General features: G+C 72.3%; 406 protein-coding genes, 8 tRNA genes, 1 other RNA gene, 11 pseudogenes and 1 riboswitch (2 of these 427 only partly in view). Of the genes and pseudogenes, 253 read left to right on the top strand and 173 right to left on the bottom strand.

The window, feature by feature from the left end; all coding sequences use genetic code 11:
- The 3 genes in view from ABZ567_RS03925 to ABZ567_RS03915 are tightly spaced (at most 20 nt apart) and all read left to right on the top strand, a layout consistent with a single transcriptional unit that may run on beyond the window.
- Positions 1-54, top strand: the final stretch of a protein-coding gene (locus tag ABZ567_RS03925) for a hypothetical protein (RefSeq protein ID WP_360785063.1). Its footprint begins 147 nt before the window's first position; 54 of the gene's 201 nt are visible here — the last part of the coding sequence; its start codon lies off the left edge, out of view; the stop codon is at positions 52-54.
- A gap of 1 nt (position 55) precedes the next feature.
- Entirely contained in the window at positions 56-2,311 is a 2,256-nt protein-coding gene (malQ, locus tag ABZ567_RS03920) for a 4-alpha-glucanotransferase (RefSeq protein ID WP_360784360.1), read from the top strand.
- Between the two features lie 20 nt (positions 2,312-2,331).
- Complete coding sequence (locus ABZ567_RS03915; RefSeq protein WP_056558822.1) at positions 2,332-2,559, top strand: hypothetical protein; 228 nt, start codon at positions 2,332-2,334, stop codon at positions 2,557-2,559.
- A gap of 87 nt (positions 2,560-2,646) precedes the next feature.
- Here the strand turns inward: ABZ567_RS03915 and ABZ567_RS03910 are convergent, their stop codons facing one another.
- Positions 2,647-3,153 carry a MarR family transcriptional regulator gene (locus tag ABZ567_RS03910; RefSeq protein WP_360784357.1) on the bottom strand — a complete coding sequence of 169 codons (507 nt, stop codon included), beginning with the start codon at positions 3,151-3,153 and terminating at the stop codon, positions 2,647-2,649.
- 123 nt (positions 3,154-3,276) lie between these two features.
- On the opposite strand from ABZ567_RS03910, the gene ABZ567_RS03905 reads away from it, so the two are divergent.
- From ABZ567_RS03905 to ABZ567_RS03890, 4 genes are read left to right on the top strand one after another with little or no spacing between them, the layout of a single operon-like run.
- Complete coding sequence (locus tag ABZ567_RS03905; RefSeq protein WP_360784354.1) at positions 3,277-4,230, top strand: EamA family transporter; 954 nt, start codon at positions 3,277-3,279, stop codon at positions 4,228-4,230.
- 5 nt (positions 4,231-4,235) lie between these two features.
- Entirely contained in the window at positions 4,236-5,258 is a 1,023-nt protein-coding gene (locus ABZ567_RS03900; RefSeq protein WP_360784351.1) for a DMT family transporter, read from the top strand.
- A gap of 10 nt (positions 5,259-5,268) precedes the next feature.
- Entirely contained in the window at positions 5,269-6,195 is a 927-nt protein-coding gene (locus ABZ567_RS03895) for a LysR family transcriptional regulator (protein ID WP_360784348.1), read from the top strand.
- A gap of 58 nt (positions 6,196-6,253) precedes the next feature.
- Positions 6,254-6,451: a hypothetical protein gene (locus tag ABZ567_RS03890; RefSeq protein ID WP_360784345.1), complete on the top strand. Its 198-nt coding sequence runs from the start codon at positions 6,254-6,256 to the stop codon at positions 6,449-6,451.
- Between the two features lie 115 nt (positions 6,452-6,566).
- On the opposite strand, the gene pepN (ABZ567_RS03885) is transcribed toward ABZ567_RS03890, so the two are convergent.
- The 3 genes from pepN (ABZ567_RS03885) to ABZ567_RS03875 form a co-directional block, all read right to left on the bottom strand.
- Positions 6,567-9,161, bottom strand: a complete 2,595-nt coding sequence (gene pepN, locus ABZ567_RS03885) for an aminopeptidase N (RefSeq protein WP_360784342.1) — start codon at positions 9,159-9,161, stop codon at positions 6,567-6,569.
- 153 nt (positions 9,162-9,314) lie between these two features.
- Positions 9,315-10,331 (bottom strand): aspartate-semialdehyde dehydrogenase, encoded by a 1,017-nt coding sequence (locus ABZ567_RS03880; RefSeq protein WP_360784339.1) that lies wholly within the window; start codon positions 10,329-10,331, stop codon positions 9,315-9,317.
- Positions 10,332-10,466: 135 nt separating this feature from the next.
- Complete coding sequence (locus ABZ567_RS03875; protein ID WP_360784336.1) at positions 10,467-11,009, bottom strand: CGNR zinc finger domain-containing protein; 543 nt, start codon at positions 11,007-11,009, stop codon at positions 10,467-10,469.
- A gap of 211 nt (positions 11,010-11,220) precedes the next feature.
- Between ABZ567_RS03875 and ABZ567_RS03870 the strand changes: the two genes are divergently transcribed.
- From ABZ567_RS03870 to ABZ567_RS03860, 3 genes are all read left to right on the top strand, one after another.
- Positions 11,221-11,358, top strand: a complete 138-nt coding sequence (locus ABZ567_RS03870; protein WP_360784335.1) for a hypothetical protein — start codon at positions 11,221-11,223, stop codon at positions 11,356-11,358.
- A 122-nt stretch (positions 11,359-11,480) separates the two neighbouring features.
- Entirely contained in the window at positions 11,481-11,924 is a 444-nt protein-coding gene (locus tag ABZ567_RS03865; protein ID WP_360785032.1) for an HPP family protein, read from the top strand.
- 208 nt (positions 11,925-12,132) lie between these two features.
- Entirely contained in the window at positions 12,133-13,362 is a 1,230-nt protein-coding gene (locus tag ABZ567_RS03860) for a serine hydrolase domain-containing protein (protein ID WP_360784332.1), read from the top strand.
- A 16-nt stretch (positions 13,363-13,378) separates the two neighbouring features.
- Here ABZ567_RS03860 and ABZ567_RS03855 read toward each other — a convergent pair whose 3' ends face one another.
- Positions 13,379-14,383 carry a hypothetical protein gene (locus ABZ567_RS03855; RefSeq protein ID WP_360784329.1) on the bottom strand — a complete coding sequence of 335 codons (1,005 nt, stop codon included), beginning with the start codon at positions 14,381-14,383 and terminating at the stop codon, positions 13,379-13,381.
- A 175-nt stretch (positions 14,384-14,558) separates the two neighbouring features.
- The gene (pepN, locus tag ABZ567_RS03850; protein WP_360784326.1) at positions 14,559-17,105 is read right to left on the bottom strand and encodes an aminopeptidase N; all 2,547 of its coding nucleotides are present in this window, start codon (positions 17,103-17,105) and stop codon (positions 14,559-14,561) included.
- A 142-nt stretch (positions 17,106-17,247) separates the two neighbouring features.
- Between pepN (ABZ567_RS03850) and ABZ567_RS03845 the strand changes: the two genes are divergently transcribed.
- Positions 17,248-17,883 carry a DsbA family protein gene (locus tag ABZ567_RS03845; protein WP_360784323.1) on the top strand — a complete coding sequence of 212 codons (636 nt, stop codon included), beginning with the start codon at positions 17,248-17,250 and terminating at the stop codon, positions 17,881-17,883.
- 121 nt (positions 17,884-18,004) lie between these two features.
- Here the strand turns inward: ABZ567_RS03845 and ABZ567_RS03840 are convergent, their stop codons facing one another.
- The 3 genes from ABZ567_RS03840 to ABZ567_RS03830 form a co-directional block, all read right to left on the bottom strand.
- Entirely contained in the window at positions 18,005-18,649 is a 645-nt protein-coding gene (locus tag ABZ567_RS03840; protein WP_360784321.1) for a superoxide dismutase, read from the bottom strand.
- A gap of 188 nt (positions 18,650-18,837) precedes the next feature.
- The gene (locus ABZ567_RS03835) at positions 18,838-20,247 is read right to left on the bottom strand and encodes an amino acid permease (protein WP_360784318.1); all 1,410 of its coding nucleotides are present in this window, start codon (positions 20,245-20,247) and stop codon (positions 18,838-18,840) included.
- A gap of 114 nt (positions 20,248-20,361) precedes the next feature.
- On the bottom strand, positions 20,362-21,735 hold the full coding sequence (locus tag ABZ567_RS03830) for an amino acid permease (protein ID WP_360784315.1): 1,374 nt from the start codon (positions 21,733-21,735) through the stop codon (positions 20,362-20,364).
- A gap of 253 nt (positions 21,736-21,988) precedes the next feature.
- On the opposite strand from ABZ567_RS03830, the gene ABZ567_RS03825 reads away from it, so the two are divergent.
- The gene (locus tag ABZ567_RS03825; RefSeq protein WP_360784313.1) at positions 21,989-22,579 is read left to right on the top strand and encodes a biotin transporter BioY; all 591 of its coding nucleotides are present in this window, start codon (positions 21,989-21,991) and stop codon (positions 22,577-22,579) included.
- A gap of 74 nt (positions 22,580-22,653) precedes the next feature.
- Here ABZ567_RS03825 and ABZ567_RS03820 read toward each other — a convergent pair whose 3' ends face one another.
- On the bottom strand, positions 22,654-24,090 hold the full coding sequence (locus ABZ567_RS03820; protein WP_360784310.1) for an amino acid permease: 1,437 nt from the start codon (positions 24,088-24,090) through the stop codon (positions 22,654-22,656).
- 195 nt (positions 24,091-24,285) lie between these two features.
- On the opposite strand from ABZ567_RS03820, the gene ABZ567_RS03815 reads away from it, so the two are divergent.
- Positions 24,286-24,780, top strand: a complete 495-nt coding sequence (locus ABZ567_RS03815) for a ribose-5-phosphate isomerase (protein WP_073807410.1) — start codon at positions 24,286-24,288, stop codon at positions 24,778-24,780.
- Entirely contained in the window at positions 24,780-25,598 is an 819-nt protein-coding gene (locus tag ABZ567_RS03810) for a DNA-formamidopyrimidine glycosylase family protein (protein WP_360784308.1), read from the top strand. The genes ABZ567_RS03815 and ABZ567_RS03810 overlap by 1 nt, the downstream gene beginning before the upstream one ends.
- A gap of 19 nt (positions 25,599-25,617) precedes the next feature.
- Here ABZ567_RS03810 and ABZ567_RS03805 read toward each other — a convergent pair whose 3' ends face one another.
- Positions 25,618-26,847 (bottom strand): GNAT family N-acetyltransferase, encoded by a 1,230-nt coding sequence (locus tag ABZ567_RS03805; protein ID WP_360784305.1) that lies wholly within the window; start codon positions 26,845-26,847, stop codon positions 25,618-25,620.
- A 106-nt stretch (positions 26,848-26,953) separates the two neighbouring features.
- On the opposite strand from ABZ567_RS03805, the gene ABZ567_RS03800 reads away from it, so the two are divergent.
- Positions 26,954-28,099, top strand: coding sequence for a PP2C family protein-serine/threonine phosphatase (locus tag ABZ567_RS03800; protein WP_360784304.1), 1,146 nt, complete (start codon positions 26,954-26,956; stop codon positions 28,097-28,099).
- A 146-nt stretch (positions 28,100-28,245) separates the two neighbouring features.
- Positions 28,246-28,440, top strand: a complete 195-nt coding sequence (locus ABZ567_RS03795) for a hypothetical protein (RefSeq protein WP_015033610.1) — start codon at positions 28,246-28,248, stop codon at positions 28,438-28,440.
- A gap of 52 nt (positions 28,441-28,492) precedes the next feature.
- Here the strand turns inward: ABZ567_RS03795 and ABZ567_RS03790 are convergent.
- Positions 28,493-28,566 (bottom strand) — tRNA-Gly (locus ABZ567_RS03790).
- Positions 28,567-28,698: 132 nt separating this feature from the next.
- Here ABZ567_RS03790 and ABZ567_RS03785 point away from each other — a divergent pair.
- From ABZ567_RS03785 to clpX, 5 genes are all read left to right on the top strand, one after another.
- Positions 28,699-28,775 (top strand) — tRNA-Pro (locus ABZ567_RS03785).
- 171 nt (positions 28,776-28,946) lie between these two features.
- A complete protein-coding gene (tig, locus tag ABZ567_RS03780; protein WP_360784301.1) occupies positions 28,947-30,323 on the top strand; it encodes a trigger factor in 1,377 nt (458 codons plus the stop codon).
- Between the two features lie 241 nt (positions 30,324-30,564).
- A complete protein-coding gene (locus tag ABZ567_RS03775; RefSeq protein WP_360784298.1) occupies positions 30,565-31,182 on the top strand; it encodes an ATP-dependent Clp protease proteolytic subunit in 618 nt (205 codons plus the stop codon).
- Between the two features lie 62 nt (positions 31,183-31,244).
- Positions 31,245-31,907, top strand: a complete 663-nt coding sequence (locus tag ABZ567_RS03770) for an ATP-dependent Clp protease proteolytic subunit (RefSeq protein WP_360785030.1) — start codon at positions 31,245-31,247, stop codon at positions 31,905-31,907.
- Between the two features lie 156 nt (positions 31,908-32,063).
- Positions 32,064-33,347 (top strand): ATP-dependent Clp protease ATP-binding subunit ClpX, encoded by a 1,284-nt coding sequence (gene clpX, locus ABZ567_RS03765; protein ID WP_360784296.1) that lies wholly within the window; start codon positions 32,064-32,066, stop codon positions 33,345-33,347.
- A 72-nt stretch (positions 33,348-33,419) separates the two neighbouring features.
- Here clpX and ABZ567_RS03760 read toward each other — a convergent pair whose 3' ends face one another.
- Positions 33,420-34,391 (bottom strand): hypothetical protein, encoded by a 972-nt coding sequence (locus ABZ567_RS03760; RefSeq protein ID WP_360784293.1) that lies wholly within the window; start codon positions 34,389-34,391, stop codon positions 33,420-33,422.
- 138 nt (positions 34,392-34,529) lie between these two features.
- On the opposite strand from ABZ567_RS03760, the gene ABZ567_RS03755 reads away from it, so the two are divergent.
- A complete protein-coding gene (locus ABZ567_RS03755) occupies positions 34,530-37,151 on the top strand; it encodes a valine--tRNA ligase (protein WP_360784290.1) in 2,622 nt (873 codons plus the stop codon).
- A 153-nt stretch (positions 37,152-37,304) separates the two neighbouring features.
- Positions 37,305-38,447: pseudogene (locus ABZ567_RS03750) on the top strand (ATP-binding protein).
- A gap of 32 nt (positions 38,448-38,479) precedes the next feature.
- On the opposite strand, the pseudogene ABZ567_RS03745 reads toward ABZ567_RS03750, so the two are convergent.
- Positions 38,480-38,719, bottom strand: a pseudogene (locus ABZ567_RS03745) (rod shape-determining protein); the annotation flags it as partial.
- A gap of 167 nt (positions 38,720-38,886) precedes the next feature.
- Here ABZ567_RS03745 and ABZ567_RS03740 point away from each other — a divergent pair.
- The 20 genes from ABZ567_RS03740 to galE all read left to right on the top strand — a co-directional run bounded on the left by ABZ567_RS03740 (position 38,887) and on the right by galE (position 66,554).
- Entirely contained in the window at positions 38,887-40,386 is a 1,500-nt protein-coding gene (locus ABZ567_RS03740; protein WP_360784287.1) for a folylpolyglutamate synthase/dihydrofolate synthase family protein, read from the top strand.
- A gap of 5 nt (positions 40,387-40,391) precedes the next feature.
- Positions 40,392-40,757, top strand: a complete 366-nt coding sequence (locus ABZ567_RS03735; protein WP_360784284.1) for a DUF4233 domain-containing protein — start codon at positions 40,392-40,394, stop codon at positions 40,755-40,757.
- Positions 40,758-40,823: 66 nt separating this feature from the next.
- The gene (gene ndk / locus ABZ567_RS03730; protein WP_360784281.1) at positions 40,824-41,237 is read left to right on the top strand and encodes a nucleoside-diphosphate kinase; all 414 of its coding nucleotides are present in this window, start codon (positions 40,824-40,826) and stop codon (positions 41,235-41,237) included.
- Between the two features lie 220 nt (positions 41,238-41,457).
- Positions 41,458-42,477, top strand: a complete 1,020-nt coding sequence (locus ABZ567_RS03725) for a rod shape-determining protein (RefSeq protein ID WP_360784278.1) — start codon at positions 41,458-41,460, stop codon at positions 42,475-42,477.
- A gap of 61 nt (positions 42,478-42,538) precedes the next feature.
- Positions 42,539-43,564, top strand: coding sequence for a rod shape-determining protein MreC (gene mreC, locus ABZ567_RS03720; protein WP_360784276.1), 1,026 nt, complete (start codon positions 42,539-42,541; stop codon positions 43,562-43,564).
- Positions 43,561-44,229, top strand: coding sequence for a rod shape-determining protein MreD (gene mreD, locus ABZ567_RS03715; protein ID WP_360784273.1), 669 nt, complete (start codon positions 43,561-43,563; stop codon positions 44,227-44,229). The genes mreC and mreD overlap by 4 nt, the downstream gene beginning before the upstream one ends.
- A 19-nt stretch (positions 44,230-44,248) precedes the next feature.
- The gene (gene mrdA / locus ABZ567_RS03710) at positions 44,249-46,435 is read left to right on the top strand and encodes a penicillin-binding protein 2 (RefSeq protein WP_360784270.1); all 2,187 of its coding nucleotides are present in this window, start codon (positions 44,249-44,251) and stop codon (positions 46,433-46,435) included.
- Between the two features lie 3 nt (positions 46,436-46,438).
- The gene (gene rodA / locus ABZ567_RS03705) at positions 46,439-47,638 is read left to right on the top strand and encodes a rod shape-determining protein RodA (protein WP_360784267.1); all 1,200 of its coding nucleotides are present in this window, start codon (positions 46,439-46,441) and stop codon (positions 47,636-47,638) included.
- A gap of 19 nt (positions 47,639-47,657) precedes the next feature.
- Positions 47,658-49,172, top strand: coding sequence for a CYTH and CHAD domain-containing protein (locus tag ABZ567_RS03700; RefSeq protein ID WP_360784265.1), 1,515 nt, complete (start codon positions 47,658-47,660; stop codon positions 49,170-49,172).
- A 52-nt stretch (positions 49,173-49,224) separates the two neighbouring features.
- The gene (locus ABZ567_RS03695) at positions 49,225-51,153 is read left to right on the top strand and encodes a TIGR03960 family B12-binding radical SAM protein (RefSeq protein WP_360784262.1); all 1,929 of its coding nucleotides are present in this window, start codon (positions 49,225-49,227) and stop codon (positions 51,151-51,153) included.
- 69 nt (positions 51,154-51,222) lie between these two features.
- Positions 51,223-51,888, top strand: a complete 666-nt coding sequence (locus tag ABZ567_RS03690; RefSeq protein WP_360784261.1) for a hypothetical protein — start codon at positions 51,223-51,225, stop codon at positions 51,886-51,888.
- 225 nt (positions 51,889-52,113) lie between these two features.
- Positions 52,114-52,905: a TIGR03936 family radical SAM-associated protein gene (locus tag ABZ567_RS03685; RefSeq protein WP_360785029.1), complete on the top strand. Its 792-nt coding sequence runs from the start codon at positions 52,114-52,116 to the stop codon at positions 52,903-52,905.
- Positions 52,906-53,138: 233 nt separating this feature from the next.
- Entirely contained in the window at positions 53,139-57,086 is a 3,948-nt protein-coding gene (locus tag ABZ567_RS03680; RefSeq protein WP_360784258.1) for an Rne/Rng family ribonuclease, read from the top strand.
- Between the two features lie 245 nt (positions 57,087-57,331).
- Positions 57,332-57,652, top strand: coding sequence for a 50S ribosomal protein L21 (rplU, locus tag ABZ567_RS03675; protein WP_030013082.1), 321 nt, complete (start codon positions 57,332-57,334; stop codon positions 57,650-57,652).
- A gap of 13 nt (positions 57,653-57,665) precedes the next feature.
- Complete coding sequence (rpmA, locus tag ABZ567_RS03670) at positions 57,666-57,920, top strand: 50S ribosomal protein L27 (protein WP_030317577.1); 255 nt, start codon at positions 57,666-57,668, stop codon at positions 57,918-57,920.
- A gap of 107 nt (positions 57,921-58,027) precedes the next feature.
- Complete coding sequence (gene obgE / locus ABZ567_RS03665) at positions 58,028-59,467, top strand: GTPase ObgE (RefSeq protein WP_360784254.1); 1,440 nt, start codon at positions 58,028-58,030, stop codon at positions 59,465-59,467.
- Positions 59,468-59,605: 138 nt separating this feature from the next.
- Positions 59,606-61,243 (top strand): glycosyltransferase, encoded by a 1,638-nt coding sequence (locus ABZ567_RS03660; RefSeq protein WP_360784251.1) that lies wholly within the window; start codon positions 59,606-59,608, stop codon positions 61,241-61,243.
- 207 nt (positions 61,244-61,450) lie between these two features.
- The gene (locus ABZ567_RS03655) at positions 61,451-64,234 is read left to right on the top strand and encodes a CDP-glycerol glycerophosphotransferase family protein (protein ID WP_360784249.1); all 2,784 of its coding nucleotides are present in this window, start codon (positions 61,451-61,453) and stop codon (positions 64,232-64,234) included.
- Positions 64,227-65,381 (top strand): glycosyltransferase, encoded by a 1,155-nt coding sequence (locus ABZ567_RS03650; RefSeq protein WP_360784246.1) that lies wholly within the window; start codon positions 64,227-64,229, stop codon positions 65,379-65,381. The genes ABZ567_RS03655 and ABZ567_RS03650 overlap by 8 nt, the downstream gene beginning before the upstream one ends.
- A gap of 180 nt (positions 65,382-65,561) precedes the next feature.
- Complete coding sequence (gene galE / locus ABZ567_RS03645) at positions 65,562-66,554, top strand: UDP-glucose 4-epimerase GalE (protein ID WP_360784242.1); 993 nt, start codon at positions 65,562-65,564, stop codon at positions 66,552-66,554.
- Positions 66,555-66,656: 102 nt separating this feature from the next.
- Here galE and ABZ567_RS03640 read toward each other — a convergent pair whose 3' ends face one another.
- Complete coding sequence (locus ABZ567_RS03640; RefSeq protein ID WP_360784239.1) at positions 66,657-68,300, bottom strand: DUF6056 family protein; 1,644 nt, start codon at positions 68,298-68,300, stop codon at positions 66,657-66,659.
- Between the two features lie 240 nt (positions 68,301-68,540).
- Between ABZ567_RS03640 and ABZ567_RS03635 the strand changes: the two genes are divergently transcribed.
- The 7 genes from ABZ567_RS03635 to ABZ567_RS03605 all read left to right on the top strand — a co-directional run bounded on the left by ABZ567_RS03635 (position 68,541) and on the right by ABZ567_RS03605 (position 75,494).
- Entirely contained in the window at positions 68,541-69,536 is a 996-nt protein-coding gene (locus ABZ567_RS03635) for a glycosyltransferase family 2 protein (RefSeq protein WP_360784237.1), read from the top strand.
- Positions 69,537-69,799: 263 nt separating this feature from the next.
- Complete coding sequence (locus ABZ567_RS03630) at positions 69,800-70,222, top strand: GtrA family protein (RefSeq protein ID WP_360785027.1); 423 nt, start codon at positions 69,800-69,802, stop codon at positions 70,220-70,222.
- A 120-nt stretch (positions 70,223-70,342) separates the two neighbouring features.
- Positions 70,343-71,446: a glutamate 5-kinase gene (gene proB, locus ABZ567_RS03625; protein ID WP_360785025.1), complete on the top strand. Its 1,104-nt coding sequence runs from the start codon at positions 70,343-70,345 to the stop codon at positions 71,444-71,446.
- Positions 71,447-71,601: 155 nt separating this feature from the next.
- Positions 71,602-72,123: a hypothetical protein gene (locus tag ABZ567_RS03620; RefSeq protein WP_360784234.1), complete on the top strand. Its 522-nt coding sequence runs from the start codon at positions 71,602-71,604 to the stop codon at positions 72,121-72,123.
- 199 nt (positions 72,124-72,322) lie between these two features.
- Positions 72,323-73,606 carry a glutamate-5-semialdehyde dehydrogenase gene (locus ABZ567_RS03615; protein WP_360784231.1) on the top strand — a complete coding sequence of 428 codons (1,284 nt, stop codon included), beginning with the start codon at positions 72,323-72,325 and terminating at the stop codon, positions 73,604-73,606.
- Positions 73,607-73,682: 76 nt separating this feature from the next.
- A complete protein-coding gene (locus ABZ567_RS03610) occupies positions 73,683-74,231 on the top strand; it encodes a hypothetical protein (RefSeq protein ID WP_360784228.1) in 549 nt (182 codons plus the stop codon).
- A 174-nt stretch (positions 74,232-74,405) separates the two neighbouring features.
- Complete coding sequence (locus tag ABZ567_RS03605; protein WP_360784226.1) at positions 74,406-75,494, top strand: hypothetical protein; 1,089 nt, start codon at positions 74,406-74,408, stop codon at positions 75,492-75,494.
- On the opposite strand, the gene ABZ567_RS03600 is transcribed toward ABZ567_RS03605, so the two are convergent.
- Complete coding sequence (locus tag ABZ567_RS03600; protein WP_360784223.1) at positions 75,479-76,606, bottom strand: M48 family metallopeptidase; 1,128 nt, start codon at positions 76,604-76,606, stop codon at positions 75,479-75,481. The genes ABZ567_RS03605 and ABZ567_RS03600 overlap by 16 nt on opposite strands.
- 220 nt (positions 76,607-76,826) lie before the next feature.
- Here ABZ567_RS03600 and ABZ567_RS03595 point away from each other — a divergent pair, with 220 nt between their 5' ends.
- The 7 genes from ABZ567_RS03595 (at position 76,827) to ABZ567_RS03565 (ending at position 81,347) form a co-directional block, all read left to right on the top strand.
- Complete coding sequence (locus ABZ567_RS03595) at positions 76,827-76,988, top strand: hypothetical protein (protein ID WP_030550482.1); 162 nt, start codon at positions 76,827-76,829, stop codon at positions 76,986-76,988.
- A gap of 51 nt (positions 76,989-77,039) precedes the next feature.
- Entirely contained in the window at positions 77,040-77,660 is a 621-nt protein-coding gene (gene nadD / locus ABZ567_RS03590) for a nicotinate-nucleotide adenylyltransferase (RefSeq protein WP_360784220.1), read from the top strand.
- Between the two features lie 19 nt (positions 77,661-77,679).
- Positions 77,680-79,407: an LCP family protein gene (locus tag ABZ567_RS03585; RefSeq protein WP_360784217.1), complete on the top strand. Its 1,728-nt coding sequence runs from the start codon at positions 77,680-77,682 to the stop codon at positions 79,405-79,407.
- A gap of 82 nt (positions 79,408-79,489) precedes the next feature.
- Positions 79,490-79,957: a ribosome silencing factor gene (gene rsfS / locus ABZ567_RS03580; protein ID WP_360785023.1), complete on the top strand. Its 468-nt coding sequence runs from the start codon at positions 79,490-79,492 to the stop codon at positions 79,955-79,957.
- Positions 79,954-80,607 (top strand): histidine phosphatase family protein, encoded by a 654-nt coding sequence (locus tag ABZ567_RS03575; protein ID WP_360785021.1) that lies wholly within the window; start codon positions 79,954-79,956, stop codon positions 80,605-80,607. The genes rsfS and ABZ567_RS03575 overlap by 4 nt, the downstream gene beginning before the upstream one ends.
- A gap of 95 nt (positions 80,608-80,702) precedes the next feature.
- Positions 80,703-80,775 (top strand) — tRNA-Ala (locus ABZ567_RS03570).
- Between the two features lie 338 nt (positions 80,776-81,113).
- Positions 81,114-81,347: a hypothetical protein gene (locus ABZ567_RS03565; RefSeq protein WP_015033559.1), complete on the top strand. Its 234-nt coding sequence runs from the start codon at positions 81,114-81,116 to the stop codon at positions 81,345-81,347.
- Here the strand turns inward: ABZ567_RS03565 and ABZ567_RS03560 are convergent.
- Positions 81,326-82,546: a glycosyltransferase 87 family protein gene (locus ABZ567_RS03560; RefSeq protein WP_360784213.1), complete on the bottom strand. Its 1,221-nt coding sequence runs from the start codon at positions 82,544-82,546 to the stop codon at positions 81,326-81,328. The two genes, ABZ567_RS03565 and ABZ567_RS03560, sit on opposite strands and share 22 nt — an antisense overlap.
- Positions 82,547-82,670: 124 nt before the next feature.
- Here ABZ567_RS03560 and ABZ567_RS03555 point away from each other — a divergent pair.
- The 6 genes from ABZ567_RS03555 to ABZ567_RS03530 all read left to right on the top strand — a co-directional run bounded on the left by ABZ567_RS03555 (position 82,671) and on the right by ABZ567_RS03530 (position 91,317).
- Positions 82,671-82,743 (top strand) — tRNA-Ala (locus tag ABZ567_RS03555).
- Between the two features lie 291 nt (positions 82,744-83,034).
- The gene (leuS, locus tag ABZ567_RS03550; RefSeq protein ID WP_360784210.1) at positions 83,035-85,911 is read left to right on the top strand and encodes a leucine--tRNA ligase; all 2,877 of its coding nucleotides are present in this window, start codon (positions 83,035-83,037) and stop codon (positions 85,909-85,911) included.
- Positions 85,912-86,034: 123 nt separating this feature from the next.
- Positions 86,035-86,787, top strand: coding sequence for a hypothetical protein (locus ABZ567_RS03545; RefSeq protein WP_360784209.1), 753 nt, complete (start codon positions 86,035-86,037; stop codon positions 86,785-86,787).
- A 49-nt stretch (positions 86,788-86,836) separates the two neighbouring features.
- Entirely contained in the window at positions 86,837-87,682 is an 846-nt protein-coding gene (locus tag ABZ567_RS03540; RefSeq protein ID WP_360784206.1) for a DegV family protein, read from the top strand.
- 108 nt (positions 87,683-87,790) lie between these two features.
- Positions 87,791-88,825, top strand: a complete 1,035-nt coding sequence (locus tag ABZ567_RS03535) for a ComEA family DNA-binding protein (RefSeq protein WP_360784203.1) — start codon at positions 87,791-87,793, stop codon at positions 88,823-88,825.
- On the top strand, positions 88,822-91,317 hold the full coding sequence (locus ABZ567_RS03530) for a ComEC/Rec2 family competence protein (protein ID WP_360784200.1): 2,496 nt from the start codon (positions 88,822-88,824) through the stop codon (positions 91,315-91,317). The genes ABZ567_RS03535 and ABZ567_RS03530 overlap by 4 nt, the downstream gene beginning before the upstream one ends.
- A gap of 23 nt (positions 91,318-91,340) precedes the next feature.
- On the opposite strand, the gene ABZ567_RS03525 is transcribed toward ABZ567_RS03530, so the two are convergent.
- A complete protein-coding gene (locus tag ABZ567_RS03525; RefSeq protein ID WP_360784197.1) occupies positions 91,341-91,583 on the bottom strand; it encodes a hypothetical protein in 243 nt (80 codons plus the stop codon).
- Positions 91,584-91,634: 51 nt separating this feature from the next.
- Here ABZ567_RS03525 and holA point away from each other — a divergent pair, with 51 nt between their 5' ends.
- The gene (gene holA / locus ABZ567_RS03520; protein WP_360784194.1) at positions 91,635-92,627 is read left to right on the top strand and encodes a DNA polymerase III subunit delta; all 993 of its coding nucleotides are present in this window, start codon (positions 91,635-91,637) and stop codon (positions 92,625-92,627) included.
- A 413-nt stretch (positions 92,628-93,040) separates the two neighbouring features.
- On the opposite strand, the gene rpsT is transcribed toward holA, so the two are convergent.
- Positions 93,041-93,307, bottom strand: coding sequence for a 30S ribosomal protein S20 (gene rpsT / locus ABZ567_RS03515; RefSeq protein WP_360784191.1), 267 nt, complete (start codon positions 93,305-93,307; stop codon positions 93,041-93,043).
- A gap of 183 nt (positions 93,308-93,490) precedes the next feature.
- Here rpsT and lepA point away from each other — a divergent pair, with 183 nt between their 5' ends.
- From lepA to hemW, 3 genes are all read left to right on the top strand, one after another.
- A complete protein-coding gene (lepA, locus tag ABZ567_RS03510) occupies positions 93,491-95,356 on the top strand; it encodes a translation elongation factor 4 (RefSeq protein ID WP_360784188.1) in 1,866 nt (621 codons plus the stop codon).
- Positions 95,357-95,593: 237 nt separating this feature from the next.
- Entirely contained in the window at positions 95,594-97,465 is a 1,872-nt protein-coding gene (locus tag ABZ567_RS03505; protein ID WP_360784185.1) for a long-chain fatty acid--CoA ligase, read from the top strand.
- 80 nt (positions 97,466-97,545) lie between these two features.
- Complete coding sequence (hemW, locus tag ABZ567_RS03500) at positions 97,546-98,778, top strand: radical SAM family heme chaperone HemW (protein ID WP_360784183.1); 1,233 nt, start codon at positions 97,546-97,548, stop codon at positions 98,776-98,778.
- Between the two features lie 60 nt (positions 98,779-98,838).
- Here hemW and ABZ567_RS03495 read toward each other — a convergent pair whose 3' ends face one another.
- Entirely contained in the window at positions 98,839-99,642 is an 804-nt protein-coding gene (locus tag ABZ567_RS03495) for a DUF3097 domain-containing protein (RefSeq protein ID WP_360784180.1), read from the bottom strand.
- A 10-nt stretch (positions 99,643-99,652) separates the two neighbouring features.
- On the bottom strand, positions 99,653-100,381 hold the full coding sequence (locus ABZ567_RS03490; protein WP_360784177.1) for an MBL fold metallo-hydrolase: 729 nt from the start codon (positions 100,379-100,381) through the stop codon (positions 99,653-99,655).
- Positions 100,382-100,529: 148 nt separating this feature from the next.
- On the opposite strand from ABZ567_RS03490, the gene hrcA reads away from it, so the two are divergent.
- From hrcA to ABZ567_RS03470, 4 genes are all read left to right on the top strand, one after another.
- Complete coding sequence (gene hrcA, locus ABZ567_RS03485; protein WP_360784174.1) at positions 100,530-101,549, top strand: heat-inducible transcriptional repressor HrcA; 1,020 nt, start codon at positions 100,530-100,532, stop codon at positions 101,547-101,549.
- Positions 101,550-102,689 carry a molecular chaperone DnaJ gene (gene dnaJ, locus ABZ567_RS03480; protein WP_360784171.1) on the top strand — a complete coding sequence of 380 codons (1,140 nt, stop codon included), beginning with the start codon at positions 101,550-101,552 and terminating at the stop codon, positions 102,687-102,689.
- A 142-nt stretch (positions 102,690-102,831) separates the two neighbouring features.
- On the top strand, positions 102,832-103,923 hold the full coding sequence (locus tag ABZ567_RS03475) for a nitronate monooxygenase (RefSeq protein ID WP_360784168.1): 1,092 nt from the start codon (positions 102,832-102,834) through the stop codon (positions 103,921-103,923).
- A complete protein-coding gene (locus tag ABZ567_RS03470) occupies positions 103,920-104,663 on the top strand; it encodes a 16S rRNA (uracil(1498)-N(3))-methyltransferase (RefSeq protein ID WP_360784165.1) in 744 nt (247 codons plus the stop codon). Before ABZ567_RS03475 ends, ABZ567_RS03470 begins: the two co-directional genes overlap by 4 nt.
- A 136-nt stretch (positions 104,664-104,799) precedes the next feature.
- Here ABZ567_RS03470 and ABZ567_RS03465 read toward each other — a convergent pair whose 3' ends face one another.
- Positions 104,800-105,168, bottom strand: a complete 369-nt coding sequence (locus ABZ567_RS03465) for a hypothetical protein (protein WP_360784162.1) — start codon at positions 105,166-105,168, stop codon at positions 104,800-104,802.
- Between the two features lie 74 nt (positions 105,169-105,242).
- Between ABZ567_RS03465 and ABZ567_RS03460 the strand changes: the two genes are divergently transcribed.
- From ABZ567_RS03460 to era, 13 genes are all read left to right on the top strand, one after another.
- Positions 105,243-106,598 (top strand): AAA family ATPase, encoded by a 1,356-nt coding sequence (locus ABZ567_RS03460; RefSeq protein ID WP_360784159.1) that lies wholly within the window; start codon positions 105,243-105,245, stop codon positions 106,596-106,598.
- Entirely contained in the window at positions 106,595-107,689 is a 1,095-nt protein-coding gene (locus ABZ567_RS03455; RefSeq protein ID WP_360784156.1) for a tetratricopeptide repeat protein, read from the top strand. Before ABZ567_RS03460 ends, ABZ567_RS03455 begins: the two co-directional genes overlap by 4 nt.
- An 83-nt stretch (positions 107,690-107,772) precedes the next feature.
- Positions 107,773-108,132, top strand: coding sequence for a histidine triad nucleotide-binding protein (locus tag ABZ567_RS03450; RefSeq protein ID WP_360784153.1), 360 nt, complete (start codon positions 107,773-107,775; stop codon positions 108,130-108,132).
- A 3-nt stretch (positions 108,133-108,135) separates the two neighbouring features.
- Positions 108,136-109,041, top strand: coding sequence for a ribonuclease Z (locus tag ABZ567_RS03445; RefSeq protein ID WP_360784150.1), 906 nt, complete (start codon positions 108,136-108,138; stop codon positions 109,039-109,041).
- Between the two features lie 2 nt (positions 109,042-109,043).
- Positions 109,044-110,048, top strand: coding sequence for an adenosine deaminase (locus tag ABZ567_RS03440; protein ID WP_360785019.1), 1,005 nt, complete (start codon positions 109,044-109,046; stop codon positions 110,046-110,048).
- 304 nt (positions 110,049-110,352) lie between these two features.
- The gene (locus tag ABZ567_RS03435) at positions 110,353-111,477 is read left to right on the top strand and encodes a PfkB family carbohydrate kinase (RefSeq protein ID WP_360784147.1); all 1,125 of its coding nucleotides are present in this window, start codon (positions 110,353-110,355) and stop codon (positions 111,475-111,477) included.
- Between the two features lie 106 nt (positions 111,478-111,583).
- A complete protein-coding gene (locus tag ABZ567_RS03430) occupies positions 111,584-112,648 on the top strand; it encodes a PhoH family protein (protein ID WP_360784144.1) in 1,065 nt (354 codons plus the stop codon).
- 12 nt (positions 112,649-112,660) lie between these two features.
- Positions 112,661-113,158: an rRNA maturation RNase YbeY gene (gene ybeY / locus ABZ567_RS03425; protein ID WP_360784142.1), complete on the top strand. Its 498-nt coding sequence runs from the start codon at positions 112,661-112,663 to the stop codon at positions 113,156-113,158.
- Between the two features lie 5 nt (positions 113,159-113,163).
- Entirely contained in the window at positions 113,164-114,459 is a 1,296-nt protein-coding gene (locus ABZ567_RS03420; protein WP_360784138.1) for a hemolysin family protein, read from the top strand.
- Positions 114,456-114,809 carry an MmcQ/YjbR family DNA-binding protein gene (locus ABZ567_RS03415; protein ID WP_360784136.1) on the top strand — a complete coding sequence of 118 codons (354 nt, stop codon included), beginning with the start codon at positions 114,456-114,458 and terminating at the stop codon, positions 114,807-114,809. Before ABZ567_RS03420 ends, ABZ567_RS03415 begins: the two co-directional genes overlap by 4 nt.
- Before the next feature lie 33 nt (positions 114,810-114,842).
- Complete coding sequence (locus ABZ567_RS03410) at positions 114,843-115,205, top strand: cytidine deaminase (protein ID WP_360784133.1); 363 nt, start codon at positions 114,843-114,845, stop codon at positions 115,203-115,205.
- Between the two features lie 64 nt (positions 115,206-115,269).
- Positions 115,270-115,479: a hypothetical protein gene (locus ABZ567_RS03405; protein ID WP_360784130.1), complete on the top strand. Its 210-nt coding sequence runs from the start codon at positions 115,270-115,272 to the stop codon at positions 115,477-115,479.
- 30 nt (positions 115,480-115,509) lie between these two features.
- The gene (gene era / locus ABZ567_RS03400) at positions 115,510-116,451 is read left to right on the top strand and encodes a GTPase Era (RefSeq protein WP_360784128.1); all 942 of its coding nucleotides are present in this window, start codon (positions 115,510-115,512) and stop codon (positions 116,449-116,451) included.
- A 37-nt stretch (positions 116,452-116,488) separates the two neighbouring features.
- Here the strand turns inward: era and ABZ567_RS03395 are convergent, their stop codons facing one another.
- Both ABZ567_RS03395 and ABZ567_RS03390 read right to left on the bottom strand, forming a co-directional pair.
- Positions 116,489-116,767 carry a protealysin inhibitor emfourin gene (locus ABZ567_RS03395; RefSeq protein ID WP_360784126.1) on the bottom strand — a complete coding sequence of 93 codons (279 nt, stop codon included), beginning with the start codon at positions 116,765-116,767 and terminating at the stop codon, positions 116,489-116,491.
- Positions 116,768-116,788: 21 nt separating this feature from the next.
- Positions 116,789-117,841: a M4 family metallopeptidase gene (locus ABZ567_RS03390; protein ID WP_360784124.1), complete on the bottom strand. Its 1,053-nt coding sequence runs from the start codon at positions 117,839-117,841 to the stop codon at positions 116,789-116,791.
- Positions 117,842-118,135: 294 nt separating this feature from the next.
- Between ABZ567_RS03390 and leuA the strand changes: the two genes are divergently transcribed.
- On the top strand, positions 118,136-119,908 hold the full coding sequence (gene leuA / locus ABZ567_RS03385; protein ID WP_360784121.1) for a 2-isopropylmalate synthase: 1,773 nt from the start codon (positions 118,136-118,138) through the stop codon (positions 119,906-119,908).
- A 331-nt stretch (positions 119,909-120,239) separates the two neighbouring features.
- Complete coding sequence (locus ABZ567_RS03380) at positions 120,240-120,932, top strand: TerB family tellurite resistance protein (RefSeq protein ID WP_360784118.1); 693 nt, start codon at positions 120,240-120,242, stop codon at positions 120,930-120,932.
- Positions 120,933-120,948: 16 nt separating this feature from the next.
- Here the strand turns inward: ABZ567_RS03380 and ABZ567_RS03375 are convergent, their stop codons facing one another.
- The 4 genes from ABZ567_RS03375 to ABZ567_RS03360 all read right to left on the bottom strand — a co-directional run bounded on the left by ABZ567_RS03375 (position 120,949) and on the right by ABZ567_RS03360 (position 126,543).
- On the bottom strand, positions 120,949-122,319 hold the full coding sequence (locus ABZ567_RS03375) for an FAD-binding oxidoreductase (protein WP_360784115.1): 1,371 nt from the start codon (positions 122,317-122,319) through the stop codon (positions 120,949-120,951).
- Between the two features lie 130 nt (positions 122,320-122,449).
- The gene (locus ABZ567_RS03370; RefSeq protein ID WP_360784112.1) at positions 122,450-124,390 is read right to left on the bottom strand and encodes a LuxR C-terminal-related transcriptional regulator; all 1,941 of its coding nucleotides are present in this window, start codon (positions 124,388-124,390) and stop codon (positions 122,450-122,452) included.
- A gap of 68 nt (positions 124,391-124,458) precedes the next feature.
- Complete coding sequence (locus tag ABZ567_RS03365; protein WP_360784109.1) at positions 124,459-125,829, bottom strand: FAD-dependent oxidoreductase; 1,371 nt, start codon at positions 125,827-125,829, stop codon at positions 124,459-124,461.
- A gap of 51 nt (positions 125,830-125,880) precedes the next feature.
- On the bottom strand, positions 125,881-126,543 hold the full coding sequence (locus tag ABZ567_RS03360; RefSeq protein ID WP_360784106.1) for a hypothetical protein: 663 nt from the start codon (positions 126,541-126,543) through the stop codon (positions 125,881-125,883).
- Between the two features lie 439 nt (positions 126,544-126,982).
- Here ABZ567_RS03360 and ABZ567_RS03355 point away from each other — a divergent pair, with 439 nt between their 5' ends.
- From ABZ567_RS03355 to ABZ567_RS03345, 3 genes are read left to right on the top strand one after another with little or no spacing between them, the layout of a single operon-like run.
- Positions 126,983-127,201 (top strand): hypothetical protein, encoded by a 219-nt coding sequence (locus ABZ567_RS03355; protein WP_360784103.1) that lies wholly within the window; start codon positions 126,983-126,985, stop codon positions 127,199-127,201.
- Between the two features lie 38 nt (positions 127,202-127,239).
- Entirely contained in the window at positions 127,240-127,989 is a 750-nt protein-coding gene (gene recO / locus ABZ567_RS03350; RefSeq protein ID WP_360784101.1) for a DNA repair protein RecO, read from the top strand.
- 13 nt (positions 127,990-128,002) lie between these two features.
- The gene (locus ABZ567_RS03345) at positions 128,003-128,827 is read left to right on the top strand and encodes an isoprenyl transferase (protein ID WP_360784098.1); all 825 of its coding nucleotides are present in this window, start codon (positions 128,003-128,005) and stop codon (positions 128,825-128,827) included.
- A 95-nt stretch (positions 128,828-128,922) separates the two neighbouring features.
- On the opposite strand, the gene ABZ567_RS03340 is transcribed toward ABZ567_RS03345, so the two are convergent.
- From ABZ567_RS03340 to ABZ567_RS03325, 4 genes are all read right to left on the bottom strand, one after another.
- The gene (locus ABZ567_RS03340; RefSeq protein WP_360784095.1) at positions 128,923-129,333 is read right to left on the bottom strand and encodes a Fur family transcriptional regulator; all 411 of its coding nucleotides are present in this window, start codon (positions 129,331-129,333) and stop codon (positions 128,923-128,925) included.
- Positions 129,334-129,403: 70 nt separating this feature from the next.
- Complete coding sequence (locus tag ABZ567_RS03335) at positions 129,404-130,297, bottom strand: metal ABC transporter permease (RefSeq protein WP_360784092.1); 894 nt, start codon at positions 130,295-130,297, stop codon at positions 129,404-129,406.
- A gap of 2 nt (positions 130,298-130,299) precedes the next feature.
- A complete protein-coding gene (locus ABZ567_RS03330; protein WP_360784089.1) occupies positions 130,300-131,088 on the bottom strand; it encodes a metal ABC transporter ATP-binding protein in 789 nt (262 codons plus the stop codon).
- Positions 131,089-131,114: 26 nt separating this feature from the next.
- Positions 131,115-132,119, bottom strand: coding sequence for a metal ABC transporter substrate-binding protein (locus ABZ567_RS03325; RefSeq protein WP_360784086.1), 1,005 nt, complete (start codon positions 132,117-132,119; stop codon positions 131,115-131,117).
- 177 nt (positions 132,120-132,296) lie between these two features.
- On the opposite strand from ABZ567_RS03325, the gene ABZ567_RS03320 reads away from it, so the two are divergent.
- Positions 132,297-133,679, top strand: a complete 1,383-nt coding sequence (locus ABZ567_RS03320; RefSeq protein ID WP_360784083.1) for a glycine--tRNA ligase — start codon at positions 132,297-132,299, stop codon at positions 133,677-133,679.
- A 248-nt stretch (positions 133,680-133,927) separates the two neighbouring features.
- A complete protein-coding gene (locus tag ABZ567_RS03315; protein ID WP_360784080.1) occupies positions 133,928-134,140 on the top strand; it encodes a DUF6243 family protein in 213 nt (70 codons plus the stop codon).
- A 183-nt stretch (positions 134,141-134,323) separates the two neighbouring features.
- Here ABZ567_RS03315 and ABZ567_RS03310 read toward each other — a convergent pair whose 3' ends face one another.
- A complete protein-coding gene (locus ABZ567_RS03310; RefSeq protein WP_360784077.1) occupies positions 134,324-135,724 on the bottom strand; it encodes an MFS transporter in 1,401 nt (466 codons plus the stop codon).
- A 214-nt stretch (positions 135,725-135,938) separates the two neighbouring features.
- Here ABZ567_RS03310 and ABZ567_RS03305 point away from each other — a divergent pair, with 214 nt between their 5' ends.
- The 4 genes from ABZ567_RS03305 to ABZ567_RS03290 all read left to right on the top strand — a co-directional run bounded on the left by ABZ567_RS03305 (position 135,939) and on the right by ABZ567_RS03290 (position 142,679).
- Positions 135,939-136,829 carry a helix-turn-helix domain-containing protein gene (locus ABZ567_RS03305; RefSeq protein WP_360785017.1) on the top strand — a complete coding sequence of 297 codons (891 nt, stop codon included), beginning with the start codon at positions 135,939-135,941 and terminating at the stop codon, positions 136,827-136,829.
- 34 nt (positions 136,830-136,863) lie between these two features.
- Complete coding sequence (gene dusB, locus ABZ567_RS03300; protein ID WP_360784074.1) at positions 136,864-138,000, top strand: tRNA dihydrouridine synthase DusB; 1,137 nt, start codon at positions 136,864-136,866, stop codon at positions 137,998-138,000.
- Positions 138,001-138,356: 356 nt separating this feature from the next.
- Positions 138,357-141,068: a pyruvate, phosphate dikinase gene (gene ppdK / locus ABZ567_RS03295; protein ID WP_360784072.1), complete on the top strand. Its 2,712-nt coding sequence runs from the start codon at positions 138,357-138,359 to the stop codon at positions 141,066-141,068.
- Between the two features lie 588 nt (positions 141,069-141,656).
- Complete coding sequence (locus tag ABZ567_RS03290; protein WP_360784068.1) at positions 141,657-142,679, top strand: winged helix-turn-helix domain-containing protein; 1,023 nt, start codon at positions 141,657-141,659, stop codon at positions 142,677-142,679.
- Here the strand turns inward: ABZ567_RS03290 and ABZ567_RS03285 are convergent.
- The gene (locus tag ABZ567_RS03285) at positions 142,649-143,806 is read right to left on the bottom strand and encodes an alkaline phosphatase PhoX (protein ID WP_360784065.1); all 1,158 of its coding nucleotides are present in this window, start codon (positions 143,804-143,806) and stop codon (positions 142,649-142,651) included. The genes ABZ567_RS03290 and ABZ567_RS03285 overlap by 31 nt on opposite strands.
- Positions 143,807-144,029: 223 nt before the next feature.
- Between ABZ567_RS03285 and ABZ567_RS03280 the strand changes: the two genes are divergently transcribed.
- Positions 144,030-144,479, top strand: a complete 450-nt coding sequence (locus ABZ567_RS03280; protein WP_360784062.1) for a group III truncated hemoglobin — start codon at positions 144,030-144,032, stop codon at positions 144,477-144,479.
- Between the two features lie 139 nt (positions 144,480-144,618).
- Positions 144,619-145,032 (top strand): VOC family protein, encoded by a 414-nt coding sequence (locus ABZ567_RS03275; protein ID WP_360784060.1) that lies wholly within the window; start codon positions 144,619-144,621, stop codon positions 145,030-145,032.
- 9 nt (positions 145,033-145,041) lie between these two features.
- On the opposite strand, the gene ABZ567_RS03270 is transcribed toward ABZ567_RS03275, so the two are convergent.
- The 6 genes from ABZ567_RS03270 to ABZ567_RS03245 form a co-directional block, all read right to left on the bottom strand.
- Positions 145,042-145,803 (bottom strand): SDR family oxidoreductase, encoded by a 762-nt coding sequence (locus ABZ567_RS03270; protein ID WP_360784058.1) that lies wholly within the window; start codon positions 145,801-145,803, stop codon positions 145,042-145,044.
- A gap of 37 nt (positions 145,804-145,840) precedes the next feature.
- Positions 145,841-147,271 (bottom strand): MFS transporter, encoded by a 1,431-nt coding sequence (locus tag ABZ567_RS03265; RefSeq protein ID WP_360784055.1) that lies wholly within the window; start codon positions 147,269-147,271, stop codon positions 145,841-145,843.
- Positions 147,272-147,350: 79 nt separating this feature from the next.
- Positions 147,351-147,935 carry a helix-turn-helix domain-containing protein gene (locus tag ABZ567_RS03260; RefSeq protein ID WP_360784053.1) on the bottom strand — a complete coding sequence of 195 codons (585 nt, stop codon included), beginning with the start codon at positions 147,933-147,935 and terminating at the stop codon, positions 147,351-147,353.
- A gap of 37 nt (positions 147,936-147,972) precedes the next feature.
- Positions 147,973-148,326 carry a nitrite reductase small subunit NirD gene (nirD, locus tag ABZ567_RS03255; RefSeq protein ID WP_360784050.1) on the bottom strand — a complete coding sequence of 118 codons (354 nt, stop codon included), beginning with the start codon at positions 148,324-148,326 and terminating at the stop codon, positions 147,973-147,975.
- Positions 148,323-150,881, bottom strand: a complete 2,559-nt coding sequence (gene nirB / locus ABZ567_RS03250; RefSeq protein WP_360785015.1) for a nitrite reductase large subunit NirB — start codon at positions 150,879-150,881, stop codon at positions 148,323-148,325. The genes nirD and nirB overlap by 4 nt, the downstream gene beginning before the upstream one ends.
- A gap of 13 nt (positions 150,882-150,894) precedes the next feature.
- Positions 150,895-152,094, bottom strand: a complete 1,200-nt coding sequence (locus tag ABZ567_RS03245; RefSeq protein ID WP_360784047.1) for an FAD-dependent oxidoreductase — start codon at positions 152,092-152,094, stop codon at positions 150,895-150,897.
- A gap of 276 nt (positions 152,095-152,370) precedes the next feature.
- On the opposite strand from ABZ567_RS03245, the gene ABZ567_RS03240 reads away from it, so the two are divergent.
- Entirely contained in the window at positions 152,371-153,156 is a 786-nt protein-coding gene (locus ABZ567_RS03240) for a TSUP family transporter (RefSeq protein WP_360784044.1), read from the top strand.
- Between the two features lie 10 nt (positions 153,157-153,166).
- Here ABZ567_RS03240 and ABZ567_RS03235 read toward each other — a convergent pair whose 3' ends face one another.
- The 5 genes from ABZ567_RS03235 to ABZ567_RS03215 all read right to left on the bottom strand — a co-directional run bounded on the left by ABZ567_RS03235 (position 153,167) and on the right by ABZ567_RS03215 (position 157,772).
- On the bottom strand, positions 153,167-153,784 hold the full coding sequence (locus ABZ567_RS03235) for a class F sortase (protein ID WP_360784041.1): 618 nt from the start codon (positions 153,782-153,784) through the stop codon (positions 153,167-153,169).
- 91 nt (positions 153,785-153,875) lie between these two features.
- Positions 153,876-154,382 (bottom strand): hypothetical protein, encoded by a 507-nt coding sequence (locus tag ABZ567_RS03230; protein WP_360784039.1) that lies wholly within the window; start codon positions 154,380-154,382, stop codon positions 153,876-153,878.
- Between the two features lie 473 nt (positions 154,383-154,855).
- On the bottom strand, positions 154,856-155,266 hold the full coding sequence (locus ABZ567_RS03225; RefSeq protein WP_360784036.1) for a hypothetical protein: 411 nt from the start codon (positions 155,264-155,266) through the stop codon (positions 154,856-154,858).
- Complete coding sequence (locus ABZ567_RS03220; protein WP_360784033.1) at positions 155,259-156,962, bottom strand: right-handed parallel beta-helix repeat-containing protein; 1,704 nt, start codon at positions 156,960-156,962, stop codon at positions 155,259-155,261. The genes ABZ567_RS03225 and ABZ567_RS03220 overlap by 8 nt, the downstream gene beginning before the upstream one ends.
- 48 nt (positions 156,963-157,010) lie before the next feature.
- On the bottom strand, positions 157,011-157,772 hold the full coding sequence (locus tag ABZ567_RS03215) for an aminotransferase class IV (protein ID WP_360784030.1): 762 nt from the start codon (positions 157,770-157,772) through the stop codon (positions 157,011-157,013).
- 91 nt (positions 157,773-157,863) lie between these two features.
- Here ABZ567_RS03215 and ABZ567_RS03210 point away from each other — a divergent pair, with 91 nt between their 5' ends.
- The 5 genes and pseudogenes from ABZ567_RS03210 (at position 157,864) to ABZ567_RS03190 (ending at position 162,825) form a co-directional block, all read left to right on the top strand.
- Entirely contained in the window at positions 157,864-158,466 is a 603-nt protein-coding gene (locus ABZ567_RS03210) for an NAD(P)H-dependent oxidoreductase (protein WP_360784027.1), read from the top strand.
- A 12-nt stretch (positions 158,467-158,478) separates the two neighbouring features.
- Positions 158,479-160,212: an ABC transporter ATP-binding protein gene (locus ABZ567_RS03205; RefSeq protein ID WP_360784024.1), complete on the top strand. Its 1,734-nt coding sequence runs from the start codon at positions 158,479-158,481 to the stop codon at positions 160,210-160,212.
- Positions 160,209-162,109, top strand: a pseudogene (locus tag ABZ567_RS03200) (ABC transporter ATP-binding protein). Before ABZ567_RS03205 ends, ABZ567_RS03200 begins: the two are co-directional and overlap by 4 nt.
- Positions 162,106-162,423: pseudogene (cutA, locus tag ABZ567_RS03195) on the top strand (divalent-cation tolerance protein CutA); the annotation flags it as partial. The pseudogenes ABZ567_RS03200 and cutA, both read left to right, overlap by 4 nt.
- Positions 162,424-162,825, top strand: coding sequence for a gamma-glutamylcyclotransferase family protein (locus ABZ567_RS03190; protein WP_360785013.1), 402 nt, complete (start codon positions 162,424-162,426; stop codon positions 162,823-162,825).
- Positions 162,826-162,852: 27 nt separating this feature from the next.
- On the opposite strand, the gene ABZ567_RS03185 is transcribed toward ABZ567_RS03190, so the two are convergent.
- From ABZ567_RS03185 to ABZ567_RS03175, 3 genes are all read right to left on the bottom strand, one after another.
- Complete coding sequence (locus tag ABZ567_RS03185; protein ID WP_360784021.1) at positions 162,853-164,970, bottom strand: molybdopterin oxidoreductase family protein; 2,118 nt, start codon at positions 164,968-164,970, stop codon at positions 162,853-162,855.
- A 209-nt stretch (positions 164,971-165,179) separates the two neighbouring features.
- Positions 165,180-165,869 carry an ElyC/SanA/YdcF family protein gene (locus ABZ567_RS03180; RefSeq protein WP_360784019.1) on the bottom strand — a complete coding sequence of 230 codons (690 nt, stop codon included), beginning with the start codon at positions 165,867-165,869 and terminating at the stop codon, positions 165,180-165,182.
- 38 nt (positions 165,870-165,907) lie between these two features.
- Positions 165,908-166,633, bottom strand: a complete 726-nt coding sequence (locus ABZ567_RS03175) for an aquaporin (RefSeq protein ID WP_360784016.1) — start codon at positions 166,631-166,633, stop codon at positions 165,908-165,910.
- A gap of 76 nt (positions 166,634-166,709) precedes the next feature.
- Between ABZ567_RS03175 and ABZ567_RS03170 the strand changes: the two genes are divergently transcribed.
- The 6 genes from ABZ567_RS03170 to ABZ567_RS03145 all read left to right on the top strand — a co-directional run bounded on the left by ABZ567_RS03170 (position 166,710) and on the right by ABZ567_RS03145 (position 174,289).
- On the top strand, positions 166,710-167,411 hold the full coding sequence (locus ABZ567_RS03170) for a hypothetical protein (RefSeq protein WP_360784013.1): 702 nt from the start codon (positions 166,710-166,712) through the stop codon (positions 167,409-167,411).
- A gap of 89 nt (positions 167,412-167,500) precedes the next feature.
- Entirely contained in the window at positions 167,501-168,427 is a 927-nt protein-coding gene (locus ABZ567_RS03165) for a sirohydrochlorin chelatase (RefSeq protein WP_360784010.1), read from the top strand.
- 35 nt (positions 168,428-168,462) lie between these two features.
- Positions 168,463-169,857 (top strand): deoxyguanosinetriphosphate triphosphohydrolase, encoded by a 1,395-nt coding sequence (locus ABZ567_RS03160; RefSeq protein ID WP_360784007.1) that lies wholly within the window; start codon positions 168,463-168,465, stop codon positions 169,855-169,857.
- A 119-nt stretch (positions 169,858-169,976) separates the two neighbouring features.
- On the top strand, positions 169,977-171,239 hold the full coding sequence (locus ABZ567_RS03155) for an FAD-dependent oxidoreductase (protein ID WP_360784005.1): 1,263 nt from the start codon (positions 169,977-169,979) through the stop codon (positions 171,237-171,239).
- 26 nt (positions 171,240-171,265) lie between these two features.
- Positions 171,266-173,155 carry a DNA primase gene (dnaG, locus tag ABZ567_RS03150; RefSeq protein WP_360784003.1) on the top strand — a complete coding sequence of 630 codons (1,890 nt, stop codon included), beginning with the start codon at positions 171,266-171,268 and terminating at the stop codon, positions 173,153-173,155.
- A gap of 117 nt (positions 173,156-173,272) precedes the next feature.
- Positions 173,273-174,289 carry an RNA polymerase sigma factor gene (locus ABZ567_RS03145; protein ID WP_360784001.1) on the top strand — a complete coding sequence of 339 codons (1,017 nt, stop codon included), beginning with the start codon at positions 173,273-173,275 and terminating at the stop codon, positions 174,287-174,289.
- 78 nt (positions 174,290-174,367) lie between these two features.
- On the opposite strand, the gene ABZ567_RS03140 is transcribed toward ABZ567_RS03145, so the two are convergent.
- The 4 genes from ABZ567_RS03140 to ABZ567_RS03125 form a co-directional block, all read right to left on the bottom strand.
- Positions 174,368-176,299: an ABC transporter ATP-binding protein gene (locus ABZ567_RS03140; RefSeq protein WP_360783998.1), complete on the bottom strand. Its 1,932-nt coding sequence runs from the start codon at positions 176,297-176,299 to the stop codon at positions 174,368-174,370.
- Entirely contained in the window at positions 176,299-178,032 is a 1,734-nt protein-coding gene (locus ABZ567_RS03135) for an ABC transporter ATP-binding protein (RefSeq protein ID WP_360783995.1), read from the bottom strand. The genes ABZ567_RS03140 and ABZ567_RS03135 overlap by 1 nt, the downstream gene beginning before the upstream one ends.
- Positions 178,033-178,105: 73 nt before the next feature.
- Complete coding sequence (locus tag ABZ567_RS03130; protein WP_360783992.1) at positions 178,106-179,545, bottom strand: FGGY family carbohydrate kinase; 1,440 nt, start codon at positions 179,543-179,545, stop codon at positions 178,106-178,108.
- Between the two features lie 30 nt (positions 179,546-179,575).
- Complete coding sequence (locus ABZ567_RS03125) at positions 179,576-179,887, bottom strand: YtxH domain-containing protein (protein ID WP_360783989.1); 312 nt, start codon at positions 179,885-179,887, stop codon at positions 179,576-179,578.
- Positions 179,888-180,044: 157 nt separating this feature from the next.
- On the opposite strand from ABZ567_RS03125, the gene ABZ567_RS03120 reads away from it, so the two are divergent.
- From ABZ567_RS03120 to ABZ567_RS02965, 32 genes are all read left to right on the top strand, one after another.
- A tRNA-Asn gene (locus tag ABZ567_RS03120) sits at positions 180,045-180,117 on the top strand.
- A gap of 5 nt (positions 180,118-180,122) precedes the next feature.
- Positions 180,123-180,195, top strand: a tRNA-Asn gene (locus ABZ567_RS03115).
- A gap of 165 nt (positions 180,196-180,360) precedes the next feature.
- Positions 180,361-180,437, top strand: a tRNA-Ile gene (locus tag ABZ567_RS03110).
- A 931-nt stretch (positions 180,438-181,368) separates the two neighbouring features.
- Positions 181,369-181,995, top strand: a complete 627-nt coding sequence (locus tag ABZ567_RS03105) for an OvmZ protein (protein ID WP_360783986.1) — start codon at positions 181,369-181,371, stop codon at positions 181,993-181,995.
- Positions 181,992-182,252 carry a transcriptional regulator gene (locus tag ABZ567_RS03100; protein ID WP_360783983.1) on the top strand — a complete coding sequence of 87 codons (261 nt, stop codon included), beginning with the start codon at positions 181,992-181,994 and terminating at the stop codon, positions 182,250-182,252. The genes ABZ567_RS03105 and ABZ567_RS03100 overlap by 4 nt, the downstream gene beginning before the upstream one ends.
- Positions 182,253-182,496: 244 nt before the next feature.
- The gene (locus ABZ567_RS03095; protein ID WP_360783980.1) at positions 182,497-182,871 is read left to right on the top strand and encodes a dehydrogenase; all 375 of its coding nucleotides are present in this window, start codon (positions 182,497-182,499) and stop codon (positions 182,869-182,871) included.
- A gap of 8 nt (positions 182,872-182,879) precedes the next feature.
- Positions 182,880-183,494 carry a nuclear transport factor 2 family protein gene (locus ABZ567_RS03090; protein WP_360783977.1) on the top strand — a complete coding sequence of 205 codons (615 nt, stop codon included), beginning with the start codon at positions 182,880-182,882 and terminating at the stop codon, positions 183,492-183,494.
- 58 nt (positions 183,495-183,552) lie between these two features.
- Positions 183,553-184,026, top strand: a complete 474-nt coding sequence (locus ABZ567_RS03085; protein ID WP_360783974.1) for an ester cyclase — start codon at positions 183,553-183,555, stop codon at positions 184,024-184,026.
- A 184-nt stretch (positions 184,027-184,210) separates the two neighbouring features.
- Positions 184,211-184,612, top strand: coding sequence for a nitroreductase family deazaflavin-dependent oxidoreductase (locus tag ABZ567_RS03080; RefSeq protein ID WP_360783971.1), 402 nt, complete (start codon positions 184,211-184,213; stop codon positions 184,610-184,612).
- A 10-nt stretch (positions 184,613-184,622) separates the two neighbouring features.
- Entirely contained in the window at positions 184,623-185,204 is a 582-nt protein-coding gene (locus ABZ567_RS03075; RefSeq protein ID WP_360783968.1) for an NAD(P)H-dependent oxidoreductase, read from the top strand.
- A 29-nt stretch (positions 185,205-185,233) separates the two neighbouring features.
- Positions 185,234-186,544: a cation:proton antiporter gene (locus ABZ567_RS03070; RefSeq protein ID WP_360783965.1), complete on the top strand. Its 1,311-nt coding sequence runs from the start codon at positions 185,234-185,236 to the stop codon at positions 186,542-186,544.
- Positions 186,545-186,716: 172 nt separating this feature from the next.
- A complete protein-coding gene (locus tag ABZ567_RS03065) occupies positions 186,717-187,376 on the top strand; it encodes a hemerythrin domain-containing protein (protein WP_360783962.1) in 660 nt (219 codons plus the stop codon).
- Between the two features lie 88 nt (positions 187,377-187,464).
- Positions 187,465-188,934, top strand: coding sequence for an MFS transporter (locus tag ABZ567_RS03060; RefSeq protein WP_360783960.1), 1,470 nt, complete (start codon positions 187,465-187,467; stop codon positions 188,932-188,934).
- A gap of 222 nt (positions 188,935-189,156) precedes the next feature.
- Positions 189,157-190,101: a MarR family transcriptional regulator gene (locus ABZ567_RS03055; protein WP_360783958.1), complete on the top strand. Its 945-nt coding sequence runs from the start codon at positions 189,157-189,159 to the stop codon at positions 190,099-190,101.
- A 200-nt stretch (positions 190,102-190,301) separates the two neighbouring features.
- Entirely contained in the window at positions 190,302-192,014 is a 1,713-nt protein-coding gene (locus ABZ567_RS03050; RefSeq protein ID WP_360783955.1) for an FAD-dependent monooxygenase, read from the top strand.
- Between the two features lie 81 nt (positions 192,015-192,095).
- Positions 192,096-192,644 (top strand): flavin reductase family protein, encoded by a 549-nt coding sequence (locus tag ABZ567_RS03045; protein ID WP_360783954.1) that lies wholly within the window; start codon positions 192,096-192,098, stop codon positions 192,642-192,644.
- Between the two features lies 1 nt (position 192,645).
- Complete coding sequence (locus ABZ567_RS03040; RefSeq protein WP_360783951.1) at positions 192,646-194,412, top strand: biotin carboxylase N-terminal domain-containing protein; 1,767 nt, start codon at positions 192,646-192,648, stop codon at positions 194,410-194,412.
- A 4-nt stretch (positions 194,413-194,416) separates the two neighbouring features.
- Positions 194,417-195,382, top strand: coding sequence for a hypothetical protein (locus ABZ567_RS03035; protein WP_360783949.1), 966 nt, complete (start codon positions 194,417-194,419; stop codon positions 195,380-195,382).
- A gap of 71 nt (positions 195,383-195,453) precedes the next feature.
- Positions 195,454-196,920, top strand: coding sequence for an FAD-dependent monooxygenase (locus ABZ567_RS03030; protein WP_360783948.1), 1,467 nt, complete (start codon positions 195,454-195,456; stop codon positions 196,918-196,920).
- A 46-nt stretch (positions 196,921-196,966) separates the two neighbouring features.
- Entirely contained in the window at positions 196,967-197,296 is a 330-nt protein-coding gene (locus tag ABZ567_RS03025) for a TcmI family type II polyketide cyclase (protein WP_360783946.1), read from the top strand.
- Positions 197,293-198,564: a beta-ketoacyl-[acyl-carrier-protein] synthase family protein gene (locus ABZ567_RS03020; protein ID WP_360783944.1), complete on the top strand. Its 1,272-nt coding sequence runs from the start codon at positions 197,293-197,295 to the stop codon at positions 198,562-198,564. The genes ABZ567_RS03025 and ABZ567_RS03020 overlap by 4 nt, the downstream gene beginning before the upstream one ends.
- Complete coding sequence (locus tag ABZ567_RS03015; RefSeq protein ID WP_360783943.1) at positions 198,561-199,781, top strand: ketosynthase chain-length factor; 1,221 nt, start codon at positions 198,561-198,563, stop codon at positions 199,779-199,781. The genes ABZ567_RS03020 and ABZ567_RS03015 overlap by 4 nt, the downstream gene beginning before the upstream one ends.
- 54 nt (positions 199,782-199,835) lie before the next feature.
- Complete coding sequence (locus ABZ567_RS03010) at positions 199,836-200,105, top strand: acyl carrier protein (protein WP_360783940.1); 270 nt, start codon at positions 199,836-199,838, stop codon at positions 200,103-200,105.
- A gap of 88 nt (positions 200,106-200,193) precedes the next feature.
- Positions 200,194-200,979, top strand: a complete 786-nt coding sequence (gene fabG, locus ABZ567_RS03005) for a 3-oxoacyl-ACP reductase FabG (RefSeq protein WP_360783938.1) — start codon at positions 200,194-200,196, stop codon at positions 200,977-200,979.
- Between the two features lie 45 nt (positions 200,980-201,024).
- Positions 201,025-201,969, top strand: a complete 945-nt coding sequence (locus ABZ567_RS03000) for an aromatase/cyclase (RefSeq protein ID WP_360783935.1) — start codon at positions 201,025-201,027, stop codon at positions 201,967-201,969.
- Between the two features lie 4 nt (positions 201,970-201,973).
- A complete protein-coding gene (locus ABZ567_RS02995) occupies positions 201,974-204,502 on the top strand; it encodes an SDR family oxidoreductase (protein WP_360783933.1) in 2,529 nt (842 codons plus the stop codon).
- A 42-nt stretch (positions 204,503-204,544) separates the two neighbouring features.
- The gene (locus ABZ567_RS02990) at positions 204,545-206,077 is read left to right on the top strand and encodes an MFS transporter (protein ID WP_360783930.1); all 1,533 of its coding nucleotides are present in this window, start codon (positions 204,545-204,547) and stop codon (positions 206,075-206,077) included.
- Between the two features lie 117 nt (positions 206,078-206,194).
- On the top strand, positions 206,195-207,043 hold the full coding sequence (locus ABZ567_RS02985) for a 4'-phosphopantetheinyl transferase superfamily protein (protein ID WP_360783928.1): 849 nt from the start codon (positions 206,195-206,197) through the stop codon (positions 207,041-207,043).
- A 139-nt stretch (positions 207,044-207,182) separates the two neighbouring features.
- Positions 207,183-208,724 carry an acyl-CoA carboxylase subunit beta gene (locus tag ABZ567_RS02980; RefSeq protein ID WP_360785011.1) on the top strand — a complete coding sequence of 514 codons (1,542 nt, stop codon included), beginning with the start codon at positions 207,183-207,185 and terminating at the stop codon, positions 208,722-208,724.
- On the top strand, positions 208,721-208,957 hold the full coding sequence (locus tag ABZ567_RS02975; protein WP_360783925.1) for an acyl-CoA carboxylase epsilon subunit: 237 nt from the start codon (positions 208,721-208,723) through the stop codon (positions 208,955-208,957). The genes ABZ567_RS02980 and ABZ567_RS02975 overlap by 4 nt, the downstream gene beginning before the upstream one ends.
- A 342-nt stretch (positions 208,958-209,299) precedes the next feature.
- Complete coding sequence (locus ABZ567_RS02970) at positions 209,300-210,241, top strand: alpha/beta fold hydrolase (protein WP_360783922.1); 942 nt, start codon at positions 209,300-209,302, stop codon at positions 210,239-210,241.
- A gap of 14 nt (positions 210,242-210,255) precedes the next feature.
- Complete coding sequence (locus ABZ567_RS02965; protein ID WP_360783919.1) at positions 210,256-210,462, top strand: hypothetical protein; 207 nt, start codon at positions 210,256-210,258, stop codon at positions 210,460-210,462.
- 41 nt (positions 210,463-210,503) lie between these two features.
- On the opposite strand, the gene ABZ567_RS02960 is transcribed toward ABZ567_RS02965, so the two are convergent.
- From ABZ567_RS02960 to ABZ567_RS02935, 6 genes are all read right to left on the bottom strand, one after another.
- Positions 210,504-212,120, bottom strand: a complete 1,617-nt coding sequence (locus ABZ567_RS02960) for an MFS transporter (RefSeq protein ID WP_360783916.1) — start codon at positions 212,118-212,120, stop codon at positions 210,504-210,506.
- A gap of 161 nt (positions 212,121-212,281) precedes the next feature.
- A complete protein-coding gene (locus tag ABZ567_RS02955) occupies positions 212,282-213,712 on the bottom strand; it encodes a DUF2252 domain-containing protein (RefSeq protein ID WP_360783913.1) in 1,431 nt (476 codons plus the stop codon).
- 125 nt (positions 213,713-213,837) lie between these two features.
- The gene (locus ABZ567_RS02950; protein WP_360783912.1) at positions 213,838-214,227 is read right to left on the bottom strand and encodes an amphi-Trp domain-containing protein; all 390 of its coding nucleotides are present in this window, start codon (positions 214,225-214,227) and stop codon (positions 213,838-213,840) included.
- 101 nt (positions 214,228-214,328) lie between these two features.
- Entirely contained in the window at positions 214,329-214,745 is a 417-nt protein-coding gene (locus ABZ567_RS02945) for an SHOCT domain-containing protein (RefSeq protein ID WP_360783910.1), read from the bottom strand.
- A gap of 222 nt (positions 214,746-214,967) precedes the next feature.
- On the bottom strand, positions 214,968-217,025 hold the full coding sequence (locus ABZ567_RS02940; RefSeq protein WP_360783908.1) for a phosphocholine-specific phospholipase C: 2,058 nt from the start codon (positions 217,023-217,025) through the stop codon (positions 214,968-214,970).
- A gap of 311 nt (positions 217,026-217,336) precedes the next feature.
- Positions 217,337-217,753 carry an organic hydroperoxide resistance protein gene (locus ABZ567_RS02935; protein ID WP_360783906.1) on the bottom strand — a complete coding sequence of 139 codons (417 nt, stop codon included), beginning with the start codon at positions 217,751-217,753 and terminating at the stop codon, positions 217,337-217,339.
- Positions 217,754-217,893: 140 nt separating this feature from the next.
- On the opposite strand from ABZ567_RS02935, the gene ABZ567_RS02930 reads away from it, so the two are divergent.
- The 4 genes from ABZ567_RS02930 (at position 217,894) to ABZ567_RS02915 (ending at position 224,010) form a co-directional block, all read left to right on the top strand.
- Positions 217,894-218,436 carry a MarR family transcriptional regulator gene (locus ABZ567_RS02930; protein WP_360783903.1) on the top strand — a complete coding sequence of 181 codons (543 nt, stop codon included), beginning with the start codon at positions 217,894-217,896 and terminating at the stop codon, positions 218,434-218,436.
- A 35-nt stretch (positions 218,437-218,471) separates the two neighbouring features.
- Entirely contained in the window at positions 218,472-218,921 is a 450-nt protein-coding gene (locus tag ABZ567_RS02925) for a GNAT family N-acetyltransferase (protein ID WP_360783900.1), read from the top strand.
- Positions 218,918-220,171 (top strand): MFS transporter, encoded by a 1,254-nt coding sequence (locus ABZ567_RS02920; protein ID WP_360783897.1) that lies wholly within the window; start codon positions 218,918-218,920, stop codon positions 220,169-220,171. The genes ABZ567_RS02925 and ABZ567_RS02920 overlap by 4 nt, the downstream gene beginning before the upstream one ends.
- A 155-nt stretch (positions 220,172-220,326) precedes the next feature.
- Positions 220,327-224,010 (top strand): S8 family serine peptidase, encoded by a 3,684-nt coding sequence (locus ABZ567_RS02915; RefSeq protein ID WP_360783895.1) that lies wholly within the window; start codon positions 220,327-220,329, stop codon positions 224,008-224,010.
- Positions 224,011-224,135: 125 nt separating this feature from the next.
- Here the strand turns inward: ABZ567_RS02915 and ABZ567_RS02910 are convergent, their stop codons facing one another.
- From ABZ567_RS02910 to ABZ567_RS02895, 4 genes are all read right to left on the bottom strand, one after another.
- Complete coding sequence (locus ABZ567_RS02910; protein WP_360783892.1) at positions 224,136-225,584, bottom strand: acyl-CoA synthetase; 1,449 nt, start codon at positions 225,582-225,584, stop codon at positions 224,136-224,138.
- Between the two features lie 55 nt (positions 225,585-225,639).
- On the bottom strand, positions 225,640-226,824 hold the full coding sequence (locus tag ABZ567_RS02905) for an MFS transporter (protein ID WP_360785009.1): 1,185 nt from the start codon (positions 226,822-226,824) through the stop codon (positions 225,640-225,642).
- Between the two features lie 173 nt (positions 226,825-226,997).
- Positions 226,998-228,533: a GAF domain-containing protein gene (locus ABZ567_RS02900; RefSeq protein WP_360783890.1), complete on the bottom strand. Its 1,536-nt coding sequence runs from the start codon at positions 228,531-228,533 to the stop codon at positions 226,998-227,000.
- 88 nt (positions 228,534-228,621) lie between these two features.
- Positions 228,622-229,710 carry a rod shape-determining protein gene (locus ABZ567_RS02895; RefSeq protein ID WP_360783887.1) on the bottom strand — a complete coding sequence of 363 codons (1,089 nt, stop codon included), beginning with the start codon at positions 229,708-229,710 and terminating at the stop codon, positions 228,622-228,624.
- Positions 229,711-229,955: 245 nt separating this feature from the next.
- On the opposite strand from ABZ567_RS02895, the gene ABZ567_RS02890 reads away from it, so the two are divergent.
- Positions 229,956-230,960: a hypothetical protein gene (locus ABZ567_RS02890; protein WP_360783884.1), complete on the top strand. Its 1,005-nt coding sequence runs from the start codon at positions 229,956-229,958 to the stop codon at positions 230,958-230,960.
- Between the two features lie 20 nt (positions 230,961-230,980).
- Here ABZ567_RS02890 and ABZ567_RS02885 read toward each other — a convergent pair whose 3' ends face one another.
- Complete coding sequence (locus tag ABZ567_RS02885) at positions 230,981-231,409, bottom strand: MarR family transcriptional regulator (protein ID WP_360783882.1); 429 nt, start codon at positions 231,407-231,409, stop codon at positions 230,981-230,983.
- 105 nt (positions 231,410-231,514) lie between these two features.
- Between ABZ567_RS02885 and ABZ567_RS02880 the strand changes: the two genes are divergently transcribed.
- From ABZ567_RS02880 to ABZ567_RS02865, 4 genes are all read left to right on the top strand, one after another.
- Positions 231,515-232,534: an NADP-dependent oxidoreductase gene (locus tag ABZ567_RS02880; protein WP_360783879.1), complete on the top strand. Its 1,020-nt coding sequence runs from the start codon at positions 231,515-231,517 to the stop codon at positions 232,532-232,534.
- Between the two features lie 64 nt (positions 232,535-232,598).
- Positions 232,599-233,021 carry an organic hydroperoxide resistance protein gene (locus tag ABZ567_RS02875; RefSeq protein WP_360783876.1) on the top strand — a complete coding sequence of 141 codons (423 nt, stop codon included), beginning with the start codon at positions 232,599-232,601 and terminating at the stop codon, positions 233,019-233,021.
- A gap of 122 nt (positions 233,022-233,143) precedes the next feature.
- On the top strand, positions 233,144-233,986 hold the full coding sequence (locus tag ABZ567_RS02870; RefSeq protein WP_360783873.1) for an EI24 domain-containing protein: 843 nt from the start codon (positions 233,144-233,146) through the stop codon (positions 233,984-233,986).
- A gap of 14 nt (positions 233,987-234,000) precedes the next feature.
- Positions 234,001-234,819: a pectate lyase gene (locus tag ABZ567_RS02865; RefSeq protein WP_360783870.1), complete on the top strand. Its 819-nt coding sequence runs from the start codon at positions 234,001-234,003 to the stop codon at positions 234,817-234,819.
- Positions 234,820-234,948: 129 nt separating this feature from the next.
- On the opposite strand, the gene ABZ567_RS02860 is transcribed toward ABZ567_RS02865, so the two are convergent.
- Both ABZ567_RS02860 and ABZ567_RS02855 read right to left on the bottom strand, forming a co-directional pair.
- On the bottom strand, positions 234,949-235,662 hold the full coding sequence (locus ABZ567_RS02860; protein WP_360783867.1) for a carbon-nitrogen hydrolase family protein: 714 nt from the start codon (positions 235,660-235,662) through the stop codon (positions 234,949-234,951).
- A gap of 7 nt (positions 235,663-235,669) precedes the next feature.
- The gene (locus ABZ567_RS02855) at positions 235,670-236,275 is read right to left on the bottom strand and encodes a TetR/AcrR family transcriptional regulator (protein ID WP_360783864.1); all 606 of its coding nucleotides are present in this window, start codon (positions 236,273-236,275) and stop codon (positions 235,670-235,672) included.
- 150 nt (positions 236,276-236,425) lie between these two features.
- Here ABZ567_RS02855 and ABZ567_RS02850 point away from each other — a divergent pair, with 150 nt between their 5' ends.
- Entirely contained in the window at positions 236,426-238,861 is a 2,436-nt protein-coding gene (locus ABZ567_RS02850) for a glycoside hydrolase family 3 C-terminal domain-containing protein (protein WP_360783861.1), read from the top strand.
- 59 nt (positions 238,862-238,920) lie between these two features.
- On the opposite strand, the gene ABZ567_RS02845 is transcribed toward ABZ567_RS02850, so the two are convergent.
- Entirely contained in the window at positions 238,921-239,826 is a 906-nt protein-coding gene (locus ABZ567_RS02845; RefSeq protein ID WP_360783858.1) for an SGNH/GDSL hydrolase family protein, read from the bottom strand.
- Positions 239,827-240,085: 259 nt separating this feature from the next.
- Between ABZ567_RS02845 and ABZ567_RS02840 the strand changes: the two genes are divergently transcribed.
- Positions 240,086-240,580 carry a DUF3145 domain-containing protein gene (locus tag ABZ567_RS02840; RefSeq protein ID WP_015033415.1) on the top strand — a complete coding sequence of 165 codons (495 nt, stop codon included), beginning with the start codon at positions 240,086-240,088 and terminating at the stop codon, positions 240,578-240,580.
- A gap of 66 nt (positions 240,581-240,646) precedes the next feature.
- Positions 240,647-240,874 (top strand): hypothetical protein, encoded by a 228-nt coding sequence (locus ABZ567_RS02835; RefSeq protein WP_360783855.1) that lies wholly within the window; start codon positions 240,647-240,649, stop codon positions 240,872-240,874.
- 397 nt (positions 240,875-241,271) lie between these two features.
- On the opposite strand, the gene fabF is transcribed toward ABZ567_RS02835, so the two are convergent.
- From fabF to fasR, 5 genes are all read right to left on the bottom strand, one after another.
- On the bottom strand, positions 241,272-242,534 hold the full coding sequence (gene fabF / locus ABZ567_RS02830) for a beta-ketoacyl-ACP synthase II (RefSeq protein WP_360783852.1): 1,263 nt from the start codon (positions 242,532-242,534) through the stop codon (positions 241,272-241,274).
- A 79-nt stretch (positions 242,535-242,613) separates the two neighbouring features.
- Positions 242,614-242,862, bottom strand: a complete 249-nt coding sequence (locus ABZ567_RS02825; RefSeq protein ID WP_015033413.1) for an acyl carrier protein — start codon at positions 242,860-242,862, stop codon at positions 242,614-242,616.
- Between the two features lie 56 nt (positions 242,863-242,918).
- A complete protein-coding gene (locus ABZ567_RS02820; RefSeq protein ID WP_360783849.1) occupies positions 242,919-243,986 on the bottom strand; it encodes a ketoacyl-ACP synthase III in 1,068 nt (355 codons plus the stop codon).
- A gap of 18 nt (positions 243,987-244,004) precedes the next feature.
- Positions 244,005-244,922: an ACP S-malonyltransferase gene (locus ABZ567_RS02815; protein WP_360785007.1), complete on the bottom strand. Its 918-nt coding sequence runs from the start codon at positions 244,920-244,922 to the stop codon at positions 244,005-244,007.
- Positions 244,923-245,011: 89 nt separating this feature from the next.
- The gene (fasR, locus tag ABZ567_RS02810) at positions 245,012-246,193 is read right to left on the bottom strand and encodes a fatty acid biosynthesis transcriptional regulator FasR (protein ID WP_360783846.1); all 1,182 of its coding nucleotides are present in this window, start codon (positions 246,191-246,193) and stop codon (positions 245,012-245,014) included.
- A gap of 82 nt (positions 246,194-246,275) precedes the next feature.
- On the opposite strand from fasR, the gene ABZ567_RS02805 reads away from it, so the two are divergent.
- Positions 246,276-246,929: a pirin family protein gene (locus ABZ567_RS02805; RefSeq protein ID WP_360783843.1), complete on the top strand. Its 654-nt coding sequence runs from the start codon at positions 246,276-246,278 to the stop codon at positions 246,927-246,929.
- A 15-nt stretch (positions 246,930-246,944) separates the two neighbouring features.
- On the opposite strand, the gene ABZ567_RS02800 is transcribed toward ABZ567_RS02805, so the two are convergent.
- The gene (locus ABZ567_RS02800) at positions 246,945-248,126 is read right to left on the bottom strand and encodes an Ig-like domain-containing protein (RefSeq protein ID WP_360783841.1); all 1,182 of its coding nucleotides are present in this window, start codon (positions 248,124-248,126) and stop codon (positions 246,945-246,947) included.
- Between the two features lie 207 nt (positions 248,127-248,333).
- On the opposite strand from ABZ567_RS02800, the gene ABZ567_RS02795 reads away from it, so the two are divergent.
- The 5 genes from ABZ567_RS02795 (at position 248,334) to ABZ567_RS02775 (ending at position 254,031) form a co-directional block, all read left to right on the top strand.
- Positions 248,334-249,509, top strand: coding sequence for a peptidoglycan bridge formation glycyltransferase FemA/FemB family protein (locus tag ABZ567_RS02795; protein ID WP_360783837.1), 1,176 nt, complete (start codon positions 248,334-248,336; stop codon positions 249,507-249,509).
- Positions 249,506-251,119 (top strand): murein biosynthesis integral membrane protein MurJ, encoded by a 1,614-nt coding sequence (murJ, locus tag ABZ567_RS02790; protein WP_360783834.1) that lies wholly within the window; start codon positions 249,506-249,508, stop codon positions 251,117-251,119. The genes ABZ567_RS02795 and murJ overlap by 4 nt, the downstream gene beginning before the upstream one ends.
- Positions 251,120-251,177: 58 nt before the next feature.
- Positions 251,178-251,861: a response regulator transcription factor gene (locus ABZ567_RS02785; protein WP_360783831.1), complete on the top strand. Its 684-nt coding sequence runs from the start codon at positions 251,178-251,180 to the stop codon at positions 251,859-251,861.
- Positions 251,862-251,983: 122 nt separating this feature from the next.
- On the top strand, positions 251,984-253,393 hold the full coding sequence (locus ABZ567_RS02780; protein ID WP_360785005.1) for a HAMP domain-containing sensor histidine kinase: 1,410 nt from the start codon (positions 251,984-251,986) through the stop codon (positions 253,391-253,393).
- Positions 253,390-254,031 carry a hypothetical protein gene (locus ABZ567_RS02775; RefSeq protein ID WP_360783828.1) on the top strand — a complete coding sequence of 214 codons (642 nt, stop codon included), beginning with the start codon at positions 253,390-253,392 and terminating at the stop codon, positions 254,029-254,031. Before ABZ567_RS02780 ends, ABZ567_RS02775 begins: the two co-directional genes overlap by 4 nt.
- 74 nt (positions 254,032-254,105) lie before the next feature.
- Here the strand turns inward: ABZ567_RS02775 and ABZ567_RS02770 are convergent, their stop codons facing one another.
- Complete coding sequence (locus tag ABZ567_RS02770) at positions 254,106-254,936, bottom strand: serine hydrolase domain-containing protein (protein ID WP_360783825.1); 831 nt, start codon at positions 254,934-254,936, stop codon at positions 254,106-254,108.
- A gap of 52 nt (positions 254,937-254,988) precedes the next feature.
- On the opposite strand from ABZ567_RS02770, the gene ABZ567_RS02765 reads away from it, so the two are divergent.
- From ABZ567_RS02765 to ABZ567_RS02740, 6 genes and pseudogenes are all read left to right on the top strand, one after another.
- Positions 254,989-255,411 carry a MerR family transcriptional regulator gene (locus ABZ567_RS02765; RefSeq protein WP_360783822.1) on the top strand — a complete coding sequence of 141 codons (423 nt, stop codon included), beginning with the start codon at positions 254,989-254,991 and terminating at the stop codon, positions 255,409-255,411.
- Positions 255,408-256,469, top strand: coding sequence for an aldo/keto reductase (locus ABZ567_RS02760; protein ID WP_360783820.1), 1,062 nt, complete (start codon positions 255,408-255,410; stop codon positions 256,467-256,469). Before ABZ567_RS02765 ends, ABZ567_RS02760 begins: the two co-directional genes overlap by 4 nt.
- 161 nt (positions 256,470-256,630) lie before the next feature.
- Positions 256,631-258,343, top strand: a pseudogene (locus ABZ567_RS02755) (YwqJ-related putative deaminase); the annotation flags it as partial.
- Between the two features lie 52 nt (positions 258,344-258,395).
- Complete coding sequence (locus tag ABZ567_RS02750; RefSeq protein ID WP_360783817.1) at positions 258,396-258,866, top strand: SUKH-3 domain-containing protein; 471 nt, start codon at positions 258,396-258,398, stop codon at positions 258,864-258,866.
- On the top strand, positions 258,859-259,251 hold the full coding sequence (locus ABZ567_RS02745; protein WP_360783814.1) for a YwqJ-related putative deaminase: 393 nt from the start codon (positions 258,859-258,861) through the stop codon (positions 259,249-259,251). Before ABZ567_RS02750 ends, ABZ567_RS02745 begins: the two co-directional genes overlap by 8 nt.
- 8 nt (positions 259,252-259,259) lie before the next feature.
- Entirely contained in the window at positions 259,260-260,417 is a 1,158-nt protein-coding gene (locus tag ABZ567_RS02740) for an SUKH-3 domain-containing protein (protein ID WP_360783811.1), read from the top strand.
- 282 nt (positions 260,418-260,699) lie between these two features.
- On the opposite strand, the gene ABZ567_RS02735 is transcribed toward ABZ567_RS02740, so the two are convergent.
- The 7 genes and pseudogenes from ABZ567_RS02735 to ABZ567_RS02705 form a co-directional block, all read right to left on the bottom strand.
- Positions 260,700-261,896 (bottom strand): acyltransferase, encoded by a 1,197-nt coding sequence (locus ABZ567_RS02735; protein ID WP_360783808.1) that lies wholly within the window; start codon positions 261,894-261,896, stop codon positions 260,700-260,702.
- A complete protein-coding gene (locus ABZ567_RS02730) occupies positions 261,893-262,873 on the bottom strand; it encodes an alpha/beta hydrolase (protein WP_360783805.1) in 981 nt (326 codons plus the stop codon). Before ABZ567_RS02730 ends, ABZ567_RS02735 begins: the two co-directional genes overlap by 4 nt.
- A 191-nt stretch (positions 262,874-263,064) precedes the next feature.
- Positions 263,065-263,745 (bottom strand): response regulator transcription factor, encoded by a 681-nt coding sequence (locus ABZ567_RS02725; RefSeq protein ID WP_360783802.1) that lies wholly within the window; start codon positions 263,743-263,745, stop codon positions 263,065-263,067.
- Positions 263,742-265,037: a sensor histidine kinase gene (locus ABZ567_RS02720; RefSeq protein ID WP_360785003.1), complete on the bottom strand. Its 1,296-nt coding sequence runs from the start codon at positions 265,035-265,037 to the stop codon at positions 263,742-263,744. Before ABZ567_RS02720 ends, ABZ567_RS02725 begins: the two co-directional genes overlap by 4 nt.
- Positions 265,038-265,199: 162 nt before the next feature.
- A complete protein-coding gene (locus tag ABZ567_RS02715) occupies positions 265,200-266,237 on the bottom strand; it encodes a DUF4429 domain-containing protein (RefSeq protein WP_360783799.1) in 1,038 nt (345 codons plus the stop codon).
- A 65-nt stretch (positions 266,238-266,302) separates the two neighbouring features.
- Positions 266,303-266,590 (bottom strand): annotated as a pseudogene (locus ABZ567_RS02710) (hypothetical protein); the annotation flags it as partial.
- A 76-nt stretch (positions 266,591-266,666) separates the two neighbouring features.
- Positions 266,667-267,344, bottom strand: coding sequence for a TetR family transcriptional regulator (locus ABZ567_RS02705; RefSeq protein ID WP_360783796.1), 678 nt, complete (start codon positions 267,342-267,344; stop codon positions 266,667-266,669).
- A gap of 117 nt (positions 267,345-267,461) precedes the next feature.
- On the opposite strand from ABZ567_RS02705, the gene ABZ567_RS02700 reads away from it, so the two are divergent.
- Together ABZ567_RS02700 and ABZ567_RS02695 are read left to right on the top strand one after the other, a co-directional pair.
- A complete protein-coding gene (locus ABZ567_RS02700; protein ID WP_360783793.1) occupies positions 267,462-269,084 on the top strand; it encodes an MFS transporter in 1,623 nt (540 codons plus the stop codon).
- Positions 269,085-269,259: 175 nt separating this feature from the next.
- Positions 269,260-269,679 (top strand): peptidase inhibitor family I36 protein, encoded by a 420-nt coding sequence (locus ABZ567_RS02695; protein ID WP_360783790.1) that lies wholly within the window; start codon positions 269,260-269,262, stop codon positions 269,677-269,679.
- Here ABZ567_RS02695 and ABZ567_RS02690 read toward each other — a convergent pair.
- Both ABZ567_RS02690 and aceE (ABZ567_RS02685) read right to left on the bottom strand, forming a co-directional pair.
- A complete protein-coding gene (locus ABZ567_RS02690) occupies positions 269,660-270,490 on the bottom strand; it encodes an ion channel (RefSeq protein WP_360783787.1) in 831 nt (276 codons plus the stop codon). The two genes, ABZ567_RS02695 and ABZ567_RS02690, sit on opposite strands and share 20 nt — an antisense overlap.
- Positions 270,491-270,588: 98 nt before the next feature.
- A complete protein-coding gene (gene aceE / locus ABZ567_RS02685; RefSeq protein WP_360783784.1) occupies positions 270,589-273,321 on the bottom strand; it encodes a pyruvate dehydrogenase (acetyl-transferring), homodimeric type in 2,733 nt (910 codons plus the stop codon).
- Between the two features lie 426 nt (positions 273,322-273,747).
- Here aceE (ABZ567_RS02685) and ABZ567_RS02680 point away from each other — a divergent pair, with 426 nt between their 5' ends.
- The 6 genes from ABZ567_RS02680 (at position 273,748) to ABZ567_RS02655 (ending at position 278,156) form a co-directional block, all read left to right on the top strand.
- Positions 273,748-274,170, top strand: a complete 423-nt coding sequence (locus ABZ567_RS02680) for a DUF3052 domain-containing protein (protein WP_360783781.1) — start codon at positions 273,748-273,750, stop codon at positions 274,168-274,170.
- 116 nt (positions 274,171-274,286) lie between these two features.
- On the top strand, positions 274,287-274,745 hold the full coding sequence (locus tag ABZ567_RS02675; RefSeq protein WP_360783779.1) for a peroxiredoxin: 459 nt from the start codon (positions 274,287-274,289) through the stop codon (positions 274,743-274,745).
- 161 nt (positions 274,746-274,906) lie between these two features.
- Positions 274,907-275,482, top strand: a complete 576-nt coding sequence (locus ABZ567_RS02670; protein ID WP_360783776.1) for a TerD family protein — start codon at positions 274,907-274,909, stop codon at positions 275,480-275,482.
- 82 nt (positions 275,483-275,564) lie between these two features.
- A complete protein-coding gene (locus ABZ567_RS02665; protein ID WP_360783773.1) occupies positions 275,565-276,140 on the top strand; it encodes a TerD family protein in 576 nt (191 codons plus the stop codon).
- A gap of 29 nt (positions 276,141-276,169) precedes the next feature.
- The gene (locus ABZ567_RS02660; RefSeq protein ID WP_360783769.1) at positions 276,170-277,315 is read left to right on the top strand and encodes a DUF475 domain-containing protein; all 1,146 of its coding nucleotides are present in this window, start codon (positions 276,170-276,172) and stop codon (positions 277,313-277,315) included.
- Between the two features lie 103 nt (positions 277,316-277,418).
- Positions 277,419-278,156: a Tellurium resistance gene (locus tag ABZ567_RS02655; protein ID WP_360783767.1), complete on the top strand. Its 738-nt coding sequence runs from the start codon at positions 277,419-277,421 to the stop codon at positions 278,154-278,156.
- Positions 278,157-278,171: 15 nt separating this feature from the next.
- Here ABZ567_RS02655 and ABZ567_RS02650 read toward each other — a convergent pair whose 3' ends face one another.
- Positions 278,172-279,101 (bottom strand): TerD family protein, encoded by a 930-nt coding sequence (locus ABZ567_RS02650; protein ID WP_360785001.1) that lies wholly within the window; start codon positions 279,099-279,101, stop codon positions 278,172-278,174.
- Positions 279,102-279,277: 176 nt separating this feature from the next.
- Between ABZ567_RS02650 and ABZ567_RS02645 the strand changes: the two genes are divergently transcribed.
- From ABZ567_RS02645 to ABZ567_RS02635, 3 genes are all read left to right on the top strand, one after another.
- Positions 279,278-280,459 (top strand): HpcH/HpaI aldolase/citrate lyase family protein, encoded by a 1,182-nt coding sequence (locus ABZ567_RS02645; RefSeq protein WP_360783764.1) that lies wholly within the window; start codon positions 279,278-279,280, stop codon positions 280,457-280,459.
- 18 nt (positions 280,460-280,477) lie between these two features.
- The gene (locus tag ABZ567_RS02640) at positions 280,478-283,213 is read left to right on the top strand and encodes a phosphoribosyltransferase (RefSeq protein ID WP_360783761.1); all 2,736 of its coding nucleotides are present in this window, start codon (positions 280,478-280,480) and stop codon (positions 283,211-283,213) included.
- A gap of 164 nt (positions 283,214-283,377) precedes the next feature.
- Complete coding sequence (locus ABZ567_RS02635; RefSeq protein ID WP_360783760.1) at positions 283,378-284,175, top strand: HAD family hydrolase; 798 nt, start codon at positions 283,378-283,380, stop codon at positions 284,173-284,175.
- Positions 284,176-284,201: 26 nt separating this feature from the next.
- Here the strand turns inward: ABZ567_RS02635 and ABZ567_RS02630 are convergent, their stop codons facing one another.
- A complete protein-coding gene (locus ABZ567_RS02630; RefSeq protein WP_360783757.1) occupies positions 284,202-284,408 on the bottom strand; it encodes a zinc ribbon domain-containing protein in 207 nt (68 codons plus the stop codon).
- A gap of 176 nt (positions 284,409-284,584) precedes the next feature.
- Positions 284,585-285,895: a hypothetical protein gene (locus ABZ567_RS02625; RefSeq protein WP_360783754.1), complete on the bottom strand. Its 1,311-nt coding sequence runs from the start codon at positions 285,893-285,895 to the stop codon at positions 284,585-284,587.
- Positions 285,896-286,328: 433 nt separating this feature from the next.
- Between ABZ567_RS02625 and ABZ567_RS02620 the strand changes: the two genes are divergently transcribed.
- The 4 genes from ABZ567_RS02620 to ABZ567_RS02605 all read left to right on the top strand — a co-directional run bounded on the left by ABZ567_RS02620 (position 286,329) and on the right by ABZ567_RS02605 (position 288,384).
- Positions 286,329-286,403 (top strand) — tRNA-Val (locus tag ABZ567_RS02620).
- 246 nt (positions 286,404-286,649) lie between these two features.
- On the top strand, positions 286,650-287,060 hold the full coding sequence (locus ABZ567_RS02615) for a hypothetical protein (protein WP_360783751.1): 411 nt from the start codon (positions 286,650-286,652) through the stop codon (positions 287,058-287,060).
- 121 nt (positions 287,061-287,181) lie between these two features.
- Positions 287,182-287,769 carry a hypothetical protein gene (locus ABZ567_RS02610; RefSeq protein ID WP_360783749.1) on the top strand — a complete coding sequence of 196 codons (588 nt, stop codon included), beginning with the start codon at positions 287,182-287,184 and terminating at the stop codon, positions 287,767-287,769.
- Between the two features lie 75 nt (positions 287,770-287,844).
- Positions 287,845-288,384: a DUF4231 domain-containing protein gene (locus ABZ567_RS02605; RefSeq protein ID WP_360783747.1), complete on the top strand. Its 540-nt coding sequence runs from the start codon at positions 287,845-287,847 to the stop codon at positions 288,382-288,384.
- A gap of 51 nt (positions 288,385-288,435) precedes the next feature.
- Here the strand turns inward: ABZ567_RS02605 and ABZ567_RS02600 are convergent, their stop codons facing one another.
- The gene (locus ABZ567_RS02600) at positions 288,436-288,885 is read right to left on the bottom strand and encodes a lamin tail domain-containing protein (protein ID WP_360783744.1); all 450 of its coding nucleotides are present in this window, start codon (positions 288,883-288,885) and stop codon (positions 288,436-288,438) included.
- A gap of 125 nt (positions 288,886-289,010) precedes the next feature.
- Here ABZ567_RS02600 and ABZ567_RS02595 point away from each other — a divergent pair, with 125 nt between their 5' ends.
- Positions 289,011-289,817 (top strand): MBL fold metallo-hydrolase, encoded by an 807-nt coding sequence (locus ABZ567_RS02595; protein WP_360783742.1) that lies wholly within the window; start codon positions 289,011-289,013, stop codon positions 289,815-289,817.
- Here ABZ567_RS02595 and ABZ567_RS02590 read toward each other — a convergent pair.
- Positions 289,759-290,517 carry a GntR family transcriptional regulator gene (locus ABZ567_RS02590; RefSeq protein ID WP_360783740.1) on the bottom strand — a complete coding sequence of 253 codons (759 nt, stop codon included), beginning with the start codon at positions 290,515-290,517 and terminating at the stop codon, positions 289,759-289,761. The two genes, ABZ567_RS02595 and ABZ567_RS02590, sit on opposite strands and share 59 nt — an antisense overlap.
- Before the next feature lie 188 nt (positions 290,518-290,705).
- Here ABZ567_RS02590 and ABZ567_RS02585 point away from each other — a divergent pair, with 188 nt between their 5' ends.
- Positions 290,706-290,930, top strand: coding sequence for a hypothetical protein (locus tag ABZ567_RS02585; protein ID WP_360783739.1), 225 nt, complete (start codon positions 290,706-290,708; stop codon positions 290,928-290,930).
- A gap of 232 nt (positions 290,931-291,162) precedes the next feature.
- Positions 291,163-291,423: a DUF2277 domain-containing protein gene (locus ABZ567_RS02580; protein WP_360783736.1), complete on the top strand. Its 261-nt coding sequence runs from the start codon at positions 291,163-291,165 to the stop codon at positions 291,421-291,423.
- On the opposite strand, the gene ABZ567_RS02575 is transcribed toward ABZ567_RS02580, so the two are convergent.
- The 5 genes and pseudogenes from ABZ567_RS02575 to ABZ567_RS02555 all read right to left on the bottom strand — a co-directional run bounded on the left by ABZ567_RS02575 (position 291,383) and on the right by ABZ567_RS02555 (position 295,809).
- Complete coding sequence (locus ABZ567_RS02575) at positions 291,383-292,006, bottom strand: VTT domain-containing protein (protein ID WP_360784999.1); 624 nt, start codon at positions 292,004-292,006, stop codon at positions 291,383-291,385. The genes ABZ567_RS02580 and ABZ567_RS02575 overlap by 41 nt on opposite strands.
- A 331-nt stretch (positions 292,007-292,337) precedes the next feature.
- A pseudogene (locus ABZ567_RS02570) lies at positions 292,338-292,754 on the bottom strand (DoxX family protein); the annotation flags it as partial.
- A gap of 155 nt (positions 292,755-292,909) precedes the next feature.
- A complete protein-coding gene (locus ABZ567_RS02565) occupies positions 292,910-293,560 on the bottom strand; it encodes an HNH endonuclease family protein (RefSeq protein ID WP_360783734.1) in 651 nt (216 codons plus the stop codon).
- A gap of 362 nt (positions 293,561-293,922) precedes the next feature.
- Positions 293,923-294,591 (bottom strand): HAD-IA family hydrolase, encoded by a 669-nt coding sequence (locus ABZ567_RS02560; RefSeq protein WP_360783731.1) that lies wholly within the window; start codon positions 294,589-294,591, stop codon positions 293,923-293,925.
- Positions 294,592-294,801: 210 nt separating this feature from the next.
- A complete protein-coding gene (locus ABZ567_RS02555; protein ID WP_360783728.1) occupies positions 294,802-295,809 on the bottom strand; it encodes a peptidoglycan-binding domain-containing protein in 1,008 nt (335 codons plus the stop codon).
- A 171-nt stretch (positions 295,810-295,980) separates the two neighbouring features.
- Between ABZ567_RS02555 and ABZ567_RS02550 the strand changes: the two genes are divergently transcribed.
- Positions 295,981-298,050, top strand: a complete 2,070-nt coding sequence (locus tag ABZ567_RS02550) for an MFS transporter (RefSeq protein ID WP_360783725.1) — start codon at positions 295,981-295,983, stop codon at positions 298,048-298,050.
- A 113-nt stretch (positions 298,051-298,163) separates the two neighbouring features.
- Here the strand turns inward: ABZ567_RS02550 and ABZ567_RS02545 are convergent, their stop codons facing one another.
- A complete protein-coding gene (locus ABZ567_RS02545) occupies positions 298,164-298,649 on the bottom strand; it encodes a GNAT family N-acetyltransferase (protein ID WP_360783722.1) in 486 nt (161 codons plus the stop codon).
- Between the two features lie 29 nt (positions 298,650-298,678).
- The gene (locus tag ABZ567_RS02540) at positions 298,679-299,008 is read right to left on the bottom strand and encodes an antibiotic biosynthesis monooxygenase (RefSeq protein ID WP_360783719.1); all 330 of its coding nucleotides are present in this window, start codon (positions 299,006-299,008) and stop codon (positions 298,679-298,681) included.
- Between ABZ567_RS02540 and ABZ567_RS02535 the strand changes: the two genes are divergently transcribed.
- Both ABZ567_RS02535 and ABZ567_RS02530 read left to right on the top strand, forming a co-directional pair.
- Positions 299,009-300,757 (top strand): recombinase family protein, encoded by a 1,749-nt coding sequence (locus ABZ567_RS02535; protein WP_360783716.1) that lies wholly within the window; start codon positions 299,009-299,011, stop codon positions 300,755-300,757.
- Between the two features lie 247 nt (positions 300,758-301,004).
- Positions 301,005-302,162: a serpin family protein gene (locus tag ABZ567_RS02530; protein WP_360783712.1), complete on the top strand. Its 1,158-nt coding sequence runs from the start codon at positions 301,005-301,007 to the stop codon at positions 302,160-302,162.
- 112 nt (positions 302,163-302,274) lie between these two features.
- On the opposite strand, the gene ABZ567_RS02525 is transcribed toward ABZ567_RS02530, so the two are convergent.
- From ABZ567_RS02525 to ABZ567_RS02485, 9 genes are all read right to left on the bottom strand, one after another.
- Positions 302,275-302,943: an O-methyltransferase gene (locus ABZ567_RS02525; protein ID WP_360783709.1), complete on the bottom strand. Its 669-nt coding sequence runs from the start codon at positions 302,941-302,943 to the stop codon at positions 302,275-302,277.
- Positions 302,940-304,037: a DUF2330 domain-containing protein gene (locus ABZ567_RS02520; RefSeq protein WP_360783706.1), complete on the bottom strand. Its 1,098-nt coding sequence runs from the start codon at positions 304,035-304,037 to the stop codon at positions 302,940-302,942. The genes ABZ567_RS02525 and ABZ567_RS02520 overlap by 4 nt, the downstream gene beginning before the upstream one ends.
- A 189-nt stretch (positions 304,038-304,226) precedes the next feature.
- On the bottom strand, positions 304,227-304,628 hold the full coding sequence (locus ABZ567_RS02515; protein WP_360783704.1) for a transglycosylase SLT domain-containing protein: 402 nt from the start codon (positions 304,626-304,628) through the stop codon (positions 304,227-304,229).
- Positions 304,629-304,915: 287 nt separating this feature from the next.
- Complete coding sequence (locus tag ABZ567_RS02510; protein ID WP_360783701.1) at positions 304,916-305,848, bottom strand: ECF transporter S component; 933 nt, start codon at positions 305,846-305,848, stop codon at positions 304,916-304,918.
- Positions 305,845-307,707 (bottom strand): ATP-binding cassette domain-containing protein, encoded by a 1,863-nt coding sequence (locus tag ABZ567_RS02505; RefSeq protein WP_360783698.1) that lies wholly within the window; start codon positions 307,705-307,707, stop codon positions 305,845-305,847. The genes ABZ567_RS02510 and ABZ567_RS02505 overlap by 4 nt, the downstream gene beginning before the upstream one ends.
- On the bottom strand, positions 307,704-308,819 hold the full coding sequence (locus ABZ567_RS02500; RefSeq protein ID WP_360783695.1) for an energy-coupling factor transporter transmembrane component T: 1,116 nt from the start codon (positions 308,817-308,819) through the stop codon (positions 307,704-307,706). Before ABZ567_RS02500 ends, ABZ567_RS02505 begins: the two co-directional genes overlap by 4 nt.
- Positions 308,816-309,499, bottom strand: a complete 684-nt coding sequence (locus tag ABZ567_RS02495; RefSeq protein WP_360783693.1) for an SCO2322 family protein — start codon at positions 309,497-309,499, stop codon at positions 308,816-308,818. Before ABZ567_RS02495 ends, ABZ567_RS02500 begins: the two co-directional genes overlap by 4 nt.
- Positions 309,496-310,749: a prenyltransferase/squalene oxidase repeat-containing protein gene (locus tag ABZ567_RS02490; RefSeq protein ID WP_360783689.1), complete on the bottom strand. Its 1,254-nt coding sequence runs from the start codon at positions 310,747-310,749 to the stop codon at positions 309,496-309,498. Before ABZ567_RS02490 ends, ABZ567_RS02495 begins: the two co-directional genes overlap by 4 nt.
- 95 nt (positions 310,750-310,844) lie before the next feature.
- Positions 310,845-310,919, bottom strand: a riboswitch (cobalamin riboswitch).
- A gap of 135 nt (positions 310,920-311,054) precedes the next feature.
- Complete coding sequence (locus ABZ567_RS02485) at positions 311,055-311,690, bottom strand: TetR family transcriptional regulator (protein ID WP_360783686.1); 636 nt, start codon at positions 311,688-311,690, stop codon at positions 311,055-311,057.
- A 272-nt stretch (positions 311,691-311,962) separates the two neighbouring features.
- On the opposite strand from ABZ567_RS02485, the gene ABZ567_RS02480 reads away from it, so the two are divergent.
- From ABZ567_RS02480 to ABZ567_RS02470, 3 genes are all read left to right on the top strand, one after another.
- A complete protein-coding gene (locus ABZ567_RS02480) occupies positions 311,963-313,282 on the top strand; it encodes a glycosyltransferase family 4 protein (protein WP_360783684.1) in 1,320 nt (439 codons plus the stop codon).
- Positions 313,283-313,457: 175 nt separating this feature from the next.
- Positions 313,458-314,219 carry a class I SAM-dependent methyltransferase gene (locus ABZ567_RS02475; RefSeq protein WP_360783681.1) on the top strand — a complete coding sequence of 254 codons (762 nt, stop codon included), beginning with the start codon at positions 313,458-313,460 and terminating at the stop codon, positions 314,217-314,219.
- Positions 314,216-315,292, top strand: a complete 1,077-nt coding sequence (locus ABZ567_RS02470; protein ID WP_360783679.1) for a prenyltransferase — start codon at positions 314,216-314,218, stop codon at positions 315,290-315,292. Before ABZ567_RS02475 ends, ABZ567_RS02470 begins: the two co-directional genes overlap by 4 nt.
- A 21-nt stretch (positions 315,293-315,313) precedes the next feature.
- On the opposite strand, the gene ABZ567_RS02465 is transcribed toward ABZ567_RS02470, so the two are convergent.
- Positions 315,314-315,604: a hypothetical protein gene (locus ABZ567_RS02465; RefSeq protein WP_360783676.1), complete on the bottom strand. Its 291-nt coding sequence runs from the start codon at positions 315,602-315,604 to the stop codon at positions 315,314-315,316.
- Positions 315,605-315,714: 110 nt separating this feature from the next.
- Between ABZ567_RS02465 and ABZ567_RS02460 the strand changes: the two genes are divergently transcribed.
- Positions 315,715-316,260 carry a hypothetical protein gene (locus ABZ567_RS02460; RefSeq protein ID WP_360783673.1) on the top strand — a complete coding sequence of 182 codons (546 nt, stop codon included), beginning with the start codon at positions 315,715-315,717 and terminating at the stop codon, positions 316,258-316,260.
- Between the two features lie 201 nt (positions 316,261-316,461).
- Here ABZ567_RS02460 and ABZ567_RS02455 read toward each other — a convergent pair whose 3' ends face one another.
- On the bottom strand, positions 316,462-317,334 hold the full coding sequence (locus ABZ567_RS02455) for a hypothetical protein (protein WP_360783670.1): 873 nt from the start codon (positions 317,332-317,334) through the stop codon (positions 316,462-316,464).
- A 105-nt stretch (positions 317,335-317,439) separates the two neighbouring features.
- A complete protein-coding gene (locus tag ABZ567_RS02450; RefSeq protein WP_360783667.1) occupies positions 317,440-318,321 on the bottom strand; it encodes an N-acetylmuramoyl-L-alanine amidase in 882 nt (293 codons plus the stop codon).
- Positions 318,322-319,372: 1,051 nt separating this feature from the next.
- Here ABZ567_RS02450 and ABZ567_RS02445 point away from each other — a divergent pair.
- Positions 319,373-320,842 (top strand): hypothetical protein, encoded by a 1,470-nt coding sequence (locus tag ABZ567_RS02445; protein WP_360783665.1) that lies wholly within the window; start codon positions 319,373-319,375, stop codon positions 320,840-320,842.
- A 44-nt stretch (positions 320,843-320,886) separates the two neighbouring features.
- On the opposite strand, the gene ABZ567_RS02440 is transcribed toward ABZ567_RS02445, so the two are convergent.
- A complete protein-coding gene (locus ABZ567_RS02440) occupies positions 320,887-321,516 on the bottom strand; it encodes a class I SAM-dependent methyltransferase (protein ID WP_360783662.1) in 630 nt (209 codons plus the stop codon).
- A 229-nt stretch (positions 321,517-321,745) separates the two neighbouring features.
- Between ABZ567_RS02440 and ABZ567_RS02435 the strand changes: the two are divergent.
- The 3 genes and pseudogenes from ABZ567_RS02435 to ABZ567_RS02425 all read left to right on the top strand — a co-directional run.
- A pseudogene (locus tag ABZ567_RS02435) lies at positions 321,746-321,940 on the top strand (XRE family transcriptional regulator); the annotation flags it as partial.
- Positions 321,900-322,025: a DUF397 domain-containing protein gene (locus ABZ567_RS02430; protein ID WP_360783659.1), complete on the top strand. Its 126-nt coding sequence runs from the start codon at positions 321,900-321,902 to the stop codon at positions 322,023-322,025. The pseudogene ABZ567_RS02435 and the gene ABZ567_RS02430, both read left to right, overlap by 41 nt.
- A gap of 11 nt (positions 322,026-322,036) precedes the next feature.
- Positions 322,037-322,462: a hypothetical protein gene (locus ABZ567_RS02425; protein ID WP_360783657.1), complete on the top strand. Its 426-nt coding sequence runs from the start codon at positions 322,037-322,039 to the stop codon at positions 322,460-322,462.
- Between the two features lie 58 nt (positions 322,463-322,520).
- Here ABZ567_RS02425 and ABZ567_RS02420 read toward each other — a convergent pair whose 3' ends face one another.
- Positions 322,521-323,468 (bottom strand): zinc-binding alcohol dehydrogenase family protein, encoded by a 948-nt coding sequence (locus ABZ567_RS02420; protein WP_360783654.1) that lies wholly within the window; start codon positions 323,466-323,468, stop codon positions 322,521-322,523.
- A gap of 74 nt (positions 323,469-323,542) precedes the next feature.
- On the opposite strand from ABZ567_RS02420, the gene ABZ567_RS02415 reads away from it, so the two are divergent.
- Positions 323,543-324,037, top strand: a complete 495-nt coding sequence (locus ABZ567_RS02415) for a MarR family transcriptional regulator (RefSeq protein WP_360783651.1) — start codon at positions 323,543-323,545, stop codon at positions 324,035-324,037.
- Positions 324,038-324,142: 105 nt separating this feature from the next.
- Here the strand turns inward: ABZ567_RS02415 and ABZ567_RS02410 are convergent, their stop codons facing one another.
- On the bottom strand, positions 324,143-324,550 hold the full coding sequence (locus ABZ567_RS02410; RefSeq protein WP_360784997.1) for a DUF4259 domain-containing protein: 408 nt from the start codon (positions 324,548-324,550) through the stop codon (positions 324,143-324,145).
- A 107-nt stretch (positions 324,551-324,657) separates the two neighbouring features.
- Entirely contained in the window at positions 324,658-325,053 is a 396-nt protein-coding gene (locus ABZ567_RS02405; protein WP_360783648.1) for a cupin domain-containing protein, read from the bottom strand.
- Positions 325,054-325,105: 52 nt separating this feature from the next.
- Between ABZ567_RS02405 and ABZ567_RS02400 the strand changes: the two genes are divergently transcribed.
- The 3 genes from ABZ567_RS02400 to ABZ567_RS02390 all read left to right on the top strand — a co-directional run bounded on the left by ABZ567_RS02400 (position 325,106) and on the right by ABZ567_RS02390 (position 329,262).
- The gene (locus ABZ567_RS02400) at positions 325,106-326,098 is read left to right on the top strand and encodes a helix-turn-helix domain-containing protein (protein ID WP_360783645.1); all 993 of its coding nucleotides are present in this window, start codon (positions 325,106-325,108) and stop codon (positions 326,096-326,098) included.
- A 381-nt stretch (positions 326,099-326,479) separates the two neighbouring features.
- Positions 326,480-327,949 carry a DHA2 family efflux MFS transporter permease subunit gene (locus tag ABZ567_RS02395; protein ID WP_360783642.1) on the top strand — a complete coding sequence of 490 codons (1,470 nt, stop codon included), beginning with the start codon at positions 326,480-326,482 and terminating at the stop codon, positions 327,947-327,949.
- A 23-nt stretch (positions 327,950-327,972) separates the two neighbouring features.
- Positions 327,973-329,262: a phospholipase D-like domain-containing protein gene (locus ABZ567_RS02390; RefSeq protein ID WP_360783639.1), complete on the top strand. Its 1,290-nt coding sequence runs from the start codon at positions 327,973-327,975 to the stop codon at positions 329,260-329,262.
- 123 nt (positions 329,263-329,385) lie between these two features.
- Here ABZ567_RS02390 and ABZ567_RS02385 read toward each other — a convergent pair.
- From ABZ567_RS02385 to ABZ567_RS02375, 3 genes and pseudogenes are all read right to left on the bottom strand, one after another.
- Positions 329,386-329,778 (bottom strand): annotated as a pseudogene (locus ABZ567_RS02385) (response regulator); the annotation flags it as partial.
- A gap of 511 nt (positions 329,779-330,289) precedes the next feature.
- A complete protein-coding gene (locus ABZ567_RS02380; RefSeq protein WP_360783636.1) occupies positions 330,290-330,418 on the bottom strand; it encodes a hypothetical protein in 129 nt (42 codons plus the stop codon).
- A gap of 48 nt (positions 330,419-330,466) precedes the next feature.
- Positions 330,467-331,642 (bottom strand): hypothetical protein, encoded by a 1,176-nt coding sequence (locus ABZ567_RS02375; RefSeq protein ID WP_360783633.1) that lies wholly within the window; start codon positions 331,640-331,642, stop codon positions 330,467-330,469.
- Positions 331,643-331,870: 228 nt separating this feature from the next.
- Here ABZ567_RS02375 and ABZ567_RS02370 point away from each other — a divergent pair, with 228 nt between their 5' ends.
- From ABZ567_RS02370 to ABZ567_RS02335, 8 genes are all read left to right on the top strand, one after another.
- Positions 331,871-332,908, top strand: a complete 1,038-nt coding sequence (locus tag ABZ567_RS02370; protein WP_360783630.1) for an iron-siderophore ABC transporter substrate-binding protein — start codon at positions 331,871-331,873, stop codon at positions 332,906-332,908.
- A gap of 121 nt (positions 332,909-333,029) precedes the next feature.
- The gene (locus tag ABZ567_RS02365) at positions 333,030-333,848 is read left to right on the top strand and encodes a Nif3-like dinuclear metal center hexameric protein (protein ID WP_360783626.1); all 819 of its coding nucleotides are present in this window, start codon (positions 333,030-333,032) and stop codon (positions 333,846-333,848) included.
- Complete coding sequence (locus ABZ567_RS02360; RefSeq protein ID WP_360784995.1) at positions 333,845-334,588, top strand: C4-type zinc ribbon domain-containing protein; 744 nt, start codon at positions 333,845-333,847, stop codon at positions 334,586-334,588. The genes ABZ567_RS02365 and ABZ567_RS02360 overlap by 4 nt, the downstream gene beginning before the upstream one ends.
- Positions 334,588-336,030 carry a bifunctional RNase H/acid phosphatase gene (locus ABZ567_RS02355; RefSeq protein WP_360783623.1) on the top strand — a complete coding sequence of 481 codons (1,443 nt, stop codon included), beginning with the start codon at positions 334,588-334,590 and terminating at the stop codon, positions 336,028-336,030. The genes ABZ567_RS02360 and ABZ567_RS02355 overlap by 1 nt, the downstream gene beginning before the upstream one ends.
- 88 nt (positions 336,031-336,118) lie before the next feature.
- A complete protein-coding gene (locus tag ABZ567_RS02350; protein WP_360783621.1) occupies positions 336,119-336,925 on the top strand; it encodes a GNAT family N-acetyltransferase in 807 nt (268 codons plus the stop codon).
- Between the two features lie 34 nt (positions 336,926-336,959).
- Positions 336,960-337,160, top strand: a complete 201-nt coding sequence (locus ABZ567_RS02345) for a hypothetical protein (RefSeq protein WP_360783618.1) — start codon at positions 336,960-336,962, stop codon at positions 337,158-337,160.
- A 246-nt stretch (positions 337,161-337,406) separates the two neighbouring features.
- Entirely contained in the window at positions 337,407-337,952 is a 546-nt protein-coding gene (locus ABZ567_RS02340) for a VOC family protein (RefSeq protein ID WP_360783615.1), read from the top strand.
- A complete protein-coding gene (locus ABZ567_RS02335) occupies positions 337,927-338,739 on the top strand; it encodes a MerR family transcriptional regulator (protein WP_360783612.1) in 813 nt (270 codons plus the stop codon). The genes ABZ567_RS02340 and ABZ567_RS02335 overlap by 26 nt, the downstream gene beginning before the upstream one ends.
- A gap of 22 nt (positions 338,740-338,761) precedes the next feature.
- Here the strand turns inward: ABZ567_RS02335 and eda are convergent, their stop codons facing one another.
- Both eda and yaaA read right to left on the bottom strand, forming a co-directional pair.
- A complete protein-coding gene (eda, locus tag ABZ567_RS02330; RefSeq protein ID WP_360783609.1) occupies positions 338,762-339,403 on the bottom strand; it encodes a bifunctional 4-hydroxy-2-oxoglutarate aldolase/2-dehydro-3-deoxy-phosphogluconate aldolase in 642 nt (213 codons plus the stop codon).
- 63 nt (positions 339,404-339,466) lie between these two features.
- On the bottom strand, positions 339,467-340,234 hold the full coding sequence (gene yaaA / locus ABZ567_RS02325; RefSeq protein WP_360783606.1) for a peroxide stress protein YaaA: 768 nt from the start codon (positions 340,232-340,234) through the stop codon (positions 339,467-339,469).
- 131 nt (positions 340,235-340,365) lie between these two features.
- Here yaaA and ABZ567_RS02320 point away from each other — a divergent pair, with 131 nt between their 5' ends.
- On the top strand, positions 340,366-341,901 hold the full coding sequence (locus ABZ567_RS02320; protein WP_360783604.1) for an RNB domain-containing ribonuclease: 1,536 nt from the start codon (positions 340,366-340,368) through the stop codon (positions 341,899-341,901).
- On the opposite strand, the gene ABZ567_RS02315 is transcribed toward ABZ567_RS02320, so the two are convergent.
- Positions 341,846-342,742, bottom strand: a complete 897-nt coding sequence (locus ABZ567_RS02315) for a hypothetical protein (protein WP_360783601.1) — start codon at positions 342,740-342,742, stop codon at positions 341,846-341,848. The genes ABZ567_RS02320 and ABZ567_RS02315 overlap by 56 nt on opposite strands.
- On the bottom strand, positions 342,739-343,503 hold the full coding sequence (locus ABZ567_RS02310; RefSeq protein ID WP_360783598.1) for a MerR family transcriptional regulator: 765 nt from the start codon (positions 343,501-343,503) through the stop codon (positions 342,739-342,741). Before ABZ567_RS02310 ends, ABZ567_RS02315 begins: the two co-directional genes overlap by 4 nt.
- A 78-nt stretch (positions 343,504-343,581) precedes the next feature.
- Here ABZ567_RS02310 and rnpB point away from each other — a divergent pair.
- Both rnpB and ABZ567_RS02300 read left to right on the top strand, forming a co-directional pair.
- Positions 343,582-343,980, top strand: an RNA gene (gene rnpB / locus ABZ567_RS02305) — RNase P RNA component class A.
- A 293-nt stretch (positions 343,981-344,273) separates the two neighbouring features.
- Positions 344,274-344,735 (top strand): VOC family protein, encoded by a 462-nt coding sequence (locus tag ABZ567_RS02300; RefSeq protein WP_360783596.1) that lies wholly within the window; start codon positions 344,274-344,276, stop codon positions 344,733-344,735.
- A 16-nt stretch (positions 344,736-344,751) separates the two neighbouring features.
- Here the strand turns inward: ABZ567_RS02300 and ABZ567_RS02295 are convergent, their stop codons facing one another.
- Positions 344,752-345,192 carry a hypothetical protein gene (locus ABZ567_RS02295; protein ID WP_360783593.1) on the bottom strand — a complete coding sequence of 147 codons (441 nt, stop codon included), beginning with the start codon at positions 345,190-345,192 and terminating at the stop codon, positions 344,752-344,754.
- A gap of 170 nt (positions 345,193-345,362) precedes the next feature.
- Between ABZ567_RS02295 and ABZ567_RS02290 the strand changes: the two genes are divergently transcribed.
- Positions 345,363-345,686 (top strand): nuclear transport factor 2 family protein, encoded by a 324-nt coding sequence (locus ABZ567_RS02290; protein WP_360783590.1) that lies wholly within the window; start codon positions 345,363-345,365, stop codon positions 345,684-345,686.
- A gap of 28 nt (positions 345,687-345,714) precedes the next feature.
- Here ABZ567_RS02290 and ABZ567_RS02285 read toward each other — a convergent pair whose 3' ends face one another.
- On the bottom strand, positions 345,715-346,491 hold the full coding sequence (locus tag ABZ567_RS02285) for an SDR family oxidoreductase (RefSeq protein ID WP_360783587.1): 777 nt from the start codon (positions 346,489-346,491) through the stop codon (positions 345,715-345,717).
- 103 nt (positions 346,492-346,594) lie between these two features.
- On the opposite strand from ABZ567_RS02285, the gene ABZ567_RS02280 reads away from it, so the two are divergent.
- The gene (locus ABZ567_RS02280) at positions 346,595-348,226 is read left to right on the top strand and encodes an alkaline phosphatase D family protein (RefSeq protein WP_360783585.1); all 1,632 of its coding nucleotides are present in this window, start codon (positions 346,595-346,597) and stop codon (positions 348,224-348,226) included.
- On the opposite strand, the gene ABZ567_RS02275 is transcribed toward ABZ567_RS02280, so the two are convergent.
- Positions 348,213-349,217: a Gfo/Idh/MocA family oxidoreductase gene (locus ABZ567_RS02275; RefSeq protein WP_360783582.1), complete on the bottom strand. Its 1,005-nt coding sequence runs from the start codon at positions 349,215-349,217 to the stop codon at positions 348,213-348,215. The two genes, ABZ567_RS02280 and ABZ567_RS02275, sit on opposite strands and share 14 nt — an antisense overlap.
- A gap of 83 nt (positions 349,218-349,300) precedes the next feature.
- On the opposite strand from ABZ567_RS02275, the gene ABZ567_RS02270 reads away from it, so the two are divergent.
- Both ABZ567_RS02270 and ABZ567_RS02265 read left to right on the top strand, forming a co-directional pair.
- Positions 349,301-350,617: a multidrug effflux MFS transporter gene (locus ABZ567_RS02270; protein WP_360783580.1), complete on the top strand. Its 1,317-nt coding sequence runs from the start codon at positions 349,301-349,303 to the stop codon at positions 350,615-350,617.
- A 9-nt stretch (positions 350,618-350,626) separates the two neighbouring features.
- Positions 350,627-351,619, top strand: coding sequence for a small ribosomal subunit Rsm22 family protein (locus tag ABZ567_RS02265; protein ID WP_360783577.1), 993 nt, complete (start codon positions 350,627-350,629; stop codon positions 351,617-351,619).
- Here the strand turns inward: ABZ567_RS02265 and ddaH are convergent.
- Entirely contained in the window at positions 351,616-352,446 is an 831-nt protein-coding gene (gene ddaH, locus ABZ567_RS02260) for a dimethylargininase (protein WP_360783574.1), read from the bottom strand. The genes ABZ567_RS02265 and ddaH overlap by 4 nt on opposite strands.
- 156 nt (positions 352,447-352,602) lie before the next feature.
- Between ddaH and ABZ567_RS02255 the strand changes: the two genes are divergently transcribed.
- Both ABZ567_RS02255 and ABZ567_RS02250 read left to right on the top strand, forming a co-directional pair.
- Positions 352,603-353,223, top strand: coding sequence for a TetR/AcrR family transcriptional regulator (locus ABZ567_RS02255; RefSeq protein WP_360783571.1), 621 nt, complete (start codon positions 352,603-352,605; stop codon positions 353,221-353,223).
- Between the two features lie 114 nt (positions 353,224-353,337).
- Positions 353,338-354,117, top strand: coding sequence for a bifunctional DNA primase/polymerase (locus tag ABZ567_RS02250; protein WP_360783568.1), 780 nt, complete (start codon positions 353,338-353,340; stop codon positions 354,115-354,117).
- A 12-nt stretch (positions 354,118-354,129) separates the two neighbouring features.
- On the opposite strand, the gene ABZ567_RS02245 is transcribed toward ABZ567_RS02250, so the two are convergent.
- Positions 354,130-355,164: a hypothetical protein gene (locus ABZ567_RS02245; protein ID WP_360783565.1), complete on the bottom strand. Its 1,035-nt coding sequence runs from the start codon at positions 355,162-355,164 to the stop codon at positions 354,130-354,132.
- 152 nt (positions 355,165-355,316) lie between these two features.
- On the bottom strand, positions 355,317-356,474 hold the full coding sequence (efeO, locus tag ABZ567_RS02240; protein ID WP_360783563.1) for an iron uptake system protein EfeO: 1,158 nt from the start codon (positions 356,472-356,474) through the stop codon (positions 355,317-355,319).
- A 174-nt stretch (positions 356,475-356,648) separates the two neighbouring features.
- On the opposite strand from efeO, the gene ABZ567_RS02235 reads away from it, so the two are divergent.
- A complete protein-coding gene (locus tag ABZ567_RS02235; RefSeq protein WP_360783560.1) occupies positions 356,649-357,317 on the top strand; it encodes a PhzF family phenazine biosynthesis protein in 669 nt (222 codons plus the stop codon).
- 203 nt (positions 357,318-357,520) lie between these two features.
- Here the strand turns inward: ABZ567_RS02235 and ABZ567_RS02230 are convergent, their stop codons facing one another.
- Both ABZ567_RS02230 and map read right to left on the bottom strand, forming a co-directional pair.
- Complete coding sequence (locus ABZ567_RS02230; RefSeq protein ID WP_360783557.1) at positions 357,521-358,171, bottom strand: biliverdin-producing heme oxygenase; 651 nt, start codon at positions 358,169-358,171, stop codon at positions 357,521-357,523.
- A 114-nt stretch (positions 358,172-358,285) separates the two neighbouring features.
- A complete protein-coding gene (map, locus tag ABZ567_RS02225) occupies positions 358,286-359,143 on the bottom strand; it encodes a type I methionyl aminopeptidase (protein WP_360783554.1) in 858 nt (285 codons plus the stop codon).
- A 61-nt stretch (positions 359,144-359,204) separates the two neighbouring features.
- Here map and ABZ567_RS02220 point away from each other — a divergent pair, with 61 nt between their 5' ends.
- On the top strand, positions 359,205-359,435 hold the full coding sequence (locus ABZ567_RS02220; protein WP_360783551.1) for a hypothetical protein: 231 nt from the start codon (positions 359,205-359,207) through the stop codon (positions 359,433-359,435).
- 159 nt (positions 359,436-359,594) lie between these two features.
- On the opposite strand, the gene ABZ567_RS02215 is transcribed toward ABZ567_RS02220, so the two are convergent.
- Together ABZ567_RS02215 and ABZ567_RS02210 are read right to left on the bottom strand one after the other, a co-directional pair.
- Complete coding sequence (locus ABZ567_RS02215) at positions 359,595-360,881, bottom strand: MFS transporter (RefSeq protein WP_360783548.1); 1,287 nt, start codon at positions 360,879-360,881, stop codon at positions 359,595-359,597.
- Between the two features lie 60 nt (positions 360,882-360,941).
- A complete protein-coding gene (locus ABZ567_RS02210; protein WP_360783546.1) occupies positions 360,942-361,544 on the bottom strand; it encodes a hypothetical protein in 603 nt (200 codons plus the stop codon).
- Between the two features lie 102 nt (positions 361,545-361,646).
- On the opposite strand from ABZ567_RS02210, the gene npdG reads away from it, so the two are divergent.
- Positions 361,647-362,345 (top strand): NADPH-dependent F420 reductase, encoded by a 699-nt coding sequence (npdG, locus tag ABZ567_RS02205; protein ID WP_360783543.1) that lies wholly within the window; start codon positions 361,647-361,649, stop codon positions 362,343-362,345.
- Between the two features lie 50 nt (positions 362,346-362,395).
- Positions 362,396-362,644 carry a hypothetical protein gene (locus ABZ567_RS02200; protein WP_360783540.1) on the top strand — a complete coding sequence of 83 codons (249 nt, stop codon included), beginning with the start codon at positions 362,396-362,398 and terminating at the stop codon, positions 362,642-362,644.
- Here ABZ567_RS02200 and ABZ567_RS02195 read toward each other — a convergent pair.
- On the bottom strand, positions 362,641-363,435 hold the full coding sequence (locus ABZ567_RS02195; RefSeq protein WP_360783537.1) for a site-2 protease family protein: 795 nt from the start codon (positions 363,433-363,435) through the stop codon (positions 362,641-362,643). The genes ABZ567_RS02200 and ABZ567_RS02195 overlap by 4 nt on opposite strands.
- 138 nt (positions 363,436-363,573) lie before the next feature.
- Between ABZ567_RS02195 and ABZ567_RS02190 the strand changes: the two genes are divergently transcribed.
- Complete coding sequence (locus ABZ567_RS02190) at positions 363,574-366,990, top strand: BTAD domain-containing putative transcriptional regulator (RefSeq protein ID WP_360783534.1); 3,417 nt, start codon at positions 363,574-363,576, stop codon at positions 366,988-366,990.
- 27 nt (positions 366,991-367,017) lie between these two features.
- Here the strand turns inward: ABZ567_RS02190 and ABZ567_RS02185 are convergent, their stop codons facing one another.
- The 3 genes from ABZ567_RS02185 to panB form a co-directional block, all read right to left on the bottom strand.
- Positions 367,018-367,878, bottom strand: coding sequence for an ABC transporter permease (locus ABZ567_RS02185; RefSeq protein WP_360783531.1), 861 nt, complete (start codon positions 367,876-367,878; stop codon positions 367,018-367,020).
- Positions 367,875-368,876: an ATP-binding cassette domain-containing protein gene (locus ABZ567_RS02180; protein ID WP_360783528.1), complete on the bottom strand. Its 1,002-nt coding sequence runs from the start codon at positions 368,874-368,876 to the stop codon at positions 367,875-367,877. Before ABZ567_RS02180 ends, ABZ567_RS02185 begins: the two co-directional genes overlap by 4 nt.
- A gap of 133 nt (positions 368,877-369,009) precedes the next feature.
- Complete coding sequence (gene panB, locus ABZ567_RS02175; RefSeq protein WP_360783525.1) at positions 369,010-369,873, bottom strand: 3-methyl-2-oxobutanoate hydroxymethyltransferase; 864 nt, start codon at positions 369,871-369,873, stop codon at positions 369,010-369,012.
- A 307-nt stretch (positions 369,874-370,180) separates the two neighbouring features.
- Between panB and ABZ567_RS02170 the strand changes: the two genes are divergently transcribed.
- The gene (locus ABZ567_RS02170) at positions 370,181-371,212 is read left to right on the top strand and encodes an endonuclease/exonuclease/phosphatase family protein (RefSeq protein ID WP_360783522.1); all 1,032 of its coding nucleotides are present in this window, start codon (positions 370,181-370,183) and stop codon (positions 371,210-371,212) included.
- Positions 371,213-371,332: 120 nt separating this feature from the next.
- Positions 371,333-372,610, top strand: a complete 1,278-nt coding sequence (locus ABZ567_RS02165) for an MFS transporter (RefSeq protein ID WP_360783519.1) — start codon at positions 371,333-371,335, stop codon at positions 372,608-372,610.
- Between the two features lies 1 nt (position 372,611).
- Here ABZ567_RS02165 and ABZ567_RS02160 read toward each other — a convergent pair whose 3' ends face one another.
- Complete coding sequence (locus ABZ567_RS02160) at positions 372,612-374,375, bottom strand: NAD+ synthase (protein ID WP_360783516.1); 1,764 nt, start codon at positions 374,373-374,375, stop codon at positions 372,612-372,614.
- Positions 374,376-374,753: 378 nt separating this feature from the next.
- Here ABZ567_RS02160 and ABZ567_RS02155 point away from each other — a divergent pair, with 378 nt between their 5' ends.
- Positions 374,754-375,644, top strand: coding sequence for a DUF998 domain-containing protein (locus ABZ567_RS02155; RefSeq protein ID WP_360783513.1), 891 nt, complete (start codon positions 374,754-374,756; stop codon positions 375,642-375,644).
- Positions 375,641-376,447: an alpha/beta fold hydrolase gene (locus tag ABZ567_RS02150; RefSeq protein WP_360783510.1), complete on the top strand. Its 807-nt coding sequence runs from the start codon at positions 375,641-375,643 to the stop codon at positions 376,445-376,447. Before ABZ567_RS02155 ends, ABZ567_RS02150 begins: the two co-directional genes overlap by 4 nt.
- Here the strand turns inward: ABZ567_RS02150 and ABZ567_RS02145 are convergent.
- The 4 genes from ABZ567_RS02145 to ABZ567_RS02130 form a co-directional block, all read right to left on the bottom strand.
- Complete coding sequence (locus ABZ567_RS02145; RefSeq protein WP_360783507.1) at positions 376,432-376,851, bottom strand: CBS domain-containing protein; 420 nt, start codon at positions 376,849-376,851, stop codon at positions 376,432-376,434. The genes ABZ567_RS02150 and ABZ567_RS02145 overlap by 16 nt on opposite strands.
- Positions 376,852-376,980: 129 nt before the next feature.
- Positions 376,981-377,634, bottom strand: a complete 654-nt coding sequence (locus ABZ567_RS02140) for a DUF305 domain-containing protein (protein WP_360784994.1) — start codon at positions 377,632-377,634, stop codon at positions 376,981-376,983.
- Positions 377,635-377,651: 17 nt separating this feature from the next.
- Positions 377,652-378,299 (bottom strand): DUF3105 domain-containing protein, encoded by a 648-nt coding sequence (locus ABZ567_RS02135; protein WP_360784992.1) that lies wholly within the window; start codon positions 378,297-378,299, stop codon positions 377,652-377,654.
- Positions 378,300-378,373: 74 nt separating this feature from the next.
- Entirely contained in the window at positions 378,374-378,751 is a 378-nt protein-coding gene (locus ABZ567_RS02130) for a hypothetical protein (RefSeq protein ID WP_360783505.1), read from the bottom strand.
- Positions 378,752-379,044: 293 nt separating this feature from the next.
- Between ABZ567_RS02130 and ABZ567_RS02125 the strand changes: the two genes are divergently transcribed.
- From ABZ567_RS02125 to ABZ567_RS02115, 3 genes are all read left to right on the top strand, one after another.
- The gene (locus tag ABZ567_RS02125) at positions 379,045-380,406 is read left to right on the top strand and encodes a glutamine synthetase family protein (RefSeq protein ID WP_073806877.1); all 1,362 of its coding nucleotides are present in this window, start codon (positions 379,045-379,047) and stop codon (positions 380,404-380,406) included.
- A 412-nt stretch (positions 380,407-380,818) separates the two neighbouring features.
- Positions 380,819-382,177, top strand: a complete 1,359-nt coding sequence (locus ABZ567_RS02120; RefSeq protein WP_360783502.1) for a PQQ-binding-like beta-propeller repeat protein — start codon at positions 380,819-380,821, stop codon at positions 382,175-382,177.
- Positions 382,178-382,351: 174 nt separating this feature from the next.
- Positions 382,352-382,846, top strand: a complete 495-nt coding sequence (locus tag ABZ567_RS02115) for a GNAT family N-acetyltransferase (protein ID WP_360783499.1) — start codon at positions 382,352-382,354, stop codon at positions 382,844-382,846.
- Positions 382,847-382,857: 11 nt separating this feature from the next.
- Here the strand turns inward: ABZ567_RS02115 and ABZ567_RS02110 are convergent, their stop codons facing one another.
- The 3 genes from ABZ567_RS02110 to ABZ567_RS02100 form a co-directional block, all read right to left on the bottom strand.
- Complete coding sequence (locus ABZ567_RS02110; RefSeq protein ID WP_360783496.1) at positions 382,858-383,289, bottom strand: VOC family protein; 432 nt, start codon at positions 383,287-383,289, stop codon at positions 382,858-382,860.
- A gap of 9 nt (positions 383,290-383,298) precedes the next feature.
- On the bottom strand, positions 383,299-383,799 hold the full coding sequence (locus ABZ567_RS02105) for a pyridoxamine 5'-phosphate oxidase family protein (RefSeq protein WP_360783494.1): 501 nt from the start codon (positions 383,797-383,799) through the stop codon (positions 383,299-383,301).
- A gap of 96 nt (positions 383,800-383,895) precedes the next feature.
- Entirely contained in the window at positions 383,896-386,016 is a 2,121-nt protein-coding gene (locus tag ABZ567_RS02100) for a PIG-L family deacetylase (RefSeq protein WP_360783492.1), read from the bottom strand.
- A 303-nt stretch (positions 386,017-386,319) separates the two neighbouring features.
- Here ABZ567_RS02100 and ABZ567_RS02095 point away from each other — a divergent pair, with 303 nt between their 5' ends.
- Complete coding sequence (locus tag ABZ567_RS02095) at positions 386,320-389,307, top strand: bifunctional [glutamine synthetase] adenylyltransferase/[glutamine synthetase]-adenylyl-L-tyrosine phosphorylase (protein WP_360783490.1); 2,988 nt, start codon at positions 386,320-386,322, stop codon at positions 389,305-389,307.
- Between the two features lie 88 nt (positions 389,308-389,395).
- Here ABZ567_RS02095 and ABZ567_RS02090 read toward each other — a convergent pair whose 3' ends face one another.
- Positions 389,396-390,322, bottom strand: a complete 927-nt coding sequence (locus ABZ567_RS02090) for a phosphatase PAP2 family protein (RefSeq protein ID WP_360783487.1) — start codon at positions 390,320-390,322, stop codon at positions 389,396-389,398.
- Between the two features lie 109 nt (positions 390,323-390,431).
- On the bottom strand, positions 390,432-391,466 hold the full coding sequence (locus tag ABZ567_RS02085; protein WP_360783484.1) for a LacI family DNA-binding transcriptional regulator: 1,035 nt from the start codon (positions 391,464-391,466) through the stop codon (positions 390,432-390,434).
- A gap of 349 nt (positions 391,467-391,815) precedes the next feature.
- Here ABZ567_RS02085 and ABZ567_RS02080 point away from each other — a divergent pair, with 349 nt between their 5' ends.
- From ABZ567_RS02080 to pulA, 7 genes are all read left to right on the top strand, one after another.
- The gene (locus ABZ567_RS02080) at positions 391,816-393,093 is read left to right on the top strand and encodes an extracellular solute-binding protein (RefSeq protein ID WP_360783481.1); all 1,278 of its coding nucleotides are present in this window, start codon (positions 391,816-391,818) and stop codon (positions 393,091-393,093) included.
- Positions 393,094-393,112: 19 nt separating this feature from the next.
- Entirely contained in the window at positions 393,113-394,126 is a 1,014-nt protein-coding gene (locus ABZ567_RS02075) for a sugar ABC transporter permease (protein ID WP_360783478.1), read from the top strand.
- Positions 394,120-394,992, top strand: a complete 873-nt coding sequence (locus ABZ567_RS02070; protein WP_360784990.1) for a carbohydrate ABC transporter permease — start codon at positions 394,120-394,122, stop codon at positions 394,990-394,992. Before ABZ567_RS02075 ends, ABZ567_RS02070 begins: the two co-directional genes overlap by 7 nt.
- 50 nt (positions 394,993-395,042) lie before the next feature.
- Positions 395,043-396,737, top strand: coding sequence for an alpha-amylase family glycosyl hydrolase (locus tag ABZ567_RS02065; protein ID WP_360783475.1), 1,695 nt, complete (start codon positions 395,043-395,045; stop codon positions 396,735-396,737).
- Positions 396,725-397,813 carry a LacI family DNA-binding transcriptional regulator gene (locus ABZ567_RS02060; RefSeq protein WP_360783473.1) on the top strand — a complete coding sequence of 363 codons (1,089 nt, stop codon included), beginning with the start codon at positions 396,725-396,727 and terminating at the stop codon, positions 397,811-397,813. Before ABZ567_RS02065 ends, ABZ567_RS02060 begins: the two co-directional genes overlap by 13 nt.
- A gap of 123 nt (positions 397,814-397,936) precedes the next feature.
- Entirely contained in the window at positions 397,937-399,655 is a 1,719-nt protein-coding gene (locus tag ABZ567_RS02055; protein WP_360783470.1) for a carbohydrate-binding module family 20 domain-containing protein, read from the top strand.
- Between the two features lie 70 nt (positions 399,656-399,725).
- A complete protein-coding gene (pulA, locus tag ABZ567_RS02050; RefSeq protein ID WP_360783468.1) occupies positions 399,726-405,017 on the top strand; it encodes a pullulanase-type alpha-1,6-glucosidase in 5,292 nt (1,763 codons plus the stop codon).
- Here pulA and ABZ567_RS02045 read toward each other — a convergent pair.
- Positions 405,004-405,525 (bottom strand): N-acetyltransferase, encoded by a 522-nt coding sequence (locus ABZ567_RS02045; protein WP_360783465.1) that lies wholly within the window; start codon positions 405,523-405,525, stop codon positions 405,004-405,006. The genes pulA and ABZ567_RS02045 overlap by 14 nt on opposite strands.
- A gap of 66 nt (positions 405,526-405,591) precedes the next feature.
- On the opposite strand from ABZ567_RS02045, the gene ABZ567_RS02040 reads away from it, so the two are divergent.
- Positions 405,592-405,924 carry an isomerase gene (locus ABZ567_RS02040; RefSeq protein ID WP_360783463.1) on the top strand — a complete coding sequence of 111 codons (333 nt, stop codon included), beginning with the start codon at positions 405,592-405,594 and terminating at the stop codon, positions 405,922-405,924.
- Here the strand turns inward: ABZ567_RS02040 and ABZ567_RS02035 are convergent.
- A complete protein-coding gene (locus ABZ567_RS02035; RefSeq protein ID WP_360783460.1) occupies positions 405,909-406,622 on the bottom strand; it encodes a TetR/AcrR family transcriptional regulator in 714 nt (237 codons plus the stop codon). The genes ABZ567_RS02040 and ABZ567_RS02035 overlap by 16 nt on opposite strands.
- Positions 406,623-406,659: 37 nt before the next feature.
- Here ABZ567_RS02035 and ABZ567_RS02030 point away from each other — a divergent pair, with 37 nt between their 5' ends.
- Positions 406,660-407,085, top strand: a complete 426-nt coding sequence (locus tag ABZ567_RS02030) for a hypothetical protein (protein ID WP_360783458.1) — start codon at positions 406,660-406,662, stop codon at positions 407,083-407,085.
- Positions 407,086-407,109: 24 nt separating this feature from the next.
- Here the strand turns inward: ABZ567_RS02030 and ABZ567_RS02025 are convergent, their stop codons facing one another.
- The 5 genes from ABZ567_RS02025 to ABZ567_RS02005 all read right to left on the bottom strand — a co-directional run bounded on the left by ABZ567_RS02025 (position 407,110) and on the right by ABZ567_RS02005 (position 413,492).
- Positions 407,110-408,174, bottom strand: a complete 1,065-nt coding sequence (locus ABZ567_RS02025; RefSeq protein ID WP_360783456.1) for a PDR/VanB family oxidoreductase — start codon at positions 408,172-408,174, stop codon at positions 407,110-407,112.
- Positions 408,174-409,058, bottom strand: a complete 885-nt coding sequence (locus ABZ567_RS02020) for a metal-dependent hydrolase (RefSeq protein ID WP_360783453.1) — start codon at positions 409,056-409,058, stop codon at positions 408,174-408,176. The genes ABZ567_RS02025 and ABZ567_RS02020 overlap by 1 nt, the downstream gene beginning before the upstream one ends.
- A gap of 237 nt (positions 409,059-409,295) precedes the next feature.
- A complete protein-coding gene (locus ABZ567_RS02015) occupies positions 409,296-411,515 on the bottom strand; it encodes a hypothetical protein (RefSeq protein WP_360783450.1) in 2,220 nt (739 codons plus the stop codon).
- A 79-nt stretch (positions 411,516-411,594) separates the two neighbouring features.
- The gene (locus ABZ567_RS02010; RefSeq protein ID WP_360783448.1) at positions 411,595-412,389 is read right to left on the bottom strand and encodes a tyrosine-protein phosphatase; all 795 of its coding nucleotides are present in this window, start codon (positions 412,387-412,389) and stop codon (positions 411,595-411,597) included.
- Positions 412,390-412,487: 98 nt separating this feature from the next.
- Entirely contained in the window at positions 412,488-413,492 is a 1,005-nt protein-coding gene (locus tag ABZ567_RS02005; protein WP_360783445.1) for an NAD-dependent epimerase/dehydratase family protein, read from the bottom strand.
- 221 nt (positions 413,493-413,713) lie between these two features.
- On the opposite strand from ABZ567_RS02005, the gene ABZ567_RS02000 reads away from it, so the two are divergent.
- Both ABZ567_RS02000 and ABZ567_RS01995 read left to right on the top strand, forming a co-directional pair.
- Positions 413,714-414,397, top strand: coding sequence for a hypothetical protein (locus ABZ567_RS02000; protein WP_360783442.1), 684 nt, complete (start codon positions 413,714-413,716; stop codon positions 414,395-414,397).
- Between the two features lie 43 nt (positions 414,398-414,440).
- Positions 414,441-415,898 (top strand): PepSY-associated TM helix domain-containing protein, encoded by a 1,458-nt coding sequence (locus ABZ567_RS01995; RefSeq protein ID WP_360783440.1) that lies wholly within the window; start codon positions 414,441-414,443, stop codon positions 415,896-415,898.
- Here the strand turns inward: ABZ567_RS01995 and ABZ567_RS01990 are convergent, their stop codons facing one another.
- The 4 genes from ABZ567_RS01990 to ABZ567_RS01975 all read right to left on the bottom strand — a co-directional run bounded on the left by ABZ567_RS01990 (position 415,899) and on the right by ABZ567_RS01975 (position 420,705).
- Positions 415,899-416,447 carry a winged helix-turn-helix domain-containing protein gene (locus ABZ567_RS01990; protein WP_360783438.1) on the bottom strand — a complete coding sequence of 183 codons (549 nt, stop codon included), beginning with the start codon at positions 416,445-416,447 and terminating at the stop codon, positions 415,899-415,901.
- A gap of 361 nt (positions 416,448-416,808) precedes the next feature.
- Complete coding sequence (gene glnII, locus ABZ567_RS01985) at positions 416,809-417,840, bottom strand: glutamine synthetase (protein ID WP_360783435.1); 1,032 nt, start codon at positions 417,838-417,840, stop codon at positions 416,809-416,811.
- Positions 417,841-417,979: 139 nt separating this feature from the next.
- Positions 417,980-419,155: a hypothetical protein gene (locus ABZ567_RS01980; protein ID WP_360783433.1), complete on the bottom strand. Its 1,176-nt coding sequence runs from the start codon at positions 419,153-419,155 to the stop codon at positions 417,980-417,982.
- Positions 419,152-420,705, bottom strand: a complete 1,554-nt coding sequence (locus tag ABZ567_RS01975) for a hypothetical protein (protein ID WP_360784988.1) — start codon at positions 420,703-420,705, stop codon at positions 419,152-419,154. The genes ABZ567_RS01980 and ABZ567_RS01975 overlap by 4 nt, the downstream gene beginning before the upstream one ends.
- A gap of 42 nt (positions 420,706-420,747) precedes the next feature.
- Here ABZ567_RS01975 and ABZ567_RS01970 point away from each other — a divergent pair, with 42 nt between their 5' ends.
- Positions 420,748-421,755, top strand: a complete 1,008-nt coding sequence (locus ABZ567_RS01970) for a Gfo/Idh/MocA family oxidoreductase (protein ID WP_360783431.1) — start codon at positions 420,748-420,750, stop codon at positions 421,753-421,755.
- Here ABZ567_RS01970 and ABZ567_RS01965 read toward each other — a convergent pair.
- Positions 421,653-423,062 carry a PLP-dependent aminotransferase family protein gene (locus ABZ567_RS01965; RefSeq protein ID WP_360783429.1) on the bottom strand — a complete coding sequence of 470 codons (1,410 nt, stop codon included), beginning with the start codon at positions 423,060-423,062 and terminating at the stop codon, positions 421,653-421,655. The genes ABZ567_RS01970 and ABZ567_RS01965 overlap by 103 nt on opposite strands.
- Before the next feature lie 14 nt (positions 423,063-423,076).
- Positions 423,077-423,436: an ArsC/Spx/MgsR family protein gene (locus ABZ567_RS01960; protein WP_360783426.1), complete on the bottom strand. Its 360-nt coding sequence runs from the start codon at positions 423,434-423,436 to the stop codon at positions 423,077-423,079.
- A 149-nt stretch (positions 423,437-423,585) separates the two neighbouring features.
- On the opposite strand from ABZ567_RS01960, the gene ABZ567_RS01955 reads away from it, so the two are divergent.
- Positions 423,586-423,861 (top strand): hypothetical protein, encoded by a 276-nt coding sequence (locus ABZ567_RS01955; protein ID WP_360783424.1) that lies wholly within the window; start codon positions 423,586-423,588, stop codon positions 423,859-423,861.
- 84 nt (positions 423,862-423,945) lie between these two features.
- On the opposite strand, the gene glnA is transcribed toward ABZ567_RS01955, so the two are convergent.
- Positions 423,946-425,370: a type I glutamate--ammonia ligase gene (gene glnA, locus ABZ567_RS01950; protein ID WP_360783421.1), complete on the bottom strand. Its 1,425-nt coding sequence runs from the start codon at positions 425,368-425,370 to the stop codon at positions 423,946-423,948.
- 244 nt (positions 425,371-425,614) lie between these two features.
- Between glnA and ABZ567_RS01945 the strand changes: the two genes are divergently transcribed.
- Positions 425,615-426,082, top strand: coding sequence for an RDD family protein (locus tag ABZ567_RS01945; protein WP_360783419.1), 468 nt, complete (start codon positions 425,615-425,617; stop codon positions 426,080-426,082).
- A gap of 85 nt (positions 426,083-426,167) precedes the next feature.
- On the opposite strand, the gene ABZ567_RS01940 is transcribed toward ABZ567_RS01945, so the two are convergent.
- From ABZ567_RS01940 to lipB, 4 genes are all read right to left on the bottom strand, one after another.
- Positions 426,168-426,872: a DUF4191 domain-containing protein gene (locus ABZ567_RS01940; protein WP_360783416.1), complete on the bottom strand. Its 705-nt coding sequence runs from the start codon at positions 426,870-426,872 to the stop codon at positions 426,168-426,170.
- Positions 426,873-426,882: 10 nt separating this feature from the next.
- The gene (locus tag ABZ567_RS01935; protein ID WP_360783414.1) at positions 426,883-427,098 is read right to left on the bottom strand and encodes a hypothetical protein; all 216 of its coding nucleotides are present in this window, start codon (positions 427,096-427,098) and stop codon (positions 426,883-426,885) included.
- Positions 427,099-427,349: 251 nt separating this feature from the next.
- Positions 427,350-428,306 carry a lipoyl synthase gene (gene lipA, locus ABZ567_RS01930; RefSeq protein ID WP_360783411.1) on the bottom strand — a complete coding sequence of 319 codons (957 nt, stop codon included), beginning with the start codon at positions 428,304-428,306 and terminating at the stop codon, positions 427,350-427,352.
- 111 nt (positions 428,307-428,417) lie between these two features.
- On the bottom strand, positions 428,418-429,227 hold the full coding sequence (gene lipB / locus ABZ567_RS01925) for a lipoyl(octanoyl) transferase LipB (RefSeq protein WP_360783408.1): 810 nt from the start codon (positions 429,225-429,227) through the stop codon (positions 428,418-428,420).
- A gap of 289 nt (positions 429,228-429,516) precedes the next feature.
- Here lipB and ABZ567_RS01920 point away from each other — a divergent pair, with 289 nt between their 5' ends.
- Positions 429,517-431,076: a regulator gene (locus ABZ567_RS01920; RefSeq protein ID WP_360783406.1), complete on the top strand. Its 1,560-nt coding sequence runs from the start codon at positions 429,517-429,519 to the stop codon at positions 431,074-431,076.
- Between the two features lie 78 nt (positions 431,077-431,154).
- Here the strand turns inward: ABZ567_RS01920 and ABZ567_RS01915 are convergent, their stop codons facing one another.
- Both ABZ567_RS01915 and ABZ567_RS01910 read right to left on the bottom strand, forming a co-directional pair.
- Entirely contained in the window at positions 431,155-432,531 is a 1,377-nt protein-coding gene (locus tag ABZ567_RS01915; RefSeq protein ID WP_360783403.1) for an NAD(P)/FAD-dependent oxidoreductase, read from the bottom strand.
- 279 nt (positions 432,532-432,810) lie between these two features.
- A complete protein-coding gene (locus ABZ567_RS01910; protein WP_360783401.1) occupies positions 432,811-433,722 on the bottom strand; it encodes a TIGR01777 family oxidoreductase in 912 nt (303 codons plus the stop codon).
- A gap of 47 nt (positions 433,723-433,769) precedes the next feature.
- Between ABZ567_RS01910 and ABZ567_RS01905 the strand changes: the two genes are divergently transcribed.
- Positions 433,770-434,270, top strand: a complete 501-nt coding sequence (locus ABZ567_RS01905) for a GNAT family N-acetyltransferase (protein ID WP_360783398.1) — start codon at positions 433,770-433,772, stop codon at positions 434,268-434,270.
- On the opposite strand, the pseudogene ABZ567_RS01900 reads toward ABZ567_RS01905, so the two are convergent.
- A pseudogene (locus ABZ567_RS01900) lies at positions 434,245-434,441 on the bottom strand (hypothetical protein); the annotation flags it as partial. The gene ABZ567_RS01905 and the pseudogene ABZ567_RS01900 sit on opposite strands and share 26 nt — an antisense overlap.
- Before the next feature lie 9 nt (positions 434,442-434,450).
- Between ABZ567_RS01900 and ABZ567_RS01895 the strand changes: the two are divergent.
- Positions 434,451-434,683, top strand: a pseudogene (locus ABZ567_RS01895) (SDR family oxidoreductase); the annotation flags it as partial.
- A gap of 48 nt (positions 434,684-434,731) precedes the next feature.
- Here the strand turns inward: ABZ567_RS01895 and ABZ567_RS01890 are convergent.
- Entirely contained in the window at positions 434,732-435,253 is a 522-nt protein-coding gene (locus tag ABZ567_RS01890; RefSeq protein WP_360784986.1) for a DUF4240 domain-containing protein, read from the bottom strand.
- 99 nt (positions 435,254-435,352) lie between these two features.
- On the opposite strand from ABZ567_RS01890, the gene ABZ567_RS01885 reads away from it, so the two are divergent.
- Positions 435,353-436,282: an SDR family oxidoreductase gene (locus ABZ567_RS01885; RefSeq protein ID WP_360783395.1), complete on the top strand. Its 930-nt coding sequence runs from the start codon at positions 435,353-435,355 to the stop codon at positions 436,280-436,282.
- Between the two features lie 17 nt (positions 436,283-436,299).
- On the opposite strand, the gene ABZ567_RS01880 is transcribed toward ABZ567_RS01885, so the two are convergent.
- The 6 genes from ABZ567_RS01880 to ABZ567_RS01855 all read right to left on the bottom strand — a co-directional run bounded on the left by ABZ567_RS01880 (position 436,300) and on the right by ABZ567_RS01855 (position 446,161).
- Positions 436,300-437,265 (bottom strand): YafY family protein, encoded by a 966-nt coding sequence (locus ABZ567_RS01880; RefSeq protein WP_360783392.1) that lies wholly within the window; start codon positions 437,263-437,265, stop codon positions 436,300-436,302.
- A gap of 36 nt (positions 437,266-437,301) precedes the next feature.
- The gene (aceE, locus tag ABZ567_RS01875) at positions 437,302-440,016 is read right to left on the bottom strand and encodes a pyruvate dehydrogenase (acetyl-transferring), homodimeric type (RefSeq protein ID WP_360783389.1); all 2,715 of its coding nucleotides are present in this window, start codon (positions 440,014-440,016) and stop codon (positions 437,302-437,304) included.
- Between the two features lie 300 nt (positions 440,017-440,316).
- The gene (locus tag ABZ567_RS01870; RefSeq protein WP_073806834.1) at positions 440,317-440,940 is read right to left on the bottom strand and encodes a GntR family transcriptional regulator; all 624 of its coding nucleotides are present in this window, start codon (positions 440,938-440,940) and stop codon (positions 440,317-440,319) included.
- A gap of 129 nt (positions 440,941-441,069) precedes the next feature.
- On the bottom strand, positions 441,070-442,914 hold the full coding sequence (gene sucB, locus ABZ567_RS01865) for a 2-oxoglutarate dehydrogenase, E2 component, dihydrolipoamide succinyltransferase (RefSeq protein ID WP_360783387.1): 1,845 nt from the start codon (positions 442,912-442,914) through the stop codon (positions 441,070-441,072).
- A gap of 62 nt (positions 442,915-442,976) precedes the next feature.
- Complete coding sequence (gene lpdA / locus ABZ567_RS01860; RefSeq protein WP_360783384.1) at positions 442,977-444,365, bottom strand: dihydrolipoyl dehydrogenase; 1,389 nt, start codon at positions 444,363-444,365, stop codon at positions 442,977-442,979.
- A 287-nt stretch (positions 444,366-444,652) separates the two neighbouring features.
- The gene (locus tag ABZ567_RS01855; RefSeq protein ID WP_360783382.1) at positions 444,653-446,161 is read right to left on the bottom strand and encodes a leucyl aminopeptidase; all 1,509 of its coding nucleotides are present in this window, start codon (positions 446,159-446,161) and stop codon (positions 444,653-444,655) included.
- Positions 446,162-446,478: 317 nt separating this feature from the next.
- Between ABZ567_RS01855 and ABZ567_RS01850 the strand changes: the two genes are divergently transcribed.
- From ABZ567_RS01850 to ABZ567_RS01825, 6 genes are read left to right on the top strand one after another with little or no spacing between them, the layout of a single operon-like run.
- The gene (locus ABZ567_RS01850) at positions 446,479-448,551 is read left to right on the top strand and encodes a hypothetical protein (RefSeq protein WP_360783380.1); all 2,073 of its coding nucleotides are present in this window, start codon (positions 446,479-446,481) and stop codon (positions 448,549-448,551) included.
- A gap of 25 nt (positions 448,552-448,576) precedes the next feature.
- Positions 448,577-450,124 (top strand): GT4 family glycosyltransferase PelF, encoded by a 1,548-nt coding sequence (gene pelF / locus ABZ567_RS01845; protein WP_360783378.1) that lies wholly within the window; start codon positions 448,577-448,579, stop codon positions 450,122-450,124.
- Complete coding sequence (locus ABZ567_RS01840) at positions 450,121-451,635, top strand: hypothetical protein (protein ID WP_360783375.1); 1,515 nt, start codon at positions 450,121-450,123, stop codon at positions 451,633-451,635. Before pelF ends, ABZ567_RS01840 begins: the two co-directional genes overlap by 4 nt.
- A gap of 12 nt (positions 451,636-451,647) precedes the next feature.
- A complete protein-coding gene (locus ABZ567_RS01835; RefSeq protein WP_360783372.1) occupies positions 451,648-452,265 on the top strand; it encodes a spherulation-specific family 4 protein in 618 nt (205 codons plus the stop codon).
- Complete coding sequence (locus ABZ567_RS01830) at positions 452,262-453,050, top strand: endo alpha-1,4 polygalactosaminidase (RefSeq protein ID WP_360783369.1); 789 nt, start codon at positions 452,262-452,264, stop codon at positions 453,048-453,050. Before ABZ567_RS01835 ends, ABZ567_RS01830 begins: the two co-directional genes overlap by 4 nt.
- Before the next feature lie 11 nt (positions 453,051-453,061).
- Positions 453,062-453,199: a hypothetical protein gene (locus ABZ567_RS01825; RefSeq protein WP_360783366.1), complete on the top strand. Its 138-nt coding sequence runs from the start codon at positions 453,062-453,064 to the stop codon at positions 453,197-453,199.
- 100 nt (positions 453,200-453,299) lie between these two features.
- Here the strand turns inward: ABZ567_RS01825 and ABZ567_RS01820 are convergent, their stop codons facing one another.
- The gene (locus ABZ567_RS01820) at positions 453,300-454,064 is read right to left on the bottom strand and encodes an adenosylcobinamide-GDP ribazoletransferase (RefSeq protein WP_360783363.1); all 765 of its coding nucleotides are present in this window, start codon (positions 454,062-454,064) and stop codon (positions 453,300-453,302) included.
- A 76-nt stretch (positions 454,065-454,140) separates the two neighbouring features.
- Here ABZ567_RS01820 and ABZ567_RS01815 point away from each other — a divergent pair, with 76 nt between their 5' ends.
- Positions 454,141-454,905: a hypothetical protein gene (locus ABZ567_RS01815; protein ID WP_360783360.1), complete on the top strand. Its 765-nt coding sequence runs from the start codon at positions 454,141-454,143 to the stop codon at positions 454,903-454,905.
- Here the strand turns inward: ABZ567_RS01815 and ABZ567_RS01810 are convergent.
- The 3 genes from ABZ567_RS01810 to cobT form a co-directional block, all read right to left on the bottom strand.
- On the bottom strand, positions 454,845-455,555 hold the full coding sequence (locus ABZ567_RS01810) for a hypothetical protein (RefSeq protein WP_360783357.1): 711 nt from the start codon (positions 455,553-455,555) through the stop codon (positions 454,845-454,847). The genes ABZ567_RS01815 and ABZ567_RS01810 overlap by 61 nt on opposite strands.
- Positions 455,552-457,315 (bottom strand): phosphatidylglycerol lysyltransferase domain-containing protein, encoded by a 1,764-nt coding sequence (locus ABZ567_RS01805; RefSeq protein ID WP_360783354.1) that lies wholly within the window; start codon positions 457,313-457,315, stop codon positions 455,552-455,554. The genes ABZ567_RS01810 and ABZ567_RS01805 overlap by 4 nt, the downstream gene beginning before the upstream one ends.
- Positions 457,316-457,422: 107 nt before the next feature.
- On the bottom strand, positions 457,423-457,443 hold the final stretch of the coding sequence (gene cobT / locus ABZ567_RS01800) for a nicotinate-nucleotide--dimethylbenzimidazole phosphoribosyltransferase (RefSeq protein WP_360783352.1). Its footprint extends 1,056 nt past the window's final position; the window shows 21 of its 1,077 coding nt (coding positions 1,057-1,077); its start codon lies off the right edge, out of view — the gene reads right to left on this strand; the stop codon is at positions 457,423-457,425.

The following is a 457,443-nucleotide window of genomic DNA, read 5'->3' as shown; positions in this document are numbered from 1 at the left end:
AGCGAACCCACCGCCCCCGGCAGCGCGGGCGGCACGGAGTCCCCCGGAGTGTGAAGTGACCCTGGCCCGTCTCGCCGCCCGTCACGGCGTCGCCACCGCGTACAGCCCCTCCGAAGGCGTCACCGTGCCCGTGCCGGACGCGACCGTCGTGGCGGTCCTCGCCGCCCTCGGCGTCGACGCGGCCACGCCGGAAGCGGTCGCCGCCGCCCTCGACGCGGCGGAACGGGCCGACCGGGACCGCCTCCTGCCCCCGACGCTGGTCCTGCGGCGCGGTGGAGCGCCCGCCGACCCGCCCGCCGACCTGCCGCCCGGCACCCGGCTCCGGGTCACCACCGAGGACGGCGCCGTCGTCACCGGCGAGGACTGGGAGCGACTGCCCCTCGGCGTCCACACGGTCGAGGCACAGGCCCCCGACGGGCGCGCGGCCGTCAGCACCCTGATCGTGAGCCCCGCGCGCGTACCGGGTCCCGGGCGCCGCGCGTACGGCCTCCTCGTCCAGCTCTACTCACTGCTCTCCACCCGCTCCTGGGGCATGGGCGACCTCGGGGACCTGCGGGAACTCGTCACCTGGGCGGGCCGCACCCACGGTGCCGGTTTCGTCCAGGTCAACCCGCTCCACGCGGGCGTGCCCGGCGCGCCCGGCGACCCGTCCCCGTACCGCCCCTCCTCGCGCCGCTTCCCGGACCCCGTCCATCTGCGGATCGAGGAGATCCCCGAGTACGCCCTGGTCGGCCCCGAGCACCGCGAGGAGCTCGACCGGATCCTCGCCGAGGCGGCCGAGCTGCGGGAGCGGGTCCTCGGCAAGGGCGCGGTGATCGACCGGGACGCGGTGTGGGAACTCAAGCGGCGGGCCCTCGAACTCGTCGTCGAGACCGTGGAGCTCGGCCCCGGGCGGCGCGCCGACTTCCACGACTTCCTCGCCGCGCGGGGCCGCGCCCTGGAGGACCACGCCACCTACCAGGCCCTCGCCGAGCGGCACGGCCCCCACTGGCGCGACTGGCCCGCGGAGCTGCGCCGGCCGCGCACGGCCGAGACCGCCGTGTGCGAGGACCCGGCGCTCGCCGCCCGGGTCGACTTCCACTGCCGGCTCGCCTGGCTGACGGACCGGCAGCTGGCCGCGGCCGCCGCGGCCGCCCGCGAGGCCGGGATGGAGGTCGGCATCGTCCACGACCTGGCGGTCGGCGTCCACCCGGAGGGCTCGGACGCCTGGGCCCAGCAGGAGGCCTTCGCGGCCGGCATGTCGGTCGGCGCGCCGCCCGACGCCTTCAACTCCCGCGGCCAGGACTGGGGCCTGCCTCCGTGGCGCCCCGACGCCCTGGCCGCCGCCGGCTACGCCCCGTACCGAGGACTCCTCCAGGAACTCCTGCGCCACGCGGGCGCCCTGCGCATCGACCACGTGATGGGACTGTTCCGGCTCTGGTGGGTGCCGGAGGGCCACGAGCCCACCCGGGGAACGTACGTCCGCTACGACGCCGAGGCGATGCTCGCCGTCCTCGTCCTCGAAGCCCATCGCGCGGGGGCCCTCGTCATCGGTGAGGACCTCGGCACGGTCGAGCCCGGCGTACGCGAGGAGCTGGCCCGCAGCGGGGTGTTCGGCACCTCCGTGCTCTGGTTCGAGCGGGACTGGGCGGGTACGAAGCGTCCGCTGCCCCCGGCCGAGTGGCGCGCCGACTGCGTGGCCACCGCCACCACCCACGACCTGCCCCCGACGGCCGCCCAGCTCTCCGGCGACCACGTCACGCTGCGGCACCGTCTCGGCCTGCTCGGCGGCGACCTGGAGCGCGAGCGGGCGCTGGACCGGGCCGGGACCGCCGAGTGGCTGGGCCTGTTCCAGCGTCTCGGGCTGCTCCCGGAGGGCCCGGGGGGCGAGGAGGCCGAGATCAGGGCCGTCCACCGGTTCCTGCTCGGCACCCCGGCCCGCATGGTGGGGGTGTGGCTGCCGGACACGGTGGGGGACCGCAGACCGCAGAACCTGCCGGGCACCTGGGACGAGTACCCGAACTGGCGGCTCCCGCTCGCCGCCCCGGACGGCCAGCCGCTCACCCTGGAGCAACTGGCCGCCTCGCCCCGAGCGCACGCCCTCCTGAGCGAACTGCACGCCCGCATGACGGCCCCGGACGTCCCGAAGCCGCTCCCGGACGCCCCTACGGCGGCCCCGGACGTCGCGGACCGCGCCACAACGGCCCCGGACGTCCCCACGGCGACTCCGGACGTCCCCACGGTGGTCCCGAGCGTCTCCACGCCGACCCCGGACGTCCCCACGCCGGCCCCCGACGCCCGTACGGCACCCCCGGGCGCGCGCCCCGTTTAGGGGTTCGCTACGTTTGCACCGTGGACAAGAAGAACGCTCTGCGCGCCGGCTCGCTCGCGGCCGGTACGACGCTGATGATGCTGCTCATGTCGTCCCCCGCGCTCGCGCTCACCCGCGACGACGGCGACGACCCGGCCCCCAAGCTGGAGGTCATCGAGACCCTCGGTCTGTTCGTCGCCGCCCCGCTGGTGCTGTTCCTGGTGATCGCCGGCCTCGTGATGGTGCTCGACAAGTCCAAGAAGGCCTGACCGCCTCCTCTTCCGCTCCGCGAGGGCGCCGCACGGTACGACGTACCGTGCGGCGCCCTCGCGTGCGTGCGGCCCCTTCGACCGGTCTCAGGCGGTGGTGGCCAGCAGCTTGCGCAGCAGTCCGGCCAGCTGGTCCGCCTCCTCGTCGGTGAGCGCGCCCTCCAGAGCGACCCGCTGCTCCGCGAGGCCGGCCCCGACGGCCCGGTCCACCAGTTCCCTGCCGCGCTCGCTGAGGGTCACCCGCAGCCCGCGCCGGTCGTTCGGGTCGGGGCTGCGGCTGAGCAGCCCGGCCTTCTCCAGCTTGTCGAGCCGGCCGGTCATCCCGCCGGTGGTGATCATCAGGGTGGCGGTCAGTTCGCGTGGTGAGAGCGTGTACGGCTCCCCGGACCGCCGCAGGGTCGCGAGCACGTCGAACTCCCCGAGCGCCATGCCGTAGGGCGCGTACGCCTTGTCCACCCTTCCGCGCATGGCGTTGGCCAGCCGGTAGATCCGTCCGAAGACCGCCATGGGGACGGTGTCCAGGTCGGGGCGGACCGCCGCCCACTGGTCGGTGATGGCGTCGACGGCGTCGTGCGCGGGGCTCTGCGTGTCCATGGCCTCAGTCTTCCCTTCCCTCCTCCTCGATCGCAACTAAGCCACTTGCAAGTAAGTAGCTTAGTGGTAAGTTAATTACCGCCAAGCCAGTTCGGCGTCCGCACCCGAGGGGGAGACCCAGCCATGTCCAGCAAGGCGGCCGTCGTCGCGCTCACCGCCCTCGCCCCGATCTCCTGGGGCTCCACCTACTTCGTCACCACGGAGTTCCTGCCGCCCGACCGGCCGCTGTTCACCGGCCTGATGCGCGCCCTGCCCGCCGGGCTCCTGCTCCTGGGGCTCACCCGCACGCTCCCGCGGGGTGCCTGGTGGTGGAAGTCCGCCGTCCTCGGGGCGCTCAACATCGGCGCCTTCTTCCCGCTGCTCTTCCTCGCCGCCTACCGTCTCCCCGGCGGTGTCGCCGCGGTCGTCGGCTCCGTCGGCCCGCTCTTCGTCGTCGGCCTCGCCACGCTCCTCCTGGGGGAAAGGCCCACCGTGAAGTCCCTGCTCACCGCCGTCGCGGCCGCCTTCGGCGTGAGCCTCGTGGTCCTCAAGGCCGGGGCGGCGTTCGATCTCGTCGGAGTGGCCGCCGGACTGCTCTCCGCCCTCTCGATGTCGGTGGGTGTCGTCCTCACCAAGCGCTGGGGCCGTCCCGAGGGTGTCGGGGCCCTCGCGCTCACCGGCTGGCAGCTCACCGCGGGCGGCCTGCTCATCCTCCCGGTCGCCTTCCTGGCCGAGGGCGCCCCGCCGGTGCTCACCGGCACCCATCTGGCCGGGTACGCCTACCTCGCCTTCGGCAACACCGCGATCTCCTACTTCCTCTGGTTCCGCGGCATCGGCCGGCTCAGCGCCTCCTCGGTCACCCTCCTCGGCCCGCTCTCGCCGATCACCGCCGCGATCATCGGCTGGGCGGCGCTCGGTCAGGCGCTCGGTCCGGTCCAGGTGCTCGGCATGGTCATCGCCTTCGGTGCCACTCTCGCGGGCCAGCTGGGTTCCCGTACCCGGAGGGAGCCCGCTTCGCTCACCGAACCGTTCAGTTCAACTGAAAGGAATGGTCGAAAGGATTCGATGGACCTGGAGTTTTCGGAGGTGCGACGGTAGGCGGCATGAACCTGATCACCGCCCGCCACCCGACCACCCCCGCCGCCACCGGCCCCCGCCCCGCCGCCACCGGCCCCCGCCCCACCGCCACCACCCCCGGCCCCGCCCTCACCGAGACGCCGACGCCCGCGAGGAAGCTCGCACGGGGCGCCGGCCTCGGCGTGCTCCTCGCCCTGCTCGCCACCGTCGTCTGGTCCGGCAGCTTCGTCGCCACCCGCGACATGGCCGACAGTGTCCCGCCCGTCCAGGCCGTCTTCTGGCGCTGGATCATCGCGCTGCTCGCCGTCGCGCCGTTCGCCGCCCGCCCGTTCCTGCGGCAGTGGCGGACGATCCGCCGTCATCTCGGCTTCGTCGCCCTGGCCTCGCTGTTCGGCGTCGCCCTCTACAACACCCTCGTGCACCAGGCCGGCCTGACCACCTTCGCCTCCAACATGGGCATGATCATGGCCGCCGCCCCGGTGGTCATGGCGGTCTACGCCCGGCTCGGAGGCGAACGCCTCGGCGCCCGACGCGTCCTCGGGATGCTCACCGCCGCCCTGGGCGTCCTCCTGCTCGTCGGGAAGGGCTCGCTCGCGGTGGACCTCTCCGCCGGCGATTTGTGGATGTTCGCCGCCGCTCTCTCCTTCGCCTCGTACAGCGCCCTGCTCAAGCGCAAGCCCGCCGAGATCGACGGACTCGCCTTCCTCTTCGCCACCTTCCTGCTCGGCGCGCTGATGCTCGCCCCCGTGTACGCCGTGTCCCTCGCCGTCCAGGGCGGGTTCCCCGTCGGCGTGACGACCGTCGGCCCCCTGCTGTACGTCGGGGTCTTATCGTCCGCCGTCGCCTTCTTCGCCTGGAACAAGGCGATCGCCCTCATCGGCGCGGCCCGCGCCGGCGTCGTCTACTACCTCCAGCCCGTCTGCGTCGCCGTCCTGTCGTACGCGCTGCTCGGCGAGCGCCTCGGCGTCCTCGGTGCCGCGTGCATGGCGCTCATCCTCGGCGGGGTGGCACTGGCCTCCGCCACCACCGGGGCGCGGAAGGCCGGATAGGTTGCGCCCCATGACCGAGTGGGACATCAAGAAGCTCCAGATCCTCCGCGTCCTCCGCGACCGCGGCACCGTCACCGCGACCGCCGAGGCGCTGCTCATGACCCCCTCGGCCGTGTCGCAGCAGCTCACCAACCTCGCGAAACAGCTCGGTGTACGGCTCCTGGAGGCCCAGGGCCGCCGGGTCCGGCTCACCGACGCCGCCCATCTGGTGCTGCGGCACGCGGAGGTGGTCTTCGCCCAGCTGGAGCGGGCCGACGCCGAACTCGACGGCTATCTGCGGGGCGAGGCGGGGCAGGTGCGGGTGGCCGCGTTCTCCACCTCCGTGCCCGCCCTCCTGGTCCCCGCCGTACGGCAGTTGCGGACCGCGCACCCCGGGCTCGACGTCCGGATCCGGGAGGCCGAGGCGGCGGAGGCGTACGAGCTGCTCTCGGCCGGCGAGGTCGACCTGGCGCTCTCGCTCGCCGCGCACGCGCCCTCCGCGCGCGACCCCAAGTTCAGCCGGGTGCCGCTGCTCGCCGATCCGCTCGACGTCGCCCTGCCCGCGGGTCATCCGTGCGCCGACGCCCCCGGGCTGCGGCTCGCGGACCTCGCGGCCGAGCCGTGGATCTTCGGGGGGTCGGGGCCCTGGTCCGAGATCACCACGGCCGCCTGCGAGGCCGCCGGCTTCGTGCCCGAGCAGGCCCACAGCGCCTCCGGCTGGACCGCCATCCTCGCCATGGTCGAGGCGGGGATGGGCATCGCCCTCGTCCCCCGGATGGCCTCCGCGGAACGACGGGGCGGCGCCGGAGTCGTCATGCGCGTCCTCTCCGCCGACCTGCCGCGCCGCCATGTCGTCGCGGCGGTACGTCGCGGGGCGGAGGAGGGCCCGGCGGTGTCCCGGGTGCTCGCCGCACTCGGTCAGGCGGCCGTGTCCCGCGAAACCATTCAGCAGAACTGAACAGACCTGTCGAAAACATTCGACGGACCGGAGTGTCGGGGCGGGTGGGGCCCGAACCGTGAGCCTCGACGAGACCGCCGACCCGCACGCCAACGCCGCCGCTCCCTACTCCTGCTGGACCCGTACGCCGACTACCGCACCGGTGACTTCCCCTTACTTCCCCGACACCGGCGTCGCCCGGATGCGCCCGCACGAAACCCTGCCGGAACAGGGCGCGTCCGACCTGGGCGCCCGCTTCACGGCCCTCGGCGGCTGAACGCCCGCGTCCCACCCGCTCCCGCCCGACGGAGCGTCAGCGGACGCCCGCCCGGCGGACCTCAGACACGGAGCAGGGGCGCCCCACGGGGGAGGCGCCCCTGCTCCGTACCGGATCAGCGGGTTCGGACCGCCGCGGCCGAGTCCGCCGCCCGGGCCCTGAGGGCGCGCTCGACGCCCGCGCGGCACTCCGTCACCAGACGCCGCAGCGCCGGGGCCGGGTCGTGCTCGGCGAGCCAGGCGTCCGTCGCGTCCAGGGTCTCCTGCGAGACCTGGAGCGTCGGGTAGAGGCCGACCACGATCTGCTGGATCATCTCGTGGCTGCGGGTCTCCGAGACGCCCTTGATCGCGGCGAAGTACTTCGCCGTGTACGGAGCGAGCAGCTCGCGCTGGTCGGACTGCACGAAGCCGCCGATGACGGCCTCCTGCACGGCGTTCGCCAGCTTGTCGTCCTCGACGACCGAGGCCCAGGCCTCCGCCTTCGCCGCCTCCGACGGACGGGCCGCGCGCGCGGTCGCCGCGTGCCGCTCGCCCGCCGCCGTGCGGTCGCGCTCCAGCTCGCCGGCGATCTCCGACTCGTCGTAGACACCGGTCGCCGCGAGCCGGTGGACGAACGCCCAGCGCAGCTCGGTGTCGACGGCCAGGCCCTCGATCGACTCGCGGCCCTCCAGGAGCGCCGCCAGCAGGTCGAGCTGCTGCGGGGTGCGGGCGGTCGCGGCGAAGGCGCGCGCCCACGCCAGCTGGTGGTCGCTGCCCGGCTCGGCCGCCTGGAGGTGGGCGAGCGTGGCCTCGGTCCAGCGGGTCAGCCCGGCCTCCCGCCACTCCGGCGCCGCGTACAGGTCGATGGCCGCCTTGACCTGGCCCTGGAGCGACTGGACGACGCCGATGTCGGATTCCTTGCCGACGCCGGAGAGCACGAGCTCCAGGTAGTCGCGGGTGGCCAGTTCGCCGTCGCGGGTCATGTCCCAGGCCGAGGCCCAGCACAGGGCGCGCGGCAGCGACTCGGCGAAGTCACCGAGGTGCGCGGTGACGTTCTGCAGCGACACCTCGTCGAGGCGGACCTTGGCGTACGACAGGTCGTCGTCGTTGAGGAGGACGACCGCCGGACGTGCCCTGCCCTCCAGCTTCGGCACGGGGGTCAGCTCGTCGGCCGCGATGTCGAGTTCGAGGCGCTCGGTGCGGACCAGCTTGCCGGCCTCGTCCAGGTCGTAGAAGCCGATCGCGATCCGGTGCGGACGGAGGACCGCCTCGCCCTTGGCCCCGGCGGGCAGCGCCGGGGCCTCCTGCCGGACGGCGAAGGAGGTGATGACACCGCTCTCGTCGGTCTCGATCTCCGGGCGCAGGATGTTGATGCCGGCCGTCTCCAGCCACGCCTTCGACCAGGTCTTGAGGTCGCGCCCGGAGGTCTCCTCCAGGGCGCCGAGCAGGTCGGAGAGGCGCGTGTTGCCGAAGGCGTGCGCCTGGAAGTACGCCTGCACGCCCTTGAAGAACTCGTCCTGGCCGACGTAGGCGACGAGCTGCTTCAGGACGCTCGCACCCTTGGCGTACGTGATCCCGTCGAAGTTGACGAGCACGTCCTCGAGGTCGTTGATCTCGGCCATGATGGGGTGCGTGGACGGCAGCTGGTCCTGGCGGTAGGCCCAGGTCTTCTCCGCGTTGGCGAAGGTCGTCCAGGCGCCCGGCCAGCGGGTGCCGGCCACGGAGGCCTGGCAGGCGACCGAGGTGTAGGTGGCGAACGACTCGTTCAGCCACAGGTCGTTCCACCACTCCATGGTGACGAGGTCGCCGAACCACATGTGGGCGAGCTCGTGCAGGATCGTCTCGGCGCGCCGCTCGTACGCCGCGTCCGTCACCTTCGAGCGGAACACGTACTGGTCGCGGATGGTGACCGCGCCCGCGTTCTCCATCGCACCCGCGTTGAACTCCGGCACGAAGAGCTGGTCGTACTTCGCGAACGGGTAGTCGTACGCGAACTTCTCCTGGAACCAGTCGAAGCCCTGGCGCGTGACGTCGAAGATGTGGTCCGCGTCGAGGAACTCGGCGAGCGACGGCCGGCAGTAGATGCCCAGCGGCACCGTCTGGCCGTCCTTCTCGTACGTCGAGTGCACCGAGTGGTACGGGCCGATGATCAGCGCGGTGACGTACGTGGAGATGCGGGGCGTCGGCTCGAAGCGCCATACATTCGAGTCGGGGCCCTGGGGCTCCGGGGCGGGGCTGTTGGAGATGACCTTCCAGCCCGTCGGCGCCTTCACCGTGAACTGGAAGGTCGCCTTCAGGTCGGGCTGCTCGAACGAGGCGAAGACGCGGCGCGCGTCCGGGACCTCGAACTGCGTGTACAGATAGGCCTGGTCGTCGACCGGGTCGACGAAGCGGTGCAGGCCCTCACCGGTGTTGGTGTACGCGCAGTCGGCGACGACCTTGAGCTCGTTGCGGCCCTGGACGAGGTGGGCCAGCGCGATCCGCGCGTCGCGGAAGACGGCGGCGACGTCCAGCGAGCGCCCGTTCAGGACGACCTCGTGGACGGCGGGCGCGACGAGGTCGATGAAGGTCGAGGCACCGGCCTCGGCGGAATCGAAGCGGACGGTGGTGACGGACCGGTAGGTGCCACCCTCCTGCGCACCGGAGAGGTCGAGTTCGACCTCGTACGCGTCCACGGTCAGCAGCGCCGCCCGCTGCTGAGCCTCTTCACGGGTCAGGTTCGTGCCAGGCACCCGGTCAACTCCTCGGTTTCGTGACGTTTGGCCCATCCTTCCACGGGCCGCCTCAGTGGCGCACGGCACATTTCCCCGGTCCGTCCGAACGCCGGAGGGGCGGCTCCCGTAACGGGTGCCGCCCCTCCGGAGGGTCGTACGGATCAGCCGGTGTCAGCCCTTGAGCTCGGCCGCGACCAGCTCCGCGATCTGCACGGCGTTCAGCGCCGCGCCCTTGCGCAGGTTGTCGTTGGAGAGGAAGAGGGCGAGGCCGTTGTCGACGGTCTCGTCCACCCGGATCCGGCCGACGTACGAGGCGTCCTTGCCGGCCGCCTGGAGCGGGGTCGGGATCTCGGAGAGCACGACGCCCTCGGCGTCCTTGAGCAGCTCGTAGGCGCGTTCGACGCTGATCGGACGCTCGAAGCGGACGTTGACCTGGAGGGAGTGGCCGGAGAAGACCGGGACGCGCACACAGGTGCCCGAGACCTTCAGTTCGGGGATCTCCAGGATCTTGCGGGACTCGTTGCGGAGCTTCTGCTCCTCGTCGGTCTCGAAGGAGCCGTCGTCCACGATCGAACCGGCGAGGGGCACCACGTTGAACGCGATCGGGCGCTTGTAGACGGTCGGCTCGGGGAACTCGACGGCCTCGCCGTCGAACGCCAGCTGGTCGGCGGTCTCGGCCACGGCACACGCCTGCGTGCGCAGCTCGGCGACACCGGCCACGCCCGAGCCGGAGACGGCCTGGTAGGTGGTGGCGACCAGCGCGGTGAGGCCGGCCTCCTGGTGGAGCGGCTTGAGGACCGGCATGGCGGCCATCGTGGTGCAGTTCGGGTTGGCGATGATGCCCTTGGGGCGGTCCTTGATCGCGTGCGGGTTGACCTCGGACACCACCAGCGGGACCTCGGGGTCACGGCGCCAGGCGGAGGAGTTGTCGATCACGACCGCGCCCTGAGAGGCGACCTTCTCGGCGAGGGCCTTGGAGGTGGCGCCGCCGGCGGAGAAGAGCACGATGTCGAGACCGGTGTAGTCGGCGGTGGAGGCGTCCTCGACGGTGACCCCGTCCACGACGGTGCCGGCGGAGCGGGCGGAGGCGAAGAACCGCAGCTCGTCGACCGGGAACTTCCGCTCGGCCAGGATGCTCCGCATGACTGTGCCGACCTGACCGGTGGCTCCGACGATTCCGACCTTCACGGGGACTCCTCCGTACGTATGTGCAGGGTGCTGCCGGTCCATGATGCGTGTGTCCCCGGCCGCCTTGTCCAATCCATTGTCCAAGGGTCGGGACGCGTCCGGACGGTGCCGGGACGGTGTCGGGAGGGCCGCGGGTCAGCTCTCCTTCGTACGGGCGTAGTGGCGCGAGGCCTTGGCCCGGTTGCCGCAGGCCGCCATCGAGCACCAGCGGCGGGTGCCGTTCCGCGAGGTGTCGAAGAAGTGCAGGATGCACGCCTCGTGGGCGCAGGCCCGGATGCGGTCGGGCGCCATGCGCAGGAGGTCCAGGTAGTCGCGGGCTGCGGTCCAGCCGGGGCCCAGGGCCGGGTCCGCGAACTCGACCCGCTCGCCGGGGCCCTCGGCGGTGAGCGTGGCCCGGATGCGGCCGTGGTCGAGGACGGCGTCGACGCGGGCGCTCGCGGCGGGGTCGCCGGGGCGGTCGACGAGCGCGGCGAGGGCGTCCCGGGCGGTGAGGGTGTGGCGCAGGGTGGCGGCGTCGGCGGAGAACCGCCTGCCGAGGCCGTTCGAATCGAGCCAGACGGCGAGCCCCTCCACTCCCGTGAGCAGGTCCTGACGGACGCCGTCCTCGTTCCAGCGGGTGTTGAGGAGGTCGAGGGAGACGGGTTCGCCGGTGAGCGGCCGGCGGTCGACGGCGTTCATGGCGGAACCTCCTCGATGGGCTAACCCCTCAAGGGTACGTGAGCGGTTGACGCCTCTCGTGACTAACCCCTAAAGTCGAATAGAAAGGTTAGTTCCCGAGGGGCGAGCCGCCGCGCGGGGCCGGGGGATGGGGCGCACCCGAGATATGCGCCTGCGTGCCAGGGCCCCCGCACCCGCGCCACCACGACCCCGAACCCCAGTGAGGCCCGTCATGGACCCGTACGGCTCCGGCTCACTCGCACTCCAGGACCGCTTCCGCGTCCGCGACCTCGCCGCCCGCACGGCCGCGACCCGGCCCCGCCCGGCCCTCCGTACGCCCCCGCCCACCGACCCCGAGGACCGCCCGTGACCACCACCCCGGCCCCCGCCAACCCCACCCCCGCGGAAGCCGCCCCCGCCCCCGCCTCCACCCTCCCCGCGACCGCCCCCGCGTCTCCCCGTCCCGGGCCACCCCCGCGTCCCCGCCCCGCGATCCTCCTCGCCTCCACCGCCGGCAGTGTCGCCGCCCTCCTGCTCCTCGTCGCCGTCGGCGCCGTGCTGGATCAGCCCCTGCTCATCCCGCCGCTCGCGGCGAGCATGGCGCTCGTGGCGGGCGCCCCCGATCTCGCGCTGTCCCAGCCGCGCTCGGTCGTCGGGGGCCAGCTGCTCTCCGCCCTGACCGGCTTCGCCGTCCTGGCCGTGGCGGGCCCGGGGCTCTGGGGCGCCGCCGTGGCGGGCGGCCTCGCCCTCGGCGTGATGATGCTGGCCCGTACCCCGCACTCGCCTGCGGCGGCCACCGCAGTGATCGTCGCCCTCCAGGCCCCGCCGCTCTGGTCGTTTCTCGGCCTTCTCGCCCTCGCCTCCCTCCTTCTGGTCGTCGTCGGCCTCGGGTCGGCCCGCACCACGGGCCGGACGTATCCCGTCTACTGGTTCTGACGTCCGTGCCCAGGCCGCAGGGCCCAGCTGGAGAGACCGGTCACCTCACCGCCTCCTCGGGATCGACTCCATCCGTCGTACGCCCGCCCCCTCTGGTCAAACGGCTGAAAGGCGCTCAACCGTCACCTCCCGCTCAACCCTCCCGCCGACCCCGTGGTCCTCCCCACCGACCGCAGCACATGACCAGCAGAACCTCAGGGGAGCCCGCATGTCAGCCATACGCACGACCCGCACCGCCCTCGCCACCGCCCTGGTCGCGGGGCTCACCGCCACGGCGCTCGCCACCCCCGCCCTCGCGGCGCCCGCACCGGAGAAGCGGGACCACACGGCCACCCGCCAGGCGCTCCAGGCCGCGGTCGACTCCGGGGTGCCCGGTGCCGTCGCCGGGGCCCGCGACGGCCACGGCCGGTGGACCGGCACCGCGGGCGACCGCAAGGGCGACGACCGCTACCGGGTCGGCTCGATCACCAAGACCTTCGTCGCCACCGTCCTCCTCCAGCTCCAGGCCGAGGGCCGCGTCGACCTCGACGACCCGGTCGAGAAGTGGCTGCCCGGCGTCGTCCGGGGCAACGGCCACGACGGCCGGAACATCACCGTCCGTCAGCTGCTCAACCACACCAGCGGGATCTACAGCTACACCGAGGACCCGGCTTTCCAGGAGCGGGTGTTCGGACCCGGTTTCCTGGAGCACCGCTACGACACCTGGAGCGGCCGGCAGCTCGTCGGCGTCGCCATGACCCATCAGCCGGAGTTCGCCCCCGGCGCCGGCTGGAGCTACTCCAACACCAACTTCGTCCTGGCCGGGATGGTCATCGAGAAGGTCACCGGACGGCCGTACGGCAAGGCCGTCGAGAACCGGATCATCAAGCCGCTGAAGCTGCGCGCCACCAGCGTCCCCGGCAACAGGGTGACCGTGCCGCAGCCCAGCAGCCGGGCCTACTCCACCCTCTCCCTCGACCCGAACGCGCCCGTCCACGACGTCACCGAACTCAACCCCTCCCTGGCCCTCGCGGCGGGCGAGATGATCTCCGACTCGTCCGACCTCCAGACCTTCTACCGGGCCCTCGTGCAGGGCCGGCTGCTTCCGAAGACGGAGATGCGCGAGCTGACCGCCACCGTCCCGGTCTCCCCCGAGCACCCCCTCTTCCGCTACGGCCTCGGGATCTCGTGGCAGAAGCTCAGCTGCGGCAAGGAGATCTGGGGCCATGGCGGCGGCATCCACGGCTCGACCTCGGAGGCGTACGCCACCCGCGACGGGCGGCACTCCCTCGCCGCCAACTTCAACGCCGACTGGACGGGTGACACCCAGTCCGTCATCGAGGCCGAGTTCTGCGGCACGACCCCGAAGGGCCCCGACGCCAAGGGCCTCGTCGCCAAGGCTCCCGGCGCGAAGGGCCTCGACACGAAGGCCCTGTCCGGCCCGGTCCCGAGGAACTGACCCCGCACCTCGGGACTCACCGGGGCAGGACGACGACATACGCGGCGGGCTGCCGGTCGGGCGCGGCCATCAGGGCCGTACGCACCACGGTGGCCTGCTGGTCCATCGCCTCGCGCAGCTTGCGCGGGGTGAGGTGGACGACCGTGATGCCGAGCCGCTCCAGTTGCTCCCGCTTGCGGGTGTACTCCGACCGGAGCGCGTCGTCGTCCTGCCGCGGGGCCCGGGTGTCGAGCTCCACGGCGACGGCCTGGTCGGGCCAGTAGGCGTCCACCCCGCCCAGGTGGGGGCCGCCCGGCAGCCGCAGGTCCACGTTCCACAGCGGGTCCGGCAGGGCGAACTCCCGCACCATCTCGTACAGGCGCCCCTCGGAGAGCGACCGCCCCTCGGCGAGCAGCGCGTCCACCGCGTCCACCACGTGCGCGCGGGTGAGCAGCCGGGCACGGCTCAACTCGCATACGACCGCGCCCGGTTCGCAGTGTCCACCGCGGACCGCCTCGGTGAGCAGCCGGCGTACCGTCTCCGCGTCCGAGAGTCCCGACACCGCGTCGGCGACGGCGCGGGCGACGGGGGCGACGGGCATTCCGGTCAGCTCCACCGGCTCCGGGGACTCGGCGGCGCGCAGCACCCGCACCCAGCCGGTGGAGCGCAGCCGCCGGGTGCGCGGCACCAGGACGTCGATCCGGTCCAGGGCGGTGAGCGGGGGAGCGGAGGAGAAGCGGTGGAGGGTCAGCGCGGCGAGCCCGGTGATCATCGCGTCGGGCCCCTGCGCGGGGAGGGTCCCGGTCCTGCGGGCGTAGAGGAGGGCGGCGCGGAGCCGGTCCTCGCTGGTGGGCGGGCCGGGCTGGAGCAGGAAGACACCGGGCAGCAGCTGCTGCCAGCCGCCGGGCCGGCAGCGCGCGGCGACCTCGCCGGCCGACATGCCGAGGGTCCTCAACTGGTCCGCCGCCGCGAGGCGTTCGGGGCGGCCGGTGCGGGAGGCGAGGGGGAGGGGGCGGGGGGTGATGGGGGTGTTGTGGTTCATGCCGGGGGTCTTCCGCTTCCGAAGGCTCCCCTAACCCCTGTTACACGCTTGTCGACAATCAGGGACAAGCCTGCCCTAAAGTACGCGCGTTCGAGTGCCGATGGGGGCGGCGCGCGAGGCCCGCACACCGGTGGGGGCCGCGCGCCGAGGCGCACGACCCCCACCGGTAGGAGGTCTACTCCGCCAGGCGGTCGCACGCCTGCGCGCGCAGTGCCCGCGCCAGGTCGTCCCGCGCCTCCAGGACCAGACGGCGCAGCGCAGGCGCCGCCGACGCGTGGGCCGACAGCCACGCGTCCGTCGCGGTCAGCGTCGCCTCATCGTCCTGGAGCCCCGGGAACAGGCCCCGGACCACGTGGATGCCGATCTGGATTGACCGCTCGGCCCACAGCCGCTCGATCGCCGCGAAGTACTTCTCCGTGTACGGGGCGATCAGCTCACGCTGCGAGGGCTGGACGAAGCCGGCGATCGTCGCCTCCACCAGCGCGTTCGACAGGGTGTCCGACTCGACGACCTGCGCCCACGCCTGCGTCTTGACGGCGGCCGAGGGCCGCGAGGCGAGCAGCCGGACCTGGTGGCGCCTGCCCGTCGCGGTGTCGTCCCGGGCCACCTCCGCCCCGATGCGCGCCTCGTCCGCCCGGCCGTGCGCCGCGAGCGGGGAGAGCAGGGCCCAGCGCAGCTCCTGGTCGACGTCGAGCCCGTCGATCTTCGCCGTACCGTCGAGCAGCCCCTCCAGGAGCTGGAAGTCGGCGTCGGTCGAGGCCGTCGCCGCGAGGAACCGGGCCCAGGTCAGCTGGTGTTCGCTGCCCGGCTCGGCCACGCGGAGCTCGCGCAGCCCGCCCTCGGCGAGCAGTCGCCAGCCCCGCTCGCGCCACTCGGGGGTCGCGTACAGGGTGACGGCCGACTTCGTCCAGGCGTGCACCATCTGGAGGACGCCGATGTCGGTCTCGCGGCCCGCGAAGGCGAGTGCCACGGCGACGAAGTCCCGGGCGGGCATCAGCCCGTCACGGGTCAGGTTCCACAGCGCCGACCAGCACAGGGCGCGGGCCAGGGGGTCGGTGATCTCGCCGAGGTGCGCCCGCAGGGTGGCGAGCGAGCCCTCGTCGAAGCGGATCTTGCAGTAGGTGAGGTCGTCGTCGTTGACGAGGACGAGGTCGGGCTTCTCCTCGCCCGCCAGGCCGGTGACGACGGTCCGCGCGCCGGTGATGTCGGTCTCGGCGCGCGCGTACCGGACGAGCTCGCCGCCGGAGAGGCGGTAGAGGCCGACGGCGGCCCGGTGCGGACGCAGCGCGTCGCCCTCCTGGACGACGGCGAGTTCGGTGATCCGGCCCTCCGCGTCATGGGTGACGACGGGAGTCAGCGTGTTCACCCCGGAGGTCTGGAGCCAGGACTTCGCCCAGGCCCGCATGTCGCGTCCCGAGGTCTCCTCCAGGATCGTGAGGAGGTCGGCGAGCCGCGTGTTCCCGTAGGCGTGGCGCTTGAAGTAGCGGCGGGCGCCCTCCATGAACGCGTCCCGGCCCGCGTAGGCGACGAGCTGCTTGAGCACCGACGCGCCCTTGGCGTAGGTGATGCCGTCGAAGTTCAGCTTGGCGTCCTCCAGGTCACGGATGTCGGCCGTGATCGGGTGCGTGGACGGCAGCTGGTCGGCGCGGTAGGCCCAGGCCTTGCGGTTGTTGGCGAAGGTCACCCAGCTGTTGGTGAAGCGGGTCGCCTCGGCGTTCGCGAAGGAGCCCATGAAGTCGGCGAAGGACTCCTTCAGCCACAGGTCGTCCCACCACACCATGGTGACGAGGTCGCCGAACCACATGTGCGCCATCTCATGCAGGATGACGTTGGCCCGGCTCTCGTAGGCGGCCTGGGTCACCTTGCCCCGGTAGACGTACTCCTCGCGGAAGGTCACCATGCCCGGGTTCTCCATCGCGCCGAGGTTGTACTCGGGGACGAAGGCCTGGTCGTACTTCCCGAAGGGGTACGGGTAGTCGAAGTTGTCGTGGAAGAAGTCGAAGCCCTGCTTGGTGATCAGGAAGATGTCGTCCGCGTCGAAGTGCCTGGCGAGCCCCTTGCGGCACATCGCGCCGAGCGGGATCACCAGATCGCCGCGCGTGTAGGTGTCCGTGACGTAGTGGTAGGGGCCGGCGACGACACACGTGATGTACGTGGAGATCGGCGCCGTCTCGGCGAACCGCCACACGCCCCCGGCGTCCTGCTCGCCCGCGCCGTTCGACCAGACCGTCCAGCCCTCGGGCGCGGTCACCGAGAAGCGGTACGGGGCCTTGAGGTCGGGCTGCTCGAAGTTGGCGTACACCCGGCGGGCGTCGGCCGGTTCGTACTGGGTGTAGAGGTAGACCTCGCCGTCCTCGGGGTCGACGAAGCGGTGCAGGCCTTCGCCGGTCCGGCTGTAGGCGCACCGCGCGTCCACCACGAGCGTGTTCTCGTCGGCGAGGCCGTCGAGCGTGATCCGCGAGCCGTCGAAGACGACCGCCGGGTCGAGGGAGCGCCCGTTGAGGGTGACCGCGTCCACGGCGGGTGCGATCAGGTCGACGAACGTGCTCGTGCCCTCGCCGGTGCGACGGAAGCGGATCGTCGTCTCCGAACGGAACGTCCGTACCGCCTCGTCACAGTCGCCGACCGCCGACCGCAGGTCGAGGACGACCTCGTACCCGTCGACGGACAGCAGGGCCGCCCGCTCGTGGGCCTCGTCGCGGGACAGGTTCTCACCGGGCACGGTCACTCCTTCGTGGCGCGTTCGAAACAGCACCGATCCTCCCATGTGCCACTGTCACCGGACGCACGGGAATGCGGTCACCGGTCCGTGGCGTTGCCTCCTTTCGGCACACCGCCTTCCGACGGCCGTACCGAGGAGTGACATGTCCGAGAACAGGACCACCGCCGAGTTCTTCTTCGACCCGCTGTGCCCGTGGGCGTGGATGACCTCCCGCTGGATGCTGGAGGTCGAGAAGGTGCGGCCGGTCGACGTCAGCTGGAAGGTGATGAGCCTGGCCGTGCTCAACGAGAACCGGCTCGACGAGCTCCCGGAGGAGTACCGGGAGATGCTGGAGACCCAGGCGTGGGGCCCGGTCCGGGTGGTCATAGCCGCTCAGCAGCTGCACGGCGACGAGGTGGTCGGCGAGCTCTACACCGCGCTCGGCACCCGCTTCCACAACGACGGCGAGGGCGCCACCCGCGAGGCGATCGTCGCGGCCCTGACGGACGTCGGCCTGCCGGAGGACCTGGCGGACTACGCCGACAAGGACACGTACGACACGGAGCTGCGCGCCTCCCACAAGGAGGGCATCGACAAGGTGGGCCAGGACGTCGGCACCCCCGTCATCGCGGTCCCGGGACCCGAGGGCGACGAGGTCGCCTTCTTCGGTCCCGTCGTCACCCCGACCCCGCGCGGCGAGGCGGCGGCCCGGCTGTGGGACGGCACGCTGCTCGTGGCGTCGACGCCGGGCTTCTACGAGATCAAGCGCACCCGGACGGCGTCGCCCAGCTTCGAGTGACCGTTTCGGCGCACAGAAGAACCCCCGTGATTCACGTCATCACGGGGGTTCTTCGTCATTCCGCCCGCAGGTGAAGGTTGAGAAGACGATCACGAGCAGGACGACTGAGGGGTGTGGCCGGTCAGAAGGAGATCAGCGGGACCGAGGCCTTGGCGGCGTGGTAGCGCTTGCTCACGTCCTGCCAGTTGACGACCTGCCACATGGCCTCGATGAAGTCGACCTTCTGGTTCTTGTACTGGAGGTAGAAGGCGTGCTCCCAGGCGTCGAAGACCAGGATCGGGACCGAGCCCTGGCCGACGTTGCCCTGGTGGTCGTAGACCTGCTCGACGAGGAGACGGCCGCTGACCGGCTCGTACGCGAGGACACCCCAGCCGGAGCCCTGGGTGGTCGCGGAGGCCTTGGTCAGCTGGGCCCTGAACTTGGCGAAGGAGCCGAAGGACTCGGTGATCGCGTCCGCGAGGTCGCCGACGCCGTCGGCGGCCAGCGGCTCGCCGCCCCCCCCGTTCTTCGGGCTGTCCATGTTGTTCCAGTAGATCGAGTGGAGGATGTGGCCGGAGAGGTGGAAGGCCAGGTTCTTCTCCAGGCCGTTGATCGCGCCCCACCGGTCCTTGTCGCGGGCCTCTTCCAGCTGCTCCAGGGTGTCGTTGGCTCCCTTGACGTACGCGGCGTGGTGCTTGTCGTGGTGCAGCTCGATGATCTGCGGATTGATCACCGGCTCCAGCGCCGCGTAGTCGTACGGCAGCTCCGGAAGTGTGTAGATCGCCATGCCCGGCTCCTTCAAAGGCTCCTGCTTATTGCAACCTCTATGCAAGTGCAGGCTAACAGCAGGTGCGTGAATCGGCGATCAACCTTTCGTCCTGGGTCCCGCGTCGCCTCCCGGCCTCGCCTCCGGACGCGCGAAACCCCCGGACCGAGCGGCGGTCGCGGGGGTTTCGCGGGGAGGCGGAAGGGGCGTCAGGACGGACGGTCCGCCGCCCGCTGGCGTACGAACCCGACGACGGCGAGCAGCAGCGTGAGGGCGCCCGTCCCGTACAACTGCGTCCGCGTGCCCTCCTCGCGGGCCATCAGGACGAAGATCGCCGCCATGCCGGCCAGTGCCACCCAGGTCAGCACCGGGAAGGCCCACATCCGGACGACGAGCTTCTCGGGCGCCTCGCGCTCGGTGCGGCGGCGCAGCACCAGCTGGGAGGCGGCGATGAAGAACCAGACGACCAGGATGATCGCGCCGATCGTGTTGAGCAGCCAGACGAAGATGTCGTCCGGACGCCAGTAGCTGAGCAGCACACAGCCGAAGCCGAATACCGAGGAGACGAGCACCGCCGGACGGGGGACCCCGCCGGAGGTGCGGCCGAGCGCCTTCGGACCCTGCCCGCGCGCGACGAGGGAACCGGCCATGCGGGAGGCGCCGTAGATGTTGGCGTTCATCGCCGAGAGCAGGGCGACGAGCACGACCACGTTCATGATCTGGCCGGCCGCCGGGATGCCCAGGTGGTCGAGGGTGGCGACGTACGGGCCCTTCTCGACGACCGTCCTGTCGTCCCACGGCACGAGGGTGACGATGACCGCCATCGAGCCGATGTAGAAGAGCGCGATCCGCCACATCGCCGTGCGCACGGCCTTGGCGACGCCCTGCACCGGGTGCTCGGACTCGGCGGCGGCGATGGTCACGGTCTCCAGACCGCCGTACGCGAAGACGGAGGCGAGCAGACCCACGATCAGGCCCTCGGAGCCGTTCGGGAAGAAGCCGCCGTCGCCGGTGAGGTTCGCGGTGCCGGGGGCGTCCGAGCCGGGCAGGACACCCGCGATGGCGAGCACGCCGATCCCGAGGAAGAGGACGATCGCGCCGACCTTCAGCGCGGCGAACCAGAACTCGAACTCGCCGAAGTTCTTCACGGCCGCCAGGTTGGTGGCGCAGAAGACCAGCATGAAGAGCGCGACCCAGGCCCACTCGGGGCTGCCCGGGAACCAGCCCGTCATGATCTTCGCGGCGCCGATGCCTTCGAGGCCGACGGCGACGCAGAGCAGGAACCAGAAGGCCCACCCGGCGGTGAAGCCCGCCCAGGGGCCGAACGCCCGCTCGGCGTGGACGGAGAAGGACCCGGAGGCCGGGTTCGCCGCGGACATCTCGCCGAGCATCCGCATCACCAGCATCACGAGGATGCCGGAGAGGGCGTAGGCGATCACGATCGACGGTCCCGCGACGGCGATACCGGCACCGGAACCGACGAAGAGTCCGGCGCCGATGACACCGCCGAGGGCGATCATCGACAGATGGCGCTGCTTGAGGCCGTGCGAAAGGCCGTTCGGAGAGGTCGCCGTGTCGTCCTCGCGGTCGACGGGCTCGGGCGCGGTGGTCCGGGACATGGGCCGCCCTGTTCATTGGCTGAGACGGGGAACGCGCCACAGTCTGGGCGGACACACCGCTCAGGGGGAACAGATGTCCGCTATACGGGCACCACCTTCACACAAGGTGAAGAACTACCTGCGCTTCGTGCGCAATTCCCGTACTCCCGCCACCAGGAGCACCGCGCCCGTCGCCGCCGCCGACCACAGCACCTGCGGGCGCGCCGCGTCGTCGTACAGCATCAGGACCAGCACGGCCCCCATCGCGGCGAGCGCCACCCAGGTCAGCCACGGGAAGCCCCACATCCGCAGGGTCAGCGTCTCCGGCGCCTCCCGCTCGATCCGACGCCGCAGCCGCAGCTGCGAGACCGCGATCAGCGCCCACACGAATAGCAGCACCGCCCCGACCGCGTTGAGCATGTAGAGGAAGACGGAATCCGGCCACTTCAGATTGAGGAGTACGGAGACGAAGCCGAAGGCCACCGAGGCGAGCACCGCCCGGCGCGGCACCCCTCCGCTCGACACCCGCAGCAGTCCCTTCGGCGCCTCCCCGCGCTCCGCGAGCGAGAACACCATCCGGGAGGAGCCGTACAGGTTCGCGTTGAGCGCCGACAGCAGCGCCACGAACACCACCACGTTCATGATCTGGCCCGCCGCCGGCACCCCGATCGCGTCCAGGACCGCCACGTACGGCGACTCGCCCGGCTCCATCGACGTCCACGGCAGCAGCGTCACGATGACCAGCATCGAACCCACGTAGAAGAGGAGGATCCGCCACACCGCGCTGCGCACCGCCCGCGCCACGTTCCGCGCCGGGTCGTCCGACTCGGCCGCCGCGATCGTGACGACCTCCAGGCCGCCGAAGGCGAAGACCACGGCGAGGACACCGGAGACGACCCCCGCCCAGCCGTTCGGCAGGAAACCGCCCTGCCCGGTCAGGTTCGCCAGGCCCACAGGGTCCGTGTCGGGCAGCCAGCCCGTGATCGCGAGGACGCCGAGCACCAGGAAGAGGACGATCGCGCCGACCTTGAGCGCCGCGAACCAGAACTCGAACTCGCCGAAGTTCTTCACCGCCGCCAGGTTGGCGACGGTGAACACGACCATGAAGACCAGCACCCACCCCCACTGCGGCACCCCCGGCGCCCAGCCGTGCGCGATGCGCGCCGCGCCCGTCGCCTCCACGGCGAGGACCACCACGAGCAGGAACCAGTACAGCCAGCCCACCGAGAAGCCCGCCCACCGGCCGAGGGCCCGCTCTGCGTGGACCGAGAAGGCGCCCGACGCGGGCATCGCCGCCGACATCTCGCCCAGCATCCGCATGACCAGCATCGCGAGCACGCCGGCGATCAGGTACGAGACCACGATCCCGGGCCCGGCGACGGCGATGCCGGCACCCGAGCCGACGAAGAGCCCGGCGCCGATCACACCGCCGAGTCCCAGCATCGTCAGGTGACGCTGCTTCAGGCCGTGGGAGAGGGGCTCCGGTTCGGGGGTGAGGGAGTCGTGCATGGGGGGCTCGTGCTCTCTGGCGGTTTATGGAGACCCCACAGTCTCTCCAGTGAAAGCCCTCCGGCGCAAAAGGGACCTCCGTGCGGGAGTGCCCAGTGACAAGCATCACGTGGCGCGGAGTGCGATCGGCGGCCTTTGTTCGATCTCCACGAAGCGCCCGGCCGCCGCTTTGTCGGCGGCTGACGGTGATCGAGCGTTCACTCCTGGCATACCGTCAACCTGACCCACCCACCCTCACCCTCGCGGAGTACCGATGAGCACCGCCGCCCCCACCCGTACCCTCCGTGCGGGCACCGTCCTCGCCGATCTGCTTCCGTCGAGTCGCACCCGGGACATCGCCCTCGTCGTCGGCGGCGCCGCCCTCACCGGTCTCGCCGCGCAGCTCTCGGTCCCGGTCCCCGGCTCCCCGGTCCCGGTCTCCGGCCAGACCTTCGCCGCCCTGCTCGTCGGCACCGCCCTCGGCGCCCGCCGCGGCTTCCTCGCCCTCGCGCTGTACGCCGTGGCCGGCATGGCGGGCGTGCCGTGGTTCGCGCAGGCCACCTCCGGCTACGGCATGCCGTCCTTCGGCTACATCCTCGGCATGCTCCTCGCCGCCACCGTCGTCGGCGCCCTCGCCCGGCGCGGTGCCGACCGCTCGGTGCTCCGCACGGCCGGCGCGATGGCCCTCGGCTCCGCGATCATCTACGCGGTGGGCGTCCCCTACCTGGCGCTCGCCACCGGCATGACCCTCGGCCAGGCCGTCGCCGCCGGACTCACCCCGTTCCTCATCGGCGACGCACTCAAGGCCGCCCTCGCGATGGGCGCCCTGCCGGGCGCCTGGAAGCTGCTCGGCAACAAGGGCTGAGCACCGCGCGCGTACGAGGAGGGCCCGCCGTTCCCCGAGGAACGGCGGGCCCTCCCGCATGGGGGCCTTCGGCGCTAGACGCGCTCGGAGGCCTTCCCGAACCGCTCCTTGACCAGCGCGACCACGAGCACGAGCGCGGCCACCAGGAGCGAGAGCACGACCTGCTCGCGGGCACTGCCGCCGTCGTACAGCATGTAGCCGAGGACGAAGACGATCATGGCGATCGTCGCCCAGGTCAGGTACGGGAAGAGCCACATCTTCACGACCAGCTTCTCCGGCGTCTCGCGCAGGATGATGCCGCGCATCTTCAGCTGGGTCACACAGATGACCAGCCAGACGAAGAGCGCGACCGCGCCGGAGGAGTTGAGCAGGAAGGCGAAGACGGTGTCGGGCCACTTGTAGTTGAAGAAGACCGCGACGAAGCCGAAGACGACCGAGCCGAGGATCGCGGCCGTCGGCACGCCCCGCTTGTTGACCTTCGCGAAGGACTTCGGCGCGTCACCGCGCCGGCCGAGCGAGAAGGCCATGCGCGAGGCCGTGTAGAGGCCCGAGTTCAGGCAGGACAGCACGGCCGTCAGGACGATCACGTTCATGACCTGGCCGGCGTGCGGGATGCCGATGGAGTCGAGGGCGGCGACGTACGAGCCCTTGTCGACGATCGACTTGTCGTTCCACGGCAGCAGGGTGAGGACGACGAAGATCGAGCCCAGGTAGAAGACGCCGATCCGCCAGATCACGCTGTTGGTGGCCTTGGTGACCGCCTTCTGCGGGTCCTCGGACTCACCGGCGGCGAGGGTGACGATCTCACTGCCCATGAAGGAGAAGACGACCATCAGCACACCGGTCAGGATCGCTCCCGCGCCCATCGGGAAGAAGCCCCCCGCGTCGGTGAGGTGAGCGAACCCCGCGCCCGGGTTGTCTGAGCCCGGCAGGAAGCCGAAGACCGCGAGCAGGCCGATGACGACGAAGGCGGCGATGGCCACGACCTTGATGCCCGCGAACCAGAACTCGAACTCGCCGTACGAGGAGACCGAGGCCAGGTTGGTGGCGGTGAGCACCACCATCACGATGAGCGCCCAGGCCCACTGCGGGACGGCCGGTATCCAGCTCTCCAGGATGACGGCGCCGGCGGTCGCCTCGACGGCGAGGACGACGACCCAGAAGAACCAGTAGAGCCAGCCGATGCTGAAACCGGCCCAGCGGCCGAGGGCCTGGTCGGCGTAGGCGGAGAAGGAGCCGGAGGAGGGCCGGGCCGCGGCCATCTCCCCGAGCATCCGCATCACGAAGACGACCATGGTGCCGACGAGTGCGTACGAGAGCAGGATCGCGGGACCGGCGGCGGCGATGCCGGAGCCGGAGCCGACGAACAGGCCGGCGCCGATGACACCGCCGATGGCGATCATCGACAGGTGGCGGTTCTTGAGACCGGCCTTGAGACCGTCCGAGGAGTGCGGCGTCCCGGGGGTGCCGGTCTCCTCGCCGTCCTTCGTCAGGGTCGGTTGCGTGTTCATGGACGCTTCCTTGTGTGTGGGGGTCGCTCGGGTCGCGAGCCCGAGCATTCAACCCTGTGAACGGGGGTGATCGGAAGACCTCATTCCGGATCGTTGTACGGGCGATCCGCGCGAGTCGAAGGTCCGTACCAGGGCGGGTGAAGCCCCCGACCCCGCTGACCGCTACCCGGCCTCCGACATGCCACACTCGGCACCATGCGCGTCTACATCGGTTCCGACCACGCCGGATACGAACTCAAGAACCACCTCGTCGAGTGGCTCACCGCACACGGCCACGAGCCCGTCGACTGCGGTCCCCACATCTACGACGCCCTGGACGACTACCCGCCGTTCTGCCTGCGTGCCGCCGAGAAGACGGCCGCGGACGCGGACAGCCTGGGCATCGTCATCGGCGGCTCCGGCAACGGCGAGCAGATCGCCGCGAACAAGGTGAAGGGGGTGCGCGCCGCCCTCGCCTGGAGCGAGCAGACCGCCGCCCTCGGCCGCGAGCACAACAACGCCAACGTGATCTCCGTCGGCGGCCGGATGCACACCCGGGAAGAGGCGACCAAGTTCGTCGAGATCTTCCTCAACACCCCGTACTCCGGTGACGAGCGTCACACCCGCCGGATCGACATGCTCACCGCGTACGAGACCACCGGCGAGCTCCCCCCGATCCCGGCCCACCACCCGCAGGAGCCGACCGCCTGATGCCCGAGGGGCACACGATCCACCGACTGGCCGCCGACCACCGGGAACGGTTCGGCGGCCGGTCCGTGCGGGTGACCAGCCCGCAGGGCAAGTTCGCGGACTCGGCGGCGCTGCTCGACGGCGCCGTCCTCGAGACCGCCGAGGCCCACGGCAAGCACCTCTTCCTCGCCTTCGAGGACCGCGAGTGGGTCCACATCCACCTGGGCCTCTTCGGCAAGGTGACCTTCGGGGACACCGTCGACGCGCCCGCCCCGCCGCCCACCGACACCGTCCGGCTGCGCATCGCCCACCAGGACGGCTACGTCGACCTCCGCGGCCCCACCACCTGCGCCCTGATCACGGACGCCGAGAAGCGGGCGATACACGAGCGCCTCGGCCCGGACCCGCTCCGCGACGGCGACGACCCCGCCAAGGCCTGGGCCCGGATCTCGACGTCCCGGACGACCGTCGCCGCCCTGCTCATGGACCAGAAGGTCATCGCCGGCGTGGGCAACGTCTACCGCGCCGAGGTCCTCTTCCGGCACGGCATCGACCCGTACCGCGCCGGCAAGGACCTCACGGCGGGGGAGTGGGACGCGATCTGGACCGACCTGGCGACGCTGATGCGGGCGGGCGTACGGGCCAACCGCATCGACACGGTCCGCCCCGAGCACACCCCCGAGGCCATGGGCCGGCCCCCGCGCGTCGACGACCACGGCGGCGAGGTGTACGTCTACCGCCGCGCGACGATGCCCTGCCACCTCTGCGGCACCGAGATCCGCACGGCGATCCTCTCGTCCCGCAACCTGTTCTGGTGCCCGGCCTGCCAGACCATCTGAGGCCCGGCACCCGCCCCGCCTAGAACCCGTGCGGCAGCCAGGGCGCCACGGGCGACCCGAAGGCGACCGACGCCTCGACGAGCGCCCCCTCCCGGAGCTCCCGCACCCGCCCGGCCCCCGCCAGCGACACCAGTGAGTTCCCGCCCAGGTACGCCGCCCCCAACTCCCGTACGGACAGCGCCAGGTCCGGCGCGTCCCCCGTACGGGTACAGCTCGCGCCCTTCCGGTCCCCGGTCAACCGCCACCGCCCCTCGTTCCAGGGGCAGAACGCGTCCTCGACCTCCAACACCACATCCACCGGCGCCTGATACGTCCGGGCCTCGAGCGCCGCCCCCACCTCCACCAGACGCACATGCAACAGGTCCCGCACGGTCGGGAAGCAGCGCCGCGCGTCGCTCACCAGGTGCTGCCACCCGTCGTCGACCGGCCGGCTGCGGATCCGCACCTCCGAGGTCAGGTCCACCGAGCAGAGGAACCGCCACAGCGCCGCCTCCGCCGCCGGGTCGAGCCCCATCAGCTGATGGACGTCCACCGTTCCCTCGGCCGCCGTGGACGACCAGTCCGACCTGACCGCGTAGTGCGCGTATCCCACGACCTCCCCGCCCCGCTCCGCGAGCACGCACAGCCGGGGCGACGCGCCCTCCCGCTCACCCGGAGGATCGATCAGCGGCAGCCGCTCCCACCCCGGCCGCCGGGCGGTCATCCCCGGCCGGGTCGGGACCAGACGCGCGTACACGCCCTCGCACACCGCGGAGGACCCCGTCAGGTCCGCCTGCCGCAGCACCACGTCGTCCGTGCCCTCCGGCACCGAGAGCCGCACCCGCGCCGTGTCGATCGTCGCCCGCACCCCGTACGCGGCGGCGCCGTACCCGAACCGCCCGTAGATCCCCGGCTCCGAGGCCGTGAGCACCGCGAGCGCCTCGCCCGCCGCCCGCAGGTCGTCCAGCTGCCGCCGCATCATCGAGGTCAGGATCCCGCGCCGCCGGTGCGTGCCGGCCACGCTCACCATCGTCACCCCGCCCGCCGGGACCGACGCGCCGCCCGGCACCGTGACCCGGAACGTGAACGCCCCCGCCGTCCCCACGCACAGGTCGCCGTCCCAGGCCCCCAGGGAACGGTCGCACTCGGTCAGGTCGCGCCACAGCCGCCGCTCCTCCGGAGACTCCGGCACACCCCCGAACGCCAGCTCCAACACCCCGTACCAGCGGTCCCATTCGCTCGGGTCGAGAACCCGCAGTTCAGTCGTCATATGACATCGATATCAGCGGCCCCCGCCCGGGGCGACCCGATTTCACGCACATTGTCACCGGGGTACCCCTGCGCGATGTCGGACGGGATGGATAGGGTCCAGGCCAATGGGACACCGCGCCGGAATGCACACGACCGCGGCCCGGATGCGCAGACGCGCCCGCCGGGCCCGCACCGCGCTGCGCAGGTCCGGCGTCGACTACTTCCGCGGGGACGGCTCCGACTGGCTCGCGTTCGTCGGACTCCTCCTGATGATCCCGGCCATCGCCTGCGGAACCATCCTCGACCCCGTCTGGTGCGCCCCCGCCGCGCTCGTCCTGCCCATCGTCGCCGGCGGGCTGCTGCTGCGCCCCGCCAGCCTGCTCGGCCTGTACGCGGCCGCGGCCGGCGCCCTCATCGTCGAGTCCGTCGTCCTCGGCCCCTACACCCAGGGCGCCGCCCGGGTCACCCCCGGCACCGTCCTCGTCGTCGCCGCCTGCGGCCTCTTCGGACTGCTCATCGCCCAGTTCCGGGCCCGGGTCGGCGTGCCCTGGCGGCGCGGCGGCACCATGCTCTTCGACCTGCGCGAACGCATCCGCGTCCAGAGCGCCCTGCCCCGCCTCCCGCAGGGCTGGCACCGTGAGATGGCGCTGCGCCCGGCCGGCGGCCAGTCCTTCTCGGGCGACTTCGTCGTCGCGGCCCGCACCCACGGCGGCCGCACCCTGGAGGTCGTCCTCACCGACGTCTCCGGCAAGGGCATGGACGCCGCCTCCCGGTCGCTGCTGCTCTCCGGCGCCTTCGGCGGACTCCTCGGCTCGCTCCCGCCGCACGGCTTCCTCCCCGCGGCCAACGGATATCTGCTGCGGCAGAACTGGGACGAGGGCTTCGCCACCTCCATCCACCTCGTCCTCGACCTGGACTCCGGGGACTACGAGCTGTTCTCCGCCGGCCACCTGCCCGCCCTCCAGCTCCACGCGGGCAACGGCCGCTGGGAGGAGAAGGCCGCCGAAGGGCCCCTCCTCGGCGTCTACGACGGCGCCGACTTCCACCCGGTCAAGGGCTCGCTGCGCCCCGGTGACGTGCTGATGCTCTTCACCGACGGCCTGGTCGAGGCCGCGGACCGGGACATCGCCGAGGGCATCGACCGGCTCACGGGTGAGGCGGACCGCTGCGTCGCCGACGGCTTCGAGGGCGTCGCCTGGCACCTGATCGAGGCCGTCGCCAAGGACGTCAACGACGACCGCGCCCTTCTCCTGATCTCCCGCCCCGCCTGAGTCCTCCAAGCCCGGTGGTGACGAGACGATTCGTCACCGGGCAGCCAGGGCAGGGAGGTTGGTGGCACCATGGAGACAGCGGGGGGTGTTCCGGGACACGGGCTCCCTGGTGGGCAAGGCGGGACCGACCGAGGGTGTGATCAGTTGTGGCCATTTCACTGTCTGTGGTGTTGCTGTTGGCAATCATCCTGGTGGTGTTGATCCGAGGGGGGAACCTCAAGGGCGGCCCAGCCGTGGTCGCGGTGCTCTTCGGCTTCTTCCTCGCCTCCACCGGCATGGCCGACGACATCCAGCGCTTCCTGGACTCGATAACCCAGACGGTGGCCTCCATCAAGTTCTGACCGCGGAAAAAGCTCCGGCCCGGCCCCTCGGAAGGGGCCGGGCCGGAGCTCGTGGAGCGGGTGACGGGAATCGAACCCGCGTAGCTAGTTTGGAAGACTAGTGCTCTACCATTGAGCTACACCCGCACAGCATCGCGCCGCAGGTCACCAGGACCGCGGCACGAAGAGCATGGTAGCGGTTCGAGGGCCGTTCGCGCACACCCGGAAAAGAGGGGGCGCCGTACAGTCCCCGTCCATGTACCCTACGTGTCGCACCGACGGGGTGTGGCGCAGCTTGGTAGCGCGTCCGCTTTGGGAGCGGAAGGCCGTGGGTTCAAATCCCGCCACCCCGACCATGACGATCACGCGCACACCTCGCGCGCTCTTGATCACGTTGTGGGCGTCATCCCGCTTGCGGTTACTATGCAAGCTGCGTGCCCGTGTGTCTTTCTGACCGGGCCGACCTGCCGGAACCGCCACACGCGGCGCCGGTGGATTCCAGGAATCAGCCACAAGGAGACCGAACCGTGAAGAGCGCCGTGGAGACCCTGAACCCGACTCGGGTTCGGCTCACTGTCGAGGTGCCCTTCGAGGAGCTCAAGGACAGCCTCGACGCGGCGTACAAGAAGATCAACCAGCAGGTCACGGTCAAGGGCTTCCGCAAGGGCAAGATCCCTGCTCGCGTGATCGACCAGCGGTTCGGCCGCGGCGCCGTGCTGGAAGAGGCCGTCAACGACGCGCTCCCGAAGTTCTACACCGAGGCCGTGAACGAGGCCGAGGTCAACCCGCTGGGCCAGCCCGAGGTCGACATCACCGAGCTGAAGGACGGCGAACTGCTGGCCTTCACCGCCGAGGTCGACATCCGCCCGACGATCGAGATCCCGGACTACTCCGGCATCGAGGTCACCGTCGACGCGGTCGAGGTCACCGACGAGGACGTCGAGAAGTCCGTGGAGCAGCTCCGCGAGCGCTTCGCCTCGACCTCCCCGGTCGAGCGCGCCGCCCAGGACGGCGACGTCGTCACCATCGACCTGCAGGCCAAGGTCGACGGCGAGGTCCTCCCCGACGGTGTCGCCGACGGTGTCTCGTACACCATCGGCTCGGGCGAGCTGCTCGACGGCATCGACGAGGCCGTCAAGGGCCTGGAGGCCGGTGGCGAGGCCACCTTCACCTCGCAGCTGAAGGGCGGCTCCGCCGAGGGCAAGGACGCGGAGGTCACCGTCAAGGTCACCACCGTCGCCGCCCGTGAGCTCCCCGAACTGGACGACGACTTCGCGCAGCTGGCGTCGGAGTTCGACACCCTCGACGAGCTCAAGGCCGACAGCCGCAAGCGCCTCGAGAACATGAAGCAGTTCGACCAGGCCACCCAGGCCCAGGAGCGCGTCCTCGACGAGCTCCTCAAGCTGGTCGAGGTCCCGATGCCCGAGAAGCTTCTCGAGGACGAGATCAACACCCGCAAGCACAACCTGGAGCACCACCAGCTCGGCCAGATGGGCCTCGACCTCGGCAAGTACCTGGAGCTCCAGGGCAAGACCGAGGAGGAGTTCCTGGCCGAGACCAAGGAGCAGGCCGAGAAGGGCATCAAGACGCAGTTCATCCTTGATGAGCTCGTCAACCGGGAGAAGCTCGACGTCTCCCGCGAGGAGCTCACCGAGCACCTGTTCCGCCGTGCCGCCTCCTCCGGCATGAGCCCCGACCAGTTCGCCCAGGCCGTGGCCGAGGGCGGCCAGGTGCCGATGCTCGTCGGCGAGGTCGCCCGCGGCAAGGCACTCGCGGTCGTCGTCGAGGCCGCCAAGGTCGTCGACAGCAACGGTGAGGTCGTCGACCTCTCGGACGACGAGGACGAGGTCGAGGCCGCCGCCGAGACCGGCGCCGACGAGGCCGAGGTCTCCGAGGACAAGTAGGGGCTCCCCGCCCCGCGCGGACCCCGTTCCACGGGCCCGTACGCACCCCTGTGCGTACGGGCCCGTGGGCGTACGAGGACCCGCTGCGCGCCCCCAACTACCTTGCGCTCCCAGCGAACAGTTCGGGAACCGGGATGGCGTTGTCCCACCTGCGCGTTAGGGTCCATGAATACGAGGGCAGTGCCCTCGGAACGAGACGCTGAGACGGCCCCCCGGCCGTCGGAGACGAGCAGGTGGATACGTGACGAATCTGAAGCCTCACGCCGCGGGTGAGCCGTCCATCGGTGGCGGCCTCGGCGACCATGTCTACAACCGGCTGCTCGGCGAGCGCATCATCTTCCTCGGCCAGCAGGTCGACGACGACATCGCCAACAAGATCACCGCGCAGATGCTCCTCCTGGCCGCCGACCCGGACAAGGACATCTTCCTGTACATCAACAGCCCCGGTGGCTCGGTGACGGCCGGCATGGCCGTCTACGACACCATGCAGTACATCCCCAACGACGTCGTGACCATCGGTATGGGCATGGCCGCCTCGATGGGCCAGTTCCTGCTCACCGGCGGCGCCCGCGGCAAGCGCTTCGCCCTGCCGAACACCGACATCCTGATGCACCAGGGCTCCGCCGGCATCGGCGGCACCGCCTCCGACATCAAGATCCAGGCCGAGTACCTCCTCCGTACGAAGAGGCGCATGGCCGAGATCACCGCGCACCACTCCGGCCAGACCGTCGAGACGATCATCCGCGACGGCGACCGCGACCGCTGGTTCACCGCGGAAGAGGCCAAGGACTACGGCCTCATCGACGACATCATCACGCACGCCGCGGGTGTTCCCGGCGGCGGCGGCACGGGCGCCTGAGCCCCGGCAGTCCGCTCAAGAGCCCCAGCCCACCGAAGGCCACCAGGACGGTGAACACCCAGATGCAGAACAACCTCTCCGCGAGCGGCCTCTACACCGGCGCGCCGATGGACAACCGTTACGTCGTGCCGCGATTCGTGGAGCGCACCTCGCAGGGCATCCGCGAGTACGACCCCTACGCGAAGCTGTTCGAGGAGCGCGTGATCTTCCTCGGCGTGCAGATCGACGACGCCTCCGCCAACGACGTCATGGCGCAGCTGCTGTGCCTGGAGTCGATGGACCCGGACCGCGACATCTCGATCTACATCAACAGCCCCGGTGGCTCCTTCACCGCGCTGACCGCCATCTACGACACGATGCAGTTCGTGAAGCCGGACATCCAGACGGTCTGCATGGGCCAGGCGGCCTCCGCCGCGGCCGTGCTGCTCGCCGCCGGTACGCCCGGCAAGCGGATGGCCCTGCCGAACGCCCGTGTGCTGATCCACCAGCCGTCCGGCGGCACCGGCCGTGAGCAGCTCTCCGACCTGGAGATCGCGGCCCGGGAGATCCTGCGCATGCGCAGCCAGCTGGAGGAGATGCTGGCCAAGCACTCCTCGACGCCGATCGAGAAGATCCGCGACGACATCGAGCGCGACAAGATCCTGACGGCCGAGGACGCCCTCGCGTACGGCCTCGTCGACCAGATCGTCTCGACCCGTAAGAGCACGTCCGCCGTGGCGCACTGACGCCCGACCTTCCCCTGGCACGGACCATGTGGCCGAATCGCGACCATGTGAACCGTGCCAAGGGGGGCCCGAACGGGGGGCCCGGCAAGGTACCGTCGAATATGAGGCACCAGGAGTCGCTGAACCAGGCGCTCCCAGGCGAAGGGGAAGCACCTCGTGGCACGCATCGGTGATGGCGGCGACCTGCTCAAGTGCTCGTTCTGCGGAAAGAGCCAGAAGCAGGTGAAGAAGCTCATCGCAGGACCCGGTGTGTACATCTGCGACGAGTGCATCGACCTCTGCAACGAGATCATCGAGGAAGAACTCGCGGAGACGAGCGAGGTGCGCTGGGAGGAACTCCCCAAGCCCCGCGAGATCTACGAGTTCCTCGAGGGGTACGTCGTCGGGCAGGAGCCCGCGAAGAAAGCCCTGTCGGTCGCGGTGTACAACCACTACAAGCGCGTCCAGGCCGGTGAGAACGGCGGCGCGCAGGGCCGGGACGACGCCATCGAACTGGCGAAGTCCAACATTCTGCTCCTGGGCCCCACGGGTTCCGGGAAGACGCTGCTCGCGCAGACCCTGGCCCGCATGCTCAACGTCCCGTTCGCCATCGCCGACGCGACGGCCCTGACGGAGGCCGGCTATGTCGGCGAGGACGTCGAGAACATCCTGCTGAAGCTGATCCAGGCGGCCGACTACGACGTCAAGAAGGCCGAGACCGGGATCATCTACATCGACGAGATCGACAAGGTCGCCCGTAAGAGCGAAAACCCGTCGATCACCCGCGATGTGTCCGGCGAGGGCGTGCAGCAGGCCCTGCTGAAAATCCTCGAGGGCACGACGGCCTCGGTCCCGCCGCAGGGCGGACGCAAGCACCCGCACCAGGAGTTCATCCAGATCGACACGACGAACGTGCTCTTCATCGTGGGCGGCGCCTTCGCCGGCCTGGAGAAGATCATCGAGTCGCGGGCGGGCGCCAAGGGCATCGGCTTCGGGGCGACCATCCGCTCCAAGCGCGAGATCGAGGCGAGCGACCAGTTCCATGAGGTCATGCCGGAGGACCTGGTGAAGTTCGGGATGATCCCCGAGTTCATCGGCCGTCTCCCCGTCCTCACCTCCGTGCACAACCTGGACCGCGAGGCGCTCCTCCAGATCCTGGTCGAGCCGCGGAACGCACTGGTGAAGCAGTACCAGCGTCTCTTCGAACTCGACGGCGTGGAGCTGGACTTCGACCGCCCGGCCCTGGAGGCCATCGCCGACCAGGCCATCCTCCGCGGCACCGGCGCGCGTGGCCTGCGGGCCATCATGGAGGAGGTCCTCCAGTCGGTGATGTACGAGGTCCCGTCCCGCAAGGACGTGGCCCGGGTCGTCATCACGGCGGACGTCGTCCGCAACAACGTGAACCCGACGCTGGTCCCCAGGATCGTGAAGAACGACGGCAGGCACGAGAAGTCGGCGTGACGCCGGAAGCGGCATGAAACGAGGGGGTCCCGCCCGAAGGCGGGACCCCCTCATTTCATGTCCGGTGGGCCGTCAGAGCTTGACGCGGACTTCCTTGCGGAGCTTGGCGGTGAGGGCTGCGGCGTCCTCGGCGGAGCCGGGCTTGCCCGAGAGCAGGGCGGACGCGTCGGTCGGGACCACGAAGCCGACCGTGCTGTGGTCGGCCCACACGCACATCGTCACGGTGAAGGCGGGCACGCCCTCGGAGGCGTTCGCCTTGCCCTGCGCCTGCTGGCACTTGAGTACCGCGCCGTCGAGCTCGGCCGGCGTGTACTCCTGCGGGCTGCCGAGCAGCTGAGGCGCGTCCGCCTTGCCCGCGTCCTTGTCGGACTCCGCCTTGGCGCTGGCGAACACGTCGTCGACGACCTGTTCCGGATCGTCGATCTCGCCGTAGAGACCGTTGAAGGAGATGTACTTGCCCGCGAGGGGATTGGCCTTGTCCTTCACCTCATAGGCGGCGCGGACCTGCTGGGCGTTCTTGACGCCCTTCTGCTGGGCCTCCTTGAGGGAGTCGTCGCCGCTCGCCCTGCCGTTGTCGGCACCCTTCTTGTACTCGGTGAGCACCGTCTCCGGAGTGACCAGCTTGTGCGGGCCGTCGTCCGCGACGGAGGAGCCGGCGCCGCCGCCGAACACGAAGTACGCGCCCACGCCGAGCGCCGCCACGACCGCGACCGCGCCGATGATCCAGCCCGCCTTGGACTTCTTCGGGGCCGGCGGGTGGGGGACGTAACCGCCGGGGCCCTGGGGGGCGCCGTACTGAGGCGGCTGGCCGTACGGGCCGGGCTGCTGCTGCGGGTAACCGTAGGGAGGCTGTCCCCCCGGGCCTTGCGGCGGGACGCCCTGCGGGGCCTGCTGGGGGTAGCCGTAGCCCGGCTGCGGAGCCTGCGGCGGCTGGCCGTACGGGCCCGGCTGCTGCGGCTGCTGGCCGTACGGACCCGGCTGGCCGTAGGGGCCGGGCTGCTGGGGCGGCTGGCCGCCGTACGGGCCGGGCTGGTTGTAGCTCATCGACAGGTTCCCCTCACAGGATGTTTATGCCTCCCGAACATCCTGGCGGAACCGCCGACCGGGAAGTGCGGCGGGGCCCACACCGTTACCGAACCAAAGCGTTTCAGGACAGGGCGGCGACACCCCTAAACTGGGCCCGTGACCGAGAACACTCAGCAGCAGACAGCGCCCATCACCGAACTGCCGACCCAGTACGCGCCGGCCGAGGTAGAGGGGCCGCTGTACGAGCGCTGGGTGGAGCGCGGGTACTTCGAGGCCGACGCGAAGAGCGACAAGCCGCCGTACACGATCGTCATCCCCCCGCCGAACGTCACCGGTTCACTCCACCTGGGCCACGCCTTCGAGCACACCCTGATCGACGCCCTCACCCGCCGCAAGCGCATGCAGGGCTTCGAGACGCTGTGGCAGCCGGGCATGGACCACGCCGGCATCGCCACCCAGAACGTCGTCGAGCGCGAGCTCGCCAAGGAGGGCAAGTCACGCCACGACCTGGGCCGTGAGGCGTTCGTCGAGCGCGTCTGGCAGTGGAAGGCCGAGTCCGGCGGCCAGATCTCCGGCCAGATGAAGCGCCTGGGTGACGGTGTCGCCTGGTCCCGTGAGCGCTTCACCATGGACGAGGGCCTGTCCCAGGCCGTCCAGACCATCTTCAAGAAGCTCTACGACGACGAGCTGATCTACCGCGCCGAGCGCATCATCAACTGGTGCCCCCGCTGTCTGACGGCCATCTCGGACATCGAGGTCGAGTACCAGGACGACGACGGCGAGCTCGTCTCCATCCGGTACGGCGAGGGGGACGACTCCCTGGTCGTCGCCACCACCCGGGCCGAGACGATGCTCGGCGACACGGCCGTCGCCGTCCACCCCGACGACGAGCGGTACCAGCACCTGATCGGCAAGCAGATCAAGCTGCCGCTGACGGACCGTACGATCCCGGTCGTCGCCGACACCCACGTCGACCCCGAGTTCGGCACCGGCGCCGTCAAGGTGACCCCGGCCCACGACCCCAACGACTTCGAGATCGGCCAGCGCCACAGCCTGCCGAACCTCGCCGTCATGGACGAGCGCGCGGTCATCACCGTCCACGGACCCTTCCAGGGCCTGGACCGCATGGAGGCCCGCTCCGCCATCGTCGCCGCGCTGCGCGCCGAGGGCCGGATCGTCGCCGAGAAGCGGCCGTACGCCCACTCCGTCGGCCACTGCTCGCGCTGCAAGACCACGATCGAGCCGCGTCTGTCGATGCAGTGGTGGGTCAAGGTCGGCCCGCTCGCGCAGGCCGCGGGTGACGCCGTCCGTGACGGCAAGGTCAAGATCCACCCGCAGGAGATGGAGAAGCGGTACTTCGACTGGGTCGACAACCTGCACGACTGGTGCATCTCGCGCCAGCTGTGGTGGGGCCACCGCATCCCGGTCTGGTACGGCCCGAACGGCGAGGTCGTCTGCGTCGGACCGGACGAGCAGCCGCCGACGGGCGAGGGCTGGCACCAGGACACGGACGTCCTGGACACCTGGTTCTCCTCCGGCCTGTGGCCGTTCTCCACGCTCGGCTGGCCGGAGCGGACCGAGAGCCTCGAGAAGTTCTATCCGAACTCCGTCCTGGTCACCGGCTACGACATCCTCTTCTTCTGGGTCGCCCGGATGATGATGTTCGGTCTGTACGCGATGGACGGCACCCCGCCGTTCCACACCATCGCCCTGCACGGCATGGTCCGTGACCAGAACGGCAAGAAGATGTCGAAGTCCTTCGGCAACGTGGTCAACCCGCTGGACTGGATGGACGAGTACGGCTCCGACGCCGTCCGCTTCACCCTGGCCAACGGCGCCAACCCGGGCGTCGACGTCCCCATCGGCGAGGACTGGGTCAAGGCGTCCCGCAACTTCGCCAACAAGATCTGGAACGCGACCCGCTTCGCGCTGATGAACGGCGCGACGGTCGAGGGCCCGCTGCCCGACGCGTCGCAGATGTCCGCCACGGACCGGTGGATCCTCTCCCGTCTCAACAAGACGGTCGCCGAGGTGGACGCGTTCTACGACGACTACCAGTTCGCGAAGCTCGCCGACGCCCTCTACCACTTCGCGTGGGACGAGGTCTTCGACTGGTACGTCGAGCTGTCGAAGACCACGTTCTTCGCGGGCGGCGAGCAGGCCAAGGTCTCCGGCCGGGTCCTCGGCGAGGTCCTGGACGTCATGCTGCGCCTGCTGCACCCGATCGTCCCGTTCGTCACCGAGACGCTCTGGACCACGCTCACCGGCGGCGAGTCCCTCGTCATCGCCGACTGGCCCAAGGACAGTGGCTTCCGCGACGAGGCCGCCGAGCAGGAGATCGAGCTCGTCCAGCAGGTCGTCACCGAGGTGCGCCGGTTCCGCTCGGACCAGGGCCTCCAGCCCGGCCAGAAGGTCCCCGCCCGTCTCGACGTGACCGGCACCGCGCTGGCCCCGCACGAGGCGGCCATCCGCCAGCTGCTGCGCCTCCAGCCGGAGGGCGAGGGCTTCGCCGCCACCGCCTCCCTGCCGGTCGCGGGCGCCACCGTCGCGCTCGACCTGTCGGGCACCATCGACGTCGAGGCCGAGCGCAAGCGCCTCACGAAGGACCTCGCGGCCGCCGAGAAGGAGAAGGCCCAGGCGAACGGGAAGCTCGGCAACGAGGCCTTCCTCGCCAAGGCCCCGGACAACGTGGTCGAGAAGATCCGTACCCGCCTCGCCAAGGCGGACGAGGACATCGCCCGCATCGAGGCCCAGCTGGCGACCCTGCCGCAGGCCTGATCCGTACGAGAAGGGGCCGGGAACCGATCGTCGGTTCCCGGCCCCTTCCCGTATGTCCGGGTTCCGGCCCATGAGGGCGAAGTGCCCGACGTCACAACAGAGGGGACTTCAGGTCCTCGGCGTCGGGACCAAGGACCTTGGATGATGGAACGCATGCCCCGCCTCCCCGCCGTCCCCGCGCTGCGCCGTCACGTGGATCGGTGGGCGGCCTCGCCCCGCGCCCTCGACGTCGTCGCCGCGCTCAGCGCCTTCGGCCTCATGTGCCTGGACGTGCCGGGGCTCGCCCGCGCCGACAACCCCCTCACCGGGGTCACCGCCACCCTGGTCCTCGCGGCCGGGGCGGCCACGCTGGTGCTCCGACGCCGACTGCCGTGGCTCCCGTACCTGGTGGCCCTCGGGCTCCTCGGCCGGCTGCACGAGCTGACGATGGTCTAGTTCGCCCTGTACTCCATCGGCCGCTACCGGGGGCGCCGCTCCGCCGTCGTCGCGACCCTGCTGTACGTCGGCGTGGCCTACGCGCTGTTCCACACGCCCGGCTGGCCCGCCCGGCACGGCGAGACCCTCAGCGACTTCCTGAGCCTGGTCGTCCCGATGGGGGTCCTCGCGGCGGGCGTCGGCGTCGCCGCGTACCGCCAGGACCTCGTCCGCGCCCTGGAGGCCCAGCGGCACGAGGCCGCCGCCCGGCAGGCCGTCCAGGAGGAGCGGATCTCCGTCGGCCGGGACGTCCACGACCTGGTCGGCCGGGAGCTCACCGTCCTCGCGGTACGGGCGGAGGTCCTCGCCGTACGGGCCAGGGGAGAGGCGCACCAGAAGGACTTCGAGGAGCTCGCGGACACCGCCCGGCGCGCCCACCTCATGCTCAACGAGACGATCGTGCGGCGCGCCGACCGGGAGGACGCGGGCACTCCCGGCCTCGACCAGCTCGCGGCCCTCGCGGGGGAGAGCGAGCGGATGGGCAGCCCCGTGGAACTGACGGTCGCCCAGGAGGCCAAGGCGCTGTCGCCGCTGCGGCAGGCGGCCGTCCACCGGGTCGTCCAGGAGTGTCTGACGAACGCGGCCAAGCACGCTCCCGGCCTGCCGGTGACGGTCGAGATCACCGTGGAGGGCCCCGGCCTCCGGATCGAGGTGCGCAACCCGCTGCCGAAGTCCCCGCCGGATCCGGCCCCCGTCTCGACCGGCACCGGCCTGTTCTCCATGGAGGAGCGGGTCACCAGCATGGGCGGCACGCTCAAGGCGCGCCGGGAGGACGGCGGGTACGCGGTGACGGCGCTCCTCCCCATGGGCCCGACCCACTGAGGACGGCCGGCGGGCGCCGCCGGACGCGGTGTTCACCGGCCGCGGGCCGACTCCGCCTTCCCCAGCACCCGCTGGAGCCCGTCGAAGTCCTCCGCGCACCGCCCCGATCCCAGCGCCACGCGGTCCAGCGGGTCCTCCGCGACGAAGACCGGGATGCCCGTCGCCGATGCCATCCGCAGATCCAGGGCGAGCAGCAGCGCCCCGCCGCCCGTCAGCACGATGCCCTGCTCCATCACGTCGCCGGACAGTTCGGGCGGGCACTCCTCCAGGGTGGGCGTAGCGCCGAGATGATCGCTCCATGCGGTCCCCGCTCACCCCGCAGCGACCGGGACGTGCCGATCCCGCCCAGCGAGATGACGGCCACCTCGGTCGACTGGACCGAAAGTCCCGAAAGGGGTGGGTCCATGGTCCTGTCGGTACCCCTCCGTAGACTGGACCCGTGAGTGAGCCGAGCGACCCGAGTGACCAGTTCGACGACATCGTCGACGCCGAGACAGACCGTGACCCCGACCTGGCGGTGATCGAGGCCGGCAGCCGCACCCTGCGCACGCAGGGAGGCCCGCCTCCGGGCGACCCCGTGCCCGGCCGCCCCGAGGACCCGGAGCTGGACAAGGCGCTGCGCGAGGTCGAGACCGAGCTGTCGACCCGCTGGGGCGAGACCAAGCTGGAGCCCTCGGTCACCCGGATCGCGGCCCTGATGGACATCCTCGGCGAGCCGCAGCGCGCGTACCCCTCGATCCACATCACCGGCACCAACGGCAAGACGTCCACGGCCCGCATGATCGAGGCCCTGCTCGGCGCCTTCGACCTGCGCACCGGGCGGTACACCTCGCCGCACGTGCAGACCATCACCGAGCGCATCAGCCTGGACGGCGCCCCGATCTCCGCCGAGCGGTTCATCGAGACGTACCAGGACGTCAAGCCGTACGTGGAGCTGGTCGACGCCCGCGAGGAGTACCGGCTCTCCTTCTTCGAGGTCCTCACCGGAATGGCGTACGCGGCCTTCGCGGACGCCCCGGTCGACGTGGCCGTCGTCGAGGTCGGCATGGGCGGCACGTGGGACGCGACGAACGTCATCGACGCCTCCGTCGCCGTCGTCACCCCGATCGACCTGGACCACACCGATCGGCTCGGCGGGACGACCGCCGAGATCGCCGGCGAGAAGTCCGGGATCGTCAAGCAGGGCGCGACCGTGATCATGGCCCAGCAGCCGGTGGACGCGGCGCAGGTCCTGCTGAAGAAGGCCGTCGAGGCGGACGCCACCGTCGCCCGCGAGGGCATGGAGTTCGGCATCGTCTCCCGCGAGGTCGCGGTGGGCGGCCAGCTCCTCACCCTGCGCGGCCTCGGCGGCGAGTACGCCGACGTGTTCCTGCCGCTGCACGGCGCGTACCAGGCGCACAACGCGGTGGTGGCCCTCGCTGCGGTCGAGGCCTTCTTCGGCATCGGCGCCGACCACGCCAGGACGCTGGACCTCGACACGGTCCGCACGGCCTTCGCCCAGGTCGCCTCGCCGGGCCGGCTGGAGATCGTCCGCACCTCCCCGACGGTGCTCCTGGACGCCGCGCACAACCCGCACGGCGCGCGGGCGACGGCGGAGGGCGTCAGCGAGGCCTTCGGCTTCTCGCGGCTCGTCGGTGTGGTCTCGACGAGCGGTGACAAGGACGCGCGGGGTCTGCTGGAGGCCTTCGAGCCGATCTTCGCGGAGGTCGTGATCACCGCGAACTCCAACCCTCGGGCCACGGACGTGGACGCGCTCGCCGCGATCGCGGTCGAGGTCTTCGGTGAGGACCGGGTCGTCGTCGAGCCGCGGCTGCCCGACGCGATCGAGGCGGCCATCACCCTCGCGGAGGAAGAGGCCGAGTACGGTGGCGCGGGTGTCCTGGTGACGGGTTCGATCTTCACGGTCGGCGACGCCCGGCTGCTGCTGCGAAGGGGCTGAATCGGATGCGTACGCTCTGTTCGTCGACGCTGATCGGCGAGTTCTTCGTGATCGGTTTCGCCGGGCTCGTCGCCATGAAGGACGACAGCCTCGCGATGTCCACCGTGTGGTGGGTCTGCGGTGTCGCGATGGTCGTCTCGGTGCTGCTGTGCGGGATGGTCACCCGTCCCGGCGGGGTGCAGCTCGGCTGGGCTCTGCAGATCGGTCTGGTCCTCAGCGGCTTCGTCGTGCCGACCATGTTCTTCCTCGGCGCGGTCTTCGCCGGACTGTGGTGGGCCTCGGTGCACTACGGGCGGCGGATCGACGCGATCAAGGCGGGCTGGGCCGAGCAGCAGACCGCCGGGGCCTCGGCAGGGCCTGACGCTGCGTGATCGGGGGACGTGGGGGGCCTGTAGCCTCGGAGGTCCCGCACACCGCTTTTCCGAAGGAGTTCCCCCGTGAGCCAGCGCACGCTCGTCCTGCTCAAGCCCGACGCCGTCCGCCGTGGCCTGGTCGGCGAGATCATCGGCCGCATCGAGCGCAAGGCCGGCTGGAGCCTGGCGGCCCTGGAGCTGCGTGAGCTGGATCAGGAGACCCTGGAGCAGCACTACGGCGAGCACAAGGGCAAGCCCTTCTACGAGCCGCTGATGGGCTTCATGTCCTCCGGTCCCGTCGTCGCGCTCGTCGTCGAGGGCGAGCGGGTCATCGAGGGTGTCCGCCAGTTGGCCGGTCCGACCGACCCGATCGCCGCGGCCCCTGGGTCCATTCGGGGTGATTTCGGGACGATCGTCAGGGAGAACCTGATCCACGCCTCCGACTCGGAGGAGTCCGCACTCCGCGAGCTGAAGATCTTCTTCCCCGGTCTTGCCTGACCGGCGCTGACCCGGCGTCAGCCGAACGTAGGACCCTGTGGGGCGACCGAAGGAATTTCGGTCGCCCCCAGGCATATGAACGTCGATCGCGGGAACGGATCGCCGCGTCCTGCCGTCACCTGTACAGAGGTGGACCACCGCGCGGTATCCGGGCGGGCGGCACTACGATGGAAAACTCCACGCCGCACCACCCTCAGCCATGGGAAACAAGGGGAACTCAATGTCGTTCATCGGCCGTGACATGGCTGTCGACCTCGGGACCGCCAACACGCTGGTGTACGTGAGGGGTCGAGGCATCGTTCTGAACGAGCCGTCCGTCGTCGCGATCAACACCAACACCGGCGGCATCCTCGCGGTCGGCGCGGAGGCGAAGAAGATGATCGGCCGGACCCCCGGCAACATCGTCGCCGTCCGGCCTCTGAAGGACGGCGTCATCGCCGACTTCGAGATCACCGAGCGTATGCTCCGCTACTTCATCCTGAAGATCCACAAGCGTCGCTACCTGGCCCGTCCGCGCGTCGTCGTCTGCGTCCCCTCCGGCATCACCGGGGTGGAGCGCCGCGCCGTCATCGAGGCCTCCTCGCAGGCCGGCGCCCGCCAGGTGCACATCATCGAGGAGCCCATGGCGGCGGCCATCGGCTCGGGCCTCCCGGTCCACGAGGCCACCGGCAACATGGTGGTCGACATCGGCGGCGGCACCACCGAGGTCGCCGTCATCTCCCTCGGAGGAATCGTCACGGCACAGTCGATCCGGGTCGCCGGCGACGAGCTGGACAACGCGATCATCCAGCACATCAAGAAGGAGTACTCGCTCCTCCTCGGTGAGCGCACCGCCGAACAGATCAAGATCACCATCGGCTCCGCGTACGACCTCGACCAGGACGAGCACACCGAGATCCGCGGCCGGGACCTCGTGTCCGGTCTCCCCAAGACCGTGGTCATCTCCGCCGCCGAGGTCCGCAAGGCCATCGAGGAGCCGGTCAACGCGATCGTCGACGCCGTGAAGACCACCCTCGACAAGTGCCCGCCGGAGCTGTCCGGTGACGTCATGGACCGCGGCATCGTTCTCACGGGTGGCGGCGCCCTGCTGCGCGGCCTCGACGAGCGCCTCCGCCGGGAGACCGGCATGCCGATCCACATCGCGGAGGACCCGCTGGACTCGGTGGCGCTCGGCGCGGGCAAGTGCGTCGAGGAGTTCGAGGCACTCCAGCAGGTCCTGGACGCACAGCCGCGCCGCTAGCACCACCGCACGACAGCACAGCCGAACAACCGAACCACGAGGAAAGGCACGGCCGCCGCACGTGAGGGACACACGAGAGAGCCGGCTGCTCCTGGTGCTGCTGATCGCCATCGCGTTCGCACTGATCACGGTGGACATCCGCGGGGGCCAGGAGTCACCCGTCGACGGTGCCCGGCAGGCCGCCGCGGCGGTCTTCGGGCCGGTCGAGAACGGTGTGGCGGCCGCCGTCGACCCCGTCGGCAACGCCATAGGCGCGGTCCGGGACTCCGGCGAGCGGCACACCCGGATCGCCGCCCTGGAGAGGGAGAACGCCGAACTCAAGGCCGAGCTCGGCAGCGACGACCGCAACCGCAGCCGGCTGCGCGAACTCGACTCCATCCTCAAGACCGCGGGCGCCGGACAGTACGGCATCAAGGGCGCCCAGGTCATCGCCATAGGAGCGGCCCAGGGCTTCTCCTGGACGGTGACCGTCGACATCGGCGCGCGCGACGGCGTCAAACGGGACATGACCGTCCTCAACGGTGCCGGACTCGTCGGCCGCGTGACCACCGTCGGCCCGTCGACGTCCACGGTCCTCCTCGCCAACGACCCCGACTTCACCGTCGGCACCCGGATGGAGAAGACCGACGAACTCGGCTTCGCCACCGGCCAGGGCGACCGGCCGCTGCTCGTCCAGCTCCTCAACGGCAAGGCCAAGGTGAAGCCGGGCGACCGGCTCGTCACCTTCGGCTCGGCGGGCGACAAGCCCTTCGTGCCCGGCGTGCCGGTCGGCGAGATCGTCCGCGTCGACCCGGCGGGCGGCGGCCTGACCCGTAACGTCTACGTCCGCCCGTACGTCGGCTTCACCAAGCTCGACATCGTCGGCGTCGTCGTCCAGGCCCCCGGCTCCGACCCGCGCGACATGGTCCTGCCGCCGAAGCCCAAGCCGGCGCCGACCGTCACCGTCACGGTCACGCCACCGCCACCGGACGGCCAGCAGGCGAACGCCGACCAGCAGAACCAGGGTCAGAAGCCGGACCAGGGACAGAACCCGCAGGGACAGAACCAGCAGGGACAGAACCAGGACCAGGGGGACGCGACACCGTGAAGTTCAACCGCATCCTCCTCTCCGCGACGCTGATCGTGGTCGCCCTCGTCGTCCAGGTCTCCGTCCTCGCCCGCCTCCAGCTCCCCGGCGCCGTCCCCGACCTGGTCCTCCTCACCGTCGTCGGCCTCGCCCTCGTCTACGGACACGTCAGCGGCGCCCTCATCGGCTTCAGCGCCGGCCTCCTCGCCGACCTCGCCCCGCCCGCCGACCACGCCGCCGGCCGCTACGCCCTCGTGCTCTGCGTCGTCGGCTACCTCGTCGGCCTGGCCCGCCCGGAGAACGGCCGGCTGACCTCCGCGAGCGGCCCCATGGCCGTCGTCGCCGCGGCGGCCGTCGGCTCCACCCTCCTGTACGCGGGCGTCGGCGCCCTCGTCGGCGACACCGCGGCCCGCCACGTCGGCCTGGGCTCCCTGCTGTTCACCGCGGCCGTGTACGACCTGCTCCTCGCGCCGTTCACGGTGCCGCTCATCATGGCGCTGGCCCGCCGCGCGGACAACGACCCGCTCGCCGACGCCGGCGGGGGCAGCGGCACCGACGTCGCCACCGGCTGGCTCTCCTCCGGCACCGGCCTGACGATCGGCAGCCAGCGCGGCGGCCTGAGGGTGAAGGCCGCCCGGAACCGCGCCTCACGGGCCGGACGCATCAAGGGAGTCAAGCGACTGTGACCGAGGGGGCACCGGCGGTATGAGCAACATCCCCGAGACTGGACGGACCCCCCGGGTCCAGATCCGGCTCGTCGTCATCCAGATCCTCGTCTTCTCGCTGCTGCTGACCCTGGGGGGCCGCCTCTGGTACCTCCAGATCCGCAACGGCAAGGAGTACACGGACGAGGCGAAGAACAACCACGTCCAGCAGGTCGTGCAGCCCGCCGTGCGCGGCTCGATCCTGGACGCCCGCGGGGTTCCGCTCGCCGACAACGAGACCCGGCTCGTGGTCTCCGCGTCCCGCACCGAGATGATGAAGATGAAGGACCGGGGCAAGGCCGTCCTCACCCGGCTCGCCGGCGTCCTCGAGATGAAGCCCGACGACGTCATCAACAAGATCCGGCTCTGCGACTCCGAGACCCCGAAGCCCTGCTGGAACGGTTCGCCCTACCAGCCGATCCCGGTCACCGACGAGGCCACGACCCAGCAGGCGCTGACGATCCGTGAGAGCTCCGAGGACTTCCCCGGCATCACCGCCGAACCCACCGCCGTCCGCCGCTACCCCGCACCCGGCAAGGCCCGCACCTCGCAGGTGCTCGGCTACCTCTCGCCCGTCACCGACGGGGAGATCGAGAAGGCCAAGGACACCGACTCGCCGTTCCTCCGCTCCGACCAGGTCGGCCGCTCCGGCATCGAGCGGACCTACGACAAGGAACTGCGCGGCAAGGCGGGCGTGACCCGCTACGAGGTCGACAAGCTCGGCCGCGTCATGGGCCAGACCAAGTCCGACCCGGGAGTGGCCGGCTCGACCCTCGTCACCAGCATCGACGCCCGGGTCCAGGCCGTCGCCGAGTACGAGCTGAACGCGGCGATGAAACTCGTCCGGGGCGAGACCGACAAGATCACCGGCCGCAAGTACGAGGCCGACGCCGGCGCCGTCGTCGTCATGGAGACCAAGACCGGCCGGGTCGTCGCGATGGCCTCCCAGCCCGACTACGACCCCAACGCCTGGGTCGGCGGCATCTCCGCCACGGACTACGCCGCGATGACCAGCAAGGGCTCCAACTACCCGCTGCTCAACCGCGCCATCCAGGGCCAGGCCCCCGCGGGCTCCATCTTCAAGGTCGTGTCGGCGAGCGCCGCCGTACGCGCGGGCTACGACTTCAACGACACGTACAACTGCAGCAGCTCCTACAGCCTCGGCAGCCGCAGCTTCGCCAACTTCGAGTCCCAGGGCCACGGCCCCATCACCCTCGGCGAGGCCCTCAAGTTCTCCTGCAACACCGTCTTCTACGCCCTCGGCCACAAGGAGTGGCAGCGCGACGGCGGGATCAAGCCCAAGAAGGACGCGCACGACTGGTTCTACACGACCGCCCGTGACTTCGGACTCGGCTCCGAGACCGGCATCGACCTGCCCAACGAGGTCACCGGCCGGATCCCCGACCGCAAGTGGAAGCAGAACTTCTGGGAGGCGAACAAGGACTCCTGGTGCAAGCAGGGCAAGAAGGGCGGCACGTACGTCGAGCAGATCGCCTACGAGAGCTGCCTCGAAGGCAACCAGCTGAAGGCGTACGACAGCATCAACTTCGCCATCGGCCAGGGAGACGTCCTCGTCACCCCCATCCAGATGGCCACCGCCTACGCCGCCATCAGCAACGGCGGCACCCTCTACAACCCCACCGTCGGCAAGGCCGTGATCAGCCCCGACGGCAAGTCGATTCGGGAGATCAAGCCCACGCCCCACGGCAGGCTGCCGGTCGGCGCCCAGACCGTCCGCGACCTCGACAAGGGCCTGCGCTCCGTCGTCGAACCCGGCGGCACCGCCGCCTGGCGCTTCGGCGGCTGGCCCCAGGACAAGATCCCCATGCGGGCCAAGACCGGAACCGCACAGGTCTACGGCAAGCAGACCACCTCCTGGCTCGCGACCTACACCGACGACTTCACGATCGTCATGACCATCTCCCAGGGCGGCACCGGCTCCGGAGCCTCCGGCCCCGCCGTGCGCAACATCTACGACGCCCTCTACGGCCTCGACGACTCCGGCAAGCAGGACCTCAAGCGGGCCCTGCTCCCCACGCCGCAGAAGACCCTCCCCAAGGTCAACGCCGACGGCACCATCGACGCCCCCGACATCAAGCCGTACGACCCCAAGTCGCAGCTGGTCGCCCCCGCCGAGAACGGCGGAACGCCCCCGCTCGCGGGCCCGCCGCCCGTCTGGAGGGACTGACCGATGACGACCCGCACCAGCTTCTCCGTCTCCCGGTACGCACCCGACCGCGGACCCGTGGCACGGCTCACCGCCCGGGACTCGGTGCTGCGCCGGCTCGACTGGCCGATGCTCCTCTCGGCGCTCACGCTCTCCCTGCTCGGCGCCCTGCTCGTCTGGTCCGCCACCAGGGGCCGCACCGAGCTCAACCAGGGCGACCCGTACTACTTCCTCTTCCGCCACCTGCTCAACACCGGCATCGGTCTCGTCCTGATGATCGGCACGATCTGGCTCGGCCACCGCACCCTGCGCGGCGCGGTCCCCGTGCTCTACGGCCTCTCGGTCGTCCTGATCCTCGCCGTCCTCACCCCGCTCGGCGCCACCATCAACGGCGCCCACGCGTGGATCGTGATCGGCGGCGGCTTCTCGCTCCAGCCCAGCGAGTTCGTCAAGATCACCATCATCCTGATCATGGCGATGCTGCTCGCCGCCAAGGTCGACGCCGGCGACCAGCTCCACCCCGACCACCGCACCGTCGCCAAGGCCCTCGTGCTCGCCGCCCTCCCCATGGGCATCGTCATGCTGATGCCCGACCTCGGCTCGGTCATGGTCATGGCCGTCATCGTGCTCGGGGTGCTCCTCGCCTCCGGCGCGTCCAACCGCTGGGTCCTCGGCCTGATCGGCGCCGGCGTCGGCGGCGCCGTCCTCGTCACCGCGCTCGGCATGCTCGACGAGTACCAGCTCAACCGCTTCGCCGCCTTCGCCAACCCCGAGCTCGACCCGGCGGGCGTCGGCTACAACACCAACCAGGCACGCATCGCGATCGGCTCGGGCGGCCTCTACGGCGCGGGCCTGTTCAAGGGCCACCAGACCACCGGCCAGTTCGTGCCCGAGCAGCAGACCGACTTCATCTTCACCGTCGCGGGCGAGGAGCTCGGCTTCGTCGGCGCCGGATTCATCCTCGTCCTCCTCGGCGTCGTCCTCTGGCGCGCCTGCCGCATCGCCCGCGAGACCACCGAGCTCTACGGCACGGTCGTCGCGGCCGGCATCATCGCCTGGTTCGCCTTCCAGTCCTTCGAGAACATCGGCATGACCCTCGGCATCATGCCCGTCGCGGGCCTGCCGCTGCCCTTCGTCTCGTACGGCGGCTCGTCGATGTTCGCGGTCTGGGTGGCCATCGGACTCCTCCAATCGATCAGGGTGCAGCGCCCCATGACGGCGTGACGACCGCTAGATTCGAGGTATGGCCGAGACGAAGCGCGAGATCGAGCGGAAGTACGAAGCCACCGGACAGACTGCCGTACCGGACCTGACACGGGTCTCCGGAGTCTCGGCGGTCGTGGACCGGGGCGTCATGGAACTCGACGCCGTCTACTACGACACCCCCGACTTCCGCCTGGCCGCCGACGCGCTCACCCTGCGCCGCCGCACCGGAGGCGACGACGCCGGCTGGCACATCAAGTTCCCCGTCACCTCCGGGATCCGCGACGAGGTCAGGGCCCCGCTGGCCGACACCCTGCCGGGTGAGCTGGCGGGGCTGCTGCGTTCCCGGGTCCGCGGCGACGACGTCGTCCCCGTCGTCCGGCTCCGCTCCGCCCGGGACGTCCGCCACCTCGTCACCGACGACGGGACCCTCCTCGCCGAACTCTCCGTCGACACCGTCCACGCCGAACGGCTGCCGGACGGCGCGGAGGCCACCTGGACCGAGATCGAGGTGGAACTCGCCGACGACACCGACCCGGCCGTCCTCGACGCCGTCGAGAAGCGCCTCAGGAAAGCGGGCATCCGCCCCTCCGCGTCCGCGTCCAAACTGGCCCGGGCACTCACCGAGACCGGCGCCGCCCCCCGACCGGCGGACACCCCCGGCACCCCGGGCACCGCGGGAGCCGCCGTCCTCGGCTACGTACGCGAACAGGTCGACGCGATCGTCGCGCACGACCCGGCCGTACGGCGCGACCTGCCCGACGCCGTGCACCAGCTGCGGGTAGCCTGCCGCCGACTGCGCAGCGCCTTCAAGACGTACCGGCGCGTCCTCGACCGCAACGTCACCGACGCCCTCGGCGAGGAACTGAAATGGCTCGCCGGAGAGCTCGGCGTCGCCCGCGACCAGGAAGTCCTCGACGAGCGGCTGCGCGCCCACGTCACGGACCTGCCCGACACCCTCGTCCTCGGCCCGGTCAAGGCCCGGCTGCGCCGCCGGGACGCGGCCCGCGGCGGCCACGCCCGCCGCCAGGTGCTCGCCGCCCTCGACTCCGCCCGCTATCTCGCCCTCCTCGACGGCCTCGACGCCCTCCTCAGCGACCCGCCCTTCCGCAAGGCCGCCCACCGCGACGCCGGGAAGGTCCTCGCCCGCGCCCTCCGCGAGGACCTCGACCGGCTCGCCGGCCGGATCGAGCACGCCCTCTCCCTCGCCCCGGGCCATGACCGCGACCTCGCCCTCCACGACGCCCGCAAGGCCGCCAAACGCGCCCGGTACGCGGCCGACGCGGCCCGCCCCACGCTCGAAAAGCCCGCCAGGCGCCTGGCGAAGGGCGTGAAGCCCGTCCAGTCCCTCCTCGGCGAACACCAGGACGCCGTCGTCGCCCGCACCGCCCTGCGCGAGCTCGGCCTCCAGGCCCACGGCCTAGGCGAATCGGCCTTCACCTGGGGACTCCTCTACGGACGCGAGGAGGCCGCCGCCGCGGCGGCCGAGCGGGAACTCCCCGAGGTCTGGGCCCGCGCCTCGGCCACGGAACTCGCGGCGGCTCTGACCCACTGAGCACCGGGGTACGCTTGAGAGTCGCCCCCCTGCCAGCTCACGAAGGTTCGAGATGTCTGCTGCCGAGTCTGTCTTCCCGCAGCTCGAAGCTCTGCTCCCGCACGTGCAGAAGCCGATCCAGTACGTCGGCGGAGAGCTGAACTCCACGGTCAAGCCGTGGGAGTCCGCCGACGTCCGGTGGGCGCTGATGTACCCGGACGCGTACGAGGTCGGTCTGCCCAACCAGGGCGTCATGATCCTGTACGAGGTGCTGAACGAGCGGGAGGGTGTCCTCGCCGAGCGCACGTACAGCGTCTGGCCGGACCTCGAAGAACTGATGCGCGAGCACCGGGTCCCGCAGTTCACCGTCGACAGCCACCGGCCCGTCGGTGCCTTCGACGTCTTCGGCCTGAGCTTCTCCACCGAGCTCGGCTACACCAACATGCTCACCGCCCTCGACCTGGCCGGCATCCCGCTGGAGTCGAAGGACCGGACCGTCGACCACCCGATCGTGCTCGCGGGCGGCCACGCGGCCTTCAACCCCGAGCCGATCGCGGACTTCATCGACGCGGCCGTCATCGGCGACGGCGAGCAGGCCGTCCTCGACATGACCGAGATCATCCGTGCCTGGAAGGCCGAGGGCAGGCCGGGCGGCCGCGAAGAGGTCCTCTTCCGCCTCGCGAAGACCGGCGCGGTCTACATCCCGCGCTTCTACGACGTCGAGTACCTGGCGGACGGCCGCATCGGCCGCGTCGTCCCCAACAGGTCCGGGGTGCCGTGGCGCGTCTCCAAGCACACCGTCATGGACCTCGACGAGTGGCCGTACCCCAAGCAGCCCCTCGTCCCCCTCGCGGAGACCGTCCACGAGCGCATGTCCGTCGAGATCTTCCGCGGCTGCACCCGCGGCTGCCGTTTCTGCCAGGCCGGCATGATCACGCGCCCCGTGCGGGAGCGAAGCATCACCGGCATCGGCGAGATGGTCGAGAAGGGCCTCAAGGCGACGGGCTTCGAGGAGGTCGGCCTCCTCTCCCTCTCCTCCGCCGACCACACCGAGATCGGTGAGATCGCGAAGGGCCTCGCGGACCGCTACACGGAGGACAAGGTCGGTCTCTCCCTCCCCTCCACCCGTGTCGACGCCTTCAACGTGGACCTGGCCAACGAGCTGACCAGGAACGGCCGCCGCTCCGGCCTGACCTTCGCGCCTGAGGGCGGCTCCGAGCGCATGCGCAAGGTCATCAACAAGATGGTCTCGGAGGAGGACCTCATCCGGACCGTCTCCACCGCGTACGGCAACGGCTGGCGCCAGGTGAAGCTGTACTTCATGTGCGGCCTGCCGACGGAGACCGACGAGGACGTCCTCCAGATCGCCGACATGGCGATGAAGGTGATCGCCGAGGGCCGCAAGGTCTCCGGCCAGAACGACATCCGCTGCACCGTCTCCATCGGCGGCTTCGTCCCCAAGCCGCACACCCCCTTCCAGTGGGCCCCGCAGCTCTCCGCCGAGGAGACCGACGAGCGCCTGCGGAAGCTCCGCGACAAGATCCGCGGGGACAAGAAGTACGGCCGCTCCATCGGCTTCCGCTACCACGACGGCAAGCCCGGCATCGTCGAGGGCCTGCTCTCGCGCGGCGACCGCCGCCTCGGCGCGGTCATCCGCGCGGTGTACGAGGACGGCGGCCGCTTCGACGGCTGGCGCGAGCACTTCTCGTACGACCGCTGGATGGCCTGCGCCGAGAAGACGCTGCCGTCCACGGGCGTCGACGTCGCCTGGTACACGACCCGCGAGCGCACCTACGAGGAGGTCCTGCCCTGGGACCACCTGGACTCCGGTCTCGACAAGGACTGGCTGTGGGAGGACTGGCAGGACGCCCTCGACGAGACCGAGGTCGAGGACTGCCGCTGGACCCCGTGCTTCGACTGCGGCGTCTGCCCGCAGATGGATACGCACATCCAGATCGGCCCCACCGGCAAGACGCTGCTCCCGCTGACAGTGGTCAAGTAGCCGCGTAACGCTCTGGTGACGGCCCGGCCGAGGGGAAACTTCCGGCCGGGCCGTCGCGTCATTCCCTGCATGAACACGGAGATTCGCAGGTCGGGGCCCCAGCAACAGCCCGGGGGCTGCCTCACCGGAGTGGCACGCGTGATCGCCCTCGTGGTCGTTCTGCCGGTCCGGCTCGTCTGGGACGCCCTGGTCTTCTGCCTGAGGCAACTGTGGCGCTGGGTGCTCGCCCCGATCGGCCGAGTCCTCGGCCGGCTGATCGAGTACCTGCTCGTCATCCCGCTGCGGTGGCTGTGGGAGTGGGTTTTCGCCCCCCTCGGCAGGGCCCTCCGGTGGCTGACCGCCCTCCTGGTCGTCACCCCCCTGCGGTGGCTCTGGCGCTGGGTCCTCCTCCCCGTCCTCGAAGCCCTGTGGTGGGTCGTCGACCTGCTGCTCGTCACCCCGCTCAGCTGGCTCTGGCGGCACGTCCTCGCCCCCCTCGGCCGAGCGGTCGGCGCGGCCCTGGCCTGGGCCTGGCGGATCGCCGGACGGATCACCCGGGCCGTCGGCCTGGCGATCGGCTGGCTCCTGTGGCACGCGATCGGCCGTCCCCTCGCCTGGGTGTACCGGGTGATCCTCACGCCCCTCGGCCACTGGCTGCGCACCTGGGTGTGGCGGCCCCTCGCCGCCGCCGGGCGCGCCGTCCGCGACGCGGCCCGGGAGGTGCGCGTCGCCCTCTTCGGCGGGGCGTCCCGCTGACCTCGGGGAACCGGAGGTGGCTCGGGCGCGTACTCTGGGTAGTACAACGAACGTCCCCGGAGTGGCGCCCGCCCCCGAGATCTCCCCGCGAAAGCGGGGGTGAACCGGGCGGGACCCCCAGGGCGACCTGGACATCTTGTGGACGGCGCCACCCGCGCCGCCCCGCACCGAGGAGAAGAACCACTGGGCAAGCGACAGCCCGAAGGCCCGCCGCCCGCACCGGCGGTGCAGCGCATCCGACTGCGCTACACCAAGCGCGGCCGCCTCCGGTTCACCAGCCACCGTGACTTCCAGCGCGCCTTCGAGCGTGCCCTGCGCCGTGCCGAGGTGCCCATGGCGTACTCGGCCGGATTCACCCCGCACCCCAAGGTGTCGTACGCCAACGCCGCCCCGACGGGTACGGGCTCCGAGGCCGAATACCTGGAGATCGCCCTCACCGCGACGCGCGACCCGGAGCACCTGCGGGTCCTGCTCGACGAGTCCCTCCCGGCCGGCCTCGACATCACCGACGCCGTCGAGGCCCGGACCTCGGGCCTCGCCGACCGGCTCACCGCCTCCGTGTGGGAGCTGCGACTCGAAGGCGTCACCTTCGAGGACGCCCAGAAGGCCGTCGAGGCGTTTCTCGCGGCCGAGACCGTGGAAGTACAGCGCAAGACCAAGAACGGCGTCCGTACCTTCGACGCGCGTTCCGCGGTCACCGAGCTGAGGGCGACCCGCCCCCCGGGTGATCCCCAGGGTGATAGGACGCTGGACAGCGCCTGTGCGATACTGCGGCTGGTTGTTCGGCACGTGACACCTGCCGTGCGACCCGACGACGTCCTGTCCGGTCTCCGAGCCGTGGCCGACCTGGCGCCGCCGGTCCCCGCTGCGGTGACCAGGCTGGCGCAGGGGCTCTTCGACGAGGAGTCCGGCACGGTGACCGACCCGCTCGCGCCCGACCGCGAGGCAGTCACGGCCGCATCTACCACGGCCGCCGCGACCGCCTCTGCGACGGCGCCGGGTACCGGCATCGCGTAGGGAGCGGTCGTCGTAGCGCAGCCCTGGTACTCGGGAGCCACCTGGGTCGGGCCGCGCACTGACCAGAAGACTTTCGCCAGGCCGTCCGCACAGGGCGTACGGAACCGGCGAGCCAGACATAGAGCTCCCGTGCGGCGCCCGCGCCCCGGACGGCGGCACCGCGCCACAGGCGCGACCGTGCCGCCGGACCGGAACCAGGCGCGGCGCCCGGGAGCGTGACGGGAGAACCCCGCATGCTCGAGTCCAACGAAGACACCAACGCCCCCGGTGACAAGCTGCCGCCGCGCCGCAGGCGCCGCGCCGCTTCCCGCCCCGCCGGTCCGCCGGTGACGGGCGAGACCGCAGGCCCCGCCGAGACCGCCGAGACCCCGGCGGTCGAGAGCCCCGCCGCGGAGGCCGCCCCGGCCGCGGAGGCCGAGGGCGCACCCGCGCCGCGCACCCGCCGCCGCGCCACCCGCAAGGCCACCGCGCCCGCCGCAGAAGCCACCGCGCCCGCCGCGGAGACCCCGGAACCGGTCGTGGAGACCCCAGCCGTGGCCGAGGTCGCGGAGGAGGCCCCCGAGGCCGCCCCTGCCCGCCCGCGCCGCCGCGCCACCCGCAAGGCCACCTCGCCGGTGACCGCCACGGCCGCTCCGGCCGCCGTGGAGGAGCCCGCGCAGGCCGTGGCCCCCCAGGCCGTCGCGGACGAGGAGGCCCCCGAGGCCGCCCCGCCGGCCCGTGCCCGCCGTCGGGCCACCCGTAAGGCCACCGCTCCGGCCGGCGCGCCCGCCGCCGTCGAGGAGACCCCGGCCGAGGCCCCCGCCGCGCAGCCGGTCGTGGAGGCCGTCGAGGTCGCGGAGGTCGCGGAGGAGTCCGCCGCGCCCGCCCCGCGCACCCGTCGCCGTGCCACCCGCAAGACCACGTCGCCCGAGGCGAGCACCGAGGCGACCGCCTCCCCCGAGGCGGCGACCTCGCCCGAGGCGGGCGCCGAGACCGCCACCGGCGAGTCGCTTCCCCCGGCCGCCGTCGCGCAGATCGCCGCCGACGAGGCCGAGGTCACCGCCGCCGAGACGGCCGCCACCCGTGGCCGCGGCCGCCGTCGCGCCGCCTCCCCGCAGTTCACCGCCGAGCCGACTCCGGCCCGCGAGCCGCGCCGTGCCGCGCGCCCCTCCGTCGCCGTCTTCCAGGCCCCGGTCTTCACCGAGCCCATGTTCCAGACCCCGGAGACCGCCGCGGCGGCCGCCGCCGCCGGCGTGGTGGAGCCCGAGGACGACGAGCTGACCGAGGCCGACGAGACGGTCGAGACCGTCGAGGCCGAGGCCGTGGAGGCCCCTGAGCCCGCCGAGCGCGCCGAGTCGGGCTCCCGTCGTCGCCGTCGCCGCCGTGGCGAGCCCGTCGCCGTCGAGCCCGTCCCGGCCACCGTGGCCGACGAGCCCGAGGTCGAGGCCGTGGCGGACGAGATCGACGAGGTCGAGGAGGCCGACGACACCGACGAGTACGAGGACCGTCCGTCCCGTCGTCGCCGCCGGGGCGGCCGTCGCCGCCGTCGCGGTGAGCTCGCCGAGACCGAGGAGACCGAGGAGGGCGACGAGCCGCGCTCCGACGAGGCCGACGAGTCCGACGAGTCCGAGGACGGCGACGAGGAGCCGGACGAGGCCGAGGCCTTCGGTGGCGGTTCCAGCAGCTCCCGCCGTCGCCGTCGCCGCCGCCGTCGCAGCGGGGACGCCGCCGCCGACGTCGAGGGCGCCGACGAGGAGGGCGTCCGTACGGTCGTCAAGGTCCGCGAGCCCCGCCCGGCCCGAGAGAAGGCCGAGCCCGGCACCGGCGCCGACGAGGTCCAGTCCATCAAGGGCTCGACCCGCCTGGAGGCCAAGAAGCAGCGCCGCCGCGAGGGCCGCGAGCAGGGCCGCCGCCGCGTCCCGATCATCACCGAGGCCGAGTTCCTCGCCCGCCGCGAGGCCGTCGAGCGCGTGATGGTCGTCCGCCAGAACGGCGAGCGCACCCAGATCGGCGTCCTGGAAGACAACGTGCTCGTCGAGCACTACGTCAACAAGGAGCAGGCCACCTCGTACGTCGGCAACGTCTACCTGGGCAAGGTCCAGAACGTGCTGCCGTCGATGGAGGCCGCCTTCGTCGACATCGGCAAGGGCCGCAACGCCGTCCTGTACGCCGGCGAGGTCAACTTCGAGGCGCTCGGCATGGGCCACGGCCCGCGCCGCATCGAGACCGCCCTCAAGTCCGGCCAGCCGGTCCTCGTCCAGGTGACGAAGGACCCGATCGGCCACAAGGGCGCCCGGCTGACCAGCCAGGTCTCGCTGCCCGGTCGCTACCTCGTGTACGTGCCCGAGGGCTCGATGACCGGTATCAGCCGCAAGCTCCCGGACACCGAGCGCTCCCGCCTCAAGACCATCCTCAAGAAGATCGTCCCCGAGGACGCGGGCGTCATCGTGCGCACCGCCGCCGAGGGCGCGAGCGAGGACGAGCTGCGCCGTGACGTCGAGCGACTGCAGGCGCAGTGGGAGGACATCCAGAAGAAGGCGAAGAGCGGCAACGCGCCGACGCTGCTCTACGGCGAGCCGGACATGACCGTCCGGGTCGTCCGCGACATCTTCAACGAGGACTTCTCGAAGGTCATCGTCAGCGGTGACGACGCCTGGGAGACCATCCACGGGTACGTCCACCACGTCGCCCCCGACCTGACCGACCGCCTGTCCAGGTGGACGAGCGAGGTCGACGTCTTCGCGACCTACCGGATCGACGAGCAGCTCATGAAGGCGCTGGACCGCAAGGTCTGGCTGCCGAGCGGCGGCTCGCTGGTGATCGACAAGACCGAGGCGATGATCGTCGTCGACGTCAACACCGGCAAGTTCACCGGCCAGGGCGGCAACCTCGAGGAGACCGTGACGAGGAACAACCTCGAAGCGGCCGAGGAGATCGTCCGCCAGCTGCGGCTGCGCGACCTCGGCGGCATCGTCGTCATCGACTTCATCGACATGGTCCTCGAGTCCAACCGCGATCTGGTGCTGCGCCGCCTCCTGGAGTGCCTGGGCCGTGACCGGACCAAGCACCAGGTGGCCGAGGTCACCTCGCTGGGCCTGGTCCAGATGACCCGCAAGCGGGTCGGCCAGGGCCTGCTGGAGTCCTTCTCCGAGACCTGTGTCCACTGCAACGGCCGCGGTGTCATCGTGCACATGGAGCAGCCGACCACCGCCGGTGGCGGTGGCGGCGGCAAGCGTTCGAAGAAGCGCGGCCGCGGCGGCGCCGAGCACGGCCACGAGCACGAGCACGAGCACGCCGAGGCCACGGAGACCGACGTCGAGGCCCTCGTCGAGACCGAGGCCGAGGTCGCGGCCGAGCTGGCCGCCCCGGTGGCCCTGCCCGAGCCGATCGCCCCCGACGAGGAGCTGTACGGCTCCGTCGCCGAGGCGGAGGCCGCCGCCACGCGCGGTCGTGGCCGCCGTCGTGCCACCCGCCGGGTGTCCGCGCCGGTCGCCCCCCGGCCGGTCGTGGAGACCGAGACGGTCGAGTACGAGGCGAAGCCGCAGCCCGTCGCGGCGGCCGAGCCGGTCGCGGCGCCGGAGCCGGTGGTGGAGCAGCCGGCCGTGGAGCCGGAGCCCGTCGTGGCGCCCGAGCCGGTGGTCGAGGAGACCGCTGCCCCGGCCCCCCGCGGCCGTCGCCGTGCCACGCGCCGGGCGACCTCCCCGGTCGTCTCGACCACGGAGCCGGCCGCCGAGCCGATCGTCGTCGAGCCGGTCGTCGAGGCCGCGGTCCCCGAGCCGGTCGTCGAGGCCGCCCCGGAGCCGGAGCCGGTCGTCGAGCCCGTCGTCGAGGAGGCCCCCGTGGCCGCCCCGCCGCGTGCCCGCCGCCGGGTGGTCCGTAAGGCCACCGCGCCCGCCGGTTCGCCCTCGGGCGCCGAGGACGCCGCCGCCGTCGTCGTGGTGACCACGGCCCCGGCAGAGGCTTCCGAAGCGGCGGTCGAGGCCGACGCCCGGGCCGACGTCGAGGCGTCCGCCGACGCCGAGGCCGCGCCCGCCAAGAAGACGGCGGCGCGCAAGTCCGCGGCGAAGAAGACCACGGCCAAGAAGGCCGCCACCAAGAAGACGGCGGCGACCAAGAAGACCGCGGCGAAGAAGACCACCACCGCCAAGAAGGCCCCGGCGAAGAAGGCGGCGGAGAAGACCGCCGCCCCTTCCCAGGACTGACCGGCGGGTACGGGCCGCCTCCGGGAGACGGAGGCGGCCCGCACCACACGGGCGAATTTGACCCTCCGAGGCAGCCGCCCGTAACCTAGACCGTCGGCGTGTCGATCGACACGCCGCGCCTCTGAGCAACTCCCTCCCGCTCGTCGGGAGAGGCCGCTCGTCCGATTCCGGAACGCCGCGGGCCCTCGGGTTCGTGTGAGCGGCTGGCTTCAGAGGTTTCGATCCCGAGTGAGAGAGAGATCCGCGTGTACGCCATCGTGCGCAGCGGTGGTCGCCAGCACAAGGTTGCTGTCGGCGACATCGTTGAGGTTGACAAGATTTCCACTGCCAAGGTTGGCGACACGGTCGAGCTCTCGACCCTGCTCGTTGTCGACGGCGAGGCCGTGACCAGCGACCCGTGGGTCCTGGCCGGCATCAAGGTCACGGCCGAGGTCGTGGACCACCACAAGGGCGCCAAGATCGACATCCTGCGCTACAAGAACAAGACCGGCTACCGCCGTCGCCAGGGTCACCGCCAGCAGTACACGGCGATCAAGGTCACCGGTATCCCCGCGGCTGCGAAGTAAGAGGGACTGAGACATGGCACACAAGAAGGGCGCATCGTCCACCCGGAACGGGCGCGACTCGAATGCCCAGCGGCTCGGCGTGAAGCGCTTCGGCGGTCAGGTCGTCAACGCGGGTGAGATCCTGATCCGCCAGCGTGGCACCCACTTCCACCCGGGCTCCGGCGTCGGCCGTGGCGGCGACGACACGCTGTTCGCCCTGCAGGCCGGTTCGGTGCAGTTCGGCACCCACCGTGGCCGCAAGGTCGTGAACATCGTTCCGGTCGCCTGATCGGATCTTTGCGGAGGCGGACCTCACTTCCCGTAGGGGAAGCGGGTCCGCCTTTCGCGTGTTACTAGATAGACATTCCACCCAGAAGTAACTGGAGGCACAGAACCATGACCACCTTCGTGGACCGCGTCGAGCTGCATGTCGCCGCGGGTAACGGGGGCCACGGCTGCGCCTCCGTTCACCGGGAGAAGTTCAAGCCCCTCGGCGGACCCGACGGCGGCAACGGCGGCCGTGGCGGCGATGTGACCCTGGTCGTCGACCAGGCGGTCACCACGCTCCTCGAATACCACCACTCGCCCCACCGCAAGGCGACCAACGGTCAGCCCGGCGCCGGTGACAACCGCTCCGGCAAGGACGGTCAGGACCTGGTCCTGGCCGTGCCCGACGGCACCGTCGTCCTCGACAAGCAGGGCAACGTGCTCGCCGACCTGGTCGGCCAGGGCACCACCTTCGTCGCGGGCCAGGGCGGCCGCGGCGGCCTCGGCAACGCCGCGCTGTCCTCGGCGCGCCGCAAGGCCCCCGGCTTCGCGCTCCTCGGCGAGCCCGGCGAGTCGCGGGACATCGTCCTGGAGCTGAAGACCGTCGCCGACGTGGCGCTCGTCGGCTACCCGAGCGCCGGCAAGTCCTCGCTCATCTCGGTCCTCTCGGCCGCCAAGCCGAAGATCGCGGACTACCCCTTCACCACCCTCGTGCCGAACCTGGGCGTCGTCACGGCCGGTTCGACCGTGTACACGATCGCCGACGTGCCGGGTCTGATCCCGGGCGCCAGCCAGGGCCGCGGCCTGGGCCTGGAGTTCCTGCGGCACGTGGAGCGCTGCTCGGTCCTGGTGCACGTCCTGGACACGGCGACGCTGGAGTCCGACCGCGACCCGGTCACCGACCTCGACACCATCGAGGAGGAGCTCCGGCAGTACGGCGGTCTGGAGGACCGGCCCCGCATCGTCGTCCTCAACAAGGTCGACATCCCGGACGGCCAGGACCTCGCGGACATGATCCGCCCGGACCTGGAGGCGCGCGGCTACCAGGTGTTCGAGGTCTCCGCCGTGGCCCGTCTCGGCCTCAAGGAGCTCTCCTTCGCGCTCGCCGGCATCGTCGCCGAGGCGCGCGCGGCCAAGCCGCAGGAGGAGGCGACCCGTATCGTCATCCGCCCGAAGGCCGTCGACGACGCGGGCTTCACGGTCACGTACGACGAGGCCGACGAGGTGTACCGGGTGCGCGGCGAGAAGCCGGAGCGCTGGGTCCGCCAGACCGACTTCAGCAACGACGAGGCCGTGGGCTACCTGGCCGACCGCCTCAACCGCCTCGGCGTCGAGGACAAGCTGATGAAGGCCGGTGCCCGCGCGGGTGACGGCGTCGCCATCGGCTCCGAGGAGAACGCGGTCGTCTTCGACTGGGAGCCCTCGATGATGGCCGGCGCCGAGATGCTCGGCCGCCGCGGTGAGGACCACCGCCTCGAGGCCCCGCGTCCGGCGGCGCAGCGTCGCCGCGACCGCGACGCGGAGCGGGACGACGTGCAGCGGGAGTTCGACGAGTTCGACCCGTTCTAGCGGGCGGGCCGGTCGGTGTCCGCGGATGCCGCCCGGTTTCCCCGTCCTCTGCCGGCCGGGCACCTTCGGGTGCCCGGCCGGTGGCCGTGCGGGCTGCCGTCACCCGGAGGCCGTACGGGGGCCACGTAGGATTCACGGGTGAGTGAGACCCCCCGGCCGCAGGCCCCCGCGCGCGTCAGTGTCGTCGTCATCGCGTACAACGACGCGGCGCACGTCGGCGACGCCGTCCGTTCCGCTCTCGCCCAGGGCGACGCGGTCGGTGAGGTCGTCGTCGTCGACGACGCCTCCGGGGACGCGACCCCCGGGGTGCTCGCCGGGTTCGCCGGCGAACCACGGGTGCGGCCGGTGATCCGCCGGGAGAACAGCGGCGGCTGCGGCACCCCCCGTAACGACGGCGTCGACGCCGCCGTCCACCCGTACGTCCTGTTCCTCGACAGCGACGACCTGCTGCTGCCCGGCGCCGTCGACGAGTTGCTCGCCGTCGCCACCGAGCGGCGCGCCGACGTCGTCGCCGGGATCTGCGTGCGGCGCGAGCTCCCCGAGGGCCGGGAGACCGTCTGGGCGCCGTCGCTGTACGACGTGTCCCAGGGCGCCACGCTGCCCGGCACGGTGCTGGAGGGCATCGAGGAACACCCGGAGTTCGTCCTCGACACCCTCTCCGTCAACAAGCTCTACCGCCGCGACTTCCTCGACCGGCACGCCATCCGCTTCCCCGACGGCGCCTTCCACTACGAGGACTTCGTCTTCAGCGCCCGGGTCCAGGCCGCCGGCCCCCGGCTCGCCGTCACCGACGTGCCCGTGTACGTGTGGCACGTGCGGCGGCAGGCCGCCACCCTCTCGATCTCGCTGCGCCGTGCCTCCCTGGCCAACTGGGAGCACCGGATCGCCGCGCACGCCGCCGTCGTCGACGTGTTCCGCACGGCGGGGCGGCCCGCGCTCGCCCGGGCCGCGCAGACCAAGTTCCTCGACTACGACCTCCCCATGTACCTGCGCGAACTGCCGCAGCGGACCGCCGCCTACCGGGCCGACTGGTGGACGGTGACCCGCGCCCACCTGGCCGGTTTCGAGGCAGCCGCGGTCGCCGGCGCCCAGGCGCCGTCCCGGTGGCTGCACGCCGCGCTCACCGCGCTCACCGCCGTACCCGAAGGAGGGGAGCTGACCCGGTTCGTCGAGCTGGCCGCCCCCCGCCCCCGGCTCGTCCCGCCGTACCCGCGCGCCGAGGACGACACGCCGGTCCTGGCCGCCGCCCCCGCCGACGTACCCCTGGAGGGTCTCGGCGAGCTCGGGCCGGCCGAGCTTCCCGTCGCCGTGGACGGTTCCGTGGCCGTCGACGCGTCGACCCGGCTCACCCTGACCGTCCACGATCTGTACGGGCGTGTCGCCGCGCTCGGTCCTGTCGCCGTGCGCGTCGTGTTCACCGAGCGGGTCTCGGCGACCGAGCTGACGGCCGACGCGCCGCTGCTCCCCGCTGCGGAGGGCTGGACCGCCGGCGTGTCGCTGCCCACCGCGAAGCTGCTGCGGGCCGGCCGGCTCGCCGCGTGGTCGCTCCGTGCCGAGCTGCGGTACGCGGACGGCTCGACCGGAGACGCCGAGGTCAGGGCCCCGGAGGGGTTCGTGGGCCGACGTGGCATGGTCCTCGGGAGGCTGGGCCGGGTGCTGCTCGTCCAGGTGGTGGCCTCGGCGCGGCGGGGGTTGATCGTCCGGCTCGCGGGGGGTGCGTCCGGTGCCCGCCGGGTCGTGTCGGGGCGATTCAGGAGGCTGCTGGCGATGCGGTGAACATCACCCGATGCGCGGGAGATGGGTTATGGAACAATTCTTCCCGCCGGGTAGTCTTGCCGGTCGCTGGGGGGCGTTCATCGAACAAGTGTGAGCGCGACCCCGCACCCCTGAATCAAAAGCGCGCCATGTTCGTGGCGTGGGCAGCTCCGTGGCAGACCGGGACATGCACCGGACGTCGCCGCGTGCACGTGTGAGAGGACTTGGATGCCGACTAGCGACGTCCCTGATGTGAGCGTCGTCGTCATCGTCTACAACGATGAGGAACGGCTCCCCCGAGCGGTTCGGTCGATTCTCGACCAGACCCTGAACAACCTCGAAGTGATCATCGCCGACGACTGTTCGACCGATGGCACCGAGCGCGTCGCGCGTTCTCTGGAGGCTTCCGACCCGCGCGTGCGCTACGTGCGGCTCGAACAGAACAGTGGCGGCTGCAGCGCGCCCCGTAACCGCGGCATCGCGGTGGCCCGCGCCCCGCACATCATGTTCCTGGACAGCGACGACGAGCTTCCCCGTCACGCCTGCAAGAGCCTGCTCCTCGTCGCCGAGGAGACCGGGGTCGACTTCGTCACCGGAGAGGTGACCCGCCTCTTCGAGGAGTCGAACACCACCGGCCTCTGGTACCCGCACCTCTTCACCGAGAAGCGGGTCGTGAACGGCATCGCCGAGCGCCCCGAGTACTTCTTCGACCACCTGTCGACGAACAAGCTCTACCGGACCTCCTTCATCCGGGACAACGCGCTCACCTTCCCCGAGGGCATCCACTACGAGGACCAGCTGTTCTCCGCGCAGGCGTTCTCGCTCGCGGAGACCTTCGCCGTCGTCCCGTGGTCGGTCTACACCTGGCGTCTGGCGCCCGAGAGCGTCTCCATCTCGTCCAGCCGGCACAAGATTCAGAACGTCGCGGACCGCATCGGCGTGGCCCGGCTCATCGACACCTGGTTCGAGGAGAACGGCAGGGGGGAGCTGCGCGCGGAGAAGGACTACAAGTTCCTCCGCCACGACTTCCGGCTGTACCTGGGCGACCTGCCGTTCCGTGACGCCGACTGGGTCGCCGAGTTCGCCGACGTGGTCAACCCGTACCTGGACGAGATCTCCGACGAGACCTACGCCCGGCTCTCCCGCGAGGAGCGCATCTGCATCCACCTGCTGCGCACCGGCCGCCTCGACGACCTCCAGGTCGCCGCCCGCCAGCTGGGCCGGCCGCAGCTCGCCCCGCGCTTCGCTACGGAGGAGGGCGAGGCCACCTACTGGGGCGCCGTCGCCCCCACCGACGACACGAGCCGCGCCGCACTCGACATCAGCGAGTGGTACATGCGCGAGCAGGTGCTCGCCACCGGCCGCATCCGGCACGAGCTGACCTCCGTGACGATGCGGGGCCCGGTCCTGCACCTGGAGATCCACACGTACGACCCGGCCGGTCTGATCACCGAGGGCACCCAGGCCTCGGTGAAGCTGGCCGCGCACAAGACGCCGCTCACCGTGCCCCTGACCCTCCACCCGGAGGGCGACGGGCAGTACGTCTCCAAGGCCGCGCTCGACCTGCGCAAGGTGCCCGTCGGCAAGGTCGGCGTGGCGACCCGCCGCCACCCGGTGGTCGCCCTGGAGCGCGACGGTGCCCGGCGTACGGACATCCTGCTGGCCCAGCACGACCAGCCCGACTTCCGCGCCACCGTCACGTACCACAAGTTCGGCATCCACCACCTCCGCATCAGGGCGGAGCAGAAGGGTGCCGGACGCCTTGAGGTGACCTGGCAGCGGTCCGGTGTCCTGAAGTCCCTCGAACCGCTCGGCCCCTACGCCCGCAAGGCCAAGGGCAAGGTCGGCAAGGTCAGGAAGATCCTCGTCGGCAACGAGGGCAAGGCCACCGCGTACGACGCCGTGTCCAAGCTCCCGCGCAAGCGCAGCCTCGCCGTGTTCGAGGCGATGGAGGGTCGCGGTTACGCCGACAGCCCGCGCTACATCTACGAGGAGCTCAAGCGCCGGAACCTTCCGATCGACGTGGTCTGGTCGTACTCCGGCGACCGCTCGTCCTTCCCGAAGGACGTCACCCTCGTCCGGCGCGGAAGCTTCGCGTACGGACGTGCGCTGGCCCGCGCCACCTACTGGGTCGACTCGCACAACCTGCCGTACCTGTACCCGAAGCCGAAGGGCACCCGGTACCTCCAGACCTGGCACGGGCAGACCTTCAAGGCGATGGGCTTCGACGTGCCGTCGCTCCGGGGCGCCTCGGACATCGAGAAGGGGCGCTTCCGCGCCGCCGTGGGCCGCTGGGACGCGCTCGTCTGCCCGAGCGCCGAGTTCGAGCGGACCTTCGTCCCGGCCTTCGAGGTGTCCGCCGACCTGATCCGCTCCGGCTACCCGCGCAACGACGTGCTGGTGCGCTGGGCCGAGCCCGAGCAGCAGGCCAGGGCCGCCGGGGTCCGCGAGGCCCTGAACATCCCGGCCGACAAGAAGGTGCTGCTCTACGCGCCGACCTTCCGTGACGCGGCCCGCCGCACCGGCCAGTCGGTCCGCGTGGACTTCGAGGCGCTGGCCCCGCACCTGTCCGACGAGTGGATCATCGTCGTGCGGACCCACCCGTACGACCGGTTCAAGATCGCTCCGGAGCTGGGTCACTTCCTGCGCGACGGCTCCTCCTTCGCCGACATCAACGACGTGATGCTGGCCTCGGACGCGGTCCTCACGGACTACTCGTCGCTGATGTTCGACTACGCCAACACCGGCCGTCCGATCGTCCTCTACACGGACGACTACGAGGCGTACAAGGGCGGCGACCGCGGCACGTACTACGACCTCGAGGACATCGCGCCGGGGCCGATGGTGACGACCACCGAGGACCTCGCCGCCGTCGTGCGGGACCTGGAGGGCACCCAGGAGCGCCACGCCCAGCGGTACGCGCGCTTCCAGGAAATGTTCTGCTCGTACGAGACCGGCCACGCCAGCAAGATGGTGGTCGATGCTTTTTTCGAAGGCGGCACCCATGAGTGAGGCATCCCCTGTCCGCAACGTGTTCTTCGTCGGCATCGACGTCGACTCGATGGGCGGATCCCAGCGGGTGCTGCACACCCTCGCCCAGGGCATGGGGGAGCGTGGTCACCGCGTCGAGCTGATCGGCATCCGGCCGAGCCCGGAGCCGTTCCCGTACAACGCCACGCGCGCGTACGGCCACTCGACGCTCTACCCGGCGCCGTCCGAGCCCAAGCCGCCCGTGCGCACGGTCGGTGACCGGATCAGCCTGGCCCGGCGCGCCGACGCGCGGCGGGCCCGGTCCGACCGTGACAACGCGCGGGCGGAGTTCGAGCGGAAGCTCGCCGCGGTCGAGGACGGCTACATCGTCTTCGGTTCGCCGTGGGCGGTGGACTGGGTCATGCCGCTGAAGTGGGGTCACCTCAAGGGCATCGGGCAGTACCACGAGTCCTTCGCGCAGGCGAAGCGGAGCGCCAACCTGGGCCTGATCCGCCGTCACTACCCGAGGCTCGAACAGACCATGGTGCTCTCCGAGGGCGACGCGGTCGAGTTCGTCAACCAGCGCGTGCCGAACGTGCGGGTCATGCCGAACCCGCTGCCGTTCTTCCCCGACGAGCTGGCCCCGCTCGACACCCGCAAGATCGGCGCCGTCGGCCGGCTCGACCCGATCAAGCGGTACGACCGGATGATCGAGGCCTTCGCGGAGGCGCACAAGGGCCGCGACGGCTGGGAGCTGCACCTCTTCGGTGAGGGCCCGCTGGAGGGTGAGCTCCGGATGCGCGCCGAGGACCTGGGCGTCGCCGACCAGGTCGTCTTCCGCGGCACGGCCCAGGACATGGCCGCGGCCTACCGCGAGCTGTCCGTCGTCGCGATCAGCAGTGAGCGCGAGGGCCGCCCGATGGCGCTGGCCGAGGCCGCCGCCTGCGGTGTGCCGTGCGTGAGCTTCGACGTCTCGGGCGGTGTCCGGGAACTCGTCGCCGACGGCGTCTCGGGCACCCTGGTCCCGCCGGCCGACGTGCCGGCGCTCGCCGCCGCGCTCGGGGAGCTGATGGACGACGGCGCGATGCGCCGGCGGTACGGCAGGGCGGGGCGGGAGCACGTCGCGCACCTGGCGCTGCCGCACGTCCTCGACCAGTGGGACGCGGCGTTCGCGGAGATCGAGCGCTAGGGCTGTCCGGGAGAAGGAGAGCCGGGCGGGTCTTTCCGGACAGGCCCAGGTCTCCTCGTCCGGATCACCGCTCGCGTCCGGAAGCCCCGTCCCCGCACCTGCGGGGGCGGGGCTTCCGCGTGTCCGGAGCCACGTCCGGACACGCCGGGGGCCCCGGGACGCTGTGATTACACTGTCGGAATGACCTGGCTCATCACCGGCGGCGCCGGTTACATCGGTTCCCACGTCGTCAAAGCAATGACCGAGGGCGGCGAGCACGTCGTCGTGGTCGACGACCTCAGCACCGGCAACCCGGCGCGCCTCCCCGAGGGCATCGTCCTGGAGCAGGGCACGGTCCTCGACCGCGAGTTCCTCGACCGGGTGCTGCGCGAGCACCGGATCACGGGCATCGTCCACCTGGCCGGCAAGAAGCAGGTCGGCGAGTCCGTCGAGAAGCCGCTGTTCTACTACCACGAGAACGTGACGGGTCTGCAGACCATCCTCGACGCGGCCGCCTCCGCGGGCGTGAAGAGCTTCCTCTTCTCCTCGTCCGCCTCCGTCTACGGCATGCCCGACGTGGACCTCGTCACCGAGGACACCGAGTGCCTGCCCCTCAGCCCGTACGGCGAGACCAAGCTGGTCGGCGAGTGGATGGCGCGTGCCGTCGGCCAGGCCCACGGCCTGTCCACGGCCTGCCTGCGGTACTTCAACGTGGCGGGCGCCGCGGCCCCGGAGCTCGCCGACACCGGCGTCTTCAACCTGGTGCCGATGGTCTTCGAGCGCCTCGACGCCGGCGAGTCCCCCCGCATCTTCGGTGACGACTACCCGACGCCGGACGGCACCTGCATCCGCGACTACATCCACGTCGCCGACATCGCGGACGCGCACCTGGCCGCCGCCCGCGCGCTCGCCGCGGCGGGCGAGGCCGGCGAGACGGCCACGCTGACCCTGAACATCGGGCGCGGCGAGGGCGTGTCGGTGCGCGAGATGGTGAACCTCATCAACGAGGTCACCGGTCACAGCGTCGAGCCGCTGGTCACCCCGCGCCGCCCGGGCGACCCGGCCCGTGTGGTGGCGTCGGCGAAGCGCATCGAGTCGGAGCTGGGCTGGAAGGCGCGGCACGACGTCCGCTCCATGATCAGCTCGGCCTGGGAGGGCTGGAGCGCGAACCGCGCGGTGCGCGCGACCGTCTGACACGCCCGACTGCGCCCAGCTGCGGCCGGGGTTCGTGAAGCGGGGTGCCCCGGGTGGGGGCACCCCGCTTCCGTCTGCCGTCCGCTTCGGGGTGACGGGCCCTCAGGGGCGGTGGATGCGGTCCACGCGGTAGTACCTGGCCGTGCACTGCGCCGCCCAGTCCCGCTCGTACGTGGACGCGAAGAGGGGTTCGCTGAGGCCGCCGATGAGGAGCGGCCGGTACGCGACCTCCCGGGCGCCGGCCGCCGCCTCGTCCAGGATGCGGGCGTTCTGGCGGTCCCAGGCGACAGCGCGTACCACCGTGCTCGTACTCAGCTCGTACACCGGCTGCACCAGGGCGACCGCGCTGCCGAGCGCCACCGCGCCGATACCCACGAGCGCGGCGGCGCGGGCGGCGGGGCGCCAGGGCACCAGGAGACGCCGTCCGACGAGGTGGCCGCCCCACGCGCCGTACGCGCAGAGGACGAGCAGCAGCGGCAGGAGGAAGCTCGTCCAGGTGCGGCCGTACGTCCAGCCGGCGGCTCCGTAACCGCTGCGCAGTCCGAAGACGACGGCCAGGCTCGCGAGGGCGATCAGCGGCAGCGGCAGGAGCACCACCACCCGGAACAGCGCGCGCGGGGGAAGCCCGCAGGCGCTCCGGTGGGCGTCCCGAAGATCGCTCCGACGGGTGTCCCGATCGGCGGCCGGAGACGTGTCCCGGTCGGCGGGCGGAGATGAGTCCCGGCCGGCGCCGCCGCCGTCCTGCCGAGGTCCGGCGGCGGCCAGCGCCAGGCCGAGGAGCGCGCCGACGGCGACGGCCCCCAGATACGCCCACTGCCCGCCGATCGTCTGCCAGAGGCGCCACCAGTCGTGGAACGTCTCCCCGATCCTCTCCGCCGACAGCGGCTCCTGGGGATGCTGGGCCCGTCGCCAGCGCGCGCCGGGTGAGGTGAAGAGGAGGGTGAGACCGCAGAGGAGCCCGAGGCAGGCCGCCGCGCACCAGGTGGACACGTACCGGTCGCGCGCCCAGCCGAACCGGGGCAGGCAGACGACGCCCACGGTGACCGCGAAGAGCCCGGCCACCAGGGCGAACGGTTCGCTCAGCATGCCGGCCGCCGCCCCGAGCAGGAACGCCGACGTGACCGCCGCGGTCTTCGCCCACCGCACGCCGCAGCGCGCGGCCCGGACGCAGCCGAGGACGGCCCAGAGCCCGATGACGCTCGGCAGGGTGTGGGAGATCGTGGCCGGCGCCCAGAGCAGTACCTGGTACGAGCGGGTGCCGGCGAAGAACAGCAGGGCGCACAGGAGCGCCGCCGCCGCCACGAGCGGGACCACAGGCGTTTCACCCGCTCGCGTGACGGGGCGCAGCGCGCGCAGCGCCGCCCCGGCGAGGAGGAACAGGCCGGCGCCGAGCACGACGACGAGGAAGGCGGGCAGCAGCTTCGGCCCCCGCATGTCGTCGGAATAGAGCAGGCCGGTCAGGAAGGCGTTGGTGACACGGCCGTTCTGGGTGAGGTAGAAGTCCGCGGTGATGCCCAGGACGCCCATGTCCCGGACCTTCCAGAGCGCACACCAGTCGTCCGACGTGGGGCGAACGTACAGGCCGAGGAAGGCGCCGACCGAGAGCAACGCCCCGGCGCAGACGGCGACCACCAGCGCGACACCGCGCAGCACCCGGGGGAGCCGCCCTCCGTAGGCGGTCCCGGTCTCGTCCCCGCCCTCCGGCCTCCGTACCACACCGCGCTCCGAGATGGTCGTCCTGCTCACCGGTGATCGCTCCTGCTGGCCCGAGGTCGTCCCTATGGGTGACGAATGGGTGAAATGGCACGTACATCAATATCTTCCCCGCATGCTTTGCTGCATGGACGACATGCCGACCAGGGGCGGTCACGTGGGCGATGCCGGGCGGTCACCACCGCTCCGTACCGTGGCCGCGCTGCTCGAAGGAGAGTCCGGTGGCGGTCCTTCAGGACGTACTCTCGCCCATCCCTCTGGAGTGACCGTTCCATGACCAGGCTTTCCGTCGTCGTCCCCTGTTACAACGAGGAGGACGTCGTCGAGCGCTTCGATGCGCGAATGCGACAGGTGCTCGACACCCTCCCCGTCGGCTACGAGATCTGCTACGTCGACGACGGCAGCTCCGACGGAACGCTGGGCAAGCTCCGTGAGATCGCCGCCCGGCACCCGCACCAGACCCAGTACGCCTCCTTCAGCCGCAACTTCGGCAAGGAGGCCGCCATGCTCGCCGGCCTGCGCAAGTCCACCGGTGACGCCGTGGTCATCATGGACGCCGACCTCCAGCACCCGCCCGAGCTCCTCGCGCGGATGCTGGACCTGCACCACCAGGGCCACGACCAGGTCATGGCACGGCGGACCCGCGAAGGCGACAAGAAGCTTCGCTCCGCGCTCAGCCGTATGTACTACCGTGCCGTCAACCGCTGGGTGGACGTGGAACTCACGGACGGCGTAGGCGACTTCCGATTGCTGTCCCGGCCGGCCGTCGACGCCCTGCTCTCGCTGCCCGAGTACAACCGCTTCTCCAAGGGGCTCTTCTCCTGGATCGGCTTCGACACCGTCACCTTCGACTACCAGAACGCCGCGCGCGAGGGCGGTGAGACGAAGTGGAAGTTCAGCTCGCTGGTCAACTACGGCATGGACGGGCTGATCTCCTTCAACAACCGACCGCTGCGCATCGCGCTCTGGCTCGGGATGATGCTCAGCGGCCTCGCCGCCCTCTACGCCGTCTGGGTGGCCGCCACCGCCGTCACCCAGGGCGTCACCGCCCCCGGCTATGTCACCCTGGTCGCGATCATCGTGGGCCTCGGGGGTGTGCAGATGGTGATGCTGGGCCTGATCGGCGAGTACATCGGCCGCATCTACTACGAGACCAAGCGCCGGCCGCACTTCCTCGTGAAGGAGACCCACCGCTCCTTCGGCCGCGCCGCCGCCGAACGCGCCGCCGCCGAACGGATCCGCGTCGCCGCCACCGAGAGCGAGCGCTGATGACGCCGTCCCGGGGCGGCCCGGAGGACCAGCCGACGCCGTCCGACGCGGGAGCGACGGCGTCGTCCGGGGCGGGGGAGCGGGTGTCGTCCGGGGCGGCGGCGCCGGGGACGGGTCCGTCGGGGACGGGGCCGTCGGCCGGGGCGGGTGGGTCGGCGTCGTCCGGAGCGGGCGGGTCGGCGTCGGCCGGTGCGGGCGGGTCGGCGTCGGCCGGTGGGGGCGCGTCGGCCGTGGTCGGGGCGCGGCGCGGGCGGCTCGCCGAGATGTTCCGCTTCGCCCTCGTCGGCGGCGTCAACACCGGCACCTTCTTCGGCTGTTACCTGCTGCTCCACCCGTGGATGCCGTACTTCGCCGCGTACTCCCTCGCCTTCCTCCTCAGCATGATCGGCTCCTTCTTCCTCAACACCTACTTCACCTATCGGACCAGGCCGACCTGGAAGAAGTTCGCCCTGTTCCCCCTCACCAACGTCACCAACTACCTGGTGCAGAGCGTCGGTCTGTACGCGCTCGTCACCTGGGCACGCATGGACGACAGGATCGCCCCCCTCGTCGCGGCCGTCGTCGCCATCCCGTTCACCTACCTGATCTCCCAGCGCATCCTCGTGCCCCGGAACGCCGGGCAGGATCCCCCCGCCTCCGGTCCAGGGAGCGAAACGGACGAGCGGCAGCCCTCCCGGCTCGCGTAGATTGCCTGGCAGCCGCGGCGGGGAGCACGCGGCGCGCGGGACAGCCGAGTGAGGACGACGCAGGTGGCGACACACGTGACGACGCAGGTGACGGGACGGACGGACGTGGCGAGGCAGTACGTGACGGAGGCCCGCAGGATCGTCGTCAAGGTCGGCTCCTCCTCGCTCACCACGGCTTCCGGGGGCCTCGACGCAGACCGCGTCGACGCCCTCGTGGACGTGCTCGCCAAGGTCCGCAGCGGCGGCGAGAAGGAGATCGTCCTCGTCTCGTCCGGCGCCATCGCCGCCGGCCTCGCGCCCCTCGGCCTCACCCGCCGCCCCAAGGACCTCGCCCGCCAGCAGGCGGCCGCCAGCGTCGGCCAGGGCCTCCTGGTCGCCCGCTACACCGCCTCCTTCGCCCGCTACGGCGTCCGTGTCGGACAGGTCCTCCTCACCACCGACGACACCAGCCGCCGCGCCCACTACCGCAACGCGTACCGGACTCTCGACCAGCTCCTCGCCATGGGCGCGCTGCCCGTCGTCAACGAGAACGACACCGTCGCCACGGACGAGATCCGCTTCGGCGACAACGACCGGCTCGCCGCCCTCGTCGCCCATCTCGTCCGCGCCGACCTGCTCGTCCTGCTCTCCGACGTCGACGGTCTCTACGACGGGGACCCGGCCAGGCCCGGAACGTCGAGGATCGCCGAGGTCACCGGACCGGAGTCCATCGCCCACGTGGAGATCGGCTCGGCCGGCAAGGCGGGCGTCGGCACCGGTGGCATGGTCACCAAGGTCGAGGCCGCCCGTATCGCCGCCGCCGCGGGCATCCCCGTCGTCCTCACCTCCGCGAGCCGCGCCGCCGACGCCCTCACCGGCCGTGACACCGGTACGTACTTCCACCGCACCGGCCGCCGCTCCGCCGACCGGCTCCTCTGGCTCGCCCACGCCTCCACCCCCCAGGGCTCCCTGACCCTGGACGACGGGGCCGTACAGGCGGTCGTCCAGGGCAAGAAGTCCCTGCTGGCCGCCGGTGTCGCGGGAGTCGAGGGCGACTTCGTGGCCGGTGACCCCGTCGAGCTCCGCGACACCGCCGGCCGGGCCGTCGCCCGTGGCCTCGTCAACTTCGACGCCAAGGAGATGCCCCGGATGCTCGGGCGCTCCACCCACGAGCTGGCCAAGGACCTCGGGCCCGAGTACGAGCGGGAGGTCGTCCACCGCGACGATCTGGTCGTCATCCGCTGACCCGTGCGTCCCTCCCGAAACGGCTGAAAGTGCGGCCATCCGGAAGGGACGTTCACCAAAACCGCCCCACGTGCCGCCTCGGGCTGGTCAACTTTGTCTCGGGGGTAAGAGCAGGGCGGGGTACAGCACCACACGCATCACACAGGAGGCCGCCGGTGAGACGAGCGCGCCCAGGGGCACTGCCCCGAGGGACTGCCGAACGCGCCCTGACCAGTGTCGAGGCCGGAGCCGACTTCGACGAGGCACGGGACAGGTCCACGGAGAGAAAGACCGAGACCACCACCGAGACACGTGAGGTTCGCGAAGCGCGTGAGGCACGCGCCAGGGAACAGCCCGTGTCCAAACTCTGGCACATCACCCTCAGCGTTTCGGGTGTGGAGTCACCGCTGAAAGAGGTGCGCCGGGGGCTGGAACAGCTGGCCCACGACCACCCCTTCCTGCTGACCAGCCGGTACGCCAACGACCACGCCGAGATCCGGTACTGGGAGGAGGCCCGCGACCTGCACGACGCCGCGGCCGTCGCCCTGCGCCTGTGGGGTGAGCATCGGCAGACCGCCAAACTGCCGCCATGGGAGATCGTCGGCCTGGAGGTCATCGACCGCGAGACCTACCACCAGCGGATCGCGGAGGGCTACGGCCCACCCCCCGCCGCCCCGGTCGGCGTCCACCCGTACTGAGCGGGCCCGGGGCCGTGCGTCTCGCGGGCCGGGTCAGGGGCGGGTCTCCCGGCCCGGGCGGCGGCCGTGTGTCTCGCGCCGGGCGGCGGCGGGTCCCGCGCGCCGGGGCGGCGGCCAATGCGTCTCGCGGGCCGGGGCGTACGTCTCGGAGTGCGGGATACGTGAGGGATGTCCGTAGGGGTGCCAGTACCCTGCGGGCATGACCTCGCTCACGCCCCTCGACAACCTGTCCCCGGTCACCCGGGCCGCCTACCGGGCCCGTGGCGCCGCCGCCGAAATCGCGCCACTCCCGCGCGCGGCCAAGGACGACGCCCTGCTGGCGATCGCGGACGCCCTCGAAGTCCGCACCGCCGAGATCGTCGAGGCCAACGCCGAGGACATCGCCAAGGCCCGCGAAGCAGGGACCAGCGAGGCGATCATCGACCGGCTCACCCTCACCCCGGAGCGCGTCCGGGCCATCGCCGCCGACGTCCGTGACGTGGCCGCGCTGCCCGACCCCGTCGGCGAGGTCGTCCGAGGCTCCACCCTCCCCAACGGCATCGACCTGCGCCAGGTCCGCGTGCCGCTCGGCGTCGTCGGCATCATCTACGAGGCCCGCCCCAACGTCACCGTCGACGCCGCCGCCCTCTGCCTCAAGTCCGGCAACGCCGTCCTGCTCCGCGGCTCGTCCTCCGCCTACGCCTCCAACAACGCCCTGGTGAAGGTCCTGCGGGACGCCGTCGGCGGCGCGGGACTGCCCGCCGACGCCATCCAGCTCGTCCCCGGCGAGTCCCGCGAGTCGGTCCGCGAGCTGATGCGCGCCCGCGGCCTCGTCGACGTCCTCATCCCGCGCGGCGGCGCCTCCCTGATCCGGACGGTCGTCGAGGAGTCCACCGTCCCCGTCATCGAGACCGGCACCGGCAACTGCCACGTCTACGTCGACGCGCAGACCGACCTCGACATGGCCGTCGACATCCTGCTCAACTCCAAGGCCCACCGGGTCAGCGTCTGCAACGCCGCCGAGACCCTCCTCGTCCACCAGGACATCGCCGAGGCCTTCCTGCCCAGGGCCCTCGACGCACTCGCGGAGGCCGGCGTCACCGTCCACGCCGACGAGCGGGTCCTCGCCCACGCCGAGGGCTCCAAGGCCACCGTCGTACCGGCCACGCCGGAGGACTGGGAGACCGAGTACCTCTCGTACGACATCGCCGCCGCCGTCGTCGACTCCCTCGACAAGGCCGTCGAGCACATCCGCATGTGGTCCTCCGGCCACACCGAGGCGATCGTCACCACCTCGCAGGCCGCGGCCCGCCGCTTCACCCAGCTGGTCGACTCCACCACGGTCGCCGTGAACGCCTCCACGCGGTTCACGGACGGCGGCGAGTTCGGCTTCGGCGCGGAGATCGGCATCTCCACCCAGAAGCTGCACGCCCGGGGCCCCATGGGCCTTCCGGAGCTGACCTCGACCAAGTACATCGTCACCGGTGACGGCCACGTGCGGTAATCCCTCCTTTCGGTACGGGCGGGGAGGGTTCGCACTCTCCCTGCCCAAAACCACCTCGCGGGTCTACTCTGAATCCGTGCCGGACGACGTGGGGGGCAGGCCGTTCCAGGACGGCGGTGACCCCGAGGACTCTGTCGACCGCGGAGGCGCCGACGAGGTCTACGCCGACGTGGTCTTCGACGAGGACTTCGTCCGGGCGGCGACCGTTCACGAACCGACGGCGGTCGAGCGGCTCCTCGCAGCCGCCCAGGCCCGCGCCGAGGCCGAGGCGGCCCGCGCCCGCGCCGGCGGAGGCCAGGGCGACGACGACCTCTACGACCCCAAGACCCCCACCTACGAGCCCGACGACATCGGCGACGACGCCAGCCCCTACGGCCGCCACGGCGGCGCCTTGCGGCCCTACCGGGGCAGCGCGCGCTGGCACCGCCCCGTCGCCTGGGTCCTCGCCCTCCTCATGGGCATCGGCATGGTCGTCCTGGCCTTCAGCGCCGTCTACCGGGGCGCGGCCGCCAACCGCCAGGACCAGATCCCTCCGCCGGCCACGACGGGCGTCGACACGCCCAAGCCGCATCCGGCCCCACCCGCCGCCCACGCCCCCGCGGCCCGGTCGGCGTCCCCCGGCTAGCGCCGCCACCCACCCGGGGGCCGCGTCCCCCGGATGGCGCTGGCCGTCCCCCGAGAGGCCGAACCACCCGGTTCCCCCCTGTTCCCCGCCGCACCGGGCCCCGACGGCGGTATTCCAGGAGCTTGTCGTACACCTGGGCGTTTACCGAAGGCCCCGCAGACCTACCCTGAAGGTATGGCAGGGCGTGGCGACCCGCCTGAGGGGACTCCCGAGGGCCTCCCCGGCGGTGGTGAGGACGAGTACCGATCCGTCGTCTTCGACGAGGCGTTCGTCCGGGCTGCCCACCTCCAGGAGTTCTCCGCCCAGGAGCGGATGGGCGAGCACGCCCAGGCCGTCCGCAGTCGTCACTACTCCAGGGAGGGCCGCAGCGGCTCCCGCCAGGCGCTCATGCTGGTCCTGCTGATCCTCCTCGCCTTCGGCACCGCCATCTACCTCGGCGTCCGCAACCCGTACCTGCCGCCGGCCGACCAGCGGGCCGAGCCCCTGCGGACCACCGTCGTCCCGCTCGCCCCCCGGGGACCCGTCGTCGGCGGCGCGCCCGCCCGGCTCTTCGACCACAGCCCCGCCGCCGATCACCGCATCGGAGCCGCCGGCATCACCCTGCCCGTCGCCGGACGCACCACCCACTTCGCCGAGAGCCAGGTCGTCACCGCCCTCAGCGTCGCCAAGGACTACCTGGTGGCCACTTCCCTGGAGCCCGATGTCCTGTCCGGAGCGACCGTGCGGCCCCCGCGACTGCTGATCGACCCGGACCAGCTGGAACAGTTCGACCGCAGCGTCGAATCACCGGCCGACAACGGCCGGCACGCCCTCGCCGGCTGGCTCGTCCGCTTCGACCCCCGGCAGGTGACCCTGGCGGACCCCGCCGTCCGCGTCCAGGGCACCCTGCGGTTCGAGGAGACCGGCCCCGACACCCTGGACGTCACCGCGGACCACACGTACACCTATGCCCTCCGCCCGGCCGGACAGGGCGCGGGGACGGCCGCCGAGGCGTCCCTCTTCACCGTCCACCGCGAGCTGCACTTCCGCTTCGACCGCGAGGACCTGCGCATGCACAGGGCCGAACTGTTGACCAGCACCGTCGAGGCGGGCCCGCAGGCGTGCGGCGCGGACACGACCGGTGCCCTTGAGCCTCTCCTGGCCGGAGCGCGGGCCCCCGCGACCGGCGGAGGCCCGGCGGTCACCGATCCGTACGCCACGGGCCGGCCCGCCGCCCCCTCGCTGTGCGGAGCGCTGGCGCCCGGCGCTCAGCCCTCGTTCTGACCGGCCCCGGCACCGCTCGCCGGGCCGCCCTTGTCGTCCCCGGCGGTCGCTCCGCCGTCGTCCGACTGCTTCGGGCCCTGGCCGCCGGCGAACCGGCTGCGCAGCCGCCCGCCCAGGTCGCCCGCCAGGTCACCGGCGCCCCCGGCTATGTCCCCGACCAGCTTCATCAGGGGATCCTTGCTGGTCCGCACCGTGTCGGCGTAGTGCCCGGCCGACTCCCGGAAGGAGTCCGTGACGGAGGTGTCCTTGTCCTCCGAGCGCTTCGGGTAGTGACCGTCCATGACCCGCTGGAAGTCGCGGCTCTCCGACCACTTCTTCAGCTCCGCCGCCCGGACGGTGGTGAAGGGGTGCGTCCGCGGCAGCACGTTGAGGATCTTCAGGACCGAGTCCCGCAGGTCACCGGCCTTCTCGTACTCGTCGGCCTGGGCGAGGAACGCGTCCACGTTCATCTCGTGGAGGTGGTTGCCGCCGGCGATCTTCATCAGACCGCGCATCGAGGCCTGCACGTCCTGCCCGACGAGGAGCCCCGCCCGGTCGGCGGAGAGCTCCGACTTGCGGAACCACTCCCGCAGCGCCGTCACGATGGCCATGATCGCCACGTTCCCCAGCGGGATCCAGGCGATCTTGAGCGCGAGCCCGGTGAGGAAGAGCAGCACCGTGCGGTACACGGAGTGCCCGGAGAGCGCGTGTCCGACCTCGTGGCCGACGACCGCCCGCATCTCCTCCTCGTCGAGGAGCTCCACCAGACCGGTGGTGACGACGATGATCGGCTCGTCGAGCCCGATGCACATGGCGTTGGGCTTCGGGTCCTGCGCCACGTACATCGGCGGGACCTTCTCCAGGTCCAGGATGTAACAGGCGTCCCGCAGCATCTCGTTGAGGTGGTTGAACTGCGCGTCGCTCACCCGGACGGAGTCCGAGAGGAAGAGAAGTCGCAGGCTGCGCTCGGGCAGCAGTCCGCTGAGCGCCTTGAAGACCGTGTCGAAACCGCTGAGCTTGCGCAGCGCCACCAGCGCCGAGCGGTCGGCGGGATGCTCGTAGGCCCGCGAGGAGATGCCGGGGAATCGCTTGCGCTGCCTGCTCGGCACTTTCCCCTGGTCGTTCTCGGTCATGGATGCCCCCTGTTCGTACGAGTCGGTGCTCGTCCCCCTGACGAACCCCAGCCTAGGCGTTGGCGCCATCGTGCGTCGGGGCCCTGTGGATAACTCGGGTACCGGGGACGACGGAGGACCATGACGCCAACGCCTGAGTCGGCGTGAGCGCGTCCGCACGGCCCGCATACGATGTGCGCGAAGTCTCCGCTCCCATCCCCGATCGATAGGTCTGCCGAAGATGAGCCTCCACAGCACCGCCGCGAACCTGGTCTCTCTCGCCGAGGGCGCCGAGCACGGTGGCAACCACGAAAGCCTCAGCCCCTACCTCACCGGCTTCGGCGCCTTCGGTGCCCTGATGCTGCTGCTGTGGATCACCACCCGCTTCAACCGCGACCGCTGAACCGGCGACCCTGATCGGGCGTCCGCTGCCGTGCCAGTAGGCTCTGCACGCATGGGAGAGCAGGAAATGCCTACTGGCGGGCGCGGCAAGCGCCGACTCGGCGTGATGGGTGGAACCTTCGACCCGATCCACCACGGACACCTGGTGGCGGCCAGCGAGGTCGCCGCCCTGTTCCACCTGGACGAGGTGGTGTTCGTACCGACCGGGCAGCCGTGGCAGAAGAGCGACAAGGCCGTGTCGCCGGCCGAGGACCGTTATCTGATGACGGTCATCGCGACGGCGTCCAACCCGCAGTTCTCGGTCAGCCGCATCGACATCGACCGGGGCGGCGCCACCTACACCATCGACACCCTGCGGGACCTGCGCGCCCTCAACACCGACTCGGACCTCTTCTTCATCACCGGGGCCGACGCGCTGTCGCAGATCCTCACCTGGCGCGACGCCGAGGAGCTCTTCTCGCTCGCGCACTTCATCGGCGTCACCCGGCCGGGTCACGACCTCACCGACGACGGACTGCCCAAGGGCGGGGTCTCGTTGGTCGAGGTTCCCGCGCTCGCCATCTCCTCCACCGACTGCCGGGCGAGGGTCGCGCAGGGGGATCCCGTCTGGTACCTGGTTCCTGACGGCGTGGTGCGCTACATCGACAAGCGCCAGCTGTACCGCGGCGAGTGAGCTTCGGGGAGGGGCACCGGTGAACGATCAGCAGCATCCGTACGACCCGTACTATCCACAGCCGCAGATCATCGGCTACGACGAGTACGGGCAGCCGGTGTACCAGCAGCCGCAGGCACCGCAGCAGGGGCAGGCGCAGCAGTACGACCCCTACGGCGGCCTGCAGCACCAGGCACAGCAGCACCAACCGCAACAGGGGTACGGCTACGACCCCTACGCCCAGCCGCAGACGCCGCAGCAACAACACCAGCAGCCCCAGCAGGAGCCGCAGTACGACCCGTACGGGCAGCAGGGCTACGCCTACCCCTCGTACGACACCGGGCAGCAGTGGGCCGCCCCGCCCGAGCCCGCCCCCGCGCCGCAGGCCGCCGCACCGGTCGCCCCCGCGGCTCCGACCGCCCCTGTCGCGGCCCCCGCCGGCGTCCCCGGACAACGTCCCGCGTCCGAGCGGTCCACCCCGGCCCGGCGGGCCGCGGACGACGACCGGGAGTACCGCACCGAGCAGTTCTCGTTCATCGAGGAGCCGGACGAGGACTCCGAGGACGTCATCGACTGGCTGAAGTTCACCGAGAGCCGCACGGAGCGCCGCGAGGAGGCCCGTCGGCGCGGCCGCAACCGGATCGTCGCGCTCGTCGTCGTGCTCGTCCTCGCCGTCGCGGGAGGCGTCGGCTACCTCTGGTCCGCCGGCCTGCTCCCCGGCGCGTCCGACGGGGAGCAGAAGGGGGCCGCCGCGACCGGCCCCCAGAAGCGCGACACCATCGTCGTCCACCTCCACGACCTCAGGAACGGCGGCACCTCCACCGCGCTCCTCGTCAACAACGCGACCACCCGCCAGGGCACCACGGTCCTGCTCCCCAACTCCGTGGTCGTCGCCGACGAGGAAGGCTCCGTGACCACCCTCGGCAAGTCGGTCGAGGACGACGGAGCCGGCGGGACCCGGGAGGCGATCGGCAATCTCCTCGGTACCCGGATCACCGGCACCTGGCGCCTGGACACCCCGTACCTGGAGAACCTCGTGGAGACCGTCAGCGGTATCGAGACGAACACCGACACGGACGTGCCCGGCGCCAAGAAGGGCGCCGACCCGCTGGTCAGGAAGGGCGAGAAGCAGACCCTGAACGGCCGCGCCGCCGTCGCCTACGCCACCTACCGGGCGCCCGGCGAGGCCGAGGCCAAGCAGCTCCAGCGGTTCGGGCAGGTCATGTACGGCGTACTGCGGAAGATCTCCTCCGACCCCGAGGCCGCCACGGTCACCATCCAGACCCTCCAGCAGATCCTCGACCCCTCGCTCCCCGAGAAGGACCTGGCCGCCTCCCTGGCCAGGCTCGCCGAGCACGCCAAGATCGGCGACCACAAGACGGCCCTGCTGCCGGTCGGCGAGGACGGCGCGCTGACGGAGGACGCCGGCGGCGGTGTGGTGAAGGACATCCTCGGCGGAAAGGTCACCGCCCCCGAGGCGGGCGAGGTGACCCGGGTCTCGATTCGGGACGGTTCCGGGAAGCAGGCGACCGAGACGGCCAGGATCGTCCTGATCAACGGCGGCTACGCCTTCGTGGGCGGCGCCGAGGCGCCCAGCAGGGAGACGTCGCAGGTCATCCATGCCGACGACGCCCAGAAGGCGACGGCCGCCGAAGTCGCGAGGACGCTGGGTCTGCCGGCCGACGCGGTCACCAAGGGCCAGCCCTCGAACGGCGCCGCGGTCACCGTGGTCCTGGGCCAGGACTACAAGCTCCAGGGCCCCCGGTAACGGCCTCCGGAAAACGTTGGCGGGCACGTCGGCGGTCCGTGAGACCCTGGAGGGGTACTGGACCGCCGACGAAAGCCTGCATGTGACCGCCACGGATCGTTCCATCGAACTCGTCAACGCCGCCGCACTGGCGGCCGCCGACCGGCTCGCGCACGACATCATCGCGTACGACGTCAGCGATGTGCTGTCGATCACCGACGCCTTCCTGCTCGCCTCCGCGCCCAACGACCGCCAGGTCAAGTCGATCGTCGACGAGATCGAGGAGCGCCTGAACAAGGACCTCGGCGCCAAGCCGGTCCGCCGTGAGGGCGACCGCGACGCCCGCTGGATCCTCCTGGACTACGTCGACATCGTCGTCCACGTCCAGCACAGCGAGGAGCGGGTCTTCTACGCCCTGGAGCGGCTGTGGAAGGACTGCCCCGAGCTGCCGCTGCCCGAGGACGCGGCGAAGACGCGCGGCAAGGGCGCCGAGCACGCCGCCCTGACCGGCGTCGACCTCTCCGACCACGCCGCCGGCCTGCCCGACGAGGCGGACGGTGAGCTGAGCTGAGCACCGCCAAGAGCGGCAGAGGCCGCCGCATCGTCCTCTGGCGCCACGGCCAGACCTCCTGGAACCTGGAGCGCCGCTTCCAGGGCTCGACCGACATCGAGCTGACGGAGACCGGCGTCGCCCAGGCGCGCCGGGCCGCACGGCTGCTCGCCGCGCTGAAGCCGGACGCCATCGTCGCCTCCGACCTGAAGCGGGCGGCGGCCACCGCCGCCGAGCTGGCCGTGCTGACCGGCCACGCCGTCGCCCACGACTCCGCGCTGCGCGAGACGTACGCGGGGAAGTGGCAGGGGCTCACCCATGACGAGATCGTGACGCGGTACGGCGAGCAGTACGCCGCCTGGAAGCGCGGCGAGCCCGTGCGCCGGGGTGGCGGCGAGCTGGAGACCGAGGTGGCCGACCGGGCCGCCCCTGTGGTCCTGGAGCACGCCGACAAGCTCCCCGATGACGGCACGCTCGTCGTGGTGAGCCACGGCGGTACGATCCGCACCACCATCGGCCGGCTCCTGGAGCTGGACTCCCGGCACTGGGAGAGCCTCGGTGGCCTGACGAACTGCTGCTGGTCGGTCCTCGGCGAGGGTGCCCGCGGCTGGCGTCTGATGGAGCACAACGCGGGCACGCTGCCCGAGCCGGTCCTCGGCGACGACGACTGAACCCCACGGCCGGCCTGCCGGACCCGGATTTCACTTTCCGGCAGGTCGCAGGCTAAAGTTCTTCTTGTTCGCAGCGCGGAGCGCGAAGAACACGAGGGGCTATAGCTCAGTTGGTAGAGCGCCTGCATGGCATGCAGGAGGTCAGGAGTTCAATTCTCCTTAGCTCCACAATCACCGGATCCCGTCCCCACCAGGGGGCGGGATTCTTCGTTCCGTCAGCTGATGAAGCGACGCGAGCCCGCGTCAACCGGACCTCGCCCAACCGCTCGTGACGGAAGATCTTCACCGGCTTCCCACGCCGGATCACGTCGTTGCACTCAGTAAGAGGTGGCACCGGCAATCGCCCCCGGACGTCTCCAGCACGCTGACCCTCTTGCGGGGCCATGGCAGAATCGGACGGCCGGAGGGGGACGAGGAATCCGGACGGGAGGGTGGCCCAAGTGCTCGGCGACAACTGCGGGGTGTCCTATGGGTGCACGGCCTGCGGCCACAGCTGGAGCTGACTGATGGGTGCACACAGGCGGAAGTGCGACTGGTGCGGCAGCGGCACGCCCATCGTGCGCGACATGGACCCCGTCAACCCGGGGTTCCAGTACTGGTGCGAGGAGTGCGCGCGGGCGCTGATCATAAAAGGCGACCCCATCGAGACGTACCGCGAGCTGGAGGGTGAGCCGATCTACGGCCGGCTCCTCGACGAGCACTGCACCCTCAAGCGGTTCTACTCCTTCGCCACGGCCTGACGCCGTCGCGTCAGCGCGTACCCCACGAGCAGGGCCGTCGCTGTCAGCGGATAGACGGCGGACAGCACCATCTGGCCCGCGTTCTGGTCGAGCTCGGGCCGGCCCGGGTCGTGCGGAACCCACCACAGCGCGAACGAGGCGAAGGCCAGGGCCACCGCACCCGTCACGGGCCACGCGCGCGTGGCGCGGTCCGCGAGCAGGATCAGGAGGGGCACGCACCAGACCCAGTGGTGGGACCAGGAGATCGGGCTGATCATCAGCGCCGTGAACGCGCAGACGACCACCGCCACGGCCTTGTCGCCGCGCAGTGCGGCCCGTACCGCGAGCACCATGGCCGCGCCGCCCAGGAGCGCCGCGGCGACCGCCCACCACATGCCCGGGTCGTCGGTGTGCATCAGCCGGGCCAGGACCCCGCGGATCGACTGGTTGGCGGTCTCCTCGGCGAAGCCGACCCGGCCCGTCTCGAACAGGGTCTCCGTCCAGAACCGCTTCGAGTCCGCCGGCAGCACCAGCGCCACGGCCAGCGTCGTCCCCAGGAACACCCCGGTCGCCGTCACCGCCGTGCGCAGCCAGGTGTTCCAAGCTCGGTCCCGGCGCCACAGGAGCAGCCCCGCGACGAGCAGCAGGACCACGAAGAGACCCGGTGTGAGTTTCACCGCGGTCGCCAGACCGATGCCGAGGCCCGCCCAGCGGCTGCCCCGCGCGCGCGTGAGGTCCCAGAGCACCGCCACCGCTATGAGCAGGTTGATCTGTCCGTACCGCAGGGTCGTCCAGACCGGCTCGCACCAGACCACCACCGCGGCGACCCACAGTGTCGTGCGCCACAGATCCGCACGGGACAGCGACGGGCGGACCAGCTGGAGCGACAGCTGGACCAGGGCGACGACGAGCAGCAGGTTCCCCGCCGTGCTCAGCGTCCGCATCAGCGGCACGCTGACCAGGGTGAGGGGGACGAACAGCAGGGCCGCGAAGGGCGGATAGGTCATGCCGAGGTTCGCCGAGGTGGCGCGCATCGCGTACAGATCGCCGCCGGCCCGGACCGTCTCGCCCTCGGCCCGGTAGACCATCACGTCGAGCATGTTCACGTGGGCGAGGCGTTGCGCCACCCAGAAGGCCGCGAACGAGAGCAGGCAGACCGCCGCGGCGGTGGCGAGGGGCCACGGCCGGGCGCGGGTTTTCGAGAGCACGGAGACGGACACAGTCGGCGACCCTACCGGGCAGGTCAGGAGGGCCCCGAGAATCGATTTGGAGATCTGCCGGGCGGCCGGTTAATGTTCTGTCTGTCGCCGCGAAGGAAGCCGGAGCGGAGGCGGAAACAGGCAAGGGGCTATAGCTCAGTTGGTAGAGCGCCTGCATGGCATGCAGGAGGTCAGGAGTTCAATTCTCCTTAGCTCCACAAAAAAGAAGGCGGGCCACCCGGATCGGGTGGCCCGCTTCTTCGTGTGCCCCCGTCCCTCGTCGTACCGGCGCCGCCCCGTGGAACGCCGGTGCGGCCCGCTCGGGCCCTGCGGTACCCTGGCGCCATGCGTGCCGTACGCCTTCTGCTTACCGAGCCGCGCTGATCAGTCCCGACGGATGACAGACATCTGTCGGAGTCGGCGCGGCGTCCCCTCCTGTGCGAGGGGTTTTTTCATTTCACGGCAGTCCGTGGCAGTAGGCAGAGACGATCGATGGAGCTTCAAGGACCATGACCGAGATCAATACGGCTGCCGAGACGGCGGCCCCGCATCGCTACACGGCGGCCATGGCCGCCGACATCGAGGCACGCTGGCAGGACTTCTGGGACGCCGAGGGAACCTACGAGGCCCCGAACCCCACCGGTGACCTGGCGGGCGACCCCGCGATCGCCGCCCGGCCCAAGAAGTTCATCATGGACATGTTCCCGTACCCCTCGGGTGCGGGCCTGCACGTCGGCCACCCGCTCGGTTACATCGCCACGGACGTCTTCGCCCGCCACGCGCGCATGACCGGCCACAACGTGCTGCACACCCTGGGCTTCGACGCCTTCGGCCTGCCGGCCGAGCAGTACGCGGTGCAGACGGGCACGCACCCGCGTGTGTCCACCGAGGCCAACATGGAGAACATGAAGGTCCAGCTGCGCCGACTGGGCCTGGGTCACGACAAGCGCCGGTCGTTCGCCACGATCGACCCGGAGTACTACAAGTGGACCCAGTGGATCTTCCTGCAGATCTTCAACTCGTGGTACGACGCCGAGGCCGGGAAGGCCCGTCCGATCGCGGAGCTGATCGAGCAGTTCGAGAACGGCACGCGTGACGTCCCGGGCACCACGCGCGCGTGGAGCGAGCTGAGCGCCGCCGAGCGCTCCGACGTCCTGGGCGAGTACCGCCTGGCGTACGCCTCCGACGCGCCGGTCAACTGGTGCCCCGGCCTGGGCACGGTCCTGGCCAACGAGGAGGTCACGGCCGACGGACGCTCCGAGCGCGGCAACTTCCCCGTCTTCAAGTCCAAGCTGCGCCAGTGGAACATGCGGATCACCGCCTACGCGGACCGCCTGCTCGACGATCTGGACGCGCTGGACTGGCCCGAGGCCATCAAGCTGCAGCAGCGGAACTGGATCGGCCGCTCCGAGGGCGCCCGCGTCGACTTCCAGGTCGGTGACACCGGTGCGATCACCGTCTTCACGACCCGCCAGGACACCCTGTTCGGCGCCACCTACATGGTCCTGGCGCCCGAGCACGACCTGGTCGAGAAGATCGTCCCGGCGACCTGGCCCGAGGGCACCCACGACGTGTGGACCGGCGGACACGCCACCCCGTCCGAGGCCGTCGACGCCTACCGCAAGCAGGCCGCCTCCAAGTCCGACGTCGAGCGGCAGGCCGACGCCAAGGAGAAGACCGGCGTCTTCACCGGCGCGTTCGCGACCAACCCAGTCAGCGGCGAGCAGGTCCCCGTCTTCATCGCCGACTACGTCCTGATGGGCTACGGCACGGGCGCCATCATGGCCGTCCCCGCGCACGACAGCCGCGACTTCGCCTTCGCGCGCGCCTTCGAGCTGCCGATGCGCTGTGTCGTGGAACCGGGCGACGGCCGCGGCACCGATCCGTCCGCATGGGACGACGCCTTCGCCTCGTACGAGGCGAAGCTGGTCAACTCCGCGAACGACGAGATCTCCCTGGACGGCCTGGGCGTCGTCGACGCCAAGGAGAAGATCACCGCCTGGCTGGCCGACCGCGGCATCGGCGAGGGCACCGTCAACTTCCGGCTGCGCGACTGGCTGTTCAGCCGCCAGCGGTACTGGGGCGAGCCCTTCCCGATCGTCTACGACGAGGACGGCGTCGCCCACGCGCTGCCCGAGTCGATGCTGCCGCTGGAACTGCCGGAGGTCGAGGACTACTCGCCGCGCACCTTCGACCCGGAGGACGCCGACACCCAGCCGGAGACCCCGCTGTCCCGCAACGAGGACTGGGTCTACGTCACCCTGGACCTCGGCGACGGCGCCGGCCCGCGCCGCTACCGCCGCGAGACCAACACCATGCCCAACTGGGCCGGTTCCTGCTGGTACGAGCTGCGCTACCTCGACCCGCACAACTCCGAGAAGCTGGTCGACCCGGCCGTCGAGCAGTACTGGATGGGCCCCCGCGAGGGCATGCCGACCGGTGGCGTCGACCTGTACGTCGGCGGTGCCGAGCACGCCGTGCTGCACCTGCTGTACGCGCGCTTCTGGTCCAAGATGCTGTTCGACCTGGGGCACATCTCCTCGGCCGAGCCGTTCCACAAGCTGTACAACCAGGGCATGATCCAGGCCTTCGTCTACCGGGACGCGCGCGGGATCGCCGTGCCGGCCGCCGAGGTCGAGGAGCGCGACGGCGGCTTCTGGTACCAGGGCGAGAAGGTCAGCCGCGTCCTGGGCAAGATGGGCAAGTCCCTGAAGAACGCCGTGACGCCCGACGAGATCTGCGCCGAGTTCGGCGCCGACACCCTGCGCCTGTACGAGATGGCGATGGGCCCGCTCGACGTGTCCCGTCCCTGGGACACCCGCGCCGTCGTCGGCCAGTACCGGCTGCTCCAGCGGCTCTGGCGCAACATCGTCGACGAGTCGACCGGCGAGGTCACGGTCGTCGACACCGAGGCCGACGAGGACACGCTGCGCGCCCTGCACAAGGCGATCGACGGCGTCTCGCAGGACATGGCGGCCATGCGCTTCAACACCGCCATCGCCAAGGTCACCGAGCTGAACAACCACCTGACCAAGTCCGGCGGTCCGCTCTCCCGGCCGGTCGCCGAGCAGCTGGTGCTGCTCGTCGCCCCGCTCGCCCCGCACATCGCCGAGGAGCTGTGGCGCAGGCTCGGACACACCGACTCGGTCGTCCACCAGGACTTCCCGGTCGCCGACCCGGCGTACGTCGTCGACGAGACCGTGACCTGTGTCGTGCAGATCAAGGGCAAGGTCAAGGCCCGCCTGGAGGTCTCGCCGTCGATCACGGACGCCGACCTCGAAACCCTGGCGCTGGGCGACCCGCACGTGGTAGCGGCGCTGGGTGGCGCGGAGATCCGCAAGGTGATCGTGCGGGCACCGAAGCTGGTCAACATCGTCGCCGGATAGCGGAGCATAGGGGTTTCCCCTACGGGCAGGTTGGGGGTTCCGATGGAACCCGCAGCCTGCCCGTTCCGTTTACCTTGGAGGAACCACAACCGTGGGGACTCGACCGATGCCGGAGGGGCACACATGGATGCCGCGATTATCACGATCATGGCGCTGCTCTTCTTGTCCTTCGTGGCGCTCGGCGTCTTCGTCACCGTGAAGGCGGCCAAGGCCGCCAAGCGGGGAGTGGACCGGACCCTCGGCCAGGCACGCCGCACGGTCGAGGACACCACGCTGCGGGCCAAGAGCTTCGGCCAGACCGGGGTCGCCGGCGAGCTGGCCAGACTGCGCCTGTCGCTGCGGACCTCGATGCGGGCCACCCAGGAGGCGCTGCAGGCCGGTGTCGGCCAGGACGCCTCGCTGAAGGAGTCGCTCGACCTCTTCCACCGGCTCAGCGGGCACGGGCTCGAACTGGACGACGATCTCAGGCGACTTGAGCGGGAGCCCGACCGGGCGTACGTGTCCGGGCAGCTCCCCGAACTCGCCGCGCGGACCGAGCGGATCACCACCTCGGCCGACGCACTGCGCCGGGCCGCCCGGGACCGGGCCCTGAAGTTCGCCGAGGACGACCTGTCGTCGCTCAGCGCTCAGATCGACGTCGAGGCGGGCGCGTTGCGCCACTGGACCGGTCTGGAGACCACGCAGGAGCAGGCGCAGGGGACCACTTCCCGAGCCACTCCCGCAGGTGAGGCCTGGGGACGCCCCGCCGGGGCGGCCGGGCAGTCGGATCAGGGAAGCCCGGGGGCCGGCGGCGAGCCGTCCGCGATCGCGGCGCCCGATCCCCGACGGACCGCCTACCCCTGGGAGAAGTCGGCCCGCCCGGAGACCACCACCTGACGGGGGGCCGGGCTGCCGAGCGGCGGCCTCGGCGGGTAACCTCCCGCTCATGTCCCGGCATGTCGCGATCGTCACCGATTCCACGGCCTACCTGCCACGCCAGACGCGGGAGCGGCACGCCATCACCACGGTCCCGCTGACCGTCGTCATCGGCGACCGCGCCCTTGAGGAAGGCACCGAGATCTCGGCCAGGGCCCTGGTCGAGGCCCTCCAGAAGAAGCGGTCCGTCACCACCTCGCGGCCCAGTCCCGAGATCTTCGCCGAGGCCTACCGCGCGGCCGCCGAAGCCGGGGCACGGGGCGTCGTCTCGCTCCACCTCTCCGCCGAGGTCTCCGGGACATACGACGCCGCCGTACTCGCCGCCCAGGACGCCCCCCTGCCCGTCAGGGTGGTGGACACCCGCATGATGGGCATGGCGCTGGGCTTCTGCGTGCTGACGGCGGCGCAGGTCGCGGAGGCGGGCGGCTCGCTCGACGAGACGGTGGCGGCCGCCGAGAAGCGCGCGGAGGGCACCTCCGCCTACTTCTACGTGGACACCCTGGAGCATCTGCGTCGCGGCGGGCGCATCGGGGCCGCGCAGGCGCTGCTCGGCTCCGCGTTCGCGGTCAAGCCGCTCCTCGAACTCGACGGTGGGCGCATCGAACTCCGGGAAAAGGTGCGGACGGCCTCGAAGGCCATCGCGCGACTCGAGGAGATCGCCGTGGAGCGAGCCGGTTCCGGCGCCGTCGACATCGCGGTCCACCACCTCTCCGCACCCGAACGTGCCGCAGCCCTCGCCGACCGGCTTGAGGAGCGGGTACCCGGCACCGTGCGCATCCAGGTCAGCGAGGTGGGTGCCGTCATCGGTGCGCACACCGGGCCCGGACTTCTCGCGGTCGTCGTCTCGCCCCGCTGAGCCGGTCCGTCCCCCGGGAGGGTGACGGAGTTTTCCACAGACCGAAGCCCATCCACGGAACGTGCGTGAGTCCCGCACGGGTCGGCGGTGATCCTTACCGTCTGCCACATGACTCTTCGCACACGCATCGCATCGACCACTCCCGACGTCCCGGGCACGACGGGCACTCCGGCCAGCGGACCCGGCCGGGGGCGGGGTTCCGACGGGCGGAGCCGCCTCGGGGCGCGTGACGCGTCTTCCGGGCGGGCCAGGAGGCGGACCCGGGTCAGGAGGGCCGCCCCGTTTCCCGAGGCTCTCGTACGGCGCCGGGGAGACGCACTCTTCCCGTCGGCGGCCGCCGAGCCGTCGCTGCCGGAACCATCGGGGGGCCGGGAGGCGCCGGAGGTCCCCGAGGCGCCGGAGCGTGGTTCCCCGGTCGGGACGCGGGAGCGGCTCGCGGCGGCGTTGCGCGAGCGGACCCCGGTGTGGGTGCAGACGCGGTGCGGGCTCGAACCGAGGGCCCTGGCCGCGCTGACGGTGGTCCTGGTCGTGGCCGCGGGTCTCGCGGGAGGTTACTTCTGGGCGGGGCGGCCGCAGCAGGTGCGTGCGCCCGAGCTCCTCCGCGCCGCTCCCGTGGCGGCCGCGCCTGCCACGCGAGCCGGGTCGGCGCAAGGGCCCGGTGCGGCGTCCGCGTCGACCGGCTCGAAGGTGGTCGTCGATGTCGGAGGCAAGGTGCGCAGGCCCGGGGTCCTGAGCCTGCCGGCCGGCTCACGGGTGGCCGACGCGCTGCGCGCCGCGGGTGGCGTGAAGCCGGACACCGATCTCACGGGGCTCAACCGGGCCCGCGTGCTGTTCGACGGTGAGCAGGTTCTCGTCGGCCTGCCGGGGGCACCGGCGGGCGGTCCCGGTACCGGCTCGGGCACCAGCACCGGCTCTGGTCCGGCGAGCGGAGCGGTCGGCGGCGGGCCGGCTGTGCCTCTGAGCCTCAACACGGCCACGGTGGAGCAACTCGACACCCTCCCGGGCGTGGGCCCGGTCCTGGCCAAGCACATCGTCGACCATCGCACGGAGCACGGCGGCTTCCGGTCGGTCGGGGAGCTGCGCGAGGTCAACGGCATCGGCGAGCGCAGGTTCGCCGACCTCGAACCGCTGGTCCGGCCGTGAGCCGCGGCGAGACGGCGGAGGAGGAGCGAGCGGCCCCCGAGCGCCCCTGGGACGAGGGACCCACGGATCTCCGGCTCGTCCCGCTCGCGGTGGCCGCCTGGGTGGCGGCGGCCTGCGCGGTGGGCGTCACCGGTTGGTGGACGGTGGCCGGTGTCGCGGTCTGCCTGGTGGGAGCCGCCGTCCTGTTGACACCGGCTTCGGCCCGCTGGGTCGGTGGCGTGGGCGTCGTGCGGGGGGTGCCCGGGTGGCGGTTGCGGGCGACCGCCTGTGCGGGGGTCCTGCTGTGTGCCGCGGCCGGAGCGGCCTCGGCGGGGTTGCACGCTGCGGACCTGCGGCGGGGACCCGTGCCGACCCTGGCGCGGGAGTACGCGCGGGCGCAGCTGGAGGTGACGGTGACGTCCGACCCGCGGCTCACCCGGCCGCGGGTCCAGGGCAGCGAGACCGTCCCGGTGGCCGTCGTCCTGGACGGTGAGGTGACCCGGGTCGAGAGGAGGGACGGCGCGGTCCACCGGACGCGGGCGCCGGTTCTGCTCCTCGTGCCGCCGGGGGAGGGGCGGGAGGAGTGGCTGCGGCTCCTGCCCTCCACGCGGCTGAGGGTCGGTGGCCGACTCGCGCCGCCGTTGCGCCCCGGCGATCCCTTCGCGGCGGTGCTCAAGGTCGACGGGGCGGGACCGCCCCGGATCGTCGGCCCTCCGAGCACGGTGCAGCGGACGGCGGGGGAGCTCCGGGCCGGGCTGCGGCGGGCGACCGACGGGCTCGAACCGGACGCGCGGGCCCTGCTGCCCGGCCTCGTGGTCGGGGACACCTCTCGGATCGGGCCCGACCTGCGGGACGCCTTCCAGGCCACCGACCTCACCCACCTGCTCGCCGTCTCGGGAAGCAACCTCTCCATCGTCCTGCTCCTGCTCGTCGGCCGGCCCGGGAGGGCGCACCAGGTGGAGCGGGGCGGGCTCGCGCCCCGGCTGGGGATGTCGCTGCGGGTCACCGCGCTGGCCGGGGGAGCGCTGACGCTGGCGTTCGTGGTCGTCTGCCGGCCCGATCCGAGCGTGCTGCGTGCGGCGGCCTGTGGGCTCGTCGTGCTTCTCGCGATCGGCACCGGCCGCCGGAGATCGCTGATCCCCGCGCTGGCCGCCGCGGTCCTGCTCCTGGTGCTGTACGACCCCTGGCTCGCGCGCAGTTACGGGTTCCTGCTGTCGGTCCTCGCCACCGGGGCCCTGCTCACGATCGCTCCGCGGTGGGGGGAGGCGTTGCGGCGGCGCCGGGTGCCGGGCGGGCTGGCGGAGGCGCTGGCCGCCTGCCTGGCGGCGCAGGCGGTGTGCGCTCCGGTCGTGGTGGTGTTCGCCGCCCGAGTGAGCCTGGTCGCCATCCCGGCGAACCTGTTCGCCGAGCTCGCGGTGGCACCCGCGACGGTGCTCGGCTTCGCCGCGCTCGCCTTGGCGGCGGTGTGGGAACCGGCCGCGGAGGGCCTGGCCTGGGTGGCGGGATGGCCGGCCGGGTGGATCGCGTGGGTGGCGCGTACCGGTGCGGCCCTGCCGGGAGCGGAGCTGAGCTGGCCCGGCGGGTGGTGGGGCGGCCTCGCCCTCGCGCTGCTCACCGCCCTGGTGGTGCTCGGGGTGCGCAGGTTGCCGTACCGGGGGCCGGTCGGCGTGCTCGTCACCGTGGTGCTCCTGCTCGTGGTGGTGCGGCCGGTGCCGCTCGTCCGGTGGGTCACCGGATGGCCGCCGCCGGATTGGGTGTTCGCGATGTGTCAGGTGGGGCAGGGTGACGCGACGGTGCTCGCGGCGGGCGGGGACACGGCCGTCGTGGTGGACGCGGGCCCGGACCCCGTGTCCGTGGACCGCTGCCTGCGCGAACTGGGCGTGCGTCGGGTGCCGTTGCTGGTGCTGACCCACTTCCACGCCGACCACGTGGCCGGCCTCCCGGGAGTGTTGCGGGGGCGGTCGGTGGGGGCGATCCAGACGACGGGGCTCGAAGAGCCGCCCGCCCAGGCCCGGTTCGTGCGGCGGACGGCGACGGCCGCGCGGGTGCCGCTGATCCGGGCGGGGCCGGGGGAGCAGCGGAGGGTGGGGGTGCTGGAATGGCGCGTGCTCTGGCCCGTCGCGGAGGAAGGGGAGACCTCAGCCGGGCCGAACGACGCCAGTGTCACGCTGCTCGTCCGGACCGCCGGCGGGGTGACCCTACTGCTGCTCGGCGACCTGGAGCCGCCGGCCCAGCGGGCCCTGCTGCTGGCCCACCCGGATCTCGGGCCGGTGGACGTCCTCAAGGTGGCCCACCACGGATCGGCCCACCAGGACCCGGGGCTGATACGGGCCGTACGGCCCCGGCTCGCGCTGGTGTCGACGGGGCGCGACAACCCGTACGGGCATCCCTCGCCGAGGACGGTGGAGTCGTTGCGGGCCGGTGGGGCGAAGGTGCTGCGGACCGACCGGGACGGGGCGATCGCGGTGACGGGGACGGGGCGCGGGCTGGTGGCCGTACCGGGAGGAGGGTGAGGACGAGGGTCACGGTGGGCGGGTCACGGGGCTTCCAGCCAGCCGTCGTACTCGGCGGCCAGCCCGTCGAGTGCCGTCGGGTCCAGGCGGCCCTCGGGGTCCTCGACGACCACCAGCCACTGGGCGTCCTCGGCGTCGTCCTCCCCGGCCAGGGCGTCCCGGAGGAGCAGCGGTTCCTCGGCCACGCCGAAACGGTCGGGGAGCTCCCCGACGACCTCCTCGGCGGAGTCGCGGTCGGGGAGTACCAGTACGTGTCGTTCACTCACCCCGCCATTCTCGGGCATCGCTGTCGGTGGCCCGTGGGATGCTGGAGCGCGATGGCCACCAGAAAGACTTCACCCGACGACCTCCTCGGCCCCGTGACGCTCGCCGTGGGGCAGGAGGACCTGCTCCTCGACCGCGTCGTCCAGGAGGTGGTGGCGGCCGCCCGCGCCGCCGACGCCGACACGGACGTGCGCGACCTCATGCCCGACCAGCTCCAGCCCGGCTCGCTGGCGGAGCTCACCAGTCCCTCGCTCTTCGCCGAGCGCAAGGTGCTGGTCGTGCGGAACGCCCACGACCTCTCCGCCGACACGATCAAGGACGTCAAGGCCTACCTCGGCGATCCGATCGAGGACATCTCGCTCGTCCTGCTCCACGCGGGCGGCGCCAAGGGCAGGGGTCTGCTCGACGCGGCGCGCAAGGCGGGGGCGCGGGAGGTGGCCTGCCCGAAGACCACGAAGCCGGCGGAGCGGCTGACGTTCGTACGGCAGGAGTTCCGCACCCTCGGCCGCGCGGCCACTCCGGAGGCCTGCCAGGCGCTCGTCGACTCGATCGGCAGTGATCTGCGGGAACTCGCGTCCGCGGTCGCGCAGCTCACCTCCGACGTGGACGGGACCATCGACGAGGCCGTGGTCGGGCGGTACTACACGGGCCGCGCCGAGGCCTCCTCCTTCAACATCGCGGACCGCGCGGTCGAGGGGCGGGCGGCGGAGGCGCTCGAGGCCCTGCGCTGGTCGCTCTCGACCGGGGTCGCGCCGGTGCTCGTCACCAGCGCGCTCGCGCAGGGTGTCCGGGCGATCGGCAAGCTGTCGTCGGCGCGGGGCGGTCGTCCCGCCGACCTCGCGCGCGAGCTGGGCATGCCGCCCTGGAAGATCGACCGCGTCCGGCAGCAGATGCGTGGCTGGACCCCGGACGGGGTGGCGCTGGCGCTGCGGGCGATCGCGGCGGCGGACGCGGGGGTGAAGGGCGGCGGGGACGACCCGGAGTACGCCCTGGAGAAGGCGGTGGTCGCGGTGGCGCGGGCGGCGAGGATGCGGCGCGGGGAGTAGAACGGCCTCCCGCCGTGAGGCGGCGGCGGCCTGCGATGACGCCTGGCCTCGGCCGCGCGATGACGCCCGGCCGCGACCGCCCGCACAGAAGCCCGGTAAGGCCCCCGCCCAGTCGACCGGCAGCGACCGCCTGGCTATACGCCCGGCCGTGACCGCCTACCCCTACTCGCGGCGGGCCGCCTGCGATATCGCAGGGCCGGCCGCTCCCCGCAGCCTCCAGTCACCGTCGCCCCCCGCCCACACACGCCGAAGGCCCCGGCGGCTCCTGGGGAAGGAGGCGGCGGGGCCTTCGACGTACAAGCTGGGTGGGCTCGCACCCGCGTGGCGAACGCGTCCGCGTGCGAGTCCTGGGTGGCCGGGCGGGAGCGGGAGAGAGGGCCCGCTGGGTCCCGTACGGCCGGTCACATCAGAGCTCAGCCCTGGAGAGCGGCAACCTTGATCGCCAGCGCCGACTTCTTGTTGGCGGCGGCGTTCTTGTGGATGACACCCTTCGAGACAGCCTTGTCGAGCTGACGCGAGGCGGCACGAGTGGCAACGGTGGCCTTCTCGAAGTCGCCGGCGGCGACAGCCTCACGGGCCTTGCGGATCGCGGTCTTGAGCGACGACTTGACGGCCTTGTTGCGCAGGCGCGCCTTCTCGTTGGTCTTGTTCCGCTTGATCTGGGACTTGATGTTCGCCACGAAAGAGCCTTTACAGGTTCGGTGTTCCTTCTGGATGCGCCTCGCGGGCTGAGAGGGCACACGAGACACAGCTGTCCACAGTATCAGCCGCTCTGGGGCCCGCCCAAACCGGGCGCAGGGCGGCGGGCATGGGACCATGGAGCCTACGTATCGATCCGACACCGCCCCGAGACGAGACCCTGCGTGCCCGCGACTCCTCCCCACGTGCCCGAGCCGAGCCGTACCGCCCCGGCTCTGATCCGCAACTTCTGCATCATCGCGCACATCGACCACGGCAAGTCCACGCTCGCCGACCGGATGCTCCAGCTGACCGGTGTGGTCGACCAGCGGCAGATGCGTGCCCAGTACCTCGACCGCATGGACATCGAGCGGGAGCGGGGCATCACGATCAAGTCCCAGGCGGTCCGGCTGCCGTGGGCGCCGACCGAGGGGCCGGCTCAGGGCGAGACGCACATCCTGAACATGATCGACACCCCCGGCCACGTCGACTTCACGTACGAGGTCTCGCGGTCGCTGGCGGCCTGTGAGGGCACGATCCTGCTGGTCGACGCGGCGCAGGGCATCGAGGCGCAGACCTTGGCGAACCTCTACCTGGCGATGGAGAACGACCTCACCATCGTCCCGGTCCTCAACAAGATCGACCTGCCGGCCGCCCAGCCGGAGAAGTTCTCCGAGGAGCTCGCCAACCTCATCGGCTGCCAGCCGGAGGACGTCCTCAAGGTCTCCGCGAAGACCGGCATGGGCGTCGAGGCGCTGCTCGACCGGGTGGTCCGGGACGTTCCGGCGCCGGTCGGTGTCGCCGACGCCCCGCCTCGCGCGATGATCTTCGACTCCGTGTACGACTCGTACCGGGGCGTGGTGACGTACGTACGAGTGATCGACGGCCAGCTCAACAAGCGCGAGCGCATCAAGATGATGTCGACCGGCGCCACCCACGAGCTCCTGGAGATCGGTGTCTCGTCCCCGGAGATGACGCCGTCCGACGGTCTCGGCGTCGGCGAGGTGGGCTACCTCATCACCGGTGTGAAGGACGTCCGCCAGTCCAAGGTCGGCGACACGATCACCTCCCTGCACAAGGGCGCCACCGAGGCCCTCGGCGGTTACAAGGACCCGAAGCCGATGGTGTTCTCGGGCCTCTACCCCCTGGACGGCTCGGAGTACCCGGACCTCCGCGAGGCCCTCGACAAGCTGCAGCTCAACGACGCCGCGCTCGTGTACGAGCCGGAGACCTCCGCCGCGCTCGGCTTCGGCTTCCGCGTCGGCTTCCTCGGTCTGCTCCACCTGGACGTGATCCGCGAGCGCCTGGAGCGCGAGTTCGGTCTCGACCTGATCGCCACCGCCCCCAACGTGGTCTACCGCGTGGTCATGGAGGACGGCAGCGAGCACACGGTCACCAATCCGAGCGAGTTCCCCGAGGGCAAGATCAACGACGTGTACGAGCCCGTCGTACGCGCCACGATCCTCGCCCCCAGCGAGTTCATCGGCGCGATCATGGAGCTGTGCCAGACCCGTCGCGGCACGCTGCTCGGCATGGACTACCTCTCCGAGGACCGGGTCGAGATCCGCTACACCCTGCCCCTCGCGGAGATCGTCTTCGACTTCTTCGACCAGCTGAAGTCCAAGACGCGCGGGTACGCCTCCCTGGACTACGAGCCCACCGGCGAGCAGGCCTCCAGCCTCGTCAAGGTCGACATCCTGCTGCACGGCGACAAGGTCGACGCGTTCTCCGCCGTCACCCATAAGGACGCCGCGTACGCCTACGGTGTGCGGCTCGTCGCGAAGCTGCGCGAGCTCATCCCGAGGCAGGCCTTCGAGGTGCCGATCCAGGCCGCGATCGGCTCCCGGGTCATCGCCCGCGAGACGATCCGGGCCATCCGCAAGGACGTCCTCGCCAAGTGCTACGGCGGTGACATCTCCCGCAAGCGGAAGCTGCTCGAGAAGCAGAAGGAAGGCAAGAAGCGCATGAAGATGGTCGGTTCGGTGGAGGTGCCCCAGGAGGCCTTCATCGCCGTCCTGTCGAGCGACGAGTCCTCCAGCAAGAAGAAGTAGCCGGGAGGCGTCGGACGAAGAGGGAAAGCGGGACGGGGCTGCGGGGGAGCCGAAAATACCTGTCCTGTGCAATGAACGGGCCTACGTGCGGATGCGCGTGGGCCCGTTCGTTATGAAGCGACGCCCTGTAGACCCTTACGCGCAGGTCCCCGGCGCCTTACTCTGATCCCGGCTCGAAGGTTACTCGCCAGTTAGTTACGAACCACCAGCAGGCACCGCCGCCGCCCGGAGGACGTCGTGAGCGACACACAGACCCAGATCGAGAACCGGCCGCCCTCCGTGGCGACCCTCTTCCTTGAGCGCGTCGAGCGGACTCCGGACGCGGAGGCCTACCGCTATCCGGTGCCCGCCGCATCCGGCCCGGACGACTGGAAGTCGCTCAGCTGGGGTCAGGCCGCCGAGCGGGTCTACGCGATCGCCGCCGGCCTCGTCGACCTCGGCGTGCAGTCCGAGGAGCGGGTCGCCCTCGCCTCCTCCACCCGCGTCGAGTGGATCCTCGCCGACCTGGGCGTGATGTGCGCGGGCGCCGCGACCACCACGGTCTACCCGCAGACCAACGCCGAGGAGTCGGCGTTCATCCTCTCCGACTCCGAGTCGAAGGTCCTCATCGCCGAGGACGCGGCGCAGCTCGCCAAGGCCGTGGAGCGCCGCGCCGACCTGCCGAACCTCCACCACGTGATCGTCATCGACGCCACGGGCGTGGAGAGCGACGGCCAGTGGGTCCTCTCCCTGGCCGAGCTCGAGGCGCGCGGCCGGGCATACCTGGAGAAGCACCCGGAGGCCGTCAAGGAGCGGGTCGCCGCGATCACCCCCACCCAGCTCGCGACCCTCATCTACACCTCCGGCACCACGGGCCGGCCCAAGGGCGTGCGTCTCCCGCACGACAACTGGTCGTACATGGCGAAGGCCATCGCCGCCACCGGTCTCGTCACGCAGGACGACGTCCAGTACCTGTGGCTGCCGCTCGCGCACGTCTTCGGCAAGGTCCTCACCTCCGGCCAGATCGAGGTCGGACACGTCACCGCCGTCGACGGCCGTGTCGACAAGATCATCGAGAACCTGCCGGTGGTCCAGCCCACCTACATGGCCGCCGTGCCCCGCATCTTCGAGAAGGTCTACAACGGCGTCGCCGCCAAGGCCCGCGCCGCCGGCGGAGCCAAGTACAAGATCTTCCAGTGGGCGGCCGGCGTCTCCCGCGACTACGCCAAGGCCGGCCAGGACAACTTCCGCCGCACCGGGACCGCCTCGGTGCCCTTCGGCCTCACCGCCAAGCACAAGATCGCCGACGCCCTCGTCTACTCCAAGATCCGTGACGCCTTCGGCGGCAACCTGCGCGCGTGCATCTCCGGATCCGCCGCGCTCGCCCCCGAGATCGGCTACTTCTTCGCCGGCGCCGGCATCCACATCCTGGAGGGCTACGGGCTCACCGAGTCCTCCGCCGCCTCCTTCGTCAACCCGGGCGAGGCCTACCGCACCGGCACCGTCGGCAAGCCGCTCCCCGGCACCGAGGTCCGCATCGCCGACGACGGCGAGATCCTGCTGCGCGGCCCCGGCATCATGGAGGGCTACCACGGCCTGCCCGAGAAGACGGCCGAGGTCCTGGAGTCCGACGGCTGGTTCCACACCGGTGACATCGGCGAACTGTCCGCCGACGGCTACCTCCGGATCACCGACCGCAAGAAGGACCTGATCAAGACGTCCGGCGGCAAGTACATCGCGCCGGCCGAGGTCGAGGGCCAGTTCAAGGCCGTCTGTCCGTTCGTCTCCAACATCCTCGTCCACGGCGCCGACCGGAACTTCTGCACCGCGCTGATCGCCCTCGACGAGCCCACCCTCCTCGGCTGGGCCGCCGATCACGACCTCGCGGGCAGGTCGTACGCCGAGGTCGTCGCCGCCCCGCAGACGGTGGCCATGATCCAGGGCTACGTCGACCGCCTCAACGAAGGCCTCCAGCGCTGGCAGACGATCAAGAAGTTCCGGCTGCTGCCCCGGGACCTGGACATCGAGCACGGCGAGCTGACCCCGTCGCTGAAGCTGAAGCGGCCGGTGGTGGAGCGCGAGTACAAGGACCTCATCGAGGAGATGTACGCGGGCTCCCGGGAGTCCTGACCGCCGCGCACGGCACTTTTCCACAGGCCGGCGTCCACAGGCCGGACGTCCACCTCGGGCAGTACGGGACAATGGGGCTCATGCCTTCCGTACTGCCCGATGGTGAGACCGTGCCCGAGACCGGGGCGCTGCCCGCACACGCCCTGGAAGGGGCGGCCGAGCGGCCCCTCGGGTTCTACCTGCACGTTCCGTACTGCGCCACGCGGTGCGGCTACTGCGACTTCAACACGTACACGGCGAGCGAGCTGCGCGGCACCGGGGGCGTGCTCGCCTCCCGGGACAACTACGCCGACCAGGTCGCCGAAGAGGTCCGGCTCGCCCGGAAGGTGCTCGGCGACGACCCCAGGCCGGTGCGGACCGTGTTCGTCGGCGGGGGCACGCCGACGCTGCTCGCCGCCGGTGATCTCGTACGGATGCTGGGAGCCGTCCGCGACGAGTTCGGGCTCGCGGACGACGCCGAGGTGACGACCGAGGCGAATCCGGAGTCCGTGACCCCCGCGTACCTCGCGGAGCTGCGGGAAGGCGGCTTCAACCGCGTCTCCTTCGGGATGCAGAGTGCCCGGCAGCACGTCCTGAGGATCCTCGACCGGACGCACACGCCCGGGCGCCCCGAGGCGTGCGTCGCCGAGGCGCGGGCCGCCGGGTTCGAGCACGTGAACCTGGATCTGATCTACGGCACGCCGGGGGAGTCCGACGACGACTGGCGGGCCTCGCTCGACGCGGCGATCGGCGCCGGCCCTGACCACGTCAGCGCGTACGCCCTGATCGTCGAGGAGGGGACGCAGCTCGCCCGCCGGATCCGGCGCGGCGAGGTGCCGATGACCGACGACGACGTGCACGCCGACCGGTACCTGATCGCGGACTCCGTTCTCGCCGAGGCCGGATTCGAGTGGTACGAGGTGTCCAACTGGGCCACCTCGGAGGCCGGGCGCTGCCTCCACAACGAGCTGTACTGGCGCGGCGCGGACTGGTGGGGCGCGGGCCCCGGCGCGCACAGCCACGTGGGCGGGGTGCGGTGGTGGAACGTGAAGCACCCGGGCGCGTACGCGGCGGCGCTCGACGGGGGGAGGTCGCCGGGGGCGGGGCGGGAGCTGCTGTCGTCCGAAGACCGCAGGGTGGAGCGGGTGCTGCTCGAGTTGCGGCTGCGGGAGGGCGTCGAGTTGGCACTCCTGCGGCCTGCCGGGCTTGCCGCGGCTTCGCGGGCGCTGGCGGACGGGCTTCTCGACGCGGGGCCCTACGACGAGGGGCGGGCCGTGCTGACCCTGCGGGGTCGGTTGCTCGCCGACGCCGTGGTGCGGGACCTGGTGGACTGAGGTTCAGGCGCGGGGCGAATGCCCGTGACGGGGGCGCGGGGCGCCCCCGTCGGAGGTCGTCTACGGCGCCGTCACGAAGTCGATCAGTTCTTCCACTCGGCCCAGGAGTTCCGGTTCCAGGTCCTTGTACGAGGTGACTCTCGACAGGATGTGCTGCCAGGCGGCGCCCGTGTTGTCGTGGGGCCAGCCGAGGGCCCGGCAGACGCCCGTCTTCCAGTCCTGGCCCCGGGGGACCGTCGGCCAGGCCGGGATGCCCAGGGACGACGGCTTCACCGCCTCCCAGACGTCGATGTAGGGGTGGCCCACGACCAGGACGTCCGGGGAGGTCACCCGGGCGGCGATGCGGGACTCCTTCGAGCCCGGGACCAGGTGGTCCACCAGGACCCCCAGGCGCGCGTCCGGCGCCGGGGCGAAGTCCGCCACGATCGACGGCAGGTCGTCGACGCCCTCCAGGTACTCCACGACCACGCCCTCGATCCGCAGGTCGTCGCCCCAGACCCGCTCCACGAGCTCGGCGTCGTGCCGGCCCTCCACGTAGATCCGGCCGGCCCGCGCCACGCGCGCACGTGCGCCCGGTACGGCGACCGAGCCCGAGGCCGTACGGGTGGGGCGGGCGGGAGCGGTGACCGGTCGGACCAGGGTCACCACCCGGCCCTCCAGGAGGAAACCACGCGGGTCCATGGGGAAGACCCGGTGCTTGCCGAAGCGGTCCTCCAGGGTCACGGTGCCCGCCTCGCAGCGGATCACCGCCCCGCAGAAGCCCGTCGTGACCTCCTCGACGACGAGGTCACGCTCGGCCGGAACCTCCGGGACGGGCTTCGGCTTCTTCCAGGACGGCGTCAGGTCCGGGTTGTAGCTGCGCATTTCGGTGACGTTAGGCGACGTGGAAGCGGTGTGCCAGTTCATCGCGCTGGGCCCGCACGAACGTGGCGTCCACCACCGCCCCGTGCCCCGGTACGTACACCGCCTCCTCGCCGCCGAGCCGCAGCAGCCGGTCCAGGGCGTCCGGCCAGCGGGAGGGGATCGCGTCCGGGCCCGCCTGCGGCTCGCCGGACTCCTCGACCAGGTCGCCGCAGAAGACCACCTCCGGGCCGCCCGGCACCAGGAGCACCAGGTCGTGGCCCGTGTGGCCGGGGCCGACGTTCGCCAGGAGGACCTGCCGGCCGCCGAGGTCGAGCGTCCACTCGCCTGAGACCACGTGCCGCGGCGCCACCAGCACGTCCACGGCCTCCGCGGCCGCCGCCGGGTCGAGCCCGTGCCGTACCGCGTCGCCGCGCAGCGCCTCCTGCGCCCTGGCCCCTCCGAGCAGCGCGTCGGAGCCGACCGCGCCGAAGACCTCCGCGCCCGAGAAGGCCGCGGTGCCCAGCACATGGTCGAAATGGGGGTGGCTCAGTGCGATGTGCGTCACTCTCCGGTCGTTCGTCAGCCCCGCGATCTGCGTCCGCAGCTCGGCGCCCTCCGCGAGCGAGGAGCCCGTGTCGTACAGCAGCACCGCCCGCTCGCCCAGTGCCAGTCCGACCGTGGCGTCCCATCCGGGCAGCCGTCGCCGGCCCACCCCGTCCGCGAGCCGCTCCCACCCGTACGCTTCCCAATCCACGTCCATAAGGCGACGCTAGCCGGTGGGGGCCCGCCGCCTTGCCAGGAGCGACGCCCGCCGCCGTACACTGGCCGGGGAATCGCTGGCACTCGAACAGGGTGAGTGCCAAAAGCGGAGCAACCGGAACGACGTCGACAGCTGGAGGTGCGCCACGATGCTCAGCGAACGCAGGCTCGAGGTCCTGCGCGCCATCGTCCAGGACTACGTGGGGACGGAGGAGCCCGTCGGCTCCAAGGCGCTCACCGAGCGCCACAAACTCGGCGTCTCGCCCGCCACCGTGCGCAACGACATGGCCGTGCTGGAGGAGGAGGGCTTCATCGCCCAGCCCCACACCAGCGCCGGCCGGATCCCGACCGACAAGGGCTACCGGCTCTTCGTCGACCGGCTCGCCGGCGTCAAGCCGCTGTCGACGCCCGAGCGCCGGGCCATCCACAACTTCCTCGACGGCGCGGTGGACCTGGACGACGTCGTCGGCCGCACGGTCCGGCTGCTCGCGCAGCTGACCCGTCAGGTCGCCGTCGTCCAGTACCCCTCGCTGACCCGTTCGACCGTCCGGCACGTGGAGCTGCTCTCGCTGGCCCCCGCCCGCCTGATGCTGGTGCTCATCACGGACACCGGCCGCGTCGAGCAGCGTCTCATCGACTGCCCCGCGCCCTTCGGCGAGTCCTCCCTCGCCGATCTGCGGGCCCGGCTCAACAGCAGGGTCGTCGGTCGGCGGTTCGCCGACGTGCCGCAGCTGGTGCAGGACCTCCCCGAGTCATTCGAGGAGGTCGAGGACCGCGCCACGGTCTCGACCGTGCTCGCGACCCTCCTCGAATCCCTGGTCGAGGAGCACGAGGAGCGGCTGATGATCGGCGGCACCGCCAATCTCACCCGCTTCGGACATGACTTCCCCCTGATGATCAGGCCCGTCCTTGAAGCTCTGGAGGAGCAGGTCGTGCTCCTCAAGCTGCTCGGCGAGGCCAAGGAATCGGGCATGACCGTACGCATCGGGCACGAGAACGCCCACGAGGGGCTGAGCTCCACGTCCGTCGTCTCGGTCGGCTACGGTTCGGGCGGCGAGGCAGTCGCCAAACTCGGCGTGGTCGGACCGACCCGCATGGACTACCCCGGAACGATGGGAGCGGTACGCGCAGTGGCACGTTACGTCGGACAGATCCTGGCGGAGTCGTAAGTGGCCACGGACTACTACGCCGTACTCGGCGTGCGCCGCGACGCGTCCCAGGACGAGATCAAGAAGGCGTTCCGGAGGCTCGCCCGCGAGCTGCACCCGGACGTCAATCCCGATCCCAAGACGCAGGAACGCTTCAAGGAGATCAACGCCGCCTACGAGGTCCTCTCGGACCCGCAGAAGAAGCAGGTCTACGACCTGGGCGGCGACCCCCTCTCGGCCTCGGGCGGAGGCGGCGCGGGCGGCTTCGGGGCCGGTGGCTTCGGCAACTTCTCCGACATCATGGACGCCTTCTTCGGTACGGCGTCGCAGCGCGGCCCGCGCTCGCGGACCCGCCGCGGCCAGGACGCCATGATCCGGCTGGAGATCGACCTCAACGAGGCGGCCTTCGGCACCACCAAGGACATCCAGGTCGACACGGCTGTCGTCTGCACGACCTGCTCGGGCGAGGGCGCCGCGCCCGGCACCTCCGCGCAGACCTGTGACATGTGCCGCGGTCGCGGCGAGGTGTCCCAGGTCACCCGGTCCTTCCTCGGCCAGGTCATGACCTCCCGCCCCTGCCCCCAGTGCCAGGGCTTCGGCACGGTCGTGCCGACGCCGTGCCCGGAGTGCGCGGGCGACGGCCGGGTGCGGTCCCGTCGTACGCTCACGGTGAAGATCCCGGCCGGTGTCGACAACGGCACCCGGATCCAGCTCGCGGGCGAGGGCGAGGTCGGCCCCGGCGGCGGCCCCGCCGGCGACCTGTACGTGGAGATCCACGAGACCCCGCACGACACCTTCCAGCGGCGCGGCGACGACCTGCACTGCACGGTCACGATCCCGATGACCGCGGGCGCGCTCGGCACCAAGGTGCCGCTGCAGACCCTCGACGGCGTCGAGGAGATCGACATCCGGCCGGGCACCCAGTCCGGCCAGTCGATCCCGCTGCACGGCCGTGGCGTCACGCATCTGCGCGGCAACGGCCGGGGCGACCTGATCGTGCACGTCGAGGTGCAGACCCCCGGCAAGCTCGACGCGGAGCAGGAACGGCTCCTGCGCGAACTGGCCAAGCTGCGCGGCGAGGAACGGCCCACCGGCCAGTTCCAGCCGGGGCAGCAGGGCTTGTTCTCGCGGTTGAAGGACGCGTTCAACGGGCGGGTCTGATCGGTACGGAAGGGGCGGCACCCGCGGGCGCGGGTGCCGCCCCTTCCGGCTGCCGGTGCCGTCTTTCCGCCTGTCCGCGCCGCCCCTTCCGTACCCGACGTTCGAATTCGGCACCGCCGCACACGCATGGCACGATGCCCATATGTCCACCACCGCACTGAACGATCTGTCTCGGTATCCGATCGTGCAGGCCCCCATGGCGGGTGGCGGTTCCTGTCCCGAGCTGGTCGGGGCCGTCTGCGAGGCCGGGGCGCTCGGCTTCCTGGCCGGCGGATACAAGACGGCCGGCGGCCTGTACCAGGAGATCAAGCAGACACGCGGGCTCACCGCACGCCCCTTCGGTGTCAACCTCTTCCTGCCGCAGAGCGGGCGGCCCGCCGACCCCGCCGCCGTCGAGGTCTACCGCCACCAGCTCGCCGGCGAGGCCACCTGGTACGGCACCCCGCTCGGCGACACGGACTCCGGTCGCGACGACGCCTACGACGCCAAGCTGGCCATCCTCCTGGAGGACCCGGTCCGCGTCGTCTCCTTCACCTTCGGCTGCCCCGCGCCCGAGACGCTCGCCGCCTTCGCCCGCGTCGGTACGTTCACGATCGTCACCGTCACCTCAGCCGACGAGGCCCTCGCCGCACAGGCCGCGGGCGCCGACGCCGTCTGCGTCCAGGGCGTCGAGGCCGGCGGACACCAGGGCACGTACCGCGACGACCCGGCCGACGACGGCGCCCGGGGCACCGGGCTGCTCACCCTTCTCACCCGGATCCGCGAGAGCGTCGCCCTGCCGATCGTCGCCACCGGCGGGATCATGCGCGGCGCCCAGATCGCCGCCGTCCTCGCCGCCGGGGCCGAGGCCGCCCAGCTCGGCACCGCCTTCCTCTGCTGCCCCGAGTCCGGCGCCCACCCGCTGCACAAGCGGGCCCTGACCGACCCGCTGTTCACCAGGACCGCCCTCACCCGGGCCTTCTCCGGGCGCCCCGCCCGCGGCCTCGTCAACCGCTTCATGCGCGAGCACGGCCCGTACGCCCCCTCCGCCTACCCGGAGATCCACCACCTCACCGCCCCCCTCCGCAAGGCCGCCGCCACCGTGGGCGACGCCCAGGGCATGGCCCTGTGGGCCGGCCAGGGCCACCGGCTCGCCCGCGAACTCCCCGCCGGGCAGCTGGTCGAGGTGCTGGCCGCCGAACTCGACACCGCCCTCTCCGACCTCTCCGGGCCCGCCCACAGGAGCGCCTCATGACAGCACCCGTCTTCGTCGTCGACACCGTCCCCGGCACCGGCACCTTCGTCCTCGACGGGCCCGAGGGGCGGCACGCCGTCTCCGTGAAGCGGCTCCAGGGCGGTGAGGACCTCGTCCTCACCGACGGCCGCGGCCGCTGGGCCGACTGCGTGGTGCTCACGGCCGAGGGCAAGGACCGGCTGACCGTCCAGGTCTCGGGCGATCACGAGGACCCCCCGGAGGAGCCCCGGATCACCGTGGTCCAGGCTCTGCCGAAGGGCGACCGGGGCGAACTCGCCGTCGAGACCATGACGGAGACCGGGGTGGACGCCGTCGTCCCGTGGGCCGCCTCCCGCTGCATCACCCAGTGGAAGGGCGACCGGGGCCTCAAGGCGCTCGCCAAGTGGCGCTCCACCGCGCGCGAGGCCGGCAAGCAGTCGCGCCGCAGCCGGTTTCCCGAGGTCGCCGACCTGATGACGACCAAGCAGGTCGCCGCGCTCCTCGCGGACGCCGACTTCGCGGCCGTCCTGCACGAGGACCGCGACCACCCGAGCGGCGCGCTCGCCACCGCCGAACTCCCCGAGAAGGGCTCGATCGTGCTGATCGTCGGCCCCGAGGGCGGGGTCTCGCCGCAGGAACTCGCCGCGTTCGAGGAGGCCGGGGCGAAGCCGTACCGCCTGGGTCGCAGCGTGCTGCGCACCTCCACGGCCGGTACGGCGGCGACCGCGCTGGTGCTGGGGCGCACGGGGCGCTGGAGCTAGCCGTTCGCGGGCGGTGGGGGGCCGTACCGGACGTCAGCGGGCCGGGGCCGGGGCCGGGGCCGGGGCCGTACCGGCCGGTCGGCCGCTCTGGCTGCACCGGCCCGTCTCCAGCCCGACCAGCCGTTCTCCGGCCGTACTAGCCGTTCTCCCGTCCGTCCGGCTCCGCCAGGGTGTCGAAGAGGGGCCAGCCGTCCGTCTCCCGTATGCCGTGCGTGGCCGGGAAGAGGTCACGGGCCGAGGCCTCGTCGAGGAAGCGGCGGACCACGCTCGGTTCGTTGAGGTTGAGCCGGCCGCCGTCCGTGGCGGCCACCTCGCCGTCGCCCATCGTGTACCCGCCGGTGATACGGCCGGGGCCGCTCCGGAAGACGAGCCGGAGACCGGTGTGGCGGGTCCCGGCCGGGCGGAGGGTGAGGTACGTCCGGCACTCCGGGTGCGTGTGGCCGACGTTCCACAGCCACACCGACTCGTCCACCGTCAGCCTGCGGGGCGCGCGCGATCGTCTCATGCGGCGCACCCTACGCCGCCGCCCGTACCGCACCCGGTGGACGGTGGCCCCCCGCGCCTCCATAAAGTGGCCGCATGGCCGACGAGTCCCCTCTGATCCGCAGTCTGCGCGCCGCCGTGGCCGCCGCCCCCGGCGACGTACCCCTGCGTCTGCACTTCGCCGAACTCCTCCTCTCCGAGGGACGCCACGACGAGGCCGTCGCGGAGGCGGCCGTCGCCCTCCAGCACGCGCCGGGGGACGCGGACGCGCGGGCGCTGATGATGCGGGCGATGGGCGTCCCGCCGGTGGCCGCCCCCGCTCCGGCGACCGAGCGGCCCGGCCCGGCCGTGCCCGCCGACCCGGCCACCGAGCCCCCCGTGCCCGCCGACCCGGCCACAGACGCCCCCGCGCCCGCCGACACCCCCGCCGAGCAGCCGCCCGTGGCCGACGTCCCCGCCTTCGACTGGGGCGCCGCCGAGCAGCAGGTCCAGGACCTCGTCGGGCCCCGGTTCCTCGAGGACCCGCAGGCCGCCGACGGCGAGGGGGGCGCCGGTGACGCCGCCGCCTGGGACGTCGACGCCCCCGGCGCCGTACGCCTCGCCGACGTCGGCGGCATGGAGGAGGTCAAGGACCGCCTCGAAGCCGCGTTCCTCGCGCCCATGCGCAACCCCGAACTGCGCCGCCTCTACGGCAAGTCGCTCCGTGGCGGCCTGCTCCTCTACGGGCCTCCCGGCTGCGGCAAGACCTTCATCGCGCGGGCCGTCGCGGGCGAACTCGGCGCGAACTTCCTGACCGTCTCGCTCTCCGACGTCCTCGACATGTGGATCGGCGCCTCCGAGAAGAACATCCACGACATCTTCGAGACCGCCCGCCGCCAGGCCCCCTGCGTCGTCTTCCTCGACGAACTGGACGCCCTCGGCGCCAAGCGCTCCCGCACTCACCACAGCGGCCTGCGCAACGTCGTCAACCAGCTCCTCACCGAGCTCGACGGCATCGCGAGCGGCGCCGGCAACGAGGGGGTCTTCGTCCTCGCCGCCACCAACGTGCCCTGGGACGTGGACATCGCGCTCCGCCGCCCGGGCCGCCTCGACCGGACCCTGCTCGTGCTCCCGCCGGACGCCACCGCGCGCGAGGCGATCCTCCGCTACCACCTGCGCGAGCGCCCCATCGAGGCCGTCGACCTCGGCAAGCTGGTCAAGGCCACCGAGGACTTCTCCGGCGCCGACCTCGCCCACGTCTGCGAGACCGCCGCGGAGGCCGCGCTCCTCGACTCCGCCCGCAGCGGCCGCGTACGCCTCATCACCACCAAGGACCTGCTCGGCGCGGCCAAGCAGATCAAGCCGTCCACGGAGCCGTGGTTCGCCGCCGCGAGGAACGTCGCCATGTTCGCCAACGAGGGCGGCCTGTACGACGACCTCCTCGCCCACCTCAAGCGGAAGCGCAAGCTGTGACCGCCCCGACCGCCCTCCTGCGCGCCGAGGCCCTGTACGACACCGGGCGGTACGCGCAGGCGGGCGAGCTCGTCGCCCAGCACCTGGCGACCGAACCGGAGGACGCCGAGGCGCTCGTCCTGCTCGCCCGCTGCCACCACCGCGCCGAGGACCACCCGGCCGCCCTCGACGCCGTGGACCGGGCGCTCGGCGCCCGACCCGAGCTGCTGACGGCCTGGCTGATGCGCGTCCAGATCCTGCTGGGCCTGCGGCGGTTCCAGGACGCCGAGGCCTCCGCCCGGTACGCCGTCCAGCTCGCCCCGCAGTACTGGGGCACCCACTACGCCCTCGGCACCGCCCTCGCCCAGTTCGGGGAGCACGCGCGCGCGTCCGCGCGAGCCGTCGAGGCGTACGAGGCGGCTCGGGCCGCCGTCAGCCTCGCCCCCGAGGAGGACGCCGCCCACTTCCTGGTCGGGCTCACCGCCCAGCGCCGGGGCGACCACGCCACCGCCCAGCGGGCGTACGAGACGACGCTGCGGCTCAACCCGCAGAGCAGCGAGGCCCACAACAACCTGTCACTGCTGCGGCTGCGCCGCCGCTGGTTCCGCCGCGGGGCCTGGACGCAGGCCGCCGAGGGCTTCGTCGCCTCCGCCGCACTCGACCTCCAGGACCGCAAGGCCCGCTACAACCTGGAGGCCATGGCCTGGAACACCGTCGCGGGGTCCCGCTGGGTGGCCCTGCTCGGCTTCGTGGCCTCCACGTTCGGCTCCGCGCCGGTCCGCTCCGGAGCCACCGGCGCCGAGGCGGTCGTCCCCTTCGTGATCGGCGCGGGCGTGCTCCTCGGCTCCTGGGGCGGCTGGGTGCTGTGGATGGGCCGCCGGGTGCCGCCCCGGCTGCGCCGCCCCATGTTCCTCGTGGCGCGTTCCTGCCGGCCGGTGATCGCGATGGCCACGGCCGTGGGACTGCTCGGTCTCTACTCGGTGGTGACGATGGCCCTGTGGTCGTTCGACGCGGGGGTGATCGGCGGGCTCGGCACCCCCCTGTTCTGGGCCGTGATCATCACGTACTGGGTGAGCCGCTCGGCCCTGAACCGGCGCGCCCCCAAGGACTGACCGACGGCCTGGGGACCGGGGATGTCGGAGGCGGCGGATAGCATGCGCGTGGAGTGACCGACGAGGCGAGGAGGCCCAGGGCCATGGCCGGAGAGCCGCAGAGCGACTGCCTGTTCTGCAGGATCGTGGCGGGCGAGGTGCCCGCGACGATCGTGCGCGAGACGGAGACGACCGTCGCGTTCCGCGACATCAACCCGCAGGCGCCCACCCACGTCCTCGTGATCCCCCGCGTCCACTACCCGGACGCCGCGTCGCTCGCCGCCGGCGCCCCGACCGTCGCCGCCGACCTGCTGCGCGAGGCCGGAGAGGTCGCCGCACAGGAGAAGACGGACGCCGACGGCTACCGCATCGTGCTCAACACCGGCGCGGGCGCGGGCCAGACCGTCTTCCACGTCCACGCGCACGTGCTCGGCGGCCGCGGCCTCACCTGGCCCCCCGGATAGGCCGTGTCCGTACGCGAACTGGTCGTCCTCGGGACCGCGAGCCAGGTCCCGACCCGGCACCGCAACCACAACGGCTATCTGCTCCGCTGGGACGGACAGGGCATCCTCTTCGACCCCGGTGAGGGCACCCAGCGCCAGATGCTGCGGGCCGGGGTCGCCGCGCACGACCTCCACCGGATCTGCGTGACCCACTTCCACGGCGACCACTCGCTCGGCCTGGCCGGGGTGATCCAGCGGATCAACCTCGACCAGGTCCCGCACCCGGTCACCGCGCACTACCCGGCGAGCGGGCAGCACTTCTTCGAGCGCCTGCGGTACGCGACGGCCTACCGTGAGACCGTGAAGCTGACCGAGTCGCCCGTCGCCGCCGACGGGCCGCTCGCCGTCACCGAGGCGTACACCCTCGACGCGGTCCGGCTCTCGCACCCCGTCGAGTCGTACGGCTACCGGCTCACCGAGCCCGACGGGCGCCGCATCCTGCCCGAGAAGCTGGCCGCGCACGGCATCAAGGGCCCCGACGTGGGCCGGATCCAGCGCGAGGGCGTCCTGGACGGGGTGAGCCTCGACGAGGTCAGCGAGATCCGGCGCGGGCAGCGCTTCGCCTTCGTCATGGACACCCGGCTCTGCGACGGCGTGGACGCCCTCGCCGAGGGCGCCGACCTGCTCGTCATCGAGTCGACCTTCCTCGACGAGGACGTCCGCCTCGCCACCGACCACGGCCATCTGACGGCAGGACAGGCAGCGAAGGTCGCCCGCAACGCGGGCGTACGGCATCTCGTCCTGACCCACTTCTCGCAGCGCTACTCCGACCCGGCCGAGTTCGAGCGGCAGGCGCGGGCCGCCGGGTTCGACGGCGAACTGAGCATTGCCCAGGACCTCATGAGGGTCCCCGTACCGAAACGAACGTGACCATGCCCGTACCCAAGGCCGAACTGCACCTCCACATCGAAGGCACCCTCGAACCCGAGCTGGCCTTCGCTCTCGCCGCGCGCAACGGCGTCACCCTGCCGTACGCGGACACCGAGGAACTGCGCCGCGCCTACCGCTTCAGCGACCTCCAGTCCTTCCTCGACCTCTACTACGGCCTGATGGCCGTGCTGCGCACCGCCGACGACTTCACCGAACTCACCGACGCCTATCTGGAGCGGGCCGCGGCCCAGGGCGTCCGGCACGCCGAGATCTTCTTCGACCCGCAGGCGCACACCGCACGGGGCGTCCCCCTCGGCACCGTCATCGAGGGCCTGAGCACCTCCCTGGAACGCTCCGAGGAGCGGTACGGGATCTCCACCCGGCTCATCATGTGCTTCCTGCGCGACGAGTCGGCGGAGTCGGCGCTCGCGACCCTGGAGGCCGCGAAGCCGTACCTGGACCGCGTCACCGGCGTCGGCCTCGACTCGGCGGAGGTCGGCCACCCGCCGGCGAAGTTCCGCGCGGTGTACGAGGCCGCCGCGGCGCTCGGTCTTCGCAGGGTCGCCCACGCGGGCGAGGAGGGCCCCGCCGCCTATGTGCGGGAGGCCCTCGACGTCCTCGGCGTGGAGCGGATCGACCACGGTCTGCGCTGCATGGAGGACCCGGAGCTCGTCGACCGACTGGCCAGGGAGCGGGTGCCGCTCACCCTCTGCCCGCTGTCGAACGTACGGCTCCGCGTGATCGACACGCTCGCCGACCATCCACTGCCGGCAATGATGGCTGCGGGGTTGCTCGTCACCGTCAACTCGGACGATCCGGCGTACTTCGGGGGGTACGTGGGGGACAACTTCGCGGGGGTGGGGGAGGCGCTGGGGCTTGAGCCGGAGCAGCTGCGGGAGCTGGCGCGCAACTCGTTCCTGGCGTCGTTCCTCGAGGACGACGAGCCTCGGCGGGAGCGGTACCTGGCGGAGGTCGAGGCGTACGAGTTCGGGGGCGGGCGGGCGTAGGCGCCTGCGGCGGGCTTCCCCCCACCCCGCCCCGCCCCGCCCCTTCCCGAAACCGGGGGCTCCGCCCCCGGACCCCCGCGCCTCAAACGCCGGCGGGGCTGAGTTTCGGCCTCCGGCGGGGCTGCACGCTGACGGGCGGGGTGTCCACGCGACGGCGGCCCGCCGGGACCCGGGTTTGAGTGCGGTGAGATGGGGCAACGCGCGAAGCCGTGTCGCGTCTCCCCGTCCCTCCACCCCCATCGGGCACACTGTCCAGATCAGCACCACGGTGCCGATCCGCCGCACCACGACCGGGGAGTCCGCCGTGACCACAGCAAGGGGAGACCAGCCGCAGCACGACGCAGGAGTCGACCCTCTGGAGTGGCTGCGCGCACCCACCGACCCCGCCTGCGACGTCTTCCTTACCGGCACCGTCTTCCTCGACATCATCTTCACCGGCCTCGACAGCGCCCCCGTCCGCGGCACCGAGTCCTGGGCCCGCGGCATGGGATCGAGCCCCGGCGGCGTCGCCAACATGGCCACCGCCCTCGCCCGCCTCGGTCTGCGCACCTCCCTCGCCGCCGCCTTCGGCGACGACCACTACGGCGAGTACTGCTGGGACGCGCTGGAGCAGGGCGAGGGCATCGACCTGTCGCTCTCCCGCACCGTCCCCGGGTGGCACTCGCCCGTCACCGTCTCCATGGCGTACGAGGGCGAGCGCACGATGGTCTCCCACGGCCACGAGGCCCCACCCGACGACGCCACCGGCGCCCTGCCCGCGTACCCGCCGCACGCGCGCGCGGCCGTCGCCTCCCTGGTCCCCGGCCGCGGCGAGGAGTGGATCGCCCGGGCCGCCCGCGGCGGCGCCAAGGTCTTCGCGGACGTCGGCTGGGACGACACCGGCCGCTGGGACCTGGCCGGCCTCGCCGACCTGGAACACTGCGAGGCCTTCCTGCCCAACGCCGCCGAGGCGATGCGCTACACCCGCACCGACTGCCCCAGGGCCGCCGCCCGCGCCCTCGCCGACAAGGTCCGCTACGCCGTCGTCACCCTCGGCTCCGAAGGCGCCTACGCCGTCGACGGCGCCACCGGCGAGACCGCCGAGGTGCCCGCCATCCAGGTCTCGGCGCTCGACCCGACCGGCGCGGGGGACGTCTTCGTCGCCGGGTTCGTCACCGGCACCCTCGCCGGCTGGCCCCTCGCCGACCGGCTCGCCTTCGCCGGGCTCACCGCCGCCCTCTCCGTCCAGGAGTTCGGCGGCTCCCTGTCCGCCCCCACCTGGGACGAGATCGCCGCCTGGTGGCAGCAGGCGCAGGGCCACGCCATGCAGGACCCCGAGGCCCTGCGCGGCCGCTACGCCTTCCTGGAGCGGCTCCTGCCGGCCCCCGGCCGCCCCTGGCCGCTGCGCCGGGCGGTGCCCACGATCGGCTTCCGCGCGGCCCATCCGTAAACCGCTACGGCCTTGTCGGACCCGAGTCGTAGGCTTGGTACCCCAGAGGCCGTCGAGCGGCGACAGCCCTGCAACGGGAGGTGTGTGCAGGCCCCAGTGCCGGCCCATGACTCAGACACCCACATCCCCCAACGGCGCGTCCGGCGAAGCCCGCGCCCACTTCAGCGTCCCGGCCAAGCACCCCATGGTCAGCCTCCTCGGCTCCGGTGACGCGCTGCTCCGTGTGATCGAGCGGTCGTTCCCGCGGGCCGACATCCACGTCCGGGGCAACCAGGTCAGCGCGGTCGGCGACGCGGCGGAAGTCGCGCTGATCCAACGCCTGTTCGACGAGATGATGCTGGTGCTCCGCACCGGTCAGCCGATGACGGAGGACGCAGTGGAACGCTCGATCGCCATGCTCAGGGCGAGCGAGAACGGATCGGAGGGCGGGGACGAGACCCCCGCCGAGGTCCTCACGCAGAACATCCTGTCCAACCGGGGCCGCACGATCCGCCCCAAGACGCTCAACCAGAAGCGGTACGTCGACGCGATCGACAAGCACACGATCGTCTTCGGCATCGGCCCCGCCGGTACGGGCAAGACCTATCTCGCCATGGCGAAGGCGGTCCAGGCCCTGCAGTCCAAGCAAGTCACCCGGATCATCCTGACCCGCCCGGCCGTCGAGGCCGGCGAGCGCCTCGGCTTCCTGCCCGGCACGCTCTACGAGAAGATCGACCCGTATCTGCGCCCGCTCTACGACGCCCTGCACGACATGCTCGACCCCGACTCGATCCCCAAGCTGATGGCAGCGGGCACGATCGAGGTCGCGCCGCTGGCGTACATGAGGGGTCGCACCCTCAACGACGCGTTCATCATCCTCGACGAGGCGCAGAACACGAACCCCGAGCAGATGAAGATGTTCCTCACCCGCCTCGGCTTCGACTCGAAGATCGTCATCACCGGTGACGTCACCCAGGTCGACCTGCCGAACGGGACGAAGAGCGGTCTGCGACAGGTCCGGGACATCCTCGAAGGTGTCGAGGACGTGCACTTCTCGGCGCTCACGTCGCAGGATGTCGTCCGGCACAAGCTCGTCGGCCGTATCGTCGACGCGTACGAGCAGTACGACCTCCGCACCGAGAGCCGCGACGACAGCCGCGGCGAGCACCGGCGCGGCCGCAACGGGAAGTAGAACGCAGAACACATGTCGATCGACGTCAACAACGAGTCCGGTACCGAGGTCGACGAGCAGGCGATCCTCGACATCGCCCGCTACGCGCTCGCGCGCATGCGCATCCACCCGCTCTCCGAGCTCTCGGTGATCGTCGTGGACGCGGAGGCGATGGAGCAGCTCCACATCCAGTGGATGGACCTGCCGGGACCGACGGACGTCATGTCCTTCCCGATGGACGAACTGCGGCCTCCGGCGAAGGACGACGCCGAGCCCCCGCAGGGGCTCCTCGGCGACATCGTGCTCTGCCCCGAGGTCGCCACCCAGCAGGGCAAGGACGCGCCGACGGAGCACTCCATGGACGAGGAGCTCCAGCTCCTCACCGTCCACGGCGTGCTGCACCTCCTCGGGTACGACCACGAGGAGCCCGACGAGAAGGCCGAGATGTTCGGCCTCCAGGCGGCGATCGTCGACGGCTGGCGCGCGGAGAAGGGCCTGACCGGCCCGTCTCCCGCGCCGACCGTCTCCTGACCCCGATGGACATGTCACTGATCCTCGGCGCCGTGGCCCTGGTCGTCGTCGCCTGGCTCGCCGCCTGCGCCGAGGCCGGGCTCGCCCGTGTCACCAGCTTCCGCGCCGCCGAGGCCGTACGGTCCGGGCGGCGCGGCGCGGCGAAACTGGCGCAGATCGCCTCCGACCCGACCCGCTACCTCAACGTGGCGCTGCTGGTGCGGGTCGCCTGCGAGATGGCGGCCGGCGTCCTCGTCACGTACGCCTGCCTCGAAGCCTTCCCCGAGACCTGGGAGGCGTTGCTCATCGCCATCGCCGTCATGGTCCTCGTCTCGTACGTGGCCGTCGGCGTATCGCCGCGCACGATCGGCCGTCAGCACCCGCTGAACACCGCGACGGCCGCCGCGTACGTCCTGCTTCCACTGGCCCGGATCATGGGGCCGATCCCGCAGCTGCTCATCCTCATCGGCAACGCGCTGACGCCCGGCAAGGGTTTCCGCAAGGGTCCGTTCGCCTCCGAGGCGGAGCTGCGGGCCATGGTCGACCTCGCGGAGCAGGAGTCGCTGATCGAGGACGAGGAGCGCCGGATGGTGCACTCCGTCTTCGAGCTGGGCGACACGCTCGTACGGGAGGTGATGGTGCCCCGTACGGATCTGGTCTGCATCGAGCGGTTCAAGACGATCCGTCAGGCCCTCACGCTCGCGCTGCGCTCCGGCTTCTCCCGTATCCCGGTCACCGGTGAGAACGAGGACGACATCGTCGGCATCGTGTATCTGAAGGACCTGGCCCGCAGGACGCACGTCAACCGGGACGCCGAGGGCGACCTGGTGGCCACCGCGATGCGTTCCGCCGCCTTCGTGCCCGACACCAAGAACGCCGGGGACCTGCTGCGCGAGATGCAGCAGGAGCGCAACCACGTCGCCGTCGTCATCGACGAGTACGGGGGCACGGCCGGGATCGTCACCATCGAGGACATCCTGGAGGAGATCGTCGGCGAGATCACCGACGAGTACGACCGCGAGCTGCCGCCGGTCCAGGACCTCGGCGACGACCGCCACCGGGTCACCGCCCGTCTCGACATCGGAGACCTGGGCGAGCTGTACGGTCTCGGCCCCGACGAGTACGACGACGAGGACGTGGAGACCGTCGGCGGGCTGCTCGCGAAGGCGCTGGGCCGGGTGCCGATCGCGGGTGCGAAGGCCGTGGTGAAGCTGCCGGACGGGCGTGCACTGCGGCTGACGGCCGAGTCCCCGGCCGGCCGGCGGAACAAGATCGTCACCGTTCTCGTGGAGCCGCTGGAACCGGAGGGGACGCCGGAGTGACCCCCGACGAGCTGCGTGCCTTCTGTCTCGGCTTCAACGACGCGACGGAGGAGTTCCCGTTCGGCCCCGAGACCTCCGTCTTCAAGGTCGCCGGGAAGCTGTTCGCGCTGTCGGCGCTCGATGCCGAGCCGCTGCGGGTCAATCTCAAGTGCGACCCGGACGAGGCGGTGCGCCTCCGCGAGGAGCACCCGGCGATCGCCCCCGGCTACCACATGAGCAAGCGCCACTGGAACACGGTGAGCGTCGACGAGCTCCCGGACCGCATGGTCCGGGAGCTCGTCGAGGACTCGTACGACCTGGTGGTCGCGGGTCTTCCCAAGGCGGTACGGCTCCGCCTCGACCGCCCCTGACCCGTCGGCGGGCCCCGGCCTATGCTCGGGGGCATGACACTCAGCAGCGAGCACGGCGACCTCGGCGCCGAGGACCTCAAGATCATCACCCTGGCGCGGAGCGCCCGCGCGCGTAACGGTGTGCCCGAGGGCGCGGCCGTACGGGACGAGACCGGCCGCACCTACGTGGCGGGGACCGTGGAGCTGGAGTCGCTCAGGCTGAGCGCGCTGCGGACCGCGGTCGCGATGGCGGTGGCCAGCGGCGCCCGGTCCCTGGAGGCGGCGGCCGTCGTGTCGGACGCCGGTGCCGCCACGGACGAGGACCGTGCGGCGGTACGCGACCTCGGCGGCCCCGGGACCCCGGTGCTGCTCGCCGGCCCCGACGGACGGCTGCGGGCGGCGGTCACCGCGGGCTGAGCCGCGCACGAGGGACGAGGACCCGGCGCCACGGCGCCGGGTCCTGCCATGAGAACACCGAGCGGTGGACCGGCTCCCGGCCGTTCGACCGGGCCACATCACGCTCACCGCCACCGCGAAGGACGTCAGGGAGACCGGCGCCGTGTCCTTCCTCACCCTGCCCCGGCTCGCCGCCGCGCTCCTGCCCGCGGGGGGTGCGGCGGGCCTCGTCGGACGGCGGATACGGCGGCCCGACGGGGCCCGTTCCGGATCCGGAGCGCACGCGCGTACGTGAGGCGGGCGCTCATCGGGGACAATGGCCCCCATGAGCGCTCGCAACCAAGAAACCGAAGCCGTCCACCGGGCCGGCTTCGCCTGCTTCGTCGGCCGCCCCAACGCGGGCAAGTCCACCCTCACGAACGCTCTGGTCGGCCAGAAGGTGGCCATCACCTCGAACCGGCCGCAGACCACCCGGCACACCGTCCGGGGCATCGTGCACCGCCCGGAGGCCCAGCTGATCCTGGTGGACACCCCCGGCCTCCACAAGCCGCGCACCCTCCTGGGCGAGCGGCTGAACGACATCGTGCGCACCACCTGGGCCGAGGTCGACGTCATCGGCTTCTGCCTGCCCGCCGACCAGAAGCTCGGCCCCGGCGACCGCTTCATCGTCAAGGAACTCGCCGGGATCAAGAAGACCCCGAAGGTCGCCGTCATCACCAAGACGGACCTCGTCGACTCCAGGGCGCTCGCCGAGCAGCTCATCGCGGTCGACCAGCTCAGCAAGGAGCTGGGCTTCGAATGGGCGGAGATCGTCCCGGTCTCGGCCGTCGGCGACACCCAGGTCCAGCTCGTCGCCGACCTCCTGGTCCCGCTGCTCCCGGAGTCCCCGCCGCTCTACCCGGAGGGCGACCTCACGGACGAGCCGGAGCAGGTCATGGTCGCGGAGCTGATCCGAGAGGCCGCGCTCGAAGGCGTACGGGACGAGCTGCCGCACTCCATCGCGGTGGTCGTCGAGGAGATGATCCCGCGCGAGAACCGCCCCGCGGACCGGCCGCTGCTGGACATCCACGCCAACGTCTACATCGAGCGCCCCAGCCAGAAGGGCATCATCATCGGCCCCAAGGGCAGCCGCCTGAAGGAGGTCGGCATGAAGTCCCGCAAGCACATCGAGGCCCTGCTCGGCACCCCCGTCTTCCTCGACCTCCACGTGAAGGTCGCGAAGGACTGGCAGCGCGACCCGAAGCAGCTGCGGAAGCTGGGCTTCTGATCCGTCGCCCCGGACACCGGGGCGTGTCCGGAAGACCCTAGGCGCCTTCCTTGAGGACCCTCGTGATGAGGGTCCTCTGCGCTTCCGTGAGGCGCGGGTCGCCGCAGTGGACCGTCCGGCCGTCGACGGTGATCTCGTACGAGAAACCGTCCGGCACGCCCCGGCCCCCGTCGTCGACGCCCTCGTCGTTCCCGCCGTCGAGGACCGCCTCGGCCAGGGTGTGCCAGTCGTCGGCGTCCGGCCGGCCGGAGGTGTCCACCTCCGCCGCCCGCTCGATGCCGGCGAAACCGCCCGTGCGCCGCACTCGAATCCGCATGGGCCCCTGTCTACCAGTCGCTCAGTCGGTGGGCACCCCCACCGCCGCCCAGGCCTTCAGGACCGCCTGGATCTCCTCGCCGTCGCCGAACCGCGCCCTCGCCGCGGCGACCGTGGCCGCGGCGAACTCGGAGAAGCGGGCCTCGGGGGTGAGCGTGCCGCCGGTCATCACGTCGTACCAGATCCGTCCGGCCCGCTCCCAGGCGTTGCCGCCGAGCTCGGTCGCGGCCAGGTAGAAGGCGTGGTTGGGGATGCCGGAGTTGATGTGCACCCCGCCGTTGTCGCGGCCGGTGCGGACGTAGTCGTCCATGTGGGCGGGCTGCGGGTCCTTGCCGAGGACGTCGTCGTCGTACGCGGTGCCAGGCGCCCTCATGGAGCGCAGCGCCGTCCCCTCCACGTCCGGGTGGAAGAGGCCCTCGCCGATGAGCCAGTCGGCCTCCTCGGCGCTCTGCCCCCGCGCGTACTGCTTGACCAGCGAGCCGAAGACGTCGGACACGGACTCGTTGAGGGCGCCTGACTGGCTGAAGTACTCCAGGTTCGCGGAGTACTGGGTGAAGCCGTGGGCCAGTTCGTGGCCGATGACGTCCACGGGCAGGGTGAAGTCGAGGAAGATCTGGTCGTCGCCGTCGCCGAACACCATCTGCTCGCCGTTCCAGAAGGCGTTGCCGTAGTTCTCGTCGTAGTGGACGGAGGCGTGCAGCGGCAGCCCGGCGCCGTCGATCGAGTCGTGCCCGAAGGCGTTCAGGAAGAGGTCGAAGGTGGCGCCCAGACCCGCGTACGCCCGGTTGACGGTGGCGTCCCCGGTCGCCTCCTCGCCCTCCGCGCGGACCCGCTCGCCCGGCAGGTCCGTGCCGTGCCGGCAGTCGTAGACGGTGCGGTGCGGCCGGCCGGCCTCCGTGGGGGCGAGCGTGGGCGTGGCCCCGGGAAGCGGCAGCACCCGGAACGTGCGGGCCGAGGCGTCCGCGATGAGGGTGCGGCGGGCGGCGGCGGCGACCGCCGGGTTCGAGGAGTGCGCCAGGTGCTCCAGGAGGTGCGGGGGGACGATCGAGCAGAAGACGGGGGAGTGCGGAGTCATGCCCGCAATGTGGCAGTGCGTGAGCTCTCTGTCACTGGTTGCGACGAGGATTGGCGAAATGGAGTGATGCGTCACTGTTCGGGCTTGACGCGGGGGCCGTCCCGCATACTGGAACGGCACGTCCGCCTCCACCGTCCCTGGGCTAAGCTGCGGCACATCATGCGTTTCGGGCTGCTTCTCCTTAGCCGCCGCGGCGAGGGCCTGTAGTCGTAGGCCGACCCCCTCCCCGCGGGACCTGGCGTTGCGTTCGACAGTCGGCCGTCCTTGTTTTTCGGACCCGAGGAGCCCTACGCGATGTCCCAGTCCCCTTTCATCGGTCGCCCCACGCCCGTCACCAACGCGACGCAGCTGCAGAAGCCGTCCGGGATGCCGATCCACAAGTACGGCCGCTACGAGGCCGTGGAGATCCCGGACCGCACCTGGCCGGAGCAGCGGATCACCAAGGCCCCCCGCTGGCTGTCCACCGACCTGCGTGACGGCAACCAGGCCCTGATCGACCCGATGTCCCCGGCCCGCAAGCGCGAGATGTTCGACCTGCTCGTCCGCATGGGCTACAAGGAGATCGAGGTCGGCTTCCCGTCCTCCGGCGAGACCGACTTCGCGTTCGTGCGCTCCATCATCGAAGAGGGCGCCATCCCGGACGACGTCACCATCTCCGTCCTGACCCAGGCCCGTGAGGACCTGATCGAGCGGACCGTGGAGTCCCTGGTCGGCGCGAAGCGCGCCACCGTCCACCTGTACAACGCGACCGCGCCCACCTTCCGCCGGGTCGTCTTCCGCGGCTCGAAGGAGCAGATCAAGCAGATCGCCGTGGACGGCACCCGCCTGGTCATGGAGTACGCGGAGAAGCTGCTCGACGAGCGGACGGTCTTCGGTTACCAGTACAGCCCGGAGATCTTCACCGACACCGAGCTGGACTTCGCCCTGGAGGTCTGCGAGGCGGTCTGCGACGTCTGGCAGCCCGGTCCGGGCCGCGAGATCATCCTGAACCTGCCCGCCACCGTGGAGCGTTCGACGCCGTCCACGCACGCGGACCGGTTCGAGTGGATGTCCCGGAACCTGACCCGCCGCGAGTACATCTGCCTGTCGGTCCACCCGCACAACGACCGCGGCACGGCCGTGGCCGCGGCCGAGCTGGCCGTCATGGCCGGTGCCGACCGCATCGAGGGCTGTCTGTTCGGCCAGGGCGAACGCACCGGCAACGTCGACCTGGTGACCCTGGGCATGAACCTGTTCAGCCAGGGCGTCGACCCGCAGATCGACTTCTCGCAGATCGACGAGGTCCGTCGGACCAGCGAATACTGCAACCAGATGGAGGTCCACCCGCGCCACCCCTACGCGGGCGACCTGGTCTACACCGCCTTCTCCGGCTCCCACCAGGACGCCATCAAGAAGGGCTTCGACGCCATGGAGGCCGACGCGGCCGCCGCGGGCAAGACCGTCGACGAGATCGAGTGGGCGGTGCCGTACCTGCCCATCGACCCCAAGGACGTCGGCCGCTCCTACGAGGCCGTCATCCGGGTCAACTCGCAGTCCGGCAAGGGCGGCATCGCGTACGTCCTGAAGAACGACCACAAGCTGGACCTGCCCCGCCGGATGCAGATCGAGTTCTCGAAGATCATCCAGCAGAAGACGGACACCGAGGGCGGCGAGGTCACGCCGGCCGCGATCTGGGCCGCCTTCCAGGACGAGTACCTGCCGAACCCGGACGACGCGGCGGCCCGCTGGGGCCGCATCCAGCTGCGCTCCGGCCAGACCACCTCCGACACCGACGGCACGGACACCCTGACCGTCGAGGCGGTCGTCGACGGCGTCGACACCGTCCTGTCAGGCTCCGGCAACGGCCCGATCTCCGCCTTCTTCGCCGCCCTGCAGGCGGTCGGCGTGGACGCCCGCCTGCTGGACTACCAGGAGCACACGATGAGCGAGGGCGCCTCCGCGCAGGCCGCCTCGTACATCGAGTGCGCCATCGACGGCAAGGTCCTGTGGGGCATCGGCATCGACGCCAACACGACCCGCGCCTCCCTGAAGGCGGTCATCTCGGCGGTCAACCGCTCCGCGCGCTGACCCGCACCGCGACCACCGCCCCGCACCTCCTCCACGGTGCGGGGCGGTGGCACGGGCCGGGAGCGGTCCACGCCGTCCGCCACCCCGAAGGGTGATCTCACGGTGGCCGGTTCGGCCATCGGGCCCGGTGCGAGCGGCGGCGCGGCGGCCGTCGTTCTCGTCGCCGGAGGCTTCCTGGCCTTCGCAAAGCGCCGCCGCCGCGCCCTCTGGGCGGTGACGTGTCTCGGCCATCTCCACGGCGAAGTCGTGACGGGGTGCTGACGCCACATCAAGGATGTGGCTAACATCACGCCAACGCCGGCAGCGAAGCCGGGCGGTTGAGGAGGTGCGTATGCGGTCTGCCCGGAATCCACGCGGTGCGAAGGTGGGCATCTGCGGAATCCGTACCTCCTGGAACACCGTCGGGGACGGCGAGTTCTTCTGTGAGGAGTGCGGTGGCGACCGGAACTACCGGCGGCGCACCGGCCGCCGCAGGTTCGCCGTCCTGGGGGTCCCCGTCCTGCCCCGGGGCTGTACGGGCCCCGTCGTCGAGTGCGCGGCCTGCCACACGCGCTTCGGTACGGAGGTGCTCGACCACCCGACGACGAGCCGCTTCTCCGCGATGCTGCGGGACGCCGTGCACACCGTCGCCCTCGCCGTGCTCGCGGCCGGCGGCACCGACTCCCGTGAGGCCCTGGACCGGGCCGTGAGCGCGGTCCGGTCCGCCGGCTTCGCCGAGTGCACGGCCGTCCAGCTCGTCGACCTCGTCGAGGCCCTCGCGGCCGACACCGGACGCTTCATGCCCGAGGTGAACCCCGAGGGGACGCTCCTCGCGATCGAGCTCCACGAGGCACTTGAGCCGCTCGCCCCGCACCTGGCGTCCGCCGGGCGGGAGTCGATCCTGCTCCAGGCCGCCCGGATCGCCCTCGCCGACGGCGCCTACAGCCCGGCCGAGCAGGAGGTCCTCGGGACCGTGGGGAACGCGCTCGCGCTCGCTCCCGACGACACCGTCCGCCTCCTCGCCTCGGCGAGGACCGTGTCGTAGGAGCCGTCGCGGCGGCCTACGGGACGATGTTCTGGTTGAGCCGGAACACGTTGTCCGGGTCGTACCGGCGCTTCACGTCCCGCAGCCGGTCCCAGTTCTGGCGGTAGTTGACCCGCACCCGGTCCTGGTCGTCGCTGTCCATGAAGTTGACGTACCCGCCCTCCTGGGTGTGCGGGCGCAGCGCCCTGTCGTAGGCGCGGGTCCAGGCGATGTTCCGCTCCGAGTCCGCCGCGTCGGTCCAGGTGGCGCCGAAGGAGTGCGAGAAGGAGGCGTCCCGGTAGGCGAACGCGGTCTCCCGCGGGCCCACCCGGTGGCAGGCCCCGTCGATCGGGAAGACCGCCGTGTCCGACTCCAGCGACGGCATCGTCGCGCCGTACTCCATGTGCGCCGCGATGGCGCCGTCCGAGAGGTCGCGGCTGAAGTTGCCCTTCCAGTAGTGGTGGAGCCCCGGTGGCAGCTGCTCGTCGAAGAACGTGTTGATCGCCGGGTACGGCATCCGCTCCATGAACCGGCCGATCACCGGGCCGAGTCCGTCCAGGATCGCGAGGACCTTCCCGTCCTCCTTCCCCGGGCCGCTGAAGCACGTGAACGCGGCGCAGATCGGGCGGCCGTGCCAGCGCTCCGGCAGGAACGGCTCCTCGGGGCCGAGTGCCAGGACGAGGATCGAGTTCAGCTCCTCGGGCGCGGCCGTGACCGCCTCCTGCCAGGCACGGGCCACTCCCGCGTCGAGCGGGTAGCAGCTCAGGCCACCGAAGACGTCCGCGACCGGATGCACCCGGAACGCCAGCGAGGTCGCGACACCGAAGTTGCCGCCGCCGCCGCACAGCGCCCAGAACAGGTCCGGATGCCGCTCCGCGTCGCAGGACACCTGGATGCCCTCGGCGGTCACCACGTCGGCCGCGACCAGGTTGTCGCAGCTCAGGCCGTAGCGCCGGGAGAGGTGGCCCATGCCGCCGCCGAGCGTCAGACCGCCGACGCCGGTCGTGGAGATCACCCCGCCGGTGGTGGCGAGCCCGAACGCGTGGGTGGCGTGGTTGAAGTCGCCCCAGGTGGCGCCGCCCTCCGCCCGCGCGACGCGGGCCCGCGGGTCGACCCGGACGCCCCGCATCCGGGACAGGTCGACGACGAGACCGTCGTCCACGGTGCCGAATCCGGCCACGGCGTGGGAGCCGCCGCGCACGGCGAGCGGCAGGTCGTGCTCCCGGGCGTAGAGCACCGCCGCGATCACGTCGGCGGCGTCCACGGCATGGACGACGACGGCGGGACGGCGGTCGTGCAGGGCGTTGTAGACCCGGCGGGACACGTCGTACGACGGGTCGCCACGGGTCACGACGGCGCCGCGCACGGCACCGCGGAGCGTGTCCAGGGGATCGGTGAGGGTGGTCATGGTTCCGGTGTAGCCCCGCGGCCCCGGGGCACGCATCGCCCGAACCGCCCATGGCCGGCGCCTGTCCCGTATGGGCCGTTCGGACCAGGAGCCTGGACCTGGGCGCCTGGCCGGGCCGGGGGGCGGCTCTTCAGATCAGGCCGTGCGCGTACGCGTACGCCGTGGCGGCGGCGCGGGAGCCGACGCCCAGCTTGGCGAAGACGTTGTTCAGATGGCGGGCGACCGTGTGCTCGCTGATCACCAGGGCGCGGGCGATGTCCTTGTTCGTCCCGCCCGAGGCGACGAGCCGCAGCACCTCCGCCTCCCGTGCGGTCAGCCCGCCCGGCAGCCGCCGCCGCGACCCGCCGGAGAGCAGCGCCGCCGCGCGCCGGGCGTCCGGCACCGCCCCGAGGCGCTCGAACACGGCCCGCGCGGTGCCCAGCTCAAGGCGGGCGGCCTCCTCGTCGCCCACCGCCCGGTCCACCGCCGCGAGCAGCATCCGCACCTGCGCGGCCTCGTACGGCACCCGGAGCTCCAGCCACCCGGCGAGCGCCCGCCGCAGCAGGCGCGGCGCGTCACCGCTCCTCTCGGCCAGCGCCACCGAACCGAGCGCCGTGTCGGCCAGGGCCCGAAGGAGCGGTACGTCGCCGGCCAGGGCGTCGAGGTCCGCCGCCGCGTCCGCCGCCCCCGGCACGTCACGGACCGCGAGGGCCACCTCCGTGCGGGCGGCGAGCAGACGAGCCCGGCCCAGGAGGTCGTGCCCGGCGTCACCGCGGCAGGCCAGGGCAAGGTCGACGCCCGCGACCGCCGCGTCCGCCCGGCCCCGCGCGAGGCGCAGCAGGGCGAGGCCCGGCTGCGGGATCCGGCCGAGTTCGTGGGCGTGTCCGTAGGAGACGGCGGCGGCGTCCAGGCGGCCCTGGCGGCGCTGGACGTCACCGGCGGCGTAGTAGGCGGCGGCGGCCGACTCCAGGCAGTCCACCGGCACCTCCCGGCAGGCCTGCCGTGCCTCCGCCTCGGCGAGCGCCCAGACCCCGAGAAGGTCGAGCACCTCGACCCGGTGGGCCCGGCAGACCCCCCGGAACGGGTTCTCGCCGGAGGGCACGGCCATGGGGAGCCGCCCGGGACCGTGGCCGGGGCCCGAGGCGGTGGGAGGCGCAGGGACGGGGGCGGCGGGTGTCATGCCCGTACGGGCGGTGAGGCCGTCGGCCGACTCCGTACGGCCGGCAGGGCCGTCCACCGCTCCCGTACGAGCGTCGGAACCGTCCGCCGCCTCCGTACGGCCGTCGGGCTCGTCGGCCCCCTCCGCAGCGGCCCCCTCCGCGGGGGCCGCCCGGGCGTCCGTCGGCGGGTGGGTCGGCCAGGGCGGGGCGCACCATTCCATCGCCGCGTTCGTCCACTCCACCGCCCGGCCGAAGTCGGCCGCCTCCATGCACTGGGTCAGGGCCAGGCAGTACAGCCAGCCCGTGAACATGCCGCTCAGTTCACCCGCCGACACCGCGCACATCGCGTCGTCGAGGAGTGCGAGGGCGTCGGTCCTGCGGCCGGCCGCGAGGAGGACGCGGGACTCGGCCTGGCGGCTGAGGGCGAGCAGGTCGGGGCTGCCCGAGCCGAGGGCGAGGGCGGTCATCCGGTGGGTCGCGGCCAGGGCGGCCTCGTGGTCGCCGCGCGCCTGGGCCTCCTCGGCGTCGCTCCAGGCCAGGAAGCACTGCTCGGGGCAGTCCGGCAGGTCCTCCAGGTGGTGCCGGGCCCGGTGGAGCCAGCCGGCGGCCGCGGCGGGGCGTCCGAGGCCCAGGTACTCGTAGTGCAGCCACCAGGAGGCGAGCCCGGCGCCCCGGTGGTCGTCGGCCGCCAGACAGGCGGCGTGCGCCCGGAGCCGGGCGGTGACGGACTCGTCGACGTGCCCCGACCACCAGGCGGCGTCGGCGAGGACGGAGAGGTCGTCGGCGGTCAGACCGCGCGAGGGGTGCAGGTCGTGGGCGTGCAGGAGTGCGTACGCCTCGGCCCAGGACTCGCGGGCGGCGGCGTCCCTGGCGCGCTCGACGACATCGGCCGCGCGTGGCGTGGCCGGGGTGTGGATCGTGGGTGCGGACATGGCTCTCGCCTCTTCCCGGTCCTTTCAGGGTAGGACCGGGAAGAGGCGGGGGCCCGCCCGCGGGGGCGTCAGTCGATCGCGCCGCTCGCGCGCAGCATGTCCTCGCGCTCGACGATCTTCACGCGCTCGCGGCCCTGCGGCTCGCCGAGCGCCTTCTCGGCGGCGTCCAGGGCGTACCAGCCCTCCCACGTCGTGTACGTGAGGCCCTTGCCCTCCAGGAAGGACACGACCGCGTCCTCCTCGGGAGCGTCGGGGGTCAGCAGACGCCCCTGGGCGAAGTCCTCCAGGAGGTTCTTCACGGTCTCGTTGGCGTCGCCCTTGGTGTGGCCGATGAGGCCGACGGGGCCGCGCCGGATCCAGCCGGTGACGTAGGTGGAGGCCATGTGCTCGCCGGTCTCCTCGACCACCCGGCCGCCGACGTCCGGCACGGTGCCGCTCGCGGTATCCCAGGGGAGCTTGGGCAGTTCGTCGGAGAGGTAGCCGACCGCGCGGTAGACGGCCTGGACGTCCCAGTCCGTGGTCGCGCCGGTGCCCTTGACGTTCCCCGTGCCGTCCAGCTCGGTGCGCTCGGTGCGCAGGCCGACGACCCGGCCGTCCTCGCCGAGGATCTCGACGGGCGACTCGAAGAAGTGCAGGAAGAGCTTGTGCGGGCGGTCGCCGACGTCGCGGATCGCCCAGTTCTCCAGGGTCTTGGCGACCATGTCGGTCTGCTTGTTCTTGCGGCGCTCGGCGATCGAGCCGTCGTCGTAGTCGATGTCCTCGGGGTTGACGATGACCTCGATGGTGGGGGAGTGGTCCAGTTCGCGCAGCTCCATGGGGCTGAACTTGGCCTGGGCCGGGCCGCGGCGCCCGAAGACGTGGATCTCCAGGGCCTTGTTGGCCTTGAGCCCCTCGTACACGTTCGCGGGGATCTCGGTCGGCAGCAGCTCGTCGCCGGTCTTGGCGAGGATGCGGGCGATGTCGAGGGCCACGTTGCCGACGCCGAGGACGGCGACCTTCTCCGCTTCGAGCGGCCAGGTGCGCGGGACGTCCGGGTGGCCGTCGTACCAGGAGGCGAAGTCGGCGGCGCCGTACGAGCCGTCGAGCTCGACGCCCGGGATGTCCAGGGGGCGGTCGGCCATGGCGCCGGTCGAGAAGACCACCGCGTCGTAGAAGGCGCGCAGGTCGTCGAGGTGCACGTCGGTGCCGTAGTCGATGTTGCCGAACAGGCGGACCTGCGGCTTGTCGAGGACCTGGTGGAGGGCGGTGATGATGCCCTTGATGCGCGGGTGGTCGGGGGCGACGCCGTAGCGGATGAGGCCGAAGGGAGCGGGCATCCGCTCGAAGAGGTCGATGGACACACCCGGCTCGGCGGCGGCCTCGGACTTCAGCAGCGCATCGGCGGCGTAGATTCCGGCGGGGCCGGCGCCGACGATCGCGACCCGGAGGGGGCGGGGCATGACGGGGTTCCCTTCGCAAGCGACGTGGCGGCGAGGCCGCCGACACTTAGGTCACCCTAAATAACGCATCGCGTGGAGTGGTACCCGCCCCCGGTCTATGGACTCATAAGACGAACTTATGACTTCCCCAAGGGTGACTAGGACCCGCTCCCGGCGAGCGCCTCGATCGTCATCAGGACGAGCGACGCGACGCCGCCGAGCCCGCAGACGAGAAGGAACGTCCCCACCTAGATGTCGCCCGAGGGCCACTGCCGTGATGGCGCCGATCGGGACGATGGCGACGGGGTAGACGAAGCCTCCGGCGACGCCGCCGATCACGGACAGGGCGACGACCGTCACGAGGCAGCCGAGGGCATACCACTTGGTCCGGCGCAGGGCCCTCCGGGACCGGCGCGTCCTGAGGGTCCTGAGGACGAGCATGGCGGCGCCGTCGACCTCCTCCTCCGGATCGAGCAGCAGCGAGTTCACGCCGTCGGCGAAGGCGGTCGCCGCCGTCTCGTCCGCGCCGTCGATCCGCTGCACCACCGGCGCGGTTCCGGCCGGAGCCCGGAGTTCGACGGCGACGGACCCTCCATCGGCCCGCACCCGGGCGATGGCCTCGCCGGGGATCGTGAGCTCCTCGCTGGGCCGCTCCAGGAGCAGCCCCTCGGGGGCGGCGCTCAGGACGGTGCTGCCATGGCCCTTGAGGACGGGTAGGGACGCGATGATCGACATGGTCCGGATCGTACGGCCGGCGGCCCTGCGCCGTCAGCCCCGAAAGTGCGGCCGTCATTCTCGCGTCCGGGGGTTCTCGCTCCCCCCGAATACAAGGCGTTGGGCACCGTGCCGATGCCTTTCCACCGCGCCCGTTCGAAAATACCGCCGGTTCGGCAGAAGAGTTCCGCCGACTTCCGGTGATCCTCAATCGGCCGCCCTTGGCCAAGGATTAACTCCCCCGCCCGGTCCCGCAGTTGCCCGGCCTGCGGGTCCGCCGATTCTGCGGATTCCACCCGCCCTGGAGAGGCGAAGCGAGAAATGGATTCAGAAAGGCATACGTTGGTGAGGGAAGACCTCATGAAGGCGACCAGAGGGCTGCTCGTCGAATGGGATGCCGCACGACGGAAACGGCGCGGCTCGCCGCCGCCGCCGCCCTATCGCGGGAGGAGAACCGGTCATGACCGCACTGCCCATCGGGTCGTACGTCGTGGAGATCCGCACCGGGCGGGTCGGGAGGGTCATGGGGCACGAAGGGCCCTACGTCCAGATCCGCCCGCTGGGCGGCGGACGCGAGTGGGACGTGGAGCCGGACGGGGTCCGCGAGGCGACCTCGGCCGAGCGGCTCAGCGCCGCCACGGCCCACGTCAACGCCCGAAGTCGCGGCGAGGTGCCCTGACGGCCCGGGGGCCTCCTCCCGTACGCGAGAATGGGCCCATGAGTCTGTTCCGCGACGACGGCATCGTGCTGCGCACCCAGAAGCTGGGTGAAGCGGACCGCATCATCACCCTCCTCACACGCGGTCACGGACGCGTACGCGCCGTGGCGCGGGGCGTCCGGCGCACCAAGTCGAAGTTCGGCGCGCGACTCGAACCCTTCTCGCACGTGGACGTGCAGTTCTTCGCGCGGGGCAGCGAGCTGATCGGGCGCGGACTGCCGCTCTGCACCCAGAGCGAGACCATCGCCCCGTACGGTGGCGGAATCGTCACCGACTACGCCCGTTACACCGCCGGCACCGCCATGCTGGAGACGGCCGAACGGTTCACCGACCACGAGGGCGAGCCCGCCGTGCAGCAGTACCTGCTGCTCGTGGGCGGCCTGCGGACTCTCGCCCGCGCCGAGCACGCCCCCCATCTGATCCTCGACGCCTTCCTCCTCCGCTCCCTCGCCGTGAACGGCTACGCGCCCAGCTTCGACGACTGCGCGCGATGCGGGATCCACGGGCCCAACCGCTTCTTCTCGGTCGGGGCCGGCGGTGTCATCTGCGGCGACTGCCGGGTCCCCGGAAGCGTCGTACCCTCGGCGGAGGCCATCGGCCTGCTCAGCGCGCTGCTCACCGGCGACTGGGCGACGGCGGACGCATGCGAGCCGCGTCACGTCAGGGAGGGCAGCGGACTCGTTTCCGCCTATCTGCACTGGCACCTGGAGCGCGGCCTGCGCTCGCTGCGGTACGTAGAGAAGAACTAGGAGAGACCACGCCATGGCCATCGCACGACTCCTCGGGCGCCGGCGTCGGGAGTACAGGACTCCCGAGCCGCACCCGTCCGGTGCCCGCCCGCCGAAGCTCCAGCCCGAGTTCGTCCCGGAGCACGTCGCGATCGTCATGGACGGCAACGGCCGCTGGGCCAAGGAGCGCGGCCTGCCCCGCACCGAGGGGCACAAGGTCGGCGCCGAGCAGGTGCTCGACGTGCTCCAGGGCGCGATCGAGATGGGCGTGGGGGCGATCTCGCTGTACGCCTTCTCCACCGAGAACTGGAAGCGATCGCCCGAGGAGGTGCGCTTCCTCATGAACTTCAACCGCGACTTCATCCGCAAGACCCGCGACCAGCTCGACGAGCTCGGCATCCGGGTGCGCTGGGTCGGCCGGATGCCCAAGCTGTGGAAGTCGGTGGCCAAGGAGCTCCAGGTCGCGCAGGAGCAGACCAAGGACAACACCGGGCTCACCCTGTACTTCTGCATGAACTACGGCGGTCGCGCGGAACTCACGGACGCGGCGCAGGCGCTGGCCGAGGACGTGAAGGCCGGCCGCCTCGACCCCGCGAAGATCACCGAGAAGACCATCCAGAAGTACCTCTACTACCCGGACATGCCGGACGTGGACCTCTTCCTGCGGCCCAGCGGCGAGCAGCGCACCTCCAACTACCTGATCTGGCAGAGCGCGTACGCCGAGATGGTCTTCCAGGACGTGCTGTGGCCGGACTTCGACCGCCGCGACCTGTGGCGCGCCTGCGTCGAGTACGCCGAGCGCGACCGGCGCTTCGGCGGCGTCGACCCGGCCGACATGGCCGTCCTCGACAAGGCCTGACGGGCACGTCGTACGGGCCTGACACACGGACCTGACATACGAGGGGGCCCGCGCCGGAATCCTCCGGTGCGGGCCCCCTCGTATGTCAGGTCAGGTCACTTCTCCGCGCAATCCGCGCACGTGCCGAAGATCTCGACCGTGTGCGCCACGTTCACGAAGCCGTGCTCCGCGGCGATCGTCTCGGCCCACTGCTCGACCATCGGGCCCTCCACCTCGACGGCCTTGCCGCAGAGGCGGCAGACCAGGTGGTGGTGGTGGTCGCCGGTCGAGCAGCGCCGGTACACCGTCTCGCCGTCGCTCGTCCGCAGCGCGTCGACCTCGCCCGCGTCCGCGAGGGACTGGAGCGTGCGGTAGACGGTGGTGAGGCCGACCGAGTCACCGCGGTGCTTCAGCATGTCGTGCAGCTCCTGAGCGCTGCGGAACTCGTCCACCTCGTTCAGCGCCGCCGACACGGCGGCCCGCTGCTTGGTCGAGCGCCCTCGTACGGGGGGTCCTGCCGTCACCACGGGGGCCTCCTAGAATGCTTGTCTGCCCCGCCATTCTGCCAGTCCCCCGTGTCACTCCGAGCTGACCGGCTCAGACCTTCACGTCGTCCGTCGGCCGCCGGGTCCCCGGAACCGGTGCGTCACAGCTCTCCGCGCCCGCCTCGGCGGCCCGCGCCCGTCGTCTCGCGAGCGGCGTGGCCAGGAAGGTGAGGAGGACGAAGACCCCGATCGCGTACAGCACGATCGTCGCGCCGGGCGGCACGTCCTGGTAGTACGAGGTGACCGTGCCCGCCAGGGTGACCGTGACGCCGGTCGCCACCGCGAGGACGAAGGTCGCCCGGAAGGACTTCGACAGCTGCTGGGCCGCCGCCACCGGCACCACCATGAGCGCGCTGACGAGCAGCAGGCCGACGACCCGCATGGCGACCGTGACGGTCACCGCGGCCGTGACCGCGATCAGCAGGTTCAGGGCGCGCACCGGGAGGCCGGTGACCCGGGCGAACTCCTCGTCCTGGCTGACCGCGAAGAGCTGGCGGCGCAGGCCGACCGTGACGAGGACCACGAAGGCGGCCAGGACGCCGATCGCGATGATGTCCTCGGACGAGACCGTGGAGAGCGAGCCGAAGAGGTACGAGGTCAGGTTGGCGTTGGAGCCGGTCGTCGAGAGGCTGGTCAGCATGACGCCGCCTGCCATGCCGCCGTAGAAGAGCAGCGCGAGCGCGAGGTCGCCGCGGGTCTTCCCGTACGCCCTGATCAGCTCCATCGCGACCGAGCCGACGACGGCGACGGCGGTCGCCATCCACACCGGGCTGGAGTTCAGGAGGAAGCCGAGTCCGACGCCGGTCATGGCGACATGGCCGATGCCGTCGCCCATCAGCGCCTGGCGGCGCTGGACGAGGTAGACGCCGACGGCGGGGGCGGTGATGCCGACGAGCACGGCGGCGAGGAGCGCGCGCTGCATGAAGGGGAGCTGCAGGATTTCCATGATCAGGTCAGCAATCCGGTACGGATCGGCTCGTCGGCCGCGTGGGGGTGGACGTGGTCGTGCCCCGGCAGCGCGTGCTGGCCGAGGGCCTCGGGCGGCGGTCCGTCGTGGACGACACAGCCGTCACGGAGGACGACCGCGCGGTCGATCAGCGGCTCCAGGGGACCCAGCTCGTGCAGGACGAGGAGGACGGAGGTGCCGCCCGCGACCTGCTCGCGGAGGGTCGACGCCAGGATCTCCTGGCTCGCGAGGTCGACGCCGGCCATCGGCTCGTCCATGATCAGGAGTTCGGGTTCGGAGGCGAGCGCGCGGGCGATCAGGACCCGCTGGTGCTGGCCGCCCGAGAGTGCGGAGACGGAGTCCCCGGCGCGGTCGGCGAGGCCGACGAGGTCGATGGCCCGCTCGACGGCTGCCCGGTCCTGCTTCGTCGACCAGCCGAACCTGCGGCGGGAGAGCCGGCCGGAGGAGACGACCTCGCGGACGGTGGCGGGGACGCCGCTGGCGGCGGTGGTGCGCTGCGGTACGTAGCCGACGCGGGCCCAGTCGCGGAACCGCTTCCGCTCCGTGCCGAACAGCTCGATCGTGCCGCCGGTCAGCGGCACCTGGCCGATGACGGCGCGGACGGCGGTGGACTTGCCGGAGCCGTTGGCGCCGAGCAGGGCGACGACCTCACCGCGGCGGACGGTGAGGTCGACGCCGCGGAGGACGGGCCGGGCGCCGAGGGCCGCGGAGGCACCGCGGACGGAGATGACGGATTCCGGTTCCGGGGCCGCCGGTGTCTGGGCTGCCATGGCTCGTACCTCCTGCTGTGCGGTGATCACTTGGCGCCGAGGGCCTTCTGCAGCGCGGTCAGGTTGGACCGCATGACCTCGATGTAGTCATCGCCCTCGGAGGTGTCCGTGATTCCCTCCAGCGGGTCGAGCACGTCGGTCTTCAGACCGGTGTCGGAGGCGAGGGTCCTGGCGGTCCTGTCGCTCGCGAGGGTCTCGAAGAAGACGGTGGTGACCTTGTCCTGCTTCGCGATGTCCTGGAGTTCCTTGATCCGGGCGGGGCTCGGCTCGGACTCGGGGTCGACGCCGGAGATGCCCTCCTGGTCCAGGCCGTACCGCTCGGCGAGGTAGCCGAAGGCGGAGTGGGTGGTGATGAAGGTCTTCGTCGCGGTGTTCTTCAGGCCGGTCTCGAAGGCGGTGTCGAGGTCGCCGAGCTTCTTCACCAGCGCGTCGGTGTTCTTCTCGTAGTCGGCGGCGTGGTCCGGGTCGGCCTTCTCCAGGGCGCTGCCGACACCCTTGGCGACCTCGGCGTACTTCACGGGGTCGAGCCAGACGTGCGGGTCGGCTCCGGCCTCGGAGGCGTGGTCGTGACCTTCCTCCCCGGCGGCGTGCTCCTCGCCCTCGTGGGCGGGCTCCTCGTGCGCGTGGCCCTCGTGGCCGGCGCCGGTGCCGTGCGCCTCCAGCTTCGTGAGGGTGGCGGCGTCGACCGTGTTCTCGACGCCGGCCTGGGCGATGGCCTCGTCGACGGCGGGCTGGATGCCCTTGAGGTAGAGGACGACGTCGGCCTCGCCGAGCTCGCCGATCTGCTTCGGCTTGAGCTCCAGGTCGTGGGGTTCGACGCCGGGCTTGGTGAGCGTGTTGACGGCCACGTGGCCGCCGCCTATCTGCTCGGCCAGGTACTGCATGGGGTAGAAGGACGCCACCACGTCCAGCTTGCCGCCGCTTCCCCCGTCGGCGGCGTCGGAGCTTCCGGCGCAGGCGGAGAGGGAGACGAGGCCGAGCGCGACGGCTCCGGCGAGGGCGGTGCTGGGTATGAGGCGACGTACGTTCATGACACTCATTTTCAACAAAACTGGAAACGATTGTCAATTGTCGTACATGTGGCGCCGCCCACGCGACCCCCGACCAGGCCCTCGCGCGATCCCCGCACCGAACCGATTTGATACGGGGGGTGCGGGCGCCGGTAACCTGTGGCATTCGCACTTCGTCGTCGTAATGAAGAGAGCACCGTGGCCGCCGACAAGATCGACACCATCGTCAGCCTGAGCAAGCGCCGTGGCTTCGTCTACCCGTGCAGCGAGATCTACGGCGGCCAGCGAGCCGCCTGGGACTACGGACCGCTGGGTGTCGAACTCAAGGAGAACATCAAGCGCCAGTGGTGGCGTTACATGGTCACCGCGCGCGAGGACGTCGTCGGCATCGACTCGTCGGTCATCCTGGCCACGGAGGTCTGGGAGGCGTCGGGTCACGTCGCCACCTTCACCGACCCGCTGACCGAGTGCACCTCCTGCCACAAGCGCTTCCGCGCCGACCACCTGGAGGAGGCGTACGAGGAGAAGCACGGCCGTCCCCCCGAGAACGGCTTCGCCGACCTCAACTGCCCCAACTGCGGCAACAAGGGCACCTTCACCGAGCCCAAGCAGTTCTCCGGCCTGCTCTCCACGCACCTCGGCCCGACCCAGGACACCGGCTCCGTCGCCTACCTGCGTCCCGAGACCGCCCAGGGCATCTTCACCAACTTCGGCCAGGTCCTGCAGACCTCGCGCAAGAAGCCGCCGTTCGGCATCGCGCAGATGGGCAAGTCCTTCCGGAACGAGATTACTCCGGGCAACTTCATCTTCCGCACCCGCGAGTTCGAGCAGATGGAGATGGAGTTCTTCGTCAAGCCGGGCGAGGACGAGCAGTGGCAGGAATACTGGATGGAGCAGCGCTGGAACTGGTACACCGGCCTGGGTCTCCGTGAGGAGAACATGCGCTGGTTCGAGCACCCGAAGGAGAAGCTCTCCCACTACTCGAAGCGCACCGCCGACATCGAGTACCGCTTCTCGTTCGGCGGCAGCGAGTGGGGCGAGCTGGAGGGCGTCGCCAACCGCACCGACTACGACCTGGCCGCGCACTCCAAGGCCTCGGGCGCCAACCTGACCTACCTGGACCAGGAGTCCGGCGAGCGCTGGACGCCGTTCGTCATCGAGCCCGCCGCCGGTGTCGGCCGCGCGATGCTGGCCTTCCTCCTCGACGCGTACACCGAGGACGAGGCGCCGAACGCCAAGGGCGTCATGGAGAAGCGCACCGTCCTGCGCCTCGACCCGCGCCTGGCCCCGATCAAGGTCGCGGTCCTGCCGCTCTCGCGCAACCCGCAGCTCTCCCCGAAGGCCAAGGGCCTCGCGGCGGACCTGCGCCAGAACTGGAACATCGAGTTCGACGACGCCGGCGCCATCGGCCGCCGCTACCGCCGCCAGGACGAGATCGGCACCCCGTTCTGCGTCACCGTCGACTTCGACACCCTCGACGACAACGCGGTGACCGTCCGCGAGCGCGACACCATGAAGCAGGAGCGCGTCTCCCTCGACCAGATCCAGAGCTACCTGGGCAGCCGTCTGCTGGGCTGCTGACCCCGGTCGTACGCACCCGGCGAAGCCCCCGGTTCCGGAACTCGGAACCGGGGGCTTCCCCGTACGGGCCGGGCCCGCGGTGCGCGCCGCGCGGGGGAGACGACCGTCGCGGCGCAAAAGGACGTGCCGGGGGAGGGCGTGCCGGGGTAGCGTCCCCCGCATGTCCTCGTTCTTCCAGATCTACGAGTGAGCGCCGGCCCCGGCTGATCGAGCTCCACCACCGCCCACCTCACTGACGGGAGAACCCCATGGCCAAGCGCAACAACCTCCTCGGCGTCGGCGGACAGCGCAAGAAGCTGTCCCGCGCCGACCAGCACGGCGCCGTCCAGGGCGGCAGCGCCGCCCGCCGCACGGCCGACGAGAAGAAGCAGGAGCTCCTGCAGAAGATGCGCGAACGCGCCCAGGGAGCCGAGAACACCGACACCGACACCGCCGAAGCCGGCGAGGCCGGTCGGAAGTAGTCACCACCGCAGGACGGAGGGCCCGGGGCGCGCGCCGCCCCGGGCCCTTCACCGTCACCGGCCGGTCACGGCGTGCGCGGCCGGTCACTCCGCCGTACGCGAGGGGTTTCCCCGCCGTCCGCGTCCGGCCGGTCCGCGTCCGGCCGGTCCGCGTCCGCCCGGTTCCTCCGCCGTCGGTGCCCGCTACCCCACCGTCCTCGGCAGCCGCAGGGACAGTGCCGCCGTCAGCAGGATCAGGGCCAGTTGGACCAGGAGCGTCACCGTCAGGGCCGTGCCCGAGGTCGTCGGGGCCGAGGCGGTCAGGCTCAGGAAGAGTGAGCCGAGGGTGGCGACGCCGAGGGCCAGGGCCGACTGCTGGGCCGTCACCATGACGCCGCTGCCCACCCCCGCCCGCTCCGGCGGGACCTCGGAGAGCACCACCCGGAACAGCACCGGCAGCTGGAGGCCCTGGCCGAGGCCCGCGATCGCCATGCCGGGGAGCAGCAGCCAGACGGACAGGTCGGGCCAGGCGCGCCGGACCGTCACCGCGAGCAGCCCGATGCCGAGGGCCTGGACCAGACCGCCCGCCGCCACCACGCGCGTGCCCCAGCGCCGGACGAGGCGGGGACCCGCGAGCGAGGCTCCGAAGAAGGCCACCGCCATCGGGGCGAGCGCGAGGCCCGAGACCACCGCGCTCAGTCCCAGGCCCTGCTGGAGGGCCACCGCGATCACGAACACGAAACCGCCGAAACCCATCGCGAGCGGCACGATCAGGACGAGCCCGCGCCGCAGCGAGACCAGGTCGAGCAGGCTCGGCGGGATCAGAGGGGTCCGGCCCGCGAGGTCCGCCCGCAGCTCCACCCGCCAGAACGTCCACACCGCGCACGGGAACACGGCCAGGGCGATCCAGGTCCACAGCGGCCAGCCGGCCGCCCTTCCCTCGGTCAGGGGGACGAGCAGGGCGAGCAGCGCCAGGCCGAGCAGCAGGGTGCCCGACACGTCCACCGGCGCGGGGCGCTCGGACCGGGTCTCCGGGACGGTACGGAGGGCGAGGACCAGGCCCGCCGCCGCCACCGGCACGTTCACCAGGAACACCGCCCGCCAGCCGGAGCCCGCGAGGTCGGCGCTGACGAGCACCCCGCCCAGGATCTGGCCCACCATCATGGAGAGGCCCACGGTCGCCCCGTACAGGCTGAGCGCCTTGGCCCGCCGGGGACCCGACGTCGAGGCGTGGATGGTGGCGAGGACCTGCGGGAGCATCAGCGCCGCCGCGGCGCCCTGCGCCACCCGGGCCGCGACCAGCGTCCAGGCGTCCGGCGCGAGGCCGCAGGCGAGGGAGGTCAGCCCGAAGGCCGCCATGCCGGCGAGGAAGAGCCGCCGACGGCCGAAGAGGTCGCCGAGCCGGCCGCCGAGGACGAGCAGCACGGCGTACGACAGGCCGTATCCGGCGACGACCAGTTCGAGCAGGGCGGGACCCGCGGCGAGGTCGTGGTCGATGGACGGCAGGGCGACGTTGACGACGGAGAAGTCGATCAGCGGAAGGGAGGCGCCGAGCAGGACGGTGAACAGGCCGAGCGGGCCGAGTGCCGGCCCGATGGGGGCCACGGCCGGGGCAGTGGCCCGGGGAGAAGCGGAGGTCGAGGTCACGCCTGCGACGATCCACCGCCGCTCAGCCTGGTACCAGAGCGTCCTTATCCTGGTACGAGCAGTACCTGGCAACGGGCTGCCCGCCCCGGCACCCTGAAGCCGTCGTACGGATCGGGCCGGCCTCCCGGTCCGGCCTGATCGACATGACACCTTCGGGAGCGTGACCACCGCGATGACCGCCGAACCCGAGACGCGACGGCACGAGCTCGCCGCCTTCCTGCGCAGCCGGCGCGAGCGCATCACCCCCGAGCAGGTCGGCCTGCCCCGGGGGCGCCGCCGCCGCACCCCCGGCCTGCGCCGCGAGGAGGTCGCCCACCTCTCCGCCGTCGGCGTCACCTGGTACACCTGGCTGGAGCAGGCCCGGGACATCCAGGTCTCCCCGCAGGTCCTCGACGCCCTCGCCGGCGCGCTGCTTCTCGACCCGACCGAGCGCAGCCACCTGTTCGCCCTCGCGGGACAGCCCGACCCGCACCCCGGCGCGCCCTCCCCGGCGGTCACCCCCGCGCTGCGGGCGCTCCTGGAGCAGCTGGAGCCCGTCCCCGCCGCCGTCCAGAACAGCCGGTTCGACTTCCTCGCCCACAACCGGACCTTCGGGCGCCTCTTCCGCGACCTGGACGCCCTGCCCCGCGAGGACCGCAACTCCCTCTGGCTCGCCTTCACCGACGACGACTTCCGGGCCGCGGCCACCGATCTGCCGGAGCTCCTGCCCCTCCTCGCCGGGAAGCTCCGCGCCTCCATGGCCGATCACCTGGCCGAGCCCGCCTGGAGGGCGCTCGTACGGCGGCTCGAAGAGGCCTCGGCGGAGTTCCGCGAGATCTGGGCCCGGCACGACGTGGTCGCCCCGGGCGGGCGCACCAAAATCGTCCGCAACGCGCACGTGGGCCTGCTCAGGTTCGAGCACACCAACCTCTGGCTCGGCCCGACCGCCGGACCTCACCTGGTCACCTACGTCCCCGTCGACGACGAGACCAGGGCCGGCGTGGAACGGCTCCTGGACATCGTCGTCCGCGAGCAGGCGGGCCCCCCGGCTGTGAGCTCGGCCATGCGTGGGCCGTACGGCTGACGGAAGTCTCCCGGGGTGCGGGACAATGGGGCCCATGACCGCGTTCACCCCTCTCGCCATCGGCCCGCACATCGTGCAGCCCCCGGTGGTGCTCGCCCCCATGGCCGGCATCACCAACGCCCCCTTCCGTACCCTCTGCCGCGAGTTCAGCGGCGGCAAGGGGCTGTTCGTGAGCGAGATGATCACGACGCGCGCCCTGGTCGAGCGCAACGAGAAGACGATGCAGCTCATCCGCTTCGACGCGACGGAGCAGCCGCGCTCGATCCAGCTGTACGGGGTGGACCCCGTGACGGTCGGCAAGGCCGTGCGGATGATCGTCGACGAGGACCTGGCCGACCACATCGACCTGAACTTCGGCTGCCCGGTCCCCAAGGTGACGCGGAAGGGCGGCGGCTCGGCCCTGCCCTACAAGCGGCCGCTGCTGCGGGCGATCCTGAACGAGGCCGTGACGGGCGCGGGCGACCTGCCGGTCACGATGAAGATGCGCAAGGGCATCGACGACGACCACATCACGTATCTGGACGCGGGCCGGATCGCGGTCGAGGAGGGCGTCACGGCGATCGCCCTGCACGGCAGGACCGCCGCCCAGCACTACGGAGGCACCGCCGACTGGGACGCGATCGCGCGCCTCAAGGAGCACGTGCCGGAGATCCCGGTGCTCGGCAACGGCGACATCTGGTCGGCCGACGACGCCCTGCGGATGATGCGCGAGACGGGCTGCGACGGTGTGGTCGTCGGGCGCGGCTGCCTCGGCCGGCCGTGGCTGTTCGCGGACCTGGTGGCGGGCTTCGAGGGCACCGGTGCCTACGCCCAGCCCGGTCTGCGGGAGGTCGCGGACGCGATGGTGCGGCACGCGCGACTGCTCGGTGAGTGGCTGGGTGACGAGGCACGCGGTGTCATCGACTTCCGCAAGCACGTGGCCTGGTACCTGAAGGGCTTCGCGGTGGGTTCCGAGATGCGCAAGAAGCTGGCGGTCACCTCGTCGCTGGACGAGCTGCGCGCTCAGTTGAGCGAGCTGGACCTGGATCAGCCGTGGCCGGCGGGTGCGGACGGCCCTCGGGGCCGTACGTCCGGAAACAACCGGGTTGTCCTGCCGGACGGCTGGTTGAAGGACCCTTACGACTGCGCGGGAGTCAGTGAGGACGCCGAGCTGGACACGTCCGGCGGCTGAGATTCGGTCTTTCCGGGGGAGTGATCCTCGCCACCCTTGAGGGGGTGGGTGCTCAGATGAGCAGGTTACGGAAGGCTGTACTGCCTGAAAGGGTGGCACCCGGTGCCACCCTTTCAGCGTTCAAGACTTGAACGCAAGTGCTCGAATGTGCGCTCAGATGAGCTGCTTGCCTCTGTTTTCGGTCATCCCGCCTTCGGGGCGTAAAAGCGGAAGCTACTTCTCGGTTACTTTCGAAGTGCTGGCGGACGGGTGGTTAAGGCCACGTGACCGCTAGGCGTACCTCCCCAGAAGCCTTCGATCTGGGTATGTTCCTCGCCGTCAGGGCAGCCAACCGAGTCATCGAGGAGTCGGGACCCGTGTCGGAAAACAATGATCAGAAGTTCGTGTACGACTTCACCGAGGGCAACAGGGACCTGAAGGACCTGCTCGGTGGCAAGGGCGCGAACCTGGCCGAGATGACCAACCTCGGTCTGCCGGTCCCCCCCGGGTTCACGATCACCACCGAGGCGTGCAAGGTCTACCTCGAGAGCGGCTCGGAGCCCGTGGCGCTCCGCGACGAGGTGTCCGCCCACCTCGACGCTCTCGAACGGAAGATGGGCAAGAAGCTCGGCCAGGCCGACGACCCGCTGCTCGTCTCCGTCCGCTCGGGCGCCAAGTTCTCCATGCCGGGCATGATGGACACGGTCCTCAACATCGGTCTCTCCGACGAGTCCGTCGTCGGCCTCGCCCGCCAGGCCGACAACGAGCGCTTCGCCTGGGACTCGTACCGGCGGCTCATCCAGATGTTCGGCAAGACCGTCCTCGGTGTCGACGGCGAGCTCTTCGAGGACGCCCTCGACGAGGTCAAGGCCGCGAAGAAGGTCGCCAGCGACACCGACCTCGACGCCGCCGACCTGAAGAAGGTCGTCAAGCAGTTCAAGAAGATCGTGAAGACCGACACCGGCCGCGACTTCCCCCAGGACCCGCGTGAGCAGATGGACCTCGCCATCGAGGCCGTCTTCAACTCCTGGAACACCGACCGCGCGAAGCTGTACCGCCGTCAGGAGCGCATCCCCGGCGACCTCGGCACCGCCGTCAACGTCTGCTCGATGGTCTTCGGCAACCTCGGCCCGGACTCCGGCACCGGCGTCGCCTTCACCCGCGACCCCGCCTCCGGCCACCAGGGCGTCTACGGCGACTACCTGCAGAACGCGCAGGGCGAGGACGTCGTCGCCGGCATCCGCAACACCGTGCCGCTGGCCGACCTCGAGTCGATCGACAAGACGTCCTACGACCAGCTGATGCACATCATGGAGACGCTGGAGACCCACTACAAGGATCTCTGCGACATCGAGTTCACCATCGAGCGCGGCCAGCTCTGGATGCTCCAGACCCGGGTCGGCAAGCGCACCGCCGGTGCCGCCTTCCGCATCGCCACGCAGCTCGTGGACCAGGGTCTGATCGACGAGGCCGAGGCGCTCCAGCGCGTCACCGGCGCGCAGCTGGCCCAGCTGATGTTCCCCAAGTTCGACGAGAACGCGAAGGTCGACCAGATCGGGCGCGGTATCGCCGCCTCCCCGGGTGCCGCCGTCGGCAAGGCCGTCTTCGACTCGTACACCGCCGTCAAGTGGTCCCGGTCGGGCGAGAAGGTCATCCTGATCCGCCGCGAGACCAACCCGGACGACCTGGACGGCATGATCGCCGCCGAGGGCATCCTCACCTCCCGCGGCGGCAAGACCTCGCACGCCGCCGTCGTCGCCCGCGGCATGGGCAAGACCTGTGTCTGCGGCGCCGAGGAACTCGAGGTCGACACCAAGCGCCGCCGGATGACCACCTCGGACGGCCAGGTCGTCGAGGAGGGTGACGTCGTCTCCATCGACGGCTCCACCGGCAAGGTCTACCTCGGTGAGGTACCGGTCGTACCGTCGCCGGTCGTCGAGTACTTCGAGGGCCGGATGCACGCCGGCGCCGACGACGCCGACGAGCTCGTCGCCGCCGTCCACCGGATCATGGCCTACGCGGACCGCGTCCGCCGCCTCCGGGTCCGCGCCAACGCCGACAACGCCGAGGACGCCAACCGCGCCCGCCGCTTCGGCGCCCAGGGCATCGGCCTCTGCCGCACCGAGCACATGTTCCTCGGCGAGCGCCGCCAGTTCGTCGAGCGGCTGATCCTCGCGGACACCGACGCCGAGCGCGACCAGGCCCTGGAAGCCCTGCTGCCGCTCCAGCAGACGGACTTCGTCGAGCTGTTCGAGGCCATGGACGGGCTGCCCGTCACGGTCCGGCTGCTCGACCCGCCGCTGCACGAGTTCCTGCCCGACATCACCGAGCTCTCGGTACGCGTCGCCCTCGCGGAGTCCCGCAAGGAGCCGCACGAGAACGACCTGCGCCTGCTCCAGGCCGTCCACCGGCTGCACGAGCAGAACCCGATGCTGGGTCTGCGCGGTGTCCGTCTCGGCCTGGTCATCCCCGGCCTGTTCACCATGCAGGTCCGGGCGATCGCGGAGGCCGCGGCGCAGCGCATCGACGCCAAGGGCGACCCGCGCGTCGAGATCATGATCCCGCTCGTCGGCACCGTCCAGGAGCTGGAGATCGTCCGCGAGGAGGCCGAGCAGGTCATCGCGGAGGTCCAGGCCCGTACCGGTGTGGAGCTGAAGCTGGCGCTCGGCACCATGATCGAGCTGCCGCGAGCCGCCGTGACCGCGGGCCAGATCGCCGAGGCCGCCGAGTTCTTCTCCTTCGGCACCAACGACCTGACCCAGACGGTGTGGGGCTTCTCCCGCGACGACGTGGAGGCCTCGTTCTTCACCGCGTACCTGGAGAAGGGCATCTTCGGCGTCAGCCCGTTCGAGACCATCGACAAGGACGGTGTCGGCGCGCTCGTGCGCAGCGCCGTCGAGGCCGGCCGGGCCACCCGCCCCGACATCAAGCTCGGTGTCTGCGGTGAGCACGGCGGCGACCCGGAGTCGGTGCACTTCTTCCACGAGGTGGGCCTCGACTACGTCTCCTGCTCGCCCTTCCGGATCCCGGTGGCACGCCTGGAGGCAGGTCGCGCGGCGGCCGGGTCCAAGGGCAGCGACAGCCGCTGACCCCGCATGCCCCCGGTTCGGGAGTGGCGGTCGGGCCCTCCTGAACCGGGGTTCAGGAACGGTCGCGGATCCTGCTGAACCCCCGTTCAGCAGGGGATTCACCGGAACCACCGGGGCCGCCGTCGGTCATCTCCCACCCTCACCGGCGGGCGGCGGCTCCGGCACCAAGAGAGACGGGACGGACACCTTTGTGCGGAGGTGTCCGTCCCGTCGTTTTGATTTTGGGCGGACGTGAGTTCTCGTTCAATTGGGCCCGATTGAATTATTGGCCGTTGAACTTTCCCGTTTCTTCGGCAAAGAACGGAGCGGGCGCGGCCTCCGGATCCCCACCCGGAGGCCGCGCCCTTTACCGATGCCGGGCAGGTGAGCCGCAACCCTCGCCGACCGCCGCCGGACGGGCAAAGCCCCCCACGGTCTCCACCACGTCACCTCGGTCCTGAAGGTTTCCTGCCCGACCCGCACAGCTTTTCGTTTCCGCCCCGATTGCCGCGATGCTTTTCAACTGTGGCTGAAACACCCTGGTAACGTGCAGTGATGCTGTGCATACTCGTTGTCGGGGGTGGTTGCGAGTGCACAGGTGGGGACGTCATGCTGCGGATTCATTTCACCGGAAACGACCTGGCGGGGGTGCGGACGGCAGCCCGGCCGGACGTTCTGTGGGAAACGATTCTGAGCTTTCACCGTTTAAGGGACCGGCGCGGCTCCGTCGTCTACGGAGAATGGCGCTCCGAAACCAGGATGCGGCTGAGCGGTGAGACCCGGCTGCTCGCCGCGCTCGTCCCCAGCCGCGGCTATTTCCCCGACTTCCTGACGCCCGCCGAGGGCGTCCACGGACTCGACGAGGGCCTCCAGGCGATCCGTGCGACCGACGCCGGACGGCTGCGCGCCGAGCTCTCGCTGCTCGCCGCGGACCGGTCGGGCGGCCGGACCGTCCCCCACTCGCTCCGTGCCCTCGCCGACGGTGGCGCGGAGCCCTTCGACCGGCTCGTGGGGGCCCTGCGGAGCTATCACCGGGCGGCGGTCGAGCCGTACTGGCCGCACATCAGGGCCCGGGTCGAGGCCGACCGCGCGTGTCGCGGCCGGGCGCTCCTGGACGGCGGCGCGGACGAACTCCTCGCCTCGCTGCCGCCGATGCTGCGCTGGCGCGCGCCCGTCCTGGAGGCCGACTACCCGGTCGACCGGGACGTCCACCTCGACGGGCGGGGGCTGCTGCTCCAGCCCTCGTACTTCTGCCGGGGGACCCCGGTCGTGCTGCGTGACCCCGCGCTGCCGCCGGTCCTCGTCTACCCCGTCACCCACGGCGAGGCGCCGACCGTACGGGCCCCGGGCGGCTCCTCGCTCGCCAAGCTCGTCGGCCAGACCCGCTCCACCGTCCTGCACGCCATCGGCGACGGCGGTACGACCAGCGAGCTGGCCCGCAGGGCCGGGGTGTCGCTCGCCTCGGCCAGTCAGCACGCGGGCGTCCTGCGCGAGGCCGGGCTGATCGCGACCCTGCGCCACGGCAACGCGGTCCTGCACACGCTCACGCCGCTGGGCGCCGCCCTGCTCGGCGGCGCCCACCGGACGGTGGACATGCGGTGCTACGCGCGGAACGGGCCCGTCACCTCGTAGGTGATGCCGCCGGAGGAGCTGCCGCTCGTGCCCCGCTGGCTGGAGAAGTACAGCCGCTTGCCGTCGGGGGAGAAGGCGGGGCCGCAGATCTCGGAGGAGGACTGGCCGGTGATCCGCAGGAACGGCGCGACGACGTCGTCCGGGGTGATGACGCAGATCTCCATGTTGCCGCCGTCCTCGGCGACGAACAGGTCGCCGGAGGAGGTGCCGGTGACGTTGTCGACACCGGTGAGCGGGGCGCCGCCGCCGGAGACGAGCGAGTCGTCGTAGGCCAGCTCGTAGGTGCCGGCGGCGAGGTTGACCTGCCAGACCCGGTTGTCGCCCTTGGTGGTGAACCAGACGGTGTCGTTCGCGTAGTAGCAGCCCTCGCCGCCGCTGAAGCGCTTGGCGCCGGAGACCTGGTTGCGGGTAGTGGTCGGGGAGCCGTCCGGGTCCGGCACGTTCTGCCAGGTGAACGTGCCGGAGGTGCCCGTGCCGGCCTTGAAGACCTGGAGGGTGCCGGAGGAGAGGTCGCCCCAGGTGGTCGGGAGGAACCGGTAGAAGCAGCCGTCCGTCTCGTCCTCGGTCAGGTAGATCGCCTTGCGGACCGGGTCGGCCGCGGCGGCCTCGTGCTTGAACCGGCCCATCGCGTCGCGGCGGTAGCTGGTGCCGCCCCACGGGTTCGACTCGTAGACGTAGCCGAGGGAGACCTCCTCGCAGGAGAGCCAGGTGTTCCACGGGGTGGCGCCGCCCGCGCAGTTCTGCCGGGTGTTGGAGAGGATGCGGTAGGCGCCGGTGACGGTGCCCGCCGAGTTGAACTTCACCGCGCTCGCGCCGCCGCCCGGGTTGATCTCCGAGTTGGACACGTAGATCCAGCCGGTGCCGTCGACGAAACAGGCGCCGCCGTCGGGGGCGTTGTGCCAGGTGTACGAGGTGCCGGCCACGGTCTGGCCGGACCGGGCGATGATCCGGCTGGTGAACCCGGCGGGCAGCTGGATGCCGTTGGCGTTCGCCGCACCGAGCGCCCCGTAGGGGCCGGCGCCGGGCTGGGCGGGGGCGGCGAAGGCCGCGCCGTGCCACAGGCTGCCGCCGAAGGCGGCGGCCGACGTGCCGATGACCGCTCCACGCAGGAAACTGCGTCGCTCCACGTCTCACTCCTGAGAAGGGTGGTGAACCGCCCCGCCACGCCGGTCGGCGGCGGGGTCGCGCTTCCGGAACCTAGGAGTACGGAGTTGACTGTGCATCAACAAGCGGTGAAGGGGAAGCGGCGGGTACGGGGCGGGTGGAGCACCCGTCGGGATCCCGCCACGGACGTCGACGCGAGGACCTTCGGCACTTGGGGAGCCGGGCGCCCGCGGGGACACTGGGGGCATGCGTGCCACCCGGGACATCAGTGACCGCGACGACCTCGACGTACTGCTGCGCCGCTTCTACACGGCGGCCTTCGCCGACCCGCTCATCGGGCCCTTCTTCACCGAGATCGCCGGCACCGACCTGGAGGCCCACCTGCCCCGGATCACCGACTTCTGGGAGCGGGCCCTCCTCCGTACCGCCGCCTACGGGCGTGACGCCTTCGCCCCGCACGCGGCCCTCCACTCCGCGCGCCCTCTCACCGCCGCCCACTTCGGCCGCTGGGTCCAGCTCTGGCACGCCACCGTCGACGGCCTCCACACCGGGCCGCGGGCCGAGCGGGCCAAGGAGCAGGGCGAGCGGATCGCCCTCGCCCTGCTGCGACGGCTCGGCGGGCCGGGGGCGCGGACCGGCGGCGGCAGCGGGGGATTCGTCCCCCTGGCGGCACTGCGGCTGCGCTCGGTGGTCTGAGCGGGAGAATCGTCGGACGGGAGGAATCATTCGAGGAATCGCCGGGGGAGCGATGAGTTCCGGGCGGGGCGCCCGTCCTCCCTGTGACAAGCGCCGGAACGCGTCGAGCGAGCCGGACCGAGGGAAGAGAGAGCACACCATGGCCCCGCAGACGATCTTCGTGAACCTGCCCGTGAAGGACCTCGACGCCAGCAAGGCCTTCTTCGGGAAGCTCGGCTACTCCGCCAACCCGCAGTTCAGCGACGACACGGCCGCGTGTGTCGTCATCAGCGACACGATCTTCGCGATGCTCCTCACCGAGGAGAAGTTCGCCTCCTTCACGGCCCCCGGCAAGGAGATCTCCGACGCGACCAGGGCCACCGAGGTCCTGCTCACCCTGAGCGCCGAGAGCCGCGAGAAGTGCGACGAACTGGCGGACGCCGCCCTCGCCGCCGGCGCCACCCCGGCGAAGGAGCCGATGGACCTCGGCTTCATGTACGGCCGTTCCTTCACCGACCTGGACGGCCACCACTGGGAGCTGTTCTGGATGGACCCGGCGGCCACCCAGGGCTGAGCCCCGGTGTCAGGCGGAGACGCCGCCGTCGATCACCAGGTCGGTGCCGACGGCGGAGCCCGCCGCGTCCGACGCGAGGTAGAGCACCGCCGCCGCCACCTCGGCGGCGGACGAGATCCGTCCCAGGGGTGACTGCTCCTTCATCCGGACCTCCCGCTCGGCCTCGGTCTCGCCGGGCAGCAGCGACATGCTGGACTCCGAGGCGCCCGGGCTGACCGCGTTGATGCGCACCCCGTCGGCGATGTGGTCCAGGGCCGCCGCCCGGGTCATCGCCGAGACGGCCGCCTTGGAGACCTGGTAGCCGAAGACCCCGGGGACCCGGACGTGCGGGCCCAGGTTGGACGCGATGTTCACGATCGCCCCGCCGCCGTGCGCCCGCATGTGCGCGATCTCGGCCTGGAGGGCGTGCAGCACCCCCGTGACGTTGATGTCGAGCAGCGTCCGCCAGTCGTCCAGGGGGAAGTCGGCGGCGCTGTGACCGCCCCGGAACACCCCCGCGTTGTTGACGGCCACGTCGAGACCGCCGAAGACCTCGACGGTACGCCGGACAAGGTCCCGGGTGGACTCGGCGTCGGCCACGTCGGCGGTGACGGCGGCGGCGGTGCCCCCGGCGGCCTCGATCAGGGCGACCGTCGCGTCGAGGGGTCCGGCGGTGCGGCCGGCGACGGCGACCTTCGCGCCCTCGGCGGCGAAGGCGAGCGCGATGGCCCGGCCGAGACCGGAACCGGCCCCGGTGACGAGGACGACGCGGTCGGTGAAGCGTGCGGACATGAGATGACTCCCTGGGAGATGCGGTTGCTTGTGCGGGCTACGCGCCCGAGGTGCTGACGCGACCCGGTTGCTTCGAGCGGATCGTGACGGCGGCGAGAGCGGCGAAGAGGGCGGCGGCGACCGCCAGCGACACCGCGTCGCCGCCCAGGGTGAGCAACGCGGCGAGGACCACGGTCGGCCCAAGTTCCATCGCCGTGTTGAGGACGCCGCCGGCGAGCCCCGCCCGGTGCGCCGGGACGCCGTCGGTGGCCAGGACGGCGGCGCCCGCGAAGGACAGGGCGCCGCCGGCCGGCAGCAGGAGCAGCCCGGGAAGCAGCCCGTACGCGTACGGGACGGAGGCGTCGAAGCCGGTCGCGGCGAGGAGTCCGAGGCCCGCCGCCGCCGTACCGAGTCCGGCTCCGGTCACCCGCCCGGGGCCGTACCGCCCGATCAGCGGGCCCGCGAGGCGTCCCGAGGCGAGGAGGGCCGCCGCGAAGGGGACGAAGGCGGCGGAGGTGCGCAGTTCGTCCCAGCCGCGCTCCTGCTGGAACGAGAGGGAGAGCAGGATGAAGACCGTGGCCGTGCCGGCCGCCGTGAGGCCGATCGCGGCGAGGCCCAGGGCGCGGCGGCCGTCCCGCAGGAAGTCGGGGGGAAGCAGCGGGTCGGCGGTCCGCCGCTCCAGGGCGCCGAAGGCGGCGAGCAGGGCGATCCCGGCGAGGAGGGGGAGCAGGACCGGGGCGGAGACCCACGGGTGGGCGTCGGTGAGCACGAGGCCGAGGCTGGCGAGCGTGATGCCGCCGGTGGCGAACAGGGCGCCCGGCAGGTCCAGGGTCCGGCCCCGGCCCGGCAGCGTCGCGGGCAGCAGCCGGGGCGCGAGGAGGAGGGCGGCGAGGGTCGCCGCGACCGGGACGGCGAAGGTGCCGCGCCAGGAGGTGGCCGCCGCGATCGCCCCGGAGAGCAGGTTCCCGGCGGTCGCGCCGAGCACGGAGAGACCGCCCCAGGTGGCCATCGCCCTGCCGTACGCGGCCGGTTCGGGGAACAGGGGCCGGAGCAGGGCCATCGCGGCCGGGGCGACGAGCGCCGCGCCGACGCCCTGGCCGAACCGGGCGGCGAGCAGCGCCTCGTACCCGGGGGCGAGCGGGGCGAGGGCGGAGGCGGCGCCGAAGACCAGGAGTCCGGTGGTGAGGATCCGGCGCCCGCCGTAGCGGTCGGCGAGCCGCCCGCCGAGGAGGAGCAGTCCGGCGAAGGTCAGTCCGTAGGCGGCGCTCAGCAGGATCAGGTCGGCGCGGTCGAGACGGAGTTCGGAGCCGATGCGGGGGAGGGGGACGGCGAGGGAGGCGAGGGTGAAGATCAGTGTCATCTGTACGCCGCCGAGCAGGGCGAAGCCGTACCGGGCGGGCCGCCGGTGGCCCCCCGTCGCCCGTACCGGGCCCCTGTCGGGCTCCTCCCGCCCCTTCGCGGTCGTCGCGTCAGCCTGTGTGGCCGCCATGCCGCCCCACCCCCCTTGAATTTGACCGTACGTTCCAATATGAGGTCCGAAAAGAGGGCGCCCCGGGGGCGCCCGTTCCTCAGTCCAGCAGGCTCAGTGCCTGTTCCGCCGCGTCCCTGACCCTGGCCGGGTCGCTGGACGCCTTGCCCACCACGCGGATGCCCTGGAGCAGGACCAGGAGCATCCGGGCCAGGGACCGCGGATCGCGCCCGGCCGGGAGCTCGCCCCCGGCGCGGGCCCGGGCGAGCGCCGCGTACAGGAGCGTCTCCACCTGCTCCCAGCTGAGCTCGACCCGACGCGCCACCGCCGGGTCGTGCGGCCCGAGTTCCGCCGCCGAGTTGGTGACGAAGCAGCCGTTCAGGCGCTCCCCCTCCGTCGTCGCCTCGGTGGCGAAGCGGCGGACGAGCGCCCGGACGGCCGGCAGGGCCGGGCCCGGCGCGGACAACTCCTCGACGAGCCGCGGGTCGCGGGTCTCCAGGTAGCGGTCCATGGCCTTCAGGTACAGCTCGTGCTTGTTCCCGAAGGTCGCGTAGAGGCTGGCGCGGCCGATGCCGAGGTGCTCCACGAGGTCCGACATCGCCGTCGCCTCGTAGCCGCGCGCCCAGAACAGCTCAAGGGCTGCCTGGAGCGCGGCGTCCGGATCGAATTCCTTGGTCCTGGCCACGAGGAGACCGTACGATCATCTGGAACGATCGGTCAAGTCACTTGGTGCGGACGGGATACACCGCCACCGCCACCTCGTCGTCGTCCAGGCACCGCCCCGTCTCCAGGTCGAAGCGCTGCTTCAGGAGCGGCGAGGCCACGAACGGCCCTCCGTCCGCCGAGCCGACGAGCCCCCGGGACAGCACCTGCGCCCCCGAGAACGGGTCACGGTTGTCGATCGCGTACAGCCGCCCCGACCGGTCCCGGAAGACCGCCGCCTGCCGGCCGTCCGGCAGCAGCACCGCCACGCCCCGGCCCGGCGTCAGCCGGGACTCCTCGCAGACCGTCACCCAGGAGCCTGGGGCGGGGGAGAGTTCGAGTGTCGTCGTGAGAGACGGGAGAGTCGTCGTCATCGGGAGGAAGCCCCTTCCAGCGTGCTGTTCGTCCTGCCGAGCGTCAGGATCGTGAGGTCCGGCTTGATCTGGTCGCGCTCCGGCACGAACCGGACCGTGGGGTCCGGCGCGTCCGGCGCGTTCACGAAGGAGACGAAGCGCCGCAGCCGCTCCGGGTCGTCCAGCGTCTGCGCCCACTCGTCCTGGTAGCCGGCGACGTGCGCCGCCATCAGCGCCTCCAGCTCGTCGCAGAGCCCGAGCGAGTCGTGCACCACCACGTCCTTGAGGTGGTCCAGGCCGCCCTCCAGGCGCTCCAGCCACGTCGACGTCCGCTCAAGGCGGTCCGCCGTCCGGATGTAGAACATCAGGAACCGGTCGATCAGGCGCACCAGTTCGGCGTCCGACAGGTCCTGCGCGAGCAGGTCCGCGTGGCGCGGGGTCGCGCCGCCGTTCCCGCCCACGTACAGGTTCCAGCCGTTGGCCGTGGCGATGATCCCGAAGTCCTTCGACTGGGCCTCGGCGCACTCGCGGGCGCAGCCGGAGACCGCCGACTTGAGCTTGTGCGGGGCGCGCAGGCCCCGGTAGCGCAGCTCCAGCTGGATCGCCATCTTCACCGAGTCCTGGACGCCGTAGCGGCACCAGGTCTGCCCGACGCAGGACTTCACCGTGCGCAGCGACTTGCCGTACGCGTGCCCCGACTCGAAGCCCGCGTCCACCAGCCGGGTCCAGATCGCCGGGAGCTGGTCCACCCGGGCGCCGAAGAGGTCGATCCGCTGGCCACCCGTGATCTTCGTGTAGAGGCCGAAGTCCCGGGCCACCTCGCCGATCACGATGAGCTTGTCCGGGGTGATCTCACCGCCGGGGATGCGCGGCACGACCGAGTAGGAGCCGTTGCGCTGCATGTTGGCGAGGAAGTGGTCGTTGGTGTCCTGGAGGGAGGCCTGCTCGCCGTCGAGGATGTACCCGCCGACGCCGAGCGTCGGGGCGAGCGACGCGATGATCGAGCCGACGGTCGGCTTGCAGACCTCACAGCCCTCACCGCCCTGCGCCTCCGGCCGCCCGTGCGAGTCGAGCAGCGCCGCGAACGAGGCGATCCGCAGGGTGCGGGCGATCTCGTACAGCTCGCTCCGGGTGTACGAGAAGCAGCCGCAGAGCCCCTTGTCCTTCGCCGCCGGCAGCAGCTTCTCGATGGTCTTCACACAGCTGCCGCAACCCGTACCGGCCTTGGTGCACTTCTTCACCTCGGCCAGCGAGGAGCACTGGCCGATCGCGTGCTTCGTCACGTTGTGGCAGGAGCAGATCACCGCGTCGTCCGGCAGCGCCGAGGGACCGAGCGCCACCGGCGCGCCGACCCCCGCCGGAAGCACCAGCTGCTCGGCGGAGACGGGCGGCACGGTACCGGTCAGCGGCCGCAGGAGACCGTACTGCTCGGCGTCACCGACGAGGACACCGCCGAGCAGCACCCCGTCCTGGGACATCACCAACTTCTTGTAGACACCCGAGCGGGAGTCCGAGTACACGACGTCGAGGCAGCCCTCGGCCGTGCCGTGCGCGTCACCGAAGGAGGCGACGTCCACACCGAGCAGCTTCAGCTTCGTCGACAGGTCGGCGCCCGTGAAACCGTCGACAGTCCCGTCCGTCTCCTCGGCGATCGCCGCCGCCGCCGTCTGCGCCATCTCGTAGCCCGGTGCCACCAGGCCGTACACCCGGCCGTCGGAGGCCAGCGCGCACTCGCCGATCGCGAACACAGCGGGGTCGGACGTGCGGCACAGCTCGTCGACCGCGATGCCGCCGCGCTCCCCGACGGTCAGGCCGCAGTCGCGGGCCAGCTGGTCCCGGGGCCGTACACCGGCCGAGAACACCACCATGTCCGTGGCCAGCTCGGAGCCGTCCGACAGCCTCATGCCCGTCACGGTGCCGTCCGCCGTCACGACCTCCTGCGTGCCCGTCCCCGTGTGGACGGTCAGACCCATCCGCTCGATCGTGCGGAGCAGCGCGGCGCCGCCGCCCTCGTCGACCTGCACCGGCATCAGACGCGGCGCGAACTCGACGACATGGGTGTCGAGCCCGAGGCCCTTCAGCGCGCCCGCCGCCTCCAGGCCGAGCAGACCGCCGCCGACGACCGCGCCGGTCGTCGCCGTCTTCGCGTACTCCTCGATCGCGAGCAGGTCCTCGATCGTGCGGTACACGAAGCAGCCGCGGGCGTCCTTGCCGGGCACCGGCGGCACGAACGGGAACGAGCCGGTGGCCAGGACGAGCGAGTCGTACGCGAAGACCCGACCGGAGCGGGCGGTGACCGTCCGGGCCTCCCGGTCCACCGACTCCGCCGCGTCACCGACGTACAGCTCGATGCCGTGCTTCTCCATGAAGCCCGCCTCGACCATCGACAGGTCGTCGGGCGTCTTCCCGGAGAAGTACGAGGTCAGCTGCACGCGGTCGTAGGCCGGGCGCGGTTCCTCGCAGAGGACCACGATCCTGGCCCGCTCGGTGACCCCACGGTCGGCGAGCGACTCCAGGAACCGCTGGCCGACCATTCCGTGGCCGACCAGGACGATCGTCGGGGTGTGCGCGGTCATGTCAGCGCTCATGTCAGGAGCCTCCGTCGTGGGTGAGCAGGTGGAGCAGGGGGGCCTCCGGGAGGGCTTCGTCGCCCTCCCAGGCCCTGGCGAGCGTGCCGACCGCGCCCAGGTCGCCGAGGAGGACGCCCCCGACGAGCCGGTCCCCGCGGACGACGACCTTGCGGTACGCGCTGCGCGTGGCGTCGGTGAGCTGGACGACGTCGTCGCCCGGCCGGGGGGTGGCCTCGCCGAAGGCGGCGAGGTCCAGGGGCTGGGCTCCGCCGAGGGTGAGGCGGGTGAGGGCGCGGGTGCCGGTGTAGCGGGGAGACCCCGCCGAGGGCACCTCGCGCACGAGCACCTCGGCCAGGGCGTCGGCCTGTTCCAGGGCCGGGCCCGCCAGACCGTAGACGCGGCCTTCGTGTTCGGCGCAGTCGCCGACCGCGTGGATGTACGGGTCGGAGGTCCGCAGCTCGTCGTCGACGAGGATGCCCCGGCCGACGTCGAGCCCCGCGTCGCGAGCGAGGGCGGTACGGGGCCGCACCCCGCAGGCCAGGACCACGACCTGGGCGTCGAGCACGAAGCCGTCGGCCAGCTCGACCGCCGTGACCGCCCCGTCCCGCTGCCGCAGCCCGCTCACCCGGCACTCGGTGTGCACCTCGACGCCGAGGGCCTCCATGTGCTCGCGGAGCAGCGCCGACGCGTACGTGTCGAGTTGGCGTTCCATCAGGCGCTCGCCCTGCTGGGTCAGGACCACCTCCGCGCCGAGGGCCGCGAGGGCCCGCGCCGCCGAGACGCCGAGGAGCCCGCCGCCGATGACCACCGCCCGCACCCCGGGACGGACCCGGTCGCGCAGGGCCAGGCAGTCGTCGAGCGTACGGAAGGCGTGGACGCCCTCCGGCGGCTCCGCCCCGCGCAGCCCGCGCAGCGGCGGCAGCACCGGGTTGGAGCCCGTGGCCAGGACCAGCCGGTCGTAGCCGACGAGCGAGCCGTCCGCGCACTCCACCGTCCGCGCCGCCCGGTCGATCCGCACCGCCCGCACCCCGAGCCGTACCGGCTCCCGGGTCCCGGGCAGGGCGATCACCTCGGGGGCGTACCGCCCGGCGAGGACGTCGGCGAGCAGCACCCTGTTGTAGGGGGCGTGCGGCTCCTCGCCGAGGAGGGTGACGGGCAGGCGCTGGGCGAGTCGGGCGCCCGCCGTTCCGCCCCCGACCACCACGATCCGTGTACTCATACCGGGAAGCGTGCGGGGCCGGTGTTACCCGACGGCATCCCGACTGTTTCCCGTACGGAACGCTGATCTCCGCCCCCGGCCCGGCGCACTGTGAGGCCGGGGGCGGATCGACCCGCCGTGCGCCCCGGCCCACGCCCGCCCGAGGGAGCCGGGCGGCGGGCCGGATCAGCGGATCCCCGTATACGGGCGGGCCCCCGGCGCCGCGATGCTCAGAGGCAGCTCAACGATCAGGCGATCGTTGGACGGCCCGACGATCACGTCCTTAGGCTCACGGCCATGCCCGAGATATCGCTGACCACCGTTGTCCTGCTCTGCCTCGCCGCGCTCGTGGCGGGCTGGATCGACGCCGTGGTCGGCGGCGGGGGACTGCTCCTGATACCCGCACTGCTGCTCGGGCTGCCCCACGTCCCCGCCGCGCACGTCCTCGGCACCAACAAGGCCGTCGCGATCGTCGGCACCACCGGAGCCGCCGTCACCTACGTCCGCAAGGCGCCCGTACAGGTCTTGACGGCCGTGCGCATCGGGCTCGCGGCCCTCGCGGGCTCCATGGGCGGCGCCTTCTTCGCGGCCGGCCTCAGCAGCGACGTGCTGCGCCCGGTCATCATGGTGGTGCTGCTCGCGGTGGCGGCCTTCGTGGTGCTGCGGCCGTCGTTCGGCGCGAAGGCCGCGGGGGAGGAGCGGGCGCCGCTGACCCGGGCCCGGATCGTCTTCGCGATCGTCGTGGTCGGCGGCGGGATGGGCTTCTACGACGGCCTGTTCGGGCCGGGCACCGGCACCTTCCTGGTCCTCGCCCTGACCGCCGTACTCCACCTCGACCTGGTGACGGCCTCCGCCACCGCCAAGATCGTCAACGTCTGCACCAACGCGGGGGCGCTCGCCATGTTCGCCTACCAGGGCAGTGTGTACTGGCAGCTGGCGGCCGTGATGGCGGTCTTCAACCTCGCGGGCGGCATGGTCGGCGCCCGGATGGCGCTGAGCAAGGGCGCCGAGTTCGTGCGCGGGGTACTGCTCGTCGTGGTGCTGTCGCTGGTCGCGAAGCTCGCCTTCGACCAGTGGGCCTGATCCGCCCCGGCTACTTCACGCCGATGAGGTGGCCGAAGGCCACCACGTTCCCCTGGTAGCCGTTCTTCTTCGAGAAGCCGCCGCCGCAGGTGATCACCCGGATCTCCGCGCGGTCCGCCTCGTCGTACACCTTCCGGTCCGGGAAGTCCTCGTTCTCGTAGACCTCGACCGCGTCGACCGTGAACACGGCGGTCCTGCCGTCCTGCCGGTCCACCTCGATGCGGTGGCCCTTCTTGAGCGCGCCGAGCGTGTAGAAGACGGCGGGCCCCTCGGCGTTGTCGACGTGGCCCGCGACGATCGCCGTGCCCTTGGCGCCGGGCGACGTGCCGCCCTCGTACCAGCCGGCCATGTTCCGGTTCCCGGCCGGCGGTACGTCCAGCGAACCGTCCGCGGCCAGACCGAGCCGCATCATCGGGGTGTCCACATCGGTCTCGGGGATCCGCAGCCGGACCGGGGCCGAGGGCGGCAGCGGATCGGCGGCCGCGTCGGTGTGCACGCTCGGCCCGGCGGCGAAGGCCTGCGCGGCCGACGGTACGGGCGGGGTGACGTGCTCCGTGCCGTTCTGGACGAGCCAGATGCCGACGCAGGCGGCCACGGCTATGCCCCAGCCCTTGCTCCTGTTGCTCACTGGGATCCCTCGGTCGGTTCGTGGCGGGGTGTGGCCCTGCCCCCGCCGGGCCGTGTACGGGCGCGCGGCGGGGGCAGGACAGGCGGTGGTCTCAGTGCCCCTGCGCGCCGCTCGCCCGGCGGCGCAGGAGCCAGACCCCGCCCACGGCGGTCGCGGCCAGCACCGCCACGCCCGCCGTGACCTGGGCGGTGTCGGGGCCGATGCTGCCCCCGACACCGGTCTGGACGTGGCCGCTGGGCCGCCGGTGCTTGACCGTGAGGTCACCCCGGGCCGTCTTGCCGTTGTCGCAGGCCACGCTGATGCCGTAGGTGCCGGGCTTGGCGTGCTCCGGCACGGTGAACTGTCCGACCACGACTTCCTTGTGCGTGCTCGAACTCAGGTGGAACTCGCCCGCGCCGAGCGAGTTCGCGTCGCCGACGCCGCGGCCGTGCTTGCCGCAGGCGAGGGTGTTCACGGTGACGGTGGTGCCGGGGGTGGCCTCGGAAGGGTAGACCTCCAGCGTCTCGGAGTTCCCGGCGAACGCCGCGGGGGCGGCCAGGGCTCCGATCGCGGCGACCGTCATCGCGGTACCGGTGAACAGACGGACAGTGGTGCGCATGGGGGGCCTCCGGGGCGCGCGAGCGGTCGAGCGGTGGGGTCTCCCGGGAGGGACTTCCCGGAACGACCTTCTGTGACCGAGATAAGAGCCGACGCGCGCCCCGCGCCTCCTGATGAGGCATCAGGATTGGGCCGTCCGATACGGTGTGTCGCCTGGATTCCGAAGGTTTACGCAGGTCGGGTCGGGTTTCGTCACGTCAGCTGACACGCCGTGCCGAACGGGTGACCGGAAACGCCGGACCTGCCCGCGGGCCGACCGGGACCGGGACCGGGCCGGGACCCGACGCCACCGGACCCGGCGCTACCCGTGGCCCGACGCCACCCGGACCCGGCGCCACCCGGACCCGGCCCCACTCGGCCCCGACCCGTGGCCCGGCCCGATCCGACCCGTGGCCCGGCCGACCCACCCGGACCCGACCCGTGGCCCGGCCCGGCCCGGCCCCGCCCGATCCGACCCGTGGTCCCGCCCAGGCCCTATCCGGCCCCCGTCAGGCCGCCCATCGCCGCCAGGGCCCATTCCTGCGCGCCCATCGTCGCGCCGGCCGCGACGCCCGTCGCCACCGGGGCGAGGGCTCCCCTCAGGGTGGTGAGCGCCCGGCGCACCCGGCCCTCCTCCACGGGCTCCGGCCGGGTGATCTCCGCGAGGACCTCCTCGGCCGCGGCGGTGGCGTCCTCGCGGTCCTGGTCGGGGAGGCCCGCCTGGGGCAGCTGCCGGAGGAGCTCGCGCACCCGCTCGGCGAGCGCCTCGTACCCCGGTGCGACCGTCGTGTCGCTCTGCTGGTTCTGGGTGACCGTCTCGTTGCCCCAGGCGAACTGGGATCGCGAGACGGAGCCGTGGAAGACCGGACCGTCGTTCGGGTGCTGCGCGTTCTGCGGATCACTCATGTGCCGGACCGTCCTCTGTCGTCTGGTTCTGGGTGGCGGTGTCGTTGTTCCACGCGAACTGGCTGTTGTGGACGGGCCCGTTGATCACGGGGCCCGCGTAGTTGTTGATGATCGTCGGTGTCTGCTCGACCGTGCGGACGGTCTTCCGTACGACCGGACGCGTCGTGCGCAACGAGACGAGCTCGACGCGGTCGTTGTGCAGGACGGCGGGCCCCCGTGTCCCGTCCACCGAGCAGGCCACCAGCCGGCCCCCGCTCTCGTCGGCGAAGGTGGCACCCGTGCCGGCGCCGTTGAAGTCACTGTTCCCGACGTCCAGGTAGCCGGACCCGCTCGCGGCGAGACCGGTTCCCTCCGACCCGTTCACGGTGAGGTTCCGCGCGGAGAGCTTCGCCCTGCCGGAGACGCCGGCCCCGCCGATGCTCACGGCCGCGACCTCGCAGTCGTGCACGAGGAGCTGCGCCTCCTCGCCCGCGAAGAAGCCCACCCCGCCCCGCTCCGCCGTCACGCCCTTGAGGGTGACCCTGGACTGACCGAGCGCGGTCACCGCGGTCTCGAAGTCACGGAACACCACGTCGGTGAGGCCGGCCGTGGTGCCGCCGTCCCCCTTGGTGTCCAGGCCCAGCGTGCAGCGGTCCACCCGGACGTCCTCGAACAGGCCCTCCGAGCCGGTCCAGACCCGCAGCGCCGAGTTCGTCAGATCCTCCACCACGAGGCCGCTGAACCGGCCGCGGGACCCCTCGGTGACGGCGACCCCGACATTGCCGCCCGAGATGTGGCAGTCGTGGACCTCCGGCGTCCCGCCGTCGGACACGAACACCGCGACATTGCCCGCGTCGATGATCCGGCAGTCCTCGAACCGGCCCCTGGCGGCGGTCTGGACGTTGATCCCGGTGTCGCGGCAGTTCGTGAGGACGCAGCCGCGCACCACCGGGTCGGCGCCGCTCGCCGCGGCGATCCCGTGCCGCGCGCCGGTGACCGTCGTGGCGTCGACGGAGCCGCGGGACTGCTCGATGAACATGATCCCCTCCCCGTGGACGGAGGTGATCGCGCAGTCCGCCACGGTGAGCCGCGCCCGGGCGTCCGCCATGAGGGCCGCCTGCCCGGTGTCGACGAGCTCGCAGCCGACGACCTCGGCCCGGGCGTCGCTGACCCGCAGCCCGTGGATCCGGCTGCCCTCGATCCTGCTGCCCAGGACGGCGACCTGGGCGCCTTCGATGACGGCGACCGCGTTGTCCGCGGCGTCGGTGAACCGGCACCGCTCGACGAGCCCCACGCTGCCGGTGAAGAGCGTCCGGCCGTGGGCGACCACGCTGTCCCGCAGGGTGACGGAGGTGCCCGGCGGGGCGTGCACGCCGACGCCGCCGTGCGCCCAGACCTCCGTGTGGTCGAGCGTGAGCGTTCCCGCGTGGCAGCCGGCGACGACGGACTCGCGGCCGGCCAGGGTGAGCCCGTGGAGCGTGACCGATCCGGCCGCGAGCAGGACGGGCCCGCGCGGCAGGCCGACGACGACGGAGCCGGGGCCCTCCGCCGCGACGAGCCGCACGTCACCCCTGACGTCGAGGAACTCCTCGTAACGGCCGGGCGCGATCTCGATCTCCGCCGCGCGGCCCCGTGCGGCGGCGGCGCGGAGCGCCGACGTGATGTCGGGGTGGGCGCGACGACCGCCGCGCGGCGAGACGACGTACCTCGCGACCATCGCGCTGACCTCCCTCCCGCTCCGAAGCCCTGACCGCCCCGTACCGCTCTACAGTTCCTCCGACTCCACCGAGTCGTACGCCGAGTACACCCGTCCCATGAGCTCTTCGTCCACCGCGTACGTCACCTCGTCGATCGACGTCACGGGCGCGATGGACCGGGAGTTGGTCACCAGGGCGGCCCGGTAGCCGGACAGGTCGGCCAGGGTGACCGGGCGCCGGACGGACTCCAGACGGGTCCCCAGGATGGCCATGGTGATCCCCTCCAGGCAGGGCGCCGACGGCCAGACCAGCGAAGTGCCGTCCCAGAAGCCGATGTTGGTGACGGCGCCCTCGGCGATCTCGCCGTACGGGGAGGTCAGCACGGCCTCGTCGTAGCCGTCGCGGACGGCCGCCTCGCGGTGGTAGCTCTGGCCGAAGCCGCCCAGGTGCTTGATGTGCGGCGCGGGGCGCCAGTACGCGACCGTCCTCAGCCGCTGCGGGGCGGCGGGGCCGTCGGGGGCCGGCGGGGCGACGGTCACCGCGACGCGGACGTCCGGGTACACGTACACCCGCACCGAGGCGTCCCGCACGCCTGCCGCCGCCAGGGCTCCGGCGACCAGGCCGCGGATCCGCCTCCCGTCCAGGTCCCGGCCGAACAGCTCACGGGTGGAGCGGTCGAGACGGGCGAGGTGCAGACCGAGGCCCTTCACGCGTCCGTCCCGCACCTGCATCGCCGTGAAGTGGCCGAAGCCGGTCATGAGGCCGGCGAGCAACGCCGGGTCGGCGGCGGGGACGCCGTCGATCTCGATGTGCGGGGGCGGGGTCGTCATGCCCTCACCGTACGTCCGGGGAAAGGGTCTTGGAGGCCGCCCCGGATCACCGCTTGACCTCAACTAAAGTTGAGGTACCACGATCATCCGCATGGACCTCACGAACGCCACGCAGACCCGTCCCCTCTCCCTCGCCCTCGTCGTCGCCAGCGACCGCGACGGCCGCTTCGCCCCCGTCATCACCGACTGGTTCCGCTCCCGCCTGACCGGGCGCGAGGACTTCACCGTCACCGTCGTCGATCTCGCCGAGGTCGACCTCCCCACCGCCCTCTCCCACGACCCCTCCGCGGCCGTCCGCGCCGAACTCGCCAAGGTCACACCGGTGCTGGAGGCCGCCGACGCCTTCGTCGTCATCACCCCCGAGTACAACCACTCCTTCCCCGCCTCCCTCAAGAACCTGATCGACCGGCACTACACCGAATGGCAGGCCAAGCCCGTCGGCTTCGTCTCCTACGGCGGGATCTCCGGAGGCCTGCGGGCCGTCGAACAGCTCCGCCAGGTCTACGCCGAGATGCACGCCGTCACGGTCCGCGAGACCGTCTCCTTCCACCACGCCCACGCGCAGTTCGACGAGAACGGACAGCACCGGGACCCCGCCGGAGCCGACATCGCCGCCACGGCACTCCTCGACCAGCTCGGCTGGTGGGGCCGCGCCCTCAAGGACGCCAAGTCGGCCCACCCGTACGGCAAGTGAGGGCCCGCCGCCATGCTGACGCGTCTCCTCGTCCCCCGCCTCAGGCCCTACCGGGCCCTCCTCGTCCTCCTCGTCGTCCTCCAGCTCGTCCAGGCCCTGGCCTCCCTCGCCCTGCCCGCCCTCAACGCCGGCGTCATCGACCAGGGCGTCCTGCGCGGGGACACCGGTCGGGTCCTCCGCGGCGGCGCCACGATGATCGGCGTCACCCTGCTCCAGGCGGCGGCCGCGGCCGCCGCCACCTACACCGGTGCCAGGATCGCCATGGGCGTCGCCCGCGACCTGCGCTCCGAGGTCTTCCGCCGGGTCCAGGACTTCTCCGCACGGGAGCGGGGCCGCTTCGGCGCCGCCTCCCTCATCACCCGCACCACCAACGACGTCCAGCAGGTCCAGACGTTCACCGTCCTCGTCCTGACCATGCTGGTCGCCGCGCCGCTCCTCTGCGTCGGCGGGATCGCCATGGCCCTGCGCCAGGACGTGCCGCTCGCCCTGGTCCTGCTCCTCTTCGTGCCCGTGATGACCGGGGCCGTCGGCACCGTCGTGCTGCGGATGAGGCCCCTGTTCCGCGGCATGCAGGAGCGGATCGACGGCGCCAACCGGATCCTGCGCGAGCAGATCACCGGCGTCCGGGTGGTCCGCGCCTTCGTCCGCGACCGGCACGAGCGGGAACGGTTCGCCGCCGCCAACGACGAACTGCTCTCCGTCGGCCTCAGGACCGGCCGGCTCCAGGCCCTCATGTACCCGACGGTGCTCATCGTCTGGGAGCTCACGACCGTCGCCCTGGTGTACGTCGGCGCCCACCGGATCGACTCCGGCACCCTCCAGCCGGGCGGGCTCGTCGCCTTCCTCGGCTATCTGCTCCAGACCGCGATGTCCGTGATGATGGTCCTCTTCCTGCTCATGCACATGCCCCGGGCCGAGGCGGGCGCGGAGCGCATCGGCGAGGTCCTGGGGACCGAGTCGAGCGTGGTGCCGCCCGTGGATCCGGTGCGGACGCCGGTCCGGCGGGGGCATCTGGAGGTCAGGGGGGCGGAGTTCCGCTACCCGGGCGCCGAGGAGTCCGTCCTGAAGGACGTGGGCCTTGTCGCACGGCCCGGTGAGACCACGGCGGTCATCGGCTCGACCGGCAGCGGCAAGTCCACCCTCCTCGGACTCGTGCCCCGGCTCTTCGACGCCACCGGCGGCGAGGTCCTCGTCGACGGCGTCGACGTCCGCAGACTCGACCCCGAACTGATGGCCAGGACCGTCGGACTCGTCCCCCAGAAGCCGTACCTCTTCTCCGGGACCATCGCCACCAACCTGCGGTACGGCAAGCCCGACGCCACCGACGAGGAACTCTGGCACGCCCTCGACGTCGCCCAGGCCGCCGACTTCGTACGGAAGCTCGACGACGGCCTCGACGCGCCCGTCTCCCAGGGCGGCACCAACTTCTCCGGCGGCCAGCGGCAGCGGCTCGCCATCGCCCGGGTCCTCGTCGCCCGCCCCCGCCTCTACCTCTTCGACGACTCCTTCTCCGCCCTCGACCCCGGGACCGACGCCCGCCTCCGGGCCGCCCTGCGGACGGAGACGGCCGACGCGACCGTCGTGATCGTCGCCCAGCGGGTCTCCACCGTCCGGGACGCCGACCGGATCGTCGTCCTCGACCGGGGCCGGAGCGTCGGCACCGGCACCCACACGTCCCTGATGGCGGACAACGCCACGTACCGGGAGATCGTCCTCTCCCAGCTCACCGAGGAGGAAGCCGCATGAGCACGTCCACGGCGAGCGAACGCCGTACGAGCCCGAGCGCACCGCAGGACCCGCCCACCGCCCCCGCCCGCACCGGCCCCTCCCCCCAGCAGCGCGGCCCCGGCCTCCCCGCAGCCGCCGTCCTCGAACGCTCCCTCTCCTTCCGCACCTCCGGCCTGCGCCTCCTGCGCACCCTCGCCCCCGACCGGGCCCGGCTCTTCGCCGTCCTCGCCGCCGGCGCCGCCGCCGTCTCCCTCTCCGTCCTCGGCCCGCTCCTCCTCGGCCGCGCCACCGACCTCGTCGTCACCGGCGTCACCGGCCCGGCCGGAGTCGACTTCGCCGCCGTCGGCCGGGTCCTCGCCCTCTCCCTCCTGGTGGTCGCCGGCTCGGCCCTCTTCACCTGGATCCAGCTCCGGATCGCCACCACCGTCGTCCAGCGGGCCGGGCACCGGCTGCGGGAGCGGGCGCAGCACAAGCTGGCGAGGCTGCCCCTCGGCTACCTCGACCGGCAGCCGCGCGGCGAGGTCCTCTCCCGCACCACCAACGACATCGACAACATCACCCAGACCCTCCAGCAGGCCTTCAGCCAGATGGTCAGGGCCGTGCTGACCCTGTTCGGCGTCCTCGCGATGATGTTCTGGTTCTCGCCGCTGCTCGCGCTCGTCGCCCTCGCCACCGTGCCCCTCTCGGTCGCCGTCGCCGCCTTCGTCGGGCGGCGCGCCCAACCGCAGTTCGTGCAGCAGTGGGCGGTCACCGGCAGGCTCGGCAGCCATGTCGAGGAGATGATCACCGGCCACACCGAGGTCGTCGCCTTCGGCCGCCGCGACGAGGCCGTGCGCCGCTTCGACGAGCTCGGCGAGGAGCTGTACCGGTCGAGCTTCCGCGCCCAGTTCGTGTCCGGGTTCATCCAGCCCGCGCTGGCCCTCGTCGGCAACCTGAACTACGTCGCCATCGCCGTCGTCGGCGGACTGCGGGTGGCGAGCGGCACCCTGTCCGTCGGTGACGTGCAGGCCTTCATCCAGTACTCGTACGAGTTCAACGGCCCGATCACCCAGGTCGCCGCGATGGCCAACCTCCTCCAGTCCGGCGTGGCCTCCGCCGAGCGGGTCTTCGACTTCCTCGACGCCGAGGAGGAGTCCCCGGAGCCGAAGGAACCGCGGCGCCCCGCCCGGCTCCGCGGCAGGGTCTCCTTCGAGAAGGTCTCCTTCCGCTACGAGGACGGCGGGCCGCTCATCGAGGACCTGTCGCTCACCGTCGAACCGGGAAGCACCGTCGCCGTCGTCGGCCCCACCGGCGCGGGCAAGACGACCCTGGTCAACCTGCTCCTGCGGTTCCACGAGGTCACCGGCGGCCGGATCACCCTCGACGGCGTCGACACGGCCGCGATGACCCGGGAGGACCTGCGCTCCGGCACCGGCATGGTCCTGCAGGACACCTGGCTCTTCGGCGGCACCATCGCCGACAACATCGCCTACGGGGTCCCCGGCGAGGTCTCCAGGGAGCGGATCGTCGCGGCCGCGCGGGCCGCGCACGCCGACCGGTTCGTCCGCACCCTGCCCGCCGGGTACGACACCGTCCTCGACGAGGACGGGGGCGGTCTCAGCGCCGGGGAGAAGCAGCTGGTCACTCTGGCCCGCGCCTTCTCTCCGACCCGGTGATCCTCGTCCTCGACGAGGCCACCAGCTCCGTCGACACCCGCACCGAACTCCTCGTGCGGCAGGCGATGACCTCCCTGCGCGCCGGGCGGACCAGCTTCGTCGTCGCCCACCGGCTCTCCACGATCCGGGACGCCGACACCATCCTGGTGATGGAGAGCGGCTCGATCGCCGAACAGGGCACCCACGAGGAACTCCTCGCCGCCGGCGGCGCGTACGCCCGGCTGCACGCGGCCCAGTTCGCCCGTACGGTGGAGACGTGATCGTCACCGTCACCACCACCACCGACGCGCGCGCCAAGGCCGACGACCTGGCGCGCGGCGCCGTCGAGGCCCGGCTGGCCGCCTGCGCGCAGGTCTCCGCGCCCGTCACCTCCGTCTACCACTGGCGGGGCGCGATCGAGACCGCCCAGGAGTGGCAGGTGGTGTTCAAGACCACCGAGGCCCGCTACCCGGCCCTGGAGGCGCACCTCCTCGCCGCCCACGACTACGGGACGCCCGAGATCCTCGCCACCCGCGTGACCCGGGTGAGCGAGGACTACGCCCGCTGGGTCGAGCGGGAGACCGCGGCGGCCGCGATGATCGAGAGCCCCGCGGCCGAGGAGCGGCCCTTCTTCGTGTACGGGACGCTGCGCCCCGGCGCGTACAACCACGACCGGTTCCTCGCCGGCCGGATCGGCACCGAGGCGGACGGCGTGCTCCACGGGGCCGTCCTGCACGACGGACCCGGCTATCCGTACGTCGTCCCGGCGGACGGGGGCAAGGTGGTCGGCACGCTGCTCACGCCCGCCCCCGGCTCGTACGGCGAGCTGTTCGGCCTGCTCGACCGCCTGGAGCTGCCCGTCGGGTACGAGCGGGTGGCGATGGACGTCGTACGGGTACGGGACGGGGCGCGGGTGTCCGCCTGGGTGTTCCTCGCGGCGCCGGACGCGCCCCTCGGCCCGGTCATCGAGAGCGGCGACTGGTTCAGCCGGCCGTAGGTCGCGTCCGGGGGGCCGCCTCGCGGATCAGGCCGGGCTCGCGGCGTCCCCGGCCCGCTCCAGCCGGACCGCGCACACCTTGAACTCGGGCATCCGGGAGACCGGGTCGAGCGCCGGGTTCACCAGGGTGTTGGCCCTGCCCTCGCCCGCCCAGTGGAACGGCATGAAGACGGTGTCCGGCCGGATGGCTGTGGTGATCCGGGCCGGGGCCACGGCCCGGCCGCGCCGCGACACCACGGCGACCCGCTCGCCCTCGCTCACGCCGAGCCGCTCGGCGACCCGGGGGTGGAGCTCCACGAAGGGGCCGGGCGCCGCCGCGTTCAGCTCGGCGACGCGCCGGGTCTGCGCGCCCGACTGGTACTGGGACACGACCCGCCCGGTGGTGAGGACGACCGGGTACTCGGCGTCCGTCTCCTCGGCCGCCGCCCGGTGCACCACCGGTACGAACCGGGCCCGCCCGTCCGGGGTCGCGAACCGGTCCAGGAACAGCCGGGGCGTCCCGGGGTGGGCGGCGGAGCCCTCGGGGGTCTCGGGGCAGGGCCAGAAGACGCCCTGCTCCTCCTCGATCCGCCGGTAGTCGATGCCCGAGTAGTCGGCGGGACCGCCGGCCGAGGCGCGCCGCAACTCGTCGAAGACCTCCTCGGGCTCTGCGGAGAAGCCCTTCTCCCAGCCGAGGAGCCCGGCGAGCGCGTGCAGCACCTCCAGGTCGCTGCGTACCCCGGCGGGCGGGGTGAGGGCGCGGCGGCGGAGCAGCACCCTGCCCTCCAGGTTGGTCATGGTGCCGGTCTCCTCCGCCCACTGGGTGACGGGCAGGACGACATCGGCGAGCGCGGCGGTCTCGGACAGCACGACGTCCGCGACGGCGAGGAAGTCGAGCGACCTCAGCCGGCCTTCGACGTGCGCGGCGCGCGGCGCGGAGACCACCGGGTTGGAGCCCATGAGGAGCAGGGCCTTCACGTCGCCGCCGAGCGCGTCGAGGAGTTCGTACGCGCTCCGCCCGGGTCCGGGCAGCGACTCGGGGGGCACGCCCCACACCCCGGCCACGTGCGCGCGTGCGGCCGGGTCGTCGAGCTTGCGGTAGCCGGGCAGCTGGTCGGCCTTCTGGCCGTGCTCGCGGCCGCCCTGGCCGTTGCCCTGGCCGGTGAGGCAGCCGTAGCCGCTGAGCGGTCGGCCCGCCTTGCCGGTGGCCAGGCAGAGGTTGATCCAGGCGCCGACGGTGTCGGTGCCCTTGGACTGCTGCTCGGGGCCGCGCGCGGTGAGCACCATGCCGGTGGGCGCGTCGGAGAACATCGCGACGGCGTCCCGGAGCTGCGGCACCGGCACGCCCGTGATCCGCTCGACCTGCTCGGGCCAGTGGGACATGGCCCCGGCGCGCGCGCCCTCCCAGCCGGTGGTGCGCTCACGGACGAAGTCCTCGTCGACCCGGCCCTCGGCGACGACCAGGTGCAGCATGCCGAGGGCGAGCGCGAGGTCGGTGCCGGGGCGCGGCGCGAGGTGCAGATCGGCCTGTTCGGCGGTCCGGGTGCGGCGGGGGTCGATGACGATCAGCGTGCCGCCGTTCTCCTTCAGCTCGGTGAGGTAGCGGAGGGCGGGCGGCATGGTCTCGGCGAGGTTGGAGCCGACGAGGATCACGCACCCCGTCTTCGGGATGTCCTCCAGGGGGAAGGGCAGTCCCCGGTCGAGTCCGAAGGCCCTGCCGTGCGCGGCGGCGGCCGACGACATGCAGAAGCGCCCGTTGTAGTCGATCTGCGAGGTGGCGAGGACCAGCCGGGCGAACTTGCCGAGGGTGTACGCCTTCTCGTTGGTGAGGCCGCCGCCGCCGAAGACCCCCACGGCGTCGGGGCCGTGGTCGGCTCGGGTGCGGCGCAGTCCCTCGGCGACGGCGGTGAGCGCCTCCTCCCAGGTCGCGGGCGCGAGGGCCCCCGTGTCAGGGCATCGGACCAGGGGCTCGGTGAGCCGGACCCGGGAGGAGAGCACGGAGGGGGCGGTGCGGCCCTTGCCGCACAGCGCGCCCCGGTTGACGGGGAAGTCGGTCCGGTCGACCACCTCGGCGGGCAGCTCCGGGTTGCCGGTGGGGCGGAGCGACATGCCGCACTGCAGGGCGCAGTAGGGGCAGTGGGTGGGAACGGCGGTGACCTCGGGCATGCGGCAAGCGTGCGTCAGACGTGTTACGCGGGGCGGCGCCCCGTATTACGGGCGCGGTGCTCTCCGCTCAGCCCCCGGCCGGCCGCGAGGTGAGGCCGGGCCGGTCGGCCACCCTTGTCCCGGGGGGCGAGGCCGGCGGGCGGTCGTCCCCGGTCCCTGGGGGAGGCAGGCGGTCGGTCGCCCTGGTCCCGGGCGAGGCCGTCGGGTGGTCATCCCTGGTCCCCGGGTGAGGCCAGCGCCTCGGTGACGCCGTCCTCCTGCGGCCCGAGGAAGTGCGGGTCCGGCCGCAGACCGGCGTCGAGCGCCGCCTTGCCCGCCGCGAACAGCTCCCGGGTCGTGCCGTAGTACCAGTTGTGGTCGTGGGGTTCGGCAACCCCGACGCCGTACGCGTCGACGCCCGCGCGCCCGCACAGCGCGACGGCCCGCTTGATGTGGAAGTCCTGGGTGACGAGCACGGCCCGGTCGACACCGAAGACCTTCCGGGCCCGGACGCAGGAGTCCCAGGTGTCGAAGCCCGCGTAGTCGCTGACGATCCGGTCGTCGGGCACCCCGCGCGCGGTGAGGTAGGCGCGCATGGCGCTGGGCTCGTCGTACACGGTCCTGCTGTTGTCGCCGGTGACCAGGAGGACCCGGACCTTGCCCGTCCGGTACAGCTCGGCGGCCGTGTCGAGCCGGTGCGCGAGGTAGGGGGTGGGGCGCCCGTTCCACAGTCCGGCGCCGAAGACGACGGCGACGTCCCGGGCGGGCACGTCGGCGGTGGTACGGAGTTTCCCGGCGGCGGCGGTGTGCATCCAGGTGGAGGGGAGGAGGGCGAGGACGGCGCCCGCCACCACGGCCTGGACGGTACGGCGCCGGGCCCTGGTGGTGCGGGGGACCAGCCGGGTGAGCCGTGCCGGCATGCGGGAACCTCCGTGGGTGGCGGGTCGGTGTCGGTGTGTCACCCCGTCCGACGCGCCTCGGCGGGATTCGGTTCGCCGGCGCCCCGGCCTGTTCCGTACAACACACCCGCCAGGACCATGCCGAGCACCATGCCGAGGAGCTGGGCGGCGGTGAAGGCGGGCACCGAGGCGGGGGCGATCCCGGTGAAGGAGTCGGAGAAGGCCCGGCCGACGGTGGCGGCCGGGTTGGCGAAGGAGCCGGAGGAGGTGAACCAGATCGCGGCGCCGATGTAGCCGGCGACGGCGATCGGGGCGAGGGCGGGGCGGCCGGTGTGGCGCAGGCCCTGGACGACGAGGACGAGCCCGGCGGTGGCGACGGCCTCGCCGAGCAGCAGGTGCGGCGCCGCCCGTGACTCGGTGGCCCAGGCGCCGGGTGCCCGCCCGAACATCGCCTCGGCGAGCAGGGCCCCCGCGACGGCCCCGGCGAGCTGGGCGCCGATGTAGGCGAGCGCCTCGCGCCCTCCTCCGTGCCCGGGGCGCCGGGACCACCACTCGGTCAGCGTCACGACGGGGTTGAAGTGGGCCCCGGAGAGCGGGCCGATGAGGGCGATGAGCAGCCCGAGGCCGAGGGCGGACGCGGTGGCGTTGGCGAGCAGCCGGACGCCGATGTCCTGGCTCAGGGAGTCGGCGCGGATGCCGGAGCCGACGATGACGGCGACGAGGGCGCCGGTCCCGATGAACTCGGCGGCGACGCGCCGGGGGAGGGCAGGCGGGGACATTCTCATAACGGAAAAGATATTCCGTGATTCGGAAGGAAAAAAGGGGGGGAGGGTCACGTGCGGGTCCCCGTACGATCCGCGCATGATCATCGATGCCGTCCCGGGGGACGCGGTCCGCAACAACGCCGCGTGGTGCCAGGCCATGTGCGCCGCCCACGGACACCCCGGCACCTTCGGCCCCCGCGCCTGGACCAGCGCCCGCCGCGCCCCGCTCTACTACCCGGACGCGGTGACGCTCACCGAGGAAGCGGACGCGAAGGACGTCCTGACCGGCATCGACCGGACCACCCCCGGCGCCTCCGTCAAGGACAGCTACGCCCGTCTCGACCTCGCGGCCGAGGGCTTCCGCCTCCTCTTCGAGGCCCGGTGGATCCACCGGCCGGCCGGCCTCCCCCGGCCCCCGGCGCCCGCCGGCTGGCACCCGGTCCGCACCCCGGAGGCACTCGCCGCCTGGGCCCTGGCCTGGAGCGACGGCGACGCCGACGAGGCGGCGCTCTTCCGCCCCGAACTCCTCGCCGACCCGGCGACGACGATCGTCGGCGGGTACGCGGCCGACGGCCGGATCCTCGGCGGCGCCGTCCTCAGCGACGCCGCCGGGGTCACCGGAGTCTCCAACCTCTTCACCGCAGGAGACGCCGACCCGTCCTACGCCTGGGCGGGCGCCCTCGCCGCCGCACCCGGGGGACGCCCCGTCGTCGGCTACGAGTCCGGCGACGACCTCGCCCCCGCCCTCGCCGCGGGCTTCGGGGAGACCGGCCCGCTGCGGGTGTGGCTGGACGCCTGACACGGACGCGGGGGTCACGGTGAGGGCGTGGCAAACAGTCGTGACCCCCGCGCAACGGCCCGGCAACGTACGGCCGTCAGGATCGGTCCATGACCGATCCGGACAGCACGTTCGACAGCGCCGCCGAACTGCTCGGAACGATCACCGCGCAGCTCGGAACCCAGCTCGGCCACGTGCGTCCGTACGGCCCCCGGCCCCGGAAGCACGAGGAGGAGGTACGCCCGCCCATGAACAGCACCCCCACCCGCCCCGCACCGTCCGCCGCCCCCGGCGGCCCGGCCCCCACCCTCGTCGCCGTCGGTCACGGCAGCCGGGACCCCCGCGCCCGCGCCACCCTGGAGCGGCTGCTCGACCGGGTCCGCGAGCTGCGGCCCGGACTCGACGTCCGGCTCGCCCACATCGAGCTGAACGCCCCGCTCCTCGACGCCACCCTCGCCGGGCTCGCCGCCGAAGGCCGGGACGCCGTGCTCGTCCCCCTGCTGCTCGCCCCCGGGTACCACGTCACCCACGACCTGCCCGCCGCGGTCGCCGCCGCACCCGCGCTCCGGGCCCGTGTCGCCGAGCCGCTCGGCGCGCACCCGCTCCTCGTCGAGGCCCTCGCCGACCGGCTCGCGCGGGCGGGCTGGACCGACGAAGACGGGGCCTCCCGCAACACCGGCGTCGTCCTCGCCTCCGCCGGATCCCGCGACCCCCGGTCGGGCGCCGAGATCCGCCGTATCGCCACGCTCCTCAGCGAGCGGCTCGGCGGCGCCCCCGTCGTCAGCGCCTACGCCTCCGCCGCCGCGCCCACCGTCCCCGAGGCCGTCCGCGCCCTCGCCGCCCGGGGCCGCCACCGGGTCGCCGTCGCCTCCTGTTTCACCGCCCCGGGTCTCTTCGCCACCCGCGCCACCGCCGCCGCCCCCTGGATCGCCGCCGCCCCGCTCGGCGCCCACCCGGCCCTCGCCCGCCTCGTCCTCCACCGCTACGACCGGGCCCGGGTGGCACCCACCCGCACGCGGGAACTCGCCACCGTCTGAGCGCTTCTGTCGGTCCCTGCGGTTACCTTCGGATCATGGCAGGCATGCGAGGCAACGACGGCAGCGACGGCGACCACGGCATCACCAACATCACCGGCATCACCGACATCAGCGACACCCCCGGCTACGACCCCGCCGCGACCGAGCGATGGGCCGCCGAGCCCGACAAACGCCCCGGACGCACCGCCTTCCAGCGCGACCGCGCCCGGGTGCTGCACTCCGCCGCGCTCCGCAGGCTCGCCGGAAAGACCCAGGTCGTCACCCCCGGCACCCTCCCCCAAGCTTTCGGCTTCGCTCAAGCAGGGGGCGCCCCCAGCCACGCCTGGGACGCCAGTCCCCGCACCCGGCTCACCCACTCCCTGGAGTGCGCCCAGGTCGGGCGGGAACTCGGCGCCGCCCTCGGCTGCGACCCCGACCTCGTCGAGGCCGCCTGCCTCTCCCACGACATGGGCCACCCGCCCTTCGGGCACAACGGCGAGCAGGCGCTCAACGACGTCGCCAAGGACTGCGGCGGCTTCGAGGGGAACGCCCAGTCCCTCCGCCTCCTCACCCGCATCGAGCCCAAGCGCTTCGTCAAGAACGAGCAGGGCGAGCTCGTCAGCGTCGGACTGAACCTCACCAGGGCCACCCTCGACGCCGCCACCAAGTACCCCTGGGCACGCGGCGACCACCCCGAGGACCCCGGCTCGCCCAAGTTCGGCGTGTACGAGGACGACCTGCCGGTCTTCGCCTGGATCCGCCGGGGCGCCCCCGCCGACCGCAAGTGCTTCGAGGCCCAGGTCATGGACTGGGCAGACGACGTCGCCTACTCGGTGCACGACTTCGAGGACGGCCTCCACGCCGGGCACATCCACCCCGACCTGCTGCTCGCCGAGCCCGAGCGCGCCGACGTCTTCGCGGTCGCCGTCGGCCGCTACGTACCCGAGGACACCGACCCGCAGGAGCTCGCCGAAGCCCTCGACCGGCTCGTCGACCAGGAATGGTGGCCGCACGGCTACGACGGCTCCGCCGTCGCCCAGGCCCGCCTCAAGGACGCCACGAGCCAGCTCATCGGCCGTTTCTGCCTCGCGGCGGAGGGCGCCACCCGGGGTGCGTGGGGTTCCGGCCGCCTCACCCGCTACGGCGCCGAACTCGTCGTCCCCCGCGAGGCCCGCAACGAATGCGCCGTCCTCAAGGCCGTCGCCGACCGGTACGTGATGCAGCGCGCCGAGCAGGAGACCCTCCGCGCCGACCAGCGCGTCGTCGTCGCCGAACTCGCCGAGGCCCTCGTCGCCCGCGCCCCCGACGGACTCGAACCCCAGTTCCGCTCCGCGTTCGACGCCGCACCCGACGACCGGGCCCGCAAGCGCGTCATCGTCGACCAGATCGCCTCCCTCACCGACGCCTCCGCCCGCGCCCTCCACACCCGCCTCCGCCCCCACCACGCCTGACGGCCCCCTTCCGCCGTACTCCCGCGTGCGGGACGCTCGCATGCACGCCCCGGGGCGGTACGGCCGGACGAACGCCCGGGGGCGTAGGTTGGAAACGGTCGCAACGAGGAGGTAACGACGTGGTCGACGCGGATCAGACCTTTGTCATCGTCGGAGGGGGCCTGGCCGGCGCCAAGGCGGCGGAGACACTCCGCTCCGAAGGGTTCAACGGCCGAGTGATCCTCATCGGCGACGAGCGCGACCACCCCTACGAGCGCCCACCTCTCTCCAAGGGCTACCTCACCGGCGCCAAGGAACGCGACAGCGCCTTCGTCCACGACGCCGCCTGGTACGCGGCGCACGACATCGAGCTGCACCTCGGACAGCCCGTCACCACTGTCGACCGGGAGGCCCGCACCGTCCGCCTCGGTGACAACACCGTCATCCGCTACGACAAGCTGCTCCTCGCCACCGGTTCCGAGCCCCGCCGCCTCGACGTCCCCGGCACCGAACTCGCCGGCGTCCACCACCTGCGCCGGCTCGCCCACGCCGACCGCCTCCGCCAGGTCCTCGCCGGCCTCGGCCGCGACAACGGCCACCTGGTGATCGCCGGCGCCGGCTGGATCGGCCTCGAAGTCGCCGCCGCCGCCCGCGGCTACGGCGCCGAGGTCACCGTCGTCGAATCCGACCCCACCCCGCTCCACCGGGTCCTCGGCCCCGAGCTCGGCCAGCTCTTCGCCGACCTCCACACCGCCCACGGCGTCCGTTTCCACTTCGGCGCCCGGCTCACCGAGATCGTCGGCCAGGACGGCATGGTCCTCGCCGTCCGCACCGACGACGGCGAGGAGCACCCGGCGCACGCCGTGCTCGCCGCGATCGGCGCCGCCCCCCGTACCGCCCTCGCCGAGAACTCCGGACTCGCCCTCGTCGACCGCGCCGACGGCGGCGGCGTCGCCGTCGACGAGTCGCTGCGCACCTCCGACCCCGACATCTACGCCGCAGGTGACGTCGCCGCCGCCCACCACCCGCTGCTCCACACCCGGCTCCGCGTCGAGCACTGGGCCAACGCCCTCAACGGCGGCCCCGCCGCCGCCCGCGCCATGCTCGGGCAGCCCGTCTCCTACGACCGCGTCCCCTACTTCTTCTCCGACCAGTACGACCTCGGCATGGAGTACTCCGGCTGGGCGCCCCCGGGCACGTACGACCAGGTCGTCGTCCGCGGCGACACCGGCAAGCGCGAGTTCATCGCCTTCTGGCTCAAGGACGGCCGGGTCCTCGCCGGGATGAACGTGAACGTGTGGGACGTCACAGACCCCATCCAGCGGATCATCCGTTCCAGGGCGGCCGTGCACCCCGACGCCCTCGCCGACCCGTCCGTCCCCCTGGACAGCCTGGTCCCGTAGGGTCCGCGCCCCCGTAGACTTCACGCGTGGCAGGCAGGATCAACGATGACGACGTGAAGGCGGTCCGGGACGCGGTCCCGATCGACGCCGTCGTGTCCGAGTACCTCCAGCTCCGCAACGCGGGCGGCGGAAACCTCAAGGGCCTCTGCCCCTTCCACGACGAGAAGTCGCCCTCCTTCCAGGTCAGCCCCAGCAAGGGACTCTTCCACTGCTTCGGCTGCCAGGAGGGCGGCGACACCATCGCCTTCGTGATGAAGATCGACCACCTCACCTTCTCGGAGACGGTCGAGCGCCTCGCCGCCAAGGCGGGCATCACCCTGCGCTACGAGGAAGGCGGCTACAACCCCGGCCACCAGCGCGGAGAACGCATCCGCCTGGTCGAGGCGCACCAGGCCGCCGCCCAGTTCTACACCGACCAACTCGACTCGCCCGAGGCCGAGATCGGCCGCACCTTCCTCGCCGAGCGCGGCTTCGACCAGGCCGCCGCCGCCCACTTCGGCGTCGGCTACTCCCCGGCCGGCTGGGACCACCTCACCCGCTACCTGCGCGGCAAGGGCTTCTCCGACAAGGAACTGATCCTCTCCGGCCTCTCCCAGGACGGCCGCCGCGGCCCCATCGACCGCTTCCGAGGCCGCCTCATGTGGCCGATCAGGGACGTCGGCGGCGAGATCGTCGGCTTCGGCGCGCGCAAGCTCCGCGACGACGACAACGGGCCCAAGTACCTCAACACCCCCGAGACCCCGATCTACAAGAAGTCCCAGGTGCTCTACGGCATCGACCTGGCCAAGAAGGACATCGCCAAGGTCAGCCGGGCCGTCGTCGTCGAGGGCTACACCGACGTCATGGCCTGCCACCTCGCCGGCGTCACCACCGCCATCGCCACCTGCGGCACCGCCTTCGGCGGCGACCACATCAAGATCCTCCGCCGGCTCCTCATGGACAACGGCTCGGCCCGGGTCATCTTCACCTTCGACGGCGACGCCGCCGGCCAGAAAGCCGCCCTGCGCGCCTTCGAGGACGACCAGAAGTTCGCCGCCGAGACGTACATCGCCATCGCCCCCGACGGCATGGACCCCTGCGAACTGCGCCTCGCCAAGGGCGACGAGGCCGTCGCCGACCTCGTCAAGCCCCGCACCCCGCTCTTCGAGTTCGCCCTCCGCCAGATCGTCAAGCGGTACGACCTGGAGACCCCCGCCGGCCGGGCCGCCGCCCTCGACGAGGCCGCACCCATCGTCGCCCGCATCAAGAACATCGGCGCCCAGCACGAGGTCGCCGTGCAGCTCGCCGGCATGCTCGGCATCCTCGACACCCAGTTCGTCGTCAAGCGGGTCGCCCAGCTCGCCCGCTGGGCCCGCGACCGGGGCGGCAAGGGCCCCGCGCAGCAGACCCCCCAGCGCGGCTACGACATCCACGCCCCCGCCCAGGCGGCCGCGGGCCCCGCGCTCAACCTGCGCAGCCCCGCCCACCGCACCGAGCGCGAACTCCTCAAGCTCGCCCTCCAGCGCCCCGAACTCGTCTCCCCGGCCTTCGACGCCTACGGGGCCGACGAGTTCACCGCCCCGCCCTACGCGGCCGTCCGCCAGTGCGTCCAGGACGCGGGCGGCGCCACCGGAGCCCCGCCCGACTACCTCGCCGCCGTACGCGAGGCAGCCCCCAACGACACCGTCCGCGCCCTCGTCACCGAACTCGCCGTCGAGACGATCTTCGCCAAGACCGTCGACGAGGCCTACGCGGGAGACCAGCTCGTCACCGTCCGGCTCCGCGCCGTCGACCGCCGCATCCGCGACGTCCAGGGCACCCTCGCCCGGCTCGGCGCGAACGGCGACCCCGAGCAGCTCGCCGCCGTCCAGAACGAACTGTGGATCCTCACCCAGTACGGGCAGTCCCTGCGGAACAACGGCGCCGCCGCGCTCTGACGTACGTTCCGTCACGCCCCGGTCTCAAAAAGTCACCGCACGCCCCTCGTGGCGGCGATGTGTCGTACCCCACACTGGACGACGGTGCCGTTCCGCCCCTCCAGGAGGTCGCCCGCCGTGCAGACCGAGACCCGGACCGAGTCGCAGGAGCCTTCCCTCGGCGAACCGGACGAGCCTCCGGAGACCCCGCCGCAGCGCCCCCGCCCCGACGCCGGCGGCAACGCGCCCTCGTCCGACCTCTTCCGCCAGTACCTCCGCGAGATCGGCCGCATCCCGCTGCTCAGCGCCGAGGAGGAGGTCGAACTCGCCCGCCGCGTCGAGGCCGGACTCTTCGCCGAGGAGAAACTCGCCGGCACCCCCGACCTGGACTCCCGGCTCGCGGGCGACCTGGACCGGCTCGTCGTCCTCGGCCGGATCGCCAAGCGCAGGCTCGTCGAGGCCAACCTCCGCCTCGTCGTCTCCGTCGCCAAACGGTACGTGGGCCGCGGCCTCACCATGCTCGACCTCGTCCAGGAGGGGAACCTCGGCCTCATCCGGGCCGTCGAGAAGTTCGACTACGCGCGCGGCTACAAGTTCTCCACGTACGCCACCTGGTGGATCCGCCAGGCGATGTCCCGGGCCCTCGCCGACCAGGCCCGGACCATCCGCGTCCCCGTGCACGTCGTCGAACTCATCAACCGGGTCATCCGCGTCCAGCGCCGCATGCTCCAGGAACGCGGGTACGAACCCACCGCGGAGGAGGTCGCCGCCGAACTGGACGTGGCCCCCGAGCGCGTCGGCGAGGTACTCCGCCTCGCCCAGGAACCGGTCTCCCTGCACGCCCCCGTCGGCGAGGAGGAGGACGTCGCCCTCGGGGACCTCATCGAGGACGGCGACGCCGCCTCACCCGTCGAGTCCGCCGCCTTCCTGCTGCTCCGCCGCCACCTGGAGGACGTGCTCTCGACCCTCGGGGAACGCGAACGGAAGGTCGTCCAGCTCCGCTACGGCCTCGACGACGGCAGGCCCCGCACCCTGGAGGAGATAGGGCGCCTCTTCGGTGTGACCCGCGAACGCATCCGACAGATCGAGTCCAAGACCCTCGACAAGCTCCGCGACCACGCCTACGCCGACCAACTGCGCGGCTACCTGGACTAGGGCCTCTCCGCACAGCCCCGTCCGGCCGACCCGTGCCGCGTCGACCGCGGCACGGGCCGGCCGTGAACCGGCCCCGGGTCAGTCGACCTCGGCCACCGCCTGGGCGAACTGCGCCGCGTACAGCCGGGCGTACGCCCCGCCGGACGCGAGCAGGTGCTCGTGCGTGCCCTGCTCGACGATCGACCCGTTCTCCATCACCAGGATCACGTCCGCGTCCCGGATCGTGGAGAGCCGGTGCGCGATCACGAACGAGGTGCGCCCGTGGGCCAGGCGCGCCATCGCCTTCTGGATCAGGACCTCCGTGCGGGTGTCGACCGAGCTGGTGGCCTCGTCGAGGACGAGGATCACCGGGTCGGACAGGAACGCCCGCGCGATGGTGATCAGCTGCTTCTCACCCGCGCTGACCCCCGCCCCGTCGTCGTCGATGACCGTGTCGTACCCCTCGGGCAGGGTGCGGACGAACCGGTCGGCGTGCGCGGCCCGCGCCGCCTCCTCGATCTCCGCCCGGGTCACCGCCCGCGTGGCGCCGTACGCGATGTTGTCGGCGATGGTGCCGCCGAACAGCCAGGTGTCCTGGAGGACCATGCCGATCCCGGTCCGCAGCTCCTCCCGGGACATCTTCGCGATGTCCGCCCCGTCCAGGGTGATCCGGCCGCCCGTCACCTCGTAGAACCGCATGAGCAGGTTCACCAGGGTCGTCTTGCCCGCCCCCGTGGGCCCGACGATCGCGACCGTCTGCCCCGGCTCCACCGTGAGCGACAGGTCCTCGATGAGCGGCTTGTCCGCCTCGTAACGGAAGGAGACGCCCTCGAGGGCCACCCTGCCCTTGAGGTCCGCGGGCGTCTCGCTCTCGCTCTTCGGGGCGTCCGGCTCCTGCTCCTCGGCATCGAGCAGCTCGAAGATCCGCTCGGCCGACGCGACGCCCGACTGCACCAGGTTCGCCATCGACGCGACCTGCGTCAGCGGCATGGAGAACTGGCGCGAGTACTGGATGAAGGCCTGCACGTCACCGATGGACAGCGTGCCGCTCGCCACCCGCAGCCCGCCGACGACGGCCACCAGGACGTAGTTGATGTTCGAGATGAAGAACATCACCGGCTGCATCACACCGCTGTTGAACTGCGCCTTGAACCCGGCCTCGTAGAGGGCGTCGTTCTGCTCGCGGAAGTCCGCCGCGGACTCCGCCTGCCGACCGAAGACCTTCACCAGGTTGTGCCCGCTGTACATCTCCTCCACGTGCGCGTTGAGCGCGCCCGTGGACTTCCACTGCTGGACGAAGTGCGGCTGCGAGCGCTTGCCGATCCGCGCCGCGACGAGGACCGAGACCGGCACCGTGACCAGCGCCACGAGCGCGAGCAGCGGCGAGATCCAGAACATCATCGCGAGCACGCCGACGATCGTGAGCAGCGAGTTGATCAGCTGGCCCATCGACTGCTGGAGCGTCTGCGAGATGTTGTCGATGTCGTTGGTCGCCCGTGACAGCACCTCGCCGCGCTTCGCCTTGTCGAAGTACGAGAGGGGAAGCCGCGCCAGCTTCGTCTGGACGTCCTCCCGCATCCGGTAGACCGTGCGGTTGATCACCTTGATCGACATGCGGGTGGAGACCAGCATGAGCAGGCCCGCCGCCACGTACACGCCGAGGACCACGAGCAGCACCTCGCCGACGGCGGAGAAGTCGATCCCCCGCCCCGGCGTGAAGTCGACGCCGGTCAGCATGTCCGCCATGCCGGAGTCGCCGGCGGCGCGCAGCCTCGCGATCGCCTCCGTCTTCGTCCCGTCCTTGATCTGGTTCCCGATGACGCCCGCGAAGACGAGGTCGGTCGCCTTGCCGAGGATCTTCGGGCCGACTACGGAGGCCGCCACAGACAGCACACCGGCGATCAGCATCACCCAGAGCGCGCCGCGCTCGGGCGCCAGCTGCTTGACCAGCCGCTTTCCCGAGCCCTTGAAGTCCATCGACCGCTGGTCGGGGCCGCCACCGGCCATCATGCGTCCGCCAGGACCGGCCATCAGGCTGCCTCCGCCTCGGTGAGCTGGGAGAGGACGATCTCCCGGTACGTCTCGTTGTCCGCCATCAGGTCCCGGTGCCGTCCGGTGCCGACGACCCGGCCCTCGTCGAGGACGACGATCCGGTCGGCGTCCCGGATGGTGGAGACCCGCTGGGCGACGATCACGACCGTCGAGTCGGCCGTCTCCCGGGCGAGCGCGGCCCGGAGCAGGGCGTCCGTCTCGTAGTCGAGCGCGGAGAACGAGTCGTCGAACAGGTAGATCTCCGGCCGCTGCACCAGCGTCCGGGCGATGGCGAGCCGCTGCCGCTGCCCGCCGGAGACATTGGTGCCGCCCTGGGCGATGGGGGCGTCGAGACCCTTCTCGAGCTTCCGTACGAAGTCGGCGGCCTGGGCGACGTCGAGGGCGTGCCAGAGTTCCTCGTCGGTGGCGTCGGGCTTGCCGTACCGCAGGTTGGTGGCGATGGTCCCGGAGAAGAGGTACGGCTTCTGGGGGACGAGTCCGACGGTCTTCGCCATCAGTTCGGGGTCGAGTCTGCGGACGTCGACGCCGTCGACGAGGACCTCGCCGCCGGTGGCGTCGAAGAGCCGGGGCACGAGTCCGAGGAGGGTGGACTTGCCGCTGCCGGTCGAGCCGATGACCGCCGTGGTCTCACCGGGCCGTGCGACAAGGCCCACGTCCTTCAGGACGGACTCCTCGGCGCCCGGGTAGCGGAACTCCGCCCCCCTGACCTCCAGATGCCCCCGCCGGTCCAGCGTCCGCACCGGATCCACCGGCGGCACCACGCTCGACTCGGTCCCCAGGACCTCCTGGACGCGTTCCGCGCAGACCTCGGCCCGCGGCACCATCATGAACATGAAGGTGGCCATCATGACCGCCATCACGATCTGCATCAGATAGGCGAGGAACGCGGTCAGCGCGCCGATCTGCATCCCGCCGCTGTCGATGCGGTGCGCGCCGAACCAGACGACGGCCACGCTGGAGATGTTCACGACCGTCATCACCGTCGGGAACATCAGCGCCATCAGCCGGCCGGTCGCCATCGACACGTCGGTCAGCTCGGCGTTGGCCGCGCGGAACCGCTCCTCCTCGTAGGAGTCCTTCACGAACGCCCGGATCACCCGGTTGCCGGTGATCTGCTCGCGCAGCACCCGGTTCACCGTGTCGAGACGCTCCTGCATCGTCCGGAAGAGCGGCCGCATCCTCCGCACGATCAGCGAGACGGAGATCCCGAGGATCGGCACCACGGCGAGCAGCACGCCCGAGAGCGGCACGTCCTGGCCGAGGGCCATCACGATGCCGCCGACACACATGATGGGCGCGGAGACCATCAGGGTGAACGCCATCAGGACCAGCATCTGGATCTGCTGCACGTCATTGGTCGTACGGGTGATCAGCGAGGGCGCGCCGAAGTGCCCCAGCTCCCGCGCGGAGAAGGACTGCACCCGGTCGAAGACCGCACCGCGCACGTCCCGGCCCAGGACGGACGCCGTGCGGGCGCCGTAGAACACGGCGCCGATGTTGCAGACGACCTGGACGACGGAGACGCCGACCATCAGAGCGCCGAAGCGCAGGATGTAGCCGGTGTCCCCCGCGACGACACCGTTGTCGATGATGTCCGCGTTCAGGGTCGGCAGGTAGAGGCTCGCGCAGGTCTGCAGGAACTGGAGAAGCACGAGCAGGGCGATGGGTTTTCGATAGGGCCCGAGGTGGGTTCGGAGAAGTCTTATGAGCACGGCTCCTACTATCGCCCGCGCCCCCGAGACGTGACGACTCGTTTAGGGGGCGCGGCGAGCCCTGGTGAAGACTTTACGAACTGAACGCACCCGGGTGGATCTGCTCCCGCGTCGCCACGTACTGCTGCCGCACCGCCTGCCCCGCCGACCGGTCCTCGCCCGGCTCCAGGATCTGCGCGGCGGCGCCCTGCCAGGCCGGGGGAGTGGACGGCGACAGCGTGCCGCGCGCCACCCCGAGCGCCCAGGCGGCCTGCCGGGCCGCACCCAGCGCGGCGTAATCGGCCGGCTGGGGGACGACGACCTGCGCGCCGAACAGCGCGGGGGCGAGCGCCTGCACGGCCGGCAGCGCGGCCGCCGCGCCGAGCAGGAAGATCCGCCGTACCTCGACGCCCCGCCCGCGCAGCACGTCCATGGCATCGGTGAGCGCGCAGAGCATCCCCTCGAACGCGGCCCGCGCCAGGTGCTCGGGCTTCATCGACTCCCGCCGCAGCCCGCTGAGCGTGCCCGCCGAGTGCGGCAGGCTCGGGGTCCGCTCGCCCTCCAGATAGGGCAGCAGGACGAGCCCGGAGGCGCCCGGCGTCGACTTCAGGGCGAGCGCGGACAGCTCGTCGAGCGACTCGGCGCCCAGCATCTCGGCGGTGCCGCGCAGGGCCCGTACCGCGTTGGAGGTGTGGACGACGGGCAGGTGCATGCCGGTGGCGTCGGCGAAGGAGGTGATCATGCCGCTGTGGTCGGCGAGCGTCTCGTGGTGGACGGCCATCACGGAGCCGGAGGCGCCGAGCGAGACCACCGCGTCGCCGGGGCCGAGCCCGAGCCCGAGCGCGGCGGCCATCGTCTCGCCCGTACCGGCGGAGATGAGGAGCCCCTCGGGCGTGGTGCCGGCCGCCTCTGCGGGCCCGAGGACCTCGGGCAGCACGGCCTGGTGGCCGAGGGCCAGCTCGACCAGGTCGGGGCGGTACGCGCCGGTGCGGGCCGACCAGTAGCCGGTGGCGGAGGCGGCGCCGCGGTCGGTGGTCCGCCGGGCGGGGCGGCCGAGGAGCTGCCAGACCAGCCAGTCGTGCGGCTGGAGGACCATCGCGATCCGGCGGGCGTGCTCGGGCTCGGTGCGGGCGAGCCAGCGCAGCTTGGCGACCGGCTGTCCGGAGCCGGGCACGGAGCCGACGGCCTCGGCCCAGGCCCGGCGTCCACCCAGCGACTCCACGAGATCGGCGGCGGCCACCTGGGCCCGCTTGTCGTTGCGGACGAGCGCGGGCCGCACGAGGCCGCCCTGCGCGTCGAGCGGTACGACCCCGTGCTGCTGCGCGGACACGCCGATGGCCTGCACGCCCTCGAGGAGTCCGCCGGTCGCGGCCTCCCCGAGGGAGAGCAGCCAGGTCTGCGGGTCGACGTCGACGGCCTTGGGTTCGCCCGGATGAGGGGCGTACCCCTGCCGCAGTACGGCACCCGTGTCCGTGTCACAGACGACGATGCGTGTGAACTCCGCTGAGCTGTCGAGTCCGGCGACTATCCCCATGACAGGTGATTCTGCCGCACGCGGCGCGGTTCAGGTGTTGGTGGTGCCCCATTCGTCCTCCTCGACCCTCCCGTTGCCCATGCTCCGCTCGCGCAGCGCGTGGACCCGGTCGGCCACGGAGGGGGGCAGCCGGTCGCCCACCCGCTCACCGACGACGTGCATGGCCTTGCCCGCGACCTGCCGCCCGGTCTGGGCGGCGGACTCGGCGGCGTTGCGCACGGCCGGGTTCTGGGCGAACTCCTTGGCGGACTTCCTCAACTGCTCGTAGCGCTCGCGACCCGCACGTGTGCCGACCACGTAACCGAGGGCGAGTCCCATGACGAACGTCAGCTTGTATCGCATGGCCATCACCTTCCCTGGAGAGCTTCCCTGATGCATCGCGGTGCCCACGGCGAACCGATTGGCGGAGCACCCCCCTGCTTGCGCTAATGTATGTGTCGCAGCGAGCAACCGCCCGCCCGGAGCATCCGGAGTGGGTCCGTTCGGTGCGACGCAGCAATCCCCTGTAGCTCAATTGGCAGAGCAGCCGGCTGTTAACCGGCAGGTTACTGGTTCGAGTCCAGTCGGGGGAGCGCGATCCCCTGTAGCTCAATTGGCAGAGCATTCGGCTGTTAACCGGAGGGTTACTGGTTCGAGTCCAGTCGGGGGAGCGGAACGGAAGAGGACCCTTCGGGGTCCTTTTTCGCGTCTCGGGGAACCGTGCGGAGCGCGCCGTTGTCTTCATGGTCGGCAGAGCCGATCTTCCGGAGCAGGAGATCGTATGAGCGGCTATGCTGCGGCAGACGGCGCGCACACATGTACGCGCCTCACCGATCGGGGCGGTAGCTCAGCCGGTTAGAGCAGCGGACTCATAATCCGTCGGCCGTGGGTTCGAGTCCCACCCGCCCCACCACCGCTCGTGGTCGCAGGAAGGTTTTGCCTGGGACCGCGAGCTTTTTCATGCACCACACTGCACCGCCCCTGCGGCGCTTCCCGCGAGCGACACGCCGGGCGTCACCCGGACGCGGCGTCCGGTGCGCCCATGGCTTCCTGACGCGTCCTCCCGCCGTCCCGTATCCGGTTCCGGTTTCGGCGTCCAGGGGTGGGGGTTCCCTGCCCGAGGTCTCCGTGACTGGTCGGTAACGTTCCGTTTCTATTGTGATCTTCATCTCGTTGCATGACGGATGCGAAATGCGGTAGGGGTCCGGTGCGCCGGGTGTGCGGAGTCGATCTTCGTGGCGGTGCATTCACCCCACTTCCGTGCGTCGACGTCCGGTCCGGGCGTTCGGTCCCAGGGGGTGGGTGCCAGCCACCTGCCATGCCTGCCCCGTCGGCCCGCGGCTCCGGGCTCTTGGCTGATGGCACGTCAGATTCCGCTTGCCGTTCGGGCGCTGTGCTGCGATGTCTGCGCCGAGGACGCGACCGGATCGGTTCGACGCCAACATAAATACTCCTGTAGTCATCTGTTCTCATTCGGCCACTACGGTCCGGTTGCCAGTCATCCCCCGGTGGGTGTCTCATCTGTCCTCGGTCCTGGAGCAGACGGGACCTCCGTCCCGGGGAGGCGCAAGATCGAATCTGCCTGCCATGGTGCCGTTGGGGGTGAACGCCCGCTCGTCCGCCGTCTCCACGGCGTGTTCTGTGTTCGGACCCCGGGTTCCCGCTCGTCGGGCGGTTTGCAGCCATCACTGTCACGGATCAGCGCATCGGACCGGAGCGACACCCTGCGGACCCGCGTTCTCGGCCCGCTCCGAGTCCCGTTCCTCGGCCCCCTTCTCCGCTTGGCACACCAGGTGCCCGGGGCCGTCACGTACGGACACCGAAGGAAGGATTCGAAGAGTCAGATGCACAAGAACCCTGAACTTCCCGTCGGCCATACAGGCCGGGACTGCGCGACCCTCTGCGGGCGTATCTGCCCGATGTGCGTCGAGAGGCTGCGGGGGGAACTGCTCACCCTGCTCGGTCTGTACCGCGAGAGCGACCACGCCCTGACCCCGGGGCCCGCCCGGATGCGAGAACGGGTGAGCGGCACCAGATCCATGGGCACCGTGCTCGACGAGCGGACCGTGGAGATGCGCACGGAGGCCGCGGACGTGCTGGCCTCGTGGGCGCGGTTGGTCGTCGAGGAGCGCGGGGGGAAGGGGCTGCGGGGTTGCGACATCGAGTCGCTGGTGGCGTTCCTCCGCGACGAGGTGGAGTGGATCGCCGGGCACCCCGCCGCCGTCTCGTTCGACGAGGAGGTGCGCCGGCTGCTCCAGCGCCTCGGCGCCCTCTTCGGGCCGGCCCCGGTGCGGGGGATGCCCCTCGGGGCGTGCGTGGAGCCCGAGTGCACGGGCACGCTCCTGGCCGTCGTGCGCGGAGCCGGCGGCTCGTCCGCGGCCCTGAACCAGGTCTCCTGCGACGCCGGGCACACCCTGCCGCCGCGTCAGTGGCTGATGGTGGCGGGTCAGATGGCGAGGTGCTCGGAATGACGACACCGAGACGCAGGACCGTGTCGACCGAGCTGGCCGCGCTGGCCATGGGAGTGAGTGAGGCGACCATCCGCAAATGGGCCTCCCGCGGCAAGATCACCCGCTACGGAAGGAAGCAGCGAGCCGAGTACGACCTTGATGAACTGCTCACGTTGAGGGAGCACGGAGGACCCCTCCCCGCCGGTGGGCGTCCGGCGGAGAGCGCCTACGACTTACAGGGGGCCAGTGCGGGTGACCGGCCGCGCTCACACCTCTGACCTGCGACGATGGTGCTTTTCCGGTCGAGGGGGAGGGGGTAGACCCGTACAATATAGGTGGGTTGACGGTTCGGAAGATTGAGTGTCACACTCCTTTCGGCGGCTCCACGCGCTGATTCCATGATCGTTTGCGATCGGGCGAATCGGGCGTCGCGGCGGCCCGAGCTCTCACCAGAATCCGTGTCCGGCCTCGTGCCGGACGCGGATTCTTTTTTGTCCGCAGCAGCGAGAGGAAGTGTGGTCGATGTCCGTTTCTCCCAGTACGCCCGCCGGACAGTGGGCGGGTACGGTCACGCACGACGGCGAGGTGGACGACTACACCGTCACCTTCCAGGAGGACGGCTCGCTCGTCGTCGTCACGAAGAAGAGCACGGGCGCCGGCTCCTGGACCGCCACCGGTGACGACACGTTCTCGTTCTTCCTGCGGGAGGACTTCAACACGGACGTCACCCAGATCAGCCCCACCGGCTTCCGGGCCGCCTACATCAAGATAGACATCGAGGCCCGGCTCGCCGGTGACGGCAAGTTCACCGGCACGGGCAAGGCGGTCGTGCACGGCCCCGACGACACGGTGATCTACTCGACGGACGCCGAGACCGACGCGCACCGCGTCCCGTGACGGCGCCCGTGACGGGATCCGTGGGGCCCACGCTCGACGAACTCGCCGCCGAGGTGGCGCGGTTGTCCGACGTCGCGGCCCTGAACAACCTGATCGACCGCTATCTGGCGAGCCTGGACGAGGGACTCGCCGACACCCCGTCCGGCTCCGGCACCGCGCCCGGCGCGGGTTCCGGCACGGATTCGGGATCCGGCTCCGGCTCCGGCTCCGGTTTCGACGAGATGTGGGCCGCGTCCCTGTTCACCGAGGACGTGGAGCTCCTCTTCCCGGTGGGCAGCCACCAGGGTCTGGCCGGGGCCGACGGATTCCTGCGGCAGATCATGGAGCGCTGGAGCCGTACGCATCACCACGGCTCCCTCGCCTCCGTCGAGCCGGACGGCGACCGGGCCGCGGTGAGCTGGAGCCTGATCGCGTCGCACGTCCACTTCGGCTCGCCCGTACCGCCGCAGCCCTCCGCCTACTTCCAGATCGGCGGGCGCTTCACCGGCGTCGCGCGGCGTACGGCGGACGGCTGGCGGTTCGCGCGGCTGCGGCTCCGGATCGTCTGGAGCACCGGCTCTCCGCCCGGCGGAGTGACCGAGGTCGACGCCCGGACCCTCGAGGTCGTCGACACCCCTCGCTGAGGCCTTCCGGCCCGGCAACACCCCTTGCACCACCCCTGAGTTCCGAGGAGGAACTGTCATGCCCACCACACTCACGCCCGAGCAGCAGCGCGAACTCGTCGAGAAGGTCTTCCACGAGGGTCTGGACCTCGGGGACCTCACCGCCGCGGACCGCTATCTGACCTCTGACTTCCGCAACCACGGCAGTCACGACGACTCCATGCGGGGACCGGAGGCCTTCAAGCACACGATCCGCATCCAGCAGTCCGCGTTCAGTGAGATCAAGTACGAGATCCTCGACTTCATCTCGCAGGACGACCGGGCCGCGATCCGGTGGGTGATGCACGGCAAGCACACGGGTCCCTTCATCGGCATCCAGCCGACCGGGCTCCAGGTCCAGCACCAGGCCATCATCTGGTTCCGCTTCGAGGGCGACAAGATCGCCGAGCGGTGGGGTCTCGTGGACAACTTCACCCTGGAGCGCTTCCTGAAGTCCGGCGGAAAGCCGACCGGCCCGCTGACCCCCAAGGCCGCAGCTCCGCAGCAGGCCTGACCGAGCGGCGGGGGAGGGGAGGGCGGCTCCGGCAGGAGCCGCCCTCCCCTCTGTCCGAACTCCCGGTCCGCCCCCTCTGGCCGCCGCCCTGTTCGCCCCCTGTCCAACCCCCGGCCCCTGTCCGACCCTCCGTCCAACCTCTCCCACCCCTGTCCGGCCCTGAGCAGAGAACGAGGAGGCAGTCGTGCCCATCAACAGACGCGTGGCCCGCTTCAACAAGGCGGTCGCCAACCACTTCGTGGGCCCCGTCCTGAGCCGGATGCCCGGCTTCGGCAAGGTGCACCACCGCGGCCGCAAGTCCGGCCGTGCTTTCACCACCCCGGTCAAGCTGTTCCGCCGGGGCGAGGACATCGTCATCACCCTGCCGTACGGCCCCGGCTCCGACTGGGTCAAGAACGTCCTGGCCGCCGGGGGCTGCGAGATCACCACGCGGGGCCGGCGGATCGCGGTGTGCGACCCGGTGGTCTTCACGGACGACGGTTCGACCAAGATGCCCGCCCTGACCCGACGGATCCTGTCGCGGGTCGACGCGACCCAGTTCCTCTCCCTCACTCCTGTCGCCGCGCGTTCCGCGGCGACGGGCTGAGGGGCGCCCGGTGGTTTCCCCCGCGTCGCCCGTCAAGGTCGTGGTCGTGGTCGCCTCGGTGCGCGGCGGCAGGCTGGCACCGGATGTGGCCGGCTGGTTCACCGCGCTGGCCGGGCTCCGGGAGGACCTGGTCCTGGACGTCGTCGACGTGGCCGACCACGACCTGCCCGGAAGCCTCGACCCGCAGGATCCGGTGGCGACGGCGTTGCGGCCCCGGCTCGCCTCCGCCGAGGCGTTCGTCCTGATCGTCCCGGAGTACAACCGCAGTGTTCCCGGCCCCTTCAAGACCCTCGTCGACAGCTTCCAGGCCGAGTGGGAGGCCAAACCCGTCGGGTTCGTGAGCTACGGGCTCTCCCTGGCCGGTGGCGTGCGCGCGGTGGAGCACCTGCGGCAGATCTTCGCCGAGTTCCACGCGGTCGGCATGAAGGACGCGGTGCTCTTCCCGCGGATCCTCGAACACTACGACGCCCAGGGCCGGTTCCCGGCCGAGCCCGAGGGTGCGGAGGCCGCCGCCAAGCTCATGCTCGACCAGCTGCACTGGTGGGCGCGTGCCCTGCGCGACGCCAAGTCCGTACACCCCTACGGCTCCTGAGAACTTTCGCCCCTCCCTTTGGAGAACTGATGGCCGCTGCGATTGATCCCCTGCCCGACCTCCTGATCGCCATCCCCGCGGTGATCCTGCTCTGCAAGATAGGCGCGCGCCTGGTCCGCGGGGCCGGCCAGCCGCCCGTGGTCGGTGAGATAGCCGTCGGTCTGCTGCTCGGTCCCTCGTTCCTGGGGTGGCTGTGGCCCAGCGCGCAGGCGTGGCTCTTCCCGCCGTCGTCCCTCCCCTATCTGGGGTTGCTCGGCAATCTGGGACTGCTCATCTTCATGTTCCTCATCGGTCACGAACTCCAGCTGGGCTCGCTCCGCGCCCAGAGCGGCACCGCCGCGCTGGTGTCCATGGTGAGCATCGCCCTGCCCCTGGGGCTCGGCACGCTGCTTGCCCTCGGGATGTACGAGTCCTTCGCCCCCGAGGGCGTCGACCGGCTGCCGTTCGTCCTGTTCATCGCGGTGGCCATGAGCATCACGGCCTTCCCGGTGATGGCCCGGATCCTGTCGGACCGGGGGATGTACCGGACGCGGGTCGGTGTGCTGGCGCTGGCCTGCGCCGCGTTCGACGACGTGACCGCCTGGTGCCTGCTGGCGGCGGTGGTCGCCGTCTCGGCGGCCGGCTCCCCCATGGAAGCGGTCACGACGGCGCTGTTCGCGGTCGGCTTCGCCCTCTTCATGTTCGGTGTCCTGCGGCCGGTGCTGCTGCGGCTCTCCGCCCGCGCCGAGCGGACGTCCACCGACAGCCTGGTCCTGGTCCTGCTCTTCAGCGGCCTGTGCCTGAGCGCCCTCGCCACGGACCTGATCGGGGTGCACGCCCTGTTCGGGGCCTTCGTCTTCGGTGCGGTCACTCCGCGCGGCAGCCGGGTCATCGAGTACCAGGCGGCCCGGCTGAGGGCCTTCGCCGTTCCCGTACTGCTTCCCCTGTTCTTCGTCACCACCGGTCTGCGGGCGGATGTGTCGCTGCTGGCCGCGGACCCGGTGCAGTGGCTCTGGGCCGGTGCGGTCCTGGCGGTGGCGGTGCTCGCGAAGTGGGGCGGCGGGACCGGGGCCGCCCGGCTCTCCGGCCAGTCCTGGCGGGACGCGATGTCGATCGGGGCGCTGATGAACTGCCGCGGTCTGACCGAGCTGATCGTGCTGAACGTCGGGCTCGGCCTCGGGGTGATCGGCCAGGACCTGTTCACGATCCTGGTGCTGATGGCGCTGATCACCACGGCCGTGACCTCGCCCGCGCTGGACCGGATCCGCAAGGGGATGCCGGAGGAGGAGCCGGAGGTGGAGAAGAGGCCCGCGGACGAGCCGGTGGACGCCTCCCGGCAGTCGGTGGACACCACCCGGTAACGGCCGGAACCCCGGACTCCGTGGGCGCCGGGCCGGGGGGAGAGGGCCCGGCGTCGCAGAGTGCTTGGATCTGTGATGGTTCTCCAGTTGATAGTTAAGGACGTTGACGATAGTCTCCTCTCAAGCCGGACGCATGCAGGGACCGGACGCATGCAGGGAGAGGGAAGAGACGATGGGCGACTTCAAGAACCTCGACATGACGATGATGTTCGCCATCCACGACGCGCTCCGCCGAGAACTGGAGCGCATCGCGCGCATCACCTCCCGGGTGGACGAGGACCCGCGCCACGTGCTGAGCACCGCGGTCGGCTGGGAGCTGTTCAAGAAGTTCCTCACCGCCCACCACACCTCCGAGGACCTCACCGTCTGGCCGGCGATGCACAAGGCGCTGGACGGGCGCGACGCCCGTGCCGAGATCGCCCTCCTCGACGCGATGGAGGCCGAACACGCCGTCATCGACCCGCTGCTGACGGACATCGACGCGGCCCTCGCCGACCGCGACACGGGCACCGAACGCCTCGGCGGCCTCGTCGACACGCTGTACACCGACCTCCGTGCCCACCTCGACCACGAGGAGCGGGAGGCGCTCGCGCTCATGGACCTGACCATGAGCGCGGAGGAGTGGACGGCCTTCAGCGTCGAGCAGAAGAACCGGATCGGCGGCGACGCCAACCGCTACCTCCCCTGGCTCCTGGACGACATCGACGCCGCCCGGGTCGCCACCATCCTCGACAAGCTCCCGCCTCCCCTGCGCGCCGCCTACGAGACCGAGTGGCGGGCCGCCTACGAGGACCTGGACATCTGGGCCGTCAAGGACGCCGCAGGACGCTGAACCCCGCTCTCTCCGGGCCGGCCCGTCCCGCTCCTGGGGGTCGGGAAGGGGCCGGATCCACCTCCCCGAACCACCTCTGGAGACGTTCATGTCTATGCAGGACAGAACCGAAACCGTCCCACCGGGCGCCGGGGCCCCTCCGGGCTCCGCCGCACCGGCCCCGACCGGGGACAAGCTCGGCCTCGCGCTCGCGGTCATCGCGGCCGCCCAGCTGATGCTGGTCCTCGACAACACGATCGTGGCCGTCGCCCTGCCGAGCATGCAGAGCGCGCTGGGCCTCTCCGACGCCAACCTCGGCTGGGTCATCACCGCCTACGCCCTGGCCTTCGGCGGGCTGCTGCTGGCCGGCGGACGTGCCGGTGACCTCTTCGGCCGCCGGCGGGTCTTCCGTACCGGGCTCGTGATCTTCACCCTCGCCTCGCTGCTCGGCGGCCTCGCCGGCAGCGGCGATGTCCTGCTCATCGCCCGTGTCCTCCAGGGCGTGGGTGCTGCCATCGCGGCGCCCACGGCACTCTCCCTGCTGGCCTCCACCTTCCCTGCGGGCCCCGCGCGCAACAAGGCGCTCGGCGTGTACGGGGCCATGGGCGGGCTCGGCTCGGTCGTCGGCCTGCTCCTCGGCGGAGCTCTGACCGAGTTCCTCAGCTGGCGCTGGGTCATGTACATCAACATCCCGATCGCCGTCGCGGTGCTGATCGGCACCAGCGTCCTGAAGGAGAGCGAGCGCGACCGCGGCAAGGTCGACATCCCCGGCGCGCTCACCGCCACCTTCGGATTCGGGTCCCTCGTCTACGGCATCAACCGGGCGGGCGAGAAGGGCCTCGGCGACAGCACAACCCTGATCGCCCTGGCCGTCGCCGTCGCGCTGATCGTCGCCTTCATCGCCATCCAGCGCTCCAGCCGGGCGCCGATGGTGCCGGGTGCCGTCGTGGCCGACAAGAGCCGCGCCGGCGCCAACGCGATCATGTTCCTGGTCGGCGCGGGCATGTTCGCCACCTTCTACTTCCTGACGCTCTACATGCAGATCGTCAAGGGGTACGAGCCGATGATCACCGGCCTCGCCTACCTCCCGTTCGCCATCGGGATCGGCATCGCGGCCGGCGGCGTCGGACCGCAGCTGCTGGCCAAGGTCCCCGAGCGCTCCGTCATCGCCGTCGGACTGGTCGTCGGCATCGCCGGCATGGTCTGGCTCAGCTTCCTGGCGCCCGGCCAGAACGCCTTCGTCGCCCTCCTGCCCGCCCAGCTGGTCTGCGGGTTCGGCCTCGGCCTGGTCTTCGTCACCGTCACCGTCATCAGCGTCCGCGGGGTCTCCCCCGAGGACACCGGGATCGCGGCGGGCCTGATCAACACCAGCCAGCAGATCGGCGGCGCGGTCGGTCTCGCCATCCTCGCCGCGACCGCCTCGGTCATCACCGAGGGCAGGCTGTCCGGCGACCGCTCCGAAGCGCTCACCACCGGTTACTCCTACGGGCTCCTCATCGGCGGCGGCATCTACCTGCTCGCCCTGATCGTGACCCTCGGCACCATCAAGGCCACGGCACCGCAGGCGCAGCCTCACTGAGCCGTGCCCACCACGCTCCGCCCGCTCCACCCCGACCCCGCCCGGGCCACCCTCTTCTCCTCCGGGCGGGGTCAGGCGCGTCCGGAGGCGGCGGGCGCGCACGGCGGAGGGCGGCGTGTACGGGGAGCGGGCCGCTCCTGCAGGAGGGGAAAACCGGTGGTCCGGGCCCCGTTCGGCCGCGGCCGTCCGCCGTATACTCGGTTACCCGGTTCCGAAGGGGAGATGACGATCGTGCGAGGCGAGCCCGACGCAACGCGAAACCCCGTCTCGGCGACCGAGGCCACGGCCGAGGTCCCCGGCGTCCTGCCGGAGGCGCTCACCGGTTTCATCGGCTACCTCCTGCGCCGCGTCTTCGCCCACTTCACGTCCCTCGCGGACGGCCCCGAGGACGGCTCCCGGGACTTCCTCGTCCTGGACGCGCTGACCGGCGGCGACTGGGTCTCCCAGCTCGACCTGGCCGAGCGCCTCGGCATCAACCGGACCATCATGGTCGGCGTCATCGACCGCCTGGAGGACCGGGGCCAGGTGCTCCGCACGCGTAATCCGGACAACCGCCGCCAGTACATCCTCTCCCTGACCGACGTGGGCCGATCCGCCGTGGAGGCGGGACGCCGCGCGGTCGCCGAGCGGGACGCGCGGCTCACCGCCGCCCTCCGCCCCGAGCAGGTCACCCGCCTCAACACGCTGCTGGCGCGGCTGCTCCCGCAGGGCACCCAGGACCTCGTGCAGGGCACCGAGCACCTCGTCGAGCAGGCCCACCACCGGTTGCGCCGGCTCGGCGACGAGAAGCTGACCGGGACGGGCCTCAGGGTCCGCCACTACGGGCCGCTGTCCATCCTCGCCATCTCCGGGCCCTGTCCGCAGCAGCGGCTGGCCCAGGAACTGGCCATTACGGGGCCCGCGACCTCACAGCTCGTCGACGAGCTCGTCGACGGCGGCATGGTCCACCGCGGGCGTGACCCGCACGACCGGCGCCGGCACGCCCTGGAGCTCACCGAGTTCGGGCACACCCAGCTGAAGGCGGTCGCCCGTGCCGTCGACCTGCTCGCCGCGGACATCGCCGAGCTGCTCGGGCCCGGTGGCGAGGACGAGCTGCGCTCCCTGCTCGTCCAGCTCCTCGAACCCGCCCACCCCGGCCTCGCCGAAGCGGCCGGGCGGCGTGGCTGAGCCCAGGCCGGTTCTGGTCGACCCGCCTTTTCCCGGCAGGGGTTGACCGCCCGCGCAATTCCTGTCACGCTTTCCTCAGCGGTTCAGTCGTGCCGTTTTTCGGGTTCCTCCCCAAGGCTATTCCAAGCCAACGGAGGGGCCCGTTTTTCATGCCCTCTTTTCGCACCTGATCGCACCCCACCTGACGAAGGAGACGGCCCGTGGTCACGCAGGCGAACGAAAGGCCCAAAGGAACGGACGACATACCCAGGGAAGCGACGTACGACGTCATCATCCTGGGTTCCGGTATCGCCGGATCGGTGACCGGAGCCATTCTCGCGAAACACGGAGCGAGGGTTCTTCTCGTCGACGCCACAACCCATCCGCGATTCGCGGTCGGTGAGTCGATGACCCCGCAGCTCGTCGAATGGATCCACATTCTCGCCGAGCGCCACGAGCTCCCCGAACTCAAGAGCCTGGCCAGTGTGCGGCAGAGCACCAGGGACATCGCTCCCACCTTCGGCACCAAGGCCCACTTCGGGTTCATGAAGCACGAGGTCGGCAAGGAGCCCGACCCGCGCGAGGCGACCCAGCTGGCGCTGCCCAAGATCTTCCACCAGAACAGCCACATGTTCCGGCAGGACAGCGACTCCTTCATGTTCCACGTCGCCGTGAAGTACGGCTGTGTGGCAAAGCAGAGCTGGCGTGCCAGTGACGTCGACTTCGACGACGACGGCGTCACGGTCACCGGCCGCAGCGGCGCGCCGGGCGCGGAGCCCGAGTCGTTCCGCGCGAAGTACGTGGTGGACGCCTCCGGGTTCCGCTCGCCGCTCGCCGAGAAGTTCGACCTGCGTGACAAGCCGGCCCGCTTCAAGCACCACTCCCGCTCGATGTTCACGCACTACGTGGGCGTGAAGCGGTTCGACGACGTCAGCGGCCACCCCAAGGAGCTGCGGCCGCCGGCCGACTGGCACACCGGCACGATGCACCACCTCATCGAGCGCGGCTGGTTCTGGATCATCCCGTTCGACAACCACAAGGACTCCCGCAACCCGCTGTGCAGCGTCGGCCTGACCATGGACGAGCGCACCTACCCCAAACCCAAGGACATCAGCCCCGAGCAGGAGTTCGAGCTCTTCCTCGACAAGTACCCGGCGGTCAAGCGGCAGTTCGACGGGGCGAGCAAGGTCCGCGAGTGGGTCTCGACGGACCGGCTCCAGTACTCCTCCAAGCAGACCATCGGCGACCGCTGGTGCCTGATGTCGCACGCCGCCGGCTTCCTGGACCCGCTGTTCTCCCGGGGCCTGTCCAACACCCTCGAAGTGGTCGACGCCCTCACCTCCCGACTCCTCGAGGCCCTCAAGGACGGCGACTTCTCGGCCGATCGCTTCGCGTACGTGGAGCGCCTGGAGCAGGGGCTGCTCCAGTACAACGACGAGATCGTCAACAGCTCCTTCATCGCCTTCTCGCACTTCCGCCTCTGGAACGCCGTCTTCCGCGTCTGGGGTTCGTTCATCACCCCCGGCACGATGCGCCTGACCCGGGCCCGCCTGAAGCACTTCAAGGACAAGGACCAGCGCCACTTCCGGGAGCTGGAGCAGAACGACTTCCCCGGACTGTGGTGGCCGCAGAGCGACAAGTTCAAGATCCTCCTCGAGACGACGGCGGAGGCCTGCGAGAAGTACGAAGCAGGTGCCCTGACCGGGGACGAGGCGGCCGACATCATCTTCAAGCTCCTCGACGAATCGCCCATCGTCAATCCCGTCTTCGGATGGAAGGACGAGAACAAGCGGTTCATCTATCCGTCGGTCGCCACCATGGCCCGTTTCCTCTACTGGGCCTCGGTCGAGGCGCCCCCGGAGATGAACAGCGTCGGCCGGGAATTCCTGCTCGGCATCGTCAAGGCCGGATCCAAGGTCCGTAAACTCCTCTAGGTGCGCGCACGCTCCGACACCGGCAGCCGATCAGGAAAGGGATTGCACATGCCCGCAGCGCGCTCACTCACCCACAGCCAGATGAGACAGCCGATAGCGCCGAAGGAATTCCGCCGTGTCTGCGGCCTTTTCGCGACCGGGGTGACGGTCATCACCGCCGGAACCGACGGCGAGGCCGAAGGGACGACGGTGAATTCCTTCACCTCGGTCTCGCTCGACCCGTCACTCGTCCTTTTCTGCCTGCACAAGGAATCGCGGATGCACGCCGTGATCGGCCGGCACGGCACCTTCGCCGTCAACTTCCTCGCGGGCGGCCAGCAGGAACTGGCCCGCGCCTTCGCCTCCCGCCGCCCGGAGGGGTTCCACGGCGTCCCGCACCACTTCGCCCCCGACGGCCCGCCGGTCCTCACCGAGGCCCTGGCCTACCTGACCTGCGCCACGGTGGCCGTCCACGCCGGCGGGGACCACGACATCGTGGTCGGCGAGGTCCTGGAGCTGGCCGCGCCGGGGAGCGCCCAGGAACCGCTGATCTTCTTCGACGGGACCCTGGGGCCGCTGGAGTCCGCGGACGGACGCTTCGCCCAGGCCGGACCGAAGGGCCCCGCGGTGAGCCCGGCCCGGGCCGGCTGACATGCGCAAGGTGCTCATCGCCAACCGTGGCGAGATCGCCGTCCGCGTCGCCCGCGCCTGCCGGGACGCGGGGATCGCGAGCGTGGCGGTCTACGCCGACCCGGACCGGGACGCGCCGCACGTCCGCGCCGCCGACCAGGCGTTCGCCCTCGGCGGCGACACCCCGGCCACCAGCTATCTGGACATGGGCAAGGTCCTCCGGGCCGCCGCGGACTCCGGGGCGGACGCGATCCACCCCGGATACGGGTTCCTGTCGGAGAACGCCGAGTTCGCCCAGGCGGTCCTCGACGCCGGCCTGACCTGGATAGGCCCGCCCCCGCAGGCCATCCGCGACCTGGGCGACAAGGTCGCCGCCCGCCACATCGCCCAGCGCGCCGGCGCCCCGCTCGTGGCCGGTACGCCGGACCCGGTGGGCGACGCCGACGAGGTCGTGACGTTCGCCGAGCGCAACGGGCTCCCGATCGCGATCAAGGCGGCCTTCGGCGGCGGCGGACGCGGCCTCAAGGTCGCCAGGACCCTGGGCGAGATCCCGGAGCTGTACGACTCCGCCGTCCGCGAGGCCGTCTCCGCCTTCGGCCGGGGCGAGTGCTTCGTCGAGCGCTACCTCGACAAGCCCCGCCACGTGGAGACGCAGTGCCTGGCCGACACCCACGGCAACGTCGTCGTCGTCTCCACCCGTGACTGCTCCCTCCAGCGCCGCCACCAGAAGCTGGTGGAGGAGGCCCCCGCGCCGTTCCTCACCGACGCCCAGAACGCCGAGCTGTACGCGGCGTCCAAGGCGATCCTGAAGGAGGCCGGCTACGTCGGCGCCGGCACGGTCGAGTTCCTCGTCGGGGCCGACGGGACGATCTCGTTCCTCGAGGTCAACACCCGCCTCCAGGTCGAGCATCCGGTCTCCGAGGAGGTCACCGGCCTCGACCTGGTCCGCGAGATGTTCCGCATCGCCGACGGCGAGGAGCTCGGCTACGGCGACCCCGTCGCGCGCGGGCACTCCTTCGAGTTCCGGATCAACGGCGAGGACCCCGGCCGGGGCTTCCTCCCCGCCCCCGGCACCGTGACGCTGTTCGCCCCGCCGACCGGGCCGGGCGTCCGCCTCGACGCGGGCGTCGAGACCGGCTCCGTGATCGGTCCGGCGTGGGACTCGCTGCTCGCGAAACTCGTCGTCACCGGCGCCACCCGCGAACAGGCCCTCCAGCGGGCCGCCCGAGCACTCGCGGAGTTCACCGTCGAGGGCATGGCGACCGCCCTCCCCTTCCACCGCGCCGTGGTCGCCGACCCCGCCTTCACCGCCGACCCGTTCACCGTCCACACCCGGTGGATCGAGACCGAGTTCGCCAACACCATCGAGGCCTTCGTCCCGCCCCCCGAGGCGGCCGGAGCGGAGTCCCTCCGCGAACGGGTCGTCGTCGAGGTCGGCGGGCAGCGGCTCGACGTGGTCCTGCCGTCCTTCCTCGCCCCGGCCAGGAACGGCGCCGCCCGGAACGCCCCCGCACCGGCCGGCCCCGCCAGGTCCCGCCCGCGCGGCGGAGGAACACGTACGGCGGTGGCCTCCGGCGACACCCTCACCTCCCCGATGCAGGGCACCGTCGTCAAGGTGGCCGTGGAAGAGGGCCAGCAGGTCGAGGGCGGCGACCTGATCGTCGTCCTGGAGGCCATGAAGATGGAACAGCCCCTCAACGCCCACCGCTCCGGCGTCGTCACGGGCCTGCTCGCCACGGGAGCCACCGTGAGCACGGGCGCCACCATCTGCGACATCAAGGACGGATGACCCCGTGGCCGCGACGACCTACACCGACGCCGTGAGCGGGGCCCTGGAGCGGCTGCGCGGAGTCGGGTACGAGCACGGGCCCCGCTTCGTCAACCACGCGCCGATGGCCGCCGAGGCGCTGGCGCACATGGGGTACACCGACGACGTACCCCGCTGGGTCGACCAGAACCTCCGTACCCACACCTACCACGACGTCCCCGAGCCCCGGTGGACGATCGACCCGGCGGACGCGGACGACTGGCGGTCCGCGCTCGGGCAGTTCAACCGGGTGGCCGACTGGACCGCCCTCTTCGCACGCGAACTCGCCCTCGCCCCCTGGCCGGACGTGCTCGCCCGGTGGTGGCCGCGGCTGCTCCCCGGGATGTCGGGCGTCCTCACCCACGGGGTCATCCGGACCGCCCACGCGGTACGGGCCCTCTCCCGGGCGGGAGACGAGAACCTCCTGCAGCGGCAGGAACTGGCCCAGGGGCTCGGGTACTGGGCCGCGCGCTACGCGAGCCACACCCACGGCATCCGGCCGGGCGAGGAGTACCCGCGCACCGGCGACGCCGAAGGGGCGGCCGGCGCGCTGGACGACCTGGTGGCCGAGTACTGCGGCGTCTACGCCTCCGTACCCCACCGCCACCCGGTGCCGCTCATCCACTCCGTCACCGGCCCGGCGGCGGTCCGCCTGGTCGTCGAGCACCTGCCGGCCGACCAGCGCCACGCCTCGTACCTGGTCGCGCGGGACGTCAGCGCCTCGATGCTCGGCTGGTTCTCCGTACCCGCTGCGAAGACTCCGTGGCCCGGCGCCGACTCCGCGGGCGTCCCCGACCTCACCGAGGTCTTCGCCACCGCCGCCGCCATCGGCGACGAGCACGCCATCAAGCTCGCCGAGGTCGCCGTACGTCACGAGGCACTCGCCCCCGACCCCCGCCACGCGGCGGCCGCCCATGCGGCGAACCAGGGTCTCGCCCGCTTCCGCGGCTGACCGGGGCACCCCTTCACGCGCACCTCAGGAGCCGTTCCCCGCCCCTCGGCGGGATTTCACGAGGAGGACCGATGGACGCACAAGTGATCGTCGCGGGAGCGGGGCCGGCCGGCATGATGCTCGCCGGTGAACTACGCCTCGCGGGCGCCGACGTCATCGTGCTGGAGAAGCTGGCGGCACGCACCGGGGAGTCCCGCGGCCTGGGCTTCACCGCCCGGACCATGGAGATCTTCGACCAGCGCGGCCTGCTCTCCCGCTTCGGGGACATCGAGATCAGCAACGTGGGCCACTTCGGCGGACTTCCCGTCGACTTCGGGGTCCTGAAGGGCGCGCACCAGGCGGCCAAGACCATCCCGCAGTCCGCCACCGAGACCGTACTGGAGGAGTGGGCGACGCAGCTCGGCGCCGACATCCGGCGCAGCCACGAACTCCTCTCCGTCACGGACAAGGAGGACTGCGTCGAGGTCGAGGTGCGGGGCCCCGGAGGCGTCCACACCCTGCGGGCCGACTACCTGGTCGGCTGTGACGGCGGCCGCTCCACCGTGCGCAAGGCCGCCGGGTTCGACTTCCCCGGTACCGCCGCGACCATGGAGATGTTCCTCGCCGACGTCAAGGGCATCACCCTCGCCCCGCGCATGATCGGCGAGACCCTGGCCGGCGGCATGGTGATGGTCGGCCCGCTGCCCGGCGGCACGACCCGGCTCATCGTCTGCGAGCGCGGCACCCCGCCGCGGCGCCGGGAAGCCCCGCCGACCTGGCGGGAGGTCGCGGACGCCTGGCAGCGGCTCACCGGCGACGACATCTCGCACGCCGAACCGGTGTGGGTCTCCTCGTTCGGAGACGCCACGCGGCACGCCACCGAGTACCGGCGCGGCCGGATCTTCCTCTCCGGGGACTCCGCCCACATCCATCTCCCCGCCGGCGGCCAGGGCATGAACACCAGCATCCAGGACTCGGTGAACCTCGGCTGGAAACTGGCGGCGGTGGTACGGGGCCGCGCCCCCGAATCGCTGCTCGACACCTACCACACCGAACGGCACCCGGTCGGCAAGCGGCTGCTCATGAACACCCAGGCCCAGGGGCTGCTGTTCCTGAGCGGCGCGGAGGTGCAGCCCCTGCGCGACGTCCTGCACGAACTGATCCGCTACCCCGACGTCAGCAAGCACTTCGCCGCCATGGTCGGCGGACTCGACATCCACTACGCACTCGACGGCGGCTCCCACCCCCTGCTCGGCCTGCGGCTGCCGCACGTTCCGCTCGAAGGGGCCGGTCAGCCGGCGTCGAGCACCGAAGCCCTGCGCCGGGGCCGGGGAGTGCTCCTCGACCTGGCCGACAACGCCGAACTGCGCCGCCGGGCCGCCCCCTGGGTGGACCGGGTCGACCTCGTCACCGCCACCGTGCCCGGCCCCACCGCCGGGTGCCTCGGGGACACCAGCGCCCTGCTGCTGCGCCCCGACGGTCATGTGGCGTGGGCCGCGCCGGGCAGCTTCGCCGATCTGCCGATGGCGCTGGACCGCTGGTTCGGCCCGGCGCGCTGAACCGTCCACGGCCCTCCCGGGCCGCCCGACACCCTACGGAGACCCCATGCACAGCACGTTGATCGTGGCCCGGATGAACCCCGGCTCCAGCGAGGACGTCGCCCGGCTCTTCCGCACGTTCGACGGCAGCGACATGCCGCACCTGATGGGCACCCGCCGCCGCCAGCTCTTCTCCTACCGCAACCTCTACTTCCACCTCCAGGACTTCGACACCGACAACGGCGGCGAGCTGATCGAGGCGGCCAAGTCCGACCCGCGCTTCCAGCGGATCAGCGACGACCTCAAGCCGTTCATCGAGGCGTACGACCCGGCGACCTGGCGGTCCCCGGCCGACGCCCTCGCCACCCGCTTCTACGACTGGGAGGGACGCGGGTGAGCACCAGACGTGTGGTCATCACGGGGGTCGGCGTCACCGCCCCCGGCGGCATCGGCGCCAAGAGCTTCTGGAGCCTGCTGAGCGACGGGCGCACCGCGACCCGCGGCATCACCTCCTTCGACCCCTCCGCGTTCCGCTCCCGGGTCGCGGCCGAGATCGACTTCGACCCGGAGGCGCACGGGCTCAGCCCGCAGGAGATCCGCCGGATGGACCGGGCGGCGCAGCTGGCGGTCGTCTCGACGCGTGAGGCGGTCGCCGACAGCGGCCTGGACCTGACCGCGCTGGACCCGTACCGCACGGGCGTCACCATCGGCAGCGCGGTCGGCGCGACGATGGGCCTGGACGAGGAGTACCGGGTGGTCAGCGACGGCGGCCGGCTCACCCACGTGGACCACACCTACGCGGTCCCGCACCTCTACGACTACCTGGTCCCCAGCTCGTTCGCCGCCGAGGTCGCCTGGGCGGTCGGGGCGGAGGGCGCCGCCTCCGTCGTCTCGACGGGCTGCACCTCGGGCATCGACGCCGTGGGACACGCGGTGGAACTGATCCGTGAGGGCTCCGCCGACGTGATGGTGGCCGGGGCGACGGACGCGCCGATCTCCCCGATCACCCTGGCCTGCTTCGACGCCATCAAGGCGACGACCCCCCGCAACGACGACGCCGAGCACGCCTCCCGGCCGTTCGACGGGACCCGCAACGGGTTCGTCCTGGGGGAGGGGTCGGCGGTCTTCGTCCTGGAGGAGCTGGAGAGCGCGCGGGCGCGCGGGGCGCACATCTACGCGGAGATCGCCGGGTACGCCTCGCGCTGCAACGCCTTCCACATGACGGGGCTGCGCGCGGACGGCGCGGAGATGGCCGAGGCGATCACCGTCGCCCTGCGCGAGGCCCGGCTGAACGCCGAGTCCATCGACTACATCAACGCGCACGGCTCCGGCACCAAGCAGAACGACCGCCACGAGACGGCCGCCATGAAGAAGAGCCTCGGCGACCACGCGTACCGGACCCCGGTCTCGTCCATCAAGTCGATGGTCGGGCACTCGCTGGGCGCGATCGGCTCGATCGAGATCGCCGCGTCCGTCCTCGCCATGGAGCACCACGTGGTGCCCCCCACGGCCAACCTGCACACCCCGGACCCGGAGTGCGACCTCGATTACGTGCCGCTGACGGCGCGCGAGCACCGCACCGACACGGTCCTGACCGTCGGAAGCGGCTTCGGCGGCTTCCAGAGCGCCATGGTGCTCGCCCGGCCGGAGAGGAGAATGCCATGAGTTCGGGCACCCCGCGAGCGGTGGTGACGGGGCTCGGCGTCACCGCCCCCAACGGCCTGGGCACCGAGGCCTACTGGGCGGCCACCCGGGTCGGCAAGAGCGGCATCGGCCGGGTCACCCGCTTCGACCCCGCGCAGTACCCGGCACGGCTGGCCGGGGAGGTGCCCGGGTTCACCGCGTCCGAGCACCTGCCGAGCCGGCTGATGGCCCAGACCGACCACATGACCCGCCTGGCCCTCGTCGCCACCGACTGGGCGCTCGCGGACGCCGGGGTCGTCCCCGCGGAACTGCCCGCGTACTCCATGGGCGTGGTCACCGCCAGCTCCTCCGGGGGCTTCGAGTTCGGCCAGGGCGAGCTGCAGAAGCTGTGGGCCGAGGGCAGCCAGTACGTCTCCGCCTACCAGTCCTTCGCCTGGTTCTACGCCGTCAACAGCGGCCAGATCTCGATCCGCAACGGCATGAAGGGCCCCAGCGGCGTCGTCGTCTCGGACCAGGCGGGCGGCCTGGACGCGCTGGCCCAGGCCCGGCGCCAGATCCGCAAGGGGACCAGCCTGGTCGTCTCCGGTTCGGTCGACGCCTCGATCTGCCCCTGGGGCTGGGTCGCCCAGCTCGCCGGCGGCCGGCTGGCCACCGGGGACGACCCGGGCTCCGCGTACGTCCCCTTCGACGCGGCCGCCGCCGGGCACGTCCCCGGTGAGGGCGGCGCCATCCTCGTCATGGAGGACGAGGCGTCGGCGCGGGAGCGCGGCGCCGAGGTCTACGGACACATCGCCGGGTACGGCTCCACCTTCGACCCGGCCCCCGGCAGCGGCCGGCCGCCGGGGCTGCGCAAGGCCGTCGAGCTCGCCCTGGCGGACGCGGGCCTGGCGCCCGGTGACATCGACGTGGTGTTCGCCGACGCGGCGGCGGTCCCCGAACTGGACCGGGCCGAGGCGGACGCGCTGAACGCCGTCTTCGGACCGCGCGGGGTGCCCGTCACCGCCCCGAAGACGATGACGGGGCGCCTCTACTCGGGCGCCGCGCCCCTGGACGTCGCGACGGCCTTCCTCGCCATGCGCGACGGGATCGTCCCGGCCACCGTCAACGTCGACCCGGACCCCGCCTACGGCCTCGACCTGGTCGTCGGGCAGCCCCGGACGCTGCAGGTCCGCCACGCCCTGGTGCTCGCCCGGGGCCACGGCGGCTTCAACTCGGCGGTCGTGGCCAGCCGCGCGTAGCCCCTGCGCTTCGCAGAATCCTCCCCCAGCCGACACAGAAGGACGGAAGAAGACATGGACACCCAGACCTTCACCCTGGAGAACCTCAAGCGCATCCTGCGCGAGGGAGCCGGCGCCGACGAGAACGTCGACTTCGACGGCGACATCCTCGACGCGGACTTCGAGGACCTCGGCTACGAGTCCCTGGCGATCCTGGAGACGTGCGGCCGGATCGAGCGCGAGTACGGCATCACGCTCGACGACTCGGTGGTCAGCGACGTGCGGACGCCGCGCCGCATGGTCGAGGTCGTGAACGAGCACCTGGGGCAGCCGGCCTCCGCCTGACCGCCGCCCCCGATCCTCCCGGCACCCGCACCCGCTCAGCCTTTCCCTCACCCCCCGTACGTCCCGCCGTACCTCCGAAGGAGCAGTCATGCCCGGAAACGACCGACCCGTCGCCCTCATCTCCGGCGCCACCAGCGGCATCGGCCTGGCGGTTGCCCGGCTGCTGGCCACGCAGGGGCACCGTGTCTTCATCGGCGCCCGTGACGCCGAGAACGTCGCCGCGACCGTCAAGACCCTGCGCGAGGAGGGCCTTGAGGCCGACGGCACGACGCTCGACGTGCGCTCCCCGGAATCCGTCGAGACCTTCGTCCAGACGGCGGTGGAACGTTTCGGCACGGTCGACGTCCTCGTCAACAACGCCGGGCGCAGCGGCGGCGGCGTCACCGCCGACCTCGACGACGAGCTGTGGAACGACGTCATGGAGACCAACCTCACCAGCGTCTTCCGCCTCACCCGAGCCGTCCTCAACACCGGCGGCATGCGCCACAAGGACCGCGGCCGGATCATCAACATCGCCTCCACCGCCGGAAAGCAGGGCGTGGTGCTCGGAGCGCCCTACTCGGCCTCCAAGCACGGCGTCGTCGGCTTCACCAAGGCGCTCGGCAACGAACTCGCCCCCACCGGGATCACCGTGAACGCGGTCTGCCCCGGCTACGTCGAGACGCCGATGGCCCAGCGCGTGCGGGCCGGCTACGCGGCCGCGTACGACACGTCCGAGGACGCGATCATGCAGAAGTTCACCGCCAAGATCCCCCTCGGCCGCTACTCGACCCCCGAGGAGGTCGCCGGCCTCGTGGGCTACCTCGCCTCCGACACGGCGGCCTCCATCACCGCGCAGGCCCTCAACGTCTGCGGCGGACTCGGCAACTTCTGAGCCGTACCCGCTTCCCGAGTTCGACGACCCGAGGAGATGAAGGACATGACCGACTCCCAGCCGCGCGAGGTGGAGCACGAGATCACGGTCTCGGCCCCGGCCGAGGAGGTGTACCGGCTGATCGCCGACGTGGAGAACTGGCCGCGGATCTTCCCCCCGACCATCTACGTCGACCACATCGAGCGCTCCGACGACGAGGAGCTCATCCGTATCTGGGCGACGGCCAACGGCGAGGCGAAGAACTGGACGTCGCGCCGGGTCCTGGACCGCGCGGCGATGCGCATCACCTTCCGCCAGCAGGTCTCGACCCCGCCCGTCGCCACGATGGGCGGCACCTGGGTCATCGAGCCGCTCTCCGCCACCGAGTCGCGGATCCGGCTCCAGCACGACTACACCGCCGTCGACGACGACCCGGCCGGGCTCGCCTGGATCGAGGAGGCCGTCGACCGCAACTCCCGCTCCGAGCTGGCCGCGTTGAAGACCAACGTGGAACTGGCGGCGGCGTCCGAGGAGTTGACGTTCTCGTTCGAGGACACCGTCGAGATCGCCGGCTCCGCCAAGGACGCCTACGACTTCATCAACGAGGCCGGACTCTGGGCGGAGCGGCTCCCGCACGTGGCCGTCGTCCGCCTCACCGAGGACAGCCCCGGTCTCCAGACCCTGGAGATGGACACCCGGGCCAAGGACGGCTCCGTGCACACCACGAAGTCCTACCGGGTCTGCCTGAACGGCGAGAAGATCGCCTACAAGCAGACCACCCTGCCCGCCCTGATGAACCTGCACACCGGTGTCTGGACCTTCCGCGAGACGGACACGGGGGTCGCCGCCACCTCCCAGCACACCGTGGTCATCCGCGCCGAGAACATCGAGAAGATCCTCGGCCCCGAGGCGGACGTCGCACAGGCGCGGGAGTACGTGAGGGCGGCCCTCAGCACCAACAGCCGCGCCACCCTCGGCCACGCCAAGGACTACGCCGAAGCGCGGCGCTGACGCCGTGCGGGCACCCGTCACCACGGACGCGGAGGTCGTCGTGGAAGCGGTCACGGACGCGGACGTCGTCGTCGTGGGCGCGGGTCCCGTCGGGCTGATGCTCGCCGGGGAGCTGCGGCTCGGCGGCGCCGAGGTGATCGTGCTGGACCGGCTCGACGCCCCGACGACCGAGTCCCGCGCGTCCACCCTGCACGCCCGCACCATGGAGATCCTCGACCAGCGCGGGCTGCTCGACGACATCGGGACCCCGCCGGACGAGCCCATGGGCCACTTCGGCGGCCTCCCGCTCGACCTGCGGCTGCCCGGCCCCTATCCCGGGCAGTGGAAGGTCCCGCAGACCCGCATGGAAGCGGTCCTCGGCGCCTGGGCCGTACGGCTCGGCGCCGAGGTGCGGCGCGGCCACCGGGTCACCGGCCTCCAGTGCCACCCGGACCGGGTCACGGTCGAGGCGGTCGGGCCGGGCGGTGCCACGGTACGGATCACGGCCCCGTACGCCGTCGGGTGCGACGGCGAGGACTCCACCGTGCGCCGGCTCACCGGCGTCGGCTTCCCCGGGACCGACGCCCGACGCGAGCTGATCCGCGCCGACATCGACGGCATCGACATCCGCGGCAGACGCTTCGAACGCCTGCCGCACGGGCTGGCCATCGCGGCCCGCAGGCCCGACGGCGTCACCCGCGTGATGGTCCACCAGTTCGGCCGCGCGCCCCGCGCCGCCGAGGCGTCCTTCACCGACATCGTCGACGCCTGGCGCCAAGTCACCGGCGAGGACCTGTCGGCCGGAACCCCCCTGTGGGTCAACGCGTTCGGCGACGTCTCCCGACAGGCCGACCGCTACCGGCACGGCCGCGTACTCCTCGCCGGGGACGCCGCCCACGCCCAGATGCCGATCGGCGGCCAGGCCCTCAACCTGGGCCTCCAGGACGCGGTCAACCTGGGCTGGAAACTGGCCCGGACGGCCCGCGGCCGGGCGCCGGCCCACCTCCTCGACTCCTACCACGAGGAACGGCACGAGGTGGGCCGCCAGGTCCTCTCCAACATCCGCGCCCAGGCCCGACTGCTGCTCGGCGGGCCCGAGGTGACGGGCCTGCGCGCGGTGATGGGCGAACTGCTCCCGTACGAGGGGGTGCGGGCCCGGCTGGCCGGGATGATCAGCGGCCTGGACATCCGGTACGGCGGCGCGCTCACGGACGCGGGACGGCCGGGCGGCGGTCCGCACGAGCTGGCGGGGCGGAGGCTGCCGCCGATGTCGCTGAGGCTCCGGGCGGCGGAGGACGCTTCGGCGGACGAGGGCGGGACGGAGGGCGCCGGGCAGGACGGTTCGCCGGTGGGCACGGCGGTGAGCACGGCGCAGCTGCTGCGGGCCGCCCGCGGGGTCCTGCTGGTGACGGCGGACGAGTCGGAGCGGCGGGACCTCCTCACGGGGACCGCGAGGCCGTTCGGCCGGAGCGTGGACGTCGTGACAGTGTTCCGGCCGGTCGATCCGGCGGGCGATCCGGGAGGCGGGCCGCTGGACGGGGTGGACGCCGTGCTGGTCCGGCCGGACGGCTACGTCGCCTGGGCCGGCACCTCCGCCGCGGGCCTCGAAGCGGCGCTCGCCACCTGGTTCGCACGGGACGCCCGACTCGCAGACATCCCGCCGGCCCCTACGGCCACCTCGAAGACCAGGCCCCCGGAACGACACGCCTCACCCACGGGCCCGTACCCCGGTCCGCACATCGGTTCACACATCGTCCCCCACATCGGCTCACACATCGTCAGGAGAGAGAACATGGGAAAGCTCACCGGAAAGACGGCGCTGGTCACCGGCGCGAGCCGGGGCATGGGCCGGGCCACGGCCGAACGGCTCGCACGGGAAGGGGCGCTCGTCGCCGTCCACTACGCGACCGGCGCGGACGCGGCGGCAGAAGTCGTGGAGCGCATCGAGAAGGACGGCGGACGCGCCTTCGCCGTCCGCGCGGAACTGGGAGTGGCCGGTGGCGTCCACGAACTCTTCCTCGGGCTCGAAGAGGGCCTCAAGGAGCGCACCGGCTCCACGCAGCTCGACATCCTGGTCAACAACGCCGGGGTGATGGGCGGGGTCGCGGCCGAGGACACGACCCCCGAGCAGTTCGACCGCATCTTCGCGGTGAACGCGAAGGCCCCGTTCTTCATCATCCAGCGGGCCCTCACCAACATCCCGGACGGCGGCCGGATCGTCAACATATCGTCCGGTCTGACCCGGTTCGCCAACCCGGACGAGATCGCCTACGCGATGAGCAAGGGCGCCGTCGAGATGCTCGCCCTGCACTTCGCCAAGCTGCTCGGACCGCGCAACATCACCATCAACTCCGTCGCGCCCGGCATCACCCGCAACAGCAACCCGGTCTTCGACATCCCGGAGGCCGTCACGGCCATGGCCGGACTGTCGACCTTCAACCGGGTGGGCGAACCGGAGGACGTCGCCGACGTCATCGCCTTCCTCGTCTCGGACGACGCCCGCTGGGTCACCGGTTCGTTCGTCGACGCGAGCGGCGGCACCCTGCTCGGCTGACCACACGTCCCTGCCCCCTCCGACCCGCTGGAGCGCCGGACCATGACCAGCTCCTTCGTCCCCCCGCACACCGCACCCGCTCCGGCGCACGCCCCGTGGAGCCCCCGGATGTGGGGGCTGCTGGTCGTGCTCGCCGGCAACATGCTCATCGACGCGCTCGAAGTGTCCGTGGCGCTCGTGGCGCTGCCCGCGATCGGCACGGACCTCGGCGCGCCCCTGACCACCATGCAGTGGACCGTCACCGGATTCGCCGCCGGTTTCGGCGGCCTGATGCTCTTCGGCGCCCGGGTCGTGACGCTGCTGGGGCGCCGCCGGGTCTACCTCGCCGCTCTCCTCGGCTTCGCCGCCGCCTCGGTGGTCGGCGCCCTCGCCGAGGACCCCTCGCTCCTCACCGCCACCCGGGTGGTGAAGGGTTTCTGCGCGGCGCTGACCGCACCCACCGGGCTCGCGATCATCGCGACCGCCTTCCCCGAGGGCCCGCCCCGGAACCGGGCCCTCTCCGTCTACACCCTCTTCGGCGCCGGAGGATTCACGGCGGGCCTCCTGCTCTCCGGCTGGCTGACCGACATCAGCTGGCGCCTCACCTTCGCCTTCCCCGCCCCGGCCGTCCTGGTGCTGTTCGTCCTGGGACTGCGGCTGATCCCGGGGGCGGCGGCGGACGGCACGCCGGCGGACAGGGCGGGACTGCCACCGGGCACGGCGGACGGCCGGCCGGGACGCCCCGACGGCGACACCGCACGGCAATTCCCCGGCACGGCTCGCCGGCGCTACGGCTTCGCGAGCGCGGGCGCGTTCCTCGCCGGGCTGCTCGCCCTGATCCAGGGCATCACGTCCGTACCCGCCCACGGGTGGGCCGACCTCCGCTCCACCGGGCTGCTGGCCCTGGCCGGAGTGACGCTCACCCTGTTCGTCGCCCTCGAACGCGCCTCGGCCCGGCCGCTCGTACGGTTCGAGGCCCTCCGCAGCGGCGCGATGATCCGCTCGGCGCTGGGCGCTGCCTGCCTCAACGGCTCCTATCTGGGGATGCTGTTCGTCCTCACCCACCAGCTCCAGAGCCTGGCGGGCTGGTCCCCGCCGCAGGCAGCCGCCGCGTTCCTGCCGGCCGCCGTCCCCCTGATGGTGACCGCGCTGTACTCCGGGCGGATCGTCGCCCGCTTCGGCGCACCACGCCTGATCGCCGCCGGGGCGGTCCTGCCGTTCGCCGGGTACCTGCTCCTCCTGCGAGCGCCGTGGCCACCGGCGTACGCCACCGGGATCCTGCCCACGATGCTGCTGGTCGGGGCCGGTTTCGTGCTCTCCTTCGCCGCGCTGAACATGCAGGCGACGGCCCACCTTCCGCCCGCCGAGCGGGGGGCGGGCAGCGGCCTCTACCAGACCGCCGTCCAGGTGGGCGCCGCACTCTCGGTGGCCCTGGTGGCCGCGCTGCTCCCCGGGGCCGCCCCGGACGCCGGGGCGACGGCGGCGGAGATCGCGGCGGCCTGCCGCCCGGCGCTCACCCTGGTCGCCGTGGTCGGCGCCCTCGGCCTGCTCACCGCACTCACCGGCCTACGCCCCCGGCGTACGGGCCCGCCCTGACGGGTCCGGGGGCATGTACAGGCGGCCCCTCGGCGGGCGGGCCGCCTGTGGGCCCGTACGGGGGGAACGCGGGTCCGTCGCACGTACGCGCTCCGGCTCTCGCACGTAGGGACACCCATGGACACCGCCCCCGCCCCCGAGTACACCTACGCCCCCGCCCCCACTCACGCCCCCGATCACGCCCGTCCGCCGACCCCGCATCGCCCCCGCCCCGCCCCCGGACACGTGCACGTCTGGCTCGTGCGCCCGCCCCTCGCCGGTCCTCCGGCAGGGGGCCCCGCCCCCCAACCGTCCGGGCTCAGCGCCGCCGAGCTCCGGCGCGCGGCCTCCTTCGCGCACCCGGCCGACCGGGCCGCCTACACGACCGCCCACACGGCACTGCGGCACCTGCTCGGCGGCTACCTCGGCCGGCCGCCCGACGCCCTCGCGTTCGTACGGGAGCCCTGCCCCGGCTGCGGGGGGCCGCACGGCCGGCCCGCCGTGGTCCAGGCCGACGGGCCGCCGCTGCATTTCTCCCTGACGCACACCCGGAGTCTGCTCGCCGTCGCGGTCGCCCCGCGGGTCATCGGCGTGGACGTGGAACGGCTGCCGTCGGCGGAGACCGTCGAGGCGTGCTCCCGCGCGCTGCACCCCGGGGAGCGGGCGGAACTGGAGGCCGCGCCGCCGGGCGCACGCAGGGCGTACTTCGCCCGGCTGTGGACCCGTAAGGAGGCGTACCTCAAGGCCCTGGGCACGGGCCTCTCCCGCCACCCGCGCATCGACTACCTGGGCTCCGACCTCCGTCGCAGGCCCGCCCGTTGGGCGGTCCTCGACCTTCCCGCCGGTCCGGAGCACGCGGCGGCGATCGCGGTGCCCGGCGACCGGCCGGAACACGTCTCCGTCCGCCGGCTGACCGCCGAACCCCCGTACGGCGAAGCCGGTCAGGGCGCGGACCCCGGCAGCACGATCACCCGAAGCTCACGTTGAGGAGCGTGCACCCATGTCGACCGACGAGAAGACCACCACCGCCACACACACCCCTCCCGCCCACACCGCCCCCCAGGCCACGGCGCCGGTCACCTCACGGCCCGTCACCCGTCCGACCGCGCGCGGGCACTGGACGGCCATGGAGCGCCTGGAGGAGCTCGGCCTGATCAAGGAGGAGGTCCGCAAGGGGCCCGATCCGCTGGCCACCGAACGCCAGCACGCCAAGGGCAAGCTGACCTGCCGCGAACGGATCGACCTGCTCCTCGACGAGGGCACGTTCACCGAGGTCGAGCCGCTGCGCAGGCACCGGGCCACCGGCTTCGGCCTGGAGGACAAGCGTCCCTACACGGACGGGGTCGTCACCGGCTGGGGCACGGTCCACGGGCGGACCGTCTTCCTGTACGCCCATGACTTCCGGATCTTCGGAGGGGCCCTCGGCGAGGCGCACGCGGCCAAGATCCACAAGATCATGGACATGGCCCTGGCGGCCGGCGCCCCGCTGGTCTCGCTCAACGACGGTGCGGGCGCCCGTATCCAGGAGGGGGTCTCCGCCCTCGCCGGGTACGGCGGCATCTTCCTCCGCAACACCAAGGCGTCCGGGGTGATCCCGCAGATCTCCGTCATGCTCGGACCGTGCGCGGGGGGCGCCGCCTACTCGCCGGCGCTGACCGACTTCGTCTTCATGGTCCGCGGGATCTCGCAGATGTTCATCACCGGCCCGGACGTCGTGCGGTCCGTGACGGGTGAGGAGATCACCCAGGACGGTCTGGGCGGCGCCGACGTCCACTCGTCGACCTCCGGCGTGGCGCACTTCGCGTACGACGACGTGCGCGCCTGCATGGAGGACGTACGTCATCTGCTGTCGCTGCTGCCCGCCAACAACCGGGACCTGCCCCCCGGCGCCCCGGCCTCCGATCCCGTGGACCGGACGACCGACCGGCTGCTGGAGCTGGTGCCCGACGATCCGCAGCGGGTGTACGACATCCGGACCGTGATCGAGGAGATCGTCGACGACGGCGACTACTTCGAGGTGCATCCGGCCTGGGCCGCCAACATCGTCTGCGCCCTGTCCCGGATGGGCGGCGAGGTCGTGGGCATCGTCGCCAACCAGCCCGCCTGCACCGCGGGCGTGCTCGACATCGACGCCTCGGAGAAGGCGGCGCGGTTCGTCCAGTTCTGCGACGCGTTCAACATCCCCCTGGTCACCCTGATCGACGTACCGGGCTTCCTGCCGGGCGTGGACCAGGAGCACAACGGCATCATCCGGCGGGGCGCGAAGCTGCTCTACGCGTACTGCAACGCCACCGTGCCCCGGATCTCCCTTGTCCTGCGCAAGGCGTACGGCGGCGCGTACATCGTGATGGACTCCCGCTCCATCGGCACCGACCTCGCGCTCGCCTGGCCCTCCAACGAGATCGCCGTCATGGGCGCGGAGGGAGCGGCCAATGTCATCTTCCGCCGCGAGATCAACGCCGCCGACGACCCGGACGCGGTACGGCAACAGAAGATCAAGGAGTACCAGGTCGAGCTGATGCACCCGTACTACGCGGCCGAACGCGGGCTCGTGGACGACGTGATCGACCCGCGCGAGACCCGGCGGATCATCATCCGGTCGCTGGCGATGCTGCGGAACAAACACGCCGACCTGCCGTCGCGCAAGCACGGCAACCCGCCGCAGTGAGCACGCCCGGCGGGGAGGGGACCGCCACCACGTTCCGCATCGTGCGGGGTCAGCCCACCGCGGCCGACCTCGCGGCCCTGACCGCGATCCTGCTCAGCCGCTTCGCGGCAGCGGAACCGCACGGCGCCGACGACACCGGACCCCCGCGCACGGCCGGCTGGCGCCGCCCGGAACGAGCGGCCCCGCACCGGGACCCCCGCGGCTGGCGCACCTCGGGCAGCGGCACGGGCTGACGGCGGGCCCCCGGACCCCGACACCCGGACGCCCGGCTCCGCCCCCGGGAGCCGGGGCCCCGGGGTCCGGTCCGCACCTGGGCCTCGGCCGCACCTGGGCCTCGGTCCGCACCTGGGTCTCGGGCCCGCCCCCCGGCGTCCGGCGCCCGCACCTGGGCCTCGGCCCGCACTCCGGCGTCCGGCGCCCGCACCTCTGCGGCCCGTGCGCACCCCGCACCCCGGCGTCCGGCGCCCGCACCTGATCTCCGGCCCGCACTCCGGGGCCCGGCGCCCGGCCCGCAGGCCGCCCGCCCCCCCCCGTACCCCCCCACCACCCCTCCGTGCGAAAGGAGTTCCGCTCCGATGCCCCAGCTGTCACCGGTCGCCACCGCGATCGCCACCGCGACGACCACCGTCGCCGCCTCCCCCCGGATCCGCGCGATCACCCTGCACGCCGACGGTCTCCCCCTGTCCGCCCTGCTCGCCGAGCCGATGGACGTGGCGCCGCGTGCGGTCCTGGTCGCCCTGCACGGGGGAGGCATGCGCGCCGGGTACTTCGACAGCCGCGCCCTCCCCGGTCTGTCGCTGCTCGCGCTGGGAGCCCGGCTCGGCTACACCGTGCTCGCCGTCGACCGGCCAGGTTACGGACTCTCCGCCGCGCGGCTGCCCCGGGGCCTGGCGCTGGAGGACTCGGCACCGGTCCTGCGGGCCGCCCTGGCGGACTTCTCGGCGCGGTACGACACCGGAGCCGGGTTCTTCCTCGTCGCCCACAGCTACGGGGGCAAGTCCGCCCTGGCGGCCGCCGACGCGCTCGGCGACGCGCTGATCGGCCTGGACATCTCCGGGCTCGGCAGCCGCCTCGCCGTCGCCCCGCACCAGCTCCCGGGCCCCGGCGGGCACGGCGAGTGGCGCAAGCACTGGGGCGCCCTGCGCCTCTACCCGCCGGACGCCTTCCGCCTGGGCCAGGCGCTCATCTCCCCCGTCCCGGAGATCGAGGCGGCGCAGGGACCGGCGTGGCCGGAGGTGTATCCGGAGCTGGCCGCACGGGTACGGGTGCCCGTCCGGTTCACGTTCGCCGAGCAGGAGCAGTGGTGGCGGTACGACGAGGAGGCGGTGGCCGACCTGACCCGGCCGTTCGTGTCGGCCCCGGTCCGCGTCGACCACCAGCCCGACGCCGGCCACAACATCAGCCTCGGCTGGGCGGCCCGCACGTACCACCTGCGGGTCTGCGGATTCCTGGAGGAGTGTCTCCTCGCACGCGACGCGGCTCTGCCGAGACGCCGTCCCGCGGGGGCCGCCGTATGAACACGGGAGGCACCATGCAGTACCTCACCCTCGACCACGACCTGCCGCTGCGCTGCACCCCTCTGCCGCAGCGCCCGCCCGTCCTCGCGCCCCCGCCCCCGCCCACGGGCCCGGCGCGGACGCCCGCGCCCCGGATTCCGCAGCGGCCGCCGCGCCCCGCCCTCCTGGCCGGTGAGGACCTGGACACCCCCGACCAGCACGTCTTCCGCGGCACCGACTGAGCCCCGCCACCGCTCGGCCGACCCCGACCCCCGGCCGACGCTCACCGCCCGGTCGAGCGGGGCTGGGTCGTGGGGATGCGGTGGGTGAAGAACAGGGCGACGAGTGCGGCGAAGGCGAGAACGGCGAGTGCGGCGCGCAGCCCGTCGAGCCGCGCCGCGGTGTTCGCGTCCAGCGCCTCCCGCGTCAGGCTCTCGCTGGTGCCTGCTTCGTCGAGTGCGCTCTTCAGCTGGGCGTCGGAGAGGAACGGCACGCCGCTCTGGAGCTCGACGGCCGTCCTGCTCTTCACACTGGCCGGAACCGCCGGATTCTGTTCCACGCTCGCCAGGAAGGACGAGGTGAGGGAGGCGATCAGGATCGATCCGGCGAGTGCGGTGCCGATCGAGGCACCGAGGTTGGTCACGGCGTTCTGGACGCCTCCGACCTCCGCGCTCTGTTCCTCCGGCAACGCGGAGACGGTGACGGATCCCAGCTGGGAGGCGAGTGCGCCCATCCCCAACCCGATCAGGAGCATGGGGACCGTGACCACCTCCGCGCCGGCGTCCGCGTCGAGTGCGGCCATCAGGGTCACCGCGCCGAGGAGCAGCGCGGTGACCCCGCTCCGTACCACCCGCCGGGGTGAGACGTCCGGGAGGAAGCGCGGGATGAGGACCGCGGCGGCGAGCAGGGTCGCCGAGAGCGGCAGCAGCCGGACACCCGTGGCGAGTGCGGACAGGCCCAGGGCGACGGAGAGGTAGAGCGGGACGACGAAGAACACGCCCATCTGGACGAGGTACTGGAAGAAGAACATCGTCAGCCCGCCGCTCAGCTGCTTGTTCTGCAGCATGGCGGGGTCGAGGAGCGGTTCCCTGCGCCGGTGGACGAGGCGGGCCTCCCAGCGGAGGAACAGCCACGTGACGCCGGTCCCCAGCAGCATCAGCCACACCGTCAGGGAGACCCCGAGCAGTGCGGGCGCGCCGGGTTTGGGCTGGAACCAGCCCCACTCGCCCGACCGGAGCACCCCGTAGACGAAGCTACCGAGCCCGAGGGCGGAGAGCACCGTGCCGACGAGGTCGATCTGCGGCCGTTCGTCACTCACCGCGTCGGCGATCGGGCGGGCGAGGAAGAGGATGCCCAGGACCACGAGGACCTCGCCGGCGAACACCCAGCGCCAGGAGAAGTACGTCGTCGCGACACCACCGACGAGCGGGCCGACCGCGATGGCGATCGCGCCGGCCGCGGCGACCAGACCGTAGGCGGCGGGACGGCGCTCCGTGGCGAAGTTGCCCGCCACGAGCGCCACGATCGCCGGAAGGATCAACGCGGCCCCGATGCCTTCCAGGAGCGCCCAGCCGACGAGCAGGACGGGAAGGTTGGGGGCGAGGGCGGTGGTCAGGGAACCGCATCCGTAGACGGCGCACCCGATCATGAACGCGCGCTTGCGACCGATCAGGGCTCCGACCTTGCCGCCGGGGATCATGAACATCGCCATCACGAGGGTGTAGGCCGTGATGGCCCCCTGGATCCCCGCCACCGTCGTGCCGACGTCCTCGGCCACCGTCGCGATGGAGACGTTCATGACGGAGCTGTCGAGCGCCATCAGGAACTGACCGGCGGCCAGCGTCAGCAGGACGATTCGGGCCTTCGCAGAGCCTTCGGCCACGCCTTTTTGTGATGCCATGACCGTATTGTTGCCGCGCTTCGGGGTCACACCGCGCGACCCGCCGCGCACGGCGGCACGCGGTCGTCCTCCCGCCGGCGGAGTCAGAAGCCCGGCGGAGTCAGAAGCCCGGCGGCCCGGCGGCCCGGCGGCCCGGACCAAGGCGTCCCGGCCCGTCCGGGTCAGGCCGCCGGCAGTTCCTCCGCGGGGAGCCGGCCCGCGCGCACCGCGTCCACCAGGGCTCGGTGGTCACGCTCGTTCTGGTCGGCGTACGCCTCCGCGAAGGTGGCGAGGGCGCGGTCGAACGATTCGCCACCGCCCAGATAGGCGGCGATGGCGATCCGGTCGCCGGACCGGGCGTGGGCACGGGCCAGCGTGACGCCGCACAGTTCGCCGAACGCCTCCATGCGCCTCGGATTCATCGTCTCCGGCATGGCGATGCCCTTCCAGTCGCGCAGCTGGCGCACGTAGAAGTCCCGCTGTCTGCCGTCGATCCCGTCCACCCGTTCCCAGCCGAGGAGGATGTCGCTCGTGGCCTGCATCAGCCGCTGGCCCGAGACGACCCGCTCGCCCTGGTTGTGGTAACGGCTCGCGCCGACGTACGGGGCGAGTACGGAGGTGTCGGCCTCCTTGGCCTGGAGGAACAGCGGGTCCCGGTCGTCCCGGCCGAGCAGCAGGAAGATCCAGCAGCGGGTGCCGACGCTGCCGACGCCGACCACCTTGCGCGCGACGTCCACCAGGCGGTAGTCCTCCAGGAGCGTGCGCCGGTCGGAGGACAGGGTGCGGCCGTACCGCTCGATCAGGCCGCGGAACTGGCGCTCCAGCGCGCCGCGCTCGACGTCCGGCAGCAGGTCGCCGATCGGGACCAGCAGCGGAGGGTCCGCCGCGATCATGGGCTTGCCGTCGACCGAGTGGGTGACCTTGGCGAAGGCCTGCAGGCTGTCGCGCGAGCGGGCCTTCTCCATGGCGCGGGCCAGTCTCTTCCGTCCGCTCTTGTGGAGCCGGTCCGCGCCCAGCTTCTCGAGGCCGGCCGCGTCGATCTTCGCGTACCAGACGTCGATGGTGCGCATGCCCGCGAAGCGGATCATCGCCTCGCGGTACGAGCGGACCGTCGAGCGGACGATGCGAGCACGCTCGGCGTCGTCGAAGCCGTTCGCCCGGCCCGCGATGACGAAGCTCGCCGACAGCCGCTTGACGTCCCACTCCCAGGGCCCCGGATGCGTCTCGTCGAAGTCGTTGATGTCGAACATCAACTGCCTCTCGGGCGAGGCGAGCAGCCGGAAGTTGAGCAGGTGGGCGTCCCCGCACAGCTGGGCCGTGAGACCGGAGCGCGGGGTGCCGGCCAGGTCGGAGGCCATGATCGCGGCGGCGCCGCGGTAGAAGCGGAACGGGGACTCGGTCATACGGCCGTAGCGGATCGGTACGAGCTCGGGGAGCCGGGTCGCCGACTGCGCCTCCAGGATCGTCAGCGGGTCGGTCCTGTCCGCGGACGGCTGGTACACGGCGTGGCCCGACCGCGGTGAGCGGCGCCGGGCCTCCTTGCCGAGCGCCGCGCGTTCCGCGGGTGTGGCGTGGCGTGCCGCGCGCATCGCCGGGGTCGCGTTCTGGGGCATCGAAACGTCTCCTGCCTGGCTCTGCCGACCGTTCGGGACATCCGGCGCAGGGCCGTTCGGGCCACTCGGCGCAGGGCCGCCCGGGACGTCCGGCAGAACGGCCCACGGCCTTCGTCCGGCTTCGCTCAGTCCTTCTCGGGGGCGGACGGCTCGGCGCTGCCCGCCTTGCTGCCGGTACCGCTCCGGGCGGCGCCGGCGCTGCTCCGTCCGGACTTGGCGGGCGTGCTCTTCTGCCTCCGAGCGGTCCTCTTCTCCGGGGCCGCCGCCCCCTGTGACGGGGCCCTCCGGCCCGCGGTCGGCCACGTGAACTCGATCTCCAGCTCGACCTCCCCGTCGCCGATCTCGACCTCCACCTCGCCGCGAAGGTCGTCGGGAATCTTCAGGCTCAGCGTCCCGAGGCCGAATTCCATGTCGACCTCACCGCCCTTCCGCAGCGCTTCCGCGAGCGCCGCGAGCTGGTCGGCCGCCTCAAGGCGTGACATCGAACGCTTCTGTTCGAACTTGAGATCCTTCATGTGCCGTTTCCGATCCGGTAGGCAGTGGATGACAGCCGCGCGGGTGCGGGTGCGGGTCTGCGGGCCCGAGCGCCGGAGGCGCACACGCACGCCGGACCCGGTCAGCCCGCGAGGACCTTGGCCTTGGCCTGTGCGAACTCGGCTTCCGTGATCGCGCCGCTGCTCCTGAGGTCGGAGAGCCGGGACAGCTCCTCCGCGTGGCCGCCGCCACTCCCGGCGGTCTCGCGCACGTAGGAGCGGAACTCCTCCTCGTTCCGGCGGACCCTGCTCATCTCCCGTTCGCCCATTCCGCGCCCGCGGGCGATCAGATAGACGAACACGCCCAGGAACGGCAGCAGGATCACGAAGACGCTCCACCCCGCCTTGCCCCAGCCGCCCAGCGAGTCGTCGCGGAAGATGTCACCGATGACGCGGAAGAGCAGCATGAACCAGAGGACCCAGCAGAAGATCATGAGCATGGTCCAGAACATGTTCAGCAGCGGGTAGTCCACCGCCAGGTGCACCATCGAGTCGTTCATGGCCGATCTCCTGCCGGTCGTGACGGGCCGTGACCACCTGAACGGAAGCCGTGGCCCGGAGGGACGAACTGCCTCCAGCGTGCGGCGCGGCCGGGCCTTCCGCATTCCGAGCCGGGAACCGGCCGGAGGATCACCCGGCCGGCGCGTGTGCTTGACGGGAATGCGGCCGCCCCTGTCCGCGCGGCCGACCCGGCATCGGCGGCGGACAGGGGCGGGAGCGGCTCAGTACGTCAGGATGCCCGGGTCCGACACTCCCGGCGTGCCCGTCTCCACGTGGCCCGCCAGGCGGCGGAGGTAGTCCGCGTTCGACGGGGTCGTGACCGTCACGTCGTACCAGCGGCCCGAGGCGCTCAGGGGGACGGTGTGGGCGACCGTCGCGCCCTTCGGGACGGACACCGTCTGGGGGGCGCCGGCGTAGGCGTTCCTCACCGTCAGGGTGACGGCGGCCGGGGTGGCGTTGGTGAAGGTGAGGTCCAGGTTGCCCGTGGTGGCGTTGTGGCGGGCCGTGACCTCCGGGGTCACCGTTCTGCCCGGGGAGCGGAAGCGGCGCAGGAAGCCGTTGGGGCCGTGGACCGTGAGGTCGGTGAGGCCCTTCGAGTACGTCGTGTTCCAGGTGTCCGAGAGGGACTTGTTCGCTTCGGTCGTGTACGTCCACGGCGCGTCGGTGCGGTTCGCCGACGTCACGTAGAACTGGGCGCCGGCGGACGGGCCGCCGCTCAAGGTGAGGCGGTAGACGCCCGCCGTGGTGTCCGCTGCCCCGTCCACGTAGGGGGCGTACTTCAGCGGGCGGGTGCGCTTGCCGCCCGGCTCCTGGCGGGGCATCGTGCCGACGGCCGGGGCGGTGGCGAGGAAGTCGGGGTGGCGGGCGCGGTCCGGCGGGTAGTAGCCGTCGGTCGGGGGCAGCGGGGCGGCCTGGGTGTCCGTGCGCGTGAAGTCGAAGGCGGAGGTCAGGTCACCGCAGACGGCCCGGCGCCACGGGGAGATCTGCGGCTCGTGGATGCCGAAGCGGCGCTCCATGAAGCGGATGACCGAGGTGTGGTCGAAGGTCTCGGAGCAGGTGTAGCCGCCCTTGGACCAGGGTGAGACGACGATCATCGGGACGCGGGGGCCGAGGCCGTACGGGCCCGCGACGTAACCGGTCTTCCCCGGGAAGTGGTCGAGGGCGGTGGGCGTCGTGGAGAGGCCCTGGGCGGCGGAGGCGGGGACGTACGGCGGGACGACGTGGTCGAAGAAGCCGTCGTTCTCGTCGTAGGTGATGAACAGGGCGGTACGGGCCCACACGTCCGGGTTCGAGGTGAGTGCGTCCAGGACCTGCGCGATGTACCAGGCGCCGTAGTTCGACGGCCAGTTGGAGTGCTCGGAGAAGGCCTCGGGCGCCGCGATCCAGGAGACCTTCGGCAGTCGCCCGGCCTGGACGTCGGCGCGGAGGTCGTCGAGGTAGCCGTCGCCCTTCGACACGTCCGTGCCCGTGCGGGCCTTGTCGTACAGCGGGTTGCCGGGCTGGGCGTTGCGGTAGGTGTTGAAGTAGAGGAGGGAGTTGTCGCCGTAGTTGCCCCGGTAGGCGTCGTTGATCCAGCCCCAGTGCCCGGCGGCGTTCAGGCCGTCGCCGACGTCCTGGTAGACCTTCCAGGAGACGCCGGCCGCTTCGAGGCGCTCCGGGTACGTCTTCCAGCCGTATCCCGCCTCGGCGTTGTTGAGGACGGGGCCGCCGCCCGTGCCGTCGTTGCCGGTGTGCCCGCTCCAGAGGTAGTAGCGGTTGGGGTCGGTCGAGCCGATGAACGAGCAGTGGTACGCGTCGCAGACCGTGAAGGCGTCGGCGAGCGCGTAGTGGAAGGGGATGTCCTCACGGGTGAGGTACGCCATCGTGGCCGGGGTCTTGGCGGCGATCCACTGGTCGTACCTGCCCTTGTTGAAGGCCTTCTGCCCGCCGGCCCAGTCGTGGTTCAGGCCCTGGAGGAACTCCATGCCGAGGTCGTCGCTCGGCGGCCGGAAGGGCAGGGTGACCTTTCCGGCGTTCGCCTGGTTCCAGACCGACTTCCCGCTGGGGAGGGTGACGGGACGCGGGTCGCCGAAGCCCCGTACGCCCTTCATCGCCCCGAAGTAGTGGTCGAAGGAACGATTCTCCTGCATGAGGACGACGATGTGCTCGATGTCCTGGATCGTGCCCGTGGAGCCTTGCGCGGGGATGGCCGCGGCCCGCGCGATGCTCTCGGAGAGCATCGCGAAGGCGGCGGTGCCGCCCGCGAGTTGAAGGAACCGGCGACGGTCGAGGTCGGCCATGGGGGAGTTCTCCTCCGGTGAGTACGGGCACGGGTCGGGGTGCGCGTGCGGTGGCCGGGTGCCTTCCCGGCGAGCGCCCCAAGGACAGCGCCCGCGGGTCACCGCCCGGCGGCCGTCCCATGACTGCCCGCGGTACGGCGGGCGAACCCCCCGTGCCGCTGTGTGAAAGCCCCGGTGCGCGCGGGCGCATCGGGGCTTTCACATGAGAGGAGAACTCTTCCGCTCTTCCGCTGTTCAGCCGTCTCGCTCTTCCGGCTGTTCGGCCTTTCGGCTCTCCGGCTGATCGACCGTGCGGCTGCTGCGCCGGACGGTCACTCGACGACGAGGTCGACCTTGATGTTGCCCCGGGTCGCCTTCGAGTACGGGCAGAACGCGTGGGTCTTCTTCAGGAGGACGGCGCCCGCCTCGCCCTGGAGGTGGTCCGGGAACTCGGCGCGCATGACGACCGAGAGGCCGAAGCCGCCGTCCGCCGGGTCCTTGCCGATGGAGACCTCGGCGGTGATCGAGGCGTCGGAGATGTCGATCTTCTCCTGGCGGGCCACCACGCCCATCGCGCTGGCGAAACAGGCCGCGTACCCGGCGGCGAAGAGCTGCTCGGGGTTGGTGCCCCGGCCGTTGCCGCCGAGGGCCTGGGGGTGGGCGAGGGGGAGGTCGATGTGGCCGTCGGAGCTGACGGCGCGGCCCTCGCGGCCGTTGGCGGTGGCGACTGCGGTGTAGATCGCGTCCATGGTTCTTCCGTTCCTGTCCTCGGGGTGCCCCGGTGCTGTCGGCGGGGCCGGTGCCGTGGCGGCTAGCCTCTATTGATAGCGCACTATTCAGTTGTGCACAACTCAATGGCGCGTGAGTTGTCCTCGCGTATCCTGAACGCATGGAGACGCTCGACACGGTCCCGGACGAGGAGTTCCTCCGGCTCGACCACCAGATCTGCTTCTCGCTGCACGCCGCGACCCGTGCGTTCAACGGCGTCTACCGCGATGCCCTCAAGGAGCTGGGACTCACCTACCCCCAGTACCTCGTGATGCTCGTCCTCTGGGAGCACGGCGAGCTGCCCGTGAAGGGCATCGGTGAACGTCTCCGGCTCGACTCCGGCACCCTGTCGCCGCTGCTCAAGCGCCTGGAGGCGGCCGGATGCGTCGAGCGGCGCCGCAGTCCCGAGGACGAGCGGTCCGTCACCGTGCGCCCCACCGCCGAGGGAGCCGCGCTGAAGGCGAAGGCCCGCGCCGTGCCGCGCCGGATCGCCGCCGCCACGGGCCTCGACCTGGAGGAGATCCGCGATCTGAGGGAACGGCTCGATGCCCTCGCCGTCCGGCTCGACGGCGTCGACCCGGACGACCTGGCGCCCTGCGGCCAGAGCGAGCCCCGCACACCGCCGCACCCTGCGGGACGAGCCCGCACCGTCCCCAAACCGTAAGGATCAACAGCCCACCGCGCCCCTATACTCTCCCCATGCCCGACGACATCACCATCCGGCGCGCCACCGCCGACGACGCCAAGCGGCTCACCCGGCTCGTCCGGACCTCCCGGGCCTATCGGGGGGACTACGCCGCCATGGTCGACGGGTACCGGATCGGCGGGTCGTACATCGAGCACCACCCCGTCTTCGTCGCCGTCGACACGACCGACCGCGTGCTCGGGTTCTACGCGCTCCTCGTCGACGAGGCCGAGCTCGACCTCGCCTTCGTCGCCGACAGCGCCCAGGGCCTCGGCATCGGGCGGCTGCTCATGACGCACATGACCGGGCAGGCCGGGGCCGCCGGACTGCGGACCGTGCGTGTCGTCTCGCATCCCCCCGCCGAGGAGTTCTACCTGCGGACCGGCGCCGTCCGCACCGGGACCGTGCCGCCCACCGGACACGTCCACTGGGACCGCCCCGAGCTGCGGTACGAGATCGCGTGACCGCCACCGAAGAGGCCCAGGGCCGTCGCAGGCTCTTCGCCGACCTGACCCCGCTGCGGACCTCCCCGCACTACCGCCGCCTCTGGTTCGGGAGCACCGTGTCCTGGGTCGGCCAGGGCATGACGACGCTCGCCGTCTCCCTGCAGGTGTACGACATCACCCGCTCGCCCTTCTCCGTCGGGCTCGTCGGTCTGTTCTCCCTGGTGCCGCTCGTCGTCTTCGGCCTGTACGGCGGCGCCATCGCCGACACCGTCGACCGTCGCAAGCTCGGTCTCGTCAGCGCCTGCGGCTCCGCCGTGCTGTCGGCCGCGCTCGCCGCCGCCGCGTTCGCCGGCTTCCACCGGGTCTGGTTCCTGTACGCGATCGTCGCCCTCCAGGCCGTGTGCGCCGCGCTCAACGCGCCCGCCCGCTCCTCGATGATCCCCCGGCTCCTGCCGCCCGAGCAGCTGCGCGCCGCCAACGCGCTCAACTCGATGGTCACGACCTTCGGCATGCTCGTCGGGCCCGGCCTCGGCGGCCTGATCGTCGGGCTCGCCGGCTACCAGACCGCGTATCTGATCGACGCCCTCGCCTTCTCCGCGAGCCTGTACGCGATGTGGCGGCTTCCGCCGATGCTGCCTGACCGGGCGGGGAGCAAGAGGGCCTCGGTCCTCGACGGGCTGCGGTTCCTCGCCACCCGCCCCAACCTGCGCATGACGTTCCTCTCGGACTTCTGCGCGATGATCCTCGCCCACCCCCGGGCCCTGTTCCCGGCCATTGCCGTCCTCTGGTACGGCGGTGACGCGAAGACCGCCGGACTCCTGGTGGCGGCCCCCGCGTGCGGGGCGCTCCTCGGCGGGGTCCTCTCCGGCTGGCAGGGCCGTATCCGCCACCACGGGCAGGCCATCCTGATCGCCGTCGCCTGCTGGGGCACCGCCATCGCCGCCTTCGGGCTGACCCGCAACCTGTGGCTCGGGCTGTTCCTGCTCGCCCTCGCGGGGTATTCCGACACCGTCTCGATGATCTTCCGGAACACGATGATGCAGGTCGCCGCCCCGGACGAGATGCGAGGCCGGCTCCAAGGCGTGTTCATCGTGGTCGTCGCGGGCGGACCGCGGCTCGGTGACTTCCTCGCGGGCTCGGTCGCCGACCTCACCTCGCCCGCCGTCGCCGTGACGGGCGGCGGAATCGCCTGTGTCCTCGCGGTCGGCGTCCTCGCCGCGTACGGGCGCGGCTTCCGTCGGTACGACGCGCTCGACCCGACTCCGTGAGCAATTCTCCCCGAACGGTACGTCCTGTTCTGGCGGTTCGCCGCCACGGCGCATAACCGCCAGCAGCGACCGGAGCCAACTCCCCTCTCCAAGGCCGAGACTCCTCGCGGAACCGGAAAACACCCCCGACCCCGGGTCCGCGAGGAGTGCGAACGATGACGTCGAGGTCCACACCCTTCGACAGAGGGAGGGCCGCGCTGCTCGCCGCGGGCGTCTCCCTCGTGCTGCTCTCGGCCGGGCAGACCGCCGCCGCCGGGACCACCACCCCCGCCGTGCCGGACACCTTCAAGGCTGCGGCGAGCGCCACCGTCACCCTCGTCACGGGCGACCGCGTGACCCTCACCGACCTCGGCGGCGGACAGCAGACCGTCACCGTCGACCGGGCCGAGGGCGCCACCGGCGCGATACGCAGCCGGATCACCGACGGCCGGGTCACCGTCGTCCCCGACGAGGCCCGCCCCTACCTGGCCTCCGGCGTGCTCGACCCGCGCCTCTTCGACGTCACCGGCCTCGTCGAACAGGGCGTCACCGGCGAACTCCCGCTCATCGTCACGTACGGCGGCCGGAACGCGCGGTCCGCCGCCCCCGCCCCGCGCGGCGCCGAGACCGTCCGCGCCCTCCCCAGCATCGGCGGCGCGGCGGTCACGGCCACCGACCCCGCCGCCTTCTGGCGCGGATTCACGGCCGCTCCGAACGCCCGCGCCGCCACCGCGCCCGCCAAGGTCTGGCTCGACGGCCGGGTCGAGGCCGCCATGGCCGAGTCCAACGCCCAGATCGGCACCCCGAAGGCCTGGGAGGCAGGGCTCACCGGCAAGGGCGTCAAGGTCGCCGTCCTCGACACCGGCGCCGACCTCGGCCACCCCGACCTCGCGGGCCGGGTCACCGAGTCCAGGTCGTTCATCGAAGGCCAGGAGGTCGCCGACCGCGGCGGCCACGGCACCCACGTCGCCTCCACCGTCGGCGGCAGCGGCGCGGCCTCCGACGGCAAGGAGAAGGGCGTCGCCCCCGGCGCCACCCTCGCCGTCGGCAAGGTCCTCAGCGACGAGGGCTCCGGCTCCGAGTCGCAGATCATCGCCGGCATGGAGTGGGCCGCCAAGGACATCGACGCGAAGATCGTCTCGATGAGCCTCGGCTCCCGCGAACCGAGCGACGGCACCGACCCCATGGCCCAGGCCGTGAACACGCTCACCGCCGAGACCGGCGCCCTCTTCGTCATCGCCGCCGGCAACTCCGGCGCCCCCGGCTCCATCGGCTCGCCCGGCGCCGCCGACTCCGCGCTCACCGTCGGCGCCGTCGACTCCGCCGACCAGGCCGCGTACTTCACCAGCCAGGGCCCCCGCTTCGGCGATCAGGGACTCAAGCCCGACCTGTCGGCCCCCGGCGTCGACATCCTCTCGGCCCGCTCCCAGCTCGTCGAGGGAAGCGGCCTCTACACCTCGATGAGCGGTACGTCGATGGCGACCCCGCACATCGCCGGTGTCGCCGCGCTGCTCGCCGAGAAGCACCCCGACTGGACCGGCCCGCAGCTCAAGGACGCGCTGATGTCGTCGTCGAAGACGCTCGACGCCTCGCCGTACGCGCTCGGCTCCGGCCGGGTCGACGTGGCCGCCGCGATCTCCGCGCACATCACCGCGACCGGCTCCGCCGACCTCGGCTTCGTCGCCTGGCCCTACGCGACGGAGCCGGTCACCAAGACCGTCACCTACACCAATTCCTCCGACACGGCCGTCGAGCTGGAGCTCGCCGTGGAGGGCATGCCCGCCGGGGTCGCCGCCCTCGCCGACACCACCCTCACCGTCCCCGCCCACGGCTCCGCGAGCACCACCGTCACCGGCGACGGCTCCAAGGCGCCCGTCGGCCGGTCGTCCGGCCGGATCACCGCGACCGCCGGCGGCGCGCCCGTCGCGCACACCGCGCTCGGCATGGTCAAGGAGGAGGAGCGCTACACCCTCACCGTCCACGTCAAGGACCGCGACGGCGCCCCCGCCCCCGCCTTCCTCGGCGTCCAGAAGCTCGCGAAGGACGAGGACCCCTTCCCGGCGACGGTCGGCGAGTCCGGCACCCTCGAACTGCGCCTCAGGCCCGGCACGTACACCGTCGACACCTTCCTCGACGTGCGCGGCTCGCACGGCGCCGACTCCCTCGGTCTCGGCTTCCTCACCGAGCCGGAGATCACCCTCGACCGCGACCGCGAGATCACCCTCGACGGGCGGCAGCTGCGCGAGATCCGTGCCGAAGTCCAGCAGCGCACCGAGACCCGGCAGCTCCTGATGGAGTTCGACCGGGACGCGAACGGCGCCTCCTACGGCGGAGCCGTCCAGGTCCCGCCGCTGTACGACTCGATCTTCGCGGCGCCCACCCGGAAGCCCGCCACCGGCACCTTCGAGTACCGGACCGTGTGGCGCCTCGGCAAGCCGACGCTGGAGACGACCGTCGACGGCACCCGGCTCTCCGGCGCCACGCCGCAGGCCGGGGCGACGCTCCTGGAGGGCCGCCACCGCCTCGGCCTCGTCGACGCGGGCACCGGCACCCCCGCCGAGTACACGGGGAAGGACGTCACCGGGAAGGCCGTCCTCGTCCGGCTGACCGACGGCGCCGACCCGGTGCGGCTGGCCCAGAGCGCCCAGGACGCGGGCGCCAAGGCCCTGTTCGTCACCGACGACCGGCCGGGCCGCCTCATGGAGTGGTTCGGCACCGCCGACTACGAGGACCGGCCGCTCGCCGTCGCCACCGTCGACTCCGCCGACGCCCGCCGGCTCGCGGCCGGCGCGGCCCGAGACAAGCGCGTCGACCTGACCGGCACCCGCTTCACGCCCTTCACCTACGACCTCTCCGAGGGGCACCCCGGCGCCATCGGCAGGGACCTGGTCTACCGGCCCGACGAGGACGAGCTGGCCACGATCAGCTCCACCTTCCACGCGCCCACCGGACGCACGGAGCAGGGCGGCGAGTTCCGCTACTCGATCACCGACACCTTCCCGGTCGGCTTCGGCTTCAAGGAGCACATCTCCTTCCCGGCCGAGCGCACCGAGTACGTCTCCACCGGCACCGGCCAGCGCTGGCACGAGTCCGTCGACCTGGAAGACTCCCTGGAGCAGCGCGGCGGCACCCCGTCCTACCGGGGCGGCAGCCGGGTCGACCTCGACTGGTTCGGCCCCGTCTGGCACCCGTGGCTGGGCACCGGTCTCGGCTGGGGCCAGCAGCGCACCGGCAACGACCTGACCTTCAACACCCCCGGCTGGGGCGACTCCGGCACCGACCACACCGGCTTCGGCAACGTGTGGAACGACGACTCGATGACCCAGTTCACCGAGGTGTACGTCGACGGCGTCCGCGTCGACCGCAGGATGAGCTCCGGTGCCTACGCCTGGGACGCCCCGGCGGCGGAGGCCACGTACAAGGTCGTCACCGAGACCGCGCTCGACGCGGACCGCTGGCGGCTCGGAACCGAGGGCCGCAGCGAGTGGACCTTCCGCTCCGCCGAGACCCCGTCCGACCGGATCACGTACCTCCCGATGCTCAACCTCGGCTTCGACGTGGACACCGACCTGCACGGTGACGTCCGCGCCGGGGGCAGGCTGCCCGTCGGGATCTTCGCCGAGTACGTCCGGGGCGCGACCGGCACCGGCACCATCGGCGGCGCCACCCTGGAGGTCTCCTACGACGAGGGCGCGACCTGGACGAAGGTCGCCCTCAGGAAGGCCAGGCACGGGGCCGCCTGGAACGGCGAGCTGCGGATCCCCTCCGGCGCGGACTCCGTCTCGCTGCGGGCCGGGGCGAGCGACGACCGGGGCGGCGCGGTGAAGCAGGAACTGATCCGCGCGGTCGGCGTGAGGTAACCGAGAGGCACCGAGGCCGGGCCCGCCCCGCGAGGAGGGACCCCGCCGGCCGGGCCCCCTCCCCGCGAGGAAGGACATCGAGGCCGGCCCCCTCCCCGCGAGGAGGGGGTCCGGCCCTCGCGTGTTCACCCCGCTCCCGGAAGCGCCTTCTTCAGGACCTTGCCCATGTCGTTCCGGGGGAGCGCGTCCAGACAGCGCACCACCCGGGGCCGCTTGTGCGGGGCGAGGAGCCGCGCCACATGGTCGGCGAGCTCCGCCGCCGCCGGAGGCGTCGAAGGGTCCATCGGCACCACCCAGGCCACGATCCGCTCGCCCAGGTCCGGGTCCGGTTCCCCGGTGACGGCCGCCTCGCGGATGCCGGGGTGGTCGAGGAGCGCGTTCTCGATCTCGCCCGCCCCGATCTTGTAACCGCCGCTCTTGATCAGGTCCGTCGCCTTGCGGCCCACCAGACGCACCGCGCCGTCCGCCTCGCGGACCGCCATGTCGCCGGTGCGGAACCAGTCGCCGTCGAAGGCAGCCGCCGTCGCCTCCGGGCGCCCGAGATAGCCGGAGAACAGGTTCGGGCCCCGCACCTGCACCTCACCGACGGTCTCCCCGTCGTACGCCCCCAGCACCGAACCGTCCTCGTCCACCAGCCGCAGCTCCACCCCCGCGAGCGGAGGCCCGACGGTCCCCGGGCGCGGCCCTGCGCCCGGCCGCACGCTCGTGTTCATGAGCGTCTCCGTCATCCCGTACCGCTCCACGACCGTCCGGCCCGTCGCCGCCGCGATGCGCTCGTGGTCGTGGACCGGGAGGGCCGCCGACCCCGAGACGAGGAGCCGCGCGCCCGCCATCGCCGCGACCAGCGCCGGATCGTCGGCCAGCGCGTCCGCGAGCCGGTGGTACATGGTCGGTACGCCGAACAGCACGGTGCCGCCCCCTGCGCCCAGCTCCCGCGCCACTCCCTCCACCGAGAACGCGCCCAGGTGCCGGACCTCGCCGCCCCGCCGCAGCGGCCCCAGGACCCCGAGGATCAGCCCGTGGACGTGGAACAGCGGCAGCGCGTGCACGAGGACGTCGTCGGCGGTCCAGGACCAGGCCTCGGCGAGCGCGTCCAGCGAGGAGGCGACGGCCCGCCGGGACAGGACGACGCCCTTCGGCGGCCCCGTGGTGCCCGAGGTGTAGACGATCAGGGCGGGGGACTCGGGATCAGCCGGCCCCGTGGGAGCGGGACCGGCCGGGCCGGTGAGCTCCACGTCGATCCGGGGAAGCCCCGCGAGACCCTCGGGCAGCTCGTCCCCGGGCCCCGCGAGGACCGCCCCGGGCGCGCTGTCCCCGAGGATGTGCGCCAGCTCCCGCTCGCCCGTCCGCGGATTGAGCGGTACGGCGGGCACGCCCGCGAGCAGGGCGCCGACCACCGCGACCGCGGTGCGCGCGGTCGGCGTGGCCCAGACGGCGACCCGCCCCGCGCCCCCGATCCGGGCCGCGAGGGCCCCGGCGGCCCGCGCCAGTTCCTCGTAGGTCAGGCTGTCCGCGCCGCAGCGAAGCGCGGGCCGGGCGGAAGGGGCCGCAAGGGCCGGGAAGAGCGCACTCACCGGTCGTACTCCTCGGGTCGGGGTCGAGGGTTGCCGGAGGCATTCTGCCGGGGCGTCAGGGCCGGCCGGCCGTGACCTTCGTCGCCTCCTGCGTCGGCTCCCCGCCGTCGGGCCGGATCGCGCGCATCCGCCCGTACGCGTACACACAGCCGGCGAGCGCGAGGTCGGAGAGGAGCATGAAGCCGATCGAGTACGAGTCCTTGGCGCTGTAGATCGCGCCCATCACCAGCGGCGGCAGGAAGCCGCCGAGCCCGCCCATCGCGCCGACGATCCCGGTCACGCTGCCGACCTTGGCCTGCGGGGTCACCTGGGAGACCAGCGCGAAGACGGAACCGCTGGCCGTACCGAGACCGGCGGCCATCACCAACAGGGCGACCGTGCCGCCGGGGTTCAGCGGCGGGTCGAAGGCCTGGACGATCGCGAAGAGGGCGACCACGCCCAGTGCGCAGGCCGTGACGACCGCCGGGTGCAGCCGGTCCGAGAGCCAGCCGCCGATCGGCCGGAAGACCACGGTGACCAGGGCGAACCCGGCGGCCTTCGTCCCCACATCCGTCGGGTCCAGCTCGTACCAGGTCTTCAGATACGTCGGCAGGTAGACGCCGAACGCGACGATGCCGCCGAAGCCGATCGCGTACAGCGCCGACAGCTCCCACGTCACCCGCAGCCGGCCCGCCGAGGCGAGCCGGGTCCCGAGGGACGCCGAGGGCACGGGCCGGTCGGGCCGGTCCGTGATGAGGAACATGGCGAGCACGGCGTACGCGGCGAGCGCGACGGCCACGACGATGAACGGCAGGTTCTCGCCGTGCTCGGCGATACGCGGGGTGAAGTAGCCGGAGAGCGCCACACCGCCCATGCCCATGCCGAACACCCCGAGCGCCAGACCGCGCTTCTCCGGCGGGAACCAGGAGTTCACCAGCGGGATGCCGATGGCGAACGTGGTGCCGCCCAGGCCGAGGAGGAAGCCGACCACCAGCATCAGGCCGTAGCTGTCCTTGACCACGATCAGCAGCAGCACCGGGATGATCGTCAGCGCCGAGACGATCGGGAACATCACCTTCGCCCCGTACCGGTCGGTCAGCGCCCCCGCCGGGATGCGGCCGACGGAGCCGACCAGGACGGGGACCGCCACCAGCAGCGACTGCTGGAAGGAGCTCAGTTCGAGCCGGTCGCCGTACCAGCTCGCGAGCGGCGCGATCAGGTCCCACGCCCAGAAGGTGAGCGTGAAGCCGATGGTGGCCATCGCCAGGTTGCGGTAGGCGGCCGCTGTCGGGGGAGTGGTCTCGGAGGTCACCCCTCCAGTGAAGATCGACACGGGTGCGGCGGCGCGCCGGACTGCTCCGTACGGGTGCGCGCACGGCGCCCCGTCCGGGGCCCTCCGTCCGCGTCGTGCGGCGGCCGCCCACCTGTCCGTTCCTACGGCCAGGTCACCACGGTCGGCGGGGTGCCGTCGTCCTCCACCCGCAGGCGGGCACCCTCGTTCCCGGCCGACACCTCGACCGTGATCGCGCCGACGCCGGACCGCCGGTGCGCCGCCGCGAGCGCTCCGCGCAGGACGGCGAGGAGCCGCCCCGCCGTCTCCTCGTCCACCAGGGCGTCCACCGCCCCGGCGAACTGCACGGACGGCTGGAAGCCGAGCAGGACCGCGGCCCCGCCGGTCTCGCGCAGCACCTTCCCCCGGAAGGACGTCGGTGCGTCGGCGGGCGGCTGCTGGAGCGCGAAGATGGTCGTACGGACCTCCTGGATCGTCGAGTCCAGCTCGTCCACCGCCCGTTCGAGCAGCGCGTTCTCGTCCGAGGAACCGGCCGCACGCCGCCGGGTGGACTCCAGCATCATCTCCGTGGCGAACAGCCGCTGGACGACCAGGTCGTGCAGGTCCCGCGCGATCCGGTCCCGGTCCTCGAACACCGCGAGCAGCTCCCTGTCGTGCCGCGCGTCCGCGAGGACCAGGGCGAGCGCCGCCTGCGAGGCGAACTGCGAGGCGAGCAGCCGCTCCACCGCGCTGTACGGCTGCCCGCCGCGCCGCCGGGGGAGGGCGAGGGTGCCGATGAGCTTCCCGCCGCTCTGCAGCGGCAGCATCATCGACGGGCCGAACCGGGACCGGACGTGAGTGGTCATCCGGGGATCGGTCGCCGAGTCCTCGACGAACACGGGCTCCCCGCCGAGCAGCTGCGCCAGGACGGGGGAGCCGGGCGCGATCGCGGTGCCGACCAGATCACCCGGGTCGTCCGTGGTCGACGCGGCGACGATCTCCATGCCGCCCTCCGGGGTGGGCTGGAGGACCACCCCGGCCGAGGCGCCGGCGAGGATGCGGGCCCGCTCGGCGACGGTCATCAGGGCGTTCGCGGCGGACGCGCCGGTGAGCAGGGCCGTGGTCACCGCGGCCGCGCCCTCGATCCACCGCTCCCGCTGGCGCGCGGTCTCGTACAGCCGGGCGTTGCCGATGGCGATCCCGGCCTGCGAGGCGAGGACGCGGAGCAGGGCGAGGTCCTCCTCGGTGAAGGGGCCCCCGCGCTTCTCGGTGAGGTACAGGTTGCCGAAGACCTCGGTGTGGACCCGGATGGGGACGCCGAGGAAGGTGCGCGTCTCCGGGTGCCCCGCGGGGACACCGGAGGAGCGCGGGTCCGCCGTCAGGTCGTCGAGCCGCAGCGGCTGCGGGTCCTGGACCAGGACGCCGAGCAGCCCGCTGTGGCCGTCGGGGAGACGGCCGATCCGCTGCCGGTCCTCGTCCGTCATGCCGGAGGTGAAGAGCTCGGTGATCCGGCCGCGCTCGGGGTCGACGACCCCGAGCGCGCCGTGGCGGGCCCCGGTCAGCTCGGTGGCGGAGTCCACGATGTGCTGGAGGGTGGTGCGGAGTTCGAGATCGGTGCCGACGCCGAGGACCGCTTCGAGCAGCATGGGCAGCCGGGGCGTGTCCGGGTCCGCGTCCGTGTCCTCATCCATGATCGTCATGGTCTCATTGTCGTACGAATCATGAGGTTTCGTCGGCTTGTGTCCCCTCTCGGTCCGCCGCTCGGACCCCTCAGTCCGCTCGACTCCCTCAGTCCACTCGGCTTTCTCGGCCCACGCGGCTCTCCTCGGCGAGCGGGTCCCGCTCCGACAGCGGGTCGAGGACCATCGGCTGGACCTTGCCCTCCAGCATCGCCCCGAGGCCCAGGATCGCGCAGACGTCCGGGCGTTCGGCGATGTGCACCGGCATGCCGGTCGCCGCGCGCAGCATCTGGTCGAGCCCCGGCAGCAGCGCGCTGCCGCCCACCATCATGATCCCGCGGTCCGCGAGGTCGGCCACGAGATCCGGCGGGCAGTCCCGCAGCACCTTCCCGATCCCGTCGAGCACCGCCGTCAGCGGGGTGTGGATCGCCTCCCGTACGGCGGCGGTGTCGACGGTCACCGAGCGGGCCAGGCCCGTGGCGACGTCCCGGCCGTGGATCTCGGTCCAGGCCGGACCGTGGGGCGTCAGACCGTTCCCGCTGAGGGCCAGCTGGAGCGGGCGTACCGACTGGCTCGGCAGCATCAGCTCGTGGTGGTGGCGCAGGTGCTGGATGACGGCGTGGTCGATGGCGTCACCGCCGACCGGCATCCGCTCCGCCGTGACGATCGCGCCGAGCGAGAGCACCGCGACCTGCGTGGTCGCCGCCCCGCAGACCATGATCATCGTCGCGGTCGGCTGCTCCACCGGCAGCCCGCAGCCGACGGCCGCCGCGATCAGCGTGTCGACCAGCTCGACCCGGCGCGCCCCGAGACCGACGAGGGTCTCCACGGCGGCCCGCTGCGCCAGCGGGTCGCTGTCGTGCGGGGTGCAGGCGGCGGCCCGCAGCCGGGGCTTGCGGCGCAGCTGGCGGCGGAGCTTCTCGCCGAGGAGATGACGGAGCATCCGCTGCGCCATCTCGATGTCGACGACCGTGCCGCCCGACACGGGCCTGACGACCCGGATGTAGTCGGGGGTGCGGCCGGTCATCTTCTCGGCCAGCGCGCCGACGGCGATCAGCGCTCCGGTACGGGTGTTGACTGCGGCGACGCTGGGCTCGTCGACGACGAGTCCGGCGCCCTTGACGAAGACCCGGGTGCGGGCGGCACCCAGGTCGACGGCGACATGGCAACGACGCAGCTGCTCAAGGCTGACGGTCACGACGGATCCTCCGGAGTGCGGTGCTGGCACGGGCGAGGTGTTTCGCGGTCCTGGTGGAATCGTCCGGCCGTCCGGGGCGCGGCGCGCGCTGGGATGCGCCGCCCGGGGCCCGGCCCCGCGCGGCCTCCGGGTCGTACCGAAGCGGGAGAATCGCGACGCACCGCCGCCGACCTGCGGCTTCCTCACAGGATCCTCACGTCCGCGCCTACCTGTGGCCGTGCCGGGCCGCATAGCCTGCGGGGCCCATGGACTACTGCCACGCGTGCCGGCGGCATCTCAACGGGGCCCTCGCCTGTGCCGGGTGCGGGACTCCCGTCGAGGAGCTGCGGTACGAGACCCCCCGCACACCCGCCTGGACACCCGTCCAGCAGGCCCCTCCGGCCGAGCCGGCGCCCCCGTCCGTACCGGGCCTGCCGGTGCCGTCGGCCCCGTCGGCGCAGCCCGTGCGGCCGGTCGAACCCGTGCCGCCGGTCGAACCCGTGCGGCCGGTCGAGCCCGAGCACGTCTACGAACTCGACTACGAACTCGACGTCGTCGAGCCGCCGGGTCGCGCGACCGGTGGCCGCCGTGCCGCCCGGGGCCGCTCCGGCGACCCGGGCCGCCGCGCCGCCGGTGGGCGGTCCGCCGCTCGGGGGAGCAGGCGGGCGCGGGGCCGCCGGGGCCGTACGGTCCTGGTCGGGACGCTGGGTCTGGTGCTCGCCGCCGGCTCGCTGACCCTGGCCCGCATGGCCTTGGAGGAGCCGGAGGCGCTGGGCGCCGCCACGGTCGTCGAGGAGCAGGAGGTCCCCGAGGTCACGGTCTCCCCGGAAGCCGTCGAGAGCGCCGACCTCCCGGACGGCTCGGGCCCCTCCCCGGTCTCGCAGACACCGACGCGCCCCCGCCGAGTGAGCGCGGAATCGGGCACGGGGCCGGGTGCGGGCGCCGGCTCGGCCGCGAGCGCGGACTCCGGCGCAGGCTCGGGTCCCGAATCCGCGACGGGGGCGGGTACGGGGCCCGGGACCGGATCCGGTACGGGGGACGGGGGCGAGGGCGCTCCCGCGGAGTCGCCCTCCCCGCCCTCCACCGATCCGGCGTCGCCGTCGTCCACCCCCACCGCGACGGCGTCCGCCACGGAGAGCGGGGCGACCCCGTCCCCCACGTCGACGACCGGCGGTCCCGCCCCGTCGACGACCGCACCGACGCCGACCGCCACCCCCACGCCGCCGAAGCCGGAGCCGACCTGCAGCTACTTCCTCTGGTGGTGCGTCTAGGGCTTCTCCGGGCCGACCCGTCAGGCCTCGCCCAGCATGCGCTTCAGGAGGTCCCGCAGGAGCGTGCGCTCGACGTCGGTCAGCTCGCCCAGCGGCTCGCGGGCGAAATCGAGGGACTCGCGCAGCCGGCGGGCCGTGTCGCGGCCCTGCTCCGTGGGGACGGCAAGCTTCACGCGGCGGTCGGCCGGGTCCGGGCGCCGCTCCACCAGGCCCCTGGCCTCCAGGCGATCCACTATCCCGGTGATGTTGGACGGCTCGCACTTCAGCTTCTTGGCGATGCGGCGCATCGGCAGCGGGTCGAGCGAGAGTAGGCCGAGGACCCGGGCCTGGGCGCCGGTCAGCGAGTGCTGCGCGGCAGCCTGCTCGTACTCCTCGTAGTAGCGCGCCACGACGGAGCCGATCAGCTCGACGACTTCGACGGTCAGCGGGTCCGTGCGTGAGGGAGCCATGGGATACATCCTACCCAGATACTTGACAACATGAAATATCGAGGCGCATGGTTGTTTCAGGTAGTTAATCTTTTGTGATCTCAACCTTTTCCGGAGGCCGTGCTCATGTCCGTTCTTCCCGCGTCCAGCCGTGAGTGGCACCTCGTCGTCCGGCCGCACGGCTGGCCCGCCCCCACGGACTTCGCCCTGCGCGAGACCCCGGTCGCCGAGCCCGCCGAGGGCCGCGTCCTCGTGCGCAACCTGCACTTCTCGGTCGACCCGTACATGCGCGGCCGGATGAACGACGTGAAGTCGTACGTCCCGCCGTTCAAGCTGGACCACCCCATGGACGGCGGCGCGGTCGGCGAGGTCATCGCGTCGAACGCCGAGGGATTCGCCGTCGGCGACCACGTCCTGCACGGCCTCGGCTGGCGCGAGTACGCCGACGTGCCGGCCCAGCACGCGACCAAGGTCGACCCGGAGCTCGCCCCCCTCTCCGCCTACCTCGGCGTGCTCGGCATGACCGGCCTCACGGCCTACGCGGGCCTCTTCGACGTCGCCTCCTTCAAGGAGGGCGACGCGGTCTTCGTCTCCGGCGCCGCCGGTGCCGTCGGCAGTCAGGTCGGCCAGATGGCGCGGCTCAAGGGCGCCTCCCGGGTCATCGGCTCCGCCGGCTCCGACGAGAAGGTCAAGTGGCTCGTCGAGGAGCTCGGCTTCGACGCCGCCTTCAACTACAAGGACGGCCCGGTCAAGGACCAGCTCCGCGAGGCCGCCCCGGACGGCATCGACGTCTACTTCGACAACGTGGGCGGGGACCACCTCGAAGCCGCGATCTCCTCGCTCAAGGTGCACGGCCGCGCCACCATCTGCGGCATGATCGCGCAGTACAACGACACGGAGCCGGTGCCCGGCCCGCGCAACATGGCGATGATCATCGGCAAGCGGCTGCGGCTCCAGGGCGTCCTCGTCGGCGACCACTACGGCCTGCAGCAGCAGTTCGTCCAGGAGGTCGGCGGCTGGCTCGGATCCGGTGAGCTGAAGCACCGCGAGACCTTCGTCGAAGGCATCGAGAACGGCGTGGAGGCGTTCCTCGGTCTGCTGCGCGGCGACAACACCGGAAAGATGATCGTCTCGGTGACCCGTTAGTCTTCCCTCAGCCGTCGCGATCGTGGGCGCGAGTCGCGGCGAACCCATGAAGGAAGTACCACGCATGTCGATCCAGCACTCCGACGTCGTCTACACCGCCGTCGCCACCGCCGAGGGCGGGCGTGACGGCCGTGTCGCCACCGACGACGGTCAGCTCGACCTCGTCGTCAACCCGCCCAAGGTCATGGGCGGCTCCGGTGCGGGCACCAACCCCGAGCAGCTCTTCGCGGCGGGCTACAGCGCCTGCTTCCAGGGCGCCCTCGGTGTCGTCGCCCGCAACGAGAAGGCCGACATCTCCGGCTCGACCGTCACCGCCGAGGTCGGCATCGGCAAGAACGACGACGGCTTCGGCATCATCGTGAAGATCTCGGCGACCCTTCCGAACGTGGACGCCGAGACGGCCAAGAGCCTGATCGAGAAGGCCCACCAGGTCTGCCCGTACTCCAAGGCGACCCGCGGCAACATCACGGTCGAGCTCACCGCCTGAGTCCGGACCCGCAGGACCGCACGAGGACCGCATCCCGCCCGGGGTGCGGTCCTCGTCGTCTACCCGTGGCACCGGCGCCGGGCGCCCGGCCCGCCCGTCACCGTCCCCGATAAAGTGGCCCCATGCGTGATCTCGGGGTGGGTTTCGGGTACCTGGTAAAGGGCCAGAAGTGGGTCGGTCGGCACGGACGGTGGTTCGGCTTCGGGCTCCTGCCCGGACTCGTGACCCTCGTGCTCTACGCGGGCGCCCTCGTCGGCCTCGGCTACGGCGCCGACGACCTGGCCGCCTGGGCGACCCCGTTCGCCGACGACTGGTCCTCGCCGTGGCTCGGCGCCCTCCGCGGCACCCTGACCGCGCTGGTCTTCGTCTTCGGGCTCTTCCTCGCGGTCATCACCTTCACCGCCGTCACCCTGCTCGTGGGCCAGCCGTTCTACGAGTCCCTCTCGGAGGCGGTCGACCGCAGCGAGGGCGGCGAGGTGCCCGAGTCGGGGCTGCCGCTCTGGCGGGAGCTGCTGATCTCGGCCCGTGACAGCCTGCGGGTCCTGCTGCGGGTGGCGTTCTACGGCATCCTGCTCTTCGCCTGCGGTTTCATCCCGGTGGTCGGCCAGACCGTCGTGCCCGTCATCGGCTTCTGCGTCTCCGGCTTCTTCCTCACCCAGGAGCTGACGTCCGTCGCGCTCCAGCGCCGGGGCGTCGAGTTCAAGGAGCGCCTCGCGCTGCTGCGCGGCCGCCGGACGGCCGTCCTCGGCTTCGGTGTCCCGCTGACCCTCTCCTTCCTGGTGCCCCTCGTCGCGGTCTTCCTGATGCCGGGAGCCGTCGCGGGCGCCACCCTGATGGCCCGGGACCTGCGGGGCGAGACGGCCGGCGACGACGACCGGAACGACCTCTTCCGGAAGAGCGGTCACGCAGGCGGCAACCTTCCTTCCTCCGGTGGCGACCAAGGGGTGCACCACTTCCCCCACTGAAGGAAGAAACACCCATGACGTCACACAAGCGGAAGACCGGCCGCCGGCGCGCGGTCATCGGCGGCCTGAGCGCCCTCGGCATCACCGGGGCGGCCGTCGTCACCGCCACCCTGCTCGCTCCTGCGGGCGCCGCGAGCGCGGTGGCCGCCTGGCCGCAGGCGAAGGGCAGCAAGCCGGTCCCCGCGAGCATCGAGTTCTCCGGCACGTACGACGGCAAGCTCCAGCGCCACTACGGCACCGGTGCGCTCGGCTCCGACGGCCAGGACGAGAGCCAGAAGCCCCTCTTCGTCCTCAAGGACGGCGCCGTCCTCAAGAACGTGGTCATCGGAGCGCCGGCCGCCGACGGGGTCCACTGCCTGGGCAGCTGCACCCTCCAGAACGTCTGGTGGGAGAACGTCGGCGAGGACGCCGCCACCTTCAAGGGCACCTCGGCGTCCTCCGTGTACGCGGTCCACGGCGGCGGCGCGAAGAGCGCGTCCGACAAGGTCTTCCAGTTCAACGGCGCGGGCAAGCTGGTCGTGAACAAGTTCCAGGTCTCCGACTTCGGAAAGCTGGTCCGCTCCTGCGGCAACTGCAAGAAGCAGTACCCGCGCACGATCGTGATCAACGACGTCGACATCACCGCACCCGGCACGTCGATCGTCGGCGTCAACGCCAACTACGGCGACACCGCGAGCCTGCGGAACGTCCGCGTCCACGGCGACCCCAAGAAGAAGATCAAGCCGTGCGTCCGCTTCACCGGCAACAACACCGGAAAGGAGCCGAAGGAGATCGGCACCGGCCCCGACGGCACCACCTGCCGCTACTCGGCCGGAGACCTCTCCTACGACTGACGGTACGTCCGACGGTGACGACGGCCCGTACGTCCGGCGGCCATGACGGCCGGTGCGACGGCCGGTGCGACCGTCGACACGGTTGACGGGACGGCGGCCGCCCGGTCCTCCTCGGGCCGGGCGGCCCGCTCAGCCGACCTCGGCGAGCGCGAAGCCCGGCCCGTCGGTCCCCGCGTCCGCGATCCGCACCCCGCCGGGCCCCCAGGCCCCGGCCCCGCCGCAGCCGACCCCGTCCTCGTTGGGCCCCAGGACGTTGCCGAGCACCACGTACAGACCGAAGTCCCGGGCTCGCACCGGATACACCTTCTCGAACGAGTCGTTGTCGACGGAGAGCACCGAACTCGCCAGGTAGACCGCGCAGCCGTCGGCCGCGGCACGCTCGGCCAGTTCCGGGAAGCGGTTGTCGTAGCAGGTGGCCAGGGCGAACCGGACGCCGTCGAGCGTGAACCGCCCGTCGGCGGTGCCCGGCGCGAAGACCTCCCGCTCGATCCCGTACAGATGCCGCTTGTCGTAGCGGGTGAGGAGCGAGCCGTCCGGGCCGATCACCAGCGTGGCGAGCCCCGGGCGCGAACCGGGCGTCCGCACCGGCCCGTTGACCACGGCGACCGCCGAGACCGCGCGGCAGGCCTCCCGTACGGGTTCGAGGCGGGGGTCGTCCTCGGAGAGCACGAGCCCCGGAGCGTCCCGGATCAGGGTCGGCTCGTACCCGCTGAGGCACAGCTCGGCGAAGACGACCACCCGGGCGCCCCCGGCCCCGGCGTCCCGGACCAGACCGGCGACGGTCCGCACGTTGGCGTCGATGTCCCCGGCGACCGGGGCGAACTGGGTGGCTGCGACGATCATGGCCCCATCATCCCGCGCCCCCGGCGGTGCCGGAATCCGGGCCCCGGCCCCCGCCGCCGTACAGCAGCCGCAGGAAGTCGCGGAAGGCGGTCGGCATGTCCACCGCCGCCGGGTCCAGGAGCCACTGGTACTGGAGGCCGTCCATCACGGCCGTCAGGAGCGGGGCGGCCCGCTCGGGGGTCAGGCCGCCGGGCAGCCGCTCCCCGAACTCCAGGCGCAGCACACGCGCCATGTTCGCCCGCACCTGCGCGTACCGCTCGGTGAAGAAGGCGCGCGCCGGGTGCTCGTCCGTGACGCTCTCGCCGAGCAGCGCGGAGAAGGTCTGCACGATGCCGGGCCGCATCGCGTTGTACTCGACGAGGGACTCCAGGAGGTCGAGCCGCCAGCCCTCGGGGTCCCGGCCGCCGCTCGTGTCCCAGCGGTCGCGCTCCTCCAGGACGGCGACGAGCAGCGCCTCCTTCGTCGGGAAGTAGTGCAGGAGTCCCTGCTGCGTCAGCCCGACCCGCTCGGCGACGGAGGCGAGGGTGGCGCCCCGGTAGCCGCGCTCGGCGATCACCTCGAGGGTGGCGCGCAGGATGTCCGTGCGCCGCTCCTCGCTCCTGGCCCGCACCATCGCCGTGGTCCCCTTCCGCGTCCGCGTTTCCGACAGGACCGTACCCCTTCCCTACGTAACAAAACGATAACCTTACCTACCGATCTACAGGTAGGTGGGGGCACGATGACCGCATCGGGGTCACCAGTACGTCAACGAGGAGGTACGGCCATGACGGAGACCGGCGCGGACACGGCACGCGAAGAGGTCGTCGAGGCGGCACTCGCCAAGCTCGACCTGGACACCAGGACCCTGCTGCTCGCCGGTCAGGACATGTGGTCCCTGCCCGCCCTGCCCGAGATCGGCCTGAGGTCCCTGGTCATGTCGGACGGGCCCGTCGGCGTCCGCGGTGTCCGCTGGACCGCCGACGACCCGTCCGTCGCCCTGCCGTCCCCGACCGCGCTCGCCGCCGCCTGGGATCCCGCCCTCGCCCGCCGCGCCGGCCGCCTCCTGGCCCAGGAGGCCCGCCGCAAGGGCGTCCACGTCCTGCTCGCGCCCACCGTCAACCTGCACCGCACCCCGCTCGGCGGCCGCCACTTCGAGACCTACAGCGAGGACCCGCTCCTCACCGGAGCCGTCGGCACCGGCTACGTCCAGGGCGTCCAGGACGGCGGCGTCGGCACCACCGTCAAGCACTTCGTCGCCAACGACGCCGAGACCGACCGCTTCACCGTCGACAACAGGATCGACCCGCGCCCGCTCCGCGAGCTCTACCTCGCCCCCTTCGAGGCCATCGTCGAGAACGCCCGTCCCTGGGGCATCATGACCGCCTACAACGGGGTCAACGGCGTGACCATGACCGAGCACCGCCACCTGGTGAACGAGGTGTTGCGCGGCGAGTGGGGCTTCGACGGCGCCAACGTCTCCGACTGGATGGCCGCCCGCTCCACCACCGGCGGCATCGAGGGCGGCCTCGACGTCGCCATGCCCGGCCCCGTCACCGTCTACGGCGAGGCCCTCGCCGCCGCCGTCCGCGCCGGCGAGGTCGAGGAGTCCACCGTCGACACGGCCGTACGCAACGTCCTGCGGCTCGCCGCCCGCGTCGGCGCCCTCGAAGGAGCCCCTCCGGTCGTCACCGAACCCCCGGCCGTGATCGACGGCGACGCCCTCGCCCGCGAGATCGCCCGCCGCGGCTTCGTCCTCGTACGGAACGAGAACGACGCCCTGCCGCTGAGGCCCGGTACCGTCGCCCTCTCCGGCGCCGCCGCCCGTGACGCCCGCGTCCTCGGCGGCGGCTCCGCCCAGGTCTTCCCCGAGCACGTCGTCTCCCCGCTCGACGGTCTCACCGCCGCCCTCCCGGAAGGTGCTCTGACCTTCACCGTCGGCGCCGACCCCAGCGACGAACTCGCCCCCGCGGACCAGGGATTCACCCTCCGCGCCCGCTGCCGCGACGCCGAGGGCCGACTCCTCGGCGAGGGGTCCCTGCCCAACGGGCAGGTCCAGTGGATCGGCGACGACCTGCCGGCCGGCGTCACCCACGAGGTCCTCGCCTCCGTCGAGGTCGTCGGCACCTTCACCCCGCGCGAGACGGGCACGCACTCCTTCGGCACCCGGGGCCTCGGCGGTTACACCCTCACCGTCGCCGGCCGGACCGTCTTCGACGGCGTCCAGGCGATGGGCCCCGAGACCGACCCCTTCGAGGCGTTCTTCGGCTCCCCGGTCGAGCGGGCCAGGGTCGGGCTCACCGCCGGCGAGACCGTCGAGGTGTCCCTGCTCCACACCCTGGACAAGGAGTTGGCGACCCCGCTGCCGGCCGTCATGTTCTCCTTCGTCCACCTCGGTCCGCGCCGTGACCCCGACGAACTGATCGCCGAGGCCGTCGAAGCCGCCCGCGCCGCCGACACCGCCGTCGTGGTCGTCGCCACCACCGAACGCGTCGAGTCCGAGGGCTTCGACCGCACCGACCTCGCCCTCCCCGGACGCCAGGACGAGCTCGTACGGGCCGTGGCCGCCGTCAACCCGAACACGGTCGTCGTCGTCAACGCCGGCTCCCCGGTCGAACTGCCCTGGCGCGAGGACGTCGCCGCGATCCTGCTCACCTGGTTCCCCGGCCAGGAGGGCGGCGCCGCCCTCGCCGACGTCCTCACCGGCGCCGAGGAGCCCGGCGGCCGCCTCCCCACCACCTGGCCCGTCACCCTCGCCGACGTCCCCGTCGCCGACGTCACCCCCGTCGCGGGCGAACTCGCCTACAGCGAGGGCCTCTTCATCGGTTACCGCGCCTGGGACCGGATCCAGGAAGCCCCCGCGTACGTCTTCGGCCACGGCCTCGGCTACACCACCTGGTCGTACGACTCCCTCGTCGTGGGACCGGAGGCGGCCACCGTGCGGATCACGAACACCGGCGACCGGCCCGGCCGCGAGGTCGTCCAGATCTACCTGGCGCCGCGCACCCACGGTCCCGACCGCCCCCATCGCTGGCTGGCCGGCTTCGCGAGCGTCGAAGCCGGACCCGGCGAGACCGTCGAGACGCGGATCGCGCTGCCCCGCCGCGCCTTCCAGATCTGGGACGAGGAGACGAACGGCTGGACCCTCGTCCCCGGCACCTACGAGGTGCGGGCCGCCCGCTCCCTCAGCGACACCCGCCTGACCGCCACCCTGGAGCTCTGACCTCCCGACGGGCCCCGGATCGGCCCCGGGGCGGCACCTGACAACCGCCCCGGGGCCCCTCACTCCTCCGTGATCCGCCGGTACGCCAGCTCCGCGAGCCGCGCCTGCCCGTCCTTGCTCGGATGGAACCAGTCCCACGGGCTCAACTGCCCGCCGTCGAAGCGGAAACCGAAGACCGCCCCGCCGTCGTACCGGCACCGCGCGTCCTTCGCGCAGACATCCCTCAGGACCGTGTTGTACGCGACCACCCGCTCATGGACCGTGGTCCGCCGCCGCTCAGCCGCCGGACCGAGGTCCGTCGCGTCCGCCAGCATCGAGCCGCAGATCCCCAGCTTCCACACTTCCAGCCCCTCGGGGATCAGCCGCCCCGTCGACCACAGGTGCTTGAGGTCGGGCACGCTCGCCACGTACACCTGCGCCTTCGGGGCGCCCTTGCGCAACCGGGCGAGCGCCGTCTCGAAGGACGAGCGGAAATCGGCGACCGGGGTCATGAGATCCGGGGTGGGCCGGCAGGCGTCGTTCGCGCCCATCATCACCGTCACCAGCTCGGGCTTCTCGGCCGCCGCCGCGGCCATCTGCTCCGGAAGCTCCGCCATCCGGGCGCCCGTCCGCGCCAGGTTCCAGCTGCGGGTGGCCACCCCCGCCGGGCCGAGGAGGCGCAGCGCCAGACTGTTCACCGTGGTGTCGGTGCCGGTCGCCCAGGACACCTCCGGACAGTCCGCGAGGACGTCGCAGGCGTCGAACGCCCGGGTGACGGAGTCGCCGACGGCGGCGACGGAGGCGGGGGAGACGTCCCACAGGGGTTCTCGTTCGGGTGCCGGCTTCGGCGTCGGCCGCGTCGTGGCCGCCCTGGTCGCGTCTTCGGCCGCGGGCTCTCCCGAGGTGCAGCCGGACAGGACGCCCCCGCACAGCAGAGCGGCCGTCGCGGCCGCGACGGCGCTACGGAATCGGCGTCGGCCACGCATCCCCGGCCCCTCCTTCGGCGTCCTGGCGAGTGAAAGCTTGGTGTTCACCCGGCCTCGGACCGACCGTACGTCACACCGACGCCGGTGCGGCACGGTAGCTTTTCCCCCGTCGAACCAGAGGCGCCTTTGCCGACCGGCTCCGGTAAATTACATCACGTCACATGCTGTCCCCTTTTTAAGGGTTTGCGATGTTTTGAGTCTGATGATGTTTACTGAGGCCGCTGGGAAAGGCGAACCTCGTCCCACACTGGAGGTCCCGGTGACGACACGTGGAGTCCTGTACGTTCACTCCGCCCCGCGCGCGCTGTGCCCGCACGTCGAATGGGCGGTCGCGGGTGTCCTCGGTGCGAGGGTCCAGCTCGACTGGATCCGCCAGCCGGCGTCCCCCGGCACCTGGAGAGCCGAGTTCTCCTGGCAGGGCCGCACCGGCACCGCCTCCGAACTCGCCTCCGCACTGCGCGGCTGGCAGATGCTCCGCTTCGAGGTCACCGCGGAACCCTGCCCGACCGCCGAGGGCGAGCGCTACAGCGCCACCCCCGACCTGGGCATCTTCCATGCCGTCACCGGCATGCACGGCGACATCCTGATCCCCGAGGACCGGCTGCGGGCCGCCCTCGCGCGCTCCGCGCAGGGCGAGACCCAGCTGGAGGCGGAGATCGCCAAACTCCTCGGGAAGCCCTGGGACGACGAACTGGAGCCCTTCCGGTACGCGGGCGAGGGTGCGCCCGTCCGCTGGCTCCACCAGGTCGTCTGACGGGCCTTCACCGGCGCGCTGGAGATTCCGCACCGGGCGAGCAGGGGCACGCCGGGCGGGAGAGACGTGACACGTGACGGTACAGCGGGCGCCGCGTTCGGGGCGGCGGCGGCCTTCCTGGGGGGCGGCAGTGGCCGGCGGAGCCTGGCGACGGGGCGCTGGCAGCGGACCCTGCCCACAGGGTGCGGCACCCTGGCGCTCGACGCCGACGCCACCCGTACCCTCGTCGTCGAACAGTGCGGCAAGAGGGCCCGGCTCCTCGTCCTCGACACCCGTACCGGAACCCAGCGGTGAGTGCGCGACCTGCCCGTCGAGTCGAAGGCCTCCGCGTCGGTCGTCTCCGTCTCCCCGGCCGTCGTCGCCGTCGACGAAGCGGACGCCCGGGGCACCCACGCCTTCCTCGGCTTCGACCACAAGGGCGCCCCGACCGTGACCGTGCCGATCACAACCAGGTCCTGCTCCAGACCGAACCGGCCGCCTTCGCGCTGCGCTGACCCACCGAAAAGGCCCACCCCCGGGCCGGGGGTGGGCCTTCGTCAGATGCCGGGCGGTGTCACACCGTGCGGAACGCCAGCACCACGTTGTGGCCGCCGAAGCCGAAGCTGTTGGCCTCTTCCTCGTGCGTCCCTCGCGCCGCTTCGCGGGCTTCGGGGCGCTGTGCCGGACTCCGTCCGGCCGGTGCTGCCGGGTGTCAGACCGTGCGGAACGCCAGCACCACGTTGTGGCCGCCGAAGCCGAAGCTGTTGTTGATCGCGGCGATCGTGCCCTGCGGGAGTTCGCGGGGCTCGTCGCGGACGATGTCCGCTTCGACGGCCGGGTCCAGGTCGTCGATGTTGATCGTGGGCGGGGCCAGGCGGTGGTGGAGCGCCAGGACCGTCGCGACGGTCTCGATGCCGCCCGCGCCGCCGAGGAGGTGGCCGGTCATCGACTTCGTCGCGGAGATCGCGACGTGGTCGAGGTCGTCGCCCAGGACCTTCCGCAGCGCCTTGATCTCGGCGACGTCACCCTGCGGCGTCGACGTGGCGTGCGCGTTGAGGTGGACGACCTCCGACGGCTTGAGGTCCGTCGCGTCCAGCAGGTTCTGCATCGCGGCGGCGATGCCCCGGCCGGTCGGCTCGGGCTGCGCGATGTGGTGGCTGTCGGCCGACAGGCCCTGGCCGAGGACCTCGCAGTAGATGCGCGCGCCGCGCGCCTTCGCGTGCTCCTCGGACTCCAGGATCACGACGCCCGCGCCCTCGCCGAGCACGAAGCCGTCACGGCCGGTGTCGTAGGGACGCGAGGCCTTCGTCGGCTCGTCGTTGTTCTTGGACATCGCCATCATGTTGGCGAAGGCGGCGATCGGCAGCGGGTGGATCGCGGCCTCGGTACCACCGGCGACGACCACGTCGGCACGGCCGGTACGGATCATCTCGACGGCGTAGCCGATCGCCTCGGCACCCGACGCGCACGCGGAGACCGGGGTGTGGACACCGGCTCGGGCGTTCACCTCGAGGCCCACGTTGGCGGAGGGGCTGTTCGGCATGAGCATGGGCACGGTGTGCGGGGACACGCGGCGGACGCCCTTGTCCTTCAGCACGTCGTACTGGTCGAGCAGGGTGGTGACACCGCCGATGCCGGAGGCGATGACGGAGCCGAGCCGCTCGGGAACGATCGTTTCATCGTCGCCGGCCGGAGCGGTGTAGCCCGCGTCGGCCCATGCCTCACGGGCCGCGATCACGGCGAACTGCGCCGAGCGGTCCAGCTTGCGGGCGAGCGGGCGGGGCAGGACGTCGCCGGGGTCGACGGCGGCCGTCGCGGCGATCTGGACGGGCAGTTCGGCGAAGCGCTCGCCCTCCAGGGGCCTGACGCCGGAACGTCCCGCGATCAGACCTTCCCAGGTCGATGCGGAGTCGCCACCCAGCGGTGTCGTTGCGCCGATACCGGTGACGACCACGGTGCGATTGGTCGAGCTCACAGGAATTCGTTCTCCATGTGTGTGATGGTCGGAATACGGCGCCACCGCCGGGTGGCGGACCGAGTCAGCTGGGGCCGAATCAGGCCTGGTGCTTCAGGATGTAGTCGGCAGCGTCGCCGACCGTCTTGAGGTTCTTGACGTCCTCGTCCGGAATCTTGACGTCGAAGCGCTCTTCGGCGGCGACGACGACCTCGACCATGGACAGCGAGTCGACGTCCAGGTCGTCGGTGAAGGACTTGTCCAGCTGGACGTCCTCGACCGGGATGCCGGCGATCTCGTTGACGATCTCGGCGAGGCCTTCGACGATCTGGTCCTGGGTGGCGGCCATGGTGGCGCTCCTTCTTGTGATTGCTTGGGTACGGGCTTCCGGGAGAACCGGAGTGCCTAGGGGAGGGTAACGACCGTCGCGGCAAAGACGAGACCCGCCCCGAAGCCGATGAGGAGCGCCGTGTCGCCGCTCTTCGCCTGGCCGGTCGCCAGGAGTCGTTCCATCGCGAGCGGAATCGACGCCGCCGACGTGTTGCCGGTGGTCTCGACGTCGCGGGCGACCGTGACGTGCTCCGGAAGCTTCAGCGTCTTCACCATCGAGTCGATGATCCGCATGTTCGCCTGGTGCGGGATGAAGACGTCCAGGTCGTCCGCCGAGATGCCGGCGGCGTCCAGCGCCTGCTGGGCGACCTTCGCCATCTCGAAGACGGCCCAGCGGAAGACCGCCTGGCCCTCCTGCGTGATGGCGGGGAACTTGATCTCGCCCCGCTCGTTGAGGGGCAGCTTCGAGACGTCGCCGGTGGGGGTCCCCCCGCTCGAGCGAAGCCGAGAGTGGGGGAGGAATTCGTTCCACGGGACGGTCTGCTTGATCGTCTCGGACTTGTCGCCCTCGGAGCCCCAGACGGTCGGGCCGATGTGCGGTACGTCGGAGGGGCCGACGACCACGGCGCCGGCGCCGTCGCCGAACAGGAAGGCCGTCGCGCGGTCCTCCAGGTCCGTCAGGTCGCTGAGCCGCTCGACACCGATGACCAGGACGTACTCGGCGGAACCCTCGACGATCATGCCCTTGGCGAGGGTCAGGCCGTAGCCGAAACCCGCGCAGCCGGCGGAGATGTCGAACGCGGCCGGCTTCCCGGCGCCGATCTTGTCGGCGATCTCGGTGGCGACGGCCGGGGTCTGCTTGAAGTGCGAGACCGTGGAGACGATCACGGCGCCGATCTGGTCCGGGTCGATCCCGGCGGCGGCGATGGCCTTGCCCGAGGCCTCCACCGACATGGCGGCAACGGTCTCCTCGGGCGAGGCCCAGTGCCGGGTGGCGATTCCGGAGCGCGAGCGGATCCACTCGTCGGACGAGTCGATCGTCTCGAGGATCACCTCGTTCGGCACGACCCGGGTGGGGCGGTAGCCGCCCACACCGAGGATCCGTGCGTACGGGGCGCCCTTGCTGGGCTTGATCTTCGACATGCTTCTCGACACTCCTTGTCAGACGGCCGCGTGCTCAGCGATGAGCGTACGGGCCGCGTCGAGGTCGTCAGGAGTCTTGAGGGCGACCGTGGCGACGCCCTTGAGGGCCCGCTTGGCGATGCCGGTGAGGGTGCCGCCGGGGCACACCTCGATCAGCGCGGTCGCACCCAGATCCTGGAAGGTCTCCATGCACAGGTCCCAGCGGACCGGGTTGGCGACCTGGCCGACCAGACGCGCCACGACCTCGGCGCCGTCGCTGACGACCCGGCCGTCCTTGTTGGAGACGTAACGGGTGGTCGGCGCGGCCGGGGACAGCTCACTCGCCGCCGCCTCCAGCTTCGCCACGGCCGGGGCCATGTGGTGGGTGTGGAAGGCGCCGGCGACCTTCAGCGCGACGACCCGGCGGACACCCTCGGGCATGTCGCCCTCCAGGGCCGCGAGCTGCTCCAGCGTGCCGGCGGCCACGATCTGGCCGGCGCCGTTCACGTTGGCCGGGGTCAGGCCCAGCTTCTCCAGGTGCGGGACGGTCACCTCGGGGTCGCCGCCGAGCAGCGCCGACATACCGGTCGGGGTGATCGCCGCGGCCTCGGCCATGGCGAGCCCGCGGGTCCGTACGAGACGCAGCGCGGCGGTGTCGTCGAGCACACCCGCGAACGCGGCGGCGGTGAACTCGCCGACGCTGTGGCCGGCGACGATGCCGGGCGACCACTCGCCGAGCGCGGCGGCGGACAGCAGGCCGGCGGCGACGAGGAGGGGCTGTGCCACGGCGGTGTCACGGATCTCGTCCGCGTCCGCCTTCGTGCCGTAGTGGGCGAGGTCGAGCCCGATGGCGTCGGACCAGGCCGCGACGCGGTCGGCGGCACCGGGGAGTTCGAGCCAGGGGGTCAGGAAGCCGGGCGTCTGGGCGCCTTGGCCGGGAGCGACGAGTACGAGCACCCTCACACTCTCTCTTGGGGACGGCTCCGAGCGCCCGTGGGGACAGGGACGAAGAACCGTCGGGGTAATTGTTGGTGTTCGACAAAAGTCTAGGACTGCGGATCTCCGTCGGCCAAGCGTCCCAGGATGAGCGCGATCCGCAGGGTGAACGCGGAGCGGACATCGGAGGGTGACCAGCCGGTGACGTCGGTCACACGCCGAAGCCGGTAGCGCACGGTGTTCGGGTGGACGAAGAGCATTCTGGCCGCGCCTTCCAGGCTGCTGGCCTGCTCCAGGTAGACACTGAGAGTTTCGAGGAGCGCCGAGCCCGCTTCCTCCAGCGGTCTGTAGATCTCCTCCACCAACTGCTCGCGCGCCGAAGGGTCGGAGGCGATGGCGCGCTCCGGCAGCAGATCGTCCGCGAGGACGGGCCGGGGGGCGTCCTGCCAGGCCGTGCACGCCTTGAGTCCGGCCGCCGCCGCCTGCGCGGAGCGGGTCGCGGCGAGCAGGTCGGGGACGACGGGACCCGCGACGACCGGGCCCGCCGCGTACGGGCCGATCAGGGCCTTCGCCACGGCCAGCGGGTTGTCGTTGCCGCCCGCGATGACGACCAGACGGTCACCGAGCACACCGGTGAGGACCTGGAGCTTGGCGTGCCGGGCAGCCCTCCGGATCGCCTCCACCGTCAGTTCGCTGTCACCGTCGGGAGCCGTGCCGAGGATCACGCACACATGATCCGGGGAGTTCCAGCCGAGGGCCGCCGCGCGGGAGACGGCGCCCTGGTCGGCCTCGCCGGAGAGGACCGCGTTCACCACGAGCGATTCGAGGCGCGCGTCCCAGGCGCCCCGGGCCTCGGCGGCCTGCGCGTACACCTGGGCCGTCGCGAACGCGATCTCCCGGGCGTAGACGAGGAGTGCCTCACGGAGCACCGACTCGTCGCCGGGGGCGGCGACCTCCTCGATCGCCGACTCCATGACCTCGATCGTGGTGCGGACCATCTCCACGGTCTGGCGCAGGGTGATCGCCCGGGTCAGCTCGCGGGGCGCCGTGCCGAAGACGTCCGTCGAGATCGCCTGCGGGGTCTCGGGGTGCCGGAACCACTCCGTGAAAGCGGCGATACCGGCCTGGGCGACCAGACCGATCCACGACCTGTTCTCGGGCGGCATCGCCCGGTACCACGGCAACGTCTCGTCCATGCGGGCAATGGCGTTGGCGGCGAGCCGCCCGGAGGACTGTTCGAGACGCTTCAGGGTCGCGGTGTGCGGGTGAGGGACTTTCGTGGGTTCTGGCACGGGGACAAGACTGCCTTATCGGGACGGCGGTGTGCGGGGTCGGGGCGTGTTCCCCTCCGGGTGCGGCACTAGCGTGGGGCCCGTGACACGTATCCAGCGCGCCGCCGAGCGGTACCCCGGGGGCGACCCCGCGGCCGGGATCGAGACCCGGCACGCCCTGTCCTTCGGGCCGCACTACGACCCGGACAACCTCCGCTTCGGCGCCCTCCTCGCCTGCAACGAGGAGCGGCTCGCGCCCGGCGCCGGATTCGACGAGCACCCGCACAGCCACACCGAGATCGTGACCTGGGTCGTCGAGGGCGAACTGACCCACCACGACACGGCCGGCCACACCACGGTCGTCCGCGCGGGCGACCTCCAGCGGCTCAGCGCCGCCGACGGCGTCCGGCACGTCGAGCGCAACGACGCCGACGTGCCCCTGGTCTTCGTACAGATGTGGCTCGCGCCGCTGTCACCGGCCGGGGAACCGTCGTACGAGGTGGTCCGCGGCCTCGACGGGCCGTACGCCCTGCCGGCTGCGGGCGCGGTCCTGCACGTCCACCGCCTGAGGGCGGGCGCCTCCACCCCCGTACCGGAGGCGGGTGACGTCTACGTCCACGTGGTGCGGGGGGCGGTACGGCTCGGCCTCGAGGACCTGGCCCCCGGCGACGCGGCCAGGCTCACCGACGCCAGGGGTCTCGGGCTCGCCGCGACGGAAGAAGCGGAAGTCCTGCTCTGGGAGATGGGGGCGCGCTAGCCGCCCGCACCGACCTCAGCGCACCGCGCTCCTGCGCTGCCAGTCCGCCCAGCTCAGGTTCCACGCCCCGTATCCGTTCCCCTCGGCGACGACCCCCTTCGTGTCGCGCCCGGTGATCTCGAACGGGTCCCCGACGTTCACCGAGGCGTAGAAGGACGCCGCGTCGGCGTCGCTCATGCCGATGCAGCCCGAGCTCATGTTGGCGTTGCCGAAGTACCTCGCGTTCCACGGCGCCGCGTGCGCGTACATCCCCGACCACGTCAGCCGCATCGAGTGGTCGACGTCCTTGTCGTACGCGTCCCCGAGGCCCACCGTCTCCGAGTTCATGTTGATGGTGCCCTCCTTCGCCATCAGGACGGCCGTACCCCGCCAGGACCGCTTGTCGCCGCCCGGGGTGCCCCCGGAGACCGGGATCGTACGGACGGTGCGGCCGTCCCGCCGCAGGGTCAGCGTGTGCCGGTCCAGGTCGACCTTCACGATCTGCGCGGCGCCGATCGTGAAGCCGGTGCGGTAGTCCCGTACGAACCAGCCGCCGCCCGAATCCGTGCCGTTCAGGTCCGCCTCCAGGGTGACCTTCGTGCCGGGCCTCCAGTACTCCCGGGGACGCCAGTCGGCCCGGTCCCGGCCCGAGTAGTCCTTGACCCACCCCCAGGACCCCTCGGTGGCGTTCGACGTCGTCACCTTCAACTGCCGTTCCACGTCCGCCTTCCGCGTCACCGGCAGGTCGAAGACGATCGACAGCGGATGCCCGATGCCCACCGTGCTGTTCCTGCCCGGCGTCAGGGTCAGCTTGTTGACCCGCTCCGGCTCCGGGGTGGTGAAGGAGGACCGGGTCGTCGACTCCTTGCCGTCGGCCGTACGGGAGGTCACCTCCACCGTGTACGAGGAACCGGGCGCCGCCTTGCGGTCCGAGACCCAGCGGGTGCCGCCCGCGCCCGTACGGCCGGTGAGCGCCCCGCCGTCCGAGTCGGCCACCTTGACAACGGCGATCGTGCCGCCCGACGCGGTCACGGTCACCGGCCGGCCCGCCGCCGGGTCCACGACGGTCACCTTCGCCCGGGGAGCGGCCGAGGCGGGGCCGCCCGCCCGTGGAGGGCCGTCCGCCGCCTGCGCCGAACAGGCCGTGAGGGAGACGCTCAGCGCCACTGCGGCGAGAAGGGGACGGGGGGTGCGTATGCGGGTGTGGATGCGCGGCACGGAGGACCTCCGCAGGAGAGAGGAGCGAGTGGGATGTTTCGGACTGTAGGGCGGCTGCGGCCCCCGAGGGCCGTGCGGAGCCCCTGTGACGAGGGCTGCGACGGAACGGTCATGGTCCGGTCACATCGACCGCGCGCTTCCGTCGAATCCGGCTGTGAGCCTGCTGTGCGCCCCACCACCGAGGGGCGGAACCAGGAGGCTCCCGTTGTGTCAGCGCTGCTCGTGACGGCCGCACCCGCCGACCACCGCGCCCTGCGGCTCGGCCCCGTGACACCCGAGGTCTACCGTGCCTTCCTCGCCACCCGCTCCGGCGCCGACGGACCCAGCTTCCTCCAAGTCCCCTCCTGGGCCCACGTGAAGGATGGCTGGAGTCACCAACTCATCGGGTGGGGGCCCGAGTCAGGCGAGCTGACCGGTGTCGCCCTGGTGCTGCTCCGGCCCTTCCCCGGCACCCGCAAGTACTTCGCCTACCTTCCCGAAGGGCCCGTCGCCGACTGGTCCGACCCCGACGTCGACGGCTGGCTCGACCCGCTGCTCGGGCATCTGCGCGCCTCGGGCGCCTTCGCCGTACGCATCGGCCCCGGGCCCGCCCACCGCCGGTGGACCGCCGCCACCGTCAAGGCCGGCACCGGGCCCCGCCGCCGACTCGCCGACGTCCTCGCCGACGAGGTCGACCCGCTCGGCACCGTCGTCGCCGAACGCCTGCGGGCACGCGGCTGGCGCCGCTGCGGCGGCGAGTCCGAGGACGGCGCCGACGCCCAGCCCCGGCACGTCTTCCAGGTCCCGCTCGCCGGACGCACCACCGACGACCTGTGGAGCGGCCTCAACCAGGAGTGGCGCCGCAACGTCCGCAAGGCCCGCAGGTCCGGCGTCGAGGTCACCCTCGGATCGGCCGCCGACCTGCCCGAGTTCTACCGGCTGCTCCGCGTCACCGAGGAACGCGACGGTTTCCGGCTCGGCCGCTCCCTCGCGTACTACGAGCGCCAGTACGCCGTCCTCAACGCCGAACAGCCCGGCCGCATGAAGCTCTACCTGGCCCGCCACGAGGGCGAGATCCTCGCCGCCCACACCATGGTCACCGTCGGCGGCCGCGTCTGGTACCAGACCGGCGCGTCCGCCGACCACCGCCGCGAGGTCCGCCCCTCCAACGCCCTCCAGTGGCGCATGCTGCTCGACGCGCACGCCCTCGGCGCCGCCGTCTACGACCTGCGCGGGGTACCCTCCACCCTCGATCCGGACGACCGCGCCCACGGGCTCCTCCGCTGGAAGCTCGGCACCGGCGGCCAGGTCGTCGAGACGCTGGGGGAGTGGGAGACACCGATGCGAGGCACGACCAACCACGCGCTGTACCGCGCCTTCCAGACGTACCTGGCCCGCCGATGACGGCCACGCTCACCGCCGAACGCCCGCGGGCGAAGGGCACGCCGTCCGCCCTCCGCAGCGGTGCGCTCATGGCCGCCGGGTCGCTCGTCTCCCGCGCCACCGGCTTCGTCCGGGCGGCCGTCGTCGCGGCCGCCCTCGGCGCGGGCTACGTCGCCGACGGCTACGCGGTCGGCAACTCCGTCCCCACCATCGTCTACATGCTGCTCCTCGGCGGCGCCCTCAACGCGGTCTTCGTCCCCGAACTGGTCAAGGCCGCCAAGGAACACGAGGACGGCGGAGTCGCCTACACCGACCGGCTCCTCACCCTCTGCGCCCTCGCCCTGACCGTGATCACGGCCGGCGCGGTCCTCACCTCGCCCCTGATCGTCGACACGTACACCGACTACGCCGGCGAGCAGAGGGAGATGACGGTCGCCTTCGCGCGCGCGTGCCTGCCGCAGATCCTCTTCCTCGGGCTCTTCACCCTCCTCGGCCAGATCCTCAACGCCCGCGGCCGGTTCGGCGCCATGATGTGGACGCCCGTCCTCAACAACGTCGTCGTCGCCGTCTTCGCCCTCTTCCTCGTGGTGAGCGACGGCGGGACCCTCAGCCCCGGCGAGACCGCGCTCCTCGGCTGGGGCACCACCGCCGGCATCGCGCTCCAGGCCCTCGCCCTCGTGCCCTCGCTGCGCGCCGCCGGCTTCCGCTGGCGGCCCCGCCTCGACTGGCGCGGCAGCGGCCTCGGCGAGCCGCTGCGCTCGGCCGGCTGGCTGGTGCTGCTCGTCCTCACCAACCAGGCCGCGTACTGGGTGACCACCCTGCTCGCCACCTCGGCGGGCGAGTCCGTCAGCGGCGGAGGCCTCGCCGCGTACAACAACGCCTACCTGCTGTGGACCGTCCCGCACGGCATCATCACCGTCTCCCTCGTCACCGCGCTGCTGCCCCGGATGAGCGGCGCGGCCGCCGACGGCGACCTCGCGGCGGTCCGGCGGGACGTCTCGTACGCACTGCGGACCAGCTCGGCGGCGGTCGTCCCCGCGGCCTGCGCCCTCCTCGCGCTCGCCGTACCGCTGATGACGGTGGTCTTCCGGTACGGGGCGACCACCGGTGACGACATCCGCGCGATGTCCTGGATCCTGATGGCCTTCGCGCCCGGCCTGGTCGCCCTGTCCGGGCAGCACGTGTGCACCCGCGCCTTCTACGCCCTGCGCGACACCCGCACCCCGTTCCTGCTCAACCTGGTGATCGCCGGACTGAACGCGGCGCTGTCGTTCGCCGCCCACCAGTACCTGCCGACCCGCTGGGCCGTCGTCGGCATGGCGGCCGGGTACTCGCTGGCCCTGTGGGCCGGCTGGGCGCTCACGGCGTACGTCCTGCGGCGCCGGCTCGGCGGGACCCCGTCCGGCGGCGGCGCCGGACCCGCGCTCGTGCGGCTCCTCGCCGCGGCCGTGCCCGCCGCCGGGTACGGGTTCCTCGTCACCGACCTCACCGGCCCGGCGGGGGCGGTGCCGGCCGGACTCGCGGGCGCGCTGACGATCCTGACGGCCTTCGCGACGCTGGCCCACCCCCTCCGGCTCACCGAACTCCAGACGCTCCTGAGGTCCGGCACGACCCGCCTCCACCGCCGCTGACGCGGACGCCCCCCGACCCCGTCCCGTTCCAGCCCGTCCACCTTGGGATACTCCACAGATGCCCCGCGTGCTCCTCATAGAAGACGACCCCTCCGTCCGCGAAGGCGTCGAGCTCGGCCTCCGGCGCCGCGGGCACGAGGTGCGCACCGCGCCCACCGGGGAAGCCGGGCTCGACGCGCTCGCCGAGTTCCGGCCCGATCTGCTGCTGCTCGACCTGATGCTGCCCGGAATGAACGGCGTCCAGGTCTGCCGCCGCGTCCGCGAGAGCAGCCAGCTGCCGATCATCATGCTGACCGCCCGCGGCGACGACTTCGACGTCGTCATCGGCCTGGAGGCGGGCGCCGACGACTACATCGTCAAGCCCGCCCGTACCGAGGTCATCGAGGCCCGCATACGGGCCGTCCTGCGCCGCATCGAGGAACCGGCCGGCAGCAGGTCGGCCGTCGAGTCCCACGGCGAACTCTCCATCGACCGCGCCGGACTCACCGTCGCCAAGGCGGGCGAGCGCGTCGCCCTCGCCCCCTCCGAGCTGAAGCTGCTGCTGCACCTGACGGCCGCGCCCGAACAGGTCTTCAGCCGTCAGCAGCTCCTCGAACACGTCTGGGAGCACAGCTACCACGGCGACGCCCGCCTGGTCGACGCCTGCGTCCGGCGCCTGCGGAACAAGATCGAGGACACCCCGGGCGAACCCCGCTACATCCAGACCCTGCGCGGCTTCGGCTACCGCTTCGGACCCCTGTGAAGGCCTGTCTGCGCCCGGAGCCGGGCACCGGCCACGGGGCTCAGGACACGGACCGGGACGAGCCCGGCCGGGCCCCGCGACGGAAGGCACGCGCGCCCCGCCTCCGTCCCCACCCCTTCGGCCTGCGCACCCGTCTCGTCCTCGCGTTCCTGCTCGTCGCCGCCGTCGGCTGCGGCACCACCGCCGCCCTCACCTACCGGGCCGCCCGCACCGCCGTCCTGGAGCAGACCCAGGACACCGCCGTCTCGGCGTTCCGCGAGCAGGTCGACAACCTCTCCGTCGCGCTGCCCGTCGAGGCGGAACAGCTGCGGACCGCGCTCCTCCACATCGCCCGCCAGGGCAAGCCCCGCCCCTGGCGCGTCTACGCCGAGTACGGCACCCTCCGTGTCTCGTCCACCGACAGGCCGACCTCCTCCGTCATCACCCAGGAGCTGCGGGACCGCGCCACCGGCCAGACCACCCCGCACGGCAGCTTCCAGCGGGTCGTCAAGGGCGGCACCCCGTACCTCACCATCGCCGTGCCCGCCGTCTTCCACGCCCGGTCACCCGCGGGCCCGCCCCAGCGCACGGGCCTCGTCGTCTACGCGGTCCTGGACCTCACGGAGGAGGAGGCGAACATCGAGGCCATGGTCGCCGCCGCCCGCGACGGCGCCCTCCCCGCCCTCGCCGTAGCCCTGATCCCCGCGCTGATCGCCGCGCGCGGTGTGCTCCGCCCGGTACGGGAGTTGCGCCACGCGGCCCACAGCATGGGGCGCGGCCGCCTCGACACGCGTATCCACGCCAAGGGCAGCGACGAACTCTCCGACCTCGCCAGGACGTTCAACCAGTCCGCCGCCGAGCTGGAACGTTCCGTCGCGGAACTCCGCGACGCCGAGGCCCGCGCCCGCCGCTTCGCCTCCGACGTCTCGCACGAACTGCGCACCCCGCTCGCCGGGATGCTCGCCGTCACCGAGGTCCTCGACGAGGACGCCGGGAGCCTCGACAGCGACACCGCCCGCGCGGTCCGTCTGATCAGTGCCGAGACCGGGAAGCTCGCCGTGCTCGTCGAGGACCTCATGGAGATCTCCCGGTTCGACGCGCGGGCCGCCGAACTCCACACGGACGAGGTCGACGCCGCCGACTGCGTCCGCAAGACCCTCCAGCACCGGCACTGGACCGATCCGCAGCAGGTCGCCCCGTACCTCACCGAGGGCATCAGGGCCCGGCTCGACCCGCGCCGTTTCGACGTCGTCGTCGCCAACCTCGTCGGCAACGCGCTGCGGCACGGCGCAGCGCCGGTGACGGTCCGGCTGTACGCGGAGGGGGAGGAGCTGGTGACGGAGGTCGCCGACCGGGGCCCCGGCATCCACCCGGACGTCCTGCCGCACGTCTTCGACCGTTTCTACAAGGCGGACCAGGCCCGGACCCGCTCGGCGGGCAGCGGCCTGGGGCTCGCGATCACCCTGGAGAACGTCCGGCTGCACGGAGGCACCGTCACGGCCGCCGACCACCCCGGGGGCGGGGCGGTCTTCACCGTACGGATGCCCCTGTGAAGCGCCGGCCGGCCGGCGCGGCCCTGGCGTCCGTGGTGGCGGCCGCCGGCCTGGCGGCGCTCGCCGGCTGCGGCATACAGAACAGCGACGTCGTCGAAGCGGGCGGGGCCGCGACCGTCGTCGTCGCGCCGATCCCCGAGGAGCGGATGGTGCTCTTCTTCCTCGGCCCCGACGGCCTGCCGATGCCGGTGGTCCGCGAGGTCGGGCCTGCGGGCCCGGAGCCCACCCCCACGCCGGACGGCCCCGGCGACTCCGCCGTCCCCTTCGAGGGGTTCGGCCCGGGGTACGAGGTGGCCGCCGACGCCCGGACCGTCCGGGGCCTGCCCACCGACAAGGTCCTCGCCGCCCTCGTCGCGGGCCCCGGGCCCGCCGAGGCCGACGTCGGCATCACCACCGCCCTGCCGACGAGCGGGCAGGCGCCGCGGGTCGAGGCGATCGGGACCGGCGTGAAGGGGACCGTGACGGAAGGGCGCGTCGCGCTCAGGCTGCGGGCCCCGTTCTCCGTCGGGAGCCTCTCCGACGCGGCCGTCCGCCAACTGGTCTGCACGGCGGCGTACGCGGCGCACCCGGCCGGCGCGGTCGAGGTGTCCGTCGCCGGCGCGGACGGCACACTGCCGAACACCCGCTGCGACGACTGACGAACCGGGCCCGGGCGGCGGGCCCGCCGCTCAAACCCCCGGCACGTGCGGCTCAAGCCGCCCGCAGGTCCCGCTCAAGCCGCCCGCAGCTCCGCGAGCACCGCGTCCGTGAACGGCGGCCAGGCCTCGATCGCCCACGTCCCGAAGGGCCGGTCGGTGAGCGCCACGCAGGCGGCCCGCGCGTCCGGGTCGATCCACAGGAACGTGCCGGACTGCCCGAAGTGCCCGAAGGTGCGCGGCGAGGAGGTGGCGCCCGTCCAGTGCGGGGACTTGCCGTCGCGGATCTCGAAGCCGAGGCCCCAGTCGTTCGGCCTCTGGTGCCCGTAACCGGGCAGGATCCCGGTCAGACCGGGGTACGTGACGCTCATCGCGTCCAGGACGGTACGCGGGTCGAGCAGCCTCGGTGCCTGCACCTCGGCGGCGAACCGCACCAGATCGTCCACGGTCGACACACCGTCCTTGGCGGGCGAGCCCTCCAGGGACGTGGAGGTCATGCCGAGCGGCTCCAGGACCGCCTGGCGCAGGTACTCGGCGAAGGGGATGTCGGTCGACTTGGCGACATGGTCGCCGAGCGCCTCGAAGCCCGTGTTCGAGTAGATCCGGCGGGTGCCGGGCGCGGCCATGACCCGGCTCTCGTCGAAGGCCAGCCCCGAGGTGTGGGCGAGGAGATGGCGGACGGTCGCGCCCTCGGGCCCCGCGGGCTCGTCGAGGTCGATCGCCCCCTCCTCGTACGCGACGAGGACGGCGTACGCCGCGAGCGGCTTGGTGACCGAGGCGAGGGGGAACCGCCGCCCGGTGGGTCCGTGGGACCCCGCCAGGGTGCCGTCCGCGCGGACGACGGCGGCCGCCGCGGTGGGGACGGGCCAGTTCTCGATCGACGCCAGGCTCGGCACGCTGCTCTGCATGCGGCCGAGCCTACTTGCTTCGAGTGCACTCCAACGTTTTAGCGTGGGGGTCATGAGCGTGATGGCGAGCACGAGCACGAGCGTGAACCCGGGAGCGACCCGGACCCACTACACCATCAGCGAGGTCGCCGCCCTGACCGGCCTCTCGGCGCACACCCTGCGCTGGTACGAGCGGATCGGCCTGATGCCGCACGTCGACCGCTCGCACACGGGCCAGCGCCGCTTCACCGAACAGGACCTGGGCTGGCTGGGCTTCGTCGGCAAACTGCGGCTGACCGGGATGCCGGTCGCCGACATGGTGCGGTACGCCGAACTGGTCCGCGAGGGCGACCACACCCGGGACGCGCGACGGGAGCTCCTGGAGACCACCAGGCGGGACGTGCTCTCCCGGATCACCGAGCTCCAGGACACGCTCGCCGTGCTCGACATCAAGATCAGCCATTACGGCACCCCATGCGGAGGCACAGCTTCATGACCAGCGCGACCAGGATCGACACCGTACGTCTCGGCGGCCAGGACGGACCCGAGATCGGCGTCCAGGGCTTCGGGGCCATGGGCATCAGCGAGTTCTACGGCGAGACCGACGAGGCCGCCGCCCGCGACACCCTCGACGCTGCCCTGGAGGCCGGCGTCACCCTCATCGACACCGCCGACATCTACGGCAGCGGAGCCAACGAGGAGTTCCTCGCCCCCTTCCTCGCCGCCCACCGCGACGAGGTCGTCCTCGCGACCAAGTTCGCCATCGAGCGGCGCGCCGACGACCCGGCCCACCGGGCCGTCCGCAACGACCCCGCCTACATCAGGAAGGCCGCGGAGGACAGCCTGCGCCGCCTCGGCGTCGAGACCATCGACCTCTACTACATGCACCGCCGCGACCCGCAGGTCCCGTTCGCCGAGTCCGTCGGCGCGATGGCCGAACTCGTCAAGGAGGGCAAGGTCCGCCACCTCGGCCTCAGCGAGGTGACGGGACCGGAACTGCGCGAGGCCCACGCCGTGCATCCGATCGCCGCCCTCCAGTCGGAGTGGTCGCTCTTCTCCCGGGACGTGGAGCGCAGCGCCGTCGGCGCCGCCGCCGAACTCGGCGTCACCTTCGTGCCGTACTCCCCCCTCGGCCGCGGTTTTCTGACCGGGTCGTTCGCGGACGCCGCCAAGGACCTGGAGGGCGGCGACTTCCGCCGGTACCAGCCGCGGTTCACCGGCGAGAACGCGGAGCGCAACGCCGCCCTGCTCGACCCGGTCCGCAGGATCGCCGCGGCGCACGGCGCGACCCCGGCGCAGATCGCCCTGGCCTGGGTCCACCAGCGGACCTCCGTGCACGGCCTGACGGTCGTCCCGATCCCGGGCACGCGCAAGCGCTCGCGCCTGGAGGAGAACGCGGCCGCCACCCGCATCACCCTCACCGGGCCCGAACTCGCCGCACTGGAACCGATCGCGAGCCTGGTGACGGGCGACCGCTACCCGGACATGCGGTTCACGTCGGTGTCGCGCGAGGCCGGGGACGCGTCCGGGACGCCTGCGCCGGGTGCTTCGTGACGGCTGTCGGGTAGCGGGCATGTGCAGTCGGTAATGTGCGAAGAAATCCCCTTCCCGTGCGCGCGGGAAGGGGATTCCGCGTTGATCGCCCCCGCCTCTCATGGCACAGTGTTCTCGCTTTCGTCATGCGAACGCCTTTGTGCACGGGGGGATTTCAGACCATGGCTGTCACGGTGCCGGACTGGGCGGACACGCTGCTGGACCTGGTGGGGGTGAACTGGCCGAACGTCGACGAGGACGCCTACCGGGAGATGGCGGACGCGCTCCGGGAGTTCGCGGACGACCTCGCCGACGACGGCCAGCTCGCCAACAACCAGATGGAGCGCCTGCTGTCGTCGGGGCACGGCGAGGCGATCGACGCGCTGAACGCGCACTGGGGCAAGGTCAAGGGCAAACACCTCAAGGACACGGTGTCCGCGGCCCGGACCATCGCCGGTGCCCTGGACATGGCGGCCGGCGCGATCGAGGCCATGAAGTGGAAGGCGGTCGCCGAGCTCGGGATCCTGGCCGGTCAGACCGGACTCGCCATGGCGCTGATCCCGGTGACGGGTGGCCTGTCCGCACTGCTCGGCGCGGGGGCGATCGCGCTCACCAAGAAGCAGTTGCTGAAGCTCATCACGAACGCCATGCAGGAGGCGGTCGGTCACATCGTCTCGGTCATGACCGAGCCGGCCGTCGCCGCCCTGGAGGGCATGGCGGCCGACCTCGTCGTCCAGGTGGGCATGGACGCCCTGGGCGTGCAGAACGGTGTGAACCTCGACCAGACGAAGCAGGCCGGCAAGGACGGCTTCGACGAGGGCGTGCAGAGCGCCAAGGACGGCCTGAACCTCGCCTCCGCCGGCGGCAGCGGCAGCGGGGGCAAGGGCAAGGGCTTCCACATCGAACACGACGAGCACGATCAGGCCAGTACCCGGCTGAACGGCGTGAGCGTCGGCATCCACGGCAAGACCTCCGGCAAGCTGACCAAGGCGAAGACGGCCCAGGGCCGCAACAAGGGCCGGGACGACATCGCCGACGCCCTGGATCCGGTCATCGAGAAGGCCATGGGCGCGCTGACGAAGTCCGCCAAGACCATCGGCGACCACATCGGCGAGACCCTGCCCAAGGCCGTCAAGCAGATCTCGACCACCCACAAGAACAACGACGACGACATCCGCGCGCGCCTCGCCCGCCAGCGCAAGGACGACGCGGGCGACGGCAGGGGCGGCGCGGGCGGAACCGGCGGCAAGCCGCCGGCCGGTACGGGCGGCGGAAAGCCCCCGACCGGCGGCGGCAACAACAACGGCGGCTCGGGCAACGGGCCCCGCGGCAACCCCCTCACCCCTCAGCCCGGCTGGCACGGCCAGACCGGAAAGGGCATGAAGAACCACCGCAGGGACGCGCTGGACGTCAAGCACCTCAGCCCGGAGGAGCAGCGGAAGCTCCTCGTCGACGAGGCCGACAAGCTGGCGAACGACGCCAAGAACCAGCCGCCCAGCAACCCCTACCCGGAGGGGAAGCACCGGCTGAAGACCGCCTGCGCCGGGACGCTCCTCCACGACGGCGTGCTGTCCTCCCACACGAGCAACACCGGCCTCGGCGACTCCCAGATGTCCACCCACCCGGCCCTGAAACAGATCCTGGACCAGGTGGAGAGGGACCTGAAGGCGGCCGACCAGAACCCGGGCAACGGCCACGGGAAATGCGCGGAGGTCGCCCTGGTGTCGGACCGGCTGCACCAGCTGGACCCCGACGGGACCAAAATAGTCTCCGGCGACGACGTCCAGAAGGCCATGAAGGGGTCGCTCGTGTACTCCGTGCAGATCGGAGACCTGCGACCCGGTGAGGGCCAGCTGTTCCACGGCGACTACAAGCCACCGTGCCGGTCCTGTTCGAAGATGCTGCCGCTGGCCGGCGTCATCGCGCACCACTGAGAGAGAGCAAGACATGCCGAGAATGACAGCGGAGCAGGTCGAGGCCGCTCTGACCGAGGCGGGCTGGTCCCGCGGACGCGACATCGGCGCGGAGCTGCCCGGACTCCTGCGGGTCGTGACGGAACGCTTCGCGGAGGAGGGGCACCCCGTCGAACCGTTCGGGGCGGCCGAGGACTTCGTGCGCGAGTTCGGCGGGCTGCGCCTGGTCGTTCCCGGTGACCCGCCGGACGCCGTCGGCTTCACCCCGCACTGGATCTACGAGGAGAGCGGCGAGGACGTGGCCGAACTCGCCGAGAACCTGGGCCGGAGACTGTTCCCGGTCGGATACGAGGAGTTCGACGGCGCGATGATCCTCATCGACGACACCGGGCGCTTCTTCCTCATGCATCACACCGGCCCCTACTTCCTCGGAGCGAACACCCACGAGGCCGTCAGCTGCCTGCTCCGCGGCCCCCAGCAGGAAGCGGGGCAGTACTTTGTCTGACGTCGTCCCGGGCACGGCCGCCTCCCTGCTGGTCCAGGGGACGATCACCACCCAGACCAACCTGACCGGTGAGGGCGAGCCCCGCCTCCACCCGGCCGTCCAGGAGTTCTTCGACGCGCTCCCGACGCGCCTGCGCGAGCCGTTCCTCGGCCACTGCGCCGAATCCGCGCTCATCTCCGACCAGTTGTATTCCCTCGATGCGCAGCGCACGGACGGCGGGACGACCACTCTCCCCGACGCCCTGCCGCACTTCGCGAACGCGGCCCTCGTCTCCCGGAAGATCCGGCCCCAGGGCGACCCCGAGCACGGCACACCGGCCCGTCTCTGCCGAAGCTGCACCGCCCTCGTCGAGGCGCTGGGCATCACCGTCGTCCAGGGCGCCTGACCGCCGCCATGACCCCTGACCACCTGACCGAGCGCGCGGGGGTGCCCGCCCGTGACGCCGAGCGCGGCGTGACGCTCGACCGTGAAGCCGGGCGCGCCGAACCCGGCGTGACGCCCGACCGTGACGCCGAGCGCGGTGTGACACCCGACCGTGACGCGGAGCGCGCCGGGGGGCCCGACGGTGAAGCCGGGCGCGCCGGGACCTCTGATCACGCGTCCGGGTCCGTGTCCGGTTCCGTGCCCGGCGTGACGCCCGACCACCGGACCCGGCCCGTCAAGGTGCCCGCCCCGGCCGGACCGCCGCAGGGACGGGACGCCGGCGACGCCGCGATGCTCGCGCTCCTCACCACCGCCGGCCTGGGCCCCTGGGCGCTCTTTCCCGCCGCCGAGCGCGCGGCCCGGGAGTTCCACGGGCTGCGCCTGGAGCCCGCCGCCCACGGCGGCCGTGAGGTCGCGGCCACCGGTTGCGTCGTCGACCCCCGGGAGGCCCGCTACGCGGGCCCGTCCCTGCACCGGCTCGCCGGAACGCTCGGCACCCGCCTCTTCCCCCTCGGCCGCACCGACGCAGACGCGACACTCGCCGTGGACGAGGAGGGCCGGCTGTTCTCCCTGGACGTCGGGGGCGCCTGGCTCCTCGGTGACAGCGTGCGGGCCGGGCTGACCGCGCTGACCGAGGGCCTGCGACCCGTACGCCTGCGAGCGCGGTCGTGGCAGTGGCCGCTGGACGCGACACGGGCCGACCTGGCCGCCGGCGTCCGGGCGGCACTGGTCGCCGTCTACGTCCTGCACACCCACGAGGTGTTCGACGCCCGAAGGCTCCGGCTGCGCGCCACCACCCTCCGGGGGATCGGCGTGACCGTCCTGGACGAGGTCTTCCGCCTGAGCCCCGGTCGTCTGGAGGACAGCGCGCAACCCCTGGTCACGGCGATGGAGAACCACCTGTCCGCTCTGTCGCAGCGAGCCCACTCCTGCGAACTGGTGCTGTCGGTACCGCCGCCGGCCACCACGCCGATGCCCCTGGCCGAGTTGGCCTGCGAGGTCACGGTGGGCGGCTCGGCGGGCTTCGCCCTGTCCCTCTCGGTGGGCGCGGGCGCCTCCGTGGGATCCCCGGCCGCCCTCGTGGAGCGGTGCGTGGCCGCCTTCGACGCCTGGGCGTCCACCGCCTGACCGTCACGGCCGACGTACTCGCCGGCGCCGGTCCGGACGGGAACGCACGCGCCCTCGTCCGGACCGGCCGCGGGACACCCGCCCCCGTCCGGACCGGCCGGGAACGCACCCGCCCCCACCCGGAACCGGCACCGGGAGGTACGTGCCCCCGTTCGGGCCGGGCGGGAGCACGCCCCCTCGTCCGGACCGCCGCGGAACGCACGCGCCCTCGCCCGGACGGGAACGCACGCGCCCCCGTCCGGACCGGCCGGGGAACACCCGTCCCCATCCGGATCGGCCCCCTCATCCCAGCCCCAGCGCGAACACCGCGAAGCCCGCCGCGAGCAGCCCCGCCAGGGTGCGGCGGGCCGGGCCGGTGGTCGTCCAGGGGGACTCGAAGGACCGGGCGTACCGGCCGATCAGGACGAGCAGGCCGGCGAAGACCGGCATCCACGCCAGCCGGGCGAGGATCCAGCCGACCGAGTCAGGCGCGCCGACCAGGCCCGGGACCTCCCCGAGGAACGCGGCGGGGATCGCGGCGGTGAGCATCGCCGTCTGGTGCCAGCACAGGATCGTCATCGCGGACAGGTTGACCACCACGACCGGGGCCCACAGCGCGGGCCGCCTCAGGAGCCCGCCGAGCCGGTCCCGGAGCAGGACCGCCGCCCCGCTCTGCGCGGCGGCGAGGGCGAGGACGAGCAGCGACGGCGGGTGCGAGTTGGTACGGGCCTCGCCGGGGACGCCGACCATCGACGCCGGGTAGCCGAAGACCAGCAGGAGGGTGGCGAACAGGGCCGCCCCGCCGACGAGCAGACCCCACGCGTGCCGCCGGGTGACCCGGCCCTCGCCCCAGGAGACGCCGAGCTGATACGCGAAGAGCCAGCCGGGCAGGATGTTCAGGAGGCTAAGCCAGGACGGCACGGCGTCGGCGTACGGCCCGTACCGCAGGAGGTCGACGACGGCGACCGAGCCGAGCAGCGGCGCCGCGGCCCACACCCCGAGGCGGCGGGCCGCCCGGACGCACAACGGGGTGAGCGCGGTGACGACGGTGTACACGCCGACGAACCAGAGCGGCTGGATCACCAGCGTGGACGCCGTCCGCAGGGTGTCCACCGGCACCCCGATGCCGAAGTGGAGCACCGGGAGGAGCGCCGCCCACACGGCCGTGACCCCGAGGACGGGCCGGCCGAGCCGGGCGAGGCGCCCTTTCAGCCACTCACCCGTGGAGCCCTTCCTCCGTCGGTACGACAGGACCGAGGCGTAACCGCCGACGAGGAAGAAGATGCCGAGCATCTGGAGGACCCAGCTGACCGGGGCGAGACCGGCGAAGGCGCCCAGCGGGCTCGCGTTGTGGAGGGCGCCGTCGGAGGAGAGCGTGAAGCCGCCGAGCAGCCAGTGCCCGGTGGGCACGGCGAGCAGGGCAAGGGCGCGCAGCCCGTCGATCGCCCGGTCGCGGTGGGTGGGGGTGCCCGCTTCGATCCTCTCGATGAGCCCGTTCATCGGACGTCCCCCTCGGCGATCGCGGCGAACGTACGGAGGGAGGCGGTGCCGGGCGCGAAGTAGCCGCCGTGGCCGGTGGCGTCCTCGGCCGGGATCCGACGGGCGCCGAAGGCCGGGTCGGCCGGGTCGGCGCCGTGCCCGAGGCCCGCGAACGCGACGTTCGGGACGCGGTCGATCCAGTCGGTGGGGTCCTTCGCGGCCCAGACGCGGGCGGAGGTGCCGAGCGCGTCCACGTTCTCGGCGCGCATCCCGGGGGAGCCGAGGACCACCAGGTCCTTGGCCTTCAGGTCGTGGGCGGCGAGGCCGCAGACCACGGAGCCGTAGCTGTGGCAGAACAGGGACGGCTCGGCCGCCCCGACGGCCCCGAGGCCGTCGACGAAGCGGGTGAGCCGGTCCGCCCCGGCCTCGGCGAGCCGGCCGGTGGCCGCGTCCAGGCCGACGCCGACGGGGGTGGTGTACCCGGCCCAGGCGACGACCGCCGTACGGTCGCCGGTCGCCCGGCGAAGGGCGGTCGCCATGTCCGCGAGCGGTTGGACGCGGTCCGCGTCGATGTCGGAGCCGGGCACGATCACCGCCACGTGCGCGGCCCGCGCCAGGTCCCCGTACACCAGGGCGACCTGCCCCCGGCCGCGCGGATCGTGCGCCAGGACTCGCGCCCCGCCGAACTCCCCTTGCGTGGAGCGGGCGTTGGCCGCGTACCGCAGTTCCAGCGGCGCTCCGTCGAGGTTCCCGACGACCCCGGGGTGGGTGCGGGCCAGCTCTTCCTGTCTTACGGGATCGAGTCCCGCGAAGAACCGCGCGATCCCGTCCGGGCTCATCCGCTCGGGGTCCGGCAACCCCGCAGCCCGCCACCCCACCGTCCCGACCGGCGCACCGGTGACGGCCTCCTGGGCGTCCCCGGACGCCCAACCGGCCGTCCCCGCGATCGCGGTGGCCACCAGGGCCACGGTGGTCAGGGTCCTCGCAAAGCGGCGCATGGGGTCGCCCTCCCTCTCCGGTTCTCGCTCGTTCGTCGGCGAGAGGAAGGTAGGAAGACGACGGGTGACGGCACGTCACACCGGGGAGCCAACCCTCGGTGGATACCGGGGTAGGGGGTGGAGGAGCAGCCAACACCCGGAAGGGGGTGGGGTTTTCCCCCGGGGGGTGGCGGGAGTGCGGCGCTGCGCGGTCAGGACGTGCCGGGGGTCACGAGCCCCGACTCGTACGCGAAGACCACCGCCTGTGCCCGGTCGCGCAGGTCCAGCTTGGCGAGGACCCGGCCGATGTGGGTCTTCACCGTCTGTTCGGCGAGGACGAGGTGGTCCGCGATCTCCTGGTTCGACAGGCCCCGGGCGATCAGCTCCAGGACCTCCGTCTCGCGCGGGGTGAGTCCGTTCAGGCGCAGTGCCGTGGTGTCCCGGCGCGGGGCGGGCCGGGACGCGGCGAAGTCGGCGATGAGCCGCCGGGTCACGGACGGGGCGAGCAGTGCCTCGCCCGCCGCCACCACCCGCACGGCCGCGATCAGATCGGCAGGCGGCGCGTCCTTGAGGAGGAAACCGGACGCACCCGCGCGCAGCGCCTCGTACACGTAGTCGTCCACGTCGAAGGTGGTCAGCATCAGCACTTTCGGCCGGTGCGTGACCCCCATGGGCGGGTGCAGGATCTCCCGGGCGGCGGCGAGTCCGTCCAGCTCCGGCATCCGTACGTCCATCAGTACGACGTCCGGGTGCGTCGACCGTGCCACGTCCACACCCTGCCGCCCGTCCGGCGCCTCGCCCACCACGTCGATGTCGGGCTGGGCGGCGAGCAGCGCGGCGAAACCGGCCCGCACCATGGCCTGGTCGTCGACGATGATCACGCGGATGGTCACTCGGGTTCCTTGGCGGTCGTGGCGGTCGGGGGCGTCGTCGCCGAGGGGAGCGGGTCGGGGGTCAGCGGCATCCGCGCGGCGACCCGGAAGCCGCCGTCCGGCAGCGGCCCGGTGTCGAGCGAGCCGCCCGTCAACCGTACGCGCTCCCGCATGCCGACCAGCCCGTGCCCGGTACCGGACGCGCCCCGCTCGACCGAGGAACCCGGCTCCGCGGACGGCCCGTTGACGACGAGGACCGTCAGCCAGCCCGCGTCCGCCCGCACCGACACCCGGGTGGACGCCCCGGGCGCGTGCCGGACGACGTTGGCCAGGGCCTCCTGCACGATCCGGTACGCGGACAGGTCCACCGCCTGCGGTACGTCCCCGAGGTCTGCGGCGAGCCGCAGTTCGGCCGGCACCCCGGCCCGTACCGTCGCCTCCACCAGCTGCTGGACCCGGTCGAGCCCAGGCTGCGGGGTCCGCTCGCCCTCCCCGCCGTCACTGCGCAGCACGGACAGGAGCCGTCGCATCTCGGCCAGTGACTCGCGGGCACTCGCCGCGATCGAGGTGAACTCCTCGCGGGCCGCGTCCGGAAGCCCGGGGATGCGGTACGGGGCCGAGTCGGCCTGCACGGTGATCACGGACATGTGGTGGGCCACCACGTCGTGCAGTTCGCGCGCGATCCTGGCCCGCTCCTCCAGGAGGGTGCGGCGGGCCCGTTCGGCCTCGCTGATGGTCTCCTGCTCCACGAGGCGCCGCTGGGCGTCGCCACGCGCGCGTACCGCCGAGGCGAGGAGCAGCAGGACGCCGCTCAGGACGAGCAGCAGGGTGTGGACGCTGGTGTACCCGGCCGGCCGGAACGCCTCGAGGGCGTACCCGGCGGCGCCCGTCGCCAGCCAGACCCCGAACAGGGCCCGGCGGGACTCCCGGAGGCCGAGCGCGATCATCAGCGCGCAGTAGCCGACGACGGCCGGCGGGGTCCAGGGCCAGAGGTGCGCGCGGGGACCGTCGGCGGCGAGCAGGACGAGGGCGCCGAGGACATTGGCGGCGAAGACGATCCACCAGGCCTGGAGGGGGCGGGCGACGGCGAGCACCAGCGGCGCGGTCTGAGCGGTGCCGAGGGCCCCGGCGAGGGCGCCGTTGACGCCGTAGTCCCCGGCGAGGAGGTGGACCGTGGTCGGGAGCAGCGAGGCGACGAGGGCGACGGCGACGGCGTACGGCAGCAGCCGCACCCAGCGCGGGGAGGCATCGGCGAGGAGCGGCGCCCCGGGTGCGGCGGGGGTGGTGAGCGCGGTGCCGAGCCCGTGGAACATCTCGCGAGTCCGGGCGCTGAGCTGTCGGAGGGTGGGCGGGCGGTGCCGCGGTTCGGTAGCCATGACCCGCCCAGCGTAGGCAGGGGACCCGGTCCCCGACGTCATACCGGGGACCGGGCTCCGTCCTGATACCGGGGTATGACGTCGACGCCGACCGGAGGCCTACAGCTCCGCCAGGAGCTCCGCCTTCTTCGCCGAGAACTCCTCGTCCGTCACGAGGCCCGCCTGGTGCAGTTCACCCAGGTGCCGAATCCTTTCCGCTACCGCCCCGGGGGTGGCGACACGGGCGGGGACGCGGTCCGTGGTCCGGATCGCGGCGAGGACCGCGGCCGCGAAGGGGAGCGACAGGTGCACCGGCCCGTAGCCGAGGCCGAAGACGACGGAGGCGGGATCCCGGTCCGGCTGCGACGCCCGGGGTTCGCCGCCCCGTGGCAACAGGCGCAGGTGCCCGTCGAGTACCTCCGGCGAGCGCCACTCGACCCCGCAGAGGTCCCGTACCTGGAAGGTCTGGTCGCCCGCCTTCCACTTCTCGGAGGACGCCCCCGTCCAGGACCAGCGGAACGCGACCTCCCCGTGTCCGTCGAAGCTCGCCTTCCCGTCGTACGCCTTGAAGGACCGCGGCCCCGCGGGCGGCGCCACCAGGAAACGCTCGGCGGGAGTCATGTCGACGGCGTTCGAGGTCTCCGAGGCGTCGGAAGGGTCCGAGGCGTACGACGTCGCAGAGGCGTCGGAAGGGTCCGAGGCGTACGACGTCCCAGAGGTGTCAGACAGCTCCGACAGCCGCGACAAGCCCGACGGGTCCGACGTGTCGGAGGCGCCCGGGGGGCCCGCTGTGCCCGGCAGACCCCAGGCGCTCGTCGGCCGCCGAGCGAGGACCGCCCGCAGCTCGTCCCGGTAGTACTCGGCGAGCGTCTCGCACTCCACCGGCAGCACCAGACGGTACGGATCGCAGTGCTCCGCGAGCTGCCCCGCGGCCGCCTCCATCAGGGGATCGGCGCCCGGTCTCGGCACGGCGTGCAGCACGACCGTGCCCCGCTTGCCGGGCGTGAGCGTCACCGACGCCAACGCCTCGTGCGGTATGCGTCGTTCGCGCAGCACGCTGAAGAGCCTCGGCGTGCGGTTCCCCCGATCGAAGCGGATGACGAGGGCGTCGCTCTCGAACTCCCAGGTGGCTTGAATTCCGGCCAGCACATCACCCATACGCCTCATCGTAAGCGGCGCGTGCCCGGGCGTCGCCCCTGTGAAAGGTCCTGAAATCACGTGATCTACGCGCGTCGGCGCCCTTCCGCACCGGATATTCCGTCGTGGCAAGAGCCGTCGGCAGGTGCGCACACCAGGCTCCGGTAGGCCCCGACGCCTGCCGCGGCGAAGGTGCCCAGGCTCTGGGCACCCGGCTCGAAATAGTCGCTGTGGCCCACCGCCCCCCGCGCCGACAGGCGTCGGGCGCCGAACTCCGGGGCCACCGGGTCGGCACCGTGCCCGATGCCGCCGACCTCCGGACGGGGCCCGTCCGCTGTCCGGTCGTGGGCGTCCCGCATCGCCCACACGCGCGCGTGGACGGTGCGTACGGCGGGCGAACCCTTTCTGCTTCTCCGGGGCGCCACCACCACGGAGGGCCGCCCGGCCCCTCTACGGAGCGCCGCCCGGCCCCTCGCCCCCGGAGCCCCGGCCCCGGTCCCCGTCCCGCCAGCTGGGGGCGAGAGCCGGGCCGAGGTGGTCGAGGTACTCCTCGGTGAGGTCACGGATGGCCTCCAGGCTCTGGTCCGTACCCCGACCCCAAAGCTGGGCCGTCACCCGCATCACGCCGCTGAACGCCGCCACCGCGATCCGCGGGCGCGGGTCCTCGTCCACGTCGAGGCCCTCGCGGTCGGCGATGATCCGGGCGATGGTCTCCTCCATCTCCGTGGAGCGGCGCAGATGGACGGCGAGCAGCGCGGGCGTCGACTCGATCATCTGGAAGCTGCGCAGGTACAGCTCGACCGGCACGACCTCGGTGATGGCGTCGCCGATGGTGTCCCAGGCGCACAGCACCGCGTTGCGCATCGCGTCGAAGGGGCCCTCCGCCGGCGGGCGCTGTCCCAGGGCCTCGACGAAACGCTCCTCCACCATGTGCTGGACGGCGAAGGCGACCTCCTCCTTGGAGGAGAAGTACCGGAAGAACGTGCGCTGGGAGACCTCGACGGCGTCGACGATCTCGTCGACGGTGGTCCCCTCGTACCCGTGGGCGGTGAAGAGTTCGAGGGCCACCCGGGTCAGCGCGTCGCGCGTGCGTTGCTTCTTGCGCTCGCGCAGGCCGGGCAGGGTCACGTCGGGGTCCTCTTTTCAGGCATTTCCTCCAGCTCAGCGTACCTGTGAGCTACGTGACAGTTACCGGCGTGTGAATCACTTTGTCAATTGTCAGTGACTGTCACTAACCTCGTTCACATGACTAGTCAGACCACCGTGGAAAAGGCCCCGCAGGGTCAGGGCGGAGCCCCGGAACCCGCTACGGGCCCGGCGAAGGGACTGCGCGGCCACCCATGGCTGACGCTGTTCGGCGTTGCCGTCGGCGTGATGATGGTCGCCCTCGACGGCACCATCGTCGCCATCGCCAACCCGGCCATCAAGAACGACCTCGGCGCCTCCCTCGCCCAGGTCCAGTGGATCACCAACGGCTACCTGTTGGCGCTCGCCGTCGCCCTGGTCACCGCGGGCAAGCTCGGTGACCGCTTCGGTCACCGGCAGACCTTCCTCATAGGCATCGCCGGCTTCGCCGCCGCCTCCGCCGCCATCGGCCTCTCCGAGAGCATCGGGGCCGTGATCGCCTTCCGTGTCCTCCAGGGCCTCTTCGGCGCCCTCCTGATGCCGGCCGCCCTGGGCCTGCTGCGCGCGACCTTCCCCGCCGAGAAGCTGAACATGGCCATCGGCATCTGGGGCATGGTCATCGGCGCCTCCACGGCAGGCGGCCCGATCGTCGGTGGCCTGCTCGTCGAGCACGTCAGCTGGCAGTCCGTCTTCTTCATCAACGTCCCGGTCGGCGTCGTCGCGCTCGCCCTCGGCCTGGTCATCCTCAAGGACCACCGCGCGGAGAACGCGCCGCGCTCCTTCGACGTCCTCGGCATCGTGCTGCTCTCCGGCGCCATGGCCTCCCTCGTCTGGGGTCTCATCAAGGCCGGCGAGTCCTGGGGCTGGACCGGCGGCAAGACCTGGGGCTGCCTGCTCGGCGCGGTGATCCTCTTCGCGGTCTTCGCCTTCTGGGAGACCAAGGTCAAGGAGCCGCTGATCCCGCTGGCCATGTTCCGCTCCGTGCCGCTCTCCGCGGGTGTGGTGCTCATGGTCCTCATGGCCTTCGCCTTCATGGGTGGCCTGTTCTTCGTGACCTTCTACCTCCAGGGCGTGAAGGGGCTCAGCCCGGTCGACAGCGGTCTGCGCCTGCTGCCGCTGACGGCGATGATGATCGTCTCCTCGCCGCTGGCCGGCGCCCTGATCACCAAGTTCGGCCCGCGCGTCCCGCTGGTCGGCGGCATGGTCTGCACGGCCGTCGCGATGTTCGGCATGATCACGCTCTCGTCCGGGACCGGCACGTTCGCCATGTCCCTCTGGTTCGCTCTGCTCGGCCTCGGGCTCGCCCCGGTCATGGTCGGCGCCACCGAGGTCATCGTCGGCAACGCGCCGCTGGAGCTCTCCGGCGTGGCCGGCGGTCTCCAGCAGGCCGCGATGCAGGTCGGCGGCGCGCTCGGTACGGCGGTGCTCGGCGCCGTCATGTCCTCCAAGGTCGCCGGGGCCTTCGAGGACAACTGGAAGGAGGCCGGCATCCAGGCGCCGGTGAACCCGCAGCTGGAGCAGGCGGCCGAGTTCGGCATGGTCCCGCAGGAGCTGGCGCAGGCGCCGGGGATGACCCCCGATGTGCTTCAGCAGATCACCGGCGTCATCCACGACACCTTCCTCGACGGCATGGGTCTGGCCTTCACCGTCGCCGGTGCCGTCGCCGTCGTCGCGGCCCTCGTCGCCACGCTCACCAAGCGCGGCGAGAACGCGGAGGCGGGCGGCATGGGCGGTCACATCTGACGTCCGGCGGGTCGCCCGCCGGGTCGCCCGTGAGGACGTCCGTCGGATCGCCCGTCAGGGTTCCCGTAGGGGGCCGTCACCCGTTCGCGTGAACGGGGGCGGCCCCTCTTCCGTTGCCCGGCGACCTCCGCCATTCTCGTGACTACAGAGAGTGACGAAACGGGGGTTCATCAGTATGTATACGAAGACCGCTCTCGCCATCGCGGCCGTCCTGACCGCCCTCCTGGCGCTTCCGGCGGCGGCAGTACCGGCGGCGGTACCGAAGGCCACCCCGGCAGCCACCCCGGCGGCGGCAGTGCCGCCCGGGACCGTACTCGGGCCCTGCGGGCCCGGCCGGCTCTGCCTCTGGGCCAAGTCGGACTTCAGGGGCCGGGCGCAGACGCACGAGCTGGCCACGACCGACATCGACAGCTGTGTCGCCCTGCCGCCGGGGACCTCGGCGCAGTCCCTCGCGAACCGCACCGGCCGGCCGGTCACCACGTACCAGTCGGCAGAGTGCGCGGAGACGGGCGAGTTCGAGACCTACCCGGGGCGCGGCACATGGGTGCCACAGACGCCCTACGAGGTCAGAGCGTTCAAGTTGTGGGAGCGGTAGGGGCGGGGACGCCAGGAATCCCGTTCGGCATCCCGTCAGACATCCCGTCAGGCATCGCCGCCGGAGCCCCGCCCAGTGCCCCGGCATGGGCGGGCGCCCCGACCGGGGCCGAGAGCCGGGACACCTCGGCCCGCAGTTCGCGGACCTCCCGGGTCAGTGTCTCCAGAAGCGCGGTCTGGCGGCGCTCCGCCGCGTCGTCGCGTTCGAAGCGGGAGATGAACCAGGCCGCGATGTTCGCGGTGACGACACCGAGGAGGGCGATGCCCGACAGCATCAGTCCCACCGCGAGCACCCGGCCCAGACCCGTCGTGGGGGCGTGGTCGCCGTAGCCGACCGTGGTCATCGTGGTGAACGACCACCAGACAGCGTCCCCGAGGGTCTTGATGTTGCCGTCGGGGGCGTCCCGTTCCACATGCAGCACGGCCAGCGAGCCGAACATCATCAGCCCGACGACCGCGCCCGCCACATAGGTGGTGAGCGTCACCTGCGGGGCCATCCGGGCCCGCCGGCCCACGAGGAGGAGCGTGGACACGACCCGCAGCAGCCGCAGCGGCTGCACCATCGGCAGCAGGACCGCGAGCAGATCCAGGGGGTGGGAGCGGACGAAGGCCCAGCGGGCCGGGGCGATGGAGAGCCGGACCAGGTAGTCGACGGCGAAGGCCGCCCAGACCGCCCACTCGACATGGGTGCACAGCCGGTGCACCCAGGGCGCGGCGCCGGGAGCCACGATCGGCACGGCGTAGGCGACGCCGAACGCGACGGCGAGCACGAGCAGCGGTGCCTGTGTGCGTTCTTCCCAGCGTTCCCTCATGCGGGGAATCGTAGAGAACGCGGGAGGGCGGCGGGACCAGGGTCCCACCGCCCTCACCAGGAGCGCCGTGCTACGAGGCTACGGGGATGCCTCGGCGATCACGCGTCGCCACCCGCGGCGCCCGGGTCCGCGGCGGCCACGTCGAGGAGCTGGTAGCGGTCCACGGCCTGCTTGAGGACCGACCGCTCGACCTTGCCCTCACGGGCGAGTTCGGTCAGCACCGCGAGCACGATCGACGGGGCGTCGATGTGGAAGTAGCGACGGGCCGCGCCCCGCGTGTCCGCGAAGCCGAAGCCGTCCGCGCCCAGCGAGCCGTACGTGCCCGGCACCCAGCGGGAGATCTGGTCCGGCACCGCCCGCATCCAGTCCGAGACCGCCACGAACGGGCCCTCGGCGCCCTGGAGCTTGCGCGTCACGTACGGGACGCGCTGCTCCTCGTCCGGGTGGAGCAGGTTGTGCTCCTCGACGGCCACGGCCTCGCGGCGCAGCTCGTTCCAGGAGGTGGCGGACCAGACGTCGGCCCGTACGTTCCACTCCTCGGCGAGGATCCGCTGAGCCTCGATCGCCCACGGCACGGCGACACCGGAGGCCATGATCTGCGCCGGGATCGCGCCCGCCTCGGCGGGCCTGAGGCGGTGGATGCCCGCGAGGATGCCCTCGACGTCCACGTCCTCGGGCTCGGCCGGGTGCTGGATCGGCTCGTTGTAGACGGTCAGGTAGTAGAAGACGTCCTCGGCGTCGGGGCCGTACATGCGGCGCAGACCGTCCTTGACGATGTGCGCGATCTCGAAGCCGTACGCCGGGTCGTAGGCGACACAGGCCGGGTTGGTCGAGGCGAGGAGGTGGGAGTGACCGTCCGCGTGCTGGAGGCCCTCACCGGTCAGCGTCGTCCGGCCGGCGGTGGCGCCGAGCACGAAACCGCGCGCCAGCTGGTCGGCCATCTGCCAGAACTGGTCGCCGGTCCGCTGGAAACCGAACATCGAGTAGAAGACGTACACCGGGATCAGCGGTTCGCCGTGCGTGGCGTACGCGGAACCGGCGGCGATCAACGAGGCCGTGCAGCCGGCCTCGGAGATGCCGTCGTGCAGCATCTGGCCGGTCGGCGACTCCTTGTAGGCGAGGAGGAGTTCGCGGTCCACCGCCTCGTACTGCTGGCCGAGCGGGTTGTAGATCTTGGCGCTCGGGAAGAAGGCGTCCATGCCGAAGGTGCGGTACTCGTCGGGGGCGATCAGCACGAAGCGCTTGCCGATCTCCTTGTCCCGCATGAGGTCCTTGAGGATGCGGACGAAAGCCATCGTGGTGGCGATCGACTGCTGCCCCGAGCCCTTCTTGGCCGCCGCGTAGACCTTGTCGTCGGGGAGGGTCAGCGGCTTCGCCCGCACGACCCGGCTGGGGACGTACCCGCCCAGCGCGTTGCGCCGGTCGTGCATGTACTGGATCTCCTCGGAGTCCCGCCCCGGGTGGTAGTACGGCGGCAGGCCGTCCTCCAACTGGCGGTCGGTCACCGGGATGTGCAGCCGGTCGCGGAAGCGCTTGAGGTCGTCGACCGTCAGCTTCTTCATCTGGTGGGTCGCGTTGCGGCCCTCGAAGTTCGGGCCGAGCGTCCAGCCCTTGACCGTCTGCGCGAGGATCACGGTCGGCTGACCCGTGTGGGCCTTCGCCGCGGCGTAGGCCGCGTAGATCTTCTTGTGGTCGTGGCCGCCGCGGCCCAGGTGCAGGATCTGCTGGTCCGACATGCCCTCGACCATCGCCCGCAGCCGGTGGTCGTCGCCGAAGAAGTGGTCCCGGATGTAACCGCCGGTCTCCGTGGCGTACGTCTGGAACTGGCCGTCCGGGGTGGTGTTGAACTTGTTGACCAGGATGCCGTCGCGGTCCTGAGCGAGCAGCGGGTCCCAGGAGCGGTCCCAGATCAGCTTGATGACGTTCCAGCCGTTGCCCCGGAAGATCGACTCCAGCTCCTGGATGATCTTGCCGTTGCCGCGCACCGGGCCGTCGAGCCGCTGGAGGTTGCAGTTGACGACGAAGGTCAGGTTGTCCAGGCCCTCGCGGGCGGCGATGGAGAGCTGGCCGACCGACTCGACCTCGTCCATCTCACCGTCGCCGAGGAACGCCCAGACGTGCGACGAGGAGGTGTCGGCGATGCCGCGCGCCTCCATGTAGCGGTTCATCCGGGCCTGGTAGATCGCGCCGAGCGGGCCGAGGCCCATCGACACGGTCGGGAACTCCCAGAAGTCCGGCATCAGACGCGGGTGCGGGTACGACGACAGGCCGTCGGGGAACCTCGACTTCTCCTGGCGGAAGCCGTCGAGCTGGGTCTCGCTCAGCCGGTCCAGGAGGTACGCGCGGGCGTAGATGCCGGGGGAGGCGTGCCCCTGGAAGAAGATCTGGTCGCCGCCGTCGCCCCCGTCCTTGCCGCGGAAGAAGTGGTTGAAGCCGACGTCGTACAGCGAGGCCGAGGACGCGAAGGTGGCGATGTGACCGCCGACGCCGATGCCGGGACGCTGGGCGCGCGACACCATCACGGCCGCGTTCCACCGGGTGGCGTTGAGGACCTTGCGCTCGATCTCCTCGTTGCCGGGGAAGAACGGCTCGTCCTTGGTGGCGATCGTGTTGACGTAGTCCGAGCTGCGCATCTCGGGCACGGCCACCCGCTTCTCGCGGGCCCGTTCGATGAGGCGGAGCATGAGGTAGCGGGCTCGCTCACGACCCCGCTCGTCGACGGCCGCGTCGAGGGAGTCGAGCCATTCCTGGGTCTCTTCCGGGTCGAAATCCGGGACCTGGCTGGGAAGGCCGCCAATGATGATCGGGTTGCGATCGGATCCGGGAGCCACGCTCTTCCTTCACTGTCGGTGGTGCCCACGGGGCCACGGAGTGGTCGGGATGTCCATCGTGTACCCCGGTGACGCCAGGCGTCACATTTACCGAGGGGTAACCCCCGGGGGGTCTCTCGGGTGTCGTCCACATGTCCGGGGGGCGCTCAAATCGCAACCTTACGCCCAACCCGCGCATGCGTTTCGTCCGGGCGTTCGGCAGACTGAAACCTCAGAAGTCCGTAAACCGGGATGAACCATGTGTGCCTGATCACGGAGCGGGGATCCGCGGTGCCGGAAGTTGCGGCGAGACGGCCCCAAACGTCACCGTTTCGGCGGTCTCCACGGCCGGGCACTTGCGCGATCCACCCCGGCACGTGTGGACTACGGCCAGCGCCGCGCGCACGTGCGGCCCACAGCATTTACCGAATGAGCAGGAGGCAAGCCGTGAGCGCGACCGCGGACCACGCGGAGGAGCGGACCAACCCGGCCGGAAGGCTGGGGTTCGAGCCCGGACAGGTGGTCCAGGAGATCGGCTACGACGACGACGTCGACCAGGATCTCCGTGAAGGTATCGAGTCCATCATCGGGGCCGACCTCGTGGACGAGGACTACGACGACGTCGCCGACGCCGTCGTGATCTGGTTCCGCGACGAGGACGGCGACCTCACCGACGCCCTGGTGGACGCCATCGGTCTTCTGGAGGACGGCGGCACCATCTGGCTGCTGACGCCGAAGACCGGCCGCGACGGCTACATCGAGCCGAGCGACATCAACGATGCCGCGCAGACAGCTGGTCTCTCCCAGACCAAGAGCATCAGCGTCGCCAAGGACTGGACGGGCACCCGCCTGACGGCCCCCAAGCGCTGATCACCACATGACGACAAGCCCCCGCCGGTCCGCCGGCGGGGGCTTTCGCGCGCAGGCCGTAGGGTGGGATTCACCGATACGGCCCAAGGGCGGGCCGGCGAAGGGATGCGTACGCGATGGCGATCGAGGTCGGCACCAGGGCCCCGGATTTCGAGCTCAAGGACAACCACGGGCGCACCGTGAGGCTGTCGGACTTCCGCGGCGAGAAGAACGTGGTGCTGCTCTTCTACCCCTTCGCCTTCACCGGGGTCTGCGCCGGCGAGCTGGGCGAGCTCCGCGACAACCAGGCGACGTTCGTCAACGACGACACGCAGCTGCTGGCCGTCTCCAACGACTCCATCCACACCCTGCGCGTCTTCGCCGAGCAGGAGTCCCTGGACTATCCGCTCCTCTCCGACTTCTGGAAGCACGGCGAGGCCTCCCGGGCGTACGGCGTCTTCGACGAGGAGAAGGGCTGCGCGGTGCGCGGCACCTTCATCATCGACAAGGAGGGCGTCGTCCGCTGGACCGTCGTCAACGCCCTGCCGGACGCCCGCGACCTCGGTGAGTACGTCAAGGCGCTCGACGCCATCTGAGCCGCCCGTGGGGGCGACATCTCCGCATTCGTCGGCGACATCTCCGATTCGCGGGGCGAATCGACTGTTTCGACCGGGAACCCGTCACTAGGATCCAGTCGTTGATCCGAATGCCAACGCACGACCGGGGGCGCTGCCCCTGAAAACCTTTGGAGGGACTCGTGGGAGTCAGCCTCAGCAAGGGCGGCAACGTCTCGCTGACCAAGGAGGCCCCTGGCCTCACCGCCGTGACCGTCGGTCTGGGCTGGGACGTCCGCACCACCACCGGTACGGACTTCGACCTCGACGCCAGCGCCATCCTGGTGACCGAGGAGGGCAAGGTCCGTAACGAGCAGGACTTCGTCTTCTTCAACAACCTGAAGAGTGGCGACGGCTCCGTCGAGCACACCGGCGACAACACGACCGGTGAGGGCGAGGGTGACGACGAGCAGGTCAAGGTCAGTCTGGCCACCGTGCCGGCCGACGTCGCCAAGATCGTCTTCCCGGTCTCGATCTACGACGCCGAGAACCGCCAGCAGTCCTTCGGTCAGGTGCGCAACGCGTTCATCCGCGTCGTGAACCAGACCGGAGGCGCCGAGATCGCCCGGTACGACCTCTCCGAGGACGCCTCGACCGAGACCGCCATGGTCTTCGGCGAGCTGTACCGCAACGGTGCCGAGTGGAAGTTCCGCGCCGTCGGCCAGGGCTACGCCTCGGGCCTGCGGGGTATCGCGCAGGACTTCGGCGTCAACGTCTGAGCCGAACCCTTCGAACCGTCCGGCGCCGCACGTCTCGTGCGGCGCCGGACGTGCCTCATCACCACCGGGGAGGAACAGCATCATGGGCGTCACGCTCGCCAAGGGAGGCAATGTCTCCCTCTCCAAGGCCGCACCCAATCTGACCAAGGTCCTCGTGGGGCTCGGCTGGGACGCGCGCTCCACCACCGGAGCCCCCTTCGACCTCGACGCCAGCGCCCTGCTGTGCCAGGCCGGGCGGGTCCTCGGGGACGAGTACTTCGTCTTCTACAACCAGCTCCGCAGCCCCGAGGGCTCCGTCGAACACACCGGGGACAACCTCACCGGCGAGGGTGACGGGGACGACGAGTCCCTCATCGTGGACCTCTCCCTGGTGCCGGCCCACTGCGACAAGATCGTCTTCCCGGTGTCGATCCACGACGCCGACAACCGCAGCCAGAGCTTCGGCCAGGTCAGCAACGCGTTCATCCGTGTGGTGAACCAGCTGGACGGGCAGGAGCTCGCCAGGTACGACCTCTCCGAGGACGCCTCGACCGAGACCGCGATGATCTTCGGCGAGCTCTACCGCTACAACGGCGAATGGAAGTTCCGCGCGGTCGGTCAGGGGTACGCGTCGGGGCTCCGGGGCATCGCTCTAGACTTCGGGGTCAACGTTTCGTAAAGCCAAGTAGTTTCACGATGGGGTAGACAGTGGTTCTGAAAACCTTCGGCTGGTCGTTCGCCATCACGGCGCTCGGCCTGGCCTTCGCCGCTTGGCAGTGGGGGTGGGAGGCGTTCGGGGTCGTACTGATCCTGTCGATCCTCGAGATCTCGCTGTCCTTCGACAACGCGGTTGTCAACGCCGGAATCCTGAAGAAGATGAACGCCTTCTGGCAGAAGATCTTCCTCACCATCGGCATCCTGATCGCGGTCTTCGGTATGCGGCTGGTCTTCCCCGTCGCGATCGTCGCCATCAGCGCCAAGGTCGGGCCCATCGAGGCCGTCGAGCTGGCCCTGGACAATCCCGAGCGGTACGAGGCCCTGGTCACGGACGCCCACCCGGCGATCGCCGCCTTCGGTGGAATGTTCCTGCTGATGATCTTCCTGGACTTCATCTTCGAGGACCGGGACATCAAGTGGCTCGGCTGGCTCGAGCGCCCGCTGGCCAAGCTCGGCAAGGTCGACATGCTGTCGGTCTGCGTCGCGCTCATCGCCCTGCTCGTCACTGCGATGACCTTCGCGACCCACGCGCACACCAGCACCGGCCACGCGGACAAGTCCGCGACCGTCCTGCTCTCCGGCGTCGCCGGCCTGATCACGTACCTGATCGTCGGCGGTCTCTCGGGCTTCTTCGAGGGCAAGCTGGAGGAAGAGGAGGAGCGCGAGCACGAGGAGGAGGAGAAGGCCAAGGCCGAGGGCAAGCCGGTCTCCGCGGTCGGCCTCGCCGGCAAGGCCGCGTTCTTCCTGTTCCTGTACCTGGAGGTGCTCGACGCCTCGTTCTCCTTCGACGGTGTCATCGGCGCTTTCGCCATCACCAACCACATCTTCTGGATGGCGCTCGGCCTCGGCATCGGCGCCATGTACGTCCGTTCGCTCACGGTCTACCTGGTCCGCGAGGGCACCCTCGACGACTACGTCTACCTGGAGCACGGCGCGCACTACGCGATCGGCGCGCTCGCCGTCATCCTGCTCATCACCATCCAGCACGAGATCAGCGAGCTCATCACCGGCTCCATCGGCGTGATCCTGATCGCGCTCTCCTTCTGGTCCTCCGTCCGCCGCAACAAGGCACTGGCGGCGGCCGAGGGCGGGTCCGGTTCCTCCGGTGACAAGACCGAGGTGTCGTCCGGGGTGTGACACCCCCGACGACGAGGAACGCTTCACTGCGGGGCGGCCGGTGCACCCGGCCGCCCCGCAGGCGTGTGCGCGGTGGTGACGACCAGTGGGGGGTGAAGGCGGCATGGCCTTCTGGGACAACCTGTTTCCGGCGAGGACGGCGCAGTTCGACTCGGGCAGCGCGGCGTCGAACTCGATCGATCTGACGAGACGGCGTCCGTCCGTCTCGCTCACCAAGCAGGGCGCCGCGACCGGCAACCTGCGGGTGAACCTCTCCTGGCGGATGCGGACCTCCGACATCGAGGGCCGCTCCCGCCAGAGCGGACGGCTCCTGCGCAACCCCACCCAGTTCTTCAAGCCCGAGGTCGTGCAGGCCCACACCCAGGGCATGGTCAACGTCGACCTGGACCTGGGCTGCCTCTACGAGCTCGCCGACGGCAGCAAGGGCGTGGTGCAGCCGCTCGGCAACTTCTTCGGCGACCTGAACACCGCGCCGTACGTGAAGCTCAGCGGCGACGACCGCTTCGGCGGGTCCTCCGGGGAGACGATCTTCGTCAACCTGGACCAGAAGGACGAGATCAAGCGCCTGCTGTTCTTCGTCTACATCTACGACCAGACGCCGGCCTTCGACCGTACGCACGCCAAGATCACGCTCTATCCGAGCAACGGCCCCCGGATCGAGATCGAGCTCGACGAGCGCGCCCCGCAGGCCCGCTCCTGCGCGGTCTTCTCCGTGGACAACACCAAGGGCGACCTCACGGTCCGCCGCGAGGTGCGCTTCGTCTACGGCTTCCAGGCCGAACTGGACCGGCTCTACGGCTGGGGCCTCCAGTGGGGCCGCGGCTACAAGACGAAGGCGTAGCCCGTGCCCCCGTCCTCAGGAACGGACGAACTGGGGGCCCATGGGCGGCATCCGGAACTCCGGCGACGGGTGCTGCTCGGGGCCCGTCACCGGCTGCGGATAGCCGTACGCGGCCACCGGGCCGTTCACCGGCGGCTGGGGGTAGCCGTAGGCGGGCGCCCGGTCGGGCACGGGCGGCGGCATCGTCGGCCGTGGGGGTACGGAGGGATGGACGACCGTCAGGTCGAGGTCGGGGGAGCCGGTGGGGGCCGTGGCGCCCTCCAGGGCCTCATGGGGCCCCTCCGGGCGGTCCTGCCGCCCCACGCGCCCGTCCGGCCCCTCCTGCGCTCCAGGGCCGTCCTGCGCCCCCGGACCGTCCGGTCCCGCCTGGTCGTCCGGGCCGTCCTGCGCGTCCTCGTCGACCGAGATGCCGAAGTCGGTGGCGAGACCGACGAGGCCGGTCGGATAGCCCTGCCCCACCGCGCGGAACTTCCAGCCGTCCCCGCGCCGGTACAGCTCGCCGCAGATGACAGCCGTCTCCTCGCCCGTCTCCGCCGTCACGGAGAACAGGGCCAGCGGCTCCCGGTCCGGCCCCGGCGTGGCGTCGTACAGCAGGATCCGCAGGTCGGAGACGGACCGGAACGTTCCGCCGTCGGAGGATGCCGCGATCACCACCCGGTCGACCGAGGCGTCGAGGGCGCCGAGATCGGCCTCCACGGTGTCCGTCAGGCCCTTGGAGTCCCGCTTCTTCGGCAGCCGCCGCACCAGGCCCGAGGGGTGGCGCGGCTGGTTGTAGAAGACGAAGTCCTCGTCGGACCGCACGCGGCCGTCGGGCCCGAGCAGCAGGGCGGAGGCATCCACGTCGGGGACCCCGGAGCCCGGGGTCCAGCGGAGCACGGCCCGTACGGCCGCGGTGTCGAGAGGGACGTTGGAGCCCTTCAGCATCGCGTGCGTCATGACCGTAATCCTGCCCTCCCGGCAGACCCGCGGACAACGCGGGGGCGGTACCGAAACGGCGACGGGGTTCCGGATGCCGACGGGTTACCTGGATTTCATGCGTGAATGGAACTGCGGACACCCGCACCTACGTACTATTACCGGCCACATGTCGTCAGGTCGAGAAAGGCAGACGGGGTACTTATATGCGTCATTTCGGGCACATCCCGTCCACCGCACGGGCTGGGCTGTTCCACCGGGAGCCGGCCGCGTTCACGGCCGACTCGCCCGCGCGCACGCTCGCCGTGGCCCTGGGTGCCACGCTCTACAGCCCGGCCACCCGGCCGCGGCTCGCCGACGACGTGCGCAAACAGGCGGCGCGCGGAGTGGTCTCCATGGTGCTCTGCCTCGAGGACTCCATCAACGACGCCGACGTCGAGGCCGGGGAGGACAACCTCGTCCGCCAGTTCGCCGACCTCGCCACCCCCGTGACGGACGCCGACACCGCCCCGGACGTGCCCCTGCTCTTCATCCGGGTCCGAGAACCGCGCCAGATCACCGACCTCGTCGCCCGACTGGGCGAAACGGTTCGCCTGCTGTCCGGATTCGTACTGCCCAAGTTCACGGAGAGCCGCGGCCGCGCCTTCCTCGAAGCGCTCACCCAGGCCGAGCTGGCCTGCGGCCGGCGCCTCTTCGCCATGCCCGTCCTGGAGTCCCCCGAGCTCCTCCACCTGGAGACCCGGGCCGAGACCCTCGCCGGCATCGCCTCGATCACCGACAAGTACCGCGACCACGTCCTCGCGCTGCGCCTCGGCGTCACCGACTTCTGCTCCGCCTACGGGCTGCGCCGCTCGCCCGACATGACCGCCTACGACGTCAAGATCGTCGCCCACGTCATCGCCGACGTCGTCAACGCCTTCGGCCGCTCCGACGGCACCGGCTTCACCATCACCGGCCCCGTCTGGGAGTACTTCCGGCCCGGCGAGCGCATGTTCAAGCCCCAGCTGCGCCGCAGCCCCTTCCTGGAGGGAAGCGCCGAGGACCTGCGCACCGCACTCATCGCGCACGACCTCGACGGCCTCCTGCGCGAGATCGAACTCGACCGCGCCAACGGACTGCTCGGCAAGACCTGCATCCACCCCACCCATGTGGTGCCGGTGCACGCACTCTCCGTGGTCAGCCACGAGGAGTGGACCGACGCCCAGGACATCCTGCGGCCCGAACTGGACGGTGGCGGAGTGCTCCGCTCCGCCTACACGAACAAGATGAACGAAGTGAAGCCGCATCGCGCGTGGGCCGAACGAACCCTGCTGCGCGCCGAGGTGTTCGGCGTCGCCAAGGAGGACGTCGGCTTCGTGGATCTGCTCACCGCCGGACTTGCCGGCTGACGAAGGGACGTCGACGACGTGGTGTGGACCGGAACGTGGGTCGCGGAGCGACTTGGCGTCGAACTGATCGGCCACGAGGAGCTACCGGCCCTGTTGGGCCTCGCACTGCGTCGCAACCCCAAACGGGCGCATCTGCTGGTCTCCAGCGTGCTCGGCAAGCACGTGCCCCAGCGCCCGTCCGTGGTGTACGGCTCCGGCCTCGACCTCGGCCGGCGCGTCCGCGCCCTCCTCGGCGACGAGGAGGCCGCGCGGTCCGTCGTCCTCGGTTACGCGGAGACCGCCACCGCCCTCGGCCACGCCGTCGCCGACGGCCTCGGCCTCGCCCCGTACCTCCACTCCACCCGGCGGCCGGTGGCCGGCGTCGCCCGCGCGGGGGGCTTCGAAGAGTCCCACTCGCACGCCACCTCGCACCTGCTGCTGCCCGAGGACCCGAAGCTGCTGGCGGGCGACGGGACGCTGGTCCTCGTCGACGACGAGTTCTCCACCGGCAACACCGTCCTCAACACCGTCCGCGCCCTCCACGAGCGCTACCCGCGCGACCGGTACGTCGTCGTCGCCCTCGTCGACATGCGCTCCCCCTCCGACCTGGGCCGTCTGGACGCCTTCGCCGCGGAGATCGGCGCCCGCGTCGACCTGGTCTCCGGCGCGGCGGGAACGGTACGCCTCCCGGACGGCGTACTGGAGAAGGGCCAGGCCCTGGTGCGGCGGCACGAGACGCCGTACGAACCGGCAACCCGCGCCGCCGCGGGAGCCGCCGTGCGCATCGACCTCGGCTGGCCCGAAGGCGTACCCGACGGCGGACGCCACGGCTTCACCCCGGCCCACCGCGCCGCCCTGGAGACGGCGCTGCCGACGATGGCACGCAGGATCGCGGAGGCGGTGGGGGGTGCGGAGGCGGCCACGACCACGGGGGCGCTCGCCGCCATGGAGACGCTCGCCGCCACGGGGGCGCCGACCGCGGCAGAGCCGCTTGCCACTACGGAGGCCCCCGCGGCCACCCACGGGCCCGCGGCCACCGACGCGCCCGCGCCCACCGACGGGGCGGCCACCGACGGGCCCGCGGCCACCGACGCGCCCCCAACAGGCGACGCGCCCCCAGCGGCCGCCCCCACTCCCCCCGGCCCGCCGCCCGCAGGGCCCCGCGTGCTCGTGCTCGGCTTCGAGGAGCTGATGTACGCGCCCCTCCGTCTCGGCACCGCCCTGGAGGACGCCGGTCACGACGTCCGGTACTCCACCACCACCCGCTCGCCCGTACTCGCCGTGGACGACCCCGGCTACGCGATACGCACCCGCATAGTGTTCCCCGCCCACGACGACCCCGCCGACGGCCCAGGCGAGCGCTACGCCTACAACGTGGCGGGCGCGGGCTTCGACGCCGTCGTCGTGGTCGTCGACTCCACCGCCGACACCCCGGCCCTGCACGCCCCGGACGGCCTCCTCGCCCAGCTCGCCGCGCACATCCCGCGCGTCGTGCTCGCCGTCGTCCCCTCGTACGAGCCGTCCACGCCGCACGCGACGTCCACGCCGTACGCCCCCCAGGTCTCCGACGCCGAAGACCACGAAGACTCCGAAGCTCCCGAAAGGAGCTCCATGCTGCCCGAGCCCCTCCGCGGCCCCGCCTTCTCCTCGTACGCCCCCGAGGAGGTCGGCTGGCTGCTCCAGGACCTCTCGGACGTCGAGCTGGAGGCGCCCACCGAGGAACGCGAGGAAGCCATCCAGAGCGGCGGCGCGCACTACGCCGAGTCGCTCCCGGTCGAGTACCAGCCCAACGCCCGCTACCAGGAGCTCTTCCGCAGCGCCCTGGAGAGCTCCGCCGCCCGCATCGCCCGCGCCGTAGGCACCGTCACGGAGACCGTCCTCGCCGAGCGGCCCGGCCGCAACCCGGTGCTCGTCTCGCTGGCGCGGGCCGGCACCCCCGTCGGCGTCCTGATGCGTCGTTGGGCGGCCGCCCGCCACGGCCTCGACCTGCCCCACTACGCCGTTTCCATCGTGCGCGGCCGCGGCATCGACGCCAACGCGCTGCGCTGGCTCGCCGCCCACCACGACCCGGCCGACGTCGTGTTCGTCGACGGCTGGACCGGCAAGGGCGCCATCACCCGCGAACTCGCCGAGGCGATCAGCGTGTTCGAGGAGACCGAGGGCATCACGGGCTTCGACCCGGAGATCGCGGTCCTCGCCGATCCGGGCTCCTGTGTCCGCACGTACGGCACCCGCGAGGACTTCCTCATCCCGTCCGCGTGCCTCAACTCCACGGTGTCCGGCCTGATATCGCGCACGGTCCTCCGCGCCGACCTCGTCGGACCCGACGACTTCCACGGCGGCAAGTTCTACCGCGAACTGGCCGACGCCGACGTCTCGAACGACTTCCTGGACGCCGTCGCCGCCCGCTTCGACGAGGTCACCGGAACCGTCGACATCGACGTCAAGGAACTCCTGGCCACCGACCGCACGCCCACCTGGGAGGGCTGGGCCGCGGTGGAGCGGATCAGCGAGGAGTACGGCATCCACGACGTCAACCTGGTCAAGCCGGGCGTCGGCGAGACGACCCGGGTCCTGCTCCGCCGCGTCCCCTGGAAGATCCTCGCCAAGCGGGGCGCGGACGCCGACCTCGCACACATCCGCCTGCTCGCCGAACAGCGCGGGGTGCCGGTCGAGGAGGTCGACGACCTGCCGTACAGCTGCGTGGGCCTGATACACCCTCAGTACACGAAGGGTGCGACGGGCGCGGACGGCAAGGCGGTGGTGTCCCAGTGAGTACGACACAGAGCACCGCAGAGAATACGACGCACAGCACGACACACAGCCCGACGCAAAGGCCGGCAGAAGGCCCGCTCCAGGGCGCACCCCCGACCGCGGCATCGAGCACGCCCCAGGGAACTCCCCAGGGCACGCCGCGGAACGCGACGCGCGGCACGACGATGGTCGCGAGCGACCTCGACCGGACCCTCATCTACTCCTCCGCGGCGCTCGCCCTCGGCATGCCCGACGCCGAGGCGCCCCGGCTGCTCTGCGTCGAGGTCCACGAGGCGAGACCGCTGTCCTACATGACGGAGGACGCGGCCGAACTCCTCGCCCGGCTGTCCGAAGAGGCCGTCTTCGTCCCGACCACCACGCGGACGCGCAAGCAGTACCAGCGCATCCAACTCCCCGGTAGCGCGCCGAAGTACGCGATCTGCGCGAACGGCGGGCACATCCTCGTCGACGGCGTCACCGACGAGGACTGGCACGAGTCCGTCCTGCGCCGGCTCGCCGACGAGTGCGCGCCGCTCTCCGAGATCCGCGCCTACCTCACGGCCACGACGGACCTGTCCTGGGTGCGCAAGCACCGCGTCGCCGAGGACCTGTTCGCCTACCTCGTCGTCGAGCGGGAACGGCTCCCCGCGGACTGGCTGGGGCGCTTCGGCGCCTGGGCGGGGGAGCGCGGCTGGACGGTCTCGCTCCAGGGCCGCAAGGTGTACGCCGTACCCAAGCCGCTCACCAAGGGCGCGGCCGTCCGCGAGGTCGCCCGCCGCACCGGCGCCACGCTCACCCTGGCCGCGGGCGACTCCCTCCTCGACGCCGACCTGCTGCTCGCCGCGGACCGGGCATGGCGCCCCGGCCACGGCGAACTGGCCGACAGCGACTGGACGGCCCCGCACCTCCACGTCCTCGCGGAGCGCGGGGTCGCGGCGGGGGAGGAGATCCTGCGCCGCTTCCGGGCGGCCGCCGCCGTGTAGAGCTCGCGGTGGACGTTCGCGGTGGGTCAGCCGCAGCAGCCCCCACCGCAGCAGCCGCCCCCGCCGCCGCTCGGCGCGGGGGCGGCGGAACCGCCGACGGCCACGGCCGAGAGCAGCTTCACGGTGTCGTCGTGCCCGGCGGGGCAGGAGGCGGGATCGGAGGACTCGGCCATGGGACGGCTGAGCTCGAAGGTGTCGCCGCAGGTGCGGCAGCGGAATTCGTAACGAGGCATGGGCCCAGGCTAGAGCCTGTGACCCCGCACGGGCAGGCCCGCCTCCGCCTTGTCCCCGGCCGGCGGTACGTCCCCGAACCCCGGCCCTGTCCCGGTGGTACTTCCCCGAACCTCCGCGCCCGGTCCCGTCCCGGTGGTACCTCCCCGAACCCCGATTCCCGGCCTCGTCCCGGCGGTCAGTGACCGGCGGCGCCCCGCTCCTCCCGGATCTGCCCCACGACATGGGCCGCCATGCCCCGTACGCCCTCCAGTTCGGTGAGGAAGTGCCAGTAGTCCGGGTGCCGGCCCTCCAGGGTGTCGACCGCGCGGCCGAGCCGGGCGACGGCCTCGTCGAGGGGCCGGGCGTGACGCGGGTCGGGGGTGCTCCGCCCGTCCATCGCGAGCCGCTGGGCGTCCCGTACGGCGAACCGGGTGCGGTCGATCTCCGCCCTCGGGTCCTTCGCGACGGCGTCGAGCAGACGCAGCCGGTCCCCGGCGGCGGAGACGGCCTCGTCGGTGGAGTCGAGCAGCGCGCGGACGGTCGAGAGCATCGAGGCGGCGTCGGGCCAGCGCTGCTCGGCGCGTGCCCTACCGGCCTCGGCGAGCCGGTCCTCGGCCTGACGGAGCGTGTCGGCGGCCTGTTCCGGTACGTGCTGGAGATCCTGCCAACAAGGCGCGGTGAACCGCCGCCGCAGCTCCGAGAGGACCGGCTCGACGCCCCCGGCGCGGGTGGTCAGGGCTTCGGTGCGGGTACGGAGGGAGACGAGGCGCCGGTCGATCTCGGCGGCCCGCTCGGGCAGGCGCTCCGCCTCGGCCCGTACGGCTTCGGCGTCACGCAGGACCCGGTCGGCGCGCTGGAGGGTCTCGGGGACGCCGTGCCGGCCGGCGCCTTCGTTGAGCCGGGTCAGGTCGGGTCCGAGGGCGGCGAGCCGGGCGGCCAGGTCGTCGGCGCGCAGCCCCCTCTCGCGTACGGAGTCGAGGGCGCCGCTCGCGCCGCGCAGGGCCTGCCGGGCGCGCTCGACGGCGGGGGCGAGGCGGGCGAGCTGTGTCTCGGCGCGGTCGAGCAGCGGCCCGAGCCCCTGCTCGAACCGGTCGAGCTCGCCCTTGACCCGGTCGAGCTCCTCCTTGGCGCGGGTCAGCTCGGCACGGGCCCGCCCGGCGGTCGCCGCGTCGAGCTCGTCGCGGTCGAGGTCGTGGGCGTCGACGGCGCCGATGTAGAGGTGGCTGACCTCGTCGATACGTCGCCCGAGGGCGTCGAAGCCCTCGACGGCACGGCGCGCGTCGGGGGAGCTGTCGACGGCGGTGATGGTCTCGACGGAGATCCGCAGCCCGCGCTGGGCGGTGTCGAGCTCGTAGAAGGCGGAGGCGGCGGCGTCCTTGGCGGCCTGCGCCTCGGCCCGCTGACTCTCCCCCCGCCCACCGAACCAGCGCCGGGTCCCTCCACCGGCGAAGGCGTACGGCACCAGCGCGGCGGCGAGCAGGGGCAGGGCGAAAGCAAGCGGAAGCACCCTGGCGGACCCGACTGCGGAAGCGGCGACCGAGCCCTCCGCGGTCGAGATCCCGGACGCCGTACGCGCCCGGGACTCCCGCCCCGTACGCGCCTCTCCCCGGCTCGGCGCATCACGACGCCGAACGCCGCTCGCCCCCCTCGCGTCGCTCGCCGCCACGTACCTCTCCCGTGCTGTGTCCGCCGTGCCCGGTCCGGTCCATTCTCCCACCTGGTAGGGACGCACACACGAGCCGATCAGTTCGCGACGACGCCGAGGTCGCCCCGGCGCCGAGGGCCGCCACCGACGCCGGAGGTCCCGGAACCGGCCCACACCCCACTACCCCGCGTAACACCCCGTCGACCATCCGCACCCACGGCCGCAGGCGCACCCGACCCGGGGTATCCGTTTGCGGCACGACCCCGTGCGCCATGTAGGCTGATGCCTCTTCCACGGGTGCGTAGCTCAGGGGTAGAGCGCTGCTCTTACAAAGCAGATGTCGGCGGTTCGAAACCGTCCGCGCCCACCAGGAGAAGTAGCAGGTGAAAGCCTGTCGCGGCCCCTCAGTCGAATCGGCTGGGGGGCCGTTGCGCGTTCGAATGCCGCCTGGATGCCGTATCCCCGCACAGAGCTGGACCTGACGGATCGGGCGGTCCGTCCGTACTTTCAGCCGCCGGGTAGTTGGCCCGATATGTCATCGACGCTGTCGAGGGAACGCCCGGAGACTGAGGTTGTTCGCCGACCGCTGCGACAGGTTCGACTTCAGGGAGACCGCATGCGCACCCACCTTGCCGCCGCTCTCGGCGCCGTTGCACTGACGACGAGCATGCTCGTGGGCGCGTCGCCGGCCGCCGGTGTCGGCGGCTCCGCCTATCCGACCAGTGCGTTCGAGGTCGTCGTCGGGAACACGTACACGAAGGGAATCATCACCTGGTACAACCGGTCGGTCCACGTGGCCGGGGAGCACAAGTCGGTCGACCCGGCGAGCTGCCGGGGGACCACGGCCTACACCCTCGACTCGGCGGACAGGCAACTGGGCAAGAACGTCAGCCCCTACTTGGTGTGCGGTCTCAGCCGCACCTTCAGCTTCGATGTGCCCGCGGACGTGCCCGGTGGAGCCGCGGTCGTGCGGGTCTGCCTCGACGACGGAGTGAAGGCCCTGGAGTGCAGTCGCCACGGACGCTGATCCCGGTCCCGGCCCCGCCCGCCTGCCCAACCTCCGTAGGTCTCGGGCGTGACAGCGGGAACCGTTCCTCCGGATCCTGCGTGACGTCTTGAGGGTGCGGTCGGCTGGTGGAGGGGATCTGATGAGAACGCGGACGATGATGAGCGCGGCGGTGTCGGCCTGCGTGGTGCTGATGGCGTGTGGGTGCGGGCCGGAGAAGGCGAAGGAAGACGCGGCTCCGAAACCCTCGCAGCCGTCCGCGTCCCCGTCGGCGAAAGAGCCGTCGGCCGCACCGTCTCCGTCGGCCGCCACCGGGAAGCCGTCGGCCGCCACCGAGAAGCCGTCGGCCGTCCCTACCGGCGATCAGCCCGCGCCCAGGACGAAGGAGCGCGCGATCCAACGGTACGAGCAGTACCTTCACGGCCTTGGGCGTGAGGACATCGGCACGGTCTGCGAAGTGGCCGGGCCGGGTGCGAAGAAGGCGGAGGAGCAGGGGTTCGGTCCCTGCACGTCGACGTACGTCATCGTGTTCCAGATGGTCTCCCCCGAGCAGAAGAAGGCACTGCGAACCGCGACGGTCGATCCGCGGCGCGTCGTCGTGCGCTCCCTCGACAGGATCGAGATGCCGCTCGAAGCGGTCAGGTCCTCCGCCACCTTCACCGAGAGCGACCTCGGAAGCTACACCCTGGAGTACCTCAAGGACGACTACTACATCACCGACGGGCAGTGACCTGCCGTACGCGAAGGTCCGGGCGGCTGCGCCGGCGTGTTGACGGGGAATCAGGATTGCGGATGTACTCCCCCCATGGTTGAGGTGGGGGGCACGCCCGACGTCGGGGCGCGCGGTGGGGAGATGACGCCGCAGCGGTACATCGAGACGAGGCTCTCGCAGTACCGGGAGTGGTACGACGCCAAGGCGACCCGGATGAAGGCGATGCATCTGCGGATGCGGACCGTGTCCGTCGTCGGTGCGGCGCTCGTGCCGGTGTTCGTGAATCTCGATCTGGCCTTCGCCCGGGTCACCGCCACGGTCCTGAGCGTGATCGTCGTCGCCGCCGTGTCGCTGGAGAGCGTCTACCGGTACCGGGAGCAGTGGAAGAACTACCGGTCGACCGAGCAGCTGCTCGGGCACGAGCGGGTCTACTTCGAGGCCAGGGTGGGGCCGTACCACGGCGTGTCGAAGCGTGACGCGTTCTCGACGCTGGTCGCCCGGGTCGAGAGGGCCATCGCCAACGAGAACTCCGCGACCCTGAACGTGATGACCCTCGGCGGGCAGGTCGGCGCCGACGTGCAGCAGCACGGGATCCCGTCTCCCCGGGTCTCGCCGGAGGCCGTCCCCGACTAGGGGCCCCAGGGGCTTTCCCGGGGCCCCTGGCGCGTCAGGTGCGGTGCGGGGTCAGCACCACGTGTAGTCGACCCGCGTCGAGTTGTACGAGCAGACGTCGATCCGCGTGCCGTTCGCCTTCTTCAGCGTCGCCGTGTCGCGGTCGTTGTTCCAGACGTACGCGCCGCGGTTCTGGTAGACGTTCGCGGCGGTGTTCGTGCCGCGGCCCGTGCGGACCGTCACGATCTTGCCCTTGCCGAGCGTGAAGTTGCCGAAGGTGTACTTGTGGTTGGCCGCGTCCGTGAGCGTCCAGCCGCGCAGGTTGACCGCCGCGCCGGTCGTGTTGCGTATCTGCACGTACTCGGCGTTGAGGCTCGTGTTCGAGCGGCGGTCCGTGCCGGGGCTGTCGTAGTAGATCTTGTACAGGTGCACCGAGCCGGCGGCCTGCACCTGCGTGGGCAGCAGCAGGATGCCGGAGGCGGCGGCCGCGGTCACGGCCCCGAACGTGCGTGCGCGAAGCATGAATGTCCCTCAGTTTCTGCCGGACGCCCGCCGATGGGCCCCGACGAGCACACAGAAACGCACGCCCTTCACTTCTTCTGCACGGAATCCGCAGGGTTGGCGGAGAGGTTATTTAGGATTGTCTTATGTTCGACGAGCCCTTGTGTCTCACCGTCCTCGGTTCCGCCACGCCTTACGCCCGGCCCGGCAACGCCTGCTCCGGACTGCTCGTCGAAGGCGGCGGCGTCCGCGTCTGGGTCGACGCCGGCAGCGGGACCCTCGCCGAGCTCCAGCGGTACGTCGCCCTGGGCGCCGTCGACGCCGTGTGGATCTCCCATCTGCACGCCGACCACTCCGCCGACCTCCTCACCGCCTTCTACGCCCTGCTGTACGCGGACCTCGACCTGCAACTGCCGGTTCCCCTGTTCGGTCCGGCCGGAACCGCCGACCGGCTCGCCGCGTTCCTCACCAACGGACCCGACCGCAGCCCCGTGGAGCGCGCCTTCGCCGTGGAGGAGCTGTACGACGGGCATGTCGTACGGATCGGAGGGCTCACCCTGCGGTCCCGGGCCGTCACCCACGGGCCGCCGGCCTTCGCACTGCGCGTGGAGGACGGGGCCGGGCGCTCGCTCACCTACTCCGGGGACTGCGAACCCTGCCCCTCCCTCGACGAACTGGCCCGTGACTGCGACCTGTTCGTGTGCGAGGCGGACGGCGGGACACCCGGCCACCACTCCGCCGAGCAGGCCGGCCGGACTGCGGCCCGCGCCGGCGCCGGCAGCCTCGTCGTGACCCACGTCGGGTCGGGGCTCCGACCGGAGGAAGCCGTCGCGCGGGCCGCGACCGAGTTCCCCGGGGAGGTCGCCCACGCCGATCCGGGGCGCCGGTTCGAGGTCACGCGTCGAAGTCGTACTCCAGGACGTACGACGACGAGTCCAACGTCATCTCGTTGAGCTCCACGGCCGTCCCCTCCGCCGTGAACGCCGTACGCCCGATGAGCACCACCGGCGTCCCGAACTCCAGGGCCAGCCGCTCCGACTCCTCCGCCGTCGGCATCCGGCAGCGGATCTCCTCACGGAACCGCACCGGCCGGTGGCCCAGCTCGGCGAGCCGCGCATAGGTCCCGCCCGGCCCCGTGTCCGGCTCGGTGATCGGCGTCCCCCGCACCAGCTCGGCGGAGAGGTACGAGACGGAGAGCAGCACCGGCTTGGAGTCCAGGACGAAACGGCGGCTGCGGACACAGACGGGAGCACCGGGCGACAGGTTCAGCGCCCCCGCGACCCGCGCGCCGGCCTCCGTCTCGCCCACCTCGATCCGGTCGACGACCAGGTCCCGGTCCTCCACGTCCGCCGACCAGACCGAACGCCCGTTGCCCCACCGCTCGCCGGACAGCCGGGGGATGCCCCGGCGGCGCAGCGGCCGGAAGACGCGGACGAAGACCCCGGCGCCCTTCCGGGCCTCGGCGAGGCCCTCGCCGCGCAGCACGGAGAGTGCCTGGCGCGCGGTCATCCGGGCCACCGCGTACGTCGCCATGAGGTCGTTCTCGCCGGGGAGCCGCTGGCCCGGCGCGAAGGCGCCCGACTCGATCGCTGTCCTCAACTCGTCGGCGATGCGCTGGTACTTGGGGCGGCGAACGCTGTCCTGGTCAGTCACGGGTGGACCACTCCCTTCATCTGCGGGACACCCTACGGCGCACCCCGAGGCCGAAGAGCACACGTGTACGCCGCCCCGCCCGGTCGATCCATCCATCGGGGGGCATCTCTAGAGATACGTTGACAGGGCCGGTGCGCCGGGCTTCTCTGGGTGTCCCCATGCTTCAGGGACCGGGACGGAGGGGACACGTGCAGCCACTGCCCGAGGTCGGCGACCTCGTCCGCGACACCGCCACCGGACGGGTCGGGTTCTACGTCGAGAGCGTCTCCGGGCGCTTTCTGATCCGGGCCGTCCACGGCGGCGGCGAGTGGGATGCCGCGCCCGCCGACGTCCAGCCCGCCACGCCCCTGCGCGAGCTGCGGGCTCGCGCCGCCGAGATCAACGCGCGTAGCCGACGCGGCCTCGGGGCCTGAGCCACTCGCCGACGGGTCGTCCGGTCGCCGGGGTGTGGGGCTGGGGTCTGAAGGGCTGGCTTGGTCGGCGGGGTGTGGCGCTGGGGTCTGAGGGGTTGGCTTGGTCGGCCGGGGCCCCTCGGCTCGGAGGGGCTTGGTCGGCGGGGTGCGCCCCGGGCCCTGAGAGGCTTGGTCGGCCGGGGCGGGCCGGGGGCTCGGCGCGGTTGTCAGTGGCGCGCGCCACACTGGAGGCATGTGCCGCAGCATCAAGACTCTCCGACCGCCCGTGCTGCCCGAGGAGGCGACCGAGGACGACATCCGCGCCGCCGCCCTGCAGTACGTCCGCAAGGTCTCCGGGTTCCGCGCCCCCGCCGCCCACAACCGCGAGGTCTTCGAGCGGGCCGTGGACGAGATCGCCGACGCGACCGCGAGACTCCTCGACAACCTGGAGGTGCGCGGTGCGCACCCAGGCGTCAGGAGGCAGGAGCGGGAGCCGCAGCCGGACGCCGTATGAGATAGGCGGCGAGGCCGCCCGCCAGGAAGAGCGCTAGGGTCGACACTCCCGCGCTGAACCAGGTCGCGCCCAGCCACTGACCGCCGAGCCAGCCCAGCCCCACGCTGTACGAGGCCCAGGTCACGCCCGCGAGCGCCGACCACGGCAGGAACTCCTCCACCCGTCGCTTCGCCGCGCCCGCGCCGAGCGAGACCACGGACCGGCCCGCCGGGGCGAAGCGCGCGAGGACGACGAGCGGGCCGCCGCCTCGCGTCAGCGCGGTGCCGAGACGTTCCTGCGCGAGGGACAGACGCCTGGACCGGGCGATCGCCCGGTCCAGCCTGGCGCCGCCCCGCCTCGCCAGCCGGTACGCGAGGAAGTCGCCGAGGACCGAGGCCGTGGCGGCGCAGAGGAGCAGGGGGAGCAGTGACGGTACGTCGGGGGTGGCGGCGGTCGCCGTCGCGGCCGCCGTGGCGGCGGTGATCACGAGGAAGCCGCTCGGCAGCACGGGCAGGAAGACGTCGAGCAGGATCGACGTCGCCACCACCGGGTAGATCCATGGGCCGGCGGTGAGCGACCGCAGCGATCCCAGGCTGTCGAGCAGATTCACAGGGGCAGAGCCTACGCGGGGGCCACGGACCGCCCGCCGGGCGGGTGCCGGGGGTCGGGTGCGGGGGTGGACGCCGGGTCTCTGCGCTGGTGGACGCCGGGTCTCTGCGGGGGTGGGCGCCGCCTCGAGACGGGGTGGGTTGAGGGAGTCCGGTCGGTGCGGCGTACCCGTACGGCGAGGCTCAGGCCGTGACCCGCACGCCTCGGGCCTCGTGGGCCTCCCGGGCCCCGTGGTCCTCCCGGGCCCCGTGGGTCTCGTGGTCCTCGTGAGCCCTGTGGTCCCCGTCCGTCCTCCGCGTGGCCGTGCCGGTGCCGCCGCGGGTCCCGAAGAGCCGGTCGACGGCGAGCGCGCCCGGGCCCGTGAAGACGAGCAGCGCGAAGGACCAGCAGAACAGGGCCGGGGTCTCGCCGCCGTTCTGCATCGGGAAGAGGGACTCCGGCTGGTGGACCGTGAAGTACGCGTACGCCATCGAGCCCGAGGCGAGGAACGCGGCGCTCCGGGTGCCGAGGCCCGCCAGCACCAGGCCGCCGGCGAGGAGCTGGATGACGGCCGCGTACCAGCCCGGCCAGGTGCCGGCCGGGACGGTGCTGCCGCCGAGGACGCCGAAGAGCGAGGCGGCGCCGTGGCAGGCGAAGAGCAGGCCGACGACGACGCGGAAGAGGCCGAGGGCGTACGGCTGCGCCTGGCCGAGGCGGCCGGCGAGGCCGCTCGCGCCGCTCCGGAGGGTCGGGTCGGTGTTCATGGGGGACTCCTTCGGCCGGTGGGGACGGAAACCGATGACCTTAGGTTAGGCAGCCCTCACCAGTACTTGCAAGTTCAACATTCGCCTCGCCGGGGAGTGGAGGCGAGGCGCACTCCCCGGCGGGCGATGCTGACGAGACCTCAGGAGCGCAGCTTTCAGCAGCCGTTCAGTACGGACTGGAGGGCGCTCTTCTCGGCGGAATCGATGCTGAGGTTCCAGTGGTGCTTCACGTGCACCCAGGCGCGCGCGTACGTGCAGCGGTAGGCGGTCCTGGAGGGCAGCCACTCCGCCGGGTCGAGGTCGCCCTTCGCCTGGTTGACGTTGTCCGTCACGGCTATGAGCTGCGGCCGGGTCAGGTCGTTCGCGAAGGCCTGGCGCTGCGAGGTCGTCCAGGAGCTGGCGCCCGAGCGCCAGGCCTCGGAGAGGGCGACGACGTGGTCGATGTCCAGGTCGGAGGCGACGGTCCAGGTGGCGCCGTCGTACTCCGAGTACCAACGGCCGCTGACGGAGGCGCAGCCGGAGTCCGTGACGACGTTCACGCCGTCGCGCTTGAGGACGGTCTCGCGGGTGTTGCAGGCGCCGGACTGGGTGATCCAGTGCGGGAACAGATCCCGGCTGTAGCCGGAGGAGGAACCTTCCGCCTTCACGGTGAGGGTCGCCAGATAGGTGCGGGCGGTGGCGGCGCTCACGGGGGTGGGCATGGCCGCCTGGGCGGCCGGGGCGGCGGCGAGGAGGCCGGTGACGGTGAGGGCGGCGGAGGCGGCGAGGACCGTGAGTCGACGCGCGTAGATCTTGGCGACGGACATGTGAACTCCCTTGAGGTGGGGGGACCTTGGCTGGGCCGTCCCCGCGGGTGCCGGGCGTCGGCCCGGTCATCGTGGTGGCGCGAGGTGTCGACGGGGGGTGCGCCAGGTAACAGAGTGGCGACATGGACACGTCATATCAAGGGGTGGGAGGTGTCTGATGGAGCGCCAGATTCCGCGGGTGCCGCGTGGTTCGCCGTACGCGACGAGACCCCGGGCCGTTCCCGGCCCGGGGTCTCGTCGTGCGCTGTCGTGTGCTCGTCGCGTTCGTCGTGCGCTGGTCGTGCGCTCGTCGCGTGCTGGGTGGGGTCTCGTCGGGTGTACGTCGGGTACGAAGTGCGGTCCCGCCGTGCGGGAGTGAGGTCCTACGGAAGGACGGTCAGGAGAATCGATCCGTCGGCCGTCGACTCGACCCGCAGACGGGTGAGGTCGGCAACGTGCACATCGGGCGCGAGGGCCGCCGCGCGCGGGCCCACGCCCACGATCCGCATGCCGGCCGCGCGGCCGGCCCGGATGCCGGCCTCCGAGTCCTCGAAGACGATGCAGTCCGCGGGAGCGAACCCCAGCTCCGCCGCGCCCTTGAGGAAGCCCTCCGGGTCCGGCTTGCTCGCCCCGACCTGCTCCGCGGTCACCCGGGTCTCCGGCATCGGCAGCGCCGCGGCCGTCATCCGGGCCCGCGCGAGGGGCTCGGTCGCCGAGGTCACCAGGGCGTGCGGCAACTCCGCGAGCGCGGCCAGGAAGGCGGGAGCGCCGGGGACGGGTACGACGCCGTCGAGGTCGGCGGTCTCCTCGGCGAGCATGACCCGGTTGTCGGCGTAGTTCTCCTCCATGGGCCGGTCCGGGAGGAGGACGGCCATCGTCGCGTACCCCTGGCGACCGTGGACCACCTGGAGCACGGTGTCCGCGTCGAGGCCCTGCCGCTGCGCCCAGCGCCGCCAGCAGCGCTCGACGACGGCGTCCGAGTTGACGAGGGTGCCGTCCATGTCGAGGAGGAGGGCGCGGGCGGTGAGCGTTGCCGGGGTGGTGGCAGCCATCGGGTCTCCAGGGAGGGTGGCGCGGAGAACGAAGCGGTCCCGCCCACCGGTCAGGGTATGCGGGCGGGGCCACTTTGTTCTTCTACGATACAAAACCGAGGGCGGTCTTGGCCAGCCGGTCCGCACAACGGGACCCGCCCCCTCCCGCCCCCCGCCTCGCGTACCGTCCGCCTTCAGCCTCAGCCTCAGCCTCAGCCCCCGCCTCACGCCTCAGACGTGGGGGGTGCTCTGCTCCAGGAACCGGCGCGTGTCGGGGCCGTACACGCCCTCAGGGTCGCTCGTGACGTGTACCCAGACCTGGTAGATGGCCACCGCCTCCCAGATGTCCTGGTCGTACTTCCCGTCGATGCGGCCCCGGTAGATCGACACGGCGGCCAGGCGCCGCTGCAACTCCTTCACCTCCTGCCCGGTGGAGCCGACGCTCAGGGTCGTCACCTCCTCCTCGTCCTCCTTCGGGGGCTCCGTCGGAGGCGCCGTCGTGACCGGTGCCGTCGTCGGCGGCGCGGTCGTCGGTACCGACGGGGCAGGGGACGCCGGCGGGGCCCCGGCGCCCGTCGTGTCCGCCGAGGCGCTGGGCGTCGCGCTGGTGCCGCTCGCGGAGGGGGTGGGCGTCGGCGACGCGGACGTCCGGCGGGGGGTGGGGGAGGACGAGGTCGGTTCCGGGCTCGCGGAGGAGGAGGACGGAGTCGGAGAGGGGGCCTCGGACACGGCGAGGTTCAGGGACGCGCTCGTGGTCACCTCGGGTACGGCCGCCCGGTTCTCGGCCTCGGCCCCGCCGCCGAGCACGGCCGCCGCCAGGGCCGCCGTGCCCGCCACGGCGGCGGCGGCCATCACCGCGACCGCCATGCCCCGCCTGCGCCCCCGGCCCTTGCCCTGCTCCTGGCCGAGTGGTGGTGGCACGTCGCCGACGCCCCGCAGCAGCAGCATGGTCTCGGAGGGGTCGCCGTCGGGACGGTGATCGCCGTACGGCCCCGCCGCGTACGCCTCTCCCGAAGGCGCCCCCGCCGGGTACGTCTCTCCGGCGTGCGCCTCTCCCGCGTACGCGCCCCCCGCGTACGTCTCTCCCGTATACATCCCCGCCGCGTCCTCCTGGGACTGCAGCGTCACGTACGGCCTGATCCGTAGCGGATCGAAGTCCTCGGCAGCCGCCAGTTCCGCCTGGGCGCAGGCGCAGCCAGGTCTTTGTACACCGCATTCAGGACAGATCTGTCCGGTCATGATGGGTCCCCTCCCCGAGACAACTGCGAGCGATTATGCAGCCCGTCCCCTCCCCGTGGGCGAACAGCCGTGCCCCTCCGGAGGCCATAACCGGACATTCGGACCAGGATGGAGAGGTCGTCCCATGGGCCGTCCGGCGGGACGCCCGACGAGACGCCCGAGGAGACGCCCATGGCCCAGGAGACACGTCCCTCCCAGCTCGGCGGCGCCCCCGCCCCCGGGGAGGGGCAGAACCACCGCACCGTCCTCGTCGCCATCGGCGCGCTCCTGCTCGGCATGCTGCTCGCCGCGCTCGACCAGACCATCGTCTCGACCGCGCTGCCCACCATCGTCAGCGAACTCGGCGGCATGGAGCACCTCTCCTGGGTGGTCACCGCCTACATGCTGGCGTCCACGGCCGCGACCCCCCTCTGGGGCAAGCTCGGCGACCAGTACGGGCGCAAGAAGCTCTTCCAGGCCGCCATCGTCCTCTTCCTCATCGGCTCCGCCCTCTGCGGCATCGCCCAGAACATGCCACAGCTCATCGCCTTCCGCGCCGTCCAGGGCTTCGGCGGCGGCGGCCTCATGGTGCTGTCGATGGCGATCGTCGGCGACCTCGTGTCCCCCCGGGAGCGCGGCAGGTACCAGGGCCTCTTCGGCGCCGTCTTCGGCGCCACCAGCGTCCTCGGACCACTGCTCGGCGGCCTCTTCACCGAGCACCTCTCCTGGCGCTGGGTCTTCTACATCAACCTGCCGATCGGGATCGTCGCCCTCTTCGTGATCGCCGCCGTACTGCACATCCCGAAGCGCCCCACGCGGCACACCATCGACTACCTCGGCACCCTCCTCATCGCCTCCGTCGCCACCTGCCTGGTCCTCGTGGCCTCCCTCGGCGGCACCACATGGGCGTGGGGATCGGCGCAGATCATCGGCCTCGCCGCCCTGGGAGCCGTACTCCTCGTCTGGTTCGTCCGGGTCGAACGGCGGGCGGCCGAGCCCGTCCTCCCCCTCAAGCTGTTCAGGATCCGGACCTTCACCCTGGTCTCGGTCATCAGCTTCGTCGTCGGCTTCGCGATGTTCGGCGCCATGACCTATCTGCCGACCTTCCTCCAGGTCGTGCAGGGCGTCACCCCGACCATGTCCGGCGTCCACATGCTGCCGATGGTCGCCGGCATGCTGATCACCTCGACCGCCTCCGGCCAGATCGTCTCCCGCACGGGCCGCTGGAAGGTCTTCCCCATCACCGGCACCGCCCTCACCGGCCTCGGGCTGCTCCTGCTCAACGAACTCACGGAGACCAGCTCCACCTGGGAGATGAGCGTCTACTTCTTCGTCTTCGGCGCCGGACTCGGCCTCGTCATGCAGGTCCTCGTCCTGGTCGTGCAGAACGCCGTCTCGTACGACGACCTCGGCGTCGCCACCTCCGGAGCCACCTTCTTCCGCTCCATCGGAGCGTCCTTCGGCGTCGCCGTCTTCGGCACGATCTTCACCAGCCGGCTCACCCGCAAACTCGACGACGTGTTCGCCGGAGCCGCAGCCTCCGGCCAGGAGCTGCCACCCGGCGTCGGCCCCGACCGGATCGCCGCCGACCCGCGCACCCTCACCGAACTGCCGGCCGAGCTGCGCCCCTCCGTCCTCCACGCGTACGCCACCTCCATCACCGACGTCTTCCTGTACGCGGCGCCCGTCGTCCTGGTCGCCTTCGTCGTCGCCTGGTTCCTCAAGGAGGACAAGCTGCGGGGCTCGGTCACCGCGCCCGACACCAGCCAGACGCTCGCCTCCAACCCCGTCGAACGGTCCTCCTACGACGAGTGCGCCCGAGCCCTGTCCGTCCTCGGCTCCCGCGAGGGACGCAAGGCGATCTACGAGAAGATCACCGCCCGCGCAGGGCTCGACCTGCTGCCCGCCGCGAGCTGGCTGCTGCTCCGGGTCCGCCGGCACGGAACCGTCGAACCCGCCCGGCTCGCCGAAACCGTGCCCGTGCCGCTGCGGGCGATCACGGAGGCGTCCAGGCAGGTGGAGGAACGGCGTCTGGTCACGCGGGAGGGGCTGCAGCTGATCCTTACCGAGGAGGGCGTGCAGGCGGCGACGAGGCTGGCCAAGGCGCGGGAGGAGTCCCTCGCCGAACTCCTCGGCGACTGGTGGGGACCGGACCGGCCCACCGACCTCGTCCAGCTGGTGGAGGAGCTGACGGCGGAACTCTGCGGCTCGGACGGGGAACGCCCCCACGAGCCGGACCCGCCCCGCGACCACCACGCCTGACGGGCGCTGCCGGAGCCTCGTCCCCCCGGCGGCACCGGACCGGGCGCCCGCCCCGCAAGGAACGGCAGACCCCACCGGCCGCACCGGCCCCACCGGCCCCGGGAAAGCGCGGGTCAGAGCTCCTTGCCGTACCAGATGTCCATGTACGGGCCCGTGCAGTACGCCGGGATCTCCGCGTACCCGTGCCGTGTGTACAGGGCGCGGGCTTCCACCAGGTCCAGGCGGGTGTTGAGGACCATCCGGCGCGCGCCGAGCGCACGGGCCGCGTCTTCGAGGCCGTCCATCAGGAGACCGGCGCCGCCCAGGCCACGGAAGGCGTGGCGCAGGAAGACCCGGGTCAGCTCGGCGCGTTCCCCGTCGAGCAGCAGCACCCCGCCGCAACCGGCGGCCTTGCCCTCGTACCGACCGACGAGGAACTGCCCGGTCGGCGGGGTGAGCAGCTCGCCCCCGTCGTTCGTCAGCCCTTCGTCTATCTCCGCTCCGGTCGCGGGGCGCTTCCAGTAGCGGCTTGCGACGTCGTCGTAGTAGTCGCGGCGCAGCGAGGTCGCATCCGGCGTGTCGACGCGCTCGGGGGAGAAGGTCCAGGTCATGCGCGCCATTGTGCGGCGCGCACGACCGACGGCGCAGCTCAGTTCTTCGGGGACGCCTGCTGGACGACCTCGAACGACCACAGGGTGGACCCGGAGGCGGCGGGCTTCGGCCGCTCGCCGCCCCCCTCGCCGCCGCCCTGGTGCGCGGCCTTCATGGAACCGTTCATCCAGGCCTGGAAGTCCTCCTCACTGCGCCACCGGGTGTACACCAGGTACTGGTCGGTGCCCTCCACGGGGCGCAGCAGCTCGAACCACTCGAATCCGTCGGACCCCTCCACGGCCCCGGCCCGCGAGGCGAACCGCTTTTCGAGCACCTCACGCTGCTCGGTCGGCACGGTCAGGACGTTGATCTTTACCACACTAGGCACATGACACCTCTCAGGAAGCACAGGCAGGGCGCTGCGCCGAGCCTTGATCACGTACGTGCAGTCTCGTACATCCGCCAGTCAAAGCGGCGTGAGGACGACTCGCAGGCATCGCCCGTGGCGCAGCGCGAACGGTGCGCCTCGCTGATCGCGTCGAAGGGGTGGAGCGAGGCGGGCCACTTCGAGGACGTGGGCAAGTCGGGATGGGACCCGAGCATCCACCGTCCGGGGTTCGAGGAGATGATGACGGCCGTGCGCGGCGGACACGTGGACGCCGTGGTCGTCTTCTCGCTGTCGCGTCTCACCCGCCGTGGTGCACTGGAAGCCATGCGGATCATCGAGGAGTTGGAGACGCACGGTGTGCGGCTGGTCAGCGTCGAGGAGCCGTACCTCGACACGTCCACCCCGGTGGGTGTCGGCATCCTCGCCATCATCGCGGGTCTGGCGCAGCAGGAGTCCGACATGAAGTCGGCCTACGTCTCCGCGACGAAGGACACGCTCCGTCGAGCAGGCAGCCATGTCTCCGGCGTCGCTCCGTACGGCTTCACGGCGGAGAGGGCGACGAGCGGCAAGCTGTCCGTCGTCCGACTCGTCCCGGACCCGGAGGAAGCCCCGCACGTCCGTGACATCGCCAAGTGGGCAGCAGAGGGAGTGTCTGCTTCGCAGATCGCAAAGCGGCTCAATGAGAACGGCGTCCCCACGAAGGCAGAGTCCTTGGGGGAGTCGGGGGCCAAGCGTCTCGCCTCGCGCCGTGCGCGCGGAGTCTCGGAGGCCGTGGAGCGGCCCGCGTGGGTGTCGTCCACCGTCCTGCGCATCCTGCGGGACCCGCGCCTCGCGGGATACGCGATCGAGTGGCAGGGACGGGTTCCGGCGAACAAGGACGCCGACGGCAACCCCGTTTCGGGCAAGACGGGGAAGCGCGTCATCCTGCGTGACGACGAAGGGCAGCCCGTCCAGTCGCACGAAGCGTTGATCTCCACGGAGGAGTGGTGGAAGCTCCAGGACGTGCTGGACGGCCGGACGCAGGTGGTCGTACGAGCGGGCCGACGCGTCCCTACCCTGCTGGCCGGACACGGACTGCTGTTCTGCGACCTCTGTGGTTCCGTGATGGTGACCGACCGGCGGGCCGGGAAGCTCTACTACAAGTGCAACCGGGCCGGGGGAGTCGTCGCGGGCCACGGCGGTCTCGTCATCGGCCAGGACGCGGCGGACAACGAGACCGCTGGGCGGGTGTGGGCGCGTCTTTTGGCCATGGACCCTGACGACCCGGAAGATCTCGAATGGTTGGCCGAGGCGTCACGGCGATTCGCTCGCCAACAGGACACTTCACAGCGAGACGCAGAATGCCTGGCAGCGCGAGCTGAGTTGGAGCACGTACGGGAGTCCCGCCGCATCCTTCATGTGGACCGGATTGCCGGCGTCTACGGTGACGAGTCCGGTGCGCAGATGTTCAGAGGGGCCATGGCGCGGTTGGCTGCCCATGAGGAGCGGATGGTCGAACGGTTGGCGCAGTTGGAGGCCCCCGGCGACCGAACCATCCAGATTCCCGACGAGTGGACGAGGGCGGACGGAGATCCCATCGGGGAGGGGTCGACGTGGGCGGCATGGGACGTGGAGAAGAAGCGGGAGTTCCTGGCACTCTTCGTCGACTCCGTGAGGATCGCCAAGTCCGTGGGCAGGGGCCGGAACGCGAACACGCGGGACCGTGTGATCGTGCGATGGGCTGAGACGCCAGACACTGCGGACGCCTGAGCCGCCCGGCAGACCTTGTCTCGGCCCGTTGCCGTGGACACCCGGCGGCGGGCCGCTCGGCGTTCCCCACCCCCACCGTGCTCAACCCCCTCCCACGATGTAAGGCGTGCGGAGAAGGGGGGCATGAGCCGACGGTGGAGGCCGACGGCTTCTAAGCTGGCCAACCGTGGCGGCACCCGCCCTACAGGCCGCTAGGTGAGCCGCTTGACCGTTCATCGATCCTTACGACGCTCATGGAGGGCAGGATATGACCCACAGCCCCACCGACCTCAGGGCCGACGCGGTACGGACCCTCGCCGCTCGCTGGTTGCCCTCCCTGGGGGACGGTGACTTCGTCGTCTCGCCCGCCGGGCTGTGGCTGGCGCTCGGGGCCGTCGCCTCGGGGGCGCGGGGCGCGACCGCCGACGAGTTGAGGGGGCTGCTCGGGGTCGAGGGAGAGGCGGCCGGCGAGGCCGTGACCCGTGTCGGGCGGTGGCTCCGCGGGGAGGGCGGGGTCGCGGTGGCGACCGGGGTGTGGATCACGGTGCCGGTGCTGGACGCGTTCAAGCGGGGACTGCCCGACGTGGAGTTCGGGCTGCTGCCCGGCGCGGTCCTGTTCGCGCTGCCCGACAGTGTCCTCGGGGCCACGGACGACATCTCCCTCGGTGAGATCCCGGATGCTCAGGAGGAGCTCGACGCCTGGGTGCGGGGTGCCACCGGGGGGCGGATCAAGCAGCTGCCGCTCGGACTCGACGGGTCCGAGGACCTGGTCCTGATCAACGCCCTCGCCCTGAAGGCGTCCTGGCTGACCGCCTTCCCCGGGCACCTCACCCGCGACGAGCCCTTCACCGACGGCAACGGCCGCACCACACCCGTACCGACCATGCGGCAGCGCGTTCCGGCCGGGTGGGTCTGGTACGTGGACGGGGTCACCGTCGTCGAACTGCCCTGCGCGGGAGACGGGGGTGTGCGCGTGCGGTTCGTGCTCGGCGACCCGGGGGCCGGGCCCGGCGACGTGGTGCCCGCCGCCTGGGCCGGGCCCGGTGAACGGCGGCCGCTCACCGCCGACGCGGCCGACCTGGCCCTGCCGCGCTTCACCCTCCGGACGAGGACCGACGCGAACGCCCACCTCGCCGCGCTCGGCCTCACCCGGGCGCTGCGGCCCGGGGCCGACTTCTCGGGCCTGTCCCATGCGGACGTGTTCATCGCCAAGGTCGTGCAGGAGGCGGTGGTCGAGATCGCGGAGGAGGGGGTGGAGGCGGCGGCCGTCACCCAGGTCACGATGACCCGCAGCGCCGCCCGGCCCCACCGCCCGGTGGTGGAGCCGATCGCCTTCGACCGGCCCTTCGGGGTGGTCGTCCTCGACGGTACGGGCGAGCTGCCGCTGTTCGTGGGCTGGCGGGCGAGCGGGTTGCCGGCCGACTGACGACACGTCAGCTGTCGACGCGGGCGAGCGGGCTGCCGGTCGGCTGAGGGCATGGCCCGGCGAGTGGCCGGTCAGCCGACGGCGTGGGTCGGCGGGCGAGCGAGGCTCCTCGTCAGCTGACGACGCGGGCCAGCAGCAGGCCGTCGTAGCCCTTGGCGCCGACCGTCTGGAGGGCGGTCGCGTCCAGGCGGGGTTCGCCGCCGACGAGGTCGAACAGCTCGCGGGTGCCGGTGATCGCCGGGTCGTCCGGGTGCGGGGTGACGATCGCGCCGCCGCGCACCACGTTGTCGACGATGATCACGGTGCCGGGCCGGGAGAGCTTCAGGGACCACTCCACATAGCGCGGGTTGTTCACCTTGTCGGCGTCGATGAAGACCAGGTCGAACGGGCCCGCGCCCTCCGCCTCAAGGCCCGGCAGGCTGTCGAGAGCGGCGCCCGTGCGGACCTCGACGACCGTGTCGAGGCCGGCGCGGGCGATGTTGGCGCGGGCGACGTCCGCGTGGGCGGGGTCGTACTCCAGGCTGATCAGCCGGCCGTCGGCGGGCAGGGCTCGGGCCAGCCAGATCGTGCTGTAGCCGCCGAGGGTGCCGATCTCCAGGATGTTCCGGGCGCCCTGCATCGAGGCGAGCAGATGGAGCAGCTTGCCCTGGTTGGGCGCGACGGCGATCTCGGGCAGGCCGGCCGCCGAGGACTCGGCGAGCGCGGCCGTGAGCACGTCGTCGGCGGGGGCGATGGTCTCGGCGAAGTAGGCGTCGACAGCGGTCCACTGGGGGTTCGTCATGTCTGCGAACGTACACCGGTGCCCACGGCGGGGCGGCGCCGTGCCGCGCGTACGAGCAGGAGCGCCGTGACCGCCACGAGCAGCAGGCCGCCGCCCACCGTCAGGAGCCACACGGGGATGCCGCCGCCGACGGTGAGCAGCCGGTCGGTGTACTCGACCCGGCGGTACGGGGTGTCGGCGACGACCCGCAGACGGTGGTCGTCGTCGATCCGGCCCGGGTTCGGGAACTTCTGCTCCAGGGACGTCAGATGGATTGGCCCCTCCCCGGCGAGCCGGGCGACGGCGCCCTCGGGGCGCTCGATCCGGCCGGCGAAGGTGACCTCCGGGCGGTCGCCGCCGATGGGGGAGCGGGGCTCCATCCGGTGGTCGGCCAGGATGTGGAGCCCGAGGGTCTGGGCGGTCGCCGCGAGGCGGGAGAGTCGCATGGGGTAGACGAGTTCGGGCGAGGCGAAGGTGATGCGCAGCGGCGTCAGCTCGCCCCCCAGGACGGCGTCCTTCTCCTCGGGCGCGAGGCGGACGGCGACGTACTCCCACTTCCGGTCCACGTACGGCTGGAGGGCGCCGGTCAGCCGGTCGGGCAGCTCGAAGCCGTTGCTCCGCAGCCAGTCGCCGAGGGCCTCGGGGTCGGTGGCGGTCAGCCGGGCGACGTCGAAGGGGCCGAGCCGCTCGCGGCCGACGACGCCCACACCGCCCGTGCCCGGCGCCGGGGCTCCCGCTCCGTCGCCGTAGTCGTGGGCGAACGGCCAGTCGTCCTCGCGCGGCCAGAAGTAGAAGCGGTCGCGCTGCTCGGGCTGGGTGAGCCGTTCGAGCGCGTCGAAGAGTTCCGGGTCGCCGAGGGTCACTCCGGCCCGGCTCGGCACCGGCATGATCCAGGCGGCGCGCCGGGCGTTGCCGTGGACGGCGAAGCGCATGACGACGGTCTCGGTGCGCCCGTCCCAGCGGACGGCGGACTCCTCCCGGTCGACGCCGATCCGCTCGGACCTGGTCGGGATCATGGCGCCGCAGCCGCAGGCGTACGCCGGTGCGACGAGCGAGCCGAGCTGGAGCGCGAGCAGCGCGACGATGGTGGTCAGAATCCTGTGGGTCCCCCGCATGCCGGGTGGGACGTGCCCGGCGGGTCTCCGGTTCCGTACGTCCGGCTCATGCGGGGGTACGCACCGGGTCTCCGGCGGTTGTGGCGGCCGGGGTGAGGACCGGGTCGGAGTCACGGAGACGCCGCAGGCCCCGCCCTCCCTGGACGGGAGGCGGGGCCTTGCGGGGGGCGCGGTTTGCGGCGGGGACTATCAGTACCAGCCGTTGGCCTGCCAGAACGCCCAAGCGGCGTTCGGGGAGCCGTAGCGCTCGTTCATGTAGTCGAGACCCCACTTGATCTGGGTGGCGGGGTTGGTCTTCCAGTCGGAACCGGCCGAGGACATCTTCGAGGCCGGCAGGGCCTGGACCAGGCCGTAGGCGCCGCTGGAGGAGTTGGTGGCCTTGTGGTTCCAGTGCGACTCGTGCTCGACGATCTTGCTGAACGACGCGTACTGCGAGGCGGGGACGATGTCACGGGCGAGCTCCTGCGGGCTGGCGGCGGAAGCCGAGCCCGTCGTGCCGAGCACCGCACCCGAGGCGCCCAGCAGCACTGCTGCGGTGGCGGCGAGGGACTTGTTGCGGGCGGAGACACGAGTGGTGAGCGAGCGGAACAAGGTTTCGACCTAACGTCGGGGACAAGGGTGTGCGTCAGGCGATTTCGGCAAGCCGGAACCAGAGCCCGGGGGACCCGGGGACTGGGGGGAACCGGCCGTCCGAGGCGCTGTGGTGAACACCGGCTGCCTGGCGACGTCCTCCAGACAAGCAGGGCTGGAACCCCGATGCAACGACCCCCTGTACGAGGCAGGTTCGCAGCCGGGAGGAAGGTCCCGGGGGCTCGGTGTGTACGGTTTCCGCAGGCCATCTGCTGTTATGGGCGTTTTGACCGGGTACCGCCCGGCTACTATTCCGCCTCGTATGTGACGTAGGTCCTGTGGGGCGCCTCACCCGGGGAGGGCTTCTCCGGACCCCCGAATGTGACCTGGGCCTCGAAGTTCGCCCGCCGCGTCGCCCGGCGCAGCGCCTTCAGGAGCGTGCCGCCGATCGTGAGGGTCAGGACGACGGTCAGGACGGCGCGGCCCAGGTCCCAGCCGAGGGAGGTGGCCACCAGGAAGGCGAGGAAACGGGCGAGGTTCGCGGAGGCCGGATCGCCCGGGACGAAGAAGATCCCGCCGGAGCCCCCGGCCCCCTCTCCTCCGCTCCCGCCCCCGCCGCTGAGCGTCACCCAGCCGTAGAGATTCGTGACCGTGCCGTACGCGAACGCCGCTGCGAAACCGTACGCGGACAGCATCACCAGCTCGGCCCGGCCCCGAAGCCTCCCCCGAGCCTTCGACTCCGCTCGCGCGGGGGGAGTCCCCACCGCCCCGGGCAGGAGCCCGGCCCCCATCGTGAACCAGCCCATCGCGAGCATCTGCGTCGGCATCCAGGGGCCCACGCCCCCCGTGAGCAGCGCGGACGCGAACATCGTCACCGAACCGAGGACGAAACCGAAACCCGGCCCGAGGACCCGGCCGCTCAGCACCATCAGGAAGAACATCGGCTCGAGCCCGGCCGTCCCCGCGCCCAGCGGCCGCAGGGCCGCGCCGACGGCGGCGAGCACCCCCAGCATCGCCACCGCCTTCGCGTCCATCCCGCAGTCGGCGATCGTGGCGACGACCACCGCGATCAGCAGGGGCAGCAGCGCGGCGAAGAGCCAGGGGGCGTCGGCGGCGTGCGTCGTGACGGCCGAGTCGGCGTCGGCGAACAGGGGCCAGCAGATCGCGATGAGCCCGATCACGGAGACCAGGAGCAGCGCGGTCACGGACCGTGGTCCGAGCCGCACGGGCCGTACGCTCACAGCGCCCCCTCCACCTGCTCGACTGTGAGCCACGGCAGCGGGGCGAGGATCTTCGCCACCTGCGGCGAGAACGCGGGCGAGGAGACGACGACCTCGGCCGTCGGACCGTCCGCGACCACCTCGCCGTCCGCGATGATCACGACCCGGTGCGCCAGCTCGGCCGCCAGCTCCACATCGTGCGTGGCCAGGACGATCGCGTGCCCGTCCGCCGCGAGGGAGCGGAGGTGGGCGACCAGGCGGGCCTTCGCCGCGTAGTCCAGGCCACGGGTCGGCTCGTCGAGCAGCAGCAGGGGCGGCCTGCCGGTCAGGACGACGGCCAGCGCCAGCGCCAGCCGCTGCCCCTCGGACAGGTCCCGGGGGTGTGTCCCGTCCGCCACTCCCGGCAGCAGCTCCGACACCAGCGCCCGGCAGGTCCCGGGCGCCGCGCCCGCGTCCGCGTCGGCCGCCGCGCACTCGGCGGCGACGGTGTCCGCGTACAGCAGATCCCTCGGCTCCTGCGGGACCAGGCCGACCTGGCGGATCAGCTCGCGGGGGTCCGTGTCGTACGGGGCGCGGCCGGCGACGCGGACGGTGCCGGAGGTCGGGGCGATCATGCCGACGAGGGTGGAGAGGAGGGTGGACTTGCCGGCGCCGTTGCGGCCCATGAGGGCGAGGGTCTCGCCGGCCTGGACCTGGAGGTCGACCTTGCGGAGGGCCTCGACGCGGCCGCGGCGGACGGCGAGTGCGGTGACGTGGAGGAGGGGGGAGGAGGTGGTGGGGGTGGGCGAGGGGGTAACGGGTCGGGTGCGGCGTCGTGCGAAGAGGGCGAGTCCCCCACCCCGCCCCTTCCCGAAACCGAGGGCTCCGCCCCCGGACCCCCGCGCCTCGGACGCCAACGGGGCTGAGAGCGTAGCGTCCCGAGCCTCGGACGCCGACGGGGCTGAGGGCGCAGGGCTCCGCCCCTCGGTGGTCGGCGGGGCTGAGAGCGCAGGGTCCCGCGCCTCGGACGACGGTGAGGCCGAGGACGTAAGGTCCGGCCCCTCGAACGCTGCCGGGGCCGAGGGCGCGGGGCTCCGCCCCTCCAGGTGCTTCTTCAGCGCGCCCGCTCTCCGCCGGGCGTCCCGGACCGTGAGGGGCAGCGGTTCCCACCCCGCGAGCCGTCCGAGTCCCACCACCGGCGGATGCACCGCCGACACGGCCATCATGTCGGCGGGGGAGCCCATCACGCCCTCCGGCAGCAGCAGCACCTGGTCGGCGTACTGCACCACCCGTTCCAGACGGTGTTCCGCGAGGAGGACCGTCGTGCCCAGGTCGTGGACCAGGCGCTGGAGGACCGCGAGGACGTCCTCCGCCGCCGACGGGTCCAGGGCGGAGGTCGGCTCGTCGAGGACGAGGACCTTGGGGTGCGGGGTGAGGACGGAGCCGATCGCGACCCGCTGGCGCTGGCCGCCGGAGAGCGTGGCGATGGGGCGGTCGCGGAGTTCGGCGAGACCGAGGAGGTCGAGGGTCTCCTCGACCCGCCGCCGCATGACGCCCGGCGAGAGACCGAGGGACTCCATCCCGTACGCCAGCTCGTCCTCGACCGTGTCGGTGACGAAGTGCGCCGACGGGTCCTGGCCGACCGTGCCCACCAGGTCCGCGAGCTCGCGCGGCGGATGGGTGCGGGTGTCGCGGCCGTCGACGGTGACCCGGCCCGTCAGGGTGCCGCCCGTGAAGTGCGGGACGAGTCCGCAGACCGTGCCCAGAAGGGTCGACTTGCCGACGCCCGAGGGGCCGACGAGCAGCACCAGTTCGCCCTCGGGGACGGTGAGGTCCAGGCCCCGCAGGGTCGGCTCGGTGTCCTCCTCGTAGGTCACGGTGACGTTCTCGAAGCGGATCACGCGTTCTCCTTGGGAACGGGGGCCACGAACGCGGGCAGCAGGCCCACCAGGATCGATGCGGCGGGCCAGAGCGGGAGTTCGGGTGCCTCCAGGGGGACGACCCCCGGGTGCAGGGCCTCCGGTGCGTACGCGTTCGCCCAGATCATCAGCGTCGCGACCGTCACTCCCGCGCCCGCGACCAGCCAGGCCCGCGGGCCCCAGCGGTCCGGCCGGTAGCGGGTGCGGACGGTCCGGCGCCCGCCGAGCCGCAGCCCGGCCATGGCCGCGAGCAGCCCGACCCCGAGCAGCGGCAGCCCGTACTGCGCGCCCTCCGCCGCGAGCAGCCCGTACGAACCGGCGCAGATCCCGAGCAGCCCGCCCAGGGTCAGCACGTTCGTGGTGCGCCGTACGGAGGCCGGGACCTGGGCCGTTCGCCCGTACCCGCGCGCGTCCATCGAGGCCGCGACGGCGATCGACCGTTCGAGGGCGCCCTCCAGGACCGGCAGGCCGATCTGGAGCATCGCGCGTACACCGCCGGTCGGCCGGCCCCGCAGCCGTCGGGCGGTACGCAGCCGGACCACGTCGGCGACCATGTTCGGCGCGAAGGTCATCGCCACGACGACGGCGACCCCGGCCTCGTACAGCGCGCCCGGCAGCGACTTCAGCAGCCGCGCCGGGTTGGCCAGCGCGTTCGCCGCGCCCACGCAGATCAGCAGGGTCGCCAGCTTGGCCCCGTCGTACACCGCGAACACCAGCTGTTCGGCCGTCACCCGCCCCCCGATCCATACCCCTTGCGCCCAGTCGGGCAGCGGCACCTCGGGCAGCGTGAACATCACGTGCGTCCCCGGGATGGGGGAGCCGAGCAGCAGCGAGAAGACGACCCGCAGCGCGACGACGAACAGGCCGAGCTTCACGAACGCGCCGTACGAGCGGGCCCACGGCGCGTCCGTGCGGCGGGCCGCCACGACGTATCCCGCGACCCCGACGAGCAGACCGAGCAGGAGGGGGTTGGTGGTACGGGAGGCGGCGACGGCCAGGCCGAGCGCCCACAGCCACCACGCGCCCGCGTGGAGGGCGTTGGACCGGCTGGCCTCGGGGGCCGTGAACACGCTGAGGCCACGGACCGCACTCATCCGCGGCGGCGGGCCTTCCAGATCGCCGCCCCGCCCAGGGCCAGGACGGCCGCCCCGCCCGCGAGCACGCCGAAGGACGGACCGCCGCCACCCGATTCCCCGGCGCTCGGGGTCGCCGAAGCCGTCGCCGACGCAGACCCCGGGGCCTGCTCCGCGACCTGCTCGCCGCAGCCCCGCGCCGGGTAGCCGGCGATCCCGCACAGCATGGCCGCGCTGTCGTAGCGCAGCGGCTTCACCACCGCGGCGAGCGCCTCCGCGCCCGTCGCCTCCTCGCGGACCCGCGCGCAGCCGACCTCGACCCGCTTCTCGGGCGGGGCCTCGGCGGGCGGCGCGTCCGCCGGGCCGCCGAAGTCGACGACGACCGCGACCCGCTTGGTGCCGTCCTTCTCCTCCACGCCCCCGCAGATCGTCGCGAAGCCGGGGGCGGCAGAGGGCAGGGAGGTGTCGTCCGTGCCGTTGCTGACCGCGAAGCGGAAACCGATCGCGTCCCCGTCGGCGGGGCGGGCGGTCGCGGGGCCCTGCGTGGCGTACGCCCACGGCTTGCCGCCGTCGCTCTCCCAGAACGACCAGTAGCGGTAACCGGCCGCCTGCGCCGGAGCCGCCGCGACCGCGGTCAGGGTGAGCAGCGCCCCGGCCGCGGCGGCCGCGATCCGGGCGGCCACCGCGCTGGTGGTTCTCACTTCCTGCGGCCGCTGACGAGGAAGCCGATGCCGACGCCGACGACCATGCCGATGCCGATGATCCACCAGACGTCGAAGCCGCGGCCCTCGTCGTCGCTCGTGGTCGAGGAGGCCGAGGTGTCGGGGGTCTCGGGCGCGGGGCCGGTGGCGTTCAGCTGCTCCACCAGGTCCTCGCCGCCGAACTCGCGCGGGTCGGTGTCCGTCGCGCGGGCGGCGAGGATCAGCTGCGCGTACGCGGCCGGTCCGCCGTCCTTCGCCCAGGCGCCGGAGTTCTTCTCCAGCCACTCCAGGGCGGGCTGCGCCTCCTTCGCGGCGCCGGACGCGGCGAGGGCGACGACGGCGTCGGCGGTGTTGCCGATGTCGGGCTGCTCGGTCGTGTCGGTGGCGCCCGGCATCGGCGGCAGGGTCAGGTGGCCGGTCTTCGCGAGGGCCTTCGCCAGGTAGGAGGCGCCGTTGAGCGCGGCCCGCTCGACCGTCGGCTTCGACAGGTCGTTGCAGACCGGCGGCTGCGCCGGGGACGCCTTGGTGGCGACGATGCTCTTGCCGAGCCCGGCGAGGGTGGCGGCCGCGGTGGCGTCGGCGTTCGCGAGCAGCTTGCCGGTCTTGTCCGGCTGGTACGCGAAGGCGCCCGCGCCGGCCTTGTCCGAGCAGGGCAGCGCGAAGGAGAGGAGCGCGTCGTAGGGCGTACGGCCCTCGGCGGAGGTGAACGAGCCGGGCTTCGCCCCGGTCGCGGCGATCGCGCCGACGACGATCGAGGTGGAGTTGGCGTCGCTTGCGCCGCCGGCGCCGTACCCCCAGCCGCCGTCCTTGTTCTGCACGGTGCGCAGCCACTCGGACGCGTTCTTCACGGCCAGGTCGATCTTCCGCGGGTCGGTGGCCTGGCGGCGGACGGCGTGGAGCGCCTGCACGGCGACGGCGGTGGCGTTGGTGTCCCGCATCGTCTTCGCGTCGCAGGCCCTGGTGACGTCCGTGCGGTACGAGCTGAAGGAACCGTCCGCGCACTGCTGGCCCAGGAGCCAGTCCACGGACCGGTCGGCGGGCTGGTAGCCGGTGGAGCGCTGGGCGAGGAAGGCGAGCGACTGGCGCCAGACACCGTCGTACGTCGGGTCCTTCGTGCCGTACAGGCCCGGCGGGATCGTGACGGCCGAGGGTGAGGGCGAGGGGGCGGCGGTCGCTGCTCCGGCTGCTCCGGATCCGAGCAGGACTGCGGCGGCGGCGAGCGCGGCGGCGCCGCGGCGGACGGTGTTCATGGGGCCCTCTCCTGCGGCCGGGCACCGGCACGCCACAGGGGCACCAGGCTCCGGCTCCGTATTCCTCGACGGTGCCGGCGGTCACGTCCCGGACGGGGCATTCCGACTCGCCGCTCGCGGGGAGCGGCATACGGTTGCGCGGTCAGTGCCGGATTCGCACCGGCTTCCCCCCGTACGGGCATGATGACGACGTGACCCCACTCTACCGGCCCGTAGGCGTGGCGCCCGGGGGTGGGAGGTGCCTCACACCTACCCCGCCGAGAAGACCGCGGGGGCCCGGGCGGCCTCGCGCGCGGCCGGAGTCGTCAGCGACGCGCGGTCTCCGCCGCCGAGGGAGCAGGCAGGTCGATCAGCCGGCAGACCGTCTCGATGTCGACCTTCACCTGTGCGATCGAGGCGCGTCCGGACAGCCAGGTGATCAGTGCCGAGTGCCAGGTGTGCTCGATCACCCGGACCGCCGACAGCTGCGAGGGCGTCGGGTGCTCCGCCCCCATCGCGTCGAGGATGATCGCCGTGGTCAGCCGCGAGACCGTGTCGACCTCCGCACTCACGCCGCGGTCCGCGAAGGTCAGCGCCCGCACCATCGCGTCGGCGAGCTGCGGCTCGCGCTGGAGCGCGCGGAAGGCGCGCATCAGGGTCTCCGCGACCCGCTCCGCCGGATCCGCGCCGGTCGGCGGCCGTTTCCTCAGCGTGGTGTGCAGGTGCTGGAGCTGGTCCTGCATCGTCGCGACCAGCAGGTGGATCTTGGACGGGAAGTAGCGGTACAGCGTCCCCAGGGCCACCCCGGCCGCCTCGGCGACCTCCCGCATCTGCACCGCGTCGAAGCCGCCCCGCGCCGCGAGCTGGGCGCTGGCGTTCAGGATGCGGCGGCGGCGCGCCTCCTGACGTTCCGTGAGGGGCGGCGACGCGGGTCTGTGGTCCGCTCTGGCGTCTGCGGTCATGAGGTCCCGTTCGGTGCGGTGGGGAGCGTCAGTATGGCGGTGCGGGCGTCGTGGTGTGAATCACCTGTTCCGGATCTCACCACGGAGCTACCTGCCGGTAGATTCTGTCCTCCCTGACTCTTCGCCGGCTCCTCCCCGTCGGCCTCCTCGGCGCAGCGAGAAGGCCGGGGAGGCCGGGGAGGCGATCAGGCGACCGTTCAAGTCTGTAACTTGTTCTAGATTAGCGCGAGCGGTTACGCTCCGGCGAAACGCACGCTCGAAGGGGGTCGCGCATGACCGCTGAGGCCATAGAGGCAGGCCCCCGGCAGGGAGTCACCGCGACCGGTGACGTCCCGTTGCGGATCGCTCTCCTCACGTACAAGGGGAATCCCTTCTGCGGCGGTCAGGGCGTCTACGTCCGGCACCTCTCCCGCGAGCTCGCCCGCCTCGGCCACCACGTCGAGGTCTTCGGCTCCCAGCCGTACCCCACGCTCGACGAGGGCGTCCCGCTCACCGAGATCGCCAGCCTCGACCTCTACCGCTCGCCGGACCCGTTCCGGACCCCGAAGCGCGCGGAGTACCGGGACTGGATCGACGCCCTGGAAGTCGCCACCATGTGGACCGGCGGCTTCCCCGAGCCGCTCACCTTCTCCCTGCGGGCCCGGCGCACGCTCGCCGCCCGACGCGGCGACTTCGACGTCGTCCACGACAACCAGACCCTCGGGTACGGGCTCCTCGGCGGCCCGCGGGCGATCGGCGCCCCGCTCGTCACCACCATCCACCACCCCATCACCGTCGACCGGCAGCTCGAACTCGACGCCGCCGCCGACTGGAAGCGCCGCGCCTCCGTCCGCCGCTGGTACGCCTTCACCGGCATGCAGAAGCGCGTCGCCCGTCGCCTGCCGTCCGTCCTCACCGTCTCCGGCACCTCCCGGCAGGAGATCGTCGACCATCTCGGCGTACGCGAGGACCGCATCGAGGTCGTCCACATCGGCGCCGACACCGACCTGTGGTCCCCGGACCCGTCCGTCGCCGAGGTCCCCGGCCGGATCGTCACCACCTCCAGCGCCGACGTCCCCCTCAAGGGCCTGGTCCATCTGATCGAGGCGCTCGCCAAGCTCCGCACCGAGAACCCGGACGCGCACCTCGTCGTCGTCGGCAGGCGCGCCGAGGACGGGCCGGTCGCCCAGGCCATCGAGCGGTACGGCCTCGACGGGGCCGTCGAGTTCGTCAAGGGCATCAGCGACGCCGAGCTCGTCGACCTGGTGCGCTCCGCGCAGGTCTCCTGCGTGCCCTCGCTGTACGAGGGGTTCTCGCTGCCCGCCGCGGAGGCGATGGCCACGGGGACGGCGCTCGTCGCGACGACGGGCGGCGCGATCCCGGAGGTCGCCGGGGCCGACGGGGAGACGTGCCTCGCGGTGCCGCCGGGGGACGCGGGGGCGTTGGCGGTCGCGCTGGGGCGGGTCCTGGGGGACCCGGAGTTGCGGGGGCGGCTCGGCGTGGCGGGTCGTGCGCGGGTGCTGGAGCGGTTCACCTGGGCGCGGGCGGCGCAGGGGACCGCGGACCTGTACCGCGAGGCGATCGCCCGCCAAGGCGCCGGGGTGCGCCGGTGACGCCCCGCCATCGTTGCCGGGTGCGGCCCGCCGGTCGGGTTGTGCCCACCCTCCCCCAAGTTCTCGGCTTCGCTCGAGCAGGGGGGACCCCCATCGCCCTGCGGAACACCTGCCCACAGTCCAGCGGCGGCGCCTGCCCACAACCATCCTCCAACCGCGAAAGCAGGACGACTCCGTGTTGACCGTCGACTTCACCCGCTTCCCGCTCGCCCCCGGCGACCGTGTGCTCGATCTGGGCTGCGGGGCGGGACGGCATGCCTTCGAGTGCTACCGGCGCGGTGCGCAGGTCGTGGCCCTCGACCGGAACGGCGAGGAGATCCGCGAGGTCGCCACGTGGTTCGCGGCGATGAAGGAGGCCGGGGAGGCGCCGGCGGGTGCGACCGCCACCGCGATGGAGGGCGACGCGCTCAACCTGCCCTTCCCCGACGAGTCCTTCGACGTCGTCATCATCTCCGAGGTCATGGAGCACATCCCGGACGACAAGGGCGTCCTCGCCGAGATGGTCCGCGTCCTCAAGCCGGGCGGGCGCATCGCGATCACCGTGCCCCGCTACGGCCCCGAGAAGGTCTGCTGGGCGCTCTCCGACGCGTACCACGAGGTCGAGGGCGGCCACATCCGCATCTACAAGGCCGACGAACTCCTCGGCAGGATCCGGGAGGCCGGACTCAGGCCGTACGGCACCCACCACGCGCACGCCCTGCACTCGCCTTACTGGTGGCTGAAGTGCGCCTTCGGCGTCGACAACGACAAGGCGCTGCCCGTCCGCGCCTACCACAAGCTCCTGGTCTGGGACATCATGAAGAAGCCCGCCCTGACCCGGGTCGCCGAGCAGCTGCTCAACCCGGTCGTCGGCAAGAGCTTCGTGGCGTACGCGACCAAGCCGCACTCCCGGGGGTACTCCCTCCCGAAGGCCGACGCCGTGGACGCGGCCAAGTGACGTCGCCCGAGCGGATCGCGGAACACCTCGTCCTGCCCGGCGTCCTCACCGTCGAGGAGGCCGCCGAGACCGTCGCCGGGATTCTGGCGGTGCAGCGCGAGGACGGCGCCATACCCTGGTTCAGGGGCCACCACCTCGACCCGTGGGACCACACCGAGGCCGCCATGGCCCTGGACGCGGCCGGCGAGCACGCAGCCGCCGCCCGCGCCTACGAGTGGCTCGCCCGCCACCAGAACAGCGACGGCTCCTGGTACGCGGCCTACCACGACGGCGAGCCCGACCAGGTCACCGACCGGGCCCGGGAGTCCAACTTCGTCGCGTACATCGCCGTCGGCGTCTGGCACCACCACCTGTCGACCGGCGACGACGCCTTCCTCGACCGGATGTGGCCCGTGGTCTACGCGGCCGTCGAGTTCGTCCTCGGGCTCCAGCAGCCCGGCGGCCAGATCGGCTGGAAGCGCGAGGCCGACGGCACCCCCGTCGACGACGCGCTCCTGACCGGCAGTTCGTCGATCCACCAGGCGCTCCGCTGCGCCCTCGCCATCGCCGAGGCCCGCGAGGAGCCGCAGCCCGACTGGGAGCTGGCGGCCGGGGCCCTCGGCCACGCGATCCGTCGGCACCCCGAGCGTTTCCTCGACAAGTCCCGCTACTCGATGGACTGGTACTACCCGGTCCTCGGCGGCGCGGTCACGGGTCCCGAGGCGCAGGCCCGCATCGACGCCGACTGGGACGCCTTCGTCGTCCCCGGGCTCGGCGTGCGCTGCGTCCTGCCCAACCCGTGGGTCACCGGCGGCGAGAGCTGCGAACTCGCCCTCGCCCTCTGGGCGATGGGCGAGTCCGACCGGGCCCTGGAGATCCTCCAGTCCATCCGGCACCTGCGCGCCGAGAACGGCATGTACTGGACCGGTTACGTCTTCGAGGGCGACCGGGCCGTCTGGCCCGAGGAGCTCACCGCGTGGACCGCCGGTTCGCTGCTCCTCGCCGTGGCGGCGCTGGGCGGCGACGAGGCGACCGGGGCGGTGTTCGGCGGCGAGCGACTGCCGAGGGGCCTCGAACCGGACTGCTGCGGGTGAACCCGGGGGCCGGCCGCGCCCTCAGTGGCGGCGCGTCAGGCGCCCCGCCACCGCGTGTCCGATGACGAGGTAGACGACGGCGGCCAGACCGTAGCCCGCCACCACCCGAGCCCACCCCTCGTCGAAGGTGAACAGGTCGTGCGACCAGCCCGCCAGCCAGCGGGCGGCGCCCTGGACGAACTCCACCAGGTCGTTGCCGCGGTTGGCGCCCAGCAGGTACATCAGGATCCAGAGAATGATGATCGCGGCCATGACATCGGCCAGGACGCTGATCACTCTCGCCGCTTGCGTGTTGCTCCGTCCGGAAGTCATACCCCTCGGGTTGCCGTGGGCCGCGCTTCGAAACCCGTACGGAGTCGTCCCGGTGGCGGCTGGGCCGACCCGGGGTGAGGCTGGCGCCATCGTCCCAGGGAGGTTCCGTCGTGCCCAGAGGTGTTTCGCGTGGAGTCGTGGCGCTGCTGCTGTCCTGCACCCTGCTCCTGACCACCGCCGCCTGCGGTGGTGACGACGGGCAGGGCGCGACCGGGGCCGCGACCCCGTCGAGTACGGGCACGTTCGAGCAGCAGAAGCTGGCCAAGACCCGGTTCGTGGCCAACGCCGGTCTCGCCGCTGGTGCCACGTACCAGTGGATCGTGAAGCCGTACCGGGCGGGCAAGTTCACGAAGGGCGCGGACGGGCGGACCTTCGCGCTGGTGAAGGCGGGCCTCGCGGGCGCGTTCACGTACAACCGGCTGAAGGCGGCGGTGAACAACGCCAAGGGCGACCCGCTGCTCTCCAAGGCGGTCGCGCCGCTCTCGGCGGGGATCGACTCGCTGAAGGACCTCGGCACGAAGCTGCGTAAGGGAGAGGCGGGCGACGCGGACGTCGGTGCCTTCGAGAACATCATCAACAGCGTCAAGGACGCGGGGCGGAGCGCCGGCGCCGAGGTCGTCGACAAGGTGCCCACCACCTCGCAACTGGGCGGCTAGGCGCCCGTGTTGAGATCCGCGAGCAGGCGGAGCGGGGCGGGGCCCGGTGACGTGACCCTGGTGCGTCACCGGCCCCCGCCCCCGCGGCCATCCTGACGCGCCATCAGCTGACGTGACTGGGGGACTGCACGGCGACGGCCCCCCGCCCGGAAGGGAATCCGGACGAGGGGCCGTCGGTACGTACGAGGGTGCTGCGCGCTACTAGCCGCGCTGGATGCCCGTGGTGTCCTGGAGGACACCGCGGCGGCCGTCCTGCGTCTGCGCCACCAGGGCGGGACCGCGCTGCTCGACCGCCAGGTACCAGGTACCCGGGGCCAGTTCGGCGATCGGCGCCTGGGAACCGTCCTCCGCGTACAGCGGGCGGGCGACCGGGACGGCGAACCAGAACGGCGAGAAGTCCGAGGCCGGTTGCGCCTGCGGGGCCGGGGCCTGGGCCTGCGCCTGGGGCTCCGGCTGGTGCGGGGTGTGCGGCTGCGGGGCGCCGGCCTGCCCGCCGAACTGCTGGCCCGCACCCTGCGAGGGGTCCTGCTGGCCGCCGTACTGCGGGTGCTGCGCGCCCGGGTAGCCGTAGCCGCCGCCGGGGACGCCCTGCGGGCCGGGCTGGCCCGGCTGCATGCCGTACGGCTGCGGGGTCTGCGGGCGCGGCGCGCCGACGAGCGGGGCCTTGAGGGCGGGGACCAGCGGCCCGGCGACGGCGGCACCGGCCGCGATCAGGGCGGCGATCAGGCCGAGGATCAGGCCCGCGCCGGCGTTGTTCGACTCGAAGATCCACATGAGGAGGGTCCAGGCGGAGGCGATGGTGAACGCCGTGCCGACCTGACCCAGCTCCAGCCCGGCCACCTTGCGCTGCTCCGGCAGGGCGCGGGAGAGGACGACGAGCACGACGCCGACGATGCCGAGGAAGAAGGCACCCCAGCCGAGGGGCGAGGCCTCCCACGCGTTCGGGAGGTCGACCTGCTCGCAGAGCTGCTCGGGGCCGTCGCAGCTGGCGTAGGAGAGGAACGAGGCGATGAACAGCACCACCGCTGCACCGATCAGCACGCCATCGCCTCGGGTGAGGGAGCGGATATTCACGTGAGAAGTCCTTCGTCGGTCGTCGGTCGTCGCGTCGGGGTGGCGCTCGGGGTCCAGGCACGGGGGCGGCCCCATCGTACGGAGCGAATCTATCGCCCGTCGGTCCTACCCCCTGAGGTAGGTGGCGATGCCGTCCGCGATCCCCCGGGCCGCCTTCTGCCGCCACGTCGCTGACGTGAGCAGCTGTGCGTCCTTCGGATCACGCATATTGCCGCATTCGACGAAGACCTTGGGGACGGTTGAGAGATTGAGTCCGCCCAGATCGTCACGGACGTCCAAGCCCGTACCGGAGCCCAGGTAGTTGGCGGGTGCCGTTCCGGTGGCGCGGGCGAACCCGTCGGCGATCCGCTCACCGAGCTCGCGGGAGGGGCCGACGATCTTCGTCGTGTCGGCGGAACCCTCGCGTACGCGTGCGGGCAGGATCACATGGAACCCCCGGTGGCCGACGGCGGAGCCGTCCGCGTGGACGGAGACGACGGCGTCGGCTCGGGCCTCGTTCCCGATCCGGGCGCGCTCGTCGATGCACGGCCCCCAGGGGCGGTCGGCGTCCTGGGTGAGGACGACGGTGGCGCCCTGGGCGGCGAGGAGGTCCCGCAGCCGGTGGGAGACGTCGAGCGTGAACGAGGCCTCGGTGTATCCGGCGTTCGTGGACGTGCCCGTGGTGTCGCACTCTTTGCGGTTCGTCCCGATGTTCACCTTCTGGTTGATCTCCGTTGAATGACGGAAATTGCCGGGGTTGTGACCGGGGTCGACGACGATGGTCCTCCCGGCGAGGGATCTGCCCGATCCCGGGGCGGAGGAGAGCGGTGTCCGGGAGGGCGTCACGCTCTCGCGCGGTGTCTCCCGGGACTGCCCGCTCTCCCCGGACTTCCCGGCCGGCGGCGAGTCCTGCGGGGCCGCGCACCCGGAGAGTACGGCGCAGCAGCCCGTGGCGGCGAGGGCGAGGGCGAGGGTACGGCGGGCGATGTTCGGGTGGTCGTACGGCACCCAGCGACTTTAGGCCCTGCCCGTGGCGAATTGCGGCAGGCCCTACGTCGCAGGTTGGTCACCGGCTTCGCGGAACGGTGGACGCGTGTGCGCGAACCGTGAAGGGTAGAGGGAAAGAGGCGACGGTGGGGTGCCACCGCGCATGGGCCCACGAGGGGGAACCGTGGTGGGGGAAGAACCGAACGACGCCCGTCCCGAACCGAAAGACGCCCGTCCGGAACCGGCCGATACGCGTCCCGAACCGAGCGGCGTGCGCCCGGAGCCGAACGACGCGCGACCCGAGCCGAACGGCGTGCGCCCGGAGCCGAACGACGGGCGTCCGGAGCCGAACGGCGTGCGTCCCGAGCCGAGCGGCGTGCGACCCGAGCCGAACGACGCGCGACCCGAGCCGGGCGACGTGCGCTCGGAGCCGAGCGGCGCGCGTCCCGAGCCGAACGACAGACCCGGGGGCGGGACTTCGGGAGGCGGCGGGGACCCAAGGGCCACCGACGCACCCTGGGCCCCTCCAGCCCCGGTGGCTCCTCCGGCCCCGGTGGCGCCGGCCGTACCTTCGGCCGCGGCAGACCCGGCGGCAGACCCGGCGGCGGCCCCGGCCGCACCCCCGGCCCCTGCCGCTCCGGGCGCACCTCCGACGCCTGCGGCCCCGGCCGCCCCCGCCGTATCCCCGGCCCCGGTAGCCCCCTCGGCCCCCGCGGCCGGTGCGCCCACGCTCGCCTTCGGCGTGCCGTCCGCACCCTCCGCGCCGCCGTCCCCGCCGTCCGTCCCGCCTCACGCGGCGGCCTCCGCCCCGCACGGCGGCGAGGTCCCCGCCCCCGCAGGGGCCACGCCCGGCTTCGGTGCCGCGCCCCCTTGGGGCGGATCCGGAACCGGTGGCGGAGCCGTACCTCCGCCCGGCGCCCCGCCCGGTTACGGGCCGCCGCCGGGCTACGGGCCTCCCGGGGACGGTCCTCCACCCGGCTACGGCCCGCCCCCCGGGTACGGTCCGCCCCCCGGTCACGGCGGCCCTCCGCCCCCGCAGCCGCCCGGTGAGGCCCACCCCGCGCAGGCCGCCTTGGTCGGACTGCTCAACCTCTCCTGCCTGGGCATCGGTTACGTCCTCCTGCGCAACTGGATCGGCGCCGCCCTCTGCTGGATCGCCACCGCCGCCCTCCTCGTCATCGCACTCCCCGCCGACGTCGACGGCGTGCCCCTCGGGCTCCTCGTCGGCTACGGCGTCTTCCTGCTCGCCGTCGCCGCCGACGGGGCCAGGCGCGGGCTGCGCGCGAACCTGCGGATCGGCGCCTCCTTCCGCCGCCTCGCGCTGCCGCTCGCCCTCGTGCTGCTCGCCGTGCCCGCCGGCGGCTCCCTCGCGTACGGCGCCGCCCGCGACGAGGCGAAGGAGCAGGCCCTCCTCGAACGCCTCTCGGTGGCGGACGGGCTCGTGACGTCTGCCGACGGCCTGCCCTTCGACAAGGCCGAGCCGATCTACCGCAAGGCGCTCGCCGACTACCAGGACCTGGGCACGGAGCACGCGGGTTCGCGGGCCGGGAAGCTGGTCCCCGCGCGGCTCGACACGTACTACGAGACGCTGTCCCGCCCGTACGCGAAGAAGGCGTTCTGCGCCGCCGTCGCGCCGCTCAAGCACCTGCGCGGCCTCGCCGGCACCGTCGACAAGGAGCTGCTCGGTACCCGGCCCGCCAAGGCCGACGAGCCGCTGGCCGAGTCCCTCTTCCAGTGCGGGACGGACGCGCTCGGCGTGGAGGCCGCGGACCCGCCCGCGAGCGAGAGCCTCAACGCGCTCTACGACACGTTCCCGAAGTCGCCCCAGGCGACGCGGGTCGAACCGGCCGTGCGGGCGGCGATCAAGACCCGGACGACCGCCCTCACCGCCGGCACCGCCCCCTGCGAGACCACCGGCGAGCTGCGGGCGCTGCGCTCCTCCCTCGACAACATGACGGACCCGGCCGTCGAGGGCGCCTCGAAGGAAGCCGCCGGCGCGGTCCAGAAGGGCGACTTCGCCTGCGGGACCCACCAGTTCAGGAGCAAGGAGTTCGACGACGCGGGTACGACCATGACCCAGTACGCCAAGGACTACCCGAGCAGCCCGCAGGCCGCGCACGCCCGTTCCATCGCCATCGCCGCCGAGATCGCCGACGAGGAGCCCGAGGCCGGCAGGAAGCTGCCCCCGGCAGGCGTCCCCGGAGGCGCCCGGATGGTGATGGTGGTGAGCAATGACGGCCCCGGTGAGGTCGAGCTGCTCTACACGGGCCCGATGACCGGCAAGATCACCCTCAATGCGTGCACGACCTGCACGAAGTACAAGACCCCGGTCCTCACCATCTCGCCGAAGATCAAGGCGTGCACCGGGCCGGCGTCGAAGTACCCGAAGGCGACCCTGCTGCTGCCCGCCGGCAACTACCACTTCCTCCAGAAGCGGGCGACCACCGGCACGTCCACGGCGGGTGACACCAAGTCGAGCAGGACGAAGATCGAGCCCGGCTACAGCTACACCAACTGCCTGTACGTGACGTCGCTGTACTGACCCTCGCCGTCCGGCCTCGCGCCGCCGCTCCGGGCCAAGTGCCCTCAGCGGCGGCGCAGCACCCGCAGCGAGTCGGTGACCGAGGCCTCCTCGAAGTCGCCCGACTCCAGGGCGCGGAGGTAGATCCGGTACGGGGCCTGGCCGCCGTCCTCCGGGTCCGGGAAGACGTCGTGGATGACGAGCAGGCCCCCGGGGGCGACCTTGGGGGCCCAGCCCTCGTAGTCGTTGGTCGCGTGCTCGTCGGTGTGCCCGCCGTCGATGAACACGAGCCCGAGCTGTCCGCCCCACACCTTCGCGACCTGCGGCGACCGTCCGACGACGGCGATCACGTACTCCTCGAGGCCCGCCTTGCGCAGCGTCCGGCGGAACGTCGGCAGGGTGTCCATGAGCCCCACCTCCGGGTCGACCACCGTCGCGTCGTGGTACTCCCACCCCGGCTGCTGCTCCTCGCTGCCCCGGTGGTGGTCGACGGTCACCGCGACCGTCCCCGCCTGCCGGGCCGCGTCCGCGAGCAGGATCGTGGAGCGCCCGCAGTACGTCCCGACCTCCAGGAGTGGCAGCCCGAGCTTCGAGGCCTCCGTGGCCGCCTCGTACAGGGCGAGCCCCTCCCCGGCGGGCATGAACCCCTTCGCGGCCTCGAAGGCGGCAAGGATCTCGGGCGCGGGCACGGACATGGTGACTCCTACTGGCGGGTACGCGGGTACGGGCGCCCATCGTGCCCTACGCGTCCCCCAGCCGTCGCACTCGAACCAGACCGTCTTCCCGTCGGCGGTCTCCTGCACCCCCCACCGGTCCGTCCCCGCCTCCACGAGCGCGAGCCCCCGCCCGCTCTCGTCCAGCGGACCGGCGAGCTTCGCGATCACGGGTCCGGGGACGGCGGCGTCCGCGACCTCGACCCGCACCGACCTCGTCTGCACCGAGGACTTCGTCCAAGGCCATCTGATCGCCGATCCGGCCGCCTTCAGGGAGGGCTCGCCCCGTTACGATCACCTCCAGGCCGCCGCTCTTTCGGTGGAGCGGTCGGCCGAACTGATCGCCGGCGTCATGGAGGAACACTATGGGGACCGACCAGAACCTGACGGACGTGCGCCGGCGTAAGTCGTCCCACAGCGGCTCCGACGGCGGCGACTGCGTCGAGTGCGCCCCCCTCGGCGCCGCCGCCGAGGGGCACATCGGCCGCTGACGGCACTGACCGTGACAACCCTCATCGGGATGCTGATCCTCGCCCTCGCCCTGCCGGCGTGGGCGGGGATCGCCTTCGTGGGCCTCGTCCGGGCCCGTAGGGGCGAGGGGCTGCCCCGACCGCCCCGGCCTCACCGCTCATCGGCTCGCAGGGCGGCCTGGATCGCGGGGCTCGCCTTCCTCACCGGCGGGGCGCTGCACCTGTACGGGCTCTCGTACCTGCCGTTCCTCTTCCCGGAGGACGCGTGCTGGTTCAACGCGGGGATGAAGGTCCACCCGGACTCCAGCAGCGCGCTTCCCGTCAGCCTGGTGTGCCAGGGCGCGGAGGTCGTCCCGTGGTGGGTCAACCCCGGGCTGCTCGTCCTCGCGGTCACCGCTGTCACCGCGACCGTCACGAGCGTCGTCCTGGCCCTGAGGCGTCCTGTCGGCGGCCGCTGACGGGCGGTCGGCCACGCACCCGCCCAGGGCGGCGGGCCGGTCGGCGTTTCGCCTGCGGTCAGGCGACGCGGATGATGCTCTTTCCGCAGGTCGTGCCCTCGGCGAGGCGCTGCACGGCCGCGGCCAGGTCTTCGAGGGCGTACTCGGCGGTGATGTCCGTGCGGATCTCGCCGTCGGCGACGAGGTCGAGTGCGCGACGGGCGCTGTCGGCGAGCCGTTCGGGGTGGGTCCGGCTGAGCAGGTTGCTGTTGTAGGTCAGCAGTGACGCGCCGTGCGTCAGGAGGTCGCTGGTGTCGGCGAGGACGGGTTCGTACGTGGCGAGGTTGCCGTACGCCACGAGTCGGCCGTGTGCCGCCAGCCGCTCCAGGCCTGCGGTGCGGGCCGGGCCGCCGACCGGGTCGAGGACGACGTCCAGCTTCTCGTCGCCGAGGGCGGCCGGGAACTCCTCGCGGAGCAGGAGCTGGTCGTACCCGAACCGCGCGGCGTAGGCGGCCCTGTCGGCGGTGCCGACCACACCGACGATCCGGCCGGCTCCGGCCAGTCGGGCGAACTGGGCGGCGAGCGTGCCCACCGAGCCGGCGGCGGCGTGGATGAGCACGCTTTCGCCGGGCCGCACCCGCGCGGCGGTGTGGATCAGGTCGTAGGCGGTCGGCGCGCCCCACCCGAGCCCCGCTGCCGTCCTCAGCGGCAGGCCGCCGATGCCGAGGGCGAGGGAGGCGGGTGCGAGGACCACCTCGGCGTAGGCACCGGAGGTGGTCAGCGCGGTGACGGCCTCACCGACACGGCGGGCGTCGACGTCCGCGCCGACCGCGACGACGTGCCCGGACGCCTCGAACCCCGGGACGAAGGGGCGCGGTACGGGGAAGTGGCCGTCCCTGACCATGGTGTCGCCCCACTGCACCCCGGCGTAGGCCACGCGGATCGCCACCTGGCCGGGGCCGGGGGTGGGCTCGTCGAGTTCGGTGAGGCGGTAATGGTCGTCGGGGTCGAGAACGACAGCCTTCATGGTGACAGCTCCCTGCGCTGACTCAGTATCCTTACAGTCGAGACCGTAGGTATATAAGGTTCCTGAGTCAACCCATGGACCTGTCAATGGAGTGGGAGTGCACGCCGGTGGAAGCCCCGATCGAGAACGACCTCTGCACCCGGATCAGGCGGTCGGAGCAGGCGTTGATGGCGCACCACGAGGCCGTGCTGCGTGCCTACGGGCTGACCATGACGCAGTACACCGTGCTGTTGGTCCTCGCGCGCGAAGGCGGCATGTCCGGCGCCCAGTTGGCCCGGTCCTGCGGGGTGACGCAGCAGAGCATGAGCAGCGTGCTGGCCAACATGGAGAGCAAGGGGCTCATCGGCCGCGAGACGTCACCGATCCACGCCAAGGTGCAGATCGCCACCCTCACCGACGCGGGGCAGGAGCTTCTGGACCGCGCCTACCGGGAGGTGGTCATCCTGGAGAGCGCGCTCACCGACGCGTTCACGCCGGCCGAGTACGCGGCGCTGTGCGCACTTCTGGAACGCGCCACCGCCGTCCTGGTCCAGCAGACGGGCAACACGACGGCCCCGCCCGCGGGCTGAGAGGAACGAGAAGCGCATCGATGCTCCCGAGTCCGACCTGCCTCCCGGGCCCCGCCCGGCGCGGACGTCCACGTCGATCCCCTCGTCGGGGGCGGGGCTTTCGGGTCAGGCCTCGGTGAGGGCCGCGCGCAGCCTCCGTACCCCCGTCTTCCACTCCTCGACGTGCGCCGCCTCCTCCCACAGTTCGAAGAGTTCGGACGGCTTGGTGAGGACGCGGTCCAGGGCATCGACGGCCGCCGGGCGGAGCGCAACCGGGAGCTCGGGCAGGGGCTCCTTCGGCCCGTACGCGGTGGTGACCGCGTCGCCGCCCGGGCACTGCGCCGCGACCAGCGCGGCCGACGCGATCGCCTCCACCGCCAGGTCCGCGTCCAGGTAGTCGCCCCCCGTCCCGGTCACCTCGCGGAACGCGGCGAGGAGCACGTCCGCCTTCTTCTCCGCCGGGGCCTTGTCCACCCTGTACGAGAAGTCGGCGGCGGTGTCGTTGTCGAAGGGGCCGATGTCCCAGGTGCCCATGGCGCGAACGCCCTCTCTGTCGTCGATCGGAGGTACGGGCATCGTGGCAGGCACCACTGACAACGGCCGTCCAGCAGCGACGGGTGCGGCGGGCGCGCTGGTGGCCGTCAGAGGTCCAGGGCGTGGCCCGTCGTCGCGTCGACGTGGGCCGGGACCTCGTCGTGGCGGTCGCCCACCGTGGACGTGCCCGTCGGCTCGAACATGAGGATCTCGGCGCCGACCGGGGCGGACGGCCGGTGCTCCGTGCCGCGCGGCACCGTGAACACCGAGCCGCGGGGAAGACGGACCGTGCGTTCCCCGGCCGGTTCGCGCAGCGTGATGTGCAGCTCCCCGCCCAGGACGAGGAAGAACTCGTCCGTGTCGTCATGGACGTGCCACACATGCTCGCCCTCGACCTTCGCCACGCGGACGTCGTAGTCGTTGACGTGCGTCACGACTCGGGGGCTCCACAGGGCGTCGAAGGAGGCCAGTGCGGTGGTGAGGGCGAGGGGTTCGTTGCTCATGCGGCGATCGTCGCCGGTGGAACCGCCGCCGCGTGAGTGCTAGGAATCGCACATGCCGCAAGGATCCTCGCAGTCGTACGGACTCCACCGGGTCGTCGTGATCGTCGACGCCGGCTCCAACCCCTTCGAGCTCGGCTGCGCCGCCGAGGTCTTCGGCCTGCGCAGGCCCGAACTCGGCGAAGGACGAGAGCTGCTGTACGACTTCCAGCTCTGCTCGCCTGATCCGCGCACGCTCATGCGGGACGGCTTCTTCACCCTGACCGGGGTCGCCGGACTGGAGGCCGCCGAGGAGGCCGACACGGTGATCGTGCCGAACCGGCCCGACGTGGAGGTGCCGCGCCGCCCGGACGTGCTCGACGCCGTCCGGCGCGCTCACACGCGCGGCGCCCGGCTCGTCGGCTTCTGCAGCGGAGCCTTCACGCTCGCCGAGGCAGGGGTGCTCGACGGGCGGCGGGCCACCGCGCACTGGCAGTGGTCGGACGAGTTCCGGGAGCGGTTCCCGGCCGTTCGGCTCGAAGAGGACGTTCTGTTCGTGGACGACGGTGACATCCTGACGGCGGCGGGGAGTTCGGCGGCGCTCGACCTCGGACTCCACGTCGTCCGGCGCGACCACGGCGCCGAGATCGCCAACGCGGTCAGCCGACGGCTGGTCTTCGCCGCTCACCGTGACGGCGGGCAAAGGCAGTTCATCGAGCGGCCCGTGCCGGACGTGGTGGAGGAGTCACTGGGACCGGTCCTCGCGTGGGCGCAGGAACGACTGGACCGGCCGCTGGCCGTCGTCGACCTGGCCGCGCGGGCCGCCGTCAGCCCGGCGACGCTCCACCGCCGTTTCCGGGCGCAACTGGGGACGACGCCGCTGGCCTGGCTGACGGGCGAGCGCGTCGCGCTGGCCTGTCGGCTCATCGAGCGGGGGGAGGTGCGGCTCGACGTGGTCGCGCGGCGGAGCGGTCTCGGCACGACGGCGCACCTCCGCGCCCTGATGCGCCGCGAGACGGGCCTCTCCCCGTCCCAGTACCGCCACCGCTTCGGCCCGGCCGCCCCGTGACGCCCATGGACCCGTGACGCCTTGGACCCGTGGCGCCCGCCCGTGTGACGCCCCGTGGACCGGTGGCTCCCACCCGCCCTGTGACGCCCGTGGACCCGTGGTATCCACCCCCGCCTGTGACGCCCGTGGAGCCGTGGCACTCGCCCACCCCGTGACGTCCGTGAACCCGTGAAGCCCGCCACCCCGTGACCCCCGTGGGCCGCGCCCACCGGTCCGGCCGTCGCCCGGCAGGCGCCGACCCCGTGGAAACCGTAGCGGCCGCGCATGCCGGCCCCGCGGAAGCCGTAGCGACCGCGGCCACCGGCCCCGCTGCCGGGCCGCCCCTGGGGCCCGCGGTGTAGGACTCTCGACGTATGTACGGGGTGGAGGGCGTCTGCGACCATGACGGCCATGCCGCAGAACGACCCCGCAAGCAAGGCCGCCACGGCCTCCGCCCCCCTCCCCTCCATACCCGCCCCCGCCCGCCCCTGGCTGGTCGTCCTCGCGGCCTGCGCGGGGCAGTTCCTCGTCGTTCTCGACGTCTCCGTCATGAACGTGGCCCTGCCGTCGCTCAAGGCCGACCTGGGACTCTCCACCCTGGAACTCCAGTGGGTGCTCAACGCCTACTCGATCGCCTTCGCCGGTTTCATGCTGCTCGGCGGGCGGGCCGCCGACCTCTACGGGCGCAAGGCGATGTTCCTGCTCGGCCTCGGTCTCTTCACCGCGGCGTCCGTCGTCGGAGGCCTCGCCCCCGAGGGCCAGTACCTGATCGGCGCCCGCGCCGCGCAGGGCCTCGGCGCCGCCCTCCTGTCACCGGCCACCCTCACCCTCATCACGGGCGCCGTCCCGGCGGGAGCCGCCCGCACCCGGGCCATCGGGACCTGGACGGCGGTCGGCGCGGCCGGCGGCGCGGCGGGCGGCTTCGTCGGCGGCCTCCTCGTCGACCTGCTGTCCTGGCGCTGGGTCCTCCTCATCAACGTCCCCGTCGGCATCCTGGTCCTCGTCGCCGCCGGCCTGTGGCTGCGGGAGAGCCGCACGGCGGCCGGCCGCCGCCTCGACCTGCCGGGCGCCGTCCTCGTCACGGCGGGCCTCGCCACCCTCGCGTACGGCATCGTGCAGACCGAGGCGGTGGGCTGGATCGCCCCCGCCACCCTGCTGCCGCTGCTCGGCGGCCTCTTCCTGCTCGCCGTCTTCGTCCTCGTGGAGTCCCGCACCCGGGAGCCCCTCGTGCCGCTGGGCATCTTCCGCAACAGGGCCGTGTCGGTGGCCAACGCGGCGATCCTGCTGTGCGGTTCGAGCTCCTTCGGCATGTGGTTCTTCATGACGGTGTACGCGCAGAACGTCCTCGGCTACACCCCCCTCCAGGCCGGTCTCGCGCTCGTTCCCAGCTCCCTGAGCGTCCTCCTCGGCTCCAAGCTCGCCCCGCACCTGATGCCGGTCGTCGGGGCCAGGAACCTCGCCGTCATCGGTGCGCTCATCGGCGCCGCCGGCTTCGCCTGGCAGTCGACGCTGACCGCCGACGGCACCTTCCTCGGCACGATCCTGGGCCCCGGCGTCCTCATGATGGGCGGCATCGGCCTCGCGACCACCCCGCTCGCGACGCTCGCCACGTCCAGCGCCTCCCCGGGCGACGCGGGTCTGGTCTCGGGCCTCGTCAACACCTCCCGCACGATGGGCGGCGCGCTCGGCCTGGCCATCCTGACGACCGTCGCCGCGGCGGCCACGCCCTCCCTCCTCGTCCTCGGCGCACCGGACCCGTCGTACCTCGTCCCGGGCTACGCGACGGCCTTCCGCGTCTCGGCCTGCGTCCTCGTCACGGCTGCCGCGCTGATGCTGCTCCGGCTGCCGAAGGAGGTGGCCCCGCGGAGGTGACGGACCGGGTGACAATGCTCCTCATGATGATCAAGAGCAGGTTCAGAACCGCCGTGACCGCGCTCGCCGTCGGCGCGGCCCTGACGGTCGCGCCCTCGGCGTCCGCGGAGCCGGTGGTGGCCGTGACCACCGGCGCGATATTCAACGACCCCTCCAGCACCGACAAGGCCGCCACGGGACGGATCCTCTTCCACCTGACGGGTCTCGTCGACGGCGCCGAGGCGGGGTCGTCCATCCGGATCTCCCTCTACCTCTTCCACTCCCAGTACATGGCCGAAAGGCTCGTCGCCGCCCACCGGCGGGGCGTCTCCGTCCAGGTGGTCCTCGACGGGGACAGCACCTCGGGTGCGGCCACCTACCTCGCCACCGAGCTGGCCAAGCCCGGCAGCGCGCCGTCCTGGGTGCGTACCTGCAAGACGTCCGAGGCCTGCCTCGCCCTGGACCCGGGCACCACGGCCGCGGACCCCGACGGCTGGTACCCCAACGTCAACCACAACAAGTTCTTCCTGTTCTCCCGCACCAAGGGCAAGGGCGACACCGCGGTCGACAACGTGGTGGTGCAGTCCTCAGGCAACCTCACCGGGCAGGACACCGACGCCTGGTGGAACGACGCCCTGACGGTGGTCGGCAACACCGAGCTCTTCGCCGCGTACACCCGGTACTTCGACGACCAGGCGGGGGCGGCCGTCGGGGAGAGGCCGCAGGTCGCCGACTACGCCCACGACACCCAGGCGGGCAAGGCCAAGGTCTACTTCTTCCCCCGGTCCGGCACCGACGTGGTCGTGAACATCCTGAAGACGGTCGCCCCGGCCGGCACCGCGAACCCCTGCGGCGGCAACTCCCCGGGCTTCGGCACCGCCGACGGCCGTACGAGGATCCGCATCGCGCAGGGCCACATCACCCGCACCGAGGTGGCCAGGCAGCTGTGGGAGCTCGCCGAGAAGGGCTGTCACGTCGAGATCGTGTACCGCTCCCTCGAGAACTGGGACGCGGCGACCGGCACGCCCCAGTCCGAGGTGTCCACCTGGCTGACGAGGCCGACCTCGGGGAAGGGCCGGATCATCCTGCACGCGCTCGACAACGACGGCCGCGGGGGCTCCGACACCCACACCAAGTACCTGCTGATCGAGGGCACGTACCTCAACGGGGTCGACAAGAAGATCGTCTTCACCGGCAGCCACACGTACACGGGGATGGCGCTGACGGTGAACGACGAGACACTGCTCAAGTACGAGGACACGACCGTCTTCGGCCAGTACGCGACGAACTTCGAAGCCCAGCGCGCGGCCTCCCTCGCGGAACGCGACCTGTAGGCCTCCGTTCCTCCAGCCGCCGCCGTACGGCCGGGGTTTGGGCCGGCCCCGGCCCCGGCCGTACGGCCGTAGCCGCTGCCGTACGGTCGCGGGCCGTCAGTCCCGGCCCGCCTCCGGGTCCACCGCCGAGAGCACCGGGTCGAAGGCCGTCTCCCCGCGCAGCACCTGTCGGACCGCCTCCGCCAGCTCCTCCACGCGCCCGTCCTTGACCAGGAGCCCGGCCGCCCCCGCCTCCCTCGCCCGCCGCGGGTACCCCGGCCGCCCCGAGGTCGCCAGGACCAGCACCCGGCAGTCCGGCACCTCGTCCCGCAGGTCCCCGGCCGCGTCGAACCCCGACCGCCCCGGCAGCTCGGCGTCGAGCAGGGCCACATCGGGGCGCCCGACGAGCGCCGCGTCCACGACCTCGTCGCCGCGCCCGACCCGCGCGACGACCTCGAAGTCGTGCTCCATCCCGAGCAGCAGCGCCAGCGCGCCCGGTGTCGTCCTGGGGTCCTCGGCGAGCAGGATCCTGATCATTCCGTGGGCTTCCCGTCGTGTGGGCGGAGGTCTCCACGGGGTTCCGCGGCGACCCGGACCGCCCGCGGGACGGTCCCGGGACAAGCCTGCCGCCTGGGGCCGCGACCCGCGCGCGCGGACGCGGCGTACCGCTCGCGGGCGTCAACGAGGCCTGGAACAGATGCGCACCGGCGCCGCTCTGCGCACCTGCGTCGAGATCTGAGGCCGGAGGGGACTCCCCGTGAGGTCACTGCCCCTGGGAGGAGCGCGATCGTCACCGGCGCCGGACAGGGCCTCGGCCGCGCCGAGGCCCTGGAACTCGCCACCGGACGGCCTGCTCGCCCCCCGCCCGCCCGGCGGGCGAGACCTTCGCGGCGGCGGGGGTGCCGCGGCTGAAGAGGGGCTGAGAAGGCCGAGCGCGGCGCGGGCCCGGCCGGCGGTGGGGGGAAGACGAAGGGCCCTGGGGGAGACCCCGGGGCCCTTCGCCTCGCTGGACTGCCCGGTCACCGCGCGGTCGGCGCGGTCACCCCGGTCACTGCCCGTCGGGCTCGCGACGGTGGCGGCCGCGCGGGGAGGACGCGGAGTCCTCCGTCGGCGCGGCCTCACCGCGGTGCTTGCCGGAACCGAGCGGCTCCTGCCCGTGCGTGCTGTTCTCCGACATGGTCGAAATCACCCCGTTGACATCGGTCCTGCTGTGCAGCCCGAGAGTCTAGCCAGCGGGTCTGCGGTCGGTGAGGGGTGCCTGCTGAAGCGGCACCGGACGGCACACCCGGGGCTCCTCCACGACGGCCGCGACCGTCACCGGCTCGGGCACCGGCTCCGGTTCCGGCGGCGCCTCCAGGTCCGCCAGCCCGCACGGCGCCCCGGCCGTCACGTACGGCAGCCGCAGCACGCCCCCGGCCGTCCACAGGCCCGCACCGGCCAGCCAGCCCGCCGGCGCGGCCACGTGACCCATCCGCCGGGCCGAGGGCCGCCAGATCCCGACCCAGCTCCCGGCCGCCGCGTCGATCCGCAGCGCCACCCCGCAGCTCTCCGGCATCAGCACCTGCCCCGGCTGCACGGCGAACGGCGTCACCGCCGCGTCGTCGAGCCGCAGGCACTCCGGGAACCGCACCGGAAGCAGACTCCCCAACACCCCCCAGCCGAGCCGGTCGTGCCCCGGCGACGGCGCGTCGGAACGGATCAGGAGGAGCCCGCTGTCCGGGTCCGCGAGGAGCAGCCGGTCGTGACTGTCCTCGGTGATCTGGAGCAGGGGCGTCACCTCCCCGCCGCGCTCCAGATCGACGGCGACGGTCTTCACCGGCCCGTCGCCGAGTTGCCGGTCGAGCGCCAGCAACCGGCCCGTACGGTCGAGCCACACCCCGCCCGAGCAGCGGCCCCTGACCTCCGCCACCCGCTCCGGGCCGAACGCGCCACCCGCGACCAGCCACACCGTGGTCGTGTCGGGGCCCACGCACATCGCGTACGCGCAGATGCCGTCCGGCGCGGGCGGCAGCAGCACCAGGTGCTCGGAGCCCGGGGCCTGGACCGCGCCGAGCTGGAGCTCGCCGGTCGCCGGGCCCGTGGGATAGAGCAGCGAGAACGTGTTCCGCCGCCCGTCCACGCGGCGGGAGACGAGGACCCGGCCGTCCGCGAGGGGCAGCAGCCGGGTGCCCGGCTCCTCCGGCTGGCCGAGGGGCAGCGGTACGGCGTACGGCTCCGGGCCGTCGAGGGTCCACCGCTCCACGTACAGGGCGTCCCCGGCGCCCGCGAGCCTGGCGGCGTACGCGCCGTTCGCCGTGATCGTGAACCCGGTCGGCCAGGCACCGCTCCCGGCGCGCTCCCCGCCCCGGTTCCCCTCGCGGTCGTCGTCCTCGGCCGTCGTCTCGATGGCACACGCTGTCATCGACTCGTCACCTCCGGCCACGAAGCTAGTTTTCGCACTCCCAGCCGAACAACACGAGCCCGGTCACTTCACACATAAGGGTGGCCCTGTGGCGATTCGGCTGAGGGGCGAGGGGGGCCTGTGCTGGAGTTGCCCGTGGTGAGTAAGGTAAGGCGAACCTAAACGGAGCCTGTGGCTCCGCCCCGGTAGCGCCCGTATCCCCGCCAGGACCCGTACAGGAGCCCTCTCATGCCCCTCCGCCGCCGCGGCACCGCCGTCGTCGTCGCCCTCGCCGCCTTGCTCTCGCTCGCGGCCTGCGGAGGAGGAGACGGAGGATCCGACACCGCCGCGAAGGAGGACACGGGCAAGAAGAAGGACGTCGCCACCGGCGGCAAGGACTTCGGCGACGCGGCGGCCAAGACGGCGGCCATGGGCACGGACGCGAAGGCCGGCCAGTTCCCCCGCACGCTGACCCACGCCCTCGGCAGGACCGAACTGAAGTCCGCCCCCAAGCGGGTCGTCGTCCTCGACGTCGGCGAACTCGACAACGTCGTCTCCCTCGGCGTCCAGCCCGTCGGCTACGCCCCCTCCGAGGGCGACGACGGCATCCCCGGCTACCTCAAGAAGGACGCGGGCGCCCCCAAGTCCGTCGGCACCATCAACAACCTCAACCTGGAGGCCATCGCCAACCTCCAGCCCGACCTGATCCTCGGCAGCCAGCTCCGCGCCGCCGACAAGTACGACGAACTGTCGAAGATCGCGCCGACCGTGTTCTCCATCCGCCCCGGCTTCACCTGGAAGGAGAACTACCTCCTCAACGCCGCCGCGCTCGACCGGACCGCCCAGGCGAAGGAGAAGCTCGCCGCGTACGAGACCAAGGCCAGGCAGCTCGGCACGGACATCGGCCCGGACAAGCCGACCGTCTCCATGGTCCGCTACCTCCCCGGCAAGATCCGCCTCTACGCCAAGGCGTCCTTCATCGGCACCATCCTGGAGGACACCGGCCTGCCCCGGCCCGAGAACCAGCGGATCGACGACCTCGCCGCCGAGATCAGCCCCGAGAAGATCGACGAGGCCGACGCCGACTGGATCTTCACCGGCGTGTACGGCGACGCCAAGGCCACGAAGAAGGACACCGCCCAGGCCAACCCGCTGTGGAAGAACCTCAGGGCGGTCAAGTCCGGCCAGGCCAAGGACGTCCCGGACGAGACCTGGTACCTCGGTCTCGGCGTCACGGCCGCGAACAGCGTCCTCGACGACCTGCGCGCCGACCTCGTCGAGAAGTAGGGCGGGTACGGGGCGCGGAGCGGGCGCCGGTACGACCCCGTACCGGCGCCCGCTCCGGCACGGCGCCGCCCCCGCCACCGGGCACGACGCCCGGGCACGTGAGCCAGGTAGCCTTTCCCCCGTGCCCCGCCTGTCTGAAGTCATCGCCGCGCTCGACGCCCTCTGGCCACCCGAGCGGGCCGAGTCGTGGGACGCCGTCGGCACCGTCTGCGGCGACCCCGACGCCCAGGTCACCCGCGTGCTCTTCGCCGTCGACCCCGTCCAGGAGATCGCCGACGAGGCGATCGCCCTCGGCGCCGACCTGATCGTCACCCACCACCCGCTCTACCTGCGCGGTACGACGACGGTCGCGGCCGGCCACTTCAAGGGCCGGGTCGTGCACGGCCTCATCAAGCACGACATCGCCCTCCACGTCGCCCACACCAACGCCGACACCGCCGACCCCGGTGTCTCCGACGCCCTCGCGGGCGCCCTCGACCTGCGGATCACCGGCCCCCTCGTACCCGAGAACAACCTCGGCCGGATCTGCGAACTCGACCACCCCGAGACCCTCGCCGAGTTCGCCGCGCGCGCCGCGAAGCGACTGCCCGCCACCGCACAGGGCATCCGGGTGGCCGGCGACCCCGGCATGACCGTGCGCCGCGTCGCCGTCAGCGGCGGCTCCGGCGACAGCCTCTTCGACGCCGTACGGGCCGCCGGCGTGGACGCCTTCCTCACCGCCGACCTGCGCCACCACCCCGTCTCCGAGGCCACCCAGCAGTCACCGCTCGGCCTCGTCGACGCCGCCCACTGGGCCACCGAATGGCCCTGGTGCCAGCAGGCCGCCAGCCAGCTCGACGAGATCTCCGACCGCCACGGCTGGGACCTCCGCGTGCACGTCTCGAAGACGGTCACCGACCCCTGGTCCTCCCACCACACCTCCCCTGGAGCCCCCAACTGAACGCCGCGCCCGCCGACCAGATCCGCCTCCTCGACGTCCAGGGCCTGGACGTCCGCCTCCAGCAGCTCGAGCACAAGCGCCGGTCGCTGCCCGAGCACGCCGAGATCGAGTCGCTGACCAAGGACCTCACCCAGCTGCGCGACCTGCTCGTCGCCGCGCAGACCGAGGAGAGCGACTGCGGCCGTGAGCAGACCAAGGCCGAGCAGGACGTCGACCAGGTCCGCCAGCGGGCCACGCGCGACCAGCAGCGCCTCGACTCCGGTGCCGTCTCCTCCCCGAAGGACCTGGAGAGCCTCCAGCGCGAGATCGTCTCCCTCGCCAAGCGTCAGGGCGACCTGGAGGAGATCGTCCTCGAGGTCATGGAGCGCCGCGAGTCCGTCCAGGAGCGCCTGGCCGAGCTGACCGAGCGGGTCTCCGCCGTCGAGGCCAAGACCGCGGACGCCACCGCCCGGCGCGACGCCGCCGAGAGCGAGCTGGACGCCGAGGCCGCCTCCGTGACGAAGGAGCGCGAGCTCGTCGCGGGCTCCGTCCCGGCCGACCTCCTCAAGCTGTACGAGAAGCTGCGCGAGCAGCAGGGCGGCGTCGGCGCGGCCCGGCTGTACCAGCGCAAGTGCGAGGGCTGCCACATCGAGCTCAACATCACCGAGGTCAACGAGATCCGCGCCGCCGCGCGTGACGCGGTCGTCCGTTGCGAGAACTGCCGCCGCATTCTCATCCGCACCTCGGAGTCCGGCCTGTAATGTCCGCCCTTCCGTCTTCGCGAGAGCTGATCGTCGAGGCCGACGGGGGCTCCCGGGGCAACCCGGGTCCCGCCGGCTACGGGGCGGTCGTCCTGGACCCCGCCACGGGCGAGACGCTCGCGGAGGCGGCCGAGTACATCGGCGTGGCGACGAACAACGTCGCCGAGTACAAGGGCCTCGTGGCGGGCCTCAAGGCGGCCAGGGAGCTGTTCCCCGACGCCACCGTCCACGTCCGCATGGACTCCAAGCTGGTCGTCGAGCAGATGTCCGGCCGCTGGAAGATCAAGCACCCCGACATGAAGCCGCTCGCGGCCGAGGCCGGCCGGGTCTTCCCGGCGGGCCGGGTCCGCTACGAGTGGATCCCGCGCGAGCGCAACAAGCACGCGGACCGGCTCGCGAACGAGGCGATGGACGCGGGCAAGCGGGGCCGCCAGTGGGAGCCGTCCGCCTCCACGGCCGCCCTGGACACCTCCGCCGCCCGCAACGCCGCCACCCCGCCCCCGTCGGGCCCACCGGGCGACGCGACGGCGGGCGCGGCGCGAGCGAGGGCGGCGCTGGTGACGGCTGCGGTGGGCGGCAACGCGTCGGCGGGCGGCAGCCCGTCGTCCCCGGTCGGGACCGCCTCGTCGGCCGGGACTTCCGCCTCGGTCGGAACCACCCCGCCGGTCGGGACCGCCCCGGTTGCCTCGGCCGGGAGTACCGCCGCGGTCGGGATCACCGCCACCCCGCCCGCCTCCACCGGCATCATCGCCACCCCGCCCGCCTCGCCGCAGGCCGGCGCCCCCCGGCAGGGCTGGTCCGCGGGACCCGACATGGGAGCGCCCGCCACGTTCGTGCTGCTGCGGCACGGTGAGACCGCGCTCACGCCCGAGAAGCGGTTCTCGGGGAGCGGCGGCACCGACCCCGAGCTCTCGGCGGCCGGGCTGCGGCAGGCCCAGGCCGTCGCGGAGGCGCTCGCCGCGCGCGGCACCATCCAGGAGATCGTCAGCTCGCCGCTCACCCGGTGCCGGCAGACCGCCGCCGCCGTCGCCGCCCGCCTCGGGCTCGACGTCCGGATCGAACCGGGTCTGCGCGAGACCGACTTCGGCGCCTGGGAGGGGCTGACCTTCGGCGAGGTCCGGGAGCGCCACCCGGAGGACCTCGACGCCTGGCTCGCCTCCCCGAAGGCCGCGCCCACCGGCGGCGGCGAGAGCTTCGCGGCCGTGGCCCGCCGCGTCGCCGCGGCCCGGGACCGGCTGACCGCCGCCCACGCGGGCCGGACCGTGCTCCTCGTCACCCACGTCACGCCGATCAAGACCCTGGTCCGGCTCGCGCTCGGCGCCCCGCCGGAGTCGCTGTTCCGGATGGAGCTGTCGGCCGCGTCGATCTCCGCCGTGGCCTACTACGCGGACGGCAACGCCTCCGTACGGCTCCTCAACGACACCTCGCACCTGAGGACCTGAGGACCTGAGCACCCGAAGGACCTGAGCACCCACGGGCGTGCCGGCAAGAGGGTGGCGCGGGGCCCCGCCCCCGTACCACCATCCCGTCATGACCTGGCACTTCACCGAGGACCCCGCCGCTTTCCGTACGGCCGCGGCGGAGCACCTCGCCGCCGAGCCCGCCCGTAACACCGCCGTACTGACGCTCATGGACCGGGCGGACCGGCTCGGCTGGTGGGCCGAGCCCGACGGCCGGGTCACGGGGGTGCTGGCCGAGTGGCCGCCCCGCGTGCACGCCTTCGGGGCGATGACCGTCGCCGCGGCCCGCGCCCTCGTCTTCCCGGCGGGTACGGAGCCGACGGAGCTGCGCGGTGAGACGGCCGCCGTCGAGGCGTACGCGGAGGCGTCGGGCCGCCCCTGGCGGCCCACCGTCCGGATGCGGCTCTTCCGGCTCGGCGGGCTGATCCCGCCGGACCCCGCCCCCGCGGGCCGGGCCCGTGTCGCGGACGCGGCGGACGTACCGCTCGCCGCCGCCTGGGCGCGCGACTTCGCCCGGGACATCGGGGAGGACCCCGAGCAGGACTTCACGGGCCCGGTCGGCGAGCGGATTGCCGAGGGCCGCCTGCTGCTCTGGGAGACCCCCGGCGGCCGACCGGTCTCGATGGCCGCGGTCTCCCGCACGATCGAGGGCCAGGCCCGCGTCCACCTCGTCTACACCCCGCCCGCCCACCGGGGCAGGGGCCACGCGGCGGGAGTGACCGCCGCCGCCGGCCGGGCCGCCCTGGACTCCGGCGCCGACCAGGTCCTGCTCTTCACGGACCTGGGCAACCCCACGAGCAACGCCCTCTACCGGCGCCTCGGCTACCGCCCGGTGACGGACCATCTCGGGATCGCGCTCGCCCCCGCGACCGCATGATCACGCCGACGTCGTACGGGGCGGGGGTAGGGCTGTGGAGACGGTGCTGTCGGCGAGGGGCACGCGCGCGAGGTTCGACGGCGAGCGCCTGAGGATCGTGCGGGACGGCACGACCTGGCCGGTGCCGGTCCGGGCGATCGCCTCGGCGGAGGAGACGGGCGGCGGCGCGGTACGCGTCGTCCTCGCGGGGGACCCCGCCGAGCCCGGCACGGTCTCGGCGGCTCTGTCGCCCTGACCGGACCCCACGCGCGCGCGGCGGGAGCGTTCGCCGGGCATCTCCGGACGGCACTCGGGAGGGTCACGCCCGCCGCCGACGGGCACCGCCTGGTGAGCGTCGTGCGTCCGGCACCGGCCGGGCGGGGCGGCGGCCTCGGCGAGTCGGCCCGGCGCGCGGTCCGGATCGGCTGCTTCTCGGTCGTCTCGGGGCGGGCCGCGATGTCCGGCTTGACCCTCACGTAGCGTGAGGCCGCAGGGTGGGCCCATGAGCGACCACTACAACGCGTTCGAGATCAGCCCCGTGCCCACTCCCGGCCCGGACGCCACCGCGCCGGAGCCGTTCCACGGCATCTACGGCATGCCCGCGTTCGTGACGATCCCCACCGGTGACCTGGCCGCGTCGGTGGACTTCTGGGTGCGGGGCCTCGGCTTCTTCGAGCTGTTCACCATCCCCGGCACACTCGTGCATCTGCGCCGTTGGGCGTTCCAGGACGTCCTCCTCGTCCGGTCGGAGAGCGTTGCGGAGCAGCCCCCGGCGATGAGTGTCAGCTTCGCGTGCGTGCTCAGCCAGGTCGACTCCCTCGTCGAGGCCTGCCGTACGCTGCGCCCGCACGCTGTCGACGGTCCACGGGACACTCCCTGGAACACCCGCGACGTGACGGTGAGCACCCCCGAGAACGCGCGGGTCGTGTTCACCGCGGCGAAACCCCTCGACCCGGACGGCCAGGAGGCGCGGAACCTTGAAGCCATCGGGATCACCCCGCCGGGCGCCGGGCGCGGCGACCGTGAAAACCACGTCCGACACCCCTGACGGCGACGGCCTGATCGTCGGCCAGGCGGCGAGGCATCTGGACGTGACGGTCCGCGCGCTGCACCACTGGGACGACATCGGCCTGGCGCGGCCCTCGCTGCGCACGGCCGCCGGGTACCGGCTCTACACCGCCGATGACCTGGAACGTCTCCACCGCGTCGTCGTCTACCGGGAGCTCGGTCTCGGCCTGGACCGGATCCGGGCCGTCCTGGACGACCCGACCGCGGACGTGCCCGGCGCGCTGCGGGCCCAGCGCGCCCAGGTCGACGAACGGATCGAGCGCCTCCAGCGGCTCGGCACCGGCCTCGACCGGATGATCGACGCCCACGAGCGCGGCCTGCTGCTGTCCGTCGAGCAGCAGGCCGCGATCCTCGGCCCCGAGTGGAACCCGGACTGGCCCGCCGAAGCCCGCCGGCGCTACGGACACACGGCGCAGTGGCAGCAGTACGCCGAACGCTCGGCCGCGCGCGGTCCTGAGGAGTGGCGGGCCGTCGCCGACGCCATGGCCGACCTGGACCGGGCCCTCGGGGACGCGATGGACGCCGGCGTCGCACCCGGCAGCCCGGAGGCGAACCGACTCGTCGAGCGCCACCGTGACCTCTTCGCCGCGTACTTCCCCCTCACCCGGCAGATGCAGGTCTGTCTCGGCCGCATGTTCGAGGCCGATCCGGCGTACGCCGCCCACTACGACGGCATCCGTGCCGGCCTCGCCGCGTGGTTCCGTCGCCTCGTCGACGCCGACGCGCGCGCCCACGGCGTCGACCCCGACACCGCGACCTGGCGGTGACCGCCTGCCGGAAACGCGGGCCCTACGCCGAGACCGGCCCGGACCGCAGAGCCGCCGCCCCCCGGGCGAGGGACTCGACCCGCACCCAGTCGCGGGCCGCGAGGGCGGTCGGCGGCACCATCCACGTACCGCCGACGCAACCGACGTTCGGCAGGGACAGGTAGGCGGGGGCGGAGGCGAGGGAGACGCCGCCGGTCGGGCAGAAACGGGCCTGGGGGAGCGGTCCCGCGAGGGACTTCAGGTACGGGACGCCACCCGCCGCCGCGGCCGGGAAGAACTTCATGGCGTCCACCCCCTGTTCGAGCAGGGCCACGACCTCCGAGGCCGTCGACACCCCCGGCAGGAACGGCACGCCCGACTCCCGCATCGCGCCGAGCAGCCGGCCGGTCCACCCGGGGCTGACGAGGAACCGGGCACCGGCGCCGACCGCGTCCGCGACCCCGGCCGCCGAGACGACCGTCCCCGCGCCGACGACCGCGTCCGGCACCTCGGCCGCGATCGCGCGTACGGCGTCGAGAGCGGCCGGGGTACGCAGGGTGACCTCGATCAGCGGCAGCCCGCCTGCCACGAGGGCACGGGCCAGGGGCACGGCGTCGGCGGCGTCCTCGATCACGACGACCGGGACGACGGGGGTCCTCGGGGCAAGGTCGAACACGCTCGTCATGGCCTCATCCTGCACAGGGCGAGCAGGACCCGCAACGATCGTTGCGGAGAGCGCAACGGACCCCTAGTGGATCTCGTCGACCAGGACGTCGAGCGCTCCCGCCCTCCCGCCCTCCTCCACCACGTACCCCAGGTCCCGCAGCGCCACCACCAGCTCCTCGGGCGACCGCGGCGCGGCGCCCGCCTCCAGGAGACTCCGCACGATCCGCCCCTTCGTCGCCTTGTTGAAGTGGCTGACCACCTTCCGGGTCGGCGCGTGCAGCACCCGCACGGTCGCCGTCCGCGCCGCCACCTCCCCCTTCGGCTTCCACGCCGACGCGTACGCCGACGACCGCAGGTCAAGGACCAGACCGTTCCCGGCCGCCTCTGGGAGTACGGACGCCATCGCGCCGCGCCAGTGCGCGCCCAGCGCGCCGATCCCCGGCAGCCTGACCCCCATCGAGCAGCGGTACGACGGAATCCGGTCCGTCACCCGCACCGCGCCCCACAGCCCCGAGAACACGAGCAGCGACCGCCCGGCCCGCCTCGTGGCCGCCGCGTCCAGGGTCGCCAGACCCAGCGCGTCGTACAGGACGCCCGTGTAGATCTCGCCCGCCGGACGCGCGCCCGCCGTCCGCAGCTCCACGTTCTTCGCGACCTCGCCCCGCAGGCCCTCGCTCAGACCGAGGACCTCGCGCGCCTTCTCCTCGTCGGCCGCGCACAGCTCGACCAGCTCGTCCAGGACCGCCGCCCGCGCCTCGGCCAGCCCCGGCAGGGACAGCGACTCCGGCTTGAGCGGCGCCCCGCGCCCCGAGGAGGCCTTGCCCTCGGAGGGCGGCAACAGCACGAGCACGGTGGTTCTCCTTCGTCCGTACGGGATCGGGGGTGCGGCCCCGGCCGTCAAGACTACAAAGCGCCGGGCCACTTCCCCGCAGTACGGCCGTTCAGGGTGCCGTGCGCGGAACCCCGCCCTACGCTCGGTCCATGCCCCGCCGCCACCTTCACGTGACCGGCGCAGCCGAGGCTCCGCTGCGGGCCGCCCTGCGCGCACTCCGTACCGAGCTCGCGATCCCCGAGGACTTCCCGCCCGCCGTCCTCGCCGAGGCCGAGGCCGCCGCCAAGGCCCCCCGGCTTCCCGCGCACGACGCCACCGACCTGCCCTTCTTCACCGTCGACCCGCCCGCCTCCACCGACCTCGACCAGGCCATGCACCTGGCCCGCCGGGCCGACGGCGGCTACCGCGTCCACTACGCCATCGCCGACGTCGCCGCCTTCGTCACCCCCGGCTCCGCCCTCGACGTCGAGGCCCACCGGCGCGTCCTCACCCTCTACTTCCCCGACGGCAGGATCCCCCTCCACCCCGCCGTCCTGTCCGAGGGCGCCGCCAGCCTCCTCCCCGGCGAACCCCGGCCCGCCCTGCTGTGGCGGATCGACCTCGACGCCGAAGGGCGCCGGGTCGCCACCGACGTCCGCCGCGCCCTCGTCCGCAGCCGCGCCAAACTGGACTACGCGGGCGTGCAGCGGCAGATCGACGCCGGTACGGCCGAGGAACCGCTGGCCCTCCTCCGTGAGATCGGCCGACTCCGCGAGGCCCTCGAAGCCGAACGCGGCGGTATCTCCCTCAACGTGCCCGAGCAGGAGATCGTCGAGCAGGACCCGCGCGACCAACGCGCCCTGAACGACCCGCACGTCCCACCCCGCTCCCACACCCCACCCGCCCCTCACATCCCACCGGGCCCCCGCGACCACCGCACCTACTCCCTCGCCTACCGGGCCCCGCTCCCCGCCGACGGCTGGAACGCCCAGATCTCCCTGCTCACCGGCATGGCCGCCGCCGACCTCATGACCGCCGCGGGCACCGGCATCCTGCGCACCCTCCCCACCGCCCCCGACGGCGCCGTCGCCCGCCTGCGCCGCTCCGCGCAGGCCCTCGGCGTCGACTGGCCGCACCACGTCTCGTACGCGGAGGTCGTCCGCGCCGCCGACCCCGCGAACCCGCGCCACGCCGCCTTCCTCCAGGAGTGCACCACCCTGCTGCGCGGCGCCGGGTACACCGTCTTCGCCGACGGCCACGTCCCCACCCCCGCCGTGCACGCCGCCGTCGCCGACGAGTACACCCACTGCACCGCGCCGCTGCGGCGGCTCGTCGACCGCTACGCGGGCGAACTGTGCGTGGCGGCGGTCGCGGGCGACGAACCGCCCGAGTGGGTGCGGGCCGCCCTGCCCGCCCTCCCCGACGAGATGGCCGCCGGCTCGCGCCGCGCCAACGCCGTCGAGCGCGAGAGCGTCGACGTCGTCGAGGCGGCTCTGTTGAGGGACCGGGTCGGGGAGGTCTTCGACGCGTACGTGATCGACGTGAAGGAGCGCGAGCCGTCCGTCGGCACCGTCCACCTGGACGACCCGGCGGTCGTCGCCCGGATCGAGGGGGGCGGGACGCGGCTGCCGCTGGGGGAGTGGCTGCGCGTCAGACTGACGGAGGCGGACCCGGGGTCGTCGAAGGTGCTGTTCGCCCCCGCGTGAGCCCTCTGAGGTGCGCGAGCAGGGCGCGCGGATCGTCGGCGTGCACCCGCAGCACCCGTACGGGCCGGGGCGCGCCGAGCAGCCGGGGTGCGTCGACGGGCTCGACCAGCTCGATCGTGACGGAGGTCTGGGAGCCGACGGCGAGGTTCAGCTCGCCCTCGGCCTTCTCGTGCGTGAACAGCAGCTCGTGGCGGACGGCCGCGATCCGGTCGACGGGGACGCGGACGTCGACGTGCGCGGCCTGCCGCAGCCGCAGGACGTTCCCGGTGAGGGTGTGCGGCCGGGTCACGGCGGCGGCGTGCAGCCCGAGGACGAACAGCACGGTGTACACGTCCAGGACGAGGACGACCGCGTGGACCAGGGGCCGGCCGGCGAGCAGGTACGACATGCCGACCGTCTCGACCAGGCACACGAACGCGAAGCCGTACATCAGCGCCGCCTGGTCACGCGCGTGCGGGAACACCGCGTCCGCGTCGTCCACCCCCTGCGGCCGCCGCGCCGCCCACCGCACCAGACTGGTCATGATCCGCAGCTCGTGCCCGATGATCCGCAGCACGGGCCGGGGCACCAGCTCGGCCAGGACGTCCCGCCGCGAGAGTCCGCGCCGCCGCAGCCGCAGACAGGCGAGACCCTCGGCGAGCAGGAGCACGACGAGGAGGAGCTCGGCGACGGCCCACACGGCCCCCGGTATCCGCACCCCGCCGACGAGCAGGACCGCGAGGACGACTTCGGCGGGGAGCGCCACGTAGGCGGCGAGACGAAGAAGGCGCACGAGGCGGGAGGGGAGGGCATCGGACCGGCCGGCGCCCGAGGGGCGGTCGCCGTCGGGACCGGTCGTCATCGCCTCTGCTCCCGTCGGTCCCTGACGAGGCGGACCGCCAGGCGGACGGCCGCCGACTGGGCCGGGGCGAGGTCCGCGAAGAAGGTGTCGGCGAGGGAGCCGTCGGGGAAGCCGTCCGACCCGGCGCCCGGGATCTCCACCCCCAGCTCGTCCGGCAGGCAGTCGGCGAGCACCCGGGCGGCCTCCGCGACCCGTGGGTCGTCCGGTTCCGCCCCGGCGAGCGCGTCGAGCAGCGGGTACACCACGCGCGCGTGCTCCGCCGTGTCCCGCATCAGGCCCATCAGCCGGACCCGCTCCTCCTCCGGTACGACGACGTCGAGCAGGGCCAGGAGCTCCCGGTCCTTCGCGGCCATGGGGGACTCGGGCAGCTCGCCCAGACCCGCGAGGAGCGCGGCGAGCTCCGGCGACACGGGCCCGTCGGGGGGCAGCCGCCCGGCCCGCGCCTCGTGGAGGAGCGGCGCGAGACGCTCCCGGCGCGCCCGGATCACCGCCTCCTGGCGCGCCAGGTCCTCCGCCAGCTCCTCCAGCACCTCGACGAGCCCCCGCCCCTCGTCGTCCGCGAGCACGCCCCGCACCTCGTCGAGCCCGAGACCCAGCTCGGTGAGCCGCCGGATCCGGGCGAGCAGCACGGCGTCCCGGACGCCGTACTCCCGGTACCCGTTGGCCCGCCGCACGGGCTCGGGCAGCAGACCCGACTGGTGGTAGTGCCGCACGGCCCGCGGGGTGACCCCGACGAGGGCGGCGATCTCGCCGATACGCATGCGCCCAGTAGAAACCCTGACGCCGCGACAGGGTCAAGCGGTCCCCGCGCCGCCGGGTAGCATGGTCGGCACGGCAGACGAGCCGGGCGGGCGGCCGCGTGGGGATCCCCGGATCTCCCCGAGGAACGTCCGGGCTCCACAGAGCAGGGTGGTGGCTAACGGCCACCCGGGGTGACCCGCGGGACAGTGCCACAGAAAACAGACCGCCGGGGACCTCGGTCCTCGGTAAGGGTGAAACGGTGGTGTAAGAGACCACCAGCGCCTGAGGTGACTCAGGCGGCTAGGTAAACCCCACCCGGAGCAAGGTCAAGAGGGGACACCCCGGTGTCCCTGCGCGGATGTTCGAGGGCTGCTCGCCCGAGTCCGCGGGTAGACCGCAGGAGGCCGGCGGCAACGCCGGTCCTAGATGGATGGCCGTCGCCCCGACGACCGCGAGGTCCCGGGGCACAGAACCCGGCGTACAGCCCGACTCGTCTGTCGGCTCACGTGAGGGAAGGGCCCCTGATCAGGCTCGCGCCTGGTCGGGGGCCTTTGGTCTGCCCTCGACAGGGAAGCGTCCGTCTCGGGTGGGGCCGTGCCGCCGGCGCTCTTCGGACGAGGCCCCGGACCCGGCCGGCGGGGCCGTACCCGGTGCGGGCGCGGACCCGGCCTGCGGGGCCGTACCCGGTGCGGGCGAGGACCTCGGTTGCGGTCGTCGCGGGGCCGCTGTCAGTGCGGGGTGTCAGGGTGGACGCATGGACGCGTGACCCCGCTACGAACGGAGCAGTCCCATGAGCCGCCACTTCCAGGTCACCTTCGACGCCCACGACCCCCGGGCCCTGTCGGCGTTCTGGCGCGACGCGCTGGGTTACGTCCACCCCGGGCCGCCCGGGGTGGACCTGCCCGAGGGCGCCGACCCGCTGGCCGCCTGGGACGACTTCCTGGCGCGGATCGGCGTGCCGGAGGACCAGCGCAACACGCGGTCCGCCATCGAGGACCCGGACGGGAACGGTCCGCGGGTGTTCTTCCAGCAGGTGCCCGAGGACAAGGTCGCCAAGAACCGCGTCCACCTGGACGTCCGCGCCGCCCCCGGCCTCGAGGGGGAGGAGCGGATGGCGGCCCTGGAGGCCGAGTGCGACCGGCTTCTCGGACTGGGGGCGAAGCGGCTGCGCCGCTTCGAGCCCGAGCCTCCGATGAGCACCGGGTTCCTCGTGATGGCCGACCCCGAGGGCAACGAGTTCTGTCTGGACTGACGCCGTCGGCGTGACGTCAGTCGAGGACCTCGATCGTCCACTGCGGGTCGCGGTCGTCCGTACGGACGAAGACGCGCTTGGGGAGCGAGGACAGGTCCTCGAACAGGTCACGACCGAGGGCCAGGCCGTTCTGGTCGATCGCGTACGTGCCGCTCCGCAGATCGGCCGCCGAGGTGATCGTCTTCGCGCCGTCGCCGTCCACGCGCTGGAGGCGCCAGACGGAGGCGGGCGAGTCGTCGGAACGGACCGCCACGGGGGTGCGTTCGGTGCCCTCCGACACGACGGTCTCCTCCGTGCCCTTCGCGGTGAGACGGAACCCTCCTCCCTCCGGAGTGAGCAGCCACTCCGGCGCCCGGGCCCGGTCGGGCTCGGCGAGGAAGCCGACCAGCGTTCCGTCCTCGACCCCGACCGGGGCCCCCTTCACGTACAGCTTGACGACCTTGCCGTCGTTCGGCATGGCTCCTCCTGGGTTGGGTGCGGGAGTCACCCGACCATGCCCCGGACCGCCCTCTCCCGGGCCGGGGAACACGCAGGTCATAGGCTGTGTGGAGCTGAGAAGCCGTCAGGGAGGTGACAGTTCCGCGCGCCCGGCCGGGGGTGCGCGCCCGCCCGGTGTATGGGTGGGGCATGACGATTCCCGTGCATCAGCTCACCGATCCCGCCGTGCGTGCCTTCGTCACGGCCCTCAACGCCAACGACGAGGAGGCTTTCCGGGAGGCGCTCACGCCCGGCGCGACCATGTCCGACGACGGGTCCGAGCGCGACCTGGCCGCGTGGACGGAGAAGGAGGTCTTCTCCTCGCGCGGGCACATGGAGGTCGAGTCCGAGAAGGGTGACGGGCGCGATCTCGTGGCCCGCTTCCGCAACGACGCCTGGGGCGAGATGCGGACCCGCTGGCGCTTCACCGTCGAGGGCGGGAGGATCGCCCGCTTCGAGACCGGGCAGGCCTGACCGGGCGAGGGGCTGACCCCCGGGCGGGTCAGCCCCTCCCGATGTACGGCATCCGCGTCGCCATCACCGTCGCGAACTGCACGTTCGCCTCCAGCGGCAGGGACGCCATGTGCACCACCGTCGCCGCCACGTCCGCCGCGTCCATCACCGGTTCCGCCGCCAGTTCGCCGTTGGCCTGGAGGATGCCGGTCTGCATGCGGGCCGTCATCTCCGTCGCCGCGTTGCCGATGTCGAGCTGGCCGCAGGCGATCCGGTACGGGCGCCCGTCGAGCGACAGGGACTTCGTCAGACCCGTCATCGCGTGCTTCGTCGCCGTGTACGCGATCGAGTGCGGGCGCGGTACGTGGGCGGAGATCGAGCCGTTGTTGATGATCCGGCCGCCCTGGGGGTCCTGGTCCTTCATGGTCCGGAAGGCGGCCTGGGCGCAGAGGAACGACCCCGTCAGGTTGACGTCGACGACCGCCCGCCAGGTGGCCGGGTCCAGGTCCTCGACGGGGACGCCGCCGCCCGCGAACGTACCGGCGTTGTTGAAGAGTAGGTCGACCCGGCCGTAGCGGTCCCGTACGGCGGCGAAGAGGGCCGTGACCTGCTCGGCGGAGGTGACGTCCGTCGGGACGCACAGCGCCTCGGCGGAGGCCGCGGCCGCCGCCGTCTCCTCCAGGGCCTCCGCCCGGCGTCCCGCGAGGGCCACCGACCAGCCGGCCGCCGCGAGGGCCAGCGCCACGCTCCGGCCGATGCCCGACCCCGCTCCCGTCACCACTGCGATGCTCATGGGCGCGCAGCGTACGCGAGACGTGTGCCCCATGAACTCATCGTTCCGACACATGGATGTTCTGTACCCGACAACGTGAGGTCGTCGGGCCCCCCTCGAATGACGGACGGACAGCATCCGTTCCGGGGAGGGGCACATGAACCACCTACACCAGCACGCGGACGAACTGCGCGCTGCGGCACGGCACTTCGGGCGTCGGAGGTTCCTCACCGTCACCGGAGCCGCCGCCGCGCTCGCCTTCGCCACCCAGCTGCCCGCGGCCGGCGCCGCGGCCGCCGCGGAGCTCGACGGCCGGCGCCTCACCGAGGACCCGTTCACCCTGGGGGTGGCCTCCGGCGACCCCCTGCCCGGGTCCGTACTGCTCTGGACGCGGCTCGCGCCCCACCCCTTCGAGCCGGGCGGCGGGCTGCCGGCCGCCCGGGTCTCCGTCCACTGGGAACTCGCCCGTGACGAGCGCTTCACCGGGATCGTGCGGCGCGGCCGGGCCACCGCGCACCCGGAGTTCGGCCACACCGTCCACGTCGAGGTGGAGCACCTCGACGCCGACCGCGAGTTCTTCTACCGCTTCCGCGTCGGCGGCTGGGCCAGCCCCGTCGGACGCACCCGCACCGCGCCCGCGCCCTGGGCCCGCACCTCCGCGCTGAAGCTCGCCGCCGTCTCCTGCCAGGCCTACCACGACGGGTACTTCACGGCCTACCGCCACCTCGCGGACGAGGACGTCGACCTCGTCCTCCACCTCGGCGACTACCTGTACGAGTACGCCGTGAACGCCACCGGCGGCGCCCGCGCCCACACCGACCGCACCCTCCCGGCCGTCTTCAACCGCGAGACGATCACCCTGGAGGACTACCGGCTGCGCTACGGCCTCTACAAGTCGGACCCCGACCTGCGGGCCGCGCACGCCGCCCACCCGTTCGTCGTCACCTGGGACGACCACGAGACCGAGAACAACTACGCGGGCGGCACCCCGGAGAACGGCGTCCCGCCCGAGGAGTTCCTGCTCCGCCGCGCCGCCGCCTACCGCGCCTACTGGGAGCACCAGCCCCTGCGCGCGCCGCAGCGGCCCGAGGGCCCCGACATGCGGCTCTACCGCCGGCTGCGCTTCGGGAGCCTCGCCCAGTTCGACATCCTCGACACCCGCCAGTACCGCTCCGACCAGGCGTACGGGGACGGCTGGCAGGTCCCGGGGCCCGAGTCCGAGAACCCGGCGCGGACGATGACGGGCGCCGCCCAGGAACGGTGGCTGCTCGACGGCTGGGGGGCCTCCCGAGCCCGCTGGAACGTCGTGCCGCAGCAGGTCGTGTTCGCCGAGCGCCGGGACCGGCCCACCGCCGACTTCAAGCTCTCGATGGACTCCTGGGACGGCTACCCGGCCTCCCGGCAGCGGCTCCTCGCGGGCGCGGAGGCCGCCGGGGTCGAGAACCTGATGGTGCTCACCGGTGACGTCCACGTCGGCTACGGCCTCGACCTCAAGGCCGACTTCCGCGACCCGGCCTCCCGGACGGTCGGCACCGAGATCGTCGCCACCTCGATCACCAGCGGCAAGGACGGTGCCGACCGGCCCGCCAACTACGACCGGTTGATGCAGGCCAACCCGCACCTGCGGTTCTTCAACGGGCGGCGGGGTTACGTGACGGTCGCCCTCGGGACCGAGGCCGCCCGGGCCGACTTCCGTACGGTGCCGTACGTGACGACCCCGGGCGCCCCCGTGACCACGGCCGCCTCCTTCGTGACGGAGGCGGGCGACCCGGGTCTCACGCCGGCGTGACCAGGGCCTCCTGCGGATAGCGGACGCCGATGCGGTCCCGTACCGCGTCGAGTGTCCGCATCACGGCGAGCGAACCGTCGAGGGGGACGAGCGGGGACTCGGTCGCGCCCGCCCGCAGGCAGCGCATGACCTCGGCCGCCTCGTGGCGGAGGGAGTGGGGGTCGTCCGTGTTCACGAACTCCTCCGGATCCCGGCCGTCCCGGTGCAGGGTGAACCGCTCGGGGAAGAAGAAGCCGCGCGGCAGGTCGATCCGGCCGAGCGTGCCCGTCACGGACGCGGTCAGCGGGGTGTCGGCGACGAGCGAGCAGGACAGCAGCGCCGACGCCCCCGTGTCCGACCAGCCGAGGAGCATGCCCGTGTTCAGGTCGACGCCCTCCGGCGAGAGCAGCGCGTGCGCCTGGACGCTGTCCGGTTCGCCCAGGAGCAGCTGCGCGAACGACACGGGATACACGCCCAGGTCGAGCAGCGCCCCGCCGCCCACCGCGGGGTCCCGCAGCCGGTGGTCCGCCGCGAACGGGCCCGCGAGCCCGAAGTCCGCCTGTACGGTCCTGATCTCACCGATCACCCCGCCGCGGACCAGCTCCACGAGCCGCCGGACGAGCGGGTTGCAGTACATCCACATGGCCTCCATGAAGAAGAGACCGCGGTCCCGGGCGAGGGCGACCAACTCCTGTGCCTCGCGCGCGTTGAGCGTGAGGGCCTTCTCGCAGAGGACCGCCTTGCCCGCCTCCAGGGCGCGGCCGGCCGCCTCCCGGTGGGCGTGGTGCGGAGTCGCCACGTACACCACGTCGACGTCGTCGTCGGCGAAGAGCCCGGCCCAGTTCCCGTACGCCCTCGGGATTCCGAACCGGTCGGCGAAGGCTTGCGCCGACGTCTCCGTCCGGGAGGCCACGGCGACGACCTCCGCGCCGTCGAGCGTCAGCAGGTCCGTCGTGAACCGCTCCGCTATGCCGCCCGTCGCCAGGATTCCCCAGCGCACCTTCTCGCTCATGTTCCCCACCCATCCCTGAGAGGCCTCGACCATGCCGGTCGAGCTGAGAGCATAGGCAAGGTTTCAACGAAATGGAGCGGTCGATGCCAGAGAGCGGCCAGAAGGCAACACAAGAGCACATAATCCAAACTGCCCCGGTCGAGGCAGCCCGACGGGCCGGGCTGCTCGTCACCCTCGTCCTGGGTGGGCTCACCGCTCTTCCCCCGCTCTCCATGGACATGTACCTGCCGGCGCTGCCGGAGGTCACCGGCGCCCTGCACGCCCCCGCCGCCACCATCCAGCTCACCCTCACCGCCTGCCTCGCCGGCATGGCCTTCGGCCAGCTCGTCGTCGGCCCCATGAGCGACAGGTGGGGGCGCCGCCGCCCGCTGCTCGTCGGCATGGTCGTGTACGTCCTCGCCACCGCCGTCTGCGCGCTCGCGCCCACCGTCGAACTCCTCATCGGCTTCCGGCTGCTCCAGGGCCTCGCGGGCGCCGCCGGCATCGTCATCGCCCGCGCCGTCGTCCGCGACCTCTACGACGGCGTGGAGATGGCCCGCTTCTTCTCCACCCTGATGCTGATCTCCGGCGCCGCCCCGATCATTGCGCCCCTCATCGGCGGCCAGATCATGCGGATCACCGACTGGCGGGGCGTCTTCCACGTCCTCACCGTGATCGGCGTCCTCCTCACCGTCGTCGTCTGGCGCTTCCTCGGCGAGACGCTGCCCGCCGAACGGCGGCACGAGGGCGGCGTCGGCCAGGCCCTGCGGACGATGAAGGGCCTCCTCGCCGACCGGGTCTTCGCCGGCTACATGCTGACCGGAGGCCTCGCCTTCGCGGCCCTCTTCGCGTACATTTCGGCCTCCCCGTTCGTCGTCCAGGAGATCTACGGCGCCTCGCCGCAGACCTTCAGCCTGCTCTTCGGGCTCAACTCGATCGGGCTCGTCGCCGTCGGCCAGATCAACGGCAAGCTGCTCGTCGGCCGCGTCAGCCTCGACAAGGCACTCGGCTGGGGCCTCGGGACCATCCTCCTCGCCGCGCTCGCGCTGCTCCTCATGACCAGCGGCGTCTTCGGCGAGGTCGGGCTCGTGCCCGTCGCCGCCGGACTGTTCGTCCTCATGTCCGCGATGGGCCTCGCCCTGCCGAACACCAACGCCCAGGCCCTGATGCGCACCCCGCACGCCGCCGGATCGGCCTCCGCGCTCCTCGGCACCACCTCGTTCCTCGTCGGCGCCGTCGCCTCCCCGCTCGTCGGCATCGCGGGCGAACACACCGCCGTCCCCATGGCGGTCGTCCAGCTCACCTGCGCCGTCCTCGCCGTCGCCTGCTTCCTGGGCCTCTGCCGGCCGTGGCAGGCCGCCCCGGGAGCAGCGGGAGTCCAGGCCCCGGCGGCAGCGGGGACCCACGACCCGGCCGCCTAGACTGTCTCGGTGAACGCCTCCGCCACCTCCGCCGACTCCCTGCGCGCCGCCCTCGCCGGCCTCCTCGACGGGCTGCCGCCCAACCGGGCCGCCCAGGCCGTCGAGCGGCTGATCGCCAACTACCGGGGGACCACCCCGACGGACGTCCCCGTGCTGCGCGACCGCTCCGACGTCGCCGCGTACGCCGCGTACCGGATGCCGGCGACCTTCGAGGCGGTACGCGGCGCCCTCGGCGCCCTGCGCGAGGCCGCGCCCGACTGGGAGCCGCGTACCCACACCGACGTCGGCGGCGGTACGGGCGCGGCGAGCTGGGCGGTCGCCGAGGCGTGGGAGGACCGGCCGCCCCGCACCACCGTCCTCGACTGGGCGGAGCCGGCCCTCGCGCTCGGCCGCGAGCTCGCGGCCGGGGCCCTGGACGCCGAGTGGCGCACGGCCAGGATCGGCGGCGCGCTCCGGCTCGCGGACACGGACCTCGTCACCGTCTCGTACGTCCTCAAGGAGCTGACCGAGGCCGACCGGGCGGCGCTCGTCACCGAGGCGGCGCGGGCCGCGCGGACGGTGGTGATCGTGGAGCCCGGCACCCCCGACGGTTACGAGCGGATCATCGCCGCCCGCTCCCTGCTCGTCGGCGCCGGGTTCACCGTCGCCGCGCCCTGCCCGCACAGCGGGGCCTGCCCGATCGAGCCGGGCACGGACTGGTGCCACTTCTCCGCCCGGGTGAGCCGCTCCTCGCTGCACCGGCAGGTGAAGGGCGGCTCGCTGCCGTACGAGGACGAGAAGTACAGCTACGTGGCGGCGACCAGGGAGCCGGCGACCCCGACGGTCTCCCGCATCACCCGCCGGCCCCAGATCCGCAAGGGCCTGGTCCTCCTCGACCTGTGCGGCCCCGGGGGACTCGCCCGCGAGACGGTCACCAAGCGCCACGGGCCCCGGTACAAGCAGGCCCGCGACGCCGACTGGGGCGACTCCTGGCCGCCGGGGGACTCTCCGGACAGGTTCTAGGGGCGCAGCTCCTGGGTGCAGCACTTCACACTGCCGCCGCCCTTGAGCAGTTCGCCCAGGTCCATGCCGATCGGCTCGAAGCCGCGTCGGCGCAGGGGGTCGTAGAGGCCCACCGCCGCCTGGGGGAGCAGGACGTGGCGGCCGTCGCTCACCGCGTTCAGACCGAGGGCCGCCGCGTCCGTCTCCGTCGCGATCAGGGCGTCGGGGAAGAGCCGGGCGAGGACCGCGCGGCTCCCGGGCGAGAACGCGCCCGGGTAGTACATGACCTCGTCGCGGGCGTCGTCCAGGACGCACAGCGCGGTGTCCAGGTGGTAGTAGCGCGGGTCCACCAGTTCCAGGCCGATCACCGGGCGGCCGAAGAACTCCTGCGCCTCGTCGTGGGAGAGCGGGCTGGAGCGGAAGCCGCGCCCGGCGAGGATCCAGGAGGCGGTGACGGCGAAGTCGCCCTCGCCCTCGTTCACGTGCTCCGGTGCCCGGACGTCCTCCTCCGCCCAGCCGTTCGCGCGGAACCAGGCCAGGTGCGCCTCGGCCTCGGCGGCGCGCTCGGCATGGGCGAACCTCGCGCCGAGGACCCGGCCCTCGACGACGGTGGCGCCGTTCGCCGCGAAGACCATGTCCGGCAGCGCCGGGTCGGGGGTGAGGAGCTCGACGGTGTGGCCGAGCGCCAGATAGCGGTCGCGCAGGTCCTCCCACTGGGCGAGGGCGAGCGCCAGGTCGACCGGTTTCGTGGGGTCCATCCAGGGGTTGATGGAGTACGTCACCGTGAAGTGCGCGGGTGGGCACATCAGATAACGGCGGGGCGAGGACGAGCGCGGAGTGGGGCGCAACGAGGGCTCCTCACGGACGGGGTGGGCGGAAGAACCGCAGAACGGTGGACCCCATGGTCCGCCTTCGGAGCCCAACACGCTGTGGACCGTTCGGGTGGTTCGGACCCCTCCCCCTCAGGCGAGACGCAGCGTCTCGCCTGCTGCTAGATTGGGCCCATGCCCGAGCCCAAGGCCCCCGACGCCTCCCGCCGCAGCGAACGCTCCCGTCGCGCCATCTTCGACGCCGCCCTCGCCCTCGTCACCGAGACCGGCTACGCGAAGACCACCATCGAGGGCATCGCCGCCCGCGCCGGTGTCGGCAAGCAGACCATCTACCGCTGGTGGCCCTCCAAGGCGGCCGTCCTCCTCGACGCCTTCCTCGACCTCCAGACCCGCGCCGCCGAAGCCCTGGGCGGCGACGCCGACAGCGAGATCCCCGACACCGGTGACCTCGCCGCCGACCTCAAGCGCGTCCTGCGCGCCACCGTCGACGAGCTGAACGACCCCGCCGTCGACGGCCCCACCCGCGCCCTCGCCGCCGAGGGCGTCGTCGACCCCGAACTCGGCGCCCGCTTCACCGCCGCGCTCCTCGAACCCCAGCTCCAGTACTACGCCCGCCGCATCGAGGCCGCCCAGGCCGCCGGCGACGTCGACCCCGGCATCGACCCCCGCACCGCGCTCGAACTGCTCGTCGGTCCCCTCCACCACCGCTGGATCCACCGCACCCTGCCCCTCACCCACGCCTACGCCGACACCCTCGTCGACCTGGCCCTGCGCGGCCTGGCCCCGAGGCCCTGAGCCCGGTCCCGGACCCGGACGAGCACCCCGGTTCCGCACTCCGGTCACCCGAGGCGCAGGATGGTGGGACCATGGGAAGAGCCGAACGGGCGAGCATGAGGTGTGAGGGGATAGATGGGCGACGGCATCGGCCGCTACCGCGGCACGGAGAGCAAACTCGCACAGTGGCTGCGCAGGCGCCCCAAACGCACCGCGGCCGACGACGAGAACGACCGCGAGAAGCTGCTCCTGGCCGCCGCCGCCGCCGGGCTGCCCCTCGCCCCCGCCGCGTACCCCGTCGGCTACAGCTGCTCCTGTGAGCGGATCGGCTGCCCGACCCCCGCCCGGCACCCCGTCTCCTTCGCCTGGCAGACCCAGTCGACCACCGACCAGGCCCAGATCGAGCGCTGGGCGCGGAACGCGCCCGAGGCGAACTTCATCACCGCCACCGGCATGGTCCACGACGTCCTCGACGTACCGATGGCCGCGGGCCGCGCCGCCCTCGACCGCCTCCTCGCCGCCGATGTGGAGGTCGGGCCGGTCGCCGAGTCCGCCGAAGCCGACACCCTCGGCGGGCGGATGCTGTTCTTCACCGCCACCCGCGGCACCCCCGAGGACGAGGACGAGTGGTGGCCGTGTGAGCTCGACTGCCACCCCGAGACCATGGACGAGCACCCGGGGCTCCGCTGGCACTGCCGCGGCAGCTACGTCCTCGTACCGCCCGCACGGCTCCCCGGCGACGAGAGCGCCCACCCGGTCGTCGCCTGGCTCCGCGGGCCCGAGCACCCGCTGCCCGACCCGCTGAACCTCCTGGAGACCCTCCAGGACGCCTGCGCGCGCCACGCCGCGGAGCGCGAGGCGGACGGGGACGGCGAGCACCCGGGCCACGAGATCGCCTGGCCCCTCACGCGCTGATCCGCCGGCCCCCTACGAGCCCTCGGCGCCCACCACGCCCTGGAGCCGGCCCGTGATGGTGACGCCGTCGCGGGCCGTGCCCGCGGGCTTCACCAGGGCCACCTGGTTCGACACCCACTCCTTGGTGACCGTGTTCTCGACCTCGCCGGTCAGCAGCGCCTTGACGCCCGGGTCGACCTTGGGCCGGTAGCCCGGTGCCGCCGTCTGCCGCTCGAAGACCCGGGTCGCGAAGAACACGAACGCGCCGCCGTCCTTCGTCCGCAGCCCGAGCGGCGCGAAGTCGCCCTGGTTCGCGGCCCGGTCGAGGTACTGGGTGGCGAGCCCCGGCCGCTTGGCCGACTTCTGCCGCTGCTCCCGCCACTGCGAGGTGTGCGGCCCCGCCGCGAACGTCCCCCCCTGCCCGTCCTTCAGGTACGACGCGTACCGCTCGCCCAGGTCCTCGGGCGCGACCGCGAGTGCTCCGGTGTCCGCTGCGACCGGCACCGCGTACCCGTCCTCCTCGGCGAACTCCGGCACCGCCGAAGGGCCGAGGACCACCAGGTGCGCGACCTCCCACAGCTGCTGCGGCCCGTTGCGTACGAAGACGAGGAGCCAGCGCTGGTCACCCGGACCGTCGTCGACGTCCCGGTTGGGGTCGGCGTCCGCCAGGAACCAGCGCGGCCAGCCCGCCTTACGGGGCAGGACGAAGCGCGCGTCCGTCAGTTCGAGGGGCTGGTGGTTCGCGTTGCCCTCGGGGGTGGTGATCGCGCGTGCGCGCAGACCCGCCTGGTTGATCTCCCCCAGCGGACCGGTGACCCTGCCCGCGTCCAGGGCCGGATCGTAGGCCTTGTCAGCCCGGTTGTAGGCGCTCGTGAAGTCCGCGAGGGCCTGCGCCGCCTCGGCCCGCGTCGCCGGCGGCAGCAGGGCCAGCTCGCCGTGGACGGTCACACAGCCGCCCGCCGTCAGCGCCAGGACGGTCACCGCCGCCGTGGCGGCGAGGAGTCTCGCAGGCCGTGCCGCAAGCCGCTCAAGCGGTCTCGGCGCTCGCCTCAGCCTCAGCCTTCTCATCGGTCGCCTTCTGCTTCTTCACCCGCACGGACGGACCCGACCCTATCGGGGACAGGACCAGCGCGAGCGTCGGGACCGGATACCGGGCCCACACCGAACTCGAGACCCGGGCCGAAGGCCAGGGCGACGCCGGCACGATCCGTGCGGAGCGGCTACGTGACGACGGCGGCGGCGAGCTGGGAGAACGGCTCGGCCAGCGCGTCGAAGCCGTCCGACAGTTCCTTGCGCTCGGCCTTGCCGACCTTGTCGTACGAGGTGAAGGCGTAACCGTTCTTGTCCGCGCGGTACGTGTCGAGCAGGGCGTTCAGCGCGGCGAACCGCTCGTCCAGTCGGGCGACGAGCTTCGGGTCGTTCTTCGCGGCGACCGGCTTCAACAGCTCGAAGGACTTCCGCGCGCCCTCGACGTTCGCCTTGAAGTCGACGAGGTCGGTGTGCGAGGAGCGCTCCTCCTCGCCGGTGACCGCGCCGGCGGCGACCTCCTCCAGGAGTTCCCTGGCGCCGTCGGCCATGGAGGCCGGGGTGATCTCGGCCCTGCCGACCCGCTCGGCCCAGTCCGCGAGGTCCTTGTCCAGGGTGTCGGCGAGGGTCTTCTCGGCGGCGCCGATCCTCCTGTCCTGCCAGAGCGCCTTCTCCAGGCGGTGCCAGCCCGTCCAGTCCTTCGCCGGGTCCTGGCCCTCCTCCGGGCCGTCCTCGCGGAGGTCGACCCGGCGGGCGATGTCACCGAAGGACCGGGTGACCGGCTCGCTGCGCTCCCAGCCGATGCGGGACTCGGCGTAGGCCTTCTTCGCGGCCTCGATGTCACCGGCGCGGACGGCGTCGGTGAAGACCTTCGCCTTGGGGAGGGTCGCGTCGGCCTGCGCCTGGACGTACTGGCGGTAGGCGGCGACGACCGCGTCCCTCCCGGGGGAGCGTTTCGGCGCGGCGACACCGCCACCGGTGGCCCGGACCTGCCGGCGGATCCCCTCGCCGGTCATGCCGGGCCTGCAGACGATCGCGTAGGCGCCGGCCGTGATCTCGGCGGTGACGGTGGCCCTGGTGCTGGGGCCGACGTCCTCGCGCTCGGCGACGATCCGGTCGTCGGGGTGGAGGACGTGGACCTCGGTGACCTTGGAGCCGCGGTTCTCGACGGTCAGCTTCACCTGGCCGGCCGGGAACTGTCTCCTCGACACCTCGCAGGAGCCGTCCTTGGCGACGACGGTGATCGTGCCGTCCCCTCCCTTGGCATCACTCTTCCCGGTGCAGCCCGTGACGGCGGTCAGAGCGGCCGCGGTCACGGCGGCGGTGACGACGGAGGAGCGGACGACACGCATGAGGACTCCAGGAACGGGGGCAACGGTGCTGAGGCGGACCCAACGTAGCCGAGGCGTACCTCGTCGTCCCCGCTCGTCCCGTGAGGCGCCTTCTCCTCCCCGCCGGACCGGACACGGCCGGGTCCCACGGACTCCCCGCACGTCGGCGCGCCCCGGAATGGTTCAATTTCCGCCATGAACACGACCGTCACTGACATCGACGTCCTCCGGGTCTTCTGCGCGGGCGACGGCGGGCACGGCAACGCCCTCGGAGTCGTACGGGATGCTCGCACCCATCCCGACGAGGCATCCCGGCAGGCGCTCGCCAAGGAACTCGGCTTCAGCGAGACGGTGTTCGTGGACGACCCCGAGCGCGGGATCGTCGACATCTACACCCCCGGCGTCCGGCTGCCGTTCGCCGGACACCCGCTCGTCGGCGCCGCCTGGCTGCTCGACCTGGAGGTCGTCCACCCGCCCGCCGGCGAGGTGTGGGTGCGCGGCGACGGGGAGTTCACCTGGATCGAGGCCCGCGCCGAGTGGGCACCGCCCCGGACGCTCCGCCAGTACGGCTCCGCCGCCGAGGTGGACGCCCTGAACGTGCCGGAGCCGGGGGAGTGGGTCTACGCCTGGGCCTGGGAGGAGGAGGCCGCGGGCCGGGTCAGGGCGCGAGCGTTCCCGGGCCGCGGCGACGGCGTCGACGAGGACGAGGCGACCGGCGCGGCGGCGCTGCTGCTCACGGCGGAGCTGGGCCGGGCCCTGAACATCACGCAGGGCCGGGGTTCGCAGCTGCTCACCGCGCCCGGCCCTGACGGCATCGTGGAGTTGGGCGGCCGGGTCCGCCTGGAAGGCACGCTCACGCGCTGACGCCCACGCGCTGACGCTCACGCTCACGCTCACGCCCACGCGCTGACGCTCACGCTCACGCCCACGCGCTGACGCTCACGCTCACGCCCACGCGCTGACGCTCACGCCCACGCGCTGACGCTCACGCCCACGCGCTGACGCTGACACCCACGGGCGCGCCTCGTCCGCCGTACCCCACATGCCGTCCCTCACTCGCCGTACCCTCACGCGCTCAGTGGGAACTCGCCCCCGAGCTGCTGGAAGACCGCGCTGTTGTAGGCGAAGGCGCGCTTGCACTCGTCGACGATCCGCTGCTTCTCCAGGTCGTCGGCGTTCACCCCGTCGAGCAGTTCCCGGTACGCACGCTTGAACGCCGCCGGGTTGGGGATCTCGTCGAAGACGTAGAAGCGGACGCCGTCGCCCTTGCGCGAGAAGCCCCAGGCGCGCTCCGCCTTGTCGCGGATGATCTGACCGCCCGACAGGTCGCCCAGGTAGCGCGTGTAGTGGTGGGCCACGTACCCGGCGGGCCAGTCGCGGGCGCACTCCGCGACCCGCTCGGCGTACGCGGCGGTGGCGGGCAGCGGCGAGAGCCCGACGCGCCAGCCGGGGCCCCGCAGATGGGCGAGGTCCTGTGCGAGGGCGGTCGTGCGGAACAGCTCCGGCTGCACGAAGGGCCCGGCGACCGGGTCCGCGCGGAGCGCCTCGGCGCCCTCCTCCAGCGCCCGGTACACGAACCAGAGCTGCTCCGTGTAGCGCGCGTAGGCGTCGACGCCCAGCCGCCCGCCCAGGAGGTCACCCATGAAGGACGAGGTCTCCGCCTCGGTGTGCTGCTCGTGCGAGGCCGTGCGGATGAGCGTCGAGAAGGGCGTGTCCAAAGTGGGCCTCCGGGACCGATGGGACGGGAACCAGTGACGATCCTGTCAAGTTAGGCTTGCCTAAGTCAACTGGTTCCCGACGTCCTGTCGGTAAGACGGTACCCATCCGGGAGGTCAGGGCAACGTGAGGATTTCGGCCCCGCTCTCCATCACGACGAGGGTGTGCTCGAACTGCGCGGTTCGCTTCCGGTCCTTGGTGACGACGGTCCAGCCGTCGTCCCACATGTCGTAGTCGTGCGTGCCGAGCGTCAGCATGGGCTCGATGGTGAAGGTCATGCCGGTCTTGATCTCGGTGGTGTGGTGGGGCGAGTCGTAGTGCGGGACGATCAGGCCCGAGTGGAAGGACGAGTTGATGCCGTGCCCGGTGAAGTCGCGGACGACGCCGTAGCCGAAGCGCTTGGCGTACGACTCGATGACCCGCCCGATGATGTTGATCTGGCGGCCCGGCTTCACCGCCTTGATGGCCCGGTTCAGGGACTCCCGGGTCCGCTCGACGAGCAGTCGCGACTCCTCGTCGACGTCGCCGCAGAGGTAGGTGGCGTTGTTGTCGCCGTGGACGCCGTTGATGTACGCCGTGACGTCCAGGTTCACGATGTCGCCGTCCCGCAGGACGGTGGAGTCCGGGATGCCGTGGCAGATGACCTCGTTGACCGAGGCGCACAGCGACTTCGGGAACCCGCGGTAGCCGAGGGTGGAGGGGTACGCGCCGTGGTCGCACATGAACTCGTGCGCGACCCGGTCGAGCTCGTCGGTGGTGACGCCCGGGGCGATGTGCTTGGCGGCCTCCTCCATCGCCCGAGCGGCGATGCGGCCGGCGATCCGCATGCGTTCGACGGTGTCGGAGTCCTGCACCTCGGGCCCGGTGTACGGGGTCGGGGCGGGCTTCCCGACGTACTCGGGGCGGCGGATGGAACCCGGAACGGAGCGGTGGGGGGAGAGCTCCCCCGGTACGAGAAGCGACTGGCCAGACATGACAGCGAGTCTAACGACCGGGTCCGGGGCAGCATGGTCCTGAGGGAAGGAGCCCACGACGATGGCCCTGTTCAAGAAGCGCACGGCGGGCAAACCGGGCGAATGGTACTACTGCCTGGACCACAAGAAGGTCGAAGAGGGCCCCGAGTGCCCGGCGAAGAACCGTTTCGGCCCGTACACCAGCCGAGAGGAGGCCAACCACGCCATGGAGACCGCCCGCGAGCGGAACGAGGAGTGGGAGACCGACCCGCGCTGGCACGACGGCGACGGGAAGCAGCGGCCGCCGGGCTAGAACGAGTCCCGGGGCGCGCCCGGTGGACCGGGTGCGCCCGGTGGACCACGGCCGGGACCGTGGGAACGGTCCCGGCCGTGGCGCCCCCGCCCTGGCCGCACGCCCCCCGTCCCGCCGTGGCCACTTGGTCCCCGTCCCAGCCGTTTCCCGCCGCGTGGCTTAGCGGCGATCCGCCGCCTGTTGCGCCTTGCGGCGCAGCGAGTCCTCGTCGGTCTCGGAGTCGTACGTGAGGAGCTTCGGCAGCGCCACGCAGAGCAGGCCCACCGAGGCGACACACGCCAGGCCGCCCGTCCAGACCGCCGGCCGGGTCCCGGTCCACCCGGCCATCACGCCCGCGCGGACCTGGCCGAGCTGCGGGCCGACGCTGTAGGAGAGCACCTCGATCCCGGCGAGCCGCCCGCGCAACTCCTCGGGGATCGTCTGGTTCCAGATCGTGGCCCGACCGAGCCCGCTCAGCATGTCGCCCGCTCCCGCGAAGGCGAGGCAGAGCAGGACCAGCCAGATGTTCCCGAACCAGCCCGCCGCCGCGATGGCGAGACCCCAGCCGGCCGCGCCGCCCACCACGAGCAGCCCGTGCCGCCGCACCTTCGAGGTCCAGCCGCTGGTCAGCCCCAGCACCAGGGAGCCGACCGAGCCCGCCGCGTACATCAGGCCGAGCGACCAGTCCGCGTCCAGCTCGTCCGCGAGGAACGGGAAGATCGTGTTCGGGAAGGCGAAGAACATCGCGGCGAGGTCGATCGCGTACGTGCCCAGCAGCACCGGCCGCGACCAGGCGTACCGCGCCCCCTCCGCGACGCCCCGCAGCGAGGGCTTCTCCGCGTCGTGCGCGGGCGGCGCGGGGGAGAGCCGGCGGCACATCAGCACCGAGGCGGCGAAACCGGCGATCGTCACCCCGTACGCGGGCGCGTGACCCCCGTACGCCACGACCAGACCCGCGAGGGCCGGGCCCGCGATCGAGCCCATCTGCCAGCGCAACGAGTTCAGCGCGGCCGCCGCCGTCTGCTGCTCGTGCGGCACGATCCGGGCGAGCAGCGAGTCCAGGGCCGGCCGCTGGAGCCCGGCGAGCGCCGAGACGCCGGCCGCGACCAGGTACAGCGGCCACAGCATCGGCTCCGGCAGCAATGCGTTGACCAGCAGGATCAGGGCGAGGACGCCGAGGCCCGCCTCCGTCGCGAGGATCACCTTCCGCCGGTCGACGGCGTCGGCGAGCGCCCCGCCGTACAGGTCGAAGACCACGAGCGGCACCAGTTCGACCGCGCCCATCGCGCCGACCGCGAGCGGCGAACCCGTCAGCTCCTTGATCTGCAACGGCAGGGCGATCATCGCCATCGCGCTGCTGAAGTACGTGACGAGCCCCTGGACCCACAGCAGCCGGAAGTCGGGGGACGAGCGCCACGGTGCCGGATCCGGGAACAGCGCGGAGACCTTCGCGAAGGGAGAGGACACGAGGGGCCATGCTCCGGCGGGAGGGCGCCGGAGGCAACCGAATTAGCCGTCCCCCGTCCGCTACCAGCGGGCCGGCGGCGGGGCCGTCAGCCGGTCCACGAGGGACGAGAGACGGTCCCGGAAGCCCCGGCTCCCGCGAGGGGACGGCAGGCTGTTCTCCCCGGCCGCCGCGCTCACCAGGTGCTGCACCGTGTCCAGGTCCACCTCCGCCCCCTCCGACACCGCGAGCGTCTCGTGCGCGAGCCCCCGCACCTCCTCGTCGCCCCCGTCGAGCGCCAGCACCGTCGCGCCCGCCCGCCGGGCGTCGTGCACCCGCTGGAGCAGCCCCGCGTCCGGCCGCCCGGGCGCCACCATCAGCAGCGTCGCCCCGCGCCCCGCCGCCCGGAGCCGGCCGAGGCCGACCGCCAGGTGCGCCGGATCGCCCGGCCGCACCCGGTGCCGCACCAGCGTCGGCGCCAGCTCCGGCAGCCCCGACCAGGCGGACTCGTCGACCAGGTGGGCCGCCAGGTGCCAGGGTTCGTACTCCTCCGTGCCCACCAGGAGCAGCCCGTCCCGGTGCCGGACGACGGAGGACCGCAGCGCGACCGCGAACCGGCGTGCCGCCCCCGGCCACTCCGTCCCGGCGAGCACTTCCCGCAGCAACGCGACCCGTACGGCATCCATGGGGCCGCATCCTGCACCAGACGGAGCCCGCCGCGCGGAAGGTCGCGGCGGTTCCACCCGTACGGGAGTCCCGCGGCCCGGCCGCTCGGTAATGTCGGGTCCATGACTACGACTGACAGCAAGTCCGCCCCCAAGGACCCGTGGGACCTCCCCGACGTCTCCGGTCTCGTCGTCGGCGTCCTCGGCGGCACCGGCGAGCAGGGCCGCGGCCTCGCCTACCGGCTCGCCAAGGCCGGCCAGAAGGTCGTCATCGGCTCCCGTGCCGCCGACCGCGCGCGGGACGTGGCCACGGAGATCGGCCACGGGATCGAGGGCGCCGACAACGCCGAGTGCGCCCGGCGCAGCGACATCGTGATCGTCGCCGTGCCGTGGGACGGACACGCCAAGACCCTGGAGTCCCTGCGCGAGGAACTCGCCGGCAAGCTGGTCGTCGACTGCGTCAACCCGCTCGGCTTCGACGAGAAGGGCGCCTACGCACTCAAGCCCGAGGAGGGCTCCGCGGCCGAGCAGGCCGCCGCGCTCCTCCCGGACTCCCGGGTCGCCGCCGCCTTCCACCACCTCTCCGCCGTCCTCCTCCAGGACAGCTCCCTCGAGGAGATCGACACGGACGTGATGGTCCTCGGCGAGGACCGCGCCGACGTCGAGCTCGTCCAGGCCCTCGCCGGCCGCATCCCCGGCATGCGGGGAGTCTTCGCCGGCCGGCTGCGCAACGCCCACCAGGTCGAGTCGCTCGTCGCCAACCTGATCTCGGTCAACCGCCGCTACAAGGCCCACGCCGGGCTCCGCGTCACCGACATCTGAGCCGGCCCGGCCGGGCGGAGGGCGGAGCCGGAGACCGGACGCCTCCGGGCATGGGGGACACTGGACGGGCACCAGCAGCCGTACCCGGACAGGAGCCGACCCCCATGCCCCGCCTCGCTCTCTACGCCCTCGTGGTCTGCGCCCTGGCCGTCGCCGCGGCCGTCGTCTCCTTCGTCCAGGGCAGCTTCCTCGGCATCGTGTGGGTCCTGATCGCCGGTCTCTCCTCCAACATGGCCTGGTACTACCTCCGCCGCGCGAAGGTCGACAAGGCCGCCGCCACGGCCGCCGTAGAGGGCTAGACCTGGCAGAACTCGGGGGTCTCCTGCCAGAACCTGAACAGCTGCGAGCCGCAGTAGCGGAAGGCGTCCGGCACCCCGAGCGACCGCATCAGCGCGTCGATCGCGTCGAAGAAGGCCCCGTTGACCGCGGGCACGAACAGCAGCGCGATCACGATGAAGAAGCCGTAGGGCGCGTACGGCTCGATCTGCCGCTTCACCTTGTACGACAGCCAGGGCTCCACGATCCCGTACCCGTCGAGCCCCGGCACCGGCAGCAGGTTCAGGAGCGCGGCCGTCACCTGGAGGAACGCCAGGAACGCCAGCGCGAACCGGAACGCGGGCGGCACCCCGTCCAGCGCGTCCAGCCAGAACGGGGCCGTGCACACCACGGCGAACAGCACGTTCGTCAGCGGGCCCGCCGCCGAGATCAGACTGTGCTTCCAACGACCCTTGATCCGGTTCTGGTCGATGAAGACCGCGCCGCCCGGCAGACCGATCCCGCCCATGATCACGAAGAGCACCGGAAGCACGATGCTCAGGACGGCATGGGTGTACGCCAGCGGGTTCAGGGTCAGATAGCCCCTGGCGCCGACCGTGATGTCCCCGCCGTGCAGGGCGGTGCGGGCGTGCGCGTACTCGTGGAGGCAGAGCGACACCACCCACGCCGAGGTCACGAAGAGGAAGACGGCCAGGCCGGGCGAGGCGGCGAAGTCCGTCCACACCGCCCAGCCGGTGACGGCCATGACGGCGAGGATCGCCAGGAAGACGGGGCTGATCCGCCGTTCGTGGCGCCGGGTGGTGGCCGTGGTCATCGCGGGAGCTCCCAGGGGACGGGGACGGAGGGCCGGCAGTCGTGTCCGACAGGGGCCTGCCGGTCCCGGTGTGCGGGAAACGTACCGGGGGACGGGGCGAGTTCCGGAGTCGGGGGACTTCTCACGGAGAATGGGCCCGTGCGCTACTCCGTCCTCGGCCCCACCCTCGCCCACCTGCCCGACGGCACCGACGTGGCCGTAGGCGGCCCCCGGGTCCGCGCGCTGCTGACCGTCCTCGCCCTCAGGGCCGGCCGGACCGTGCCCGTACCCGACCTGGTCGACGAGGTCTGGCACGGCGACGAGCCGCCCGCCGACGCCGTCGCCGCACTCCAGGCCCTCGTCGGACGGCTCCGCAAGGCCCTCGGCCGGGACCGGGTGGTCTCCGCAGAGGGCGGCTACCTGCTCGACGCCCGCCCCGGAGACGTCGACGCCCGCCGCTTCGAACGCCTCGCCGCCGAAGGCACGACGGCGCTCGACGCCGGAGACCCGGCACGGGCCGCCGCCCTCCTCGACGAGGCCCTCGGGCTCTGGCGCGGCCCCGCCCTCGCCGACCTCCCGGACCGGGACGCCGAGGCCGCCCGCTGGGAGGCCCGGCGCCTCGACGCCCGCCGGGCCAGGCTCGACGCGGCCCTCGCGCTCGGCGAGGCGGCCGCCGCCCTCCCCGAGCTGACCGCCCTCTGCGCGGCCCACCCCCTCGACGAGCCCCTCCAGGCCCTGCGTATCCGCGCCCTGCGGGACACCGGCCGCGCGGCCGAGGCCCTCGCCGCGTACGAGACCGTCCGTCGCGCCTTCGCCAACCGCCTCGGCACGGACCCCTCACCGGCCCTCCGCGCCCTGCACGCGGAGCTGCTCGCGGGACCCCGCGATCCCGGCCCGATCCACACGAAGGACCCCGGGACACCGGCGCCCGCCCCGGGGCCCGGGACCGCCCCGAAGCCGGAGGGCCCCGTCCTGGGCAATCTGCGCGCCCGGCTCACCAGCTTCGTCGGACGCGACCAGGAGATCGCCGACGTCCGGGAGGACCTGCGGACGGCCCGGCTCGTCACCCTGCTCGGGCCCGGGGGAGCCGGCAAGACCCGGCTCTCGCAGGAGGCCGCCGAGCGCGGGGCCGAGGCCTGGCCGGACGGCGTCTGGGTCGCCGAGCTCGCCCCCGTCACCGACCCGGAGGCCGTCCCCGAGGCCGTACTCGCCGCCGTCGGCGCCCGCGAGACCGTCCTGCGCGGCGCCGGAGCCGAGGAGTTGCGGACCGGCAACGACCCGCTCGCCCGGCTCGTCGAGCACTGCGCGGGACGCCGGATGCTGCTGCTCCTCGACAACTGCGAACACCTCGTCGCGGCCGCCGCCGAACTGGCCGAGACCCTCCTCGCCCGCTGCCCCGGCCTCCGGGTCCTGGCGACGAGCCGGGAGCCGCTCGGGGTGCCGGGGGAGAACGCGCGGCCGGTGGGCCCGCTGCTCACGGAGCCGGCCCTGCGGCTGCTCGGCGAGCGCGGCGCGGCGGTCCGGCCCGGGTTCCGGATCGAGGAGGACCCGGAGGCGGCGGCCGAGATCGTGCGCCGCCTGGACGGACTGCCCCTGGCGATCGAGCTGGCGGCGGCGAGGCTGCGGATGCTGACCCTGCGCCAGATCGCGGCGCGGCTCGACGACCGCTTCCGGCTGCTCACGTCGGGCGCGCGGACGGTACTGCCCCGCCAGCAGACCCTCCGCGCGGTCGTCGACTGGTCCTGGGACCTCCTCGACGACGCCGAACGAGCCGTCCTGCGCCGCCTCTCGGTGTTCACCGGAGGCACCGACCTGGAGGCGGCGGAAGCGGTGTGCGCCGCCCCCGCGGACGCGGGACCGGCCGCGGCGGCCGGTGGTGCCGCAGCCGGAGGCGCCACCGCCGTCGAGCGGGCCCCCACCCCCGCCGACGTCCTCGACCTGCTCGGGTCCCTCGTCGACAAGTCCCTCGTCGTGGCCGCGCCCGGCGAGGCCGGGATGCGGTACCGGCTTCTGGAGACCGTCGCCGAGTACGCCGGAGAGCGGCTCGACGAGGCCGGGGAGCGGGCCGCCACCGAGCGCCGCCACCTCACGTACTACCGGGAGCTCGCCCGCCGTACCGACCCGGAGCTGCGCGGAGCCCGGCAGGTCGGCGCCATCGGCCGCTTCACCACCGAGTACGGCAACCTCCGCACCGCCCTGCGCCGGGCCGTCGACGCCCACGACGAGGACGAGGCGCTCGTCCTCGTCCACTCCCTGCTCTGGTACTGGCAGATGCGCGATCTGCGCACCGACGCCCTGCACTGGTCCCGGGCCGCCGCCGCCCTCGGACCCGACCCGTTCGCGCCGCCCGCCGCCCCCGTCGTCCCCCTGCACGAGCCGTGCACGGCCGTGCCGCCGCCGCTCTCCGACGAGCACCGCTGGGAGGCCCGGCGCGGAGTGCGCCTGGTCGAACTGATCAACATGAACCACGAGACCGGCCGCTGGACCAGCCCCGAGGGCATGCGGCGGCTCCGCGAGATGACCGCCGGCTACGACCCGGGCCTCCCCCAGACCTGCCGGCTGCCCGGCTCCTTCGCGTTCTTCGCGGTCCTCCTCATCGGGGAGGCCGGCCGGCTCCACGAGATCCTCGACACGACCGTCGAGGCCTGCCGCCGGTACGCCTACGACTGGGACCTCGCCAACGCCCTCCAGCTGCGCGCCAACATGCTCGCCAACCGGGGCGACCTCGCAAGTGCGGCGATCCGCGACGCCGAGGAGAGCCTGGAGATCTTCGTCCGGCTCGGTGACTCCTGGGGCGCGGCCGAGGCGCTCTCCTCCCGCGCGGAGGCCCGGGAACGGCGGCTCGAGTTCGAGGAGTCGGCCGCGGACTTCGCCGCCGCCATCGACTACGCCGAACGGATCGGCGCCCAGGCGCAGACGGCGCTCCTGCGGGCCCGGTACGCCGGCACGCTCGTCGAGACCGGACGGCTCGCGGAGGGCGAGGCGATCCTGCGCGAGATCCTGGACGGCGCCCACGGCCGGAGCCACGAACCCCAACTGGGCACCCGCATGTTCCTCGGTCTGGCGCTCGGCCGCAGCGGACGCACCGCCGAGGCCCGCGAGCACTTCCTCGCGCTGCGGCAGGACTTCGACTCCGAGACCCTGTCGCTCTTCGAGGGCTTCACCCTCGGCTGCCTCGGCTGGCTGGACGACCTGGAGGGCCGGTACGGCTCCGCGCTCGCCCTCGCCGCCGAGGCGTACGAGCGCTCCCTGGGCTCGCTCTCGATGACGGTCGCCCCGCAGATGCCCGCCACCCATCTGGTCACCGCCGCCTGGGCGCTCGCCGGGCTCGGCGGCCCGGGGGCGCGGACCGGGGCGGTGCTGCTCGGAGCCAGGGACGGGCTGCTCCCGCCGGGACACCTGTCGCCGCCGACGGAACGGGAGAACCTGGAACGGGCCACCGAACTCGCCCGGTCCGTCCTCGGCCAGGACGCCTTCGCCGCGGCGTACGCCGAGGGCGGCGGCCTCTCCCTGGAGGAGGCCGCCGCCCTGCTCGGTCGCGCCGCCGACGCGATCAGTGAGCGCGCCGAGTCCTGACCCCCGTCGGGAGCCGCCGTACCGGACTCAGGTCTTCCTGCGGAACTTCGTCACCGCCAGCGGGGCCGTGACGAGCGTGATGACGAACGCCCAGCCGAGGGTCATCCACACGGAGTGGGCGACCGGACCGCCGTTGATCAGGTTCCGTGCGGCGTCGGCGAGGTTCGACAGCGGGTTGTAGTCGGTGAAGGCCTTCAGCCAGCCGGGCATCGACGTCGGCGGGGCGAAGATCGACGAACCGAACTGCAGCGGCATCAGGACCAGTATGGCCATGCCCTGGACGGCCTGCGCGGTCTTCATGGTGAGACCGAGCAGGATGAAGATCCACATCAGCGACGCCCCGAAGACCATCGACAGGCCGATGGCGGCGAGGAGGTGGAAGAACGAGGTGTGGATCTCCATGCCGAGCAGGAAGCCCATGCCGAGCAGGATCGCGGTGGCGATCAGCATCCGGCCGACCTCGACGACGATCTTCGCGATCAGGACGGAGGACCGGGCGATCGGCATCGTCCGGAACCGGTCCATGACCCCCTTCTTGAAGTCGTCGTTGATGCCCACGCCGACGGCCATGGCGATGTTCATGCCCATCATCGCCATCAGGCCCGGGGTCACGTAGTTGACGTAGACCTCGTTGTTGCCCTTGCCGGCGATGGCGCCGCCGAAGACGTACACGAACAGCAGGATGAAGATGATCGGCATCAGGACGGCGTCGAACATCGACTCCGGGTCCTGCTTGATCTGCAGGGCGTTGCGCCGGGCCAGGGCGCCGATGTGGCGCAGGTTGCCCCGGAGACCGATCCGGCCCTCGTCGACGGGAGCGCGCCGCGTCGAGGCCGCACCCGGACCGGGGGCGTCGACGGGGGACTTGGTGACCGTGGTCGTGCTCACGCGGCGACCTCCTCGTTGATCGCGTCGGACAGGTCGGAATCGGCGGTCTTCTGGCCCGTGATCGCCAGGAACACCTCGTCCAGGCTGGGCAGATGGGTGCCGATGTGCGCCAGGCCGAAGCCGCGCGCCCCGAGGAGGCCCACGACGGCCGTCAGCTGCTGGTCGGTGAGGATCGGCACGTACAGCGCGCCCTCGTCGGGCACGACCGTGGCGCCGGCGACACCGTCGAGCCCGGTCTCGCGGAGCGCGGCGGCCATCGCCGACAACTGCCCCGGGTCCACCGGGCGGACCTTCAGGGTCCGGCCGCCGACCTTGGCCTTCAGCTCGTCGACCCCGCCCTTGGCGATGACCTTGCCCCGGTCGATGACGGTCAGCTCGCTCGCGAGCTGCTCCGCCTCCTCCATGTACTGGGTGGTGAGGAGGACGGTGACGCCCTCGGACACCATCCGCTGGACTTCGTCCCACACCTCGTTACGCGTGCGCGGGTCGAGGCCGGTGGTCGGCTCGTCCAGGTAGAGGACGGCGGGCTGCCCGATCATCGAGGCGGCGAGGTCGAGCCGCCGGCGCATACCGCCGGAGTAGGTCATCGCGGCCCGCTTGGCGGAGTCGGTGAGGGAGAAGCGCTCCAGCATCTCGTCGGCCCGGCGGCGGGCGTCGGCACGGGAGAGATCGAGCAGCCGCCCGATCATGTACAGGTTCTCCCAGCCGGACAGCTTCTCGTCCACCGACGCGTACTGCCCGGTGAGCCCTATGGTGCGGCGCAGCTGACGGGGGTGCTTCACCACGTCGTACCCGGCGACCGTGGCCGTCCCGGAGTCCGGGACGAGGAGGGTGGACAGACAGCGGACGAGCGTGGTCTTCCCGGCGCCGTTGGGACCGAGGACCCCGAGGACCGTGCCCTCCCGTACGTCGAGGTCGACCCCGTCGAGGGCCTTGGTGGCGCCGAAGTGCTTCACGAGGCCCCGGACCTCGACGGCGTTGGTGTGTGATCGCGTCATGGGCACCACTACACCAGGTGCCACCGACAATCCCCCTACAGACGACCGACAGCCCGCCGATGGGGGATGTCGGCGGGCTGTCGGGTGGTGCCGCGGTGGCCGGTGGACCGGGGAGTACCCGGCGGATCAGGACCTAGTGGAAGGTGTGCTCCTCGGCCGGGAACGCCCCGCCGCTGACGTCCTCCGCGAAGGCGCGCGCCGCGTCGCCGAGCGTCTCGCGGAGGTTGGCGTACTGCTTGGTGAAGCGCGGGACCTTGCCGCCCGTCAGACCGGCCATGTCGGTCCAGACGAGGACCTGGGCGTCGGTGCCGGCGCCCGCGCCGATACCGATGGTCGGGATGTGCAACGAGCGGGTGACCTCGGCGGCCAGCTCGGCCGGTACGAGCTCCAGGACGACCGCGAACGCGCCCGCGTCCTGCGCCGCCTTCGCGTCGCGGAGCAGCCGGTGCGCGGCCTCGTCGGAGCGGCCCTGCACCCGGTAGCCCATGGTGTTCACGGACTGCGGGGTGAGGCCCAGGTGGGACATGACGGGGATGCCGGCCTGGACGAGCAGCTCGGTCTGCGGCAGCGAGCGCTCGCCGCCCTCCAGCTTGATCGCGCCGACACCGGCGTCCTTGACCAGCCGGGTGGCGTTGCGCAGGGCCTGGACCGGTCCCTCCTGGTACGAGCCGAAGGGCAGGTCGCCGACGACGAGGGCGCGCCGGGTGCCCCGGACGACGGCGGCGGAGAGCAGCGTCATCTCGTCCATGGTGACGGGCACGGTGGTGTCGTAGCCGAGGTGACAGTTGCCCATGGAGTCGCCCACGAGGATCACCGGGATGCCGGCCTCGTCGAAGACGGAGGCGGTCATCGCGTCGTAGGCGGTGAGCATCGGCCACTTCTCGCCGCGGGTCTTGGCGGCGGCGATGTCGTGGACGGTGATGCGGCGCGTGCCCTTGCCGCCGTACAGCGCCTTGCTGCTGTCGGCGGGCGTCTTCTGGGCAGCCTGAAGCGTCATGGTGAAGCTCCTCGTGTCATCTCGAGGCGCCCTGACGGCGTCCCCGGACCACATCCATGGTGGCACTTCGCCGGGCGGCCGGGGAAGTGGGCCGCAGTGGCGCTGTTCACACCGGCGCGTCGCCGCCCCCGCCGGGTCCCGTCGAATGTGCGCGTTCTGTCACAGCCCGCCCGCCCGCGCCGCCCGCAGGAACCCGCCACGCCACCGGTGTCGTCCTCCGGGGCGTACGCGTGACCCGTCATCCCCTAGTGTCGACGTCGGGTCACGGAGCAGGACCGGCACGGCAGCAAGGCAGTGAGGACAGACGATGGCGCGGGTGGACATGACGGAGACCGAGCAGGGCGGCCAGGGGAACGAACGCTCCGGTTCCCGCTTCCGGACCACCCTCGACCGGCTCCGCCACGACCGCGGGATCTGGCGCCGCGGCATCCTGCTCGCCCTGTGCGCGGTGGGCCTCACGCTGCTGATGGTCCTCCACGCCGACATCCCCAACCGGATCGGCAACCTGGGCAGCCTGACCGAGACGTTCCTGCCCTGGCTCGGCCTGTTCGTGCCGCTGCTGCTCGTCCTCGCCCTGCTGCGCCGCTCGGCGACCGCGCTGATCGCCCTGCTGCTGCCGGCCGTGGTGTGGCTCAATCTCTTCGGCGGGCTCGTCGCCGACAAGTCCGCCGAGGGTGGTGACCTGACCGTCGCCACCCACAACGTGAACGCCCACAACCCGGACCCCGAGGGCACGGCCCGCCTGCTCGCCGCGTCCGGCGCCGACGTGCTGGCCCTCGAGGAACTGAAGGGCGACGTGGTCCCGGCGTACGAGCGCGGTCTCGCGGAGACGTACCCGTACCACTCCGTCCAGGGGACGGTCGGCCTGTGGAGCAAGCTGCCGCTGCGCGCCGCGCAGCCCGTCGACATCAGGATGGGCTGGACCCGTGCCATGCGGGCCACCGTCGTCACCCCGAAGGGCGAGGTGGCCGTGTACGTCGCCCACCTGCCGTCCGTGCGGGTCAAGATGAACGCCGGGTTCACCGCCAACCAGCGTGACCTCAGCGCCGACGCCCTCGGTGAGGCCATCTCCGACGACCCGCACCAGCGGCTCGTCCTCCTCGGGGACCTCAACGGCACCATGAACGACCGCGCGCTCAACGCCGTCACCTCCCAGCTGCGCTCCACCCAGGGCGCCGCCGGCGACGGCTTCGGCTTCAGCTGGCCGGCCTCCTTCCCCATGGCCCGCATCGACCAGATCATGGTCAAGGGCGTCGAGCCGATGTCGTCCTGGGCCCTCCCGGAGACGAAGAGCGACCACCTCCCGATCGCCGCCCGCGTGAAGCTCGACGCCGCGTAGGGCCCTCTTCCCTCCGCCCCTCGACCCGCCGGCCCGACCCGGGCCCCCGGCGGCCGACGGGAAGAAAACACCTGAGAGTCTTTGTTCCGAAGAAGAACTAACTTCGGGAAAGGCTCTCCCATGCCCCTGGCGCTGCTCGCGCTCGCCGTGTCCGCCTTCGGCATCGGCACCACCGAGTTCGTCATGATGGGCCTGCTCCCGCAGGTCGCGGACGACCTCGGCACCTCCGTCCCCACCGCCGGGTACCTCGTCTCGGCGTACGCGATCGGCGTCGTCGTCGGAGCCCCGCTGCTGACCGCCCTCGGCGCCCGCATCCCCCGCAAGCGGATGCTGCTCCTCCTGATGGTCCTCTTCACGGTCGGCAATTTCGCCTCCGCCCTCGCCCCCGGCTTCGGCTGGCTGATCGCCGGCCGGGTCCTCGCCGGGCTCCCGCACGGCGCGTTCTTCGGCCTCGGCGCGGTCGTCGCCGCCCGGCTCGTGCGCGAGGACCGGCAGGCGCGGGCGGTGGCCACCATGTTCCTCGGCCTCACCGTCGCCAACATCCTCGGCGTACCGGCCGCGACCCTGCTCGGACAGCACCTCGGCTGGCGGGCCACCTTCCTCGTGGTCTCCGTCATCGGCCTGGTCGCCCTCGCCGCGCTCGCCCGGCTCGTGCCGCACGTCCCCGTGGACGGACGGCAGGGCCTCGGCCACGAGGTGCGCGCCCTCGGCCGCCCCCAGGTGCTCCTCGGGCTCCTCACCGCCGTCTTCGGCTTCGCGGGCGTCTTCGCCGTCTACTCGTACCTGGCCTCCATGACCACCGAGGTCATGGGCTTCGGCGACTCCACCGTCACGATCGTCCTCGCCCTCTTCGGCCTCGGCATGACCGGCGGCGCGCTCGCCGCGGGCCCGCTGACCGACCGGGCCCTGCGCCCCACGCTGTACGGCTCGCTCGCCGCCCTCGTCCTGGCCCTGGTCGCCTTCCGCTTCACCATCCACGTGCCCTGGCTGGCCCTGGTCACGGTCGTGGTGCTCGGAGCGGTCGGCTTCATGACGACCACCCCGCTCCAGATGCTCGTCATGAACAAGGCCAAGGACGCGCCCACGCTCGCCTCCGCGTCCAACCACTCCGCCTTCAACCTGGCGAACGCGGGCGGCGCCTGGGCCGGCGGTGCCGCCGTCGCCGCCGGCTGGGGCTGGACCTCGCCGACCCTCGTCGGCGCGGGGCTCACGGTGGTGGGCCTCGCCGTCGCGGCGGTGGCGGGTCTGCTCGACCGCGACGGCGGTACGGGGAAGGGGTCCTCCCGCGTGGTCGCGCAGGGATCGGTCGGACAGGGCCCGGCCGTGCAGGACCCGGTCGGACAGGACCCGGTCGGGCAGGGCCCGGTCGCTCGGGGGCCCTTCCCGGGTGACCCGTAGGTCAGCTCGTCGTCGGCGTCTCCCGCCAGCGGTTCGTGATCGGCAGCCGGCGGTCCTTGCCGAAACCCTTCGCCGAGATCTTGGTGCCCGGCGGATACTGGCGCCGCTTGTACTCCGCCGTGTCCACCATCCGCAACGTCCGCGTCACGAGCTCCTCGTCGAACCCGGCGGCCACGATCGCGTCCCGGCCCTGGTCCTGGTCCACGTACAGCGCGAGGATCGCGTCCAGGACGTCGTAGTCCGGCAGCGAGTCCGTGTCGACCTGACCGGGGCGCAGCTCGGCGCTGGGCGACTTGGTGATCGAGCTCTCCGGGATCGGCGGGGTCTGGCCGCGCTCCTCGGCCGCCCGGTTCCGCCAGCGCGCGAGCCGGAACACGGTCGACTTGTAGACGTCCTTGATGGGCCCGAACGCGCCGACGGAGTCGCCGTACAGCGTCGAATAGCCCACGGCCAGCTCGGACTTGTTGCCCGGCGCCAGGACGAGGTGGCCCTCCTGGTTGGAGATCGCCATCAGCGTCGTCCCGCGCAGCCGCGACTGGAGGTTCTCCTCCGCGAGACCGGTGAGACCGAGCGAGCCCATGTACGCGTCGACCATCGGCTCGATCGACACCGTGCGGAAGTGCAGCCCGGTGCGGCGGGCCAGTTCGGCCGCGTCGTCGCGCGAGTGGTCGGAGGAGTACTTCGAGGGCATGGACACCCCGTACACGTGCTCCGCGCCCAGCGCGTCGCAGGCGACGGCCGCGACGAGGGCCGAGTCGATACCGCCGGAGAGGCCGACGAGCACCGAACGGAAACCGTTCTTCGCGACATACGCCCGCACCCCGATCACCAGGGCCGAGTACACCTCCTCGTCGTCGTCGAGCCGGTGCGCGTACCCGCCCGTCAGCTCCGGCTCGTAGGCGGGCAACGGCTTGTCGGAGAGCACCACCCGGTCGATCCGCAGCCCGTCGTCGACCAGCCCCTCGGGCGCGTCCGCCGAGGCCGCCGGCAGGTCCAGATCGACGATCACGCTGCCCTCGACGAACTGCGGGGCCCTCGCGATCACTTCCCCTTCCGCGTCCACGACGATCGAGTCCCCGTCGAAGACCAGCTCGTCCTGACCGCCCGTCATCGCCAGGTAGGCCGTGACGCAACCGGCTTCCCGGGCCCGCGCGCCGACCAGTTCGAGGCGGGTGTCGTCCTTGTCACGCTCGTACGGGGAGGCGTTGACCGACAGGAGCAGCCCGGCCGCCGCACTGCGCGCCGCCGGTACCCGGCCGCCGTCCTGCCACAGGTCCTCGCAGATCGCCAGAGCCACGTCGACGCCGTGGACGCGGACGACCGGCAGGGTGTCGCCCTGCACGAAGTAGCGGTACTCGTCGAAGACCCCGTAGTTGGGGAGGTGGTGCTTGGCGAAGCGCAGCACGACCTCGCCGCCGTGCAGCACGGCGGCGGCGTTCTCCGGGGAACCGGCCGGCCTGCCGAGCCTCGGCTCGGCACGCTCGGAGCGGTCCAGATAGCCGACGACGACCGGCAGCTCGCCGAACCCCTCGTCCGCGAGCCGACGGGCGAGGCCGCGCAGGGCGGCGCGGGACGCCTCGACGAAGGAGGAGCGCAGCGCGAGGTCCTCGACGGGGTATCCGGTCAGCGCCATCTCGGGGAACGCGACGAGATGCGCGCCCTGCCCGGCGGCGTGCCGGGTCCAGTGCACGATCGCCTCGGCGTTCCCGGCGATGTCTCCGACGGTCGAGTCGATCTGATTGAGGGCGAGGCGTAGTTGAGGCACCCGCCCAGTGTAATCGTCAGACCGACGCTATGTCCTGGGATCCACGCCTCGAGTCCTGCGGCGGGGGCGTCTCGGGGGCCCGGGCACCCGACCCGAGGCCTGGGACCCGGACACCCCGAGCCCCGGGACCCCGACAGCCCGAGTCCCTGATCCCTGGCCTCGCGAGTTCCTGACTCCCCGACATGCGGGGCGCTCGCACCCCGCCGATCATGGGGCCATGACGACCCCTGACGATCCGGCAGAGTCGACACCCCGCGCCGGAACCGGCACGGCGGCCCCCGGCGGTGACAGCACGCGGCGTCGGCCCGTCCCGCGGCCGACGCCGGCCCCCGGCAACGCTCCGGCGCGGCCGTCCCCACCCCGCGACGTCTGACCGGCATGCCCCGGACGGTCACGCGAGCCGCGGCCACCCTGCTGGCCCTCGGCGCCGTCGCGTACACCGCCTGGGTCCTCGAAGTCGTCATCGGCACCGGGCTCGACCCGGTACGGACGTACGTCTCCGAACTCGCCGCGGCGGACCAGCCGCTCGGCGGCCTGTTCCGGGCGACGGACCTGGCGGCGGGACTCCTCGTCCTGGCGGGAGGCCTCCTCGCCCTGGCGGGTACATCGGCCGGCGTCCGCGCGGCCCGGACCCGGCAGCGAGCACCGAAGGACCCCCGTCCCGCCCCCACCCGGGAACGGACGGACGCGGGCCCCCGAGCAGCCCGGACCCGCCGTGGAGCGCGGGAAGACCCCCGCGCGGCCCGGACCCCGCCGCGAGCGCAGGAAGGCTCTCGCGCGGCCCGGACCCCGCCACGAGCGCCGGAAGGCCCCCGCGCGGCCCGGACCCCGCAGCTCTGGGCGCTCGTCGGCTGGGGCGCGCTCGTCGTCTTCGGGGCGGCGACCGCCGTCGACTCGCGGCTGCCGCTCAGCTGCGCCCCGACCGCCGACCCCGCCTGCGCGGCGCGCGAGACCGCCGGGCTCGTGCCCGCCACCCATACGGCCCACGCCGTCAGCTCCGGCCTCGCCATGACCGGCGCACTGGTCGCCCTCGTCGCCCTGACCGTGGCCGCCCGACGTTACGGGCGCCTGCGGCCCCTCGCCCGAGCCGGTCCCGTCCTCGTCGTCCTGGAGCTGGCCGCCACCGTCTGGACCCTGGCCGCCGTCGCCGCCTTCGAGGCCGGGAGGGGCATCTGGGCGCTCGGCGCGGGCCAGCGGCTCCAGGTGCTCCTCATCGCCGTGTGGCTCGGGGTCCTCGCGTACTCTCTGGCCACCGAGGAGGAGAAATGACCTTCGTACGGATCGGGGGAGTGGCCCACCACGTCACCGTCGACGGTTCGGGGCCCGTCTGCGTCCTGAGCGCGGGACTCGGCCTCAGCTGGTTCGACTGGGACCCGGTCGTCCCGCTCCTCGCCCCGCACCGTACGGTCGTCCGCTTCGACCGCCCCGGCCACGGCCTGTCCGCACCCGCCGCCGTCCCGCCCACGGCCACCGGCGAGGCCCAGCGGATCGCCGACCTCCTCGACGCGCTCGGGCTCGCGGGGCCCCTCACCGTCGTCGGACACTCCATCGCCGGGTTCCACGCGGAGGCCTTCGCCCGGCTGCACCCGGCGAGGACCGCCGCCCTCGTCCTCGTCGACTCCTCGGTGGAGGAGCACCCACGGCCCGGCCGGACGACCGCCGTGTCCGAACTGCTCGGCGCCGCCCTCGGCGCCGCCGGGCTGCCGGCCGCCCTCGGCCCGCTGGTCCGCCGCGTGGCCGTACGCCACGACCCGGCCCCAGCAGATCTCGTCCGCCGCGTCTACCGCAGCTCACGCGTGCTGCGCGGCGTCCTCCTGGAGAACGCTCGCTACGGAGCCGTCGCCGCCGGACTCCTCGCCCTGCGCGACCGCCACCCCCTGCCGCCGGACCTCCCCGTCACCGTCCTCGCCGCCCCCGGCGGCTCCGCCCGCTGGGAACGGCGCCAACGCGCGCTGGCCCGGCGGCTCGGCGCCCACTACGAGGCGGCCGTGCCGTCGGGCCATCTGGTCATGCTGGACCGCCCGGACGCGGTGGCCCGTGCGGTCCTGCACCCGGGTCAGGAAGCGGCGTAGACGCTCGTACAGAACGCCTTGATCTGCTCGTCCGACAGGTGCTGGGCCAGGTCGGCCTCGCTGATCATGCCGACGAGCCGCTTGTCCTCGATGACGGGCAGGCGCCGGATCTGATGACTCTGCATCTCCTCCAGGACGGCGCCCACGTCCGCGCCCGCCTCGACCCAGCGCGGGGTGCCCTTCGCCATCTCGCCGCAGGTGATCCTGGACGGGTCGTGGCCCATGGCCACGCAGCCGATCACGATGTCGCGGTCCGTGAGGATGCCGCAGAGCCGTTCGTTCTCGTCGGCGATGGGCAGCGCGCCCACGTTGAGGTCGCGCATCAGCTGCGCGGCGCGGTCGAGCGTCTCGTGTGCCGGGATCCACTGGGCCCCGGGGTGCATGATGTCCTTCGCCGTGGTCATGAGGTGCGTACCTTTCGTCGAACGCGGTCACACGTACATCCCCGAGCAGACCCATTCTCGGCGCACGGCAAGGCCCCCGCGACCGCAAGGGTCACGGGGGCCGAAGGCCCGCCCGCGGTGTCGGTCGCCCTAGGCGCCGGCGCCACGCTTCCGCAGCATGTCCGCCATCAGGAGGATCTCGGACTCCTGCGCGTCGACCATGCCCTGGGCGAGACCGCGCTCGACGTCCACGGTGCACTTCTGGACACAGCCCTCGGCCATGTGGACCCCGCCCCTGTGGTGCTCGGTCATGAGCTTCAGGTAGAGGACCTCGGCCTCGCGGCCGTCGGCCTTCCGCAGCTGGTCCAGCTGCGCGTTGGTCGCCATGCCCGGCATGAGGGCCCCGTCGAGCGGACCGGTGTCACCGGAGCCGCCCATGCCCATCCAGGCCATCGGCTCGACACCGGACTCGACCTTGGGCAGCGCCCACAGATCGAGCCAGCCGAGCATCATGCCCCGCTGGTTGGCCTGGGTGTTGGCGATGTCGTAGGCGAGGCGGCGCACCTCCTCGTCCCGGGTGCGGTCCCGGACGATGAACGACATCTCGACGGCCTGCTGGTGGTGGACGGACATGTCCCGGGCGAACCCGGCGTCCGCCGAGGCGGTGGAGGGCGTACGCGGTGCCTCCTCACGCTCGGCGGAGGCGACGGTGACGGCGCCCCCGGCGAAGAGGAGGGCGAGCGCGACGGCGGTGACCGCCGCCCACCGCGTCCGGTCCGGCCGCCGGGCCGGAGAGGACGTCAGGACGTCCTCGTCCCCGCTCACTGGTCGAGCCCGCCGGTGCAGGCCGCGCCGCGCTCGGGGGTCTGCGGGCCCTGGACGTACTTCGTGAAGAAAGCGTCGATGCGCGGGTCCTCGGCGTTGTCGACGGTCACCTGCTTGCCCCAGGCGGACAGCATGATGGCGCCGGTCTGGTCGTCGACCGGGCTCATCAGCGTGTACTGCGTCTTGCCGACCTTCTCCTCCAGCGACTTCACGTCGTCGGCGGCGGCCTTCTTGCTGTACGTCACCCAGACGGCGCCGTGCTCCAGCGAGTGCACGGCGTTCACCTCGGGGATGGCCTTCTTGTAGACCACGCCGTCGCAGTTCATCCAGGCCGGGTGGTGGTCGCCGCCGACCGGCGGCTTCATGTCGTACTTCACGGCCGTCTCGACGTGGTTGCGGCCGAGCTTCGCCGCGTCCCAGGACTTCTCGGCGGTGATGGGGGCCTTCGCGGCGGCGTCCTTGCGGTCCTGCTCGTCGGACTTCTTCATCAGTACGAAGGTGCCGAAACCGACGAGGCCGAGGACGACGACCCCGGAGACGCCGATGGTGATCAGACGGTTGCGGCGCTCACGGGCCTGCTCGGCGCGGCGCATCTCCTCTATTCGGGCGCGGCGGTCGGCGTTGGCGGAGCGGTTGGCGGCCATGGTGATGTCGTCCTTCGTCAGCGGGGCGGGGTGGAGTTCGGGAGTGGACGTGCGGGGCGGGACGCCCATCGCCGCTACGTCCGGAGAACTTGAAGGACGTGCAGGTCCGGCGCGCGCGGCCGGGCGACGGAACGGCCCGCCGGCCCGTCGTCGGACGGCGGATCGAGACGCGGGAGCCCGCCCACCGCGTGCGGCGGCGGGTCGAGCGGGGGCGCGCTGAGCACCGCGGGGGAGAGGGAGGGGAAGAGGGAGCAGCCGCCCCGGTCGTACGGGCAGACGTACTCGCTCCCGGCGGCGGTCACCGCCCGCGCGGTCACGGCGGCGCCGGTCCCGGCAGGGGTGACCGTCCGCGCGTCGGGCCGAGCGTCGGCCTCGTGATGACCGTCGGGCCCGGCGCCCAGACAGAAGAAGAGCGCGGCGAGGAGCGTCGCCACGGCACTCACCAGTGCCATGGGACGCGCGTGTCGGGACGGGCGTACGAGCCCTGTGGCCCCCATGGGCGCAGATCGTAGTGGGCGCGGGGCCTTTGTGGGCCGAACGGGGTACCACTCGGTACCGAGCAGGAAGGACCCGCCGGGCGGACGGACACCCCGATCCGTCCCCTCCCGCGTTACCTGAGTCACACCGGAGCAGGCACTATGGGTGTGCAACGTGCGCGAAACCATGTGGTGGGATGCTCAGGTGCCCCCCGATGTACCCGAGGCGGTGGGAGCAGGCGGCCTGACCAGCGAGGATGGGTGTGGAAATGGACAAGCAGCAGGAATTCGTGCTCCGTACGCTCGAGGAGCGCGACATCCGCTTCGTACGTCTGTGGTTCACCGACGTGCTCGGCTTCCTCAAGTCGGTGGCCGTGGCGCCCGCCGAACTGGAGCAGGCCTTCGACGAGGGCATCGGTTTCGACGGTTCCGCGATCGAGGGCTTCGCCCGCGTCTACGAATCGGACATGATCGCCAAGCCGGACCCGGGAACCTTCCAGATCCTGCCGTGGCGCGCCGAGGCCCCGGGCACGGCGCGGATGTTCTGCGACATCCTGATGCCGGACGGCTCGCCGTCCTTCGCGGACCCGCGCTACGTCCTCAAGCGGGCCCTGGCCAAGACCTCGGACCTGGGCTTCACCTTCTACACCCACCCCGAGATCGAGTTCTTCCTCCTGAAGGACAAGCCGCTCGACGGCTCGCGGCCGACGCCCGCGGACAACTCGGGCTACTTCGACCACACCCCGCAGAACGTGGGCATGGACTTCCGCCGCCAGGCCATCACCATGCTCGAATCGATGGGCATCTCGGTGGAGTTCAGCCACCACGAGGGCGCCCCCGGCCAGCAGGAGATCGACCTCCGCTACGCCGACGCCCTCTCCACGGCCGACAACATCATGACCTTCCGCCTCGTCATGAAGCAGGTCGCGCTCGAACAGGGCGTCCAGGCGACCTTCATGCCGAAGCCGTTCTCGGACTACCCGGGCTCGGGCATGCACACCCACCTGTCCCTCTTCGAGGGCGACCGGAACGCGTTCTACGAGTCGGGCGCCGAGTACCAGCTCTCGAAGGTCGGCCGCTCCTTCATCGCGGGCCTCCTGAAGCACGCGGGCGAGATCTCGGCCGTCACCAACCAGTGGGTCAACTCGTACAAGCGCATCTGGGGCGGTTCGTCCCGCACGGCCGGCTCGGGCGGCGAGGCCCCCTCGTACATCTGCTGGGGTCACAACAACCGCTCCGCCCTCATCCGCGTCCCCATGTACAAGCCGGGCAAGACGGGCTCCTCCCGCGTCGAGGTCCGCTCCATCGACTCGGGCGCCAACCCGTACCTGACGTACGCGGTCCTCCTCGCCGCCGGCCTCAAGGGCATCGAAGAGGGTTACGAACTCCCGGCCGGCGCCGACGACGACGTCTGGGCCCTCTCCGACTCGGAACGCCGGGCGATGGGCATCGAACCGCTCCCGCAGAACCTGGGCGAGGCGATCTCCCTGATGGAGAAGAGCGAACTGGTCGCGGAGACCCTCGGCGAGCACGTCTTCGACTTCTTCCTCCGCAACAAGAAGCAGGAGTGGGAGGAGTACCGCAGCGAGGTCACCGCCTTCGAGCTGCGGAAGAACCTGCCGGTGCTGTAGGCGCAGGTCAGAAGCAACACGACCCTGAAGCGAGGGTGCGGGCCGACGGGGGACTGCCGGCGGCCCGGCCCCGTTCCGATCGCCCGGGCCGTCTGGGGGCCGTCCGACGTCGCGGGAGGCTCCGTGTACGCCGTCGACGTCCCGGCGAGCACGCCTCCGCAGGTTTCCGCGCAGTTATCCGAATCTGCCCGCGCGCCGGACGTCGGAGGGGCCTGTCCCGCCGACTGCCGCGCCGTCGGCGGCGTTCGCGACTCGCCCTCGGCCGGCACGTCCTCCACCCGCGCCGGATCGGCATGGACCGCTGAGAGGCCCTGCCCTTAGCCTGACCGTGCTTCGAAGATCAACGTGTCGGGCGGGCCTCCGGAACGCCGCTCGCAGGGGGGTATGACATGCACGGTAGGGGAAGCGCGTGATGTCCGGCGGAGCGGGGCTCGTGAAGGCGCTGGTGGTGATCGGGCTCGTACTCGGGGTGATCGGGTCCATCACCGCCTGGTTCCTGTCGTTCGAGGGATATCTGCCGGGCGACGCCATGGTGCGGACCTGGGCCACCGCGAAGGACCGGCCCAGCGACGACAAGGCCAACGACAGTTGGGTCGTCGGTGACGTCGCCGTCCGCAGCCGGTTCGACGCGGTGACCGGCTTCGGCATCGCAGAGGGGCAGGACGGGAAGAAGCTCTGGGAGTTCGTACCGCCCGGCCGCGCCCAGATCTGCGGAAGTGCGCCGCGCGCGGACGAGGGGGTCCTCCTCGTCGCGTACGGCACGGAGAGCGGCGCCACCAGCGGCGGGAGCGGCAAGCCCGCCTCGCTGGGCAAGGGCAAGGGCTGCTCGACCGTCCTTGCCTTCGACACGAAGGACGGGCGGGAGCTGTGGAGCGCCCCGCGGACCGTCTCGGACGGCCGGTTCTCCGGGGACGGATTCCTGGATGCGGGGGGCGGCCTGGCATTGATCCACGACGAACGGACCGAGCAGGAGGTGCGGACGCCGGGTGGCAACCGTTCCCTGCGCGCCCTCGACCTCCGCACAGGTAAGGCCCGTTGGGCGGCGGCCGTTCCCGGCACGTGCGGGGTGGGGGACACGTTCGTGGGCAGGGAACAGGTCCACGCTGTCCTGGCCTGCGGCGGGGAGGACGCGGACGGCCCGGGCTCCGAAAACGGCGGGGACGTCGAGTTGATGGCGGCGGCCTTTGACCGCGGCACCGGCGCCCTGCAGTGGAACGTTCCCATCGACGCCCGTCGCCCCGTGTCGGCGGACTCCAGCGTGGTCATCAAGTCGGCCGACCCCTTGGTGCTGAGGGTCGCACGGTCCTCGAACGGGAACTCGGGCGAGGCGACAGGCGCGTACGTCTCCTTCGGTCAGGACGGGCATCCTCGGCCGGGCATCGAGCTCAGCGGCGACTACGGCCAGATCGACGCGGCGGAGGTCGTCGGCGAGCGGATGTACGCGCTGGCGTGGACTCATTCCAGGGGACGGCACTACCGGCTGGTCGCCTTCGACCTGAAGACCGGCGAAGAGGTGTGGAACAACGAGTTGGACGAGCCCGCCGCCGGGCTGGCCGTGCGGGGCGACCGGGTCACCGTGCTGTGCGAGTGGTCGACGCAGGCCAGCGCCATCACCGAGCTGCTCGTGTACGACGCCGGCAACGGCGAGGAACTCGACGAGCGCCATTTCCGTGAGGAAGCGCCCAGCGGCTACTTCTTCGAGCACGACGGGCGGATCATCGTTGCCGGAGCGGCCGGCGACCATGCCTTCACCGCGTTCGAGCGCTGGTGAGCAGACGACTGGTGCGTCCCGTGCTCGCGCGAGCGGTAGGCACCGTGCACAGCCGGGCCGACGGCACATCGCCGTCGGCCCCGGGTCGTCTCGCCGTACGCGCCTCAAGGGCCCCGCGCCCGGCTCCGGATGAAATGCGTTGCCCCGGAGCGCCGCGCCGTTCAGACTGCCCCGGTGAAGATCCCTTCCGCCGCCACCGCGCGGCTTCTGTTGCATCCGCTGAGCGTGGACGGCGCCGAGCGTGTCGTCGCCCGGGAGCCCGGGGCCGGTGACCGGTGGGCCGAGGGGTATCCGCAGGACGGGGACGTTCGCGGGTGCACCGGGTTCCTGCGGGGGGTCGCCGAGCGCGGTGATCCCGGGGTGTACCGGGCGTACGAGATACGGCTCCCGGAGAGCGGCGTCGTCGTCGGCGGGATCGGGTTCCACGGGCCGCCGGACGACCTCGGGGTCGTGACCGTCGGGTACGGGGTCGTGCCGGGGGAGCGGGGCAAGGGGTACGCCTCCGAGGCGCTGCGGGCGCTCGTCGAGATCGCCCGCGTGGCCGGCGCCGCCGGGGTGAAGGGCGACGCCGACCTGGACAACCCGGCCTCGCACAAGGTCATGGAGGCCGCCGGGATGCCGTGCGTGGCGGAGGACGAGAAGCTCCGCCACTTCTACCTGGCGCTCTGAGGCGCCCGGCCTCAGCGTTCCGACAGCTCCGACGGGGCCTCCTGGACGACCCAGCCGTTGCCGTCCGGGTCCTCGAAGGCCATGAACGAGTTCCAGGTGTCGCCCTTGCCGTCCTCCCAGCCCGTCGCGCCGACGTGCCGGACCGGGGTGACGTCGACGCCCCGGTCCACGAGCTCCCGGCGGGCCGCCTCGATGTCGGTGACGCAGAGCTGGAGGCCCTGGAGGCTGCCCGGCGCCATGTTCTTCGTGCCCGGCATCGACGGCATCCCGCTGATCATCGCGATCGAACAGCGCGAGCCCGGCGGGGTCGCCTGGATGATGCGCATGCCCGGGGCCACCTCGTCGTCCAGGTCGATCTTGAAGCCGCACCTGTCGCCGTAGAACTCCTTCGCCCGGTCCATGTCGGTGACGGGTACGGGCACGACTTCCAGGGTCCAGTTCATGGGTTCTCCTCAGAAACGCCAGCGGGTCTGGCCGAAGGGGTCGCCCTTGGCGAAGCCGAAGACCGTGCGGGGCACGACCGCGAACACCAGGGCCGTACCACCGTCGCCCACGAACGCCCCCTCGCGCACCTCGAACCGCCAATCCGGCCCGTACTTCCCCACGTACGCCTCCGCCAGCACCGACAGCCGGCCTTCGTCGGTCACCCGCTCCGCCTCGCCCTCGACCACCAGGTCGAAGCCCTCGCCGAGCGTGGGCGTGCCCGTGGTGAGGGCGACCGACGGGTTGCCCGCCAGGTTGCGGGCCTTGCGTTCGTCGGGGCCGGTGCAGAAGTGGAGTGCGCCGTCCGACCACACCGCGATCAGCGGCGTGACGTGGGGGCGGCCGTCGGGACGTACGGTCGTCAGCCAGAAGACCTCGGCCGCCGCGAGCCGGGCGGCGGCGTCCGGCCAGGACGCCGGGGCGGCCTCCGGGTCGCTGAAGCGGGGGTCCAGGGAGGTCCGCGGGTTCATCGCCGTTCCTTTCGCCGGGCAGGTCGCGCACCGGCAGGCGTACCGGGAGGTGCGCCTGGGTGCCTCTCTCCCTACGACCGCTCGGCGCTCACGAACTCATCGGTCCGCCGGAGTCCAGTGCAGCCTGCCGTCCAGGCCGATCGCCGCCACCCCGTCCGTCCCCGCGTCCGGCGCCCCCGCGAACAGGAACCGCTCCAGCCGCCACACCGGCCGCGCCCCCGCCCGGCCGTGCGGCGCCGTCGCCAGGAAACCGGTCCGCGACCGGACCGCGAGCAGGGCGTCGCCGCCGCTCACCGGCCCGAAGCCGGCGACTCCCGCGCCCGGCAGCTCGGTGACCGGGGAGACCGGGCCCGCGCCCGAGAAGTCGGCGCTCCGCAGGTCCCCGGAGGCCGGCTTGCGGAACCAGAGCCGTACGCCGTCGCCGTCCGGAGCCGCGCTCGCGCTCAGCGCCAGCGTCGTCGGCGGCAGCCCCGTCCGGGTCGGCCCGGTGAACCGCCCGCCGGGGTGGCGCTGCGCCCACGTCAGGACGGTGCTCGGGGTGCTCGCGAAGACATGGCCGCGCCCGGCCGCGTCCGTCGCCGCGACCGGGTCGCCGTACACGTCCGCGCCGCCGAGCGTCCGCCACGGACCCCAGCCGCCGTCCGCGCGCTGCTCGCGGACCGCCAGACGGTGGAGGCTGTCCCGCAGCAGCAGGGTCGCCCGGCCGTCGCCGGCCACGGTCACCGCGGGCGCGCTGATGTCCGAGGTGCCCCGGGCGTCGTCCCGCTCGGGCGTGCCGAGCGAGGACCACGGGCCGAAGGCGCCGCCCGGCGCCGTCTGCGCGGTGGTCACCACCTCGCGGCGGTAGTCGGCGGGACCGCCCGCGAGCACCGTCCGGGTGCCGAACACCGCGATACGGCCGTCGGGCAGCGTCACCGAGGTGACCCCGCTGTCCAGGCCGCCGCCGGGCAGCAGCGTCGGGCCGCGCCAGCCGGTGCCGGTGGCCGGCTTGCGCCAGACGGCGAGGTGTCCGTCGAGCACGGAGAACGCGTGGAGGCCGCCGTCCCGGTCCCGCTGCACCCAGGAGGTGGAGGTGCCACGTGCGTACCGCACGGTGTGGGTCCAGCCCCGCCCGGCGGGCCGGGCCGCCACCTTCAGGTCCCCGCAGCCGGCGGCCGTCCCGCAGTCGTTGACGCCGTCCAGCCAGGCGTACGTCTCCATCGTCTTCAGCTTCGCGCCCGCCGTCTCGGGGTCGAGCGTGTGCGGCAGGACGCTGGTGGGGTAGCCGAGGTAGTTCTGCACGCCGACACGCGGATGCCCGGGGACGTCGGCGTACCGGGCGAGCGCGGCCTGGGTGAACCTCGCCCCGTACAGGTGGTCCTGGTGGTCCCGGAGCCTCCCGCTCTTCGGGTCCTTGCCGGGGCTCGGGTCCTGCATCCGTACGAACGTCGGCCGGAAGCGGTCGAGCAGCCCCGTGATCGTGGCGACGACCTGGTCCTTCGTGTACGTGAAGTCGGCGCCGACCGGGGTGCCGGAGGAGCGCTGGGACTCCAGGGCGGTGACGCGGCCGTTCCAGAGGCCGTTGAGGCTGTGCGGGCGGTCGGCGTTGATCGAACCGGCCTCGCGCAGCTGCAGCCACACCAGCGTGACCTGCGGCTGTGCGCGCAGGGTGTCCAGTTCGGCCGTCGCGCCGCCGGCCGTGGGTATCGCGACCCGCTCCCAGGGGCTGGTGCGGCTGCCGGTCGCCATCTCGGCGTACGCGGCGCGGATGCCGTTCTGGCGGGCCTCGGCGTACTCCGCCTTGTCGGGCTCGGCCGCCGCGGCGTCGCGCGGGCGCGCGTTGACACCGTCCGACTCACCGGCCGTGAGATAGACCGAGGTCAGGGGGTGACCGGAGCGGATCGACTGGGATATGTCCGGGTTCATGAAGAACAGGTCGTCGTCCGGGTGCGCCACGATCTGCACCACGGAGGTGGGCGCCTTCCGGGGCCGGACGGACTCGGCGGGCGACGTGGACGGCGGCGCGGGCGCCTCCGCCTTCGGCTGTGCCGCTCCGGCCTTTGGATGGTCCGCCTCCGCCGTCGTCCTCGGCTGCGCCGCCTGTGCCGTCGGCGTCCGTGGCGCTCCCGTCACCGACAGCAGTCCGGCGAAGGTGCCGCCCACCAGGGCGGCCGTCACCGCCACGGAGGCGGTCCTGCGGCGGGACGGGAGGAGACGACGGCGGGGGCGGACAGACATGTTCGGCGGCGCGCTTTCGAGCAAGGGGCGGACGGGCGACAGGGATCGGACGGGCAGCGAGGGACGGGCGGGCGACGGGGACGGACAGCCGGAAGGGGCCCGTCCCGGTGGGACGGGCCTTCTCCGCGGCAAGACGGACTTTCAAGAAATACGGTTCATCGGCCCCGAAAAGCGATCAATGTGCGAGACGTCACGTGTGATCCTCTGCGAACCGAAGGCCCCGACGCCCCCGCTCCCCACTCCGGATAGGCTCGATCCGCCCGGGCCCACCCCGGGGCTGACCTGCTCGGAGGGAGCGGCGGAATGACGGTGCCCGGACGTAGAAGCAGCACCTTCTCCCGTCTGCTCCGGCACGGCTTCACCGCCCCCTCCGCCGCCGAGCGGCTCCTGGACCTGCCCGAGCTCGCCGCCCTGCGCGGCGACCCCGTCCTCCTCGACGCCCTCGGCGCCACCGCCGACCCCGACCTCGCCCTGCGCGGCCTGGTGCGCCTGGTCGAGGCGCAGCCCGAGGCCGAGCGCCAGAGGTTCACGACCACGCTGCTCTCCGCCAAGCCGTTCCGGGACCGGCTCCTCGGGGTCCTCGGCGCCTCGGAGGCGCTCGCCGACCACCTGGCCCGTCACCCCCGCGACTGGGAGTCGCTCGTCACGTACGAGGCGGTGGACCTGCACCCGGGGATCGCGGAGTTCGAGCGGGGGCTCGCCGACGCCGTCGACGCGGTCTCGCTGCGGGTCTCCTACCGCCGCTGCCTCCTCGCCATCGCGGCCCGTGACGTGTGCGGCACCATCGACGTCGCCGAGACCGCCGCCGAGCTCGCGGACCTGGCCACGGCGACCCTGCGCGCAGCGCTCACCCTCGCCCGTACCGCCGCGCCCGACGACGCGGCCCTGTGCCGGCTCGCCGTGATCGCGATGGGCAAGTGCGGCGGCCACGAGCTGAACTACGTCTCCGACGTCGACGTGATCTTCGTCGGGGAGCCCGCGGAAGGCGCCGACGAGGGCAAGGCGATCCAGGCGGCGAGCCGTCTCGCCGCGCATCTGATGCGGATCTGCTCGGAGACCACCGTCGAGGGCACCATCTGGCCGGTCGACGCCAATCTGCGCCCCGAGGGCCGCAACGGCCCCCTCGTCCGCACCCTCTCCTCCCATCTCGCCTACTACCAGCGCTGGGCGAAGACCTGGGAGTTCCAAGCGCTGCTGAAGGCGCGCGCCGTCGCGGGCGACCCCGAGCTCGGCGCCCAGTACATCGACGCCGTCTCCCCGCTGGTCTGGCAGGCCACCGAGCGGGAGAACTTCGTCCCCGACGTGCAGAAGATGCGCCGCAGGGTCGTCGACAACATCCCGGCCGCCCAGGTCGACCGCGAGCTGAAGCTCGGCCCCGGCGGTCTGCGGGACGTCGAGTTCGCCGTCCAGCTCCTCCAGCTCGTGCACGGCCGCAGCGACGCCGGACTGCACAGCGGCACCACCCTCGACGCGCTCGCCGCCCTCGCCGCCGGCGGATACGTCGGCCGGGCCGACGCGGCCCAGCTCGACGAGGCGTACCGCTTCCTGCGGGCCATGGAACACCGCATCCAGCTGTACCGGCTGCGCCGCACCCACCTCGTCCCCGAGGACGAGTCCGACCTGCGGCGCCTCGCCCGCTCGCTCGGCCTGCGCACCGACCCGGTCGCCGCGCTGAACAAGGAGTGGAAGCGGCACGCGGCGGTCGTCCGCCGCCTCCACGAGAAGATCTTCTACCGGCCGCTGCTCGACGCGGTGGCCCAGCTCGCCCCCGGCGAGATCCGGCTCAGCCCGAAGGCGGCCGGACAGCGGCTCGAAGCGCTGGGGTACGAGGACCCCGCCGCCGCCCTGCGCCACCTGGAGGCACTGGCCTCCGGGGTGAGCCGCAAGGCCGCGATCCAGCGGACGCTGCTCCCGGTGCTGCTCGGCTGGTTCGCGGACTCGGCGGACCCGGACGCCGGCCTGCTCGGCTTCCGCAAGGTCTCGGACGCCCTCGGCAAGACCCCCTGGTACCTGCGGCTGCTCCGCGACGAGGGCGCCGCCGCCGAGAACCTCGCCCGGGTCCTCTCCGCCGGGCGGCTCGCCCCCGACCTGCTGCTCCGCGCCCCCGAGGCGGTCGCGCTGCTCGGTGACCCGGAGGGGCTGAAGCCGCGCGGCCGGGACCATCTGGAGCAGGAGGTCCTGGCGGCGGTGGGCCGCGCGGGCGACGCCGAGCAGGCCGTGGCGGCGGCCCGCGGGGTGCGCCGCAGGGAGCTGTTCCGTACCGCCGCGGCCGACCTCATCGGCTCGTACGGCACGGAGGACAGCCCCCGGGAGATCGATCCGGGGGCGCTGGTCGACCGGGTGGGGGAGTCCGTCACGGACCTCAACGCGGTGACGATCGCCGGGGCCCTGCGGGCCGTCGTGCGGGCCGAGTGGGGCGAGGAGCTGCCGACCCGGTTCGCCGTCATCGGCATGGGGCGCTTCGGGGGGCACGAGCTCGGGTACGGCTCCGACGCCGACGTCCTGTTCGTGCACGAGCCGCGTGAGGGCGTCGACGAGCAGGAGGCCGCGCGGGCCGCGAACCGGGTGGTCGCGGAGATGCGCCGGCTCCTCCAGGTGCCGACGGCCGACCCGCCGTTGCTGATCGACGCGGACCTCAGGCCGGAGGGCAAGAGCGGCCCGATGGTCCGCACCCTGAAGTCGTACGCGGCCTACTACCGCCGCTGGTCGCTCGTCTGGGAGAGCCAGGCGCTGCTGCGGGCCGAGCCCGTGGCGGGAGACCGGGAGCTGGCGGACCGGTTCATCGAGCTCGTCGACCCGCTGCGCTATCCGGCCGAGGGCCTCGGCGAGGACGCGGTCCGCGAGATCCGCCGTCTCAAGGCCCGGATGGAGTCGGAGCGGCTGCCGCGCGGCGCCGACCCGACGCTCCACGCGAAGCTGGGGCGCGGTGGCCTCAGTGACGTCGAGTGGGCGGTCCAGCTGTTCCAGATGCGGCACGGCTGGGCGGAGCCGGGGCTGCGGACCCCCCGTACCCGTGAGGCGCTCAGGGCGGCGAACGCGGCCGGTCTGATCGCGACGGAGGAGGCGCAGACCCTGGACGAGGCGTGGGTCCTGGCCACCCGGGTCCGTAACGCGGTCATGCTGGTGCGCGGCCGGCCCGGCGACACCTTCCCCTCGGACCCGCGCGAACTCGCGGCGGTGGGACGCTACCTGGGGTACGGGCCGGGGCGCGTCGGCGAGATGGTCGACGACTACCGGCGGATCACGCGCAGGGCCAGGGCGGTCGTCGAGGAGCTGTTCTACGGGGCGTGACAGCCCTCACCGCAGGTGAGGGCCCTGGAGGGGATGACCACGCACACGGCGCTCGCGCCGGGCCGGCTCGCCGTCACCGGCGGCCGGGTCACCTGCCGGAGCCGACCCGCGGCTGCTCCGCCGTCCCGTCGGCCGACTCGGTCTCGCGGGCGGGATCCGCCGCCGGGGCCGGGCCCCTCCACGGCACCGCCCCGGGGGTCGGTTCCACCAGCTTGGGCAGGTGGTGCGGCCGGGAGCCGTACCAGAAGTACGAGACGAGGAAGCCGAAGGCCAGGCAGATCAGGCCGCCGACCGCGTCCAGCCAGAAGTGGTTCGCGGTGGCGACGATCACGACCAGCGTCGCCATCGGGTAGAGCACGCCAAGGATCTTCGCCCACGGCGCCTTGGCGAGCAGGAAGATCGTCAGACCGCACCAGAGCGACCAGCCGATGTGCATCGAAGGCATCGCCGCGTACTGGTTCGACACGTTCTTGAGGTTGCCCGAGGCCATCGAGCCCCAGGTCTGGTGCACGAGCACCGTGTCGATGAAGTTCTGGCCGTTCATGAGCCGGGGCGGTGCGAGCGGGTACAGGTAGTAACCGACCAGGGCCACACCGGTGGTGGCGAAGAGGACCGTGCGGAACGCCGCGTAACGGCCCGGGTGCCATCGGTACAGCCACACCAGCACGCCGATGGTCACGACGAAGTGCAGCGTGGCGTAGTAGTAGTTCATCGACACGATCAGCCAGGTCACCGAGTTCACGGCGTGGTTGACGGCGTGCTCGAAGGCGAGGCCGACGGACTCCTCGGCCCGCCAGATCCAGTCGGCGTTCTGCAGCGCCTGGGTCTTCTGCTCCGGCACCGCGTTGCGGATGAGGGAGTACGTCCAGTAGCTCACCGCGATGAGCAGGATCTCGAACCAGATCGTGGGGCGCCGGGGCGTGCTCGCGCGCAGGCGCGCGAACCTGCCGTCGGCCACGATGGGTGACGACGGGGTCGTCCGGTTTTCCAAACTCTTCACGGTCGTTTCACCCATAGGGAGAGAGTCTGCCAGATCCCTTCCCCCCGACCGATCATCCCCCGGACGGGTTCGGGGCGCACCCGGTCCCCCTCGGGGAGGACGTCCGAGGGCGGATGCGCAGGGGTCAGACGGAGGGACGGACGGTGGTCGGGGCCGAGGCGGTGGACCCGCGGACGACCAGTTCGGGCATGAACACGAACTCGGAGTGCGGGGCCGGAGTGCCGCCCACCTCTTCGAGCAGCGCGCGGACCGCGGCCTGCCCCATCGCCTGCACGGGCTGCCGGATGGTGGTCAGCGGCGGATCGGTGAAGGCTATGAGGGGCGAGTCGTCGAAGCCGACGACGGAGACGTCCCGGGGGACGTCGAGCCCCTGCTGCCGGGCGGCCCGGATCGCGCCGAGCGCCATCATGTCGCTCGCGCAGACGACCGCCGTGCAGCCCCGGGAGATCAGCGCCCCGGCCGCGGCCTGGCCGCCCTCCAGGGTGTAGAGGGAGTGCTGGATCAGCTCCTCCGACTCCTCCGGTCCGAGACCGAGCCGCTCCTCCATGCCCTTCTGGAAGCCCTCTATCTTGCGCAGCACCGGCACGAACCGCTTCGGACCGACGGCGAGCCCGATCCGGGTGTGCCCGAGCGCGGCCAGGTGCGTCACCGCGAGCCGCATCGCCGCGCGGTCGTCGGGGGAGACGAAGGGCGCCTGGACCTTGGGGGAGAAGCCGTTGAGCAGGACGTACGGGACGCCCTTGCCGCGCAGCTGGTCGTAGCGCGTCATGTCGGCGGTGGTGTCGGCGTGCAGTCCGGAGACGAAGATGATGCCGGCGACGCCGCGCTCCACCAGCATGTCGGTGAGCTCGTCCTCGGTGGACCCGCCGGGGGTCTGGGTGGCGAGGACCGGCGTGTAGCCCTGCCGGGTCAGGGCCTGCCCGATGACCTGCGCGAGCGCGGGGAAGATCGGGTTGTCGAGTTCGGGGGTGATGAGACCGACGAGCCCCGCGCTGCGCTGGCGCAGTCGTACGGGCCGCTCGTAGCCGAGCACGTCGAGCGCGGCAAGGACGGACTCGCGGGTGGCGGTGGCCACTCCCGGCTTGCCGTTGAGCACGCGGCTGACTGTGGCCTCACTGACCCCCGCCTGGGCTGCGATGTCGGAGAGCCGCGCGGTCATGAGGATGGACTGTACCGGTCACCGGGCGTATTGCCCACCGACCGGATGATGCAAGCCACCTCGCAAGGTCTTGCAGGAATTGCGGGGCGCGTGAGCAGGTGCTCGGGGCGCGCGCGGCGGCCCGAACGCCCCGCTGGAGGCCTCTTTCAGCTGCTGTCAAGCGATCCGATGGCAACCTTAGGGACACGTGGATGTAACGATCCCCGGTCCTTGCAGAAAGTTCCCGCAAGGTCTTTCGGCGCGTTTTCATCCCTGTTACGTTCCTGGCAACCCGGAGCGCCGCGAGGGAGCGGTCGCATGAGGAAGGTTCCAGCCCCTCGTCCCCCCGGGATCAGTTGAAGGAGTTCACATGCGGCGTGGCATAGCGACCACCGCGCTGGTCGCGGCCCTGGGCGTGACCCTGGCGGCGTGCGGGAGCGACAGCGGTTCGAACGGCGGCGGCTCGACGACTTCGGGCGAGCTCTCCGGAACCGTGACCTGGTGGGACACCTCCACGGTCGGCTCCGAGGACAAGGTCTTCAAGAAGGTCGCCGAGGACTTCAAGAAGAAGCACCCGAAGGTCACCGTCAAGTACGTGAACGTGCCGTTCGGTGAGGCGCAGAACAAGTTCAAGAACGCCGCCCAGTCCGGCTCCGGCGCACCCGACGTCATCCGCTCCGAGGTCGCCTGGACCCCCGAGTTCGCGGACCTCGGCTACCTGGCCCCGCTCGACGGCACCCCGGCCCTCAAGGAGTCGGACGACTTCCTGGAGCAGGCCGCCGCCTCCACCAAGTACAACGGCAAGACGTACGCGGTGCCGCAGGTCATCGACTCCATGGGCATCTTCTACAACAAGAAGATCTTCAAGGAGGCCGGTGTCGCGGTCCCCAAGACCATCGACGAGCTCAAGACCGTCTCCGCCAAGATCAAACAGAAGACCGGCAACCCCGGCCTGTACCTGCGCGGCGACGACGCCTACTGGTTCCTCTCCTTCCTGTACGGCGAGGGCGGCGACCTCGTCGACGCCGAGAAGAAGACGATCACCGTCGACAACGCCGCCGGCGTGAAGGCCTTCAAGGTCGTCAAGGACCTGGTCGACTCGGGCGCGGCCAAGACCGACGCGACCGACGGCTGGAACAACATGCAGACGGCCTTCAAGGACGGCAAGGTCGCCATGATCATCAACGGCCCCTGGGCCGTCTCCGACACCCACGCGGGCAAGGAGTTCACCGACAAGGCCAACCTGGGCATCGCCCCGGTCCCGGCCGGTTCGGCCGGCCAGGGCGCCCCGCAGGGCGGTCACAACCTCGCCGTCTACGCGGGCTCCAAGAACCTCGCCGCCTCCTACGCCTTCACCGAGTACATGACCTCGGCCGAGACGCAGGCGACGGTCGCGAAGGAGCTCAGCCTCCTCCCGACCCGGCAGTCCGTCTACATCAAGCCGGACGTGGCGACCAACGAGATGATCACCTTCTTCAAGCCGGTCGTCGACAAGGCCGTCGAGCGCCCCTGGATCCCGGAGACCGGCAGCCTCTTCGCGCCGCTCGTCACCGAGTACACCAAGGTCCTCACCGGCCAGACCACCCCGGACGCGGGAGCCAAGGCGACGGGTGACTCCTACCGCAAGCTCCTGAAGGACTGGAAGTAACAGGAAGGCAGGCCGGCTGATGGCTGTGGACACCCCCAGCCAGTCGGTGGTGAAGGCCGCGGGCGACAGCGTCGCCCGCGGCCGGAGCCGCGGAACTGGAAAGCCCCGGAGCGGGCCCAAGCGCTCCCTCTCCACCCACTGGTACGCCTGGGCGATGATCGCCCCGGTCACCGTCGTGATCGCCGTGATCATCGGCTACCCGCTGGTCCGCGGTGTCTACCTGTCCCTGACGAACGCCAACGAGCGGAACGTCGCCCGCTCGATCGGGGTCAACGAGATCCCGGCCACCTACGAGTTCGTCGGTCTCGACAACTACGCCGACGCGCTCACCGGCGGGCAGTTCCTCGGGACGCTCGGCTGGACGATCGTGTGGACCGTGTCCTGCGTGGCGATCACCTTCGCCCTCGGCCTGAGCCTCGCCAACGTCCTCAACCGCAGGATCGCCGGCCGCTCCGTCTACCGGATGCTGCTGATCCTGCCCTGGGCGGTGCCCGGCTTCGTCTCCGTCTTCGCCTGGCGCTTCCTCTACAACCAGGACAACGGTCTCCTCAACAAGCTCCTCGCGGGCGGCGGCATCGACGCCGTCCCGTGGCTGAACGACCCCACCTGGGCCAAGTTCTCGGTCATCCTCGTCAACGTCTGGCTCGGCGTCCCGTTCATGATGGTCGCCCTCCTCGGCGGGCTCCAGTCCATCCCCGGCGAGCTGTACGAGGCCGCCGAGATGGACGGCGCCAACGCCTGGCAGCGCTTCCGGCACATCACCATGCCCGGCCTCAGCGCGGTGTCGACGACGGTGATCCTGCTCTCCACCATCTGGACCTTCAACATGTTCCCGGTGATCTTCCTGCTCACCCGGGGCGGACCCGGCGAGGCCACCCAGATCCTCGTCACCCAGGCGTACAAGTTCTCCTTCGAGATCAGCCCGCGCGACTTCGCCCAGTCGTCCACGTGGGGCGTCCTCATCCTGGTCCTCCTGATGATCTTCGCCGCGATCTACCAGCGCGTCCTCCGCAAGCAGGGAGAAGTCTGGTGACCACCACGACCCCCACCCCGCAGACCGCGAACCTCCCGGTCCGCGGCCGCCGTTCGCCGCTCGCCTCGGTCGCGCTGCACGTCACGCTCGTCGTGGCGTCGGTGATCGCCGTCTTCCCGGTCCTCTGGGTCCTGCTGACCTCGCTGAAGCCCGCGAAGTACGCCATCACCACGGACTTCTTCAAAGAGACGACGTTCGAGAACTACACGAACCTGCTGAACGACACCCCGTTCCTCACCTGGTTCGGGAACTCGCTGCTCGTCGCCGGACTCACCACCGTCATCGGCGTCTTCATCTCCGCCACCACGGGCTACGCCGTCAGCCGCTTCCGCTTCCCCGGCAAGCGCGGACTGATGTGGACGCTGCTCATCACCCAGATGTTCCCGGTCGCCGTCCTTATCGTGCCGATCTACAACATCATGGCGTCGATGGGCCTGCTCAACCAGCCCGTCGGCCTGGTCGTCACGTACCTGACGATCGCCGTCCCCTTCTGCGCGTGGATGATGAAGGGCTTCTTCGACACCATCCCGCGCGAGATCGACGAGTCCGGCTACGTCGACGGGCTCACCCCGTTCGGCACCTTCTGGCGGCTGATCCTGCCGCTCGCCAAGCCGGGCATCGCCGTCACCGCCTTCTACTCCTTCATCACCGCCTGGGGCGAGGTCGCCTACGCCTCCGCCTTCATGGTCGGCGACGAGAACCTCACCCTGGCCGGCGGACTGCAGAAGTTCGTCAACCAGTACGGCGCCCAGTGGGGCCCGATGGCAGCGGCCTCCGTGCTGATCGCCGTCCCCGCCGCCCTGGTGTTCCTCATCGCCCAGCGGCACCTGGTCACCGGCATGTCCGCCGGTGCCGTCAAGGGCTGACGGCCCTGAGCGCCCCTCCTGTACGCACCTCCTTACCTCCCAGGGAAGCCATGACCCAGCATCTCGCCACCCCGGCCGACGCCCCGACCACCGGCACGCACACGGGCTGGTGGAGAGACGCCGTGATCTACCAGATCTACCCGCGCAGCTTCGCCGACGGCAACGGCGACGGCATGGGCGACCTGGAGGGCGTCCGGCGCCGGCTGCCGTACCTCAAGGAGCTCGGCGTCGACGCCGTCTGGCTCTCGCCGTTCTACGCCTCGCCGCAGGCCGACGCGGGGTACGACGTCGCCGACTACCGGGCCATCGACCCCATGTTCGGCTCGCTCCTCGACGCCGACGCGATGATCCGCGAGGCCCACGACCTGGGCCTGCGCGTCATCGTCGACCTGGTGCCCAACCACTCCTCCGACCAGCACGAGTGGTTCCAGCGCGCGCTGCGCGAGGGCCCCGGGTCGCCACTGCGCGAGCGCTACCACTTCCGCCCCGGCAAGGGATCGAGCGGCGAACTGCCGCCCAACGACTGGGAGTCCATCTTCGGCGGCCCGGCCTGGACCCGCACCGAGGACCCGGACGGCACCCCCGGCGACTGGTACCTGCACCTGTTCGCCCCGGAGCAGCCCGACTTCAACTGGGAACACCCCGCCGTACGCGACGAGTTCCGCTCCATCCTCCGCTTCTGGCTCGACATGGGCGTCGACGGCTTCCGCGTCGACGTCGCCCACGGCCTCGTCAAGGCCGAGGGCCTGCCCGACCTCGGCGCCCACGACCAGCTGAAGCTGCTCGGCAACGACGTCATGCCCTTCTTCGACCAGGACGGCGTCCACGAGGTCTACCGCTCCTGGCGACGGATTCTTTCCGAGTACTCCCCCTCGGCTTCGCCTGGGGGGACCCCCAGCGAGCGCATCCTCGTCGCCGAGGCCTGGACCCCCACCGTCGCGCGCACCGCGAACTACGTGCGCCCCGACGAGATGCACCAGGCCTTCAACTTCCAGTACCTGGGCACCCACTGGGACGCGGCCGAGCTGCGGCGCGTCATCGACGAGTCGCTGGAGGCGATGCGCCCGGTCGGTGCCCCCACCACCTGGGTGCTGTCCAATCACGACGTCACCCGGCACGCCACCCGCTTCGCCAACCCGGCGGGCCTCGGCACCCAGCTGCGCACCGCCGGGGACCGCGAACTCGGCCTGCGCCGGGCCCGCGCCGCGACCCTGCTGATGCTGGCCCTGCCCGGCTCGGCGTACATCTACCAGGGTGAGGAGCTCGGTCTGCCGGACGTCACCGACCTGCCCGACGAGGTGCGCCAGGACCCGTCGTTCTGGCGGGCCAGCGGCCAGGACGGCTTCCGCGACGGCTGCCGGGTCCCGATCCCGTGGACCGTCGAGGGCTCCTCGTACGGCTTCGGCGACGGCGGCTCCTGGCTGCCGCAGCCCGCGACCTGGGGCGCGCTGAGCGTCGAGGCGCAGACGGGTGACCCCGGCTCCACCCTGGAGCTGTACCGCAGCGCGCTCGCCGTCCGCCGCGAGCGCCCCGGACTCGGTGCGGGCGAGTCCGTCGAGTGGCTGGAGGCACCCGAGGGTGTGCTCTCCTTCCGCCGTGACGGATTCGTCTGCACCGCCAACACCACCGGCCGGGCCATCTCCGTCCCGCTGCCCGGCCGGTATCTCCTCTCCAACGAGGACGTCAGGATCGTCGACGACGAGGCGTTGGTGCCCGCCGACACCACCGTCTGGTGGGCGGTGTGACGATCCCCCTGCCGCGGGGCGCCGGGAACGGCGCCCCGCGGCTCGCGGACATCGCCGCCCAGTCCGGTGTCAGCGAGGCCACCGTCAGCCGTGTCCTCAACGGCAAGGCGGGCGTGGCCGGGGCGACCCGGCACAAGGTGCTCGCGGCGCTCGACGTCCTCGGGTACGAGCGTCCCGTACGGCTCAAACGCCGCAGCGCGGGCCTCGTCGGGCTCGTCGTGCCCGAGCTGACCAATCCGATCTTCCCGGCGTTCGCCCAGGTCGTCGAGCAGGTCCTCGCCGGTCACGGCTACACCCCGGTGCTCTGCACCCAGATGCCCGGCGGCGCCACCGAGGACGAACTCGTCGAGCAGCTCGTGGAGCGCGGGGTGGCCGGCATCGTCTTCCTCTCCGGGCTGCACGCGGACGCCTCCGCCGACCCCTCCCGCTACGCCCGGCTGTCCGCCCGGGGCGTGCCGTACGTCCTCATCAACGGCTACAACGAGCACATCGACGCCAACTTCGTCTCCCCGGACGACCGGGCCGCGGCCCGCATGGCCGTGCGGCACCTGGTCGAGCTGGGCCACGAGCGGATCGGGCTCGCCATCGGCCCCACCCGCTACGTCCCCTCGCGCCGCAAGGCCGAGGGCTTCACGGCCGAGCTGTACGAGCTCCTCGGCGTCGAACGGGCCGACGCGGAACGGTTCATCAGGCCCACGCTGTTCGGTGTCGAGGGCGGGCACGCCGCCGCCGACATCCTGCTCCGTGAGGGCTGTACGGGCATCGTCTGCGGCTCCGACCTGATGGCGCTCGGCGTGATCCGTGCCGTCCGCGCCCGCGGCCTCGACGTGCCCGGGGACGTCTCCGTCGTCGGCTTCGACGACTCGCCGCTCATCGCCTTCACCAGCCCGCCCCTCTCCACCGTGCGCCAGCCCGTACAGGCCATGGCGACGGCGGCGGTCGGCGCGCTCCTGGAGGAGATCGAGGGCAATCCCGTGCAGCGCACGGAGTTCGTCTTCCAGCCGGAGCTGGTGGTGCGCGGCTCCACGGCGCAGCCTCCCGCGGGCGCTCACCGCGACCCCCAAGTCCTTTCGTAACAAGTTGCGTCGGGGTGTCCGGAGGGTTGACCGGGCGCCGGGGCACTCGTACGGTCACGGCTGAAAACAGTTGCTGAAGTTTTCGGCAACTTCTTGCGACATCGACGTCGTACAGGAGGAAGCATGGCCAGGAGAACCGTGGCCGCTGCACTCGCCCTCGTGGCGGGAGCCGCCGCTGTGGCCGTCACGGGAAACGCCCCGGCGCAGGCCGCCCCGCCCGGCGAGAAGGACGTCACCGCGGTGATGTTCGAATGGAACTTCGCCTCGGTCGGCCGTGAGTGCACCGACCGCCTCGGCCCCGCCGGATACGGATACGTCCAGGTCTCCCCGCCCCAGGAACACGTGCAGGGCGGCCAGTGGTGGACCTCGTACCAGCCGGTCAGTTACAAGATCGCCGGACGTCTCGGCGACCGCACCGCCTTCAAGAAGATGATCGACACCTGCCACGCGGCGGGCGTCAAGGTCGTCGCCGACTCCGTCATCAACCACATGGCGAACGGCTCCGGCACGGGAACGGGCGGGACCCCGTTCTCCAAGTACGACTACCCGGGCCTCTACTCCGGCTCCGACATGGACGACTGCCGGTCCACGATCACCAACTACCAGGACCGCGGCAACGTCCAGAACTGCGAACTGGTCCAGCTCCCCGACCTCGACACCGGCGAGGAGTACGTCCGCGGCCGCATAGCCGGCTACCTCAACGACCTCCTGTCCCTCGGCGTCGACGGCTTCCGCATCGACGCCGCCAAGCACATGCCGGCCGCCGACCTCGCGAACATCAAGTCCCGGCTCACCAAGCCCGGCGTGTACTGGAAGCTGGAGGCCATCCACGGCGCCGGCGAGGCCGTCTCCCCGAGCGAGTACCTCGGCAGCGGAGACGTCCAGGAGTTCCGCTACGCCCGCGACCTCAAGCGCGTCCTGCAGAACGAGAAGCTCGCCTATGTGAAGAACTTCGGCGAGGCCTGGGGCCACCTGCCCTCCGGCCAGTCCAACGTCTTCGTGGACAACCACGACACCGAGCGCGGCGGAGACACCCTCTCCTACAAGGACGGCGCGAACTACACCCTCGCCTCCGTCTTCGCGCTCGCCTGGCCCTACGGCTCCCCGGACGTCCACTCCGGCTACGAGTGGACCGACAAGGACGCGGGACCGCCCAACGGCGGCCAGGTCAACGCCTGCTACACCGACGGCTGGAAGTGCCAGCACGCCTGGCGCGAGATCTCCTCCATGGTCGCCTTCCGCAACACCGCGCGCGGCCAGGCCGTCACCCACTGGTGGGACAACGGCAACAACGCCATCGCGTTCGGCCGCGGCTCCAAGGCGTACGTGGCGATCAACCACGAGTCCTGGGCGCTCACCCGCACCTACCAGACCTCGCTGCCCGCCGGCGGCTACTGCGACGTCCAGTCGAACACGCCCGTGACGGTGAACTCGTCCGGCCAGTTCACGGCCACCCTCGGCGCCAACACCGCGCTGGCCCTGCACGTCAACGCCACCGGCTGCGGCGGCACCACCCCGACCGCGCCGCCGACGACGACCCCGCCCGCCACCGCGGGAGCCTCGTTCAATGTCACCGCCACCACCACGGTCGGCCAGAACATCTACGTCACCGGCAACCGCGCCGAACTCGGCAACTGGTCCCCGGCCGCCGCCCTGAAGCTCGACCCGGCCACGTACCCCGTCTGGAAGCTCACCCTCGGCCTCCCCGCCGGAACGGCCTTCGAGTACAAGTACGTCCGCAAGGACGCCGCCGGAAACGTCACCTGGGAGTCCGGCGCCAACCGCACCGCGACCGTCCCCGCCTCCGGCCAGACCGTCCTGAACGACACCTTCCGCAGCTGAGTCCCCTCCCTCCGCAGGGCCGCCCCGTCCGGGGCGGCCCCCTCTTCCCGTCCCTCCAGGGAGCACCCCCGTGACACGCAAGAGAACGGCGGTCGCGCTCGCCGCCGCCCTGTGCGCCGCCCTCGCGCCCGCCGTCCCCGCGGCCGCCGCGCCCCGGCCCCCCGCCCCGCCGTCCGACCGGGCGCTCGCGGCCGAGCCCGCCCGCCAGGACCTCACCCGCGAGCAGTTCTACTTCGTCCTGCCCGACCGCTTCGCCAACGGCGACACCTCCAACGACCGGGGCGGCCTCACCGGCAGCCGTACGCAGACCGGCTTCGACCCCACGGACAAGGGCTTCTACCAGGGCGGCGACCTCAAGGGCCTGACCCAGCGGCTCGACTACATCAAGGGCCTCGGCACCACCGCCATCTGGATGGCGCCGATCTTCAAGAACCGGCCCGTGCAGGGCACCGGCAAGGACGCCTCGGCCGGCTACCACGGCTACTGGATCACCGACTTCACCCAGGTCGACCCGCACTTCGGGACCAACGAGGACCTGGAGAGGCTGATCGCCGCCGCCCACGCCAAGGGCATGAAGGTCTTCTTCGACGTCATCACCAACCACACCGCCGACACCGTCGACTACGCCGAGCAGAAGTACGGCTACCGCCCCAAGGGCTCCCACCCCTACCTCGACGCCTCGGGCCGCCCCTTCGACGACCGGACCAAGATCGGGAAGGTGGACGCGGACTCCTTCCCGTACACCCCCGTCGAGAAGGCGAACACCAAGGTCCCGTCCTGGCTCAACGACCCCACGATGTACCACAACCGGGGCGACTCCACCTGGGCCGGGGAGTCCGCCGAGTACGGCGACTTCGTCGGGCTCGACGACCTGTGGACCGAGCGCCCCGAGGTCGTCGAGGGCATGAAGCGGATCTACGAGAAGTGGGTCCGCGACTTCAAGATCGACGGCTTCCGCATCGACACCGTCAAACACGTCGACCTGGACTTCTGGACCCAGTGGGCCACCGCCCTCGACGCCTACGCCCAGAAGCGGGGCCGCGAGGACTTCTTCATGTTCGGCGAGGTGTACTCCGCCGACCCCACCGTCACCGCCCCCTACGTGACCAGGGGCCGGCTCGACTCCACCCTCGACTTCCCCTTCCAGGACGCGGCCCGGGCCTTCGCCTCCCAGGGCGCCGGAGCCGACCGCCTCGCCAAGGTCTTCGCCGAGGACTACCGCTACACCACCGACAAGGCCAACGCCTACGAGCAGGTCACCTTCCTCGGCAACCACGACATGGGCCGCATCGGCACCTTCCTCAAGCAGGACAACCCGACCGCGTCCGACGCCGAACTCGTCCAGCGGGCCCGCCTCGCCAACGAGCTGATGTTCCTCTCCCGGGGCAACCCGGTGATCTACTCCGGCGACGAGCAGGGCTTCACCGGCGCCGGCGGCGACAAGGACGCCCGCCAGCCCCTCTTCGCCGCCCGGTCCGCCGACTACCTCGACGACGACCAGCTCGGCACCGACCGCACCCACGCCACCGACGCGTACGACACCACGCACCCCGTGTACAGCTCGGTCGCCCAGCTGTCCCGTCTCACGAAGACACACCCGGCCCTCCGCGACGGCGTCCAGCAGGAACGGTACGCCGAGGGCTCCGTCTACGCCTTCTCCCGTACGGACGCGGCCCGGCGGACCGAGTACCTGGTCGCCTCCAACAGCGCCACCACCGCCAGGACCGTCACCGTCCCCGTCGACTCCGCGAACCTCCGCTTCCTGTACGGCGGCCAGGGCGCCGTCGCCGCGAAGGACGGCAAGGTGACCGTCACCGTCCCGGCCCTGTCCTCCCTGGTCCTCAAGGCCGACAAGCCCCTCGCGGACCCGGCCTCGAAGCCCGCCGTGTCCCTGAAGGCCCCCGCCGCCGGAGCCACCGGAACCGTCGAACTCACCGCCGACGTCACCGGCGGCGGCCTCAACCGGGTCGTCTTCGCCGCCCAGACCGGCAACGGCCGCTGGCAGACCCTCGGCACCGCCGACCACGCCCCCTACAAGGTCACCCAGCACGTCACCGCCCCCGCCGGCACCGCCCTGCGCTACAAGGCCGTCGTCGTCGACAGCGCCGGCCGCACCGCGAGCGCCACCGCCGCCAGCAGGGCGGGCCGGGCCCCGGCGCCCGAGAGGCCCGTCGCCGTCGAGCGCACCCACGCGATCGTCCACTACCGGCGCGAGGACGGGAACTACGACGGCTGGACCCTGAAGGCGGCAGGGCAGGAAGCCGCGTTCACCGGCCGCGACGCCCACGGCGCCTTCGCCTGGGTCAAGGTCCCCGAGGGCGCCTCCACCGTCACGTACACCGTCGAGAAGGACGGCACCGCCGACGGCCCCCAGCGCAGCATCACCCTCGGCCGCACCGGCGAGGTCTGGATCACGCAGGGGGCCGAAGACCAGTCCGACACCGACCCGGCCCCCGGACAGCAGGACAAGACCAAGGCCGTCATCCACTACCACCGCCCCGACGGGAACTACGACGGCTGGGGCCTCCACACCTGGACCGGCGCCGCCCAGCCCACCGACTGGTCCAAGCCGCTCATGCCCGTCCGCACCGACGCGTACGGCGCCGTCTACGAGGTGCCGCTCACCGAGGGCGCGACCTCCCTCTCGTACATCCTCCACAAGGGCGACGAGAAGGACCTGCCCACCGACCAGTCCCTCGACCTCGCCACCCACGGCCACGAGATCTGGACGCTCTCCGGACAGCAGAAGTACCTGCTCCCCACCGTCGGCGGCGCCCCGAACCTCGACCTCGGCAAGGCCGAGGCCCAGTGGATCGACCGGAACACCGTCGTCTGGAAGGTCAAGGCCACCGACGCCACCAGCCAACAGCTGGTGTACGCGAAGGACGGCGGGATCACCGTCACCGACGGCGCCCTGGACACCGAGGGCCAGTGGCTCCGGCTCGACCGGACCGCCCTCACCGACGCCCAGAAGACGGCGTTCCCGCACCTCAAGGAGTACCCGGCCTTCGCCGTCGACCCGCGCGACGCCGACCGCGTCCGTGACTCCCTGCGCGGCCAGCTCATCGCCACCCAACGCGCCGCCAACGGCGCCCTGCTCGCCGCCACCGGCGTGCAGACCGCCGGCGTACTCGACGACCTGTACGCCGGGAAGGCGGCCGGCGCCGCCCTCGGACCCGTCTTCCGCGGCGGCCGCCCCACCCTGTCGGTGTGGGCCCCCACCGCCCAGTCCGTCGCCCTCGATCTCGACGGCAAGGCCGTCCCCATGCGGCGCGACGACAGCTCCGGCGTCTGGTCCGTCACCGGCCCGAAGTCCTGGACGGGCAAGCCCTACCGCTACGTCGTGAAGGTCTGGGCGCCCACCGTCCAGCAGGTCGTCACCAACAAGGTCACCGACCCCTACTCCACCGCCCTCACCACCGACTCCGCCCGCAGCCTCGCCGTCGACCTCACCGACACCCGGCTCGCGCCCAAGGGCTGGACGTCACTGAAGAAGCCGGCCCCCGTCCCGCTGCGGGACGCCCAGATCCAGGAGCTGCACGTCCGCGACTTCTCGATCGCGGACCCGACGGCCGAGGCCGCCCACAAGGGCACCTTCCTCGCCTTCACCGACAGGAACAGCCAGGGCTCCAAGCACCTCAAGGCCCTCGCCGACTCCGGTACCTCCTACGTCCACCTCCTCCCGGCCTTCGACATCGGCACCATCCCCGAGAAGAAGTCCGGACAGACCACCCCCGCCTGCGACCTCAAGGTCTACGCCCCCGACTCCGAGGAGCAACAGGCCTGCGTCGCCGCCGCCGCGGCCAGGGACGCCTACAACTGGGGCTACGACCCGCTGCACTACACCGTCCCCGAGGGCTCCTACGCCACCGACCCGAACGGCACCCGCCGCACGGTCGAGTTCCGGCAGATGGTCCAGGCGCTCAACGGACAGGGCCTGCGCACGGTCATGGACGTCGTCTACAACCACACCGTCGCCGCCGGACAGTCCGACAAGTCCGTCCTCGACCGGATCGTGCCCGGCTACTACCAGCGCCTCCAGGCCGACGGCTCCGTCGCCACCTCCACCTGCTGCGCCAACACCGCGCCCGAGAACGCCATGATGGGCAAGCTCGTCGTCGACTCCGTCGTCACCTGGGCGCGCGAGTACAAGGTCGACGGCTTCCGCTTCGACCTCATGGGCCACCACCCGAAGGAGAACATCCTCGCCGTCCGCGCGGCCCTCGACGCCCTGACCGTCGAGAAGGACGGCGTCGACGGCAAGGCGATCGTCCTCTACGGCGAAGGCTGGAACTTCGGCGAGATCGCCGACGACTCCCGCTTCGTCCAGGCCACCCAGAAGAACATGGCCGGCACCGGCGTCGCCACCTTCTCCGACCGGGCCCGCGACGCCGTCCGCGGCGGCGGCCCCTTCGACGAGGACCCCGGCGTCCAGGGCTTCGCCTCCGGCCTCTTCACCGACCCCAACACCTCCACCGCCAACGGCACCCAGGAGCAGCAGAAGGCCCGGCTCCTCCACTACCAGGACCTGATCAAGGTCGGTCTCACCGGCAACCTCGCCGCCTACACCTTCACCGACACCTCCGGCCGTACCGTCAAGGGCTCCGAGGTCGACTACAACGGCGCCCCCGCCGGATACGCCGCCGCCCCCGGCGACGCCCTGGCCTACGCCGACGCCCACGACAACGAGACCCTGTACGACGCGCTCGCCTTCAAGCTCCCGGCGGACACCACCCCCGCCGACCGGGCCCGCATGCAGGTCCTCGCCATGGCCACCGCGACCCTCTCCCAGGGCCCGGCGCTCTCCCAGGCGGGCTCCGACCTGCTGCGCTCCAAGTCCCTGGACCGCAACTCCTACGACAGCGGCGACTGGTTCAACGCCATCCACTGGGACTGCCGAGACGGCAACGGCTTCGGCATCGGCCTCCCGCCGGCCGCCGACAACAAGCCCAAGTGGGGCTACGGCAAGCCGCTGCTCGTCAACCCGGCCCTGACGGTCGGCTGCGCGGAGATCGACGGCACCTCCGCCGCCTACCGCGACCTCCAGAAGATCCGCACTACCGAGCCGGTGTTCTCGCTCGCCACCACCGGGCAGGTGCAGTCCGCGCTGTCCTTCCCGCTCTCCGGCCGCGACGAGACCCCCGGCGTGATCACCATGTGCCTCGGTGACCTGGTCGTCGTCCTCAACGCGATCCCGAACGGCACCTCGCAGAAGATCACCGACCTGGCGGGCAGGGGCTACCGCCTCCACCCGGTCCAGGCCGCCGGCTCCGACACGGTCGTCAAGTCCGCCTCCTACGAGGCAGCTTCGGGCACCTTCACGGTCCCGGCGCGGACGGTGGCGGTGTTCAAGGCCGGGTGATCACGCGCTCCAGCAGCGTGACCCCGTAACGCGTGCCGTCGGCGGCGAGCTTCCCCGCCTCCTCGCCGACGGCACGGTAGCCCGCGGCCTCGTAGTACGTACGGAGCCGCGGGTTGTCCGACAGGCAGTCCAGCCGGGCCACGGCCCGCCCACCGGCCGCGATCCGCCCCTCCGCGTGCGCCAGCAACGCCCGCCCGGTCCCGGCGGGAGCCGCCCCCCGGGCCGTCATCAGACGGTGGACGTAGCCGGCCACCGGCGGCTGCGGGCCCCACGCCTCCTCGTCCTCCCACCACAGCTCGTACGCGCCGACGGCCGGGCCGCCGCCGTCCGTCGCGAGCCACACCTCACCCGCGGCGATCCGCTCCCCGAAGTGCTCCGCGCTCTTCCCGCCGGGCTTCCACTGGTCGATGCCGTTCCGCGCCATCCAGCGCGCCGCCCCGTCGTACATCCCCGCCAGCAGGTCCACATCGCTCGTGTCCGCCTGCCGGAAGGTCACTTGTGCCGTCATACCGATCACCGTAAAGGTGTGCCCAGACAACCGACAGCCGTTTCCCTCTGGCCGGGAGTGACCCTCATGCCTCAGATCACCGTCGACTACTCCGCGCCCCTCGACCGGCGCGGTTTCGCACGCGCCCTGCACCCGTTCGTCGTCAAGACGGTCGACACGACGCTCGACGCCTGCAAGACCCGCTTCCGCGAGATCGAGGAACTCGTCACCGGCGACGGGACGAGCGACGACGTCATCGTGCACGTCGAGATCGCCCTGCTGCCCGGCCGCACCGACGAGCTCAAGGGCCGGCTCTCGGAAGGCGTGCTCGACCTGCTGCCCGCCCACCTCAGGGCGACGGACGGCGTACGCCTCTCCGTCGAGGTCCGCGACCTCGAACCGTCCTACCGCAAGCGCTGATCCGGCACTCGGAGCACGAACGCGGAGAGCCTGGCCACCAGTTCCCCGAACGGGCCGTCCGCCGGCTCGTCCGCCAGGATCCGGACCAGGGTCTCCGCCACCTCCTCGTCGTACGCGGCGCTCACCGCGGCCAGCGCCGCGAAATCGTGCACCAGCTGCAACTCCAGCTCCGCGCGCGGCACCCGGCGCCCGTCCAGCCAGAGCAGCGCCGTCGACTCGGCGAGCGACACCCAGGAACGGACGACCAGTTCGAGCCGGGCCGACGGCCTCTCGACCTCCAGATGGGCCACGATCTGCTCGTACGCGGCCTGCCGCACCTCGTCGATCATCGCGTTCGTCGTGGAGGAACCCACCGCGGGCCCGCCCCGCATCAGCGCCGCGAAACCCGGCCCGTGCTCGTCCACGAAGTCGAAGAACCGGCCCATCACCCGCAGCAGCCGCGCCCCGAGGGGCCCCTGCGGCGGCTCCACGAACCGGGCCGCCAACTCGTCGGCGGCCCGCCGCAGCGCCGCCTCGTAGAGGCTCTGCTTGCCGGGGAAGTAGTGGTAGACCAGCGGCCGCGAGATTCCGGCGGCGGCGGCGATCTCGTCGATGGAGACCTCGTCGGGAGAGCGATGGCTGAAGAGTTCGAGGGCGACCCCGATCAACTGCTGCTTGCGCTCCTCGACGCCCATCCTGCGGCGCACCCCGGTCGTCATACGAACAGCCTAACGGGGTCCGTTACGCTGCTGCTCCATGAGCGCTTCCGACCAGGACACCACGGCCACCGAGGCCCCGGAGGCCCCCGAGGCCGACGCGAGCCGCGAAGAGACTTCCGAGAAGCCCGCGGAGGAGGTCCCCGAGGAGGAGGTCCTTGAGGACGAGGCGCACGAGGACGAGGCGCACGAGGACGCGCCCCCCGCCTCGGGGCTCACCCCCAAGCAGGCGCGACGACTGCGCGTCGCCGTCGCCTCCGTGCTGCTCGTGGCGATGGCCGTGGTGCTCGTCGTCCGCCTCGCGAGCCGGACGTCGGTCCTGGTCGTCGGTGTCTACGGCCTCGCCATGATCCTCTGCGGGATCGTGATCGAGCTGTCCCGCAACGGCCGTACGCGGCTCGCCACCTGGCTCCTGGTCGGAGGCCTCCTCGCCGCGCTGGCCTTCGATTGGCTGATCCTGCCCTGACGTCCGCCCGCCCCCGGCCGGCGCCTAGAGGTCGAGCACGAGCCGCTTCCCCGAGCAGCGCGAGACGCAGATCAGCATCGAGCCGTCCCGCTCGGCGTCGGTGAGCAGCTCGTCCCTGTGGTCGATCTCTCCCTCCAGGACCCGCTGTCGACAGGTCCCGCAGAACCCCTGCCGGCACGAGTACATGACGCCCGGGACCTCCTCGCGCACCACCGCCAGGACGGACTGGTCGGCCGCCACCGCGACCGTACGCCCGGAGCGGCGCAGTTCGAGCTCGAACGCGGTGCCGCCGGCCGTCGCCGCGGCCGAGAAGCGCTCGAGGCGCGGCGCCCGGCCCTCCGGCATCGCCGCCGCCACCGCGTCCATCAGACCGTCGGGTCCGCAGCAGTAGACGAGGGTCTCGGCGGGGGTCTGCGCGAGGAAGCCGAGGTCGGGGTGACCCGACTCGTCCTCGGCGACGACCGTCACCCGCTCGCCGCCGCCCAGCGCCTCGATCTCCGCCAGATACGGCAGGGTGGCCCGGCTCCGTCCGCCGTACACGAGCCGCCAGTCCGCCCCGGCCGCCTCGGCCGCGCGCAGCATCGGCAGGACGGGCGTGATGCCGATGCCACCGGCGACGAAGACGTACGCGGGGGCCTCGACCAGCGGGAAGCGGTTGCGGGGACCCCGGATCTCGATCTCCACGCCCTCGTGCACCTGCTCGTGGACCTCGCGCGAGCCGCCCCGGCCGCCCCGCTCCTCCTCGATGAGCCGGGTGGCCACGGTGTACGAGGTGGGGTCGGCCGGATCGCCGCAGAGCGAGTACTGCCGCACGAGGCCGGAGGGCAGGACGAGGTCGACGTGGGCTCCCGGCTGCCAGGCGGGCAACCCGCTCCCCTCCAGGCGCAGTTCGACGACACCCTCGGCGGGCGTGGCGCGCCGGGTCACCCGGACCCTGCGGGGGACGGTGCTGCCCCGGCCGTATCCGGACACGGGCTCGTCGAGGGCGGGCATCGGCCACAGGGGGGCGGTGGACATGCGGTCGCGGACGGCGCGGCGGGCGAGCAGGGCGGCACCGGCGACGAGGGCGACGGTGGCGAACCGGGGCATCAGCGGCCTCCGCCGGCGCCGGGGGAGGAGGCCAGGTAGGCCAGGGCCTGCGCGGTGTCGCCCTCCTGGGAGGGGTGGTAGGCGCGGCTGAGGTAGCGGGGTATGGAGCGCAGCATGGCGGGGGTGGAGGGCAGCACGCCCTGCCGGCCCCTGCGGACGAACTGTCCGAGGGAGGCCTTGCCGTCGTGGAGGGTCGGGTCGTTCTCCATGAAGAAGCGGACGCCCCGCTGCCAGAGGAAGACGAGGGTGGAGAAGGCGAGCGCCCAGGTGCGGGCGCGGCGCCGGTAGCCGCCGTCGAGGTGCATGAACAGATCGAAGGCGACCGAGCGGTGCTCCACCTCCTCCGCGCCGTGCCAGCGCAGCAGGTCCAGCATCGTGGGGTCGGCGCCGGCCCGGTCGAGCGCGTCGGCGTTGAGGACCCAGTTGCCGAGGAACGCGGTGTAGTGCTCGATGGCGGCGATCATCGCGACCCGCTCCATCAGCCACCAGCGGCGAGGCCGGCCCGGCGGCAGGGTCCGGTCACCGAGGAGCCTCTCGAAGAACCAGTCGACCTGGGCGGTGTAGGGGGTGGGGTCGAGGCCCTGCGCGCGGAGGTGGGGGAGGACGTCGTCGTGGGCCTGGGAGTGGACGGCCTCCTGGCCGATGAAGCCGATGACGTCCGCGCGCAGCCGGTCGTCGGTGATGTGCGGCAGCGCCTGCTTGTAGACGTGCACGAACCAGCGCTCGCCGGCCGGGAGCAGCAGATGCAGCACGTTGATGGTGTGCGTGGTGAAGGGATCACCGGGTACCCAGTGGAGCGGGGTCTCCGCCCAGTCGAAGGAGACCTTGCGGGCTGTGAGCTCGACGTGCTCCGACGCCACCGGTGCGGGCTGCGTATTAGACATGCCGTCAATGTACTGAGGGGTAAACGGCGGGAACAGGGGTGTGCGGGAGCTTTCTGGCGGGGGCGGGTCGGCGCCCGGTGGCCATGCGCGGGTGACGTGTGGAGACGCGCGTGTGGAGACGCGCGTGTAGAGACGCGCGTGTAGAGACGCGCGTGTGGGGACGGGCGTGTGGGGACGGGCGTGGGGCGATACGCGTGGAGTCAACTGTGCTGGACACCTGGGTGGTGGTGCGCGGGGTCACCTCAGGGCGCTCATCCGGGTGCCGTCCCGGAGCGTCCCGTCCAGGTCCGCCCGAGCCCCCGCGGCGGCCTTCACGGCGAGGACCGGGCCGTTCGAGCGGCCCTTCACCCCGCCCGAGGTCTCCAGGGCGGTGAAGTCGGGACTGCCGGCCGCCAGGACGTACCACCCGCCGCTCGGCGCCTTCCACAGCACGCCCGCCAGCACCCGGGGGTCCCGGACCCCGCAGGCCGGTGAACCCTCGGAGCTGGCCGCGAGCGCGGCCGGGACCGTCGGCGACGGGACCAGGAACTGGGCGAGGACCCGGCTGCCGGTGCCCCGCCAGGTCTCCGCGCGGGTGCACAGCCAGGTGCCGCGTCCCGCGCCCTCGGGGAGCGGCTGCGAGGCGAACCGCCAGGCGTTCACCGACCGCACGCCGTGCGCCCGTACCGCCGTCAGCCGGCAGGCCGTCCGGGCCCACGCCTCCCGCGCCGCCGGGCCCGTGGCGTCCACCGGGGCGTCCGGCGGTCCCCACAGGAGCCGGGCGGGGGCCAGCTCGCCCAGGTCGGCGAGGAGCCGCACGCCCGAACCCTCCCGTACCTGCAGGGTGTTCCAGCGGGTGCAGTCCTTCGCCAGGGCGGGACTCGGGACGGGATCGGTCGTCCCGTGCGCGTCCCGCGCCAGCGGCCATGGCTCCTTCGCGGGCACCAGGAGATCCCGTACCGCTGTCTCCGTCACCCAGGGAGCGGTGAGGTAGCGGACGTTGCCGGCCGCGCGGGACAGGACGAGCGCGGCCGAACCGACGGCGTCGGCCCCGTCGGTCCGCGCGAAGTCGAGCGCCGCGCCCGCCGCGCCCCCGACCGGCTCCGCGTACCGCACGGCCCGCAGCCCGTCGTGGAGGAGCACCACCCGGGCTCCGTCCACCACGCCGGCGAACAGCAGCTGCGGGGGCCCCATCGGCGGGCCCACGGGAGTCCCGGGCGTCGCGGAGGACCGCACGGAGGCGCCGGGCCTGGCCCAGACGGCCAGCGCCCGCCGCAGAAGCGCGCTGTCCCCGGTCAGAGCACCGCGCGCGGGCCACACGGAGAAGTCCCGCCGGGTCGAACCGGGCCAGGCCGCCGGGGCGACCCGTTTGAGCGCGCCGGGGTCGAGCGCGGCCTCGGCGGCGGGGCTACGGGCGTACGAGGGCGCCGCCGCGCCGTTCCTGCCCCAGCCGTCCCCGGGCAGCCCGAGCAGCGTCCCGCACACGACGAGCGCGGCGACGGCGACCCCGGCGGCCCGCGCGTGCTGCCGCCGCCGCAGAAGGTCGGTGGGCCGCGCCTGGAGCGCACACGGATCGAACTCGTCGGACTCGAGCAGAGCGACCCCGCCGACCCCCCGGGCCTGAAGGGCCCCGCTGCCCCCGCTCCTGACTGCACGTCCGGCCTCGCCGGCGGCACCGAGGGCGCCGGGGTGCCCGGCTTCGGGACCGGCCCCGGGCCCCGCACCCGTACCGACCCCGCCCCCCGTACCGACGCCCGTACCCGCACCCGTACCGACCCCGCCCCCCGTACCGACGCCCGTACCCGCACCCTTACCGACCCCGGCCCCGGCCTCCGCGTCTGCTCCCGCACCGGCCCCGTGCCCGTGCCCGTGCCCGGCCCCCGCCCCGGACGTCCGCTCGTTCCCCTCGTCCCCCTCCTCCAGGGCGTCCGCCTCCGCCAGTGCCGCCCAGGGGTTCTCGACGCCGGCCGACGCCAGTACCCGCAGCACCTCCGGGTCGCCCTGGCGTTCCAGGCCCCTGAGGACGTAGGCCGCGCGGCCCGGGCCCGAGAGCCGGGACAGCCGCTGGTCCAGGGCGAGTTCGTCGGCGCCGCCCACCCGGGGGAACAACCGCAGCCCCCACACGTGGGGGAGCAGCGGCGGAAACTGCGCCCTGCGCGGCAGCGCGAGGCGCCGCAGCGGCAGCCCGGCGGCGAGCGCCTGCCGCAGCACCTCCCCCCGCACGTACGCGTAACCGGGATCGACCGCGTCCTCCGCGAGCCACTGCTCCGGTACGGTCGGCCCCGGCACCCGCCGGCGCGGCAGCGAACGCTGGACGAGCGCGTGCGCGGTCAGCACCCGCCGGTTCCGGCCGAGCGACGGCGGCAGCACGAGGTACGCGATGCGGACGAGACGCGGATAGCGCTCGACGAGCGCGGCCTCGGCCTGCTCGACGTCGACGGGGCCCACGGGCGAGGGAACGAGATCCTGGGTGCTCACGTTCAGCAGAACGAGCGATTCTTCCGATGGTCACCCCGGCTCCGGGCGCGCCCCAGGGGACACCCCGCCTCGTCGGTCGTCACCCGACCGTCAGCCGCTCCCGGATCACGCCCGTCACCTCGTCCGGAACGCCCAAGCCCTCCCGGACGTACGTCTCCATCGACCCGTGCCGGACCACCACTTCGTCCAGCCCGGCCTCCAGGTACTCCGGCAGGACCCCGATCAGGTCGAGCGCGAGGTCGGGGTCGCCGCCCTGGGCCGTGAAGCCCTCGATCATCGGCGCGAACGCCTGCCGTACCGCCGTGTTGACCGACAGGTACTCGCTCCGCACGGTCTCCTCGTCCGCGCCGAGCAGGGACAGGACGACCGTCGCCGCCCAGCCCGTCCGGTCCTTGCCCGCCGTGCAGTGGAAGAGCAGCGGCCCGGCGCCCGGCGTGCCCAGCTCGGTGAGGAGGGTGCGGTACGAGGCGCGGCCGGAGTCGCCGGCGACGAAGGTCCGGTAGGTCTGGGCGAAGGCCGCCCGGACCTTGCCCCCGCCGAGGTACTCCTCGGCGAGCGCCGGGTCGGTGAGCAGATCCTTGAGCCGGGCCGCGGGCGGCAGCCCGCTGACGGCCAGGTGGTCGGCGAGGACGTCAGCGACGATCCGCCGCGCACCGGCCGGCAGCCGGTCGGGCCGCTCGACGCGCTCGGTCTCCGTACGGAGGTCGACGACCGTACGGATGCCCAGAGCGGCCACGGCCGGTTCGGCCGGGTCGAGCCGGTCGAGCTGCGCGGAACGCAGGACGAGGCCGGGACGGACGGCCCGCCCGCCACCGAGCGGCAGTCCGCCGAGATCACGGAGGTTGGCGACGGAGGCGGCGGGGATGGCGGGCATGCGGCGACTCCTCCGGTTCGTACGCTCCTCGGCGGCGCGCTCGTCTCGACGGTAAGGGATCACCCCGGTTCGGGCAGGTCCGGGCGATTCCTCCCCGCCTAGCCGTCGGCCGCGAGCTTCGCCAGCACCTCCGCCTCCCGCGCGGCGGACAGGCCCACCTCCGGCCGGTCCGGTCGGCGTGGCGCGACCCCGCCGAGCGAGGCGAGCCACGCCCACGTGTCGGCGACCGTCTCCGCCGCGGGCCGGCAGCGCAGACCCGCCGCGAGCGCCCGGGAGACGTCGGCCGTGTGCATCGCGTCGTACATCTCGCCCGGCGGCAGCCACACCGGCAGCTCCGACCACGGCTCCGCCCCGGCCGCGAGCAGTGCCTCGGGAGCGGTCCAGCGGAGCTCGGCGTCCGCGCCCGTGACCCGTACGCAGGCGTCGAGCAGCTCGCCCATGGTCGTGTGCCCGGCCGGCGAGACGAGGTTGTACGGACCGGAGAGCCCCGCGGCCACCGCGTCGAGCGTCCACTCGGCGAGGTCGCGGGCGTCGACGTACTGGATCGGGAGGGTGGCGGGCCCGGGGGCGAGAACCGGTCCGCCACGCGCGATCCGGCCGAGCCACCAGGGGAGCCGGCCCACGTTCTCGTACGGGCCGATGATCAGGCCCGCGCGGACGAGCAGGGTCCGGTCCGCGCCGAAGGCGGCCGTGACGGCGAGCTCACCGCCCCGCTTGGCCTCCGCGTACGGCACGTCCCCGGCGTCCGGCGACCCCTCCACCAGCGGCCCGTCCTCCGCGAGTCCTGCGGCGGACGGCCAGGCGTACACGGAACGGCTCGACACGTACGCGTACCGCCCGGCCCTGCCCGCGAGCAGCCGGGCCGCGTCCCGTACCGCCGAGGGGGCGGCCGACCAGGTGTCGACGACGACGTCCCAGGAACCCTCGGCGAGGGCGGCGAGGCCGTCAGGGCCGGTGGTGCGGTCACCGCGCAGCGACGTGACCCCCTCCGGCGGCGCGTGCCGGCCCCGGTGGAAGACGGTCACCTCCCAGCCCCGTGCGAGCGCCGCGTCGACGATCGCGCGGCCGACGAACTCCGTACCTCCGAGCATCAGTAGCTTCATGATCCGATCCTCTCCGGCGCCACCGGGCGCGGCCAGGACTTTCCGCTCCCGGAGGATTCCGCCGGGGGAGGAACGTCATCGGATGCGGCAGGGCTCGTGAGCCGCACGACGGGGTGACACCATGACGGGTGATGACGGATGCCCGGTCGCCTGTGCGCGCCTTGCGAGCCGCCCTGTTCGCGGTGGTGTGCGTGGCGTTGGCGGCCGTGGGGCATTCGTCCATGTCTGCGCACCGGCTCCCGGCGCTCGCGCTGCTCGGCGCCTTCGTCGTGACGGCGGGGGCCGCCTGGGCCGCGGCGGGTCGCCGCAGGGGGGCGCCGACGATCGCGGGCGCGTTGTTCGCCCTCCAGGGCGGCCTGCACCTGATCTTCTCGGTGGCGGGATCCCACCCCGGTGACGCGGGCCACCGGCCGGGGACGCACGCGCACGACATGACCGGCACGCACGGGTCGCACGGCACGGGCATGTACTCCGCCCCGGGTCCCGGCACCGGTGCGGGCGCCGACACCGGTACCGCCAGCGGTTCCGGCACCGGCATGGGCGCCGACATCGGTGCCGCCGCCGGTTCCGGCGCCGGCATGGGCATCGACATCGGTACCGTCAGCGGTTCCGGCGCCGGCATGCTCGCCGTGCACCTGCTCGCCGCGCTGCTCTGCGGGCTCTGGCTGGCCCGCGGCGAGGCCGCCTTCTTCACGCTGGCCCGAGCCGCCCTCGCGTACGCCTTCACCCCCCTGCGCCTGCTGTCCGCACGCGTCCGCGTCCCCGACGCCCCGCTCCGCCCGGTCCGCGGGACCCGGCGCGCCGCCCACCGGCCGCACACCGTCGTCCTCGCGCACGCCCTGTCCCGGCGCGGCCCGCCCCGGCTGTCCGTACCCCGCGCCACGGCCCTCGGAGCACACGTCTGACCCGGGGGTCTTCCCCCTGTCTGCACCGAGTCCTAGGACAGTCATGACCATCGACGATCCCGCACGCCCGGAAACACCCGAGGCGCCACCGTCGGAAGCAACCCCGACCGCGGCCACCACCGCACCTCCCGCCGCTCCCCACCGGGCCGGAACCTGGAGCGCCCTGCGCCCCCTCGTCCTGCGCCTCCACTTCTTCGCGGGCGTCCTCCTCGCCCCGTTCCTCCTCGTGGCCGCCGCATCCGGTCTGCTCTACGCGCTCTCCTTCCAGGCCGAGAAGGTGGTGTACGCCCACGAGCTGGAGGTCCCCGTCGGCGACACGACCCTGCCGCTGTCCCAGCAGGTGAACATCGCCCGCAAGGTCAATCCGAACGGCACCGTCACCGCCGTCTGGCCCGGCGCCGAACCGGGCGCGACCACCCGGGTCCTGATGGCCGACCCCGACGTCCCCGAGGACACCTCGCTGGCCGTCTTCGTGGACCCGTACACCGGGGACGTACGCGGACAGCTGCCCAGCTACGGCAGTTCCGGCGCCCTCCCGCTGCGCACCTGGATCGACGGCCTGCACCGCGATCTGCACCTCGGCGACCTCGGCCGCAACTACAGCGAACTCGCCGCGAGCTGGCTGTGGGTCATCGCGCTCGGCGGCCTGCTGCTCTGGCTCGGCCGGCGCCGCGGGAACCGCCGCGCCCTCTTCGTCCCCGAGGGCGGTCCCGCCTCCCGTCGCCGCACCCTGTCCTGGCACGGTTCGGTCGGCCTGTGGGCGGTCACCGGACTCGTCCTGCTGTCCGCGACGGGCCTGACCTGGTCGCGGTACGCGGGCGAGAACATCGGTGCGGTCCAGGACGGACTCGGCGGCGCGACCCCCACCCTCTCCGCGACCGTCGAAGGCGCGGCCGCCGGCGGTTCCTCGGAGCACGAGGGCCACGGCGGGGCGCACACCGGGGGCGACACCACGGCCCAGGGCCCCGACATCGGCCTCGACAGGGCACTTGAGGCGGCCCGCGGTGCCGGCGTCGACAGTCCCAGGATCTCGGTGGTCCTGCCCGCCGAGGGCAAGGGCTACGTGGTCAAGGAGACCGACACGCAGTTCCCGCTCCAGTTGGACTCCGTCGCCGTGGACCCGGCCGACGGCGCGGTCCTCGACCGGCTCGCCTTCGCCGACTACCCGCTGCTCGCGAAGCTCACCCGCATAGGCATCGACGCGCACACCGGCGTCTTCCTCGGCCTGTTCAACCAGCTGGCCCTCGCGGCCCTGGCCCTCTCCCTGATCCTGCTGATCCTCTGGGGCTACCGCATGTGGTGGCTGCGCAGCCCGGGCCGTCCGGCGGCGCGCGGGGCGTGGCGGCGCGTGCCGGTGACCCTGCTGCTGCCCCTCGCCGCGGGCACGGCGCTGGTGGCCTGGTTCGTCCCGCTGCTCGGCCTCAGCCTGTTGCTGTTCCTGGCCGTGGACCTCGCCCTCGCGCTGGTGTCCAGGCTGCGGGCGAGGTCACGAACGAGCTGATCAGGGCGTGTACTTGTAGCCGACCCGCCGCACGGTCTGGATCGTGTGGCGGTGCTCGGCGCCCAGCTTGCGGCGCAGCCGGGCCACGTGCACGTCGACCGTACGCCCGTCGCCGACGTGCCCGTACCCCCACACGGTGGTGACCAACTGGTCACGGGTGTGCACCCGGTGGGGGTTCGACACGAGATGGGCGAGGAGCTCGAACTCCAGATAGGTCAGGTCGAGCGGCCGCCCGTCCACGACGGCGATCCGCCGGGCGTCGTCGATGGCCACCGGCCCCTGCTCCGCCACGGGGGACGCGACGGGCGCGGGAGCGGCGACGGGCTGCGGCGGCTGCTGGTCGGCCGGCAGGAGGACCAGGTACCCGACCATCGGCGGACGCCCCGGCAGTGTCGGCAGGGTGTGCGGGGGGGCGGGCAGCAGGGTGGCGCCGGGCGGCAGGAAGTCCGCGACCCGGGCGAAGTCGACGCTCTCGTCGGGGTCGACGGCGCGCAGTCGGTGCCGGCCGGGACGGACGGCCGTGAGGGAGGCACTCTGGGTGTGGGCCATGGGAGATCAGCTCTTTCGCGCGGAGAAACAGACGGACAGGAGTCGTTCGTCGTGCGCGTCGGCCGAAGGCCGCTGGATCGGACCGTACCGATCGGGGCTTTAGAGGGCCGACGCGTTCCTCGCGCGGCAACACACCCGGTCGAAGTCGTGATGCTGCCGGGAAGGCCAGAACGGCTCGAGGTCATGACGACCCGTCGCGCTGTCGTTCCGTGTGATGGCCATATCCCTAGTCTACTACTCGGGAATGCCGGTGAGCAGTCCCCTGCGGCCGGAAACCCGTGTTGTCCTTCCCACATGACGGAAGGGGCGTCCACCGTGTGAAACGGTGGACGCCCCTTCCGTCGGACGTGTGGAGCGCGGATCAGACCTGGCCGGCCTTCTCCAGGGCCTCGCAGCAGGTGTCCACCAGGAGGCGGGTCACCACGTACGGGTCGACGTTCGCGTTCGGACGGCGGTCCTCGATGTAGCCCTTCTGGTCCTGCTCGACCTGCCACGGGATGCGGACCGAGGCGCCGCGGTCCGAGACACCGTAGGAGTACTGGTCCCACGGGGCGGTCTCGTGCAGGCCGGTGAGGCGGTCGTCGATGCCGGCGCCGTAGTTCTTGACGTGGTCGAGCGGCTTCGAGCCCTCGCCGAGGGACTCGGCTGCGGTGATGATCGCGTCGTAGCCCTCGCGCATCGCCTTCGTGGAGAAGTTGGTGTGCGCGCCCGCGCCGTTCCAGTCGCCCTTCACCGGCTTCGGGTCCAGCGTCGCCGAGATGTCGAAGTCCTCGGCCGTGCGGTACAGCAGCCAACGGGCGATCCAGAGCTGGTCGGAGACCTCCAGCGGAGCCAGCGGACCGACCTGGAACTCCCACTGGCCCGGCATGACCTCGGCGTTGATGCCGGAGATGCCCAGACCCGCCGCGAGGCAGTTCTCCAGGTGCGCCTCGACGACGTCACGGCCGAAGATCTCGTCCGCGCCGACACCGCAGTAGTAGCCGCCCTGCGCGGCCGGGAAGCCCGCCTCGGGGAAGCCCAGCGGGCGCGAGCCCTTGAAGAAGGTGTACTCCTGCTCGATGCCGAAGATCGGCTCCTGAGCGGCGTACTTCGCGGCGACCTCGGCCAGCGCGGCGCGCGTGTTGGAGTCGTGCGGCGTCATGTCCGTGTTGAGGACCTCGCACAGCACCAGGATGTCGTCACCGCCGCGGATCGGGTCCGGGCAGGAGAAGACCGGCTTGAGGACACGGTCCGAGGCGTGGCCCTTGGCCTGGTTCGTGCTGGAACCGTCGAAGCCCCAGATCGGCAGCTCGTCGAGCGCGAGGGCGTCGCCGACGATGATCTTCGTCTTGGAGCGGAGCTTCGCGGTCGGCTCGGTGCCGTCGATCCAGATGTACTCAGCCTTGAAGGTCACGGGCCTCATCCTTTGGGCGTGCTGCTGCGGGAATCGCAACGGCTCGCGGCGCTGCGAGAAGCTGCGGTGTTCGGTGTCCGGTCGCAGCTTCGCAACACGGGATTTCCCGTCGGTTGCCCGAATGTGAACCCCGTGTTACTCAGCTTCCCTGTGTTTCCCGCAGCCGCTGTGCGACGGTGTGGGCGTTCAGGAGCCCGTCGAGCCCGGCGCCGTGGATCCGCCGCACCACCTCGGCGTACGAGGTCCCGAGCGCCTCCGCGGTCCGCCCCGGGTCCCAGTCGCAGGAGGCGAGCCGCTGGAGCAGATGCCCCTTGCGGATCTGGTTCTCCGAGAGCCGGAACGTCTTCAGATAGACCGCCCGGCCCTTACGGTCGGTGATCAGCTCGCCGATGTGCTGCTCCCGCCCGCCGCGCCGGAACGGCGGAAGGAACCGGTACAGGTCGAACGGCCCCGCCCGGTACACCCGCTCGAAGGCGTACGAGGTCTCCAGGAGGTCCCGCGCCATCAGCCCGTCGTGCGCCACCGCCCAGGCCCGCTCCTGCTCCCGCGCCGCAGCCCGCAGGTCGGCGAGGGTGCGGATCCCGCCGGCCCCGTCCCGGATCCGCGCCGTGAACTCGGGTACGGGCCCGCCGTAGTACGCGTACTGGTGCACCAGCTCCCCGAACAGGTCCTCCACGAGCGTCGGGTGCAGAAGCCGGTAGTCGTCCGGGTGCGGCACCACGAAGGCCGCGGCCAGCGTGTCGGCCACGTACAGGAGCATCCCGCACTGCCCCGGGTGCAGCTCGAAGACCCGCAGCGCCTCCGCGAGGCCGGGCACCGCCCACCCCGCGTACGCCGCCTCGGCGCGCGGCGAGAGCCCGTGCCGCAGCGCCTCGCGCGACCAGTCGTCCCAGACCACGGACGGCCCGCCGAAGTGCAGCGCGAGATACCCCTCAAGGGCCAGGTGCAGCGGGAGGAACCGGAGCCTCCGCTCGCCCTGGCGCCGCTTGGCCAGCCGCTGGATCCGCCGCACCGGCACGCAGGCGGGCGGCCCCTCACCACCCAGCCGGGTCCCGTACGCGGCGGACTCGGCTCCCGTGGCCGTACCCGCCCCCGCTCCCGTCGTCCAGTCGGCGACGAGACCGTGCGGGATGTACGAGGTGTACGTGGTGCGGTCGGGCAGGTCGACGGCGCCCCACCCGCCGGACCCTTCGTAGACCTCCCGGCGCAGCCGGAGCCCCGGCACCGGCTCGGCCCGTACGAGCGGCACCAGCCGCACCCCGCCCCACACCTGCGCGGGCCGCACGTCGAGACCGGTCAGATCGATCCGGGTCATCCCCCGGCCCCCTCTCCCGCGGCGTCCAGGAACAGCTCGACCCGCCGGTCCAGATAGGCCCGCAGCTCCCCGAACCCCGTCCGCCCCTCGGCGAACTGGGCGATCTCCACGAGCGCCGCCAGATCCTCCGCGTCCCGGATCCCGGCGGCGGGCACGCCCGGGGCGAGCCGCCGTACGTCGAAGCCCTCCGCGTCGTATACGGGGTTCAGGTGCACCACACTCGTCCGCCGCCCCGGATCGAGCCGCGTCCGCCACACCCGCAGCACCTCGCCCGCGAGCCCCGGCGGCGCGTTGTCCCAGCCGTCCGACACGATCACGAGCCGGTCGGGGCCGGCCTCCAGGGCGTCGAGGATCCGCAGGCCCAGCGGAGTCGGCCCGTACGGCCGGACGAGCAGCGGATCGCTGCCGCCCGACGTCCACAGCGGGGTGTACGCCCCCGGCGCCGCGAGCGCCTCCAGGAGGTAGTGGGAGCCGAGCGCCACGGCCAGCGGACGGCGCCGCTTCACCGCCGAACCCGACGAGGAGAAGCTGTCGTCGAGCACGGCCACGACCCGCCCCCAGCTCCCGGCGTACGGCCCCGCGGCGCGCCGTGCCGCCGCCCGCAGCGCACCCGTCAGCTCGGCCCGCCGCGCCACCCGCTCACCGAACGACAGCGAGAGGACGTACAGGGCGAGACGGGTCAGCGGCATCACCGACAGGTCGGCGGCCCGCTCCGTCCTGAGCTGTTCGAGCCGCGTCATCCGGGGGGCGATCCGGTCCAGGAACACCGCGCGCGGCACGCCGTGCTTCGCGGCGAACCCCTCCGCGACCGTGAACGGCAGCTCGTAGATCGCGCCCTGCTCGTAGCGGGCCCGGCGGAACGCGTCGAGCGTCGCGTTCTCGTACCGGACCCGGCGGCCCGGCGCGAAGAGGAAGTCACCCGTCTCGGGATCGGGCAGCCGCCCGTGGACGTGCCGCAGGGCGGCCTTCAGTCCGGACCGGTATTTCACCGCGTCCAGGGCGTGATCGGGGCGGGCCGCGAGCCACGCGCGTGTGATCGCGCGCGTGCGCCGGTTGTTGACCCCGGCCGTGCGCAGCGCGCGGAACAGCCGGTAGACCCGCTGCGGCGGGAGCAGCGCGAGGCGCGCGCCGATCAGCCGCCCCTCGGCCCGCTTCTCCTCGGGCCCGCCCGCCTCACCGGCCGTGCGCAACAGCTGCTCGACGATGAGGGCGGCGTTGTGGTGGTTGATGTCGAGCGCGAGGGCGGCGGCGTACACGGGCCGGTAGTTGACCCGTACGTACTCGTGGACGAAGCGGAGGGAGAGGTGCTGCGCGGCCGCGGAGGAGCGGAATTCGCGCTGGCCGGTGGCGGTCACGGCGGCGTTGACGAAGAGGAGCACGTCCTCGGCGGCGACGAGCTCGGACAAGGCTCTTCCCCTCTCGTGGGCGCCGGCCGGGGAATGAGGGCACGAACAGCGAAGACGTTGCTTCATAGGCAGGTTCCGGAAGTCGCACCGGAGTCCCGCGGCCGGCCCGGAAACGCTAACACCGGGCGGGGGGAGGTCCGCCAGCGGATTTGGCCGCTCGTCACCGCCACCCGGCAGACTGGGGGCATGGCCAAGAACCCGGGCGTGAAGCCCCGTATCGGACTCCTCGGCACCGGCCCCTGGGCCGGTCGCACGCACGCGCCCGCGCTCGCCCGGCATCCGGGGATCGAGTTCAGCGGGGTCTGGGGCAGACGCGCCGAGGCAGCGGCCGCGCTCGCCGCCGATTCCGGCACGCGCGCGTACGACGACGTGGACGCCCTGTTCGCGGCCAGCGATGCCGTCGCCCTCGCGCTCCCGCCGGACGTGCAGGCCCCGCTGGCGGTCCGGGCGGCGCGGGCCGGGTGCCACGTCCTCCTCGACAAGCCGGTCGCGACGACGGTCGCCGGGGCGCGGGAGGTGGCCGAGGCGGTCGAGGCGGCGGGGGTCGCCTCGGTGGTCTTCTGCACGCTGCGGTTCGCGGGGCCGACGGCCCGCTGGATCGAGGAACAGGCGGCGAAGGGCGGCTGGTTCCTCGGCGAGGCGCACTGGCTGGGATCGCTCTACGGGCCGGGCTCCACCAGCGCGTACGCGGCCTCCCCCTGGCGCCGGGAGAAGGGCGGCCTCTGGGACGTCGGCCCGCACGTCCTCTCGGTCTACCTGCCGGTCCTCGGCGACGTCACGGCGATCACCGCCGCAACCGGCCCGCACGACACCCACCACCTGGTCCTGCGGCACACCTCGGGGGCGAGCAGCACCGCCACGCTCACTCTCAGCGCCCCACCGCAGGCGGCGGAGGCGGCCCTCACCCTGTACGGCGCCGGGGGCAGAACGGAACTGCCCCGCTGGGACGGGGCGGTGGCCGCCTTCGGCGCGGCCGTGGACGCCCTCGTCACGGCGGCCCGCACCGGGGACCCCCACCCGTGCGACGCCCGGTTCGGCCTCCGTCTCACGGAGATCCTGACGGCGGCGGAGACGGAGGCGGCCCGACGTCCTCAGGACGGACCGTCGCCCGAGCGGTCGCCCGACACCGCGCGCAGCGCGTCGCACAACGCGTCGAGCGCCGCCCCGTACAGCCGCTCCGGCGGAGTGGCGTAGCCGACGACCAGACCGTCCGGGCGGGCCGGGTCGCGGGCGTCGGGGTGGCGGTAGGAGGCCAGGCCCTCCACCGCGACCCCGTGCCGGGCCGCCGCGGCCGGCGCCGACCGCTCCGTGCCCGGCGGCAGTTCCACCACGGCGTGCAGACCGGCGGCGATGCCCGTGACCCGTACCGCGGGCACCCGCTCCGCGAGCGCCGCCGTCAGCCGGTCGCGCCGCGCCCGGTGGCGCAGGCGCATGCGCCGGACGTGCTGGTCGTACCCGCCGGAGGCGAGGAAGTCCGCGAGGGTGAGCTGCTCCGTCGCGGCGGCGTACGGCTCGCGCTCGCCCTTCGCCGTGACGACCGGGTCGACGAGCGCCGCCGGCAGGCACATCCAGCCGATCCGGAGCGCGGGGGAGAGGCTCTTGCTGACGGAGCCGATGAGGACCGTCCGTTCCGGGTCGAGCCCCTGGACGGCTCCGACCGGCCGCCTGTCGTAGCGGAACTCCCCGTCGTAGTCGTCCTCGACGACCAGACCGCCGGAGGCCCGCGCCCACTCCAGGACGCCGGCCCGGCGCTCGGGGTGCAGCGGCCCACCGGTGGGGAACTGGTGGGCGGGGGTGAGCAGCACCGCGCCCGCGTGGCGGGGGATCTCCCCGACCCTCGCCCCGTCCTCGTCGACGCTCACCGGCACCGTGGTGACCCCGGCGCCGGTGAGGAGCCCGCGGTGGAAGGGCAGCCCGTAGGCCTCCACGGCCCAGGGGTCCGTCGTGCCGAGGACCCGCGCGAGCAGCCGCAGGGCGTGCGCGGCGCCCGAGCAGATCACGATCCGGTCCGGGGCGGTCCGCACGCCCCGCACGCGCGCGAGGTACTCGGTGAGTGCCAGGCGCAGTTCGATCCGGCCGTGCGGGTCGCCGATCCCGAAGGCCTCGTGCGGCGCGGCCGTCAGGGCCCGCCGGGCGGCCGCGAGCCAGGCCGCTCGCGGGAAGGCGCCGGGGTCGGGCTTGCCCTGGACGAGGTCGTACGGGAGCGGTGGCGGCGCCGAGGGCCGCACGGGCCCGGGGGCGGGCGCGGCGACCCGGTCGGCGACCCGGGTCCCGGAGCCCTGACGGGAGGTGAGCCAGCCCTCGGCGACCAGCTCGGCGTACGCGTCGGCGACGGTGTTGCGGGCGATCCCGAGGTCGGCGGCGAGGGTGCGGTAGGGCGGCAGGCGGGTCCCCGGCGCGAGCCGCCCGCCGCGCACGGCGTCGCGCAGCGCCCCGATGAGCGCGGCCCGCCGCCCGCCACCGGCTCCGAGTTCCAGATGCAGATCGTTCCCGAGCACCATGCTCCCGTTCCCGTTCAGCGGGACAACGCGTCCCGTACGGCCTCTTCCGACCGGCCGACGACCGCGGTGCCGTCCTCGGCGGTGATGATGGGCCGCTGGATCAGCTCGGGGTGTCCGGCGAGCGCCCCGATCCACCGGTCGCGGTGGCCGGCGTCCCGGGGCCAGTCCTTCACGCCGAGCTCCTTGGCGGTGGTCTCCCCGGTCCGGGTGATGTCCCACGGTTCGAGCCCGAGCCGTTCGAGCACCCGCGCGATCTCCTCCGGTGAGGGCACGTCCTCCAGATACCGCCGCACGGTGTAGTCGGCCCCCTCGGCGTCGAGAAGGGTGAGGGCGGCGCGGCACTTGGAACAGGCGGGGTTGATCCAGATCTCCATGCGCCCCACGGTACCCGCCGGGCTTCGCTCCATCACCCCTCAAACCCCGTCTGGCCAGGGGCGATTGTCAGTGGGGGGCACTAGAATGGGGGGTGAAGGTGAGGGTCCCGGGGAGGGCCCGCACCCCACCGTTCGCCAGGAGGTAGCCCATGGCTCTCGCCGTGATCCGGACGCCGTCCATCGAACCCTGGAAGCCCCTCCAGAGGAAGCCCCTGCCCGCGGGCCGCCCCCGCGAGTGGTACGTGACGCACAACCGGCGCCTGAAGGCCATGCGCCTCGCGATCGCCCTCCTCGACGCCGGCGTCTACGTCCCGTCGAAGGCCACGAACGCGACGATACGCACCACGGCCGCCCGCCTCGACATCCACCCGCCCTCGGACAGCACCTGCCGCATGGTGCGCACCTTCATCCGCTACGGCCGCTGACGGCCGCTCACCCGCCTCGCGCACGGCGAAGGCCGCCGCCCCGGATTTCCGGGGCGGCGGCCTTCGTCACGTGGGGGCCGCGGTCTAGAGGTCGAAGTACAGCTCGAACTCGTGCGGGTGCGGGCGCAGCTGGATCGGGGCGATCTCGTTGGTGCGCTTGTAGTCGATCCACGTCTCGATCAGGTCGGAGGTGAAGACACCGCCGGCCTGGAGGTACTCGTTGTCGTCCTCCAGGGCGGAGAGGACGGCCTCCAGGTTGGTCGGGACCTGGGGGACGTTGGCGTGCTCCTCGGGAGCCAGCTCGTACAGGTCCTTGTCGATCGGCTCCATCGGCTCGATCTTGTTCTTGATGCCGTCGAGGCCCGCGAGGAGCAGCGCCGAGAAGGCGAGGTACGGGTTCGAGGACGGGTCCGGCGCGCGGAACTCGACGCGCTTGGCCTTCGGGTTCGAGCCCGTGATCGGGATGCGCATGGCGGCGGAGCGGTTGCGCTGCGAGTACACCATGTTGACCGGCGCCTCGAAGCCCGGGACCAGGCGGTGGTAGGAGTTCACCGTCGGGTTGGTGAAGGCGAGCAGCGACGGCGCGTGCTTGAGGATGCCGCCGATGTAGTAGCGGGCGGTGTCCGAGAGGCCCGCGTAGCCCGTCTCGTCGTAGAACAGCGGGTCGCCGTTCGCCCACAGCGACTGGTGGACGTGCATGCCCGAGCCGTTGTCGCCGAAGATCGGCTTCGGCATGAAGGTCGCGGTCTTGCCGTTGCGCCAGGCGACGTTCTTCACGATGTACTTGAAGAGCATCAGGTCGTCGGCCGCGGCGAGCAGCGTGTTGAACTTGTAGTTGATCTCGGCCTGGCCGGCGGTGCCGACCTCGTGGTGCTGGCGCTCGACCTGGAGGCCGACGTTCTCCAGCTCCAGGGAGATCTCGGAGCGCAGGTCGGCGAAGTGGTCGACCGGCGGGGCCGGGAAGTAGCCGCCCTTGTAGCGGACCTTGTAACCGCGGTTGTTCTCCTCCGCACCGGTGTTCCAGGCGCCGGCCTCGGAGTCGATGTGGTAGAAGCCCTGGTTCGCGGAGGTCTCGAAGCGGACCGAGTCGAAGACGTAGAACTCCGCCTCCGGGCCGAAGTACGCGGTGTCGGCGATGCCGGTGGAGGCGAGGTACGCCTCGGCCTTCTTCGCGATGTTCCGCGGGTCACGGCTGTACTGCTCGCCCGTGATCGGGTCGTGGATGAAGAAGTTGATGTTCAGCGTCTTGTCACGGCGGAAGGGGTCCACCCGGGCCGTCGACAGGTCGGCGCGGAGCGCCATGTCGGACTCGTGGATCGCCTGGAAGCCGCGGATCGACGAGCCGTCGAAGGCGAGCTCCTCCGCCGGGTCGAAGGCCGTCGCCGGGATCGTGAAGTGCTGCATCACGCCCGGAAGGTCGCAGAAACGGACGTCGACCATCTTGACGTCGTTGTCCTTGATGAACTTCTGGACCTCGTCGGCGTTCTGGAACCCGTGCTTCTCGGACATCCAACTCCTCCTACTCCCGGCCCGGGGAGGGGCGGGCTTGCAGCTCGGTCGTGCGGCCAGTGCGGTGGCACACGCTGGACCCGACCATAGGCAGACGGGATTTCTCAAGCATGACCCATTTGTTTCGTCGAAGTTAACCGGGGTGGGTGTCGCCGCGGTGTCCGGCGCTCCGGGGCGACCGGTCCGGCCCGTCTTCGCCGACCCGGGCCGAAGTGATCAAAAACGGGCACAGTACCGTGGTCGGGTGGACAACAGGCAAGCACTCGGATCTTGGCTCTCCGGCCCCCGCGCGGCGGCCGAGGACGCAGGCGTCGACTTCGGCTACCGCGGTCAGCAGCTGGGGCTGCCGGAGGAGGGCCCCGGTTCCATCGCCCGTCCCGGGCGGCGCCTCGGCGCCCTCGCCGTCGACTGGGCCCTCTGCACGCTGATCGCATACGGCCTGATCACCGACGGCTACAACCAGGCCACGGGCAACTGGGCCCTCGGCCTCCTGTTCGTCCTGAGCGTGCTGACCGTCGGCACTGTCGGCTCGACGCCCGGCAAGCGACTCTTCGGCCTCGGGGTCGTCTCGGTCCGCGGCGGGCGCCTCGGCCTGCCGCGCGTGGCGCTGCGCTCCCTGCTGGTCTGCCTGGCGATCCCGGCCCTCATCTGGGACCGCGACGGACGCGGCCTCCACGACCGCCTCTCCGGCGCCGTCCAGGTCCGCGTCTGACGCGTACCGACAGACGAGAGGGGCCCCGGACCGTTGTCACGGTCCGGGGCCCCTCTCGTTCGCCCCATGAGAGCGGTCGGGCGCGTCAGCGCGTCTTTCCGCCCCGCGGCATCCGCATGCCCTTCGGCATCGGACCCTTCGGCAGCGGCATGTTGCTCATCAGGTCGCCCATCGCCCGCAGCCGGTCGTTGGCCGCCGTCACCTGCGGGCCGGTGAGCACCCGAGGCAGCTTGAGCATGGTCGTACGGACCTTCTTCAGCGGCACCTGGCCCTCGCCGTCACCGACGATGATGTCGGTCACCGGCACGTCCACCACGACGCGGTTCATCCGCTTCTTCTCGGCCGCCAGCAGCGGCTTCACCCGGTTCGGGTTGCCCTCCGCCACCAGCACGATGCCGGCCCGGCCGACCGCCCGGTGCACGACGTCCTGGCTGCGGTTCATCGCGACCGCGGGGGTCGTCGTCCAGCCGCGTCCGACGTTCTGCAGGACCGCCGCGGCCGCGCCCGGCTGGCCCTCCATCTGTCCGAAGGCCGCGCGCTCGGCACGCCGCCCGAAGACGATGGCCGCCGCCAGGAGCGCCAGGACGAATCCCAGGATGCCCAGGTAGACCGGGTGCCCGATCAGGAAGCCGATCGCGAGGAGGACACCGAGTACGACGATGCCCACGCCTGCGACGACAAGTCCGACCTTGGGGTCGGCCTTTCGGGTCATCTTGTACGTGAGGGCGATCTGCTTGAGTCGCCCCTGGTTCGCAGCGTCAGCGCTGCCCGTGTTTGCCTTCCTCGCCATGTCCTGAAGTTTACGTGGCCCGGGAAGTCCGGCCCGACGCGACCTCCATCACGTGCTGGGCCTCGACCCTGTCCTTGGCACGGCGGCGGTCCTCCAGGACGGAGTTCCAGGCGTTGCGCCGTGCGGTGCGCTGCCCGGCGCCGAGGAGGAGTGACTCCACGGCCTTCAGGGCGTCGGTGACGGACGGGATCGGGGTGACGCGGACGTGGGTCGATGCGCCCGGCATGGCGGGTCCTCCCTCGATGGCGGGTAAGACGAGGCGGGGGTGTGAGCAGGAGGTGGCGGTGTGTGAAACCAGGCTCACAGATTGGTGTTACCAGGGCGTGACCCGGCGGTCAAACACTGATGAAAGGTTGATGCGGCCGACCGGACGTACGGAGGACGCCGACGCGGCCCGCACCTCCCCGCTGAGCTGCGGGAGCGTACGGGCCGCGCCGGATTCGGCCACTACTGGCCGGTAACTTCTTGTGCTCGGATTCACACACCCGCAGCGCGGCCGCGCTGCTCCATCGCCTGCTGGTACAGCCGCCCCGCGCGGTACGAGGAACGGACCAGCGGGCCCGACATCACGCCGGAGAAGCCGATCTCGTCGGCCTCCTCCTTCAGCTCCACGAACTCCTGCGGCTTCACCCAGCGCTCCACGGGGTGGTGCCGGACCGACGGACGCAGGTACTGGGTGATCGTGATCAGCTCGCAGCCCGCGTCGTGCAGCTGCTGGAGTGCCTCGCTGACCTCCTCGCGGGTCTCGCCCATGCCGAGGATCAGGTTCGACTTCGTGATCAGACCGTAGTCCCGCGCCCGGGTGATGACGTCGAGCGAACGCTCGTAACGGAAACCGGGGCGGATCCGCTTGAAGATCCGCGGCACCGTCTCCACGTTGTGCGCGAAGACCTCGGGGCGGGAGGCGAAGACCTCGGCCAGGAGTTCCGGCACCGCGTTGAAGTCGGGCGCGAGCAGCTCGACCTTGGTGCGGCCCTCGGCCCGGTCCGCCGTCTGCTGGTGGATCTGGCGCACGGTCTCCGCGTACAGCCAGGCGCCGCCGTCCTCCAGGTCGTCACGCGCGACGCCCGTGATGGTGGCGTAGTTCAGGTCCATCGTGACGACCGACTCGCCCACCCGGCGAGGCTCGTCACGGTCCAGGGCCTCGGGCTTGCCCGTGTCGATCTGGCAGAAGTCGCAGCGCCGGGTGCACTGGTCGCCGCCGATGAGGAAGGTCGCCTCGCGGTCCTCCCAGCACTCGAAGATGTTGGGACAGCCCGCCTCCTGGCAGACCGTGTGCAGACCCTCGCTCTTCACGAGACCCTGCATCTTCGTGTACTCGGGCCCCATCTTCGCCCGGGTCTTGATCCACTCGGGCTTGCGCTCGATGGGGGTCTGGGCGTTCCGGACCTCCAGGCGCAGCATCTTGCGTCCGTCGGGTGCGACTGCGGACACATCGGCTCCTGTAGCTTCGATTCTTCGGCGTACACCAGCGTACGTCGTTGCTTTCATGCCTTACTACGTCTGGCCAACCTCTGGCCAGTGCCCCGCATTCCTCGGGACGCCTCAGGCCGACGCCGGCTCCACCGGACGCTCGATCTCGCGCGGCTTCAGCTCCGCGCCCTCCAGCACCTCCCGCAGCCGGCGCTCCACCACCGGGAGCACCTCCGCGATCGAGATGTCCCGGCCCAGCTCGTTGGCGAGCGAGGTCACCCCCGCGTCGCGGATGCCGCACGGGATGATCCGGTCGAACCAGGCGTTGTCCGGGTTCACGTTGAACGAGAAGCCGTGCATCGTGACGCCCTTGGCGACCCGGATGCCGATGGCGGCGAGCTTGCGGTCCTCGCGGCGCTGGCCGGCGTTGGACGGGGCGTACTCCGGGCCGTTCAGACGCGCGTCGAACTCCTCGTCGTGCAGACGCGGGTCGAAGTCGAGCGACAGACCGCCCAGGGACGGCTGCTGCTCCACCGGGTCCCCGAGGACCCAGACGCCGCTGCGGCCCTCGACCCGGGTCGTCTCGATCCCGAACTCGGCGGCAGTGAGGATCAGCGCGTCCTCCAGACGGCGGACGTGCGCGACGACGTCCACCGGGCGGGGCAGCTTCATGATCGGGTAGCCGACGAGCTGGCCGGGGCCGTGCCAGGTGATCTTGCCCCCGCGGTCGACGTCCACCACCGGCGTCCCGTCGAGCGGGCGCTCGCTCTCCGCCGTACGGCGTCCGGCGGTGTAGACCGGCGGGTGCTCCAGGAGCAGACAGGTGTCGTCGATCTCGTCCGCGAACCGCGCGGCGTGCACCTCGCGCTGCTTGTCCCAGGCCACCTGGTAGTCGACGGCGTCCTCGCCGAATCCAAGGCGGACGAATCGCAGCTCACTCACGGCCATGCCTCCTCCTGGGTGCCGGGACCGGGAACCGGGGATCATCCCGGGCCGACTCGGCGCCGAACGGGTCATTCGCGCCCATGCCACTGTACGGCGGCGCCCGCGACACCCCTCCGGCAGGTGGACGGGGGCGTCTACGTCAGCGGTGCCATCAATCCTCACACGATCGGATGAATGTGGGGCGAAGCTGGCGGTACGGGCCGTGAGGACCGCTAAATTCGCGCCGTTCCATGAGGGTCCGACGGGGCTGCCGCCCGGACCCGGAAGGCAGGAGACCGCACAGCTGATGACGGAACGACCACCGCAGCGCATCCCGAACCGCCAGCTCGCCGCGCTCATCGCCGAAGCCGGGTTCTCCCACGCGGGGCTCGCCAGACGGGTGGACCAGCTCGGCCTGGAACACGGTCTCGACCTGCGGTACGACAAGACCTCCGTGACCCGCTGGCTCCGCGGGCAGCAGCCGCGCGGCACCACGCCCGCGCTCATCGCCGAGGTCTTCACCCGCCGACTCGGCCGCCGCCTCTCCGCCCAGGACCTCGGCCTCGACGCCTGCGCGCCCGTCTACGCGGGCCTGGAGTTCGCCGCGACCCCCGAGGAGGCCGTCGACATCGTCAGCGGCCTGTGGCGCAAGGACTCCGGCAGCCACGCCGAACTCCGCAAGATCGCCTTCACCCCGGCGGGCCTGGTCGTCCCCAGCCGCGACTGGCTGATCGGGCGCGCGGACGACCGGGTGGCACGGGGGGACCTTCCGCCCGGCCCCGGCCCCCGCTCCTTCACCGCGACGGCGAGCACGACCCTCACCGAGGCCCGGGTCCCGCACGACCCCCGGCTCGGGCACGACACGCGTCTCCCGCACGACCCCCGGGTCCCGCACGACCCCCGGGTCCCGCCCCAGGGCCGCTTCTCCGTGCCACGCCAGCGCGGTACGGACCGGGGGCCCGGCCAGCGGGTCTCCAGCGGCGACATCGCCGCCCTCCGCTCGGTCGGCGAACTCTTCCGCACCCTCGACCACGCCTACGGCGGAGGCCACGCCCGCCAGGCCCTCGTCCGCTACCTGGAGCACGAGACCGAGCCGATGCTGCGCGGGACCTACGGGGAGGCCGTCGGCCGGCGCCTCTTCGCCGCCGCCGCCGACCTCACCCGGCTCGCCGGGTGGACCTCGTACGACATCGCCGCCCACGGCCTCGCCCAGCGCTACTTCGTCCAGGCGCTGCGCCTGGCCCAGGCCGCGGGGGACCGGGCCTACGGCTCGTACGTGCTCCTCACCATGAGCTGCCAGGCCGTCTACCTCGGCCACGGCAGGGAGGCCGTGCAGCTCGCCCGGGTCGCCCAGCAGGGCGTCGGAGCCGCCGCGCCCCCCGTCGTCCAGGCGATGCTGCACGCGGTGGAGGCGCGGGCGCACGCGGTCCTCGGCGAGGCACGCGCGTGCAGTGCCTCGCTCGTACGGGCCGAGCGGGCCCTCGATGCGGCCCGGCCGGGCGACGAGGTGCCGTACTGGGCCCGGATGTTCGACGAGGCCCAGCTCGCCGACGAGCTCGGCCACTGCCACCGCGACCTCCAGCAGTACCGGCCCGCCGCGCAGCACGCCGAACGGGCCCTCCAGCTCCGCGCCCCCGGCTTCGCCCGCAGCCGGCTCTTCTGCCGGGTCGTCCTGGCCACGTCCCGCCTCGCCCTCGGCGAACTGGACCAGGCGTGCGCGCTCGGGGCCGAGGCGGCGCAGCAGGCCTCGGAGATGCGGTCGGCCCGGGCCGTGGAGTACGTACGCGACTTCGAGCGCCGCCTGGAGCCGTACCGGGACGCGGCGGCGGCGCGCACGTACCGCGACCGGGTGGCCGCGATCGGCTGAGCGGCGGCGGGGGAGCCGCGCCCCGGGGCCCGTGCGCTCGTGGCCCACGCCCGCTGCCGTGGCTGTCGTGGCCCCTCCTCAAGCCGCCTCCCCGTGCGCCTCCCCCCGTGGGGGGACCCGGACGCCCAGGTCCGTCAGGACGGCTCGGGCGGCTCGGGCGGCGGAGGAGAGGGCGCCCTGGGGGGTGGCCGTGGCGCGGTGGTCGCCGCAGACGTAGAGGCCCGAGAGCAGCCGGACCGGGCGGCGGGCGTCGTGCGGCGCTGTCATCGCCGGATACGCGTCCCGGGTGTGGCGCAGGCCGATCAGCTCCCATTCGTCGGTGGACGTCCCGTACAGCGTGGCCAGGTGCTTGCGGACCCGCCGTTCCGTGTCGTCCGGCGGCGTCCCCAGCACCGTCGAGGTGATCAGCGCCCGGCCCTCCGGCGCCCGGCGCGGGTCGACCGCGCTCATCACGGCCGTGTGCGCCACCGGCCCGCCCGGGTCGGACTCCAGGAGCAGCGTCGGGTCCCCCGCGGGTGCCACGGGCGCCGTGTGGTGGAGCACCGTCACGGAGTGGAAGGCAGGCGTCCGCAGGCCGGGAAGCAGCGCCGCCGCCGTCCGCGCCCCCGTCGCGAGCAGCACCGAACGGCACCGGAACACCCCGTGCTCCGCCGTCGTGACCCGGGTGACGGACGCCTCCGTCACCCGTACCCCGGTACGGACCGTGCCCGGCGGCAGCGGGGCGGCGAGCCGTTCGGGAAACGCACCCGAACCGCCCTCGGGGACGGCCGCCCAGCCCCGGGCGAAGGCGCGCAGCGCCAGGTCCGCGTGGCGGCTCGACGTGCCGAGGTCCGGGTCGCCGAGGAGCGCCGCGAGCAGCGGCCGCAGCACCCCCTGCACGGTCCTGGCGGGCAGCCGCGCGGTGAGCGCCTCACGCGCCGTCCGCTCGGGCCGGGTCAGGAGACGTTGCGTCGGGGTCGCGGCGAGCCGGACGAGGGAGGCGCCGAGCCGCGCCTGGTCGAGCGAGTACGCCGGATGACGGGGGGCGCTCGCGAGGGCGCGCGCGACGCTGAACGCTCCCCCCACGCTCCCTTTGCCCCCGCCCCTGGCCGCTCCGGCGACCCGGCGCGGATGCGGAGCGCCCCACCGCGCGTACCGCCCGTCGCTGTGGACGAGCACTCCCGGGGCGAAGGGGCGCAGCACGAGGCCGTCGAGCCCCGGGGTGGCCCGCAGCTCCTCCGGCGACAGGGTGAGCACCGGCCCGACCCGGTCGAGGAGGAAGCCGTCGACGGCGTCGGTCGCCATCCGGCCCCCGATCCGGGACTCCGCCTCCAGGACGGCGACGGAGAGCCCCGCGCCGGTCAGCCGGTGGGCGGCCGCGAGCCCCGCGACCCCCGCTCCCACGATCACGACGTCGACGGCCTCCACGACGTCCGTACGCTGTGCGTTCCTTGCGCTGTCTGCGCTGCTGAGCACGTGCCCCTCCCCAGGTCGGCGCGGCCGGTGGGAGGCCTATGCCCCCAACGAGCCCCCGGAATGCCCGAGTTCGCGGTTCGGGTCGAGCCTAGGCAGCGCTCCCACGGGTGCCAGCCGCGCGCACCGGGGGTGCGTGCGGCACGGGGGAGCGCAGAGGTGCGGGGACCGGTGGTCACGAGGTACGACGGAGCACCCCGTTCCGCTGCCCGGCGCCCTCGTTTCAGCGGCCCGCCGTCGGCCATCACCCGCCGCCCGCCGCCCGGTGCCCGGCGCCCTCGTTCAGCCGGCCGCCGCCCTGATCGAGTCGTCGATCGTCGGGAACGCGAAGTCGAAACCGGACTCCAACAGCCGCCCCGGCAGCACCCGCTGACTGCCCAGTACGTCCTGCGCGAAGTCCCCGAGGACCGCCTTCAGGGCCGGGGCGGGCACGGTGAACAGGGTCGGCCGGCGCAGGACCCGGCCCATCGCCGCCGTCACCTCGCGGTTGGTGACCGGGTCGGGGGCCGTCAGGTTCACCGGGCCGGAGAGCGACGGGGTGTCGACGAGATGGCGCAGGGCGGCCACCTCGTCGTGGAGGGAGATGAACGACCAGTACTGGCGGCCGTCGCCCATCCGCCCGCCGAGCCCGGCGCGGAAGACGGGGAAGAGCCGCCCCCAGGCCCCGCCCTCGCGCGCCACCACCAGGCCGGTGCGGGCGTAGGTGACCCGGATGCCCGCCGCCTCCGCGGGGGCCGCGGCGGCCTCCCACTCCACGCAGACCTCGGGCAGGAAACCCGTGCCGGAGGGGGCGCTCTCGTCGACCGCGCGGCTGCCGGTGTCCCCGTACCAGCCGAGCGCCGTGCCGCACACCAGGCTCTCCGGCGGCTGCGCCAGCGAGGCGAGGGCCTGCGAGACGGCCGTCGTGCCGAGCACCCGGCTGTCCCGGATCTCCTGCTTGTACGCCTCGCTCCACCGGCGCTCGCCGACCCCGGCGCCCGCCAGGTGCACGACGGAGTCGACGCCGACGAGGCCGGCGGCGTCGACGTACAGCCGCTTGGGGTCCCATTCGACCTCGTCGGCCGCCCGGCCCGGGCGGCGGACGAGCCGGAGGACGTCATGGCCGTCGGCGCGCAGGGAGCGGACGAGGGCCGAGCCGATGAGCCCGGAGGCGCCGGTGACGGCGACACGCTTGCGGGTGGCGGAACGCTGCATGGGCTCATCCTGCCCTCCCCGGCCGGGCGCATGGCACAGTGGCCGTCATGAGGGTGTCGGAGACAGGGATACGCGGGGCCGCAGCCGGGGACGAGGACGCCCTCGGCGCGCTCGACCGGGCCGCCTGGTCGCCCCTCCACGCGGTGCTGCCCGCGCCCGTCCCGCCGTACGAGCCGTTCTTCGACGAGCGCCACCGGCCCGAGGACTACCTGGTCGCGGTGAGCGAGGGGGCCGTCGTCGGCTATGTCCGGGTCACGCCGCCGACCCGGCTCGCGTCCAACGCCCACGTACGCCAGATCCAGGGCCTCGTCGTGGCCGAGTCCGTCCGGGGGCGGGGCGTGGCGCGGGCGCTGCTGCGGGCCGCGATGGACAAGGCGCGTGCGGACGGCGCCGTCCGGATCACGCTCCGGGTCCTCGGGCACAACGCCCCGGCCCGAGCGCTCTACGCCTCCGAGGGCTTCGCGGTCGAGGGCGTGCTCCCGGGGGAGTTCCTGTTCGACGGCGTGCCCGTGGACGACGTGCTCATGGGCCGGTCACTGACGGAGTGACGCCGGGGCGGGGTCGCCGGCCTCCGGGGTGCCACAGCCGCATCCCGCTCATCAGTTCGCGCGCGCACCGCACCGCGAGCCGCGCCGGGGCCCCTCGCCGCGCACCGGCGCGTCCGTCTCCGACCAGGTCTCCAGGGCGATCCGGATCGCGTCCGTGGCCGCCGCCGCCGCCGCGAGCCGGCCTACGCGGCCGGCAAGGGCGGCATCCAGTCCATGACCCACGCGCTCGCCGCCGAGTACGCCGAGCAGGGCATCCGCTGCACCGCCGTCCGGCCCGGCTCCGTCTCCTCCGGCATGACCGACGGCACCGGCGCCGGCCGCCGCAGCGTCGGCCCCGGCCTGCCCGAGGACACCGACCGGAGCCGTTCATCACCGGCACCGAGATCCGCGTCGACGGCGGCACGCACTTCTGACGGGCGTCCGTGAACCAGGCACGGCCGGCGGTCGCTGCCCCGGCCGTCCTACCCGGCGCCGAAGCGCTCCCACAGCCGGGGGAAACGGCTCGCGAGCACCTCGTCGTCCGTCAGGTTGAAGGGGGTGCCGAGCGGCTCCCCGCCCGGCATGGGGATGCCCAGATCGGGGGTCTCGGCGCCGGTCAGCCGCTCGTACGCCTCGTCCGCCGCGAAACCGATCTCCTCACCGTCCCCGTCGATCTCCACGTCGAAGTCGCCGAGCAGCTCCGCCAGCGCGTCGGGATCGTGCACCGCGCCCTCGTAGACCTCCCGGCCCTGCCCGATGAGCCAGCAGCGGAACGAGTCGAAGGTCTCGTCCCCCGCCCCGTCGAACAGCACGGCCGCCGCGCCCCACAGGTCCCAGAGGTACGCGCGGTTGTAGCGGGCCTCGAAGTGGCGCGCGTAGTCGAGCACGGAGTCGGGATCGAGGCGGGTCAGCCGCTCCACGAGCAGATCGGCCTGCTCCTCGGGGTCGCCCTCGGCTTCCTCACGGGAGGTGTCGATGATCTGCCAGAACTCCGTCTCGTCCATCACGGGACAAGCATCGTGGTTCGCGGGACGCGACGCACCCGGAAAGGCCGAAATCAATCAGGACAGAAGGTGTCGTCTTTTGCTGCCACGCTGGTGCCCATGACGACTGAGACGAAGCCGCTGCACGGACGGATCTGCCTGGTCGCGGGCGCCACCCGAGGAGCCGGACGGGCCATCGCCGTCCAGCTCGGGGCCGCCGGCGCCACCGTGTACGTCACCGGCCGCACCACCCGCGAGAAGCTCAGCGAGGTCGGCCGGGCGACCGAGACCATCGAGGAGACCGCCGAACTGGTGACGGCCGCCGGCGGGGAGGGCATCGCCGTCCCCACCGACCATCTGGAGGTGGACCAGGTCCGGGCCCTCGTCGACCGGATCGACCGGGAGCGGGGGCGGCTCGACGTCCTCGTCAACGACATCTGGGGCGGCGAGCACCTGGTCATCGCCGGCTTCGGCAAGAAGATCTGGGAGATGGAACTCGCCGACGGACTGCGCATGCTGGAGCTGGGCGTGAAGAGCCACCTCGTCACCAGCGCGGCGGCCACGCCGCTGCTCGTCCGGCACCCCGGGTGCCTCCTCGTCGAGGTCACCGACGGCACGGCCGAGTACAACAACACCCGCTACCGCGAGAACATCTACTACGACCTCGCCAAGAACGCCCCGATCCGGATGGCGTTCGGCCTCGCGCGCGACCTGGAGCCGTCCGGCGGCACGGCGGTCGCGATCACCCCCGGCTGGCTCCGCTCGGAACAGATGCTGGACCACTTCGGCGTGACCGAGGACAACTGGCGCGACGCCGCCGAGAAGCTCCCCGACTTCGCCGTCGCCGAGTCCCCGGTCTACGTGGGCCGCGCGATCGCCGCCCTCGCCGCCGACCCCGACCGGGCCCGCTGGAACGGCCGGTCCCTCTCCAGCGGACAACTGGCGAAGGAGTACGGCTTCACCGACGCCGACGGCTCGCGGCCGGACGCCTGGGGCTTCATCATCGCGAAGGAGACGGACGAGAACGCGTCCGTGGACGACTACCGGTAGCCCCGGCGAGGGCCCGCCTACCCGTACAGCTCTCCCAGGCCCCGGGCCGCCTCCGCGAACCGCTTCCGGAGTGTGTCCGGGGCCAGCACCTCCGCCTCCGGGCCCAGACCGAGGAGCTGGCCGAAGGCCACCTCCTCGTTCTCGACGCGAAGGCTCACCCGGAGGCGGCCGTCGGCCTCGGTGGTGCCCGCCGCGAGGGCCTCCTCGGCCGCCGCCCGGTCCGTCACGTACGGAAGCCGCCGCGCTCCCGCCGCCGTCAGACGCAGGACCGCCTCGGCCCGGAGCAGGGAGCGCGCGAACTCGTGGGAGCGGTCGGACCAGAACGCGGGCAGGTCGAAGTCCGGATCCCGTTCGAAGCGGTCCTCGCCCACCGACACCGCCGTGAACCGGTCCACCCGGTACGTACGGAACGAGCCGTCCGTCCACGCGCACGCGTACCAGACGCCCGCCTTCAGGACGAGCCCGTACGGCCGCAGCTCCCGCTCCACCTCCGTACCGCCCCCGCGCCGGTAGCGGACCCGGACGCACCGGTCGTCCCAGACCGCCTCCGCGAGCGCCGGGAGCAGTTGCGGGGTCACCGGCTCCTGGTACCAGCCGGGCGCGTCCAGGTGGAAGCGCTGGGCCGCCGTGCGGGGCGCGTCCCGCAGCGAGGGCAGGAGTGCCGCCGACACCTTGAGCCGGGCCGCCGACGCCGCGTCCTCCAGGCCCATGTCCCGCAGCGCGCCCGGCAGTCCGGACAGGAACAGCGCCTCGGCCTCGCCGCGCGCCAGGCCGGTGAGACGGGTGCGGTAGCCGCCGACCAGCCGGTACCCGCCGGTCCTGCCCCGGTCCGCGTACACCGGAACCCCCGCCTCGGAGAGGGCGAGGGCGTCACGGGTGACGGTCCGTTCGGACACCTCCAGCTCATCGGCCAGTTCGGCCGCCGTCATCGAGGGACGGGACTGGAGCAGCAGGACCATCTTGATCAGCCGGGCGGCACGCATGAACCCATCATGCGTGCCCGCACGGACAGTCGGGCCTCAGAGGCCGTAGCGCTCGCGCGCCTCCTTCACGGACGTCGCCCGCACCTCGCCGCGCCGCGCGAGCTGCGCGAGCGCCGCGACGACGATCGACTGGGCGTCGACGCCGAAGTGGCGGCGGGCCGCGTCACGGGTGTCCGACAGACCGAAGCCGTCGGCGCCCAGCGAGGACCAGTCCTGCTCGACCCACTGCGCGATCTGGTCCGGGACCTGGCGCATGTAGTCGGAGACGGCGAGGACCGGGGAGCCGACGCCCTCCAGGGCCCGGCGGATGTACGGCACCCGCTCCTCGCCGCGCAGCAACGCCGCGTCGGCCTCCAGGGCGTCGCGCCGCAGCTCCGTCCAGGAGGTCGCGGACCACACGTCGGCGCCCACGCCCCACTCGGCGGCGAGCAGCTTCTGCGCCTCCAGGGCCCAGTGGATGGCCGTACCGGAGGAGAGGAGCTGGATGCGCGGGGCGTTCGCCGGGAGGTCGAGACCGGCCGACTCCGCCGTGTTGAAGCGGTAGAGGCCCTTGACGATGCCCTCGTCGATCCCGGCCGGCTTGGCCGGCTGCGGCATCGGCTCGTTGTAGACGGTGAGGTAGTAGAAGACGTTCTGGTCCTCGCCCTCGGCGGCCTCGCCGTACATCCGGCGCAGACCCTCCTTGACGATGACCGCGACCTCGTAGGCGAACGCCGGGTCGTACGTCAGCGCCGCCGGGTTCGTCGCCGCGATCACCGGCGAGTGGCCGTCGGCGTGCTGGAGGCCCTCACCGGTCAGGGTCGTACGGCCCGCGGTGGCGCCGACGAGGAAGCCGCGGCCGAGCTGGTCGCCGAGCTGCCACATCTGGTCGGCGGTCCGCTGCCAGCCGAACATGGAGTAGAAGATGTAGAACGGGATCATCGCCTCGCCGTGCGTGGAGTACGCGGTGGAAGCGGCGATGAAGTCGGCCATCGAACCGGCCTCGGTGATCCCCTCGTTGAGGATCTGGCCGTTGACGGCCTCCTTGTAGTACATCAGCTGGTCGCGGTCGACCGGCTCGTACGTCTGGCCCTTCGGCGAGTAGATGCCGAGGGACGGGAAGAGGCTCTCCATGCCGAAGGTGCGGGCCTCGTCCGGGACGATCGGGACCCAGCGCCTGCCGGTCTCCTTGTCCCGGATCAGGTCCTTGATGAGCCGTACGAACGCCATCGTCGTCGCCATCGACTGCGAGCCGGAGCCCTTGTCGAAGGCGGTGAAGGCCTTCTCGGCCGGGGCCGGAAGCGGGGCGAGCGGCTGGGTGCGGCGGGCCGGGGCCGGGCCGCCGAGGGCCGCCCGGCGCTCCTGGAGGTAGCGGACCTCGGGGGAGTCGGCGCCGGGGTGGCCGTAGGGCACCTGGCCGTCGGTGAACTGCGCGTCCGAGATCGGCAGGTCGAGCAGGTCGCGCATGTTCTTGAACTCGTCGTTCGAGAGCTTCTTCATCTGGTGGTTCGCGTTCTTCGACGCGAATCCCTCACCGAGCGTGAAGCCCTTGACGGTCTGCGCGAGGATGACCGTCGGCGCGCCCTTGAACTCCAGGGCGGCCTTGTACGCGGCGTACACCTTGCGCGGCTCGTGGCCACCGCGCGAGAGGTGGAAGCACTCCAGGATCTTGTCGTCGCTCAGCAGCTGCGCCATCGCGACGAGCGCCGGGTCCTTGCCGAAGAAGTCCTGGCGGATGTAGGCGGCGTCGCGGGTCTGGTACGTCTGGACCTGCGCGTCCGGCACCTCGCGGAGGCGGCGGACGAGGGCGCCGGTGGTGTCGAGCGCGAACAGCTCGTCCCAGGCGTTGCCCCACAGCGACTTCACGACGTTCCAGCCGGCGCCGCGGAACTGGGCCTCCAGCTCCTGCACGATCTTGAAGTTGGCGCGGACCGGGCCGTCGAGGCGCTGCAGGTTGCAGTTGATGACGAAGGTCAGGTTGTCCAGACCCTCGCGGGCGGCCAGGGCGAGGGCCGCGGTCGACTCGGGCTCGTCCATCTCGCCGTCACCGAGGAACGCCCACACGTGCGAGGCGGAGACGTCCTTGATGGCGCGGTTGGTCAGGTAGCGGTTGAAGCGCGCCTGGTAGATCGCGGAGAGCGGGCCGAGACCCATGGAGACGGTGGGGAACTCCCACAGCCAGGGGAGGCGGCGCGGGTGCGGGTAGGAGGGCAGGCCGTTGCCGCCGGACTCCTGCCGGAAGTTGTCGAGGTGGGCCTCGTTCAGGCGTCCGTCCAGGAACGCGCGGGCGTAGATGCCGGGGGCGGCGTGACCCTGGATGTAGAGCTGGTCGCCGGAACCGACCGCGTCTCCGGAGTCCTTGCCCTTGAAGAAGTGGTTGAAGCCGGTCTCGTACAGCCAGGCGGCCGAGGCGAAGGTGGCGATGTGGCCGCCGACGCCGTACTTGGAGCCGCGGGAGACCATCGCCGCCGCGTTCCAGCGGTTCCAGGCGGTGATCCGGCGCTCCATGTCCTCGTCGCCGTCGAAGTCGGCACCCGTCGGCTCGGCGGAGGTCGGGATGGTGTTGACGTAGTCCGTCTCCAGCAGCTTGGGCAGGGCCAGGCCCGCGCCCTCCGCGTGCTGGAGCGTGCGGCGCATCAGGTAGGCGGCCCGGTGGGGGCCGGCGGCCTTGGTGACGGCGTCCAGGGAGGCCGCCCATTCGGCGGTCTCCTCGGTGTCACGGTCCGGGAGCTGGTCGAGCTCGCTCGGAGTCTTGCCTACGGGATCGGTCATGATCGCCGCCTTCCGGACAGGTGGGGTGGAGAAGGGGTGCCGTGTCTGGCAGGACAGGGCGAAGGGCCGGGTAGCGGCCCGCCGAAGACTGTAAGCCTCCGATCGATGATCGATCAAAGGGTTGAAGGGGAAAACCTCTTCAGATCGAGAAAGTAGGCACAGGGTGCCGCGAAACAGGGCACCCGGTGCCTGGTTTTCCCGCCGTTTTCGCAGGTGGGAGCAGCTTTCTGAGAAGGTGCCCGCACGAATGAGCGGGCCCACCGGACGGTGGACCCGCTCACTGTGCGTACGGCTATGGCTTCAGGCCCTCGGCGCGCAGCCCAGCACATGCGCCTTCACCAGCGCACCGATGTTCGGATCGCCCCTGCGGAAGGCCTCCACCAGCTCCTGATGCTCCTCCGCGTACGACTTCTGGACCGTGCCGAGCCAGCGGATCGACAGGGCCGTGAAGACCTCGATGCCCAGCGTCTCCCAGGTGTGCAGGAGCACGCCGTTCCCCGCGGCCTTCACCAGCTCCCGGTGGAACGCCACCGTGTGCCGTACCTGCGCCGTGCCGTCGGAGGTCGCGTCCGCCTCGTACAGGGCCGCCACGTGCGGCTCCAGGGCCGAGCAGTCCGCCGCGAGCCGCCGGGCCGCCAGTTCGGCCGCGATCTGCTCCAGACCCGCGCGTACGGGGTAGCTCTCCTCCAGGTCCGCCGCGGTCAGATTGCGGACCCGGACGCCCTTGTTCGGCGCCGACTCGATCAGGCGCAGCGACTCCAGCTCGCGCAGCGCCTCGCGGACGGGGGTCTGGGAGACCTCCAGCTCGGTCGCGATCCGGCGCTCCACGATCCGCTCGCCCGGCTTCCAGCGGCCGCTGACGATCCCCTCCACGATGTGCTCGCGGATCTGTTCGCGCAGCGAGTGGACGACGGGGACGGTCATGAAGGCTCCTCAGGGAGTGTTGACCCTTAGACAATACGGCGGCGCCCCCGCCCGGAAACACTTCCGGACGGGGGCGCCGCAGGTGAGGCTCGTTACGTTGCCAGTCGGGCGTACGGCCCTCACACGGCCTTACAGGCCGAGGTCGACCTCGAACTCGCCGGCCTCCAGGATCGCCTTGACCGCCGTCAGGTAGCGGGCGGCGTCTGCGCCGTCCACCAGACGGTGGTCGTAGGACAGCGCGACGTACGTCATGTCGCGGATCGCGATCGTCTCACCCAGGTCCGGGTGGTCGATGACGACCGGACGACGCACGGTGGCGCCGATGCCCAGGATGGCGACCTGGTTCGGGGGCACGATGATCGTGTCGAACAGGACGCCGCGCGAACCGGTGTTGGAGATGGTGAAGGTCGCGCCGGCCAGGTCGTCCGGCGTGATCTTGCTGGCGCGCACGGCACCGGCCAGCTCCGCGGTCTTCTTCGAGATGCCGGCGATGTTGAGGTCGCCCGCACCCTTGATGACCGGGGTCATCAGACCCTTCTCGGAGTCCACCGCGATACCGATGTTCTCGGTGTCGAAGTAGGTGATCGTGCCCTCGTCCTCGTTGATCCGGGCGTTGATGACCGGGTGGGCCTTCAGCGCCTGGGCCGCCGCCTTCACGAAGAACGGCATCGGGGACAGCTTGACGCCCTCACGGGCGGCGAAGGCGTCCTTCGCGCGGCCGCGCAGCTTCATCAGCTTGGTGATGTCGACCTCGACGACCGAGGTCAGCTGGGCCTGGCCGTGCAGCGCCTTCATCATGTTGTCGCCGATGACCTTGCGCATGCGGGTCATCTTGACGGTCTGACCGCGCAGCGGGGAGGTCTCGAGGGCCGGGGCCTTCGCGGCTGCCGGAGCGGCGGCGGGGGCCGGGGCGGCCTTCTTGGCCTCGGCGGCCGCGAGGACGTCCTGCTTGCGGATACGGCCGCCGACGCCCGAGCCCTTGACGGCGCCCAGGTCGACACCGTTCTCCGTGGCGAGCTTGCGGACCAGCGGGGTGACGTACGCGCCGTCCTCGGCCGGAGCGGCCGGAGCCGCGGGGGCGGGGGTGGCGGCAGCCGGGGCGGGAGCCGGAGCCTGGGCGGGAGCCGGGGCCGGAGCGGGGGCAGCCGCGGCCGGGGCGGCGGGGGCAGCCGCGGGCGGGGCGGGGGCAGGGGCCGGGGCGGCCGGAGCCTGGGCGGCCGGGGCCGGAGCCGGGGCGGCGGGCGCGGCCGGAGCGGCGGCAGCCGGAGCCGGGGCCGGGGCGGCGGGGGCGGCCGGAGCGGCACCCGCGACGCCGATGACGGCCAGCTTGGCGCCGACCTCGGCGGTCTCGTCCTCGGCGACGACGATCTCCAGGAGGACACCCGAGGCCGGGGCCGGGATCTCGGTGTCGACCTTGTCCGTGGAGACCTCGAGCAGCGGCTCGTCCTCCGTGACCTCCTCGCCGACCGACTTCAGCCAGCGGGTCACGGTGCCCTCGGTGACGGACTCGCCGAGCGCCGGCAGCACGACGTCGGTGCCCTCGGCGGAACCGCCGCCGGCAGCCGCCTCGGCCGTCGGGGCCGGAGCCGGGGCCTCGGCCTCGGTGGACGGCGCGGCGGCCTGCGGCTCGGGCGCCGGGGCCTCCTGCTGCGGGGCGGCCTCGGCGGCCGGAGCGGCCCCGGCCTCGGCGGGGGCGGCCTCGGCGGCCGGGGCGGCGGCCTCGGCCGGGGCGCCGGAGCCGTCGTCGATGATGGCGAGCTCGGCGCCGACCTCGACGGTCTCGTCCTCGGCGACCTTGATGGAGGCCAGGATGCCCGAGGCGGGGGCCGGGATCTCGGTGTCGACCTTGTCGGTCGAGACCTCGAGCAGCGGCTCGTCGGCCTCGACACGCTCACCCTCGGCCTTGAGCCAGCGGGTGACGGTGCCCTCGGTGACGCTCTCGCCGAGCGCCGGCAGGGTTACGGAAACCGACATGGTTTCAGTTGCTCCTAACGAATTGCGGAATGTGGTCGTCGCGCCCTGTGATGACGTGAGCGTCAGTCGTGGGAGTGCAGCGGCTTGCCGGCCAGGGCCAGGTGGGCCTCGCCGAGCGCCTCGTTCTGCGTCGGGTGGGCGTGGATGAGCTGCGCGACCTCGGCCGGCAGCGCCTCCCAGTTGTAGATCAGCTGCGCTTCGCCGACCTGCTCGCCCATGCGGTCACCGACCATGTGGACGCCGACCACGGCACCGTCCTTGACCTGGACGAGCTTGATCTCGCCCGCGGTCTTGAGGATCTTGCTCTTGCCGTTGCCCGCGAGGTTGTACTTCAGGGCGACGACCTTGTCCGCGCCGTAGATCTCCTTGGCCTTGGCCTCGGTGATGCCGACGGAGGCGACCTCGGGGTGGCAGTACGTCACCCGGGGCACACCGTCGTAGTCGATCGGGACGGCCTTGAGGCCGGCCAGACGCTCCGCGACGAGGATGCCCTCGGCGAAGCCGACGTGCGCGAGCTGGAGCGTCGGGACGAGGTCGCCCACGGCCGAGATCGTCGGCACGTTGGTGCGCATGTACTCGTCGACCAGGACGTAGCCGCGGTCCATCGCGACGCCCTGCTCCTCGTAACCGAGACCGGCGGAGACCGGGCCGCGGCCGATGGCGACGAGCAGTACCTCGGCCTCGAAGGTCTTGCCGTCGGCGAGGGTGACCTTGACGCCGTTGTCGGTGTACTCGGCGGCCTGGAAGAAGGTCCCGAGGTTGAACTTGATGCCGCGCTTGCGGAACGCGCGCTCCAGGAGCTTCGAGCTGTTCTCGTCCTCGACGGGGACGAGGTGCTTCATGCCCTCGATCACCGTGACGTCGGTGCCGAAGGACTTCCACGCGGAGGCGAACTCGACGCCGATGACACCGCCGCCGAGGATGATCGCGGACTCCGGGACCCGGTCGAGGGTCAGCGCGTGGTCCGAGGTGATGATCCGGTTGCCGTCGATCTCCAGGCCGGGGAGCGACTTCGGCACGGAGCCGGTGGCGAGGAGGACGTGACGACCCTCGACGCGACGCCCGTCGACATCGACGGAGGTCGGGGAGGAGAGACGGCCGGCGCCCTCGATGTAGGTCACCTTGCGGGAGGCGACGAGACCCTGCAGACCCTTGTACAGGCCGGAGATCACGTCGTCCTTGTACTTGTGCACGCCCTTGATGTCGATGCCCTCGAAGGAGGCCTTGACACCGAACTGCTCGGCCTCGCGCGCCTGGTCGGCGACCTCGCCGGCGTGGAGCAGGGCCTTCGTCGGGATGCAGCCGTTGTGCAGGCAGGTGCCGCCGAGCTTGTTCTTCTCGATCAGTGCGACGTCCAGGCCCAGCTGCGCTCCGCGCAGGGCCGCGGCGTAACCGCCGCTACCGCCGCCGAGGATCACTAGGTCGAAAACGGTGCTGGCGTCGTTCGCCACGTCACGTCCTCCATGCATGTGCGCTCGTCGCCGGTCTTCAGCGACCGGGCGGCGGCTGGTGTTCGGCCGCTTTATTTCGGCCCTGTGGTGGGGGCCCTGTCCTGCCGAGAACCCATCTTCGCACTTGTTGACGGATGGCGGGACGCGGGGCCGGGCTCTGAGACGGCCGATCGTCCGTACGGAGGGCTGACCGGGGCGTACGGACCTACGGATTTCGTCGCGAGCGGAAGTCGGCGACGGGGACGGCCCCGGGCGCGAGGCCCGGGGCCGTCCCCGTCACGGTGTGCTCAGATCTCGCCGGCGGCCGTGCGCTCGGCCAGCTTCACCAGGGTGCGGACCGAGGAGCCGGTGCCGCCCTTCGGGGTGTAGCCGTACGGGGCGCCCTCGTGGAAGGCGGGGCCCGCGATGTCCAGGTGGGCCCAGGTGATGCCCTCGCCCACGAACTCCTGGAGGAACAGACCGGCGACCAGGCCGCCGCCCATCCGCTCACCCATGTTGGCGATGTCGGCGGTGGGGGAGTCCATGCCCTTGCGCAGGTCCGCGGGGAGCGGCATCGGCCAGGACGCCTCGCCGACCTCCTCCGCGATCTCGTGGATCGCCGAGCGGTAGTCGTCGTCGTTGGCCATGATGCCGAAGGTGCGGTTGCCGAGCGCCAGGACCATGGCGCCGGTCAGGGTCGCCACGTCGACGATCGCGTCCGGGTGCTCCTCGGAGGCCCGGGTCAGCGCGTCGGCCAGGACGAGACGGCCCTCGGCGTCGGTGTTGAGGACCTCGACGGTCTTGCCGCTGTACATGCGCAGCACGTCACCCGGGCGGGTGGCGGAGCCGGACGGCATGTTCTCGGCGAGGGCGAGCCAGCCGGTGACGTTGACCTCCAGGCCGAGGCGGGCCGCGGCGACGACGGACGAGAACACGGCGGCGGCGCCGCTCATGTCGCACTTCATCGTCTCGTTGTGGCCGGCCGGCTTCAGGGAGATGCCGCCCGAGTCGTAGGTGATGCCCTTGCCGACGAGGGCGAGGGTCCGCTCCGCCTTCGGGTGGGTGTAGGCGATCCGGACCAGGCGGGGCGGGTTCTCGGAGCCGTTGCCGACACCGAGGATGCCGCCGTAGCCGCCCTTGGCGAGCGCCTTCTCGTCGAGGACCTGGACCTTGAGGCCGTGCTCCTTGCCGGCGGCCTGGGCGGCGGCGGCGAAGGCGGCGGGGGTCAGGTCGTTCGGCGGCATGTTGATCAGGTCGCGGGCGCGGTTGATCTCCTCGGCGACGGCCTGGGCGCGCTCGGCGGCGGCCTTGTGGGCCTTGTCGCGCGGCTTGGCGCCGAGCAGGGCGACCTCGGCCAGCGGCTTCTTCGCGTCCTTGCCGTTCTCCTGGTACGCCGTGAAGGCGTAGGCGCCGAGCAGGGCGCCCTCCGCGATGGCGGCGGCGTCCTCGGCGGCGGCGATCGGCAGCGCGAACGCGGCCTTCTTCGCGCCGGTCAGGGTGCGGGCGGCGGTGCCGGCGGCGCGGCGCAGGATCTCCGCGCCGAAGGACCCGCCGTCCTCGGGGGCGGCGCCCAGGCCGACGGCGAGGACGACCGGGGCCTTGAGACCGGCGGGGGCGGGCAGCTTGGTCGCCTCACCCTCGGCACCCGAGGCGCCCAGGGTCTCCAGGACGGCGGCGAGCCGGCCTTCGAAGGCCTTGTCGACGGCCTCGGCGCCCGGGGCGACGACGAGCGTCTTCCCGGACTTCGCGACGCCGACGACGAGGGCGTCGGCGCGCAGGGTCGCCGCGCCGGCAGTGCTGAGAGTGAGAGCAGTCACGGTGGTGAAATCTCGCTTCCATTGAGTTCTGTGGCGGTCGAGGGATAGGCCGACCGTGCCCGCCGCATCGTATTTCGGCCCGGAGAGCGCCGAGAACGAGCCTACGCTCGCTCATCCTGTTCGCTCACGGCGGCGCTGATTCACTCATCCGTGGTGTCTCTTTCATGTTTACCGTTCAGGCTCGGAGCGCTCCTTCACACTCGCCATCAGTCACGCGAGGACGACGCCCTCGTCCTCGCATCATCTGCAGCATCACCACAGGTCCACCGTTTCCGTGCCCGGGCGCGTGCGGACCTGCCGAGGGGGGACACCACCTGATGGACTCCGGCCGAATCCGTACGCCCAGAACCGCGCCTCGCGCCGCCCGCACCGCCCGGGTCGCGGCCCTCGCCGCCGCCGCGCTGCTCGCCACCGTCGTCCCGTCCGCACAGGCCGTCACGGCGCCCGTGCCCCGGACCGACCTCACCGTGCTCGTCGTCGACGACGGTGGCAGCGCGGTCGGCGCGATCACCGCCGAGCTGAAGGGCTCCGGCGTCCCGTACCGCAGGATCGACCTCGGCGACCCGAACCGGCCGGTCCTCGACACCGCCTTCCTCAGCGATACGGTCGACGGGCGTCCCCGCGCGAAGTACCAGGGCGTCGTCCTGCCGCACGAGAGCGCCTTCGGGCCCGACTCCGCCGAGCACACCGCCCTCCAGGCGTACGAGCGGACCTTCGGGATCCCGCAGGTCGACGCCTACACCTGGTCGCACCCGGGGGTCGGACTCGACTACACCAACGAGGGAGGCCGGTCCGGCGTCCTCGACGGGACCACGGCCGGCGTCACCGCGGCCGGCCGGGCGGGCCCCTTCCGGTACCTGTCCGGAGCGCTCACCTTCGAGGACAACGACCCGACGATCGCCGAGAGTTACGGCTACGCGGGCCGTCCCCGCGCCGGCTACACCAGCTACCTCGACGTCCCCGTCGACGGCGGCGGCCGGGCCAGCCTCGTCGGCGAGTACGCCGCGGACGGACGCCGCGAACTCGTCGTCACCTTCGCCTACAACCAGTACCAGCGTCAGTTCCGCGCCCTCGCCCGCGGCATCGTCGAATGGCTCACCCAGGGCGTCCACCTCGGACAGAGCCGCAACTACCTCTCCGTCCACGTCGACGACGTCTTCGCGCCCGACGCCCGCTGGGACCCCGCGCGCAACTGCACCCCCGGCGACTTCGACTGCGTCGGCGACGAAGGCGAGGGCGAGAACCCGATCCGGATGACGGTCGCCGACGCCCAGTACGCCGCCGCCTGGCAGAAGTCCTCCGGCTTCACCCTCGACATGGTCTACAACGGCGGCCAGGGCGAGCAGTGGAAGACCGAGCACGGCAGCGACCCGCTCACCGACCGGCTCGTCGCGGACCGCGCCCAGTACCGGTGGATCAACCACACCTACACCCACCCCTTCCTCGGCTGCGTCCAGGACAACACCGTCGTCCCCTGGCAGTGCGCCAAGGACGCCTCGGGCAACACCCTCTGGGTCGGCCGTGCCGCGCTCTCCGCCCAGATCCGCGACAACCACAACTGGGCCGTCGGCAAAGGCATCCCGGTGGACCGGGGCGAACTCGTCACCGGCGAGCACTCCGGCCTCAGGACCCTCCCGCAGCAGCCCGCCGACAACCCCCACCTGGCCGGCGCCCTCGCCGACAACGGCGTCAAATGGCTCGCGAGCGACAACTCCCGCGAACCGCAGCAACGTTCCCTCGGCACCGCCACCGGCGCCGCGAAGACCGTGCCCCGCCACCCCATGAACGTGTACTACAACGTGGGCACCGCCGCGGAGATGACCGACGAGTACAACTGGGTCTACACCTCCCGCGCCGACGGCGGCAGCGGCGTCTGCGAGGCCGACCCGGCCTCCACCTGCCTGCCCGCACCGCTCCCCACCACCACCGGCTACGCCGACCACATCGTCCCGCAGGAGGCCAGGACCGCCCTCTCCCACGTCCTCGGCAACGACCCGCGCCCGCACTACGCGCACCAGTCCAACCTCGCCGAGGAACGCCTCCTCTACCCCGTCCTCGACCGGGTGCTCGCCGACTACCGCGGCCTGTTCGCCCCCAGCGCCCCCGTGGTGAACCCGCGCCAGAAGGACGTCGGCACCGAACTGGAGCGCCGCGCCGCCTGGGACCAGGCCCTCGCCGCCGGAAAGGTCACCGCCTACCGCATCGGCGCCAAGGTCACCGTCAAGGTGCCCGCCGGCCTCACCGCGCCCATCACCGCCCCCGAGGGCACCCGCAAGCAACTCCTCCTCGGCAGTACGGCCTTCGGCGCGCCGTACGCGGGCACCCGCTCGGCCTGGACCACACCCGAACTGCTCCAGACCAGCGTCACACTCATGCTCCCGACCGCCTGACCAGCACGTTCTGGGGGGAACGCACATGCCGAGCAGTGGCCGTCACGTCACCATGCTCACCGAAGGCACCTATCCGCATGTCCACGGCGGCGTCAGCACCTGGTGCGACCAGCTCGTCCGAGGCATGCCCGAGGTCCGCTTCGAGATCCTCGCCCTCACCGGCAGCGGCCGCGAACCCGTCACCTGGGAGCTGCCGCCCAACGTCACCCGGCACACCGCGTACCCCCTCTGGGGACTCCCGCAGGGTCCGGCCGCGTCCGCTCGCGCGCGCCGGCCCCTGCGGGGGCGCGCCCGCCGCCGCTTCCTCGACGCGTACGAACGCCTCCTGCTCGCCCTCCTCGACCCGGAGGCGGGCTGCGACTTCGGCACCGGCCTGTACGAACTGGCCGAACTCGCCCGGCAGGGACGGCTGACCGGCGCCCTGCGCTCCGAGGCGGCCCTGCGCTCCCTGATGTGGATCTGGACCATGCCGCACCTGCCGACGCTCGCGGCCCGGCCCACCGTCCACGACGCGCTCACCGCCACCGACCTGCTCGAACACGCCCTGCGCCCGCTCGCCGCGCGGATATCCACCGACGGCGTCGCCCACGCCGTCTCCAGCGGCCTCGCCACGCTGCCGGCGCTCGCCGCACAGCACTTCGAAGGAGTGCCCTTCCTGCTCACCGAACACGGCATCTACCTCCGCGAGCGCTACCTCGGCTACCGCACCGAGGCGCAACGCTGGCCCGTCAAGGCCCTCATGCTCGGCTTCTACCGCGAGCTCAACACCCTCGGCTACCGCAAGGCCGACCTCATCACCCCCTGCAACCAGTACAACCGGCGCTGGGAGGAGCGCGGCGGCGCCCCCGCCGACCGCATCCGGACCGTCTACAACGGCGTCGACCCGGCCGCCTTCCCCGAGGCCGGCCCCGAACCCGAGACGCCCACCCTCAGCTGGTGCGGACGCGTCGACCCCATCAAAGACCTCGAAACCCTGATCCGGGCGTACGCCATCTGCCGCGCCGAACTCCCCGCGCTGCGGCTGCGGCTCTTCGGCCCCGTCCCCGCGGGGAACGAGGACTACCTGACCCGCCTGGAGAAGCTCGCCGCCGAACTCGGCGTCACCGACGGCCTCACCTTCGAGGGCCGGGTCTCGGAGGTGCCGCGCGCCTACGCGGCCGGCAGCGTGGTCATGCTCTCCTCCATCAGCGAGGGCTTCCCCTTCTCCCTCATCGAGGCCATGTCCTGCGGGCGCGCCACCGTCTCCACCGACGTCGGCGGGGTACGGGAGGCCGTCGGCGACACCGGGATCGTCGTCCCGCCCCGCGAACCGGCCGTCATGGCCGCCGCCGTCAGCGAACTCCTCCGCGACGGGGCCAGGCGCGCCGAACTCGGGCGACGCGCCCGGCAGCGGGTGATCGACCGGTTCACCCTGCACCGCTCGGTCGACGGCTTCCGGCAGATCTACCGCGAACTGGCGGGGGCCCGGCCTCCGCGGCCGGCCCCGGCCGTCACCTTCGCGCCCCTGCGCCTGCGCGTCCCCACTCCGCGCCGCACCCCCGCGGCCCTCGTCACAGGAGGCACCCCGGCGTGAGCGGCTCGCTCTGGCTGAAACCCCCGGCGACCGGCACCCCGCTCCCCGCGATCCCGCGCCCCCGCCGCTCCTCCGACGGCCCGTCCACGCCCTCCGACGGCCCGTCCACGCCCTCCGACGGGTCTCCCGCGCCCCCCGGCGCGTACCCGACCGCCCCCGGCGCCCCGCCTCCCGCCGGGGACGGCCTCGCGGCCGATCCGCTCGACGAACTCGTCGCGCGGATCGGAGGGCTGGCCGCGGTCGCCGTCCACCCGGACGAGATCGCCGCCCTCCTCGAATCCGACGGCATGACGGACGACCACATCCGGCTCACCTACGGCCGCGCCGACTCCTTCGCCCTCGGGGAGGACCTCTACGCGCGCGTGGAGCGGCGCCACCCCGCACCGGCGCCACCGCCCGGCGGCGCCTGGCACAGCGGGCTCGCCGGCTGTCTCCTGCGCGGGCTCGTCTTCGCGCTGCCCGGCCTCGCGTACGTCCTGGCCGCGCCGCTCCTCGCCGGGGAGCCGGGCCGCTTCGGGCTCCCCGGCGGAACGGTTCCGCTCCTCGCGGGGGCCGTCACCGGCTGGGTGTGGAACCAGGCCCTGTCCCACCGTGCGTACACCTGGCTCGGTCTCGGCGACCGGGCCGCCGCCGCCCGCGCCCTGCTCACCGGCGCGCCCGCGGGCGCCCTCGCCGGTACGGCCGTCGCCTTCGCGGCCGCCGCGCCCGGCGAGACCCCGGCGGCCCTCTTCGCCGCCGGGCAGTCGCTCTACCTCGCCGCCGCGACCGTGCTCCTGGTCCTCGGCCGCGAACGGGCCCTGCTCTGCGCCCTGCTGCCGCTCGCGGGGGCCCTCCCCGCCTTCCGCTGGGACCTGCCGGGCCCGCTGCGCGCCGCGCTCCTGCTCGCCGCGCTCACCGCCGGCGTCGTCCTCGCCGCGCTCGTCCTGCGGCCGGGCGCGCGTCGCGGCGCGGCCGGACGCGGCGGCCCCCCGCGCGCCGCGTCCCTCCCGTACGGCCTCTTCGGCCTCGGCAGCGGGCTGTTCGTCCTCCAGGCAGGCATCGGCGACACCCTGGTGAGCGGCGCGGGCGCCGTCATCGCGCTCACCCTCTCCATGGGCCCCGCGGAATGGCTGCTGCACCGCTTCCGGGGCGAGAGCCTGACCCGGCTGCGGACCCTGACCACCGCCCGGGAGTTCCGCCGGGCCGTCACCGGCACCCTCGTGCTCTGCCTCGGCGGCTACCTCACCGCCCTCGCCGCCCTCACCCTCGCCGCGACCCTGGTCTGGCCCGGGGCTCCCTGGCCGACGCCGCCACGGCTCGTCACCCTGCTCCTGATCGGGACGGTGCTCTGGCTGGGGCTGCTGCTCCAGGCCTTCGGAGCGGTGCTCAGCGCGGCCGTCGTCTGTCTGCTCGCGGCCACCGCGCAGTCCCTGACACCCGGAGCGGACCCGGTGGCGGCCGGGGGAGCGGCGGCGGTGCTCGCCGTCCTCACCTGTGCTCTGCTGGTACGACCGACCGCCCACCGCGTCTAGGGGATCCGGACCGTGAATCGTCTCCTCCTGGTGCCGTTCTACGAGCACCCGGCCGACCGCCCCGAGGCCTGGTCGGCGCTCGTCGACGCGGCGCCGTCCCTGTACGGCGTCGTCGTCAACCCGGCGAGCGGCGCGGGCGAGGCCGCCGACCCGGCGTTCGCGGAGGCCGCCGGACGGCTGAAGGCGGCCGGGGTACGGCTCCTCGGGTACGTGGACACCGACTACGGGCGCCGCCCGCACGCCGAGGTCGTCACCGACCTCCTCCGCCACCGCGACTGGTACGGCACCGACGGGGCCTTCCTCGACCAGGTGGCGACCGCGCCCGGCGCCCTCGCCCACTACCGGCGGGTCGCGGTCGCGGCCCGGTCCGCCGGAGCCGCGACCCTGGTGCTCAACCACGGGGCGCACCCGGACCCCGGTTACGAGGAGTTCGCCGACCTCCTCGTCACCTTCGAGGGCCCCTGGGACACGTACCGGACGCTCGACCTGCCGGCCGCCGCCCACTACTGCCACCTCGTCTACGCGGCCCCGCCCGGCGTCCGCCCGGTCACCCCGGTGCACTGCGCGGTCCCCGGCACGGGCGCGCACCCCTGGGGCACCCTTCCGCACCTCCTGGAGCCCGCCCGATGAGACGACTGCTGCCCCTGCTCGCGGGCCTGCTCCTCCTCGCCACCGCGTGCACGACGGGCCCCGACCCCGACCCCAAGCCCCGGGCGGAGCGGTGGCGGCCGCAGCCGGGCCTCGCCTGGCAGTGGCAGCTCAGCGGACGCCTGGACCCCACGGTCGACGTCCCCGTCTACGACATCGACGGCTTCGACCACCCGGCGTCCACGGTCGCGGACCTCCACCGCCGCGGCCGCAAGGTCATCTGCTATCTCTCCACCGGCGCCTGGGAGGACTTCCGGCCGGACGCCGACCGCTTCCCGAAGTCCGTCCTCGGCGAGGGCAACGGCTGGGAGGGCGAACGCTGGCTCGACATCCGCCGCACCGACGTCCTCGAACCCCTCATGGCGCAGCGCCTCGACATGTGCCGCACCAAGGGCTTCGACGCCGTCGAACCCGACAACATGGACGGCTACCGCAACCGCACCGGCTTTCCCCTCACCGCCGCCGACCAGCTCCGCTACAACCGCCTCATCGCCCGCCTGGCCCACGACCGCGGCCTCGCGGTGGGCCTCAAGAACGACCTGGACCAGATCCCGCAGCTGCTCCCCGACTTCGACTTCGCGGTCAACGAACAGTGCGCTGAGTACGACGAGTGCGACCTCCTCGCCCCGTTCGTCGCGGCGGACAAGGCGGTCTTCCACGTCGAGTACGAGCTCAAGACGTCCGAGTTCTGCCCCCAGGCCCGGAAGCTGGGCCTCAGCTCCATGCAGAAGCGGTACGAGCTGGGGGTGTGGCGCCGGCCGTGCTGACGATGTAGCAGGTGGCCCGGCCCCCGCCCCGCGCCGTCCAGGCGCCCTGGGACGACCAGGTGTACCAGTGGCTCCCGGAGCGGGGGCGGTACGTCCCGTCCGCGCAGGCCCGCCCGGCCCGTTCCCTGGCCTCTCCGACCCCGGGATAGGCCCCGGCGAGTGCGGCGGCGGTACGGGTGAGGGGTCTGATCACGCCTGCATGACCGGGCGGCGGCCCCGATGGTTGCCCGGCGGCCGGTCACGGATGGGTCACCCCAGGGCCAGCGTCACCAGCGCCGCCGTCGCCGCCGTCTCCTCCACCGCCCCGAAGACGTCCCCGGTCACCCCGCCGAACCGCCGTACGCACCGGCGGAGGATCAGTGCCGCCGCGGCCAGGGCCGCGCCCGCCGCCAGGACGTCGTGGACGGCGTCGTACGGGGAGAAGAGGAGGCCCGTCGCCGCGCACGCGCTCAGGACGAGCGCCGTCGTGAGGGTGGCGGCGCGGACCGGGACCGTGGCGGCGACGATCGCGCCGAGGCCCTCCGGGCGGGCCGCCGGGACGCCGTGGCGGGAGGCGTGGGTGAGGGCCAGGCGGGCGACGGTGGCGGCGAGTACGGCGCCGGCCGCGCCGTGCGCCCAGCTCTCCCCGTACAGCTCGAAGAGCGCGGCGACCTGGGCGAGCAGGACGAGGAGCAGTGCGATGACGCCGAACGGGCCGACGTCCGACTGCTTCATGATGCGCAGCGCGTCCCCCGCGGGTTTGGCGCTGCCGAGGCCGTCGGCGGTGTCAGCTAGGCCGTCGAGGTGGAGGCCCCGGGTGAGGACGGCGGGGACGGCGGTGGTGACGACGGCGGCGAGCAGCGGGCCGGAGCCGAGCAGCAGGAACGTCCCGCCGAGTGCGCCGGCGCAGAGGCCGACGGCCAGTCCGGCCACCGGGGCGCACAGCATGCCGGCGCGCGCCGCGTCCCGGTCCCAGCGGGTGATGCGGGCGGGGAACACGGTGAGGGTGCCGAAGGCGAAACGCAGGCCGTCCATCCGGGCAGGGTAATCGCCGACTCGGGACGGTAGATTGCCCATACGCCGCATACCGCGCATCTCGGAACGGGGTGGCATGGGTCACTGGTTCTCCCGCAACATCCTCGAGCCGGGGAAGCTCCCGATGCTGCTCGCGCTGACCTCGTTCGTCGTGACGTTCCTGGTCACACGGTCCGTCACCCGGCTCATCCGGGCGGGCCGGGGACCCTTCGGGAACGTCTCCTCCGGTGGGCTCCATATCCATCACGTCGTGCCGGGAGTCGTCCTCACCGTCATCGGCGGGTTCGGCGCGGTGGGCAGCGACCGGCACGGCGTCGGCGGGGCCGTCTTCGCCGTGGTCTTCGGGATCGGCGCGGGGCTGGTCCTCGACGAGTTCGCGCTCATCCTCCATCTCGACGACGTGTACTGGACGGAGGAGGGCCGCAAGAGCGTCGAGGTGGTCGTCCTCACCGCGGCCCTGGCCGGCCTCGCCCTGAGCGGCTTCTCCCCGCTCGGCGTCGACGACATGACGGCCGACGAGCGCCAGGACCGGGTCACCTTCCTGCTCACCCTGGCGCTGAACTTCCTGCTCATCCTGATCACCCTGGTGAAGGGCAAGTTCCGGATGGCCGTCCTCGGGGTCTTCGTCCCGTTCGTGGCGATCGTCGGGGCCGCCCGCCTCGCCCGCCCCGGCTCGTGGTGGTCCCGGCGGTTCTACGGGCGCCGCCACCGCGCACGGGCCCGCTCCCGGCTCCGTACGTACCGTCACGACAGGCGGTGGACCAAGGTCCGGCGCCGTGCTCAGGACTTGATCGGCGGCTTCCAGGAGCGGGCCCCGGGCCGGGGCTCCACTCCCTCCTGACCGCGCTCCCGCCACGCCTGCACCCCGATCAGGACGAGGATGCCGGCGATGGCCGCCAGATGCTCCTTGCCCGCCAGGTTCGGCTTGACGATCACCTCCACGACCATCGCCACGACCACTGCCCCGCCGGTCCACACGGCCCCGTACCGCCAGCAGACGTAGACGGCGAGACCGACCACGGCCGCCGACGGCCCGGTGTCGACGACCCGCGCGTCGGACGCGGGCAGCCCGAGCGGGCCTTCCGGGCCGAGCGCGATGCCCACGCGCGCGTACAGCGTCCCCGCGAGGGTCGCCAGATAGGCGATGCCGAGCGTCCGCCACCGCCCGAGACAGATCTCGGCGATCCCGAACACCAGCAGGACCTGCGCGAGCGCCCCCCACACGGGCAGGTCGAGCGCTGGTACGAAGAGCGAGAGCGGTGTCCTGAGCAGCGCGAGCCACAGCGGGTCCTCGGCCCGCACCGACCCGATGTCCTGCACCGGTTGGTAGCCCCAGTCCTGGTTCTGGACCAGCTGGAAGAGGGCGGTGAGGCAGACGGCGGCCAGCGTCATCGGGACCGCCCTCCACCGCCGGGCGGTCAGCGCCGTACGTACGGTGGTGAACAGCGGGCCCCACTCCCGGCGGGCGAAGGCACCCCGGGTCCCGCTCAACGCCCGCTCTCCAGATGTCTGCGGTGCAGCCACTTCGGCAGCCCCGGCGCCTCCAGGAAGCCTTCGGCCCGCCCGGCGGCCAGGCCGATGCGCAGCAGGTCGGCACTCTTCTCGAAGAGCATGAATCGGGGCTCCCAGATCGGTCGGTACTTGGCGTTGGCGCGGTACAGCGACTCGATCTGCCACCAGCGGGAGAAGAAGCTGAGCAGCGAACGCCACATGCGCAGCACGGGCCCCGCCCCGAGCTTCGAGCCACGTTCGAAGACGGAGCGGAACATCGCGAAGTTCAGCGACACCTGAGTGATCCCGATCTCTTCTGCCCGCTGGAGGAGTTCGATGACCATGAACTCCATCAGCCCGTTCTCGGCGTCCCGGTCACGACGCATCAGGTCCAGCGAGAGCCCCTTCGGACCCCAGGGGACGAAGGACAGCACCGCCCGGAGCTCGCCCTGTCCGTCGGTGCACTCCAGCATCACGCAGCGCCCGTCCCGGGGGTCGCCGAGCCGGCCGAGCGCCATCGAGAAGCCGCGCTCGGTCGCCCCGTCCCGCCAGTCGTCGGCCTTGCGGAGCAGCGCGGCCATCTCCTCGGCCGGGATGTCCTCGTGGCGCCGGATGCGCACCTCGTACCCGGCCCGCTTGACCCGGTTGAACGCCTGCCGGACCGTCCGCATGGCCCGCCCGTCCAACGTGAACTCGCCTGTCTCCACGATCGCCTCGTCGCCCAGCTCCAGGGCGTCGAGCCCGTGCCGGGCGTAGATGGTGCCGGCCTCCTCGCTCGCGCCCATCACCGCCGGGATCCAGCCGTGCTCGCGCGCCTCGGCCAGCCACGGTTCGATGGCGCCCGGCCAGGCCTCCGGGTCGCCGATCGGGTCGCCCGAGGCGAGCGACACCCCGCCGACCACCCGGTAGGCGATGGCGGCCTTCTCGCTCGGCGACCACACGACGCTCTTCTCGCGGCGTAGCGCGAAGTAGCCGAGCGAGTCGCGGTCCCCGTGCTTGTCGAGCAGGGCCCGCAGCCGCTCCTCGTCCCCCTCGGTCAGCGGATCGACGGCCCGCCGCGAGCGGAAGGCGGCGAACAGCACCGCGAACAGCAGCAGGGTGGACAGGACGTTGATGGTGACGTCGACCCAGCCGGGGGTGGAGATCCCGGGGATCCGCGAGTCGTCGGCGGCCAGGGTGACGAGCCGCATCACGCCGTACCGCCAGCGCTCCAGGAAGGTGGAGGGGGCGGTGGAGGTGTTGGTGGCGGTCACCAGGACGGCGGCGAGCAGCGAGGTGACGAGCAGCCCGCCGACGGCCACGGCCGCCGCGAGCGGCGGGTTGGAGCGGTCGCCCTTCGCGTAGAACTCCTTGCGGCCCAGCAGCAGCGCCAGGACGAAGGCGGCGGTCAGGACCAGCGAGATCCAGTTCTGGGCGTGCCGGCGGATCTCCGGGAAGAGCATCACCAGCGCGAACAGCAGCAGGAACAGGCCGCCGAGCACCATGTTGAGGATCCACGCGGCCCGCTTGCGGCGCCGCATGGTGATCGCCAGGAAGAGGGTGAAGACCCCCGAGGCGAAACCGGCCGTGAGCATGTACGGGGTGAAGTAGTTGTCCTCGTTGTGGCGGCGCAGGTCCTGTCCGAGCGAGACCCAGACGGCACTCAGGAGATTGATGAACGTGACGACGCGCAGGTACCAGACAGCGAACGCGGCGCTGCGGCGCGAACGGGCGCTGGTGCCGCGGGGTGTTGCTTCGGCAGACAAGCGGACTTCTCCCATGAAAAGCGATCATATGGGGCATCGCTTGTCGTGCGGAGACGCCGGAGGCGGCCACGCGCACGTGGCGCGTGGCCGCCCCGGAGTCGACGTGCCCGTCCCGCTTCCCCTCAGACCGCCGCAGCGCCCTC

It is taken from the genome of Streptomyces sp. NPDC016459 (genome assembly GCF_040632845.1).
Classification (GTDB): Bacteria; Actinomycetota; Actinomycetes; order Streptomycetales; family Streptomycetaceae; genus Streptomyces.
This window is presented reverse-complemented; position numbering and strand designations above follow the sequence as displayed.

Bases quoted from the DNA above. Each gene is read 5' to 3' on its own strand.
- ABZ567_RS03910 (WP_360784357.1), bottom strand. From the start codon at position 3,153: ATGGACACGCAGAGCCCCGCGCACGACGCCGTCGACGCCATCACCGAC.
- ABZ567_RS03905 (WP_360784354.1), top strand. From the start codon at position 3,277: ATGTCCAGCAAGGCGGCCGTCGTCGCGCTCACCGCCCTCGCCCCGATC.
- ABZ567_RS03900 (WP_360784351.1), top strand. From the start codon at position 4,236: ATGAACCTGATCACCGCCCGCCACCCGACCACCCCCGCCGCCACCGGC.
- ABZ567_RS03895 (WP_360784348.1), top strand. From the start codon at position 5,269: ATGACCGAGTGGGACATCAAGAAGCTCCAGATCCTCCGCGTCCTCCGC.
- ABZ567_RS03875 (WP_360784336.1), bottom strand. From the start codon at position 11,009: ATGAACGCCGTCGACCGCCGGCCGCTCACCGGCGAACCCGTCTCCCTC.
- ABZ567_RS03870 (WP_360784335.1), top strand. From the start codon at position 11,221: ATGGACCCGTACGGCTCCGGCTCACTCGCACTCCAGGACCGCTTCCGC.
- ABZ567_RS03860 (WP_360784332.1), top strand. From the start codon at position 12,133: ATGTCAGCCATACGCACGACCCGCACCGCCCTCGCCACCGCCCTGGTC.
- ABZ567_RS03855 (WP_360784329.1), bottom strand. From the start codon at position 14,383: ATGAACCACAACACCCCCATCACCCCCCGCCCCCTCCCCCTCGCCTCC.
- ABZ567_RS03845 (WP_360784323.1), top strand. From the start codon at position 17,248: ATGTCCGAGAACAGGACCACCGCCGAGTTCTTCTTCGACCCGCTGTGC.
- ABZ567_RS03840 (WP_360784321.1), bottom strand. From the start codon at position 18,649: ATGGCGATCTACACACTTCCGGAGCTGCCGTACGACTACGCGGCGCTG.
- ABZ567_RS03835 (WP_360784318.1), bottom strand. From the start codon at position 20,247: ATGTCCCGGACCACCGCGCCCGAGCCCGTCGACCGCGAGGACGACACG.
- ABZ567_RS03830 (WP_360784315.1), bottom strand. From the start codon at position 21,735: ATGCACGACTCCCTCACCCCCGAACCGGAGCCCCTCTCCCACGGCCTG.
- ABZ567_RS03825 (WP_360784313.1), top strand. From the start codon at position 21,989: ATGAGCACCGCCGCCCCCACCCGTACCCTCCGTGCGGGCACCGTCCTC.
- ABZ567_RS03820 (WP_360784310.1), bottom strand. From the start codon at position 24,090: ATGAACACGCAACCGACCCTGACGAAGGACGGCGAGGAGACCGGCACC.
- ABZ567_RS03815 (WP_073807410.1), top strand. From the start codon at position 24,286: ATGCGCGTCTACATCGGTTCCGACCACGCCGGATACGAACTCAAGAAC.
- ABZ567_RS03810 (WP_360784308.1), top strand. From the start codon at position 24,780: ATGCCCGAGGGGCACACGATCCACCGACTGGCCGCCGACCACCGGGAA.
- ABZ567_RS03805 (WP_360784305.1), bottom strand. From the start codon at position 26,847: ATGACGACTGAACTGCGGGTTCTCGACCCGAGCGAATGGGACCGCTGG.
- ABZ567_RS03800 (WP_360784304.1), top strand. From the start codon at position 26,954: ATGGGACACCGCGCCGGAATGCACACGACCGCGGCCCGGATGCGCAGA.
- ABZ567_RS03770 (WP_360785030.1), top strand. From the start codon at position 31,245: ATGCAGAACAACCTCTCCGCGAGCGGCCTCTACACCGGCGCGCCGATG.
- ABZ567_RS03760 (WP_360784293.1), bottom strand. From the start codon at position 34,391: ATGAGCTACAACCAGCCCGGCCCGTACGGCGGCCAGCCGCCCCAGCAG.
- ABZ567_RS03735 (WP_360784284.1), top strand. From the start codon at position 40,392: ATGCGTACGCTCTGTTCGTCGACGCTGATCGGCGAGTTCTTCGTGATC.
- ABZ567_RS03725 (WP_360784278.1), top strand. From the start codon at position 41,458: ATGTCGTTCATCGGCCGTGACATGGCTGTCGACCTCGGGACCGCCAAC.
- mrdA (WP_360784270.1), top strand. From the start codon at position 44,249: ATGAGCAACATCCCCGAGACTGGACGGACCCCCCGGGTCCAGATCCGG.
- rodA (WP_360784267.1), top strand. From the start codon at position 46,439: ATGACGACCCGCACCAGCTTCTCCGTCTCCCGGTACGCACCCGACCGC.
- ABZ567_RS03700 (WP_360784265.1), top strand. From the start codon at position 47,658: ATGGCCGAGACGAAGCGCGAGATCGAGCGGAAGTACGAAGCCACCGGA.
- ABZ567_RS03695 (WP_360784262.1), top strand. From the start codon at position 49,225: ATGTCTGCTGCCGAGTCTGTCTTCCCGCAGCTCGAAGCTCTGCTCCCG.
- ABZ567_RS03690 (WP_360784261.1), top strand. From the start codon at position 51,223: ATGAACACGGAGATTCGCAGGTCGGGGCCCCAGCAACAGCCCGGGGGC.
- ABZ567_RS03680 (WP_360784258.1), top strand. From the start codon at position 53,139: ATGCTCGAGTCCAACGAAGACACCAACGCCCCCGGTGACAAGCTGCCG.
- rpmA (WP_030317577.1), top strand. From the start codon at position 57,666: ATGGCACACAAGAAGGGCGCATCGTCCACCCGGAACGGGCGCGACTCG.
- obgE (WP_360784254.1), top strand. From the start codon at position 58,028: ATGACCACCTTCGTGGACCGCGTCGAGCTGCATGTCGCCGCGGGTAAC.
- ABZ567_RS03655 (WP_360784249.1), top strand. From the start codon at position 61,451: ATGCCGACTAGCGACGTCCCTGATGTGAGCGTCGTCGTCATCGTCTAC.
- ABZ567_RS03650 (WP_360784246.1), top strand. From the start codon at position 64,227: ATGAGTGAGGCATCCCCTGTCCGCAACGTGTTCTTCGTCGGCATCGAC.
- galE (WP_360784242.1), top strand. From the start codon at position 65,562: ATGACCTGGCTCATCACCGGCGGCGCCGGTTACATCGGTTCCCACGTC.
- ABZ567_RS03635 (WP_360784237.1), top strand. From the start codon at position 68,541: ATGACCAGGCTTTCCGTCGTCGTCCCCTGTTACAACGAGGAGGACGTC.
- ABZ567_RS03630 (WP_360785027.1), top strand. From the start codon at position 69,800: ATGTTCCGCTTCGCCCTCGTCGGCGGCGTCAACACCGGCACCTTCTTC.
- ABZ567_RS03615 (WP_360784231.1), top strand. From the start codon at position 72,323: ATGACCTCGCTCACGCCCCTCGACAACCTGTCCCCGGTCACCCGGGCC.
- ABZ567_RS03605 (WP_360784226.1), top strand. From the start codon at position 74,406: ATGGCAGGGCGTGGCGACCCGCCTGAGGGGACTCCCGAGGGCCTCCCC.
- ABZ567_RS03600 (WP_360784223.1), bottom strand. From the start codon at position 76,606: ATGACCGAGAACGACCAGGGGAAAGTGCCGAGCAGGCAGCGCAAGCGA.
- ABZ567_RS03595 (WP_030550482.1), top strand. From the start codon at position 76,827: ATGAGCCTCCACAGCACCGCCGCGAACCTGGTCTCTCTCGCCGAGGGC.
- nadD (WP_360784220.1), top strand. From the start codon at position 77,040: ATGGGAGAGCAGGAAATGCCTACTGGCGGGCGCGGCAAGCGCCGACTC.
- ABZ567_RS03565 (WP_015033559.1), top strand. From the start codon at position 81,114: ATGGGTGCACACAGGCGGAAGTGCGACTGGTGCGGCAGCGGCACGCCC.
- leuS (WP_360784210.1), top strand. From the start codon at position 83,035: ATGACCGAGATCAATACGGCTGCCGAGACGGCGGCCCCGCATCGCTAC.
- ABZ567_RS03545 (WP_360784209.1), top strand. From the start codon at position 86,035: ATGGATGCCGCGATTATCACGATCATGGCGCTGCTCTTCTTGTCCTTC.
- ABZ567_RS03540 (WP_360784206.1), top strand. From the start codon at position 86,837: ATGTCCCGGCATGTCGCGATCGTCACCGATTCCACGGCCTACCTGCCA.
- ABZ567_RS03535 (WP_360784203.1), top strand. From the start codon at position 87,791: ATGACTCTTCGCACACGCATCGCATCGACCACTCCCGACGTCCCGGGC.
- holA (WP_360784194.1), top strand. From the start codon at position 91,635: ATGGCCACCAGAAAGACTTCACCCGACGACCTCCTCGGCCCCGTGACG.
- hemW (WP_360784183.1), top strand. From the start codon at position 97,546: ATGCCTTCCGTACTGCCCGATGGTGAGACCGTGCCCGAGACCGGGGCG.
- ABZ567_RS03495 (WP_360784180.1), bottom strand. From the start codon at position 99,642: ATGCGCAGCTACAACCCGGACCTGACGCCGTCCTGGAAGAAGCCGAAG.
- ABZ567_RS03490 (WP_360784177.1), bottom strand. From the start codon at position 100,381: ATGGACGTGGATTGGGAAGCGTACGGGTGGGAGCGGCTCGCGGACGGG.
- hrcA (WP_360784174.1), top strand. From the start codon at position 100,530: ATGCTCAGCGAACGCAGGCTCGAGGTCCTGCGCGCCATCGTCCAGGAC.
- ABZ567_RS03475 (WP_360784168.1), top strand. From the start codon at position 102,832: ATGTCCACCACCGCACTGAACGATCTGTCTCGGTATCCGATCGTGCAG.
- ABZ567_RS03470 (WP_360784165.1), top strand. From the start codon at position 103,920: ATGACAGCACCCGTCTTCGTCGTCGACACCGTCCCCGGCACCGGCACC.
- ABZ567_RS03465 (WP_360784162.1), bottom strand. From the start codon at position 105,168: ATGAGACGATCGCGCGCGCCCCGCAGGCTGACGGTGGACGAGTCGGTG.
- ABZ567_RS03460 (WP_360784159.1), top strand. From the start codon at position 105,243: ATGGCCGACGAGTCCCCTCTGATCCGCAGTCTGCGCGCCGCCGTGGCC.
- ABZ567_RS03450 (WP_360784153.1), top strand. From the start codon at position 107,773: ATGGCCGGAGAGCCGCAGAGCGACTGCCTGTTCTGCAGGATCGTGGCG.
- ABZ567_RS03440 (WP_360785019.1), top strand. From the start codon at position 109,044: ATGCCCGTACCCAAGGCCGAACTGCACCTCCACATCGAAGGCACCCTC.
- ABZ567_RS03430 (WP_360784144.1), top strand. From the start codon at position 111,584: ATGACTCAGACACCCACATCCCCCAACGGCGCGTCCGGCGAAGCCCGC.
- ybeY (WP_360784142.1), top strand. From the start codon at position 112,661: ATGTCGATCGACGTCAACAACGAGTCCGGTACCGAGGTCGACGAGCAG.
- ABZ567_RS03420 (WP_360784138.1), top strand. From the start codon at position 113,164: ATGGACATGTCACTGATCCTCGGCGCCGTGGCCCTGGTCGTCGTCGCC.
- ABZ567_RS03410 (WP_360784133.1), top strand. From the start codon at position 114,843: ATGACACTCAGCAGCGAGCACGGCGACCTCGGCGCCGAGGACCTCAAG.
- era (WP_360784128.1), top strand. From the start codon at position 115,510: ATGAGCGCTCGCAACCAAGAAACCGAAGCCGTCCACCGGGCCGGCTTC.
- ABZ567_RS03395 (WP_360784126.1), bottom strand. From the start codon at position 116,767: ATGCGGATTCGAGTGCGGCGCACGGGCGGTTTCGCCGGCATCGAGCGG.
- ABZ567_RS03390 (WP_360784124.1), bottom strand. From the start codon at position 117,841: ATGACTCCGCACTCCCCCGTCTTCTGCTCGATCGTCCCCCCGCACCTC.
- leuA (WP_360784121.1), top strand. From the start codon at position 118,136: ATGTCCCAGTCCCCTTTCATCGGTCGCCCCACGCCCGTCACCAACGCG.
- ABZ567_RS03380 (WP_360784118.1), top strand. From the start codon at position 120,240: ATGCGGTCTGCCCGGAATCCACGCGGTGCGAAGGTGGGCATCTGCGGA.
- ABZ567_RS03375 (WP_360784115.1), bottom strand. From the start codon at position 122,319: ATGACCACCCTCACCGATCCCCTGGACACGCTCCGCGGTGCCGTGCGC.
- ABZ567_RS03370 (WP_360784112.1), bottom strand. From the start codon at position 124,390: ATGTCCGCACCCACGATCCACACCCCGGCCACGCCACGCGCGGCCGAT.
- ABZ567_RS03365 (WP_360784109.1), bottom strand. From the start codon at position 125,829: ATGCCCCGCCCCCTCCGGGTCGCGATCGTCGGCGCCGGCCCCGCCGGA.
- ABZ567_RS03360 (WP_360784106.1), bottom strand. From the start codon at position 126,543: ATGTCGATCATCGCGTCCCTACCCGTCCTCAAGGGCCATGGCAGCACC.
- ABZ567_RS03355 (WP_360784103.1), top strand. From the start codon at position 126,983: ATGACCGCACTGCCCATCGGGTCGTACGTCGTGGAGATCCGCACCGGG.
- recO (WP_360784101.1), top strand. From the start codon at position 127,240: ATGAGTCTGTTCCGCGACGACGGCATCGTGCTGCGCACCCAGAAGCTG.
- ABZ567_RS03345 (WP_360784098.1), top strand. From the start codon at position 128,003: ATGGCCATCGCACGACTCCTCGGGCGCCGGCGTCGGGAGTACAGGACT.
- ABZ567_RS03335 (WP_360784092.1), bottom strand. From the start codon at position 130,297: ATGGAAATCCTGCAGCTCCCCTTCATGCAGCGCGCGCTCCTCGCCGCC.
- ABZ567_RS03330 (WP_360784089.1), bottom strand. From the start codon at position 131,088: ATGGCAGCCCAGACACCGGCGGCCCCGGAACCGGAATCCGTCATCTCC.
- ABZ567_RS03325 (WP_360784086.1), bottom strand. From the start codon at position 132,119: ATGAACGTACGTCGCCTCATACCCAGCACCGCCCTCGCCGGAGCCGTC.
- ABZ567_RS03315 (WP_360784080.1), top strand. From the start codon at position 133,928: ATGGCCAAGCGCAACAACCTCCTCGGCGTCGGCGGACAGCGCAAGAAG.
- ABZ567_RS03305 (WP_360785017.1), top strand. From the start codon at position 135,939: ATGACCGCCGAACCCGAGACGCGACGGCACGAGCTCGCCGCCTTCCTG.
- dusB (WP_360784074.1), top strand. From the start codon at position 136,864: ATGACCGCGTTCACCCCTCTCGCCATCGGCCCGCACATCGTGCAGCCC.
- ABZ567_RS03290 (WP_360784068.1), top strand. From the start codon at position 141,657: ATGCTGCGGATTCATTTCACCGGAAACGACCTGGCGGGGGTGCGGACG.
- ABZ567_RS03280 (WP_360784062.1), top strand. From the start codon at position 144,030: ATGCGTGCCACCCGGGACATCAGTGACCGCGACGACCTCGACGTACTG.
- ABZ567_RS03275 (WP_360784060.1), top strand. From the start codon at position 144,619: ATGGCCCCGCAGACGATCTTCGTGAACCTGCCCGTGAAGGACCTCGAC.
- ABZ567_RS03270 (WP_360784058.1), bottom strand. From the start codon at position 145,803: ATGTCCGCACGCTTCACCGACCGCGTCGTCCTCGTCACCGGGGCCGGT.
- ABZ567_RS03265 (WP_360784055.1), bottom strand. From the start codon at position 147,271: ATGGCGGCCACACAGGCTGACGCGACGACCGCGAAGGGGCGGGAGGAG.
- nirD (WP_360784050.1), bottom strand. From the start codon at position 148,326: ATGACGACGACTCTCCCGTCTCTCACGACGACACTCGAACTCTCCCCC.
- nirB (WP_360785015.1), bottom strand. From the start codon at position 150,881: ATGACCGCGCACACCCCGACGATCGTCCTGGTCGGCCACGGAATGGTC.
- ABZ567_RS03245 (WP_360784047.1), bottom strand. From the start codon at position 152,094: ATGAGTACACGGATCGTGGTGGTCGGGGGCGGAACGGCGGGCGCCCGA.
- ABZ567_RS03240 (WP_360784044.1), top strand. From the start codon at position 152,371: ATGCCCGAGATATCGCTGACCACCGTTGTCCTGCTCTGCCTCGCCGCG.
- ABZ567_RS03230 (WP_360784039.1), bottom strand. From the start codon at position 154,382: ATGCGCACCACTGTCCGTCTGTTCACCGGTACCGCGATGACGGTCGCC.
- ABZ567_RS03225 (WP_360784036.1), bottom strand. From the start codon at position 155,266: ATGAGTGATCCGCAGAACGCGCAGCACCCGAACGACGGTCCGGTCTTC.
- ABZ567_RS03220 (WP_360784033.1), bottom strand. From the start codon at position 156,962: ATGGTCGCGAGGTACGTCGTCTCGCCGCGCGGCGGTCGTCGCGCCCAC.
- ABZ567_RS03215 (WP_360784030.1), bottom strand. From the start codon at position 157,772: ATGACGACCCCGCCCCCGCACATCGAGATCGACGGCGTCCCCGCCGCC.
- ABZ567_RS03210 (WP_360784027.1), top strand. From the start codon at position 157,864: ATGGACCTCACGAACGCCACGCAGACCCGTCCCCTCTCCCTCGCCCTC.
- ABZ567_RS03205 (WP_360784024.1), top strand. From the start codon at position 158,479: ATGCTGACGCGTCTCCTCGTCCCCCGCCTCAGGCCCTACCGGGCCCTC.
- ABZ567_RS03190 (WP_360785013.1), top strand. From the start codon at position 162,424: ATGATCGAGAGCCCCGCGGCCGAGGAGCGGCCCTTCTTCGTGTACGGG.
- ABZ567_RS03185 (WP_360784021.1), bottom strand. From the start codon at position 164,970: ATGCCCGAGGTCACCGCCGTTCCCACCCACTGCCCCTACTGCGCCCTG.
- ABZ567_RS03180 (WP_360784019.1), bottom strand. From the start codon at position 165,869: ATGCCGGCACGGCTCACCCGGCTGGTCCCCCGCACCACCAGGGCCCGG.
- ABZ567_RS03175 (WP_360784016.1), bottom strand. From the start codon at position 166,633: ATGAGAATGTCCCCGCCTGCCCTCCCCCGGCGCGTCGCCGCCGAGTTC.
- ABZ567_RS03170 (WP_360784013.1), top strand. From the start codon at position 166,710: ATGATCATCGATGCCGTCCCGGGGGACGCGGTCCGCAACAACGCCGCG.
- ABZ567_RS03165 (WP_360784010.1), top strand. From the start codon at position 167,501: ATGACCGATCCGGACAGCACGTTCGACAGCGCCGCCGAACTGCTCGGA.
- ABZ567_RS03160 (WP_360784007.1), top strand. From the start codon at position 168,463: ATGGCAGGCATGCGAGGCAACGACGGCAGCGACGGCGACCACGGCATC.
- ABZ567_RS03140 (WP_360783998.1), bottom strand. From the start codon at position 176,299: ATGGCCGGTCCTGGCGGACGCATGATGGCCGGTGGCGGCCCCGACCAG.
- ABZ567_RS03130 (WP_360783992.1), bottom strand. From the start codon at position 179,545: ATGGGGATAGTCGCCGGACTCGACAGCTCAGCGGAGTTCACACGCATC.
- ABZ567_RS03125 (WP_360783989.1), bottom strand. From the start codon at position 179,887: ATGCGATACAAGCTGACGTTCGTCATGGGACTCGCCCTCGGTTACGTG.
- ABZ567_RS03105 (WP_360783986.1), top strand. From the start codon at position 181,369: ATGCACAAGAACCCTGAACTTCCCGTCGGCCATACAGGCCGGGACTGC.
- ABZ567_RS03100 (WP_360783983.1), top strand. From the start codon at position 181,992: ATGACGACACCGAGACGCAGGACCGTGTCGACCGAGCTGGCCGCGCTG.
- ABZ567_RS03095 (WP_360783980.1), top strand. From the start codon at position 182,497: ATGTCCGTTTCTCCCAGTACGCCCGCCGGACAGTGGGCGGGTACGGTC.
- ABZ567_RS03085 (WP_360783974.1), top strand. From the start codon at position 183,553: ATGCCCACCACACTCACGCCCGAGCAGCAGCGCGAACTCGTCGAGAAG.
- ABZ567_RS03070 (WP_360783965.1), top strand. From the start codon at position 185,234: ATGGCCGCTGCGATTGATCCCCTGCCCGACCTCCTGATCGCCATCCCC.
- ABZ567_RS03065 (WP_360783962.1), top strand. From the start codon at position 186,717: ATGGGCGACTTCAAGAACCTCGACATGACGATGATGTTCGCCATCCAC.
- ABZ567_RS03060 (WP_360783960.1), top strand. From the start codon at position 187,465: ATGTCTATGCAGGACAGAACCGAAACCGTCCCACCGGGCGCCGGGGCC.
- ABZ567_RS03055 (WP_360783958.1), top strand. From the start codon at position 189,157: ATGACGATCGTGCGAGGCGAGCCCGACGCAACGCGAAACCCCGTCTCG.
- ABZ567_RS03045 (WP_360783954.1), top strand. From the start codon at position 192,096: ATGAGACAGCCGATAGCGCCGAAGGAATTCCGCCGTGTCTGCGGCCTT.
- ABZ567_RS03040 (WP_360783951.1), top strand. From the start codon at position 192,646: ATGCGCAAGGTGCTCATCGCCAACCGTGGCGAGATCGCCGTCCGCGTC.
- ABZ567_RS03030 (WP_360783948.1), top strand. From the start codon at position 195,454: ATGGACGCACAAGTGATCGTCGCGGGAGCGGGGCCGGCCGGCATGATG.
- ABZ567_RS03025 (WP_360783946.1), top strand. From the start codon at position 196,967: ATGCACAGCACGTTGATCGTGGCCCGGATGAACCCCGGCTCCAGCGAG.
- ABZ567_RS03015 (WP_360783943.1), top strand. From the start codon at position 198,561: ATGAGTTCGGGCACCCCGCGAGCGGTGGTGACGGGGCTCGGCGTCACC.
- ABZ567_RS03010 (WP_360783940.1), top strand. From the start codon at position 199,836: ATGGACACCCAGACCTTCACCCTGGAGAACCTCAAGCGCATCCTGCGC.
- fabG (WP_360783938.1), top strand. From the start codon at position 200,194: ATGCCCGGAAACGACCGACCCGTCGCCCTCATCTCCGGCGCCACCAGC.
- ABZ567_RS03000 (WP_360783935.1), top strand. From the start codon at position 201,025: ATGACCGACTCCCAGCCGCGCGAGGTGGAGCACGAGATCACGGTCTCG.
- ABZ567_RS02990 (WP_360783930.1), top strand. From the start codon at position 204,545: ATGACCAGCTCCTTCGTCCCCCCGCACACCGCACCCGCTCCGGCGCAC.
- ABZ567_RS02985 (WP_360783928.1), top strand. From the start codon at position 206,195: ATGGACACCGCCCCCGCCCCCGAGTACACCTACGCCCCCGCCCCCACT.
- ABZ567_RS02980 (WP_360785011.1), top strand. From the start codon at position 207,183: ATGGAGCGCCTGGAGGAGCTCGGCCTGATCAAGGAGGAGGTCCGCAAG.
- ABZ567_RS02970 (WP_360783922.1), top strand. From the start codon at position 209,300: ATGCCCCAGCTGTCACCGGTCGCCACCGCGATCGCCACCGCGACGACC.
- ABZ567_RS02965 (WP_360783919.1), top strand. From the start codon at position 210,256: ATGCAGTACCTCACCCTCGACCACGACCTGCCGCTGCGCTGCACCCCT.
- ABZ567_RS02960 (WP_360783916.1), bottom strand. From the start codon at position 212,120: ATGGCATCACAAAAAGGCGTGGCCGAAGGCTCTGCGAAGGCCCGAATC.
- ABZ567_RS02955 (WP_360783913.1), bottom strand. From the start codon at position 213,712: ATGCCCCAGAACGCGACCCCGGCGATGCGCGCGGCACGCCACGCCACA.
- ABZ567_RS02950 (WP_360783912.1), bottom strand. From the start codon at position 214,227: ATGAAGGATCTCAAGTTCGAACAGAAGCGTTCGATGTCACGCCTTGAG.
- ABZ567_RS02945 (WP_360783910.1), bottom strand. From the start codon at position 214,745: ATGAACGACTCGATGGTGCACCTGGCGGTGGACTACCCGCTGCTGAAC.
- ABZ567_RS02940 (WP_360783908.1), bottom strand. From the start codon at position 217,025: ATGGCCGACCTCGACCGTCGCCGGTTCCTTCAACTCGCGGGCGGCACC.
- ABZ567_RS02935 (WP_360783906.1), bottom strand. From the start codon at position 217,753: ATGGACGCGATCTACACCGCAGTCGCCACCGCCAACGGCCGCGAGGGC.
- ABZ567_RS02930 (WP_360783903.1), top strand. From the start codon at position 217,894: ATGGAGACGCTCGACACGGTCCCGGACGAGGAGTTCCTCCGGCTCGAC.
- ABZ567_RS02925 (WP_360783900.1), top strand. From the start codon at position 218,472: ATGCCCGACGACATCACCATCCGGCGCGCCACCGCCGACGACGCCAAG.
- ABZ567_RS02915 (WP_360783895.1), top strand. From the start codon at position 220,327: ATGACGTCGAGGTCCACACCCTTCGACAGAGGGAGGGCCGCGCTGCTC.
- ABZ567_RS02905 (WP_360785009.1), bottom strand. From the start codon at position 226,824: ATGGCCACCATCGGCTTCACGCTCACCTTCTGGGCGTGGGACCTGATC.
- ABZ567_RS02900 (WP_360783890.1), bottom strand. From the start codon at position 228,533: ATGACGATCATGGATGAGGACACGGACGCGGACCCGGACACGCCCCGG.
- ABZ567_RS02890 (WP_360783884.1), top strand. From the start codon at position 229,956: ATGGACTACTGCCACGCGTGCCGGCGGCATCTCAACGGGGCCCTCGCC.
- ABZ567_RS02885 (WP_360783882.1), bottom strand. From the start codon at position 231,409: ATGGCTCCCTCACGCACGGACCCGCTGACCGTCGAAGTCGTCGAGCTG.
- ABZ567_RS02880 (WP_360783879.1), top strand. From the start codon at position 231,515: ATGTCCGTTCTTCCCGCGTCCAGCCGTGAGTGGCACCTCGTCGTCCGG.
- ABZ567_RS02875 (WP_360783876.1), top strand. From the start codon at position 232,599: ATGTCGATCCAGCACTCCGACGTCGTCTACACCGCCGTCGCCACCGCC.
- ABZ567_RS02870 (WP_360783873.1), top strand. From the start codon at position 233,144: ATGCGTGATCTCGGGGTGGGTTTCGGGTACCTGGTAAAGGGCCAGAAG.
- ABZ567_RS02865 (WP_360783870.1), top strand. From the start codon at position 234,001: ATGACGTCACACAAGCGGAAGACCGGCCGCCGGCGCGCGGTCATCGGC.
- ABZ567_RS02860 (WP_360783867.1), bottom strand. From the start codon at position 235,662: ATGATCGTCGCAGCCACCCAGTTCGCCCCGGTCGCCGGGGACATCGAC.
- ABZ567_RS02855 (WP_360783864.1), bottom strand. From the start codon at position 236,275: ATGGTGCGGGCCAGGAGCGAGGAGCGGCGCACGGACATCCTGCGCGCC.
- ABZ567_RS02850 (WP_360783861.1), top strand. From the start codon at position 236,426: ATGACGGAGACCGGCGCGGACACGGCACGCGAAGAGGTCGTCGAGGCG.
- ABZ567_RS02845 (WP_360783858.1), bottom strand. From the start codon at position 239,826: ATGCGTGGCCGACGCCGATTCCGTAGCGCCGTCGCGGCCGCGACGGCC.
- ABZ567_RS02825 (WP_015033413.1), bottom strand. From the start codon at position 242,862: ATGGCCGCCACCCAGGACCAGATCGTCGAAGGCCTCGCCGAGATCGTC.
- ABZ567_RS02820 (WP_360783849.1), bottom strand. From the start codon at position 243,986: ATGTCGAAGATCAAGCCCAGCAAGGGCGCCCCGTACGCACGGATCCTC.
- murJ (WP_360783834.1), top strand. From the start codon at position 249,506: ATGACGGCCACGCTCACCGCCGAACGCCCGCGGGCGAAGGGCACGCCG.
- ABZ567_RS02785 (WP_360783831.1), top strand. From the start codon at position 251,178: ATGCCCCGCGTGCTCCTCATAGAAGACGACCCCTCCGTCCGCGAAGGC.
- ABZ567_RS02770 (WP_360783825.1), bottom strand. From the start codon at position 254,936: ATGCAGAGCAGCGTGCCGAGCCTGGCGTCGATCGAGAACTGGCCCGTC.
- ABZ567_RS02765 (WP_360783822.1), top strand. From the start codon at position 254,989: ATGAGCGTGATGGCGAGCACGAGCACGAGCGTGAACCCGGGAGCGACC.
- ABZ567_RS02760 (WP_360783820.1), top strand. From the start codon at position 255,408: ATGACCAGCGCGACCAGGATCGACACCGTACGTCTCGGCGGCCAGGAC.
- ABZ567_RS02750 (WP_360783817.1), top strand. From the start codon at position 258,396: ATGCCGAGAATGACAGCGGAGCAGGTCGAGGCCGCTCTGACCGAGGCG.
- ABZ567_RS02740 (WP_360783811.1), top strand. From the start codon at position 259,260: ATGACCCCTGACCACCTGACCGAGCGCGCGGGGGTGCCCGCCCGTGAC.
- ABZ567_RS02735 (WP_360783808.1), bottom strand. From the start codon at position 261,896: ATGAACGGGCTCATCGAGAGGATCGAAGCGGGCACCCCCACCCACCGC.
- ABZ567_RS02730 (WP_360783805.1), bottom strand. From the start codon at position 262,873: ATGCGCCGCTTTGCGAGGACCCTGACCACCGTGGCCCTGGTGGCCACC.
- ABZ567_RS02720 (WP_360785003.1), bottom strand. From the start codon at position 265,037: ATGTTCCACGGGCTCGGCACCGCGCTCACCACCCCCGCCGCACCCGGG.
- ABZ567_RS02715 (WP_360783799.1), bottom strand. From the start codon at position 266,237: ATGGGTGATGTGCTGGCCGGAATTCAAGCCACCTGGGAGTTCGAGAGC.
- ABZ567_RS02700 (WP_360783793.1), top strand. From the start codon at position 267,462: ATGACTAGTCAGACCACCGTGGAAAAGGCCCCGCAGGGTCAGGGCGGA.
- ABZ567_RS02695 (WP_360783790.1), top strand. From the start codon at position 269,260: ATGTATACGAAGACCGCTCTCGCCATCGCGGCCGTCCTGACCGCCCTC.
- ABZ567_RS02690 (WP_360783787.1), bottom strand. From the start codon at position 270,490: ATGAGGGAACGCTGGGAAGAACGCACACAGGCACCGCTGCTCGTGCTC.
- ABZ567_RS02675 (WP_360783779.1), top strand. From the start codon at position 274,287: ATGGCGATCGAGGTCGGCACCAGGGCCCCGGATTTCGAGCTCAAGGAC.
- ABZ567_RS02665 (WP_360783773.1), top strand. From the start codon at position 275,565: ATGGGCGTCACGCTCGCCAAGGGAGGCAATGTCTCCCTCTCCAAGGCC.
- ABZ567_RS02655 (WP_360783767.1), top strand. From the start codon at position 277,419: ATGGCCTTCTGGGACAACCTGTTTCCGGCGAGGACGGCGCAGTTCGAC.
- ABZ567_RS02645 (WP_360783764.1), top strand. From the start codon at position 279,278: ATGCGTCATTTCGGGCACATCCCGTCCACCGCACGGGCTGGGCTGTTC.
- ABZ567_RS02635 (WP_360783760.1), top strand. From the start codon at position 283,378: ATGGTCGCGAGCGACCTCGACCGGACCCTCATCTACTCCTCCGCGGCG.
- ABZ567_RS02630 (WP_360783757.1), bottom strand. From the start codon at position 284,408: ATGCCTCGTTACGAATTCCGCTGCCGCACCTGCGGCGACACCTTCGAG.
- ABZ567_RS02615 (WP_360783751.1), top strand. From the start codon at position 286,650: ATGCGCACCCACCTTGCCGCCGCTCTCGGCGCCGTTGCACTGACGACG.
- ABZ567_RS02610 (WP_360783749.1), top strand. From the start codon at position 287,182: ATGAGAACGCGGACGATGATGAGCGCGGCGGTGTCGGCCTGCGTGGTG.
- ABZ567_RS02605 (WP_360783747.1), top strand. From the start codon at position 287,845: ATGGTTGAGGTGGGGGGCACGCCCGACGTCGGGGCGCGCGGTGGGGAG.
- ABZ567_RS02600 (WP_360783744.1), bottom strand. From the start codon at position 288,885: ATGCTTCGCGCACGCACGTTCGGGGCCGTGACCGCGGCCGCCGCCTCC.
- ABZ567_RS02595 (WP_360783742.1), top strand. From the start codon at position 289,011: ATGTTCGACGAGCCCTTGTGTCTCACCGTCCTCGGTTCCGCCACGCCT.
- ABZ567_RS02580 (WP_360783736.1), top strand. From the start codon at position 291,163: ATGTGCCGCAGCATCAAGACTCTCCGACCGCCCGTGCTGCCCGAGGAG.
- ABZ567_RS02565 (WP_360783734.1), bottom strand. From the start codon at position 293,560: ATGTCCGTCGCCAAGATCTACGCGCGTCGACTCACGGTCCTCGCCGCC.
- ABZ567_RS02560 (WP_360783731.1), bottom strand. From the start codon at position 294,591: ATGGCTGCCACCACCCCGGCAACGCTCACCGCCCGCGCCCTCCTCCTC.
- ABZ567_RS02555 (WP_360783728.1), bottom strand. From the start codon at position 295,809: ATGACCGGACAGATCTGTCCTGAATGCGGTGTACAAAGACCTGGCTGC.
- ABZ567_RS02550 (WP_360783725.1), top strand. From the start codon at position 295,981: ATGGCCCAGGAGACACGTCCCTCCCAGCTCGGCGGCGCCCCCGCCCCC.
- ABZ567_RS02545 (WP_360783722.1), bottom strand. From the start codon at position 298,649: ATGGCGCGCATGACCTGGACCTTCTCCCCCGAGCGCGTCGACACGCCG.
- ABZ567_RS02535 (WP_360783716.1), top strand. From the start codon at position 299,009: ATGACACCTCTCAGGAAGCACAGGCAGGGCGCTGCGCCGAGCCTTGAT.
- ABZ567_RS02530 (WP_360783712.1), top strand. From the start codon at position 301,005: ATGACCCACAGCCCCACCGACCTCAGGGCCGACGCGGTACGGACCCTC.
- ABZ567_RS02525 (WP_360783709.1), bottom strand. From the start codon at position 302,943: ATGACGAACCCCCAGTGGACCGCTGTCGACGCCTACTTCGCCGAGACC.
- ABZ567_RS02520 (WP_360783706.1), bottom strand. From the start codon at position 304,037: ATGCGGGGGACCCACAGGATTCTGACCACCATCGTCGCGCTGCTCGCG.
- ABZ567_RS02500 (WP_360783695.1), bottom strand. From the start codon at position 308,819: ATGAGTGCGGTCCGTGGCCTCAGCGTGTTCACGGCCCCCGAGGCCAGC.
- ABZ567_RS02490 (WP_360783689.1), bottom strand. From the start codon at position 310,749: ATGAACACCGTCCGCCGCGGCGCCGCCGCGCTCGCCGCCGCCGCAGTC.
- ABZ567_RS02485 (WP_360783686.1), bottom strand. From the start codon at position 311,690: ATGACCGCAGACGCCAGAGCGGACCACAGACCCGCGTCGCCGCCCCTC.
- ABZ567_RS02480 (WP_360783684.1), top strand. From the start codon at position 311,963: ATGACCGCTGAGGCCATAGAGGCAGGCCCCCGGCAGGGAGTCACCGCG.
- ABZ567_RS02465 (WP_360783676.1), bottom strand. From the start codon at position 315,604: ATGACTTCCGGACGGAGCAACACGCAAGCGGCGAGAGTGATCAGCGTC.
- ABZ567_RS02440 (WP_360783662.1), bottom strand. From the start codon at position 321,516: ATGTCCGTGCCCGCGCCCGAGATCCTTGCCGCCTTCGAGGCCGCGAAG.
- ABZ567_RS02430 (WP_360783659.1), top strand. From the start codon at position 321,900: ATGGGGACCGACCAGAACCTGACGGACGTGCGCCGGCGTAAGTCGTCC.
- ABZ567_RS02420 (WP_360783654.1), bottom strand. From the start codon at position 323,468: ATGAAGGCTGTCGTTCTCGACCCCGACGACCATTACCGCCTCACCGAA.
- ABZ567_RS02415 (WP_360783651.1), top strand. From the start codon at position 323,543: ATGGACCTGTCAATGGAGTGGGAGTGCACGCCGGTGGAAGCCCCGATC.
- ABZ567_RS02410 (WP_360784997.1), bottom strand. From the start codon at position 324,550: ATGGGCACCTGGGACATCGGCCCCTTCGACAACGACACCGCCGCCGAC.
- ABZ567_RS02405 (WP_360783648.1), bottom strand. From the start codon at position 325,053: ATGAGCAACGAACCCCTCGCCCTCACCACCGCACTGGCCTCCTTCGAC.
- ABZ567_RS02400 (WP_360783645.1), top strand. From the start codon at position 325,106: ATGCCGCAAGGATCCTCGCAGTCGTACGGACTCCACCGGGTCGTCGTG.
- ABZ567_RS02395 (WP_360783642.1), top strand. From the start codon at position 326,480: ATGACGGCCATGCCGCAGAACGACCCCGCAAGCAAGGCCGCCACGGCC.
- ABZ567_RS02390 (WP_360783639.1), top strand. From the start codon at position 327,973: ATGATGATCAAGAGCAGGTTCAGAACCGCCGTGACCGCGCTCGCCGTC.
- ABZ567_RS02380 (WP_360783636.1), bottom strand. From the start codon at position 330,418: ATGTCGGAGAACAGCACGCACGGGCAGGAGCCGCTCGGTTCCGGCAAG.
- ABZ567_RS02375 (WP_360783633.1), bottom strand. From the start codon at position 331,642: ATGACAGCGTGTGCCATCGAGACGACGGCCGAGGACGACGACCGCGAG.
- ABZ567_RS02370 (WP_360783630.1), top strand. From the start codon at position 331,871: ATGCCCCTCCGCCGCCGCGGCACCGCCGTCGTCGTCGCCCTCGCCGCC.
- ABZ567_RS02355 (WP_360783623.1), top strand. From the start codon at position 334,588: ATGTCCGCCCTTCCGTCTTCGCGAGAGCTGATCGTCGAGGCCGACGGG.
- ABZ567_RS02350 (WP_360783621.1), top strand. From the start codon at position 336,119: ATGACCTGGCACTTCACCGAGGACCCCGCCGCTTTCCGTACGGCCGCG.
- ABZ567_RS02340 (WP_360783615.1), top strand. From the start codon at position 337,407: ATGAGCGACCACTACAACGCGTTCGAGATCAGCCCCGTGCCCACTCCC.
- eda (WP_360783609.1), bottom strand. From the start codon at position 339,403: ATGACGAGCGTGTTCGACCTTGCCCCGAGGACCCCCGTCGTCCCGGTC.
- ABZ567_RS02320 (WP_360783604.1), top strand. From the start codon at position 340,366: ATGCCCCGCCGCCACCTTCACGTGACCGGCGCAGCCGAGGCTCCGCTG.
- ABZ567_RS02315 (WP_360783601.1), bottom strand. From the start codon at position 342,742: ATGACGACCGGTCCCGACGGCGACCGCCCCTCGGGCGCCGGCCGGTCC.
- ABZ567_RS02310 (WP_360783598.1), bottom strand. From the start codon at position 343,503: ATGCGTATCGGCGAGATCGCCGCCCTCGTCGGGGTCACCCCGCGGGCC.
- ABZ567_RS02300 (WP_360783596.1), top strand. From the start codon at position 344,274: ATGAGCCGCCACTTCCAGGTCACCTTCGACGCCCACGACCCCCGGGCC.
- ABZ567_RS02295 (WP_360783593.1), bottom strand. From the start codon at position 345,192: ATGCCGAACGACGGCAAGGTCGTCAAGCTGTACGTGAAGGGGGCCCCG.
- ABZ567_RS02290 (WP_360783590.1), top strand. From the start codon at position 345,363: ATGACGATTCCCGTGCATCAGCTCACCGATCCCGCCGTGCGTGCCTTC.
- ABZ567_RS02285 (WP_360783587.1), bottom strand. From the start codon at position 346,491: ATGGGGCACACGTCTCGCGTACGCTGCGCGCCCATGAGCATCGCAGTG.
- ABZ567_RS02280 (WP_360783585.1), top strand. From the start codon at position 346,595: ATGAACCACCTACACCAGCACGCGGACGAACTGCGCGCTGCGGCACGG.
- ABZ567_RS02275 (WP_360783582.1), bottom strand. From the start codon at position 349,217: ATGAGCGAGAAGGTGCGCTGGGGAATCCTGGCGACGGGCGGCATAGCG.
- ABZ567_RS02270 (WP_360783580.1), top strand. From the start codon at position 349,301: ATGCCAGAGAGCGGCCAGAAGGCAACACAAGAGCACATAATCCAAACT.
- ABZ567_RS02255 (WP_360783571.1), top strand. From the start codon at position 352,603: ATGCCCGAGCCCAAGGCCCCCGACGCCTCCCGCCGCAGCGAACGCTCC.
- ABZ567_RS02250 (WP_360783568.1), top strand. From the start codon at position 353,338: ATGGGCGACGGCATCGGCCGCTACCGCGGCACGGAGAGCAAACTCGCA.
- ABZ567_RS02245 (WP_360783565.1), bottom strand. From the start codon at position 355,164: ATGAGAAGGCTGAGGCTGAGGCGAGCGCCGAGACCGCTTGAGCGGCTT.
- efeO (WP_360783563.1), bottom strand. From the start codon at position 356,474: ATGCGTGTCGTCCGCTCCTCCGTCGTCACCGCCGCCGTGACCGCGGCC.
- ABZ567_RS02235 (WP_360783560.1), top strand. From the start codon at position 356,649: ATGAACACGACCGTCACTGACATCGACGTCCTCCGGGTCTTCTGCGCG.
- map (WP_360783554.1), bottom strand. From the start codon at position 359,143: ATGTCTGGCCAGTCGCTTCTCGTACCGGGGGAGCTCTCCCCCCACCGC.
- ABZ567_RS02220 (WP_360783551.1), top strand. From the start codon at position 359,205: ATGGCCCTGTTCAAGAAGCGCACGGCGGGCAAACCGGGCGAATGGTAC.
- ABZ567_RS02210 (WP_360783546.1), bottom strand. From the start codon at position 361,544: ATGGATGCCGTACGGGTCGCGTTGCTGCGGGAAGTGCTCGCCGGGACG.
- npdG (WP_360783543.1), top strand. From the start codon at position 361,647: ATGACTACGACTGACAGCAAGTCCGCCCCCAAGGACCCGTGGGACCTC.
- ABZ567_RS02200 (WP_360783540.1), top strand. From the start codon at position 362,396: ATGGGGGACACTGGACGGGCACCAGCAGCCGTACCCGGACAGGAGCCG.
- ABZ567_RS02195 (WP_360783537.1), bottom strand. From the start codon at position 363,435: ATGACCACGGCCACCACCCGGCGCCACGAACGGCGGATCAGCCCCGTC.
- ABZ567_RS02180 (WP_360783528.1), bottom strand. From the start codon at position 368,876: ATGACGCGATCACACACCAACGCCGTCGAGGTCCGGGGCCTCGTGAAG.
- panB (WP_360783525.1), bottom strand. From the start codon at position 369,873: ATGACGCTTCAGGCTGCCCAGAAGACGCCCGCCGACAGCAGCAAGGCG.
- ABZ567_RS02170 (WP_360783522.1), top strand. From the start codon at position 370,181: ATGGCGCGGGTGGACATGACGGAGACCGAGCAGGGCGGCCAGGGGAAC.
- ABZ567_RS02165 (WP_360783519.1), top strand. From the start codon at position 371,333: ATGCCCCTGGCGCTGCTCGCGCTCGCCGTGTCCGCCTTCGGCATCGGC.
- ABZ567_RS02155 (WP_360783513.1), top strand. From the start codon at position 374,754: ATGCCCCGGACGGTCACGCGAGCCGCGGCCACCCTGCTGGCCCTCGGC.
- ABZ567_RS02150 (WP_360783510.1), top strand. From the start codon at position 375,641: ATGACCTTCGTACGGATCGGGGGAGTGGCCCACCACGTCACCGTCGAC.
- ABZ567_RS02145 (WP_360783507.1), bottom strand. From the start codon at position 376,851: ATGACCACGGCGAAGGACATCATGCACCCCGGGGCCCAGTGGATCCCG.
- ABZ567_RS02135 (WP_360784992.1), bottom strand. From the start codon at position 378,299: ATGGCCGCCAACCGCTCCGCCAACGCCGACCGCCGCGCCCGAATAGAG.
- ABZ567_RS02130 (WP_360783505.1), bottom strand. From the start codon at position 378,751: ATGGCACTGGTGAGTGCCGTGGCGACGCTCCTCGCCGCGCTCTTCTTC.
- ABZ567_RS02125 (WP_073806877.1), top strand. From the start codon at position 379,045: ATGGACAAGCAGCAGGAATTCGTGCTCCGTACGCTCGAGGAGCGCGAC.
- ABZ567_RS02120 (WP_360783502.1), top strand. From the start codon at position 380,819: ATGTCCGGCGGAGCGGGGCTCGTGAAGGCGCTGGTGGTGATCGGGCTC.
- ABZ567_RS02110 (WP_360783496.1), bottom strand. From the start codon at position 383,289: ATGAACTGGACCCTGGAAGTCGTGCCCGTACCCGTCACCGACATGGAC.
- ABZ567_RS02105 (WP_360783494.1), bottom strand. From the start codon at position 383,799: ATGAACCCGCGGACCTCCCTGGACCCCCGCTTCAGCGACCCGGAGGCC.
- ABZ567_RS02100 (WP_360783492.1), bottom strand. From the start codon at position 386,016: ATGTCTGTCCGCCCCCGCCGTCGTCTCCTCCCGTCCCGCCGCAGGACC.
- ABZ567_RS02095 (WP_360783490.1), top strand. From the start codon at position 386,320: ATGACGGTGCCCGGACGTAGAAGCAGCACCTTCTCCCGTCTGCTCCGG.
- ABZ567_RS02090 (WP_360783487.1), bottom strand. From the start codon at position 390,322: ATGGGTGAAACGACCGTGAAGAGTTTGGAAAACCGGACGACCCCGTCG.
- ABZ567_RS02085 (WP_360783484.1), bottom strand. From the start codon at position 391,466: ATGACCGCGCGGCTCTCCGACATCGCAGCCCAGGCGGGGGTCAGTGAG.
- ABZ567_RS02080 (WP_360783481.1), top strand. From the start codon at position 391,816: ATGCGGCGTGGCATAGCGACCACCGCGCTGGTCGCGGCCCTGGGCGTG.
- ABZ567_RS02075 (WP_360783478.1), top strand. From the start codon at position 393,113: ATGGCTGTGGACACCCCCAGCCAGTCGGTGGTGAAGGCCGCGGGCGAC.
- ABZ567_RS02065 (WP_360783475.1), top strand. From the start codon at position 395,043: ATGACCCAGCATCTCGCCACCCCGGCCGACGCCCCGACCACCGGCACG.
- ABZ567_RS02055 (WP_360783470.1), top strand. From the start codon at position 397,937: ATGGCCAGGAGAACCGTGGCCGCTGCACTCGCCCTCGTGGCGGGAGCC.
- ABZ567_RS02045 (WP_360783465.1), bottom strand. From the start codon at position 405,525: ATGACGGCACAAGTGACCTTCCGGCAGGCGGACACGAGCGATGTGGAC.
- ABZ567_RS02040 (WP_360783463.1), top strand. From the start codon at position 405,592: ATGCCTCAGATCACCGTCGACTACTCCGCGCCCCTCGACCGGCGCGGT.
- ABZ567_RS02035 (WP_360783460.1), bottom strand. From the start codon at position 406,622: ATGACGACCGGGGTGCGCCGCAGGATGGGCGTCGAGGAGCGCAAGCAG.
- ABZ567_RS02030 (WP_360783458.1), top strand. From the start codon at position 406,660: ATGAGCGCTTCCGACCAGGACACCACGGCCACCGAGGCCCCGGAGGCC.
- ABZ567_RS02025 (WP_360783456.1), bottom strand. From the start codon at position 408,174: ATGCCCCGGTTCGCCACCGTCGCCCTCGTCGCCGGTGCCGCCCTGCTC.
- ABZ567_RS02020 (WP_360783453.1), bottom strand. From the start codon at position 409,058: ATGTCTAATACGCAGCCCGCACCGGTGGCGTCGGAGCACGTCGAGCTC.
- ABZ567_RS02010 (WP_360783448.1), bottom strand. From the start codon at position 412,389: ATGCCCGCCATCCCCGCCGCCTCCGTCGCCAACCTCCGTGATCTCGGC.
- ABZ567_RS02005 (WP_360783445.1), bottom strand. From the start codon at position 413,492: ATGAAGCTACTGATGCTCGGAGGTACGGAGTTCGTCGGCCGCGCGATC.
- ABZ567_RS02000 (WP_360783442.1), top strand. From the start codon at position 413,714: ATGTCTGCGCACCGGCTCCCGGCGCTCGCGCTGCTCGGCGCCTTCGTC.
- ABZ567_RS01995 (WP_360783440.1), top strand. From the start codon at position 414,441: ATGACCATCGACGATCCCGCACGCCCGGAAACACCCGAGGCGCCACCG.
- ABZ567_RS01990 (WP_360783438.1), bottom strand. From the start codon at position 416,447: ATGGCCCACACCCAGAGTGCCTCCCTCACGGCCGTCCGTCCCGGCCGG.
- ABZ567_RS01980 (WP_360783433.1), bottom strand. From the start codon at position 419,155: ATGACCCGGATCGATCTGACCGGTCTCGACGTGCGGCCCGCGCAGGTG.
- ABZ567_RS01970 (WP_360783431.1), top strand. From the start codon at position 420,748: ATGGCCAAGAACCCGGGCGTGAAGCCCCGTATCGGACTCCTCGGCACC.
- ABZ567_RS01965 (WP_360783429.1), bottom strand. From the start codon at position 423,062: ATGGTGCTCGGGAACGATCTGCATCTGGAACTCGGAGCCGGTGGCGGG.
- ABZ567_RS01960 (WP_360783426.1), bottom strand. From the start codon at position 423,436: ATGGAGATCTGGATCAACCCCGCCTGTTCCAAGTGCCGCGCCGCCCTC.
- ABZ567_RS01955 (WP_360783424.1), top strand. From the start codon at position 423,586: ATGGCTCTCGCCGTGATCCGGACGCCGTCCATCGAACCCTGGAAGCCC.
- glnA (WP_360783421.1), bottom strand. From the start codon at position 425,370: ATGTCCGAGAAGCACGGGTTCCAGAACGCCGACGAGGTCCAGAAGTTC.
- ABZ567_RS01940 (WP_360783416.1), bottom strand. From the start codon at position 426,872: ATGGCGAGGAAGGCAAACACGGGCAGCGCTGACGCTGCGAACCAGGGG.
- ABZ567_RS01935 (WP_360783414.1), bottom strand. From the start codon at position 427,098: ATGCCGGGCGCATCGACCCACGTCCGCGTCACCCCGATCCCGTCCGTC.
- ABZ567_RS01920 (WP_360783406.1), top strand. From the start codon at position 429,517: ATGACGGAACGACCACCGCAGCGCATCCCGAACCGCCAGCTCGCCGCG.
- ABZ567_RS01910 (WP_360783401.1), bottom strand. From the start codon at position 433,722: ATGCAGCGTTCCGCCACCCGCAAGCGTGTCGCCGTCACCGGCGCCTCC.
- ABZ567_RS01905 (WP_360783398.1), top strand. From the start codon at position 433,770: ATGAGGGTGTCGGAGACAGGGATACGCGGGGCCGCAGCCGGGGACGAG.
- ABZ567_RS01890 (WP_360784986.1), bottom strand. From the start codon at position 435,253: ATGGACGAGACGGAGTTCTGGCAGATCATCGACACCTCCCGTGAGGAA.
- ABZ567_RS01885 (WP_360783395.1), top strand. From the start codon at position 435,353: ATGACGACTGAGACGAAGCCGCTGCACGGACGGATCTGCCTGGTCGCG.
- ABZ567_RS01880 (WP_360783392.1), bottom strand. From the start codon at position 437,265: ATGCGTGCCGCCCGGCTGATCAAGATGGTCCTGCTGCTCCAGTCCCGT.
- aceE (WP_360783389.1), bottom strand. From the start codon at position 440,016: ATGACCGATCCCGTAGGCAAGACTCCGAGCGAGCTCGACCAGCTCCCG.
- ABZ567_RS01870 (WP_073806834.1), bottom strand. From the start codon at position 440,940: ATGACCGTCCCCGTCGTCCACTCGCTGCGCGAACAGATCCGCGAGCAC.
- sucB (WP_360783387.1), bottom strand. From the start codon at position 442,914: ATGTCGGTTTCCGTAACCCTGCCGGCGCTCGGCGAGAGCGTCACCGAG.
- ABZ567_RS01850 (WP_360783380.1), top strand. From the start codon at position 446,479: ATGGACTCCGGCCGAATCCGTACGCCCAGAACCGCGCCTCGCGCCGCC.
- pelF (WP_360783378.1), top strand. From the start codon at position 448,577: ATGCCGAGCAGTGGCCGTCACGTCACCATGCTCACCGAAGGCACCTAT.
- ABZ567_RS01830 (WP_360783369.1), top strand. From the start codon at position 452,262: ATGAGACGACTGCTGCCCCTGCTCGCGGGCCTGCTCCTCCTCGCCACC.
- ABZ567_RS01820 (WP_360783363.1), bottom strand. From the start codon at position 454,064: ATGGACGGCCTGCGTTTCGCCTTCGGCACCCTCACCGTGTTCCCCGCC.
- ABZ567_RS01815 (WP_360783360.1), top strand. From the start codon at position 454,141: ATGGGTCACTGGTTCTCCCGCAACATCCTCGAGCCGGGGAAGCTCCCG.
- ABZ567_RS01805 (WP_360783354.1), bottom strand. From the start codon at position 457,315: ATGGGAGAAGTCCGCTTGTCTGCCGAAGCAACACCCCGCGGCACCAGC.